This is a genomic window from Streptomyces sp. JNUCC 64 (genome assembly GCF_054484115.1).
Genome location: NZ_CM137015.1, coordinates 6497675 through 6959047, shown reverse-complemented (window position 1 = coordinate 6959047; position 461373 = coordinate 6497675). Strand labels below are relative to the sequence as shown.

At 73.8% G+C, this 461373-nt stretch carries 382 protein-coding genes, 2 tRNA genes, 3 rRNA genes, 12 pseudogenes and 1 riboswitch (2 of these 400 only partly in view); of the genes and pseudogenes, 159 read left to right on the top strand and 240 right to left on the bottom strand.

The genetic code is table 11. The features are described from left to right. A protein-coding gene (locus ACVWNX_RS28765) for a hypothetical protein (protein ID WP_454411100.1) crosses the window boundary here: on the top strand, positions 1 to 12 show its end. Its footprint begins 786 nt before the window's first position; the window shows 12 of its 798 coding nt (coding positions 787-798); the start codon falls outside the window, past its left edge; it ends in the stop codon at positions 10 to 12. A 267-nt stretch (positions 13 to 279) separates the two neighbouring features. Then, on the top strand, positions 280 to 933 hold the full coding sequence (locus ACVWNX_RS28760; protein WP_454411099.1) for a hypothetical protein: 654 nt from the start codon (positions 280 to 282) through the stop codon (positions 931 to 933). A 196-nt stretch (positions 934 to 1129) separates the two neighbouring features. On the opposite strand, the gene ACVWNX_RS28755 is transcribed toward ACVWNX_RS28760, so the two are convergent. From ACVWNX_RS28755 to ACVWNX_RS28745, 3 genes are all read right to left on the bottom strand, one after another. Beyond that, a complete protein-coding gene (locus ACVWNX_RS28755; protein WP_454411098.1) occupies positions 1130 to 4273 on the bottom strand; it encodes a tetratricopeptide repeat protein in 3144 nt (1047 codons plus the stop codon). Next, positions 4274 to 6133 carry an HSP90 family protein gene (locus ACVWNX_RS28750; protein WP_454411097.1) on the bottom strand — a complete coding sequence of 620 codons (1860 nt, stop codon included), beginning with the start codon at positions 6131 to 6133 and terminating at the stop codon, positions 4274 to 4276. A 297-nt stretch (positions 6134 to 6430) separates the two neighbouring features. Then, a complete protein-coding gene (locus tag ACVWNX_RS28745; protein ID WP_454411096.1) occupies positions 6431 to 7414 on the bottom strand; it encodes a hypothetical protein in 984 nt (327 codons plus the stop codon). 213 nt (positions 7415 to 7627) lie between these two features. On the opposite strand from ACVWNX_RS28745, the gene ACVWNX_RS28740 reads away from it, so the two are divergent. Beyond that, a complete protein-coding gene (locus tag ACVWNX_RS28740; RefSeq protein ID WP_454411095.1) occupies positions 7628 to 8110 on the top strand; it encodes a VOC family protein in 483 nt (160 codons plus the stop codon). 6 nt (positions 8111 to 8116) lie between these two features. Here ACVWNX_RS28740 and ACVWNX_RS28735 read toward each other — a convergent pair whose 3' ends face one another. The 3 genes from ACVWNX_RS28735 to ACVWNX_RS28725 form a co-directional block, all read right to left on the bottom strand. After that, on the bottom strand, positions 8117 to 9409 hold the full coding sequence (locus tag ACVWNX_RS28735) for a serine hydrolase domain-containing protein (protein ID WP_454411094.1): 1293 nt from the start codon (positions 9407 to 9409) through the stop codon (positions 8117 to 8119). Positions 9410 to 9547: 138 nt separating this feature from the next. After that, positions 9548 to 10135 carry a histidine phosphatase family protein gene (locus ACVWNX_RS28730; protein WP_454411093.1) on the bottom strand — a complete coding sequence of 196 codons (588 nt, stop codon included), beginning with the start codon at positions 10133 to 10135 and terminating at the stop codon, positions 9548 to 9550. Between the two features lie 623 nt (positions 10136 to 10758). Beyond that, the gene (locus tag ACVWNX_RS28725) at positions 10759 to 12216 is read right to left on the bottom strand and encodes an aminotransferase-like domain-containing protein (protein ID WP_454411092.1); all 1458 of its coding nucleotides are present in this window, start codon (positions 12214 to 12216) and stop codon (positions 10759 to 10761) included. Here ACVWNX_RS28725 and ACVWNX_RS28720 point away from each other — a divergent pair. Beyond that, on the top strand, positions 12215 to 13360 hold the full coding sequence (locus ACVWNX_RS28720; protein WP_454411091.1) for a DMT family transporter: 1146 nt from the start codon (positions 12215 to 12217) through the stop codon (positions 13358 to 13360). The genes ACVWNX_RS28725 and ACVWNX_RS28720 overlap by 2 nt on opposite strands. A 107-nt stretch (positions 13361 to 13467) precedes the next feature. Next, entirely contained in the window at positions 13468 to 13695 is a 228-nt protein-coding gene (locus ACVWNX_RS28715) for a DUF1918 domain-containing protein (RefSeq protein ID WP_454411090.1), read from the top strand. 60 nt (positions 13696 to 13755) lie between these two features. Here ACVWNX_RS28715 and ACVWNX_RS28710 read toward each other — a convergent pair whose 3' ends face one another. After that, positions 13756 to 15018 (bottom strand): glycoside hydrolase family 10 protein, encoded by a 1263-nt coding sequence (locus tag ACVWNX_RS28710; protein WP_454411089.1) that lies wholly within the window; start codon positions 15016 to 15018, stop codon positions 13756 to 13758. Between the two features lie 198 nt (positions 15019 to 15216). On the opposite strand from ACVWNX_RS28710, the gene ACVWNX_RS28705 reads away from it, so the two are divergent. Further along, positions 15217 to 16077, top strand: coding sequence for a 3-hydroxybutyryl-CoA dehydrogenase (locus tag ACVWNX_RS28705; protein WP_454414981.1), 861 nt, complete (start codon positions 15217 to 15219; stop codon positions 16075 to 16077). Positions 16078 to 16340: 263 nt separating this feature from the next. Here the strand turns inward: ACVWNX_RS28705 and ACVWNX_RS28700 are convergent, their stop codons facing one another. The 8 genes from ACVWNX_RS28700 to infC form a co-directional block, all read right to left on the bottom strand. Further along, positions 16341 to 17531 carry a PP2C family protein-serine/threonine phosphatase gene (locus ACVWNX_RS28700; RefSeq protein WP_454411088.1) on the bottom strand — a complete coding sequence of 397 codons (1191 nt, stop codon included), beginning with the start codon at positions 17529 to 17531 and terminating at the stop codon, positions 16341 to 16343. 107 nt (positions 17532 to 17638) lie between these two features. After that, a complete protein-coding gene (gene pheT / locus ACVWNX_RS28695; RefSeq protein WP_454411087.1) occupies positions 17639 to 20167 on the bottom strand; it encodes a phenylalanine--tRNA ligase subunit beta in 2529 nt (842 codons plus the stop codon). Beyond that, positions 20167 to 21291, bottom strand: a complete 1125-nt coding sequence (pheS, locus tag ACVWNX_RS28690; protein ID WP_454411086.1) for a phenylalanine--tRNA ligase subunit alpha — start codon at positions 21289 to 21291, stop codon at positions 20167 to 20169. Before pheS ends, pheT begins: the two co-directional genes overlap by 1 nt. Before the next feature lie 228 nt (positions 21292 to 21519). Beyond that, a complete protein-coding gene (locus ACVWNX_RS28685) occupies positions 21520 to 22650 on the bottom strand; it encodes a sensor histidine kinase (protein ID WP_454411085.1) in 1131 nt (376 codons plus the stop codon). Positions 22651 to 22809: 159 nt separating this feature from the next. Continuing rightward, complete coding sequence (locus ACVWNX_RS28680) at positions 22810 to 23655, bottom strand: TrmH family RNA methyltransferase (RefSeq protein ID WP_454411084.1); 846 nt, start codon at positions 23653 to 23655, stop codon at positions 22810 to 22812. 150 nt (positions 23656 to 23805) lie between these two features. Beyond that, positions 23806 to 24192: a 50S ribosomal protein L20 gene (gene rplT, locus ACVWNX_RS28675; protein WP_351247848.1), complete on the bottom strand. Its 387-nt coding sequence runs from the start codon at positions 24190 to 24192 to the stop codon at positions 23806 to 23808. Positions 24193 to 24292: 100 nt separating this feature from the next. Next, a complete protein-coding gene (gene rpmI / locus ACVWNX_RS28670; protein ID WP_003947156.1) occupies positions 24293 to 24487 on the bottom strand; it encodes a 50S ribosomal protein L35 in 195 nt (64 codons plus the stop codon). A gap of 106 nt (positions 24488 to 24593) precedes the next feature. Beyond that, positions 24594 to 25286, bottom strand: coding sequence for a translation initiation factor IF-3 (gene infC / locus ACVWNX_RS28665; protein ID WP_454414980.1), 693 nt, complete (start codon positions 25284 to 25286; stop codon positions 24594 to 24596). Positions 25287 to 25704: 418 nt separating this feature from the next. On the opposite strand from infC, the gene ACVWNX_RS28660 reads away from it, so the two are divergent. Continuing rightward, the gene (locus ACVWNX_RS28660; RefSeq protein ID WP_454411083.1) at positions 25705 to 26091 is read left to right on the top strand and encodes a DUF1844 domain-containing protein; all 387 of its coding nucleotides are present in this window, start codon (positions 25705 to 25707) and stop codon (positions 26089 to 26091) included. Between the two features lie 303 nt (positions 26092 to 26394). Here the strand turns inward: ACVWNX_RS28660 and ACVWNX_RS28655 are convergent, their stop codons facing one another. Then, entirely contained in the window at positions 26395 to 27126 is a 732-nt protein-coding gene (locus tag ACVWNX_RS28655) for an SseB family protein (protein ID WP_454411082.1), read from the bottom strand. A 200-nt stretch (positions 27127 to 27326) separates the two neighbouring features. Here ACVWNX_RS28655 and ACVWNX_RS28650 point away from each other — a divergent pair, with 200 nt between their 5' ends. Beyond that, positions 27327 to 28295 carry a serine hydrolase gene (locus tag ACVWNX_RS28650; protein WP_454411081.1) on the top strand — a complete coding sequence of 323 codons (969 nt, stop codon included), beginning with the start codon at positions 27327 to 27329 and terminating at the stop codon, positions 28293 to 28295. A gap of 558 nt (positions 28296 to 28853) precedes the next feature. On the opposite strand, the gene mycP is transcribed toward ACVWNX_RS28650, so the two are convergent. Both mycP and ACVWNX_RS28640 read right to left on the bottom strand, forming a co-directional pair. Continuing rightward, a complete protein-coding gene (gene mycP / locus ACVWNX_RS28645; protein ID WP_454411080.1) occupies positions 28854 to 30149 on the bottom strand; it encodes a type VII secretion-associated serine protease mycosin in 1296 nt (431 codons plus the stop codon). Further along, on the bottom strand, positions 30146 to 31633 hold the full coding sequence (locus ACVWNX_RS28640) for a hypothetical protein (protein ID WP_454411079.1): 1488 nt from the start codon (positions 31631 to 31633) through the stop codon (positions 30146 to 30148). Before ACVWNX_RS28640 ends, mycP begins: the two co-directional genes overlap by 4 nt. 852 nt (positions 31634 to 32485) lie before the next feature. Between ACVWNX_RS28640 and ACVWNX_RS28635 the strand changes: the two genes are divergently transcribed. Continuing rightward, positions 32486 to 33685, top strand: coding sequence for an amino acid deaminase/aldolase (locus ACVWNX_RS28635; protein WP_454411078.1), 1200 nt, complete (start codon positions 32486 to 32488; stop codon positions 33683 to 33685). A 457-nt stretch (positions 33686 to 34142) separates the two neighbouring features. Beyond that, positions 34143 to 34571, top strand: coding sequence for a pyridoxamine 5'-phosphate oxidase family protein (locus ACVWNX_RS28630; protein ID WP_454411077.1), 429 nt, complete (start codon positions 34143 to 34145; stop codon positions 34569 to 34571). A gap of 43 nt (positions 34572 to 34614) precedes the next feature. Here the strand turns inward: ACVWNX_RS28630 and ACVWNX_RS28625 are convergent, their stop codons facing one another. The 3 genes from ACVWNX_RS28625 to ACVWNX_RS28615 are packed head-to-tail and all read right to left on the bottom strand — an operon-like array spanning position 34615 to position 38198. Beyond that, positions 34615 to 35418 carry a 3-oxoacyl-ACP reductase gene (locus ACVWNX_RS28625; RefSeq protein ID WP_454411076.1) on the bottom strand — a complete coding sequence of 268 codons (804 nt, stop codon included), beginning with the start codon at positions 35416 to 35418 and terminating at the stop codon, positions 34615 to 34617. A 3-nt stretch (positions 35419 to 35421) separates the two neighbouring features. After that, positions 35422 to 36816, bottom strand: coding sequence for an aldehyde dehydrogenase family protein (locus ACVWNX_RS28620; protein ID WP_454411075.1), 1395 nt, complete (start codon positions 36814 to 36816; stop codon positions 35422 to 35424). An 8-nt stretch (positions 36817 to 36824) separates the two neighbouring features. Next, a complete protein-coding gene (locus tag ACVWNX_RS28615; RefSeq protein WP_454411074.1) occupies positions 36825 to 38198 on the bottom strand; it encodes a glutamine synthetase family protein in 1374 nt (457 codons plus the stop codon). A 77-nt stretch (positions 38199 to 38275) separates the two neighbouring features. On the opposite strand from ACVWNX_RS28615, the gene ACVWNX_RS28610 reads away from it, so the two are divergent. The 3 genes from ACVWNX_RS28610 (at position 38276) to ACVWNX_RS28600 (ending at position 41417) form a co-directional block, all read left to right on the top strand. Further along, on the top strand, positions 38276 to 38998 hold the full coding sequence (locus ACVWNX_RS28610) for a FadR/GntR family transcriptional regulator (RefSeq protein ID WP_454411073.1): 723 nt from the start codon (positions 38276 to 38278) through the stop codon (positions 38996 to 38998). Positions 38999 to 39194: 196 nt separating this feature from the next. Further along, positions 39195 to 40634 (top strand): ethanolamine permease, encoded by a 1440-nt coding sequence (gene eat / locus ACVWNX_RS28605; protein WP_454411072.1) that lies wholly within the window; start codon positions 39195 to 39197, stop codon positions 40632 to 40634. Between the two features lie 96 nt (positions 40635 to 40730). Beyond that, complete coding sequence (locus ACVWNX_RS28600; RefSeq protein WP_454411071.1) at positions 40731 to 41417, top strand: gamma-glutamyl-gamma-aminobutyrate hydrolase family protein; 687 nt, start codon at positions 40731 to 40733, stop codon at positions 41415 to 41417. A gap of 413 nt (positions 41418 to 41830) precedes the next feature. On the opposite strand, the gene ACVWNX_RS28595 is transcribed toward ACVWNX_RS28600, so the two are convergent. Continuing rightward, positions 41831 to 42769, bottom strand: a complete 939-nt coding sequence (locus ACVWNX_RS28595) for a LysR family transcriptional regulator (protein ID WP_454411070.1) — start codon at positions 42767 to 42769, stop codon at positions 41831 to 41833. A 70-nt stretch (positions 42770 to 42839) separates the two neighbouring features. Between ACVWNX_RS28595 and ACVWNX_RS28590 the strand changes: the two genes are divergently transcribed. After that, positions 42840 to 44057, top strand: a complete 1218-nt coding sequence (locus ACVWNX_RS28590; protein ID WP_454411069.1) for an SLAC1 family transporter — start codon at positions 42840 to 42842, stop codon at positions 44055 to 44057. Between the two features lie 271 nt (positions 44058 to 44328). Here the strand turns inward: ACVWNX_RS28590 and ACVWNX_RS28585 are convergent, their stop codons facing one another. The 4 genes from ACVWNX_RS28585 to ACVWNX_RS28570 all read right to left on the bottom strand — a co-directional run bounded on the left by ACVWNX_RS28585 (position 44329) and on the right by ACVWNX_RS28570 (position 48908). Further along, positions 44329 to 45060 (bottom strand): helical backbone metal receptor, encoded by a 732-nt coding sequence (locus tag ACVWNX_RS28585; protein ID WP_454411068.1) that lies wholly within the window; start codon positions 45058 to 45060, stop codon positions 44329 to 44331. A gap of 46 nt (positions 45061 to 45106) precedes the next feature. Next, on the bottom strand, positions 45107 to 45706 hold the full coding sequence (locus tag ACVWNX_RS28580) for a helix-turn-helix domain-containing protein (RefSeq protein WP_454411067.1): 600 nt from the start codon (positions 45704 to 45706) through the stop codon (positions 45107 to 45109). A gap of 303 nt (positions 45707 to 46009) precedes the next feature. Further along, a complete protein-coding gene (locus ACVWNX_RS28575) occupies positions 46010 to 47803 on the bottom strand; it encodes an ABC transporter permease/substrate binding protein (RefSeq protein WP_454411066.1) in 1794 nt (597 codons plus the stop codon). Further along, positions 47796 to 48908, bottom strand: a complete 1113-nt coding sequence (locus ACVWNX_RS28570) for a quaternary amine ABC transporter ATP-binding protein (protein WP_454411065.1) — start codon at positions 48906 to 48908, stop codon at positions 47796 to 47798. Before ACVWNX_RS28570 ends, ACVWNX_RS28575 begins: the two co-directional genes overlap by 8 nt. A gap of 385 nt (positions 48909 to 49293) precedes the next feature. Between ACVWNX_RS28570 and ACVWNX_RS28565 the strand changes: the two genes are divergently transcribed. The 3 genes from ACVWNX_RS28565 (at position 49294) to ACVWNX_RS28555 (ending at position 52267) form a co-directional block, all read left to right on the top strand. Continuing rightward, the gene (locus tag ACVWNX_RS28565; RefSeq protein WP_454414979.1) at positions 49294 to 50199 is read left to right on the top strand and encodes a 5'-3' exonuclease; all 906 of its coding nucleotides are present in this window, start codon (positions 49294 to 49296) and stop codon (positions 50197 to 50199) included. Positions 50200 to 50247: 48 nt separating this feature from the next. Continuing rightward, positions 50248 to 51081 (top strand): siderophore-interacting protein, encoded by an 834-nt coding sequence (locus tag ACVWNX_RS28560; protein WP_454411064.1) that lies wholly within the window; start codon positions 50248 to 50250, stop codon positions 51079 to 51081. A gap of 241 nt (positions 51082 to 51322) precedes the next feature. Beyond that, positions 51323 to 52267 carry a pseudouridine synthase gene (locus ACVWNX_RS28555; protein WP_454411063.1) on the top strand — a complete coding sequence of 315 codons (945 nt, stop codon included), beginning with the start codon at positions 51323 to 51325 and terminating at the stop codon, positions 52265 to 52267. A 36-nt stretch (positions 52268 to 52303) separates the two neighbouring features. Here the strand turns inward: ACVWNX_RS28555 and ACVWNX_RS28550 are convergent, their stop codons facing one another. From ACVWNX_RS28550 to ACVWNX_RS28475, 16 genes are all read right to left on the bottom strand, one after another. Further along, on the bottom strand, positions 52304 to 53815 hold the full coding sequence (locus tag ACVWNX_RS28550) for a cytochrome P450 (protein WP_454411062.1): 1512 nt from the start codon (positions 53813 to 53815) through the stop codon (positions 52304 to 52306). A 107-nt stretch (positions 53816 to 53922) separates the two neighbouring features. Continuing rightward, positions 53923 to 54582 carry a GTP-binding protein gene (locus tag ACVWNX_RS28545; protein ID WP_454411061.1) on the bottom strand — a complete coding sequence of 220 codons (660 nt, stop codon included), beginning with the start codon at positions 54580 to 54582 and terminating at the stop codon, positions 53923 to 53925. Beyond that, on the bottom strand, positions 54563 to 54943 hold the full coding sequence (locus tag ACVWNX_RS28540; protein ID WP_454411060.1) for a DUF742 domain-containing protein: 381 nt from the start codon (positions 54941 to 54943) through the stop codon (positions 54563 to 54565). The genes ACVWNX_RS28545 and ACVWNX_RS28540 overlap by 20 nt, the downstream gene beginning before the upstream one ends. Then, on the bottom strand, positions 54940 to 55347 hold the full coding sequence (locus ACVWNX_RS28535; RefSeq protein ID WP_454411059.1) for a roadblock/LC7 domain-containing protein: 408 nt from the start codon (positions 55345 to 55347) through the stop codon (positions 54940 to 54942). The genes ACVWNX_RS28540 and ACVWNX_RS28535 overlap by 4 nt, the downstream gene beginning before the upstream one ends. Beyond that, positions 55344 to 57023: an ATP-binding protein gene (locus ACVWNX_RS28530; protein WP_454411058.1), complete on the bottom strand. Its 1680-nt coding sequence runs from the start codon at positions 57021 to 57023 to the stop codon at positions 55344 to 55346. The genes ACVWNX_RS28535 and ACVWNX_RS28530 overlap by 4 nt, the downstream gene beginning before the upstream one ends. Positions 57024 to 57586: 563 nt before the next feature. Next, positions 57587 to 60400, bottom strand: a complete 2814-nt coding sequence (locus ACVWNX_RS28525; RefSeq protein ID WP_454411057.1) for a DEAD/DEAH box helicase — start codon at positions 60398 to 60400, stop codon at positions 57587 to 57589. Between the two features lie 183 nt (positions 60401 to 60583). Beyond that, positions 60584 to 61537 carry a twin-arginine translocase subunit TatC gene (gene tatC / locus ACVWNX_RS28520; protein WP_454411056.1) on the bottom strand — a complete coding sequence of 318 codons (954 nt, stop codon included), beginning with the start codon at positions 61535 to 61537 and terminating at the stop codon, positions 60584 to 60586. Positions 61538 to 61587: 50 nt separating this feature from the next. Continuing rightward, the gene (gene tatA / locus ACVWNX_RS28515; protein WP_454411055.1) at positions 61588 to 61872 is read right to left on the bottom strand and encodes a Sec-independent protein translocase subunit TatA; all 285 of its coding nucleotides are present in this window, start codon (positions 61870 to 61872) and stop codon (positions 61588 to 61590) included. A 318-nt stretch (positions 61873 to 62190) separates the two neighbouring features. Then, positions 62191 to 62391 carry a hypothetical protein gene (locus ACVWNX_RS28510; protein WP_454411054.1) on the bottom strand — a complete coding sequence of 67 codons (201 nt, stop codon included), beginning with the start codon at positions 62389 to 62391 and terminating at the stop codon, positions 62191 to 62193. A 9-nt stretch (positions 62392 to 62400) separates the two neighbouring features. Beyond that, the gene (locus tag ACVWNX_RS28505) at positions 62401 to 62628 is read right to left on the bottom strand and encodes a hypothetical protein (protein WP_454414978.1); all 228 of its coding nucleotides are present in this window, start codon (positions 62626 to 62628) and stop codon (positions 62401 to 62403) included. Between the two features lie 80 nt (positions 62629 to 62708). After that, positions 62709 to 63695, bottom strand: coding sequence for a helix-turn-helix transcriptional regulator (locus ACVWNX_RS28500; protein ID WP_454414977.1), 987 nt, complete (start codon positions 63693 to 63695; stop codon positions 62709 to 62711). 78 nt (positions 63696 to 63773) lie between these two features. After that, the gene (locus ACVWNX_RS28495) at positions 63774 to 64751 is read right to left on the bottom strand and encodes a helix-turn-helix transcriptional regulator (RefSeq protein ID WP_454411053.1); all 978 of its coding nucleotides are present in this window, start codon (positions 64749 to 64751) and stop codon (positions 63774 to 63776) included. A 137-nt stretch (positions 64752 to 64888) separates the two neighbouring features. Beyond that, entirely contained in the window at positions 64889 to 65260 is a 372-nt protein-coding gene (locus tag ACVWNX_RS28490) for an FKBP-type peptidyl-prolyl cis-trans isomerase (protein ID WP_454411052.1), read from the bottom strand. 40 nt (positions 65261 to 65300) lie between these two features. Further along, complete coding sequence (locus ACVWNX_RS28485) at positions 65301 to 66299, bottom strand: FKBP-type peptidyl-prolyl cis-trans isomerase (RefSeq protein WP_454411051.1); 999 nt, start codon at positions 66297 to 66299, stop codon at positions 65301 to 65303. A gap of 220 nt (positions 66300 to 66519) precedes the next feature. Beyond that, positions 66520 to 67881 (bottom strand): Pup--protein ligase, encoded by a 1362-nt coding sequence (gene pafA, locus ACVWNX_RS28480; RefSeq protein WP_454411050.1) that lies wholly within the window; start codon positions 67879 to 67881, stop codon positions 66520 to 66522. A gap of 9 nt (positions 67882 to 67890) precedes the next feature. Continuing rightward, complete coding sequence (locus tag ACVWNX_RS28475) at positions 67891 to 69204, bottom strand: MFS transporter (protein WP_454411049.1); 1314 nt, start codon at positions 69202 to 69204, stop codon at positions 67891 to 67893. A 454-nt stretch (positions 69205 to 69658) separates the two neighbouring features. On the opposite strand from ACVWNX_RS28475, the gene ACVWNX_RS28470 reads away from it, so the two are divergent. Next, a complete protein-coding gene (locus ACVWNX_RS28470; RefSeq protein WP_454411048.1) occupies positions 69659 to 70654 on the top strand; it encodes a LacI family DNA-binding transcriptional regulator in 996 nt (331 codons plus the stop codon). An 85-nt stretch (positions 70655 to 70739) separates the two neighbouring features. Here ACVWNX_RS28470 and prcA read toward each other — a convergent pair whose 3' ends face one another. From prcA to arc, 6 genes and pseudogenes are all read right to left on the bottom strand, one after another. Beyond that, positions 70740 to 71546, bottom strand: a complete 807-nt coding sequence (prcA, locus tag ACVWNX_RS28465; RefSeq protein ID WP_454411047.1) for a proteasome subunit alpha — start codon at positions 71544 to 71546, stop codon at positions 70740 to 70742. Between the two features lie 50 nt (positions 71547 to 71596). Beyond that, positions 71597 to 72442 carry a proteasome subunit beta gene (gene prcB, locus ACVWNX_RS28460; RefSeq protein ID WP_454411046.1) on the bottom strand — a complete coding sequence of 282 codons (846 nt, stop codon included), beginning with the start codon at positions 72440 to 72442 and terminating at the stop codon, positions 71597 to 71599. Next, positions 72394 to 72579 (bottom strand): annotated as a pseudogene (locus ACVWNX_RS28455) (endonuclease domain-containing protein); the annotation flags it as partial. The gene prcB and the pseudogene ACVWNX_RS28455, both read right to left, overlap by 49 nt. Before the next feature lie 221 nt (positions 72580 to 72800). Continuing rightward, positions 72801 to 73019, bottom strand: a complete 219-nt coding sequence (locus ACVWNX_RS28450; protein WP_266513585.1) for a ubiquitin-like protein Pup — start codon at positions 73017 to 73019, stop codon at positions 72801 to 72803. 189 nt (positions 73020 to 73208) lie between these two features. Next, positions 73209 to 74720: a depupylase/deamidase Dop gene (gene dop, locus ACVWNX_RS28445; protein ID WP_454411045.1), complete on the bottom strand. Its 1512-nt coding sequence runs from the start codon at positions 74718 to 74720 to the stop codon at positions 73209 to 73211. 234 nt (positions 74721 to 74954) lie between these two features. Beyond that, complete coding sequence (arc, locus tag ACVWNX_RS28440) at positions 74955 to 76721, bottom strand: proteasome ATPase (RefSeq protein ID WP_454411044.1); 1767 nt, start codon at positions 76719 to 76721, stop codon at positions 74955 to 74957. Positions 76722 to 77190: 469 nt separating this feature from the next. Here arc and ACVWNX_RS28435 point away from each other — a divergent pair, with 469 nt between their 5' ends. Then, the gene (locus ACVWNX_RS28435) at positions 77191 to 77532 is read left to right on the top strand and encodes a ferredoxin (protein WP_454414976.1); all 342 of its coding nucleotides are present in this window, start codon (positions 77191 to 77193) and stop codon (positions 77530 to 77532) included. Positions 77533 to 77559: 27 nt separating this feature from the next. On the opposite strand, the gene ACVWNX_RS28430 is transcribed toward ACVWNX_RS28435, so the two are convergent. The 3 genes from ACVWNX_RS28430 to ACVWNX_RS28420 all read right to left on the bottom strand — a co-directional run bounded on the left by ACVWNX_RS28430 (position 77560) and on the right by ACVWNX_RS28420 (position 81033). Further along, the gene (locus ACVWNX_RS28430; RefSeq protein WP_454411043.1) at positions 77560 to 78138 is read right to left on the bottom strand and encodes a hypothetical protein; all 579 of its coding nucleotides are present in this window, start codon (positions 78136 to 78138) and stop codon (positions 77560 to 77562) included. Between the two features lie 278 nt (positions 78139 to 78416). After that, a complete protein-coding gene (locus ACVWNX_RS28425) occupies positions 78417 to 79319 on the bottom strand; it encodes a tRNA (adenine-N1)-methyltransferase (protein WP_454411042.1) in 903 nt (300 codons plus the stop codon). Positions 79320 to 79410: 91 nt separating this feature from the next. Beyond that, complete coding sequence (locus ACVWNX_RS28420) at positions 79411 to 81033, bottom strand: site-2 protease family protein (RefSeq protein WP_454411041.1); 1623 nt, start codon at positions 81031 to 81033, stop codon at positions 79411 to 79413. 302 nt (positions 81034 to 81335) lie between these two features. Here ACVWNX_RS28420 and ACVWNX_RS28415 point away from each other — a divergent pair, with 302 nt between their 5' ends. Together ACVWNX_RS28415 and ACVWNX_RS28410 are read left to right on the top strand one after the other, a co-directional pair. Further along, positions 81336 to 82295, top strand: coding sequence for a RecB family exonuclease (locus ACVWNX_RS28415; protein WP_454411040.1), 960 nt, complete (start codon positions 81336 to 81338; stop codon positions 82293 to 82295). A 15-nt stretch (positions 82296 to 82310) separates the two neighbouring features. Then, positions 82311 to 82982 (top strand): response regulator, encoded by a 672-nt coding sequence (locus ACVWNX_RS28410; protein ID WP_454411039.1) that lies wholly within the window; start codon positions 82311 to 82313, stop codon positions 82980 to 82982. Between the two features lie 198 nt (positions 82983 to 83180). Here ACVWNX_RS28410 and ACVWNX_RS28405 read toward each other — a convergent pair whose 3' ends face one another. The 4 genes from ACVWNX_RS28405 to metH form a co-directional block, all read right to left on the bottom strand. Further along, positions 83181 to 84764: an ABC transporter substrate-binding protein gene (locus ACVWNX_RS28405; RefSeq protein ID WP_454411038.1), complete on the bottom strand. Its 1584-nt coding sequence runs from the start codon at positions 84762 to 84764 to the stop codon at positions 83181 to 83183. A 27-nt stretch (positions 84765 to 84791) separates the two neighbouring features. Continuing rightward, positions 84792 to 86396: an ABC transporter substrate-binding protein gene (locus tag ACVWNX_RS28400; protein WP_454411037.1), complete on the bottom strand. Its 1605-nt coding sequence runs from the start codon at positions 86394 to 86396 to the stop codon at positions 84792 to 84794. A 711-nt stretch (positions 86397 to 87107) separates the two neighbouring features. Beyond that, a complete protein-coding gene (locus ACVWNX_RS28395; RefSeq protein ID WP_454411036.1) occupies positions 87108 to 87806 on the bottom strand; it encodes an HAD family hydrolase in 699 nt (232 codons plus the stop codon). Between the two features lie 279 nt (positions 87807 to 88085). After that, positions 88086 to 91613, bottom strand: a complete 3528-nt coding sequence (gene metH, locus ACVWNX_RS28390; RefSeq protein ID WP_454411035.1) for a methionine synthase — start codon at positions 91611 to 91613, stop codon at positions 88086 to 88088. 915 nt (positions 91614 to 92528) lie between these two features. Between metH and ACVWNX_RS28385 the strand changes: the two genes are divergently transcribed. From ACVWNX_RS28385 to ACVWNX_RS28350, 8 genes are all read left to right on the top strand, one after another. Then, on the top strand, positions 92529 to 93296 hold the full coding sequence (locus ACVWNX_RS28385) for an IclR family transcriptional regulator (protein WP_454411034.1): 768 nt from the start codon (positions 92529 to 92531) through the stop codon (positions 93294 to 93296). A 482-nt stretch (positions 93297 to 93778) separates the two neighbouring features. Continuing rightward, entirely contained in the window at positions 93779 to 94549 is a 771-nt protein-coding gene (locus ACVWNX_RS28380; protein WP_454411033.1) for an MIP/aquaporin family protein, read from the top strand. Between the two features lie 82 nt (positions 94550 to 94631). Continuing rightward, entirely contained in the window at positions 94632 to 96176 is a 1545-nt protein-coding gene (glpK, locus tag ACVWNX_RS28375) for a glycerol kinase GlpK (RefSeq protein WP_454411032.1), read from the top strand. Between the two features lie 68 nt (positions 96177 to 96244). Beyond that, positions 96245 to 97861: a glycerol-3-phosphate dehydrogenase/oxidase gene (locus tag ACVWNX_RS28370; RefSeq protein WP_454411031.1), complete on the top strand. Its 1617-nt coding sequence runs from the start codon at positions 96245 to 96247 to the stop codon at positions 97859 to 97861. Positions 97862 to 98187: 326 nt separating this feature from the next. Further along, on the top strand, positions 98188 to 99246 hold the full coding sequence (locus ACVWNX_RS28365; protein WP_454411030.1) for an LLM class flavin-dependent oxidoreductase: 1059 nt from the start codon (positions 98188 to 98190) through the stop codon (positions 99244 to 99246). A 189-nt stretch (positions 99247 to 99435) separates the two neighbouring features. Beyond that, positions 99436 to 100560, top strand: coding sequence for a PAC2 family protein (locus ACVWNX_RS28360; RefSeq protein WP_454411029.1), 1125 nt, complete (start codon positions 99436 to 99438; stop codon positions 100558 to 100560). A gap of 220 nt (positions 100561 to 100780) precedes the next feature. Continuing rightward, positions 100781 to 101152 (top strand): YciI family protein, encoded by a 372-nt coding sequence (locus ACVWNX_RS28355; RefSeq protein ID WP_454411028.1) that lies wholly within the window; start codon positions 100781 to 100783, stop codon positions 101150 to 101152. 101 nt (positions 101153 to 101253) lie between these two features. Then, positions 101254 to 102486 carry an RNA polymerase sigma factor gene (locus ACVWNX_RS28350; protein ID WP_454414975.1) on the top strand — a complete coding sequence of 411 codons (1233 nt, stop codon included), beginning with the start codon at positions 101254 to 101256 and terminating at the stop codon, positions 102484 to 102486. 141 nt (positions 102487 to 102627) lie between these two features. Here ACVWNX_RS28350 and mshC read toward each other — a convergent pair whose 3' ends face one another. The 6 genes from mshC to ACVWNX_RS28320 all read right to left on the bottom strand — a co-directional run bounded on the left by mshC (position 102628) and on the right by ACVWNX_RS28320 (position 108432). Beyond that, the gene (gene mshC / locus ACVWNX_RS28345) at positions 102628 to 103857 is read right to left on the bottom strand and encodes a cysteine--1-D-myo-inosityl 2-amino-2-deoxy-alpha-D-glucopyranoside ligase (RefSeq protein ID WP_454411027.1); all 1230 of its coding nucleotides are present in this window, start codon (positions 103855 to 103857) and stop codon (positions 102628 to 102630) included. Positions 103858 to 103906: 49 nt separating this feature from the next. Further along, on the bottom strand, positions 103907 to 104731 hold the full coding sequence (locus tag ACVWNX_RS28340; protein ID WP_454411026.1) for an SCO1664 family protein: 825 nt from the start codon (positions 104729 to 104731) through the stop codon (positions 103907 to 103909). Then, entirely contained in the window at positions 104695 to 105285 is a 591-nt protein-coding gene (locus ACVWNX_RS28335; RefSeq protein ID WP_454411025.1) for a DUF3090 domain-containing protein, read from the bottom strand. Before ACVWNX_RS28335 ends, ACVWNX_RS28340 begins: the two co-directional genes overlap by 37 nt. A 97-nt stretch (positions 105286 to 105382) precedes the next feature. Next, entirely contained in the window at positions 105383 to 106096 is a 714-nt protein-coding gene (locus ACVWNX_RS28330) for a histidine phosphatase family protein (RefSeq protein WP_454411024.1), read from the bottom strand. Positions 106097 to 106293: 197 nt separating this feature from the next. After that, entirely contained in the window at positions 106294 to 107079 is a 786-nt protein-coding gene (locus ACVWNX_RS28325) for a ferritin-like domain-containing protein (RefSeq protein WP_454411023.1), read from the bottom strand. A gap of 297 nt (positions 107080 to 107376) precedes the next feature. Then, on the bottom strand, positions 107377 to 108432 hold the full coding sequence (locus tag ACVWNX_RS28320; RefSeq protein WP_454411022.1) for an LLM class F420-dependent oxidoreductase: 1056 nt from the start codon (positions 108430 to 108432) through the stop codon (positions 107377 to 107379). Positions 108433 to 108819: 387 nt separating this feature from the next. Here ACVWNX_RS28320 and ACVWNX_RS28315 point away from each other — a divergent pair, with 387 nt between their 5' ends. Both ACVWNX_RS28315 and ACVWNX_RS28310 read left to right on the top strand, forming a co-directional pair. Beyond that, the gene (locus ACVWNX_RS28315) at positions 108820 to 109803 is read left to right on the top strand and encodes an aldo/keto reductase (protein WP_454411021.1); all 984 of its coding nucleotides are present in this window, start codon (positions 108820 to 108822) and stop codon (positions 109801 to 109803) included. Beyond that, a complete protein-coding gene (locus tag ACVWNX_RS28310; protein ID WP_454411020.1) occupies positions 109800 to 112220 on the top strand; it encodes a helix-hairpin-helix domain-containing protein in 2421 nt (806 codons plus the stop codon). The genes ACVWNX_RS28315 and ACVWNX_RS28310 overlap by 4 nt, the downstream gene beginning before the upstream one ends. A gap of 198 nt (positions 112221 to 112418) precedes the next feature. Here the strand turns inward: ACVWNX_RS28310 and ACVWNX_RS28305 are convergent, their stop codons facing one another. Beyond that, positions 112419 to 113153 (bottom strand): hypothetical protein, encoded by a 735-nt coding sequence (locus ACVWNX_RS28305; protein ID WP_454411019.1) that lies wholly within the window; start codon positions 113151 to 113153, stop codon positions 112419 to 112421. A gap of 47 nt (positions 113154 to 113200) precedes the next feature. Between ACVWNX_RS28305 and ACVWNX_RS28300 the strand changes: the two genes are divergently transcribed. After that, positions 113201 to 113389: a DUF5703 family protein gene (locus tag ACVWNX_RS28300; protein ID WP_351242684.1), complete on the top strand. Its 189-nt coding sequence runs from the start codon at positions 113201 to 113203 to the stop codon at positions 113387 to 113389. A gap of 307 nt (positions 113390 to 113696) precedes the next feature. Here ACVWNX_RS28300 and ACVWNX_RS28295 read toward each other — a convergent pair whose 3' ends face one another. Both ACVWNX_RS28295 and ACVWNX_RS28290 read right to left on the bottom strand, forming a co-directional pair. Continuing rightward, the gene (locus ACVWNX_RS28295; protein WP_454411018.1) at positions 113697 to 113930 is read right to left on the bottom strand and encodes a chaplin; all 234 of its coding nucleotides are present in this window, start codon (positions 113928 to 113930) and stop codon (positions 113697 to 113699) included. Between the two features lie 146 nt (positions 113931 to 114076). After that, a complete protein-coding gene (locus ACVWNX_RS28290; protein WP_454411017.1) occupies positions 114077 to 115411 on the bottom strand; it encodes a M20/M25/M40 family metallo-hydrolase in 1335 nt (444 codons plus the stop codon). Positions 115412 to 115642: 231 nt separating this feature from the next. Between ACVWNX_RS28290 and ACVWNX_RS28285 the strand changes: the two genes are divergently transcribed. From ACVWNX_RS28285 to ACVWNX_RS28275, 3 genes are all read left to right on the top strand, one after another. Next, positions 115643 to 115730, top strand: a tRNA-Leu gene (locus ACVWNX_RS28285). A gap of 206 nt (positions 115731 to 115936) precedes the next feature. Continuing rightward, positions 115937 to 116401, top strand: a complete 465-nt coding sequence (locus tag ACVWNX_RS28280) for a hypothetical protein (RefSeq protein ID WP_454411016.1) — start codon at positions 115937 to 115939, stop codon at positions 116399 to 116401. A 311-nt stretch (positions 116402 to 116712) separates the two neighbouring features. After that, positions 116713 to 117168, top strand: coding sequence for a YchJ family protein (locus ACVWNX_RS28275; RefSeq protein ID WP_454411015.1), 456 nt, complete (start codon positions 116713 to 116715; stop codon positions 117166 to 117168). 190 nt (positions 117169 to 117358) lie between these two features. Here the strand turns inward: ACVWNX_RS28275 and ACVWNX_RS28270 are convergent, their stop codons facing one another. Beyond that, on the bottom strand, positions 117359 to 118060 hold the full coding sequence (locus ACVWNX_RS28270; RefSeq protein WP_454411014.1) for a FadR/GntR family transcriptional regulator: 702 nt from the start codon (positions 118058 to 118060) through the stop codon (positions 117359 to 117361). Positions 118061 to 118358: 298 nt separating this feature from the next. On the opposite strand from ACVWNX_RS28270, the gene ACVWNX_RS28265 reads away from it, so the two are divergent. Then, positions 118359 to 118868, top strand: a complete 510-nt coding sequence (locus ACVWNX_RS28265; protein WP_454414974.1) for a gluconokinase — start codon at positions 118359 to 118361, stop codon at positions 118866 to 118868. Between the two features lie 124 nt (positions 118869 to 118992). Next, positions 118993 to 120390 (top strand): GntT/GntP/DsdX family permease, encoded by a 1398-nt coding sequence (locus ACVWNX_RS28260; protein WP_454411013.1) that lies wholly within the window; start codon positions 118993 to 118995, stop codon positions 120388 to 120390. Positions 120391 to 120467: 77 nt separating this feature from the next. Here ACVWNX_RS28260 and ACVWNX_RS28255 read toward each other — a convergent pair whose 3' ends face one another. Together ACVWNX_RS28255 and ACVWNX_RS28250 are read right to left on the bottom strand one after the other, a co-directional pair. Further along, on the bottom strand, positions 120468 to 122030 hold the full coding sequence (locus ACVWNX_RS28255) for an APC family permease (RefSeq protein WP_454411012.1): 1563 nt from the start codon (positions 122028 to 122030) through the stop codon (positions 120468 to 120470). A gap of 280 nt (positions 122031 to 122310) precedes the next feature. After that, positions 122311 to 123261: a hypothetical protein gene (locus tag ACVWNX_RS28250; protein ID WP_454411011.1), complete on the bottom strand. Its 951-nt coding sequence runs from the start codon at positions 123259 to 123261 to the stop codon at positions 122311 to 122313. A 639-nt stretch (positions 123262 to 123900) separates the two neighbouring features. Here ACVWNX_RS28250 and ACVWNX_RS28245 point away from each other — a divergent pair. The 4 genes from ACVWNX_RS28245 to ACVWNX_RS28230 all read left to right on the top strand — a co-directional run bounded on the left by ACVWNX_RS28245 (position 123901) and on the right by ACVWNX_RS28230 (position 126250). After that, positions 123901 to 124821, top strand: a complete 921-nt coding sequence (locus ACVWNX_RS28245) for a DMT family transporter (RefSeq protein ID WP_454411010.1) — start codon at positions 123901 to 123903, stop codon at positions 124819 to 124821. 138 nt (positions 124822 to 124959) lie between these two features. Beyond that, positions 124960 to 125529: an NUDIX hydrolase gene (locus tag ACVWNX_RS28240; RefSeq protein ID WP_454411009.1), complete on the top strand. Its 570-nt coding sequence runs from the start codon at positions 124960 to 124962 to the stop codon at positions 125527 to 125529. Next, a complete protein-coding gene (locus ACVWNX_RS28235) occupies positions 125526 to 125939 on the top strand; it encodes a YidH family protein (RefSeq protein ID WP_454411008.1) in 414 nt (137 codons plus the stop codon). Before ACVWNX_RS28240 ends, ACVWNX_RS28235 begins: the two co-directional genes overlap by 4 nt. After that, positions 125936 to 126250, top strand: a complete 315-nt coding sequence (locus ACVWNX_RS28230) for a DUF202 domain-containing protein (protein WP_454411007.1) — start codon at positions 125936 to 125938, stop codon at positions 126248 to 126250. The genes ACVWNX_RS28235 and ACVWNX_RS28230 overlap by 4 nt, the downstream gene beginning before the upstream one ends. A gap of 68 nt (positions 126251 to 126318) precedes the next feature. Here ACVWNX_RS28230 and ACVWNX_RS28225 read toward each other — a convergent pair whose 3' ends face one another. Beyond that, positions 126319 to 126912, bottom strand: a complete 594-nt coding sequence (locus ACVWNX_RS28225) for a TetR/AcrR family transcriptional regulator (RefSeq protein WP_454411006.1) — start codon at positions 126910 to 126912, stop codon at positions 126319 to 126321. Between the two features lie 287 nt (positions 126913 to 127199). Between ACVWNX_RS28225 and ACVWNX_RS28220 the strand changes: the two genes are divergently transcribed. Both ACVWNX_RS28220 and ACVWNX_RS28215 read left to right on the top strand, forming a co-directional pair. Then, entirely contained in the window at positions 127200 to 128474 is a 1275-nt protein-coding gene (locus tag ACVWNX_RS28220) for an exo-beta-N-acetylmuramidase NamZ family protein (RefSeq protein ID WP_454411005.1), read from the top strand. A 311-nt stretch (positions 128475 to 128785) separates the two neighbouring features. Next, the gene (locus ACVWNX_RS28215; RefSeq protein ID WP_454411004.1) at positions 128786 to 129388 is read left to right on the top strand and encodes a hypothetical protein; all 603 of its coding nucleotides are present in this window, start codon (positions 128786 to 128788) and stop codon (positions 129386 to 129388) included. A 214-nt stretch (positions 129389 to 129602) separates the two neighbouring features. On the opposite strand, the gene soxR is transcribed toward ACVWNX_RS28215, so the two are convergent. Beyond that, positions 129603 to 130184: a redox-sensitive transcriptional activator SoxR gene (gene soxR / locus ACVWNX_RS28210; protein ID WP_454411003.1), complete on the bottom strand. Its 582-nt coding sequence runs from the start codon at positions 130182 to 130184 to the stop codon at positions 129603 to 129605. A 126-nt stretch (positions 130185 to 130310) separates the two neighbouring features. Between soxR and ACVWNX_RS28205 the strand changes: the two genes are divergently transcribed. Continuing rightward, positions 130311 to 130790 carry a MaoC family dehydratase gene (locus ACVWNX_RS28205; RefSeq protein ID WP_454411002.1) on the top strand — a complete coding sequence of 160 codons (480 nt, stop codon included), beginning with the start codon at positions 130311 to 130313 and terminating at the stop codon, positions 130788 to 130790. A gap of 85 nt (positions 130791 to 130875) precedes the next feature. On the opposite strand, the gene ACVWNX_RS28200 is transcribed toward ACVWNX_RS28205, so the two are convergent. The 4 genes from ACVWNX_RS28200 to ACVWNX_RS28185 all read right to left on the bottom strand — a co-directional run bounded on the left by ACVWNX_RS28200 (position 130876) and on the right by ACVWNX_RS28185 (position 133757). After that, complete coding sequence (locus ACVWNX_RS28200; protein ID WP_454411001.1) at positions 130876 to 131943, bottom strand: CU044_5270 family protein; 1068 nt, start codon at positions 131941 to 131943, stop codon at positions 130876 to 130878. Beyond that, the gene (locus ACVWNX_RS28195; protein WP_454411000.1) at positions 131940 to 132596 is read right to left on the bottom strand and encodes an RNA polymerase sigma factor; all 657 of its coding nucleotides are present in this window, start codon (positions 132594 to 132596) and stop codon (positions 131940 to 131942) included. Before ACVWNX_RS28195 ends, ACVWNX_RS28200 begins: the two co-directional genes overlap by 4 nt. Positions 132597 to 132694: 98 nt before the next feature. Further along, the gene (locus ACVWNX_RS28190) at positions 132695 to 133318 is read right to left on the bottom strand and encodes a TetR/AcrR family transcriptional regulator (RefSeq protein WP_454410999.1); all 624 of its coding nucleotides are present in this window, start codon (positions 133316 to 133318) and stop codon (positions 132695 to 132697) included. Between the two features lie 151 nt (positions 133319 to 133469). Continuing rightward, positions 133470 to 133757 (bottom strand): YiaA/YiaB family inner membrane protein, encoded by a 288-nt coding sequence (locus tag ACVWNX_RS28185; RefSeq protein ID WP_454410998.1) that lies wholly within the window; start codon positions 133755 to 133757, stop codon positions 133470 to 133472. A 148-nt stretch (positions 133758 to 133905) separates the two neighbouring features. On the opposite strand from ACVWNX_RS28185, the pseudogene ACVWNX_RS28180 reads away from it, so the two are divergent. After that, positions 133906 to 134523: pseudogene (locus ACVWNX_RS28180) on the top strand (TetR/AcrR family transcriptional regulator); the annotation flags it as partial. A 371-nt stretch (positions 134524 to 134894) separates the two neighbouring features. On the opposite strand, the gene ACVWNX_RS28175 reads toward ACVWNX_RS28180, so the two are convergent. From ACVWNX_RS28175 to ACVWNX_RS28165, 3 genes are all read right to left on the bottom strand, one after another. Next, entirely contained in the window at positions 134895 to 136133 is a 1239-nt protein-coding gene (locus ACVWNX_RS28175) for an MFS transporter (protein ID WP_454410997.1), read from the bottom strand. Between the two features lie 35 nt (positions 136134 to 136168). Then, positions 136169 to 137605, bottom strand: a complete 1437-nt coding sequence (locus tag ACVWNX_RS28170; RefSeq protein ID WP_454410996.1) for a CitMHS family transporter — start codon at positions 137603 to 137605, stop codon at positions 136169 to 136171. 133 nt (positions 137606 to 137738) lie between these two features. Then, the gene (locus tag ACVWNX_RS28165; protein WP_454410995.1) at positions 137739 to 139997 is read right to left on the bottom strand and encodes a molybdopterin-dependent oxidoreductase; all 2259 of its coding nucleotides are present in this window, start codon (positions 139995 to 139997) and stop codon (positions 137739 to 137741) included. 319 nt (positions 139998 to 140316) lie between these two features. Here ACVWNX_RS28165 and hmgA point away from each other — a divergent pair, with 319 nt between their 5' ends. Together hmgA and ACVWNX_RS28155 are read left to right on the top strand one after the other, a co-directional pair. After that, complete coding sequence (gene hmgA, locus ACVWNX_RS28160; protein ID WP_454410994.1) at positions 140317 to 141666, top strand: homogentisate 1,2-dioxygenase; 1350 nt, start codon at positions 140317 to 140319, stop codon at positions 141664 to 141666. Positions 141667 to 141710: 44 nt separating this feature from the next. Then, positions 141711 to 142469: a GntR family transcriptional regulator gene (locus tag ACVWNX_RS28155; RefSeq protein WP_454410993.1), complete on the top strand. Its 759-nt coding sequence runs from the start codon at positions 141711 to 141713 to the stop codon at positions 142467 to 142469. A 266-nt stretch (positions 142470 to 142735) separates the two neighbouring features. On the opposite strand, the gene ACVWNX_RS28150 is transcribed toward ACVWNX_RS28155, so the two are convergent. After that, a complete protein-coding gene (locus ACVWNX_RS28150; protein WP_454410992.1) occupies positions 142736 to 143005 on the bottom strand; it encodes a hypothetical protein in 270 nt (89 codons plus the stop codon). A gap of 292 nt (positions 143006 to 143297) precedes the next feature. Between ACVWNX_RS28150 and ACVWNX_RS28145 the strand changes: the two genes are divergently transcribed. Then, positions 143298 to 144521: a serine/threonine-protein kinase gene (locus ACVWNX_RS28145; RefSeq protein WP_454410991.1), complete on the top strand. Its 1224-nt coding sequence runs from the start codon at positions 143298 to 143300 to the stop codon at positions 144519 to 144521. A gap of 69 nt (positions 144522 to 144590) precedes the next feature. On the opposite strand, the gene ACVWNX_RS28140 is transcribed toward ACVWNX_RS28145, so the two are convergent. Then, positions 144591 to 145397 carry an SGNH/GDSL hydrolase family protein gene (locus ACVWNX_RS28140; RefSeq protein WP_454410990.1) on the bottom strand — a complete coding sequence of 269 codons (807 nt, stop codon included), beginning with the start codon at positions 145395 to 145397 and terminating at the stop codon, positions 144591 to 144593. 675 nt (positions 145398 to 146072) lie between these two features. Between ACVWNX_RS28140 and ACVWNX_RS28135 the strand changes: the two genes are divergently transcribed. From ACVWNX_RS28135 to ACVWNX_RS28110, 6 genes are all read left to right on the top strand, one after another. Further along, entirely contained in the window at positions 146073 to 146417 is a 345-nt protein-coding gene (locus tag ACVWNX_RS28135) for a hypothetical protein (protein ID WP_454410989.1), read from the top strand. Between the two features lies 1 nt (position 146418). Next, complete coding sequence (locus tag ACVWNX_RS28130) at positions 146419 to 147513, top strand: GNAT family N-acetyltransferase (RefSeq protein WP_454410988.1); 1095 nt, start codon at positions 146419 to 146421, stop codon at positions 147511 to 147513. A 411-nt stretch (positions 147514 to 147924) separates the two neighbouring features. After that, on the top strand, positions 147925 to 148770 hold the full coding sequence (locus ACVWNX_RS28125) for a glycosyltransferase family 2 protein (protein WP_454410987.1): 846 nt from the start codon (positions 147925 to 147927) through the stop codon (positions 148768 to 148770). Continuing rightward, positions 148767 to 149828: a glycosyltransferase family 2 protein gene (locus ACVWNX_RS28120; protein ID WP_454410986.1), complete on the top strand. Its 1062-nt coding sequence runs from the start codon at positions 148767 to 148769 to the stop codon at positions 149826 to 149828. The genes ACVWNX_RS28125 and ACVWNX_RS28120 overlap by 4 nt, the downstream gene beginning before the upstream one ends. Beyond that, positions 149825 to 150661, top strand: coding sequence for a polysaccharide deacetylase family protein (locus ACVWNX_RS28115; protein WP_454410985.1), 837 nt, complete (start codon positions 149825 to 149827; stop codon positions 150659 to 150661). The genes ACVWNX_RS28120 and ACVWNX_RS28115 overlap by 4 nt, the downstream gene beginning before the upstream one ends. Positions 150662 to 150828: 167 nt before the next feature. After that, positions 150829 to 154521 (top strand): lipopolysaccharide biosynthesis protein, encoded by a 3693-nt coding sequence (locus ACVWNX_RS28110; protein WP_454410984.1) that lies wholly within the window; start codon positions 150829 to 150831, stop codon positions 154519 to 154521. A 178-nt stretch (positions 154522 to 154699) separates the two neighbouring features. Here the strand turns inward: ACVWNX_RS28110 and ACVWNX_RS28105 are convergent, their stop codons facing one another. After that, positions 154700 to 156115: a xylan 1,4-beta-xylosidase gene (locus tag ACVWNX_RS28105; RefSeq protein ID WP_454410983.1), complete on the bottom strand. Its 1416-nt coding sequence runs from the start codon at positions 156113 to 156115 to the stop codon at positions 154700 to 154702. Between the two features lie 524 nt (positions 156116 to 156639). On the opposite strand from ACVWNX_RS28105, the gene ACVWNX_RS28100 reads away from it, so the two are divergent. Both ACVWNX_RS28100 and ACVWNX_RS28095 read left to right on the top strand, forming a co-directional pair. Beyond that, positions 156640 to 157875, top strand: a complete 1236-nt coding sequence (locus tag ACVWNX_RS28100) for a DUF5925 domain-containing protein (protein ID WP_454410982.1) — start codon at positions 156640 to 156642, stop codon at positions 157873 to 157875. Between the two features lie 383 nt (positions 157876 to 158258). Then, on the top strand, positions 158259 to 159578 hold the full coding sequence (locus ACVWNX_RS28095; protein ID WP_454414973.1) for an MFS transporter: 1320 nt from the start codon (positions 158259 to 158261) through the stop codon (positions 159576 to 159578). On the opposite strand, the gene ACVWNX_RS28090 is transcribed toward ACVWNX_RS28095, so the two are convergent. Continuing rightward, positions 159562 to 160428 carry an NAD(P)-dependent oxidoreductase gene (locus ACVWNX_RS28090; RefSeq protein ID WP_454410981.1) on the bottom strand — a complete coding sequence of 289 codons (867 nt, stop codon included), beginning with the start codon at positions 160426 to 160428 and terminating at the stop codon, positions 159562 to 159564. The two genes, ACVWNX_RS28095 and ACVWNX_RS28090, sit on opposite strands and share 17 nt — an antisense overlap. Positions 160429 to 160607: 179 nt before the next feature. Here ACVWNX_RS28090 and ACVWNX_RS28085 point away from each other — a divergent pair, with 179 nt between their 5' ends. Next, positions 160608 to 161240: a TetR/AcrR family transcriptional regulator gene (locus ACVWNX_RS28085; protein ID WP_454410980.1), complete on the top strand. Its 633-nt coding sequence runs from the start codon at positions 160608 to 160610 to the stop codon at positions 161238 to 161240. Between the two features lie 266 nt (positions 161241 to 161506). Here ACVWNX_RS28085 and ACVWNX_RS28080 read toward each other — a convergent pair whose 3' ends face one another. After that, positions 161507 to 161881, bottom strand: coding sequence for a GntR family transcriptional regulator (locus ACVWNX_RS28080; RefSeq protein WP_454410979.1), 375 nt, complete (start codon positions 161879 to 161881; stop codon positions 161507 to 161509). 190 nt (positions 161882 to 162071) lie between these two features. Here ACVWNX_RS28080 and ACVWNX_RS28075 point away from each other — a divergent pair, with 190 nt between their 5' ends. Next, positions 162072 to 162989: a GNAT family N-acetyltransferase gene (locus tag ACVWNX_RS28075; protein WP_454410978.1), complete on the top strand. Its 918-nt coding sequence runs from the start codon at positions 162072 to 162074 to the stop codon at positions 162987 to 162989. Beyond that, positions 162970 to 163500, top strand: a complete 531-nt coding sequence (locus ACVWNX_RS28070; protein ID WP_454410977.1) for a ribonuclease FAU-1 family protein — start codon at positions 162970 to 162972, stop codon at positions 163498 to 163500. Before ACVWNX_RS28075 ends, ACVWNX_RS28070 begins: the two co-directional genes overlap by 20 nt. 331 nt (positions 163501 to 163831) lie before the next feature. On the opposite strand, the pseudogene ACVWNX_RS28065 reads toward ACVWNX_RS28070, so the two are convergent. Further along, a pseudogene (locus ACVWNX_RS28065) lies at positions 163832 to 164404 on the bottom strand (NUDIX hydrolase); the annotation flags it as partial. A gap of 159 nt (positions 164405 to 164563) precedes the next feature. On the opposite strand from ACVWNX_RS28065, the gene ACVWNX_RS28060 reads away from it, so the two are divergent. Then, a complete protein-coding gene (locus ACVWNX_RS28060) occupies positions 164564 to 164701 on the top strand; it encodes a hypothetical protein (protein WP_454410976.1) in 138 nt (45 codons plus the stop codon). Positions 164702 to 165245: 544 nt separating this feature from the next. On the opposite strand, the pseudogene ACVWNX_RS28055 reads toward ACVWNX_RS28060, so the two are convergent. The 3 genes and pseudogenes from ACVWNX_RS28055 to ACVWNX_RS28045 form a co-directional block, all read right to left on the bottom strand. Next, positions 165246 to 166721 (bottom strand): annotated as a pseudogene (locus ACVWNX_RS28055) (tripartite tricarboxylate transporter permease); the annotation flags it as partial. 1 nt (position 166722) lies between these two features. Continuing rightward, the gene (locus ACVWNX_RS28050; protein WP_454414972.1) at positions 166723 to 167205 is read right to left on the bottom strand and encodes a tripartite tricarboxylate transporter TctB family protein; all 483 of its coding nucleotides are present in this window, start codon (positions 167203 to 167205) and stop codon (positions 166723 to 166725) included. 92 nt (positions 167206 to 167297) lie between these two features. Then, positions 167298 to 168281 carry a Bug family tripartite tricarboxylate transporter substrate binding protein gene (locus tag ACVWNX_RS28045; RefSeq protein WP_454414971.1) on the bottom strand — a complete coding sequence of 328 codons (984 nt, stop codon included), beginning with the start codon at positions 168279 to 168281 and terminating at the stop codon, positions 167298 to 167300. A 159-nt stretch (positions 168282 to 168440) separates the two neighbouring features. Here ACVWNX_RS28045 and ACVWNX_RS28040 point away from each other — a divergent pair, with 159 nt between their 5' ends. From ACVWNX_RS28040 to ACVWNX_RS28005, 8 genes are all read left to right on the top strand, one after another. Then, on the top strand, positions 168441 to 169151 hold the full coding sequence (locus tag ACVWNX_RS28040; protein ID WP_454410975.1) for a response regulator: 711 nt from the start codon (positions 168441 to 168443) through the stop codon (positions 169149 to 169151). Positions 169152 to 169527: 376 nt separating this feature from the next. After that, the gene (locus ACVWNX_RS28035; protein WP_454410974.1) at positions 169528 to 170568 is read left to right on the top strand and encodes a lytic polysaccharide monooxygenase auxiliary activity family 9 protein; all 1041 of its coding nucleotides are present in this window, start codon (positions 169528 to 169530) and stop codon (positions 170566 to 170568) included. Between the two features lie 638 nt (positions 170569 to 171206). Next, positions 171207 to 172211 carry a DUF3533 domain-containing protein gene (locus ACVWNX_RS28030; RefSeq protein ID WP_454410973.1) on the top strand — a complete coding sequence of 335 codons (1005 nt, stop codon included), beginning with the start codon at positions 171207 to 171209 and terminating at the stop codon, positions 172209 to 172211. A 37-nt stretch (positions 172212 to 172248) separates the two neighbouring features. Continuing rightward, positions 172249 to 172890, top strand: a complete 642-nt coding sequence (locus tag ACVWNX_RS28025; protein ID WP_454410972.1) for an HAD family hydrolase — start codon at positions 172249 to 172251, stop codon at positions 172888 to 172890. Positions 172891 to 172987: 97 nt separating this feature from the next. Next, complete coding sequence (locus ACVWNX_RS28020) at positions 172988 to 174175, top strand: helix-turn-helix domain-containing protein (RefSeq protein WP_454410971.1); 1188 nt, start codon at positions 172988 to 172990, stop codon at positions 174173 to 174175. A gap of 139 nt (positions 174176 to 174314) precedes the next feature. Next, positions 174315 to 174722, top strand: coding sequence for a hypothetical protein (locus ACVWNX_RS28015; RefSeq protein WP_454410970.1), 408 nt, complete (start codon positions 174315 to 174317; stop codon positions 174720 to 174722). Continuing rightward, a complete protein-coding gene (locus tag ACVWNX_RS28010) occupies positions 174716 to 174898 on the top strand; it encodes a hypothetical protein (RefSeq protein ID WP_454410969.1) in 183 nt (60 codons plus the stop codon). Before ACVWNX_RS28015 ends, ACVWNX_RS28010 begins: the two co-directional genes overlap by 7 nt. 83 nt (positions 174899 to 174981) lie before the next feature. Next, the gene (locus ACVWNX_RS28005; protein WP_454410968.1) at positions 174982 to 175881 is read left to right on the top strand and encodes an alpha/beta fold hydrolase; all 900 of its coding nucleotides are present in this window, start codon (positions 174982 to 174984) and stop codon (positions 175879 to 175881) included. Positions 175882 to 176184: 303 nt separating this feature from the next. On the opposite strand, the gene ACVWNX_RS28000 is transcribed toward ACVWNX_RS28005, so the two are convergent. The 10 genes from ACVWNX_RS28000 to ACVWNX_RS27955 all read right to left on the bottom strand — a co-directional run bounded on the left by ACVWNX_RS28000 (position 176185) and on the right by ACVWNX_RS27955 (position 187691). Next, positions 176185 to 176892 (bottom strand): hypothetical protein, encoded by a 708-nt coding sequence (locus ACVWNX_RS28000; protein ID WP_454410967.1) that lies wholly within the window; start codon positions 176890 to 176892, stop codon positions 176185 to 176187. 184 nt (positions 176893 to 177076) lie between these two features. Next, positions 177077 to 177985, bottom strand: coding sequence for a S1 family peptidase (locus ACVWNX_RS27995; RefSeq protein ID WP_454410966.1), 909 nt, complete (start codon positions 177983 to 177985; stop codon positions 177077 to 177079). Positions 177986 to 178343: 358 nt separating this feature from the next. Beyond that, entirely contained in the window at positions 178344 to 179180 is an 837-nt protein-coding gene (locus ACVWNX_RS27990; RefSeq protein WP_454410965.1) for a DUF1684 domain-containing protein, read from the bottom strand. 246 nt (positions 179181 to 179426) lie between these two features. Beyond that, positions 179427 to 180758: an NtaA/DmoA family FMN-dependent monooxygenase gene (locus ACVWNX_RS27985; RefSeq protein ID WP_454410964.1), complete on the bottom strand. Its 1332-nt coding sequence runs from the start codon at positions 180756 to 180758 to the stop codon at positions 179427 to 179429. Further along, positions 180755 to 181834 (bottom strand): LLM class flavin-dependent oxidoreductase, encoded by a 1080-nt coding sequence (locus tag ACVWNX_RS27980; RefSeq protein WP_454410963.1) that lies wholly within the window; start codon positions 181832 to 181834, stop codon positions 180755 to 180757. Before ACVWNX_RS27980 ends, ACVWNX_RS27985 begins: the two co-directional genes overlap by 4 nt. 105 nt (positions 181835 to 181939) lie before the next feature. Next, positions 181940 to 182896: an ABC transporter substrate-binding protein gene (locus ACVWNX_RS27975; RefSeq protein ID WP_454414970.1), complete on the bottom strand. Its 957-nt coding sequence runs from the start codon at positions 182894 to 182896 to the stop codon at positions 181940 to 181942. Between the two features lie 214 nt (positions 182897 to 183110). Next, complete coding sequence (locus ACVWNX_RS27970; RefSeq protein WP_454414969.1) at positions 183111 to 183863, bottom strand: amino acid ABC transporter ATP-binding protein; 753 nt, start codon at positions 183861 to 183863, stop codon at positions 183111 to 183113. A 194-nt stretch (positions 183864 to 184057) separates the two neighbouring features. Then, entirely contained in the window at positions 184058 to 184951 is an 894-nt protein-coding gene (locus ACVWNX_RS27965; protein ID WP_454410962.1) for an amino acid ABC transporter permease, read from the bottom strand. Between the two features lie 89 nt (positions 184952 to 185040). Next, complete coding sequence (locus ACVWNX_RS27960) at positions 185041 to 186834, bottom strand: FAD/NAD(P)-binding protein (protein ID WP_454410961.1); 1794 nt, start codon at positions 186832 to 186834, stop codon at positions 185041 to 185043. Further along, complete coding sequence (locus ACVWNX_RS27955; RefSeq protein WP_454410960.1) at positions 186831 to 187691, bottom strand: amino acid ABC transporter permease; 861 nt, start codon at positions 187689 to 187691, stop codon at positions 186831 to 186833. Before ACVWNX_RS27955 ends, ACVWNX_RS27960 begins: the two co-directional genes overlap by 4 nt. Positions 187692 to 188407: 716 nt before the next feature. On the opposite strand from ACVWNX_RS27955, the gene ACVWNX_RS27950 reads away from it, so the two are divergent. Then, positions 188408 to 189379: an ABC transporter substrate-binding protein gene (locus ACVWNX_RS27950; RefSeq protein ID WP_454410959.1), complete on the top strand. Its 972-nt coding sequence runs from the start codon at positions 188408 to 188410 to the stop codon at positions 189377 to 189379. Positions 189380 to 189508: 129 nt separating this feature from the next. Here ACVWNX_RS27950 and ACVWNX_RS27945 read toward each other — a convergent pair whose 3' ends face one another. Then, entirely contained in the window at positions 189509 to 190729 is a 1221-nt protein-coding gene (locus ACVWNX_RS27945) for a DUF5685 family protein (protein WP_454410958.1), read from the bottom strand. A 287-nt stretch (positions 190730 to 191016) separates the two neighbouring features. Between ACVWNX_RS27945 and ACVWNX_RS27940 the strand changes: the two genes are divergently transcribed. Next, positions 191017 to 191466 carry a cell division protein SepF gene (locus ACVWNX_RS27940; protein WP_454410957.1) on the top strand — a complete coding sequence of 150 codons (450 nt, stop codon included), beginning with the start codon at positions 191017 to 191019 and terminating at the stop codon, positions 191464 to 191466. An 82-nt stretch (positions 191467 to 191548) separates the two neighbouring features. On the opposite strand, the gene ACVWNX_RS27935 is transcribed toward ACVWNX_RS27940, so the two are convergent. Together ACVWNX_RS27935 and ACVWNX_RS27930 are read right to left on the bottom strand one after the other, a co-directional pair. After that, complete coding sequence (locus ACVWNX_RS27935) at positions 191549 to 192739, bottom strand: acyl-CoA dehydrogenase family protein (RefSeq protein WP_454410956.1); 1191 nt, start codon at positions 192737 to 192739, stop codon at positions 191549 to 191551. 99 nt (positions 192740 to 192838) lie between these two features. Next, positions 192839 to 194566 (bottom strand): MFS transporter, encoded by a 1728-nt coding sequence (locus ACVWNX_RS27930; RefSeq protein WP_454410955.1) that lies wholly within the window; start codon positions 194564 to 194566, stop codon positions 192839 to 192841. A 532-nt stretch (positions 194567 to 195098) separates the two neighbouring features. Here ACVWNX_RS27930 and ACVWNX_RS27925 point away from each other — a divergent pair. Continuing rightward, positions 195099 to 196103: a phosphatase PAP2 family protein gene (locus ACVWNX_RS27925; protein ID WP_454410954.1), complete on the top strand. Its 1005-nt coding sequence runs from the start codon at positions 195099 to 195101 to the stop codon at positions 196101 to 196103. Between the two features lie 123 nt (positions 196104 to 196226). On the opposite strand, the gene ACVWNX_RS27920 is transcribed toward ACVWNX_RS27925, so the two are convergent. Further along, on the bottom strand, positions 196227 to 196442 hold the full coding sequence (locus ACVWNX_RS27920) for an I78 family peptidase inhibitor (protein ID WP_454410953.1): 216 nt from the start codon (positions 196440 to 196442) through the stop codon (positions 196227 to 196229). 343 nt (positions 196443 to 196785) lie between these two features. Further along, positions 196786 to 197769, bottom strand: coding sequence for a helix-turn-helix transcriptional regulator (locus tag ACVWNX_RS27915; RefSeq protein WP_454410952.1), 984 nt, complete (start codon positions 197767 to 197769; stop codon positions 196786 to 196788). A gap of 443 nt (positions 197770 to 198212) precedes the next feature. Between ACVWNX_RS27915 and ACVWNX_RS27910 the strand changes: the two genes are divergently transcribed. Both ACVWNX_RS27910 and ACVWNX_RS27905 read left to right on the top strand, forming a co-directional pair. Further along, a complete protein-coding gene (locus tag ACVWNX_RS27910) occupies positions 198213 to 199001 on the top strand; it encodes a hypothetical protein (RefSeq protein ID WP_454410951.1) in 789 nt (262 codons plus the stop codon). 221 nt (positions 199002 to 199222) lie between these two features. Continuing rightward, positions 199223 to 199687: a hypothetical protein gene (locus ACVWNX_RS27905; protein WP_454410950.1), complete on the top strand. Its 465-nt coding sequence runs from the start codon at positions 199223 to 199225 to the stop codon at positions 199685 to 199687. 25 nt (positions 199688 to 199712) lie between these two features. Here the strand turns inward: ACVWNX_RS27905 and der are convergent, their stop codons facing one another. From der to aroH, 5 genes are all read right to left on the bottom strand, one after another. Then, positions 199713 to 201188, bottom strand: a complete 1476-nt coding sequence (der, locus tag ACVWNX_RS27900; protein WP_454410949.1) for a ribosome biogenesis GTPase Der — start codon at positions 201186 to 201188, stop codon at positions 199713 to 199715. A gap of 73 nt (positions 201189 to 201261) precedes the next feature. Beyond that, positions 201262 to 201990: a lysophospholipid acyltransferase family protein gene (locus ACVWNX_RS27895; protein ID WP_454410948.1), complete on the bottom strand. Its 729-nt coding sequence runs from the start codon at positions 201988 to 201990 to the stop codon at positions 201262 to 201264. Then, positions 201918 to 202637 (bottom strand): (d)CMP kinase, encoded by a 720-nt coding sequence (gene cmk, locus ACVWNX_RS27890; protein ID WP_454410947.1) that lies wholly within the window; start codon positions 202635 to 202637, stop codon positions 201918 to 201920. Before cmk ends, ACVWNX_RS27895 begins: the two co-directional genes overlap by 73 nt. A 168-nt stretch (positions 202638 to 202805) precedes the next feature. Continuing rightward, on the bottom strand, positions 202806 to 203900 hold the full coding sequence (locus ACVWNX_RS27885; protein WP_454410946.1) for a prephenate dehydrogenase: 1095 nt from the start codon (positions 203898 to 203900) through the stop codon (positions 202806 to 202808). Beyond that, a complete protein-coding gene (gene aroH / locus ACVWNX_RS27880; RefSeq protein ID WP_454410945.1) occupies positions 203897 to 204259 on the bottom strand; it encodes a chorismate mutase in 363 nt (120 codons plus the stop codon). The genes ACVWNX_RS27885 and aroH overlap by 4 nt, the downstream gene beginning before the upstream one ends. Before the next feature lie 182 nt (positions 204260 to 204441). Here aroH and ACVWNX_RS27875 point away from each other — a divergent pair, with 182 nt between their 5' ends. Then, on the top strand, positions 204442 to 205140 hold the full coding sequence (locus ACVWNX_RS27875; RefSeq protein WP_454410944.1) for a nucleotidyltransferase domain-containing protein: 699 nt from the start codon (positions 204442 to 204444) through the stop codon (positions 205138 to 205140). A gap of 47 nt (positions 205141 to 205187) precedes the next feature. Here the strand turns inward: ACVWNX_RS27875 and ACVWNX_RS27870 are convergent, their stop codons facing one another. The 11 genes and pseudogenes from ACVWNX_RS27870 to ACVWNX_RS27820 form a co-directional block, all read right to left on the bottom strand. Then, on the bottom strand, positions 205188 to 206237 hold the full coding sequence (locus ACVWNX_RS27870) for an ADP-ribosylglycohydrolase family protein (RefSeq protein ID WP_454410943.1): 1050 nt from the start codon (positions 206235 to 206237) through the stop codon (positions 205188 to 205190). Then, positions 206234 to 207001, bottom strand: a complete 768-nt coding sequence (locus ACVWNX_RS27865; protein WP_454410942.1) for an NUDIX hydrolase — start codon at positions 206999 to 207001, stop codon at positions 206234 to 206236. The genes ACVWNX_RS27870 and ACVWNX_RS27865 overlap by 4 nt, the downstream gene beginning before the upstream one ends. A gap of 350 nt (positions 207002 to 207351) precedes the next feature. Continuing rightward, the gene (locus tag ACVWNX_RS27860) at positions 207352 to 208446 is read right to left on the bottom strand and encodes a pseudouridine synthase (protein WP_454410941.1); all 1095 of its coding nucleotides are present in this window, start codon (positions 208444 to 208446) and stop codon (positions 207352 to 207354) included. After that, positions 208446 to 209099 carry an SMC-Scp complex subunit ScpB gene (gene scpB, locus ACVWNX_RS27855; protein WP_454410940.1) on the bottom strand — a complete coding sequence of 218 codons (654 nt, stop codon included), beginning with the start codon at positions 209097 to 209099 and terminating at the stop codon, positions 208446 to 208448. Before scpB ends, ACVWNX_RS27860 begins: the two co-directional genes overlap by 1 nt. Further along, positions 209096 to 210115: a segregation and condensation protein A gene (locus tag ACVWNX_RS27850; protein WP_454410939.1), complete on the bottom strand. Its 1020-nt coding sequence runs from the start codon at positions 210113 to 210115 to the stop codon at positions 209096 to 209098. The genes scpB and ACVWNX_RS27850 overlap by 4 nt, the downstream gene beginning before the upstream one ends. A 187-nt stretch (positions 210116 to 210302) precedes the next feature. Then, positions 210303 to 210962, bottom strand: a complete 660-nt coding sequence (locus tag ACVWNX_RS27845; protein ID WP_454410938.1) for a hypothetical protein — start codon at positions 210960 to 210962, stop codon at positions 210303 to 210305. Further along, positions 210947 to 212110, bottom strand: coding sequence for a ParA family protein (locus ACVWNX_RS27840; RefSeq protein ID WP_454410937.1), 1164 nt, complete (start codon positions 212108 to 212110; stop codon positions 210947 to 210949). The genes ACVWNX_RS27845 and ACVWNX_RS27840 overlap by 16 nt, the downstream gene beginning before the upstream one ends. A 431-nt stretch (positions 212111 to 212541) precedes the next feature. After that, the gene (gene ald, locus ACVWNX_RS27835) at positions 212542 to 213657 is read right to left on the bottom strand and encodes an alanine dehydrogenase (RefSeq protein ID WP_454410936.1); all 1116 of its coding nucleotides are present in this window, start codon (positions 213655 to 213657) and stop codon (positions 212542 to 212544) included. Between the two features lie 853 nt (positions 213658 to 214510). Further along, positions 214511 to 216517 (bottom strand): annotated as a pseudogene (locus ACVWNX_RS27830) (tetratricopeptide repeat protein); the annotation flags it as partial. A 178-nt stretch (positions 216518 to 216695) separates the two neighbouring features. Then, positions 216696 to 217322 carry an NUDIX domain-containing protein gene (locus tag ACVWNX_RS27825; protein WP_454410935.1) on the bottom strand — a complete coding sequence of 209 codons (627 nt, stop codon included), beginning with the start codon at positions 217320 to 217322 and terminating at the stop codon, positions 216696 to 216698. Positions 217323 to 217517: 195 nt separating this feature from the next. Next, positions 217518 to 219176, bottom strand: a complete 1659-nt coding sequence (locus ACVWNX_RS27820; protein WP_454410934.1) for a CTP synthase — start codon at positions 219174 to 219176, stop codon at positions 217518 to 217520. 581 nt (positions 219177 to 219757) lie between these two features. Between ACVWNX_RS27820 and ACVWNX_RS27815 the strand changes: the two genes are divergently transcribed. Beyond that, positions 219758 to 221557: a glycoside hydrolase family 15 protein gene (locus tag ACVWNX_RS27815; protein WP_454410933.1), complete on the top strand. Its 1800-nt coding sequence runs from the start codon at positions 219758 to 219760 to the stop codon at positions 221555 to 221557. Positions 221558 to 221661: 104 nt separating this feature from the next. Continuing rightward, on the top strand, positions 221662 to 223311 hold the full coding sequence (locus ACVWNX_RS27810; protein WP_454410932.1) for a PucR family transcriptional regulator: 1650 nt from the start codon (positions 221662 to 221664) through the stop codon (positions 223309 to 223311). 121 nt (positions 223312 to 223432) lie between these two features. Here ACVWNX_RS27810 and ACVWNX_RS27805 read toward each other — a convergent pair whose 3' ends face one another. From ACVWNX_RS27805 to ACVWNX_RS27785, 5 genes are all read right to left on the bottom strand, one after another. Further along, on the bottom strand, positions 223433 to 224569 hold the full coding sequence (locus ACVWNX_RS27805; RefSeq protein ID WP_454410931.1) for a glycosyltransferase family 4 protein: 1137 nt from the start codon (positions 224567 to 224569) through the stop codon (positions 223433 to 223435). 539 nt (positions 224570 to 225108) lie between these two features. Next, positions 225109 to 226836, bottom strand: coding sequence for a DNA repair protein RecN (recN, locus tag ACVWNX_RS27800; RefSeq protein WP_454414968.1), 1728 nt, complete (start codon positions 226834 to 226836; stop codon positions 225109 to 225111). Positions 226837 to 227396: 560 nt separating this feature from the next. Beyond that, on the bottom strand, positions 227397 to 228302 hold the full coding sequence (locus ACVWNX_RS27795) for an NAD kinase (protein WP_454410930.1): 906 nt from the start codon (positions 228300 to 228302) through the stop codon (positions 227397 to 227399). Continuing rightward, the gene (locus ACVWNX_RS27790; protein ID WP_454410929.1) at positions 228299 to 229114 is read right to left on the bottom strand and encodes a TlyA family RNA methyltransferase; all 816 of its coding nucleotides are present in this window, start codon (positions 229112 to 229114) and stop codon (positions 228299 to 228301) included. The genes ACVWNX_RS27795 and ACVWNX_RS27790 overlap by 4 nt, the downstream gene beginning before the upstream one ends. A gap of 7 nt (positions 229115 to 229121) precedes the next feature. After that, entirely contained in the window at positions 229122 to 229352 is a 231-nt protein-coding gene (locus ACVWNX_RS27785; protein ID WP_454410927.1) for a hypothetical protein, read from the bottom strand. A 189-nt stretch (positions 229353 to 229541) separates the two neighbouring features. Here ACVWNX_RS27785 and ACVWNX_RS27780 point away from each other — a divergent pair, with 189 nt between their 5' ends. Next, complete coding sequence (locus ACVWNX_RS27780; RefSeq protein ID WP_454410925.1) at positions 229542 to 229889, top strand: sterol-binding protein; 348 nt, start codon at positions 229542 to 229544, stop codon at positions 229887 to 229889. Positions 229890 to 229975: 86 nt separating this feature from the next. Here the strand turns inward: ACVWNX_RS27780 and ACVWNX_RS27775 are convergent, their stop codons facing one another. After that, on the bottom strand, positions 229976 to 231028 hold the full coding sequence (locus tag ACVWNX_RS27775; RefSeq protein ID WP_454410923.1) for an HAD-IIA family hydrolase: 1053 nt from the start codon (positions 231026 to 231028) through the stop codon (positions 229976 to 229978). A 70-nt stretch (positions 231029 to 231098) separates the two neighbouring features. On the opposite strand from ACVWNX_RS27775, the gene ACVWNX_RS27770 reads away from it, so the two are divergent. Next, the gene (locus tag ACVWNX_RS27770; protein WP_454410921.1) at positions 231099 to 232397 is read left to right on the top strand and encodes a DUF1015 family protein; all 1299 of its coding nucleotides are present in this window, start codon (positions 231099 to 231101) and stop codon (positions 232395 to 232397) included. A gap of 88 nt (positions 232398 to 232485) precedes the next feature. On the opposite strand, the gene ACVWNX_RS27765 is transcribed toward ACVWNX_RS27770, so the two are convergent. From ACVWNX_RS27765 to ACVWNX_RS27740, 6 genes and pseudogenes are all read right to left on the bottom strand, one after another. Continuing rightward, positions 232486 to 233394 (bottom strand): tetratricopeptide repeat protein, encoded by a 909-nt coding sequence (locus ACVWNX_RS27765; RefSeq protein ID WP_454414967.1) that lies wholly within the window; start codon positions 233392 to 233394, stop codon positions 232486 to 232488. A 681-nt stretch (positions 233395 to 234075) separates the two neighbouring features. After that, a pseudogene (locus tag ACVWNX_RS27760) lies at positions 234076 to 234561 on the bottom strand (hypothetical protein); the annotation flags it as partial. A 358-nt stretch (positions 234562 to 234919) separates the two neighbouring features. Next, positions 234920 to 235036 (bottom strand): 5S ribosomal RNA (gene rrf, locus ACVWNX_RS27755). Between the two features lie 141 nt (positions 235037 to 235177). After that, a 23S ribosomal RNA gene (locus ACVWNX_RS27750) occupies positions 235178 to 238305 on the bottom strand. 325 nt (positions 238306 to 238630) lie between these two features. After that, positions 238631 to 240158, bottom strand: a 16S ribosomal RNA gene (locus tag ACVWNX_RS27745). Together the 16S, 23S and 5S rRNA genes form the textbook arrangement of a ribosomal RNA operon. A gap of 606 nt (positions 240159 to 240764) precedes the next feature. Next, the gene (locus ACVWNX_RS27740; RefSeq protein WP_454410919.1) at positions 240765 to 241406 is read right to left on the bottom strand and encodes a DNA-3-methyladenine glycosylase; all 642 of its coding nucleotides are present in this window, start codon (positions 241404 to 241406) and stop codon (positions 240765 to 240767) included. Positions 241407 to 241548: 142 nt separating this feature from the next. Here ACVWNX_RS27740 and ACVWNX_RS27735 point away from each other — a divergent pair, with 142 nt between their 5' ends. The 3 genes from ACVWNX_RS27735 to ACVWNX_RS27725 all read left to right on the top strand — a co-directional run bounded on the left by ACVWNX_RS27735 (position 241549) and on the right by ACVWNX_RS27725 (position 243704). Then, the gene (locus ACVWNX_RS27735; protein WP_454410917.1) at positions 241549 to 242331 is read left to right on the top strand and encodes a sporulation protein; all 783 of its coding nucleotides are present in this window, start codon (positions 241549 to 241551) and stop codon (positions 242329 to 242331) included. Positions 242332 to 242398: 67 nt separating this feature from the next. Next, positions 242399 to 242938, top strand: a complete 540-nt coding sequence (locus tag ACVWNX_RS27730) for a YbhB/YbcL family Raf kinase inhibitor-like protein (protein WP_454410915.1) — start codon at positions 242399 to 242401, stop codon at positions 242936 to 242938. A gap of 235 nt (positions 242939 to 243173) precedes the next feature. Next, positions 243174 to 243704: an HNH endonuclease gene (locus ACVWNX_RS27725; RefSeq protein WP_454410913.1), complete on the top strand. Its 531-nt coding sequence runs from the start codon at positions 243174 to 243176 to the stop codon at positions 243702 to 243704. Between the two features lie 81 nt (positions 243705 to 243785). Here the strand turns inward: ACVWNX_RS27725 and ACVWNX_RS27720 are convergent, their stop codons facing one another. The 3 genes from ACVWNX_RS27720 to ACVWNX_RS27710 all read right to left on the bottom strand — a co-directional run bounded on the left by ACVWNX_RS27720 (position 243786) and on the right by ACVWNX_RS27710 (position 246293). Next, on the bottom strand, positions 243786 to 244739 hold the full coding sequence (locus tag ACVWNX_RS27720) for an SPFH domain-containing protein (RefSeq protein WP_454410911.1): 954 nt from the start codon (positions 244737 to 244739) through the stop codon (positions 243786 to 243788). Between the two features lie 177 nt (positions 244740 to 244916). After that, entirely contained in the window at positions 244917 to 245345 is a 429-nt protein-coding gene (locus tag ACVWNX_RS27715) for an NfeD family protein (protein WP_454410909.1), read from the bottom strand. Positions 245346 to 245501: 156 nt separating this feature from the next. Continuing rightward, positions 245502 to 246293, bottom strand: coding sequence for an ABC transporter ATP-binding protein (locus ACVWNX_RS27710; RefSeq protein WP_454410907.1), 792 nt, complete (start codon positions 246291 to 246293; stop codon positions 245502 to 245504). Positions 246294 to 246415: 122 nt separating this feature from the next. Here ACVWNX_RS27710 and ACVWNX_RS27705 point away from each other — a divergent pair, with 122 nt between their 5' ends. Continuing rightward, a complete protein-coding gene (locus tag ACVWNX_RS27705; protein ID WP_454410905.1) occupies positions 246416 to 247210 on the top strand; it encodes a hypothetical protein in 795 nt (264 codons plus the stop codon). 69 nt (positions 247211 to 247279) lie between these two features. Here the strand turns inward: ACVWNX_RS27705 and ACVWNX_RS27700 are convergent, their stop codons facing one another. The 5 genes and pseudogenes from ACVWNX_RS27700 to ACVWNX_RS27680 form a co-directional block, all read right to left on the bottom strand. Beyond that, the gene (locus tag ACVWNX_RS27700) at positions 247280 to 247519 is read right to left on the bottom strand and encodes a chaplin family protein (protein WP_454410903.1); all 240 of its coding nucleotides are present in this window, start codon (positions 247517 to 247519) and stop codon (positions 247280 to 247282) included. A gap of 215 nt (positions 247520 to 247734) precedes the next feature. Then, the gene (locus tag ACVWNX_RS27695; RefSeq protein ID WP_454410901.1) at positions 247735 to 247980 is read right to left on the bottom strand and encodes a chaplin family protein; all 246 of its coding nucleotides are present in this window, start codon (positions 247978 to 247980) and stop codon (positions 247735 to 247737) included. Between the two features lie 227 nt (positions 247981 to 248207). Next, entirely contained in the window at positions 248208 to 248852 is a 645-nt protein-coding gene (locus tag ACVWNX_RS27690) for a response regulator (protein ID WP_454410899.1), read from the bottom strand. Then, positions 248845 to 249570, bottom strand: a pseudogene (locus ACVWNX_RS27685) (sensor histidine kinase); the annotation flags it as partial. The gene ACVWNX_RS27690 and the pseudogene ACVWNX_RS27685, both read right to left, overlap by 8 nt. An 84-nt stretch (positions 249571 to 249654) precedes the next feature. Beyond that, positions 249655 to 250062: pseudogene (locus ACVWNX_RS27680) on the bottom strand (GAF domain-containing protein); the annotation flags it as partial. A 240-nt stretch (positions 250063 to 250302) separates the two neighbouring features. On the opposite strand from ACVWNX_RS27680, the gene ACVWNX_RS27675 reads away from it, so the two are divergent. Both ACVWNX_RS27675 and ACVWNX_RS27670 read left to right on the top strand, forming a co-directional pair. Continuing rightward, complete coding sequence (locus tag ACVWNX_RS27675; protein WP_454410896.1) at positions 250303 to 251001, top strand: SDR family NAD(P)-dependent oxidoreductase; 699 nt, start codon at positions 250303 to 250305, stop codon at positions 250999 to 251001. 779 nt (positions 251002 to 251780) lie between these two features. Beyond that, positions 251781 to 252557, top strand: a complete 777-nt coding sequence (locus ACVWNX_RS27670; protein ID WP_454410894.1) for a transglycosylase SLT domain-containing protein — start codon at positions 251781 to 251783, stop codon at positions 252555 to 252557. Positions 252558 to 252659: 102 nt separating this feature from the next. On the opposite strand, the gene ACVWNX_RS27665 is transcribed toward ACVWNX_RS27670, so the two are convergent. Then, positions 252660 to 255158 (bottom strand): ABC transporter ATP-binding protein/permease, encoded by a 2499-nt coding sequence (locus ACVWNX_RS27665; RefSeq protein ID WP_454410892.1) that lies wholly within the window; start codon positions 255156 to 255158, stop codon positions 252660 to 252662. A gap of 403 nt (positions 255159 to 255561) precedes the next feature. On the opposite strand from ACVWNX_RS27665, the gene serB reads away from it, so the two are divergent. Then, entirely contained in the window at positions 255562 to 256818 is a 1257-nt protein-coding gene (serB, locus tag ACVWNX_RS27660) for a phosphoserine phosphatase SerB (RefSeq protein ID WP_454410891.1), read from the top strand. 115 nt (positions 256819 to 256933) lie between these two features. Here serB and ACVWNX_RS27655 read toward each other — a convergent pair whose 3' ends face one another. From ACVWNX_RS27655 to ACVWNX_RS27640, 4 genes are all read right to left on the bottom strand, one after another. Continuing rightward, complete coding sequence (locus ACVWNX_RS27655; RefSeq protein ID WP_454410889.1) at positions 256934 to 257458, bottom strand: SixA phosphatase family protein; 525 nt, start codon at positions 257456 to 257458, stop codon at positions 256934 to 256936. A 117-nt stretch (positions 257459 to 257575) separates the two neighbouring features. Continuing rightward, positions 257576 to 257785, bottom strand: a complete 210-nt coding sequence (locus tag ACVWNX_RS27650; protein WP_454410888.1) for a hypothetical protein — start codon at positions 257783 to 257785, stop codon at positions 257576 to 257578. A 318-nt stretch (positions 257786 to 258103) separates the two neighbouring features. After that, the gene (locus ACVWNX_RS27645) at positions 258104 to 258220 is read right to left on the bottom strand and encodes an SGM_5486 family transporter-associated protein (RefSeq protein ID WP_454410887.1); all 117 of its coding nucleotides are present in this window, start codon (positions 258218 to 258220) and stop codon (positions 258104 to 258106) included. A gap of 42 nt (positions 258221 to 258262) precedes the next feature. Beyond that, complete coding sequence (locus ACVWNX_RS27640) at positions 258263 to 259579, bottom strand: CynX/NimT family MFS transporter (RefSeq protein ID WP_454410885.1); 1317 nt, start codon at positions 259577 to 259579, stop codon at positions 258263 to 258265. A gap of 238 nt (positions 259580 to 259817) precedes the next feature. On the opposite strand from ACVWNX_RS27640, the gene ACVWNX_RS27635 reads away from it, so the two are divergent. Further along, complete coding sequence (locus ACVWNX_RS27635) at positions 259818 to 260591, top strand: FadR/GntR family transcriptional regulator (RefSeq protein WP_454410884.1); 774 nt, start codon at positions 259818 to 259820, stop codon at positions 260589 to 260591. 102 nt (positions 260592 to 260693) lie between these two features. Here ACVWNX_RS27635 and ACVWNX_RS27630 read toward each other — a convergent pair whose 3' ends face one another. The 3 genes from ACVWNX_RS27630 to fabG form a co-directional block, all read right to left on the bottom strand. Beyond that, the gene (locus ACVWNX_RS27630; protein ID WP_454410882.1) at positions 260694 to 261065 is read right to left on the bottom strand and encodes a hypothetical protein; all 372 of its coding nucleotides are present in this window, start codon (positions 261063 to 261065) and stop codon (positions 260694 to 260696) included. A gap of 189 nt (positions 261066 to 261254) precedes the next feature. Continuing rightward, on the bottom strand, positions 261255 to 262022 hold the full coding sequence (gene fabI, locus ACVWNX_RS27625) for an enoyl-ACP reductase FabI (RefSeq protein WP_454410880.1): 768 nt from the start codon (positions 262020 to 262022) through the stop codon (positions 261255 to 261257). A 5-nt stretch (positions 262023 to 262027) separates the two neighbouring features. Beyond that, positions 262028 to 262744: a 3-oxoacyl-[acyl-carrier-protein] reductase gene (gene fabG / locus ACVWNX_RS27620; RefSeq protein WP_454410878.1), complete on the bottom strand. Its 717-nt coding sequence runs from the start codon at positions 262742 to 262744 to the stop codon at positions 262028 to 262030. Between the two features lie 348 nt (positions 262745 to 263092). On the opposite strand from fabG, the gene ACVWNX_RS27615 reads away from it, so the two are divergent. The 3 genes from ACVWNX_RS27615 (at position 263093) to tyrS (ending at position 267432) form a co-directional block, all read left to right on the top strand. Further along, the gene (locus ACVWNX_RS27615) at positions 263093 to 264616 is read left to right on the top strand and encodes a TldD/PmbA family protein (protein WP_454410876.1); all 1524 of its coding nucleotides are present in this window, start codon (positions 263093 to 263095) and stop codon (positions 264614 to 264616) included. After that, entirely contained in the window at positions 264613 to 266007 is a 1395-nt protein-coding gene (locus ACVWNX_RS27610) for a metallopeptidase TldD-related protein (protein ID WP_454410874.1), read from the top strand. The genes ACVWNX_RS27615 and ACVWNX_RS27610 overlap by 4 nt, the downstream gene beginning before the upstream one ends. Positions 266008 to 266157: 150 nt before the next feature. Continuing rightward, on the top strand, positions 266158 to 267432 hold the full coding sequence (tyrS, locus tag ACVWNX_RS27605; protein ID WP_454410872.1) for a tyrosine--tRNA ligase: 1275 nt from the start codon (positions 266158 to 266160) through the stop codon (positions 267430 to 267432). An 83-nt stretch (positions 267433 to 267515) separates the two neighbouring features. Here the strand turns inward: tyrS and ACVWNX_RS27600 are convergent, their stop codons facing one another. After that, positions 267516 to 267797, bottom strand: coding sequence for a GlsB/YeaQ/YmgE family stress response membrane protein (locus ACVWNX_RS27600; protein ID WP_454410871.1), 282 nt, complete (start codon positions 267795 to 267797; stop codon positions 267516 to 267518). Between the two features lie 219 nt (positions 267798 to 268016). Between ACVWNX_RS27600 and ACVWNX_RS27595 the strand changes: the two genes are divergently transcribed. Both ACVWNX_RS27595 and ACVWNX_RS27590 read left to right on the top strand, forming a co-directional pair. Continuing rightward, a complete protein-coding gene (locus tag ACVWNX_RS27595) occupies positions 268017 to 268403 on the top strand; it encodes a DUF3099 domain-containing protein (RefSeq protein WP_454410870.1) in 387 nt (128 codons plus the stop codon). Positions 268404 to 268848: 445 nt separating this feature from the next. Further along, positions 268849 to 269112, top strand: coding sequence for a hypothetical protein (locus ACVWNX_RS27590; protein ID WP_454414966.1), 264 nt, complete (start codon positions 268849 to 268851; stop codon positions 269110 to 269112). 13 nt (positions 269113 to 269125) lie between these two features. Here the strand turns inward: ACVWNX_RS27590 and moaA are convergent, their stop codons facing one another. From moaA to ACVWNX_RS27575, 3 genes are all read right to left on the bottom strand, one after another. After that, positions 269126 to 270127: a GTP 3',8-cyclase MoaA gene (gene moaA, locus ACVWNX_RS27585; RefSeq protein ID WP_454410869.1), complete on the bottom strand. Its 1002-nt coding sequence runs from the start codon at positions 270125 to 270127 to the stop codon at positions 269126 to 269128. Between the two features lie 221 nt (positions 270128 to 270348). Continuing rightward, positions 270349 to 271986 (bottom strand): solute symporter family protein, encoded by a 1638-nt coding sequence (locus ACVWNX_RS27580; protein WP_454410868.1) that lies wholly within the window; start codon positions 271984 to 271986, stop codon positions 270349 to 270351. Further along, entirely contained in the window at positions 271983 to 272354 is a 372-nt protein-coding gene (locus tag ACVWNX_RS27575; protein ID WP_454410866.1) for a DUF485 domain-containing protein, read from the bottom strand. Before ACVWNX_RS27575 ends, ACVWNX_RS27580 begins: the two co-directional genes overlap by 4 nt. A 612-nt stretch (positions 272355 to 272966) precedes the next feature. Here ACVWNX_RS27575 and ACVWNX_RS27570 point away from each other — a divergent pair. The 4 genes from ACVWNX_RS27570 to ACVWNX_RS27555 all read left to right on the top strand — a co-directional run bounded on the left by ACVWNX_RS27570 (position 272967) and on the right by ACVWNX_RS27555 (position 279805). Next, entirely contained in the window at positions 272967 to 274544 is a 1578-nt protein-coding gene (locus ACVWNX_RS27570; protein ID WP_454410864.1) for a S8 family serine peptidase, read from the top strand. Between the two features lie 726 nt (positions 274545 to 275270). After that, positions 275271 to 276824, top strand: coding sequence for a S8 family serine peptidase (locus ACVWNX_RS27565; RefSeq protein ID WP_454410863.1), 1554 nt, complete (start codon positions 275271 to 275273; stop codon positions 276822 to 276824). A 329-nt stretch (positions 276825 to 277153) separates the two neighbouring features. After that, on the top strand, positions 277154 to 278668 hold the full coding sequence (locus ACVWNX_RS27560; protein WP_454410861.1) for a CoA transferase: 1515 nt from the start codon (positions 277154 to 277156) through the stop codon (positions 278666 to 278668). 81 nt (positions 278669 to 278749) lie between these two features. Beyond that, complete coding sequence (locus tag ACVWNX_RS27555; RefSeq protein WP_454414965.1) at positions 278750 to 279805, top strand: CopD family protein; 1056 nt, start codon at positions 278750 to 278752, stop codon at positions 279803 to 279805. Between the two features lie 220 nt (positions 279806 to 280025). Here ACVWNX_RS27555 and ACVWNX_RS27550 read toward each other — a convergent pair. Next, a pseudogene (locus tag ACVWNX_RS27550) lies at positions 280026 to 280423 on the bottom strand (inositol monophosphatase family protein); the annotation flags it as partial. Positions 280424 to 280466: 43 nt separating this feature from the next. Further along, on the bottom strand, positions 280467 to 281693 hold the full coding sequence (locus ACVWNX_RS27545) for an RNA-guided endonuclease InsQ/TnpB family protein (RefSeq protein ID WP_454410859.1): 1227 nt from the start codon (positions 281691 to 281693) through the stop codon (positions 280467 to 280469). Between the two features lie 24 nt (positions 281694 to 281717). Between ACVWNX_RS27545 and tnpA the strand changes: the two genes are divergently transcribed. Then, the gene (gene tnpA / locus ACVWNX_RS27540) at positions 281718 to 282146 is read left to right on the top strand and encodes an IS200/IS605 family transposase (RefSeq protein WP_454410857.1); all 429 of its coding nucleotides are present in this window, start codon (positions 281718 to 281720) and stop codon (positions 282144 to 282146) included. A gap of 102 nt (positions 282147 to 282248) precedes the next feature. Here the strand turns inward: tnpA and ACVWNX_RS27535 are convergent. The 7 genes and pseudogenes from ACVWNX_RS27535 to ACVWNX_RS27505 all read right to left on the bottom strand — a co-directional run. Beyond that, positions 282249 to 282579: pseudogene (locus ACVWNX_RS27535) on the bottom strand (inositol monophosphatase family protein); the annotation flags it as partial. 293 nt (positions 282580 to 282872) lie between these two features. Then, a complete protein-coding gene (locus ACVWNX_RS27530) occupies positions 282873 to 283916 on the bottom strand; it encodes a zinc-binding dehydrogenase (protein WP_454410855.1) in 1044 nt (347 codons plus the stop codon). A gap of 307 nt (positions 283917 to 284223) precedes the next feature. Continuing rightward, a complete protein-coding gene (locus ACVWNX_RS27525) occupies positions 284224 to 284928 on the bottom strand; it encodes a lysoplasmalogenase (RefSeq protein WP_454410853.1) in 705 nt (234 codons plus the stop codon). Next, complete coding sequence (locus tag ACVWNX_RS27520) at positions 284925 to 285794, bottom strand: sterol desaturase family protein (protein ID WP_454410852.1); 870 nt, start codon at positions 285792 to 285794, stop codon at positions 284925 to 284927. Before ACVWNX_RS27520 ends, ACVWNX_RS27525 begins: the two co-directional genes overlap by 4 nt. Before the next feature lie 183 nt (positions 285795 to 285977). Next, positions 285978 to 286424, bottom strand: a pseudogene (locus ACVWNX_RS27515) (VIT1/CCC1 transporter family protein); the annotation flags it as partial. Positions 286425 to 286590: 166 nt separating this feature from the next. Then, positions 286591 to 286872: pseudogene (locus tag ACVWNX_RS27510) on the bottom strand (VIT1/CCC1 transporter family protein); the annotation flags it as partial. Between the two features lie 199 nt (positions 286873 to 287071). Next, a complete protein-coding gene (locus ACVWNX_RS27505) occupies positions 287072 to 287398 on the bottom strand; it encodes an antibiotic biosynthesis monooxygenase family protein (RefSeq protein ID WP_454410850.1) in 327 nt (108 codons plus the stop codon). Between the two features lie 381 nt (positions 287399 to 287779). Here ACVWNX_RS27505 and ACVWNX_RS27500 point away from each other — a divergent pair, with 381 nt between their 5' ends. From ACVWNX_RS27500 to ACVWNX_RS27480, 5 genes are all read left to right on the top strand, one after another. Next, positions 287780 to 290446 carry an MXAN_6230/SCO0854 family RING domain-containing protein gene (locus ACVWNX_RS27500; protein ID WP_454410849.1) on the top strand — a complete coding sequence of 889 codons (2667 nt, stop codon included), beginning with the start codon at positions 287780 to 287782 and terminating at the stop codon, positions 290444 to 290446. A gap of 81 nt (positions 290447 to 290527) precedes the next feature. Continuing rightward, positions 290528 to 291526 (top strand): DEDDh family exonuclease, encoded by a 999-nt coding sequence (locus tag ACVWNX_RS27495; RefSeq protein WP_454410847.1) that lies wholly within the window; start codon positions 290528 to 290530, stop codon positions 291524 to 291526. Positions 291527 to 291658: 132 nt separating this feature from the next. Then, positions 291659 to 291892 (top strand): hypothetical protein, encoded by a 234-nt coding sequence (locus ACVWNX_RS27490; RefSeq protein WP_454410846.1) that lies wholly within the window; start codon positions 291659 to 291661, stop codon positions 291890 to 291892. A 165-nt stretch (positions 291893 to 292057) separates the two neighbouring features. Continuing rightward, positions 292058 to 292858: an SURF1 family cytochrome oxidase biogenesis protein gene (locus tag ACVWNX_RS27485; RefSeq protein WP_454410845.1), complete on the top strand. Its 801-nt coding sequence runs from the start codon at positions 292058 to 292060 to the stop codon at positions 292856 to 292858. 204 nt (positions 292859 to 293062) lie between these two features. Beyond that, positions 293063 to 293818 carry an SDR family NAD(P)-dependent oxidoreductase gene (locus ACVWNX_RS27480; protein WP_454410843.1) on the top strand — a complete coding sequence of 252 codons (756 nt, stop codon included), beginning with the start codon at positions 293063 to 293065 and terminating at the stop codon, positions 293816 to 293818. A gap of 46 nt (positions 293819 to 293864) precedes the next feature. On the opposite strand, the gene amaP is transcribed toward ACVWNX_RS27480, so the two are convergent. The 8 genes from amaP to ACVWNX_RS27440 all read right to left on the bottom strand — a co-directional run bounded on the left by amaP (position 293865) and on the right by ACVWNX_RS27440 (position 299594). Further along, a complete protein-coding gene (gene amaP / locus ACVWNX_RS27475) occupies positions 293865 to 294452 on the bottom strand; it encodes an alkaline shock response membrane anchor protein AmaP (protein ID WP_454410842.1) in 588 nt (195 codons plus the stop codon). Continuing rightward, positions 294449 to 295078 carry a DUF6286 domain-containing protein gene (locus ACVWNX_RS27470; RefSeq protein WP_454410840.1) on the bottom strand — a complete coding sequence of 210 codons (630 nt, stop codon included), beginning with the start codon at positions 295076 to 295078 and terminating at the stop codon, positions 294449 to 294451. Before ACVWNX_RS27470 ends, amaP begins: the two co-directional genes overlap by 4 nt. Beyond that, positions 295075 to 295419 carry an Asp23/Gls24 family envelope stress response protein gene (locus ACVWNX_RS27465; RefSeq protein ID WP_454410839.1) on the bottom strand — a complete coding sequence of 115 codons (345 nt, stop codon included), beginning with the start codon at positions 295417 to 295419 and terminating at the stop codon, positions 295075 to 295077. The genes ACVWNX_RS27470 and ACVWNX_RS27465 overlap by 4 nt, the downstream gene beginning before the upstream one ends. 3 nt (positions 295420 to 295422) lie before the next feature. Next, positions 295423 to 295608 (bottom strand): hypothetical protein, encoded by a 186-nt coding sequence (locus ACVWNX_RS27460; RefSeq protein ID WP_454410837.1) that lies wholly within the window; start codon positions 295606 to 295608, stop codon positions 295423 to 295425. Between the two features lie 176 nt (positions 295609 to 295784). Continuing rightward, entirely contained in the window at positions 295785 to 296261 is a 477-nt protein-coding gene (locus tag ACVWNX_RS27455) for an Asp23/Gls24 family envelope stress response protein (protein WP_454410836.1), read from the bottom strand. A gap of 139 nt (positions 296262 to 296400) precedes the next feature. After that, positions 296401 to 297186, bottom strand: coding sequence for an enoyl-CoA hydratase/isomerase family protein (locus ACVWNX_RS27450; RefSeq protein ID WP_454410834.1), 786 nt, complete (start codon positions 297184 to 297186; stop codon positions 296401 to 296403). 176 nt (positions 297187 to 297362) lie between these two features. After that, the gene (locus tag ACVWNX_RS27445; RefSeq protein ID WP_249590717.1) at positions 297363 to 297584 is read right to left on the bottom strand and encodes a helix-turn-helix domain-containing protein; all 222 of its coding nucleotides are present in this window, start codon (positions 297582 to 297584) and stop codon (positions 297363 to 297365) included. Positions 297585 to 297995: 411 nt separating this feature from the next. Continuing rightward, on the bottom strand, positions 297996 to 299594 hold the full coding sequence (locus ACVWNX_RS27440) for an ABC-F family ATP-binding cassette domain-containing protein (RefSeq protein WP_454410832.1): 1599 nt from the start codon (positions 299592 to 299594) through the stop codon (positions 297996 to 297998). A gap of 371 nt (positions 299595 to 299965) precedes the next feature. Here ACVWNX_RS27440 and ACVWNX_RS27435 point away from each other — a divergent pair, with 371 nt between their 5' ends. Continuing rightward, positions 299966 to 300379: a VOC family protein gene (locus ACVWNX_RS27435; protein WP_454410830.1), complete on the top strand. Its 414-nt coding sequence runs from the start codon at positions 299966 to 299968 to the stop codon at positions 300377 to 300379. Positions 300380 to 300406: 27 nt separating this feature from the next. On the opposite strand, the gene ACVWNX_RS27430 is transcribed toward ACVWNX_RS27435, so the two are convergent. Further along, positions 300407 to 301891, bottom strand: coding sequence for a hypothetical protein (locus tag ACVWNX_RS27430; protein WP_454410828.1), 1485 nt, complete (start codon positions 301889 to 301891; stop codon positions 300407 to 300409). Positions 301892 to 302165: 274 nt separating this feature from the next. Further along, on the bottom strand, positions 302166 to 303302 hold the full coding sequence (locus tag ACVWNX_RS27425; RefSeq protein WP_454410826.1) for an alpha/beta hydrolase family protein: 1137 nt from the start codon (positions 303300 to 303302) through the stop codon (positions 302166 to 302168). A gap of 1056 nt (positions 303303 to 304358) precedes the next feature. Here ACVWNX_RS27425 and ACVWNX_RS27420 point away from each other — a divergent pair. The 8 genes from ACVWNX_RS27420 to ACVWNX_RS27385 all read left to right on the top strand — a co-directional run bounded on the left by ACVWNX_RS27420 (position 304359) and on the right by ACVWNX_RS27385 (position 313699). Next, positions 304359 to 305624: an inorganic phosphate transporter gene (locus ACVWNX_RS27420; protein ID WP_454410824.1), complete on the top strand. Its 1266-nt coding sequence runs from the start codon at positions 304359 to 304361 to the stop codon at positions 305622 to 305624. A gap of 9 nt (positions 305625 to 305633) precedes the next feature. Further along, positions 305634 to 305870, top strand: a complete 237-nt coding sequence (locus tag ACVWNX_RS27415; RefSeq protein WP_454410822.1) for a hypothetical protein — start codon at positions 305634 to 305636, stop codon at positions 305868 to 305870. A gap of 209 nt (positions 305871 to 306079) precedes the next feature. Then, a riboswitch (cobalamin riboswitch) is annotated at positions 306080 to 306273 on the top strand. A gap of 121 nt (positions 306274 to 306394) precedes the next feature. After that, positions 306395 to 307429, top strand: a complete 1035-nt coding sequence (locus ACVWNX_RS27410) for a cobalamin biosynthesis protein (protein WP_454410821.1) — start codon at positions 306395 to 306397, stop codon at positions 307427 to 307429. Between the two features lie 2 nt (positions 307430 to 307431). Next, positions 307432 to 308973, top strand: coding sequence for a cobyric acid synthase (locus tag ACVWNX_RS27405; RefSeq protein ID WP_454410819.1), 1542 nt, complete (start codon positions 307432 to 307434; stop codon positions 308971 to 308973). A gap of 119 nt (positions 308974 to 309092) precedes the next feature. After that, the gene (locus ACVWNX_RS27400) at positions 309093 to 309332 is read left to right on the top strand and encodes a hypothetical protein (RefSeq protein ID WP_454410817.1); all 240 of its coding nucleotides are present in this window, start codon (positions 309093 to 309095) and stop codon (positions 309330 to 309332) included. Beyond that, entirely contained in the window at positions 309329 to 311473 is a 2145-nt protein-coding gene (locus ACVWNX_RS27395) for a putative cobaltochelatase (RefSeq protein ID WP_454410815.1), read from the top strand. The genes ACVWNX_RS27400 and ACVWNX_RS27395 overlap by 4 nt, the downstream gene beginning before the upstream one ends. Continuing rightward, positions 311473 to 312099 carry a cob(I)yrinic acid a,c-diamide adenosyltransferase gene (gene cobO / locus ACVWNX_RS27390; RefSeq protein ID WP_454410813.1) on the top strand — a complete coding sequence of 209 codons (627 nt, stop codon included), beginning with the start codon at positions 311473 to 311475 and terminating at the stop codon, positions 312097 to 312099. Before ACVWNX_RS27395 ends, cobO begins: the two co-directional genes overlap by 1 nt. An 88-nt stretch (positions 312100 to 312187) precedes the next feature. After that, the gene (locus tag ACVWNX_RS27385; RefSeq protein WP_454410811.1) at positions 312188 to 313699 is read left to right on the top strand and encodes a cobyrinate a,c-diamide synthase; all 1512 of its coding nucleotides are present in this window, start codon (positions 312188 to 312190) and stop codon (positions 313697 to 313699) included. Between the two features lie 128 nt (positions 313700 to 313827). On the opposite strand, the gene ACVWNX_RS27380 is transcribed toward ACVWNX_RS27385, so the two are convergent. Continuing rightward, complete coding sequence (locus ACVWNX_RS27380; RefSeq protein ID WP_454410809.1) at positions 313828 to 314556, bottom strand: ZIP family metal transporter; 729 nt, start codon at positions 314554 to 314556, stop codon at positions 313828 to 313830. 119 nt (positions 314557 to 314675) lie between these two features. Here ACVWNX_RS27380 and ACVWNX_RS27375 point away from each other — a divergent pair, with 119 nt between their 5' ends. Together ACVWNX_RS27375 and cobC are read left to right on the top strand one after the other, a co-directional pair. Beyond that, positions 314676 to 315101 carry a cobalamin biosynthesis protein gene (locus ACVWNX_RS27375; protein WP_454410808.1) on the top strand — a complete coding sequence of 142 codons (426 nt, stop codon included), beginning with the start codon at positions 314676 to 314678 and terminating at the stop codon, positions 315099 to 315101. Positions 315102 to 315850: 749 nt separating this feature from the next. Continuing rightward, positions 315851 to 316900, top strand: coding sequence for an Rv2231c family pyridoxal phosphate-dependent protein CobC (cobC, locus tag ACVWNX_RS27370; RefSeq protein WP_454414964.1), 1050 nt, complete (start codon positions 315851 to 315853; stop codon positions 316898 to 316900). A gap of 652 nt (positions 316901 to 317552) precedes the next feature. Here cobC and ACVWNX_RS27365 read toward each other — a convergent pair. Together ACVWNX_RS27365 and ACVWNX_RS27360 are read right to left on the bottom strand one after the other, a co-directional pair. Beyond that, positions 317553 to 318506 (bottom strand): SCO1860 family LAETG-anchored protein, encoded by a 954-nt coding sequence (locus ACVWNX_RS27365; RefSeq protein ID WP_454410806.1) that lies wholly within the window; start codon positions 318504 to 318506, stop codon positions 317553 to 317555. A gap of 349 nt (positions 318507 to 318855) precedes the next feature. Further along, positions 318856 to 319947: an amidohydrolase family protein gene (locus ACVWNX_RS27360; RefSeq protein ID WP_454410804.1), complete on the bottom strand. Its 1092-nt coding sequence runs from the start codon at positions 319945 to 319947 to the stop codon at positions 318856 to 318858. 308 nt (positions 319948 to 320255) lie between these two features. Between ACVWNX_RS27360 and ACVWNX_RS27355 the strand changes: the two genes are divergently transcribed. The 5 genes from ACVWNX_RS27355 to thpD all read left to right on the top strand — a co-directional run bounded on the left by ACVWNX_RS27355 (position 320256) and on the right by thpD (position 325052). Further along, on the top strand, positions 320256 to 321299 hold the full coding sequence (locus tag ACVWNX_RS27355; RefSeq protein ID WP_454414963.1) for a pyridoxal-phosphate-dependent aminotransferase family protein: 1044 nt from the start codon (positions 320256 to 320258) through the stop codon (positions 321297 to 321299). 442 nt (positions 321300 to 321741) lie between these two features. Then, positions 321742 to 322296 carry a diaminobutyrate acetyltransferase gene (gene ectA, locus ACVWNX_RS27350; protein WP_454410803.1) on the top strand — a complete coding sequence of 185 codons (555 nt, stop codon included), beginning with the start codon at positions 321742 to 321744 and terminating at the stop codon, positions 322294 to 322296. Between the two features lie 127 nt (positions 322297 to 322423). Further along, positions 322424 to 323695: a diaminobutyrate--2-oxoglutarate transaminase gene (gene ectB, locus ACVWNX_RS27345; RefSeq protein ID WP_454410801.1), complete on the top strand. Its 1272-nt coding sequence runs from the start codon at positions 322424 to 322426 to the stop codon at positions 323693 to 323695. A gap of 56 nt (positions 323696 to 323751) precedes the next feature. Next, entirely contained in the window at positions 323752 to 324150 is a 399-nt protein-coding gene (locus tag ACVWNX_RS27340) for an ectoine synthase (RefSeq protein WP_454410799.1), read from the top strand. 2 nt (positions 324151 to 324152) lie between these two features. After that, positions 324153 to 325052 (top strand): ectoine hydroxylase, encoded by a 900-nt coding sequence (gene thpD, locus ACVWNX_RS27335; protein ID WP_454410798.1) that lies wholly within the window; start codon positions 324153 to 324155, stop codon positions 325050 to 325052. 72 nt (positions 325053 to 325124) lie between these two features. Here the strand turns inward: thpD and ACVWNX_RS27330 are convergent, their stop codons facing one another. Then, on the bottom strand, positions 325125 to 326171 hold the full coding sequence (locus ACVWNX_RS27330; protein ID WP_454410797.1) for an aminotransferase class V-fold PLP-dependent enzyme: 1047 nt from the start codon (positions 326169 to 326171) through the stop codon (positions 325125 to 325127). Positions 326172 to 326310: 139 nt separating this feature from the next. On the opposite strand from ACVWNX_RS27330, the gene ACVWNX_RS27325 reads away from it, so the two are divergent. The 3 genes from ACVWNX_RS27325 (at position 326311) to ACVWNX_RS27315 (ending at position 329571) form a co-directional block, all read left to right on the top strand. Continuing rightward, complete coding sequence (locus ACVWNX_RS27325; RefSeq protein ID WP_454410796.1) at positions 326311 to 327459, top strand: hypothetical protein; 1149 nt, start codon at positions 326311 to 326313, stop codon at positions 327457 to 327459. After that, on the top strand, positions 327456 to 328823 hold the full coding sequence (locus ACVWNX_RS27320; protein WP_454410795.1) for a sensor histidine kinase: 1368 nt from the start codon (positions 327456 to 327458) through the stop codon (positions 328821 to 328823). Before ACVWNX_RS27325 ends, ACVWNX_RS27320 begins: the two co-directional genes overlap by 4 nt. 67 nt (positions 328824 to 328890) lie before the next feature. Then, positions 328891 to 329571 (top strand): response regulator, encoded by a 681-nt coding sequence (locus ACVWNX_RS27315; RefSeq protein ID WP_454410794.1) that lies wholly within the window; start codon positions 328891 to 328893, stop codon positions 329569 to 329571. A gap of 83 nt (positions 329572 to 329654) precedes the next feature. Here ACVWNX_RS27315 and ACVWNX_RS27310 read toward each other — a convergent pair whose 3' ends face one another. Then, positions 329655 to 330191, bottom strand: coding sequence for a GNAT family N-acetyltransferase (locus tag ACVWNX_RS27310; protein ID WP_454410793.1), 537 nt, complete (start codon positions 330189 to 330191; stop codon positions 329655 to 329657). Between the two features lie 37 nt (positions 330192 to 330228). Here ACVWNX_RS27310 and ACVWNX_RS27305 point away from each other — a divergent pair, with 37 nt between their 5' ends. Both ACVWNX_RS27305 and ACVWNX_RS27300 read left to right on the top strand, forming a co-directional pair. Then, complete coding sequence (locus ACVWNX_RS27305) at positions 330229 to 330927, top strand: N-acyl homoserine lactonase family protein (RefSeq protein ID WP_454410792.1); 699 nt, start codon at positions 330229 to 330231, stop codon at positions 330925 to 330927. 179 nt (positions 330928 to 331106) lie between these two features. After that, positions 331107 to 332312 carry a TerD family protein gene (locus ACVWNX_RS27300; RefSeq protein ID WP_454414962.1) on the top strand — a complete coding sequence of 402 codons (1206 nt, stop codon included), beginning with the start codon at positions 331107 to 331109 and terminating at the stop codon, positions 332310 to 332312. Between the two features lie 384 nt (positions 332313 to 332696). On the opposite strand, the gene ACVWNX_RS27295 is transcribed toward ACVWNX_RS27300, so the two are convergent. Further along, positions 332697 to 334238: a hypothetical protein gene (locus tag ACVWNX_RS27295; protein ID WP_454410791.1), complete on the bottom strand. Its 1542-nt coding sequence runs from the start codon at positions 334236 to 334238 to the stop codon at positions 332697 to 332699. 362 nt (positions 334239 to 334600) lie between these two features. Between ACVWNX_RS27295 and ACVWNX_RS27290 the strand changes: the two genes are divergently transcribed. Next, entirely contained in the window at positions 334601 to 336439 is a 1839-nt protein-coding gene (locus ACVWNX_RS27290) for an endonuclease/exonuclease/phosphatase family protein (RefSeq protein ID WP_454410790.1), read from the top strand. 49 nt (positions 336440 to 336488) lie between these two features. Here the strand turns inward: ACVWNX_RS27290 and ACVWNX_RS27285 are convergent, their stop codons facing one another. The 11 genes from ACVWNX_RS27285 to ACVWNX_RS27235 all read right to left on the bottom strand — a co-directional run bounded on the left by ACVWNX_RS27285 (position 336489) and on the right by ACVWNX_RS27235 (position 346354). Beyond that, positions 336489 to 337643, bottom strand: coding sequence for a hypothetical protein (locus ACVWNX_RS27285; protein ID WP_454410789.1), 1155 nt, complete (start codon positions 337641 to 337643; stop codon positions 336489 to 336491). Beyond that, positions 337640 to 338221 carry a SigE family RNA polymerase sigma factor gene (locus ACVWNX_RS27280; protein ID WP_454410788.1) on the bottom strand — a complete coding sequence of 194 codons (582 nt, stop codon included), beginning with the start codon at positions 338219 to 338221 and terminating at the stop codon, positions 337640 to 337642. The genes ACVWNX_RS27285 and ACVWNX_RS27280 overlap by 4 nt, the downstream gene beginning before the upstream one ends. Before the next feature lie 220 nt (positions 338222 to 338441). After that, entirely contained in the window at positions 338442 to 339431 is a 990-nt protein-coding gene (dapD, locus tag ACVWNX_RS27275) for a 2,3,4,5-tetrahydropyridine-2,6-dicarboxylate N-succinyltransferase (protein WP_454410786.1), read from the bottom strand. Positions 339432 to 339666: 235 nt separating this feature from the next. After that, a complete protein-coding gene (locus ACVWNX_RS27270; protein WP_385485314.1) occupies positions 339667 to 340002 on the bottom strand; it encodes a metal-sulfur cluster assembly factor in 336 nt (111 codons plus the stop codon). Beyond that, positions 339999 to 340457, bottom strand: a complete 459-nt coding sequence (gene sufU / locus ACVWNX_RS27265; protein ID WP_454410783.1) for a Fe-S cluster assembly sulfur transfer protein SufU — start codon at positions 340455 to 340457, stop codon at positions 339999 to 340001. The genes ACVWNX_RS27270 and sufU overlap by 4 nt, the downstream gene beginning before the upstream one ends. A gap of 10 nt (positions 340458 to 340467) precedes the next feature. Next, entirely contained in the window at positions 340468 to 341736 is a 1269-nt protein-coding gene (locus ACVWNX_RS27260) for a cysteine desulfurase (protein WP_454410781.1), read from the bottom strand. Then, positions 341733 to 342497, bottom strand: coding sequence for a Fe-S cluster assembly ATPase SufC (gene sufC, locus ACVWNX_RS27255; protein ID WP_454410779.1), 765 nt, complete (start codon positions 342495 to 342497; stop codon positions 341733 to 341735). Before sufC ends, ACVWNX_RS27260 begins: the two co-directional genes overlap by 4 nt. 7 nt (positions 342498 to 342504) lie before the next feature. After that, on the bottom strand, positions 342505 to 342822 hold the full coding sequence (locus ACVWNX_RS27250; RefSeq protein WP_454410777.1) for a non-heme iron oxygenase ferredoxin subunit: 318 nt from the start codon (positions 342820 to 342822) through the stop codon (positions 342505 to 342507). Then, the gene (gene sufD, locus ACVWNX_RS27245) at positions 342819 to 344003 is read right to left on the bottom strand and encodes a Fe-S cluster assembly protein SufD (RefSeq protein ID WP_454410775.1); all 1185 of its coding nucleotides are present in this window, start codon (positions 344001 to 344003) and stop codon (positions 342819 to 342821) included. Before sufD ends, ACVWNX_RS27250 begins: the two co-directional genes overlap by 4 nt. A 78-nt stretch (positions 344004 to 344081) precedes the next feature. Further along, a complete protein-coding gene (gene sufB / locus ACVWNX_RS27240) occupies positions 344082 to 345503 on the bottom strand; it encodes a Fe-S cluster assembly protein SufB (RefSeq protein WP_454410773.1) in 1422 nt (473 codons plus the stop codon). After that, a complete protein-coding gene (locus ACVWNX_RS27235) occupies positions 345500 to 346354 on the bottom strand; it encodes a helix-turn-helix transcriptional regulator (RefSeq protein ID WP_454410771.1) in 855 nt (284 codons plus the stop codon). Before ACVWNX_RS27235 ends, sufB begins: the two co-directional genes overlap by 4 nt. 221 nt (positions 346355 to 346575) lie before the next feature. On the opposite strand from ACVWNX_RS27235, the gene ACVWNX_RS27230 reads away from it, so the two are divergent. From ACVWNX_RS27230 to ACVWNX_RS27220, 3 genes are all read left to right on the top strand, one after another. Further along, entirely contained in the window at positions 346576 to 347508 is a 933-nt protein-coding gene (locus tag ACVWNX_RS27230; RefSeq protein WP_454410769.1) for an ABC transporter ATP-binding protein, read from the top strand. Next, complete coding sequence (locus tag ACVWNX_RS27225; protein ID WP_454410767.1) at positions 347505 to 348293, top strand: ABC transporter permease; 789 nt, start codon at positions 347505 to 347507, stop codon at positions 348291 to 348293. Before ACVWNX_RS27230 ends, ACVWNX_RS27225 begins: the two co-directional genes overlap by 4 nt. Positions 348294 to 348384: 91 nt before the next feature. Continuing rightward, entirely contained in the window at positions 348385 to 349380 is a 996-nt protein-coding gene (locus ACVWNX_RS27220) for a COX15/CtaA family protein (RefSeq protein ID WP_454410765.1), read from the top strand. Positions 349381 to 349512: 132 nt separating this feature from the next. Here ACVWNX_RS27220 and ACVWNX_RS27215 read toward each other — a convergent pair whose 3' ends face one another. From ACVWNX_RS27215 to ACVWNX_RS27200, 4 genes are all read right to left on the bottom strand, one after another. Further along, positions 349513 to 350616: an amidohydrolase family protein gene (locus ACVWNX_RS27215; RefSeq protein ID WP_454410763.1), complete on the bottom strand. Its 1104-nt coding sequence runs from the start codon at positions 350614 to 350616 to the stop codon at positions 349513 to 349515. Then, a complete protein-coding gene (locus tag ACVWNX_RS27210) occupies positions 350616 to 351953 on the bottom strand; it encodes a glutamine synthetase family protein (protein ID WP_454410761.1) in 1338 nt (445 codons plus the stop codon). Before ACVWNX_RS27210 ends, ACVWNX_RS27215 begins: the two co-directional genes overlap by 1 nt. A 187-nt stretch (positions 351954 to 352140) precedes the next feature. Next, a complete protein-coding gene (locus ACVWNX_RS27205) occupies positions 352141 to 352497 on the bottom strand; it encodes a hypothetical protein (protein ID WP_454410759.1) in 357 nt (118 codons plus the stop codon). An 865-nt stretch (positions 352498 to 353362) separates the two neighbouring features. Continuing rightward, a complete protein-coding gene (locus tag ACVWNX_RS27200; RefSeq protein WP_454410757.1) occupies positions 353363 to 354304 on the bottom strand; it encodes a heme o synthase in 942 nt (313 codons plus the stop codon). A 690-nt stretch (positions 354305 to 354994) separates the two neighbouring features. Between ACVWNX_RS27200 and tkt the strand changes: the two genes are divergently transcribed. From tkt to pgl, 5 genes are read left to right on the top strand one after another with little or no spacing between them, the layout of a single operon-like run. Continuing rightward, positions 354995 to 357082 (top strand): transketolase, encoded by a 2088-nt coding sequence (gene tkt, locus ACVWNX_RS27195; protein ID WP_454410755.1) that lies wholly within the window; start codon positions 354995 to 354997, stop codon positions 357080 to 357082. Between the two features lie 41 nt (positions 357083 to 357123). Next, complete coding sequence (gene tal / locus ACVWNX_RS27190) at positions 357124 to 358242, top strand: transaldolase (protein WP_454410753.1); 1119 nt, start codon at positions 357124 to 357126, stop codon at positions 358240 to 358242. Positions 358243 to 358247: 5 nt separating this feature from the next. Then, positions 358248 to 359780, top strand: a complete 1533-nt coding sequence (gene zwf, locus ACVWNX_RS27185) for a glucose-6-phosphate dehydrogenase (RefSeq protein WP_454410751.1) — start codon at positions 358248 to 358250, stop codon at positions 359778 to 359780. Further along, entirely contained in the window at positions 359777 to 360880 is a 1104-nt protein-coding gene (gene opcA, locus ACVWNX_RS27180) for a glucose-6-phosphate dehydrogenase assembly protein OpcA (protein ID WP_454410749.1), read from the top strand. The genes zwf and opcA overlap by 4 nt, the downstream gene beginning before the upstream one ends. Further along, positions 360877 to 361659 (top strand): 6-phosphogluconolactonase, encoded by a 783-nt coding sequence (pgl, locus tag ACVWNX_RS27175; protein WP_454410747.1) that lies wholly within the window; start codon positions 360877 to 360879, stop codon positions 361657 to 361659. The genes opcA and pgl overlap by 4 nt, the downstream gene beginning before the upstream one ends. 91 nt (positions 361660 to 361750) lie before the next feature. Here the strand turns inward: pgl and pgi are convergent, their stop codons facing one another. The 16 genes from pgi to ACVWNX_RS27095 form a co-directional block, all read right to left on the bottom strand. Next, complete coding sequence (gene pgi / locus ACVWNX_RS27170) at positions 361751 to 363403, bottom strand: glucose-6-phosphate isomerase (RefSeq protein WP_454410745.1); 1653 nt, start codon at positions 363401 to 363403, stop codon at positions 361751 to 361753. 72 nt (positions 363404 to 363475) lie between these two features. Continuing rightward, positions 363476 to 364798: an MFS transporter gene (locus tag ACVWNX_RS27165; RefSeq protein ID WP_454414961.1), complete on the bottom strand. Its 1323-nt coding sequence runs from the start codon at positions 364796 to 364798 to the stop codon at positions 363476 to 363478. A 281-nt stretch (positions 364799 to 365079) separates the two neighbouring features. Next, positions 365080 to 365415: an RNA polymerase-binding protein RbpA gene (locus ACVWNX_RS27160; protein ID WP_173263245.1), complete on the bottom strand. Its 336-nt coding sequence runs from the start codon at positions 365413 to 365415 to the stop codon at positions 365080 to 365082. A gap of 199 nt (positions 365416 to 365614) precedes the next feature. Further along, positions 365615 to 365851 (bottom strand): preprotein translocase subunit SecG, encoded by a 237-nt coding sequence (secG, locus tag ACVWNX_RS27155; RefSeq protein WP_454414960.1) that lies wholly within the window; start codon positions 365849 to 365851, stop codon positions 365615 to 365617. Between the two features lie 181 nt (positions 365852 to 366032). Beyond that, positions 366033 to 366815, bottom strand: coding sequence for a triose-phosphate isomerase (gene tpiA / locus ACVWNX_RS27150; RefSeq protein ID WP_454410742.1), 783 nt, complete (start codon positions 366813 to 366815; stop codon positions 366033 to 366035). 7 nt (positions 366816 to 366822) lie between these two features. Beyond that, positions 366823 to 368034: a phosphoglycerate kinase gene (locus tag ACVWNX_RS27145; protein ID WP_454410740.1), complete on the bottom strand. Its 1212-nt coding sequence runs from the start codon at positions 368032 to 368034 to the stop codon at positions 366823 to 366825. 164 nt (positions 368035 to 368198) lie between these two features. Next, positions 368199 to 369209 carry a type I glyceraldehyde-3-phosphate dehydrogenase gene (gene gap / locus ACVWNX_RS27140; RefSeq protein WP_454410738.1) on the bottom strand — a complete coding sequence of 337 codons (1011 nt, stop codon included), beginning with the start codon at positions 369207 to 369209 and terminating at the stop codon, positions 368199 to 368201. A gap of 265 nt (positions 369210 to 369474) precedes the next feature. Further along, positions 369475 to 372426, bottom strand: coding sequence for a M14 family metallopeptidase (locus ACVWNX_RS27135; protein ID WP_454410736.1), 2952 nt, complete (start codon positions 372424 to 372426; stop codon positions 369475 to 369477). A 303-nt stretch (positions 372427 to 372729) separates the two neighbouring features. Continuing rightward, a complete protein-coding gene (whiA, locus tag ACVWNX_RS27130; protein ID WP_454410735.1) occupies positions 372730 to 373719 on the bottom strand; it encodes a DNA-binding protein WhiA in 990 nt (329 codons plus the stop codon). Next, on the bottom strand, positions 373710 to 374762 hold the full coding sequence (locus tag ACVWNX_RS27125) for a gluconeogenesis factor YvcK family protein (RefSeq protein WP_454410733.1): 1053 nt from the start codon (positions 374760 to 374762) through the stop codon (positions 373710 to 373712). Before ACVWNX_RS27125 ends, whiA begins: the two co-directional genes overlap by 10 nt. Further along, positions 374759 to 375820, bottom strand: a complete 1062-nt coding sequence (rapZ, locus tag ACVWNX_RS27120; RefSeq protein WP_454410731.1) for an RNase adapter RapZ — start codon at positions 375818 to 375820, stop codon at positions 374759 to 374761. The genes ACVWNX_RS27125 and rapZ overlap by 4 nt, the downstream gene beginning before the upstream one ends. Continuing rightward, the gene (gene uvrC / locus ACVWNX_RS27115; RefSeq protein WP_454410729.1) at positions 375813 to 378005 is read right to left on the bottom strand and encodes an excinuclease ABC subunit UvrC; all 2193 of its coding nucleotides are present in this window, start codon (positions 378003 to 378005) and stop codon (positions 375813 to 375815) included. Before uvrC ends, rapZ begins: the two co-directional genes overlap by 8 nt. 321 nt (positions 378006 to 378326) lie before the next feature. Further along, the gene (locus ACVWNX_RS27110; RefSeq protein WP_454410727.1) at positions 378327 to 378989 is read right to left on the bottom strand and encodes a class I SAM-dependent methyltransferase; all 663 of its coding nucleotides are present in this window, start codon (positions 378987 to 378989) and stop codon (positions 378327 to 378329) included. 87 nt (positions 378990 to 379076) lie between these two features. After that, positions 379077 to 379559, bottom strand: coding sequence for a hypothetical protein (locus ACVWNX_RS27105; protein WP_454410725.1), 483 nt, complete (start codon positions 379557 to 379559; stop codon positions 379077 to 379079). 130 nt (positions 379560 to 379689) lie between these two features. Next, a complete protein-coding gene (locus tag ACVWNX_RS27100) occupies positions 379690 to 379827 on the bottom strand; it encodes a hypothetical protein (RefSeq protein ID WP_454410724.1) in 138 nt (45 codons plus the stop codon). Next, complete coding sequence (locus ACVWNX_RS27095; RefSeq protein ID WP_454410722.1) at positions 379824 to 380081, bottom strand: hypothetical protein; 258 nt, start codon at positions 380079 to 380081, stop codon at positions 379824 to 379826. The genes ACVWNX_RS27100 and ACVWNX_RS27095 overlap by 4 nt, the downstream gene beginning before the upstream one ends. 157 nt (positions 380082 to 380238) lie before the next feature. On the opposite strand from ACVWNX_RS27095, the gene ACVWNX_RS27090 reads away from it, so the two are divergent. Next, entirely contained in the window at positions 380239 to 381444 is a 1206-nt protein-coding gene (locus tag ACVWNX_RS27090) for a helix-turn-helix domain-containing protein (protein ID WP_454410720.1), read from the top strand. A gap of 407 nt (positions 381445 to 381851) precedes the next feature. On the opposite strand, the gene ACVWNX_RS27085 is transcribed toward ACVWNX_RS27090, so the two are convergent. Then, on the bottom strand, positions 381852 to 382802 hold the full coding sequence (locus ACVWNX_RS27085) for a hypothetical protein (protein ID WP_454414959.1): 951 nt from the start codon (positions 382800 to 382802) through the stop codon (positions 381852 to 381854). A 5-nt stretch (positions 382803 to 382807) separates the two neighbouring features. Next, positions 382808 to 383467 (bottom strand): papain-like cysteine protease family protein, encoded by a 660-nt coding sequence (locus ACVWNX_RS27080; protein ID WP_454410718.1) that lies wholly within the window; start codon positions 383465 to 383467, stop codon positions 382808 to 382810. A gap of 225 nt (positions 383468 to 383692) precedes the next feature. Here ACVWNX_RS27080 and ACVWNX_RS27075 point away from each other — a divergent pair, with 225 nt between their 5' ends. Continuing rightward, positions 383693 to 384658, top strand: coding sequence for a hypothetical protein (locus ACVWNX_RS27075; RefSeq protein ID WP_454410717.1), 966 nt, complete (start codon positions 383693 to 383695; stop codon positions 384656 to 384658). Positions 384659 to 384819: 161 nt separating this feature from the next. On the opposite strand, the gene ACVWNX_RS27070 is transcribed toward ACVWNX_RS27075, so the two are convergent. Next, entirely contained in the window at positions 384820 to 385248 is a 429-nt protein-coding gene (locus tag ACVWNX_RS27070) for a Rieske (2Fe-2S) protein (protein WP_454410715.1), read from the bottom strand. 349 nt (positions 385249 to 385597) lie between these two features. On the opposite strand from ACVWNX_RS27070, the gene ACVWNX_RS27065 reads away from it, so the two are divergent. After that, positions 385598 to 386506: a carbohydrate kinase family protein gene (locus ACVWNX_RS27065; protein WP_454410714.1), complete on the top strand. Its 909-nt coding sequence runs from the start codon at positions 385598 to 385600 to the stop codon at positions 386504 to 386506. 331 nt (positions 386507 to 386837) lie between these two features. On the opposite strand, the gene uvrA is transcribed toward ACVWNX_RS27065, so the two are convergent. Further along, entirely contained in the window at positions 386838 to 389807 is a 2970-nt protein-coding gene (gene uvrA / locus ACVWNX_RS27060; RefSeq protein WP_454410712.1) for an excinuclease ABC subunit UvrA, read from the bottom strand. Between the two features lie 229 nt (positions 389808 to 390036). On the opposite strand from uvrA, the gene ACVWNX_RS27055 reads away from it, so the two are divergent. Together ACVWNX_RS27055 and ACVWNX_RS27050 are read left to right on the top strand one after the other, a co-directional pair. After that, positions 390037 to 390723 (top strand): maleylpyruvate isomerase family mycothiol-dependent enzyme, encoded by a 687-nt coding sequence (locus ACVWNX_RS27055; RefSeq protein WP_454410710.1) that lies wholly within the window; start codon positions 390037 to 390039, stop codon positions 390721 to 390723. Between the two features lie 177 nt (positions 390724 to 390900). Then, entirely contained in the window at positions 390901 to 391557 is a 657-nt protein-coding gene (locus ACVWNX_RS27050; RefSeq protein ID WP_454410709.1) for an MBL fold metallo-hydrolase, read from the top strand. Between the two features lie 90 nt (positions 391558 to 391647). On the opposite strand, the gene ACVWNX_RS27045 is transcribed toward ACVWNX_RS27050, so the two are convergent. From ACVWNX_RS27045 to ACVWNX_RS26990, 12 genes are all read right to left on the bottom strand, one after another. After that, positions 391648 to 392544: an RNA polymerase sigma-70 factor gene (locus ACVWNX_RS27045; RefSeq protein ID WP_454410707.1), complete on the bottom strand. Its 897-nt coding sequence runs from the start codon at positions 392542 to 392544 to the stop codon at positions 391648 to 391650. Positions 392545 to 392630: 86 nt separating this feature from the next. Beyond that, positions 392631 to 393839: an NAD(P)/FAD-dependent oxidoreductase gene (locus ACVWNX_RS27040; protein WP_454410706.1), complete on the bottom strand. Its 1209-nt coding sequence runs from the start codon at positions 393837 to 393839 to the stop codon at positions 392631 to 392633. Between the two features lie 162 nt (positions 393840 to 394001). After that, the gene (locus ACVWNX_RS27035) at positions 394002 to 394781 is read right to left on the bottom strand and encodes an ABC transporter ATP-binding protein (protein ID WP_454410704.1); all 780 of its coding nucleotides are present in this window, start codon (positions 394779 to 394781) and stop codon (positions 394002 to 394004) included. Next, a complete protein-coding gene (locus ACVWNX_RS27030) occupies positions 394778 to 395851 on the bottom strand; it encodes a FecCD family ABC transporter permease (RefSeq protein WP_454410703.1) in 1074 nt (357 codons plus the stop codon). Before ACVWNX_RS27030 ends, ACVWNX_RS27035 begins: the two co-directional genes overlap by 4 nt. Continuing rightward, positions 395848 to 396852, bottom strand: coding sequence for an ABC transporter substrate-binding protein (locus tag ACVWNX_RS27025; protein ID WP_454410701.1), 1005 nt, complete (start codon positions 396850 to 396852; stop codon positions 395848 to 395850). Before ACVWNX_RS27025 ends, ACVWNX_RS27030 begins: the two co-directional genes overlap by 4 nt. Before the next feature lie 137 nt (positions 396853 to 396989). Continuing rightward, entirely contained in the window at positions 396990 to 397472 is a 483-nt protein-coding gene (gene aroQ, locus ACVWNX_RS27020; protein WP_454410699.1) for a type II 3-dehydroquinate dehydratase, read from the bottom strand. Between the two features lie 137 nt (positions 397473 to 397609). Next, complete coding sequence (locus ACVWNX_RS27015) at positions 397610 to 398710, bottom strand: calcium:cation antiporter (protein ID WP_454410697.1); 1101 nt, start codon at positions 398708 to 398710, stop codon at positions 397610 to 397612. Between the two features lie 268 nt (positions 398711 to 398978). Beyond that, positions 398979 to 399962: a TerC family protein gene (locus tag ACVWNX_RS27010; RefSeq protein WP_454410696.1), complete on the bottom strand. Its 984-nt coding sequence runs from the start codon at positions 399960 to 399962 to the stop codon at positions 398979 to 398981. Positions 399963 to 400402: 440 nt separating this feature from the next. Further along, complete coding sequence (locus tag ACVWNX_RS27005) at positions 400403 to 402484, bottom strand: TerD family protein (protein ID WP_454410694.1); 2082 nt, start codon at positions 402482 to 402484, stop codon at positions 400403 to 400405. Positions 402485 to 402650: 166 nt separating this feature from the next. Next, entirely contained in the window at positions 402651 to 403286 is a 636-nt protein-coding gene (locus ACVWNX_RS27000; protein ID WP_454410692.1) for a TerD family protein, read from the bottom strand. Between the two features lie 296 nt (positions 403287 to 403582). After that, on the bottom strand, positions 403583 to 405715 hold the full coding sequence (uvrB, locus tag ACVWNX_RS26995; protein WP_454410690.1) for an excinuclease ABC subunit UvrB: 2133 nt from the start codon (positions 405713 to 405715) through the stop codon (positions 403583 to 403585). A gap of 153 nt (positions 405716 to 405868) precedes the next feature. Further along, positions 405869 to 406942 carry an MHYT domain-containing protein gene (locus ACVWNX_RS26990; RefSeq protein WP_454410689.1) on the bottom strand — a complete coding sequence of 358 codons (1074 nt, stop codon included), beginning with the start codon at positions 406940 to 406942 and terminating at the stop codon, positions 405869 to 405871. Between the two features lie 263 nt (positions 406943 to 407205). Between ACVWNX_RS26990 and ACVWNX_RS26985 the strand changes: the two genes are divergently transcribed. From ACVWNX_RS26985 to ACVWNX_RS26970, 4 genes are all read left to right on the top strand, one after another. After that, on the top strand, positions 407206 to 408099 hold the full coding sequence (locus tag ACVWNX_RS26985; RefSeq protein ID WP_454414958.1) for a glycerophosphodiester phosphodiesterase: 894 nt from the start codon (positions 407206 to 407208) through the stop codon (positions 408097 to 408099). A gap of 94 nt (positions 408100 to 408193) precedes the next feature. Further along, positions 408194 to 408745, top strand: a complete 552-nt coding sequence (locus ACVWNX_RS26980; RefSeq protein WP_454410687.1) for a methylated-DNA--[protein]-cysteine S-methyltransferase — start codon at positions 408194 to 408196, stop codon at positions 408743 to 408745. 393 nt (positions 408746 to 409138) lie between these two features. Further along, positions 409139 to 410383 carry an MFS transporter gene (locus tag ACVWNX_RS26975; protein ID WP_454414956.1) on the top strand — a complete coding sequence of 415 codons (1245 nt, stop codon included), beginning with the start codon at positions 409139 to 409141 and terminating at the stop codon, positions 410381 to 410383. A gap of 386 nt (positions 410384 to 410769) precedes the next feature. Continuing rightward, positions 410770 to 411915 carry a magnesium and cobalt transport protein CorA gene (locus ACVWNX_RS26970; RefSeq protein ID WP_454410686.1) on the top strand — a complete coding sequence of 382 codons (1146 nt, stop codon included), beginning with the start codon at positions 410770 to 410772 and terminating at the stop codon, positions 411913 to 411915. A gap of 108 nt (positions 411916 to 412023) precedes the next feature. Here the strand turns inward: ACVWNX_RS26970 and ACVWNX_RS26965 are convergent, their stop codons facing one another. Together ACVWNX_RS26965 and ACVWNX_RS26960 are read right to left on the bottom strand one after the other, a co-directional pair. Then, the gene (locus ACVWNX_RS26965; RefSeq protein WP_454410684.1) at positions 412024 to 412443 is read right to left on the bottom strand and encodes a CBS domain-containing protein; all 420 of its coding nucleotides are present in this window, start codon (positions 412441 to 412443) and stop codon (positions 412024 to 412026) included. A 114-nt stretch (positions 412444 to 412557) separates the two neighbouring features. Beyond that, positions 412558 to 413193, bottom strand: a complete 636-nt coding sequence (locus tag ACVWNX_RS26960; RefSeq protein ID WP_454410683.1) for a nucleoside/nucleotide kinase family protein — start codon at positions 413191 to 413193, stop codon at positions 412558 to 412560. A 330-nt stretch (positions 413194 to 413523) separates the two neighbouring features. On the opposite strand from ACVWNX_RS26960, the gene ACVWNX_RS26955 reads away from it, so the two are divergent. Together ACVWNX_RS26955 and ACVWNX_RS26950 are read left to right on the top strand one after the other, a co-directional pair. Beyond that, a complete protein-coding gene (locus tag ACVWNX_RS26955; RefSeq protein WP_454410682.1) occupies positions 413524 to 414015 on the top strand; it encodes an anthrone oxygenase family protein in 492 nt (163 codons plus the stop codon). A 241-nt stretch (positions 414016 to 414256) separates the two neighbouring features. After that, positions 414257 to 415741, top strand: coding sequence for a glutamate synthase subunit beta (locus ACVWNX_RS26950; RefSeq protein ID WP_454410680.1), 1485 nt, complete (start codon positions 414257 to 414259; stop codon positions 415739 to 415741). A gap of 163 nt (positions 415742 to 415904) precedes the next feature. Here ACVWNX_RS26950 and ACVWNX_RS26945 read toward each other — a convergent pair whose 3' ends face one another. Beyond that, entirely contained in the window at positions 415905 to 416147 is a 243-nt protein-coding gene (locus tag ACVWNX_RS26945; protein WP_454410678.1) for a DUF397 domain-containing protein, read from the bottom strand. Beyond that, on the bottom strand, positions 416148 to 417008 hold the full coding sequence (locus ACVWNX_RS26940) for a helix-turn-helix domain-containing protein (protein ID WP_454410676.1): 861 nt from the start codon (positions 417006 to 417008) through the stop codon (positions 416148 to 416150). Positions 417009 to 417222: 214 nt separating this feature from the next. Here ACVWNX_RS26940 and ACVWNX_RS26935 point away from each other — a divergent pair, with 214 nt between their 5' ends. Further along, positions 417223 to 417732, top strand: coding sequence for an ATP-binding protein (locus ACVWNX_RS26935; RefSeq protein WP_454410674.1), 510 nt, complete (start codon positions 417223 to 417225; stop codon positions 417730 to 417732). Next, positions 417723 to 418169 (top strand): hypothetical protein, encoded by a 447-nt coding sequence (locus tag ACVWNX_RS26930; RefSeq protein ID WP_454410673.1) that lies wholly within the window; start codon positions 417723 to 417725, stop codon positions 418167 to 418169. Before ACVWNX_RS26935 ends, ACVWNX_RS26930 begins: the two co-directional genes overlap by 10 nt. A gap of 163 nt (positions 418170 to 418332) precedes the next feature. Here the strand turns inward: ACVWNX_RS26930 and ACVWNX_RS26925 are convergent, their stop codons facing one another. Next, a complete protein-coding gene (locus tag ACVWNX_RS26925) occupies positions 418333 to 419718 on the bottom strand; it encodes a cytochrome P450 family protein (RefSeq protein ID WP_454410671.1) in 1386 nt (461 codons plus the stop codon). A 395-nt stretch (positions 419719 to 420113) separates the two neighbouring features. On the opposite strand from ACVWNX_RS26925, the gene ACVWNX_RS26920 reads away from it, so the two are divergent. Then, entirely contained in the window at positions 420114 to 420518 is a 405-nt protein-coding gene (locus ACVWNX_RS26920; RefSeq protein WP_454410670.1) for a RidA family protein, read from the top strand. Positions 420519 to 420579: 61 nt separating this feature from the next. Here the strand turns inward: ACVWNX_RS26920 and ACVWNX_RS26915 are convergent, their stop codons facing one another. Continuing rightward, positions 420580 to 422133, bottom strand: coding sequence for a YfcC family protein (locus ACVWNX_RS26915; protein WP_454410669.1), 1554 nt, complete (start codon positions 422131 to 422133; stop codon positions 420580 to 420582). Between the two features lie 322 nt (positions 422134 to 422455). Here ACVWNX_RS26915 and ACVWNX_RS26910 point away from each other — a divergent pair, with 322 nt between their 5' ends. Next, positions 422456 to 423238: an RNA-binding S4 domain-containing protein gene (locus ACVWNX_RS26910; RefSeq protein ID WP_454410668.1), complete on the top strand. Its 783-nt coding sequence runs from the start codon at positions 422456 to 422458 to the stop codon at positions 423236 to 423238. Between the two features lie 364 nt (positions 423239 to 423602). On the opposite strand, the gene ACVWNX_RS26905 is transcribed toward ACVWNX_RS26910, so the two are convergent. Then, positions 423603 to 424592 (bottom strand): acyltransferase domain-containing protein, encoded by a 990-nt coding sequence (locus ACVWNX_RS26905; RefSeq protein WP_454410667.1) that lies wholly within the window; start codon positions 424590 to 424592, stop codon positions 423603 to 423605. 291 nt (positions 424593 to 424883) lie between these two features. Between ACVWNX_RS26905 and ACVWNX_RS26900 the strand changes: the two genes are divergently transcribed. Beyond that, on the top strand, positions 424884 to 425144 hold the full coding sequence (locus ACVWNX_RS26900) for a DUF6343 family protein (RefSeq protein WP_454414954.1): 261 nt from the start codon (positions 424884 to 424886) through the stop codon (positions 425142 to 425144). A gap of 32 nt (positions 425145 to 425176) precedes the next feature. On the opposite strand, the gene ACVWNX_RS26895 is transcribed toward ACVWNX_RS26900, so the two are convergent. The 4 genes from ACVWNX_RS26895 to rpsA form a co-directional block, all read right to left on the bottom strand. Further along, a complete protein-coding gene (locus ACVWNX_RS26895; RefSeq protein ID WP_454410665.1) occupies positions 425177 to 425557 on the bottom strand; it encodes a tetratricopeptide repeat protein in 381 nt (126 codons plus the stop codon). A gap of 146 nt (positions 425558 to 425703) precedes the next feature. After that, positions 425704 to 426306 carry a dephospho-CoA kinase gene (coaE, locus tag ACVWNX_RS26890; RefSeq protein ID WP_454410664.1) on the bottom strand — a complete coding sequence of 201 codons (603 nt, stop codon included), beginning with the start codon at positions 426304 to 426306 and terminating at the stop codon, positions 425704 to 425706. A 70-nt stretch (positions 426307 to 426376) separates the two neighbouring features. After that, positions 426377 to 427315 carry a PAC2 family protein gene (locus ACVWNX_RS26885; RefSeq protein ID WP_454410663.1) on the bottom strand — a complete coding sequence of 313 codons (939 nt, stop codon included), beginning with the start codon at positions 427313 to 427315 and terminating at the stop codon, positions 426377 to 426379. Positions 427316 to 427533: 218 nt separating this feature from the next. Beyond that, a complete protein-coding gene (gene rpsA / locus ACVWNX_RS26880; protein WP_454410661.1) occupies positions 427534 to 429030 on the bottom strand; it encodes a 30S ribosomal protein S1 in 1497 nt (498 codons plus the stop codon). Positions 429031 to 429425: 395 nt separating this feature from the next. On the opposite strand from rpsA, the gene ACVWNX_RS26875 reads away from it, so the two are divergent. Further along, entirely contained in the window at positions 429426 to 430244 is an 819-nt protein-coding gene (locus tag ACVWNX_RS26875; protein WP_454414953.1) for a class I SAM-dependent methyltransferase, read from the top strand. A 182-nt stretch (positions 430245 to 430426) separates the two neighbouring features. Next, on the top strand, positions 430427 to 433033 hold the full coding sequence (gene hrpB, locus ACVWNX_RS26870; protein WP_454410659.1) for an ATP-dependent helicase HrpB: 2607 nt from the start codon (positions 430427 to 430429) through the stop codon (positions 433031 to 433033). Between the two features lie 180 nt (positions 433034 to 433213). On the opposite strand, the gene ACVWNX_RS26865 is transcribed toward hrpB, so the two are convergent. Together ACVWNX_RS26865 and polA are read right to left on the bottom strand one after the other, a co-directional pair. Then, positions 433214 to 435016, bottom strand: a complete 1803-nt coding sequence (locus ACVWNX_RS26865; RefSeq protein ID WP_454410658.1) for a lytic transglycosylase domain-containing protein — start codon at positions 435014 to 435016, stop codon at positions 433214 to 433216. Positions 435017 to 435320: 304 nt separating this feature from the next. Then, positions 435321 to 438050: a DNA polymerase I gene (gene polA / locus ACVWNX_RS26860; protein ID WP_454410657.1), complete on the bottom strand. Its 2730-nt coding sequence runs from the start codon at positions 438048 to 438050 to the stop codon at positions 435321 to 435323. Between the two features lie 206 nt (positions 438051 to 438256). Here polA and ACVWNX_RS26855 point away from each other — a divergent pair, with 206 nt between their 5' ends. From ACVWNX_RS26855 to ACVWNX_RS26825, 7 genes are all read left to right on the top strand, one after another. Beyond that, positions 438257 to 440551, top strand: coding sequence for an FdhF/YdeP family oxidoreductase (locus ACVWNX_RS26855; protein WP_454410656.1), 2295 nt, complete (start codon positions 438257 to 438259; stop codon positions 440549 to 440551). 121 nt (positions 440552 to 440672) lie between these two features. Next, a complete protein-coding gene (locus ACVWNX_RS26850) occupies positions 440673 to 441131 on the top strand; it encodes a PaaI family thioesterase (protein WP_454410654.1) in 459 nt (152 codons plus the stop codon). 1397 nt (positions 441132 to 442528) lie between these two features. After that, positions 442529 to 443749, top strand: a complete 1221-nt coding sequence (locus ACVWNX_RS26845) for a branched-chain amino acid ABC transporter substrate-binding protein (RefSeq protein ID WP_454414952.1) — start codon at positions 442529 to 442531, stop codon at positions 443747 to 443749. A 261-nt stretch (positions 443750 to 444010) separates the two neighbouring features. Next, on the top strand, positions 444011 to 444943 hold the full coding sequence (locus ACVWNX_RS26840; protein ID WP_454410652.1) for a branched-chain amino acid ABC transporter permease: 933 nt from the start codon (positions 444011 to 444013) through the stop codon (positions 444941 to 444943). 5 nt (positions 444944 to 444948) lie between these two features. After that, positions 444949 to 446748 carry a branched-chain amino acid ABC transporter permease gene (locus ACVWNX_RS26835; protein ID WP_454414951.1) on the top strand — a complete coding sequence of 600 codons (1800 nt, stop codon included), beginning with the start codon at positions 444949 to 444951 and terminating at the stop codon, positions 446746 to 446748. 5 nt (positions 446749 to 446753) lie between these two features. Beyond that, complete coding sequence (locus ACVWNX_RS26830; protein ID WP_454414950.1) at positions 446754 to 447776, top strand: ABC transporter ATP-binding protein; 1023 nt, start codon at positions 446754 to 446756, stop codon at positions 447774 to 447776. Beyond that, entirely contained in the window at positions 447773 to 448489 is a 717-nt protein-coding gene (locus ACVWNX_RS26825; RefSeq protein WP_454410651.1) for an ABC transporter ATP-binding protein, read from the top strand. The genes ACVWNX_RS26830 and ACVWNX_RS26825 overlap by 4 nt, the downstream gene beginning before the upstream one ends. A gap of 132 nt (positions 448490 to 448621) precedes the next feature. Here ACVWNX_RS26825 and ACVWNX_RS26820 read toward each other — a convergent pair whose 3' ends face one another. After that, complete coding sequence (locus ACVWNX_RS26820; RefSeq protein WP_454410650.1) at positions 448622 to 449281, bottom strand: ANTAR domain-containing response regulator; 660 nt, start codon at positions 449279 to 449281, stop codon at positions 448622 to 448624. A gap of 98 nt (positions 449282 to 449379) precedes the next feature. Between ACVWNX_RS26820 and ACVWNX_RS26815 the strand changes: the two genes are divergently transcribed. Together ACVWNX_RS26815 and ACVWNX_RS26810 are read left to right on the top strand one after the other, a co-directional pair. Further along, positions 449380 to 449454, top strand: a tRNA-Leu gene (locus ACVWNX_RS26815). A gap of 106 nt (positions 449455 to 449560) precedes the next feature. After that, the gene (locus tag ACVWNX_RS26810) at positions 449561 to 450334 is read left to right on the top strand and encodes a transcriptional regulator (protein WP_454410648.1); all 774 of its coding nucleotides are present in this window, start codon (positions 449561 to 449563) and stop codon (positions 450332 to 450334) included. Positions 450335 to 450453: 119 nt separating this feature from the next. Here the strand turns inward: ACVWNX_RS26810 and pyk are convergent, their stop codons facing one another. The 6 genes from pyk to ACVWNX_RS26780 all read right to left on the bottom strand — a co-directional run bounded on the left by pyk (position 450454) and on the right by ACVWNX_RS26780 (position 459642). Continuing rightward, positions 450454 to 451884: a pyruvate kinase gene (gene pyk / locus ACVWNX_RS26805; RefSeq protein ID WP_454410647.1), complete on the bottom strand. Its 1431-nt coding sequence runs from the start codon at positions 451882 to 451884 to the stop codon at positions 450454 to 450456. Positions 451885 to 452074: 190 nt separating this feature from the next. Then, positions 452075 to 452953, bottom strand: coding sequence for an SIMPL domain-containing protein (locus tag ACVWNX_RS26800; RefSeq protein WP_454410646.1), 879 nt, complete (start codon positions 452951 to 452953; stop codon positions 452075 to 452077). 70 nt (positions 452954 to 453023) lie between these two features. Then, positions 453024 to 454481 (bottom strand): lysine N(6)-hydroxylase/L-ornithine N(5)-oxygenase family protein, encoded by a 1458-nt coding sequence (locus ACVWNX_RS26795; protein ID WP_454410645.1) that lies wholly within the window; start codon positions 454479 to 454481, stop codon positions 453024 to 453026. Positions 454482 to 455312: 831 nt separating this feature from the next. Beyond that, positions 455313 to 457805: an aminopeptidase N gene (pepN, locus tag ACVWNX_RS26790; protein ID WP_454410643.1), complete on the bottom strand. Its 2493-nt coding sequence runs from the start codon at positions 457803 to 457805 to the stop codon at positions 455313 to 455315. A gap of 610 nt (positions 457806 to 458415) precedes the next feature. Further along, entirely contained in the window at positions 458416 to 458757 is a 342-nt protein-coding gene (locus ACVWNX_RS26785) for a chorismate mutase (RefSeq protein WP_454410642.1), read from the bottom strand. A gap of 6 nt (positions 458758 to 458763) precedes the next feature. Beyond that, positions 458764 to 459642, bottom strand: coding sequence for a helix-turn-helix domain-containing protein (locus ACVWNX_RS26780; RefSeq protein WP_454410640.1), 879 nt, complete (start codon positions 459640 to 459642; stop codon positions 458764 to 458766). Positions 459643 to 460245: 603 nt separating this feature from the next. Here ACVWNX_RS26780 and ACVWNX_RS26775 point away from each other — a divergent pair. Continuing rightward, positions 460246 to 461373, top strand: the 5' portion of a protein-coding gene (locus tag ACVWNX_RS26775; RefSeq protein ID WP_454410639.1) for a glycoside hydrolase family 35 protein. The gene runs 732 nt beyond the window's last position; the window shows 1128 of its 1860 coding nt (coding positions 1-1128); the start codon lies at positions 460246 to 460248; its stop codon lies beyond the right edge, outside the window.

The window sequence follows — 461373 nt, the reverse complement described above, 5'->3', positions numbered from 1 at the left end:
CTGGCGCTCTGACGCCGCGTCAGCGCCCCGGCCCGGGCGGGCACCGCCCGGTGCGGGCGGGCCACCGGTGCGGGCTGGCCACCGGTGCGGGCTGGCACCCGGTGCGGGCTGGCACCCGGTGCGGGCGTCGCCGGGCCCGGCGAGGTCGGGCGCGGGCACCCGGTGCTTCCCGGGCCGACGCGCCGCCGACCCGGGGGAGATCACCGGCCGGTCCGGCATGGCTCCCGGACGGGACCCGGCGGGCCCGGATCCTGGGGTCCCCGACCCACAGGAGCGGCCATGGACGCCCCCGGCCCGCACGACACCCCCGGGCGGGTCCCGCACGGGGCCCGCACGGGACCGGACGACCGGCGGCCGTCCGCGCGCCCCGCCCCGCCCGGTCAGCCGGGGGTCATCGGCATCGCGCTCGCCGCCGTGCTGGCCTTCGTCCTCGCGCAGGGGTCCTGGGAGTGGTTCTCCGCCTACCTCGGGGGGACGCTGCTCGTCCTGGTCCTCGCCTTCACCCGGCTGCCGCCCCGGACGCCCGGCCCCGGATCGCCGTACGCGCGGAGCCTGGTGGCGTTCGCGCTGATCGTGGGGTTGTGCGCGGCCCTCGTACTGGCGCCCGCGCTCCAGCGCTGGGCGTGGCTGTTCCCGATGCCGGGCACCCGGGCCGTCTGCCCCTCGCTGGGCGCGTACGCCGCCGACCGGGCCGAGGCCGCGCTGGGTCCCCTGGCGGACCGCGACCGCACCGCGCTGGCCCGGGCGCGGGAGGCCGGGCGCGAGGAGGCCGTCGCCGACTGTCTGGCCGCCACGACGACCCGATGGCTGCCGGTGTACGGGGCGGGGGCGGCCGTCCTGGCCGGCGCGGGCGGATGGGCCCTGGGGCGGGCCCGGGCGGGGAGGGCCGCGGACGACGGCTCCGGGGGCGGTACGGAGAGCGGGGTCGTCTGACGGCGGGCCCGGTCCTCCACCCGCCCGGCCGGGTCGGGGCCGGGCGGGCCGGGCCAGGCGGGTCAAGGCAGGCCAGGCCGAACGGGCGGGCGGGACCGGCAGGGTGGGCCGGGCGAGCCGGGCGAGCGGGCCGGGCGCGGAACCGCTGCCCGGCCCCGCCCCGAGGCTCCCGCCTCCCCCCTCCCGCCCAGGCCCCCTACCCCTCCCGTCCCTCGTACCGTTCCCGCAGTTCGTCGAGGATCCGGGCGGCGTCCGGGAGTTCCGCCGCGCGGCAGCGGGCCGACGCCGCGGCCAGCCGGGCGACGGCCGCCCCGGACCGCTGGAGGCCCTCGCCCTCGATCATCGCCGCGATCCGCTGCGCCTCCGCGCGCGGCGCCTCCCCGTCCGCGCCGCCCCGCTCATGGGCGGCGACGGCGGCCTCCGCCTCGCGCAGCGCCTCCTCGGAGCGGTCCGCCCCGGCGAGGGCCCGGGCCCGGCGGTAGTGGACGGTCCCCTCCTCGTACCAGTGGACGAAGCCCTCGGTGCCCTCGGGCACGGCCTCCCGGACGGTGTCGGCCCGGGTCAGATGGGCCAGGGCCACGTCCAGGCCGTCGGAACCCCGGGACAGCAGGACGAGCCGGGCGAACTCGCACATCATGTGGGTGATCCGGGACGGGTGCGGCCCGTCCCCGTTCGACGCCACGGCCCGCTCGTACGCGGTGGTCGCCGCGTCCCAGCGGTCGGCCATCGCCAGGGTGACGGCCGCCTCCGCCGCCACCATGGTGTGCACCGCCCGGTCGTCGTCCCAGGCGGCGACGGTGTCGGCGAGCCGCAGGAACTCCTCGGCCGCGGGCAGGTACTCGTCCAGCTCGCGCAGCCCGCGCGCCAGGGCGAGCCGTGCCTGGGCGAGCAGCCGCGCGTCGAGTTCCACGGTCCCCTCGGCGGCGACCACGGACTCCAGGACCGCGACCGCGTCGTCCCGCCGCCCCGACCCGGCGAGGACGTCGGCGAGCTGGAGCCGTACGTCGGCGGCCTCCTCGTGGGCCTCGCTCCGGTCGAACCGCGCGGCCGCCTCGGAGAGGTGGCGCACCGCGCCCGTGGCGTCCCCGAGGTGCGTGGTGGCGTGGCCCAGCAGCGCGTACGCGGGTGCCAGCGCGAACTCGGCGTCATCGTGGCGGACCGCGTCGGAGATCGCCTGGTGCAGCAGGTCCGCCGCCTCCTCGTAGGCGTCCCGGGCCATCAGGAACTGGGCGAGCAGGGCGCGCGGCCGGGAGCCCCGCCAGGGACGGCCGGACGCCTCGACGTCCGTGAGCGCGGCCCTCAGCTCCTCCTCCGCGCGGGCGGTGTCGCCCGCCCGTTCGGCGAGGCTCGCGGTGAGCTGGCGGACGCTGGCGGTGTGGTGGCGCAGACCCAGCCGCTCCGCCTCGGCGCTCAGGGTGGCGGCCAGTTCCCGGAACCGCTCGGTGGCCGGACCGGTGTCCCCGGGCGGCCGCCGCACCACCTCCTGGTAGGCGGCGAACGCCCGGGCGTACAGGACGGCGAAGTACGCCCGGACGCGGCCCGCCGCCACCTCGTCCGCCGGGGCGGTCTCCCCCGCCCCGGGGCGTTCACCGGTGAGCGGCGCCTCGGTCAGGAGGCGTTCGGCCGTGCGGAGCGAGGCGTCGAGCCGGGTGCGGAGCGCGTCGGGGCCCCCGTCGTCCGGGCCGCCCGTCTTCTCCGCGCCGGGGCGCTCGTCGTCCCGGCCGTCCGCCGTTTCCGTGCCGGGGCGTTCGCCGCCTCCGCCGTCCGCCGTCCCCGGGTCGGGGCTCCCATCGCCCCGGACGTCGGCCGTCTCCGCGTCGGCGTCCGCGTCCGCGTGAAGGGCGGCGCCGGTCGTCCAGGCGAGGGCGCGGGTGCGGACGGCGAGGGCCTGCCAGGGCATCCCCAGCCGGTCGTAGAGTTCGGCGGCGTGCTCCAGTTCGGCGATGCTCTCCGGGTCGCGGCCCTTCTCCGCGAGCCGGAAGGCCCGCTCCTCGGCGAGTTCGGCGAGCAGGAGTTCCCGGGGGCCGGGCGCGTCGTCGTGGGAGCCGGTGCCGTCGGCCAGGCGCTCCTCGATCCGGGCCCAGAGCCGGGTGTCGCCGGGGTGTCCGCCCGCGGCGAGGCGCCGTGCCTCGCGCACCAGGGCGCCGAAATCCCCTGGGAGGCCGGCGGACGCCGTCGCGGTACCGGGGGCCGCGGTACCGGCGGGCGCGGCCGGGGCCACCGGGGCGGGGGTGACGGCGGTGCGCAGTCCGAGCGGCAGCGGGGCGTCGACCAGCGGTTCCCGCTCCAGGCGCCGCCGTCGGCGGTCCCCGACGGCGGTGGTGCCGTTGCGCGTGTCGAAGGCGGCGGCGAGCGCCTCCGCCTCGGAGCGCGTCCGGACGAGGAGTTCCCCGGCGGTCCACTGCCGTCCGGGCGGTCCGGCGACGGCGGTGGCGGCGTGTCCGTCCGCGACGAGCCGGGCCAGCAGGACCTCCGCCCCGACGAGGAAGCCCAGCCGCGAGAGCGGGGCACCGGTCGCCTCGAACAGCGGACGGTTCTCGGCGAGGATCTCCAGCCCCCGCCCCTCGTTGCGGGTCAGCGCGCAGAACTCCAGGTGGAGGCCGACCTCCTCCAGCATCCCGGTGTTGCCCCGGACCTTGCGGTACCCGGCGAGGTGATGGGAGCGGGCCTCGTCCGCGCGGCCGGTCCGCAGCAGCGGCAGCAGCGCCCCGGCCTGGCTGGTCTGGGGTTCCTCGGAGCAGGCGTGGGAGCCGTCGAGGACGGGGGCCCAGTGGTCGAGGGCCCCGGAGTCGTCGCCCGACTCCACCCGGTGCCAGGCGAGGTGCCGGACCTCGCAGGCGAGGCAGTCGCTGAGCGGGGTGCGCGGCCGGGTGACCCACAGGTCGTGGGCGTCGTCGACGCCGGTGCCGGTGTGGGCGGCGACCCGGTGGCGCAGGGCGGCCACCGGCTGGAGGTCGTGACCGGACCGCGCGTAGCGTTCGGCCATCCGGTCGAGCCAGCCCCGGACGGTGGCCAGCGGCATCTCGGGCACCTGGAGCAGCGACGCGGCCACCCATTTGAAGCGCCAGAAGACCTGTTGGGCCTCCCATTCGCTGAAGGCCCCGGGGTCGGTGTCCCACAGGGTGAGCAGCCGGGCGAAGACCACGGGCGACTTGCGGTGCTCGCCGGTGAACTCGTACGCCTCCATCAGCTCCAGCAGGGCCGTGACCAGGACGTCCGTCTTCTCGAAGGGCTCGGCTGCGGCGGCGAGTTCCTCGGCGGCGACGGTGCGCTGGAGGCCGTGGGGCCGCTCGTTGTTCTCGCGCAGCGCTTCGAACAGGGCCTCGGGGGTGTCCGGCATCTACAGTTCCTTCCGGGGCTCGGAGCCGGGTTCCGTCGTGCCCGGTCGGTGCATGGCGTGGGTGAGCAGACCGATGAAGGCCCGGTTGAGCAGGGCGCTCTCGGCGGCCCGCAGGGGACGGCGGCTGAGCAGCAGGGCCTGGCCGTACAGGGCTTCGGCGGCCGTGACCGCCAGACCGTGCTCGGTGATCGTGAGGGCCTGGCGGACCAGCGGGTTGAGGTGGTTGAGGACGAGTTGCGCGCGGGGGGTCTCCTGGCGCAGCGAGCCCAGGATGTCGGCCCACAGCCCGTCGCTGTCGGCGGCGAGGTCCGAGCGGGTCCGCTCGTGGCGGGCCTCCCGGTTGTCCAGGAGCAGCGCGGGGGCGGTGACGGGCTGGAAGTCCCGCAGGACGACGTCGCAGTCGTGGGTGCCGACGGTCTCCCGGGCGACGGCGAGGAAGGCCGCCGCGCGGAGTTCGGCGGTCGGGTCGACGGCGTCGAGGTGGGCGGTGACGGTGGCCGGGTCGAGGTCGGTGACGGCGGTGCCGGGCCGGATCTCGGGCAGCCGGTGCACCAGGTCGCGGTCGTAGGTGTAGCCGCCGTTGACGACGCCCAGTCCGGCGGCGGAGGCGATGGGGGCGACCTGGCGGAACTCCTCGACGCTCCGGGTGACCAGCAGCGTGCGGTGGGTCCGGGCGAACTCCTCCAGGGTGACGTGTCCGTCGGTGGTCTCGAACGGCAGCCACGGCAGGACGGTGCGGAGCAGTTCGTCGTCGTGGCGGGCGAGCGCCTTGACGGCGAGGTGGTGGACGCCGATGAACCGGTGCAGCAGCGCCGGGTCGCTGGCGGCGAGCCCGGTGAGCCAGTCGCGGATCCGGTCGCCCAGCGCGTCGCGGACCGCGGCGAGGGTGCCGTCCTCGTACAGCGCCTCCCGGGAGGCGGTGGGCCGCAGGCCGGTGGTGTCGACGACGCAGCGCACGAAGAACGCCCACTCGGGCAGCAGCGCGGACGACTCGTCCGTGAGCAGCATGCCCTTGAGGTGGACGCGGTGGCCCGCGCGCTGGGCGGGGTTGACGGCGGTGGGCAGCACGTAGGCGACCCCGCGCAGCCCGACCGCCGGGAGGTCGAGTTCGATGAGGTCGAGCGGGGCGAAGTCGAAGAGTTCGCGGCCGTACGCGGTGAGCGCCTCGCGGCGGGCGAGCGGGGAGCGGTGGTCCCGCTCCCACGGGGGCGTCTCGTCGATCCGGTGGGTTCCGCCGCCCGCGACGACGGTCACCTCGTGCCGCAGCAGCCGCCCGTAGTGGCGGGCCAGGGCGACGACCCGGTCCGGGCTCGTCCATTCGGCCTGGTCGGCGCGCGGGGTGAGCCGGATGGTGGTGCCGGGTTCGGGGACGGCGGAGGGCGGCAGGGTGCGCAGGGTGTAGCGGCCGTCGGAGTGGCCGCGCCATTCGACGGCGGGGGCGGAAGGGTCGGCGGCGGACCGGCTGAGCACCGTGATCTCGTCGGCCACGACGAAGCAGGCGAGCAGCCCGATGCCGAACTGGCCGATGAACTCGCCCCGGCTGGCGTCGAGTCCGGCCCCGTCCAGCGCCCCGTCGACGGTCCGCTTGGAGCTGCGTCCGATGGTGGCGAGGAACCGGTGGACGTCGGCCTCGGTGAGTCCGATGCCGGTGTCGGTGACGGTGAGCGCGTCGCCGGTGCGCACGGTGATGGTGCCGGGCGGGCCGCCGGTGAGCGCCTGCCGGGCGGTGAGCGCGTCCACGGCGTTCTGCAGCAGTTCGCGCAGGTACACCCGGGGGCTGGAGTAGAGGTGGTGGGAGAGCAGGTCGACCAGGCCGCGCAGGTCGACCTGGAAGGTGTGGGTGGTGTCGGGCTGGGGCACCTGGCGGGTCTTTCGGTCGGCGGGCCCGCGCCGGGACCGGCGGGGCGGAAGCGGGACGGGGGAGGTAGGGAGAGGGAAGGGGGGAGGACGGGGCCGGATTCCCCCGGCGGACGGGCGGAACGGGCACGGCTGACGGACGGCGGACGGACGCGGCGGCGGCGCGGGGCCGGAGGCACCGGAACGCGCCGGGTCCGGCGGGACCGGAGGCACCCGACCGGGCGGGGGCCGGGCAGGCCCCGGACTCCGAGGGCTGGCGGGCGGGACGGCCCAGGCCCGGCGGCCGGCCCGGCGGGCGGCTCAGTGACCGACGGCCGAGCGCTGACGCCGGTAGGCCCGGACCGGGTTCGAGCCGTCCAGGTAGTACCAGGGGAACTCGGTGACCCGGCCCTCCGTGGCCCGGAAGCACTCCCGCGCGGCCTCGCGCTCCCCCGCCAGGGCGAAGGCCATGGCGAAGGCGTTCAGGACCTCGTCGCCGACGCCCCCGGGGACGAAGTCCGGGTGCCGGTAGGAGTGGTCGGCGGCCTCCCGCAGGGTCTCCTCCACCTCCGCGCCCAGCATGTACTCCAGTTGCTCCTCGTCCTCGCCTTCGAGGGAGAGCCACTGCTCGATGTGGGCGATCGCGACGAGCTGGCCCAGCGGGGAGCCGCCGGGCGCCCCGGCGGCGGCCTTCCGGGCGAAGGAGTGCGCCGCCTCGTGGGAACCGCCCCACTTGTCGCAGACCTGCTGCAGCAGTTGCTGGTGTGCCGCCAGGTGGTGCGGGTCGCGCCGGACGGCGGCCTCGAACCTGCGGCGGGCGAGGGTCTGGCCGACCTGGAGTCCACGGCCGGTGAGCAGGAGCCCGTACCAGGGCGAGGTCCATCCCGGCTCGCGCTCGGCCGCCTCGTAGAGCCACCGTTCGGCCTCGCGCAGCCGGGTGTGGAACAGCTCGAACCGTTCACGGGAGACGTCTCGGGCGCGCGCCCCGGTCCGGGCCTCCCAGCCCCAGCTGATGTAGCGGATTCCGGCCACCACCCGGGGCAGCGCCGCCTCGGGTTCCGCCGCCATGACGTCGCAGATCCACCGTTCGACCCGGTCGGTGTCGCCGACGGCCCGCAGCAGTTCGATCCGGTCGTGGTTGCCAGGACGCTCCTCGAACACCGCGCGCACCCCGGCCCAGTCGGCCGCCTCGGCGGCCTCGCGGACCCGCGTCGCGTCGGGTTCGCCGGAGTCCTTCACCAGCCGTGCGACGGATCTTCCCGTCTTCGTGCCCAGCGCGAGCCCCCAGTCGCGGAGCGACGCCATGTCCCACCCCCTGCCTGTCGAGGAGGGCGTCGATCACCTCCTTCGTGGAGGTAGTGACTATCACGTACGCCCCGGAATCGCACACACGTATCCCTCCGCCCGGACGACCCGGCGGCCTTGAGCCCGAGTGCGGTTGAGGTCGTACGGTCGGGCCACGGGCCGGAGAACCGGTCCGGTGCCCCGCAGACGACCCGTGAGAGGAAGGCCGCCGTCATGACCGGACGCGCCGCGCACGACCCGACCCCCGAGCGGTACCGCCACGCCGTGGTCCCGCACATCATGCTCGACGACGCCGCCGCGGCCGTCGACTTCTACGAGCGGGCGTTCGGAGCCCGTGAGGAGTTCCGGCTGGACGACCCGGGCGGGGGCGTCCTGCACGCCGAGATCGTCATCGGGCGGGCGGTGCTGATGCTGGGCGACTCCGGGGCGGACGGGTCCGGGAGCGCGCCCTTCGCCGCACCGGCCGCGATCGGCGGCACCAGCGTCGCCCTGCACGTCTTCGTCCCGGACGTCGACGCGCTGACGGCCCGTGCGGAGGCCGCCGGGGCCGAGGTGCTCCAGCCGCCCGGCGACCGGTTCCACGGCGACCGCACCGCCGTCCTCCGGGACCCCTTCGGACATGTGTGGGTCTTCCTCACCCATCAGGAGGACCTGTCGGGCGACGAGGCCCGGCGCCGTCTCGCCGCCACCGGGTGAGCGGGCCTAACGGTCGGCGGACGCCGCTTCCGCGGACGGGGCCGGGGAGGACGGTGACGGGGACGAGGACGGGGCGTTCCCGGCCGGGAGGTCGTAGACGTTCTCCGGGGTGACGATCCGGGTGATCGCCGCGCCGAACAGCGTGCTCGGTTCCTCGCCGTCGTGGGTGATGTCCGTGTTGAGCAGCACGACCAGGGTGGCCCGGGGTCCGGGGAGGTAGATCGTCAGGGACTCGTAGCCGGGCAGGGAGCCGTTGTGGCCGATCCACCCCTGGACGTTGAAGATGCCCAGCCCGTAGCCCGCGCCCGGGATGACGGTCGGCCCGGTCTTCAGCCGCTCGGCCTGCGTCTGCGGCGTCAGCAGGGTGCCGTTGGCGAGGACGGGGGCCCAGCGCCGCAGGTCGTGGAGGGTGGAGATCATCGCCCCGGCCGCCCAGCCCCAGGAGGGGTTCCAGTCGGTGGCGTCCTCCACCCGGCCGGAGGCGGTCTGGTCGGTGTACCCGTGGGCGTGCGGGGCGGGGAAGGCGGCGTCCGTCGGGAAGACGGTGTCGTGCAGCCCGGCGGGGTCCAGCATGTTGCGCTGGATGAACTCGTGGAGCGGCAGTCCGCCCGCCTTCTCCACCACCAGCCCCAGCAGGATCAGATTGGTGTTGCAGTACTCGAACTCCGTGCCGGGCTGGAACTGGAGGGGGTGCTTGAACGAGTAGTCGAGCAGTTCCCGGGGGGTGAAGGGCCGCCGTGGATCTGAGGTCAGCGCCTTGAAGAAGTCCTCGTCCATGGAGTAGTTGAAGAGTCCGCTGCGCATGCCCGCCAGTTGCCGCAGGGTGATCCGGTCGCCGCTCGGCACCCCGTCCACGTAGCGGTCGATGGGGTCGTCCAGTCCCACCGCGCCCCGGTCGACCAGCTCCAGCAGGGCGGTCACCGTGAAGGTCTTGGTCTCGCTGCCGATCCTCATGTAGAGGTCGGGGTCCATGTGTTCCGCCGTGGTCTTGTCGGCGATGCCGAACGACCGCACGTAGGAGCCCTTGCCAGGCGCCCACAGTCCGACGGTCACCCCCGGCACCCCCGCCTCGTCCATGACCCGGCGGACGGCGCCGTCGAGCCGGTCGGCGAGGTCCGCGTCGAGTTCGGGGAATGCGGTGCCCTCCCCGGTGGGTGGTGGTGAGGGAGAGTCGGCGGCGGTGTACGCGGCGGGCGCCGCCGAGGCGTGGGCGGTGCCGGACGACACCGGTCCGGCGAGGAGTCCGGCCGCCGCGATCCCCACGCACATCGCGCGCCACTGCTTCCGTGAGTACCTCATGCGGCCTCCTGCCGACCGAGGGACGAAACGGCCCATCCAGGCTAGGCCCACCCGATCGGCCCCGCACGACGGCATCCGTCCGCTCCGGCGCCCCCGCAGGTCAGGCGCCCTTCCAGCGCCCCGGCGGAAGGGGCCCCGCTACGGCCCGACGGCGTCCCCGAGCCGGAGGCTCCACCGTCCGGCGGCCCCCACCAGGGTCACCGCCGACAGGGGGCGCGCGTCGATGCCCCAGTACGTCAGCGGAGGCACCTGGAGCGCGTAGACGAGCACCGCGCGGACCACCGAGGGTTCGGTGACGGCGACGATCCGCACCCCGGTCTCCGTGTCGGCGGGGCGGGTGTCGAGCCAGTGGCCCACCCTGCCGATGAACCGCCACAGGGACTCGCCGCCGTGCGGGGCGGAACGGGGGTCGCGCATCCAGGCGTCGAGGGCGGCCGGTTCCTGACGGGCCACCTCCCCGAGGGTGCGACCGCGCCAGCGGCCCATGTCACAGTCGCTGAGCGCGGGCTGGACGAGCGGCGCGAAGCCGAGGGCGACGCCGGTGGCCCGGCTGCGCGCGGTCGGCGAGCAGTAGCGCAGCTCCGCCGCGCCGAACGGGAGGAGACCGTGGGCCGCGTGGCGCACGTCCTCCCAACCGGCCTCGTCGAGCGGCCGGTCCTCGTCGAAGCGCTCCGCGAGCAGCGGGGAGCTGCGGGCGGCGGCGATGAGCGTGACCCGAACCTGCATGCGGCTGATCGTGGGGTCCGCGCGGGGCCGGGGTCAAGACTTCACGGAAGGCGGGCTTCCGTTCACCACCGTTTCCGCGCGCGCCGCCCGGCCTCCTCCGGAGGGCGGGCGGGTACGGGAGCCGGTCCGTCCCGAAGGGTGCCGGTCCCTCCGGGAAAGGGGTCCACCAGGGGACGGGCCACTGGGGTGACGGACGCCAGGGCGACCGGACGGGAGACTACGGGACACCGGGGCTCCGGACCGGCGGACCGGCGGGGCGACGGACGCCGGGACTCAGGGCCGGGGGCCGAGGGACGACGGACCGAGGGGTCGAGGGGCCGAGGGGCCAGGGGGCGACGGACCGAGGGGGGTCGGGGGCGACGGACCGGGGGGGGCCGAGGGACCAGGGGGACGGACCGGGGCCGAGGGGCCAGGGGGGACGGACCGGGGCCGAGGGGCCGAGGAACAGCGGGGCGACGAACCGGCGGGGCCGGGGAACAGCGGGAGCCGGGAAGGGACGGGCAGAGGGACGGCGCGGGAACGCGGTCCGCGCGGCACCGGGGGCGGACCCCGGTACCGGCACCGGCAGCGGTTCGGGAACCGGTCGCCCGACCCGGTCGCTCGAAGCCGGGCCGGGAACCGGTTCAAGCGCCGCCGGAGCGGGTGTCCTCCCAGGCGGCCCGCAGTCCGCGCGCACCCTCGGTGATCTCCGCCGGGCCCGCCACCCCGGCGTAACTGAGCCGTACGTGGGGCGCGGGGGGCTCGGCGCAGAAGTACGGGCGGCCGGGCGCCACGGCCACCCCCCGGCGCAGTGCCGCCGCCACGACGCCCGCCTCGTCGGTGCCGTCGGGCAGCCGCTGCCACATCTGGTAGCCGCCCAGGGCCACCTGCGGCTCCCGCACCCCGGCGAGGTCGGAGAACGCGAGCCGCAGCGCCAGCCGCATCCGCTCCCGACGGACCCTCAACTCCTCGGCGACGGACCGCAGATGGCGTGGCCAGGCGGGCGATCCGACCAGCTCCAGAGCGGCCTCCTGCAAGGGGCGCGGCACGAAGAAGGTGTCGACGACCTGGATGGCCCGCAGCCGGTCGAGGACCGGCCCCCGGGCGGCGAGCGCCCCGATCCGGAAGCTGGGCGAGGTGACCTTGGTCAACGAGCCCACGTGGACGACGACCCCGTCGGTGTCGTCGGCGGCGAGCGGCCGGGGCGTCGGTCCGCAGTCCTGGTGGGCGAGACGGCGCACGAAGTCGTCCTCCACCACGAAGGCGCCCGCCTCCCGCGCGATCCGCAGCACCTCGGGGCGGCGCTCGGCGGACAGCACGGCGCCGGTCGGGTTCTGGAACAGCGGCTGGCAGACGAACACCCGGGCGCCGGTGGCCCGGAAGGCGTCGGCGAGCAGTCCGGTCCGCACCCCGTCGGCGTCGAGGGGGACGGGCACGGGGCGCAGCCCGGCGGCCCGGGCGATGGCCAGCATCCCGGGGTAGGTGGGGGACTCCACCAGGACGGGGGCGCCGGGCGGGGCCAGTGCGCGCAGCGCGGTGGCGAGCGCGGACTGCCCGCCCGCGGTGACGAGGACCTCGGCGGCGGTGACGGTGCCGCCGATCTCCCGCGCCCACCACTCCCGCAGTTCGGGCAGCCCCTCCACGGGCGGACGGGTCCACGCGCCGGGGCGGCGTCCGGCGCGGGCCAGCGCGGCGGCCATGGCCCGCTCCGGCTGGAGGGACGGATGCAGATAACCGCCGTTGAACTCGATGACCCCGGCCGGGGGCGCGGCGAGGGTGACGAGGACCCCGGAGGCGTCGACGGACCGGGGCACCGGATCGGTGGTGGCGTCGGCGCTGAGCGCCACCTCCTGCCAGGAGGTGTCCCCCACCGGGGCGGACGGGACGGCGCGGGGTCCGGCGCGGAAGGCACCGGCGCCGGGACGGGTCACCACGAGCCCCTCGGCGGAGAGCCGCGCCAGCGCCCGGGAGACGGTGACCGGACTGACCCGGTAGCGCTCGACCATCGAACGACTCGACGGCAGCTTCTCATCCAGGGAGTAGCGCTTCACTTCCTCCCGAAGGAGACCCACCAGCTCATCGACGCTGCTACGCTCATGCATGAGAGCAGACAATAGCGCTACCTCATCCAAGACGATAGCGGTCATCGACCCGACCACCGCTCCCTCGACCGCTACTCCCCCGGCCTCAGCCGCCCCGGCCACCACGCCTCCGGCCGCCGCACCTCCGACCGTCACCACCCCTCCGGGGGACGCGCTTCCGGCCGCCGCCCCTGAGCGTCCCGCGCCCCGGACTCCCCCGGCGCCGCCCGGCAGCGTCCGGCCGGACGGCACCCGGCCCGCCGTCCGGTCCGGCGGAACACGACCCGACGGAGCCCGGCTCGGTGGAGCCCGGCTCGGCGGGACGGCCCTCGCGGGGCTGGGCGTCCTCGCCTTCTCGCTCACCTTCCCCGCCACCGTCTGGGGCCTCACGGGCCTCGGCCCCTGGTCGCTGGTGACCGTCCGGGGAGTGCTGGCCGCGCTGATCGCGGGCGGCTGTCTGCTCGCCCTGCGCGTCCCCGTGCCGGACCGCGCGCACTGGCCGGGGCTCGCCGTCGTCGCGGGCGGCGTGGTCCTCGGGTTCCCCCTGCTCACCACGCTCGCGCTGCGGACCGCCGACAGCGGGCACGCCGCGGTGGTCATCGGACTGCTGCCACTGGCCACGGCCGTCTGCGCCACGCTGCGCACCGGGCGCCGCCCCTCCCCCGCGTTCTGGGCCGCCGCCTCGGCGGGAGCCCTGGCCGTGGCCGCCTTCACCCTCACCCGGGGCGGCGGCTCGCTGGGCACCGCCGATCTGTACCTCCTCGGGGCGCTGCTGGTCTGCGCCGCCGGGTACACCGAGGGCGGTCGGCTGGCCCGGACCCTGCCCGGCTGGCAGGTCATCGCCTGGGCGCTGGTGGCGTGCCTGCCGCTGACCGTGCCGGGAGCCCTGGTGGCCCTGGCGCACGAACCGGTCGAACTGACGGCCCGCGCGGTGGCGGGAGTGCTGTGGGTGGCGGCGGGCTCTCAGTTCCTCGGACTGGTCGTCTGGTACCGGGGCATGGCGTCGATCGGCGTCCCCCGCGCCAGCCAGCTCCAGCTCGCACAGCCGCTGCTCACCCTCGGCTGGTCGGTGTTGCTGCTCGGCGAGTCCCTGAGCTGGGCCGCACCACTGACGGCGGCCGCGGTACTGGTCTGCGTCGCGGTCACCCAACGGGCCCGCGTCTGACGTCGACCCCACGCCCGACCCTCGCGGCGAACCCGGACGTAAACTGACGAATACGACACGGACCATCCCGGGACGACACGTGCCGGGCGGACGAGGAGGGCACCGGGATGAGAGCCACCAAGGGCGACCGGCTGCTGGTGCACGGCAGGACCGTCGGACGGCACGACCGGGTCGCGGAGATCGTCGAGGTGATGGGGGACGCGGGCGGCCCGCCGTACCGCGTCCGCTACGAGAACGGACACGAGGCCGTCAAGTCCCCCGGCCCCGACTGCGTCGTCCGGCACGGCTCCGCGCCGCGCGGCGGCGACCGGCGCGGCGGCGGCAGCGGACGCTGAGCCCCCGGCGGACACGGCCGGACGGCCCCGGCGGCGCGCCCCGGCCCACGGACCACCGCCCTACCGCGCCCGCGCCCGCGCCCGCGCCCGCGCCCGGTAATGGTCCTGGACCACCCGGGCCATCGCCCCGGTCGGATCGGTGCGCACCTCCCGGCCGGAGAAGAAGACGTGCCCGTCCACCCGGGGGTACCGCTCCCGGGCGAGGGCGAGGTGGCGGGACAGCTCGGCGGGGTCCCGCCAGGCCGCGGGCTGGGCGGGGTCGCCCGCCTTGTACAGGGCCTCCCCGATGTACAGCTCGACGTCCGTGCCCTCCGCCACCCCGGACCACCAGGCCAGCAACCGGGCGTAGTCGGCGGCCTCGAACCCGATGTTCCAGTACAGCTGGGGGCAGACGTAGTCGATCCAGCCCTCCCGGACCCAGGTGCGGGTGTCCGCGTACAGGTCGTCGTAGGTCTGCACCCCGGCGCGGGTGTCCGAGCCGCGCGGATCGGTGGCGGCGTTGCGCCACACCCCGAAGGGGCTGATCCCCAGCCGGGTGCCCGGACGCAGCGCGCGCAGCCTCCCGGCGGTCTCCCGCACCAGCAGATCGGTGTTGTGGCGGCGCCAGGACGCCCGGTCCTCGAAGTCCGCGCCGTGCTCGGCGAAGGACGCGTCGTCGTCGAACTCCTGCCCGGCGACCGGATAGGGGTAGAAGTAGTCGTCCCAGTGGACCGCGTCCACCGGGTAGCGGCGGACGGCGTCCAGCATCGCGTCCCGGACGAAGGTCCGGACCTCCGGCCGACCGGGGTCGTAGTAGAGACGGCCGCCGTAGGGGACCGTCCACTCCGGGTGGCGGCGGGCCGGGTGTCCGGCGGCGAGCCGCTCCCGGTCGGTGTGGAAGGCGACGCGGTAGGGGTTGAACCAGGCGTGCAGCTCCAGCCCCCGGTCATGGGCCTCCGCGACGGCGGTGCCGAGCGGGTCCCATCCCGGGTCACGGCCCTGGACCCCGGTGAGGTACTGCGACCAGGGCTCGTGCGGGGACGGCCACAGGGCGTCGGCGGTGGGCCGGACCTGGAGGATCACGGCGGTCAGCCGCCGTTCCACCGCCACGTCGAGGTAGCGCAGCAGCTCGTCCCGCTGTTCGGCGGCGGTGAGCCCGGCCTTGGAGGGCCAGTCCCGGTTGGTGACGCTGGCCAGCCACATCCCCCGGGTCTCGGGGACCTCCCGACGGGGAGCGGTGGCGGGCGGCCGGGGGCTGGCGGTGGCCGCGTCCCCGGCCACCGCCAGCCCGGCCAGGGCCGCCATCGATCCCACCGTGAACTCCCTGCGGCTCACGAACCCCATCCGCCGTCCCGCCTCTCCGCTCCGGCACCACGCCGTGTCCCCCGGACGCCGTGACCGGCCCCGTCCCCCCAGGATGCCCGACCCCCGGCGACCGGGCGGCGGGAAGATCCGGAGTACCGTGCGGGACGGAGGCAGCCGTTCGGGCCCGCCCGGCCCGCTCGGAACGAGGTTCACGAAGGGGACGAAGTGACGGACACGCTGACCGACATCACACGCGTCGGAGTGGTGGGCTGCGGCCAGATGGGTGCGGGGATCGCGGAGGTCTGCGCCCGCGCCGGACTGGACGTCAGGGTCGCCGAGACCACCGGCGAGGCCCTGGAGCTGGGCCGCACCCGGCTGTACGGCTCCCTGGCCAAGGCCACCGAACGCGGCAAGATCAGCGAGGCGGAACGCTCGGCCGCGCAGGACCGGCTGAGCTTCACCACCGACCTCGGCGAGTTCGCCGACCGCGATCTGGTGATCGAGGCCGTGGTGGAGAACGAGCAGGTCAAGACGGAGATCTTCCAGATCCTGGACCAGGTGGTGACCCGGCCGGACGCCATCCTCGCCTCCAACACCTCCTCCATCCCCCTGGTCCGGCTGGCGGTCGCCACCTCACGGCCCGACCAGGTCATCGGCATCCACTTCTTCAACCCCGCCCCGGTGCAGGCGCTGGTGGAGCTGATCCCCGCGCTCACCACCTCCGAGGGCACCCTCGGCCGCGCCCAGCTGATGGTCGAGAAGACCCTGGGCAAGCACGCGATCCGGGCCCAGGACCGCTCCGGGTTCGTGGTGAACGCGCTGCTCATCCCGTATCTGCTGTCGGCGGTCCGGATGTTCGAATCGGGGATCGCCAGCCGCGAGGACATCGACAACGGGATGGAGCTGGGCTGCGCGCACCCGATGGGCCCGCTGCGGCTCGCGGACCTCATCGGCCTGGACACGGTGGCCTCGGTCGCCGACTCCATGTACGCGGAGTACAAGGAACCGCTGTACGCCGCCCCGCCGCTGCTCCAGCGGATGGTGGACGCGGGACGGCTGGGCCGGAAGTCCGGCTCCGGGTTCTACACCTACGGCTGAGCCCCGGACGACGGCCGGGCCCGGACGACGACGACCGGGTCCGGACGGCCACCGGGTCCGGACGCTGACCGGGCCCCGGGGCCCGCCCACGCTCCCGGCACGCCACGGCCTCGGCCGGGGCCCCAGCCCCAGCCCCAGCCCCAGCCCCAGCCCCAGCCCCAGCCCCAGCCCCAGCCCCAGCCCCAACAGGCGTGCCACGGCCGGACCGGGCAACCCACAGCGCCCCCGCGCCCCGTCCGGAATCCGCCCACCGCCCCCGGTGACTACCCCCGGACCGCCGCCCGGCCGTCCCGGTGCGCGGGCCGGGGCACCGGACCGCCCGCCCGGGGCTCCGCGCGGTCGCCGTCCTCGCGCAGCACCAGCACGGTGACGTCGGCGTCGGGCGACCCCCCGGTGTGCCGCGACAGCTGCCCGAGGACCGCGCGGACCACCCCGTCCGGGGAGAGCGGCACCGTGCGGATGGCGTTCAGCAGCGCCACCTCCGGGGAGAACGGCCGGCCCCGGCGGTCCCGGGCGTCGACCAGCCCGACGGTGTGCAGGAACAGCGCCTCGCCCGGTCGCAGCCGTCCGCAGCGCACCAGCGGAGGGTCGGCGGGGAGCGGGAAGGGGCCGAGCGGCGGCAGCGGATCGGCCTCGCTGACGGGGAAGGCCCGGCCCCGGGCGCCCCGGGGCCCGGTGAGGGCGCGCAGCCGGTAGGGCCACGGATGGCCGCAGTTGACGGCGACGACCTCGCCGTCGGCGTCGATCTCCACCAGCAGCAGGGTGACGAACTCCTCGGTGAGCGGGCCGTCCGGGGGCGGTCCGGGCCGGTCCCCGAGGTGCCGGGCGAGCGCGCGGTCCAGCCGTCGCACCACCCCGGTCAGCTCCGGCTCGTCGTGCCCGGCCTCGCGGAAGCCGCCGAGGACGGCCGCGACCGTCGACAGGGCGGCGAGGCCGTGGCCCCGGACCTCGCCCACGACGATCCGCACCCCGTGCTCGGTGGCGAGGACGTCGTAGAGGTCGCCGCCGACCCGGTCGCCGCGTCCGGCGGGGATCCGGCCCCCGGCAAGGGCGAGGCCGCCGATCCGCTCGGGGAGACGGCGCAGCAGGACGCTCCGGGCCGCGTGGGCGATCCGCCACGGCTGCCGGACCTCGCGCAGCACGCGGGCGCGGACATGAGCGGCGAGTCCCGCCCCGAGGACCAGGAACACCGCGCCGGTGACGATCCGGGCCCGGGTCCCCGGGTCCCGGGCGAGCGGGCAGAGCAGTTCGTAGCCGACGGCGAGCGCGCCCCAGAGGGTCGGCGGCCCCAGCGCCCGCGCGGCGGACCGGACCCGGGGGGTGGTGGGCCCCCAGCTGACGCGGATCATGCCGGTGGTCCCCTCGTAGCCCTGCTCCTGGGCCGAAACCCGCACGGCCGGATCGATTCTGGCGAGCCGGTGCCCCCCGGTGGGCGGGACGACCGGCGCTGCCACCCGATCGAGTGAGCGGGGAGCGGGAACGGCTCGGGGGCGCGCCCCTGTGATCAGGACGCGCCCCCGAGCGGGACGCCGACCGGGTGCGACCCCGGCGGCCCGGTGGATCAGGCTCCGCGCAGCACCGCGCCCGCGCCTTCCGCCGCCCGGGCGACGGCCGCGTCACGGGCGGCCGACGCCTCCTCGACGGTCAGCGTGCGGTCGGGGGCCCGGAAGCGCAGCGCGTACGCCAGCGACTTGCGGCCCTCGCCGATCTGGTCGCCGGTGTAGACGTCGAACAGCCGGACGGACTCCAGCAGCGGACCGGCGCCCAGGCGGAGCTGGTGCTCCACGAAGGCGGCGGGCACCTCGGCGGCCACCACGAGCGCCACGTCCTGGGTCGCCACCGGGAAGGTGGAGATCCGGGGCGCCTGCGGCACCGACTCGCCCGAACGCTGGAGGAGGTCCAGGTTCAGCTCCATCGCGCTGGTCCGGGCGGGCAGCCCGAACGCCTTGACGACCCGGGGGTGCAGCTCGCCCGCGTGTCCGACGAGGGTCTTGACCCCGTCCAGGGCGACGAACAGCGCGGCGCAGCGGCCCGGGTGCCAGGGGGCGTACTGCCCCTGCTCGACGATGAGTTCGGCGCCCACCTCACGGGCCACGGTACGGGCCGCCTGGACCGCGTCGGCCCAGTCGGCCGGGCGTCCCGCGCCCCACCAGCCGGCCTGCTCACGGGCGCCCGCGAGGACGACCGCGGCGTGCCGGGGCTGGACCGGCAGCGCGGCCGTGAGCCCCATGATCTCCTCGTCGGAGGGGCGGTGGTCCACCGGCAGCCGGGCCGCGGTCCGCCGCTCCTCGCGGGGGTGGAAGACCAGCCCGGTCTCGAACAGCGCCAGGTCGTGGGAACCACGTCCGTCGTTGCGGCGCAGCGCGGCGAGCAGCCCCGGCAGCAGCGTGGTCCGCAGCGCGGGCTCCTCGTCGCTGAGCGGGTTGACCAGCCGGACGGTGCGGCGGTCGGGGTCGTCGGCGGCGAGACCGAGCTGGTCGAACGCCTGCTCCCCGAGGAACGGGTAGTTCAGCGCCTCGACGTAGCCCGCGCCCGCGAGCGCCCGGCCGACCCGGCGGTGCAGCCGCTGCCGTTCGGTGAGTCCGCGTCCGGCCGGGGGCCGGGGCAGGGTGGAGGGCAGGTTCTCGTAGCCCTCCAGCCGGATGACCTCTTCGGCGAGGTCGTTGGGGTCGGTGAGGTCGGGCCGCCAGGACGGGACGGTGACCGTCAGCTCGTCCTGTCCGTAGACGTCGCAGCCGACCTCCTGGAGGCGGCGCACGACCGTCTCCCGGCCGTAGGCCACGCCCGCGACCCGGTCCGGGTGGTCGGCGTGGATCCGGATGGTGCGCGGGGCGTCGGGGCCGATGAACTCGGTGACGCCCGCGTCGGCGGTGCCGCCCGCGAGGAGGATCAGCAGGTCGACGGTGCGCTGGGCGGCGGCGGAGGCGGCCTTGGGGTCGACCCCGCGCTCGAAGCGCTTGGACGCCTCGGAGGACAGCTTGTGGCGGCGGGCGGTCCGGGCGATGGTCACCGCGTCGAAGTGCGCGGCCTCGATGACCACCTCGGTGGTGCCGGTGGCCTCGCCGCCGTGCGGCCCGGCGGCCGCGTCGGCGATCTCGGTGTCGGCGCCGCCCATGACGCCCGCGAGCCCGACCGGGCCGCGGCTGTCGGTGATCACCAGGTCCTCGGCGTCGAGGACCCGCTGGGTGCCGTCCAGGGTGGTGAGCTTCTCGCCGGGTTCGGCGCGGCGGACCCCGAGGGGGCCCTCCACCCGGTGCCGGTCGTAGGCGTGCAGGGGCTGGCCCAGCTCCAGCATCACGTAGTTGGTGATGTCGACGGCCAGCGAGATCGGGCGCATCCCGGCCTTCTGCAGCCTGCGGCGCAGCCAGATCGGGGAGCGGGCCTCGGGGTCGAGTCCGGTGACCGTGCGGGCGGTGAAGCGGTCGCAGGCCCGGGGGTCGTCGACCTGGACCGGGTAGCCGTAGGCGTTGGGGCCGGGCACGTCGAGCAGCGCGGGGTCGCGCAGCGGCAGTCCGTAGGCGGTGGCGGCCTCGCGGGCCACTCCGCGCATCGACAGGCAGTAGCCCCGGTCGGGGGTGACCGCGATGTCGAGGACCTCGTCGACGAGTTCCAGCAGCTCGATCGCGTCGGTGCCGACCTCGTGCTCGGGCGGCAGGACGATGATGCCCTTGGTGCCGTCGTCGCCCATGCCCAGTTCGTCGCTGGAGCAGATCATGCCGCGCGAGACCCGGCCGTAGGTCTTGCGCTCGGCGATGGCGAAGCCGCCGGGCAGTTCGGCGCCGGGCAGCACCACGACGACCTTGTCGCCCACGGAGAAGTTGCGGGCGCCGCAGACGATCTCCTGCGGGGCGCCGGTGCCGTTGGCGGTGCCGACGTCGACGGTGCAGAAGCGGATGGGCTTCTTGAAGCCCTCCAGTTCCTCGATGGTGAGGACCTGACCGACGACGAGGGGGCCCTTGAGGCCCGCGCCGAGCGGTTCGACGGTCTCGACCTCCAGACCGGCGGCGATCAGCCGGGTCTGGACGTCACGACCGGTCTCGGTGGCGGGGAGGTCGACGTACTCCCGCAGCCAGGAAAGCGGGACCCGCATCAGATCTCCATCCCGAACGGCCGGGTGAAGCGGACGTCACCCTCGACCATGTCTCGCATGTCCTCGACGTTGTGGCGGAACATCAGCATCCGTTCGATGCCGAACCCGAAGGCGAATCCGCTGTACTTCTCCGGGTCGACGCCACAGGCGACGAGCACCCGGGGGTTGACCATGCCGCAGCCGCCCAGCTCGATCCAGCCCTCGCTGCCGCAGGTGCGGCAGGGGCGGTCGGGGTCGCCGACGGACTCGCCGCGGCAGACGTAGCAGAGCATGTCCATCTCGGCGGACGGCTCGGTGAAGGGGAAGTAGTTGGGCCGCAGCCGGGTCTTCATGTCCGGCCCGAAGAGCGACTGGACCATGTGGTCGAGGGTGCCCTTGAGGTCGGCCATGGTCAGGCCCTCGTCCACGGCGAGCAGCTCGATCTGGTGGAAGACCGGGGTGTGCGTGGCGTCCAGCTCGTCGGTGCGGTAGACCCGGCCGGGACAGACCACGTAGACGGGCAGCTCACGGCCGAGCAGCGCGCGGGCCTGCACCGGGGAGGTGTGGGTGCGCAGCACCACGCCGGACTCCGCGCCGTCCCCGTCCGGACCGGCGACGAAGAACGTGTCCTGCATCTGCCGGGCGGGGTGGTCGGGGGTGAAGTTCAGGGCGTCGAAGTTGAACCACTCGGCCTCGGCCTCGGGGCCCTCGGCGATCTCGTAGCCCATGTCCACGAAGACGTCGGAGACCCGCTCCATGAGGGTGGTCAGCGGGTGCCGGGCACCGGCCGGGACGCGGTCGTAGGGCAGGGTGACGTCGACCGCCTCCTCCACCAGGACCCGGGCGTCCCGCTCGGCCTCCAGTTCCGCCTGACGGGCGGCGAGGGCCTTGTTCACGGCGCCCCGGGCCTGTCCGACGCGCTTGCCCGCCTCGGCCTTGGCCTGCGGGGGCAGTGCGCCGATCTCCCGGTTGGCGAGCGCCAGCGGGGAGGTGCCGCCCGTGTGGGCGATCTTCGCCTCCTGGAGCTGCGCGAGGTCGCCGGCGGCGGCGAAGGCGGCGAGCGCCTCGTCCCGCGTCCGCTCGATCTCTTCCGGTTTCAGTGCCTCGACCTCGACAGGGTCGTACGACTTGTTCGGTGCCGACATCTCTTCCCGTGCTTCCGATTGGCTGGCGGATGGTCCCCGGCCCGGCTCGTGGGCGCCCCGTCCCGGGTGGGGACGTCGCCGTCCCGGACCACGGGGACGCAAAGGTGCCAAAGGCCGAGTCTAACGGGGTCGGGAGGCGCCCCCGTGCCGTAGGCCCTGCCGTCGCACCGCGGTGGCGTACGGGGCACCGGCCGGGGAGGCCGCCCTGACTGCGGTGCCCGTGGACCCTCAGACCAGATAGGCGGGGGTGGCCACGGGCAGGGTAAATCGGAACTGGGCCCCTCCGGTGGGGCAGCGTCCGACGGTGATGGTGCCCCCGTGGGCCTCGACGATGCCCTTGACGATGTAGAGGCCGAGCCCGGTGCCGCCGCGCTTGCTGCCCCGCCAGAAGCGGGTGAAGACACGGTTCATGGACTCCTCCGGGATGCCGGGCCCCTCGTCGCTGACCGTGACCGAGGTTCCGGTGATCCCGGGTTCCCTGGGTGACGGTGAGGGCGCCACCTCGATGGTGACAGTTCCCTCGCCGTGCCGCACGGCGTTTTCCAGGAGGTTGCTGAGCACCTGGTCGACCTTGTCGGGGTCGGCCCAGAGCGCGGGCAGCGGCTGGCGCAGCCGGACCAGGAAGCGGTCGGCGGACTGTCCGGCGGCGACGTGCGCCTGGACGTGGCGGCCGACGGCGGCGCCGATGTCCACGGGCTGGCGGCGGACCTCCAGGCGCCCGGAGTCGATGCGGGAGATGTCCAGGAGTTCCGCGATCAGCCGGGTGACGCGGTTGGCGTCGGCGTCGACGGTCTCCAGCATCAGCCGCTTCTGGTCGTCCGTGAAGCGTTCCCACTTGGCCAGCAGGGTGGCCGTGAAGCCCTTGACGGAGGTCAGGGGGGAGCGCAGCTCATGGGCGACCGTGGCGATCAGCTCGGCGTGGCTGCGCTCGGTGCGGCGGCGGCCCTCGGTGTCCCGCAGCGAGACGACGACCCGGCGGACGGGGCCCTTGGGCTCGGTGCGGACGTAGCGGGCGGTGACCATGACCTCCCGGCCGCCGGGCAGCAGCAGGTTCCGTTCGGGCTGGCCGCCCCGGATGGCGAGGCCGCCGTAGGGGTCGGTCAGCCGCCACCAGCGGCGGCCCTCCAGGTCCTCCAGCGGGAGGGCGCGCTCCAGCGGGGCGCCGAGGGCGTCGGCGGGGCGGACGGCGGTGATCCGGGCGGCTGCGGCGTTGAAACAGATGACCCGGCCGCCCTCGTCGGCGATGACCAGCCCGTCGGGGAGGTCGTCGGGGGCGATCCCGTACACGTCAGGGCAGGGTGCCGCGTCCGGACCGGACGTGCCGTCCGTGGCCGCCGCACCGCTGGTTCCGACCCTCATCACCCCGTACCCCACCTCTCGAACTGGCGCAGTGGGCCCCCGAGTTCGTCACCCTACTAGTCGCCGGTCCCCTACTACCAGTCACGTGTGACGCGCGGAGACCCGTGGGGCGCGCGGGGGACGGCGGGACGGCCGGTGGGCGCCCTGTCCGCGCGCTCCCTACGCTCGGCAGCCGCCCTCCGCGCGCTGGGCGCGGGCGGAGGCGTAGAGGCAGACCGCGGCGGCGGTCGCGAGGTTGAGGCTCTCGGCCCGGCCGTGGATGGGGACCCGGACCACGGCGTCCGCGAGGGCGCGGGTCTCCTCGGGCAGGCCCCACGCCTCGTTGCCGAAGACCCAGGCGGTGGGGCCGCCCATGGCGCCCCGGTCGAGTTCGGTGTCCAGGTCGTCGGTGCCCGCGCCGTCGGCGGCGACGATCCGCGTCCCCGCCTCGCGCAGCCGGGTGACCGCGGTCTCCACGGGGACGCCGACGGCCACCGGCAGGTGGAACAGGGAGCCGACGGAGGCCCGGACCGCCTTGGGGTTGTAGAGGTCCACGGAGGCGTCGGTGAGCACGACGGCCTCGGCCCCGGCGGCGTCGGCGCAGCGCAGCACGGTTCCGGCGTTGCCGGGGTCGCGGACGTGGGCGAGGACCGCGACCAGCCGGGGGCGGGCGGCGACGATCTCCGCGAAGGGGGTGTCGAGGAAGCGGCAGACCCCGACGAGCCCCTGGGGGGTGACGGTGGTGGAGATCTCCGCGATGACGTCCTCACCGGCGAGGTGGACGCGGGCGCCCGCGCTCCGGGCCTCCCCGACGATGTCGGGGTAGCGGTCGGCGGCGTCCGGGGTGGCGAAGAGCTCCACGAGGACGGGGCGGTCGGCCACGCGGTGGGCCGCCGCCTCCCGTACGGCCTGGGGTCCCTCGGCCAGGAAGAGGCGTTCCTTGCCCCGGACGTTGCGGCGCGCGAGCCGTCTGGCCGCGGTGACCCGCGCGGATCGCGGAGAGATCAGCTCGGGGCCGGTGGTCATCGGGCTCTCCCGGTGGTCGAGGGTTCGGTACGGGCGGCGTCCGCCCGGTCGTCGGCCGGGGCCGGACCGTGGGCGGACGCAGCCGGACCCGTGGACCGGTCGGGTCCACGGGTCCGGACGTCACCGCCGCTGAGCGGCGGGGGCGACGGCTCAGGCAGCCGCGCGCGGGGCGTTCACGTCGCTCGGCAGCGCCTTCTGCGCGACCTCGACCAGCGCCGCGAAGGCGTTGGCGTCGTTGACGGCCAGCTCGGCGAGGATCTTGCGGTCCACCTCGATGTTGGCGGCCTTCAGACCCTGGATGAAGCGGTTGTAGGTGATGCCGTTGGCGCGGGCAGCGGCGTTGATCCGCTGGATCCACAGCTGACGGAAGTCGCCCTTGCGCTTCTTGCGGTCGTTGTAGTTGTAGACGAGGGAGTGGGTGACCTGCTCCTTCGCCTTGCGGTACAGGCGCGAGCGCTGCCCGCGGTAGCCGCTGGCCTGCTCCAGGATCGCCCGGCGCTTCTTGTGGGCGTTGACTGCCCGCTTGACGCGTGCCACTTGTTAGCTCCTTGTAGCGGGGCCGTGGTGCTCTTCACACGGCCCGGTAATCGATTGGGTCCCGGTCCCGACGTCGCTCGGCCCCCTCAGGGGCCGGACGTCACTTGCCGAGAAGCTTCTTGATCTTCTTGGCGTCGCCCGGGGCCATCTCGGCGTTGCCGGTGAGGCGACGCGTCAGACGGGACGACTTGTGCTCGAGCAGGTGGCGCTTGCCGGCACGCTCGCGGAGCACCTTGCCGGAGCCGGTGATCTTGAAGCGCTTGCTGGCACCGCTGTGCGACTTGTTCTTCGGCATAGCGCCGTTATCTCCTCGTCGGTGGCGCCCCGGCGCCCGGTCCGGGGACCGGGCACGGTGGAGCGTCATGTATGTGGTTGGACATCCCCGGACGCGAGCCCTGGGATCACGCCTCGGCGGACGCCTCGGCCGGGGCCTCCGCGACCTCGGCGGGAGCTTCCGCGGCCTCGGCGGGGGCCGGGGCCTCCTCCTCGGCGGCGGGCTGCTGCACGCGGCCCGGCTGCTGGGCCTGGCGCTCGGCCTTGCGGGCGGCCTGGGCCTCCCGGGCCTCGGCCATCGCCTCGGTCTTCTTCTTGTGCGGACCGAGGACCATGATCATGTTTCGGCCGTCCTGCTTCGGATTGGACTCCACGAAGCCCAGGTCCTGGACGTCTTCCGCGAGCCGCTGGAGCAGGCGGTAGCCGAGCTCCGGCCGGGACTGCTCGCGACCACGGAACATGATCGTGATCTTGACCTTGTCGCCCTGCTTGAGGAACCGGACGACATGACCCTTCTTGGTGTCATAGTCGTGCGGGTCGATCTTCGGCCGGAGCTTCATCTCCTTGATGACCGTGTGCGCCTGGTTCTTGCGCGCCTCACGGGCCTTCATGGCCGACTCGTACTTGAACTTCCCGTAGTCCATGAGCTTGCAGACGGGCGGACGGGCGGTCGCCGCGACCTCGACCAGGTCCAGGTCGTACTCCTGGGCAAGCTCCAGGGCCTTGGCGAGCGGAACGATTCCGACCTGCTCGCCGCTGGGACCGACAAGTCGCACCTCGGGAACGCGAATCCGGTCGTTGATGCGGGGCTCGGCGCTGATGGATCCTCCTCGATAGCACCACGCGGCGGCCTGGCGGACAGCCGCGTAACGTCTCTTTTCGTTAGACCTAACCGCGCCGGTACACGAAAAATGCCCCGGACGATCACAACGGGGCTCCTTGCGTACCGGAGCACCGCCGCGACGAAGCGGGGCGCGCATTCGGGCTGCTCGCACCCCGAAGGAGTACGATCGCCTGACCGGTGACCCGCCGCCCCGGAGGGCGGTCAGGTGGGAGAGCGGAGCCTCCACTTGTGGGCCGGGCACGCGAATGCCCAGCCGGTCGTGGTTACAAGTTAACAGCTCCACGTCAAGAGGGCCAATCAGCGGGGACCCGGGCCGCGCGCCCCGGGCGGGTCCCCGGGGCGCGGGCCGCCGGGGCCGGTCTCCGGCCCGCCGGACGGCGGCCTATCGTGGGGGCATGAGCGACGCCACCCCTGAGAGCCCGGCCGCCGAGGCCGCCGAGGCCACGGCCCCCGACTTCGACACCATGACCCGGGACATCGCGGACGTCCCCGCGGTCGAGGTGATCACCACGGTGGCGGTCCACCTGATGAGCGCCGCCGCGGTGAACCTCGGTCTCGCGGAGGACGGCGAGGGGCACAAGGACCTCGACGAGGCCCGCAAGCTGATCCACGCGCTGGCCGGTCTGGTGGACGCGGGCGGCACCGAGATCAGCTCCTTCCACGCGGCCCCGCTGCGCGACGGTCTGAAGTCCCTCCAGCTGGCCTTCCGCGAGGCGTCCACCGTGGCGGACGAGCCGGGCCAGGGTCCGGGCGAGAAGTACACGGGCGCGGTCTACGGCTGACCCCCGCCCGCACCACCCCCGCCGGACGGGTCCGTACGCACGGGCCGGTCCGGCGCCGAGGCCCCCGCCTGTGCGGGGGCCTCGTTCTTTTCCCGGTGCGGGGGACGTCTGCCTGGGGGACGCGCCGGGACCCCTCCCCCAGTCGGTGCCGGGCCCTTCCCCGGTCGGGTTCCGGTACCTCTCCGGACCGTGCCGGGGCCCCTCCCCCCGGCAGCTCCGGGACCGCTTCCCCGAGTCGTGCCGGGACCGGCCCCGGGGAGGGGCCGACGGTCGGTCCGGTGCGGCCGGGCGGGCGGGGACGCGTCAGGCGCGGGTGTACAGCGGGCGGCCGGGCGGGACGGTGCCCGGCGGCAGCAGCGCCAGGTCGAGGCCGCGCACCAGCCTCGCCCGCAGGGTCAGGTCCTCCGCGAGGCGTCCGGCCAGGGCCCGCACCACCTCGGCGGCGCTCGCCGCCGGGTCCAGGACCAGGGCGAGGACCCCGTCGGCGGGGCCGGGGCCCAGATGGGCGGCGACCACGGCGGGCTCGGCGGCGACGATCGTCCGCACCGCCCCGGTGACCGCCGGGTCGGCGAGCGGGTCGGTGCTGACGCGGCCCTCGGCGAGGGCGAGCAGCGCGGGTCCGGTCAGCTCGTAGGGGACGGGTCCCGCGACGTCGATGACGACGGTGTCGGCCTTCTCGTGGGCGGCGGCCCGCAGGGCCTGCTCCAGGGGGACGGCGACGGGACGGGCGGCGGGGTCCCAGCGGGCGAGGGATTCGGTGGAGGTGAAGGCGGGCAGGGCGGTGCGGCCGCGCGCCTTCAGCGTGGGCACGGCCATCTCGCTGGTCTTCTCGCGGCGCAGCCCGTTCGCGTCCTCCTCGACCTCGCCCAGCAGGGCGACCATCGGGACCAGCAGCCGGGTGCCCCGCAGCGCCTCCAGGAGGGGTCCCTCGGCGGTGCGGTCGGCGGCCCAGGCGGTGAGCGCGGCGCTCAGCCGGGGGTCCGCGGAACCGTCGTCGTCGGAGTAACCGGGCTGCGGGATGCTCTTCTTCGCCACGGGCCGATCCTAGTGGGCCCCGGTGGGGGCCTCGGTGGGTGGTGTCCGGCCGGCGGGGGCGGCGGGCCGGGCCGTCACACGCCCCCGTGGGGGCCGACCCGGGCCGGGGCGAGGGGGCGGGGAGGGGTCCGCCCGCATTCTCAGCGGAAGCTGAGATTCATCTCACGGGACCCACACGAGGGCGCCGGAGCATCCCCCGCATGTTGCCGCGCTCATCCGCACCGGCGAGGGGCACCGCCCCGTCCGGGCGCCGGATCGTCCTGCTGATACTCCTCGGCTCGTTACTGGGCGGACTGCTGGGCTGTTCCTCGCCCGCGTCGTCCTCCGGGCGGACCCGTCCGGCCTCCTCGGGGCCGCCCGACACGGCGTCCCGGTCGTCGTCCCCGGGCGCCGCGCGGCCGTCCCCGACGGGGTCCGCCAGGGCGTCCGGGCAGGACGCCGACCGCCGGGCGGAGCGGCTGGCCCGGGCCATGGAGAACGTCCGCCTCCGGGGGAGGTCACGGTTCTCGGTGGCGGTGGCTCCCCTGGACGGACCCGGCGAGCCGCTGGCCTACCGGGGGTCGACGCCGTTCGTGACCGCCAGCATCGTGAAGGTGGACATCCTGGCCGCGCTGCTGCTGGACGCCCAGCGGTCGGGGCGGTCGCTGACGGCGGACGAGCGGCGGCTCTCGGCAGCGATGATCGAGTACAGCGACAACGACTCGGCGAGCGCGCTGTGGAGGAGCGTCGGCGGGTCCGACGGGCTGGACGCGGCGAACGAGCGGCTGGGGCTGGAGGAGACCCGGGGCGGCACCGAGGGGCACTGGGGGCTGACCCGGACCACGGCGGTGGACCAGGTGGCGCTGTTGCGGGCGGTGTTCGCCCCGGAGGACGGGGCGGCGCTGGACGCCTCGTCGCGGGCGTTCCTGCGGCGGCTGATGGGGCGGGTGACGAAGGGGCAGGACTGGGGGGTCTCGGCGGCGGGCGACGGGGACCCGGAGCTGAAGAACGGGTGGCTGCCCCGGTCCGCGACGGGGTTGTGGGTGGTCAACAGCGTGGGGCGGGTGACTGCGGACGGGCGGGAGTACCTGGTGGCGGTGCTGTCCGACGGCCATGCGTCGTTGGAGGAGGGGATCGGGGTGGTGGAGCGGGTCGCCGGGGCGGCGGTGGAGGTCGCCGCCGGGACCTGAGCCGGTCGCCGTTCCTCCGCTCGCGCCCCGAGTCGGTCGGTGGCTCCCTCGGGCACGTGCTTGTGCGCCGGGCGCGCCTCGGTCGGTGCGGGTCGGTGTCTCGCCCCTGTGGTCCGGGGTGCTCGCGCCGTTCCCCGCGCCCCCAACGGGTGCGCTCTGGCCGGGGGCATCGTCCCTCTGCGGGTTCGCTGTGGTCATTCGCGCAGTTCCCCGCGCCCCTTATCGGGGGCGTCCTGGCTCAGGTGCGGTGCTCCCTGCGGGTTCGCTGGGGGTGCTCGCGCCGTTCCTCGCGCCCCCAACGGGTGCGTTCTAGCCGGGGGCATCGTCCCTCTGCGGGTTCGCTGTGGTCATTCGCGCAGTTCCCCGCGCCCCTTATCGGGGGCGTCCTGGCTCAGGTGCGGTGTCCCCTGCGGGTTCGCTGGGGGTGCTCGCGCCGTTCCCCGCACCCCTTATCGGGGGCGTCCTGGTTCAGGTGTGGTGCTCGCTGCGGGTTCCTGAGGGGTGGTCGGGTCGTTCACCGCGTCTCCTGTCGGGCGTGTCGTCCTGGGGCTGGGGCGGTCACTCCGGGCGGCGGCGCCAGAGGACGACGGAGACGGCCAGCAGGGCGACCCCGGCGGCGCCCGCGGCCGGGGTGATCCAGCTGTCCTCCTCCTTCCGTTCGGGACGGTCCGGGCCGGGACCGAAGTAGCGCTCGCGGTGGGCCGCCGGACGCGGGTCGGGGCGGACGGAGGCGCCCTGCTGGATCGCGGCGGCGGGGTCGACGAGGCCGAAGCCCCGGGAGTCGTCCCGGCCGCCCTCGGGCGGGTTCCGCGCGGTGTCCTCCAGCAGCCGTTTGACCTGGGCGGGCGTCAGACCGGGGTGGGCCGCCCTGATCAGCGCGGTGGCGCCGGAGACGAACGCGGCGGCGGCGCTGGTGCCCCAGCCCTCGTAGTAGCGGCGGTCGGGGTCCACCAGGACGACGTCCTCGCCGGGCGCGCTGACCGTGGCGTACCAGCGGCGGGTGGAGAACGGGGCGCGGGTGCCGAAGCGGTCCACGGCGGTGGCCGCGATGACGCCCGGGTAGGCGGCGGGGTACGAGACGTGGTCGCCCTTCTCCCCGCCGTTGCCCGCCGAGGCGACGACGGAGGCGCCCTTCTTCAGGGCGTACTGGACGGCCGCGTCCTCGGCGGGTTCGGGGTGGGCGGAGGCCGAGTCGTCGCCGAGCGAGAGGTTGATGACGTCGGCGCCCTGGTCGGCGGCCCAGCGGATGCCCTCGGCGAGGGCGGTGCCCCGGGTGTCGCGGGCCTTCTTGCGGGCGGGGTCACCGTCCTCCAGGATCACCCGGATCGGGAGGACCTTCGCCTCGGGGGCGATGCCGAGGACCCCGTCCGCGTTGCCGGGGCCGTGTCCGTGCCCGGCGATGATCCCGGCCATCGCGGTGCCGTGCCGGGCCCAGGGACGGTCACCGCGCTCGGCGCCGAAGCCGATCAGGTCCTTGCCGGGCAGGATGTTGCCGGTCAGGTCGGGGTGGGAGTCGTCCACCCCGGTGTCGAGGACGGCGACCACGATGCCCTCGCCCTTGGTGGTGCGCCACGCCTCCTGGACCCGGAGGGCCTCGTGGCTCCACTGGCGGGCGCGGATGCCGTCGGCGTGCGCGGCGGTGGCGGGCAGCAGGGCGAGGGAAGCGGCGAGCGCCGTGGACAGGGTGACGGTGGCGGCCCGGACGGCGGCCCGGGGCGGAGGCGTCGCGCGGCGGGGCGCCAACGGCCGTCGGGTGGCCGTCGGGGGTACCGCCGTCGGAAGGAGGGCGGTCCGCCGGGTGACGGGCCGCCGGGGCGCGGGCTGTCGGGAGGCGGCGCGTTCGGGCGTGGTCATGACGCCTTCTCCGTGGCGCCGGCGACGCGCTGCCGCAGGGCGCGTTCGACGCGGTCGGCGAGGCCCTTCGCCTCGTGGCCGAGGCCGGACTGCGAGGGGGCGGAGGTGCCGTCGCCCCGGGCGGCCTCGACGGCGGGTTCCGGGTCGGTGACCACCCGGCCGTCCGCGAAGCCGGAGACGGCGTAGGTGATCACCGGGGCGTCGGCGCGGACGGACAGCGTCCAGGCCGCCCGCTGCTGGTCCCCGAACCCGGCGGCGGGGGTGCCCTGGGGACCGTAGGCGCGGGGCATCAGTTCGCGGTGCCGGTCGAGGCCGCCCTCGGCGAACCGGGTGCGCAGGGCGCGCATGGCGGGGGCGTCCGCGGTGGTGAACAGCAGCCCCACGGTGGTGAGGTGGCTGCGGGTGGCGTCCGTGTAGGTGGCGCGCAGCAGCCGTTCGCAGCCGACCGGGGCCAGGACCTGGCGCAGCCGGGGGGCGAGGCCCTTGGCGCAGGTGGTGTCGGGGGCCACGGCGACCCGGTGCCAGACGCGGTCGGCGCCGCCGGGGCCCGCCTCGTCGCCCCGGACGACCCGGGGGAACAGTTCGTCCACGGGTGTGTTGTGCCACAGCTCGCGGGCGGCGCTGAAGCCGTCGACGGGCCGGGGAGCCGCAGTGCTGTCGCCGGTGAGCCAACTGCCGGTGACGGCACCGCCGATGAGGCCGAGGCCGAGGATGGCGCAGGCCGCGGCGGTGGCGGCGCGGTAGCGGGCGAAGCCGGTGGGTCCGGGGGCGGGCCCGGGTGCGACGGGGTCGGGGAAGGCGTCGACGGGGAGCCGGTGGACCGGTTCGTCGTCGAAGGGCGCGGCCGGTCCGTACCGCCCGGGCGGGGCGGAGCGGGGGTGGCCGGAGGCTCCCGCCGGGAAGGCGGCCCCGGCGGGGAACCCGGGGGTCCCGTCCGGTCCCGGGGCGGGGTGGCGGGGCGCCGGATGGGCGGGGCGGCCCTGGTGGGGCGGGCGGGGCCGGTGGACGGGTCCGGCGCCGGGCAGTTCGGAACCGGGGGCGTCGTGGGGCGGTTCGGAGCCGAGGGGGTCGTGGGGCGCTCCGGGGGCCGGGAAGCGGCGCGGAGGGCGGAGGGCGCCCCGGGGCTCCGGAGGCGGCTCGTCGGGGAACCGGGCGGAGGCGGCGGGGGGCGGGGGCGCGGCGGTGCGACGGTTCCGGCCCGGGGCACTGGCCGGGCCGGGGCCACCGGACGGGCCGGTCGGACCGGACGGGCGGCGGGCGGCCGAAGGGCCGGGAGGCGCGGCGAAGTCGGTGCCGGAGCCCGTGGTGAAGGCGGGGCCCGGGCCACCGGTCGGGCCGGACGGGCGGCGGGCGGCCGAAGGGCCGGGAGGCGCGGGCGCGGCGAAGTCGGTGGTGAAGGCGGGGCCGGGGTCCGGCTCCGGCCGGGTACGGCGGGGCGCGCCGCCGTACCCGGGGCCGTCCGGCACCGGGTCGTCGTCAGCCATTCCACGAGGGTCGAACACCCCATGAGTATCCAGCGACTTGCGGGAACCGGGGGTGCGCGGAGCGGAACTCGCCACCCCGGAGTGGTCGGGAACGGGGGTGACGGCGGCGCTGTGCGGCGCGCGGACGGGGCGCGGGGGCTCCGGAGGGCGCGGGGGGTGCGCGGGCGGGGGCGGGGAACCGGGCGGGGGCCCGGCGGGACGGGGCGGGGGCGGCACGGGGCGCGCGGGCGGCGCGACGGGACGCGCGGGGGGCGCGGGCGGGCGGGGTGGCGCGGGCGGGTACGCGGGGGCGGGCCCGGTCGTGTCCGTGCTCATGCGCCCCCCATGTCCTGGCCGGCCCCCCTCGGACCGGGCACCCTGCCGGGCGCGCGGTGCCCGGCGCCCCTCCGGTGCCTCGCGGCCCGGTCCGGGGCGGGGGAGGCGGAGGCCGTCCGGTGCCCCGGGCAGGGTCGTCGCCGACCGCCCGGAAGGGCTCGCGTCCGCGGAGCCGGAGACCGCTCCGGCCCGCCCCTCCGGGTCCGGGGGCCGCCCACCGCCCGGACCGTGGCGGGGCCACGGACGTCGTCCGTCCCCGGGGCGAGGGCCCCGGTCCGGACATTCGTCCGGGCGCCGGACCACGGCGTGGCCACGGCTCCTCGGACGGTCGCCGCCACCGGGTTCCCGGCCGGGTCGCACGGCGGGCGGCGCGGCGGGCCGGTCCTCCGGGGTGGTGCCCGGGGTCCGGCCGTTCGTTTGCGTCCGCGTCACTCTACGGGTTGATGACCTTCGACGGGGAGACGGTCCGGCGCACCGGAGGCATCTGCCCGGTACATCCCCCTTACCCCCGGGTAACCGTTCTGGCAGGCTGCGGCCATGACCGAACGCGCAGTCGAACGGGCCCGGTACGACCGGGCGACCGCCGCGCTGGACGCCCCGCTGGCGATCGTGGACCTGGACGCCTTCGACGCCAACGCCGCCGATCTCACGCGCCGGGCGGGCGGCACCCCGGTGCGGGTGGCCACCAAGTCGGTGCGCTGCCGGGCGCTGCTGGAACGGGTGCTGGCCCGGGAGGGGTTCGCGGGCGTGCTGTCGTTCACGCTGGCCGAGTCGGTGTGGCTGGCGCGCCACGGGTTCCCGGACGTCCTGCTCGCCTACCCCTCCTCCGACCGGGCCGCCCTGGCGGAGCTGACCGCCGATCCCCGGCTGGCGGCGGCGGTCACGGTGACGGTGGACGACCCGGCCCAGCTGCGGCTGATCGACGCCGCGCGCGGCGGACCGGCCGAGGTGCGGGTCTGTCTGGAGCTGGACACCTCGCTGTGGCTGGGCGGCGGACGGGTGCGGATCGGGGCGCGCCGCTCACCCCTGCACTCCCCCGCCGCGCTGGCAGCGGCGGCCCGCGCGGTGGTCCGGACGCCCGGCTTCCGGCTGGTGGGGGTGATGGCGTACGAGGCGCACATCGCGGGGGTGGGGGACGCGGTGGCCGGACGTCCGGTGGTGTCGCGGGGGGTGCGGCTGATGCAGTCGGCGGCCCGGCGGGAGCTGGCGGAGCGACGGGCCGAGGCGGTGCGGCTGGTGCGGGCCGAGGCCCCTGACCTGGAGTTCGTGAACGGCGGCGGCACCGGCAGTCTGGAGCGCACCGCGGCGGAGGGCGCGGTGACGGAGGTCGCGGCGGGGTCGGGGCTCTTCGTGCCCCGGCTGTTCGACCACTACGCGTCGTTCAGCGGACGTCCGGCGGCGCTGTTCGCGCAGCCCGTGGTGCGACGGCCGGGTCCCGGGGTGGTGACCGTGCTGGGCGGCGGCTATCCGGCCTCCGGTCCGGCGGGGGCGGACCGGCTGCCCGAGCCCTGGCTCCCGGCGGGGCTGCGGTACGGGCGGTCGGAGGGCCCCGGCGAGGTGCAGACGCCGTTGTTCGGGGCGGCGGCGGACGGGCTGGGCCTCGGCGACAAGGTGTGGTTCCGCCATGCGAAGGCGGGCGAGCTGTGCGAGCGCTTCGCGTCGCTGCACCTGGTGCGGGGCGAGCGGGTGACGGAGGTGGTGCCCACCTACCGGGGCGAGGGCCGCGCCTTCCTGTGAGCCACCGGCCCACAGCCGGACCACCAGGCCACGGTCGGACCGCCCGGGCCCACGGCCGGACCACCGGACCCACGGCCGGACCACAGGGCCCACGGCGGCCGTCCGGGCCGCCGGACACGGACCGCCGCCCGTCCGGTCGGGGGAGCCGTCCCCTCGTCCGTCCGGCCCGGAGCCCCGCTTCCCGGCCGACCGGCGGGCGTCCGGGGCGCGGACGACGGGACCAGCGGGAACGGCGGGACGTCCGGAGCAGCGGGAACGGAAAGGGCGGCGGGGCCACGGGACGGCGGACGCGGAAGGGTGGCGGGATCGCGCCCGGCCCGACGACGACGGGCCCGGTGACGGCGTTTCCGGGCGGGACGGCGGTAGAACGGGGGGACGCCCGCCGTCACGTCCGGCGGCGGGCCGGACACCCGGTCCCGTCCCCGTCCGGGGAGGGGACCGCCCGCTAGGAGGTCTGATGCCCCTCACCCGTCAGGAGCGCGAGGAGTTCCTCGCCGAGGCCCGGATCGCGGCCCTCTCGGTGGACTCGGGGTCCCCCGGCCGGGGCCCGCTCTCGGTGCCGATCTGGTACCAGTACGCGCCCGGCGGCGAGGTCTGGATCCTCACCGGGACGGACTCGCGCAAGGCCCGGCTGATCGCGGCGGCGGGCCGGTTCACCCTCCTCGTGGACCGCGCGGAGCCGACCGTGCGGTACGTGTCGGTGGAGGGCCCGGTCACCTCGACCGCCGCGGCGACCCCGGAGGAGCACCGCGAGCTGGCCGCGCGCTATCTGCCCGCCGACAAGGTGGACGGGTACCTCGCGTTCGCGGAGGGCGACTTCGGCGCCCAGACCGTCATCCGGATGCGTCCGGAGCACTGGGTCACCGCGGACCTGGGCTCGCTGTGACGGCGCGGGCGCCCCGGTGGGTCCGGGGCGCCCGTCCGGCGGCCTACAGCGGGGTGACGTACGCCCCGGAGATCCCGCCGTCCACCAGGAAGTCGGTGGCGTTGACGAACGAGGAGTCGTCGCTGGCGAGGAAGGCGACGGCGGCGGCGATCTCCTCGGCCTCGGCGAACCGTCCGACCGGGATGTGCACCAGTCGGCGGGCCGCGCGCTCGGGGTCCTTGGCGAACAGCTCTTGGAGCAGCGGGGTGTTCACCGGCCCCGGGCACAGGGCGTTGACGCGGATGCCCTCCCGGGCGAACTGCACGCCCAGTTCCCGGGACATGGCGAGGACGCCGCCCTTGGACGCGGTGTAGGAGATCTGGGAGGTCGCGGCGCCCATCCGGGCCACGAACGAGGCGGTGTTGATGATGGAGCCCCGGCCCTGGCGGCGCATGTAGGGGATGGCGGCCTTGCAGCAGAGGTAGACGGAGGTGAGGTTGACCTCCTGGACCCGCTTCCACGCCTCCAGTCCGGTGTCGAGGATGGAGTCGTCGTCGGGGGGCGAGATCCCGGCGTTGTTGAACGCGACGTCCACCGAGCCGTAGGTGTCGTACGCCGTCTTGAACAGCGCCTCGACCTGCTCGGGGTCGGTGACGTCGACCCGGACGAAGGTGCCGCCGACCTCGTCGGCGGCGGCCTTGCCCGCCCGCTCGTCGATGTCGCCGCAGACGACGTGGGCGCCTTCGGAGGCGAGGCGGCGGGCGGTGGCGAGGCCGATGCCGCTGCCCGCTCCGGTGATGACCGCGGTGCGGCCGACCAGACGGCGGCAGCTGCCGTCGGCGGGACCGTTCTGGGGGGTGCCGGTCATGGGTCAGACCTCCGTGCTGAGGAAGACGTTCTTGGTTTCGGTGAAGGCGGTGAGGGCGTCGGGGCCCAGCTCCCGGCCGAGTCCGGACTGCTTGAAGCCGCCGAACGGGGTCCAGTAGCGGACGCTGGAGTGGGAGTTGACGGAGAGGTTGCCCGCGGCCACCGCGCGGCAGACCCGCAGGGCGCGCCCCAGGTCCCGGGTCCACACCGAGCCGGACAGCCCGTACTCGGTGGCGTTGGCGAGCCGGACGGCGTCCTCCTCGTCGCGGAACGGGAGGACCACGGCGACGGGGCCGAAGACCTCCTCGACGGCGGCGGGGGCGTCGGGGGCGAGGCCGGTGAGGACGGTCGGCGCGAACCAGAAGCCGGGGCCGTCGGGGCACCGCCCCCGGATGCCGGGCAGCTCGTCGGGGACGTAGCCACGGACCCGGTCGAGCTGGGCGCGCGAGATCAGCGGTCCCATCTGGGTCTTCTCGTCGGCGGGGTCGCCGACCCGGACGGCGCGGACGGCGGGGGCGAGCAGGTCGAGGAAGCGGTCGTGGACCGACTCGTGCACCAGGACGCGGGTGCGGGCGCAGCAGTCCTGGCCGCTGTTGTCCAGGAAGGACATCGGGGCGGCGGCCGCGGCGGCCTCCAGGTCGGCGTCCGCGAAGACGATGTTGGGGCTCTTGCCGCCGAGTTCGAGGGTCACCCGCTTCACCCGGTCGGCGCACTTGGCCATGATCGACTTGCCGACCCGGGTGGAGCCGGTGAACACGATCTTGGCGACTCCGGGGTGGGTCACCAGGGCGTCGCCCGCGACGGTCCCGGTGCCGGGCAGCACCTGGAAGAGGTGTTCGGGCAGTCCCGCCTCCCGGCCGAGTTCGGCGAGCCGCAGCGCGGTGAGGGGGGTGGTCTCGGCGGGCTTGAGGAGGACGGCGTTCCCGGCGGCCAGGGCGGGGGCGGTGCCCCAGGCGGCGATGGGCAGCGGGAAGTTCCAGGGGGCGATGACCCCGATGACCCCGAGCGGTTCGAGGATGGTGACGTCCAGTCCGCCGGGCACCGGGATCTGACGGCCGTTCAGCCGTTCCACTCCCCCGGCGGAGTAGTCGAGCAGATCGCGGACGTTGCCCGCCTCCCAGCGGGCGTTGCCGATGGTGTGTCCGGCCTCGCGGACCTCCAGGTCGGCGAGTTCCCCGAGGTGGGCGTCGACGACGGAGGCGAACCGGCGCAGGGCGCGGGCCCGGTCGGCGGGGGCGAGGGCCGCCCACACCCGCTGGGCGGCGGCGGCGCGGACGACGGCCCGGTCCACGTCGGCGGCGGTGGCCCCGGGGACGGTGGCGACGACCTCCTCCGTCGCCGGGTTGAGGACGGTCAGCTCGTAGGGCTCGTCGGGGTGCGGGGGGCGGGGGGTCGGCAAGGCGTTCCTCACAGGCGTTCGAAGGAGCGGCGCAGCTCCCAGTCGGTCACCGCGGCGTCGAAGGCGTCGAGTTCGACGCGGGCCATGTTGTGGTAGTGGTCGACCACCTCGTCGCCGAAGGCGGCGCGGGCGATCGGGCTGTCCCGCCAGAGGCCGGCGGCCTCCCGCAGGGTGGTGGGGACGTGGTCGAACCCGGCCGTGTAGGCGTTGCCGGTACAGGGCTCGGGCAGTTCGAGCCGCTGCTCCACGCCGTGCAGTCCGGCGGCGAGCAGCCCGGCGACCGCGAGGTACGGGTTGACGTCCCCGCCGGGCAGCCGGTTCTCGAAGCGCAGCGAGGGGCCGTGGCCGACCACCCGCAGCGCGCAGGTGCGGTTGTCATGGCCCCAGGCGACGGCGGTGGGGGCGAAGGAGCCGGGCTGGAAGCGCTTGTAGGAGTTGACGTTGGGGGCGTAGAGCAGCGAGAAGTCCCGCAGGGCGGCGAGCTGTCCGGCGAGGAAGTGCCGCATGACGGGGGCCATGCCGTACGGGTCGTCCGCGCCGCCGTCGGCGAACACGGGACGGCCGTCGGCGTCGGCGAGGGAGAGGTGGATGTGGCAGGAGTTGCCCTCGCGCTCGTTGTACTTGGCCATGAAGGTGAGCGACACGCCCTCCTGGGCGGCGATCTCCTTGGCCCCGGTCTTGTACACGGCGTGCTGGTCGCAGGTGACGAGGGCGTCGTCGTAGCGGAAGGCGATCTCGTGCTGTCCGGGGTTGCACTCGCCCTTGGCGGACTCGACGGTCAGTCCCGCGCCCGCCATCTCGTTGCGGATGCGGCGCAGCAGCGGCTCGACGCGTCCGGTCCCCAGGACGGAGTAGTCGACGTTGTACTGGTTGACGGGGGTGAGGCCGCGGTAGGCGGCGTCCCACGCCTGTTCGTAGGTGTCGCGGAAGACGATGAACTCCAGCTCGGTGCCGACCCGGGCGCTCCAGCCGAGGCCGGCGAGGCGGTCGAGCTGGCGGCGCAGGATCTGCCGGGGCGCGGCGACCACCGGCGAGCCGTCGTTCCAGCCGAGGTCGGCGATGAGCAGGGCGGTGCCCGCGTTCCAGGGGACGCGGCGCAGGGTGTCCGGGTCGGGGCGCATGGCGAAGTCGCCGTACCCCCGGTCCCAGGAGGACATGGCGTAGCCGTCGACGGTGTTCATCTCGGTGTCCACGGCGAGCAGGTAGTTGCAGCCCTCCGTACCGTGCTCCAGTACCTCGTCGAGGAAGAAGCCGGCGGCGAACCGCTTGCCCTGGAGCCGTCCTTGCATGTCGGGGAAGGCCAGGACGACAGTGTCGATCTCACCGCTCGCGACGAGGGCGCGCAGCGCCTCGACGGAGAGCGGGGGTGTGCGGTCTGCCACGGAAAGGGCCTCCTTCGGTCAGCCGGGGCACATAAGGTATGCACGAGAACCATTGATTGGGAAGGGGGTGCGGTCGGATGGGCCAGGACACCGATGACCGGCTGTCTCCGATACTCCGCCCGGTGCGGGCCGGGAACGGTTTCGAGGAGGCGCTGGAGCAGGTCCTCCAGGTGGTCCGCCTCGGTCTGGTGCCGGACGGCGAACGGCTGCCGTCCGAGCGGGAGTTGTCGGAACGGCTCGGCGTCAGCCGGGTGACCCTGCGGGAGGTCATCAAGGTGCTGACGGACCAGGGGCTGGTGGAGTCGCGGCGCGGCCGGTACGGCGGAACGTTTGTCCTGCCCCGGACCGGCTCGCACGGCGGGGAGGAGCTGCGCCGCCGGGTCGCGGAGGTGGACGTGGAGGACGTGCTGCGGTTCCGGGAGGTGCTGGAGGTCGGCGCGGCCGGGCTGTGCGCGGCGAACGGGCTGGACGGGGAACGGGCGGACCGGCTGCGCGGGGCGCTGGCCGCGACCGGGGACGCCCCGCTCGCCGACTACCGCCGCCGGGACACCCTCTTCCACCTCACCCTCGCGGAGCTGTCCGGCTCCCCGAGCCTCACCGCCCAGTACGCGGCGGTCCGCGCCCGGGTCAACGACCTGCTGGACTGCATCCCGCTGCTGGTGCGCAATCTGGAGCACAGCCAGGAGCAGCACAACGCGCTGGTGGCGGCCGTGCTGGCGGGGGACGCGGAGACGGCGCGGGCCGTCATGCGCGAGCACTGCGAGGGCACCGCCTCGCTGCTGCGCGGCTTCCTGACCTGAGCCCGGACGGGGACCCCGGGGGGACGGTCCCGGGACCTTCGCGGGGGCGGATCCCGGGATCCGCGCGGGGGCGGTCCCCGGGCCGGGTTTACGGCGACGTTACGCAGGGGTCTTGCCTTTTACCGGTCGGCGGCGCAAAGGTATGGCCTCATTCCATTGAACTCGCCCAGGTGCCACGCCAGTGGGGAGCCCTGCCATGACCCTGAAGACCCCGTCGTCCCCACCGGGGGACGGCCACGACGACTACTTCGCCCGCCGCGCCCTGCGCCGGGGCAGCGCGGGCTGGCTGCTGCTGACCGGCCTCGGCGTGGCCTACGTCGTCTCCGGCGACTTCTCCGGCTGGAACTTCGGCCTGGCGGAGGGCGGCTTCGGCGGGCTCGCCATCGCCATGCTGCTCATGGGCGTGATGTACGCCTGCATGGTGTTCTCGCTGGCGGAGCTGTCCTCGGTGCTGCCGACGGCGGGCGGCGGCTACGGCTTCGCCCGCCGCGCGCTGGGCCCCTGGGGCGGCTTCCTCACCGGGACGGCGATCCTCATCGAGTACGTCCTCGCGCCCGCCGCCATCTCCATCTTCATCGGCGACTACGTCGAATCGCTCGGCCTGTTCGGGCTGACCTCCGGCTGGCCCGTGTACCTGGCGTGTTTCGTGATCTTCATAGGCATCCATCTGTGGGGCGTCGGGGAGGCGCTGCGGTTCAGCTTCGTGGTCACCGGCATCGCCGTCGCCGCGCTGCTCGTCTTCGCGCTGGGCGCCTTCACCGAGTTCGACGCCTCGGGCCTGAACGACATCCCGGCCGACCCGGACGCGTTCGGCTCCTCCTCGTGGCTGCCGATGGGGCTGCTCGGCATCTGGGCGGCGTTCCCGTTCGGCATGTGGTTCTTCCTCGGCGTCGAGGGCGTGCCGCTGGCCGCCGAGGAGACCCGGGACCCGGCCCGCACCCTGCCGAAGGCGATCGTCTGGTCGATGGCCATCCTGGCGGTCCTCGCGCTGCTGACCTTCCTCGCGGCGGCGGGCGCCCGGGGCTCCGCCGCCATCCAGGACGCGGGCAACCCGCTGGTCGAGGCGCTCCAGCCGGACGGCGAGCCGACCGCGCTCAGCCGGATCGTCAACTACGCGGGACTGGCGGGCCTGGTGGCCTCGTTCTTCTCGCTGATCTATGCCGGGTCCCGGCAGCTCTTCGCGCTCTCCCGGGCGGGCTACCTGCCGAGGTTCCTCTCCCTCACCAGCCGCCGCAAGGCGCCCTACCTGGGACTGCTGGTGCCGGGCGCGCTGGGCTTCGGGCTGGCCGCGTCGACCGGGGACGGGGCGCGGATGCTGAACATCGCGGTGTTCGGCGCGACCATCTCCTACGCCCTGATGTCGCTGTCGCACATCGTGCTGCGGCGCCGCGAACCGGACCTGCCGCGCCCGTACCGCACCCCGGGCGGGACGCTCACCTCCTCGGTGGCGCTGGTCCTCGCCTGCGCGGCGCTCGTCGCCACCTTCCTGGTGGACGTGACGGCGGCGGTGATCGCCCTGGTGGTCTACGGGGTGGCGCTCGGGTACTTCGGCGCGTACAGCAAGGACCGGCTGGTGGCCCGCGCCCCCGAGGAGGAGTTCGCCGCGCTGGCGGCGGCCGAGGCCGAACTGAAGTGAACCGGGCGCGGTCCGGGCGGCCCCGTGCCGTCCGGACCGCGCCCGGTGTGACGGGCCCGCCGCCGTCGGGGCGCGGGCCCACGGACCGAGGAGTGTGTGGTGGACAGGCCGCTGATCGGAGTGAGCACGTACCAGGAGGGCGCGCGCTGGGGGGTGTGGGAGCTGGAGGCCGCGCTGCTGCCGGTGGGGTACCCCCGGATCGTGCAGTCCGCCGGGGGGCTCGCGGCGCTGCTGCCGCCGGACGAGCCGGAGCGCGCCGCCGCCACGGTGGCCCGGCTGGACGGGCTGGTCATCGCGGGCGGCCCGGACGTGGAGCCGGTGCGGTACGGGGCCGAACCGGACCCCCGGACCGGACCGCCCGCCCGGGCGCGCGACACCTGGGAGCTGGCCCTGATCGGGGCCGCGCTGGACTCGGGCACCCCGCTGCTGGGCATCTGCCGGGGCATGCAGTTGCTGAACGTGGCGCTCGGCGGCACCCTCGTCCAGCACCTGGACGGCCACACCGACGGCGTCGGGGTCATCGGCGTCCACCCGGTGACCGCGGTGCCGGGCACCCGCTACGCGGCGCTGGCGCCGGGCACGTCCCCGGTGCCGACCTACCACCACCAGGCGGTGGACCGGCTCGGCGAGGGACTGGTCGCCTCGGCGCACGCGACGGACGGCACCGTGGAGGCGGTGGAGCTGCCCGGCGAGCGGTGGGTGCTCGGGGTGCAGTGGCACCCCGAGCAGGGCGAGGACCTCCGGGTGCTTCGGGGGCTGGTCGAGGCGGGCGCCGGGGCCTGAGCCGCCTGTACCCCGCCACGAGCACCGGCCCCGCCCCCGTCACGCCCCACGGACACGCGCCCGCCCCGCGCCGCTTCCCCTGGCGGGGCGGGGCCGGAAGCCCTCTGGGACGGCCCGCGCTACCGCCCCCGGGGCGGGCTTGAGCCCCACCGACCGGAGCCCCTCCAGCCGGATTCCCGGCCGCCCGAACGGGAACCCGTCCGGACGGGAGCCGATCAGCCGCGCGGCAGGGGCGGCCGGGTCGGCAGGCGCGGCCGGGGCCACCGATCAGGCTGGATCAGGGAGCGGGGTCCGGTGCCGTGCGTCGCGAGACGGGGGAAGGAGCCCCACGCGGTGGCGGCACCTCCCGGGCCTCCGGGCCCGGAGGGGGGCCGCCGGTCGCGTGCCCCGAAGACGCGCGGACCCAGCCGGGCTCAGGCGCGGGAGCGGGTGAGGGCCAGCAGGTCCCGGGCCGGGCCGGTGGGACGCGGGCCCCGGGGCCAGGCCGCGCGCAGCGCCCGGGTGAGGACGACGTCCCGGAGCGGGACGGCGACCAGTCTGCGGGCCGCCAGCTCCTCGCCGACGGCGAGTTCGCTGAGGACCGCCGGTCCCGCCCCGCTGACCGCCGCGGCCTTCACCGCCGTGGTGGACGACAGCTCCACCAGCGGACGGGCCAGCCCGCCCAGCGCCCGCGCCAGCACCTGACGGGTCCCCGAGCCCTCCTCCCGCAGGATCAGCGGGGTCCCGGCCAGCTCCCCGGCCGGGACCGGGCCGCGACGGCGGGCCCAGGGGTGGCCGGGCGCGGTGACGACGAGCAGCTGGTCGTGGCCGATGACCGCGGAGTCCAGTCCGGACGGCACCTCCGCGCCCTCGACGAACCCGAGGTCGGCGGCGCCGGAGAGCAGCCGTTCGGCGACCACCGCCGAGTTCCCGGCGAGCAGCGAGACCGCCGTGTCCGGCCGCCGGGCGCGCAGCGCGATCAGCCAGCCCGGGAACAGGTACTCCGCGATGGTCATGCTCGCGGCCACCCGGAGCCGGGAGTCCCGCCGGTCGCGCAGCGCCTGCGCGCCCGCGTCGAACGCCTCCGCCGCCTCGACCACCCGGCGGGCCCAGTCGGTCACCAGCGCCCCGGCGGCGGTCAGCCGGGAGCCGCGGGGCGAGCGGTCCACCAGCGCCACCCCGAGCCGTCGTTCCATCGCCCGGATCCGGCCGCTGGCGGCGGGCTGGGTGATGCCGAGTTCCCGGGCCGCGCGGCCGAGGCTGCCCAGCCGGGCCACGGCGAGCAGCAGTTCCAGCGCCCCGAGGTCCGGCACCCGGTGCGCGAGCGGCACCCGCGCTCCGTCGGGTCCGGGCCCGGTGTCCGGTTCGCTCATCAGTCCAGCTTATGCCCTCATAGCCGGGGAGCCCCTGGTGAGCGCCGGTTCCCCATACGACGGTGGTCGCATGGCCATCGCCACCCGCCCCCCGGTCCCCGAGGTCCCCTCCCCCGAGCCGTCGCGGACCCCGCGCCGCCTCCCGGCCCCGGCCACGCCCCCGGCGGGCGGGACCGGCACCGCCCGCCGCCGCTCGGTCCGGGACCTCGGGCCGAACTGGTACGCCACCGCGATGGGCACCGCGATCACGGCCACGGCGGGTGCCGGGCTCACCCCGGGGGCGACGGCGCTCCGCCCGCTGTGGACGGGGCTCTGGGCGCTGTCCCTGGCCGCGCTGACCGCCGTGCTCATCGCGCGGGCGGCGCACTGGAGCCGCCACCGGGAGCACGCGCTCCGGTCGCTCGACGACCCCGCGACGGCCCCCTTCCACGGCTGTCTGGCGATGGCGCTGCTGGCGGTCGGCGGCGGGGCGCTGGCCCTCGGCCGACCGGGGCCGGGCGCGTCCGTGGCGGTGGGCCTCGGGCTGGTGCTGGCCGGGGCGGGTGCGGTGGTGGCGCTGGTGGTCGCCGTCGTCGTCCCGTACCGGCTGCTGACGGCGCGGCGCCGGGGGCGGGCACGCGGGCGGATCACCCCGGTGTGGCTGCTCGCGGTGGTACCGCTGGTGGTGGCCGCGGCGACCGGCCCGCTGTGCCTGCCGTGGCTGCCCCCGGCGACGCGCGGGCCCGTGCTGTACGGATGCCTGGCGGCGCTCGTCGCGGGGCTGCTGGGGGCGCTGGTCCTGCTGGTGCCGGTGTGCGCGGGGCTGCTGGCCGACGGCCCGCCGCCACCCGCGCTCACCCCGGCCCTGTTCCTGGTGCTGGGGCCGCTCGGACAGTCCACCACCGCGCTGGACCGGATCGCCGCCGCCGCGCCCGGGACGGTGCCCCCGGGGCTGGCCGACGGCCTCGGGGCGGCGGTCGTGCCGTACGGGGTGCCGGTGCTGGGGTTCGGATGCCTGTGGCTGGCGCTGTCGGTGGGGCTGGTGGTGCGGGCCCGGCGGCGGGGGCTGCGGTTCGCGATGACGTGGTGGGCGTTCACCTTCCCGCTGGGGACCTGTGTGACGGGGGCGGCGGCGCTGGCCGGACGGACCGGCTGGGCGGTCCACGACGCGCTGGCGGCCGTGCTGTACGCGGGGCTGGCGGCGGTGTGGACGGTGGTCGCGGCGCGCACCGCCCTGGACCTGGCACGCGGACGGCTCCCGGCCCCGACCCCCGGCCCTCGACTCCCCACGGCGTCCACCGCGCGCTGACCCGCCCCCTCCGCCGGGCCCGCACCACCAGCCCCACCGGTGTCCCCGCGCGCTGAACCGCCCCGCCAGCACGCCTCTCCGGACGTCCGGACCGCGCCGACCGCCCTCTCCGGCATCCGGACCGCGCCGGGCCGCCCCGGTCGGCGGCCACCGCGCGGCCACCGAACGTCGCCCACCGGCACCCGTCCGGACCGGCCCGTCGGCGTCGTCCGGCGCCCGTCGGCACGGCCTCGCACCGACCGTCGGGGTGACGGCGGCGGGGGCACGGGGCTCACCGGCCCCGCAGCACGCCCCGCAGGCTCGCGCCGATCACCCCGGGCGCCTGTGCCATCGAGGGCCCGTACCAGGTCAGATGGCGTCCGCTGACGCAGGCGGCGGGCGGTCCGAACGACTCGGGCCCGTCGCCGGGGCCGAAGGGGTAGGGCTCGTCCGGCAGCACCACCAGGTCGGCCCCGCAGTTCTGGAGCTCCTCCAGCGGAACGTGGGGGTAGCGGTCGCCGTGGTCCGCGTAGACGTTGTCGACGCCGAGCCGGGCCAGGACGTCCCCCGCGTAGGTGTCCCGGCCGAGCACCATCCAGGGCCGTCGCCACACCGGGATCACGGCGGTGACGCGCTCCCACGGTTCGGGCATGCCCGACCAGACCGACTCCGCGAGGTCCAGCCAGCCCGGGCGTCCCCGCCCCCCGCACTCCCGCAGCACCCGGTCGAGTTCCCGGAACGCCTGCTGCACCGAACGGATCTCCGTGACGAGCACCTCGACGCCCGCGGCCCGCAGGGCGGCGATGTCCCGGGCGCGGTTCTCCTCCTCGTTGGCCACGACCAGGTCGGGGGCGAGGGAGACGATCCGCCGGACGTCGGGGTTCTTGGTGCCCCCGAGGCGGACGGCGTCGAGCCCTTCGGGCCGGGTGCACCAGTCGGTGGCGCCGACGAGCGCGCCGGGCAGGGTCACCGCCACGGCTTCGGTCAGCGAGGGGACCAGGGAGACGATCCGGGCAGAGTTCACGGGGTCAGCGTAGTGAGCGGCGGAGGTCCCGACGCCCACTCCGGACTCATCTGCGACGGTCCTGCACCGCGTCGATGTGCTCGGCGACGGCCACCACCAGGACCCGGGTGTCGGGCTCGGTGGCGCGCCAGCGGTGCCGCACTCCCCCGGTGAGGTAGAGGGTGTCGCCGCGCCCGAGCCGGTAGGCGCGGCCCTCGGCCTCGATCTCCACCGCGCCGTCCGCGACGTACAGCATCTCGTCGTTGCGGTGGCGGAACTCGCGGGCCGTGTCGTGGTCGCCGGTGAACTCGGTGGCGTGGAGCTGCTGATGGCCCCTGACCAGGGCGCGGACCCGGCTGCGCGGGGGCTCGTCCCGGGATTCGGACGGGGCGGACGGGTTGGCCGGGGCGGTGGACGTCTCGTCGCGGACCACGTCCACCGTGCAGGCCGGGTCGGCGGCGGCGAGCAGTTCGACGGCGGTGGTGCCGAGGGCGTCGGCGACCTTCTCCAGGGAGGCCCGGCTGGGCCGGGCGCGCTCGTTCTCGACCTGGCTGAGGAACGGGACGGACAGCCCGCTGCGGGCGGCGACCACGGCGAGCGTCAGTTCCAGGGAGCGGCGCCGTCGCCGGACGGCCGCGCCCACCCGAAAGGATTCCTTCTCGTCCATCGTGCCGACTCCCTCCCCCGCTCGTCGTGGCTCGTCGGGCCCGTACGGGCCCGACGGTTTCCTGCACCCTACGCATGTTCGGCAAACAGCCGTCGCTAGTAGAGCACGCGCGGGGGGCGGACCCCGCCACAACGGCGAAGCCCGCCCCGTCGCACCGGGTGCGCGCCGCTCACATCCACATTTTCGCGCCATTCCCCCCGAAGGGCGAGGCGCCGTGTTGACGGCGGGCCCCACGAGGGCGGCGCGGAGACCGCGCCGGGCCCGCGCGGGGACGACGCCGGGCCGGGCGCGGACGCCGTCGGGTCACTCGCGCGGCGACACGGGGGCCCAGCGGTCGAGCAGTTCCGGACGGTCCGCGAGCCAGTCGCGGACGGCCCGGCGCTCCCCGCCCTCGCCCGCCCGCTGGATGTCCGCCTCCAGACCGGTGAGCTGTTCCTCGGTCATCCGGAAGTCCTTGAGCCAGCGCGCCACCTCGGGGTGGTCGTCGGCGAACCCCTTCCGGCTCAGGGTGTGCACGTCGTCGCCCTCGCCCCAGGCGCCCCGGGGGTCGGCCAGCTTCCGGAGGTCGAGGTCGCCGTACGCCCAGTGCGGTGACCAGAGGGTGACGGCGATGGGCTCCTCGCGGGCGTAGGCCCGCTTCAGCTCGGCGAGCATCGCGGGGGTGGAGCCGTCGACCACCTCGTACTCCCCGTCGAGGCCGTACTCCGGCAGCACCTCGTCCTTGAGCAGGCCCATCATCCCGGCGCCGGGTTCGATGCCGACGATCCGTCCGCCGAACCGGTCGGCGGCGCCCTTCAGGTCGTCCAGGGAGTCCACGTCCCGTACGTACGCGGGGACGGCGATCTCCAGGGAGGTCGGGCCGTACCAGGCGCCGAGGTCGTCGAGGTCGTCGCCGTACTTCTCCCAGTACTCGGCGTGGGTGACCGGGAGCCAGCTGTCCGTCTGGAAGTCGATCTGCCCCCGGGCGAGGCCCGTGTAGAGGGGTCCGGCGGAGTACTGGGTGGCCTCGACCCGGTAGCCCCGGCGCTCCAGCACCTCCTTCCACAGGAAGGTGGAGGCGATGGCCTCGTCCCAGGGGATGTACCCGATCCTGATCGTCCCGGCCCGGCCCGGGGCCGCGGTGGTGTCCCGGGAGCCGCCGAGCAGGCTGGTGCCGCCGTCGGCCAGGGCGAGGACGACCAGACCGATCACGGCCACGGCGGGCCGGGGACGGTGCCGCCAGAACGAGGGCTTGGCGGCGGCCCGCGCCCGTTCGGCCGCGCGGCGCCCGAGCGGGGAGACGCGTTCGCCGAGCGCGCCGGTCATCCGGTCCAGATAGACGGCGAGGACGACGATCGCGATGCCCGCCTCGAACCCGAGGCCGATGTCGAGCCGGCCGATGGCCTCGTTGACGGCGCCGCCGAGTCCGCCGGTGCCGACCATGCCCGCGATGACGACCATCGACAGGCCCAGCATGATGACCTGGTTGACGCCCGCCATCACGGTGGGCAGGGCGAGCGGGAGCTGGACCCGCAGCAGGGTGGCGCGCGGGGTGGCGCCGAACGCGGCGGCGGCCTCGACCAGTTCCGGGTCGACCTGGCGGATGCCGAGTTCGGTCATCCGGACCCCCGGCGCGATCGCGAAGACCAGGGTGGCGACCACCCCGGCCGGGACGCCCATCCCGAAGAAGAGGATGGCCGGGATCAGCAGCACCATCGAGGGCATCGTCTGGAGCAGGTCCAGGACCGGCCGCAGCACCGCGCCGACCGTCCGCGAGCGGGCCGCCCAGATGCCCAGCGGCACCCCGGCGGCCAGCGCGATCAGGGTGGCGACGAGCACCAGGGCCAGCGTCGACATCGACTTGTCCCACAGTTCCAGGGAGTCGATCAGCGCGAAGCCGCCGAAGGCGAGGACGCCCGCGACCGGTCCGCGCAGCCACCACGCCAGGACCGCGAACCCGCCCGCGAGGATCAGGGGTTCGGGAGCGCCGAGGACGGTCTCCATCAGGTCGTAGAGGCCCTGGACCACGCGTTTGAGGGTGTCGAAGAGCCAGCCCAGATGGGTGACGAGCCAGTCCACGCCACCGTCCACCCAGTCTCCGAGGGGCAGCCTAGGCATCGGCGTTCACCGCCCGCCCGCGACCGTGCGCGGGGGTGGCTCCCGGGTCCCGGGGAGCGTCGCAGGGGGTCGTGGGGAGCGGTGTCCCGTCGGGGTCGCCGAGCGCGCCGAGGAGCCGGGCGCGCGGCACCACGCCGACGAGCCGCCGTCCGTCGAGGACGGCGACGGGGTGCGGGACCCGGGCGCCGAGCGCGCAGAGTTCGGCGAAGGAGGTGTCCGGTCCGGCCGTGGCGCAGGAGCAGTCGGCCTCGTCACCGGCCGGGGCGCGGTCCATCACGGAGGCCGCGGTGAGCACCCGGGAGCGGTCCACGTCCCGGGTGAAGGCGGCCACGTAGTCGTCGGCCGGACGCAGCAGGACGTCCTCGGGGGTGCCGCTCTGCACCACCCGGCCGTCGCGCATCACGGTGACCCGGTCGCCGATCCGCACGGCCTCGTTGAGGTCGTGGGTGATGAAGACGACGGTCTTCCGGAACCGGGCCTGGAGTTCGCGCAGCTGGTCCTGCATGTCCCGGCGGATCAGCGGGTCGAGGGCGCTGAACGACTCGTCCATCAGGAGGAGGTCGGCGTCGGTGGCGAGCGCGCGGGCGATGCCGACGCGCTGTTGCATCCCGCCGGACAGTTCGTCGGGCCAGCTGTCCTCCCAGCCCGCCAGTCCGGTGACGGAGAGCGCCTCGGCGGCGCGTTCCCGGCGTTCGGCGCGGGCGACCCCGCGCACCTCCAGTCCGTAGGCGGCGTTGTCCAGGACGCTGCGGTGCGGGAAGAGGGCGAAGTGCTGGAAGACCATGCCGATCCGGCGGGAGCGGACCTCGCGCAGCTCCCGGGGGCCGAGCGCGGTGAGGTCCTGGCCGTCGAGCAGGACCCGTCCGGCGGTGGGGGCGAGCAGCCCGTTGAGCATGCGCAGGAGGGTGGACTTGCCCGAGCCGGAGAGGCCCATGACGACGGAGATCCGGCCGGGTTCGACGGTGAGGGAGGCGTCGATGACGGCGGCGGTCACCCCGTCGGCGCGCAGTTCCTCCCGGTCGGCTCCGCGCCGGAGCCGCTCGACGGCGGAGTCGGGTCGTCTTCCGAACACCTTGTACAGGTGTTCGGCCTCAAGCCTGGTCACATGAACCTCTCGGGTCGGGCCAAGAACGGCCCGCCGTCCCCCGGGCGGGCCGTGGAGCGGGGCGGCGTCGGTCCGCGCCCGGCCGGTGCCCGGGGCGGGCGCGGGAACGGGTTCACTCCGGTCGCGCGCCTCCCCGGACCCCCCGACCACAAACGTGTAAGTGACACGCGTCACGGACGCGCGACACACGGACACGCCCGCCCGCACCCGCGCGCCCGCGCCCGCGCCCGGCGACGCGACGGCACCCGGCCGGGCCCGGCGCCCCGGCGGCGCACGACCCGACCGCGGACGACCGACGGCCAACAGCCGACGACGGGCGCGGAACGGACGGACCGTCACCGCCGTGGGGCATGATGCGGACGTGACTCAGCGAACCCCACGGCTCATGCTCCTCGACACCGCCTCCCTCTACTTCCGGGCCTACTTCGGGGTCCCGGAGTCGGTCAGGGCTCCGGACGGCACCCCGGTCAACGCGGTGCGCGGCCTCCTGGAGTTCATCGACCGCCTGGTCCGGGACCACCGCCCGGACGCCCTCGTGGCCTGCATGGACGCCGACTGGCGCCCCCAGTGGCGGGTCGACCTCATCCCCTCCTACAAGGCGCACCGGGTGGCGGTGGAGACGGAGACGGGCCCCGACGAGGAGGAGGTGCCGGACACCCTCTCGCCGCAGGTCCCGGTGATCGAGGAGGTGCTCGACGCGCTCGGCATCGCCCGGGTGGGCGTCGCGGGGTACGAGGCCGACGACGTCATCGGCACGTTCACCGCGCGGGCGCAGGGCCCGGTGGACATCGTCACCGGCGACCGGGACCTCTACCAGCTGGTGGACGACGCCCGGGGCGTCCGGGTGCTGTACCCGGTCAAGGGGGTGGGCACCCTCCAGCTCACCGACGAGGCCGTGCTGCGCGAGAAGTACGGGGTCGGCGGCGCCGGGTACGCGGATCTGGCGCTGCTGCGCGGCGACCCGTCCGACGGACTGCCCGGGGTGCCGGGGATCGGGGAGAAGACGGCCGCGAAGCTGCTGGCGGAGTTCGGGGACCTGGCCGGGATCCTGGCCGCCGTGGACCGGCCCGCCGCGAAGCTCACCCCGACCCAGCGACGGCGGCTGCACGAGTCCCGCCCCTATCTGGCGGTGGCGCCGACCGTGGTGCGGGTGGCCGACGACGTCCCGCTGCCCCCGGTGGACACGGCGCTCCCGCGCGTCCCGCGCGACCCGGAGGCCCTCGACCGCCTCGCCGAGCGCTGGGGCCTCGGGGGCTCGCTGACCCGGCTGCTTTCGACGCTCACCCCATGAGGTGTTAACTTAGGCTTGCCTAAGTTAACCGCGATCAGGGGAGTCCGCATGGCAGAGCGACCGGCACGCAAGGCACCGACGACGCATGTCGGGCGCGTCCTGCGCACGGAGCGGCTCACTCCGCACATGCGGCGGGTGGTGCTCGGCGGCGACGGGCTCTCCGCGTTCTCCGCCGACGAGTGGACCGACCACTACGTCAAACTCCTGTTCCCCCCGGCCGGGGCCCGCTACCCGGAGCCGTTCGACATCCAGCGGATCCGCGCCGAGTTCCCCCGCGACCAGTGGCCCGTGCCCCGCACCTACTCGGTGCGGGCCTGGGACCCCAAGACCCGCGAGCTGACCATCGACTTCGTCGTCCACGGCGACGAGGGCGTCGCGGGTCCCTGGGCCGCGCGCGTCCAGCCCGGCGAGGAGATCCGTCTCCTCGGCCCCGGCGGCGCCTACGCCCCCTCGGCCGACGCCGACTGGCATCTGCTCGCCGGGGACGAGAGCGCGCTGCCCGCCATCGCCGCCTCCCTGGAGGCCCTGCCGCCCGGTGCCACCGTGCACGCCTTCATCGAGGTGTCCGGCCCCGAGGAGGAGCAGCCGATCGCCACCGGCGCCCCCGTGACCTGGCTGCACCGGGGCGCCCGGCCGGTCGGCGAGGCACTGCTGGAGGCGGTGCGCGCGCTGGAGTTCCCGACGGGCCGCTGCCAGGCGTTCGTCCACGGCGAGGCCGGTTTCGTGAAGGAGCTGCGCCGGGTGCTGCGGATGGAGCGCCAGGTGCCCCGCGAGGACCTCTCGATCTCCGGCTACTGGCGCCTCGGCCACAACGAGGACGGCTGGCAGGCGTCCAAGCCCCAGTGGAACGCCCAGGTGGAGGCCGAGCAGGAAGCCGCCTGACCCTCCCCACCCGGCCGCGCCCGCGGCCCCCGAACGAACCCCCAGGGACCGGAGCCCCCTGGGGGTTCCTCGTGTCCGGGCCCGGCCCGGGAGGGAAGGAGACCCACGGGGAAGCCACCGGAAGCCCGGCCGGAGGCTTGCGGGGAGACCTACGGGAGACCCGGCCGGAAAGCCCATGGGAGACCCACGGGAAGCCCGTGGCGGCGCTCCGGCCGGACGGGCGGCTACGCTCGACGGCACCATGTCGCGCTCCCGCCCCAGGCACCCCGCTCCCCTCCCCCAGCGCCAGGGGGTGGACCCGGCCCGGCTGCGGCTGCCGCTCGCCGACGGCCCCTGGCGCACGGTCCGCGATCACCTAGTGGACCGGCTGGCCCCACCGCCCGAGACCATCGACGCCATGCTGCGCGAAGGCGCCTTCGTCACCGCCGACGGCCGCCCCGTCGCCGTGGACGCGCCCTACGTCCCGGGGCTGACGCTCTGGTTCCACCGCGAGCTGCGGCCGGAGCCCCCGGTCCCGTTCCCGCTGCCCGTCGTGTACCGCGACGCGCACATCGTGGTGGTGGACAAGCCCCACTTCCTGGCGACCACCCCGCGCGGCGGCCATGTCACCGAGACGGCCCTGGCCCGGCTGCGCCGGGACCTCGACCTGCCCGCCCTGGGCGCGGCGCACCGCCTCGACCGGCTGACGGCGGGCCTGGTGCTGTTCGTCGTCCGCCCCGGGGAGCGCGGCGCCTACCAGAACCTGTTCCGGGACCGGCTGGTGCGCAAGGAGTACGAGGCGCTGGCCCGGTACGACGAGGACCTGGAGCTGCCGCGCACGGTGCGCAGCCGGATCGAGAAGGAGCGCGGGGTGCTGACCGCGCGGGAGGTCCCCGGGGAGCCCAACGCGGTCAGCCGCGTCGAACTCCTCGACCGGGTGCCCCCCGCGCCGGACGGCCGGGGCCCGGCGGCGGTCGCCCGCTACCGGCTGGTCCCGCTGACCGGCCGCACCCATCAGCTGCGGGTGCACATGAACGCGCTGGGCGTGCCGATCGTCGGCGATCCGCTGTACCCGGTGGTGCGGGACCCCGTGCCGCCCGGGGAGTTCGGCGAGCCGCTGCGGCTGCTGGCCCGGCTGCTGGAGTTCACCGACCCGGTCACGGGCGAGGCGCGCCGCTTCACCAGCGACCGCGTCCTCGCCCCGTGACCCGGGCCGCCGCTCACGGCCCGGGGCGCGTCCGGGTCAGCCGCGCCACCAGCGGGTGAGCCGCCGCCAGAGCCCCTGCTGGGCGGGGGTCGGCGCGGGCTCGACCGGTTCGGCGGTCGGCGGCAGCGGAACGGAGGCGGCGCCCGCGAGGTCGGCGGTGGCGGAGAGCGGGGCGGGCGAGGAGATCTGCCAGTCGCCGCCGGTCCCGGACGGTTTGCCGATGCTGGGCCGGGCCCGTACGTCCTGCGGGGGCCTCGGGACGAAGGTGACCGGCAGTTCCACCAGGTGCCGGGAGAGGATGGTGGACCGCCACCGCAGCTCGTCCGGGCCGACGGCGAGCCGGACGTCCGGCAGCCGCATCAGCAGCGCGTCGACGCCGGTGTCGGCGATGGCCCGGCCGATGTCCTGGCCCGGGCACTCGTGCGGTCCGCTGCCGAAGGCCAGGTGCGAGCGGTTGCCCTGCATGTTGGCGCGCAGATCGGGACGGACGGCCGGGTCCACGTTGCCCGGCGCGATCCCGAAGATCAGCCCGTCGCCCGCCCGGATGCGCTGACCGCCCAGCTCGGTGTCGTGCTTGGCGAAGTAGCCGACCATGGCGGAGAACGGCGGCTCGTCCCACAGGGTCTGCTCCACCGCCTCGGGCACCGTCATCTGGCCGCCGTTGAGCTGGGCGCGGAACCGGGGGTCGGTGAGCACCATCCGCAGCACGTTGGCGATGAGGTTGGCGGTCGCCTCGTAGGCGGCGATCAGGACCAGCCGCAGATGCTGGGCGACCTCGTCGTCGGTGAGCTGGGAGCCGTGGGCGATCAGGGCGCTGGTGAAGTCCTCGGCGGGCTTGCTCCGGCGCCGCGCCACCAGGTGCATCAGCGCGCTCATCACGTACTCGTTGCTGGCGATGGCGGTCTCGGTGCCCTTGATCATGTCGCGGGCGGACTGCACCATCCGCTCGTTGTACTCCTCGGGCATGCCGAGGATCTCGCACATCACCGCCATCGGCAGCTGCTCCGCGAACTGCCCGACCAGATCGGCCTGACCCCGCTCGCAGATGTCGTTGACGAGCCGCTGGCTGTAGCGGTTGATGTACCGCCGCACGCCCCGGTGGTCGATGGTCGCCATCGCCCCGGTGACCGCCCCGCGCAGCCGCTGGTGCTCGGCGCCCTCGGCGAAGCTGCAGATCGGCTGCCAGCTGTAGACGGGGGCCAGCGGATGGGTGGGTCCGGCGCTGCCGTCCAGGACGGCGGTCCAGTCCCGGGCGTCGCGGTTGTACTGCGAGGGGGTGCGCACCATGTGCAGGTTCTCGCTGTGCCCGAGCACCGCCCACATCGGCACGTCGTTGTGGATGAGCACCGGCGCCACCGGTCCGTGCTCGGCGCGCAGTTTCTCGTACAGGCCCGCGAGGTCGGTGTCGGCCTCGGGACCGTACAGTCGGCGCCTGCCGGTGAGGCCGTGCGCGGGGCAGCCCGGGGGCGGGATCGGGACGGGGTCGTCGGCGGCGGGGGTACCGGTGGCGCCGGAGGTGTCGGCGGGAAGGCTGGGTGGCGTGGTCACGGTGTGTGCTCCGAGGAGTCCGGGTCGGTGGCCCGTGGGCCGGGAGAGGTCGGGGTGACCGGAGCGGACCGCGTGACCGCGGTCCGCGGCGGCGTGCGCGGAGTGCTTCAGACGGGCGCCGCGGCCAGGGAGTGCAGGAAGTGCAGCAGGGTCATCAGGGCGTCACGGCTGGACGCCCGCCGCCGGGCGTCGCAGTTCATGATCGGGACGTCGTCGGGGAGGTCGAGCGCGGCCCGCAGTTCGGCCAGCGGGTAGCGGGGCGCGTCGGGGAAGTCGTTGACGGCGATGACGAACGGGACCCCCCGTTCCTCCAGCCGCCCGATCACGTCGAAGCTGACCTCCAGACGCCGGGTGTCGACGAGGACGACGGCGCCCAGGGCCCCTTCGAACAGGCCGTTCCAGAGGAACCAGAACCGCTCCTGGCCGGGGGTGCCGAACAGGTAGAGCACCAGCCGCTCGGTGATGCTGATCCGTCCGAAGTCCATCGCCACGGTGGTGGCGGTCTTGGACTCGGAACCGTAGTCGTCGTCGACCCCGATCCCGGCCTGGGTCATGGTCTCCTCGGTGGTGAGCGGACGGATCTCGCTCACCGCCTGGACCATCGTGGTCTTCCCGACCCCGAACCCGCCCACGATCACGATCTTGACGGCCGCGTCCGCGGTGTCCGGCAGATGCTCCTCGGCGCGGGGCCCGGAGCGCGGGCCGGTGCCCTGGGCGGGCACCACGGGCACGGTGCCCAGCGCGTTCTCACAGCTTTTGAAGTCCATGCATCACCGCTTCGAGAAGGGAACGGTCGGGCAGCGCGGACCGCACGATCGGGGCGCGCGCCTGCACCAGCTCGGCCGTCAGCAGCTCCGTCAGCAAGACGGTCACCACGCTGAACGGCAGATCGAGGTAGGCCGAGATCTCGGCGACGGACAGGGGGGAGCGGCACAGCCGGAGCACCGCCGCCTGCTCCGGCTGGGCCGTGGGCGAGGGGTCGGCGCGGGTCACGATGAGGGTCACCAGGTCGACCTCGGCGCGGCCCTCCGCCTCGGAACCGCCCGTGATGACGTAGAGCCGCTCGGGGTCCTTCTCCTGCTCCTGACTGGACTCGGGGGTACGGCGACGGCGTTGCGGAGGAGTCATACCGTCCGTCCGTCACGCCTGGGCGGACTAGTGAGGTGGGCCCCGATCCGTACCACGAGGTCGCGCATGCGGCTGCTCATCAGACCGGCGTCGACGGTGTCGTCGGCGAGGACGGCGAGGAACGCGCCCGCGCCCGCGGCCATCAGGTAGAAGTAGCCGCCGCTGACCTCGATGATCACCATGCGCATCCGGCCGTCGCTGTCGGGGATCTCGGCGCCCACCGCGGTGGCGAGGCTCTGGAGCCCGGCGCAGGCGGCGGCGAGCCGGTCCGCCGCATCGGGCTCGCCGCCGTAGCGGGCGATGCGCAGTCCGTCGGCGGAGAGCACCACCACCTGACGGGTCTGCGGCACTCCGTCCGCGAGTTCCTTGAGCATCCAGTCGAAGTTGGCTCGCTGCTGGATCACGTGCGGTCCCCCTCGTCCATGAGGTCATCGTTGTTCGGGTGCGGGTGGGTGCCGAGGTGACCGGGGCGGCCGACGCCGTTGACGGCGCCCCCCGGGCGGGGCGCGGCGGGCCCGGCGCCCGGCGTGGAGGTGGAGGCGGTCTTGGGGTCACGGCCCTTGATGCCGTTCATGAACGCCTCGACCCAGAGCCCCGGTTCGGGCTCGTCGCGCTTGTCGTCCCGCGCGGGGTCGGGCGCCCCCCAGGGGTCCGGCTGTCCGGCGGCCTCGGCGGTCCGGGCCGCGGCGGCGTCCGCGTACCGCTGGGTGAGCGGGGTCTTCACCCGGCTGCGGCGCTGCGGCAGACCGCCCGCGGTCCACTCGGTGACGGCGGGGCCGCCCTCGGCGCCGGTGGCCGCCAGGTCGTCGTCGGGTCGGCGCGGTCCGGTGGTGGGACGGCGCTTCTTGGCCTTGCGCTGGGGTTCCTGCACCAGCGAGCCGTCGTCGTTCACCCGGGGGACGGCGGTCGCGCCGATGCCGTGGGCGATACCGGGCGCGGGCCCGGAGGTGAGCATGTCGCGCGGCACGATGAGCACCGCGCGGACCCCGCCGTAGGCGGACTGCCGCAGCGAGACCTGCATGTCGTACATCTGGGAGAGGCGGCCGACGACCGCCATGCCCAGCCGGGGGGTCTCCCCGAGGTCCTTGAGGTCGATCCCGGCCTGGGCCTGGGCGAGCATCCGTTCGGCGCGCAGCCGGGCCTCCTCGCTGAGGCTCACCCCGCCGTCCTCGATCTCGATGGCGATGCCGGTCTGCACCTCCACCGCGGTGACGTGCACCCGGGTCTGCGGCGGGGAGTAGCGGGTGGCGTTGTCGAGGAGTTCGGCGGCGGCGTGGATCAGCGGCTCGACGTGGGTGCCCCGGACGGCGACCTTGGCGATGGAGTGCAGGTCCACCCGGCGGTACTCCAGGATGCGGGACATCGCTCCGCGCAACACGCTGAACAGCGGTACGGGCTTGGGCCACTGACGTCCGGGACGGGCTCCGCCGAGCACCGCGATGGAGTCCGCGAGACGGCCGATCAGCGCGGTGCCGTGGTCGATGCGCAGCAGGTCGTCGAAGACCTCCGGGTTGCGGCCGTGGTCCTCCTCCATCTCGCGGAGTTCGGCGGCCTGCTGGTGGACGATCGCCTGCACCCGGCGCGCGATGTTGACGAAGGCGCGCTGGGTGGACTCGCGGACGGCCTCCTCGTTGTCCACGATGTCGAGGACGTCCTTGAGCAGGGCGCGCTGGGTGTCGGGGAGGTCGCGGTAGGCGGGGTCGGCGTCCACGACGGCCCGGACCACGTCGGAGGGCGACTCGCCCTGCCGGAGGCGGAACAGGGCGTCGGGCAGCAACTGCCTTCCGAAGTGCAGGAGTTCGGCGTCCTGGGTGGCGAGGCGCTTCTCCAGGTACGCGGTGCGGCGGGCGAAGTCGGCGCGCAGGGCCCCGAGCCGCCGTCCCCGGCGGGCGGCCTCACCGGCCGTGGCGAGGATCAGCGCGGTGCCGATCGCCCCGCACAGGGCCACGGTGAGCCGGGCCGGTTCCGCGACGGCGGCGACGGCACCCCCGGTCACGGCGGCCATCAGGACGGTCGGCAGCAGAAAGACCCGCCAATGGGGGATCCTTCGGCCACCGGGAGGCGTGTGAACACTCACCATGTATGCCCTCTGGGGGAGTCGGCTCGGGGATGGTCGGTCTGTCCGGGTGGAGCTGGGGTGTTTCGGGTGGATCAGTGCGGTTTCCAGTGTGGGTCCGGGGTGCCGGACACACGGGAGCCTCCGGAAGGATTCCCACCAACGGGAATTCCGGTGAACAAGCGCACGATTTACCTCATTCACCTCAACTCGGAGCGCTGCGAGCGAGCTTAGTGCGGGCGGTTCATCGCCGTGTCATATTCGGGAAGCACCTGAAAACCAGGTGCGCGGGCCACTACACTCGGCCGATTTACACGCTGGGGAATCCACCGCACACGTGGAGTGATGATCCGGGGGCGTGCGGAAGGGGCGCGCACGACCCGCCGGGGAGGTCGGACGGCGCTCCCGACGGGGAACGGAACCCCGCCCGGGGCCCGGTGGCACCGCCCCGCCCCTCGGAACCGTCCCGCCGTGGAACCGCCCCTCGAAGGGGCGCGCGGCTCCGTCCGGGACCGGCCGCCGGGGCCCGCACCACGCGCGACGGCCCGCCCCTTCCGGGACGGGCCGTCAGCACGGAGCGGGTGATCTCACCCCACCGAGGAGTACGCGACCACTCCGCGCAGCAGGGCGTCCACGGCCCGGCGCGCGTTCTTCGCCACCGTCGAGGACTCCGGGGCCCCGGGGGCCGCGGCGATCTGACCGAGGACGTCGATCACCTGCTTGCACCAGCGCACGAAGTCGCCCGCGGGCATGTCCGCCTCGCGCAGCACCTCGTCGAGGCCCTTGTCCGAGGCCCACATGTAGGCGGCCCAGGCGAACCCGAGATCGGGTTCGCGCTGACCGACCCCCTCCGTCTGGCTGATCTTGAAGTCCTCCTCCAGGGCGTCGAGCCGGCCCCAGATCCGGACCATCTCGCCGAGGGCCGCCTTGGCCTTCCCGGACGGCACCTTGGGCGCCAGCGCGTCGTCGGCCGCCCGGGCCTCGTACACCAGGGCGGAGACGCAGGCGGCCAGCTCCGCCGGGGTGAGGCCCTCCCAGACCCCGGCCCGCAGGCACTCGCTCGCCAGCAGGTCCAGCTCGCCGTAGAGACGGCCCAGCCGCCGGCCGTTCCCGGTCACCTCGTCGCCGCGCAGATAGTCCAGTTCGGTCAGCAGCGCGACGATCCGGTCGAAGGTGCGGGCGATGGTGTTGGTGCGCCCCTCGATGCGGCGTTCCAGCTGCGTGGTGTCCCGCACCAGCCGGTGGTACCGCTCGGCCCAGCGCGCGTGGTCCTCGCGGTCCGCGCAGCCGTGACAGGGGTGGGCGCGCAGCTCCGCGCGCAGCCGGGCCAGCTCGCGGTCGTCGGCGGCGGCCGCGCGCTGCTTGCGGTGCCGCTCGGGGACCAGATGACCGGCCTTGGTGCGCAGCGCGGAGGCGAGGTCCCGACGGGACTGGGGCGAGCGGGGGTTGAACGAACGCGGCACGCGCATCCGCTCCAACGGCTCCACCGGCACCGGGAAGTCCATCGGCGCCAGCCGCTTGACCTGGCGCTCGGCGGTGAGCACCAGGGGGCGCGGACCGTCGTGCGGATCGAAGCCCCGGTGCCCGTTGGTGCGTCCGGCGGGCAGCCCCGGGTCCAGCACCAGGGCGAGCCCCGCGTACTTGCCGGTCGGCACGTGGATCACGTCACCGGGCTTCAGCTTCTCCAGGGCGCCCGCGGCGGCGGCCCGGCGCTGGCTGACGCCCTGCCGGGCCAGCTCCGTCTCCCGGTCCTTGAGCTGACGGCGCAGCCCCGCGTACTCCTCGAAGTCGCCGAGGTGGCAGGTCATGGACTCCTTGTAGCCCTCCAGCCCCTCCTCGTTGCGCTGGACCTGCCGGGAGATGCCGACCACCGAGCGGTCGGCCTGGAACTGCGCGAAGGACGTCTCCAGCAGTTCCCGGGAGCGGTGCCGTCCGAACTGCTCCACCAGGTTGACGGCCATGTTGTACGAGGGGCGGAAGCTGGAGCGCAGCGGATAGGTGCGGGTACCGGCGAGGCCCGCGAGGTGCTCCGGGTTCATCCCGCGCTGCCACAGCACCACGGCGTGGCCCTCGACGTCGATGCCCCGGCGCCCGGCCCGGCCGGTGAGCTGGGTGTACTCACCGGGGGTGATGTCGGCGTGCTGCTCGCCGTTCCACTTGACGAGCTTCTCCAGCACGACGGACCGGGCGGGCATGTTGATGCCCAGCGCCAGGGTCTCCGTCGCGAAGACCGCCTTCACCAGGCCGCGCACGAAGAGCTCCTCGACGACCTCCTTGAAGGTCGGCAGCATCCCGGCGTGGTGGGCCGCGATCCCGCGCTCCAGGGCCTCCAGCCACTCGAAGTAGCCGAGGACGTGCAGGTCCTCGTCGGGGATGGAGGCCGTGCGCTCCTCGACGATCTCCCGGACCCGGGCCCGGGCCTCGTCGTCGTTGAGCCGCAGCCCCGCGTGCAGGCACTGCTGGACGGCCGCCTCGCACCCGGCGCGGCTGAAGATGAAGGTGATGGCGGGGAGCAGCCCCTCCGCGTCGAGGCGCTCGATGACCTCGGGGCGGCCCGGCGTCCACACCCGGGAGCGCTGGCGGCGCTCCCGTTCGCGGTCGGCCTCCCGGACGCCCCGGCCGCGCCGCTTGTCCCGGCCCCAGTTCGGACGGGAGGACTCCATCCGCGCCATCCGGGTCAGATCCGGGTTGACGGCCCGCTTGCGGCCCTCGCCCTCCTCGAACAGGTCGTGGATGCGGCGTCCGGCCAGGACGTGCTGGAAGAGCGGGACGGGGCGGTGCTCCGAGACGATGACCTCGGTGTCGCCACGGACCGTGTCGAGCCAGTCCCCGAACTCCTCGGCGTTGGAGACCGTCGCGGAGAGCGAGACCAGGGTGACCGACTCGGGGAGGTGGATGATCACTTCCTCCCAGACGGCGCCCCGGAACCGGTCGGAGAGGTAGTGGACCTCGTCCATGACCACGTACTCCAGCCCCAGCAGGGACCGCGAGCCCGCGTACAGCATGTTCCGCAGGACCTCCGTGGTCATCACCACCACGGGGGCGTCGGAGTTGACGCTGTTGTCACCGGTGAGCAGGCCGACCTTGTCGGCGCCGTACCGTTTGGCGAGGTCGGCGTACTTCTGGTTGGACAGCGCCTTGATGGGCGTGGTGTAGAAGCACTTGCCGCCCTGGCGGAGCGCGAGGTGCACGGCGAACTCGCCGACGATCGTCTTGCCGGAACCGGTGGGGGCGGCGACCAGCACGCCCTTGCCCGCTTCGAGGGCCTGGCACGCCTCGATCTGGAAGGGGTCCAGACCGAAGTCGTACATCTCGCGGAAGGTGCCGAGCGCGGTGGCCTGCTCGGCGGCGCGCTGGCGTGACGCCGCGTACCGCTCGGCCGGGGAGAGATCCTCTGTCATCGTGCTTTCGAGGTTACCCGCCCCCTGTGACAGCAAGCGATCGATATCCGGATCGTCGTATCGGCGCTGGTCGGCGCGGTGCCCGGACGGGGCGCCCCGGACCCTTCCGTGACGCGCGGAGGGGCCCCGGCGTCCGCCGGGGCCCCTCCGTGTCGTCCCGGTCCGTGGACCGGTTGACCGGGCTCAGGTCACGTCGTCGTAGCCGTTCACCCGGTGGGTGCGGCCCGCGTCGGACTGCCCGGGCAGGGACGGCCGGGCGCCCACCGTTTCGACGTCGCCGATGTCGGACGGGGTGAGGTCCAGGTCCGACGCCTCGTCGTCAGCCGGTCCGGCGGCTTCCCGCAGGGCCCGACGGCGGTCGTTGAGCAGGGAGATCCCCGAGGCCAGGAGGTAGAGCAGCCAGATCGGTCCGGCCAGCGCCATCATGGACAGCGGGTCCGTGCTGGGGGTGACGAAGGCGGCGAAGAGGGCGACCCCGAGGATCATCCCCCGCCACCAGCCGAGCATCCGCTTGCCGGTGATCATGCCCGTCATGTTCATCATCACGAGGAACAGGGGCAGGGTGAAGGACGCCCCGAAGACCAGCACCATCCGGGTGATCAGGTCCAGCAGTTCGTCGAGCGGCAGCTGGTTGTCCAGGTCGGCGGGCGAGAACTCCAGCAACACCGTCGCCATGGTGGGCAGCGTGAGGTACGCGAAGAAGCCGCCCCCGGTGAAGAGCGGCACACCGGCGGCGACGAACGCGAGGGTGTACTTGCGCTCGTTGCGGTGCAGCCCGGGCGCCACGAACGCCCACAGCTGGTAGAGCCAGATCGGCGAGGAGGCCACCACACCGGCCATCAGCGAGACCTTGAGCGCCAGGGTGAACGGGGTGATGAGACCGTTCAGCACGATCCGCGCGCAGGTGCCGTCCTTCTCCTTGGCCAGCTCCGAGAAGCTCGCCTCACAGCCCACGGCCTCCAGGACGGGGTCGGTGATGAACTCGACGATGTCCTTGTAGAAGAACGCGGCGACGATGGTGACCACCAGGACCGCCACCACGGCCTTGGCCAAGCGGTTGCGCAGCTCGCGCAGGTGCTCCACGAGGGGCATCCGCCCCTCGGGGTCCTTCTCCTTCTTGCGGGCAGACTTGAGCAACCCACGTCCTCATCTCGTGCGGCGGGCCGGGAGCGCGCCCCGGCCCTGTGTCAGCGCTGCGTCGTGTCCGTGGGCTCGTTCACCGGGCGGGAGCCGGTCACGTCGCCCGGGGCCGCCTTGATGGTGCGCTGGGCCGGAGGCTGCTCCTTGTGCAGGGGCTCGGTCGGCGCGGGCTCCTGCCCCTCCGACTTCATCGCCTTGGCCTCGCTCTTGAGGATGCGGGCGGACTTGCCGAGGGAACGCGCCATGTCGGGGAGCTTCTTCGCGCCGAACAGCAGCAGGATGATGACGAGGATCAGAGTGATCTCAAGCGGGCCGATCCGTCCACCGAACATCTACGTTTACCTTCTCACCGAGGCGGCTTGGGGCGGGTTGCTGGCCGGTCGGCCGGACCGGTGTCCGACGCGCCGCGCCAGCTGCGATCGTAACGCTCAGGGGTGAACCAGAGGCAATCCCCGCACGTACTCCCTGTTCCGGCCCGTGCCTCACTCACCGGGCCGTGTGGGCAGCCTACCTGCCCGCCCTCGGGCTCGGACAGATCGGAAGCCCGCGCTTGACGGGACCGAGACCTGCGTGCGCACGGACCGTCCGACACCCTGGGTGAGCGGACGGACACCCCGTCCGGCCGCCCCCGCCGACCGGGGGGGAGGACGTCACCGCAGGACGTCGTGTCCGGTCCGCGCGGCCGTCCCGGAGACCCGTTCCAGGTCCTCGGCGGCGGTGCCGATCCGGCGGGCGGACTCCGCGACCTGGCGACCCAGCCGCTCGGCCGCCACGGCGACCCGGACGGCGAACACCCCGAGGACCAGCAGACCCAGGAAACCGACGGCGATCGCGAACATGGCCCAGAACATGCGCCGAGCCTAGACGGTGGGGTGCAGCCGCAGGGTGCGCACCCCACCGCCGGTGAGCAGCTCGACGATGCGCTCGCCCGCGGGCTTGCGGACGGCCGCTTCGCACTCGGGGCAGGTGAAGGAGTAGAAGGTGGTGTGCGGGGAGCCGCCGATGGCGAGCCGCAGGGCGGCGGCGGGCAGCTCGAACCGGGCCCGGCAGTCGGGGCACCCCGCCCGGAAGACGACGGGGGTGACCATCGCCAGCTCGGGCACGTTCGCTATGCCGGATGGTTCGGACGCGGAACCACCCGGTCCGGCGGCGGGTCCCTGGGGGGTGTTCACCGTCCGCGCTCCCGACCGTCGGCGGAGACGTCGGCGGCGGGAAGGCCGTCGGTCCCCTCGTCGTAGGCGGCGAGGGCTTCCCGGGCGGCGCGCCGGGCGCTGTCCGCCAGCTCCCCCGGCGCCACGATCCGCCCGTCCCGGCCCAGCCGCAGCGCGAGCCGTCGCAGCGAGGCCGGGTCGGAGGCGCGCAGGGTGATCCGCAGCCCCCCGTCGCCCAGCTCCTCGGCGCTGTCGTGCGGGTAGTACTCGGCGACCCAACGACCGCCGGGTCCCACCTCCACGACCACCTCGGGGTCCTCGGCGGCGGGCTGGACCAGCGCCTCGGACAGGTCGCGCGGTTCGATCTCGGGCGGCGCCGAGGGCTCGTCCAGAACCTTGATCTCGGCGACCCGGTCCAGCCGGAAGGTGCGCCGGGCCTCGGAGCGGCGGCACCACGCCTCGACGTAGGTGTGTCCGACGCTGACCAGCCGGATGGGGTCGATCTCCCGCTCGGTGACCTCGTCCCGGGCGGGCGAGTAGTACCTGATCCAGAGCCTGCGGCGATCGGAGATCGCCCGGTCCACATCGGCGAAGACCCCGCCCTCGGACTCGAAGGTGACCGACAGCCGGGCGCTGGGGGCCGCCGCCTCCCCCGCCGCGGCCTCCACCTTGGCGGTGGCCCGCAGCAGTGCCTGACGGTCGCCCTCGCGCAGCCCCGGCAGGGTGGCCACCGCGCGGGCGGCGACCAGCAGCGCGGTGGCCTCGTCGGCGGAGATCCGCAGCGGGGCCGCCGCCTCGGCGCTGAGCGCCTGGGGGTTGCGCCACCAGATGCGGTCGCCGTCGGTGTCGATGTCGAGGAGGTCGCCGCCCCGGAAGCTCGTGCCGCACAGCGGCAGCACGTCGAGGTCCGAGATCAGCTCGTCCTCGCTGATCCCGAAGGCGCGTGCCACGTCCTCCACCCGGGCGCCGGGGCGCTCGCGCAGATAGGTGACCAGGGACAGCATCCGACGGGTCTGGTCGATGGCGTTGGCCGGGCGCGCGGGCCTGGCGGGCTTTCCTGCCACGGTGGTACGTCTCCCCCTCTAACCCTTGGCCACGGCGCGCAGCCGGTCCACCACGTCCGCCCGCAGTTCGGCGGGGTCCAGCACCACCACGTCGGGGCCGAACTCGACCAGCCAGGCGTCCAGTCCGTGCCCGTACGGGATCTCCAGCTCGTCCCAGCCGTCGCCGAGGTCCCGGACCTTCTCGGCCTTGGCGCGCAGCGGGTACCCGGCTCCGGCGCGGAGCCTGATCCGGGCGGTGCGGTCGGCGCCCTCCCCCGCCCAGCGGGCGACGGTCTCCCGGACGGTGACGACGTCGGGCACGGCGGCGCGGTAGGCGCCCGAGCGGCTGCGGACCCGCCCGGTGATCCGGGAGAGCCGGAACACCCGCTCCGCCTCCCGGTCGCGGTCCCAGCCCGCGAGGTACCAGTGGCCGCGCCAGCACTCCAGGGCCCAGGGCTCGACCTGGCGCGGCTCGGGGCGGGCGGCGTTCGCCTTGCGGTACTCGAACTGGACGGGCCGGCGGTCGCGGCAGGCGAGCATCAGCGGTTCGAAGGCGGCCTCGTGCACGGGGATGCGGGGCTCCAGGGCGCCGTGGGCGCCGTGCGGGTCGACCTCGTCGGGCAGCCCGGCGGCGCGCAGCTTCTGGAGGGCGCCGTTGGCGGCCCCGGCGAGCCGGGCCTGCTGCCAGACCTTCGCGGCGAGCCCGAGGGCGGCGGCCTCCTCGGCGTCCAGCGAGATGGGCGGGAGGCGGTTGCTGTCGCGGCGCGCCAGGTAGCCGACCTCGCCGTCGAGGCTCTCCACCGTCTCGATGACGAGTCCGAGCTCCCGCAGATCGTCCTTGTCGCGCTCGAACATCCGGTTGAACGAGTCGTCGCCGCCGAGGGAGCCCTCGCCCGGTCCGAACGCCTCGATGTACGCCTCGATGGAGCCGCGCAGCTCCCGCTTGCTGAGGGGGCGCCGCGTCCCGAGCAGACACAGCGCCAGATTCATCAACCGCTCGGCCTTGGAGATGGCCATCGACGCCTTACGTCCTCTCGTTCGCCCCACCCGCCCGACGACCGTACCGTCCCGGGGCGTCGCGGGAAAAGCCGAGGGCCCGCGCCCCTGGGGGACGCGGGCCCTCACCCGATCGGAAGTGACCGGTTCCGGTGGGGTCAGACCGACACCAGGTCACACACGAAGATCAGCGTCTCGCCCGGGGCGATGCGGCCGCCCGCGCCGCGGTCCCCGTACGCGAGGTGCGCCGGGATCGTCAGCTTACGACGCCCGCCGACCTTCATGCCCTGGACGCCCTGGTCCCAGCCGGGGATGACCTGGCCGACGCCCAGCTTGAACTGGAGCGGGGTGCCACGGTTCCAGCTGGCGTCGAACTCCTCGCCGGTGGAGAAGGCCACGCCGACGTAGTGCACGGAGACGAGGTCGCCCGCCTTGGCCACCTCACCGTCGCCCTCCCAGATGTCGTCGATCTTCAGCTCCGTGGGGGGCTGGCCCTCGGGGAAGTCGATCTCGGGCTTCTCGATGCTCACGTCATGCTCCTGCTCGATTGGATGGGCAACCCGCCCAGTGTTACATCTTCGCCAGGATGTCCACGGAGAAGACCAGGGTGGAGTCCTTCTTGATCGGACTGTCCTTGGGCGGCTGGTCAGCGTAGCCGAGGGCGGGCGGGATGACGATGACGACCCGGGAGCCGACCTTCTTGCCCGTCAGGCCCTGCGCCCAGCCCTTCACCACCTGGTTGAGCCCGAACTGGGCGAGCTGGTCGCGCTGGTACGAGGAGTCGAACTCCTTGCCGTCGGCCCAGAGGACGCCCTTGTACTGGACGAGCAGCGTGTCGGTCTCCTTGACGACCTCGCCGTCGCCCTCCAGGACGTACTCGGACACCAGTTCCTTGGGCGCCGCCGTCTTCGGGACGTCGATGGAGGGGGCCTTGCCGTCGGTGTTGGTGCCGACCTTCGGCACGGCCTTGTCGTCCTGGGCGACGGCCTTGCCCTTGGCGGAGCTCTTGCCGTTGTAGGAGGCCACCACGTCGACCACGAACACCAGCGTGTCGGTGCCCTTGATGCCCGCCTGCTCGTTGCCCTGCTCGCCGTAGCCGAGGCCCGGCGGGATGGCCAGCTCGACCCGGGTCCCGGCCTTCTTGCCCACCAGGGCCATGTCCCAGCCGGGGATGACCTGGCCGACGCCGATCTGGAAGATCGCCGGGGCGCCGCGGTCGAAGGAGTTGTCGAAGACCTTGGCCGTGTTCCAGATCTGCCCCAGGTAGTTCGCCTGGAGGTAGTCGCCCTTGGCGACGGCGGCTCCGGAGCCCGCCACCACGGTCTTGACCGCGAGCTCGGGGGAGGGCTCGCCGGACCCCTTGGCGACGGTCGGCTTCTCGCCGAACGCCTTGCCCGCGGTGATGTCCGGCACCGGGCCGGAGACGATCTTCGCCGAGTTCTGCGGGCCCGGGGTGCCCGAGGGGGAGGAACTCTGGCTGGCACTGCTCTTGTCGGACTTGTCGTCACCGCAGCCGGCGAGCGTCAGCAGTCCGGCGGGTACGGCGAGGAGAAGTGAGCGTCGGCGCACGGTGGGGGCCTCGTATCGGTCGTTCTTGCGGTTGGCGTGCGCGCCACCTTACTGAGGTCCCGCCCCGCCCCGGCGCTCCGGCCCGCGGCCGGCGCACCGGTCCCGCGGCGAACGCGCGGGGACGGCGGGCGGCCACGGCTGAGGGGGCGCCGCACGGCCAACGTACGGCGCCCCCCGGGCGTTCCGGCCACCGGCCGCCGACGGCCGGTCAACCGGTCGGTCACATACCGGCGATGAGCTTCTCCACCCGCTCGTCCACCGACCGGAAGGGGTCCTTGCACAGCACGGTGCGCTGTGCCTGGTCGTTGAGCTTGAGGTGCACCCAGTCGACGGTGAAGTCCCGCCGCTGCTCCTGCGCCCGGCGGATGAAGTCGCCGCGCAGCCGGGCCCTGGTGGTCTGCGGGGGGACCGACTTGCCCTCGAAGATCTTGAGGTCGTCGCAGATCCGGGCGGTCTGTCCCTTCCGTTCCAGCAGGTAGTAGAGGCCCCGGCGGCGGTGGATGTCGTGGTACGCGAGGTCTATCTGCGCGACCCGCGGGTTCGACATGTTCATGTTGTGCTTGGCCCGGTACCGCTCGATCAGCTGGTACTTGATGACCCAGTCGATCTCGGTGGAGATCCGGTCGAGGTCCTCGGCCTCGATGGCGTCGAGGGTCCGGCCCCACAGCTCCAGCACCTGTTCGGTGGTGCCGGTGCGGATGCCGCGGCGCTCGCAGAAGTCCACGGCCTTCTCGTAGTACTCGCGCTGGACCTCCAGGGCGGACGCCTCGCGGCCGCTCGCCAGCCGGACCTTGCGGCGGCCGGTGATGTCGTGGCTGACCTCGCGGATCGCCCGGATGGGGTTCTCCAGGGTCAGGTCCCGCATCACGGTGCCCGCCTCGATCATGCGCAGCACCAGGTCGGTGGCGCCGACCTTGAGCAGCATGGTCGTCTCGGACATGTTCGAGTCGCCGACGATGACGTGGAGCCTGCGGTACCGCTCGGCGTCGGCGTGCGGCTCGTCCCGGGTGTTGATGATGGGGCGGGAGCGCGTCGTCGCGGAACTGACGCCCTCCCAGATGTGCTCCGCCCGCTGACTGACGCAGTACACCGCGCCGCGCGGGGTCTGGAGGACCTTGCCCGCGCCGCACAGCAGCTGACGGGTGACCAGGAACGGGATGAGGATGTCCGCGAGCCGGGAGAACTCCCCGTGCCGGGCCACCAGGTAGTTCTCGTGGCAGCCGTAGGAGTTCCCCGCCGAGTCCGTGTTGTTCTTGAAGAGGTAGACGTCGCCCGCGATTCCCTCCTCGTGCAGGCGGCGCTCGGCGTCGACGAGCAGCCCTTCGAGAATGCGCTCACCGGCTTTGTCGTGGGTGACCAGCTCGGTCAGGTTGTCACATTCGGGGGTCGCGTATTCCGGATGCGATCCGACATCGAGGTACAGACGGGCGCCGTTGCGCAGGAAGACATTGCTGCTCCGGCCCCATGACACGACACGGCGGAAGAGGTACCGAGCCACCTCGTCGGGAGACAGCCGACGCTGTCCCCTGAACGTACACGTGACGCCGTACTCGTTCTCCAGCCCGAAAATGCGGCGGTCCATGACTGAACATTACGCCTGACGCCCACCACTGAAACCGGGTTCGACCGTACCGTTCCGATCATTTTCCGATGACCCGGTCGCCCCGGAGGCCGCCGTCCCGTCGTCGGCCCCCTCAGCCCCCTCCGTCCCGTCCGCCGCGAAGGCGGCGGACGCGGTCGTCAGCGCGGCCCGCGCGGCGGCCAGCACGGCCAGGGCCGCGAAGCCCGCCACGGCCGGGACGGCGAAGGCGGACCGCACCCCGCCCCACTCCACCACCGGCCCGGTGACGGCGGTCCCGGCGGCGGCGCCGACGCTGAAGGTGGTCACCAGCCAGGAGAACGCCTCGGTCACCGTCCCGCGCGGCGCGTGGCGGTCCACGACCACGAAGGCGCAGGCGAGCGCGGGCGCCAGGAACACCCCGGCGAGCGCGGCGAGCGCCACCATCCCGACCGGACCGGGGACGAGCACCAGCGGGAGGTAGCAGACCGCGAGCAGGGCCACCAGCACCCGCAGCCGGGACTCCGGCGCGCCGGGCCAGGGCCTGGCCCCGTACACCGAGCCGCCGATCAGGGCGCCGAGCCCGAGGGCCGCCATCAGCCAGCCGTACACCGCGTCCCCGCCCCGGCCCTCCGCGTACGCCGCCCCGGCCACCGTGATGGACCCGAGCGCGGCGCCCACGCACAGGAACGCGCCGAGCAGGGTCAGCAGTCCGGGCGAGCGCAGCGCGCCCAGCCAGTGGGCCTCGCGCGGTGCCGAACGCCAGGCCCGCGAGGGCTTGGAGACCACCACGGACAGCGCGCCGAGCACCCCCAGACCGTTGATGACCAGCAGGGCCACGGCGGGCGACCACAGCGCCACGCACAGGGTGACCAGCAGCGGTCCGACGGTGAACATGACCTCCTGGGCCACCGCGTCCATCGCGTACGCCCGGTGCACCTGGCCCTCACGGGTCAGCACCGAGGGCCACAGGGCCCGCAGACCGCCCTCCAGGGGCGGGGTGAAGAGCCCGGCGACGGCCGCCGCCGCGTACGCCGTCGCCAGCGAGTCCGTCCCGTTGAGGGCGAGGGCGGCCGCGCCGAGCGCCGACAGCAGCGCGGCGGGCAGCTGGACGCCCGGCTGGCCGCGCAGGTCGACCAGCCGTCCGAGCAGGGGCTGGCCGATCGCGTGGGCCAGCCCGTAGACGGCGGCGAGCGCCCCCGCGAGGCCGTAGCTCCCGCCCTCCGAACGGACCAGCAGCACGATGGCCAGCGGGGCGGTGGCGTTGGGCAGCCGCCCCACGAGCGTTCCGGCCAGCAGCCGCGCCGCGTAGCGCGTCCGGAGGATCTCCGCGTACCCCGAGGCCATGCCCGGCCCTCCCCTTCTTTGACGTGTTACGTATAACTTGGCTGGTCATACGTACCATGTGGACCGTCCGGCGGTCCACCCGGCCTCCCTGGCCCGGCACCGCGAACAGACCCTCCGGCGGACGCCGGGGACCGGTGGGAGCGCAGTGGTGAGAACGCAGGGCCCCAGCCCCGGCGGCCGGGGACCGTCGTCGCGGACGCGGGAGACCCCCACGGGAGAGACGGGGACGAGGCGGACCCGGACCCGGGAGACGCCGGGGACGGTGGCCCAGGAGACGGGAGCGGCGGGAGCGGCGGGAGCGGCGGGAGCGGCGGGAGCGGCGGGAGCGGCGGGAGCGGCGGGAGCGGCGGGAGCAGCGGGAGCAGCGGGAGCAGCGGGAGCAGCGGGAGCAGCGGGAGCAGCGGGCCGGGAGACCGGGGCGGCGGGGCGCGGTTCCCGGCCCACCAGCCGGGACGTGGCCGCCGCGGCCGGGGTCTCCCAGGCGGCCGTCTCGCTGGTCCTCGGGGAGAAGTGGCGGGGGCGGGTGGCGGAGGCGACCGCCGAGCGGGTCCGGGCCGCCGCGCGGGACCTCGGCTACCGGCCCAACCTCGCCGCCCGCACCCTACGGCTGGGCCGCACCCGCACGGCCCTGCTCGTCGTCCCCGTCCTCACCAACGACTTCTTCTCGGGGGTCCACGCCGGAGCCGCCCGGGTCGCCGCCGAACACGGCTTCGGGGTGGTCCTGTACCCGTTCTCCGCCGTCACCGGGACGGCGCCCGACCCGTTCGCGTCGGCGAGCGCCGCCCTGGACGGCGTGATCGCCTCCTCGATGGCCGCGGAGGCGGTCGAGGCGCTGCGGGGCGACGCGCTCCCCCTGGTGATGCTGGACTCCGACCCGGCCGAGGCGCCGCCCGGCACGGCCGTCGTCAATCTGGACGTGGCCGACGGCGTCCGGCGGGTGGCCCGGCATCTGCTCGCCCTCGGTCACCGCCGGGTGCTGCACCTGGCGGCCGACGTCGACTCGTGGACCTTCCGGGTCCGGGCCCGGGCGCTGGCCGAGGCCCTGGGCGAGGCGCGGGCGCCCGGGGGGCCGGTCACCGCGCCGCTGCGGGTGGACGCGGGACGGGAGGCGGTCGGCGAGGTGCTGGCCCTGCCGCCGGGGCGGCGGCCGACCGCCGTGGTCTGCGACGGCGATCTGCTCGCGGCGGGCGTCCTCAAGGCGGCCCGCCGCCTCGGGCTGCGGGTGCCCGAGGACCTCTCCGTGACCGGTTTCGACGATCTGGCGCTGGCCGGGGCCGTCGACCCCGAGCTCACCACCGTCCGGCTGCCCGCCGAGGAGGTCGGCGCGCACGGGATGCGGGCGCTGCTGGAGCTGCTGGAACCCCGGGGGGACGGGGGACCGTCGCCGGTGACGCTGCCCGTGGAGCTGGTCGTCCGCGACTCGACCGGGGCGGCGCCCCCCGGACCCTGACGGCGCTCCGGACGCCCCGGGGCCGCCGGGGCACGGCGGAGCCCCGGACCGGCGGCGGGGCCGGCCCGGGGCAGGTGCGCGGACGTCAGGACCCGGTGGCGTCCCCGGAGTCCGGGGCGGCGTCGGAAGCGTCCGGGGCGTCGCCCTCCGGCTCCCCGGCGGCGGTCTCCGCGGCCTCGGCGGGCGGCTGGAGGCCCTCCTCCAGCAGCCGGGAGAGCTGACGCCCGGTGATCCGCTTGAACTTGCGCTGCTGGGGACGGGTGCGGTCCAGGACCGCGACCTCCAGGCGCTCGGCGGGGATCTCCCGCTCGGTGCCGTTGGTGTCCCGCGACAGCGCCTGCACGGCCAGTCTGAGCGCCGCCGCCAGGGACATGCCGTCCTCGTGACGCTGGTCCAGATAGCCGCTGATCTGCTCGGCGTTCCCGCCGACCGCGACCGAACCGTGTTCGTCGACGATCGACCCGTCGTGCGGCAGCCGGTAGATCTGGTCGCCCTCCGGGGACTCCCCGACCTCCGCGACGACCAGCTCCACCTCGTACGGCTTCTCCGCCGAGCTGGAGAAGATGGTGCCCAGCGTCTGGGCGTACACGTTCGCCAGCCCGCGGGCGGTCACGTCGTCGCGGTCGTAGGTGTAGCCGCGCAGATCGGCGTAGCGCACCCCGCCGATCCGGAGGTTCTCGTACTCGTTGTACTTGCCCGCCGCGGCGAAGCCGATGCGGTCGTAGATCTCGCTGAACTTGTGCAGCGCGCGGGACGGGTTCTCACCGACGAACACGATGCCGTCGGTGTACTGGAGAACGACCAGGCTGCGCCCCCGGGCGATGCCCTTGCGCGCGTACTCCGCCCGGTCGGCCATGGCCTGCTGGGGTGAGACGTAGAACGGCGTAGACACCGGCTGTCCGTCCCTTCCTGTGAGTGGCGATTACGGTTTCGGCCGACGGGTCAGAGCAGGGCGGCGCGGGGGCCGTCGGGCTGCTCCAGACGCCGCTCCAGGATCGCGCGGGCGATCTCGGAGGACTCCGTGTCCGTGAGCCTGCGGAACCCGCTCTCGGTGATCACGGTCACGATCGGGTAGATCCGCCGGGCCACGTCGGGTCCGCCGGTCGCCGAATCGTCGTCGGCCGCGTCGTACAGCGCCTGCACCACGAGCGTGGTGGCCTGCTCCTCGGTGAGGTCGTCGCGGTAGAGCTTCTTCATCGAGCCGCGCGCGAAGACCGACCCCGAGCCGGTGGCCGCGTAACCGTGCTCCTCGCTGCGACCGCCCGTGACGTCGTAGGAGAAGACGCGGCCGCGCTCGCGGTCCACGTCGTACCCGGCGAAGAGCGGCACCACGGCGAGGCCCTGCATGGCCATCCCGAGGTTGGAACGGATCATGGTGGAGAGCCGGTTGGCCTTGCCCTCCAGGGAGAGCTGGACGCCCTCCACCTTCTCGAAGTGCTCCAGCTCCAGCTGGAAGAGCTTCACCATCTCCACCGCGAGACCGGCCGTGCCGGCGATGCCCACGGCGGAGTACTCGTCCGCCGGGAACACCTTCTCGATGTCCCGCTGGGCGATCATGTTGCCCATGGTGGCCCGCCGGTCACCGGCGAGGACCACGCCGCCCGGGAAGGTCACGGCGACGATCGTGGTGCCGTGCGGCGCCTCGATCGTGCCCTGGACCGGGGGCAGCACCCGGTTGCCCGGCAGGATCTCCGGCTGGTGCGCGGAGAGGAAGTCCACGAAGGACGACGAGCCGGGGGTCAGGAAGGCAGCTGGTAGACGCCCGGTGCCACGGTTGTTGGCTTCCACGAGATTCCTCCCAGATAAGCGGCAGCCCTGCGGACGGTGTCGGGATCGGCGCCCAACTCGCCGATGGCCGGATTGCAGTTGAAGCACGGTACGCCAGGGACCCTACCCGGCTCACGTCCGTGATCCACATGCCGGGCGGAACGGAGCCCGCCCGGGACGGACGGCGGGGCCCGGGCCGCGCGCGACGGCCACCGGCCGGTGCCGTCGGGCCCGGCCGCGCCGGCCCCTCAGGGGCCGGAAGCGGGGGTGCGCGGCGGACGGAAGGGAGTCCGGCCGCGCACCGTCCGGGCGTGGGCGCCGGAGCCGCGCGCCCGGCCGGTCCCGGGGGACGGGACGGGCCGCGCGGTCCGGCGGGCCGCTACTGCCCGCCCTTCTGCACGAAGGAGCGCACGAAGTCCTCGGCGTTCTCCTCCAGGACGTCGTCGATCTCGTCCAGGACGGAGTCGACGTCGTCGCTCAGTTTCTCCTGGCGCTCCTTGAGGTCCTCGGAGACCTGCGCGTCCTGCGCCTGCTCCTCGGTCTCCTCGTTGGTGCGCGTGGCCTTCTGCTGTCCGCCGCCGGTGTCCTTGGTCGCCATCAACCCTCACCCCGCTCGGTTCGCCCGACTCAGTTCGATCGGTCAAGATCAGACCCTACAAGCTGGGTCCGACATCGGCCCCCGTGTTGGTACAACGCACGGGGACCACCTCCATGATTCCCGGGGACGGTGCCCTTCAGCCCCGCCCGGGGTCCGGATTCGGCCCGTCCGGCCCGGCTCCGGTGCCGGTCAGCCGCCGGACAGGACCTTGACGAGGTCCTCGGCCGTACGACAGCGGTCGAGGAGCGCCTTGACGTGGTTGCGCGTGCCGCGCAGCGGTTCCAGGGTCGGGACCCGCTGGAGGGAGTCCCGGCCCGGCAGGTCGAAGATCACCGAGTCCCAGGAGGCCGCCGCCACGTCGTCGGCGTACTGCTCCAGGCACCGGCCCCGGAAGTAGGCCCGGGTGTCCTCCGGCGGCTTGGAGCGGGCCCGGTCCACCTCGGCCTCGTCCAGCAGGCGTTTCATCCTGCCGCGCGCGACCAGCCGGTTGTAGAGGCCCTTCTCGGCGCGCACATCGGCGTACTGGAGGTCGACCAGGTGCAGCCGGGCGGCGTCCCAGTCGAGTCCGTCGCGGCGGCGGTAGCCCTCCATCAGCTCCCGCTTGGCGACCCAGTCCAGCTCCCCGGCGAGGCTCATCGGGTCGTTCTCCAGCCGGTTCAGGGTGTCCTCCCACCGGGCGAGGACGTCCTTGGTCTGCTCGTCCGCGTCGGCCCCGAACCGTTCCTCCACGTACTTGCGCGACAGCTCGTAGTACTCCATCTGGAGCTGCACCGCGGTGAGCGTCCGTCCGCTGCGGAGGGTGATCAGACGTCGCAGTCCGGGGTCGTGGGAGACCTGGTGGAGGGTGCGCACGGGCTGGTCCACCGCCAGGTCCACGGCGATGAAGCCGTCCTCGATCATGGACAGCACCAGCGCGGTGGTGCCCAGCTTGAGGTAGGTGGAGATCTCCGAGAGGTTGGCGTCCCCGATGATCACGTGGAGCCGCCGGTACTTCTCGGCGTCGGCGTGCGGTTCGTCCCGGGTGTTGATGATGGGCCGCTTGAGGGTGGTCTCCAGCCCCACCTCGACCTCGAAGTAGTCCGCCCGCTGGCTGATCTGGAAGCCGTGCTCGTGGCCGTCTTGGCCGATGCCGACCCGTCCGGCGCCGGTGACGACCTGCCGGGAGACGAAGAAGGGCGTCAGATGGCGCACGATGTCCGAGAACGGGGTCTCCCGCTTCATCAGGTAGTTCTCGTGCGTCCCGTAGGAGGCGCCCTTGTTGTCGGTGTTGTTCTTGTAGAGGTGGATGGGCTGGGCCCCGGGCAGCTGGGCGGCGCGCTCCGCGGCCTCCGCCATGATCCGCTCTCCCGCCTTGTCCCAGAGGACGGCGTCGCGGGGGTTGGTGATCTCCGGGGAGCTGTACTCGGGGTGGGCGTGGTCCACGTAGAGCCGCGCGCCGTTGGTCAGGATGACGTTGGCGAGACCGATGTCCTCGTCGGTGAGCTGGCTGGCGTCGGCGACCTCGCGCGCGAGGTCGAAGCCGCGGGCGTCGCGCAGCGGGTTCTCCTCCTCGAAGTCCCAGCGGGCCCGGCGGGCCCGGTGCATCGCCGCCGCGTAGGCGTTGACGATCTGGGACGAGGTGAGCATGGCATTGGCGTTGGGGTGGCCGGGGACGGAGATGCCGTACTCCGTCTCGATGCCCATTACTCGCCGTACGGTCATGCGGCCCTCCTTGCCCGGCGGCACCCCCGGGCGGGGGCGCCGCTCACGTACCGCTGGTGCTCCGGCGCGCGGTGCGGTGCCCGTCCCCGCGCCGCGCGGCGCGCGCTGGTGGTGACGAGCCTATGACGCGCCGCGCCGAGGGGGAGATCGTTTTCGTCACTGCCGTGTCGCGGGTGCGGCGACCGGCCGGGACGGACGGCCGCGGGCGCCTCGGGCCCGCGACCGCCCCGGCACCTAGAGGTACTGACCGGTGTTCGCCACCGTGTCGATGGAGCGTCCGGTGTCGGCGCCCTGCTTCCCGGTGACCAGGGTGCGGATGTAGACGATCCGCTCGCCCTTCTTGCCGGAGATCCGGGCCCAGTCGTCCGGGTTGGTGGTGTTGGGCAGGTCCTCGTTCTCCTTGAACTCGTCCACGCACGCCTGGAGGAGGTGGGAGACCCGCAGACCCTTCTGGTTCTGTTCGAGGAACGCCTTGATCGCCATCTTCTTGGCGCGCCCCACGATGTTCTCGATCATGGCGCCGGAGTTGAAGTCCTTGAAGTAGAGGACCTCCTTGTCACCGTTGGCGTAGGTGACCTCCAGGAAACGGTTCTCCTCGGACTCGGCGTACATCTGCTCGACGGCGGTCTGGATCATGCCGTGGACCGTGGCCCCGCGGTCGCCGCCGTGCTCGCCGAGGTCGTCGCCGTGCAGCGGGAGCCGCTCGGTGAGGTACTTGCCGAAGATGTCCTTGGCCGCCTCGGCGTCCGGACGCTCGATCTTGATCTTCACATCGAGCCGTCCGGGCCGCAGGATCGCGGGGTCGATCATGTCCTCGCGGTTGGAGGCGCCGATGACGACCACGTTCTCCAGGCCCTCCACGCCGTCGATCTCGGCGAGGAGCTGGGGCACGATGGTGTTCTCCACGTCCGAGCTGACGCCCGAGCCGCGGGTGCGGAACAGGGACTCCATCTCGTCGAAGAAGACGATGACCGGGGTGCCCTCGCTAGCCTTCTCACGGGCCCGCTGGAACACCAGACGGATCTGCCGCTCGGTCTCGCCCACGTACTTGTTGAGCAGTTCGGGGCCCTTGATGTTGAGGAAGAAGCTCTTCCCCGAGGACTGGCCGGTGACCTCCGCGACCTTCTTCGCCAGGGAGTTGGCCACCGCCTTGGCGATGAGCGTCTTGCCGCAGCCGGGCGGACCGTAGAGCAGGACGCCCTTGGGCGGGCGCAGTTCGTGCTCCTTGAACAGGTCCGGGTAGAGGTAGGGCAGCTCGACCGCGTCGCGGATCATCTCGATCTGGTTGCCCAGACCGCCGATCTGCTCGTAGCCGATGTCCGGGACCTCTTCCAGGACGAGTTCCTCGACCTCGCTCTTGGGCACGACCTCGTAGACGTAGCCGGAGCGGGGTTCCAGCAGGAGGGCGTCGCCGGGCCGGATGGTGACGTCCAGGAGGGGCTCCGCGAGCCGGACGACGCGCTCCTCGTCGGTGTGCCCGACGACCAGGGCGCGTTCGCCGTCCTCCAGGACCTCCTTGAGGGTGACGATGTCGCCGACGCGCTCGTAGGTCATGGCCTCGACCACGTTGAGCGCCTCGTTCAGCATGACTTCCTGGCCGCGCCGGAGTTCGTCGGTCTCGACGCCGGGGCTCACGTTCACCCGGAGCTTGCGGCCCCCGGTGAAGATGTCGGCCGTGCCGTCCTCGTTGGCCGTGAGGAAGACGCCGAAACCGGCGGGCGGCTGCGCGAGCCGGTCGACCTCCTCCTTCAGGGCCACGATCTGGTCGCGGGCCTCACGGAGCGTGTTCGCGAGTCGTTCGTTCTGCGCGGACACACCGGCCAGGTTGGTCTGTAGCTCGACGATCCGCTCTTCGAGAATCCTCGTGTGCCGCGGAGAGTCGGCGAGCTTGCGTCGCAGGACGGCGATCTCCTGCTCAAGATAGGCGATCTGACCGGCCGGGTCATCGGACCCCCGACCCGGGCGGATGCCGCGGTTGATGTCATCGTCGTGGGCTGCCACGGTCCTCACCTCCTCCAAGGGGAGCTGGACGCTTCCTGACCCTACCTGGGTGGGTGTCGATTGAAACCCCTAGATCACAAAGACCGTGGGGGTGTGTCCGATCTTCACCCTTGCGCTCTCCCTCACGCCAGGTGGATACCCACGGAATCACCTCTGAAAGCGGCCGGGTGCGCCCGGGAAGTGGTCAACACCCATCAGGGGAGGGCCGACTTGTGGGGAGACGGGGACGCACGGGAAGGGAAACGGCGGGCGGCGTGTGAGGAGTGCCACCCGTCGGGTATGGGGGTTCCGACCGGGTTTTCGGCCAGGGAGGGGGCCGTCGCGGAGGCGTTGCCCGGTCACGCTCCGTGCGCCCGCGACGGGGGCTCCGGGGGCGGGGCGGGCGGTTGTATCGTCGAGACGTCCGGCGTCCGCGCGGCACGGCTCCCCCGGTGGGGGCGGCCGGTCCGGAGGGCGCGTGAACGAGGTCATGAGCGGGAGGACGACGGTGCGGCGAGAGGACCGGTCCGGCACACGGGACGGCGACGGCGGCGAGGGCCCCGAGCTGGAGGTCTGGATCGACCAGGACCTGTGCACGGGCGACGGCATCTGTGTCCAGTACGCCCCCGAGGTCTTCGAGCTGGACATCGACGGGCTGGCCTATGTGAAGAGCCCGGACGACGAGTTGCTCCAGCAGCCGGGGGCCACCACCAGGGTGCCGCTGCCGCTGCTGCGGGACGTGGCCGATTCCGCGCGGGAGTGCCCCGGGGACTGCATCCATGTGCGCCGGGTCGCGGACCGGGTCGAGGTCTACGGACCCGACGCGGCCTGACCCGGCACCCGGTGCCCGGCGGCCGTCTCACGTCCGGAAGGCGTCGCCGGGGTCGGTGCTGACGAAGCGGCCGTCGCGCCAGGTCCAGCTGGTGCGCCGCCGCTCGTCCGGGCAGCAGTTGGGCACCTCGGGCGAGGAGTAGCCGAGGAGCGTCGCGACCACGGAACCGCCCCTGACGGCGAGGTCGGCGACGTTGAGCCGGTCCGCGGGGCGGACCAGGGTGGCGATTACCCGGGGGGTCGCCCGGGCCCCGGCCCGGGTGATCACGTAGACCCCGTTGGGCGGGGTGCCCATGGAGGTGTCGCAGCGCGCCACGGCGACGGTCTCGGGGGTTCCGTCGCCGTCCAGGTCGCCCGTGGCCCGTCGGACGACCCGGACCGGGACGGGGCCGCAGTCGAGCGGGAGCGTCACCTCGGACGGGTCGGGCGCGGGCCCGGCGGGAGCCCGGCGGGCGTCCGACGGGCGGTCCCCGGCGACGGCGGTCGCCGGCTCCGGCTGGAGGACCGACGAGGCCGCGATCACCGCGGCGAGCGCTGCGGCGGTGGCCACCCAGTGGAGGGGCCGGGTGCGGGTGTGCGCCAGTTCCGGAACGGCGGATTGCTGCACGAGGAAGCGTCTCCTGTGAGGGCTGTGCCGGTGGGGTGGCCAGCATCGTGCCACACCGGCCGGGGCCGGGGAACGGCGGGGGCGGGGTCCCTCGACGAGGGACCGGCCGGGTTGCGTCGGGTGCCCAACGCGCGGACGCCCCCGCCGGGTTCTCCGGAAGGACCGGGAACTCGGCGGGGGCGTCGGCGCGTTGGAGGGGCTGGAGACCGTCGTGGCGGTTTCGGCGGCACGGATGCCGTGCGCCGGGCCGGTGGGGACGGGCTCCCGGGTGGGCGGGGTCAGCGGGTGGCGCCGCCGTCGGCGTTGGGTCCCGAGTAGTCGTCGCCGTAGGCGCCCTTGGCGGGGCGGCGGCGGCGCATCGGCGGCTCCACGCCGTCGGCGAGGCGACGGGCGGTGAGGAGGAAGCCGGTGTGACCGATCATGCGGTGGTCCGGGCGGACCGCGAGACCCTCGATGTGCCAGTTGCGGATCATGGTCTCCCAGGCGGTCGGCTCGTTGAAGCAGCCGATCTCCCGGATGGACTCCACGGTCCGCGCCAGCTGGGTCGTGGTCGCCACGTAGCAGCAGAGGATGCCGCCGGGGACGAGCGCCTTGGAGACGGCCTCCAGGCACTCCCACGGGGCGAGCATGTCCAGGATGACCCGGTCGACATCGGTGTCGGACAGGTTGTCCTGGAGGTCGCCCACGGTGAGCTGCCAGGCGGGGTGGGGGCCGCCGAAGTAGCGCTCCACGTTCTGCCGGGCGATGTCCGCGAAGTCCTCGCGGCGCTCGTAGGAGTGGAGCATGCCCTGGTCACCGATGGCGCGGAGCAGGAAGCTGCTCAGCGAGCCGGATCCCACGCCCGCTTCCACGACGCGGGCGCCGGGGAAGATGTCCGCGAAGGAGAGGATCTGCCCCGCGTCCTTGGGGTAGACCACGGCCGCTCCGCGGGGCATGGACAGGACGTAGTCGGGGAGCAGGGGGCGCAGCGCTAGGTAGGCGACGTTCCCCGTGGTGCGGACAACGCTGCCCTCGGGGGAGCCGATCAGCTCGTCGTGCGGGAAGGAACCCTTGTGGGTGTGGAAGTTCTTCCCCGCTTCGAGCGTGAACGTGTAGTGGCGTCCCTTGGGGTCGGTGAGCTGGACCTGGTCCCCGACCTTGAAGGGCCCGCGTCGGCGGGCGGCACCGGTCGGTTCGGACATGTGACCAGCCTACCGGTCGTCGCGGGGGACGCCGACCACGGCGGCCCCGGGCCGGACGGCACGCCCCGCCCGGTCCCGGCCGCGCGGGGGATCAGGAGGGGCGGGCCATGGCCTGGACGAAGGCCCGCTCCACGTCCGCCGCGGAGAGCACTCCGTAGATCTCGCCGGAATCCTCCACCACCAGGTACTCGGTGGCGGGGGTGGCGCGCAGCACGTCGAGGAGGTCCTCGCCCGCGAGGTCGGCGGAGACCCGCATCCCCTCGGTGAGGTCCTGGGCCAGGCCGCTCACCGCGACCCAGGGGCGGCGGTGCTCGGGGACGCCGACGATCGCCGCCTCCCGGACGACCGAGACGGGCTCGCCGTCCGGGGAGACCACGACCAGGGCACGCGCCCCGGCGGCGTTGGCCCGGCGCAGCGCCTCGGACAGGGGCGTGTCGGTCTCCACCGGGACGGCCCGGCGGGTCAGGGTGCGGGCCCTCAGGTCGGGGAGGTGCTCCCGGAGCCGGGCCATCCGCAGGCTGTTGCCCGCGCCGGTCCAGATGATGGCGGCGAGGATGGCGGCGAGCAGGGCGTCGGTGACGGTGTCCATGGCGTCGATGCCGTCGGGCTGGGGCCCGAGGACACCGGACTGGGTGAGCAGCGGCAGACCGATCAGCACGGTGACGGCGAGGGCCCGGCCCACCCAGGCGGCGGCGACGGTGCCGCTCATGGGGTTGCCGGTGATCTTCCACACCACCGCGCGCAGCATCCGGCCGCCGTCGAGCGGCAGCCCGGGCAGCAGGTTGAAGGCGGCCACGATCAGGTTGGAGATCATCAGTCCGGCCAGCAGCACACCGGGGACCGTGTCGGGTTCGACGAGCAGCATGCCGCCGTAGAAGACGGCCGCGAGGACGAGCGACAGGAGCGGTCCGACGAAGGCCAGCACGAACTCGCGGCCGGGGGTCTCGGACTCCTTCTCGATCTCGGAGACGCCGCCGAAGAACTGGAGCTGGATGCGGCGCACCGGCAGCTTGAAGCGCAGGGCCGCCACGGTGTGCGCCAGCTCGTGGACGAGGACGGAGGCGTAGAAGGCCACGGCGAAGAACAGGGAGACCAGGTACCGGGCGCCGCCCAGCTCGGGCAGGACCCGGTCGAGCTGACCGCCGAAGACCCAGGTGATCAGGGCGGCGACCAGGAACCAGCTCGGGGCGACGTAGACCGGGACACCGAAGGGGCGGCCCATCAGGATGCCGCCGCCGGGGTCCTTGCGCCCCTTCGGGCCCGGGGGTGGGCCGGACGGGGCGGGGGGCGGGGTGCCGTACGCCCCGCCGCCGGCGGTGGGGCGGGTGTCGGCGTAGGGGCGCTCCGGGGCCCGGGCGGGGGGTTTGACCAGGGAGGGGCCCGCGGACGGGCGCTCGCCTTCCGGGTGGGTGGGGGCCTCGGCCGGGGGGGCGGGGGGCTCCTCCCGGGGGGCGGCTCCGGCAGGGCCGTTCCCGGAGGAGGCGTCCCTGGAGGAGGGGCTCCCGGGGGAAACGTCCCCGGAGGAGGCGTTCCCGGGCGGACGGCCGTCTCCGGAGGCACCGTCGGAGGCGGGAGCACCGTCGGAGGCGGGAGCGCCGTCGGAGGCGGGAGCGCCGTCGGAGGCGGGAGCGTCTTCTCGGACGGGAACGCCGCCGGAGGCCGGGGCGTCTCCCGGAGTGGAGGCGTCCCCGGGTGCGGGGGTGCTCTCGGGCAAGGGGCCGTTCCCGGAGGGGGTGGCCTCCCGGGGTCCGGGGCCGTTCCCGGATTCACCGTCGGGGGGTGCCGGGGTCGGGCGTCCGGTGCCGGGCCGGGCGTCGGGAGCGGCGCCCGGGTCGTCCGGTCGCGGGTGCGGTCCGGCCGTCGCGTCGTCGTCCGGTCGCGGCTGACCGGTCCCGCCGCTCTCAGTCACGGTGTCCCCTCGTTCGGTGTCCCTCGCCCCCGATCATGCATTCCCGGGGGGTCCGTCGTCGATGGTATGCGTCCTGGTGTCGGTGGCGGGCCTTAGGGTCTGTCCCCATGGAGACCCGTACCGGTGAAGCCGTGGCGCCCGCGCGGCCCGCGTCGCTGTCGCCCTCGCGCGCGAGCGACTTCATGCAGTGTCCGCTGCTCTACCGCTTCCGGGTGATCGACAAGCTGCCGGAGAAGCCGAGCCCGGCGGCGACCCGGGGCACCCTGGTGCACGCCGTCCTCGAACAGCTCTTCGACGCGCCCGCCGCCGAGCGGACGGCCCCCCGGGCCCGGGCCCTGGTGCCGGGCCAGTGGGACCGGATGCGGACGGCCAAGCCGGAGCTGGCCGGGCTCTTCCGGGAGGACGCGGAGGCCCCCGGGGCGGTGGAGGGGACGGAGGCCGAGCGGCTGGCGCGGTGGCTGGCAGAGGCCGAGGCGCTGGTCGAGCGCTGGTTCACGCTGGAGGACCCGACCCGGCTGGAGCCCGCCGAGCGCGAGCTGTTCGTGGAGGCGCGGCTGCCCTCGGGGCTGCGGCTGCGCGGGATCATCGACCGGGTGGACGTGGCGCCGTCCGGCGACGTCCGCATCGTGGACTACAAGACGGGCAAGGCTCCCCGGCCGGAGTACGCGGAGGGCGCCCTCTTCCAGATGAAGTTCTACGCCCTGGTGGTCTGGCGGCTGAAGGGGCTGGTCCCCCGCCGCCTCCAACTGGTCTACCTGGGCAGCGGTGACGTCCTCACCTACGATCCGGTGGTCGCGGACCTGGAGCGGGTGGAACGCAAGGTCCACGCCCTGTGGGACGCGATCCGGCAGGCGACCGAGACCGGCGACTGGCGTCCGCGCCGCACCCGGCTGTGCGGCTGGTGCGACCACCGCGCGGTCTGCCCGGAGTTCGGGGGCACTCCCCCGCCGTATCCGCTGCCGCTCGCGCCCGGGGCCGCCGGACCGGACCCGGAGTCCGGGACCGCTCCGGAGCCCGGGGCGACGGCACCCACGGGGCCGGAACAGGGCAGAATGGGCCCGGTCTAGCAAAAGGAGACTCACGTGGCCATCCGTGTCCTGCTCGTCGACGACCAGCCGCTGCTGCGCACCGGGTTCCGGATGATCCTGGAGGCCGAGGCGGACCTCGCGGTCGTCGGCGAGGCCGGGGACGGCCTCCAGGCGCTCGACCAGGTGCGCGCCCTCCAGCCCGACGTGGTCCTGATGGACATCCGGATGCCCCGGATGGACGGGGTGGAGGCCACCCGGCAGATCACCGGTCCGGGGCGGGACGGTCCGGCCAAGGTGCTGGTGCTGACCACGTTCGACCTCGACGAGTACGTGGTGGAGGCGCTCAAGGCGGGGGCCAGCGGCTTCCTGCTGAAGGACGCGCCCGCGAACGAACTGGTCCAGGCGATCCGGGTGGTCGCGGCGGGCGAGGCGATGCTGGCGCCGAGCATCACCCGACGGCTGCTCGACAAGTACGCCGATCACCTCCCGTCCGGCGACGAACCGGTGCCGGACGCCCTGAACACCCTCACCGACCGCGAGGTGGAGGTGCTGAAGCTGGTGGCCCGGGGGCTGTCCAACGCCGAGATCGCGGCGGACCTCTTCGTCAGCGAGACGACGGTGAAGACGCACGTGGGCCACGTCCTGACCAAGCTGGGGCTGCGCGACCGCGTCCAGGCGGCGGTGTACGCCTACGAGAGCGGTCTGGTCCGCCCGGGCGCCCAGTAGGACGGGACCGTTCCCGGCCGGGCGGCGCCGGTTCCCGGCGGACGGGAACGTTCCGGTTTTCGGACGCACACGGGGAGCCCCCTACCGGGAAGGCGCGCACGGGGAAGGGCTGTGGGGCGCCGTCCGGTACCGGACGGCGCCCCACAGCCCTTCCCCGTGCCGGGGTCCGTCGTCGACGGACCCCGGCGGGCGTTTCGTTCACTCGCCCTTGCTGATCTCCCAGAACCGGAACACGGTGGAGGCGTCGAGGCAGTTCTCCAGCCCGTAGACGTTGTCCCGGACGACCGCGTACTGCTTGGCCTGCCAGAGCGGGATGATCGGCACGTCCCTGGCCACGATGTCCTGGAGCCTGCCGTAGTCCTTGCGGGTGGCGGCGCGGCTGCTCTCGGCGGCCGTGGCCGGGATGATCTCGCCCGTGATGGTGCGGTTCTCGTAGTTGTTGCCGAGGACGTTGCCCTTGCCGAAGAACGGCTGGGTGAAGTTGTCGGGGTCCGGGTAGTCCGGGACCCAGCCCTTCACGTACACCCCGTACTTGCCCGCGGCGATGTCCTTCTCGTACTGGCCGATCTCGACCGAGCGCACCCGGGCGTCGAACAGCCCGCTCTCGTTCAGCTGCCGGGCGATCGCCCTGAACTGCCGGTCGGTGGAGGGACCGTACCGCGAGGGGGTCGACCACAGGGTCAGCTTCACCTTGTCGGTGATGCCCTCGGCGACGAGCGCCTCCTTGGCCTTGGCCCGCTGCGGACGGCCCCCGTACTCGTCGAAGAAGGCCGTGCTGTGCGCGGTGATCCCGGCCGGGATGATCGAGTACAGCGGGTCCGCGGTGGAGTCGTAGACCTGGTGGACGAGTTCCTCGCGGTCGATCAGCTGGGCGATCGCCTTGCGGACGCCCTCCTTGCCGACCACCGGGTCCTTCACGTTGAAGACCAGGTGCTGGACCTCGGCGCTGCTGCCGGGCACGAGGTCGATGCCGGTGCCGGTGCTGGTGTCGTTCTCGATCTCGGCGATGTCCTTGGCCGCGAGACCGCGGTAGGCGACGTCCACCTCCTCGCCGATCAGCGCCTCCTTCAGCGCCTTCTGGTCACCGCCGAAGAGCCGCAGGGTGATCTTGGCGTTGCGGAGCTTGGCGTTGCCCTTGTAGGAGCCGTTGCGCGAGAACTCCGCGCGCTCCTTGGCGAACGAGTCGAGCTTGTAGGGGCCCGAGCCGACCGCCCGGCCGTCGGTGCGCAGCTTGTCGGCCGGGTACTCGCGCCGGTCCACGATCGAGCCCGCGCCGGAGGCGATCTTACTGGGGAAGGTCGCGTCGGGGACGTTCAGCCGGAAGACGACGGTCTCGGCGTCCGGCGTCTCCACCCGGTCGAGCATGGGGAACATGATCGCCGGACCCGCGTCGTCGTTGATGCGCATCAGACGGTCGAAGGAGAACTTCACGTCGGCGGAGGTCAGCGCGTTGCCGTTGCTGAACTTCAGGCCCTTGCGCAGGGTGCATTCGAACACCTTGGCCTGGACGTCGGTGAAGTCGCATCGCTCGGCGGCCTCGGGCTCCGGTTGGGTACTGCCGACCGGGAAGCTGAGAAGGGACTGGAACACGTTGTTGAACAGCAGCCACGAGCCTGGGTCGTAGCCGGAGGCGGGGTCGGTCGCGTGGACGGCGTCGGTCATGCCGACCACGACGGAACCTCCGCTGCCGGACTCTCCGTTCTCCGTACCGCAGCCGCTCAGGGTGGCGGCGGCCAGCCCCGTGGCTATCGACAGGACGGACCACTGGGTGCGCTTCTTCACAATCTACCTTGGGGGGTCCAAGGGAGTTCAGCCGCTGACTCCGCGGCTGAGCTCCCACAACTGAAGGTTCGACGAAGAGTCGAGTGCCCATTCGGCACCCTGGATGCCGTCGCGCGCGGCCACGTACTGCCTGCCTTGCCACAGAGGCAGTACGGGCACGTCCTCGGCGACGATGTCCTGGATCTCCTTGATGCTGTCCGCCGCGCCCAGCCGGTCCGCCTCGCGGCGCGACTCGGGGATCAGGTCGTCACGGATGACGCTGTTCACGTACGGCAGCGCGAGGAAATTGCCCTTGTCGAGGAAGGGGGCGAGGAAGTTGTCGGCGTCGGGGAAGTCGGGGAACCACCCGAGACCGTACACCGGATACTCGCCGTCGAGTTCCCTGGCTCGGAACGTGACCCATTCCGTGCCCTTGACGTCGACGTCGAACAGACCACTGGCGTTGAGCTGCTTCCGGAGCACCTCGAACTCCCGTTTGGTGTGGGGGCCGTAGTGGTCGGTGGTGTAGTGGAGGGTGAGCTTGACGGGTGTGGTGATCCCGGCCTCGCGCAGCATCGCGCGGGCCTTCTTGGTGCTCGGCGCGCCGTACTCGTCGAAGAAGGCGCTGGAGTGTCCGGTGAGAGTGGCCGGAACCAGGGAGTAGAGCGGGTCGGCCATCTCCCCGTAGACGGTGGAAACGAGTTCGCCGCGGTCGATGATCTGGGCCATGGCCCGGCGGACCGCCTTCTCGCGGACCACGGGCGCGTCGGTGTCGAAACCGAGGTAGCGGATCTCCAGACTGGAGTTCTCGACGAGTTCGACGTCCCCGTCGGAGCTCTTGGAGAACTTCTCGACCTGCCGCGGCGACATGGTGCGGGTCATCAGGTCGAGTTCGTCCCCGTCCAGCGCCGCGCCCATGGCCTCGGCGTCGGCGAAGTGACGGAGTTCGACCTTGCTGTTCTTGGGGGTGTGCGGACCCTCGTACCGGTCGTTCTTGGTGAAGACCACCTTGGTGACGGTGTCGCCGTCGGTCTCGGCCTTCAGGGTGTAGGGGCCGGAGCCGTCGACGCGGAAGCCTTTGCGGAGCCGGTCGACGGGGTAGTCCTCGGGGTGCACGATGCTGGCGACGGGGGTGGCCAGCTTGAACGGGAAGGTCGCGTCGGGGGTCCGCAGATGGAAGACGACCTTCTTGTAGCCCTGGGTCTCGACCGTGTCGATGGTGTTGAGCAGGGCGTCGACGCCGCTGGGCGCCTTGATGGTGAGGACCCGCTCGATGGAGTGCTTGACGTCGGTCGCGGTGACCGGGGCCCCGCTCGCGAAGGTCAGTCCGTCGCGCAGGGTGCACTCGTAGCGCTCGTTGCCGGTGTCCGTGAAGCCGCACTTCTCGGCCGCGTCGGGAACCGGCACGCCACCGCCGCGCGGCAGGGTCATCAGCGTCTGGAGGGACTGGCGCAGCACGTTCCAGGAACCGACGTCGTAGGCGGACGCCGGATCCAGCGGCGCGGGCGCCTTCTTGGTCGCCGCGAGGGTGTCGGTGGTGCCGACCGTGATCGCGTGCTTGGCCCGCTCCCCGCCGTCGGGCTCGCCACAGGCGACGAGGACCGGGGTGAACAGGCCGAGGACGGCCGGCAGCACCAACGTCTTGCGGTTCATGGGCGGGGTTCTCCAGAGCGGTTGATCCCCGGACACCGGCGACGGGGGTGTGAGGGCGGTGTCCGGGATTCCGGCGAGGTTCTCGCGACGACCCTAGTGCGGCGGGCCGGGACCCCCCGACCGGACGGCGGACCGGGGCCCCTCACGCTCTGAAGCCGGTGCCCGACACACCGAACAACCGACAGCGGAAGGTTTCGTGCGTCCTTTCACCAATCGGGACACATGGACGCCCCTTCCGGACGGGGCGGGGGACGTTCTGCACAGGGCGTCTGGGCTGTCGACCCCGACCGGCGTGGCAAAGCTCACACGGTCGGTCTCGGCGATCCGCAGGACAGCCTTGACCTCCGTCAGGGCATTCCGTGCGAACCGGACTTCATCGATGCGCAGTTGACGATCCGGACGCGCAGGCGAGCGCGCCGGACCGGACGGAGGGGGACGGAGAGGACGGCGGGGACGGGAACGGGCGGCCCGGACACCGGCCCGGACGACGAGCCGGACACCGGACGGGGAGCGGGGTCCGGAGCGGGGCGGGCGCGGCGGACCCGGCACCGGTGCGGGGTCGGACGGCCACCAGGACCGGGGGCGGGACGGGGCGGCGACCGGGACCCGGAACGGTGGCGAGTCGGCGCGGCGACCGGGAGCGGTGGCGGGACGGCGACGGCGCGCAGGCCGGGGGCGGGCCCCTGGAAGGGACCTACCGGCGGCGGGAGGTCAGTTGGGGCTCATCAGGTCGTGCAGGAACGCCAGGTCCACCTGTTCCAGCGAGGAGACCACGGTACGGCCCGCGGCGGCCCGGATCGGCGCCACCGACGGCACCGCGACCACCCGGCAGCCCGCGGCCTCGGCGGCGGCCACCCCGGTGGCGGTGTCCTCCACGACGGCGCAGCGCGCGGGGTCGGCGCCCAGGCCCGCCGCGGCGATCAGGTACGGGTCGGGGAACGGCTTGGTCCGCTCCACCTCGTCCCCGGCGACGGTCAGCTGGAAGTTGCCGTGTCCGAGCGAGTGCAGGACCCGGTCGATGATGCGCCGGTGGGAGGCGGAGACCAGGGCGGTCGGGATCCGGTGGGCGGCCAGCTCGGCGAGGAGCCGGGCGGCGCCGGGCATCAGGGGCAGCGCCCGGCTGATCCGTCGCTCGAACCCGTCGTTGAGCAGGACGGTCAGCTCGGGGAGGGTGATGTCGGCGCCGGTCGACTCGATGAGGAACCCGGCGCTGCGGGACATCGGACCGCCGACGACCACGTGCCGCCACGCCTCGTCGAGCCGGTGGCCGAGCGCGGCGAAGACCTCCACCTCCGCGTCCCACCAGAAGCCCTCGGTGTCCACGAGGGTGCCGTCCATGTCGAGGAGGACGGCCTGGAGCGCGGAACCGTCGGCGGACCTGCTGCCGGGCGCGGGAACCGTGGTGGTCATCCGGGCACACCTCCATGAGGGACGAAGAGGCCGACTGCGCGCGCCGCGGTGTCCCCGCGGAAGGCAGCCGGCCTGCACTGGACCGACCAGTGTACGGCGCGGTGGCGGAAAACGCCCGGTGGTTTCCCTCCGGGCTCCCCGTCCGGGGCCGGGTGGCGGGGGAGAACCGGCTGGGGGGCGGGGCGAGAGCAGGTGGGGGCGGGGGAAAACAGGTGCGCGGCCGGTCACCTCCTGGGAACGGGAGGTGACCGGCCGTTCGCGGACCGTCCGGTCGTGGGGTCAGCGGGCGTTGAAGTACTTCGCCTCGGGGTGGTGGATCACGATGGCGTCGGTGGACTGCTCGGGGTGGAGCTGGAACTCCTCGGAGAGGACCACCCCGATGCGCTCGGGCTCCAGCAGCCGGGCGATCTTGGCGCGGTCCTCCAGGTCGGGGCAGGCCCCGTAGCCGAGGGAGAAACGGGCACCGCGGTACTTCAGGGCGAACATGTCCTCGATCGCGGACGGGTCCTCCCCGGCGAAGCCCAGCTCGGAGCGGACCCGGGCGTGCCAGTACTCGGCGAGCGCCTCCGCGAGCTGGACGGACAGCCCGTGCAGCTCCAGGTAGTCGCGGTAGGCGTTGGCCTCGAAGAGTTCGGCGGTGGCCTCCCCGATCCGGGAGCCGACGGTGACGACCTGGAGGCCGACCACATCGGTCTCCCCCGACTCCTCGGGGCGGAAGAAGTCGGCGAGGCAGAGCCTGCGGCCCCGGCGCTGGCGGGGGAAGCTGAAGCGGGTCCGCTCGTTGCCCGCCTCGTCCAGGATGATCAGGTCGTCGCCCTTGGAGACGCAGGGGAAGTAGCCGTAGACCACGGCCGCCTCCAGCAGGTTCTCCGTCTGGAGCTTGTCGAGCCAGCCGCGCAGCCGGGGCCGCCCCTCGGTCTCGGCCAGCTCCTCGTAGCTGGGGCCGTCCCCGGCGCGGTTCTGCTTGAGGCCCCACTGGCCCTTGAACAGGGCGCCCTCGTCCAGCCAGGAGGCGTACTCCTTGAGCTGGATGCCCTTGATCACCCGGGTGCCCAGGAACGGCGGGGTCGGCAGGGGGTTGTCGACGGCGACGTCGGAGCGGACCGTGCCCTCCTCGGGGTGGTCCGCCACCACGGGGGCGGTGGCCGTGGTGGCGCGGACCCGGCGCTGCTTCAGCTCGGGCAGCGACGCCCCGGGGACCCCGCGCTTGACGGCGATCAGCGCGTCCATCAGCCGCAGGCCCTCGAAGGCGTCGCGGGCGTAGCGGACCTCGCCCTCGTAGATCTCGTGGAGGTCCTGCTCCACGTAGGCCCGGGTGAGCGCGGCGCCGCCGAGGATGACGGGGTAGTCGGCGGAGAGCCCGCGCTGGTTCAGCTCCTGGAGGTTCTCCTTCATGATCACCGTGGATTTGACCAGCAGACCGGACATGCCGATGACGTCGGCGCGGTGCTCCTCGGCGGCCTCCAGGATGGCGGAGACGGGCTGCTTGATGCCGATGTTGACGACGTTGTAGCCGTTGTTGGAGAGGATGATGTCCACGAGGTTCTTGCCGATGTCGTGGACGTCGCCCCGGACGGTGGCGAGCACGATGGTGCCCTTGCCCTCCGCGTCCGACTTCTCCATGTGGGGTTCGAGGTAGGCGACGGCGCCCTTCATCACCTCGGCGGACTGGAGCACGAACGGCAGCTGCATCTGGCCGGAGCCGAAGAGTTCGCCGACGACCTTCATCCCGTCGAGGAGGGTCTCGTTGACGATGTCGAGCGCGGGACGTTCGGCCAGCGCCGCGTCGAGGTCGGCCTCCAGACCGTTCTTCTCGCCGTCGATGATGCGCCGCTTGAGGCGCTCCTCCAGCGGCAGCGCGGCGAGTTCCTCGGCCTTGCCCGCCTTCATCGACCGGGTGTCGACGCCCTCGAAGAGTTCGAGGAGGCGCTGGAGGGGGTCGTAGCCCTCGGCGCGGCGGTCGTAGATGAGGTCGAGGGCGACCTGGACCTGCTCCTCCTCCAGCCGGGCGATGGGGAGGATCTTGGAGGCGTGGACGATGGCCGAGTCCAGCCCGGCCTTGACGCACTCGTCGAGGAAGACGGAGTTCAGGACGAGCCGGGCGGCCGGGTTGAGGCCGAAGGAGATGTTGGACAGTCCGAGGGTGGTCTGCACGTCCGGGCGGCGGCGCTTCAGCTCGCGGATGGCGTCGATGGTGGCGATGCCGTCCTTGCGGGACTCCTCCTGACCGGTGCAGATGGTGAAGGTGAGGGTGTCGATGAGGATGTCGGATTCCAGGACGCCCCAGTTGGTGGTGAGGTCGTCGATGATCCGTTCCGCGATCTCGACCTTCTTCTCCGCGGTGCGGGCCTGGCCCTCCTCGTCGATGGTGAGGGCCATCAGGGCGGCGCCGTGCTCCCGGGCGAGGGCGGTGACCTTGGCGAACCGGGACTCGGGCCCGTCGCCGTCCTCGTAGTTGACGGAGTTGATGACGGCCCGGCCGCCGAGCTTCTCCAGGCCCGCGCGGAGCACCTCGACCTCGGTGGAGTCGAGGACGACGGGCAGCGTGGAGGCGGTGGCGAAGCGTCCGGCCAGCTCCGCCATGTCGGCGACGCCGTCCCGGCCCACGTAGTCGACGCACAGGTCGAGCATGTGGGCGCCCTCGCGGATCTGGTCGCGGACCATCTCCACGCAGTCGTCCCAGCGGCCCTCCAGCATCGCCGTGCGGAACTTCTTGGAGCCGTTGGCGTTGGTGCGCTCGCCGATGGCGAGGTACGAGGTGTCCTGGCGGAACGGCACGGTCTGGTAGAGCGAGGCGGCGCCGGGCTCGGGGCGCGGCTCGCGGACGGGCGGGGTGAGCCCGCGCACCCGCTCCACGACCTGGCGCAGGTGCTCGGGGGTGGTGCCGCAGCAGCCGCCGACCAGCGACAGTCCGTACTCCCGGACGAACGTCTCCTGGGCGTCGGCGAGTTCGGGGGCGGTGAGCGGGTAGTGGGCGCCGTCCTTGCCGAGGACGGGCAGGCCCGCGTTGGGCATGCAGGAGAGCGGGATCCGGGAGTTGCGGGCGAGGTAGCGCAGGTGCTCGCTCATCTCGGCCGGACCGGTGGCGCAGTTCAGCCCGATCATGTCGATGCCGAGCGGCTCCAGGGCGGTGAGGGCCGCGCCGATCTCGGAGCCGAGGAGCATGGTGCCGGTGGTCTCGACGGTGACCGAACAGATGACGGGCAGATCGGTGCCGGTGGCCTCCAGGGCGCGGCGCGAGCCGAGGACGGCGGCCTTCGTCTGGAGGAGGTCCTGGGTGGTCTCCACGATGAGGGCGTCGGCGCCGCCCGCGATCAGGCCCTCGGCGTTGCGCTGGTAGTAGTCGCGCAGCAGGGCGTACTCGGCGTGGCCGAGGGTGGGGAGCTTGGTGCCGGGGCCGATCGAGCCGAGCACCCAGCGCTGCTGTCCGGTCTCCAGGGTGAACCGGTCGGCGACCTCGCGGGCGATCCGGGCGCCCGACTCGGACAGCTCGTACGTCCGCTCCGGGATGTCGTACTCGCCGAGGGCGGAGAAGTTGGCGCCGAAGGTGTTGGTCTCCACGCAGTCGACACCGACGGCGAAGTACGCCTCGTGCACCGTGCGGACGATGTCGGGCCGGGTGACGTTCAGGACCTCGTTGCAGCCTTCGAGGTCCTGGAAGTCCTCAAGGGTGGGGTCCTGGGCCTGGAGCATCGTGCCCATGGCGCCGTCGGCGACCACGACGCGGCTGGCGAGGGCTTCGCGCAGGGCGTCGGTGCGGGCGCGGCTGTCGGCGGGCGCGGCGGACGGGGTGGGCGACGAGGCCATGTAGGGCTCCCTGGGATGCGACGGCTGTCGGCTTTGCGGCTTCGCGGGAAGGCGCACCCGCCCAGGGTAGCCGGGACGGGGGGCGGCGTGCGGGCGCGTCCACGGGGCGGACGGGCGGATGGACGGCGCCGGGGGTCGGCGGGGCGCCCGGAAGGGAGTGTTCCATCCTTCCGGGGAGACGTTCCGGTGGGGGTGGCGGCCGTTCCCCCGGGGGCGGGTGTGGGCCGACGGGGGGCATCCGGTGGGCCGCTCGGGTGGTGTCGTCCGGTGAGCGGCGGAACGTCCCCCGCGCCACGGCCGGACCCGACCGTGGCGACACACGCGCCCGGCACGCCGGGCGGGGCGGGGACGCCCCGGAGCGACACGGCGAAACCCCCGGGACCAGGGCACCGCCCGACACCGGACGCCCCAAGGGACACAGGAACAGCCGGGATCAGGACACCGTCCGGCACCGGACGCCCCAAGGGGCACAGGGAACAATCGGGATCAGGACACCCCCCGACACCGGGCACCCCGAAGGGCACAGGGAACCCCCGGGGCCAGGGCACCGCCACACCGGACGCCCCGAAAGGGGCGCGGGGAACGGCGCGAGCAACCACGACGCACCCGCAGACGACCACGGACAGCGACCCGGTCAAGGGGGCGCGGGGAACGGCGCGACCGGCCACGACGGACCCGCGCGGAGCGGACGGGCCGGAGGACCCCGCCCCGCGCCCGCCCCGCCTCCCGGACGTCCGGGAGAGGCGGTCCGCACCAGGCCGGGACGCGGCGGGTGTCACCACCGGGCCCGGCCGGGTGGAAACATACGCTCACCACCCGGAGCACCGGGTCGGCGAAGACCGATATTGTTCAGCATTGCCGAACGCGCTACGGCGGCCGACGGCAGCGGACCGAAGAGACGAAGGAGGCGGGGCGATGGCGAGGAACATCCAGTCGCTCGAACGGGCCGCGGCGATGCTGCGGTTGCTCGCCGGTGGTGAGCGGCGGCTCGGCCTCTCCGACATCGCCTCCGCCCTCGACCTCGCCAAGGGCACCGCGCACGGCATCCTGCGCACCCTCCAGGCCGAGGGGTTCGTCGAACAGGACCCGGCCTCGGGCCGCTACCAGCTGGGCGCCGAGCTGCTGCGCCTGGGCACCACCTACCTCGACGTCCACGAGCTGCGGGCGCGCGCCCTGGTGTGGACGGACGACCTGGCCCGGTCCAGCGGCGAGAGCGTCTACCTGGGGGTGCTGCACCAGCACGGGGTGCTGATCGTGCACCACGTGTTCCGGCCCGACGACAGCCGCCAGGTGCTGGAGGTCGGGGCGATGCAGCCGCTGCACTCCACCGCGCTGGGCAAGGTGCTCGCGGCCTACGACCCGGTGGCCCACAGCGAGGCGCTGGAGGCCGACCGCAAGGCGTTCACCGGGTCGACGGTCTGCGACCTGGACGGCTTCGAGGAGGTGCTGGGACTGACCCGCGCCCGGGGGTACGCCTCCGACGTCGAGGAGACCTGGGAGGGCGTGGCGTCGGTGGCCGCGCCGATTCACGACCGGCGCCGGATGCCGGTGGGCGCGGTCGGGATCACCGGGGCCGTGGAACGGGTCCGGGGGGCGGACGGCGCGCTGCGGCCCGAACTGATCGCCTCGGTGCGTGAGTGCGCGCGGTCGGTCTCCCGGGACCTGGGAGCCAGCCGCTTCTGAGGGGGCCGCCCGCCTTCAACGCGGCTCCGGCCCCGCGACGGCCCTCCGGCCCGTAGCCCCCACGCCCGTCCCGGCCCGCGCACGCGGGGGCGCGCCCGCCCGCGCGGGCGCGCCGCGCCTCCGACGACGGCCTTCCGCACCCTCCCCCGCCCCACGGACGCCCGTGGGGCGTTTTCGCGTCCGCCCGCCCCGGTCGGGGTAGGCGGACCCGGGAAGGCCACGGCGGTCACGACGGCGCCACGGCAGCGACGGCGGCGAGCGGCAGCGGCAGCGGCAGCGGCAGCGGCAGCGGCAGCGGCAGCGGCAGCCACGATGCCCGTTCGATAAGCCTTCGCGATCAATAACGATCCCGTTCTCGATGACAGAACCCTTGACTCACCGGTAACAACCGGACAAGACTCCCGTCCATCGGTCGGCATTGTCGAACACCTAACGGCAATACGCGCTAGAGTGTGGCGACACAAGCAACAAAGGAGTCGCGGGTGTCCACCTCCGACATCTTCATCGGCGAGACCATAGGAACCGCCGTCCTCATCCTGCTCGGCGGCGGTGTCTGCGCCGCCGTCACCCTGAAGCGGTCCAAGGCCCGGAACGCGGGCTGGCTGGCCATCACCTTCGGCTGGGGCTTCGCGGTCCTCACCGCGGCCTACCTCGCGGGCGGCGTCTCCGGCGCCCATCTGAACCCCGCGGTGACCTTCGGCCTCGCCGTCCAGGGCGGTACCGAGTGGGCCGACGTCCCGGCCTACCTGGCCGCGCAGCTCCTGGGCGCCATGCTCGGCGCCGTGCTCGTGTGGATCACCTACTACGGCCAGTTCCAGGCCCATCTGACGGACAGCGACCTGGTCGGGGCGCCCGGCACCCAGGACCCCAAGGGCCCCGGCCCGGTGCTCGGGATCTTCTCCACCGCCCCCGAGATCCGCAACGCCGTCCAGAACGTCACCACCGAGGTCATCGCCACCGTCGTGCTGGTCCTCGCGATCCTCACCCAGGGCCTCAACGCGGACGGCGACGGCCTCGGCGTCCTCGGCGCCCTGATCACCTCCCTGGTCGTGGTCGGCATCGGCCTCTCCCTGGGCGGGCCCACCGGATACGCGATCAACCCGGTACGCGACCTCGGCCCCCGCATCGTCCACGCCCTGCTCCCCCTGCCCAACAAGGGCGGGTCCGACTGGAGCTACGCATGGGTACCCGTCGTGGCGCCGCTGATTGGCGGGGCCGCCGCGGGCGGTATCTACAACATCGCCTTCGCGTAGTCACCGCGACCCGCGCACGAGAACCAGCGAGACCACAAGGCCCCGGGCGACCGCCCGGGTCCCGGACCCCAGGAGCAGACCCGTGACCGACGCCACGACCCCCACCGGCCCGTACATCGCAGCGATCGACCAGGGCACCACGTCCAGCCGCTGCATCGTCTTCGACCGGGACGGCCGGATCGTCTCCGTCGACCAGAAGGAGCACGAGCAGATCTTCCCCAAGCCGGGCTGGGTGGAGCACGACGCCACCGAGATCTGGGCCAATGTGCAGGAGGTCGTCGCCGGGGCGATCCGCAAGGCCGGGATCACCCGCGGGGACATCCTCGCCGTCGGCATCACCAACCAGCGCGAGACCACCCTGCTGTGGGACCGGCACACCGGCGAGCCGGTGCACAACGCCATCGTCTGGCAGGACACCCGCACCGACGGACTCTGCAAGGAACTGGGCCGCAACGTCGGCCAGGACCGCTTCCGCCGCGAGACCGGACTCCCCCTCGCCAGCTACTTCTCCGGCCCCAAGGCCCGCTGGCTGCTGGAGAACGTCGAGGGCCTCCAGGAGCGCGCCGAGGCCGGGGACATCCTCTTCGGCACCATGGACTCCTGGGTCATCTGGAACCTCACGGGCGGCACCGACGGCGGACGGCACGTCACCGACGTCACCAACGCCTCCCGCACCATGCTGATGAACCTGCACACCCTCCAGTGGGACCCCAAGATCGCGGCGTCCATCGGCGTGCCGACCGGGATGCTCCCCGAGATCCGCTCCTCCTCGGAGGTGTACGGCGAGGTCAAGGGCGGTCCGCTCGGCGAGCTGCTCGGCGGCGTCCCGGTGGCCTCGGCCCTCGGCGACCAGCAGGCGGCCCTGTTCGGCCAGACCTGCTTCGGCGTGGGCGAGGCCAAGTCCACGTACGGCACCGGCACGTTCATGCTGATGAACACCGGGGACCAGCTGATCAACTCCTACTCCGGGCTGCTCACCACGGTCGGCTACCGGATCGGGGACCAGGACCCGGTCTACGCCCTGGAGGGCTCCATCGCGGTCACCGGTTCGCTGGTGCAGTGGATGCGCGACCAGATGGGCCTGATCAACTCCGCGGCCGAGATCGAGACGCTGGCCTCCTCCGTCGAGGACAACGGCGGCGCCTACTTCGTCCCAGCGTTCTCCGGGCTGTTCGCCCCGTACTGGCGCTCCGACGCGCGCGGGGTGATCGCGGGCCTGACCCGGTACGTGACCAAGGCGCACATCGCGCGCGCCGTCCTGGAGGCCACCGCGTGGCAGACCCGGGAGATCACCGACGCGATGACCAAGGACTCCGGCGTCGAGCTGACCGCGCTCAAGGTCGACGGCGGGATGACCTCCAACAACCTGCTGATGCAGACCCTCTCCGACGTCTTGGACGCACCCGTGGTGCGCCCCATGGTCGCCGAGACGACCTGCCTCGGCGCGGCCTACGCCGCCGGCCTCGCCGTCGGCTTCTGGCCGGACACCGACGCCCTGCGCGCCAACTGGCGCCGGGCCGCCGAGTGGACGCCCCGCATGGACGCGGACCAGCGGGAGCGCGAGTACAAGAACTGGCTCAAGGCCGTCGAGCGGACCATGGGCTGGATCGAGGACGACGAGAGCTGACCCCCGGCGGCGCCGCCGGGTCCGGCCCGGCGGCGCCGTCTTCGCACGCTGACGAGGAGCACCACACCATGACCACCCAGCCAGGCGCCGCCTACCCCACCCTCGGACTGCACCCGTCGGCGGGCTCCCACCCGAGCCGCGCCGAGACCCGGGAACAGCTCTCCCGGGCCACGTACGACCTCCTGGTCATCGGGGGCGGCATCCTCGGCATCTCCACGGCCTGGCACGCCGCCCAGTCGGGGCTGCGGGTGGCCCTGGTGGACGCCGCCGACTTCGCCGGCGCCACCTCCTCGGCCTCCTCCAAGCTGCTCCACGGCGGACTGCGGTACCTCCAGACCGGTGCCGTCAAGCTCGTCGCGGAGAACCACTTCGAGCGGCGGGCGGTCTCCCGCGAGGTGGCACCGCACCTGGCGAACCCGCTGACCTTCTACCTGCCGGTCTACAAGGGCGGTCCGCACGGCGCGGCGAAGCTGGGCGCGGGCGTCTTCGCCTACTCGGCGCTCTCCGCCTTCGGTGACGGCGTCGGCCATCTGCTGTCGCCCGCCCGGGCCCAGCGGGACGTGCCGGAGCTGCGCACGGAGGGCCTGAAGGCCGTGGCGGTGTACGGCGACGGCCAGATGAACGACTCCCGGATGGCCCTGATGACCGTCCGCGCGGCCGTGGAGGCCGGGGCCGTGGTGCTCAACCACGCCGAGGTCACCGGACTGCGCTTCACCCGGGGCCGGGTCACCGGCGCGGAGCTGCGGGACCGGCTGGACGGCTCCGAGTTCGGGGTGGACGCCCGGCTCGTCCTCAACGCGACCGGCCCCTGGGTGGACCACCTGCGGCGGATGGAGGACGCCGGAGCCGATCCGTCGATCCGGCTCTCCAAGGGCGCCCACCTGGTGCTCAAGCGCACCTCGCACTGGCGGGCGGCGCTCGCCACCCCCATCGACAAGTACCGGATCACCTTCGCGCTGCCGTGGGAGGACATGCTCCTGCTCGGCACCACCGACGAGGAGTTCGAGGGCGACCCGGCGGACGTGGCGGTGACCGAGAAGGACACCGCGCAGATCCTCGACGAGGCCGCGTTCTCGGTCCGGGACCGCCAGCTGGACCGGGACCTGATCACCTACTCCTTCGCGGGGCTGCGGGTGCTGCCGGGCGGCCCCGGCGACACCTCCCAGGCCAAGCGGGAGACCGTGGTCAGCGAGGGCCGGGGCGGGATGCTGTCCATCGCGGGCGGCAAGTGGACCACCTTCCGCCACATCGGCCGCACCATCATGAACAAGCTGGCCACCCTGCCCGGCCGTCCGCTGGGCGAGGACATGGAGCCCATGTCCTCGCTGCCGAGCCGACTGCCGCTGCCGGGCGTCGCCAACCCGCAGGCCGTGGCGCACCGGCTGCTGGTGGACGGCGGCACCCCCGGCCCCCGGATGGCCGCCGACACCGCCCGCCACCTGGCCACCCACTACGGCTCGCTGTCCTTCGACATCGCCCGGCTGGCCAACGAGGACCCGGAACTGGCCGAGCGCGTCCACCCCGACGCCCCGGAGATCTGGGCCCAGGTGGTGTACGCGCGGGACCACGAGTGGGCCGAGACCGCGGACGACGTGCTGCGCCGCCGGACCACGCTGACCATCCGCGGCCTGGACTCCACGGACGTCCGGGCCCGCGTCCAGCGGCTGCTGGACGCCCGGGCCTGAACGGGACCGACCGCGACCAAACGCGACTGACGGGAACCGACCGGGACCCGCCGGGACTGACCGGCTCGGTTCCGGGCCAGCCCCGAACCGGCCCGGAACCGACCGGAGCCGACCGGGACAGGCCCTGGACCGGTCCGGGACGGCGGCCGCCGGGAGGTGCTCCCCGGCGGCCGTCGCCGTCCCGTCCCCCCGTTCCCCCGTCCCCCCGCGCCGGGTCACGGCACCGGGGAACGTCCCCGTCCCGCACGGCCGCGCGGGCCGTCCGGGATGATCGCCGCCACACCGCGTACACACCCCGGCAACACCCCGCCGGGACAGTGGAGGGCATGAGGTTCCAGGTGCTCTCCATCGTCGGCCACGCCCCCCATCCCCTGACCGGCGCGCTCCCCTCCGCCGCGGACCGGCTGGAGGAGGTGGTGGAGACCGGGGTGGCCGCCGAGCGGCTCGGGTTCGACGCGTACGCGATCGGGGAACGGCACACGGGCGCGTTCCTCTCCTCCAGCCCCACCGCGCTGCTGGGCGCGCTCGCCGCGCGGACCAGCCGGATCAGGCTGCTCACCGGGGTGACGGTGGTGGCGATCCTCGACCCGGTGCGGGTCGCCGAGGACTACGCCACCCTGGACCAGCTCTCCCGGGGCCGGATCGAGCTGGTCGTCGGCAAGGGCTCGGAGGCCGGGCACTTCGACCTGTTCGGGCTGGACGAGGAACGGCAGTGGGACCTCCAGAAGGAGAAGTACGAACTGCTGCGGCGGCTGTGGCGGGAGGAGGAGGTCGACTGGGAGGGCGAGTTCCGGCCCGCGTTGAAGGGCGTGACCACCGTGCCCCGGCCCTTCGCCGGTCCCCCCAGGGTCTGGCACGGCTCGGCCACCAGCCTGCACTCCACCGAGCTGGCCGCCCGGCACGGCGATCCGCTGTTCACCGCCAACGCCGTCCAGCCGCGCGCCGCGTACGTCCGGCTGCTCGACCACTACCGGGAGCGGTTCGAGGCGTACGGACACGATCCGGCGCGGGCGTACGTGGGCGCCGGGTCCGGGGGGCTGCTGATCGCGGACACCCCGGAACTCGCCGTGACCCGCTACAAGGAGCTGTACGAGGCGCGGGTGCGGCAGGGCTTCAAGGCGCACCTGGTGGGGCGGCCGGGGTACAACACCCCGTTCACCACCATCGAGGACGCCATCGCCAACGGCCCCCAGCTGATCGGATCGCCCCAGCAGATCATCGACAAGCTCCTCGGGTACCACGCGGCGTACCGCCACCAGCTGCAGTCGGTGACGGTGGACGGCTTCGGGCTGTCCGGCGCCGAGCAGATCGAGACGCTGCAACGTTTCGCCGAGGAGATCGCGCCCGTGGTGCGCCGGGAGGCGCCGAGCACCCTGTGGAGCTGAGCCGGTCCCGCGCCGTCCGTTCCCCCCGGGGCGGCCGGGACCCGGGTCACTGGTTCGCGCTACGGGGTGTCGCGGGGCGTTGACCGGGGCAGTGTCCGTTCACTCCCCCGTGCGAGGGGGCTGCGGCGGGGCGTCCCGTTGGCCGTAAGGTTGGGGCGTACGTGAGTGCTTGTCGGAAGGAGGCACTGGGTGATCGAGCTCGACGGCATCCCCGAGCTGATCGACCCGGTCATGGTGGCCGCGTTCGAGGGCTGGAACGACGCCGGTGACGCCGCCTCCACCGCCGTGGCGCACCTCGACCGGGAGTGGAAGGGCGAGGTCTTCGCCGCGCTCGACGCGGAGGACTACTACGACTTCCAGGTCAACCGTCCGACGGTGTGGCTGGACGGCGGGGTCCGGAAGGTCACCTGGCCGACCACCCGGCTGTCCGTGGTCCGGATCGGCGGCGACAAGCCCCGGGACCTGGTGCTGGTGCGGGGCATCGAACCGTCCATGCGCTGGCGCTCGTTCTGCAACGAGCTGCTCGGCTTCGCCCATGAGCTGGGCGTGGAGCTGGTGGTGATCCTCGGGGCACTGCTCGGGGACACCCCGCACACCCGGCCGGTCCCGGTCAGCGGGGTCACCTCCGACCCCGACCTGGCCCGCACCATGGACCTGGAGGAGAGCAAGTACGAGGGCCCCACCGGCATCGTCGGCATCCTCCAGGAGGCGTGCACCCACGCCGGCGTCCCGGCGGTGTCGCTGTGGGCGGCGGTCCCGCACTACGTGTCGCAGCCGCCGAACCCGAAGGCGACCCTGGCCCTGCTGAACCGGCTGGAGGACCTGATCGACCTGCGCATCCCGCTCGGCGAGCTGCCGGAGGACGCGCGGGCCTGGCAGCTCGGCGTGGACCAGCTCGCCGCCGAGGACAGCGAGGTGGCGGAGTACGTGCAGACCCTGGAGGAGGCCCGGGACACGGCGGAACTGCCGGAGGCGTCCGGCGAGGCCATCGCCCGGGAGTTCGAACGGTATCTGCGGCGCCGGGACGGCGGCGGCCCCGCGGCCACCGCCCCCGGGCTGGCCACCGACGGCGAGACCACCTCGTACCTGCGGGAGGGCCCCGGCGAACGCGCCCGGCCGCCCCGCGCCCCGAGGGCCACCGAAGGCTCCGGCTCCCGCGACCCCCAGGAGACCGGTTCCGAGGGCCGTGGCGCCCCCGGCCGCCGCGCGCGCTCCGGGTCCGGGGAGGAGCCCGGGGACGCCCCGGAGGCCGAAGGGCCGGACGGGGACGCACCGGCCCCGGAGACCGACGGACCGGCCCCCGACGGGGACTGACCCGACCGGACGCCGCACACCGACGCCGGAACGCCGACGGGCCGCCGTCACGGAACCTCCCGTGACGGCGGCCCGTCCCGTTCCCCGGGGCCGGACGGCCGCTCCCGGACGTCCGGGGAAAGATTGCCGACCGGGGTGTCGATCCGGCGGCCCCCCGTTCGTCGTGAGGGTGTGCGGCGGGCCACCGCCGGAACACCTCCACGACGACGGGAGTCGGACGATGAAGTACATGCTGCTGATCCAGGCGGGCGCGACCCAGGCCGCTGGCGGAGCCACCGGGGACGACGCCGGGTGCGAGGTCGCCGACTGGATCGCGTACACCAAGGCCGTGCGGGACGCCGGGATCTACGTGTCGGGCGAGGCCCTCGCGGACTTCGTCAGCGCCACCACCGTCCGGGTCGGCGCCGACGGCGGGCGGACCGTGACCGACGGGCCGTTCGCGGAGTCCCGCGAGGTGCTGGGCGGCTTCTACGTCATCGACGTGCCGGACCTGGACGCCGCGCTGGACTGGGCCGCCCGCTGTCCCGGGGCGCGCGGGGACGGGGCCGTGGTGGTCCGCCCGGTCGCGGACACCGACGACTTCCTCGTCTGAGGGACGCCGTGACGGACACGGGCCGGACCGCACGGGACGGCGGAGGCGACGGAGGCGACAGGGACGCCAGGGGCCCCGGGGACCGCGCGGAGGGCGCCGACCTGGTGGTGGAGGAGGTGTTCCGGGAGGAGCACGGACGGCTGCTCGCCTCGCTCGTCGGCCGCTTCGGCGATCTCGACCTGGCCGAGGAGGTCGCCTCCGAGGCCGTGGAGGCGGCGCTGCGGCGCTGGCCCGTGGACGGGGTCCCGGCGCGGCCCGGCGCCTGGCTGCTGACCACGGCCCGGCGCCGGGCCGTGGACCGGCTGCGCCGCGACCGGACCTACGCGGCACGGCTGGCCGTGCTGGGCGCCGAGGCGGAACGGGCCGCCCCGGCGCCGCCCGCCGACGCCGACCGGGACCTGCCCGACGAACGGCTGCAGCTCTTCTTCACCTGCGCCCATCCCGCGCTGGCGGCGGACGCCCGGGGGGCGCTCGTGCTGCGCTGTCTGGCGGGGCTGACCACCCCGGAGGTGGCGCGGGCGCACCTGGTGCCCACCGCGACGGTGGCGCAGCGGATCGTCCGGGCGAAGAAGAAGATCCGCGAGGCGCGCGTCCCGTTCCGGGTGCCGGGCCCCGACGAGCTGCCGGAGCGGCTGCCCGGGGTGCTCCAGGTGCTCTACTCGCTCTTCACCGAGGGGTACGCGGCCAGTGCGGGCCCCCGGCTGCAACGGCCCGACCTGGCCGAGGAGGCCATCCGGCTGACCCGGCTGCTGCGGCGGCTGCTCCCCGGGGAACGGGAGGTCACGGGGCTGCTGGCGCTGATGCTGCTGACGCACGCCCGGCGGGGCGCGCGGGTGGGTGCCGACGGCGGACTGGTGCTGCTGGAGGACCAGGACCGCGCCCGCTGGGACCGGCCGATGATCGGGGAGGGGCTGGCCCTGGTACCCGCCGCGCTGACCGGGGGCCCGCCCGGGCCGTACGGGGTGCAGGCCGCGATCGCCGCGCTGCACGACGAGGCCCCCGACCTGCCGGGCACCGACTGGCCGCAGATCGTGGCGCTGTACGACGTGCTGGCGGCGATCGCCCCGTCCCCGGTGGTGGCACTGAACCGGGCGGTGGCGGTGGCCATGCGGGACGGGCCCGCCGCCGGGCTCGCGCTGCTGGACGGGCTCGCCGGTGAGCCCCGGCTGCGGGACCACCACCCGTATCCGGCGGCCCGCGCGGAGCTGCTCCACCGGCTGGGGCGGCGGGCCGAGGCGGCCGACGCCTACCGGGCGGCGCTCGCCCTGGCGGGCACCGGGCCCGAGCGGGACCATCTGCGGCGCCGCCTCACGGCGGTGGAGGCGGACGGCTGAAGGGCGGTGGCCCGTGGCCTGTCCGGGGGGACGGGCCACGGGCCACCGAAGGGTTCCCGTCCCCGGACTGGCCGGGGAACCGGACGGACCACGCGCCGCGGACCGGCGGCCGACGCGGCCGTGGGCCCGCGGCGCCGGGACCTACAGGGCGACGCCCAGCAGGGCGTCGACCGCGCGGGAGACCACTCCGGGCGCTCCCTCGTCGTCGCCGCCGTGCTCCGCCTGACGGGCGGCCCAGCGGTCGACGGCGGCGAGGGCGGCGGGGGCGTCCAGATCCTGGGAGAGGGCCTCGCGGATCTCCTCGACCAGCGCCTCAGCCCCGGGCCCGTCGGGCCGGGAGACGGCGGCGCGCCAGCGGTCGAGACGGGCCACCGCGTCCCGCAGGACGTCGTCGGTCCACTCCCAGTCGGCCCGGTAGTGGTGGGCGAGCAGGGCGAGCCGGATCGCGGCCGGGTCGACGCCCTCGGCGCGCAGCGTGGAGACGAAGACCAGGTTGCCCTTGGACTTCGACATCTTCTCGCCGTGCAGGGCGACCATCCCGGCGTGGACGTACGCCCGGGCGAAGGGGTGCTCGCCGGTGAGGGCGTGGGCGTGCGAGGCGCCCATCTCGTGGTGCGGGAAGGCCAGGTCGGAGCCGCCGCCCTGCACGTCGAAGCCCATGCCGAGGTGGTCGAGGGCGATGGCCACGCACTCGATGTGCCAGCCGGGGCGGCCGGGGCCGAGGGAGCCGCCGTCCCAGCGGGGCTCGCCCTCGCGCGCGGCCATCCACAGCATCGGGTCGAGCGGGTTCTTCTTGCCCGGACGGTCCGGGTCGCCGCCCCGCTCGGCGGAGAGCAGCCGCATCGCGGCGGCGTCCAGGTGGGACACCTCCCCGAAGTGGGGGTCGGACTCCACGGAGAAGTAGACGTCGCCGTCGAGCTCGTAGGCGGCGCCCGCGTCGCGGAGGCGTTCGACGAGGGGGACGATCCCCGGTATGGCCTCGACGGCTCCCACGTAGTGCTTCGGGGGCAGCATCCGCAGGGCGGTCATGTCCTCCCGGAACAGGGTGGTCTCGCGGTCGGCGAGCCGGACCCAGTCGACCCCGTCGCGCTCGGCGCGCTCCAGGAGGGGGTCGTCGATGTCGGTCACGTTCTGGACGTAGTGGACCTGCCGCTTGGTGTCGAGCCACACGCGCTGGACGAGGTCGAACGCGTTGTAGGTCGCCGCGTGACCCAGGTGGGTCGCGTCGTACGGAGTGATGCCGCAGACGTAGATACGGGCGACGGGACCGGGGTCGAGGGTGATCAGGCCCCCGGTCGCGGTGTCGTGGATCCGGAGGTCGCGGCCCTCACCGGGCAGGGCGGGGACCTCAGAAGCGGGCCAGGCATGCATGACATGAGCGTAACCGGACGGTGCGTCCGCTACACCGGTGGCCAGGGGTTTAAACGGGCGGCCACGGGATCGAGGGCCACTCGCCGCCCGGTTCCGGATGGGCTCCGGAGGCCAGCATCGCCGTGGTCCGGGCCCGGGTCGCGGCGATCTCGGGGCCGGTGAGCAGCTCCGCCAGCCGTACGGCCAGGGGCTCTTGGGGTTCCAGGGCACCGCTGAGGCCGGTGAGGGCGTCCCGCGCCTGGTCGGTCAGCGGCTCCCCCGCCCAGCCCCACAGCAGGGTGCGCAGTTTGTCGTCCGTGTGGAACGTCACGCCGTGGTCGATGCCGTAGAGGCGGCCGTCGGCGGCGGGCAGCAGATGGCCGCCCTTGCGGTCGGAGTTGTTGATGACGGCGTCGAGGACCGCGAGCCGGCGCAGCCGCTCGTCGTCGGCGTGCACCAGCAGGGCGGTGCGCCCCCCGCCGATGTCGGCGGGACCGACCGCCTTCCAGCCGGGCCCGGGCTCCTCGGCGTCGACCAGGGCGAGCAGCCCCTGGCCCGGGGGCTCGACGGCCTCGATCCACAGCTGGCACATGCCCTCGCCGTACGGTCCGTCGCGGAGCACGGTGGGGGGCACCAGCCCCCAGCCGAGGGCCTCGGACACCTCGTACGCGGCGACCTCGCGCCGGGCCAGGTTCCCGTCCGGGAAGTCCCACAGGGGGCGCTCCCCGGAGACGGGCTTGTAGACGCAGGCCGCCCGTTCCCCGTCGTGCTCGACCTCGCAGTACAGGGCCGTGTTGGAGGCTTCCCGGATCCGGCCCCGGACGGTCAGCGCGCCCCGGGCCAGCAGCTCGGTGACGGTCACGCCCCGCGACGGTATCCGTTCTGGCGCGGGCATACGTGTCCCTCCGGGTCGAGCGGCAGATTGCAGAGCGGGCAGGGCGGACGGCCCGCGTTGACCACGTCCAGGGCGCGCTTGGCGAAGGCCCTGGCCTGGGCTCCGGAGAGCCGGACCCGGAGCATCGGGGGGCCGTTCTCCTCGTCCTGGAGGAGGCGCTCCTCCGCCTCCGCGAGGTCCTCGTCGGAGTCGGCGTCGAGTTCCACCAGGGCCTGGGCCTCGACGACCATGCACTGGTCGTCGCCGTCCCAGGCCAGCGCCATGGTGCCGACCCGGAACTCCTCCTCCACGGGGGTGTCGAGGGGGGCGGTGTCGGAGATCTCGGCGGGCGCCACGGCGGGCACGGCCGCGCTGCCGCCGCTGCGCCGGACCACCTCGTCCAGCAGCTCGTCCATGCGTTCCGCGAGCGCGGCGACCTGGGTCTTCTCCAGGGCGACGCTCGTGACCCGGGAGCCGGACGAGGCTTGGAGGAAGAAGGTGCGGCGCCCTGGCAGACCGACCGTACCGGCCACGAAACGCTCCGGTGGGTCGTAGAGGAACACCTGACGGGACACGTCCTGTCTCCCTTGGGATCTCGACGGGCCGGTCACACGACCGGCGAGGGGATGCTGCTGCGTTGCTCCGACCGCCTCACCCTACTGCGGTCCGCGATCACGGCGCGCCCGCGCCTCCGCCCACCTCGGCGGTGGCGTCGCCCCCGGCGGTCGCGGGGCCGGAGCCGGGCGGGAGGTCACGGGGTTTGAGCGAGGCGAAGTCCCCGGTGTCCCCCAGCCGGACCAGGAAGGGCCGCGTCGGGGTGAAGCGGATGACGGTCACGGAGCAGGGTTCCACGGACACCCGCTGGAACAGGTCGAGGTGGAGTCCGAGGGCGTCGGCGACCAGCGACTTGATGATGTCGCCGTGCGAGCACACCAGATAGGTGGCGTCGGCGCCGTGCTCGTCGGCGACCCGCTCGTTCCACTCCCGGACGGCCTCGGCGGAGCGGGCGGCCATGGCCCGCATCGACTCCCCGCCGGGGAACGCGACGGCGGAGGGGTGGCTCTGGACGGCGGCCATCAGGGGTTCGTCGTTCAGCTCCGCGAGCTTGCGGCCGGTCCAGTCGCCGTAGTGGGCCTCGCCGAGCCGGTCGTCGGTGTGGCGGGTGAGGCCGGGGCGGGCGTCGAGCAGCGGGGCGACGGTCCGCAGACAGCGTTCGAGGGGGCTGCTGACCACGGTGGCCAGCGGGACCCCGTCGAGGCGGCCGGGGAGGGCGGCCGCCTGGGCGGTACCGCGCTCGTCGAGGGTGACGCCGGGGGTCCAGCCCGCGAGCAGGCCCGCGGTGTTGGCGGTGGAACGTCCGTGCCGGACGAGGATCAGCGTGGGCATGCCGACAGCCTAGGTCGTGCCGTCACGCCCTCGCCGTCGTACGGCGGACGGGCCGACGGCCGACGGAACCGACGGACCGACGGCGGCCGTGCGGACAGCGGTGCGGCGGCGCGGCGGGCCGTCGGCGGTTCCCGGTGGATTCCCGGCGGGTTCCCGATGGGTTCCCGGGGCGCTCCCGCCGGGAACCGGCGCGCGGCTCAGGCGAACTCGGCGGCGGAGGCGGGGCCGCCCAGGGCGTCGCGGCGTTCGGGCATCGTCAGGGAGACCATCCGCCGCCAGCCGAAGGCCCGTTCGTACGCGTACACGGCGTGGATGCCCGCCGCGAGGGCGGCGGCCTTCGCCCGCGACCAGCCGAGGATGCGTCCCATGTGGGCCATCACGGCGAGGCTGACGTCGCGGTAGACGAGGATCTCGGCGTGGGCGCACTCGCGCAGGGTGCGCTGGATGGCCCGGCCGTGTCCGGCGTACGCGAAGCGCAGCAGTTCCTCGTGACAGTAGGCGAGGTGGTTGTCCTCGTCGTTGGAGATCATCTTCACCGCGCGGCCGATGTCCGGGTGGTCGCCGAAGAGGCGGCGCAGCAGCTCCATCTGTTCGGAGGCGCGCTGCTCGGTGACCCGGCTGTGGGCGAGGTAGGTGACGAGGTCCCGGACGGTCAGGGGTTCGTCCCGGCGGAGCTTGTCGTGCGCGAGGCCGATGCCCCGGCCCTCCAGCAGCATGGTGTAGTCGGTGTCCGGCGGGACCTCGACGGGGGTGAGGCCGCGTTTCCTCATCAGCGCGTTGAAGATCCGTCCGTGCTTGTCCTCGTCGGCGCCGTGCCGGACGACCTTGGGGGCGAGGTCCCGTTCGACGGCGGGGACGAGAGCGGCGATGCGGGCGTTCTCCCAGCCGCCCTGGGACTCTCCGCTGGCCGCGATGGAGCAGAACAGCCGGAACGACTCGTCGTCGTCGAGGATCTCCTGGAACAGACTCTTGGCCGAGAGCATGACTGCCACCTCCGTGCAGGGGTCCGCGCAGAACGAGTCAAGTGCGGGAGGCGGCGGACGGCAACACGGGTGTGCGGGGACTCCGCCGAACGGGGGACACGGACGGGGCGGTCCGGTGCGTAACCGTGCGGCCGGTGGCGCGTTGTGCTGGGTGACGGCCGTGGCGGGGAAGACCCCCGAGCCCCCACCACGGCCGCGGAACCCTTCTCCGGGGACGACCGCCCTCCGGCCCGTGCGGCCGGAGGGCGGTTCCGTCGTACCGCCGCGCGGGCCGGGGCGGGCGGCCCCGGGCCGGGGTCAGCCGAGTCCGGCGCGTTCCAGCGCCTCGGTCCCGGCGCGCAGCGCGGCCAGCCGCGCGTCGAGGGTGAGCCCGGCGGGGGCGAGGGTGAGGGTGGTGACCCCGGCGGCGGCGTACGCCCGCATCCGGTCCGCGATCCGGTCGACGGAACCGAGCAGGGTGGTGGAGTCGATCAGCTCGTGCGGAACGGCGGCGGCCGCCCCCTCCTTGTCCCCGGCGAGGTAGCGGTCCTGGATCTCGGCGGCCGCCGCCTCGTAGCCCATCCGCCGGGCGAGCTGGTTGTAGAAGTTCTGCTGACGGCTGCCCATCCCGCCGACGTACAGCGCGGTGTAGGGGCGGAAGGCGTCCGCGAGGGCGGTGACGTCCTTGTCGTCCCCGACCGCGAGGGGCAGCGTGGGACAGACGTCGAAGCCGTCGAGGGTCAGCCCGGCCTTCTCCCGGCCCGCCCGCAGATGACGGACCGCGGTGTCCTCCAGGTGTTCGGCCGAGGAGAAGATCAGCAGGGCGCCGTCGGCGATCTCGCCGGTCTGTTCCAGGTTCCTGGGGCCGATCGCCGCGATGTAGAGGGGGACGCGGGGGCGCTCGGGGTGCACGGTCAGCCGGAGCGGCTTGCCGGGGCCGTCGGGCAGCGGAAGCGTCCAGTGGTGTCCCTCGTGGGTGAGGCGCTCCCGGCTCATGGCCTTGCGGACGATCTCGACGTACTCGCGGGTGCGGGCCAGCGGCTTGTCGAACTTCACCCCGTACCAGCCCTCGGAGACCTGCGGCCCCGACACCCCGAGGCCGAGGCGGAACCGGCCGCCGGAGAGCGAGTCGAGGGTGGCGGCGGTCATCGCGGTCATCGCGGGCTGGCGGGCGGGGATCTGGAGGATCGCCGAGCCGACGTCGATCCGCTCGGTGTGCGCGGCCACCCAGGAGAGCACGGTGGGGGCGTCGGAACCGTACGCCTCGGCGGCCCAGCACACGGCGTAGCCGAGCCGGTCGGCCTCCCGGGCCACCGCCAGGTTGTCGCCGTCCATTCCCGCGCCCCAGTAGCCGAGGTTGATCCCGAGCTGCATGGCCGATCCCCTTACTGGTGAGTAACGTACCTGTGCGGCGAACCCTAGCGCGCGGTGGCCGATCCGTCAGGACGGGTCGCGGGGGCCGCTCCGGGCGCCACGGGCGCCCGCACGGGCACCCGCACGGCGGGCGGGGCGCGGCGGGGTCGCGGCGGGGCGGTCGCGCACGGCGGACGGGGCGCGCGAGGCGTGCGGGACGCGAGGCGGAACGGATGGGGCGACAAGGGCGGGCGAGGCGGCACGAACGGGACGGACGGGACGGCGGGGGCGATGGGGGCGATGGGGGCGGTGGGGGAAAGGCCCCACTGTGACGGTTCGGCCCCGGTTGCCGCCGGTTGTCCACAGGCATCCACGCCCGTGGACTTCCGGCCAGTAATGTCAACGCCCATGGAGCAGAGGTATCTCGGCCGCACCGGCCTGCGTGTGTCCCGCATCGGCCTCGGCACCCTGACCTGGGGCCGCGACACCGACGAGAGCGACGCCGCCGACCTGTTGAAGACCTTCTGGGAGGCGGGGGGCACCCTCGTCGACACCGCGGACGTGTACGGCGGCGGGGAAGCCGAGTACCTGCTGGGGCAGCTGATAGAACGGCTCGTCCCCCGACGGGACCTGGTGATCGCGACGAAGGCGGGCAGCGTGCCCGATCCGGACCGGCGCTTCGACGGCTCGCGCGGACATCTGCTGAGCGCCCTCGACGCCTCGCTGGCCCGGCTCGGCACGGACCACGTCGACCTGTGGCAGTTGCACGCCTTCGACCCGACGACCCCGCTGGAGGAGACCCTCCAGGCCCTCGACATCGCCGTCAGCAGCGGACGCGCCCGGTACGCGGGGGTCTCCAACTTCTGCGGCTGGCAGCTCGCGAAGGCCGCCACCTGGCAGCTCGCCGCGCCCGGCACCCGCGCCCGGCTGGCCAGCACCCAGATGGAGTACTCCCTGCTCCAGCGGGGGGTGGAGCGCGAGGTGCTGCCCGCCGCGATCGACCTGGGCATCGGGCTGATGCCGTCCTCCCCGCTGGGCCGCGGCGTGCTCACCGGGAAGTACCGCGACGCCACTCCCCCGGACTCGCGCGGCGCCTCCGAGCACCTCTCCCTGTTCGTCGAGCCCTATCTGGACAACGAGGGCGGCCGGATCGTCGACGCCCTGGTGACGGCGGCGGACGGGCTCGCCGTCACCCCGCTCCAGGTGGCCCTCGCCTGGGTGCGGGACCGCCCCGGGGTGACCGCCCCGGTCATCGGTCCGCGCAACGCGCGGCAGCTCAACGCGGCGCTGTCAGTGGAGACGCTTAGTCTTCCGGACGAGATCTGCCGGGCCCTCGACGATGTGTCGGCGCCCGTCCACCGCTATCCCGACCAGGACTGGAGCACGTTGTGAGCACGCACTCTGAAGCCGAGGCGCCCGGCCCGGAGGCCGAGGGCCCCGGGGACGGGGCGGTGGCCGGGAACGCCCCCGACGGCGCGGAGCCGACGGCCCCCGAGGGGCTCCCGGACAGCACCCCGGCCGACGCGGACGACGCCCCGGAGGCGGACGGCACCGGGCGCGGCACCGAGGACGGTGCCGACGGCGGCGTGGACGACGCCGACGAGGTCGTCGGCGGGGCTGACGGGCCGGACGAGGCGGATGAGGCGGGCGGGGCGGACGGCGCCCTCGCCGCACCCGCCACCGACGACAGCGACAGCGACAGCGACAGCGACAGCGACGAAGGCGTGAGCCCGGCGGGGACGACGGAACCGTCCCCGGAAGGCGCGGACCCGGCCCCCGGACCTTCGGAGGCCCAGGCGGAGCTGGCGGCCCAGCGGGAGCTCCGGGAACGGATCGAGCGGCGGAAGGCCGAACGGGACGGTCCGGTCGACAGCGGCGCCAAGCTGAGCGGCACCGCGGCCGAACTGCTGGCGGCCGTCCGGGCCGTGGAGAGCGGCGAGAAGCCCGCGCGGACGTTCACCGCGCCCGCCCCGGCCCCCCGGGCCCCCGGACCGGCCGCCGCGCCCCCGCGTCCCCGGACCCCCGCCCCGGCCGCGACGGCCGTGGAGCCCCCGCCCGCCGCCACGGCCGCCGTCCGCGCGGTGCTGGCCGGGGGCGGCGCCCCGGAGACCCTGGCCGACCAGGTCGCCACGGCCCTCGGGGAGGACGCGGCGGAGCGGCTGCGCGAGGACCCCTGGCTGCTGTTGAGGGTGCCGGGCGTCCGGCCCGAGCAGGCCGACGGCTTCGCGCGGGCGTCGCTGGGGCCCGGGTGCGGTCCCGACGACGAGCGGCGCGGCCGGGCCCTCACCGTCTGGCTGCTGGGACAGGCCGCCCTCGCCGGACACACCGCGCTGGACTCCGCCGCGCTGAGCGGGGCCCTCGCCCAGCGGTCGGTGCCCGACCCCGGCGCGGCCGTGCAGAGCGCCCTCGCCGAGGGCGAGGCGCTGGCCTTCCAGGACGCCCCGGAGGACACCGGCACGTCCGCTGCCGGAAAGCCGGACGAGGACGGGAACGGAACCGGGGAGGGCGACGAGGACGGGGAGGCCCCCGGTCGTCCGGTGCGGGTGCTGATCGGGCTGGAGCGCTACGCGCTGGCCGAGGAGAGCCTCGCGGACGGGCTCGCCCGGCTGCTGAACGTCCCGGCCGGGACGGACGACGGACCGGACGGCCGGGCGTCCGAGCTGGTCCGGGCCTCGGCGGCGCACCCCCTGGTGCTGCACACCGGCGGGGAGGCGGCCCGTGGCGAGGTCGCGGTCCTGGTCGGCACCGCGCTCGCGGCGGGCCGCCGGGTGGTGGCGGCGTGTCACACGACCGGGGGACGGGACCGGTTCGCCGCCCGGCTGACCACGGACGGCACGGCGCCGCCCGAGGACGTCGTGGTGACGGTCGCGGGACTGCTGTCCGGGACGGAGGGACCGGGCCGGGACGCCGAGGGCGCGCTGGCCGTGGACCTGCTCGTGGTGCTGGACGCCCCGCAGCTCGACGTGGAGACCGCGGCGACGCTGGTGGAGTCCCTGCCGGACGGGGCGCGACTGGTGCTGAGCGGTGACCCGGCCGTGCTGTGGTCGGCCGGACCGGGCCGGGTCTTCGCCGATCTGCTGGCCGCCCGGGCCTGTCCCCACATCGCCTCCCGGACCCCCGACCCGGGCCCGATCGGCGAGCTGACCAGCGGGGTCGCCTTCGGCGAGCTGAACCAGGTGGCGGCCCCCGGCAAGGAGGTCGTCATCGTGCCGGTCCGGGACGCCGGGGAAGCGGTGCACCGCACGGTCCAGCTGATCGCGGACTCGGTGCCCCGGGCCTTCTCAGTGGCGCCCGGCGACACCCAGGTGATCACCCCAGGCCACGGCGGCGCCGCGGGCACCCGCGCGCTGAACACCGCCCTGAAGGAACGTCTCAACCCCGGACCGGGCCGCTTCGGCGGCTTCGACCCGGGCGACCGGATCGTCTGGTCCCCGGCCCCGGGACGGTCCGCTCCGGGGCGGGTCGTGGGCGCGGACGCCGAGGGCCTGCGGCTGGAGTGCGACGGCTCGCCCGTGCTGGTGCCCCGGGAGCGGGTGGAGCGGACGGTGCGGCACGGCTGGGCGATGACCGCGCACCAGGCGGTGGGACGGCACTGGCCCGCGGCGGTGGTGGTGCTGCCCGGGGACGCCGCGGGGAGCCTGGACCGGGCGTGGGTGTACACCGCGTTCGGGCGCGGGGAACGGCACCTGTCCGTGGTGCACGGGGTGGAACAGGCGCTGCCGCGCGCCGTCGCGGAGGGCGCGCCACGGCCCCGGACGACCCGGCTGGCGGCGCTGCTGCGGGCGCAGGTCCCGGCCGCCGCCGGATGACGGACGGACGACGGCGGCCTCCCCGCTGAACGCGGGGGCCGCCGGAAAGCCGGGACCGGGGCACCGGCGGACGGTCCGAGCCGTCGCCGTTACCCCGGTCGTGGTGTTTCCGCGTCGTCCGTTTCCGTCGTCCGTGCTGGGAGCCCGTGCCGGAAGCCCGTCCGGCGCGCCCCTCCGCCACGCCCTCCGGTGCCCGTCCTAGTCGTCGTCCGTCTCGTCGGGCCCGTGGGCGTGGTCCACGTGGTCCGCGTCGTCGACGTCCACGCCGTCGTCGTCCACGTCGACATCGGTGCCGTCGTCATCGTCGTCCACGTCGACGTCCGCGTCGTCGTCGAACACGGCGCTGACGTCGAAGCGGCAGACCACCCGTTGCGGATCGGCCTGGTCGAAGGGGCTTTCCAGCCACTCCCCCGGGTCGGCGGGCTCGTCGGCGGCGGTCACCCAGAGGGTGGAGTCGCCCTCCTCCAGCCCGAACTCCTTGTGCCGGGAGGCGATCTCGTCGGGTTCGAACTCCCCGAAGAGGACGCCGAGCGCGCCGTGCACGGTGGCGCCCACCGTGTCGGCGAGCGGCGCCCCGTCCGCCTCGGCCGCCTCCACCCGCTGGGCCTGGGCCATCAGGCGCTGGGGTTCCACCACGGCGTAGTCCCGCCGGATGAGCACGCTGAGCGCGTTCGGTTCCTCGGGCCCCGTGTACGGCGGCAGGGCGTCCTCCGCGGCGGGGATCTCGAAGGGGGTGACCTCGTCGTAGCGGTCGTAGAGCAGCTCGTCGTACTCCTCGGCCGCCACCGCCAGCTCGTTGAACGCCTCGTAGACGGCCGGGTCGTCCTCACCCGACCGGTTCTCGACCGCCACGAGGTGGCGGTCCAGAGCGGCCTTCACCGCCTCGGCGGCGGCGCGTACCTCGGCAACCGTGGGCTGCGCAGCATCAGACATAGTGCAGACGCTATCCGTACCAGGCCGGTGCCCGCACAATAGATGCGATGCCGGAATACGAATTTGTCGACGTGTACGTTCCGCGCGGGGTGACCCGCAAGGACACCACCCGCCTGTTGACCGACCACGCAGAGTACGGACACTGGGAGTTGGAGCGGCTGCGTCTCAATCCCGACGGAAGCCGCCGGGTGCGGCTGCGGCGGCGGATCATCCGCCAGTTGCGCGCCACCTGGTGAGGGGCCACGGCCCGGATGGAGGGGGTCCCGCCCGGGCGGGACCCCCTCCGCCGTGACGGACAGTCGTGGGCCGGGGAGTGCCGACACCATGCGGATCCGGCCGTCGTCTCCCCCGCGCGACCCGGGGAATGGCCGTTTGTGATCCACAGGCAAGTCCACCTCCGGGCGGGCGGGAGCGCGCGCCGGAGCGGGCGCCGGGCCGGGCGCGTTCACGCCCCGGCGCCTCTATCCGGACGACACGACGGCCCCGGAACGCGCGGGTCGCGCTCCGGGGCCGGTACCTCAGGGCCTCGGGGAAGGCGTGGCGTCAGCCGTTGACGCAGGTGTTGCCGAAGGCGGGGTTCAGCAGCCCGATCACGTTGACGGTGTTGCCGCAGACGTTCACCGGGATGTGGACCGGCACCTGGACGACGTTGCCGGAGAGCACGCCGGGGGAACCGACGGCGGCACCCTGGGCGCCCGCGTCGGCGGTGGCGAGACCCGCGCCCGCGAGCATGAGGCCACCGGCGGCGGCCGCGACGGCGACGACCTTCTTGATCATTGTTCCTCCTTGTTGGGCAGTGCGGCCCAAGCCTCGGGCCGCATGACCAGTAACGAGGGGGAGGCAATGGAGCTACGAGCGTATCTTCGGATTCACCCGTTCCAGTCGGGCACGCACAGACGGTCGATTCCGGCCCCCGGCGGCGCTCAGGAGGCGTCGATGAACCGGTCCAGCACCCGGACGCCGAACCGGAGGCCGTCCACCGGCACCCGCTCGTCCACTCCGTGGAACATGCCCGCGAAGTCCAGCTCCGGCGGCAGTTGCAGCGGGGCGAACCCGAAGCAGCGGATGCCGAGGTCGTCGAAGGACTTGGCGTCGGTCCCGCCGGAGAGCATGTACGGGACGGCCCGGGCGATGGGGTCCTCGGCCCTCAGGGCGGTCTGCATCGCGTCCACCAGGTCGCCGTCGAAGCTGGTCTCCAGCGCCCGGTCGCCGTGCACGTCCTCCCGGCGGACCCGGGGGCCCAGGATGCGGTCCAGGTCGGCGAGGAACTCCTCCTCGTGGCCCGGCAGGAAGCGGCCGTCCACATGGGCGGTGGCCTCGCCGGGGATGACGTTGACCTTGTACCCGGCGCCGAGCATGGTGGGCGCCGCGGAGTTGCGCAGGGTCGCGCCCACCATCTTGGCGATGCCGCCGAGCTTGGCGAGCGTGCCGTCCATGTCTTCCGGGTCCAGCGGGGTGCCGAGCGCGTCGGACAGCTCGTCGAGGAACGAACGCACCGTCTTGGTGACCCGCACCGGCCACTGGTGGCGGCCGAGCCGTCCCACGGCCTCGCACAGTTCGGTGATGGCGTTGTCGTCGTTGGTCATGGAGCCGTGGCCGGCCGTGCCCTCGACGGTGAGCCGCATCCAGTGCATGCCCTTCTGGGCGGTCTCCACCAGGTACAGCCGCAGCTTCTCGTTGACGGTGAAGGAGAAGCCGCCGACCTCGCCGATCGCCTCGGTGACGCCCTCGAAGAGGTCGGGGTGCTTGTCGACCAGGTGCCGCGCGCCGTAGGTGCCGCCCGCCTCCTCGTCCGCGAGGAAGGCCAGCACGATGTCCCGGGGCGGCTTGCGGCCCTCGCGCAGCCGGTCGCGGACGACCGCGAGGGTCATCGCGTCCATGTCCTTCATGTCGACGGCGCCCCGCCCCCAGACGCACCCGTCCGCGATCTCGCCGGAGAACGGGTGGTGGGTCCAGTCGGCGGCGTTCGCGGGCACCACGTCGGTGTGCCCGTGGATGAGCAGCGCCGGACGGGACGGGTCCTCGCCCTCGATCCGGGCGACCGTGGAGGCCCGGCCGGGGTGGGACTCGATGATCCGGGGCTCCAGCCCGACCTCGGCCAGCTTCTCCGCGACGTACTCCGCCGCCTTGCGCTCACCGGGACCGGAGTGGTCGCCGTAATTGCTCGTGTCGATCCGGATGAGGTCACGACAGAGGTCGGCGACCTCGTCCTGTCCGGTCACGGCCCGGGCTCCGGCGGCCCTGTTCGCCTCGCTCACGGCGGTTCCTCCCAGCTGTCGCTGCCTGCGGTTCCCCGCCATCCTCCCCCCGGACCCCGTCACCCCCCAAGGGCGGTCCCCGCCCGACACACGCCGTTCACGCGCTCCGCCGCGCGCCCCCGCGACGGGTGGGCCGCGCGGGCCCCGGGGCGGGGCGGCGGGCGTGATCAGAGAGCCGGATTCTTTGCTATGGTTTCCCACGTCGCCGCGGGAAACCGCGACAGACCACCGGTCCGGGTGGCGGAATGGCAGACGCGCTAGCTTGAGGTGCTAGTGCCCTTTATCGGGCGTGGGGGTTCAAGTCCCCCCTCGGACACCAACGGGAACCCCAGTCGATCTGGGGTTCTTCTGTTTTCCGGACGATGCCGCGACCGGCGGTCGGCCGCCGGGCTTCCCGGCCGGACTTCCCCGTCGGGCCGATGACGCCCGTCGGGTCGGTCGGCACCCGAGGCGGCCGACCCGTCGCACCGTCCCACGATCACGGCGTCCCGCCGGACGTCCGCGTCCCACGAATCGAGCGAACCCATGAGCGACGACGTCCTGTCGATCGTCCCGACCGATCACCAGTGGCGGCCCGGCCGGGCCGCGGCCGAGCGGACCGCCGCGCTCGCCGGGGACCTGGCCCCCGGAGTGCCCGACGGCGTGGAGGCCGAGGTCGAGGTCCTCTGGCACGACGCGCTCGCCCCCGTCGGCGGTGGCGACGGTCTGGAACGGATCGGCTGCCCCCACTGCGGCGCCTCGATCGACACCGAGTGGTACGCCGACCTGCTGGACAGCCATGAGGACGGCTTCGCCACCCTGGCCGTGGACGTGCCCTGCTGTTCCACCGCCACCTCGCTCGACGTACTGGACTACGGCGGGCCGTACGGCTTCGCCCGCTTCGAGATCGCCGTCTGGAACCCCGCACGCGACTGGTTCGACAAGGGCGAACTGGCCGCCCTCGGCGACGCGCTCGGCCACCCGGTGAAGCAGGTCAGGACCCACGTCTGACCGGGACGGCCCCAGCGGGACCGGGCGCACGGCCGCCGGACCGGCGGCGCCGTCGCGTCCCGTACCTGCGCCCGGGCCTCCGGCATCCCCTCCGTGACCGTGCCCGGTCCGCCGGGGGCCGGCCGCGGAACTCGGCCTCGATCACCTCGGTGTACAGCGAACTCCTCGGCAGCCAGTCGCCGTTGACGTTGCCGGTACCACGCGGACGGGAGCGTGGGGCCGCCGTCGGGTGTCCGACGCCGTGGGCCCGCCGGGTTCCGTGGGGACGCGGGCGGGAGGTGGGACGGGAGCGCTGCGGCACAATGGCGGGCATGGCCCGACGCACCCCCCGTCCCGGTTCCCGTTCCGCGCGGAGCTCCCGTTCCCCCGGTCCGCCCGTGGCGTGCCCGTGCGGCACGGGCGAGCCGTACGCGCGGTGCTGCGGGCGGTTCCACCGGGGCGAGGCCGCCGCGCCGACGGCCGAGGCGCTGATGCGCTCGCGGTACGCGGCCTACGTCGTCGGGGACGCCGGTTATCTGCTGCGGACCTGGGACCCGTCGACCCGGCCCCCGGCGCTGGACCCCTCGGAGGGGCCGCGCTGGACCGGGCTGGAGATCATCGGCGTCGCCGAGGGATCGGCCTTCCACCAGCGGGGGACGGTGACGTTCCGGGCCGCGTACGCGGACGGCGGGCGGGCCGGGGCGATGGTCGAGCGGAGCGCGTTCCGCCGGGTGGACGGGTCCTGGGTGTACGTGGACGGGGTCTTCCCCGACGACGGGACCGGCTGAGCGACGACGGGACCGGCTGAGCGCGGGGCCGACGCGGGAGCCGGACCCGTCCCCAGCCCGTTCCCGGCGCTCCCGGACTCCGGCCTCCGTCGCTTCCGGGCTTCCCCGTTCGGTTTCCGGGCCCGTCGCCGGGGCTCCGCCGCCGGGAGGGCCGGGCGGGTGCCGCTCCCGCCGTCCCGGACGGCGGGCGTCAGGGGGCCAGGACGTCCAGTTCCCTCAGCGCGCCGACGGCGATCTGCCGGGTCAGCTCCTCGGCGCGGGCCGCGTCCGACTCCCGGACCGCCTCGGCGACCTGGACGTGCAGGGTGACGGCCGCCGGGTCGGGGTCCTCGAACATGACCTGGTGGTGGGTGCGTCCGGTGAGGACCTCGGCGACGACGTCGCCGAGGCGGGCGAACATCTCGTTGCCGGAGGCGTTGAGGACGATCCGGTGGAACGCGATGTCATGGACGAGGTACGCCTCCAGCTGGCGGCCCCGGGAGGTGGCGACCATGCCGAGGGCGCACTCGGTGAGCGCGGCGCACTGTTCGGCGGTGGCCTGGCGGGCGGCGAGCCCGGCGGCGACCGGTTCCACGGCGGACCTGAGGACGGTCAGCGAGCGGAGCTGACGGGGCCGGTCGGCCCCGGCCAGGCGCCAGCGGATGACCTGGGGGTCGTAGACGTTCCACTCCGGGGTGGGGCGGACGGTGACGCCGACCCGGCGGCGGGACTCCACCAGCCGCATCGACTCCAGCACCCGGACGGCCTCCCGCATCACCGAGCGGGACACCTCGAAGCGCTGGGCCAGCTCGTCGGTGCGCAGCACGCTGCCCGGCGGGTACTCGCCCGCGGTGATCGCCGGGCCGAGGGTGTCGAGGACATGGGCGTGCAGGCCGCGGCCCGGTGAGGTCATGGCGCTCAGCCTACGAGCTGCTGCACCCGTCCACGAACTCGAAAAGTCAGACTTTTACATCACCCCCACTTGAATTCATCAGACCTTATGAGTTTCAGTGTCGTTCGGTGTCGTGACACCCAGACGTCACGTCCCTGCGACGGCGCCCGAGGACCCGGGCCGCCGCCGACCCGAGAGGGCGATCCCGCCCCCGGGCCGCCCCTGACCTCCGGGCGGTCCGGACCGTCTCGGCCGCCGACCGACAACAAGGACTCCTGACGTGACGAACACAGCTCCGACGCCCCATGTCATCGTGGTCATGGGCGTGGCGGGGACCGGGAAGACGACGATCGGCCCGCTGCTCGCGGACCGGCTCGGCGTTCCGTACGCCGAGGGCGACGACTTCCACCCGGCCGCGAACATCGCCAAGATGACCGCGGGCACCCCGCTCACCGACGAGGACCGGCTGCCCTGGCTGGACTCGATCGGGGCGTGGGCCACGGGCCGCGCCGGACACGGCGGGGTGGTCAGCAGTTCGGCGCTCAAGCGGAGCTACCGCGACCGGCTGCGCGCCGCCGCGCCCGGGCTGCTGTTCGTCCACCTCACCGGGGACCGGACGCTGATCGAGGAGCGGATGTCCCACCGCGAGGGCCACTTCATGCCCACCGCCCTGCTGGACTCCCAGTTCGCCACCCTCCAGCCGCTGGAGCCGGACGAGGCGGGCGTGGACGTGGACGTCGCGGGCGACCCCGGGGCGATCACCGACCGGGCCGTCACCGCGCTCGCCGCGCGGTACGGAGCCCCGTCGGTCCCCGGCCCCACCGGCTGACCCGGCCGCCGGGCCCGCCGCGCGCCCGTCGGACCGCCCCCCGCGCGGCACACCCCCACAGCCTCCCGACACCTCACCCGTGCGTCCCCGAGGACGTACGACCTAGCACCCAAGGAAACCGACCGTGACCAGACTCAGCGTCGAGATGCTGGCAGCGGCCCCCGCGGAGCCGATCACCTCAGCGGGCCACGCCCAGCTCGGGGTGGCCGTGCTCGCGGGCATCGCCGTCATCGTGCTGCTCATCACCAAGTTCAAGGTCCACGCGTTCCTCGCGCTGACCATCGGTTCGCTCGCCCTCGGCGCCTTCGCCGGGGCGCCGCTGGACAAGGTGATCCCGAGCTTCACCACCGGTCTCGGCAGCACGGTGGCCGGAGTGGGCGTGCTGATCGCGCTGGGCGCGATCCTCGGCAAGCTGCTCGCGGACTCCGGCGGCGCCGACCAGATCGTGGACACGATCCTGGCCCGGGCCAGCGGGCGCGCCATGCCCTGGGCCATGGTGCTGATCGCCTCGGTGATCGGTCTGCCGCTCTTCTTCGAGGTCGGCATCGTGCTGCTGATCCCCGTGGTGCTGATGGTCGCCAAGCGCGGCGACTACTCGCTGATGCGGATCGGCATCCCCGCGCTCGCCGGTCTCTCCGTGATGCACGGCCTGATCCCGCCGCACCCCGGTCCGCTGGTGGCGATCGACGCGGTGCAGGCGAACCTGGGGCTGACCCTGGCGCTGGGCGTCCTGGTCTCCATCCCGACCGTGATCATCGCCGGTCCGGTCTTCGCCCGGTACGCCGCCCGCTGGGTGGACGTCCCGGTGCCGGAGAACATGATCCCCGCGCGCCCCTCCGAGGAACTGGAGAAGCGCCCCGGCTTCGGCGCCACCGTCTTCACCGTGCTGCTGCCGGTGGTGCTGATGCTCGGCAGCGCGCTCGTCGAGATCATCGTCGACGACCCCACCAACACGGTGCAGCGGGTCTTCGACGTGATCGGCTCGCCGCTGATGGCGCTGCTCGCCGCGGTCATCGTCGGCATGTTCACGCTGGGACGGGCCGCCGGGTTCACCAAGGGACGGCTGTCGACGACCGTCGAGAAGTCCCTCGGCCCGATCGCCGGTGTGCTGCTGATCGTCGGCGCCGGTGGCGGCTTCAAGCAGACGCTGATCGACTCCGGGGTGGGCCAGATGGTCCTGGAGATCTCCGAGAGCTGGTCGATCCCGGCCCTGCTGCTCGCCTGGCTGATCGCCGTGGTCATCCGGCTCGCCACGGGTTCCGCGACGGTCGCGACGGTGTCCGCCGCAGGTCTGGTCGCCCCGCTGGCCGCCGACATGTCCAGCACCCATCTGGCGCTGCTGGTCCTCGCGATCGGCGCGGGCTCCCTCTTCTTCAGCCATGTGAACGACGCCGGTTTCTGGCTGGTGAAGGAGTACTTCGGGATGAGCGTCGGTCAGACGATCAAGACCTGGTCGCTGATGGAGACCGTGATCTCGGTCGTCGCCGGAGCGGTGGTCCTGCTGCTGTCCTTGGTGATCTAGAACGGGTCGCACGACGCGGGAGGGGGCGGTCGCCGTACGGCGACCGCCCCCTCCCGCGTCCTTCGGCGACGCCGGGGTCAGGAACCGCCCTCGGCGGCCTTCTCCAGCTGGAACGCCTCGTTGCCGAGGCCGATCCGGGCGTGGGTCTCGGGAGCGCGCTTCTTCAGGACCGCGCCGAGGACCACTCCGACGACGGCCGCGAGGGCGATCACTCCGGGGAGCACCCAGCGCAGCGCGGAGTCGGCGCCCGCGCCGACCAGGACGTCGAAGTCCTTGACCGTGTACCCGGCGATGACCAGCAGGGCCGCGCCCGCGATCCCGGAGGCGATCAGCCGCCACAGCTGGACCCGGGCGGCGCCCCGGCGGACGAAGAAGACGATCACCGCGAGGGAGGCGGTGGCCATCAGCAGGATGACGCCGAAGGCCCCCATGTTGCCCATCCAGGTGAACAGCCGCAGGATCGGCGCGGTCGGGTCGCCGACCGGCTTGTCGTCGGTGAGCGCGAACAGCAGGATCACCACCAGGGTGATCCCGCTCTGGAGGAGCGCGCCGGTGCCGGGGGCGCCGCTGGCGCTGCTGGTCCGGCCGAAGGCGGCGGGCAGCAGCCCCTCGCGGCCCATCGCGAAGGCGTAGCGGGAGACGACGTTGTGGAAGCTCAGCGTCGCGGCGAAGACCCCGGTGACCAGCAGGACGTGCATGATGTCCGCGAAGGTCTCGCCCAGCCTGCTCTCGGTGAGGTGGAACAGCAGCCCGGCGGAGTGCTCCCGGGCGGCGGGGACGATGCCGTCGGGGCCCGCGGCGACGGTCAGCGCCCAGGAGCTGAAGGCGAAGAACAGCGCGACGAAGCCGACGGCGAGGAACATCACCCGGGCGACGACGACCTGCGGGCGGCTGGTCTCCTCGGCGTAGACGGGCGCCTGCTCGAAGCCGGTGAAGGCCGCGATGCAGAAGCAGAGCGCGGTGCCGATGCCCGCGCTGGTCAGGGTGTCGGGGTTGAAGGCCGCCAGGGACACCCCCTCCTTGGCGGGCTCCGAGAGCGCGGCGACGTCGAAGATGACGACGAGCGCCACCTCGATCAGCAGCAGCACGCCGAGCACCCGGGCGTTGACGTCGATCTTCATCAGGGCCAGGGCCCCGACCACCAGGGCGCACAGCAGGGCCGGGACCCACCAGACGAGGTCGACGTCGAAGTGGTGGTTGACCAGCAGGGACACCTCGAAGCCGAAGAGTCCGTAGAGCCCGACCTGGAGCGCGCTGTAGGCGACCAGCGCCACCAACGCGGCGCCCGCGCCCGCGGTGCCGCCGAGGCCGCGCGAGATGTAGGCGTAGAAAGCGCCGGCGTTGTGAACGTGACGGCTCATCTCCGCGTATCCGAAGGAGAAGAGGATCAGGACCACGCCGAGCAGGACGAAGAGGAGGGGCTGTCCGACGATGCCCATGACGCCGAAGGTGGTGGGCATGACGCCCGCGACGACCATGAGCGGCCCGGTCGCGGCGAGCACGGAGAGCAGCAGGCCCGCCGTGCCGAGCCGGTCCGCGCGCAGCGCGCGGTCGTGGCCCTTGAAGGTGTTGATCCCGCCGGTCGTGGCGCCGCCGGGGCCGGCGGTGGATCTGGTGTCGCTCGAACTGCCCGTCGTCATGGCGGGGATGGTCCTTTCGCGTGGTTCCTCGGGACGTGGTGCGGGCGGTGCTGGTGCGGTCCGGTGGCGGGCCGGGCCGGTCCGCGCCCTGGTGCGGGCGCGGGGTGCCGTCCCCCGGACGGGGAGCGCGCGGTACGTGCGTACGTCGCACTGGTGTGCCGTCCGGTGGCGCGGTGGTGCCGTCGTGCGGGTGGTACGTGGTGCGGGGTACCGGAAGGTACCCGTGGTGCGGGGTGGTGCTACCGCGCCGGACGCCGTGGGCGCGGTGGGAAGGGGCCCGTCAGGTGGTGCCCAGGGAGACGCCGCGCGCCTCCCGGAACGCCTCGAACGGGTCCCGGTCCGGATAGGACCAGGGGTCGGGGGTGATGTGGTTGCCGATGCGGTGGAAGAGGGCGGCGGCTTCGGCGCCCCTGCCTCCGCAGTACTTGGCGTGGGCCAGGAAGTTGAGGTCGACGCGGTTGCGGGGGTGGTCCTCCCGCTCCCACTCCAGCCACCAGTCGAAGGCGGCCTTCATCACCTGACGGGCGCGGCGGCCGACCCAGTGCCCCGAGGACAGCGGGTCGACGGGCTCGGTCCCGGCGGCGGCGAGCACCCGGTAGCGCTCGGCGTGTGCGACGACCGGGAGGATCGCCAACGGGGAGTCCGCCGGGGCCTGTTCGGCCGCCCAGGAGGCGAAGTCGTAGACCTCGTGCATGGGGTCCTGTCCGGCGCCCGCGCGGCGTTCGGCGAGCCGGGCGATCATCAGGTGGTGGGCGTGGTGGTGCTCGGGGTGGCGGTGGCGGACCTCGTCGAAGAGCCGGACCACGTCCTCCTCGGCGCCCAGCGACCGCTCCAGCACGAGCAGTCCCAGCCAGGGGGTGGGATCGTCGGGCAGCAATCCGGCGGCGGCGCGGCAGGCGGCCCGCGCGGCGTCGGGACGGGCCTTGCCGCGCAGCGCGCGCCACACGGTGGCGAGGGCGACCAGGACGACCGCGTCGGCGGACTCGGGCTCCGCGATCCGCCAGTCCTGGGCCCAGGCGAGGGTGGTGCTCTCCTGGGCGAGGACCGTGATGCGGTGGCCCCGGCGGTCCCAGTCGTCGCCCGTGTCGACCAGCAGTCCACGGGCGGTGGACCAGCGGCCCTGGGCGAGCGCCGTGCGCGCGGTGGCGAGGGGCGCGTCATCGAGGGCGGCATCGAACGCGTGCGCGCTGCGCTTGCGTGAGCGACCCAGAGGCGGTGGGGGTGGCGTCACCGCGGGACTTCCTCCCCGACACGGTCTGTTGAGCGAATGATCACGGACAGCAAACCGGTAGCGGGCTCCCCTAGTCAAGAGCCATCGGATTACCTACACGTGTCAAGTGCCCTACGGTCGGACCGGGTTGTCCCTTCGGTGCCGCTTCCTCCCCACTCGCCGTCGCCGGCGGAGGCTCGCCGGGCGAACCGCCGCCCCGGAACGCGACCGTCCCGGCGGACGCGTTCCCGTCCCGGCTCCGGGACGGCGCCTCCCCCCTCTCCGGGACGGCGCCCGTTCCGTTCCGCTCCGTCGCGTGGAGGCGTCCTACCCCACGGATGACGTGTACACGCGCTTCGGTTCCGGGGGTGGCCGGTTCCGGCGGGGCCGCGGATCGCCCCGGCGCCGTACGCCGACCGCGCCGCCGCTCCGGCCGGGCGCGCTCCGCCGCCCCAGCGGGGTGGGGCGGCGGCTGGGATACTGGAGGTTACTGATGGGTCAGATCCTTGGGGACGGGATCGACGCGCGTCAACTCCCCCGACGCGGTCCGTTCCCGGGCGCGGTCGCCCCCGGCCGGTCGAACGGCGGCGGGACGGGCCGCGCCGGTCCTGTCCGGACGCCCGGCGCGCCGGGCCCGGCGGTCGTGAGGTGGTCCGGGGCGTGTCGGTACTCGTGGTGGTGCTCGCCGTGAGCGCGGCCTGCTGTCTGGGCTTCGGGTTCGTCCTCCAGCAGGACGCGGCGCAGCGGGCGCCGCTCGGTGACTTCCTCTCTTTCCGGCTGCTGCTGGACCTGGTGCGGATGCCGCGCTGGCTGGCCGGGATCGCGCTGATGGCGTGCGGGATGGTGCTCGGGGCGCTGGCCCTCGGGCACGGCCAGGTGAGCCTGGTGGAGCCGCTGCTGGCGACCCATCTGCTGTTCGCGCTCACCCTGTCGCGCTGGCGGACCGGACAGCCGCTGGGGGCCCAGGGCTGGGGCGGGCTGGCGCTGCTCGCGGGCGGGGTGAGCGCCTTCATCGTCGCGGGGCACCCCCAGGCCGGGGAGGCGGTGGCGGACCCCTGGCGGCAGTGGCTGGTGATCGGGCCGGTGCTGGGGTGCGCGGCGCTGCTGGTGGTGCTGGCGCTGCGGTCCCGGCTGGTGGTGGCACCGGTGCTGCTGGGGGCCGCGGCCGGGCTGCTGTACGGCGTACAGGACGCGCTGACCCGGGTGACCGGACTGCGGTTCGGCGACGGGGGGCTGATCGCGGTGGTGACCACCTGGCAGCCGTACGCGGTGCTGGCGCTCGGGGTGACGGGGCTGCTGCTGGTGCAGAGCGCGTTCGAGACGGCGCCGCTGCGAATGTCGTTGCCCTCGCTGACCGCCGCGCAGCCGCTCGCCGGGATCCTGTGCGGGGTCGGGTTCCTCGGGGACCGGCTGCGGACCGACCCCGCCGCGCTGGCCTGGGAGGCGGCGGGGCTCGCGGCGGCGGTGGGCGGCATCGTGCTGCTGGGACTGCATCCGGCGCTGCCGAGGGGCGCGGAGCGGTTCGCCCGGGCGGGCGAACTGCACCACGGGGCGGCGGGGGCGCAGGGGGGCGGGGGGTGAGTTCCGTGCCGGGTGTTTCCGTCCGGGGCGGGGCTCTCGCGGACGGCTCGGGCGTCGTCGGACGGGCCCGGACCAGGGCCGATACGGAAGTGACGGGGGTGAATCGCGGGACTCATGGGGCGGTGATTGGATGGAGACATGGGTGAGGGTGGCGGGTCCGCGGACGAGATACTCGACGTGGTGGACGAGCGGGACCGGGTCGTGGGGCGGGCGCCCCGGGGCGAGGTGTACGCGCGCGGGCTGACGCACCGCTGCGTGTTCGTCTTCGTCCGCGATCCGGAGGACCGGGTGTTCGTCCACCGCCGCACCGCCACCAAACTGGCCTTCCCCTCGCTCCACGACATGTTCGTGGGCGGAGTGGTCGGCGCCGGTGAGGACTACGCCTCGGCCGCCCTGCGCGAGGCCGAGGAGGAGCTGGGCGTCACCGGACTGCCCGCGCCCACCCCCCTGTTCACCTTCCTGTACCGCGACTCCGGCGGCGGCTCCTGGTGGTCGGCCGTCCACGAGGTGCGCTGCGCGCTGCCGGTGCGCCCCCAGCCCGAGGAGGTGGCCTGGCACGCCTTCCTGCCCGAGGAGGAGCTGCTGGACCGGCTCGACGACTGGGATTGGGTGCCGGACGGGGTGGAGGCGTACCGGCGACTGCGCGCCCACCGCGCCGCCGGGCCCCCGGGGAGCCACCCCGGCGGCGGCCCCGGGGAGGCGGGATGAGCGGGGACGCGGGGCGGGTGCCGGGCGCGCTGGCCTCGTTGCGGCTCTGGTTCACGCCGCAGCGGATCGCCCGGGAGGGCGACACCCCCGACTACCGCTTCTCCCTCGCCAACGAACGCACCTTCCTGGCCTGGCTGCGGACCGCGCTGGCGCTGATCGGCGGCGGCTTCGCGGTCGACCAGTTCCTGCCGGACCTGCGCTGGGGCTGGCGGGTCGGACTGGCCCTCGCGCTGCTCGCGGCGGGGGTGCTGTGCGCCCTGCGCTCGGTGAACCACTGGGTGCGCTGCGAACGGGCGATGCGGCGGGGCGAGGACCTGCCGGTGACCCGGTTCCCCGCGCTGCTGAGCCTGGTGGTGGCGGTGGTGGCGCTGGCGATGGTCGTGATCGTGCTGGCGGGCTGGGCGGGATGAACGGCCCCGGCCGTGATCCCGGGCTCCAGCCCGAACGCACCCGGCTGGCGTGGCGCCGCACCACGCTGACCTCGACGGTGGTGGCCGTCCTCGCGGTGCGGTCCATGACGGACGGGGGCACCCCGGCGGCCCGCGCGGTGGCGGGCGCCCTCTGCGTCCTGGTGTGGCTGGGGTTCCTGGCGGTCGCGCACCGCAGGACGCGGCAACTGGCCGAGGGGCCCGAGCCCGAGGCGCTGGCGCCCCGGCTGGCGACGGTCACCGCCGTGTGCGCGGTGGCCCTCGCGGGGTGCGCGGCGGTGGTGGTGTTCTGACCTCCCGGGCGGCCCCGGCCGCCGTACGCCGGGGCGGGGACGCCCGGCGTACGCATCGGAGGGCGCCGTCAGGGGCGCAGGGCGCGCAGCAGCAGTCCGGCGAGGTGGTCGGCGATCTGCCGGGGGCTGAGGGCGCCGTCCGCCCGGTACCAGACCGGCAGGTGGTGCACCGAGCCGAAGTGGTAGTCGACGACGAGGTCGGCCGGGGTCTCGGTGCTGAAGACCCCGGTGGCCTGGCCCTCCTCGACGAGGGCGCGGAACCGCTCGTGGTAGCGCCGCCGCTGGGCCCGGACCCGGCGCAGCTTCCCGGGGCTGAGCTGGTGCGTGGAGCGCTGGAAGATGACGGCGTCGTCGAGGTTCTCCAGGGTGAGGACGACGACGTCCGCGGCGGCCTGCCGCAGCCGGGCCTCGACGGGCGCGTCGGACGAGGCGACGGCGTCGAGACGTTCCTGCATCAGACGCAGGGTCCGCGCGTAGATCTCCTGGAGCAGGTCCTCCTTGGATCCGAAGTAGTGGTAGAGCGCGCCCTTGGTGACCCCGGCGGCCTCCACGATGTCCTGGACGGAGGTGCGGTCGTACCCCCGGTCGGCGAAGAGGCGGGTGGCCGCCGCCAAGAGCCGCTGGGGGACGGGGACGCCGTCTCCGTCGGTCGTCCTGGGCACGTGCGCACCCGCCTTTCCGTGGTCGTGGGCCGGGCCGCTCCGGTCGTGGAACGGGCTCCGGCGGTCACCGGGCGGCCCCGGGACGGGCTGGACCCTACCGCCGCCCGGGGCGTCCGGCGCGAGGGGGTCCGGCACCCGGTCGGCCGAGGGGCGCTGACACCCCGGTGCCGTGCCGTTCCGCCCGGACGGTCCGCGCGCTAGCGTGCGCGACGATGACCGCTTTTCCCACCGGAAGGTCTGAACATGACGCTTTTCGCCTGGGTCTGTCCGAAGACGGAGGTCGCCTCATGACCGTCTCCCGACGGGGACTGCTGACCGCGACGGGCGGCGCCGCGCTGGCCACGGGCGCCGGAGCCGGTACGGCCGGGCCCGCCGCCGCCCACGGCCCGGGGCCGCGCCGACGGACGCTGACCGGTTTCGAGCGGCTGGCGGCGGAGGGCTACGCCCGGCTGGCGGGCGAGCGGGTCGGGATCGTCACCAATCCGACCGGGGTCACCCGCGATCTGCGGCACGTCGTGGACGTGATGCACGCCGACGACCGGGTGGACCTGGTCGCGGTGTTCGGCCCGGAGCACGGCTTCCGGGGCACCGCCCAGGCGGGCGGCTCCGAGGGCCGTCACGACGACCCCGCGACGGGACTGCCCGTCCACGACACCTACCGGCTGCGCGGCGAACGGCTCGCGGAGGTCTTCCGGACCTCGGGGGTGGACACCGTCGTCTTCGACATCCAGGACATCGGCGCGCGTTTCTACACTTATATTTGGACTTTGTACGACTGCATGGAGGCGGCGGGCCTCGCGGGCAAGCGGGTGGTGGTGCTGGACCGGCCCAACCCGGTGACCGGACGGAACGCTTACGGGCCGGTGCTGCGCAGGGAGTTCGCGACCTTCGTGGGACGGGAGCCGCTGGCGCAGGCGCACGGGATGACGGTCGCGGAGCTGGCCCGGCTGTTCGCCGGGGAGTACCTGACGGGCCCGGTCGAGCTGGACACGGTGCCGATGTCCGGCTGGCGGCGGGGGGACTTCCACGACGCGACGGGACTGCCCTGGGTGCCGCCGAGTCCGAACGTGCCGACCCCGGAGACCGCCCTCGTCTACGCGGGCACCTGCCTCTTCGAGGGCACCAACCTCTCGGAGGGACGCGGCACCACCCGGCCCTTCGAACTGCTCGGCGCCCAGGGCCTGGACGGCCGCTGGGCCGCCGCCGCCAACGAGCTGGAGCTGCCGGGCGTACGGCTGCGCGAGGCGTACTTCACGCCGATCTCGGGGAAGTTCGCCGGGACCACGGTCGGGGGCGTCCAACTGCACGTCCACGACCGGGAGGTCTTCGATCCGGTCCGCACCGGCATCGGACTGCTGGTCACCGCGCGCCGGGTGTGGAACGGGTTCGTCTGGCGGTTCGACCGGGCGCCGGGCACCCACTGGGTCGACCACCTCACCGGATCGCCGCTGGTGCGCACCCTGATCGACGCCGGGGCCGGGACGGACGAGGTGGTGGCGGCCTGGCGGACGGAGCTGTCCGCGTTCCGCGCGGTGCGACGGAGGTACCTGGCGTACGGCTGACCCCGGCGGGCCGGAGTGCGGGGGCCTCGGCCCTCCCCGCTCCGGTCCGGCCGAGCGGGCGGACGGGCGTCGCTGTCGGGGACGACCGGCCGGGGCGTCCGGACCGTCCCCGGCAATGAACAATTCGTCAACTTCTTCCGGGGGCCGAACCCGCGACCGGGACTGATGGGCTCCAGAACGACAAGTTCCGGCCAGGTACGCACATCCGTCGAAGATGAGAGGGAGCCAATCCGGTCCCTCATTCGTCTATTCGGAAACGCCCGAACGACGTCTGACGCGCGCAGTCGCGTAAGTGACGGAGGTGCAGAAGGATGGCCGGATTCCGGAGTCTCGCGAGACAGGTGCGGGACCCCCGCAATGACCTGGCACTGCGCAGGTACTCCCTGCGCAAGTGTCTGGAACGGTTCGCGCCCTACGGGCACCGGGCCACCTGGGACCATCTGTGCGCCCGGGCGGGCTTCGGGCCCGAGGACCGTTCGCCCGACCCGGCACGGCTGGTGGCGGCGCTCGACGAGCTGGAGGACGCCCGCGCGGTGTGGCTCGCCTACGAGACCGCGTTCGCCCAGCGGCGGCGGCGGGAGAAGCAGGACGGCCTGCGGCGGCCCGGCAGCGCCGACGACTGGCACCGGCTGACCTGGGGCGGTTTCGGGGTCGCCTGGTGCGAGGACCCCCGGGTGCACCCCGGGGCCGCGCTGGGGGACGTGCTGCGGCGGCTGATCGCCGCGCTGGAGCGGGAGGCGGGTGACGAGTGCCCCGTCTGTGGTGACGAACGGCTGCTGTGGCGGCACGACCTGACGCACGAGCCGTCGTCCGGGGCGGTCTGCCGGACCTGCGGGATCGTCGTCCCGCGCCCCGTGCTGACGACGGGGGCGGTGGCCCGGGCGCAGCGGGCGCGGGCGTTGGTGGGGGTGTAGGGGTTCGACCAGGGGCCGGTCAGAGGGACGGACGGGGGCGGCCCCGACACGATCGTGACGCGCCGGAACCGCGTCGGCGGGCCGGTGACGTCAGCGGGCCGACGGCGTCGACGGGAGGCCCCGCCGGGCGGAAGCACCGCCGGGCGCGGGGGCACCGGAACGGGCTTCGGCCCGGGACCGCGACGGCCCCGGGGACGGCGGCACCGGGACGGTGTCAGTCCAGGGGCGGGCGGAGCGGTTCCTCCACGGTGGGCGGGGAGGAGGCGTCGGCGCAGGACGGAGCGGGGGTGTCCGCGACGCCGGGGGCGGGGGTGTCCGGTCCGGGCGGGGCGGACCGTTGGAGGTGGGACGGCAGCAGCCGCGAACCCGTGTGCTTCTCGCCGAAGGCGTCGTCCGGGTTGGACAGGACGCAGTTCTCCAGGGAGAGGCAGCCGCAGCCGATGCAGTCGGTGAGGTGGTCGCGCAGCCGTCCGAGCTGTCGGATGCGCTCGTCCAGCTCCGTGCGCCAGGTCCGGGACAGCCGGGCCCAGTCCTCCCTGGTCGGGGTGCGCTCCTCCGGCAGTTCGGCGAGGGCGTCCCGGATGGTGGCGAGCGGGATGCCCACCCGCTGCGCGGCCCGGATGAAGGCCACCCGGCGCAGCGCGTCCCGGTGGAAGCGGCGTTGGTTGCCGGAGGTGCGGCGACTGCTGATGAGCCCCTTGGACTCGTAGAAGTGCAGCGCGGAGACGGCGACTCCACTGCGGACGGCGAGCTGGCCGACCGTGAGTTCGTTGATCTTGACCGGGATCTGAGGCACCCTTCGCAGCCTACCCACCCCGGGGCCCGCCCGGCCGCCCCGCGTTGACAGGGTCCGACCGCCCCCGGATGCTGGGCGGACCAGGACGGAAGCGGTACCGGCGGTGCCGCGCGGGAGGTCAGCGGGATGACGGGGCCGAGGGTCTTCACCTCCGCCGGGGAGCTGCGGGCAGCCGTCGGTACCCGGCTGGGGCCCGGCGAGTGGCTGGAGATCGACCAGAAACGCGTCGATCTCTTCGCCGGGGCGACCGGCGACCACCAGTGGATCCACGTCGACCCGGAGCGGGCGGCGGACGGCCCGTTCGGGACCACCGTCGCCCACGGGTATCTGACGCTGTCGCTGCTGCCCCTGCTGACGGCGGGGGTGATGCGGGTGGCGGGCGCCCGACTGGGCCTCAACTACGGCAGCGACCGGGTGCGGTTCCCCGCGCCGGTGCCGGTGGGCTCGCGGCTGCGGGCCACGGTGGAACCGCTCGGGGTGCGGGACGTCCCGCCGGTCGCGGGCGGGACGTCCGGGGTCCAGGTCGTCACCCTGGTCACCGTGGAGCGCGAGGGCGGCGGGAAGCCGGTGTGCGTGGCCGAGACCGTCTCCCGTTACTCGTTCTGAGCCCGCCGGGGTTCCGGATACGCCGGGGTTCAGGAGCTTCCGGGCCTTCCGGGCGGCCGGACCCCGCGCGATCCCGTCGTCCCGGTCACGGCACCCGGCCCGCCACGTCCGTGAAGCCCGTCCTGACCACGGCGGTGGAGTCCACCGTCTCCCCCGCCTTCCCCCAGGGACCGTCCTCCAGCAGGACCGAGCGCTTCCCGAGGTACCGCCAGGTCCGGGGATCGAAGATCCACTCCTCCCGTTCGCCGTCGTGCGACCGGGCGACCGCGACGCCCCGGCGACCGGCCGCGTCCACCGCCCGGGGCACGGTGACGACCCCGGGGATGCGGGCGGCGGCCCGGAGGAGGGCGGCGGTGACCTCGGGGGGCGCCGCCGTCTGCCGCAGCAGGTCTCCGATCATGACGAACGCGTGCTGGTCGGGTCCCTTGGTCGAGTCGCTGCCCGGACCGTGGTTGCGCAAGGTGTCCTCGTAGACGAGGTCGAGGAGGCGCTCGGGGTCGGTCGGCAGGGTGGACATGTACGCGTACGTGGGCGAGTCCAGGTTCCCCTCGCCCGGCGGGGAGTCCGACAGCGTCATGTCCTCGCCGTCCGCGCGTCGGAGGGTGGGCGCGCTGCCGTCCACCGACCGCCACTCCTCCATCCCGGCGTCCTCGCGGGCCAGTTCCATCCGGCCGTCCTCCGGACGTTCGGTGAGCGAGGAGCTGTGGCCGACCACCTTGGCGTACTCGTACTTCCGTCCCCGTGCCTCCACGGGTGTCGCGGCGGCGGCCAGCGCCGCGCGTTCCAGCAGCCGTACCGTCGCGGCGGTGGCGGGCGGGCCGCCGTCCCGGCGGGCCGGTTCGTCACCGGGTCCGAGAACGAGGACGGTGGCGGTCACCGTGGCGGCGGTGACGGCGGCCAGCGCCATCAGCGTCCGCCGCCGGGGACGGGGATACGGGCGGGCGAACGGGCCGGACGACCGGTCCACTTCGGCGAGCAGATGGTCCCGGCGGTGGCGCAGCCGCTCGGGGGGCGGCCCGGGGCAGGGCGCGGGGGGCAGCGTCCGGGCCGCCGCCGCGCGTTCGCGGAGTTCGCTCGGTTCGCTCGGTTCGCTCGGTTCGTGCGGCTCGTGCGGCTCGTGCGGCTCGTGCGGCTCGTGCGAGTGCGGGATCATGCGATGCCCTTCCCGTGGGAGGTGCCGGTCTCTGTCGTCGAGCACGTGGGGGGTGCCGGGGGTGCCGGGGGCCTCGGGGCGGGGCCGCCTCCGGAAGGCGGCCGGTCGGCCGCCAGTTCCTCCTCGACCAGCCCGCGCAGCCTCTCCCGGGCGCGGGAGAGCCGGGAGCGGACGGTGCCCACCGGCACGCCCAGCGCCTCGGCGGCGGCCGCGTACCCGAGGTCCGACCAGACGACCAGGGCGAACACCTCGCGTTCGCCCCGCCGCAGCCGTCGCAGGGCGCGGGCCGCGGCGGCCAGCCGCTGACCGTCGGCGAGCCGTCCGACCACCGCGTCGGCGGGGTCGGGGAAGGGTTCGGGAGGCGGCAGCCGGGACATCGCGGCACGGTGGCGGCGAGCGGTCCGCGCGGTGTTGCGCAGCACGTTGGTGGCGATGCCGAGCAGCCAGGCCCGCACGCTGCGGACCTCCCCGCGCAGCTTGTCGCGCAGCCGCCACGCCTCCAGGAAGGTCAGCGACATGACGTCCTCGGCGAGGGCCCAGTCACCCGTCGTCCGGACGGCGTGCGCGTAGACCGCCCGGGCGTGCGCGTCGAAGATCTCGGCGAACGCCGCCCGGTCGCCGGACCGGACGCGTTCGTTCAGTAGGGACTCCACATGGGGAAGTGTCCGCGCGACGGCGGCGGTTCCCTCCGGGTTCCCCCGCCCCCGTTCAGCCGCCCCGAGCGACCCCGTCCCGTCCCGGGGGCGGACCCTCAGGGCTCCCGGTGGCCGACCATCCGCAGCACCAGGTCGGCGTAGAGCGCGCCCACCTCGTCGGGGGTGCGGCGGCCCGTCACGTTGAACCAGCGGGCCACGTCGATGCAGAGCGACAGCACGGCGACCGTGGTGCCGGGGACGTCCTCCACCGCGAACTCGCCCGCGCGCACGCCCTCCTCGACGAGGTCGCGGACCACCGCGTCGGTGCGGCGGCGCAGCGCCACGATCTCGGCGCGGGCCTCCTCGCCGAGGGCGTCGAGTTCGTACTGCACGACCCGGGCGGTGGTGTGCTGGGCCGCGTGCCAGCCGACGAAGGAGCGGACGGCGTCGGCGAGCCGGTCGGCGGGGGTGCCGGGCCGGTCGGCGGCGCGGCGCAGGACGTCCAGGGCCCGGTCGTGGCCGATCCGGCTGATCCGGTGGAGGAGTTCCTCCTTGGTCCGGTAGTGGATGTAGAGGGCGGCGGGGCTCATCCCGGCGCGGGCCGCGATGTCCCGGGTGGTGGTGGCGTGGTAGCCGCGCTCGGCGAACGCCTCCACCGCGGCGACCAGCAGCCGCCGGGCCGCGTCCGGCGTGACCCCGTCCCACAGCGGGGCGCCGCCCGTATCGTCCGCCGCAGTCATCAGGTGCTCCCTCTCCCTCGCCCCCGTCGGCCGGGTCCGGTGGCCGGGGGCCGGGGGTCGCGCGGGCCCGACGCCACGATACCCCGAGGGGGTGAGCGGGCGCTTAGGCCGTTTCTCGCGGATCTTGCCGCACCCGGGGCGTGGTGGCACCTCAGAGCTTCTCGAAGGGGTCGTGGGAGGCCAGCAGCTTGTCCACCCGGGCCCGGTCCACCCGGCTGTGGATGCGGTCCGCCTCCTGGCGGTCCCGGATCACCTTGGCGAGCGTGAAGCTCGACGTGACGAGGTAGAGGACCGAGATGGCGAGGAAGCCCCGGACCCACGCGTCGGCGTCCAGTTTGGCGATGCCCACGCCCATCGCCACCAGGGCGATGACGAAGGACACGACGGCCTGGCCGTAGAAGGCCGCCGTCGACTGCTGCTTGACCGGTGATTCGCTCATGCCCCGAGCTTCGCCCCGGTGTGGCCGGAACCACATCCGTACGGCTACTCAGACCCGTACTCACGGCGGCGCCGACCGTGCGCGGGCCCCGGGAACCGGTGTCCGGAGGGGGCCGTCGGCGGGCGTGGACGGCCCTACGATGTGGCGCATGCCCAGACCCCGCAGACCCCTCCTCAGCAAGGAACGCATCGTCGAGACGGCCCTCGGCCTGGTGGACGCGGAGGGGCTGGCGGCGTTGTCGACCCGTCGGCTCGCCGCGGAGCTGGGGGTGAGCGGGCCCTCCCTCTACAACCACTTCCGGACCAAGGACGAGATCCTCGACGCCGTCGTGGACTCGGTGAGCGCGCAGGTCGACCTGTCGGTGTTCGAGGACGGCCGGGACTGGCGCACCGCGCTCGGCGACTGGGCGGTGTCCTACCGGCGGGCGCTGAGCGCCCATCCGCACGTGGTGCCGCTGCTCGCCCGGGGGCCGGGGCGACGGCCCGCCGCGCTGCGGCTCGCGGACGCGGTGTTCGGGGCGCTGGTGGACGCGGGGTGGCCGCCCGCGCAGGCGACCTCGGTGGGGGCGGCCATGCGGTACTTCGTGATGGGTTCGGCGCTGGGGTCGTTCGCCGGGGGCTTCGTCGACGACGTGGACGCCTACGACCGGGCGGCCTACCCCCGGCTGGGGCAGGCACACCTGCTGGCGGAGCGGCGGCCGCTGGTGGACGACCGGGCGTTCGAGACGGGGCTGGCCGCGCTGCTGGACGGGCTGGCGCTGCGGTACCCCGGGGGGACGGCACGGGAGCCCGGGACCTCGCGGGAGGCCGGAGCCGGGCGGGAGACCGGAGACACCGTGGCGGCCGTCCGGGACGCCTCGGCCGCCCAGGACACCGTGACGGACGTCCGGGGCGCCCCGTGTGAGGCCGGAGCCACGGGGCGTGAGGCCCGGGACCCGGCGACGCCCACACCGGACCCGGCGGGACGCGTCCCCGACCCGGCGGCGCACGCGCGGGGCGCCGCGCGCGAGGGCGCCCCGGACCCGGCGGCGCCCGCCCAAGGCGCCGGGCGCGACGCCCGGGACACCACTCACCCGGCCCGGGACCCCGCCCATGAGGCCCGCGCGAGGACCTGAGGAGGCGCCCCGCCCCGCCGGGTCTATCCGGTGGCCCCCGCACGGGGCCCCCGAGGGGGCAGCGCCAGGCCCGCCGAACCGGCCAGCAACACGCCCATCAGCACGAACGGGGCGCCCGTCCCCGCGCTCCCGGCCACCAGACCCGCGGCGGCCGGGGCGGCGACCTGGCCGAGCCGGTTGCCGGTGAGCCGCAGGGCGAGGGCGGTGGAGCGGGCGTCGGGCGGGGCGGCCTGGACCACGGTGGTCATGGAGAGCGGCTGCCCCGCGCCGAGGCAGAAGCCCAGCAGGGCGAGCATCAGCGCGAGCGCCCACACCGGCACCGGCAGCGCGACGCCCGCGCACAGCAGGCCCGCCAGCAGACAGCTCGCCACCAGCAGGACGGTCCGGCCGAGGATCCGGAGCAGCGGGGTGATGGCCAGTCGGCAGGCGATGGTGGCCGCGGCCCGCAGGCTCAGCAGCAGTCCGATCACCAGGGGGCTGATCCCCCGGTCCTCGCCGAGGACCGGCAGATAGGCGGTGAGGACGTCGGTGGCGGACAGCACCGCGAGGCTGATGAAGATGCCCCCGGGCACCCCCTTGGTCCGCAGGATGCGATGGACGGGAACGGGGCCGCCGGGCCCGCCGGGGGTCCCGGCGGCGGACGCCCGGCCGGGGGCGGCCCGGTGTTCGACGCGCCACAGGGAGGCCAGCCCGACCGCGCCGGTGACGGCGGCGGCCACCAGGGCGAGGGCGCTGGTGCGGGCGAGTTCGGCGCCCTGGCCGGAGACGACGAGGCCCGCGCCGATCGGGCCGATCAGCTGGCCGAGCGAGGCGCCGATGGTGAAGTGGCCGAAGTTGCGGTCCTGGTCGGCGGGGGCGGACTGGCGGGCGACCAGGGACTGGGCGCCGATCACGAACGCGAGGTGGCCGAGTCCCATCACCCCGCTCCAGGCGGCCATCGCGGTCAGCGAGCCGGCGGTGGCGCTGAGCGCGCAGCCCCCGGCGATGAGGACGACCCCGGCGGGCAGCAGCGGGGCGCAGCGGCCGTGGTCGGTGCGGCGGCCGAGCGGGACGGCCACGAAGAGCGGGAGGAGGGCGTAGACGCCCGCGATGACGCCGATGGCCCGCTCGTCGGCGCCCAGGGCCAGGGCCCGGTAGGACACCGCCGGGCGGGCCATGGAGACGGCCGCCTGCGCGAAGGCGAACGCGATGACCAGGCGGAGCAGCCAGTAACGGCGCGCGCCGCCGGGTCTGTCGCCGGGTGTGTCGCCGGGTATGGACACGTGTCGCCTTCCCTTCGGGCGCGCCCGCCCGGCTCTCAGAGGATGCCGAACAGGAACCCGGCGCCGAGCACCACCAGGGAGGTGAGCGCGGCCCATTTCACGGTGAACCGGGTGTGATCGCCGAACTCGACCTTAGCCATGCCCACCAGGACGTAGACGGCCGGGACCAGGGGGCTCGACATGTGGAGCGGCTGACCGACCAGGGAGGCCCGGGCGATCTCCAGCGGGGGCACCCCGTGGGCGGCGCCCGCCTCGGCGAGGACCGGGAGGATGCCGAAGTAGAACCCGTCGTTGGACATGAAGTACGTGAACGGGATCGACAGCACACCGGTGACCAGGGCCATCTGCGGGCCCATCCAGTCGGGGATGGCGGAGACGACGGCCTTGGCCATGTCGTCGACCATGCCGGTGCCCTGGAGGACGCCGGTGAACACGGCGGCGGCGAAGACCATGCCGGAGACGTTCAGGACGTTCTCGGCGTGGGCGGCGATCCGGGCCTTCTGGTCCGGCATGTGCGGGAAGTTCACCGTCAGGGCGAGGGCGGCGCCGAGGATGAAGAGCACCGGGATCGGCAGCAGCTCCATGATCATGGCGGTGAGCAGGGCGATGGTGAGGCCCGCGTTGAACCAGTAGAGCTTGGGGCGCAGGGTGGCCCGGTTGGGGTCGAGGACGTGGAAGCCCTCGTGCTCCTCGTCGTCGTCACCGGCGGCGGTGGCGGCGGAGCCGGTCGTGGCGCCGGAGCCGGTGCCCTTGACGGTGCTCTTGGCCGCGCCCTTGCCCTTGCCCTTCTCGCCGCCCGCGCCGACCAGGACCTTCTCGTCGGTGGTCTCCCCCTCGATGACCTCGTCGAGGGAGAGGTAGCCGAGGCGCTTGCGCTCGCGGCGGCCCAGGACGTAGGCGAGGGCGAAGACGGCGAGCAGACCGACGGCCAGGGCCGGGATCATCGGGACGAAGATCTCGCTGGCGTCGAGCTTGAGGGCGGTCGCCGCGCGGGCGGTGGGGCCGCCCCAGGGCAGGGTGTTCATGACGCCGTTGGCGGTGGCGGCGATGCCGGTCATCACGACCAGGCTCATCCCCAGCCGCTTGTACAGCGGGTACATCGCCGAGACGGTGATCATGAAGGTGGTGGAGCCGTCGCCGTCCAGCGAGACGATCGCGGCGAGCAGCGCGGTGCCGACGACGATCCGCAGGGGGTCGGCCTTGGCGAACCGCAGGATCAGCCGGACGATCGGGTCGAAGAGGCCGACGTCGATCATCACCCCGAAGTAGACGATGGCGAACATCAGCATCGCGGCGGTGGGCGCGAGGTCGCCGATGCCCTCGATGACGTAGTCGCCGAGGTTCGCCCCCTTGCCGACGAGCACGCAGAACAGAGCGGGGATGAGGACCAGCGCCGCGATCGGCGAGACCTTCTTCATCATGATCAGGACCAGGAAGGTCGCGATCATGGCAAAGCCGAGGATGGTCAGCATGAGTGGATTACCTAACGTTCGCCCTTGAACCGTGTGGCTCTCACACCAGGGCCTGCGGTCAGCAGGACGTTAGGTCGCGCGGCAGGGAGTTAACAAGATGTTGACATGAGAGCAATAAGCGCGAAAGTCCAGGTCACGACGGGATGACCGTGAGGCGTACGGGGAGCGCGTTGAGCACGGCGGTCCCGGACAGGGGGTCGAGCAGGCTGCCGTCGAGGAGCCGGTTGACGTTCACACCGGGATTCGCGGTGGCGATCCGCAACCGGGTGCCGGACCGGTCGTGGCCCCAGCCGCGCGGCAGACTGACCACTCCGGGGCGGACCGAGTCGGTGATCCCGACCGGCACCTCCACCGTCCCTCCGGAGCCGGTGACCCGGACCCGGTCGCCGTCGGCGAGGCCGAGGCGTCCGGCGTCCTCCGGGTGGACGTGGAGGTCGCGGTCGCGGGAGCCGCCGCCGAAGCCGGGCACGTGGTGCAGCCAGCTGTTGCCGGAGCGCAGATCACGCCGTCCGACCAGGACGAACCCGCCGGGCCGGTCGTGCCGGGCGAGGGCGAGCCGGGTGAGGTCGGCGACGATCGGCGGCGGCAGCAGTTCGACCCGGCCGCTGCGGGTGGCGAGGGGCTGCGGCAGCCGGGGGCGCAGCGGTCCCAGGTCCACCCCGTGCGGGGCGTCGAGCAGCCGGCGCAGGGTGAGCCCGTCGGGCCGGGCGCCGAAACCGTCGCCGTAGGGGCCGAGGCGGAGCATCAGGTCGAGGCGGCGTTCGGCCCCGCAGGCGCCGTGCAGCTCGGCGGCGAGGGCCTCGGGGTCCCGGGCGTGGACCGGGCCCGAGGGGTCGGCGACGGCCTGCCGGAGGGTGGTGCCGACGACGAGGGCGTCCACCTCCGAGGGGTCGGCGCCGTGGCGTCCGGTGGCGGCGAGGACCAGCCGGGCGTGGATCTCGGTCTCGGCCATCGCGCCGGGGTCGAGGGGGACGGCGGGACGGCTGTAGCGGGCCTGGTTGCGCACCGCGACCATGTTGAACGCGAAGTCGTAGTGGGGGCTGCGCGAGGGCCTCGGCGGGGGCAGCACGACATGGGCGTGCCGGGTGGTCTCGTTGAGGTACGGGTCGACGCTGACCATGAAGTCCAGCCCGGCCAGGGCCCGGTCGAGGCGGTCGCCGCCGGGGGCGGACAGCACGGGGTTGGTGGCGCTGGTGATCAGGGCCCGCAGCGGGCCGCCGCCGAGGCCGCCGGGGACGCCCGCGCCGGGGGTGTCGATCTCCTCGGAGAGGGCGGCGATCGGCAGCTCCCCCTTGACCTCGGGGTGGCCGCTCACCCGGCTGCGCCAGCGGCCGAGGGGGAAGCCCCGGCCCGGTCCGGCGGGGCGGGGCGGCCGGTCGGTGGCGGACTGGGGGAAGAGGGCGCCGCCGGGACGGTCGAGGTTGCCGGTGAGGACGTTGAGGACGTCGACCAGCCAGCTGGTGAGGGTGCCGAACAGCACTCCGCTGCCGATGCGGCCGTATACGGCCGCGGTGGGCGCGGCGGCCAGTTCCCGGGCCAGGGCCCGGATCGTCGCGGGCGTCACGTCGCAGGCGTCGGCGACGGCCTCCGGGGTGAACTCCACCAGGGCCCGGCCGACCTCGGGGACCTGGCTGACGTGCGGGGCGAGGTGGCGGAGGCGGACGAGGCCCTCGGCGAACAGCACGTTGGCCATGGCGGCCAGCAGCAGGGCGTCGGTGCCGGGGCGGATGGGGACGTGGCGGTCCGCGAGACGGGCGGTGCGGGTGCGGCGGGGGTCGATCACGGTGAGGGTGCCGCCCCGGGCGCGCAGGGCCTCCAGCCGGCCGGGGAAGTCCGGGGCGGCGCACAGACCGCCGTTGGACTCCACGGGGTTGGCGCCGAGGAGGAGCAGATGGTCGGTGCGGTCCAGGTCGGGCACCGGGACGGCGTGGGCGTCGCCGAAGAGGAGGCCGCTGGAGACGTGCTTGGGCATCTGGTCGAGGGTGGTGGCGGTGAAGAGGCTGCGGGTGCCGATCCCGTTGACCAGCAGCGGCGGGTAGAGGACGCCCGCCACGGTGTGGACGCCGGGGTTGCCGAGGACCACCCCGACGGCGTTGGGGCCGTGGGTCTCGATGACGGGGCGCAGCCCGGCGGCGACGGCGTCGAACGCCTCGTCCCAGCCGACCTCGACCAGTCGTCCGGCCTTGCGCAGCAGGGGGCGGGTGAGCCGGCCGGGGTCACCGTCGACGCTGCCGAACAGGGCGCCCTTGGGGCAGATGAACCCGCGGCTGAACACGTCCTCGCGGTCTCCGCCCGCGCCGGTGACGGCGGTGCCCTCGATGGTGAGGGTGAGTCCGCAGGTCGCCTCGCACAGCGGGCACACCCGCAGGGCGGTCCGGGGGGCTCCGGGCACGGGGGACGGTGACGCGGGGGACGTTAAGGACCCTGACGGCATGGGGACTCCACGGTGCGGAACGGCACTCGGCGGGCAGCGGTCCCGTAGAGCATACCGACTGGTATGGACCAGTGGGGGAGTCCCGTCACATCCTTCACCCGGCACACCGCCACACCACAAGTCCCGGGCACTGCGGGGAAGTTGGCCGGACTCGGCGAGCGACCCGGGGAACCGGGTGCGACGCCTTGAGCCCGGGGACGCGGGGCGCGCATCCCTTGCGCGAGCGGGGGCCGAATCCTACGGTGGTACAGAGGAATGGCTGAACGAGGGAGTGCCGATGAGCGGGGACGCCGCCCGGGAGACCGCCGGAACACTGACCTATCTGACCGGGTTCGGCAACGAACACAGCACCGAGGCGGTCCCGGGCGCGCTGCCGCTGGGCCGCAACTCGCCCCAGCGCGCCCCCCTCGGGCTGTACGCGGAGCAGCTCAGCGGCAGCGCCTTCACCGAGCCCCGCGCCGACAACCGCCGCACCTGGCTCTACCGGATCCGGCCGTCCGCCGCGCACCCCGCCTTCCGCCCGGTCGGCAACGGCGCCCTGCGCACGGCGCCCTTCACCGAGACGGTGCCCGATCCCAACCGGCTGCGCTGGGACCCGCTGCCCGCGCCCGCGCCCGGCACCGACTTCCTGTCCGGGCTGTGGACGCTCGGCGGCAACGGCGACGCGGCGAGCCGGTCGGGGATGGCGGTGCACCTCTACCACGCCAACGCCCCGATGGACCGGGTGTTCAGCGACTCGGACGGGGAGCTGCTGATCGTCCCCGAGCGCGGCGGGCTGCTGCTCCGCACCGAGCTGGGACTGCTGGCGGTCCGGCCCGGCGAGGTCGCGCTGGTCCCCCGGGGGGTGCGCTTCCGGGCCGATCCGCTGGACCCGGCGCCCGGCGGGGAGGCGTCCACGGCGCGCGGCTACGTGTGCGAGAACTACGGGCGCCCCTTCCAGCTCCCCGAGCGCGGCCCGATCGGCGCCAACGGACTGGCCAACGCGCGGGACTTCCGGGCGCCGGTCGCCGCCTACGAGGAGTCCGAGGGCCCCGTGGAGGTGGTGAACAAGTTCTGCGGGAACCTGTGGACCGCGACCTACGACCACTCCCCGCTGGACGTCGTCGCCTGGCACGGCACCCACACCCCGTACGTCTACGACCTGCGGACCTTCAACGTCATCGGCTCCCTCAGCTATGACCACCCGGACCCGTCGATCTTCACCGTGCTCACCTCGCCCTCGGACACGCCCGGTCTGGCGGCGGTGGACTTCGTGGTCTTCGCGCCGCGCTGGCTGGTCGGGGAGGACACCTTCCGCCCGCCGTACTTCCACCGCAACGTGATGAGCGAGTACATGGGGCTGATCGAGGGCGCCTACGACGCCAAGGCCGGGGGCGAGGGCGGGTTCGTGGCGGGCGGCGGCTCCCTGCACAACATGATGTCGGCGCACGGGCCGGACCGGGAGACCTTCGACCGGGCGAGCGCCGCCGAGCTGGTGCCGCAGCGGATCGACGACGGGCTTGCCTTCATGTTCGAGACCCGGTGGCCCGTGGTCGCCACCGCCCAGGCCGCCCGCGCGGACCACCTCCAGCGCGGGTACGACGATGTGTGGCAAGGTCTGGAGCGCCATTTCCCGCACCACCTCTGACGGCGCGTCCCCGGGGCCGCCGCACCGGACGATTCGGAGACGTCGTGATCGCTTTCGCCCCGGACTCGATCGTCCTGAACCGCAAGCTGCCCCTGTGGTACCAGGTGTCCCAGTCGCTCAGGGCCTCGATACTCGGGCGGGACCCGGACGCCCCGCTGCGGCTGCCCACCGAGGAGCGCCTCGCCGCGCACTACGGGGTCAGCGTGCTCACCATGCGCCAGGCCCTGAAGGAGCTGGAGGACGAGGGGCTGATCAGCCGCCACCGAAGACGGGGCACCTTCATCGAACCGGCCGCGCGGCGGGGGGCGCCGGTGCGGCTGCTGGGGTCGGTGGACGCGATCGTGGCCCAGCAGTCGGGGATGACGACCCGGCTGCTGGAGCACGGCCGGGTCCCGGTGCCCCACCCCTACGCGGACCTCTTCCCGGACCTCACCGAGGTGGCCACCTACCACCGGCTGCGCAGCGACGAGGGGACCGGGGAGCCCACCAACCACGCGCGCAACTACGTCCGTCCGGAGCTGGCCGACCGGATGGACCCGGCGGACCTGGAGCGCTGGCCGATGACCAAGGTGCTGCGGGACGTGGCGGGCGCCCGGATCGGCCGGATCACCGACACGGTGGAGGCCCGGCTCGCGGACCCGGACACGGCACGGCTGCTGGACGTGCCGCTGCTCAGTCCGATCCTGCACTACACGGGGGTGATCCACGACGAGGACGGCCGGGTGCTCGACCTCGCGGTGATCCACTACCGGGGCGACCGGTTCTCGTTCACCGTCAGCCTGGACGCCCATCCGCCCGCCTGAGCCACGGTGACGGCGCGCACCGGCCGGGGAGGAGCCGGTGCCACGGCGCGCGCGGGACGCACCACCGCGCGAACGACGGACGGGAACGGCGGCAACGACGGGAACGGGGACGGACCCGCCGGTCGGGAACACCGGGCGGGCACGCCGAAGGAAGCCGGGGGCGGATCGAAGGGCACACGGCCCGGGCGCGGGGCGCACGGGAAGGACGGTGCCGGGGACGCTCCGGGGCGCCCTCGCGGCCGACGGGTCGTGTGCCTCGGTGGCGGCTAGTGGCCGCCGAAGAGCGAGCGGCGCAGTCGGCGCAGCGGGGCGAAGAGCGACACGCGCCGCACCCGGGCCCCCCGGCCGGTCGCCTCGTGGGCGGTGGTGCGCGTGGTCAGCTCACGCATCAGCAGGGTGGCCTCGGCCGCCTCGCGCTGCGGTATGGCGGGCCCGCCCAGCACCGCGAGGTGCCGGTCCAGACGCGTACTGGTCGCGCTGCTTCCGCATGTGATGGCAGGGACGCGCGCCCTGCCACGGACTGTCATCGGTTCCATTTCTCTCCCCACCCGTACGAGGGCACCCGGCCCGGGCAGGGTAACCCTATCTCCCCACCGTCACACCCCGGTATCCCGCCTCCGGTGACACGCCAGGCGACACCGGGACGCACACCCGGAGGGGTGTCGCACCAACCGTCCCACCCGGCGCACCGACCCGCGCGCGCCCCTCCTCTTTCACCACCTCGCGCGCAGTGATCCGGGCGGTCGGGTCCGGGGGTTCCCGGAGGGTCGCCACCCGGCGCGGACGGCCTTACTTTGGGGACGTCGGACGCGGTGAAGGGGGACGCGGGTGGCCCGGGGACCAGACGGCACGGACCACACGGACGGTACGGACGGCGACGACGGCGCGGGCCGCGCCCACGGCACCGGCGCGGACGGCCCCGGGAACGGCGGTGACGGCGCGGGGGGCGGCCGGATTCCGCCCGTCGAGGTGGTCGGCGGCCGTTACCGGCTGCTGTCCCCGCTCGGCGAGGGCGACACGGGCACGGTGTGGCTGGCCCGGGACGAGGCGCTGCGCCGGGACGTGGCCGTCAAGGAGGTACGGGCCCCCGCCGGACTGGGCGTGACCGCCACGGCCCGGCTGTACGCGCGGGTGGAACGCGGGGCCCGGGCGGCCGCCCGCATCACCCACCGCGGGGTGGTCTCCGTCCATGACGTGGCGCTGGAGGGCGGGCGGCCCTGGATCGTGATGGAACTGGTCCGGGGGCTCTCACTGGCGGACGAACTGGGCGCCGAGGGGCCGTTGCCCGCCCGGCGGGCGGCCCGGATCGGCGCCGAGGTGCTGGGCGCGCTGCGGGCCGCGCACGGCGTGGGCGTACTGCACCGGGACGTCAGACCGGGCAACGTCCTGCTCGCCAACGACGGCCGGGTGACGCTGTCCAACGTGGGGATCGCCACCACGGCCGGGGGCACCTCGGCGCTGACCCGGGCGGGCGAGATCACCGGCTCCCCCGAGTACCTGGCCCCCGAGCGGGCGCTGGGCGGGCGGGCGGCCCCGGAGTCGGACCTGTGGTCGCTGGGGGTGCTGTTGTACGTGGCGGTGGAGGGGCGTTCGCCGTTCCGGCGGGGCACCCCGGCGGACACCCTGCGGGCCGTGGTGGACGAGGAGCCGCCGGCACCGCTGTCCGCCGGGCCGCTGGCGCCGGTCATCGAGGGGCTGTTGCGCAAGGACCCGGCCGCACGGATGACGGCGGACCAGGCGCAGCGGGCGCTGCGGCTGGTGGCGGCGGGCGGCGGGCCCGTCGGCGGGACGGGCGCGTCCGGGGCGTCGAGCGCGGCCGGGGCGTCCGGCACCTCCCCGGGTCCTGACGGGACGGGCGGCACGGGCGGGCCCGGTGGGGCGGGACGGGAGGGGGCTGGCGGCAACGGCCCGGCCCCGGTCGTCCCGGACCCCGACACCGGGGCCACGGCCTCCGGGCGGCGGCGGGGGTGCGGCGCCCTGGTGCTGACGCTCGTCACCACGGTGGTGCTGGTCCTGGTGGCGGGGGCGCTGGCCGTCGCCGCGGCGCGCTGACCGTCCGCGGGGAAACACCGGGGGCCCGTCGGACGACGGGCCCCCGGTGCCGCGCCGGACGGCGCGGGGTCAGACGGCGGAGGTCAGGGCGGGCAGGTACCCGCCGGAATGACCGGCCGACTTGGGGTGGTACGACTCGCTGATGTTGAGCAGGTTGACGCTGTGCAGCCAGGAGTCGCCGGAGCAGATCTCATGTCCGGTGAACCGTCCGGCCACGTCCGCGTAGGCGAAGCCGTGGTCGGCGGCGCGCTTGGCGGTGACGTCGTTCAGCAGGTCGGCCGCGGAGTTGATGGCCCCGCGCTCCCGTTCGGAGAGCCCCGCCACACAGTTGCCGTTCAGCTGGTAGAAGCGGGGGTAGCCGAGGACGACCACCCGGGCGGCGGGCGCCCGGTCGGAGATCGCCCGGTAGAGCGTGTCGAGCCGGGCGGGGAGCGTGCCGTTCACATAGGAGCGGGCGCTGGCGATCCGGGCCAGACAGGTGCTCTCGGAGCTGGTGACGCAGGTGGTCATGACGTCCGCGAAGCCCGCGTCGTTGCCGCCCGCGGTGAGGCTGACCAGCCCGGTGGCACGGCCGAGCGGGCCGAGTTGCTTCTCCAGGACGTCGTTGGTGCGGGCGCCCGCGCAGGCGGTGAAGTCGAAGGAGGAGGGAGAGTGGGCGGCCGCCCAGCGGGCGGGGTAGGCGCGCTGGGTGCGTTTGCAGGAGCCGCTCGCGCCGTCGTACGCGCCGGCGCCGAGGCCGGAGGAGTACGAGTCCCCCAGGGCCACGTAGCCGGTGGCCGCGGCCTGGGCCGGGGCGGCGGCGGTCAGGGTGAGTCCTGCGGCGACGAGGAGCGCGACGAACGCGGCCTTGGTCGCCTTGAGTCGGGAATGTCTCATGGAACCTCCCTTTAGCAGGAAATCGGCGGCGACCGCGGCACCGGACGACCATCCGAATGGATGTGTTCATGACAGTCTTGCGGTTCTCCTTCCCGGAACCGCCGTGGCTGACGCTCCGGGCGTCCGGTTACCTTCCCCGACCATCGAATGACGCACCGTCACCGCGCCTTTCCCTGGATGCACAAGGAGCACCACACGGCGCGTGCGCCACCAGACCGGCGCACATGATTCCGTTCACGCCCCATGGCTCCGGGGCGCGACCGGGGCCGCCGGACCGGGCGCCAAGGAGGTCGCGCCCCTCCGCCGGGCCGGTGCCACCTCATCCGGAGGAACCCTCAAGTGGGCTCGCTCCCAAGGAAGTTCGCCCCGTCCGCGCGCCCCCCGGAACGCTCCCCGTGCCCGTCCGGACGTCTTGACCGCGCCCCGGCGGCTGGGCCACATTGAAGCCCCGCATCCGGCGCTTCGGGGGGAAAGCCGCCAATGCACACCACATCCGTCAATCCACCCGCTTCCGAGGACGACGACGAACCCGGTGGCCCGACCGCCGGACCACCGGGACCGCCCGGACCACCGGGACCGCCCGGACCGCCCGGACCGCCCGGACCGCCCCAACAAGCCGAATCCGCCGTACCAGCGGGATCGGTCGGATCAGTCGGAACGAGGAACGCGGCGCCCGTGCTCCTGGGGGCCGCGCTCGTGGTGGCGATGGCCGGAGCCGGGCTCGCCCTCGTCGACCGGCCGTCCCCGCTGCGCGCCCCGCTGGTGCTGTTCTTCCTGGTGGCGGCGCCGGGCGCGGCGTTCGCCGCCGTGCTGCGCGGGGTCGACCCGTGGAGCAGGGCGGTGGTCTCGGTGGCCGGGGCGCTCGCGGTCGACCTGCTCGTCGCCCAGGGCATGCTCGCCCTGGGCCGCTGGTCGATGGCCGGCGGGATCGTCACGGTGGCGGCGCTCAGCTCGCTCACCCTGCTGCTGACACTGGTGCGGCGGCCCTCCGGCCGCCCGGCGCGAAGGCGGACCCCCTGACGTGGACATCAGCGTGCACCGACCCGGCGAGCTCTCGGCGGCGGACCGCGCCGTGTGGACGGCGCTCCAGGAACAGGCCCCCGCGCACGGCGCCGAGGCCCTCGCCAACCCCTTCCTCTCCCCCGGCTTCGCCCTCGCGGTGGGCCGCCACCGGCGCGGGGTGCGGATCGCCGTGGTCCGGGAGTCCGGCGTCCCGGTGGCGTTCTTCCCCCACGAGCGGACGGTGGCCGGGGTGGGCCGGGCGGTCGGCCTCGGGCTCTCCGACGCCCAGGGCGTCGTCCACCGGCCCGGCTTCACCTGGGACGCCCGGGAACTGCTGCGCGGCTGTTCGCTCGCGGTGTGGGAGTACGACCACCTGGTCGCCGGGCAGGGGGGATTCGAGGCAACGGCGACCGGCCGCTTCGACTCCCCCGTGATGGACGTCGCCCAGGGCTATCCGGCGTACCTCGCCGGACTGCGGGAGCGGGCGCCGAAGTTCACCCGGACCACCCTCGCCAAGGAGCGCAGGCTCGCCCGGGACCACGGGGAACTGCGGTACGTCCACGACGAACGGGACCCGGAGGCCCTGCGGACCCTGATGGCGTGGAAGTCCGCCCAGTACCGCAGGACGGGACGGGCCGACCGGTTCGCCCGGGAGTGGATCACCGGTCTGGTCCGTCACCTCTTCCACACCCGCTCCCCCGGCTGCGCGGGACGGCTCTCGGTGCTCTACGCGGGGCGGCGGCCGGTCGCCGCGCACCTGGGGCTGCGCTCCCCCGGGGTCCTCGCCTGCTGGTTCCCCGCCTACGACCCGGCGTTCGCCCGTTACTCGCCGGGGCTGGTGCTGCATCTGCGGATGGCCGAGGGGGCGGCCGCCGAGGGGGTCGGCCACCTCGACCTGGGACGGGGCGACAAGGCGTACAAGGACGCGCTGAGCACCCGGCGGCTGACCGTCTCCGAGGGGTGGGTGACCCGGCGTCATCCGGTGGCGCTCGGCCACCGGGCGCGGCGCGCCCCGGTGCGCGCGCTGCGCGGCGCCGTGGTGTCCCGTCCGGAACTGTTCGCACCCGCCGACGCCTTTCTGAAACGCGTGGGGAAAATGCGGTCACGGGGATGAAAGGAAATGTGCGCACCGTGAACAGCGGGACGGAAATGCCCATTCATCCGACCGGGCGTCTCCGAACTCCCGAGAAAGTCAACCATATTCCCCAAAAGTGAGGACGGCCTTACCGGCCGTGCTCTAGAGTTCTCAGCGTCATTGCCGTCTCATCCGCTCGCCCCGGTTTTCCGCACACGGCCCGGGGGAGGGCCCAGTGCCCGGAACGCCGGCGGCGGGTAGCGCGGTAGGGGGGTGCCGTTCCCGGCGGACCACACGGGTCGCCGGGGAGGGATGCCGCGCGCCCACTCGTCTCACCCGCCCCGGCCCGACGGCGTTCCCCGCCGCGCGGCCCGGGCGGGAGCCCCCCTTTCGCACCGGGCACAGCACCACCGCTCACCAGCGGTCCACCGGACGAGAGGGAACACCGACATGAGTTCTTCTTCCGTGCGCCCCGTCGATCACCATCAGGGCGCCTTACCCCTGGCCTCCCACGAGGAGACCCGTTATCTTCCGGTCACCTCCCATCTCGCGATCACCCCTCGGGTGAGCGTGGTGATTCCCGCGATGAACGAGGCCGAGAACCTTCCGCACGTGTTCGCGTCCCTGCCGCACTGGATACACGAAGTGGTCCTGGTCGACGGGAATTCCACCGACGACACCGTGGCCGTCGCCCGGAGGCTGCGGGCCGACGTCACCGTGGTCCCCCAGACCGGCCGGGGCAAGGGCGACGCGCTGATCGCCGGGTTCGGGGCCTGCACCGGCGAGATCATCGTCATGGTCGACGCCGACGGCTCGGCCGACGGACGGGAGATCGTCAGCTATGTGTCGGCCCTGGTGTCGGGCGCCGACTTCGCCAAGGGCTCCCGGTTCGCCAACGGCGGCGGCACCGACGACATGACCCCGGTCCGCAGGCTCGGCAACCGGGTGCTGTGCGCGGCCGTCAACGCCAAGTTCGGCGCCCGCTACACCGATCTCTGCTACGGATACAACGCGTTCTGGCGGCACTGCCTCGACGAGATCGACCTGGACTGCACCGGCTTCGAGGTGGAGACCCTGATGAACATCCGGGTCGTCAAGGCCGGACTGCGGGTGCAGGAGATACCCAGTCACGAATACCTCCGGCTGCACGGCGCCAGCAATCTGCGGGCGGTCCGCGACGGGCTGCGGGTGCTGCGGGTGATCCTCCGGGAACGCTCCACCCGCCGGGCGCGCCGCCGGGCCCACCGGGACCCGGCCCGCGCGGTCCTCGCCGGTCCCCGGAACGGGGCGTCATGAGCGGCGGCCCGGCCGCCGGGGAGCACGGACCGGCGGGCGACGTCTCGGTGGTGATCTGCGTGTACACCGAGGAGCGGTGGGACGACATCCGGGCCGCCGTCGCCTCGGCGCGCGCCCAGTCGCTGCCGCCCCGGGAGGTGCTGCTGGTCGTCGACCACAACCGGGCGCTGCTGGAGCGGCTGTCGCGGGAGTACCCCGCGCACGGTGCGGCGGAGCCGTCCGGCGGCCCCGCCGTACGGGTCCTCGCCAACAGCGGGCCGCGCGGGCTCTCGGCGGGCCGCAACACCGGCATCGCCGCCTCCGGCGCGCCCGTGGTGGCCTTCCTCGACGACGACGCGGTGGCCGAACGCGACTGGCTGCGCTGGCTGGCCGCCGGGTACGACGACCCCCGGGTGATGGCCGTCGGCGGCCGGACCGTGCCCGCCTGGGCCTCCGGACGGCGTCCCGTCTGGTTCCCGGAGGAGTTCGACTGGATCGTGGGCTGCACCTACCGGGGGCAGCCGAGGGGCCGGGCCCGGGTCCGCAACGTCCTCGGCGGCAACGCCTCCTTCCGGCGCACCGCCTTCGAGGCGGCGGGCGGCTTCGCCACCGGCATCGGCCGTGACGGCGACAACCGTCCGCTGGGCTGCGAGGAGACGGAACTGTGCATCCGGCTCGCCCGGGCCCGGCCGGACGCGGTGCTGCTGATCGACGACCGGGCGGTCATCCACCACCGGGTGCCCGCCGCCCGGGAACGGTTCCGCTACTTCCGGTCCCGGGCCTGGGCCGAGGGGCTGTCCAAGGCGCTGGTCACCCGGAGCGTGGGGGCGGCCCGGGGCCTGGAGTCCGAACGCCGCTACACCACCCGGGTGCTGCCCGCCGGGATCGCCCGGGGGCTGCGGGACGCGCTGCTGGCCCGGCCCGGCGGGGCGGGCCGGGCGGGCGCCATCGTGGCCGGGACGCTGACGGCGGCCGGGGGGTACGCGCTCGGGACGCTGCGGGCCCGGCGCGGCGGGGCGGCCTTCGCCGTGCCGCCCGCGCTCCCCGCCACCGCGCCGACCGGCGGGGGCACCGGATGAGCGACGACGCCGGGCGGGCGGTGCCCGTCCTCATGTACCACGCGGTCGACCGCTCCCCCGGGCGCGCGACCCGGGCGCTGTCCGTCACCCCGGAGGCGTTCGCGGCCCAGATGGCGCTGCTCGCCGCGCGCGGCTGCACCCCGCTGACCACGGCCGGGCTCGCCCGGGTCTGGCGGGAGGGCGCCCCGCTGCCCGCCCGTCCGGTGCTGATCACGTTCGACGACGGCTACGCGGGCGTCCACCGGCACGCGCTGCCGGTCCTCGCGCGCCACGGCTTCCCCGCCACCCTCTTCCTGACGACGGGCTGGCTGCCCGGCCGTCACCACACCGGAGGGGAACTCGGGCCGATGCTCGACTGGGCGCGGGTGCGGGAACTGGCGGCGGCGGGCGTCGAGATCGGCGGGCACAGCCACACCCACCCCCAGCTCGACCAGCTCCCGGACCGGGCGCTCGACGGGGAGCTGGCCCGCTGCGCGGAGATCACCACGGCCGAACTCGGCGTCCGGCCGGTGTCGTTCGCCTATCCGTACGGGTACTCCGACCGGCGGGTGCGGCGGGCGGTGCGGGCCGCCGGGTACGCGCAGGCGCTCGCCGTCGGCAACGCCCTCGCCCGCCGGGCGCAGGGTCCGTACGCGCTGCGCCGGGTGACCGTGCGGCGCGCCACCGGGGCCGAGGAGTTCGCCCGGCTGCTGGACGGCCGGGGCGTCGTCCGGTGCTTCGCCCGGGACCGCGTCCTCACCCGGGGGTACGCGGTGGTCCGCCGTCTGCGGCGGCTGTACCGGACGGCGGCCCCGCCCGGGTACGGCGGGAAGGCGGCCCGCGCCCCCGTCTGACCACGGACCGCCCGCACCCCGTCCGGCCCGTACCCCCGTCCGGCCCGTCCGCCCGGAAGGCCCCGTACCCCCGCACCCCGTCCGCCCGGAAGGCCGCCCGCACACCCTCCCGTCCGCCCGGAAGGCCACCCGTCTCCGCGTCCGCAACCGGAAGGCCACCCGTACCCGTGTCCGAGACGACCGCCACCGTTCCGCCCCCCGCCGCCCCGGCGTCCGGTCCGCCGGAGCCGGGCGGCGGGGGCCCGCTGCTGCGCAACGCGTACGCGCTGATGCTCAACACCGGGGTCAGCGCGCTCCTCGGCCTCGGCTACTGGCTGGCCGCCGCGCGCCACTACTCCGAGGAGGCCGTCGGCCAGGGCTCGGCGGCCATCGCGGCGATGAAGCTGCTGGCCGGGCTGACGGCGGTGACGCTCACCGGGGCGCTCGCCCGGTTCCTGCCGGTCGCGGGCCGGGCCACCGGCTCCCTGGTGCTGCGGACGTACACGGGCGGGGCGTTGGTGGTGGCGGCCGCCGCCGCCGGGTTCCTGCTGACGCTCGGGTGGTGGGGGCCGTCGTACCGGTTCCTGGCGGAGCCGCTGGCGGGCGCCGGGTTCGTCGTCGCGGTCGTCGCCTGGGCGCTGCTCACCCTCCAGGACGGGGTGCTGACCGGGCTGCGCGGCGCGGTGTGGGTGCCGGTGGGCAACACCGTGTTCTCGGCGGTGAAGCTGGCGCTGCTGGTGGTGCTGGCGACGGCGCTCCCCGCCACCGGGGTGTTCGTCTCCTGGACGGTGGCCACCGCCTTCTCGGTGCTGCCGCTGGGCTGGCTGGTGTTCCGCCGGCTGGTCCCCCGGCACACGGCGGCCACCGGGGACCGGGCCCGGCCGCCGAGCGCGCGGGAGATCGGCCGGTTCCTCGCCGGGGACTCCACCGGCTCGCTGTTCTCGCTGGCCGTGGTGTTCCTGGTGCCCGTGATCATCGCCGCGCGGATCGACCCGGCGGACAACGCCCACTACTACGTGGCGGCGACCATCGGCGGCACCGTCGGGCTGCTCGCCGTCAACATGGGCGCCTCGCTCACCGTCGAGGGGGCCCACGACCCGGCGCGGCTGGCCGCCCACACCCGGGCCGCGCTGCGCCGGATGACCCGGATCATGCTGCCGGTGTGCACCGCCCTGTTCCTGGGCGCGCCGTACGCCCTCGGGGTGTTCGGCGGCGGGTACGCGGACGCGGCGACGGCGCTGCTGCGCTGGCTGGCGGTGGGCGCGCTGCTGCGGGTGGTGGTGGAGACGTACTTCGCGGTGCTGCGCGCCCGGAGCCGCACCGCGCCGCTCGCCTGGCTCCAGGGACTGCTGTGCGCCTTGGTGCTGGGGCTCACGCTCCTGCTGCTGCCCCGGGCGGGGCTCACCGCGGCGGGCATCGCCGAGGTCACCGCGCTGGGGGTGGTCGTGCTGATCGCCGCGCCCCGGCTGTACCGGGTGGTGCGGGGCGCGCCGGACGGCGGGCGGGGCGGCGGCGCGACGGGCGTCGCGGCGGCGGACGTCGCCCCGGACGGGGACCTCTCCGACCTGGGGGTGCCCGCGCTCGTCGCCCACCGGGGCCCGCCCGGCCCGGACGGCCGCCGGGTCCGCCGCCCGTCCTGGGCCCGGCCGCCCGCGCCCGTCCCGCCCCCGCCGTCCCCCGGGGGCGGGACGGGAACGGACGGCGGGGGGCGGCGGGGTGCGGGCCGCGCGGTCAGCGCGCTGACGGTCGCGCTGCTGCTCCTGGCGCTCGGGCTGTACTGGCTGCCCGCGCTGCGGCTGGACGAACGGGATCTGGACCGGATGGGCGGCCTGGGACTGGTCGAGGTGCTGCCGCCACCGGTCCTGGCGGGCGCCGCGCTGCTGGCCGTGGTGTTCGGGGGGCTGCTGGGGCGGCGGCGCGAGCACCGGTTCCCGCTGGCGTTGACGCTGGCCGCCACCGTGGTGTCGCTGCACGCGCTGCCCGCCGTGCTGGAGGACGAGCCCCGGTTCGCCACCGCCTACCAGCACCTGGGGTTCCTCGACCACCTCGACCGCACCGGGACGGCGGCGCCCGACCTCGACGCCCGCTGGAGCTGGCCCGGGTTCTTCGCGGGGGCCGCGTTCCTCGCCCGGGCGGCCGGGGCGGGCGATCTCACCGAGGTGATCCGCTGGTGGCCCACGGTCCTCCAACTCCTCTGTCTGGTACCGGTGTTCATGATCGCGCGGACCCTGCGGGCGAGCTGGCGGGCCCGGTGGGCGGGGGTCTGGATCTTCGCGCTGGGCTCCTGGGTCGGCCAGGACTACTTCTCCCCCCAGGGCTTCACCCATCTGCTGTACCTGGTGTTCGCGGCGGTCCTGCTGCGGTGGTTCCGGCTCCGGGCACCGGCGGACGGCACGGACGGGGCCCGGGGGCCGGACGGACGCGGACCCGGCACGGGGGTGCGGGATGGGCCGACTCCCGTCCCGGAGGCGCCGGGCGGGCGGGCCGCCGATGTGAAGGCGCCGGGCGGGCGGGTGCCGGGCGGGCTGGAGGCCACGCCCGCCACCCGGGGCCAGCGCGGGGCCCTGCTGGCGGTGCTGGTGCTGCTCTTCGCGGCGGCCGTCTCGGCCCATCAGCTGACGCCGTTCGTGATGCTGGGCGTGCTGACCGCCCTGGTGCTGGTGGACCGTGGTGAACTGCGCGGGCTGCCACTGCTGTTCGGGGTGATGGCGCTCGCCTGGATCGGCTTCCTGGCCGAGCCGTACTGGTCGGGCCACTTCGACGAACTGTTCGGCGGGGTCGGCGGGGTCGGCTCCAACGTCACCTCGTCGGTGTCCGGACGGATCGAGGGCGGCAGCGACACCCACCGGCTGGTGCTGTACGCCCGGGTCGCGCTCGCCGGGTCGGTGCTGCTGCTCGGCTGCGCGGGCTGGCTGCGGCGGCACCGGGCCGGGTACGCCGAACGCGCCCTGCCGGTGCTGGCGTTCGTGCCGTTCCTCGGTTTCGGCATGCAGTCGTACGGCGGGGAGATGGCGCTGCGGGTGTTCATGTTCGCGCTGCCGGGCGCCGCGCTGCTGGCCGGGCTCGCGCTGTTCCCCCGTACCGACCCGTCCCCCGCCCGGCCCGACGGCCCCGCCCGCCCCGGCGGCCCCGCGCCGCGCACCGCTCGCCGTCCGCGCCGGGCGGCGCTGGCCGCGCTGCTGGTGGGCACCGTGCTGCTGGGCGGCTTCCTGGTGGCGCGCTGGGGCAACGAGCCCTTCGAGCGGGTCCGTCCGGGCGAGGTCACGGCGATGGAGTACGTGTACGCGCACGACGAGCCGACCGCGCGACTGCTGTGGCTCAGCGACGACCCGGTGGTGAACGTGACCCCGGCGCTGCCGTGGGGCGCGCGGGACATGGCCCGGGTGACCTACGTCCCGGTACTGGCCCCGGTCGACCCGGAGCGGACGGCGGGTCTGGTGTCCGCGCTGCGGAAGGCGGGCCCCCGGTCGTACCTGATGGTCGGCGCCTCCCAGAGCGTCTCCCTGCGGCTGGACGCCGGGTACCCGGCCGGGTGGGACGCCCGGCTCCGCGCGAACCTCGACGAACGGCCCGAGCTGCGAAGGGTGTTCGCCCACCGGGACGCGGTGGTCTACGCCCTGCGGAAGCCCCCGCCCGGACCGGTGGCCCGCCCCGACCCGGGACCGCCGGGGCCCCGGGTGACCTGGACCCCCTGGTCGGTCGCCGGGGGCTGGGCGGCGCTCGCCCTGATCGTGCTGCTGGGCGGGGGGGAGGCGGTCCGGGTGGGCGTCCGGCCCGGGGCCCGGCGGACCCGGCTGCTGCGGATCGCCCTCGGCTGCGCGTTGCCGCCGGGGGTGGTGCTGGCGGTGTCGCTGGCACACCGGTTCACGACGCTGGCGTAGGGGCCCGCCCGGCCCCCGCCCCGGTCGGTCGTCCGGCCGTCCGGCCGTCCGGTCCTTCCGCCGTCCGGCCGGGCCGCCGTCCGGCGGTCCATCCGGTCGTCCGGCGGTCGGGCCGTCCGGTCGGTCGGGCCGTCGGGGCGGGCCGTCGGGGCGGGAAGGGGCCGTCCGGCGACCCGGGTCAGCGTTCCAGCCAGGTCGTCCCGTACCCCGGCAGCCGGACCGTGCGGCCGTCCACCCCGGCGGTGACCGGAACGTCACGGGTGTTGACCACGAGGACGGCCGTGTCGTCGGCGAGCACCCGCAGCCCGGACCCCGTCACGCGGACCGTCCGATAACGGGTGCCCGGCGGGAACTCCCGGGCGAACCGGGACAGCAGCCCGTGCGGGGGCAGCGGGGTGCCGCCGTCGGCGAGCCGGGTGGAACGCCACAGACAGCCGGGACAGTCGGCGCCCCGGCGCTGCGGGTTCCAGTAGAAGCCGCTGGTGGCACCGGACTCGGCCAGGGCGATCAGCGCGGCGGCGTGCACCGCGAGCCGCTCGCGCTCCGACCACTCCCGTCCGTCGGGCGCGTCCGGCGCGTCCGGCGCGTCCGGCTCGACGTAGTACTCCGCCCACCACAGCGGCAGGTCCCCCGTCCGCTCCCGGACCCACTTCCCCACGGCGGTGAACTTGGCGGTGGCCCCGAACGCGTCGGGCCTCAAGTCGTCGTCGACGGTGTAGCTGGACCCGTCCACCACCACGAAGTCGGCGCCCTTCTTGTGGGCGTTCCAGTAGGCGAAGGCGTCGAGGACCCGTCGGTCCAGGGCGCCCCAGGGGCCCCGGGGCGCGGGGGCCGCGCGGTGGTCGTCCGGGTCGACGCTGTCCATCACCAGATAGGGGCCGCCGACCCGGATGTCCCGGTCCACCTCCTTCAACGCCGTGTACACCAGGTTGTAGAGACGGGTGTACCCCTCGTGGTCCCAGCGGCCCCGGGCGTCGTCCCAGAAGCCCTTGAACTCGTTCCAGACGAGGAAGTGGCGGACCTCGGGGTAGCGCCGGGCGACGGTCGCGGCGAGGTCCGCGAAGTCCTGGAAGTGCTCCGGGAGGGGCGCGGTCTCCAGCGCCCGCCGGCTCCAGTCGGTGCGGTCGGCGCCGGGTTCGCCGCCCTTCATCCAGTCGGGGGCGCAGCACAGGGTGATCACCGGGGTGCCGCCGGTGGAGCGGACGAAGCCGATTCGGCTGTCCAGATCGGCGAAGTCGTACTGTCCCGGGACCGGTTCGGGGTTGCCCGCCCCCCAGCCCATCAGGTGCTGGTTCTGGGCGAGGGGCGGATCCGACAGCAACCGCCGCGCGCGGGAGACGGCCGCCGTCTCGCCGTGGTCGGCGCTGTACTGGGTGTGGGTGAAGCCCCAGCCGACTTCGGGGGCGGACGGGCCGCGCGGAGCGGCGGGGTCGCCGCGCACCCCCGCGCCGTCCGGGGTGGTGCTCCCGGCCGACGGTCCGTCACCGGACGGGGCGGCGGCCAGGGCCAGGGCGAGGACCAGCGCCGCCACCGCGCCGAACAGGGCGGCGGGCCGCCACCGCCGGGCCCCGGGGTACCGCTCGTGACGTGCCATCACCGGCCAGCGTAGCCAAGGCGTCCCGGGGCGGTCAGTACCCGTGCGGCGGTCGGTGCGGGGCCGTGGGGGCACGGCGGGGGCACCAGGGGGGAGCGGGGGCGCGGGCGCCCGGCGGGCCGTGTGCCGGGCGGCGCGGAACCCGACGCCGGACGGTTCGGGAGCGCGCCACGGGGCGGGTCCGGCGCTGGACGGTGCCGGGCCGCAGGGGCCGCAGGGGCCGCAGGGGCCGCAGGGGCCGCAGGGGCCGCAGGGGCCGCAGGGGCCGCAGGGGCCGCAGGGGCACCGTAACTCCCGTGTTGGGTGGGCGTGCCACGCGGACGGACGCGGGCGTGCCGTGGGGCGGTCGGTGTGCCACGGAACGGCTCCGGAGCGCGCCACGGGGCGGGGCGCGCCGCGCGGTCGGGCGCGGTCGGGGAGCGGACGCGCCGTGGGGCGGCCGGTGGACGCGCCGTGGGGCGGGGTAGGCGGGGGCGCCCGAAAACCCGGGTGCGCGGGAACGCGGGGTGCCGGATCATGACGTCATGTCTGCCACACCCGCACGATCGGAGGACCCGCTGACGCACCCGTCCCCCGGCCTTCCCTCCCCGTCCTCCTCCCCGACCGCCGTGCCCACCACGGCCCCCGCGCCTTCCGGACCCCCGGCCGCCGCCCCGGCGCCCGCCGTCCCGGACCGGTTCGCCACCGCGCTCCCCCTCCAGGTGGGGCTGAACGACGAGGACAGTCCGTCGGACGTCGTGGACGCCCTGTTCCTGGGCCGGTTCGCCAGTGGCGAGCAGCCCTACGCGCGCCGCACCAGCATCGAACGGGTGCGGTCCGGCGCCGCCTTGCTGCCCCCGGACGCGACGGTGGTCCGCGCCACCCGCACCGACCAGCAGCGCAGCACGCTCGCGGTGGGCGAGGGGTGGACACTGCTGGCCAACCGCTGGCGGCAGGGCGCGGACGTGTCCGTCACCGCGACCAGCGAGGAACTCGCCGACCGGGTGCTGGAGCTGGCGACCGAGGGCGCCGCCGACGAACCGGAACCCCAGCCGGAGGACGTCTCGATGGGCTTCTGGTACGTGTCGCCGCGCCGGGGGCCGCACCGCACCAGTCGTCAGATCTCCGCCCTGACCTGGGAGGAGGCCCGGGCCAACTACACCGCCCCGGTGGCCGGGGCGCTGGACGGGCTGATGAAGCTGACCGCCGAGGACGTCACGGGACGGCTGCTGCTCCTGCACGGGCCGCCGGGCACCGGCAAGACCTCGGCGCTGCGCACCCTCGCCCGGTCCTGGCGGGACTGGTGCCAGGTGGACTGCGTCCTCGACCCGGAGCGGCTGTTCTCGGACGTCGGCTACCTCATGGACATCGCCATCGGCGAGGACGAGGGCGGCGAGAAGGGCCGTTGGCGGCTGCTGCTCCTGGAGGACTGCGACGAACTGATCCGGGGCGGCGCCAAGAACGCGACGGGGCAGGCGCTGTCCCGGCTGCTGAACCTGACGGACGGGCTGCTCGGCCAGGGCCGCAACGTCCTGGTCGGGATCACCACCAACGAGGACCTGGAGCGGCTGCACCCGGCCGTGGTGCGGCCCGGTCGGTGCCTCGCCCGGATCGAGGTGGGTCCGCTGACCCGCCCGGAGGCCGTGGAGTGGCTCGGCTCGGAGGAGGGCGTCGGACGGGACGGCGCGACCCTCGCGGAACTCTTCGCGCTGCGCAGGGGCGGTTCCCCGGCGGAGGTCCCGGCCCCGCGCGACGGCACGGACGCCGGTCTGTACCTGTAGGCCACCGTCGCCCGTGGGCCGGACGGGCCTCCCGGCGCACGGTCCCGGGGCGGAGGGACCCGGAGGCGTACGGACCCGGCCTTCCCGAGCCGATCCCAACGGAACTCCCGGACCGACGGGGCCCACTGGGCCACGGGCGGAGGGGGGCTGGGGGCGGACGGGGGCCAGGGCCAGGGCCGCAGGCGGACGGGGGCCGGGGCCACTGGGGTTCCCGGACCGGCCGCGCGCTCCCGGGCCGACCCGAGGGCTCCCGGGCGGGAAGAGCACGGCGAAGAGGGCACGGGCGGACGGAGCACGGAGTGGTACGGGACAGGGGCGCGCGGAGCGCGGGTGGCCGGACGGCGGGGCGCGCCCGGCTGCCGCTCGGCGGGGTGCTCGCGGCGATGGCGGTCTCCCTCACCGGGACCCGGATCTCCGCGATCGCCCTGCCCTGGTTCGCCCTCGGCGCGACGGGTGACGGCACCCTGGCCGGACTGGTGGTCCTCGCCGAGATGGCGCCGTACGTCCTGGTGAAGGCGTTCAGCGGACCGCTGGTCGACCGGGCCGGTCCCCGGACGGTCTCCTGGGCCGCCGATCTGGTGAGCGCGGCGGCGGCCCTGGCGGTGCCGCTGCTGCACGCGGCGGGGACACTGCCGGTGGCCGCGCTGCTGGCGCTGGTCGCGGTGATCGGGGCGGCGCGCGGACCCGGCGACCTGGCCAAGGAGGTGCTGGTGCCCGAGGCCGCCGAGCGGGGCGCCGTCCCGCTGGAACGGGCCGCCGGGCTGGCCGGGGTGACCGAACGGACGGCGGGGACCCTCGGTCCGGCGCTCGGCGGGGTGCTCGTCGCCGCCGTCGGACCGCTGACCGGGATCGCGGTCAACGCCCTGTGTTTCGCGGCGGGTTCCCTGGTGGTCGCGGTGGCGCTGCCCCGGGGCATGGGGCGGGGTGCGGCGGGACGGAGCGGCGCCCCGGGCAACGGCCTTCGCGCGGCTCCGGGCGAAGTTCCGGAGCAGCGCCCGGAGGGCGAAGGGTACTGGCGGCGGTTCGGCGCCGGGCTGGCGTTCCTGCGCGGGGACCGGCTGCTGCTCTGGCTCTCCGCGATGATCTCCGTGACCAATCTGCTGGCGACGGGTTTCCTCACCGTGCTGCTGCCGCTGTGGGCCCTGGAGGCGGGGCACGGACCCGCGCTCGTCGGGCTGCTCGGCGCGGTGGGCGGGGCGGCGTCGATCGGCGCGGGGCTGATCGCCTCGGCCGTGGCGCACCGGCTGCCGCGCCGGACGGTGTTCTTCACCGGCTTCCTGCTCGCGGGCGCGCCCCGGTTCGTGGTGCTGGCGGTGGACGCGCCGGTCGCGGTGGTGGTGGCGGTGTTCGTGGTCGACGGGTTCGGCAGCGGTTTCCTGAACCCGATCCTGGGCGCGGTCCGCTACGAGCGGGTGCCCCGGCCGCTGCTCGGCCGGGTGAGCGCCCTCGTCCACTCGCTGTCCTGGGCCGGGATACCGTTCGGCGGGCTGCTCGCGGGGGCCGCCGCCTCGGCCTTCGGGCTCGCCGCCGCGCTGCTGGCGGGCGGCGCGCTGTACTTCCTGACGACCACGGTGACGGGGCTGCGCCCGGAGTGGCGGGCGATGGACCGGGCGCGCGGACGGTCCGGGGCGGCCACCGGGAGCGGCCCGGCGGCCGGGGCGCCGGACGCGCCCCGGCCCGAGGGGGTCACGCCGCCTTCCTGATCACCTCCAGCAGGCTGGTGAAGCTGTCGGCGCCGTGTCCGGCCGCCACTCCACGGGCGAAGACCTCGTGCACGGCGGCCGGGAGGGTGGTGTCGACGCCCGCCGACCGGACGGTGTGCAGCACGTGCTCGACGCTGGCGACGCCCATCGCGAGCCGGTCCACGTCACCGGGGTGCTCGCCCCGGTCGACGCGCGGGGTGTAGAAGTCGAGGAACTGGGCGACGTCGGCGGTGTCCTTGGCGTAGGGCAGGAACTCCTCGGCGGAGATGCCGTGCGCGTCGGCCAGCGCGATCGCCTGGACCCAGCTCAGCATCGTCGTCCAGAACACGTTCATCTGGAGCTGGTAGAACAGCGCCGCCCGGCCCGGGTCCTCGCCCCGGTAGTCGGTGCCGGTGAGCACCTCCAGCGCGGGCCGGTGGCGTTCGAACACCTCGCGGGGGCCGCTGTAGAAGGTGGAGGACGCCGGGTCGCCCACCCCGGACGGAGGGGTGCGGACCCCGCCGGTCAGCTGGACTCCCCCGCGCCCGGCCACCCAGGCGGCTGCCTCCCTGGCCCGCTCGGGGGTGTCGGAGCTGAGGTTGACGACGACCCGGCCGTCGAGCGCGGACCCGGCCTGTCCGAGGATCGCGTACACCGCCTCGTAGTCGGTGAGGCTGAGGACGACCAGTTCGTTCGCCTTCAGGGCGGCCTCGACGCTCTCCGCGAGGACCGCGCCCCGGGCGACGAGTCCGTCGGCCCGTCCGGCGCTGCGGTTCCACACCGTCAGCGCGTACCCCTGGTCCAGGAACGCCCTGCCCATCGCCTGTCCCATCGGGCCGAGTCCGATCAGGGTGACTGCCTTCGCGCCCATGTCGTGTTCCTCTCCGTACGGCGTGCGCCGTGGTGGGGGGCGCGTGCGCGCCCGGTGACGTGATCGTTGACGACCCACGGGGTCATCGGATGGGGCGCTCTAGAACGAGCGCTCTATCTAGAAAGGACCCTAGCAGAGCTAAAACGAACGTTCTACCCGGCCCTCGGTACACTCGGAACGTGAAGACGACTGACGAGAAGACGACAGCCGCGCGGGACACCGCCACGGCCACCGGACCCGCGAGCGGGCTCGGCACCCGGGAGCGGATCGTCCGGGCGGCCTCACATCTGATGCAGCGACAGGGCTACGACGGCACGGGGATCAAACAGATCTCCCTGGAGGCGTCGGCCACGCTCGGCTCGGTCTACCACTTCTTCCCGGGCGGCAAGCAGGAGTTGGCGGTCGCCGCGATCGGGCACGGCGAGGAGGAGTTCGCCGATGAGCTCGACCGCTGGCTGAACGCCACGGACGACCCGGCCGAGGCCGTCGCCCGCTGCGCGGACGGCCTCGCCGCCGGACTGCGGGACTCCGACTGGGTGGAGGGCTGCCCGGTGGCCTCCACGGCGCTCGGCACCGCGGGCCGGGCCCCCGACATCCAGGAGGCGGCGGCGCGCGCCTTCGCCCGCTGGCGCGAGCAGGTCGCCGTCCGGCTGCGGGCTGCCGGGTTCGCCGGGGACGTCGCGGAGGAACTGGCCTCCGTGGTGATCAGCACCCTGGAGGGGGCGGAGCTGGCGGCCCAGGTGTCCCGCAGCCCCGCCCCGCTGGAGGCGGCGGGCCGTCAGCTGGCCCGGCTGATCGACCTTCACCGCTGACCGCCGCCCGGACCGCCGGACCCGGCCGCACCGCGCCGGACCCGGCCGGACGGTGACGGACACCGACGGGCACGGGCGGGCATGACGGACACGACTCGGCGTTGAGCGGACACCGCCCGGCACGGACGGGCTCCGGTCGCGGACGGCTCCGGTCGCTGACGGGGAGACCGTCGGCGGAACGGTCGGAGCCGCCGCGCGCGTGCCGCTGCCGGACCGGGCACGGTGCGGTTCGGAGCGGAACCGCACCGGGCCCGAAGGGGTGCGGATCAGCGGCCGTACGCCGCGCGCAGCGCCTCCCGGGCCGCCCGGAGGGCCTCGGACTCGGGCACCCCCAGGTGCCGCGCGCGCTCCGCGAAGGCCGCCGCCGCGGCGGCCGTCTCCCGGCTGGCCGCGTCCCCCGCGGCGGCGACGTAGGAGCCGAGGCGGCCCCGGGTCTCGATGACCCCGTCGGCCTCCAGCACCCGGTACGCCTTGGCCACGGTGTTCGCGGCGAGCCCCAGTTCCTGGGCGAGCCCACGGACGGTCGGCAGCTTGTAGCCGGTCGGCAGGACGCCCGACCTCGCCTGGTCCGCGATCTGCGCGCGGAGCTGTTCGAAGGGTGCGGTGCCCTCGGCCGGGTCGATCACGATCGTCAACGTCACCCGACGATTCTGACGCAGCGGACACCGTCCCCCCGGCAGGGCGCGGACGGACGACACCCCCGTCCGGCGGGCGACGGCGGTCCCCGGGGAGGCCCCCTGGCGCCGCGCACCCGGCCACCAGCGGTGAACACCCCGCTGACCACCGGAAATTCAGGAGCGCCGACCCGGGGGCCCGGCCTAGCGTGAGTCCATGAGCACCCCCCTGGTACGCCCCTTCCGGCCCGAGGACGCCGAAGGCTTCGCCCGTGTGCGCAACGCCGCCGTCCCGTTCCTCCTCTCCACCGCCGGGTCCGTGACCTTCGACGTCGCCCGGGCCCATCCCGACGCGCACTACCGGCCGCTGGTCGCGGAGTCGGACGGCGAGATCATCGGCACTGTCCAGCTGGGCGTCGCCCATGACTCCCCCGAGCCGGGGCAGGGGTACGCGAACTTCTACGTCCACCCCGACCGCCGGGGGCTGGGCGCCGGAACGCTGCTGGTGCGGGCCGCCGAGGAGCAGTTGGCCGGGCTGGGGGTGCGCCGGGTGTACGTCTGGGTCATGGACGAGCCGGAGTCCCTCGCCTTCGCGGAGCGCCGGGGCTACCGGGCCAGCCGCAGCGCCCACTTCCTGCGGCTGGACCTCGCCGCGCTGCCGCCCCGGACCGCCCCGCCCAAGGGGGTGGAGCTGCGCACGGCCGCCGACTTCGCGGACGACCCGCGTCCGCTGTTCGACCTGGACGCGCACTGCACCGCCGACGAACCCGGTGACCTCCCCTCCGATCTGTCGGACTACGCGGACTGGCTCCGCACCACCTGGGAACACCCGCTGCTCGACCGGGAGCTGACGACCGTCGCCGTCGACGGCGGGCGGCCCGTCGCGTTCACCGTGGCCCGCACCGACGGCAGCGGCCGGTACGTGACGGGGATGACCGGCACCGCCCGGTCCCACCGGGGCCTCGGACTCGCCAAGGCCGTCAAGAACGACTCCCTGCACCGCGCCCGGGAGGCGGGCGTCACCGAGGCGTTCACCGGCAACGACACGGGCAACGGCCCGATGCTGGCGGTCAACGACTGGTTCGGGTACGCGGTCTGCGCGACGGAGGTGCGCCATGTCCGCGACCTCGGCTGAGCGGCCCCGCCCGGGTGACGGCGCACCCGGCAGCACCACCGTGGACGTCGTCCTGACCAAGGGCGGACGCGTCAAGATCCGCTACCCGGCCGCGCTACTGGACGACGACGGCGACCGGGTGAGCGTCCGGGCGCCCTGGGCCGGGGCGGGGACGCGTGACTTCGGGTTCGTCCGCTTCGAGCCCGGCGACGTCTTCACCGAGCGCTACTGGCGCACCCGGTGGTACGCGGTGAAGGAGGTCCGCACCGGCGGGGGCGTATTGAAGGGCTGGTACTGCGACGTGACCCGGCCCGCCGAGGTGACGGCCGGGGAGATCGTGGTGACGGACCTGGACCTGGACCTGTGGGTGTCGGTGGACCGGACGGCCGTGCTGCGGCTGGACGAGGACGAGTTCGCGGCCAGCGGGATCGCCGAAAGCGATCCCGGGGCGGCCCGGGAGGCCGTGGCGGCCCTGGACGAGCTGGAGCGGCTGGCCCGCTCCGGCGACCCGACGCTCTTCCCGCCCCGCTGACCGGCCCGGGCCCCGGCGGCCGGGCACCTTCCCGGATCTCCACCGCACCGCCGCCCCCACCGGCGCCCATGGCTGTCCCCGGATGTCCCCGGGTCTCCCACCGATGGTTCCGCCCGCCCGGACCGCCGCCCGTCCCTGCGGCGGCCCGGCGGCGGTCCGGACAGCGGGCCATCCGGCCAGGTGACGGTCCAGCGGCCCGGCCCGGCCCGGCCCGGCCGCCCGCGGGGTCGGCGCTCCCGCGCGCCGTCCGGCTCCCCGGCCGGACCGGACGCCGGGGAGCCGACACCGCCGGACCGGACGCCGGGAAGCCGAACGCCACCGGACCGGACACCTAGGAGCCGGGGGCCGTCGAACCCGACACCCGGGAACCCGACACCGGGGCGCCGCTCGGGGGCAGGACCACGGACCGGTCCCGGTGGGGGTCGTAACGGACGGGGTCCTCATCCTGGTGCCAGTGCAGCAGGAACCGCTCGCCCGCGCGGTAGGCGTCCAGACCGGCCCGGCAGTAACCGATCATGTCCTCGGGGAGCGCGGCGAGCGGGGACCAGACCAGCTCGGAGCACTTGTCGGGCTCGGCGTTGACCGGCTCGCCGCCGACGCCGTACGCGGTCTCGAAGAACCAGCCGATCCGGGGCCGCCCGCCGGGCCCCCGGTGCTGCATGACCAGCGCGGTCCGCAGGTCCTCCGGGGCCAGCCGCAGCCCGGTCTCCTCCCGGGCCTCGCGGACCATCGCCGCGCGGACGTCCTCCCCGTCCTCGACGTGACCGGAGGGGGCGTGGAGCAGCCCGTCGCCGTAGCCCGTGCGGGCGCGGCGGGCGAGCAGGACCTCGTCGCCCCGGCGGACGACGAGGTGCACGTCCACGACCTCGGTGTGCCGTGGGGGCGGGGGCTGGGGCGCGGGGAGGCCGTCGGAGGGGACGCGGAGGCGGTCGGCGGCGAGGTCGTTTTCCACCTCGCCAGGGTGACATCCGCCACTGACAGCGGGCCCCGTGGTGAGACACCCTCCCCCAACGGGTCTAGCACCGCGCGAACGCGGGAAGAGGTAGTCCCCAAGGAGGCTGTCATGCGCCGAGTGACCGTGCAGAAGACGCCGAGCAGGACCGACACCCGCCGGGTACGGCGGGACGAGAGCGAGGAACTCTCCCGGGAGCGCCCGGAGATCCGCAAGGACATCCAGCGCACCTGGTGGCCCGAGGGCTGACCGCGCGGGGCGGGGCCCCGGGCGCGTGCGTGACGCGAAGTGCCCGGCACCGGGGATCGGTGCCGGGCACTTCGCGTTCTCCCCCGGTGGTCCCGGGCGGTGGAACGCCCGGTGGGGGCCGTCCGTCCGACGGCCCCCACCGGGGGTGTGCGCTCACCCTGTCGGGGGAATTCCTCCGGCCCTCCGACGGGGCGTTTCGTATACGACCGGGCCCGGCACCGCCGTTCCCCGGGGTTCCGGGGAAGGGACGGCCGGGCGCGGGCGCCGACGGATGGAGCGGTCGGCGTTCCGCGCCCGGCCGGTGGGGGTGGGTCCGGGGGCCCGTTCCGGATCAGCTCCGGGTGTCGCGGCCCTTCGTCCCGGAGTCGTCCGGGTCGTCGGAACCGTCGGCGCCGTCCGTACCCGCCGGGGTGGCGGGCGTGGCCGGGGCGTCCGCGTCGGCGTCCGCACCGGCGGCCGGGGCGTCGCCCTCGGCGCGCTCGGCCGGGGCCCCGACGGTGACCGGGGTCTTCCGCTCGGCCGGTACCGCGGTGGCGGCGGCCGGGCGGCGGACCAGCCTGGCGATCAGCGGCCAGGCCACGATCAGCCCGATGATCACGTAGACCGTGATCGAGAACGGCGTGTTGAACAGTCCGGAGACGCTGCCGTCGCTGATCTGGAGGGCGCGGCGCATCTGCTGCTCCGCGTTCGGGCCGAGGATCACGCCGATGACCGCCGGGAGGACCGGCAGACCGTAGCGGCGCATGCCGAACCCGAGCAGACCGATGAGCAGCAGGATCACCAGGTCGAGGGACTCGCCGCCCACCGCGTAGGCGCCCAGCGCGGCGAAGAACAGGATGCCGGCGTAGAGGTAGGGGCGCGGGATCCGGAGCAGCTTCGCCCACACCGGGGCCAGCGGCAGGTTGAGGGCGAGCAGCAGCACCATGCCGACGAAGAGGGAGGCGATGAGGCCCCACACCAGGTCGGGCTCCCGCTCGAACAGGAGCGGGCCGGGCTGGATGCCGTACTGCTGGAAGGCGGCGAGCATCACCGCGGCGACGGCGGTGGTGGGCAGGCCGAGGGTGAGCATGGAGACGAGGGTTCCGGCGGCGGAGGCCGAGGCGGCCGACTCCGGTCCGGCGACGCCCTCGATGGCGCCCTTGCCCCACTCCTTCTTGTTCTTGGACAGCTTCTTCTCGGTGACGTACGAGAGGAAGGTCGGGATCTCGGCGCCGCCCGCGGGGATCGCCCCGAACGGGAAGCCGATGAACGGACCGCGCAGCCAGGGCTTCCAGGTGCGCTTGAGGTCGTCGCGGCCGAGCCAGGGGCGGCCGACCGGGATGGGCTCGGTGGCGCCGCGGCGCAGGTGGGCGGCGACCCACAGGGCCTCGCCGATCGCGAAGAGTCCGACCGCGACGATCACGACGTCCACGCCGTCGGCGAGGTGCAGGTTGTCGAAGGTGAGACGGGACTGACCGGTCATCTGGTCCAGGCCGACGAGGCCGATGGTGAGACCGATGAGCAGGGACGCGAGACCGCGGATGCGGGAGGAGCCGAGCACGGAGGTCACGGCGATGAAGGCCAGGACCATGATGGCGAAGTAGTCGGGGGCGCCGATGTCGACGGCGAGGTCCGCGACGACGGGGGCCAGCGCGACGAGCAGCAGGGTGCCGATCAGACCACCGGTGAAGTGGCCGATGGCGGCCGCGGCGAGGGCTTGTGACCCGCGCCCCGATTTCGCCATGGGGTTGCCCTCCATGGCCGCGACGACGGCCGCGCTCTCACCCGGGGTGTTGAGCAGGATGGAGGTGGTGGAACCGCCGAACATGGCGCCGTAGTAGATACCGGCGAACATGATGAACGCGCCCGTGGGGTCGAGTCCGTAGGTGACGGGCAGCAGCAGGGCGACGGCCATGGCGGGGCCGATGCCGGGCAGGACGCCGATGGCGGTGCCGAGCAGGACGCCGATGACGGCCCAGAGCAGGTTGATCGGGGTCAGGGCGGTGCCGAACCCGTCGATCAGGGAGTTGAAGGCATTCATCTCACAGCACTCCCATCAGGGGGCCGCCAGGCAGCGGGACGCCGAGCAGGCGGTCGAAAATGATGAAGGCGGTGAGCGAGAGCACCGCGGCGATCAGGGGGTCGCGGTGGAAGTGCCGGCTGCCGAGGGAGTAGGCCGCTCCCCAGAAGAGCAGGGCGCCCGCGATGGGGAACCCGAGGGGCTCGATGAGGACGGCGGTGGCCAGGAAGACACCGGCGAGCAGCAGGACCGTGCGCCAGTCGGCGGGCTCGCTGAGGTCGATGTCCTCGCCGCCCTCGGCCTCGCCGCGACCGCCGCGCAGGACGTCGACGGCGAGCAGGACCGCGATCACCAGCAGACCTATGCCGATGACGATCGGCACGGTCTTGGGACCGACGGGCCCGCGCTGGGCGATGTCGAGGTCCATGGTGAGGGCGTCGACGAGGACGAGGACGCCGAGGGCGACGAGCAGGACGCTGACGCCGAGTTCCGAGTACTCGCGCAGCCAGGAGCGGCGGCCCGGCTCCTGCCCGGCGGGCTTGGTGGTGGCGTCGGCTCCGTCGGGGGAGCCTGGACGTCCGGGCGGTTCGATGGTCGTCACAGTCCCAGCTCCTTCAGTACGGACACGACCCGCTTGTCCTGGGCGTCGAGGAAGTCACCGAACTTGTCGCCGGTGAGGAAGGCGTCGTCCCAGCGGTTCTTCTTCAGGGAGGCCTTCCACTCCTTGGACGCGTGCAGCTTCTCGACGAGGCCGATGAGCTTGTCGCGCTCGGCGTCGGTCAGTCCGGGCGGGGCGACGATGCCGCGCCAGTTGGTGAAGTCCATGTCGTAACCGGCTTCACGCAGGGTGGGGGCGTCGAGGCCGTCGACCCGCTCGGGGCCGGTGACCGCGAGCAGCCGCAGCTCGCCGGACTTGATCTGGTCGAGGTACTCGCCGACGCCGGAGACGCCGAACCCGACCTTGTTGCCGAGGATGGAGGCGAGGAGTTCGCCGCCGCCGTCGAAGGGGATGTAGTTGACGTCCTTCGGGGAGAGTCCCGCGGAGCGCGCCATCAGCATCGGGGCGAGGTGGTCGGGGCCGCCCGGGGAGGAGCCGCCGCCGACGGGGAGCTTGCCGGGGTTCTCCTTCCAGGCGTCGACCAGCTCGTTGATCGTCTTGTAGGGGGAGTCCTTGGAGACGACGACCACGTCCGGCTCTTCGGTCAGCCGGGCGATGGGGGTGGCGTCCGCGAGCGTCTTCGGGGCGTCGTTGGAGCGGACGGCTCCGACCACGCCGAGACCCATCGACATCGCGAGCTTGCCGTTGCCGTGCTCGCTGACCAGTCGGGCGAGGCCGACCGTGCCGCCCGCACCGGGCAGGTTGAAGACCTCGATGCCGTGGCTGAGCCCGGCGTCCTCGGCGTTCTTCGCCGCGGTGCGCGCGGTGATGTCGTAACCACCGCCGGGGGTGTTCGGGACCATGAACTGCAGTCCCGGGATGTTGGTCCCGGTCTCGGAGTCACTGCCCGTGGTGATCAGCGGTGGCCCCACCAGGACCAGAACCGCTGCCCCGAGCAGGGCTAGGGGAGTGCGCAGGCGCACGCGTGCCACCACCTGTTCGTCATGAGAGGCGATAAGGAACTCCTCACATGACTTTTATCTGTGAGGTGGCCCACATGTTGCCTGCGCGTTAAGAGCCTGTCTCCCTTCCGCAACCAACGGACGTTGTGGTCCTTGTGTTCACACGCTTAGCCTGCGGCGATGACGAAAGTACTGGTAGTGGACGACGACTTTATGGTCGCGAACCTGCACAGCCGGTACGTGTCCGAAATGACGGGCTTTACGGTAGTTGGGGTTGCACACAACGGTGAGCAGGCGTTGCGCTCCGTGGAGTCCCTCCGACCGGACCTCGTCCTTCTCGACGTGTACCTGCCGGACATGGACGGCATCGGCGTGCTGCGGGGCATCCGGGCGGCCGAGGAACGCGATCCCGAGCGGGTGCCGGTGGACGTTCTGTTCATCACCGCCGCCCGGGACGCCGGAACCGTGCGGTCCGCGCTGCGCGCGGGCGCGCTGCACTATCTGATCAAGCCGTTCGAGCGCACCACGCTCCAGGAGCAGATGCGGCACGTGGCGGCGGTCCGCGCCCGGCTCGCCGGTCTCGACGAGGCGCGCCAGGAGGACGTGGACGAACTGTTCGGCAGTCGCCCCCCAGGGGCCCGCGACCAGCTCCCCAAGGGCCTCGCCCTGCACACCGCAGACCTCGTGGAGCGGACCCTGCGCGAGCACCCCGAAGGACTGTCCGCCTCGGAGTGCGCGCGCGAGGGGTCGCTGTCCCGGGTCAGCGCCCGGCGCTACCTGGAGTACTTCGCGGAGACGGGCCGGGTGGAGGTGACCCTCCGCTACGGCGGCGCGGGCCGCCCCGAGCGCCGCTACCAGTGGATCGAGCGGCCCCGACGGGCCCGTCAGTGACCCTGGCACGGGCGCCCGTCATGTTCCGGCGACCCGTGCCCGAATGCTTCCGCACCACCCCATGAGCACCCGGTCCACCGCTCTGAGCTGCGAAAAGAGCCCCGTGACCGAGTGCGCCACCCCCCCGCACCACCCCGATCGACCGCCCCCGCGCCTCATTCCGGCGGACACATCGCCGTGAGGATTCGGACGTATCGGGGCGCGATCTGAGCGCAACCCGATGCCTCCCTTAAGAGGGCCATAAAGATCACCAGGAGTGGCCTCCGACAGCGGATTCGAGGGCGGAGAGCGACTAGCTTTCCCCTTGCCCGGGAGTCGTACACCGCCCGTACGACTCCCGGGTTCCCCCCGCTAAGCAAGTCTGAGGAGACCGTCCATGACCGCTCGCCGTACGGCCGCCGCGATCGCCGCTCTCGGTGTCGCGCCGCTCGTCCTCACCGTCCTGAACGCGTCCCCCGCGGCTGCGCACGGTTCCATGAGCGACCCGGTGAGCCGGATCTCGGCGTGCTTCGCCGAGGGTCCCGAAAGCCCCGACTCCGCCGCCTGCAAGGCCCTCGTCGCCGCCGGCGGCACCCAGCCGCTGTACGACTGGAACGAGGTGAACATCGCCAACGCGGCCGGTGCGCACCGCCAGATCATCCCGGACGGCAAGCTCTGCAGCGCCAACCGCTCGAAGTACGCCGGGCTCGACGCCCCGCGCGCCGACTGGCCCGCCTCGCAGCTGAACTCCGGCAACCACACGTTCAAGTACCGGGCGACCGCCCCCCACAAGGGCAGCATCGCGCTCTACGTCACCAAGGTCGGCTACGACCCCACCAAGGCCCTCAAGTGGTCCGACCTGGAGGCCCAGCCCTTCGCCACGGTGACCAACCCGCGGCTGGAGAACGGCTCCTTCGTCTTCGACGGTGACATCCCGCAGCGCTCCGGCCGCCACCTGATCTACTCGGTGTACCAGCGCTCGGACTCCCCCGAGGCGTTCTACACCTGCTCCGACGTGGTGTTCGGCAAGGACACCTCCGCCGGCAACGCCCCCGCCCCCGTCGCCTCCGCGCCCAGCGACAAGGTGATCGAGAAGGAGCGCGACCAGTCGACCGTCGAGCACGGCGGCCACGGCGACATGGCCCCCGAGGGCCAGACCGGCAAGGGCACCAAGGGCGAGGCCAACGCCTCCGCCACCGACGGCCCCGGCTCCGTGACCGCCGTGGAGAGCGGCGGCGCCCAGGGCACCGCCCCCAAGGGCGAGTCCGGCGCCAAGGCGCAGGGCGGCACCACCGAGAACCTCGCGGAGACCGGTGGCAGCAGCTCCACGCCCTACATCGCGATCGGTGGTGCGGCCGTCCTCGGTCTCGGCGCCGCCGGTCTGTTCGCCTCCGCCCGCCGCCGTGCGGCGACGGGCGGCGGTCGCAGCGGTCGCTGAGGGACGACCGCCGCGCCAGGCAGCCACCTCCGGGGTTGGGATGGCCGCCAGGTCGGGTGGCCGCTGAACAAGCGGCCACCCGGAGCCGGGTGCCGGAGCGAGAGGGTCTGCCCGCTCGCTCCGGACACTGGCTGATCGAAGATCCACCACGCTTGCCGTCGGGGGTACGCGCCGTTCCGGGCGCGTACCCCCGACGCGCGTTGTCCGGGGCCCCGGCCCGTCACCGGCACGGGGTCGACCCGGCGGCCGTCACCGGCTCGCGGGCCACCAAGCCCGTCAGCGGCACCGGACCCCGGGATCACGTTCCTCCTCCGGCACCGGACCGCAGGGAGCAGCCCGTTCCGCCACCGGGACCGGACCGCCGAGAGCCCCGGTTCCGTCCCCTACCGGGCCACCGGGAGCGCGTCCCGTCCCCCACCGGACCACCGGGAGCGCGTTCCGTCACTGGCCCCGGGAGCCCGTTCCGCCCGCCGTCCCTCCCCCGGTCACGCGCCCCTCCCGCCCCGGTCCGGGCGCCCGCCGCCCCCTCGCTTCCCGGTGACGCGCGGCCCGCGAGCCCGTACGTCCACCGCCACCGGGCTCCGCCATTCAGACCCCTCCCGCCTGCGGAGGGACCCGGTGGACCGGACCGTGAGGGCATGCGCTTCGTCGACGAACTGAAGAGCGCGGTCACCCCGCGCGCGGCCCTGCTGGTGGTCGGCGTGGTCGTCCTGCAGCTGCTCTTCATCACCTCCTACGTCGGGGCCCTGCACGACCCCGAGCCGACCGACGTGCCCTTCGGCGTCGCCGCGCCCGCCGCGAACGCCGACCGGATCGTGACCGAACTGGCCGACCTCCCCGGCGCTCCGCTGGACCCCCGGACGGTGGCCGACGCCGGGGCCGCCCGGGCGCAGGTCCTCGACCGGGAGATCGACGGCGCCCTGATCGTCGACCCGGACGGCCGATCGGACACCCTGCTGGTCGCCTCGGGCGGCGGGGCCGCGCTCTCCGCCACGCTGGTCAAGCTGGTCACGGAGGCACTGGCCCCCCAGGGCCGGACGGTGGAGACCGTCGACGTGGCCCCCGCCTCGCCCGACGACTTCGAGGGGCTGTCCTCGTTCTACCTGGTCGTCGGCTGGTGCGTCGGGGGCTACCTCTGCGCGTCGATCCTCGCCATCAGCGCGGGCGCCCGGCCCGCGAACCCGTCCCGGGCGGGCATCCGGCTGGGCGCGCTGGCGCTGGCCTCCCTGGTCGGCGGGATCGGTGGCGCGGTGATCATCGGGCCGGTCCTCGGGGCGCTGCCCGGCAGCGTCCTCGCGCTGTGGGGACTGGGCGCGCTGGTGACCTTCGCGGTCGGCGCGGCGACCCTGGCCCTCCAGGGCCTCACCGGGATCGTGGGCATCGGCTTGGCCATCCTCCTCATCGTCATCGCGGGCAACCCCAGCGCGGGCGGGGCGTTCCCGTCCCCGATGCTGCCCCCGTTCTGGAAGGCCATCGGCCCCGCCCTGCCACCCGGCGCGGGCACCTGGACGGCCCGCTCCATCGCCTACTTCCACGGCAACGCGGTCACCGGCCCGCTGCTGGTGCTGTCCGCGTGGGCGGCCGGGGGCACCGCCCTGACCGTACTGACGTCGCTGCGGCGGAAGAGCCCGCCGGTGGGGTGAGGGGGGCGGGCGCCCGTCGACTGAGTAGTCTCCGACGATGATCCGTTCCGTGGTGTTCGACGTCGGCGAGACCCTCGTCAAGGACGACCGTTTCTGGGGCGCGTGGGCCGACTGGCTGGGCGCGCCCCGGCACACGGTGTCCGCGCTGGTGGGTGCCGTCGTCGCGCGGGGACGCGACAACGCGGACGCCCTGCGGCTGGTCCGGCCCGGCATCGACCTCGCCACCGAGTACGCGGCACGGGAACGGGCAGGCCTGGGCGAACAGCTGGACGAGACCGATCTGTACGAGGACGTGCGCCCCGCCCTCACCGCACTCCGCGCGCACGGCGTCCGCGTCGTCATCGCCGGAAACCAGACCGCCCGGGTGGGGGAACTCCTCCGCGCACTGGACCTACCCGCCGACCTGATCGTCACTTCGGGCGAATGGGGCGTCGCCAAGCCCTCCCCCGAGTTCTTCGCCCGGGTGCTCGACGTGGCCGGGGGGGCTCCCGAAGAGACGGTGTATGTGGGCGATCACCCCGTCAACGACCTGTTCCCGGCGAAGGCAGCCGGTCTGCGCACGGCCCATCTGCGCCGCGGGCCATGGGGGCTGTTCTGGGCCGACGCACCGGATGTCGTGGCCGCAGCCGACTGGCGGATCGACGACCTCACCGCGCTCGTGGCCGCCATCGGGCGGTAGACGGCGGGGGTCCCTGGCGGCCGTCACCGGCGTTCACCCGAACGGAACGTGCCCTCCCGAGTACGGTTCGTGGCGACGTACGGAACGGAGCCCGTCCATGTCCACGAACACACCGCACCACGCACGGAACGTGGGCCAGCGCATCGCCGCGACCCGTCAGGCACGCAGGCTGACCCAAGCGGAGCTGGCCCGCGCGGCCCATCTGTCGCTTCCCACGGTCAAGGCCATCGAACGAGGAGTCCGCTCACCCAGCGACGCGTCCCTCGAATCCATCGCCGCCGCCCTACGGACCGACCCCGCCCGGTTCGTCTCCGGCTACACGGGAACCGAACTCCGCGTGCAGAGCGCCCTGCCCCGGCTCTCCGCCGCGATCGCCGCCTATGACATCCCCCTCGGTCCCCCCACGCGTGCCCCGGACGTCCTGCGGCGAGCGGTGGAGGACGCCGCCCTCTGGCGGGGTGGGGCCCAGTACGGGCTCATCGCCCAGCACGCGCCCGCCCTGGTGACCGACTGCCTGGCGTTGTTCCACCACAGCGCCGGGCAAGAGCGTCTGACGGCGGCGCGTCTCCTGACCTCTGTGGCGCGCACCGCCGACGCTGCCGCCTACAAGCACTCGGCGCACGACCTCTCGGCACGCCTCATCGACTTGATGCGCTGGGCCTCCGCCCATGTCGGGGACCCGCTGCTGCGGGCGGGAGTGGCCTATGTCCGTGCGGAGACGTTCTTCGCCGCCCGAGCCCACGAAGCAGGCTTGCGCGCGCTCGAAAACGCCATTGACGACAGCCCGCCACCGTCCGCTCCCGCCGCTGCGGCGGCCCGGGGCGCTCTGCACATGCGCGCGGCGGTGCTGGCCGGACGGGCGGGAGACGGTGACAGCGCCATCGCGCACCTGGCCGAGGCCCGCTCGCTGAGCGCCACACTGAACGAGAACGTCTACGGTGGCACGGCTTTCGGGCCCGACAGCGTCCGCGTCCACGAGGCCTCCGTGGCCATCAGCCTCGGCGGCGATCATGTCGCCCGAGCCCTCGACCTCGCACACGCGTGGAGTCCGCCACCCCGTCTCACGGCTGAGCGCTCGTCGGGGTTCCACATCGAGATCGCGCGCGCCCAGGTGTGGAGCGGACGCATGACCGACGCCTACGAGTCACTGCGGACCGCCCGCCGGATCGCACCGCAGCACACCCGGCGGCACCCCTGGGCGCAGGAGGCGACACGGACCCTGCGCCGGGTACGGCGAACGGACAGCGCTCTCACCGGCTTCGCGGAGTGGATGGGCGTCGTATAACCCATCGCCTCCACTCACCCGGGCGGGCAGGGGATACACCGCGTATCCCTTTGCCCCCTTCCGGCGCCCCATGCTCTGAGTGGTCCAAGACATTCGAGCGGACGGGGACGTCATGTGGGAACCCGAGACAAGCACAGTGATGGGCAAGGCGGTGGAGGAGCCGGAAGAGCATCACCCGCCGTCGTTGGCCGACCGCATCACCCACTGGGCCGGCACCCGGGACACCGGTGAACGGGCCGCGATCGCCGCGCTGGTCCAGGAGGGCGACCTCCTCGCCCGTGAGGACGTCCGAGAGCTGCTCGTCGTCGACAACGGGACGACCGCGCACTGCGACTGGCCCCGGTTCGAGGCGCGTTACCGGAGCACCCTGGTCCTGGACACCAACGAACGGGCCTTCCTCGACCTGGTCGTGGCGATCGGCTTTCCCCGGCTCGTGCCCCTGTGGCAGGTGGAGAACCTCGACGAACGGCGGCTCGTCGTCGTCCTGCGCGCGCTGGCCGCGGTCGCCGGGCCGAACACGGTCGCCGTGGGGGTCAGCGCGTGGTGAACGTCTGTGGCCGCTGCGGACGGCTGCTCCGGGCCGGGGAGCCCTACGACACCCAGCACCACCTCACGAACTCCGGCCCCGGCTGGAGCGTCCTCGTCCACCTGGACTGCCACGGCGCGCGACGGCGTTCGGGCACCGCACCCGCGCCCGCCGCCCCGCGAAGGCCCCCGGGGTAAGGTCGCCACCCGGTGCGCGACGCCCGGCCACGGACGGCGGGGCCGCTCACCGGACCGGCGGCGACGGCACGGAGGGGAGCGGCATGCGCGCGGAGGTCACGGAGGTCGGCGGGCCGGACGGGCGCCGGATCGCGGTGGCGGAGTGGGGCGACCCGGACGGCACCCCGGTCCTGCTGCTGCACGGCACCCCGGGCTGCCGTCCGGGCGTGGTCCCCCGGGCGGTGGCGGCGGCGCGGCCGGACGTCCGGTTCCTCGCGTACGACCGTCCCGGCTACGGCGGTTCGGACCGCGCGCCGGGCCGCCGGGTGGTGGACGCGGCCCGGGACGCGGCGGCGGTGGCCGACGCCCTCGGCGTGGAGCGGTTCGCGGTCCTCGGCCGTTCGGGGGGCGCCCCGCACGCGCTGGCCTGCGCGGCGCTGCTGCCCGGACGGGTGCGCCGGGTCGCCGCCATGGTGAGCCTGGCGCCCCGGGACGCGGCGGGGCTCGACTGGACCGCCGGGATGACGGAGTTCAACGTCCGGGAGTACGAGCGGGCGCTGACCGGGCCCGAGCGGAGCGCGGAGGTGGTGGCGGAGCGCCGGGAGCACATCCTCCGGGACCCGGAGCAGCTGCTCAAGGACATCGAGGGCGGTCTCACCGCGTCCGACCGCCGGATCATCGCCGACCCCGGGGTCCGGGAGATGCTGCTCCTCAACTACCGGGAGGCACTGCGGGAATCGGCGGACGGCTGGCTGGACGACATGGTCGCCTCGGTGCGGCCCTGGGGGTTCGACCCCGAGGCGGTGACCCGTCCGGTGCTGCTCTGGCACGGCGCGGAGGACACCTTCTCGCCGGTGGACCACTTCCACTGGCTGGCCCGGCGGCTGCCCCGGGTCCGTCCCGTACTGGCGCCGGGCGCGGGCCACTTCGGGGCGATCGCCGCGCTGCCGGAGGTCCTCGACTGGCTGACCGGGGAGCGGACGGACGATCCCCCGGCCGTCTGACGGCGACCGTCCGGGCGGTCCGGGAGCGGAGGTCCGGGTGCCGCCCGGACCCAACGGCACCGCCACGCCACGCCGTCCCGTCACATCGCCACACCGCCACGCCACGCCGTCCCGTCACACCATCACACCGCACCGCCACGCCGTCCCGTCCCGTCCGTCCCGTCACACCGCACCGCACCGCACCGCCGCAGCGCCGCACCGGCCCCCGACCCACCGGCCAGCCCCGACCGGCCGACGGGCCCGAACCAGCCGGGGCCCACCACTCAGCCGCCCGCCCACCGCCCGCGCCCCGCCGGGAACCGGCTACCGCGCCCCCTTCAACAGGTCCATGACCCGTTCATGGCTGTCCCCGGCCGCGTCCAGCACCCGTACCCGCATCCCGAACCCGGCGACCCCGTCGACGAACCCCCGGGTGAACTCCCCCGCCTTGACGGTGTCGTACGCCCCGGAGGGGATCAGCGGGAAGCCCGCGCCGTACCGCACCAGGGCGAAGTCCCGCCCCGGGGCGAACCCGGCGGCGGCCAGGAACTCCACCGCCTCCGCGAAGGCCAGCCGGGGCGAGGCGGTGCCGTCGGCGAGGACGATCCGGTAGTCGACGGCCTCTATCACCGCCTGCTGGCGGCCGCCGTTGAGGATGCCCGCCTGCCAGGTGGGATCCCCGGTGCCGAGGCTCCCCGGCCGCCAGTCGGAGCGCCAGCCCAGCGCGGGCAGGACGGCCGCCGTGTACTGGGCGCGGGCCAGCACCGCCGCCGCGGCCACCGCGATCAGACTGCCGAGCGGGTTCATGTCCATCAGGCGTAACCGCCAGGGCCACTGGTGCGCGAGGTCCCCCGTCACGTTGGAGCGGACGACCTCCCACACCAGGAGCGCGCCCAGCACGGCGAGCAGCACGATCGGGGTGGTGAACAGCACCCGGTCGCGCCGCACCCGGCGCTGGCCGTCGCCGTCCTCCCCCGGGCCCCGCCCCCGTCGCCCGCGCCGACGCCCGGAATCCCGTTCTCCGTCCGGCATGACCCACACCCTCCCCGTACCGCGCGGTCCGCGTCCCGTGCCGTCGGCCCCGCTCGTTCCCGTCGCCCGCCCGGCGCGTGACTCCGCCCCCGCCGCGAGCCCCCGCCGGACGTCCGGCGGGGGCTCGCGATCCTACGGAGTGCCGGTACCGGCCGGGGGCGGATCAGCGCACCGGCCGGAGCGGTCAGCCGATGGTGAGGCCGTAGACGTTCAGGGCCTCCACGACCGGCTGGTAGAACGTCACCCCGCCGGAGGTGCAGTTGCCGCTGCCGCCGGAGGTGAGGCCGTAGGCGGTGGTCCCGGCGTACAGCGAGCCGCCGGAGTCGCCGGGCTCGGCGCAGACCGAGGTCTGGATCATGCCGTAGACGACGTCGCCGCCGCCGTAGTTGACGGTGGCGTTGAGACCGGTGACCCGGCCGCTGCGCAGACCGGTGGTGGAGCCGCGCCGGTAGACGGTGGTGCCGACCGTCGGGGTGGCGGCGCTGGTGATGGTCTGGCCGCCGACCGTGCTCGGCGAGGGGATGGAGGCGTTGGTGTAGCGGACGAGACCGTAGTCGTTGACGGGGAAGCTGCCGCCCTCGGTCGGGCCGAGCAGGATCGTGCGGGCGGAGTTGGACCACCAGTTCCCGGCGCCGTTGGTGCAGTGTCCGGCCGTCAGGAAGTAACGGACGGTGCCCCGGCGCACGTTGAAGCCGAGGGAACAGCGCCAGCTGGTCGCGTAGGTGGCGTCGCCGCCCGAGATGAGCGGGGCGAACTTGCCCTTGACCCGGGTGATGTCGATGGCCCCGGCGGCGTTCCCGGCCTTGCTCTTGATCTCGGCGATCTCCGCCGCGGACACCGTGCTGTCGATGGTGAGGGAGACCCGGCCGGACGACGGGTCGACCCGCCAGGCGGTGCCCGCGACATCGGCTTCCAGGACGGAGTTGCTGGCCTTGGCCAGTTCGACGGCGTCATAGGTGCGGGCCGTCCCGGCACCGGCGGTGCCGGCCGAGGGCACGATCATCGCGGCGGCGGCCACGAATCCGGTGGCGAGGGCGGTGAGCCTGGCTCGGCGGCTCATACCGGAGCGGGGGGTGGTGCGCTTGTTCCTCACGTGATCATTCCTCCCGAGGGAAGTCAGGGGCCAGGGGTGTGGCGCGGTCCGTGAGGCGCAGTCAAGGGGCGGGCGGCCCTCCGATTACCGGACATGCCATGACCCTGACAAGCGCTGATCGGGAGTATTCCGAGACCCGGCGCACCGGAACAAGGGGCCCTTTCGGCCTTAGCGGGCGGACCCGGCGGACGGACCCCCCGCCGCCCCGCCCGGCGGACGGAACGGCGCTTCCCCACCGCCACACCGGCGCCGTCGCCCCCGGCCGCCCCGGCCGTCACCGCGTCCTCGTCCGCCCCGGCCGGACAGCCGTGAGCGCGGGCGCCCCCGTCGCGCCCGCGCTCATCGTCGAGGAGTCCGGCTACCGTCCCGTCAGACGCCGCTCACCAGCGGCGACCGCCACCGGGAGGGTGTTGCCCGGCGGCGGGAACGGGCAGATGAAGTGGTCCGCGAACGCGCACGGGGGCAACAGCGCGCGGTTGAGGTCCACCGTGGTGCGCCCCTCGGCGTCGGGCGGCGGGGGACGCAGGAAGCGGAAGCGGAAACTCCCCCCGTCCTCGGAGGCGTTCTGGCTGGTGGCGTCCGCGAAGACCACCCACAGCGAGCCGTCGGCCTCCACCCCCGCCTGGAGGGTGTGCTCCGTTCCGTCGAGGGTGAAGGCGAGGGTGCCGTCCAACCCGAGTCCCCGGCGCCGTCCGTCCGCGTTCTCCACCTCCACCGTGCGGCGGTCGCCGGAGTACCGGGTGAACCGTCCGGGCACCGACCAGCGGGCCCCGTACGGGGTGGCCTCGATCCCCCGGAACGCCTCGCGGGCCGCCGACCCCGGGTCGAAGTCCCGTACCGCCCACAGCCCCTCACGTGCGAGGACGACGAACCGGCGGCCTCCCAGCGCCACCCGGGCGGCCTCCGGCGCGCCGGTGTCCGCGATCAGCGGGACCTCTCCGGCGAACGGCCGCCCGTCGACGGTGAGCCCCTCTTCGGGGGCGGCCGTCAGCACCACCCCGGAACCGTCCGGAGCGACCGTCCAGCGCCCCGGAATGGCCGGAACCAGACCGTCCGGATGATCCGCGAGCCAGTACGTGCCCGTCAGCGCCAGCGGACCGTACGGCGCGGCGACCGCCTCGGTGCGCTGGGCGTGCCACCGTTTCCACTCCTGTCCGGCGTCCGCCGGGTCCCGCCGGGTGCTGTCCTCGCTCATAACGGTGCCTTCCTCTGTTCCGTCGTTCCGTCGTTCCGTGTCCCGTGGTGCACGTCGTGCGCCGTGCCCCGTCGTGGTGCGGGACGCGCTGCCGTGTCCCGTGGTGCGTGTGTGCCGTGTCCCGTGGTGTGGGAAGCGCCGCTGGTCCCGTGGTGCGTGTGTCCCGTGGTGCGGGACGTGCCGCCGTGTCCGTGGTGCGCGCCGTGCGCGTGCCGTGTGCCCGGTGCCTTGGGACCGCGCCCCGGCTCAGGACCCCGTGCCGGGGGTCCGCAGTCCCAGATGGGACCGGAGGGTGGTGCCCGTGTACGCGGTGCGGAAGGCACCGCGCTCCTGGAGGATCGGCACCACCCGGGCGATGAAGTCGTCCAGTCCGCCCGGGGTGAGCTGGGGGACGAGGATGAAGCCGTCGGCCGCCTCCGTCTCCACGAACTCGATCATCTCGTCCGCGACCGTCTCCGGGGTGCCGATGAAGGACTGCCGTCCGGTCGCCTCGATCACGGTCTGCCGGATCGACAGGCCCTTGGCCTCCGACAGGGCCCGCCACTTCGCGGCGATGGCGAGCGGGTCGCCCATGGTCGTCCGGCCCTGGACGACGCCCGAGCCGAGGTCCGGGTCGCCGGCGGGCAGCGGACCGTCGGGGTCGTGGTCGGTCAGGTCCACGCCCCAGATCTGCTCCAGGGCGTTGATCGCGTTCTGCGGGGAGATCTGCTGCTGCCGGATGCCCGCCGCGCGCTCCTGCGCCTCCGCCACGGTGTCCCCGAGGACGACGGTCACCCCCGGCATGATCTTCAGGTCCCGCGCGGTCCGTCCGTAGCGGGGCAGCCGGTCCTTGACGTCGGTGTAGAAGGAGCGCCCGGCCTCCAGGGTGCCGTGCCTGCTGAAGATCACGTCCGCGGCGGAGGCGGCGAACTCCCTTCCCTGCGGGGAGTCCCCGGCCTGGATGACCACGGGGTGCCCCTGCGGGGAGCGGGGGACGGTGAACCGCCCCTCGATGTCGAACTGCTCCCCCCGGTGGGCGAAGGCGTGCTGGGTGCCGTCGGCGTCCCAGGAGTCCCACAGTTCCCGGGCGGTGGCGACGAACTCGGCGGCGCGGGTGTAGCGGTCGGCCCGGTCGAGGAAGCCGCCGCGCCGGAAGTTCTGTCCGGTGAACGCGTCCGAGGAGGTGACGACGTTCCACGCGGCCCGACCCCCGCTGAGGTGGTCCAGGGTGGCCAGCCGCCGGGCGAGGTCGAAGGGTTCGTTGAAGGTGGCGTTCACGGTGGCCGCGAGGCCCAGCCGGTCGGTGACGGCGGCGAGCGCGTTGAGCACGGTGATCGACTCGGGGCGGCCCACCACGTCCAGGTCGTGGATGCGTCCCTTGTGCTCGCGGAGCTTGAGGCCCTCCGCGAGGAAGAAGAAGTCGAAGAGTCCCTCCTCCGCGACCCTGGCCAGGTGCTCGAAGGAGGCGAAGTCGATCTGGGAGGCGGAGCGCGGATCGGACCAGACGGTGGTGTTGTTGACGCCGGGGAAGTGGGCGGCCAGATGGATCTGCCGACGGGCACGGCCGCCCCGGTCCGGGCGCGCGGGGCGGTCGGTCATGAGGGGTCCCCCGTCAGGGCGTAGCGGTTGGCGGGCCGCGCGAGCCCCAGGTGCTCGCGGAGCGTGCTGCCCGGGTAGAAGGTGCGGAACAGCCCCCGGTGCTGGAGCAGCGGGACCGTTCCGTTGACGAGCCGTTCCAGGTCGCGGCGCGGCTCCAGGGGGGTGAGGTGGAACCCGTCGGCGGCCCCGTGGCCGTGCCAGGCGGCGATGAGGTCCGCGAGGTCGACGGGGCCGCCCCGGTAGAGCGGGCCGTGCGGGCTGGGGCGCGGTCCGCCGCCGCCGTGGCCGGGTTCGGCGGCGTGTTCGCCCTCGCCGAGGTCGATGGTGAGGGCGGCGAGGACGCGCAGGGTGTCGGGGTCGCGGCCGTGGGCGGTGGCCGCCGCGCGCAGTTCGTCGCGCAGGGCCGCGCCCTGCGCCGCCCCGGCCGCCCGGACCAGGACGACGTCGGCGTGCCGGGCGGCGGTGTCGCGGGCGGCCGGGTCGGTGGCGTCGACGACGATGACGGGGTGGCCCTGGGGGGGCCGGGGCACGATCGAGGGTCCCTTGACGGCGAAGGTGGCGCCCTCGAAGTCGACGTAGTGCAGTTTGTCGCGGTCGACGAAGCGTCCAGTGGCCGCGTCGCGGATCTCGGCGTCGTCCTCCCAGCTGTCCCAGAGCCGTCGGGACACCTCGGCGACCTCGCCCGCCTCCTGCCAGAGCCGGTCGGGGGGCGCCGAGTGCCGGCGGCCGAACAGCCGGGCCTCGGCCTCGCTGACGGAGACGTCGGGACGCCAGCCCGCGCGGCCCCGGCTCACCCAGTCGAGGGTGGCCACGGCGGCCTGGAGGTGGAAGGGCTCGGTGTGGGTGGTCGTCACGGTCGGGACGAGTCCGACCCGGCGGGTGTCGGGGGCGAGCCGGGCGAGGACGGCGAGCGCGTCGGGGCCGGGACGGCCGTAGGAGTCGTCGAGGGTGACGAAGTCGAGGGCGCCGCGCTCGGCGAGCCGGGTCAGCCCGGCGTACTCCCCCGGGTCGTACGTGTCGGGCAGGTCGACGGCGGCGGCCAGGTGCAACAGCCCCCGGCCGGGGGAAGCGGACATGCGGATGGGCCTTTCTGGTGGGGGTGGGACCGGCCCGGCCCCCTTCCGTCCGGACCGCCCTGGTCGGGGGCGGTCCGGAACGGCCGGGGACCGGACGCGGCGGGGTCAGGGGCGGGGCAGCCCCTCGGGGTTGATCTCCGACTTCTCGACGGCCTCCCCGGTCAGGCCCCAGCGCTTGAGGACCTTCTGGTAGGAGCCGTCGGCGATGACCTTGTCGATGGCGGCGGCGTAGGCCTCGACCAGACCGCTGTCCTTCTTGGTGGTGGCCGCGATCTTGCCCTGGAGGTCGCCGCCCGCCCCGGAGAGCGTTCCGACGACCTCGCTCTGGCCCGCGGAGGCCACGTGGTAGGCGACCGTCGGGTTGGGGCCGAGGTGTCCGTCGATCCGTCCGGACTGGAGGGCGAGGTAGTAGTCGCTGTCCTTCTGGAAGTACTTGATGTCGACGGGCTTGCGGCCCGCCTTCTCGTTCTGCTCGCTCCAGTCGACGAGGATCTTCTCCTGGTTGGTGCCGGAGGAGACGGAGATGGTCTTGCCCGCCACGTCCTCGGGGCCGTCGACCTTCCAGCCGCTGCCCTTCTTCGCCTCGAACGCGATGTTGTCGAGGCGGTAGGTGGCGAAGTCGTACTTGTCCTTGCGCTCCTCGGTCACCGTGACGTTGGAGAAGACCCCGTCGAACTTGCCGCTGTCGAGGCCGACGAACAGGTTCTCCCAGGAGACGGTCTGCTGGTCCGTCTCCAGGCCGAGGGTGTCCGCGACCAGGATCGCCAGGTCGATCTCGGAGCCGATGCGGGTCTTGTCGTCGGTGGCGTAGAAGCCGAGCGGGGGCGAGGAGTCGGCGCCCAGACCGAGCCGCAGGGTGCCGCGCTCACGGACCTCCTCGGGCAGCAGGGCCGCGATCTTCTCGTCCTTCTTCCCCCGGACGCGGTCCTGGTCGGGGCCGATGTTCAGGCTCCCGACCCGGTCGTTCTTGGCCTGGCCGGACTTCTTGGAGGACCCGCTGTCCTCGTCCTCGCCGCAGGCGGCGAGGAGCGGGGCCGCGAGCAGGACGACGGCGGGCAGCACGGTCCGGCGCCGGGCGAGGCGGTGGGCGGCGGTGCCGCTGGAGGTTCTGGCGGTGGGAAGGGTGCGGGATGACACGGTGTACTCCTGTTGTTGCGGGTGGACCGATGAGGGTGCTGCGGACCGGCGGGCGGTCCGGTGGGGTCTGAGGGGGATCAGCCGGGCGGCGCGGACGGCCGCGGCCGGTGGTCCCGGGGGCGCCCGGACGGCGCGGGTCTCACAGGACCTTGGAGAGGAACGTCCGGGTGCGCTCGTGGCGGGGGTCGTCGAGGACCTCGCCGGGCGGGCCCTGTTCCACCACCCGGCCCTCGTCCATGAAGACCACGGTGTCCGCGACCTCCCGCGCGAACCCGATCTCATGGGTGACGACGATCATGGTGGTGCCCTGGTGGGCGAGGTCCTTGATGACGTCGAGCACCTCGCCGACCAGTTCGGGGTCGAGGGCGGAGGTCGGCTCGTCGAAGAGCAGCAGCCGGGGTTCCAGGGCGAGCGCCCGGGCGATGGCGACCCGCTGCTGCTGGCCGCCGGAGAGCTGGGCCGGGTAGGCGTCGCGCTTGTCGGCGAGTCCGACCCGGGCGAGCAGCCGTTCGGCGGTGGCGACCGCCTCCTTGCGGGGGCGCTTCAGCGCCGAGATCGGGGCCTCGACGATGTTCTCCACCACCGTGAGGTGCGGGAAGAGGTGGAAGTTCTGGAAGACGAACCCGATCCGGGTGCGCTGTTTGAGCACCTCGCGCTCACGCAGTTCGTAGAGCTTGTCGCCGGAGCGCCGGTAGCCGATGAGGGAACCGTCCACGCTGATCCAGCCGCTGTCGACCTTCTCCAGGTGGTTGATGGTGCGCAGCAGGGTGGACTTGCCGGATCCGGAGGGCCCGAGGATCACGGTCACCTCGCCGGGGGCGACCCGCAGGTCGATCCCGCGCAGCACCTCCTGGCCGCCGAAGCTCTTGTGGACGCCCCGGATGTCCACCATGACGTCCGGCGCGGACTCCGTCCCGTCCCCCCGCGCGGGGGCGCCGCCGGGCTCCGGGGCGGACCCGTCCCCCTTGGTCACGGCCCCGTCGGGCCCGGGGGCGGACCGGTCCGGGTCGGCGTCGGCCGGTCCGCCCTTGACGTCGGCGGGGGCGTCCCCGGTCGGTGCGGTCGTGGACGCGGGTACGGGCGCGCTCATCGCGTGGCCCCCTTCGAGAAGTGCCGTTCGACGTAGTACTGGACGACGGAGAGCGCGGTGGTCAGCAGGATGTACCAGACGGTCGCGACCATCAGCAGCGGGACCACGCGCCCGTTGCGGCCGTAGATGACCTGGACCTGGTAGAAGAGTTCGCCGATGGCCATCACGGAGACGATCGAGGTGCCCTTGAAGAGCGAGATCACCTCGTTCGCGGCGTTCGGCAGGATCGACCGCATGGCCTGCGGCAGCACGATCCGGCGGATCTGCCGCACCCGGGGGATGCCCAGCGCGGCGGCGGCCTGGAGCTGTCCGGCGTTCACCGAGAGGACCCCGCCGCGGACGATCTCGGCGGCGTAGGCGGCCTGGTGCAGGGCCAGCCCGAGCACCGCCGCGCTCATCGCGCCGACCAGCCCCATCGTGTCGAAGGTGAGGAACCCCGGTCCGAACGGGATGCCGAACTGCAACTCCTTGTACAGATAGGCGAGGTTGAACCAGAAGAGCAGCTGGACGATCAGCGGGATCGAGCGGAACGCCCAGATGTAGGCGAAGGCCACCGACTTCAGGAAGGGGCTCGCGGACAGCCGCATGAACGCCAGCACGATCCCGAGGGCGAAGCCGACGGCGGTGCCGTAGAAGGTGAGCTGGAGGGTGACCCAGACCGCCTTGAGGACCACGTCGGCGGTGAAGAACTCGGCGAACACCTCCCATTCCCAGCCGGTGTTGGTGACCAGTCCGTGGACGAACTGGGCGAGGAGCACGGCCGTGACCACCACGGCCGCCCAGCGCCAGGGGTGGCGCACCGGGACCACCTTGAGCGAGCCGAAGTCGTCGGCCGGACGGGCGGGCCGTTTGTCGGTGGTGTCGAGGGGTGGATCACTGGTCAGGGACATGGGGTCTTCCTCGGGGCCTTGGGTACGCGGACGCGCACGGAGGGTTCACGGACGCCGGGCGGGCCGGACGGAACGGGCCGGACGGACTGTCAGGCCGCGGCGCGACAGGACAGGTCGCGCAGCAGGGCGAGCACGGTGCGCGCGGTCGCGTCGTTCTGCCGGAAGGCGGGCCCGCCGGTCCGGGGGCGGGTGAACGCCCCGGCCCCCCGGGCGTCGGTGTGCGGGCCGAGCGCGAACCGCCGTGGGTGCGGGGTGCCGTCCCGGTCCAGGACCCGGCCGTCCGCGGGGTCCACGGCGAGCAGTCCCTCCCCGGTGGCCCGCGCGCCCTCGGCGTGCAGCCCCCGCAGCAGCGGGTCGGTGGTCTCCGCCAGGGTCGGCTGCGGCAGCCGGGCCTCCACCAGCGCGCGGGCGGTGACCGTGTGGCCGGGCACCGACGGGCTCGCCGCCCGGAAGACGCCGTCCTCGGCGGTGACGGTCACATCGGCGCCGAGGAAGCGGACGACCCCGGCCCGGGAGAGCGCCAGGAGCTGGCGCAGCCGGGGGCCGGGCGGGCCGGAGGCGAGGTAGCTGAAGAAGCCGTGCCACCACGGGCCGGTGTCGCCGAGCCGGACGAGTTGCCCGTACACCGACAGCAGTCCCAGGAAGACGGCCAGGTCGGAGCTGTGTCCGGGGTCGTGACGGCGGTCGAGGTCGGCGGTGACATAGGCGCGCAGCCCCTCCTGGAGCGCGTCGGCGTCGGGGTAGCGGACGCCGTCGAGGGGGCGGTCGACGGCGGCGAGGTCCAGCCGGTCGGCGGGGTCGGGCACCGCCGAGGCGACCAGGGCGGCGAGTTCGGGGCTGAGCGGGGCGGCGGCGGCGTACTTCTCCTCGAAGTCGGCCCAGGCGGTGCGGACCCGCTCGGGGTACGCGGTGAACAGCCGGTGGTAGTGGGCGAAGCCCAGCTCCTTGTCGACCAGTGGCCAGACGTCCCGGGCGAAGTCGGCGCCGCCGGGCCGGGCGAGCAGCTCGTCCACCTCTGCGGGGCCGAAGAACCGGGGCAGCGGCGGGCGTTCGCCGGTCCAGCCGTAGCCGATCTTGGAGTGGTAGGGCACCCCGCGCCGGGAGCCCACGTGCAGTACGGGCTCCCGTCCGGAGGGCCGGTAGGTCAGCTCGCCGTCGGGGCCCTCCTCGTACCGTCCGCCACGGCCCTCGGTGAGCAGGATCGTCAGGTCGACGAAGGCGAGGCCGAAGCCGCGCACCAGGACCGGTTCCCCGGGGGCGAGGCCCGACAGATCGGTGTCTGCGGTGTAGTCGGGCGGCAGGTAGAGCAGGTGGTGCCGGTCGGCGTAGGCGCTCAACTCCCGCTGTTCCGCGTCGGGTTCGGCACCGACGTGACCGAGGGAGAGGATCACCAGGTCGGCGGGGAGGGGTTCGTCGCGGCCCTCGACCCAGACCCGCTGACGGCCCTGGCGGGGGCCCTCCAGCCGGAGCGCGCGGCGGGGGTGGTGGTGGACCCGGACGCCCGGGGGCAGCGCGGCCACCGCCCGTTCGTAGACCCACCGCAGATAGGAGCCGCCGAGCCGGCGCCCGGGGAAGCGGGTGCCCTCCACGCCCGCCCACTCGTGGAGGGTGGGGCCGGGACTGACGGGACCCTCCAGCGGGACGGTCTCGTCGGTGAACATGGTGATGTCCTCGGCCATGGAGTTCATCCACAGCAGCGGGGACTGCTCCTGGCGCCATATCCGCCCGCCGCCGGGCGGGTAGGGGTCGACGAGGTGGATGTCGAGCGCGGCGGAGCCCTCGTCCGGGCCCGGCCACAGGGCGGGCGCGTTGGCGGCGACCCGCTCCAGCAGCCCGGTGGCCCGGGGGCCGGCGCCGACGATGACCAGACTGGCGGCGTTCACCGGGCCGTCTCCGTTCCGCGGGCGTAGTGCCGCTCCACGTAGTACTGACCGACGCTGAGGACGGAGGTGACGACGACGTACCAGATGGTCGCGACGAGCAGCAGCGGGATCACCTCGTAGGTGCGGTGGTAGACGAGCTGCACCGAGTAGAGGAGGTCGGCGACCGCGATCACGGAGACGATGGAGGTGCCCTTGAGGGTGCCGATCAGCATGTTCCCGGCCGGGGGCACGATCGACCGCATGGCCTGCGGAAGGACGATCCGCCGCCAGCGCCGCCAGCGGCTGAGCCCGACGGCCTGCGCGGCCTCGATCTGGCCACGGCCCACCGAGAGGATGCCGCCGCGCACCACCTCGGCGGCGTAGGCGGCCTCGTGCAGGGTGAGTCCGATGACGGCGACGGTGATGGGGTCCAGCAGATTGACCGTGCGCACCCCGAGGATCTGCGGGTACAGGGCGCCGATGTTGAACCAGAACAGCAGCTGCACCAGGATCGGCATCGAGCGGAACAGCCAGACGTAGCCCCAGCTCATGGCGCGCAGGACCGGGTTGTCCGACAGTCGCATCACGGCGAGCACGGCGCCCAGGCCGAAACCGAGCACCATGACGACCGCGGTCAGCCACAGGGTGAGCCAGAGCCCGCGCAGCACGGCGGCGGTGGTGAAGTACTGGCCGACGACGTCCCATTGGAACGCGTCGTTGAGCACCACGGACCGGGCGGCGGCGGCGAGCAGCACCAGCAGGACGGCGGCTGCGGTCCACTGGCCGAATCTGGGCCGTCGGACGATCCGGACGGGTGTGTCGGGAGCGCGGGACGGGACGGGGGCTGGGGGGCTCTTGTCGAGCGTGGGCAAGGACATGCGAAGGCTCCGCGGGCACGGGAAGTCGGCACGGACTGGCCTTCACACGGGGAGCCGGACCGAGCCCCTCAGCAGCGGTCCATTTCCCAAGACGCCTTGAGATTAAGGGTCTTGTCGCCCGCTCTGTCAAGGCTGTCCACACTCTGAGCTTTGCGTCTCATCTCAGTTGACGGGGAACCGGATGCCTGTTCCACTTGTGCTCATGCATCCGCAGCAGTGGCTGGTCACGCGCTCCCACATCGACTTCGGTCGAGTGTGGTCGGCGTCTTGTTGAGCTGACCCCGCGCTGCCCGGCTCCGCGTCCTGACGTACGCGGGAGCCGTTCCGCGTCCTCCCCGGTGACGGGCTCCCTTTCCGTCCGCGCGGCCTGAATCCGTCCGCGCGACGCGTCGGCGCCGTCCGTGTCACCTCCCCCGCGTGCGCGGCGTCCATCGCGCCCTCGCGGCGACCTCCCCGCACTCCCCGCTTCTCGTAGTGCCTTCACACACACACGCGCCACCGCACCTTCCCCTCGCTCCACCCGTACCGTCCGGGCCGGTTCCCGTCGTCACCGCCGCGCCCGTCCGTCCGCCGTGCCCGTTCCCCCGTCGCCACCGGGGGCGGGCGGCGCGGACGGACGCCGTCGTTCCGTCGGCCCCGCATCCGCCCCGGACGGATTCCCCGCTCGCCCCGGGACTCGTCGTCCCGTCCGCACGGTTCTTGGAGAACGTCACGCCATGAGTACGCCCACCCTTCCCAGACACCGCAGCCTCGTCACCTTCGCGCTGATCACCGCCACCGCGCTGACCGTCACCTCGTGCGGGGGCGGGGAGCCCACGGCCGCCGCCCCGGCCGGCGGGACGAACGCCGCGAAGAAGTCCGACATCCCCACCACCGACGTGATCTCCGCGGTGAAGAAGGACGAGGCCGCCGCGGCGCTGCTGCCCGAGGAGGTGCGCGAGCGCGGCTCGCTGAACCTGGCCACCAGCGTCGGCGGAAGCCCGCCCGGCACCGCGTACCTGAAGGACGGCAAGACGCTCACCGGCCAGGACGTCGACTTCGCGGAGGCGGTGGGCCGGGCGCTCGGCATCGAGCTGAAGCGCGAGGTGACGAGTTTCGAGGCGATCCTGCCCGCGCTCGACAGCGGCAAGTACGACATCGGCACCGGCAACTTCGGGGTGACGAACGAGCGCCGCAAGACGATCGACTTCGTGACCTACATCAACGACGGCCAGGGCTTCGCCACCCGGACGGACAGCGGGGTGCCGGAGATCGAGAAGCTGGAGCAGCTCTGCGGGCTGAAGGTGGCCACCAGCGTGGGCACCACCTTCGAGGCCACGCTCCAGGACAACAAGCACCTGTGCGAGAAAGCGGGCGAGAAGCCCTACGAGGTGCAGACCTACAGCGACCAGAGCGCCATCTGGTCCGCGCTGCAGCAGGAGCGGGCCGACGTGGTGATGAGCACCATCAACGGACTGCGCTACGCGGTGGCGCGCCAGAAGGGGGTGAAGTTCCTCAACGAGTACCACCGGCTGGACGTCGGCTTCGCCTTCAAGAAGGGCACCCCGCTGGCGCCCGCCTTCCAGGCGGCCGTCAACAAGCTGCTGAAGGACGGGACGTACGACCGCATCCTGAAGAAGTGGGGCACCCAGGGCTCGGCCATCGAGACCTCGGAGATCTCCCCGCCGGAGACGCCGAAGAAGGCGTGACGGCGACGGCGTCCCGTCACCCGGCGGCGGCGCCCCGCACCACGGCGGCGCGGACCTGACCGCGCCCCCACCGGCACCGGCCCGTCGTCCCGGGGACTCCCCTCCCCGGGACGACGGGCCGGAACGCCGTCAGCAGTTGCAGTCGCAGTTGCAGTCGCAGCACCCGCCGTCACTGCCCTCGCCGCTGCCGCAGCTTCCGCAGCAGTTGCAGCACTCCCCGCAGTTGGCGCAGTCCGCGCACCAGTTGCAGAGCCCTTCGCGGCGCTGCCCGGTGAAGGGGTCCTCGTACTCGCCGCAGCAGATCTGGCAGGTGCAGGCGAGCCCGGCCCACACCGCGCAGGCCGCGAGCAGCCCGCGCCGCTCCCGGAGCGGCGGCCGGGGCGGCCGGGGCGGGGCACCGGTGCCGCCGGACCCGCGCGCGGCCTCCGCCTCCGGCACCACCGGTCCGGGTCCCGCCACCGGCTCGGCGCCGGGGTCCACGCCGTGCGAGCACACGGAGCCGCCGAAGGCCCGGTCCACGGAGGTGCGCAGTTCGTGGGCGAGCAGCCGGTGGGCGAGGCGGCCGTCGGTGAACTCCGTCTCGCGCAGCGCGAGGCGTATCCCGCGCAGGGCGTCGTCCGCGAGCCGCCGGGCCTCGACGAGGTCGGTGCCGGTGGCGGTGAGCGGGTTCCAGGCGCCGGAGGCGGCGTCGGCGTCCCGGTCCTCGACGGCGTCGAGGAGATGGGCCAGCCGCCCGAAGTACCGTCCCGCCTCGGCGAGCGGCGCGGCGTTGTCCGGCCGCCCGGCGAGGACGGCGGTGTGGGCGAAGGCGGCGGCGGTGGCCGTCTCGGTGGGTTCGGTGACGGTCAGCAGCGGGGTGCCGGGCCCCGCGAGGGCCTCGACGTCCGTCTGCCGGTCGACGGCGGCCACCAGGACGGCGGTGTCGAATCCCACGTCCGCACCGGTCCTCCTGCCCGCCTTGTCCCAATGTGCCGCGACACGCCGGGCCGCGGCGGCCACGGGACGCCGGGCCAACACACCGTCACCGTCCAGGACGTGGTCCCGGGTCTTGGCCGCGGCCAGCACCAGGGAGACCGCGGCGGCGAGCCGGGCGCCCTCCCCCCGCGCGACGGAGGCGCCGCGCATCCCGCGCAGCGGACAGGGACCGGCACGGCGCCGCCCCCCGGCGTCCGGCGCGGCCTGAGCTTCCGTCAGAACCGAGATCAGCAGCCCGTCGTAATTAGTGACGATCCTGGCGAACTGCCCGTGGTCACCTCGCAACGCCAGGCACAAACCGCACAAATGAGCCAGCCACTCCTCGCTGAGCCGCTCCCCCAGCCGATGCCGACACGGCCTCACGATTCCGAACACAACGCCACTCTCCCCCGTCGTACGACCTTTCGGGGCGCATGGTAGCGACCGGACCGTTCACCCGGACGCCCCGACCGTCACCCAAACGCCGCGAGAAATCATATTTCACTCACAGTCAGCAGCGTTGTTCCGCACGACCCTTGGAATCAAGGGACCACAACCGATTTGCTGTGCACCAGTACCGTCACGAAAAGCCCGCGCGGTCACGTTCCCCTTGGCGCGTTGTCAGCATCATGGACGACCATAGGGGGCGGAACCACGCAAGACCGCTGTGAGAGGAGGCGTCCATGGGATCGGTGCGCAAGGCGAGTGCCTGGCTTGGCCTCGTCGACGACAACGATGACGAGCGTTACTACGACCGCTACGAGGCCGACACGGACGACGCTACCGAAGGCCACGGCAACGCCTGGGTGACCGACCCCCGCGTGCAGCTGGCCTCGGACACCGCTGAGGAGAGCGGGCGCCGGATCGGCACGGTCACCCCGGACAGCTTCCGGGACGCCCGCGCCATCGGCGAGCTGTTCCGCGAGGGTGTCCCCGTCATCGTCAACCTCACGGCCATGGAGCCCACCGACGCCAAGCGCGTGGTCGACTTCGCGGCCGGACTGACCTTCGGCCTGCGCGGCTCCATCGAGCGCGTGGCCACCCGCGTCTTCCTGCTGTCCCCCTCGCACACCGAGGTCATCAACGGCGAGGGCCCGGGACGGCGGAACGACAACTTCTTCAACCAGAGCTGAGGCGAGGCCGCTCACCGGCGCGGCCGGGGCGCCGGGCCCGGTCCGGACGGCGATCCGGACCGGCGACCGGGAGGCCGGGGGCCTACCGGAAGGCGTCGAGCCCGGTGAGCGCCTTGCCCAGCACCAACTGGTGCATCTCCACGGTGCCCTCGTAGGTGAGCACCGACTCCAGATTGGTGGCGTGCCGCATCACCGGGTACTCCAGGGAGATCCCGTTCGCCCCGAGCACCGTCCGGGCGGTACGGCAGATCCCGATCGCCTTGCGCACGTTGTTCAGCTTGCCGAAGCTGACCTGCTCCGCCCGCAGCCGTCCGGCGTCCATCCGGCGTCCCAGGTGGTGCGCGAGCAGGACGCCCTGGTGCAGTTCGACGGCCATGTCGGCCAGTTTCGCCTGGGTGAGCTGGAACCCCCCGATGGGCCTGCCGAACTGCTCCCGCTCCCGCGCGTAGCCGAGCGCCGTCTCGAAGCAGGTCCGGGCCGCGCCCATCGCCCCCCAGACGATCCCGTAGCGGGCGTGCGCCAGACACCCCAGCGGACCGCCGAGCCCCCGGGCCCCGGGGAGCACCGCGTCGCCGGGCAGCCGCACCCCGTCGAGGACGAGTTCACTGGTGACGCTGGCGCGCAGGGACCACTTGTGCCGGATCTCGGAGGCCGAGAAGCCGGGGGTGTCGGTGGGGACCACGAACCCCCGGATGCCCTCCCCGGTCCGCGCCCAGACCACCGCGACCCCCGCCACCGACCCGTTGGTGATCCAGGTCTTGCGCCCGTCGAGGACCCAGTCGCCGCCGTCGCGCCGGGCCCGGGTGCGCAGGGAGCCCGGGTCCGAGCCGTGGTCCGGTTCGGTCAGCGCGAAGCAGCCGATCGTCTCGCCCGCCGCCATTTCCGGCAGCCACCGCCGCCGCTGCTCCTCGGAGCCGTAGCGGTGGATCGCGTACATCGCGAGCGAGCCCTGTACGGAGACCAGGGAACGGACGCCCGAGTCGGCGGCCTCCAGCTCCAGACAGACCAGCCCGTACGGCACCGCGCCCGCGCCCGCGCAGCCGTACCCCTCCAGGGTCATCCCGAGGGCCCCCAGCGCGCCGAGTTCCCGGGTGAGTTCGCGCAGCACGGGCAGCTCGCCGCGTTCGTACCAGTCGGCGATCCCGGGCAGCACCCGCTCCCGGGCCCAGGCCCGGACGGTGGCCCGCACCGCGAGCTCCTCCGGCTCCAGCAGGTCGTCGAGACCGAGCGGATCGGCGGGGTCGAAGGGCGGCGGGACGGACGACACGGGCACGGGCGGCCTCCGGCGGGCTCGGCTAGCGGCGGTAACCGGCGCTGACGTTAGCCCGGGACCCCGCGCCCCGCAACGGCCCAAGCTCCGTTGACGCGGCGCTCACACCACCGCGTCGGCGGAGGCCCGCGCGGCCGACGCGCCCCGGGGCTGCGGCACCTCGGCGCCGGACACCGGGCGGCAGGGCGCGGCGGCGGTCATTGGGGTGTCCACCATCAGCCGGGGCAGCCGCAGCGCGGCCAGCGCCCCGAGCAGCAGCAGCACCGCGCTGACCACCAGGGTCATGTGCAGTCCGGTCACGAAGGCGTCCCGGGCGGCGGTGCGCAGCGCCTCCCCGGGGCCCTCAGCGAGCCGTCCGGAGACCTCGTACGCCTCCCCCAGCGAGTGCCGGGCCGCCTCCCGCGCCTCGGACGGGACCCCGGTCAGCCCCGCCAGTCCGTGCCCGTAGGTGGCGTTCATGACGCTGCCGAGCAGGGCGATCCCGATGCCCGCGCCGAGCTGGTAGGAGGTCTCCCCGATCGCCGCCGCGCCGCCCGCCCGCTCCGGCGGGGCCTCGGCCAGCATGGACTCGTACGCCCCGAAGAGGGTGGTCTCCAGTCCGAAGCCGAGCATCAGGAAGCCGGTGAGCAGCAGCCCCGGGTTGTCCTGGTGGCCCATGAAGGTGAGGGTGAGGACCGCGGCGGCGGTCAGCGCGAAGCCGAGGGCGACCATGGTCCGGGGGCCGAACCGCCGCAGCATCCGGGCCCCGGCGAGTCCGGCGGCCATCGCGGCGACGGTCAGGGGCAGCAGCCGCAGTCCGGTCTCCAGCGGGGAGAGCCCGAGGACGAGCTGGAGGTACTGGGCGGCGACGAGTTCCAGTCCGACGAGGGCCAGCATCGCCAGGACGATGCAGCCGACCGAGGTGCTGAACGCCGGACGGGCGAACATCCCGAGGTCCACCAGCGGGTGCCGCCGCGCGCGCTGGCGCCGGACGAAGGCGGTCAGCAGGGCGGCCCCGCCGAGCAGCGGCAGCAGGGTGAGCAGTCCGCCGGTGTCCGGGCCCAGTTCGCCGCCGCCGATCCGCTTGACCCCGAGGACCGTGCCGAAGAGCCCGGCCGCCGCCATCAGCGCGCCGGTCACGTCCCAGGGCCCGTCCCGCTCCCCGGTGGACTCCGGCAGCAGCAGCCGTCCCACCGGCAGGCTGACCAGCATCAGCGGGATGTTGATGAGGAAGACCGAGCCCCACCAGAAGTGTTCGAGGAGGAATCCGCCGAGCAGCGGACCGGCGGCGGCGCCCACGGCGGCCACCGCGCTCCAGATCCCGATGGCGAAGGCGCGCTCGCGCCGGTCGGGGAAGACCTGCCGCAGGATCGAGAGGGTGGCGGGCATGATCATCGCGCCGCCGACCCCCAGCAGGGCGCGGGCCGCGATCAGCACGCCCGGGTGGTCGGCGAAGGCGGCGAAGGCGGAGGCGACGCCGAACAGCGCGTAGCCGAGGAGGAGCACCCGACGGCGGCCGATCCGGTCGCCCAGGGTGCCGAAGAGGATCAGCAGCGCGGCGCACACCAGCGGATAGGCGTCGACGATCCAGAGCAGTTCGACCCCGCTGGGCCGCAGGTCCTCGGTGACCGCGGGGACCGCCACGTGCAGGACGGTGGCGTCCACGGCGACCAGCAGCAGGCTGACGCAGAGCACCAGCAGCACCAGCCAGCGGTTGGCCCCGCCGCCGGGGGCCCGGGTGACGTCGAGGGCGGCCCGCAGTCGGGCGGGGGACGCCCCGGCACGGCGGACGCGGGAACGGGGGTCGTCGTCCCCCGACCGGCGCGGGGCGGCCGTGGTCGTCCCTGGCATGCGGTACCTCCCGGTGGTCTCTCGCGTCGCGGCGGTGTCGCGGACGGGGCGGTCCGCCGCGGGGGTGGGGACTGCCCCCGGTTCCGGCCTCGCGAGGCGAGTGAGCCGCAAGCGTACGCGAGTCGGCGGAGACCGGGCGGAAGGGGAGCTCCCGGACGGCGCCGGACCGGTGTGAGGCGCGCCACGCCCGGCCCCGGGCGCCCGCCACCACCGACCCGGGGCACTCGTCGCGCCCCGCGCGTCCGGTGACGAGACGCATCCGCACCCTACCGCTGGGTGACCGCCAACTCCCGGACCGCCCAAGATCGTTGGCGTGCCGCGCCGGGAATTCGCCACCCGGTCCGGGGGCGCGGAATTGCGCACCGGCGTGAAAGCGCCCCGCGATAGGCCCGCCGAAAGGTATGAGAACTCCTTCATGAAATAGGCCCGGCCCGGCAATGCCGCCTCCGCTGAGAGGAATGCCACATCACATGGTCATCACAACCCGGGGGATTCGACCTGGCTGTCGGTGGGCCCCTGTAACGTCGATTGGGTGCGTACCGAACGAAACCTCACCCGTCTGGACCGGGTGTTCGCCCGGCTGGACCGTGAGCCGGAACGTCCGGCCCACGTCCGGGCGCCGGAGATGAGCAGACACCGGGTCGTCCTCTTCTCGGCGACCCTGGCGTTCTACGCGGCGATCGTCGTCGCGGTCCTGACGACCTCGTGGCTGGTCCGCCTCGACTGGCAGGTCATGTTCTTCCGGCCGTACCAGCAGTGGCCGGAACTGCACCCGTTCCTCGACTACTACGTGGTACTGGGCCAGCGCGGCCCCACCGCGGTGATGGTCGCGGCCTGGCTGGGCTGGCGCTCCTGGCGGCAGCACACCCTGCGCCCCCTGCTCATCCTCGGTCTGTGCCTGCTGCTGCTGAACGTCACGGTCGGCGCGGCCAAGCTGGGCATGGGCCGTCTCGGTCCGCACTACGCGACGGTCATCGGTTCGAACGAGATGTGGCTCGGCGGCGATATATTCCCCTCCGGCCACACCGCCAACGCCGTGGTCACCTGGGGCATCCTCGCCTATCTGGCCTCCACCGCCCGGACCCGCCGCTATCTGTCGGCGCTGTCCGCCGTGGTCTCCCTGGGCGTGGGCCTCACCACCGTCTACCTGGGTACGCACTGGCTCAGCGACGTCCTGCTCGGCTGGGCCGCCGGACTGCTGATCCTGCTGGCCCTGCCCTGGTTCGAGCCGACGGTCGCCCGGGTGGAGGCGTGGCTGCTGGCCCGGCGCGCCGCACTGTCCCGGCGGGCCCCGAAGCACGGCGGGTCGCCCGTCCCGGTGGCCCTGCCCGGCGCGGCCGGGGTCCCCCGGGTCACGGTGCCCTCGCCCGCCCCGGCGAAGTCCCCGGTCAGGGAGTCCACGACCTGGTCCGCCCCCGGCGGGCACACCCCGCGCCCCGACCGCGCGCCGGTCACCCCGGTCGGCGGACGGCTGCCGTCGCGCCGCGCCGAACCGGCCCCCGACACGGTGCCCGCCGCGCCGCCGACCGGCCGGTAGACGTCCGGCGGCTGGACGGCCGCCCCGGGACGGTACGCGCACCCGTCTCCGCCACGAGGCCCCGGAGGCCCCCCGAGGGGCAGCCGGGGCCTCGGCGTTCCCCCCTCTTCCACGGGGGCCGGCTCACCCCCGCCAGCAGCGCCGCACCCGACCCTCCTCGACCTCGAAGTTGAGCCGCCCGAAGCGGTACTCCATGGTGACGAAGGTGCCCGGTGCCAGGACGCGGACCTCGGACCAGCCGCGTTCACGGGCGAGCCGCGCCGCCTGGGCCTCCTCCCGTCCGACGTACTCGTCCGGGTCGTCCTCGGGTTCTGCGGGCGGTCGCCACTGGGGTTCCATGCCCGTCACGGTAACCGGGGGCGGCCCGGAACGGTCCCCCTCCGGTCACGCTTGTGTCACAGGATCACGACACCCGTTTCCCTTCCCCCGACTCACACGAACGAGCGGATTTCCGCTTCCCCCAATCGCCTTCGGCGATGGCGCTCCCCGCATTTCCGAACCCCCGGGAAAAGCAAGGGAAAACACTTCGAAGCGATCCGTTCGGAAACCGGTGGAATCCGGCTGGAGACCCGATCCACCGACTATCCGAAAAGCCGACGGGCCGGAAGATTTTCACGGTTTCCGCACACAACACCCGGAAGGCTCCGGTGGATCGGCCGCGCCCCTCACGACGGCCCCCGGGTCAGCCGGAGCGCGGAACGGACGACGCGTCCAGCGCCCGGGAGAGCCGGTCCCGCACGGTCGCCACCGCGTCGGCCAGCTCCACCGGCTCCACCACCTCGAAGTCGAACCCCAGCAGCACCGCGTGGATGACGAGGACGTCCAGGCTCGCGGCCCCGGTGCGCAACAGGCAGCGGTCGGGCCCGTCCGGCTCCAGGACGCCGTCCTCCGGGGTGATCCCCTCGGCGGCCACCGCCAGGGGCACGAACAGCCGCAGCACCGCCCGCGCGGCGTACGCCCGGGTGGACACCCCGCTCGCCACGTACACGGCGAGGTCCTCGGCGGGCGGGGGGCGCGGGGTGAAGCGCGGTCCGTGCGGGGGCCGGGGCTCGACCCGGTCGGCCCGGAAGGTGCGCCAGTCCTCGCGGTCCAGGTCCCAGGCGACCAGGTACCAGCGGCGCTCGGTGCACACCAGCCGGTACGGCTCGACGGTCCGCCGCGAGAGGGCGCCCGTGTGGTCGCGGTACCCGAACCGGAGCCGTTCGGCGTCCCGGCAGGCGGCGGCGAGTTCGGTGAGCACGGCCGGGTCGACGGTGGCGGCGGGGCCGCCGCGCAGCATCGGCACGGTGAACCCGGTCAGCGCGCCCACCCGGCGGCGCAGCCGGTGCGGCAGCACCTGTTCCAGTTTGGCGAGGGCCCGCACCGAGCTGTCCCCGATGCCCTCCACCCCCTGTCCGGCGGCGGTGCGCAGCCCCACCGCGACCGCGACGGCCTCGTCGTCGTCCAGCAGCAGCGGCGGGAGTTCGGCACCGGCGCCGAGCTGGTAGCCGCCCCCGGTGCCGGGGGTGGCGTTGACGGGGTAGCCGAGCTCGCGCAGCCGCTCCACGTCGCGGCGGATGGTGCGCGGGGTGACGCCGAGCCGCCGGGCCAGCTCCGCGCCCGGCCACTCGCGCTGGGCCTGGAGCAGGGAGAGCAGACGCAGCAGCCGGGCCGAGGTCTCCAACATGGCGTCGAGTCTGCCAGGGCCCCGGACCCGCGCCCCGCGCCCGGGGCGCCACCGGGACCCGGAGGGGGCGGACCGGACGCGCGGGGCCCTGAGGGATCGGCGGACCCGTCGCCCCTTACCGGAGGTAGCGTCGAGTTCCGGTCACCCCTTTCATCATCTGATGTCCTGACTTACCGCCCGCCCGACCGGTCGGACCGTGACGCGGTTCACCGGGCCAACTCGGTTGACGCCCAACCCACTTGACCGGGCGCGACCGGACTCCCCCGTCGGCTCGCGCTCCGCGCCGGATGGTGCGATTCCGTTCCCCTGGGGGCGTGACCCCGCCCGAGGCTTCCCCGTTGTCCTTGACATGAGCCGGGGACCGCCCGGCCCATCGGCCGGGAACCGCCCGGTTCGAGCCGGGCGCCACCCGGCGCCGCACGTACGAGAACCGAGGAGCCCCCGTGCCGCGCATGCTCGACGTCAGCGATGACGTACGCGCCGAGATCGGTGACGCAGAAGCCGACCGACTGCTCGCCGGTGAGAACGCCCCGGGCGGCTACGACTGCACGTCCTGCCGCGCCCCGGGCGACTCCGAACGGGAGCGCACCAGCACCGTCCTGTTCATCGGCGAGGAGACCGCCGTCCTCGCCTTCGCCCACGCCCACTGCCTCCCCTCGCAGATCGTCCGGGTCGGCGAGGACGAGCTGAAGGGGGCCGTCCGCTCCATCACCGGCGAGGAGGGCGCGCCGCCCGCGCGCGAGCCCGGCGCGCCGGAGCAGGCCGTCCTGGGCATCACCAGCGGACTGGTGCTGGTCGGAGGGGATCTGCACCCCGCCCTGGTCGTGGAGCCCACCGCGCCCATCGCCCGGGCCGGAACCCCCGGCGAGCACGGCGACGAGTTCCTCTCCCTGCTGGCCGAACAGGGCTTCCAGCCGGTGGGCAGTGTGAACACCGCCCCCGCCGTGCTGCCCGGCTGGTCGGTGCTGCTGGCGGCGGGCAAGCTGCACGCGGTGCTCCAGCCCGGCCCGGGCGGCGGTCAGCCCGTCGCCTGGTGGCAGGCGCACCAGCCGCTCCAGGTCACCGAAGGCTGGCGTGCCGAGGCCAACAAGTCGCAGCGGGTACTGGTGTTCGCCGCCCCCGTCGGCTCCATCGGCCGTCAGCCGCGCGAGGACCTGCTGCGCGACGCGCTGGACAAGGCCGCGGCCGACGGCCGTCTGGTCGCCTGCGCGATGCCGCTCGCGGGCACCTGACCCCCCGTCACGGGCCCGGTACTGACCCCACCGGGCCCGTGACCCGGGCGCCGCGCGCGCCGGGGCACCGCGCTCCGGCCCCGGGAAACCGCGACCCCGGCCCGCATCCGTCGGGGCCCGGGGTCGTTTGGCAGTTCGTGCACCCTGACGACCCTGTCCTCCGCCCCTTCGGGCAGCGCCCCGTCCCGTCCGCGCGTGTCGCGCGGGACCCGCTGCACACGGTGTCGGCCACCCCGATCTACGACGCGCTCTGCGCCGAGTACCGCAGACTCTTCCGGGCCCTGCCCGGGGACCGCAGCGGCGAGGAGGGGACGCGGTTCACCGCCTTCGGCGCCGGGCCGCACGGCCCGCTGGCCGACGGCGCCCGGTACGCGGGCCCCGACACCCGTCATGGCTCCGACACCCGCTACGCCGCCGACGGCCGGTACGGCCACGACGGCCGGCACGGCGCCGAGCCCCGGCACGCCTCCGGGTACGGCGCCCCGCCCCCGGGGTTCACCGCGGGCGCGTACGCCACGGCTCCCCGGGCCGGGACGGTCCCGGACCCCCGGCACCGTCCCGGTCAGGACCCCTGGGCCCGTCATGAGCGGCACGACCGGCCGCCCGTCGGGATGGTGCCCGTCTGGCAGCGCGGGCGGCCCGTTCCGCCGACCGCGCTGCCGCCCGCCCGGCGCCGGGAGCCCTGAGCGGGCCTCCGGCGCGGGGAGCGGGCTACTTCTTGCGGCCGCGCTTCTCGCGGACCCGGACCGAGATGTGGATCGGGGTGCCCTCGAAGCCGAACTCCTCGCGGAGCCTGCGCTCCACGAAGCGCCGGTAGCCGTGCTCGATGAAGCCGGAGGCGAAGAGCACGAACCGCGGGGGCTTGGTCCCGGCCTGGGTGCCGAAGAGGATGCGCGGCTGCTTGCCGCCCCGGATCGGGTGCGGATGGGCGGCCACCAGCTCACCGAGGAACGCGTTCAGCCGTCCGGTGGGCACCCGGGTCTCCCAGCCCGCCAGGGCCGTCTCGATCGCCGGGACCAGCTTCTCCATGTGACGGCCGGTGCGCGCCGAAACGTTCACCCGGGGCGCCCAGGCGATCTGGGCCAGCTCCGTCTCGATCTCCCGCTCCAGGTAGTAGCGGCGCTCCTCGTCGAGGGTGTCCCACTTGTTGTAGGCGACCACGATCGCGCGGCCCGCCTCCACCGCCATGGTGACGATGCGCTGGTCCTGGACGCTGATGGTGTCCGAGGCGTCGATCAGGATGACCGCGACCTCGGCCTTCTCCACGGCGGCGGCCGTCCGCAGCGAGGCGTAGTAGTCGGCGCCCTGCTGGAGGTGGACCCGCTTGCGGATACCGGCGGTGTCCACGAACTTCCAGGTGATGCCGCCGAGTTCGATGATCTCGTCCACCGGGTCGCGGGTGGTGCCCGCCAGCTCGTTGACGACCACCCGCTCCTCGTTGGCGACCTTGTTGAGCAGCGAGGACTTGCCGACGTTGGGGCGACCGATGAGGGCGATCCGGCGGGGGCCGCCGAGCGCCGTGCCGAAGCGCTGCGCGGGGGCCTCCGGCAGCGCCTCCAGGACCGCGTCCAGCATGTCGCCGGTGCCCCGGCCGTGCAGGGCGGAGACCGGGTGCGGCTCGCCGAGGCCCAGCGACCACAGCGCGGTCGCGTCGGCCTCGCCGCTCGGACCGTCGACCTTGTTGGCGCACAGCACCACGGGCTTGCCCGCCTTGCGCAGCAGCCGGACGACCGCCTCGTCGGTGTCGGTGGGGCCGACCGTGGCGTCCACCACGAAGACCACCGCGTCGGACGCCTCGATGGCGTACTCCGCCTGGGCGGCGACGGAGGCATCGATGCCGAGGACGTCCTGCTCCCAGCCGCCGGTGTCGACGACCTTGAAGCGGCGCCCGGCCCATTCGGCCTCGTAGGTGACGCGGTCCCGGGTCACGCCCGGCCGGTCCTCGACCACGGCCTCGCGGCGGCCGATGATCCGGTTGACCAGGGTCGACTTGCCGACGTTGGGGCGGCCGACGACGGCGAGGACCGGGAGCGGACCGTGTCCGGCCTCCTCGATCGCGCCTTCGACGTCCTCCAGGTCGAAGCCCTCTTCGGCGGCGAGCTCCATGAACTCCGCGTACTCGGCGTCCCCGAGGGCCCCGTGGTCGTGCCCGTCGTCCGTGGCCCCGGAGGGAGTGTGCTCGTTCATGACGTCCGTACCTCGTTCATCGTGGTGATCGGTGGACCGGCCCGTTCCGGGTGATCCACTACTCAAGTGTCGCCTAGCGGCCGGTGAGCCGCCTGGCGTCGGCCAGGTGGGTGGTCAGGCGCTCCTGGAGACGGGCGGTCGCCGCGTCCAGCGCCGTGCGGGTGCGCTTGCCGCTGCCGTCGTCGGCCCGGAAGGGGGCGCCGAAGACGACGTCCACCCGGCCGCGCAGCGGGGGCAGCCCCGGTATCAGACGGCCACGGCGCTCGGTGCTGCCGAGCACCGCGACCGGGACGACCTGGGCGCCGGAGCGCACCGCGAAGTACGCGAGCCCGGAGCGCAGCGAGGCGAAGTCCCCCTCGCCCCGGGTGCCCTCCGGGAAGATCCCGAGGACGCCGCCCCGTTCCAGGACCCCGAGCGCGCGGGTGATCGCGGAGCGGTCGGCGGTGGAGCGGTCGACCTTCAGCTGTCCGATCCGCTCCAGGAAGGGTCCGAGCGGGCCGACGAACGCCTCCTGCTTGATCAGGAAGTGCACGGGCCGGGGCGCGGTGCCCATGAGCATCGGACCGTCGATGTTGTGGGAGTGGTTGACGGCGAGGATCACCGGACCGGTCACGGGGACCCGCCAGGCGCCCAGCACGCGCGGCTTCCACAGCCCGTACATCAGGCCGACCCCGATCCGGCGGCCGACGTCGGCGCTCCGGGTCGAGGGGACCCCCGCTCCGGCGTCGGTCACCGGCCCGCCCGCCCGCCGTCGACGAGGACCTGACCGCCGCGCCGCTCCTGGACCAGGGTGACGACGCACTCGATGACCTGCGGGAGGGTGAGGTCGGTGGTGTCGACCTCGACCGCGTCGGCGGCCTTGGCGAGCGGGGAGGTCTTGCGGCTGGAGTCCGCGGCGTCCCGCTTGACCAGCGCCTCCTGGGTGGCCTTGACGTCGCTGCCCTTCAGCTCGCCGCTGCGGCGGGCCGCACGGGCCTCCGGGGAGGCGGTGAGGAAGACCTTGAGGTCGGCGTCGGGCAGCACGGTGGTGCCGATGTCCCGGCCCTCGACGACGATGCCGCCCTCGGCGGACGCGGCGATGGTCCGCTGCAGCTCGGTGATCCGGGTGCGGACCTCGGGCACCGCGCTGACCGCGCTGACCTTGGAGGTGACCTCCGGGGTGCGGATCGGGCCCGCCACGTCGGTGCCGTCGACGGTGATCGTCGGGGCGGCCGGGTCGGTGCCGGAGACGATCTCGGGCTTGTCCGCGACGGCGGCGACGGCGGCCGGGTCGGTGACGTCGACCCCGTGGTGCACCATCCACCAGGTGATCGCCCGGTACTGGGCGCCGGTGTCCAGGTAGCTGAGGCCGAGCTGGGCGGCGACGGCCTTGGAGGTGCTGGACTTGCCCGTGCCGGACGGACCGTCGATCGCGACGATGACTGCGGTGGTTCCGGCGACGGTTTCCACGGGGCACCTTCCAGAGGGGGTGTGACGGCTCGGTCCGGGGCGGTGAACGGCCCCGGACAAGGTTACTTGTTCCGGCGGGGGCACCCGGCCAGCACCCGGCGGGCGCCGTGGCGGCGGGCGGGAGGGTGGGCCGGGCCGCCGGGACGCGGCGTCCCGGCCCACCCGGTCTCAGGGGCGGATCGCCCAGCCCCGCTCGCGCAGCGCCGCGGTGAGCGCGGGCGCGGCCGTCGGCAGGACCACCAGCTCGACGAGGCCCTCCTGGCGTCCGGTGGCGTGCTCGATGCGGACGTCCTCGACGTTCACCCCGGCCGCCCCCGCGTCCGCGAAGATCCGCGCGAGCTGGCCCGGCTGGTCCCCGATCAGCACGACCACGCTCTCGTAGACGGCGGGCGCCGTGCCGTGCTTGCCGGGCACCCGGGCCTGGCCGGTGTTGCCGCGCCGCAGCAGGGCCTCGATCCCGGCGCTTCCGGCGCGCCGCTTCTCCCCGTCGGCGGACTGCAGCTCCCGCAGCGCCCGGACGGTGGCGTCCAGGTCCCCGGCCACCTCGGCGAGCAGATCGGCGACCGGGCCGGGGTTGGCGGACAGGATGTCGATCCACATCCGGGGGTCCGAGGCGGCGATCCGGGTGACGTCCCGGATGCCCTGGCCGCTCAGCCGGACCGCGGACTCCTCGGCGTGCTCCAGCCGGGCCGCGACCAGGCTGGACAGCAGGTGCGGCATGTGGGAGACCAGCGCCACCGCGCGGTCGTGGGCGTCGGCGTCCATGACGACGGGCACCGCCCGGCAGAGCGCCACCAGCTCCAGCGCCAGGTTCAGGACCTCGGTGTCGGTGTCCGGGGTGGGCGTGAGGACCCACGGCCGCCCCTCGAAGAGGTCCTCGGTCGCGGCGAGCGGACCGGACTTCTCCCGGCCGGACATGGGGTGGGTGCCGATGTAGCGGGCGAGGTGCGCCGGGTCGACGCCGAGCGCCTCCAGTTCGCGGCGCGGCCCGCCCTTGACGCTGGCCACGTCGAGACAGCCACGGGCGGCGCCCCGGCCGAGGACGTCCGCGAGGGTGGCGGCGACATGGGCGGGCGGCACGGCGACGACCGCGAGGTCGACCGGACCGGTGGGCGGCTCGTCGGTCCCGGCGCCGAGCGCGGCGGCGGTCCTGGCCTGCTGCGGGTCGTGGTCCACGAGGTGCACGGTCACCCCCCGGCCGGTGAGGGCCAGGGCGAGGGAGGTGCCGATGAGGCCGGTGCCGATGACGAGTGCGGTTCTCACTGGGCGATGTCCTTGCGCAGGGCGGCCGCGGCCCCCAGGTAGACGTGGGTGACGGCGGAGCGGGGCAGTTCGGTCTCGATGTGCGCGAGGATCCGGACCACCCGGGGCATCGCGCCCTCGACGGCGAGTTCCTGGGCGCAGATGAGCGGGACGTCGGTGATGCCGAGCCGCCGGGCGGCGGCGGCCGGGAAGTCGCTGCGCAGATCGGGGGTGGCGGTGAACCAGACGCTGATCAGGTCCTCGGGGGTCAGGCCGTTGCGTTCGAGGACCGCCTCCAGCAGCCCGGCGACGCGCTCGTCCATGTGTCCGGCCTCGTCCCGTTCCAGCTGGACGGCCCCTCGGACCGCTCGTACCGCCACCGTCTGCTCCTCTTCGGTTTCCGTTCCGCCGCCGGAGCCGGGGTCCGGCGGGGCGCCGCGTGGTCGTGGGGCCGCCGGGACGCGCACCGGCCCGTGGCCAGCCTAGTCAGCCCGGGCCGGTGCGGTCATCCGCGCCCGGTCCCCGAGACGGCCGGTCCCGGCCCGCCCGTACGCTGTGCGCCATGGCCGTCGAGGACCCCGTACACCTGGTGCGCGAGCACACCGTCTACTCCTGTGTGATGGGGTCGCGGGCCTTCGGGCTGGCCACCGAGGGCAGCGACACCGACCGGCGGGGGGTGTACGTCGCGCCGACGCCGCTGTTCTGGCGCTTCGACAAGCCGCCCACCCATGTCGAGGGCCCTGAGGAGGAACGGTTCAGCTGGGAGCTGGAGCGTTTCTGCGAGCTGGCGCTGCGGGCCAACCCGAACATCCTGGAGTGTCTGCACTCCCCCCTCGTGGAGTACGCGGACGACACCGGGCGGGCGCTGCTCGACCTGCGGGACGCGTTCCTGTCCCGGCGGGCGTACCCGGCCTTCACGGGGTACGCGAACGCCCAGCGCGACCGGCTGGCGGCGGACGTCCGGCGGCACGGCGCGCCGCGCTGGAAGCACGCCATGCACATGCTGCGGCTGCTGCGCTCCTGCCGTGACCTGCTGCGCACCGGGACGCTGACCGTCGACGTGGGGGCGGAGCGCGAGGCGCTGCTCGCGGTGCGGCGCGGCGAGGTGCCCTGGGCCGGGGTGGAGGCCCGGATGGAGCGGCTCGCCGCGCAGGCCGCCGAGGCGCTGCCGGACAGCCCGCTGCCGCCGGAGCCGGACCGTGACCGGGTCGAGGCGTTCCTGGTCTCGGTGCGGGCCCGCTCGGCCGGGGCGGCCCGGTAGCGGCCGGTCCGGTAGCGGCCCGGTCCGACCCGGGGCTGATGCCGACGTCAGCCGTCCCAGAGCGTCCCGAAGGCCAGCAGCTCGTCCCGGTGCTCCAGCCGCTCCACCCAGGCGGCGGGCCAGACGTCCGGGCCGTGGTGGGCGCCCGCGAGGGCCCCGGCGAGGCAGGCCAGCGAGTCGGAGTCGCCGCTGGTGCAGGCGGCCCGGCGGAGCACGGTGACGGGGTCGGCGGGGAAGAGCAGGAAGCACAGCAGCGCGGTGGCGAGCGCCTCCTCCGCGATCCAGCCCTCCCCGGTGGCCAGACAGGGATCGCCCTCCGGGTCGGGGGCGTCCAGGGCGGCCCCGACCCGGTCCAGGGCCGCCGCGCACTCGTCCCAGCCGCGCGCGGCGAACGCCCGGGGGGACGGGTCGCCCGCCCGGCGCCACAGATCGCCGAGCCAGCGCTCGTGGTAGCGCGGGCGCTGCTCGGCGGCGTAGGAGCGCAGCAGCGCCAGGAGTCCGTCCGGCCGGGTCCCCTGGGCGAGCAGCCGTACGGCGTGCGCGGTGAGGTCGGAGGCGGCGAGGGCGGTGGGGTGGCCGTGGGTGAGGGCCGCCTGGAGCTGGGCGGCGCCCGCGCGCTGTTCGTCGTCGAGGCCGGGGACCAGGGCGAGGGGCACGACCCGCATGTTGGCGCCGCAGCCCTTGGAGTGGAGCTGGCTGGCGTCCTGCCAGGCCCGCCGCTCGTCCTTGAGGAGGGCGCAGGCCGTCAGACAGGTGCGGCCGGGGGCCCGGTTGTTCTCGGGCGACCGGTACCACTCCACGAACTCCTCCCGTACCGGCCGGGTGAACCGGAGCGGTCCGAGGGTGCCGCGTTCCAGCGCGGTGCGGGTGCCCCGGGCGAGGGCGAGGGTCATCTGGGTGTCGTCGGTGATGAAGGCCGGGGCCGGGAGTTCCATGGCGCGCCAGGGGCCGCACTTGGCGAGGATGGCCGGGACGTCGTCGAACTCGGTGGGGAAGCCGAGGGCGTCCCCGAGGGCGAGGCCGAGGAGGGCTCCGGTGGCGGGCCGCCGGGGACCGGGGGCCGGGGCGGGCGGCGGGGCGGTGGACGTGGTGGTCATGCGCGCGGTCCTTCCGGGCGGGTCAGGGGCGGGTTCAGGGCGGTGGCGGTGCCGGGCCGGTAGAGGGCGGCGGGTTTGCCCCGGCCGCCGGTGAGCCGGGCGGCGCCGGGGACCGGACGGACCAGGCCGGGGGCGGCGAGGACCTTGCGGCGGAAGTTGGCCGGGTCCAGCGGGGTCCCCCACACCGCCTCGTACACCCCGCGCAGCTCGCCGAGGGTGAACTCGGGCGGGCAGAAGGCGGTGGCGATCGAGGTGGACTCCAGCCGGGCGCCGATCCGGTCGCGGGCGTCCCCGAGGATCAGGTCGTGGTCGAAGGCGAGCGGTCCGCAGTGCTCGGCGGGCGTCCAGCGGGCGCGCGCCGCGTCACCGCCGCCGCGCGGTTCGGGCGGTCCGGGCACCAGTGCCGTGTAGGCGACGGAGACCACCCGCATCCGGGGGTCGCGGTCGGGTTCGCTGTAGGTCCGCAGCTGTTCGAGGTGGAAGCCGGTGGTGGAGAGCCCGGTCTCCTCGGCGAGTTCGCGGCGGGCGGCGGTCTCGGCGGACTCGTGCGGCAGGACGAAGCCCCCGGGCAGCGCCCAGCGTCCCCGGTGGGGCTCCTGGCCGCGTTCGACCAGCAGGACGTGGAGGGTACCGGCGCGCACGGTGAGGACGGCGAGGTCGACGGTGACGGCGAAGGGCTCGAACGCGTGCTTGTCGTACCCCTCGGGGGGCCGGGCGGGCGCCTGGGGGACGGGGTCCTCCGGCCGGTGCGGACGGGTGCTCATGACGGCCCTCCGGGAATCGCTCGGTGACGCCCGCTCGACGGCGCCGCGGCCCGTCGTCCCCCGGGGCCGGGAACCCGGACCACCCCCGTGGGCCCGGTCCACCGGCCCCGGCGGGGCGGCGGCGACCGGGGCGGGCGCGCGGACGCGGTGGCACGGGCCGCCGCGGGACGGACCCCGCCCCTTTATTGGTCAGGTCGACTATAAATATTCCGTCGCCCTGACGACAAGCCCCTCCGGCCGCTTTCCCACGTCACGGCGGCCGGAACGCGCCGAGGCCGGGCCCGGAGACTCCGGACCCGGCCTCGTGAGGAGGGGGGACGCCCTGCTGGGGCCCCGCCCACCCGGCGGGTCTACAGATCGACCTCGTTCATCAGCATGCCGACCTCCGTGTTGGAGAGCCTGCGCAGCCAGCCGGACTTCTGGTCGCCCAGGGTGATCGGCCCGAAGGCCACCCGGACCAGCTTGTCCACCGGGAACCCGGCCTCCGCGAGCATCCGCCGCACGATGTGCTTGCGCCCCTCGTGCAGGGTCACCTCGACCAGGTAGTTCTTGCCGGTCTGCTCCACCACCCGGAAGTGGTCGGCGCGGGCGTAGCCGTCCTCCAGCTGGATGCCGTCCTTGAGCCGCTTGCCCAGGTCGCGCGGGATGGGGCCGACGATGTGCGCGAGGTAGGTCTTCTTCACGCCGTACCGGGGGTGCGCCAGCCGGTTCGCCAGCTCGCCGTGGTTGGTGAGCAGGATCACGCCCTCGGTCTCGGTGTCGAGCCGTCCCACGTGGAAGAGGCGGGTCTCCCGGTTGGTGACGTAGTCGCCGAGGCACTGACGGCCGTCGGGGTCCTCCATGGTCGACACGACCCCGGCGGGCTTGTTCAACGAGAAGAACTGGTAGGCCTGCGTGGCCACGGTCAGCCCGTCGACCTTGATCTCGTCCTTCGCCGGGTCCACCCGCAGGCCCTGCTCCATGACGATCTCGCCGTTGACCTCCACCCGGGCGTCCTCGATCAGCTCCTCGCAGGCGCGCCGGGAGCCGTAGCCCGCGCGGGCCAGCACCTTCTGGAGCCGCTCGCCCTCCTGCTCCGCGCCGGGGAAGGTCTTGGGGGGCGCGGCCTTCTTCTCCTTCTCGGCGTACCGCTCCCGGTTGCGCTCCTCGGCCCGGGCCTCGTACTCCCGGGACCGCCCGGGGGCGGTCCGGCCGCCCCGCGCCTGGGGGGACTGCTTGGGGCCGCCCTTGGCGCCGCCGCGGGCGGTCGCGCCCCGGCCCTTGCGGGCGTCGCCCCCGCCCGCGCCTCCGGTGCCCGATCCGCCGCCGGAGCCGCCCGTCGGGTAGCGGCGCTCCTCGGGGCGGGGCCGCCCGGCGCGCTGCTGCTTGTCGTCGCGCTGATTGCCCGCGCCGCGGTGGTTACCGCGTCCGCTGTTCCTGCCGCTGCCGCTGCCGCTGCTTCGCATCAAAGTTCCGTCTTGTCGTCTGCGTGCTCGAAGGTCCCGGATTCGGGTGCGTCCGGATCGAACGACGGTACGCCCTCCTGCGTCTCCGCCTCGATCGCCGCCGCCTCGGGGAGGAAGGGCGCGAGCTCGGGAAGCTCGTCCAGGCCGCGTAGGCCCATCCGCTCCAGGAAGTAGTGCGTCGTCCCGTACAGGATCGCACTTGTTTCGGGTTCCGTGCCCGCCTCCTCGACCAGCCCGCGCTGGAGGAGGGTGCGCATCACCCCGTCGCAGTTGACCCCGCGCACCGCCGAGACCCGGGAACGGGAGACCGGCTGCCGGTAGGCGACCACCGCCAGGGTCTCCAGCGCCGCCTGGGTGAGCCGGGCGTGCTGGCCGTCCAGGACGAAGCCCTCGACCGCCGCCGCGTACGCGGGACGGGTGTAGTAGCGCCAGCCGCCCGCGACCAGCCGCAGCTCGAAGCCCCGGCCCTGGACCGTGTACTCGTCGGCCAGTTCCCGCAGGGCGTCGGCGATCAGGCGCCGGGGGCGTCCCAGCACCTTCGCCAGGTGCTCCTCGGTGGCCGGTTGGTCGACCACCATCAGCACCGCCTCCAGCGCGGGCCGCAGCTCCAGCTCCGCCGCTCCGCCCGGGAGGCCGTCGTCCCGTCCGTTCACACCGCACTCCCCGTCCGGGTGCCGGACCCTCGTCCGGCACCGGTGTCGTCGCCGCTCGTCGTCCCGTCCGCCGCCGGGGGCCGGTCGAACTCGTCGGTCACCCCGGGCACGCCGTCCCCGTCGCCGCCCGTCCACCGCACCAGCAGCTCGCCGAGGGCGGCCTCCTGGTCGAGGGCGACCGCCTTCTCCCGGTACAGCTCCAGCAGCGCCAGGAAGCGGGCCACCACGGTGAGGGTGTCGCCGTCGGCCCGGGTGTCCTCGATCAGCTCCGCGAAGCTCGCTCGGCCCCGGGCGCGCAGCAGGCCGGCCAGGACGGCCGCCTGTTCCCGCACGCTCACCAGCGGGGCGTGCACGTGGTCCACGTACACCTGGGGCACCGGCCGGGGCCGCTCGGCCCGGGCCGCGAGCCGGGCGAGGCCCTCCGCCCCGACGCCGATGACCACGTCGGGCAGCAGTTCGGCGTGGTGCGGCTCCAGTCCGACGGTCCGGGGCAGGCGCTTCGCCTCGCCCTCCAGACGGTCGGCGAGGATCTCGGCGATCCGTTTGTAGGCGCGGTACTGGAGCAGCCGGGCGAAGAGCAGGTCCCGGGCCTCCAGGAGCGCGAGGTCCGCCTCGTCCTCGACGGTGGCGACGGGCAGCAGCCGGGCCGTCTTGAGGTCGAGGAGGGTGGCCGCGACGACGAGGAACTCGGTGGTCTCGTCGAGGTCCCAGTCCGGGCCCAGGCCGCGGATGTACGTCATGAACTCGTCGGTGACCCGGGACAGCGCGACCTCGGTCACGTCCAGCCGGTGCCGTGCGATGAGCTGGAGGAGCAGGTCGAAGGGCCCTTCGAAGTTCGCCAGCCGGACCCGGAAGCCGCCGTCGGCGGTCTTCTCCTCCCGGCCGTCCCCGGCCCCGGCCGGGTCGTCACCGGTCGGCCCGTCATCCGTGACGGTCGGTTGGTGGTCCGTCCCGGTCCGCTGGTGGTCGGCTCCGGTCCGCTCGTCATCCGTTCCGGTCCGCTCGCGGTCCGTCACGGTCGGATGGTGGTCCGTTCCGGTCGGAACGGCCTCGGGCGGCGGGACGGGCGGATCCGTCTCCGCGCCGGAAGGCTCGCCGGACACCGGCACCGCGGACACCGGACCGACCGGTTCCGCCGAAGGGTCCACGGCCCGCTCCCCACCCCCGGGGCCCGTACCCAGAACGCGTCGCCCCCGTCGAGGGCTACCGACCACGGAGCCGCCGCACCAGGATGCTCGCGTCGCCCCGCGCTTCGAGGTCGGCGAGCACGACGGCCACCGCCTCCCGCACGATCCGCCCCCGGTCCACCGCGAGTCCGTGCTCGCCCCGGAGGACCAGCCGGGCGTGCTCCAGGTCCATCAGTTCCTCGGCGGAGACGTAGACGGTGATCTTCTCGTCGTGGCGCTCGCGTCCGCTGGGCCTGCGGGTCGCGGTCCGTCCGCGCCGCTTGGCCGACCCCGTGGCGCCCGCCGCGGCGGCGCCCCGGCCGGTTCCGGACGGGCTGCCGGACGTTCCGCCCGAGCCCTCCTGGGGGGTCCGGCGTCCGGACCGCACCAGGGGCTGGTCGAGGTCGTCGGAGGGGCGCTCGGCGCCCCGGGTCCGGGACTCGGCCCCGTCGGCCCCGGCGGCCGTGTGCTCGCCGCCCTCACCGGGCGCCGGTGCCTCCCGGCGCCCCGGGATCCGTTCGGACCGCCGTGACCCGTCCTGGGGCGGGACGCCCTCCTCGGCGGGGTCCTCGCCGTCGGCGGGACCCGGCACCCGCGGCTCGCCCGCCGGGCGCCGGGGGGAGGACGACTGCAGCGCCGTCCCCCCGGTGGTGCGGAACAACTCGTCGGCTCCGGGCAGACTCACTCGGCGTGACACCGGGCGAGCACCTCCCTGGCGAGCTGGCGGTAGGCGGCGGCGCCCACGGAGTTGGAGGCGTACGTGGTGATGGGCTCGCCCGCGACGGTGGTCTCCGGGAAGCGCACCGTGCGGCCGATCACCGTGTGGTAGACGTGGTCGTCGAACGCCTCGACCACCCGGGCGAGGACCTCGCGGCTGTGCACCGTACGGGAGTCGTACATGGTGGCGAGGATGCCGTCGAGCTCCAGCTCCGGGTTGAGCCGCTCCTGGACCTTCTCGATCGTCTCGGTGAGCAGGGCGACACCGCGCAGCGCGAAGAACTCGCACTCCAGGGGCACGATGACCTTGTGCGCGGCGGTGAGCGCGTTCACCGTCAGCAGGCCCAGCGAGGGCTGACAGTCGATCACGATGTAGTCGTAGTCGGCCATCAGCGGCTTGAGCGCGCGCTGGAGCGTGGACTCCCGGGCGACCTCGGAGACGAGCTGCACCTCGGCGGCCGACAGGTCGATGTTGCTGGGCAGCAGGTCCATGTTCGGGACGGCCGTCTTGAGGAGGACCTCGTCGGCGGCCATGCCCCGCTCCATGAGCAGGTTGTAGACCGTCAGGTCCAGCTCCATCGGGTTCACCCCGAGGCCGACCGAGAGGGCGCCCTGCGGGTCGAAGTCCACGAGGAGGACCCGGCGGCCGTACTCGGCGAGCGCGGCACCCAGGTTGATGGTCGACGTGGTCTTGCCGACGCCGCCCTTCTGGTTGCACATCGCGATGATCTTCGCGGGGCCGTGCTCGGTCAGCGGACCCGGAATCGGGAAGTACGGCAGCGGACGGCCGGTGGGGCCGATCCGCTCCCGGCGCTGGCGCGCCGCGTCGGGCGCGAGCGTGGCCGCGTACTCCGGATCCGGCTCGTACTCCGCGTCCGGGTCGTAGAAGTGCCCTTCGGGCAGGTCGTCGTAGTCGGCGAAGTGGCTGCCGCCGCTTCGGCCGCCGGCCGTGGCGTTCACGTGAGGGCCATCCATGCTCGGGGGTGCTGTCTGGATCCGGTGCGGACTCTGGTGGGCTGCGAAGGTGCGGACAGCGACCGAGCCGACAGCCTCGAACCCGGAGGGGCCCAGGCCCCGCACGGGGGTTCCCGGCTGACCACCCCCGGGAGTAAATGTCGACTCATTCACAAGTCGTCTTACCTCCTTGGTGACCAGGGAACTTCTAGATAGGTCAGCGTGGCACCATGCCGACGTTTGGCGACTCTATGGCGTGTCACCGCTCCGCAGCAACACAATCCACCGGACCCGGCGCGATGTGTCGGCATCGGAACCCGTCGATGTCAAGGGCGTACGGCTGACCGGAACCGGTTTTCGCAGGTGTACGAAGCGGTCGAAGCATGACGTTCCAGGCGAGTCGTCCGGCGCCCGGGCACGGAACACGCGAACACGGCACGGGGGTTCGCACAGTGGCGCGATCCACACCGGCGACACGCGTACGGCCGGACCCCCGGTGAAGGGTCCGGCCGTACGCGTGAGCCCGCGCGCCGCCCGTTGACCGCGCGCCGGGCAACGGGCGGCGCGCGTCGGGCGTCGGGCGCGTCGGACGGCGGGGCGGGAACTCAGCCCAGCAGGGAGTCCAGTTCGACGTGGTCCAGGCCGTGGGCCTCGGCGACCTCGCGGTAGACGACCTTGCCGTCATGGGTGTTGAGGCCCTTGGCCAGCGCGGGATCACGGCGCAGCGCCTCGGCCCAGCCCCGGTTGGCCAGTTCCACGATGTAGGGCAGCGTCGCGTTGGTGAGCGCGTAGGTGGAGGTGTGGGGCACCGCGCCGGGCATGTTGGCGACGCAGTAGAAGACCGAGCCGTGCACCGGGAAGGTCGGCTCGGCGTGCGTGGTGGGACGCGAGTCCTCGAAGCAACCGCCCTGGTCGATCGCGATGTCGACAAGGACACTTCCGGGCTTCATCCGCGACACCAGGTCGTTGGTGACCAGCTTGGGCGCCTTGGCCCCGGGGATGAGCACCGCGCCGATCACGAGGTCGGCGTCCAGGCACGCCTTCTCCAGCTCGAAGGAGTTGGAGACGACCGTCTGGATGCGGGTGCCGAAGACCTTGTCGGCCTCCTTGAGCTTGTTGATGTCCCGGTCGAGGAGGGTGACGTGGAAACCCATGCCGATGGCGATGGTCGCGGCGTTCCAGCCGGAGACCCCGCCGCCGATGACGACGGCCTTGCCCGCGGCGACACCGGGGACGCCGCCGGGCAGCACACCGCGGCCGCCGACCGGGCGCATCAGGTGGTAGGCGCCCACCTGCGGGGCGAGCCGGCCCGCGACCTCGGACATCGGGGCGAGCAGCGGCAGCGCGCGGTTCGGCAGCTCGACGGTCTCGTAGGCGATGGCCGTGGTGCCGGACTCCACGAGGGCGTCGGTGCACTCCTTGGAGGCGGCCAGGTGGAGGTAGGTGAAGAGGGTCTGGTCCTTGCGGAGGCGGTGGTACTCCTCGGCGATGGGCTCCTTGACCTTGAGCAGCAGGTCGGCCGCGGCCCACACCTCGTCGGCGGTGCCGAGGATCTCCGCTCCGGCGGCGACGTACTCGGCGTCCGTGATCGAGGAGCCCGCTCCGGCGTTCCGCTCGATGACGACCTGGTGGCCGTTGCGGACCAGCTCGTGCACACCGGCGGGGGTGATGGCGACGCGGAACTCGTTGTTCTTGACCTCGCGGGGGATGCCGACCTTCATCGTCGATCACGGTCCTTGGCTCAGAGGGTTTCGGGTAACACACGACACACCCGGGCACACGGGGGCATACCGGGAGGCACCACGAAGGACGCGGCAGAGCCAGTCTAATTAAGGATTTCCCGCTGTCTAGCCTTCCAAAGCATCAATCCTTGCGGGATGCACTACGGATTTCGTAGGTCGGGACGGGTGATTCCCTGAGGGGCTCCGCCTCGTTCCCGCTGGTCGACGCCTCGGCCGGGACGGTGCCGACCGCCTCGGCCGACCGCACCGGCACCCGGCTCCCACCGGCCCCGGACGGCTCCGGAACCCCGTCCGCCCCGCCCTCCGGACCCGTCCCCTCCCCGGCGGCGGCCACCCGTCCGGACCCGGCGCCGGGCCGCTCGGAATCCGTCGTCGTGGGCACCGGACCGTCGGCCGGGACCGCGTCGCCGTCCGGGACCGTGGGGCCGGTGCGGGGGGCGGTGGGGCCGGTGCCCGGGTCGGCGTCCGGGCCGGTGGCGGAGGCGGAGGCGGAGGCGGAGGCGGCCTGATGCTCAGGGTCCGCCGCTTCGGCCGTGGTGACCCCGCCGACGCGGTCGGCCCCCTCGGTGCGATCGGCCCCGCTGACGCCCCCGGCACGGTCCGCCGCCCCGGTACGCCCCGCCGGACCGGTGCGCCCCGCCGGACCGGCCTGATCCGCCGCGTCGGCCCGGCCCCGCGCCCCGTCCCCGGTCGGCGGCTCCGCCTCCGGGGCCACGGCTCCGCCGCGCGGCTCCGGCCGGTGCGGCCGGTCCCCGGGCCGGAGACCGGCGCCCGGGCCGTCCCCCTCCCCGTCCTCGGACGAGGGGACGGCGCCCCGGCCGTCGCTTTCCCGGTCCTCCCCCAGCATCCGGTCCGCGGCGCCCCGGTGCAGCCGGGCGGCGGAGGTCTCCCCGAGGCGGTCGAGGGTGTCCGCCAGCCGCAGTTGCAGCGCCGCCTGGAGCCGGGCGTCCTCGGCCCGGCGGGCCCACTCGACGGCCTCCCGGCAGGTCCCCAGGGACTCCTCCGGACGGCCCGCGTACTCCTGGACCCGGGCCAGCTCGCTCAGCGCCCGGGCCACCCCCTGGGTGTCCCCGGCCCGGCGGTGGCCGGAGACCGCGGACCGCCAGTTGCGCAGGGCGTCCCCGTAGCGCCCCGCGTAGGTCTGGGCCCCGGCGATCCGGCCGTGCAGCCGGGCCGCGTCCTCGCGCTCGTCGCGGGCCAGCCGCTGGGCCAGCGCCCGCCCGTACCAGTCGGCGGCCCGGTGCCAGTCGCCCAGCTCCTGGTAGGCCCCGCCGACGGATTCCATCGCGCGGCCCGTGGCGTACGGGTCGCGGGCCCGGCGTCCGGCGTCCAGCGCGGCCCGGTAGCGGACCAGGGCCTCCCGGGTCCGGCCCGCGCGGGCGTCCAGGTCGGCCAGGTTCAGCAGGGCGGCGGCCTGTTCGCGCGGCAGGTCGCGGCGCTCGGCGACGTCGAGGACCAGCCGGTGGATGACGTACAGGTCGGCGGCGGCGGAGACGGCCCCCTCGTGGGCGACGAGGGCGCGGGTGAGCGCGGCCATCAGCCGGCGCGCCAGGGTGTCCAGCTGTCCGTCGGCGACGGCCGCGCGGGCGGCGGCGAGCAGCGCGGGACGGCGCAGCCGCAGCCAGTCGGCGGCCGCCCGGGGGCTGGGGAAGCGCAGCGCGCGCGGCAGTCCGGCCAGTCTGCTCTGGGCCAGCGCGTCATCCGTCTGGGTGATCGCCCGGCAGGACTGGAGCAGCCGCACGGTGCGCTCCAGCATCCGGGCCCGGGCGAGCTGGACCTCGCCGGGCCGGTCCTCGGCCTCGCTGCGCGCCCGCAGCAGCGGGGCGAGGCAGTCGGGCACCCGGTACTGCGGCAGCGGCGAGGGCACCCGGTGGAGCAGTCCGAGGGCGGTGAAGTCGTCGAGGAGGGCGCGGGCGGCGGAGACCGAGCAGCCCGCGAGCGCGGAGGCGGTGTGCGGGTCCGCGAGGCCGCCGGGGGTGAGGCCGAGCAGTCGCAGTATCCGGGCGGACGGGGCGGGCAGGGCCTCGTAGGCGTGCTGGAAGACCCGGGCGAGGGCTGGTCCTTCGTCGCCCCGGGCGCGCAGCCGCCGGGCGAGGTCGGCGAGGGAGACCTGGGGGCGGGCGGCGAGCCAGCCCCCGGCGAGGACCAGTGCGGCGGGCTGGGCGCCGCACTCCTCGACCAGCCCCTCGGCGGCGCGCGGGTCGACGGTGACCCGGACGGAGCCGGTCCAGCGGGTGAGCAGTTCCACGGCGGACTTGGTGTCGAGGCCGCCGAGGGTGCAGGGCCGGACGTCGGCGAGGCCGGTGAGGGGGCGCTCGGTGACGGCGATCACCAGGCCCTGGGGGGTGGGCGGAAGGAGTTCGTCGACCTGTTCGGCGTCGGTGGCGCCGTCGAGGAGGAGCAGGGCGCGCCGGTCGGCGAGGGCGGCGCGCAGCTCGGCGGTGAGGTCCTCGGGGGGCGCTCCGGCGGGCGCGGGGACGCCGAGGTCGTCGAGGAGGGCGCGGGCGGCCCGCTCGGTGGGCACCGGAGTGCCGTCGGGGTCGGTGAGCCGGGCGCTGAGCACTCCGTCGGGGTAACGGTGGGCGACCCGGCGGACGAGTTCCCCGGCGAGGGCGGTGCGGCCCGAGCCGGGGCGTCCCGCGATCAGCAGCACCCGCGCGCTGGGGGGTTTGCGTCCGGCCAGGGTGTCCAGTCCGGCGCGTTCGATGTCGGCCCGGAGTTCCTTCAACTCCCTCGTACGGCCGAGGAACTGACTGTCCGTGAGGTCGTCCGAGGCCGTCGGGGGACGTCCGTCCGCGGACAGCCTCGTCTGGCCGGTGTCCACCGCCTGGTCCGTCACGGGCCCACTCCCGTTCCACTGCGCGCAGGTGCCCGCCGGGGCTCCGGACGGGGTGCTTTCAGAGCCTAGTTCACGCTCTGCGACGAAGGCCGGGGAGCACGGCGGGCGGGGCGGACGGGTCGCCCGATCGGATCATCCGCTGATCCGACCGGACGGGCCGGGGGAGCGGCCGGGGCCGTCAGACGTCGAAGGGGCGGGCGGGCCAGGGCGCCTCGGCGGGGCGCAGCGCGTCGAGGCCGTCGCCCGCCCGGGCGGCGATCAGCGAGAGCACCCCGACGACCAGGCAGTTGTTGTGGAGTTCCCCGGCGAGGACGCCGCGCGCGAGCTCCGCGAGCGGGACGGAGGTGACCGTCATGTCGGTCTCCTCGTGCTCGACGGCGTACCGCTCTCCCCCGGCGGTGGACAGCTCACGGGCGAGGAAGACGCGCACCGACTCGTCGCAGCCGCCGGGGCTGGTGTAGACGTCGGTGAGGACGCGCCAGTCCCCGGCCTCGATGTGGGCCTCCTCGTACAGCTCGCGGCGGGCCGCGTGCAGCGGGTTCTCACCGGGGACGTCGAGCAGGCCCGCCGGGATCTCCCACAGCCGGTGCCGCACGGGGTGGCGGTACTGGTTGATGACGGTGACCCGGTCCCGGTCGTCGAGGGCGAGGACGGCGACCGAGCCGGGGTGGACCTGGTAGTCGCGGTGGACGACCGAGCCGTCGGGCATGACCACGTCGTCGGTGCGGACCGCCGTCTTGTTGCCCGTGAACGGCGTGCGGCTGTCCCGGATCTCCCACTCCTGCGGGGTGTCCTTGATGGTCATCGCCGTGTTTCCTCCCGTGGTACGTGAACGACCGGGGCGCGTGCCGTGAAGCACGCGCCCCGGTCGTTCACCGTATCGCCTGTCAGTGGCGGGTACGGGCGGCCCCTCGCCCCGAGGGGGCGGGGGCGTCCGGTCCCGTCGCCGCGCCGGCGCCGTCGCGCGCGCGACGGACGCCCGGTGCCGACGGGACCCTGGTCACTCGGCGGTCTTGCGCGCCACGGCCGCCTTGACCAGACCCGCGAAGAGCGGGTGCGGACGGGTCGGACGGGACCGCAGCTCCGGGTGCGCCTGGGTGGCGACCAGGAAGGGGTGCACCTCGCGCGGGTACTCGACGTACTCCACGAGCTTGCCGTCCGGGGAAGTGCCGGAGAACTGGATCCCGGTCTTCTTCTCCAGCTCGACGCGGTAGGAGTTGTTCACCTCGTAGCGGTGGCGGTGGCGCTCCTCGACGTACTCCTTGCCGTCGTACACCTCGCGCACCAGGGAGCCCTCGGCCAGCTTCGCCGGGTACATGCCCAGCCGCATGGTGCCGCCCAGGTCGCCCTCGCCGGCGACGATGTCCAGCTGCTCGGCCATGGTGGAGATCACCGGGTGGCCGGTGGCCGGGTCGAACTCGGTGGAGTTGGCGTCCGGGATCCCGGCGAGGTTGCGGGCCGCCTCGATGACGGTGCACTGGAGGCCCAGGCAGAGGCCGAGCAGCGGCACCTTGTTCTCGCGGGCGTACTGGATCGCGCCGACCTTGCCGCTGACGCCCCGGTCGCCGAAGCCGCCGGGGATGCAGACGGCGTCGACGTCGCCGAGCTGACGGGCCGCGCCCTCGGGGGTGCGGCAGTCGTCGGAGGTGACCCACTTGATCTTGACCCGGGCCCGGTTGGCGAAGCCTCCGGCGCGCAGCGCCTCGGTGACCGAGAGGTAGGCGTCGGGGAGGTCGATGTACTTGCCGACGAGCGCGACGTTGACCTCGTGCTCGGGGTTGTGGACCCGGTCGAGCAGGTCGTCCCAGAGCGTCCAGTCCACGTCGCGGAACGGCAGGTCCAGCTTGCGGACGACATAGGCGTCCAGGCCCTCGGTGTGGAGCACCTTGGGGATGTCGTAGATCGACTTGGCGTCGATCGCGGCCACCACGGCGGCCTCGTCCACGTCGCACATCAGGGAGATCTTGCGCTTGATCGCGACGGGCACCTCGCGGTCGGCGCGCAGCACGATGGCGTCGGGCTGGATGCCGATGTTGCGCAGCGCGGCGACGGAGTGCTGGGTCGGCTTCGTCTTCAGCTCGCCGGACGGGCCGATGTAGGGCAGCAGCGAGATGTGGACGACGAAGACGTTGTCCCGGCCGACCTCGTGACGGACCTGGCGGACCGTCTCCAGGAACGGCAGCGACTCGATGTCGCCGACCGTGCCGCCGACCTCCGTGATGACGACGTCCACGTCGTCGGTGGCCATGCGGCGGATGCGCTGCTTGATCTCGTTGGTGATGTGGGGGATCACCTGGACGGTGTCCCCCAGGTACTCGCCGCGCCGCTCCTTGGCGATGACCTGCGAGTACACCTGTCCGGTGGTGACGTTCGCCGAGCCGTCGAGGTCGACGTCGAGGAAGCGTTCGTAGTGCCCGATGTCGAGGTCGGTCTCGGCTCCGTCGTTGGTGACGAAGACCTCGCCGTGCTGGAACGGGTTCATCGTCCCGGGGTCGACGTTCAGGTAGGGGTCGAGCTTCTGCATGGTGACCCGCAGGCCCCGCGCTTTGAGCAGCGCGCCCAGGCTGGAGGCCGTCAGGCCCTTGCCGAGGGAGGAGGCGACCCCTCCGGTGACGAAGAGGTGCTTGGTCGTCGGGGACGTCGCGGATCGGTTCGGCATGGCCAAGAGGGGGCTCCCGTGGTCGCTGTCTGAGATGCGGATCGGCGCCCGGCCCGGAAGAATCGGGTGGTGCCTGCGCTGCGGTTCGGGGGTCTCGTCGCTGTCGCTGCGGACTCTCGCGAGCCCACCGGTCCACGGGCTACCAGGGTATCAGCGACCCGGCGGCCCCGCTCCCGGCCACGGTGCGCGTCCGGGTCGCCACGGAACGGACACGGGGAACGCGGGAGGAGACCGCCCGCGCCGTACCCGGGGGCGCGGGCCCGGGAAACCGTCCTCCGGCGCGGGCCCCCGTGGCCCGCCACCCGGCGGACGGCGGCCGGGGCGGGCCGTACGACGGTGGTACGACACGCTCCGGGGGCTCACCCGCTTGGCGCAAAAGTGTTCACTTGAGCGGGACCCGCGACCCCTGAGCGCGTCGTATCCTCATCGGACATTGCTGCCGAGCCAGGCCGGCAAAACGGCACCACCCCAGCCCGTCCCCGGTACCACGAGCCCGTCGGCACGCCCTTGAACTGGAATCTTGACCGCACGGCAGGCCCCTCGCGGGCCGGGTCGGCGGCCGTTCGACTGGAGAGTTGCACGTGGCCGGGCGCATCGAGGATTACGCACTCATCGGGGACATGCAGACCGCCGCCCTGGTCTGCCGGGACGGCACGGTGGACTGGCTCTGTCTGCCCCGTTTCGACTCGCACGCCGTCTTCGCCGGCCTCCTCGGTACCGAGGAGCACGGTTTCTGGCGGCTCGGCCCGGCGCACGGCGACCAGGCCCCGCCGCCCGCGACCCGCCGGACCTATCGCGGCGACTCGCTCATCCTGGACTCCGAGTGGGACACCCCGCACGGCACGGTCCGGGTCACCGACTTCATGCCGCCGCGCGACGGCGCGCCGCAGGTCATCCGGGTGGTGGAGGGCGTCTCGGGCAACGTGCCCATGCGCTCCGCCCTGCGGATGCGTTTCTCCTACGGCCGGGTGGTGCCCTGGGTGCACCGGGTGGACGACCGCACGGTCGCCGTCGCGGGCCCCGACTCGGTCTGGTTCGACACCGACGCCGAGACCTACGGCGAGGACCTGACCACCTACGCGGACTTCAGCGTCGCCGCCGGTCAGCGCGTCGCCTTCACCCTGTCCTGGCAGCCGTCCCACCACGAGCCCCCGGCCCGCCCCGAGCCCGAGGCGGCCCTGGAGGCCACCGCCGGGTTCTGGCGCGAGTGGGTCGACCACTGCACCTACCACGGCCCCTACCGGGAGGCCGTGGTCCGCTCCCTGATCACCCTCAAGGCGCTCACCTACGCCCCCACCGGGGGCATCGTGGCCGCCCCCACCACCTCGCTGCCCGAGGAGATCGGCGGGGTCCGCAACTGGGACTACCGCTTCACCTGGCTGCGGGACGCCGCCATCACCCTCTCCTCGCTGCTGCGCACCGGCTACCGCGAGGAGGCCCGCGCCTGGCGGGAGTGGCTGCTGCGCGCGGTCGCGGGCGACCCGGAGAACCTCCAGATCATGTACGGCATCGCGGGCGAGCGGGAGCTGGGCGAGAGCGAACTGGACTGGCTGCCCGGCTACGAGGGCTCCACCCCCGTCCGGGTCGGCAACGGCGCCGCGCACCAGCTCCAGCTGGACGTGTACGGCGAGGTCACCGAGGCCCTCCACCTCGCCCATATGACCGGGCTGGCCCGCAACGACTACGCCTCCATGCTCCAGCTGAGGCTCATCGGCTATCTGGAGCAGCACTGGACGGAGCCCGACGAGGGCATCTGGGAGGTGCGCGGGCCCCGCCGCCACTTCGTCCACTCCAAGGTGATGGCGTGGGTCGCGGTGGACCGCACCATCAAGCTCATCGAGTCCGGGGACGCGGAGGGCCCGGTGGAGCGCTGGCGGCAGCTGCGCGACGACATCCACCGCGACGTCTGCGAGAAGGGCTACGACAAGGAACGCAACACGTTCACCCAGTCGTACGGCTCGCGCGAGCTGGACGCGTCCCTGCTGCTCATCCCGCAGATGGGCTTCCTGCCGCCCGACGACAAGCGGGTCATCGGCACCATCGAGGCCATCCAGCGCGAGCTGTCCACCTCCGACGGCTTCATCCTGCGCTACCCCACCTCGGGCGAGGACGCGGGCGTGGACGGCCTGGAGGGCGACGAGGGCGCCTTCCTGGCGTGCTCCTTCTGGCTCGCCGACGACCTCGCGATGATCGGCCGGGTGGAGGAGGCGCAGAAGCTCTTCGAGAAGCTGCTCGCCCTCCGCAACGACCTCGGGCTCCTCGCGGAGGAGTGGGACCCCCGTCTCCAGCGCCAGGTCGGCAACTTTCCGCAAGCTTTCAGCCATGTTCCGCTGATCGACACGGCCCTCAGGCTCACCGCCTCGGGCGCCTACGGGGGCTGATCCCCCGGCCCCCGGCGGTCCCGTCCGCCGGGGGCTCACCCCACCCCGGCGGGCCGGACCGGACCCGGATGCCGCGCCCTCCGACGGGCGGGTAGCGTCCCAGCATGGACACTCGGGACGGGACGGACACCCAGGGCGGAATCACCGTGCGACGGGCACTGGAGCTGCCGGGGCTGCGGGGCGGGCTCCCCGAGGTCGTCGCCTGCCCCGACCGGCTGCACCGCACCGTGCGCTGGGTCCACGCGGGCGAGGTGCCCCACATCGCGTCCCTGCTCAAGGGCGGCGAACTGCTGCTCACCACCGGGCTCGCCCTCAGCACCCGCCCCGCCGACCAGCGGGCGTTCGTCCGGGAACTCGCGGAGCGCGGCATCGCCGCCCTCGTCGTCGAGCTGGGCCCCCGGTTCACCCGGCTGCCCGGACCGCTGGTCGAGACGGCCCGCACGGTGGGCCTCCCCCTGGTCCAGCTGCACCGCGAGGTGCCCTTCGTGGCGGTCACGGAGGAGGTCCACACCGAGATCGTCAACGGCCACTACGCGCTCCTCCAACGGGCCGACGAGGTCGCCCACCGCTGCACCCGGGCGCTGCTCGGCGGCGGGGGCGTCCCCCGGGTGCTGACCGTCCTCGCGGAGTTCGCGGGCAACCCGGTCTTCCTGGAGACCCCGGACGGGCAACTGCTGTACGCCGCCGGAGCGGGCACCGGCGGCGCCGATCCCCTCCAGGTGTGGGAGCGGCTGCGCGGCGGACGCGACGCCCGCGCCGGGGAGCCGCCCGCCGGTGCCGTCCTCGTGGACGTCCCGGGCGACGGCCCCGGCCCGGGTGCCGTCCGGGCCCGGCTGGTCCTGCTGCCGGTGGCCGCCGACCCGGCGCCCGTGCACCGGATCGCCGCCGAGCGCGCGGCGGACTCGCTGGCGGTGGCCCTGATGCAGGCCCGCCAGGAGGAGGAGCTGGCGGCACGCGGCCGGGGCGACTTCCTCACCGATCTGGCCGAGGGCCGGGTGGATCCCCGGGACGCGCCCGCCCAGGCCCGGGTGCTCGGTTTCCGCCCCGGTGACGCGCCGCTGCTGCCGGTCGTGACCCGGCTCCCCGAGGGCGGCGGACTCGCGGCGGGCGGCTGGGCGGTGCTGGCCCGCGCGGTCGCCGGGGAACTGGCCGCCACCGGCGTACCCCTGCTGCTGGGGGTGCGCCCGGTGGAGGGCCGGGTTCCGCTGCTGCTGGCGCTGCGCTCGCGGGAGGAGCGCGAGACGGTCGCCGACCGGGTCGCGGCGGCGCTGCGGGCGGGCGTCGAGCGGGCCGGGGCGGGCCGTCCTGGGGGCCGGGCACCCGTCGTGGTGGTCGGCGCCCCGGGCGACTGGACGACCGCACCGGCGGGGCTGCGGCACGCGGCCGAGGCCGCGACCGCCGCCCAGGGTCTGGACGACCGGCCCTGGCACGACGCCCGGCGCCTCGACATCGACCTGCTGCTGTGGCGGCTGCGCGGCCATCCCGACCTCGCCGCGTTCGTGGACCGCGCCGTGGGACCGCTGCGCGAGCACGACCGCACCGCCCGGCCCCCGCTGCTGCCGACGCTGGAGAGCTATCTGGCGCACGCGGGACGCAAGGCGGAGACCGCCCGTGAACTGCACCTCAACCGGCAGACCCTGTACAACCGGCTGGCCCGGATCGGCGAGCTGCTCGGCACCGACCTGGACGATCCGCAGACCGTCCTGGCCCTGAGCCTCGCGCTACGGGCCTGCAGACACACGGGCGCCGGATGAGCCCGGGGCGCGCACCGGGCAGAGACGCGTGCCTGAGGACCCTGGACGGGCACCCGGCGGCTCCAAGGCGGCCAGGCGACCGGACCGAACGGCAGGGCGACCGGACGGACCAGGGCCGCGGTCAGCGCAGCAGCGGCCCGGTCAGCTCGTCGTAGACGCTCAGCACCTGAGCCACCGTGTCGTCCTCGGTGGGCCAGGTCGCGGCCTGGGCGAACCCCCGCTCCCGCAGCCACTGCCGCCGGGCCCGGTCGCCCAGCAGCCGGACGACCGCCTGCCCCAGGGCCACCGCGTCCCCGTAGGGCACCAGCTCCGCCGCGTCCCCGACCAGTTCGGGGGTGCCGCCGACGGCGGTGGCGATCAGCGGGACGCCCGAGCGCAGCGCCTCCTGCGCCACCAGGGACCGTGCCTCCCACCGGGCCGCCAGCAGCACCGCGTCCGCTCCGGCGAGCAGATCGGGCACGTCCCGGCGGTGTCCGAGCAGCCGCACCGGAAGCGACTCGGCCTCGATCCGCCGCTGGAGCGCCGCCCGGAGCGGCCCCTCCCCGGCGATGACCACCAACGGCGCCGGATCGAGGCCCAGCCACGCGTGCGCGGCGTCCAGCAGGGTGTCGTACCCCCGGCCCTCGTCCAGCGAGCCGACGGCGACCAGCAGGGGGCGTTCCACCGCGCCCAGTTCGGCCCGCGCCTTGTACGGGGCGACGTCGGTGTCGTCGGGGTGCGGCTCCCCACCGGGGGCGCCCTGGCGGGCGGGGAACGCGGCTGCGGCCAGCCGGGCGTCCCGGGCACCCCGGTGTCTGGCGCGGTCCACTAAATCGCCGCAGGTCCCGAGCACCACGGACGCCGATCTGACGGCCCGGCGCTCCATCAGCCGCACGGCCTTCGCCCGCGCGCCCCGGGCGAAGGGGCGCTCGTGCCAGGTGACCACGAGCGGCACCCGCCGCCCGCCGAGGGCGAGCGCGGCCCGGAACCCGGCGTTCACCCCGTGCGCGTGCACCAGGTCCGCCTCCGCGCAGACCGCGCGGAGCGCCGCCACCGAACCCGGGTCGCTCCGGCGCGGGATCGGCACCTGGGAGGCTCCGACGGCGTCGAACGCGTACGCCCGGCCCACCTCGGCGGGCGCGCACACGGTGACCCGCACGCCGCGCGCCACCAGTCCGGCCGTCAACGACCACACATGGGCGCCGCTTCCCGCGCTCCCGCCACCGAGCACCTGCACGGTACGCAAGGGCGTCTGACCGTGCGGCGCGTGGGTGATCACCGGGGCGGAACTCCTGTTTCGGCGGGGGACGGCCACGGAGGGGCGCGTCACGGGGAAGGCGTCACGGTAGGGCTCGGCACGGGCGGCGGAACGGCGGTGCTCGGAGTGAGAGGCACCCCGCCAAGGATGCCATCCCGCACGAGCGTTCCGTTACCGCTCGACTCCACGAGGTGGCAACACCGAGGTCACACCAGTCACCTTCACTCGTTCAGGTGACACCCGCTCAGGCCTCGACGTCCTTCGTCACGGTGCTCGCCCCGCCGGACGAGGGTGCTCACCTGGCCGGACGGCAGAACGGGCCGCCCCACCAGGGGAAACGGCTCCCCGTCCACCGTCACGGCGACGCCCGGACGTCTGTGGTAGCGCCCGTCCCACGCCCTGGGCGGCCATCGGGGCCGCTCCCGTGGAACGCCCGGGACGCACCCCGCACCGCGCCGACGACCCCGAGGTACCGAGGCCCCCGGAAACGACACCGACCGTGCCCGCCTCCTGAGGAGACGGGCACGGTCGGGACGGGACGGGCTGTCCCGGACGTCCGCTCAGCCGTCCGCGCGGGCCGCCGCGAGGAGTTCCTCGGCGTGGGCGCGGGCGGTCTGGGAGTCCTCCTGTCCGGCGAGCATCCGGGACAGCTCCCGGACCCGGTCCTCGCCCTCCAGGACCTTCACCCCGGACCGGGTCACCGACCCGTCATGGGTCTTCTCCACCAGCAACTGCCGGTCGGCGAAGGCCGCGACCTGGGGGAGGTGGGTGACGACGACGACCTGGGCGGACTTCGCCAGCCGGGCCAGACGCCGCCCGATCTCGACCGCCGCCTTGCCGCCGACCCCCGCGTCGACCTCGTCGAAGAGGTACGTGGGCACCGGGTCCGTGCCCGCGAACACGACCTCCACGGCGAGCATCACCCGCGACAGCTCACCGCCGGACGCGCCCTTGGCGATGGGCCGGGGCGGGGCGCCCGGGTGGGGCGCCAGCAGCAGTTCCACCTCGTCGGTGCCGGTGGGCCCGTAGGCGACGGTCCGGCCGTCGACCTCCACGCCGTCCGGGTCGTCGGTCTGCCGGATGTCGACCCGCACGCGCGCGTGGGGCATCGCCAGGGACGCCAGTTCGGCGGTCACCGCGTCGGCGAACCGGGCGGCCGCCTCCTGACGGGCCCCGGTCAGGGTCCGGGCGAGTCCGGCCAGTTCGCCCCGCAGCGCGTCGCGCTCCTCGGTCAGCTCGCCGATCCGGTCGTCGTCCCCGTCGAGTTCCAGGAGCCGGACCGCGCCCCGCTCGGCCCAGGCCAGCACGGCGGCGGTGTCCTGCCCGTCACCGCCGTACTTGCGGGCCAGCTGGCCGAGGGCGGCACGGCGCTCCTCGACCGTCGCGAGCCGTAGCGGATCGGCGTCGAGGTCGTCGGCGTACCCGGCGAGCTCACCCGCCACGTCGCCCACCAGGATGCCGATCTCACCGATCCGGTCCGCGAGCGCGGCGAGCGCCGGATCGTACGAACGCACGGCCTCCAGGGCCCGGTGCGCCCCGGCCACCAGGGTGGCGGCGTCGATGCCCTCGGGGTCCTCGGGGTTCCCGGCGAGCGCCGCGTGGGCGACGGTCGCGGCGGAGGCCAGCGCCTCGGCGTGCCCGAGCCGCTCGGCCTCCGCGCCGAGTTCGACGTCCTCCCCCGCCCGGGGCGCCACGGCCTCGATCTCGTCGAGACCGAACCGCAGCAGTTCCGCCTCGCGCGCCCGCTCGCGCGCCCGGGTGGTCAGCGTGTCGAGCTCCCCGGTGACGGCGCGCGCCCGGCGGTACGCGGTGGCGTACCGGGCCAGCGGGACGGCGACCGCGTCCCCCGCGTACCGGTCGAGGGCCTGGCGCTGCCGGGAGAGCTTGAGCAGCCCCTGCTGGTCGGTCTGGCCGTGCACCGCCACCAGGTCGTCCGCGAGCTCCGCGAGCACGCCTACGGGGACGGAACGCCCGCCCAGGTGGGCCCGGGAGCGGCCCTCCGCGGAAACGGTACGGCTGACCAACAGGACGCCGTCGTCGAGCTCCGCGCCCGCCTCCTCGGCCCGGGCCGCCGCCGCCGCGTCCGAGGGCACGCTGATCCGGCCCTCCACGACCGCCGACTTCGCGCCGATCCGCACGAGGGCCGGGTCGGCGCGCCCGCCGAGCAGCAGGCCCAGGCTCGTGACGACCATGGTCTTGCCCGCGCCGGTCTCGCCCGTCACGGCGGTGAAGCCGGGTGACAGCTCGACCACCGCGTCGTCGATGACCCCGAGCGACCGTATCCGCATCTCCTCCAACACGGACACGACCTTACGAGGTCACGGCCCCGCTGTGCGACGGACCCCGCCCCGGTTCGACGAAGACGCAGGTGACGAGCGCCACGTGGCGGAGGGTGTCACCCCTGGGGGTGGCCCGTCGGCACCACCCCGCCCCACGCGCGGCACGGCACACGTCCGCTGCCGCCCCGGCGAGCGGCGACCGGCGACCGGCGAGCGGCGACCGGCGACCGGCGAGCGGCGACCGGCGACCGGCGACCGGCGACCGGCGACCGGCGACCGGCGACCGGCGACCGGCGACCGGCGACCGGCGACCGGCGACCGGCGACCGGCGACCGGCGACCGGCGAGGGACAACGGCTGGGGTTCCCCTGCGGTTCTCCCCCCAGCGGGCGGGGTTCCCTGTGGTTTTCCGCAGCCGGACCGTGCGGTCGGCCTCATGGTGCCGGGGCCCGGCCGGAGCGCACGCTGGACGGCATGAGCAGCCGAACGCCCCGGACCGCCGACCGACCCTCCGCGCGCCCCGCCCTTCCCGTGCCCCGGACGACCCGCCCGGGCGCCGGGCCGGGCGGCTCAGTGCGGGGCGCCCCGCCAACCGGACACGGGCAGCGCGAACTTGGCGACGAGCCGGTCGGTGAACGACGCGTGGTGCAACCGCGCCAGCCGGACGGGCACCGCACCCCGCCGCACCTCGATCCGGGCGCCGGGCGGCAGCTCGATGGTGCGACGGCCGTCGCACCACAGGACCCCCTGCGGGGTGTGCGGCTGCACCTCGACGGCGAGCACCGAGTCCGGGGAGGTCACCAACGGCTTGGCGAAGAGCGCGTGCGCGCTGATCGGCACCATGAGCAGCGCCTCCACCTCGGGCCACACCACGGGCCCGCCCGCGGAGAAGGCGTAGGCGGTGGAGCCCGTCGGGGTCGCGCAGACGATGCCGTCGCAGCCGAAGCCGGTCACGGGCCGCCCGTCGATCTCCAGGACCACCTCCAGCATCCGCTCCGGCGACACCTTCTGAACGGCCACCTCGTTCAGCGCCCAGTCGGTGTGCACGACATCCCCGTTGCGGTGCACGACGACGTCGATCGTCATGCGTTCCTCGACCTCGTAGGCACGGGTCACGACCCGGTCCACGACCTTGTCGAGGTCGTCGCGCTCGGCCTCGGCGAGGAAGCCGACCCGGCCGAGGTTGACCCCGAGCATCGGCACCCCGGAGGCGCGCGCGAACTCCGCGCCCCGCAGCAGGGTGCCGTCACCGCCGAGGACGATCAGCAGCTCGCAGCCGTCGAGGCAGGCGGGGGTCGCCTCCTGGACGATCTCGACGGACGATGGAAGCGGCAGGTCGGACGCCTCCGCCTCCAGCACGCGGACCCGGAGTCCGGCGAGGAGCAGCCCTTGGACGACGAGTTCGGCACTGCGGATCGCGGCGGCCCGTCCGGTGTGCGCCAGGAGGAATACGGTACGAACTCGGCTCTGGGTCAACGCGGTCCTTCCGCCACTGCACGGTCAATGTCCGCGGGGTCGAGTTCGGGTGCCCCGGCCCGCAGCCACAGAAAGTACTCGACGTTCCCCGCGGGCCCGGGCAGCGGGCTGGCCGTCACCCCTCTTACCCCCAGGCCGAGTTGGGCGGCCTGTTCCGCCACCCGGCGCACCGTCTCGGCGCGCAGTTCGGGGCTGCGGACCACGCCTCCGGTGCCGAGTCGTTCCTTGCCCACCTCGAACTGGGGCTTGACCATCAGCACCAGATCGGCGTCAGCGGCCGTGCAGCGGGCGAGGGCGGGCAGCACCAGGCCCAGCGGAATGAAGGACAGGTCCCCCACCACGAGGTCCACGGGCACCCCGTCGATCGCCTCCAGCGTCAGTTCCCGGACGTTGGTGCGGTCCTTGACCGTGACCCGTTCATCGCTCTGGAGCGACCAGGCCAGCTGTCCGTACCCGACGTCCACGGCGACGACATGAGCCGCCCCCGCGCGCAGCAGCACATCGGTGAAACCGCCCGTGGAGGCCCCCGCGTCGAGGGCCCGCCGCCCTTCGACGACCAGCCCGCCCGGGACGAACGCCTTCAGCGCCCCGGCGAGCTTGTGGCCGCCGCGCGAGACGTAGTCGGGGTCGGCGTCGTCCTGTCTGACGACGATGGCGGCGCTCGTCTCCACCTGGGTCGCGGGCTTGGCCGCGAGCGTGCCGCCCACGGTGACCCGTCCGGCGGCGATCAGCTGACTGGCGTGTTCACGCGAGCGGGCGAGCTTGCGGCGGACCAGTTCGGCGTCGAGTCGGCGGCGTGCCACTCCTGCCACGTTCGGTTCAGCTCCTGTGGTCGTACGAGGGGGCCGGTCCGCGCGGGGGCGCGGGGACCGGGGGGCCGGTGCGTTCGTCGAGCGCGGTCAGCGTGTCGCGCAGGCCCTCGTGGACATCCTCGTACACCGCGAGGTGGCCCTCGGTCGCGAGGTGGTCCACCTCGGCCAGCCTCCGGAGGTGGGCGTCGGTCTCCGGACGCCCGGTGGACGACCGTTCGACACCGAGGGGTCCCGGCACCGCGGGCGCTTCCGGGACCGTCGGCTCAGGAACCACCGGGACCGGCTCCCCTGCGGGACCGGCCCCCGATTCCCCGGGCGGCGCCACGGGACCGGGACCGGACCCCGTCGGCCCGGCCCCCGAACGAGACGGAAAGTCGCTGCTCATGCCCCGACGCTACCCCGAAGCACTGGGGTAACGTCGGTCCCGATGACCACGATCGAGGAGTGCCGCGCCGCACTCGACCGACTCTCGGAGAATCTGGCGACCGCCGACGGCGGCGTACGGGGTGTCGCCGCGCTGGACCGCTCCCTCACCTGCCACATCACGGACCTGGACGTGACGTTCACGGGACGGCTGAGGGACGGTCGGATCGAGGTGCTGGACACGACGCCCGGACCCCCGCCCGAACGGGCGCGGATCCGGCTCGCCATGACCGGCGACGACCTGGTGGCCCTGGTCGACGGCCGTCTGGACTTCGCCAGGTCCTGGGCCTCGGGGCGGATCAAGCTGGAGGCAGGGGTACGGGACCTGCTCAAGCTCCGCACCCTGCTCTGATCCCGGATGATCCCGGCCCCTCCCCCGCCCGCCGCCCGGACCCGCCGGTCCGTACGATCCGGCCGGAGGCTCGGGGACGGCGGCGCCTAGAGACCGAGACGGCCCAGGGCCGCCGTACCGTCCAGGGCGCAGCTCCCGTCCCCGGCCGCCGTCCACGCCGCCGCGCACAGGGCGCGCAGACCGTCCAGCGCGGAGTCCGGCCCTTCCGGCCCGCCCGAGACCTCCAGCCGCTCCGGTCCGGCCCACGCGGTCCAGGCGCCGCAGCGGAAGGCCCCCGGGCGGTCGCCCTCCCCGGCCACCACGTCCGGCTGCCCGGTCAGCAGCCCGCGCAGATCGGCGTCGACATAAGTGGGCCGGTGCTGGGGTGGGGCGGCGAGCAGCAGGGCCCCGTCGGTCACCCCGGTGAGGACGAGCAACGAGTCCACACCCCCGTTGAACGCGCCCTCGATGTCGGTGTCCAGACGGTCGCCCACGACGAGCGGACGGCGCGCGCCCGTCCGCAGGACCGTCTCCCGGTGCATGGGCGGCAACGGCTTGCCCGCGACCCGGGGTTCGGCGCCGGTGGCGATCCGGACGACCTCCACCGCGGCGCCGTTCCCGGGCGCGATGCCCCGCCCGCTGGGAATCGTCAGATCGGTGTTCGAGGCGTACCAGGGCACTCCCCGGGCGATGGCGTAGCTGGCCTCCGCGAACCGCCCCCACGGCAGCTCGGGACCGCCGTAGCCCTGGACGACGGCCACCGGGTCGTCGTCCGCGGACTCCACCGGGGTGAGCCCCCGCTCCCGCAGCGCGACGCGCAGCCCCTCGCCACCGATCACCAGGACCCGGGCCCCCTCGGGCACGTCCTCCGCGATGAGCCGGGCCACGGCCTGCGCCGAGGTGATGACCTCTCCGGCGGCGGTCGGTATGCCCAGCTCGGTGAGGTGACCGGCGACCGCGTCGGGCGTCCGCAGCGCGTTGTTGGTCACATAGGCGAGCCGCATCCCCCGCGTACCCGCCACGTCGAGGGCGTCGACGGCGTGGGCGATGGCGCTGCCCCCCGCGTACACCACCCCGTCCAGATCCAGCAGTGCGGTGTCGTACGCCTCGTTCAGGGGGCGGGCACTGCCCTCTGGCCTGGTCCGGACGGTCTGGCTCATCGTTCTCGCTCCTCGTCGCTCGCGCTCCCCCGATCATCCCCCACCACGACGGCCGACTTACGATGCCCCAATGAACGACGCGGGTGCCGGGCGACCTCGGCCGGACGACCAGACGGCCCGGGGCCTGGAGCTCACGCCCTTCCGAGGGGTGCGCTACGTCCCCGAGAAGGTCGGCAGCCTCGCCGCCGTGACCTCGCCCCCGTACGACGTGGTGGTGCGCCCCGACGGTCTGCACCATCTGGAGTCCTCCGACCCGCACAACATCGTCCGGCTGATCCTCCCCCAGGCCGTGTCCCCCGCGGCCCGCACCGAGCGGGCCGCCGACACCCTCGGACGCTGGCTGGCGGACGGGGTCCTCGCCGCCGATCCGGTGCCCGGCCTGTACGTGTACGAGCAACGGGACGGCGAGCACCTCCAGCGCGGGGTCATCGGCGCGCTGCGACTGTCGGAGCCGTCCGAGGGGGTCGTGCTGCCCCACGAGGACGTGATGGCCCCGGTGGTGGCGGACCGCGCGGCCCTGATGCTGGCGACCAACGCCAACCTCGAACCCCTCCTCCTCACCTACCGGGGCGACGAGACCGGCTGCGCCACGGCTTCTGTCGTGGACCGGGTCGCCGGGCGGCCCCCCTTGCTGACGACGACCACGGAGGACGGGGTGCGGCACCGCCTGTGGTCCGTCACCGCCCCCGGCGAGGTCAAGGAGATCCGCGCCGACCTGGCGCGCCACCAGGCCCTCATCGCGGACGGCCACCACCGCTGGGCGACCTATCTGCGGCTACGGTCGGCCCACCCGTCGCCCAGCCCCTGGGACCAGGGCCTGGTCCTCCTGGTCGACACCGTCCGGTATCCGCTGCGGGTCCGCGCCATCCACCGGCTGCTGCACCGACTCCCGCTCTCCCGGGCCCTCGACACGCTCGACGGACGCTTCCGGGTGCGCACCGTGGAGGGCCCCCTCGACCGGGCGATGGCCGTCCTGGGCGGGGCGGCGGCCGAGGGCAACGCCTTCCTGCTCACGGACGGCGGCACGTTCCACCTGGTCGACCGGCCGGACCCGGAGCTGTTGCGCCGCACGGTCCCGCAAGACCGTCCGGCGGCGTGGCGCTCCCTCGACGCCACCGTGCTGCACTCCGTCCTGCTGGACCGTCTGTGGGGCGTCCCCGACGGCCCCGAGCAGATCTCCTACATCCACGACACGGCGGCCACGGTCGCCCTGGCGGAACAGAACGGCGGCACAGCGGTCCTGCTGCACCCCGTGCGGGAGGACGTGGTCCGCGAGCTGGCGCGGCAGGGCGTCACGATGCCGCGCAAGTCGACCTCGTTCGGCCCGAAGCCGGCCACCGGACTGGTCCTCCGCCACCTGGGTCTCTGAACCGCCCGCCGAAACGACCGAGGGGCGGACTTCCGTGAAGTCCGCCCCTCGATTCATCGCCGGGCCCTGAACCGGGCCCGCTCACTCATCACCCGGAGTCCCGGGCCTCGCCGCCGTCCTCGCCCCGAGGCGCCTGGACACCCTCGTCATCGGCGTCCTCGTCGAGGTCCTCAGCACCATCGACGGCCGCCTCGACAGCGTCATCGCCTTCGGCGTCCTCGTCGGCCTCGGCCTCGGTGGCGTCGTCGACCTCCGTGACGTCGTCCTCGTCGCTGAGGTCGTCAGCGGCCTCAACGTCCTCGGCGGCACCGTCCGACCCGGGAGCGGTCTCGTCCTGAGCAACCTCGACGCCCTCGACGCTCTCGTCCAGGGCGTCCACGAACTCGACCCCGTCCAGCTCGGCGAGCCGGTCAGAGGCATCAGTCGTGCCGTCCTTGTCGGACTCGATCGCCTTGGCGAACCACTCACGGGCCTCGGACTCGCGACCGGCGGCCAGCAGGGCGTCCGCGTAGGCGTACCGGAGCCGCGCGGTCCACGGCTGCACGGAGTGCGATGCCAACTCGGGGCTCTGGAGGGTGACGATCGCCGCGTCCAGCTGGTCCAGGTCACGCCGCGCGCCCGCCGCGACGAGACGCATCTCGACCTGTCCCGCCTTGTCGAGCTTGTGCACCTCGGGGGCACCGGCCATCTCCAGCGCCTTCTCCGGACGCCCGAGGCCCCGCTCGCAGTCGGCCATCAGCGGCCACAGCTCCACGTTGCCGGTCATCCGCCGGGCGGCACGGAACTCCGCGAGCGCCTCGGTGTACTTCTGGTTGGCGTACGCCGCGAAACCGGCCGCTTCCCGCACGGCGGCGACACGGGACGCGAGCCGCAGCGCGATGCGGGAGTAGGCGTAGGCGCCCTCGGGGTCCTCGTCGATCAGCCGGGCGACCATGACGAGGTTCCGCGCGACGTCGTCGGCGAGCGTCTTCGGCAGGCTCTGCAGCTCCTGCCGCACGTCCTTGTCGATCTCCTCGCCCGTCACGTCCTCGGGGATGGGAAGCCGCTTGACCGGCTCACGGTCCCGGTCCCGGTCGTCCCGGCCCCGGTACCCACGGTCGTCGCCCCGCTCGCGGTACCCACCGGGGCGTCCGCCACGGTCGTCGTCCCGCCGCGGCCCGCGCCCACGATCGTCCCGCCCACGGAACCCGCCCCGGTCACCATCACGGCCCCGGTCGTCGCGGCGGAAACCGCCACGGTCGCCACCGGACGGACGGTCGTCACGACGGAACGGAGGACGGTCACCATCACGGCGGAAACCACCACGGTCCCCATCACGCCCACCACGGTCATCGCCACCCCGGTAACCACCACGGTCCCGGTCATCACGACGGTCATCCCGGCGATCGTCACGCCGGAAGCCCGGACGGTCCCCGTCGCGCCCACGGTCGTCACGGCGGTCGTCACGGCGGAAACCGCCACGGTCGCCGCCGGACGGACGGTCGTCACGACGGAACGGAGGACGGTCACCATCACGCCCACGGAACCCGCCCCGGTCACCATCACGGCCCCGGTCGTCACGGCGGAAACCGCCACGGTCGTCATCGCGACGGAACGAGGGACGGTCACCGTCGCGGCGGAAGCCCGGACGGTCGCCGTCGCGCCCACGGTCGTCACGGCGGTCATCGCGACGGAACGAGGGACGGTCACCGTCCCGCCCACGGAACCCGCCCCGGTCACCATCGCGCCCACGGTCGTCGCGGCGGAAGCCACCACGGTCGCCACCGGACGGACGGTCGTCACGACGGAACGGAGGACGGTCACCGTCACGGCGGAAACCACCACGGTCCCCATCACGCCCACCACGGTCATCGCCACCCCGGTAACCACCACGGTCCCGGTCATCACGACGGTCATCCCGGCGATCGTCACGCCGGAAGCCCGGACGGTCCCCGTCACGGCCACGGTCGTCACGGCGGAAACCGCCACGGTCGCCGCCGGACGGACGGTCGTCACGACGGAACGGAGGACGGTCACCATCACGGCGGAAGCCCGGACGGTCGCCGTCGCGCCCACGATCGTCACGGCGGTCATCGCGCCGATCGTCACGACGGAACCCACCACGGTCACCACCGGACGGACGGTCATCGCGGCGGAAACCGCCACGGTCGCGGTCGTCACGGCGGAACGGCGGACGTCCGCCACGGTCGCCGCCTTCGCGCCGGTCACCGGAACCGCCACGGTCCCGGTCACGGTCGAAGCGGCCCCGGTCGTCACGACCGCGCTCGCGATCGTCACGACGGCCGTATCCCGCCCGGTCGTTGTCGCGTCGAGGACCGCCGCGGTACCCCCCACGGTCGCCGCTGTCCCGCCGCTGCTGGTCCCGTTCCGGCCGGTCGTCGGGAGAGTTGGTGGACATCGGTGACTCCTGTCTTCGGTACCGCAGTCATTCTCGCGCAGCCGTATGGCTGGCGCTCCTCAGAAAAACAAAAAGGACCCTTGGTCCCAGCATGTGCGCTGGGACCAAGGGTCCTAGAAAGATTGTTCGGCGGCGTCCTACTCTCCCACAGGGTCCCCCCTGCAGTACCATCGGCGCTGAAAGGCTTAGCTTCCGGGTTCGGAATGTAACCGGGCGTTTCCCTAACGCTATAACCACCGAAACCCTATCAGTCACCTCGCCCAGGGCGAGGGAAAACGAACAGGATTCAGCGAACAAGCACACTCTTCAATTGATTAGTGCTGCCGTTCAGCCGACACAACTGTTCGTTGCCTGAGAACAAACACAGTGGACGCGAGCAACTGAGGACAAGCCCTCGGCCTATTAGTACCAGTCAACTCCACCGGTCACCCGGCTTCCATATCTGGCCTATCAACCCAGTCGTCTACTGGGAGCCTTACCCCATCAAGTGGGTGGGAGCCCTCATCTCGAAGCAGGCTTCCCGCTTAGATGCTTTCAGCGGTTATCCCTCCCGAACGTAGCCAACCAGCCATGCCCTTGGCAGGACAACTGGCACACCAGAGGTTCGTCCGTCCCGGTCCTCTCGTACTAGGGACAGCCCTTCTCAAGACTCCTACGCGCGCAGCGGATAGGGACCGAACTGTCTCACGACGTTCTAAACCCAGCTCGCGTACCGCTTTAATGGGCGAACAGCCCAACCCTTGGGACCGACTCCAGCCCCAGGATGCGACGAGCCGACATCGAGGTGCCAAACCATCCCGTCGATATGGACTCTTGGGGAAGATCAGCCTGTTATCCCCGGGGTACCTTTTATCCGTTGAGCGACGGCGCTTCCACAAGCCACCGCCGGATCACTAGTCCCGACTTTCGTCCCTGCTCGACCCGTCGGTCTCACAGTCAAGCTCCCTTGTGCACTTACACTCAACACCTGATTACCAACCAGGCTGAGGGAACCTTTGGGCGCCTCCGTTACTCTTTAGGAGGCAACCGCCCCAGTTAAACTACCCATCAGACACTGTCCCTGATCCGGATCACGGACCCAGGTTAGACATCCAGCACGACCAGAGTGGTATTTCAACAACGACTCCACAACCACTGGCGTGGCCGCTTCAAAGTCTCCCACCTATCCTACACAAGCCGAACCGAACACCAATATCAAACTGTAGTAAAGGTCCCGGGGTCTTTCCGTCCTGCTGCGCGAAACGAGCATCTTTACTCGTAGTGCAATTTCACCGGGCCTATGGTTGAGACAGTCGAGAAGTCGTTACGCCATTCGTGCAGGTCGGAACTTACCCGACAAGGAATTTCGCTACCTTAGGATGGTTATAGTTACCACCGCCGTTTACTGGCGCTTAAGTTCTCAGCTTCGCCACACCGAAATGCAGCTAACCGGTCCCCTTAACGTTCCAGCACCGGGCAGGCGTCAGTCCGTATACATCGCCTTACGGCTTCGCACGGACCTGTGTTTTTAGTAAACAGTCGCTTCTCGCTGGTCTCTGCGGCCACCCCCAGCTCAAGGCGCGAAGCCCATCACCAGAAATGGCCCCCCTTCTCCCGAAGTTACGGGGGCATTTTGCCGAGTTCCTTAACCATAGTTCACCCGAACGCCTCGGTATTCTCTACCTGACCACCTGAGTCGGTTTAGGGTACGGGCCGCCATAAAACTCGCTAGAGGCTTTTCTCGACAGCATAGGATCATCCACTTCACCACAATCGGCTCGGCATCAGGTCTCAGCCTATTGAGTAGCGGATTTACCTACCACTCGGCCTACACCCTTACCCCGGGACAACCACCGCCCGGGCTGGACTACCTTCCTGCGTCACCCCATCACTCACCTACTACCACCTCGGGTCACCGGCTCCACCACTCCCACCCACAGCAAAACTGGAGGCAGGCGGCTTCACGGGCTTAGCATCAGAGGATTCAATGTTTGACGCTCTACAGCGGGTACCGGAATATCAACCGGTTATCCATCGACTACGCCTGTCGGCCTCGCCTTAGGTCCCGACTTACCCTGGGCAGATCAGCTTGACCCAGGAACCCTTAGTCAATCGGCGCACACGTTTCCCACGTGTGTATCGCTACTCATGCCTGCATTCTCACTCGTGAACCGTCCACCACTGCCTTCCGGCGCGGCTTCACCCGGCACACGACGCTCCCCTACCCAACCCAGCGGGCGTTGGCCCTATATGCTGGATTGACACGACTTCGGCGGTACGCTTGAGCCCCGCTACATTGTCGGCGCGGAATCACTAGACCAGTGAGCTATTACGCACTCTTTCAAGGGTGGCTGCTTCTAAGCCAACCTCCTGGTTGTCTCTGCGACTCCACATCCTTTCCCACTTAGCGTACGCTTAGGGGCCTTAGTCGATGCTCTGGGCTGTTTCCCTCTCGACCATGGAGCTTATCCCCCACAGTCTCACTGCCGCGCTCTCACTTACCGGCATTCGGAGTTTGGCTAAGGTCAGTAACCCGGTAGGGCCCATCGCCTATCCAGTGCTCTACCTCCGGCAAGAAACACACGACGCTGCACCTAAATGCATTTCGGGGAGAACCAGCTATCACGGAGTTTGATTGGCCTTTCACCCCTAACCACAGGTCATCCCCCAGGTTTTCAACCCTGGTGGGTTCGGTCCTCCACGACCTCTTACAGCCGCTTCAACCTGCCCATGGCTAGATCACTCCGCTTCGGGTCTTGGGCATGCTACTCAAACGCCCTATTCGGACTCGCTTTCGCTACGGCTTCCCCACACGGGTTAACCTCGCAACACACCGCAAACTCGCAGGCTCATTCTTCAAAAGGCACGCAGTCACGACACAAGAAAGCAAGCTTCCCTGTGCGACGCTCCCACGGCTTGTAGGCACACGGTTTCAGGTACTATTTCACTCCCCTCCCGGGGTACTTTTCACCATTCCCTCACGGTACTATCCGCTATCGGTCACCAGGGAATATTTAGGCTTAGCGGGTGGTCCCGCCAGATTCACACGGGATTTCTCGGGCCCCGTGCTACTTGGGTGTCTCTCAAGCAAGCCGTCAATGTTTCAGCTACGGGGGTCTTACCCTCTACGCCGGACCTTTCGCATGTCCTTCGCCTACATCAACGGTTTCTGACTCACCTCACAGCCGGCAGACTGTAAAAGAGAGATCCCACAACCCCCTGCATGCAACCCCTGCCGGGTCTCACACATACAAGGTTTAGCCTCATCCGGTTTCGCTCGCCACTACTCCCGGAATCACGGTTGTTTTCTCTTCCTGCGGGTACTGAGATGTTTCACTTCCCCGCGTTCCCTCCACATGCCCTATGTGTTCAGGCAAGGGTGACAGCCCATGACGACTGCCGGGTTTCCCCATTCGGAAACCCCCGGATCAAAGCCTGGTTGACGACTCCCCGGGGACTATCGTGGCCTCCCACGTCCTTCATCGGTTCCTGGTGCCAAGGCATCCACCGTGCGCCCTTAAAAACTTGGCCACAGATGCTCGCGTCCACTGTGCAGTTCTCAAACAACGACCAACCACCCGTCACAGCCCGCCGAAACAGACCTTTACCGGGGTCGGCAACCGAAGACCCAGCCATCACGGCCGTGCCCTCAGACACCCAACAGCATGCCCGGCCCGTACCCGTCCGAAGATCACGCGTTCCACACTCCGAAGAGCAGTACTAGCGGCCTCCGGCCCGAATAACAGGCCGAATAGTCAACGTTCCACCCATGAGCAACCAGCACCGGACATTCGCCGGTGTACTGGCCTCTGACCGGGATCATCCGAAGACGACCACGGTAAGAAGTGCTCCTTAGAAAGGAGGTGATCCAGCCGCACCTTCCGGTACGGCTACCTTGTTACGACTTCGTCCCAATCGCCAGTCCCACCTTCGACAGCTCCCTCCCACAAGGGGTTGGGCCACCGGCTTCGGGTGTTACCGACTTTCGTGACGTGACGGGCGGTGTGTACAAGGCCCGGGAACGTATTCACCGCAGCAATGCTGATCTGCGATTACTAGCGACTCCGACTTCATGGGGTCGAGTTGCAGACCCCAATCCGAACTGAGACCGGCTTTTTGAGATTCGCTCCACCTCACGGTATCGCAGCTCATTGTACCGGCCATTGTAGCACGTGTGCAGCCCAAGACATAAGGGGCATGATGACTTGACGTCGTCCCCACCTTCCTCCGAGTTGACCCCGGCGGTCTCCCGTGAGTCCCCAACCGGCCGAAACCGTTGCTGGCAACACGGGACAAGGGTTGCGCTCGTTGCGGGACTTAACCCAACATCTCACGACACGAGCTGACGACAGCCATGCACCACCTGTACACCGACCACAAGGGGGGCACCATCTCTGATGCTTTCCGGTGTATGTCAAGCCTTGGTAAGGTTCTTCGCGTTGCGTCGAATTAAGCCACATGCTCCGCCGCTTGTGCGGGCCCCCGTCAATTCCTTTGAGTTTTAGCCTTGCGGCCGTACTCCCCAGGCGGGGCACTTAATGCGTTAGCTGCGGCACGGACAACGTGGAATGTTGCCCACACCTAGTGCCCACCGTTTACGGCGTGGACTACCAGGGTATCTAATCCTGTTCGCTCCCCACGCTTTCGCTCCTCAGCGTCAGTATCGGCCCAGAGATCCGCCTTCGCCACCGGTGTTCCTCCTGATATCTGCGCATTTCACCGCTACACCAGGAATTCCGATCTCCCCTACCGAACTCTAGCCTGCCCGTATCGACTGCAGACCCGGGGTTAAGCCCCGGGCTTTCACAACCGACGCGACAAGCCGCCTACGAGCTCTTTACGCCCAATAATTCCGGACAACGCTCGCGCCCTACGTATTACCGCGGCTGCTGGCACGTAGTTAGCCGGCGCTTCTTCTGCAGGTACCGTCACTTTCGCTTCTTCCCTGCTGAAAGAGGTTTACAACCCGAAGGCCGTCATCCCTCACGCGGCGTCGCTGCATCAGGCTTTCGCCCATTGTGCAATATTCCCCACTGCTGCCTCCCGTAGGAGTCTGGGCCGTGTCTCAGTCCCAGTGTGGCCGGTCGCCCTCTCAGGCCGGCTACCCGTCGTCGCCTTGGTGAGCCGTTACCTCACCAACTAGCTGATAGGCCGCGGGTTCATCCTGCACCGCCGGAGCTTTCCACCCGCCCCCATGCAGGGGCAGGTCATATCCGGTATTAGACCCCGTTTCCAGGGCTTGTCCCAGAGTGCAGGGCAGATTACCCACGTGTTACTCACCCGTTCGCCACTAATCCCCGGCCGAAACCGGTTCATCGTTCGACTTGCATGTGTTAAGCACGCCGCCAGCGTTCGTCCTGAGCCAGGATCAAACTCTCCGTGAATGTGTACCCGTAATCGGGTGAACACCACGAGAGCGGAACAAACCGGGGAGGAATATCCCCGACTGTTCACAGCGTCCTCGCTGTGTATTTCTTCAAAGGAACCTCATCACCAGACCTAGCGGTCTAGGTGACGGGGTATCAACATATCTGGCGTTGACTTTTGGCACGCTGTTGAGTTCTCAAGGAACGGATGCTTCCTTTGTACTCACCCCAGCCTCTCGGCTGAAGCTTTCCTCCGGGCGCTTCCCTTCGGTGTTTCCGACTCTATCAGATCTTTCCGATCCGATTTCCTCGGTGCTTTCCAGTCCAGCGCTTCCGCGCTTTCCTTTCCGGCGGTTCCGACTCTATCAGATCTTGTTTCGATCCGATTCCCTGTCGAACGGGATTCCTGCTTGCCTTCCGGGCCTCGCGGCCTTTTCGACATTCACTACGCTAACCGAATCCCTCGGGAAACTCATAATCGAGATCCGGGAACCTGAATTTCGGCACGCGAAAATCAGGCCCCTCAGGGGCTGTCGTAGTAGTGGTTGGCCGCTTCGGCTGGTGGCGTGAAGCCGTTGCCTGTTCAAGCGGCTCGTGCCACGTTACGGATCGGTCAGGGGGGAGTCAAGTTCGGCGGGCGCGGGGGGTGTGGGCCCGGTAGGGGCTGACCGTGGGGTCGCCGTCGGCCCAGAAGCGCCAGGGGTGGACCCCTCCTTCACCGGAGACTCCGGTACGGGGACCGTTCCTCACCAGGTCGGGGGGTACGGGCGTGCCGTGCAGGACGGAGAGCGGGGCGTTCGGGCCGGCACAGACGTCCGTACCGTCGAGGGCTCGGTCGACGTCCAGGGCTGTGGCGAGGCGGGCCGGGCCTTTGGCCAGTTCCTTGTCGCTTCGGGCTGAAAGTCGACGTTTATATGCCGACTCCGCTCCCCTGACGATCTCGCCCGCGCGGAGCAGGACACCGCTGGCGAAGCCCTCCGGGCCGCAGACCAGGTTCAGGCAGTGCCACATGCCGTAGGTGAAGTAGACGTAGGCGTGACCGGGCGGGCCGAACATCACGGCGTTGCGGGCGGTGCGGCCCCGGTAGGCGTGGGATCCGGGATCGATGTGGCCCGCGTACGCCTCGACCTCGGTGAGGCGGAGCTCGATCGGGCCGTCCCGGGAGTTCCGCACCAGGGTGCGGCCGAGCAGGTCGGGGGCGACCTCCAGGACGGGGCGGTCGAAGAAGTCCCGGGGCAGCGGCATACGGTCGGAGGGCTCGGTCATGCGTGCCGAGCGTAGTGGACGGGTTCCGGAGCGGAGCGGTCCGGCGGCCGGGGGCGACCCGGCGCGGAACCGGCCGGGGTCCGTGTGCGTTCCTAGGTGTCAGAGATCGACCAGCACAGGCGTTGTGCCTGGAAGGAGAGTCATGGGTTTCAAGAAGCTGCTCGCGAGCATGGGCGCCGGTGGCGCGTCCGTGGAGACCGTGCTCACCGAGGTCAACGTCGTACCGGGCGGAGTGGTGCAGGGCGAGGTCCGCATCCAGGGCGGTTCGGTGAACCAGAAGATCGAGGCCCTCTCCGTCGGTCTGCAGGCCAAGGTCGAGGTCGAGAGCAACGACCAGGAGTACAAGCAGGACATCGAGTTCACCAAGCAGCGGCTGGGCGGGGCGTTCGAGCTCCAGGCCGGAGCGGTGCACGCGGTGCAGTTCGGGCTGGAGATCCCGTGGGAGACGCCGATCACCCACTTCGGGGGGCAGCACCTGCGCGGCATGAACATCGGGGTGTCGACCGAGCTGGAGATCGCCCGGGCCGTCGACTCCGGTGACCTGGACCCGATCAACGTGCACCCGCTGCCGGCGCAGCAGGCGATCCTCGACGCGTTCGCGCAGCTCGGGTTCCGCTTCAAGAGCGCCGACATGGAGCGGGGGCACATCCGGGGCACCCGGCAGAAGCTGCCGTTCTACCAGGAGATCGAATTCCTTCCGCCGCAGCAGTACCACGGGCTGAACCAGGTGGAGCTGAGCTTCGTCGCGGACGGCACCGAGATGGACGTCGTCCTGGAGATGGACAAGAAGCCGGGTCTGTTCACCGGGGGCGGCGACAGCTTCCGGGCCTTCAAGGTGGGGCTGAACGACTTCCAGCGGACGGACTGGACCGCCTACCTCAACCAGTGGCTGTCGGAGGTCGGCGGAAAGCGCAACTGGTCCTAGGCTCGGCATCCGACGCGGCGCGTTCCCGTGGGAACGCGCGGACCGCAACAGACGCAGGAGGTACCAGGTGACCGAGGACCAGAGGCCGCCGCTCCCCCATGACTTCCACCCGCCGGTGCCCTCGTTCACCGTGGTGAGCGAGGACGTCGAGCCGGGCGGGGTGCTGAAGGACGCCCAGGTCCACGCGGGCGGGAACACCTCGCCCCATCTGAAGTGGGAGGGTTTCCCGGCCGGGACGGGGAGCTTCGCGGTGACCTGCTTCGACCCGGACGCCCCGACCGGCAGCGGGTTCTGGCACTGGACGGTGTTCGACATCCCCTCCTCCGTCACGGAGTTGCCCGCGGGCGCGGGCAGCGGCGCGTTCGCCGGGCTGCCCGAGGGGGCCGTCCAGGTGCGCAACGACTACGGGACGAAGGACTTCGGGGGTGCCGCGCCGCCGGCCGGGGACCCGGCGCACCGGTACGTGTTCACCGTCTACGCGGTGGACGCGGAGAAGCTGGGGCCGGACGCCGAGGCGTCGGCCGCGGTGGTCGGTTTCCATCTGCGGTTCCACGCGCTGGCCCGGGCGCAGTTGATCGGTGAGTACGCGGCCCCCGCCGGGGGCTGAGTTCCGGCGGTCGACCCGGTAAGTCGGCGTTCGCGGGACGTTTGCCCGCCTCTGGTCTTGGAAGTGATCAGAGGCGGGCATTTTTCGTGTCGCGGGCCGACGGTCCACGGCCGTCCCGCTGGTGTCAGCAGTCCCGGGTGCCCGCGGATATTGCGTTGTCCATCCCGTCGGGCCCGGCCAGAGTGGGTCCCGGCCCGCCAGGGGGGCGTGCCGGTCCGTACGGGAGGTGGGCGGAGTGCGTGACACGCTGGTGCTCAACGCGAGTTTCGAACCGCTGTCGACGGTGACCCTGCACCGCGCGGTCGTTCTGGTGCTCCAGGACAAGGCGGTCGTGGAACAGTCCCACCCCGAACTGCGGATGCGGGCGGCGGCCGTGGAGCTTCCGGCGCCGCGGGTGATCCGGCTGTGCCGGTACGTACGGGTGCCCTTCCGAAGACGGGCTCCGTGGTCACGGCGGGGGGTGCTGGTCCGGGACCGGCACCGGTGCGCGTACTGCGGGCGGCGGGCGACGACCGTGGACCATGTGGTGCCCCGGTCGCGCGGGGGCGCGGACTCCTGGCTGAACACGGTGGCCTCCTGCGCCGAGGACAACCACCGCAAGGCGGACCGGACGCCCGAGCAGGCGGGGATGCCGCTGCTGCGGCAGCCGTTCGAGCCGAGTCCCGCGGACGCGATGCTGTTGGCGCTCGGGCTGGAGGGGGAGGCGCTGCCGGAGTGGCTTTCGGACGGTGCCGGGCGGGCGTGGGGCTCCGGGGCCGCCGCGTAACGCCCTCGGTACGGCCGTACCGCCGTGGACGACGACGCCCCCGGACCCTGTACGGGTCCGGGGGCGTCGTGGTGTCCGGGGTCAGTCGAGGGGCGGGGCCTCCCGGCGTTCGGCCGGGGAGGTGGTGGGGCCGGGAATGGTGGGGCCCGGGATGGTGGGGCCGCCGCCGATGTTGCCGAAGGCTCCGGAGAGGCCCTTGAGGGCGTCGCCGATCTCGCTGGGGACGATCCAGAGCTTGTTGGCGTCGCCCTCGGCGATCTTCGGCAGCATCTGGAGGTACTGGTACGAGAGCAGCTTCTGGTCCGGGTCGCCCGCGTGGATGGACTCGAAGACCGTGCGGATCGCCTGGGCCTCGCCCTCCGCGCGCAGCGCCGCGGCCTTGGACTCGCCCTCGGCGCGCAGGATCGCGGACTGCTTCTCGCCTTCGGCGGTGAGGATCTGGGACTGCCGGATGCCCTCGGCGGTGAGGATGGCGGCGCGCTTGTCGCGGTCGGCGCGCATCTGCTTCTCCATCGAGTCCTGGATGGAGGTGGGCGGCTCGATCGCCTTCAGTTCGACGCGGTTGACGCGGATGCCCCACTTGCCGGTGGCCTCGTCGAGGACGCCGCGCAGGGCCGCGTTGATGTCCTCGCGGGAGGTGAGGGTGCGCTCCAGGTCCATGCCGCCGATGATGTTGCGCAGGGTGGTGACGGTGAGCTGCTCGATCGCCTGGATGTAGCTGGCGACCTCGTAGGTGGCGGCGCGGGCGTCGGTCACCTGGTAGTAGATGACGGTGTCGATGTTGACGACCAGGTTGTCCTGGGTGATCACCGGCTGCGGCGGGAACGGCACGACCTGCTCACGGAGGTCGATGCGGTTGCGGATGGAGTCGATGAACGGGACCACGATGTTGAGGCCCGCGTTGAGGGTGCGGGTGTAGCGCCCGAACCGTTCGACGATGGCGGCGCTCGCTTGTGGGATGACCTGGACGGTTTTGATCAGGGCGATGAAGACCAGCACCACCAGAATGATCAGGACGATGATGATCGGTTCCATCGTGGCTCCCCGTACCCTTCGTGCCTCGGCGTTTCCGGACGATCGGAGGATTGTCCGGCTACTTGAAGATCTTTCCGGTCGAGTCTCTCAGAAGGCCGGGCGGTCCGTGAGGTGTTCCGGCCACCCGGGCCTCCCGGTCCGGCGCGCGCGGCCCCGGGAGGGTGAACCGCCGGGCCGTCAGATGACGATGGCGGTGGCTCCGTCGATCTCGACCACGTCGACCTCTTCGCCCACCTCGTAGGTCCGGTCGGTGTCGAGGGCACGGGCGGACCAGATCTCCCCGGCGAGTTTGACGCGGCCGTCCCGTCCGTCGACGCGCTCGGTCACCACGGCCTGACGTCCCCTCAGGGCGTCGACGCCCGAGGCGGTCGAGGGCAGTTGTGACCGGTGCCGGGCCGCGATGGGGCGCACCACGGCGATGAGGGCGACCGAGACGGCCACGAAGACGATGACCTGGAGGACGACACCGCCTCCCAGTGCCGCCGTCACGGCGCCCGCGACGGCCCCGACGGCGAACATGCCGAACTCCGGCATGGCCGTCACCACGAGCGGAATACCCAGCGCCACGGCGCCGATCAGCCACCACACCCACGCGTCGATGTCCACACCGTCATGGTAGGACCGCGGGGAGTGTTGCGGCAGGTCTTCTATCCGGGCAGATCGGGCAAGGGGGTTCCGTGGGGCGGGGGTTGGGGTGCCCGGGCGCCCGGTCCGGCGGGTGGGGGTGACGCGTGGGGCCGGTGGGGTGCCCGGGGCGGGGCGTCAGGAGAGCGGCAGTCCGTGGGCGGTCCAGCGGTCGCCGCGCTGTTCGACGACGAGCGGCAGGCCGAAGCAGTGGGACAGGTTGCGGGAGGTGAGTTCGAGTTCGAGCGGGCCCGCGGCGAGGACCTCGCCCTGACGGATCATCAGGACGTGGGTGAAGCCGGGGGCGATCTCCTCGACGTGGTGGGTGACCATGATCATCGACGGGGCGATGGGGTCGCGCGCGAGACGGCCGAGGCGGCGGACCAGGTCCTCGCGGCCGCCGAGGTCGAGTCCGGCGGCGGGCTCGTCCAGCAGGAGCAGCTCGGGGTCGGTCATCAGGGCGCGGGCGATCATGGTGCGCTTGCGCTCGCCCTCGGAGAGGGTGCCGAAGCGGCGCTCCAGGTAGTCGCTCATGCCGAGCCGGTCGAGGAAGGCGCGGGCGCGGCGCTCGTCGACGTCCTCGTAGTCCTCGTGCCAGCCCGCGGTCATGCCGTACGCGGCGGTGAGCACGGTCTGGAGGACGGTCTGGTTCTTGGGGAGCTTCTCCGCCATGGCGATGCCCGCGACGCCGATGCGGGGGCGCAGGTCGAAGACGTCGACCTTGCCGAGCTGGTCGCCGAGGATGGTGGCGGTGCCCTTGCTGGGGAAGAGATAGCTGGAGGCGACGTTCAGGAGCGTGGTCTTGCCCGCGCCGTTGGGGCCGAGGATGACCCAGCGCTCCCCCTCCTTGACGGACCAGGAGACCTGGTCCACCAGGGCCCGGCCCTCGCGGACCACTGATACGTCCACCAGTTCCAGTACATCGCTCATGAGCGCGTTGTCTCCCATGCAGTTCGGCCGTCGCGTGCGTCGGTGGACGCAGCCCCCGTCGGATAGAACCTACGCCACCGGTCGGGCGCGCCGTGCCCGTGGTCGGTCCTTAGGGTGGTCGCATGCTTGTGGAACCACGCTCTGGACGGTTGGCGGCCTGGGGAAACGCCCTGTTGGCCGGTTTTGTCTCACCTGATGACGCGGTGCGGGAGGTGGTGGGGGACGACGTCGCGCACCGGGTCGAGGGGGTGCCCGGGGAGTCCGGGCGGGTCGGGCTGACGCTGGCGCTCGGGCGGCTGCGGGCGCTGGGGGCGACCGGGCTGCGGGTGGCGCTTCCGGTGCCGGGGCATCCCCTGGGGCTGAGCGGGCCGCCGGAGTTCAACGCCGCCGCGCTGGCCGCCGGGGAGGCGGTGGTCTGCGAGGGCGTGGCGCTGGGGCTGGTGCCGGACGTCCTGGAGGCGGGGCCGGAGGGGGACGTCCACGTCGAGGTGGTGTGGCGGTGCGCGCCGGTGCGGCAGGCGCCGCCCGCGGACGTGCCCTCGCTGGGCGAGGCGGAGCGGGAGCTGGCGGAGGCCCTGCGGGAGGCCACCCGGGTGCTCTCCCGGCTGGACCTGGCCGGTTCCGGGCCGGTGGCGGAGGCCGCGGCGGACGCCTACCGGGCGCGGGCCGAGGAGGGGGCCGGGGAGCTGGCGCCGGGGTATCCGCCGCGCGCGGTGCGGGTGCTGGAGCTGGCGCGGCGGGTGGGGCTGCTGGTGTCGGTGGCCGAGGAGTACGCGCAGGAGCACCGGACCGGGGGCGCGGTGAGCGCGGCGGAGCTGACGGCGCGGGCGGAGGCGCTGCGGCCGGTGGAGCGGACGGCGCGGCGGGCCCGGGTGGCGGCGTACAACGCCTGGGTGGAGGCCCGGGAGCGGAACTGAGGGACGGCCGGGAAACGCGGTGGGGCCCCCGGACCAGGTCCGGGGGCCCCAACCGTGCGTGGTGCCGGGTCAGCCGTTCACGCCGGTGTTGCCGAACGCCGGGTTCAGCAGACCGATCACGTTGATGGTGTTGCCGACGACGTTCACGGGAACGTGAACGGGGACCTGGACGACGTTGCCCGAGATGACGCCCGGGGAGCCGACGGCAGCGCCCTCGGCGCCCGCGCTGGCGACGGCCGCACCGGCCGTGGCACCGGCGGCGACCCCGGCGGCGGCGACGACCAGGGCCGCCTTCTTCGCGATCTTCATGGAATTCCTCCTGGGTGAGCGTGGCGACCCGGCTACGGGTCGCACGCTGAGAACGTGCGCCCCCAGGGGACGACACGGGAACCGCCCTCGATCGGCCCGATCGGAGTAATAGGCATATGGGCGGACCATCGGAGCGGTGGAGGGCCGGGGCGGCGCGGGAACGGAGCGGCCCCCCGGCGGAGGGCCGGGGGGCCGGATCACACGGGCGGGTCGGCTCAGTGGTTGACGCCGGTGTTGCCGAACGCCGGGTTCAGCAGACCGATCACGTTGACGGTGTTGCCGACGACGTTCACCGGGACGTGGACCGGGACCTGGACGACGTTGCCGGAGCCGACGCCCGGGGAGTTCACGGCGCCGCCGCCCGCGTGCGCGCCACCGGTGGCGGAGGCCAGGCCCGCGCCCGCGGCGATCAGGCCGCCGGTCACCATGGTCAGGGCTGCGGCACGCTTCAGGTTCTTCACTTCTCGCTCCTCCTTGGCCGGTCGCGACCGTGCGTCGCGACCCACCCGGGTGAACGGGGTGGGACGGGTCCGGGATACGCCGTTCGAGTGACATCCACCCGACGGTATGAATCTCATACCGGAACGGAACCGGCCGTGATCACGGGTCCGGGCGCGCGCCGGAGTGCGCCCCTGGACCGGGCCGGGCGGGACGGCCCTGGTCACAGCGGGACGGAGCCGGGCGCGGATCAGCCCGCGACCTCGTGCCGGACGGCCCAGAGGGCGGCCTGGGTGCGGTCGGCGAGGTCGAGCTTCATCAGGATGTTCGACACATGGGTCTTCACCGTCTTCTCGGAGAGGACGAGGGCACGGGCGATCTCCCGGTTGGAGCGTCCGTCGGCGATCAGACAGAGCACCTCCCGCTCCCGTTCGGTGAGGGAGCCCGCGCGGCCCTGGCCGCCGCCGGTGCCCTCCTGGCTGAGCAGGGCGTCGGCGACCTCCGGCTGGAGGAGGACGTGACCGGCGTGCACCGAGCGGATCGCCCCGGCGAGGGCGTCGGGGTCGACGTCCTTGTAGACGTACCCGGAGGCGCCCGCCTTGAGGGCGGGGACGACCGTGCGCTGCTCGGTGAAGCTGGTGACGATGAGGACCCGCGCCGGGTTGTCCAGTTCCCGCAGCCTGCGCAGGGCCTCCACGCCGTCCATGCCGGGCATCTTGACGTCCATCAGGACGACGTCGGGGCGCAGCTCCTCGGCCCGCGCGACGCCCTCGGCCCCGTCGGCGGCCTCGCCGACCACCTCTATGTCCCCCTGGACCTCCAGGAAGGTGCGCAGCCCTCGGCGGACCACCTGATGGTCGTCCACGAGGAGCACGCGGATGCTCTTGTCAGCCACCGGGGACCTCCATCTCGATCGTGGTGCCCTTGCCGGACTCCGACGTCACGGTCAGCTTGCCGCCGACGCCGTCGGCGCGGTCGCGCATGGACACCAGCCCGAGGTGGCGGCCCGCGTTGCGGACGGCGAGCGGGTCGAAGCCCGTGCCGTCGTCGACGACGTGCAGGACGGCGCCCCGGCCGCGCGGGGCGAGCAGGACGTCGACCCGGCCCGCTCCGGAGTGGCGCAGGGCGTTGTGCAGGGCCTCCTGGGCGACCCGGAGCACCGCCTCCTCCTGGGAGGCGGGCAGGGCGCGGGGCAGTTGGCCCTGGTAGGTGACGCGGGCGGAGTGGGCTCGGTCGAGGACCTGGGCGTGGGTGCGCAGGGTGGCCACCAGGCCGTCCTCGTCCAGGGCGGCGGGGCGCAGTTCCACGACGGCGGCGCGCAGCTCGTCGGCGGCCTCGGCGGCGAGGGCGGCGACCTGGGTCAGCTCGTCCTTGGCGCGGACCGGGTCGCGGTCGACCAGGGCGGTGGCGGCCTGGGCGGTCAGCCGCAGCGAGAACAGCTTCTGGCTGACCGCGTCGTGCAGTTCGTGGGCGAGGCGGGAGCGTTCCTCGGCGATGGTGAGTTCCCGGCTGCGCTCGTAGAGGCGGGCGTTGGTGAGGGCGATGGCGGCGTGCTGGGCGAGGATGCCCAGCAGGTCCTCGTCCTCCTGGGTGAAGCCGCAGGAGCCGTCGGGGGCGGTGCGCTCCGCGTGGGGCCCGTCCGCCTCGCCCGTCCCGTCTCCCTCGTCCCGCTCGTCTCCCTTGGCGCCCTTGCCTTCCTTGTCGGCGAGGAACAGCGCGCCGATGATCTCCTCGCCGTCGCGGATGGGCATGCCGAGGAAGTCGGACATCTCCGGATGGGCGGCGGGCCAGCCCTCGAAGCGGGGGTCCTCGCGGACGTCCGCGAGGCGCTGCGTCCCGGCGTCCTCCAGCATGGCGGCGAGGATGCCGTGCTGCCGGGGCAGGGGGCCGATGGCCCGCCACTGCTCGTCGCTGACCCCGTCGACCACGAACTGGGCGAACCCTCCGTGGTCGTCCGGGACGCCGAGGGCGGCGTACTTGGCGTCGAGGAGTTCGCGGGCGGAGGCCACGATCGTCTTGAGGACGTCCCTGACCTCCAGGTGTCTGCTCATGGCCAGGAGCGCGGAGCTGACCGCGGAGAGGCCGGACGGAAGGCCGTGACTCATGTGTTCACCGTACCGGCGGGGTGTGACGGCGCGTATCCGACGGCGGACGGCGGCGGGCTAGGGCTCGGGGCCTAGGCCCAAGGGACCCGAGTGGTCACGGCCGACGTCCGAGGCGGTGGGGGCCAGGGGTTCCTACGGTGGACGGGTCGGCGGGCGGACCGTCGGCGGTGCTCGGGCCCTCCCCGGTGGCGGGGAAGGGGGAAGCACCGGGACCAGAGGGACAGAGGGGAACCGACGCGCATGCCGGTGGCGATCATCACGGGGGCTTCCAAGGGGCTGGGGCGGGCCCTGGCACTGGCACTGGCCCGGCGGGGCTGGGACCTGGTGCTGGACGCCCGGACGGCGACGGTGCTGGAGCGGACCGCGACGGACGTCCGTACCCACGGGACCCGGGTGACGGCGCTGCCCGGCGATGTGACGGACCCGGCGCACCGCCGGGAGCTGGTGACGGCGGCGGAGGCGCTCGGCGGGCTGGACCTGCTGGTGAGCAACGCCAGCGTGCTGGGCGCCGAGCCGCTGGTCCGGCTGGACGCCCAGCCGCTGGAGGGGCTGCGGCACGCCCTGGAGGTGAACGTGGTCGCGGCGCTGGGGCTGGCGCAGGAGGCGCTGCCGCTGCTGCGGCGGGCGCCGGAGGGCGCGGTCGTCGCGTTGAGTTCGGAGGCGGCGGCGGAGGCGTTCCCGACCTGGGGCGGGTACGGGGCGTCCAAGGCGGCGCTGGACCAGCTGGCGGCGGTGCTGGCGGTGGAGGAGCCGGGGCTGCGGGTGTGGGCGGTCGATCCGGGCGACATGCGCACGGACCTGTACCAGGCGGCGGAGCCGTCCGGGGACACCTCGGCGCGTCCGTTGCCGGAGCGGGTGGTTCCGGCGTTCCTGCGGCTGCTGGACGAGCGGGCGCCCAGCGGGCGGTACGACGCCCCCGCGCTGCTGGCGCGGCGGTGACGGCCGTTCCGGCCTCGTCCCGTCTCCTCACTCTCCCCACTCTCCTCGCCTCACTTCCCCCCCTCTGCCCCTCTCCCTTCTTCACCCTGGACGACATGCGGACATAAGAGGATGAAACGTATATAGCGGAGAGGAATGCCGACGCCCTCCGTCCCCGCCCTCCACCCAGGGCGGAGGCGGGGGGCGTCCGCCATGCCGGAGGCGGAAGGCGGACGAACGACGAGCAGGGAGGGGGCGGGGGCGGGGAGCCGGGCCGGGAGCGGGCGAGGAGCCGCCGCTGGAGCGGGCGGGAAACCCGGGCGAGCGACCGGGCGGGGAGTCGGGTCGGCGGCGGGCGGGAAACCGGGTGGGGGCCGGGCGGGAAACCGGGCCGTCAGCCGGGAGGGCGGGCCCCGGATCCACCCTCAGGACGAGGGGTGGGGCGGGCGGGTCCGCCTCGGGTACGACACCCCTCACCCTGAGGGTTGCTGTCGCAACGTTCCGTGAGATGCGGGGTGGGGCGGTGTGAGCCCCGGCATAGGACGCACATCACGTACGAAGGTCCCTAGTGGTGCGACGAGGGGCCCACTAGCGGGAACGATGCCGGATTCGGGCGGTTCGTTCACCCCCCTGATCCACTACTCCGCTTCGTACGTCACATGATTGCCAGCGAATTTTGCGGGAGCTAAGAATGGCTGCCGTCGCTCAGCGCCGCGGGAGTCTGCCCGCGGCGTTCGTGTCGGAAACACCAGTCCCCTGCCGGGCCACGAGCGACACCCGCTACTCGAAGAGGTCCCGCCATGTCGAAGAACCGCTCTGCCTCCGGTGGGCGACGCACGTCGCTGACCCGGATCCACAAGTTCTCCATCGCCGGTGTCGCGACCCTCGGTGCGGCGGCCCTCGCCCTCTCCCTGGTCCCGGCCGACGCCGCCGAGGCCCCCGTGACCGAGGCCGCCCCCGCGGCCTTCCAGAACAAGAAGATCGAGGACGTCCGCACCACGGTCACCGACCAGCGCGCCGCGGACGACCAGAAGGCCCGGGCCGCCGCCGAGCGCCTGGCCGGGCAGCGGGCCGCCGAGGCGAAGAAGAGCGCGGACGCCGAGAAGGCCGCCGCCGACGCCCGGCGCGCCGCCGAGGCGAAGAAGGCCGTGGACGCGGCCAAGGCCGAGCGCGCCGCCGAGGCGAAGGCCGCGGCCGAGGCGTCCCGCCAGCAGCCGACGTCCGCCAGCCGCACCGCCGCCCGGACCGTGGTCTACGCGAACAACCTCGACGGCTGGATCCGCGAGTCCCTCGACGTGATGCGCAAGAACGGCATCCCGGGCAGCTACAACGGGCTGTACCGCAACATCATGCGGGAGTCGAGCGGCAACCCGCGGGCCATCAACCTGTGGGACATCAACGCCCGCAACGGCATCCCGTCCAAGGGCCTGCTCCAGGTCATCCCGCCGACCTTCAGCGCGTACCACGTCAGCGGAACGCCGTTCGACATCTACCACCCGGTCTCGAACATCACCGCCGCCGCCAACTACGCGGCCGACCGGTACGGCTCGATCGACAACGTCTTCGGCGCCTACTGATCCCCAGGAACCCCACGGGCCGCGTGCCCGGGCGACGACGAGGGCGGCACCCGCACTGGTGCCGCCCTCGTCGTCATGGGTGCCCCGGGGAGGGGCGGGACGTCACTTGCCGCGCATGACCTCCGGCTCGTGGCGGCGCAGGAAGCGGGCCACGAGCACCCCGCACAGGGCGCCGAGCACCAGCAGGGCGCTCATGTCGAGCAGCCAGGTGCCCCCGTCGTGGTCCCACAGCGGGTCGGTGCTGGTGGGGTCGTCGGTGTTGGGGTTGACCCGGTTGAAGTCGAGGGTCGCGCCCGCTGCGGCGACCGCCCAGCGGGACGGCATCAGATACGACAGCTCGTTGACGCCGACGCTGCCGTTCAGGGTGAACAGGCAGCCCGTGAAGACGACCTGGATGATCGCGAACATCACCAGCAGCGGCATGGTCTTCTCGGCGGTCTTGACCAGCGCGGAGATGATCAGGCCGAACATCATCGAGGTGAAGCCGAGGGCCATGATCGGCAGGCACAGCTCCAGCAGGGTGAGGCCGCCGAGGACGACGCCCTCCTCCGGGACCTCCCGCATGGTGAAGCCGATGCCGCCCACGATCGCGCCCTGGAGGGCGGTGATCAGGCCGAGGACGATGACCTTGGACATCAGGTACGCGGAACGGGACAGGCCCGTCGCGCGCTCCCGCTCGTAGATGACGCGTTCCTTGATCAGTTCGCGTACGGAGTTCGCCGCGCCCGCGAAGCAGGCGCCGACGGCCATGATCAGCAGGACCGTGGCGGCGGTGCCGTTGGGCACCAGCCGTCCGTCGGGGGCGGGCTCGTTCGGCAGCAGTCCCTGGTCCGGGTTGATCAGCAGGCTGACCGAGCCGAGGACCGCCGGGAGCACCAGCATCAGGGCCATGAAGCCCTTGTCGGAGGCGATCACCGACAGATAGCGGCTGACCAGGGTGAGCAGCTGGGAGCCCCAGCTCTGCGGCTTGGGCGGGCGCACCGACTGCGGGGACGGCATCTGCACCGACTGCGGGGCCACGGCGTCGATGTCCGCGGCGTACATCTGGTAGTGCTGCGAGCCCTTCCAGCGCCCGGCCCAGTCGTAGTCGCGGTAGTTCTCGAAGGCGGAGAACACATCGGCCCAGGTCTCGTAGCCGAAGAAGTTCAGGGCCTCCTCGGGCGGGCCGAAGTAGGCGACGGAACCGCCGGGGGCCATCACCAGGAGCTTGTCGCAGATCGCCAGCTCGGCGACCGAGTGGGTGACCACGAGGACGGTGCGGCCGTCGTCGGCGAGGCCGCGCAGCAGCTGCATCACATCGCGGTCCATCCCCGGGTCGAGGCCCGAGGTCGGCTCGTCGAGGAAGATCAGGGAGGGCTTGGTCAGCAGTTCCAGGGCCACCGAGACGCGCTTGCGCTGGCCGCCGGAGAGGGAGGTGACCTTCTTGTCCTTGTGGATGTCGAGCTTCAGCTCGCGCAGCACCTCGCCGATGCGCTGTTCGCGTTCCTGCTCGCTGGTGTCGGCGGGGAAGCGCAGCTTGGCGGCGTAGCGGAGCGCCTTCCGGACGCTGAGCTCCTTGTGCAGGATGTCGTCCTGCGGGACCAGTCCGATGCGCTGGCGCAGCTCGGCGAACTGCTTGTACAGGTTCCGGTTGTCGTAGAGGACGTCGCCCCGGTCGGCGGGACGGTAGCCGGTGAGCGCCTTGAGCAGGGTGGACTTGCCGGAGCCGGACGGGCCGATGACCGCGATCAGGGACTTCTCGGGGACGCCGAAGGAGACGTCCTTGAGGATCTGCTTGCCGCCGTCGACGGTGACCGTGAGGTGGCGGGCCGAGAAGGAGACCTCGCCGGTGTCGACGAACTCCTCCAGCCGGTCCCCGACCAGCCGGAAGGTCGAGTGGCCGACGCCGATGATGTCGGTGGGGCCGATGCGCGCGCTGCCGCTCTTGGCGAGCGGCATGCCGTTGACGTAGGTGCCGTTGTGGGAGCCGAGGTCACGGATCTCGAACCGGCCGTCGGGCGTGGCGTGGAACTCGGCGTGGTGGCGGGAGACCTGGAGGTCGGAGACGACCAGTTCGTTCTCCAGCGCACGGCCGATGCGCATGACGTGGCCGAGGGAGAACTGGTGGAACGTGGTGGGGCTGCGGTCGCCGTAGACGTCCGGCCCCCCGGCGCCGTCCGGGCCCGCGCCCTGCCGGGGCACCCCGGGGGCGGGCCGGTGCTGCTCCGGCTGCTGCTGCCAGCCCTGTTCCGGCGGCTGTCCGGCGGGCTGCTGTCCCCATCCCGCGTGCTGTCCGGGCGCGCCGCCCTGGAGCGGAGGCGCCACGGCGGCGGGGTCCCGCAGGTCGACCCGGGGACCGTCGGTCGCGTTGCCGAGGTGGACCGACGAGCCGGGGCCTATCTCCATCTGCTGGACGCGGTGGCCCTGCACGAAGGTGCCGTTGGTGCTGCCGTGGTCCTCGACGACCCAGGTCCGTCCGCTCCAGCTGATGGTGGCGTGCCGCCAGGAGACCCTGGCGTCATCGAGCACGATGTCCCCCTGCGGATCACGTCCGAGGGTCCAGGGCCTGGACGGGTCGAGCGTCCAGGTCCGTCCGTTCACTTCCAGTACGAGTTCCGGCACTCCATGCCCCACTGATGTGTCCCCCGATATGTTCCCCCGGCGATGGGGGTCTAGGGATGTCGAACAATGTGGGGAACTATTCCAGGCCGGGCCCCGGAATCGAAAGTCGGGCCGGGTCACGGCTGTCGGACGGGCCCTCCCGGCGGGGGCGTTGAGGGGTGGACGGGGCGGGCGCGAAGGAGCTTCCGGAGGGTGTCGGCGGAGGGCGCGGGGGCGGTGTTCCGGGGCCGGGGCCGTCGTCCGGGGTGATGGCGGCGGACGGGACGGACAGTGTGGACGGGGGCGGACGGAGCCGCTGGTGGGCGGGGGCGGGAGGCAGCGCACGCCCGGGGCGCGCGACGAGCTGTCCGCTCCCCGGACCACCCGCGCGTCCGCCCTCCGCGCCGGATACCGTGGAGGGACCATGAGCGCTTCGCAGACCTCAGACGTTCCCACCCTCCTGGTCAAGATCTTCGGCAAGGACCGGCCCGGTCTCACCGCCGGACTGTTCGACACCCTCGCCGCCTACTCCGTCGACGTGGTCGACATCGAGCAGGTCGTCACCCGTGGCCGCATCACGCTGTGCGCGCTGGTCACCGAGCCCTCGCACGGTCGCGCTGGCGATCTGCGGGCGACCGTCCACGGCTGGGCGGAGTCCATGAAGATGCAGGCCGAGATCATCTCCGGGCGGGGCGACAACCGGCCGCGCGGGCTCGGCCGTTCCCATGTGACCGTGCTCGGCCATCCGCTGACGGCCCAGTCGACGGCGGGGATAGCGGCCCGGATCACCTCGACCGGCGGCAACATCGACCGGATCTTCCGGCTCGCCAAGTATCCGGTGACGGCCGTGGAGTTCGCGGTGTCGGGCGTGGCGACGGAGGTGCTGCGCACCGAGCTGGCGACGGCGGCGGCGGCGCTCGACATCGACATCGCCGTGGTGGCGGCGGGGCTGCACCGGCGGGCCCAGCGGCTGGTCGTGATGGACGTCGACTCGACGCTGATCCAGGACGAGGTCATCGAGCTGTTCGCCGCGCACGCCGGATGCGAGGCGGAGGTGGCGGAGGTGACGGCCGCCGCGATGCGGGGGGAGCTGGACTTCGAGCAGTCGCTGCACGCCCGGGTGGCGCTGCTGGCGGGGCTCGACGCCTCGGTGGTGGAGAAGGTCCGCGCGGAGGTGCGGCTGACGCCGGGCGCCCGGACGCTGATCCGGACGCTGAAGCGGCTGGGTTACCAGGTGGGGGTGGTGTCCGGGGGGTTCACCCAGGTCACCGATGACCTCAAGGAACGGCTGGGGCTGGACTTCGCGCAGGCCAACACGCTGGAGATCGTGGACGGCAGGCTGACCGGCCGGGTCACCGGCGAGATCGTGGACCGCGCGGGCAAGGCGCGGCTGCTGCGGCGGTTCGCCGACGAGGCGGGGGTGCCGCTCTCCCAGACCGTGGCGATCGGGGACGGCGCGAACGACCTGGACATGCTGAACGCGGCGGGGCTGGGTGTGGCGTTCAACGCGAAGCCCGTGGTGCGGGAGGCCGCGCACACGGCGGTGAACGTCCCGTTCCTCGACACCGTGCTGTACCTCCTCGGGATCTCCCGCGAGGAGGTCGAGACCGCGGATTCGGGCGACGGCACGGAGGACGCCGTGGGCGCGGAGGGCACCGTGGGCGCGGGTGACGCGGGCTGAGGCCCGCCGCCCCGGCACATAGCCTCGGCGCCGGACGGATGACCGGTCCGGCGCGCGGGGCGGTCGGTCCGGGGCGTCGCCGTCCCGGTGGTCACGGGGCGTCGACGCCCCGGTGTCACGGGGTGTCGCCGGGGGCCCAGTAGCCGGTGAGGGTGGCCGTCCCCCGTTCCAGGGCCTTCCAGGGGCCGCTGAAAGTGAGGACCGCGAACGCGGCGGTCGGGAACCCGCGCCGGGCCAGCCGTGCGGCGGCGTCGCCCTCGGCGGCACCGGCGAGCGTCTCGGTGAGTCCCTGGGCGCCCGGGTTGTGGCCGATCAGGATGACGTCGTGGACGTCCTCCGGGAGTTCGTTGAGGACGGCGATCAGCTCACCGGGGGACGCCTCGTAGATCCGCTCCTCGTAGACGGTCCTCGGGCGGTGCGGAAGCTCCTGCACGGCCAGCTTCCACGTCTCGCGGGTCCGGGCCGCGGTGGAACAGAGGGCGAGGTCGAGGGTGACGCCGGAGTCGGCGAGCCTGCGCCCGGCGACGGGGGCGTCCTTCCGGCCGCGCTCGGCGAGCGGGCGCTCGTGGTCGGCGACGTCGGGCCAGTCGGCCTTGGCATGCCGGAAAACGATGATCCTGCGGGGTTCTGCGACGCTCATGCGGTCAAGCTTCGCATGAAACGCGATGCGTGGCGCAGGGAGTTGACGGGCGGCTTCCGGGCTCCCCGGACAGCGGGACTCCGGGCCTCCCGAAGGGCGGGGCGGGCCTGGGAGGGCTCAGCGGGTCAGCAGGACCCGGGCCCGCTCCAGCAGGGGGTTCAGGGACGGGTCGGCGGGCGCCGCGTGGGCCTCCGCGGGGTTGAGCAGCAGCAGGAGCAGCGCGCCGAAGGCGAGCACCGGCAGGGCCACCGCCCACCAGGGCAGCCGGACCCCGGCGCCGTCCGTGGCGGTGGGGCGGATCGGCCGGAGGTGCGGGCGGGACGGCATGACGCCTCCACGGGCTTCGGTGCGGGTGCGCCACGGGCGGTGCGGCACACGTCGAAGCTACGCGGGGCGGGTGCCCCAACCCATCCGGAGGACCACCCACTTGACCCTGACCCCTGCCCCCTAGGGGATGGGGGGCTGTCCCCCCTGAGGAGGTCCCCCCGGTGCTCCCACGGTGTTCCCCCGGTGTCTCCGGGGAGCGTCTCCGTCTCCGGCGCTGACCCGCCTCCGGCTCCGGCGGGGCTTCGGGGACCGTCCGGCCGGGCCCGGACGGTCACGGCGGGGGCGGTGGTGAAGGCCAGGGGAGGCGGGTGGTGACGGTCAGGGAGAGGCGATGGTGGCGATCACCCCGATGATGACCGTGATGGCGAGCATCCCCCCGAAGACGAGGAGGAGCTTCTTCTGACCGTTCTGGGGGTTCGGTTCGAGCACAGGCATGCGCCCAGTCTCGCACCGCCCCGCCCGGTCCCCTCGGCGGGGTCAGCCGCGTGCCGCCCATTCGGCCTCGATCGTGCGGTCGCGGCCCGCGAGGACGCCCGCCGCCATCTGCGGGACGAGCAGCGCGGCCATCAGGGCGATGGGCAGGCCCCAGCCGCCGCTGTGCTGGTAGAGCGCGCCGACCAGGAGCGGTCCGGGGATGGACAGCAGGTATCCGGTGCTCTGGGCGAAGGCCGACAGCTTCACCACCCCGGCGGCGGTGCCCGCGCGCATCCCGACCATGGTGAGCGCCAGCGGGAACGCGCAGTTGGCGACGCCCAGCAGGACCGCCCAGGCCCAGGCTCCGGCGGCGGGCGCGAGGTAGAGCCCGGTGTAGCCCACCAGTCCGGCCACTCCCAGCGCGACGGCCATCGGGCCCTGGTGGGGCAGTCGGGTGGCGATCCGGGGGATGACGAAGGCGAGCGGGACGCCCATGGCCATGGCGACCGCGAGCAGCAGCCCGGCGGTGTCGGCGGGAACCCCCGCGTCCCGGAAGATCTGCGGCATCCAGCCCATGGTGATGTACGCGGCGGTGGACTGGAGGCCGAAGAAGGCGGCGAGCGCCCAGGCGGTGCGGCTGCGGGTGATCCGCAGACCGTCGGCGCCGGGGCCCTCGGCGGACCGGACGGGGGCGGGGGCGGTGGACCGGCGGCGGGCGAGGAACAGCCAGGGCACCACGGCCACCGTGGCGAGGGCGGCCCAGACGGCGAGCCCGGAGCGCCAGTCCCCGCCGAGCGCTCCGGTGGTGAGCGGGACGGTGACCGCCGCCGCGCCCGAGGTGCCGAGGGAGAGGGCCATGGAGTACAGCCCGGTCATGGTGCCGACCCGGTCGGGGAACCAGCGCTTGACGATCACCGGCATCAGGACGTTGCCGACCGCGATGCCCATGAGGGCGAGGGCGCTGCCCGCGAGGAATCCGGCGGTACCGCCCGCGAAGGGGCGCACCGCCAGTCCGATGGCGATGGCGGCGGTGCCCGCGCAGACCACGGCCCCGGGGCCGAAGCGGCGGGCGAGGCGGGGCGCGGTGATCCCGAAGACGGCGAAGCAGAGCGCGGGGACGGAGGTGAGCAGTCCGGCGACGGTGGCGCTCATCCCCAGGCCCGTACGCACCTCTTCGAGGAGGGCGCCGAGGCTGGTGACGGCGGGGCGCAGATTGAGGGCGGCGAGGACGATGGCGACGCCGACCAGGACCCGGCCGCCCGTCCGCCGGGCGCGGGAGGCCGGGGCGGCGGCCGTCGAGGGGGCCGGGACGGCGGGCGGGGTGACGGTCCGGGGCTGGGCGTCGGTCCGGGTGATCGTGGGAGTCTCCTCGCTGGGCATGAACCCCATCATAGAATCATGGGATGATTAAGGGGCGCCTCGGTACGACCCGGGTACGGTGACTCCGGCCACCTCGGCCACTCCGGGTACCTCGGCCACCGGGCGGGCCCGGCCCGGACGGCCCCGTCCGGTCCCGTCCCCGTCCCCGTTCCGTCTCCGTCCGCCACCGCGCCGCCACCGCTCCCGGTCCCGTCCCCGTTCCGCCCCGTCCGTCGACGTCTCGCGAAGGATCGCCGTCATGCCGCTGAGCCACCCCCGTAGATCGGCGTTGTCCGAGCAGGTGATCGCCGGGCTACGGGCGCAGATCACCTCCGGCGAGTGGCCAGTGGGCTCCCGTATCCCGACCGAGCCCGAGCTGGTCGAGCAGTTGGGGGTGGCCCGCAACACCGTCCGGGAGGCGGTGCGCGCGCTGGCCCACAACGGACTGCTGGACATCCGGCAGGGCTCGGGCACCTATGTGGCGGCCACCAGCGAGCTGGCCGGGGTGATGCGGCGCCGGTTCACCGACGCCGACCCCCGGCACATCGCCGAGCTGCGCGCCGCCCTGGAGCCCAGCGCGGCGCGGCTGGCCGCCGGGCGGCGCACCGAGCGCGATCTGAAGCAGCTCGACGCGCTGCTGTCGCAGCGGGAGGAGGCGTGGGCGTCCGGTGACGCGGAGGCGTTCGTGACCGCCGACGCGACGTTCCACCTCGCGGTGGTGGCCGCCTCCCACAACGACGTCCTCACCGCGATGTACGCGGACCTGGGCGAGGTGCTGCGGGACTGGCTGAGCCGGGACGTGGGCCCCACCCTGGCGCCGGACCGGCACATGGACCACGCGCGGCTGGTCGAGGCGATCCGGTCGGGGGACGCGGAGGCCGCCGCCGCCGAGGCCGCCGCCCACTCCTCGGTGTGCCGCCCGGAGCGGCTGCCGGACGACACGGAGGACGGTACGGAGGCCGCCGCCACGGGCGGCACCGCCAACGGCACGGACGCGGCGGGCGGTGCGGACGCGGACCCCGTCGTCCGCTGAGTCCGGCGGCCCCGGTCAGCGGCGCCACCGTTCGGGGGGCCGTCCCGGTGCGGGACGGCCCCCTGAACGGTACGGCGGAGAGCGGTACGGAACGGCCGTCGGTCAGGGCACCAGGGACTGGGTCACCCACGCCGCGCCGACCCCGTCCCAGCAACGGGCGGAGAGCCGTACCGTCCCGGCCGGGCGGACCTCCACCGCGGCGCCGTCGGTGTCGAGGTCCCACCAGCGCGCGCACTCGACGTGCAGCGTCACCCGGTAGACCGCCGGATACGGGTTGTGGCAGTGGGCGACGGCCTCGGTGCCCTCGACCGAGGTGCGGCACTCGGGGCCGTCCCGTCCGAAGTCACCCCCGGCGCGGGTGGGGCGCCCGGGTTCCCCGTCGGGATCGGGGCGGCGCGGATCGGCGCCGGCGGGCAGGGAGGTCAGGAAGACCAGCAGGGCGAGCAGCGGGACGAACGCGTAGGACCATCGCACCAGGCAACCTCCTCGGCCGTACCGCGGCGGAGGAGCGCCGTCGCGGCTGCACCACAAGGGGGAGACTCGTCGTCCAGTGTGACCCGTTCGGCCCGTGTCCCGCCCGTCCGCTGACCCGAACGGGCGACGCCCCGGCCCCCGCGCGGTGCGGGAGCCGGGGCGTCGGCGCGTACGGCGGGCCGGTGGCGGTCAGGCGCCGATGGCGTGCAGTCCGCCGTCCACGTGGACGATCTCGCCGGTGGTCTTCGGGAACCAGTCCGAGAGCAGGGCGACGACGCCCCGGCCCGCGGGCTCCGGGTCCTTGAGGTCCCACTCCAGCGGGGCGCGGCTGTCCCACACGGCGGCCAGCTCGTCGAAGCCGGGGATGGACTTGGCGGCCATGGAGCCGATCGGTCCGGCGGAGACCAGGTTGCAGCGGATGTTCTGCTTGCCGAGGTCACGGGCCATGTACCGGTTGACGGACTCCAGGGCGGCCTTGGCCGGGCCCATCCAGTCGTACTGCGGCCAGGCGTACTGGGCGTCGAAGGTGAGGCCAACGACCGAGCCGCCGTTCCGCATCAGCGGCAGGCACGCCATGGTCAGCGACTTCAGCGAGAACGCCGACACCTGCATGGCGGTGGCGACCGACGAGAAGGGCGTGTTCAGGAAGTTGCCGCCGAGGGCGTCCTGCGGGGCGAAGCCGATGGAGTGGACGACCCCGTCGAGGCCGCCCAGTTCCTCGCCGACCTTGTCGGCGAGGCCCGCGAGCTGCTCGTCGTCGCTGACGTCCAGCTCGATGACCTTGGTCGGCTTGGGCAGCTTCCGGGCGACGCGCTCGGTGAGCGTGGGGCGCGGGAAGGCGGTGAGGATGATCTCCGCGCCCTGCTCCTGGGCCAGCTTCGCGGTGTGGAAGGCGATGGAGGACTCCAGCAGCACACCGGTGATCAGGACGCGCTTGCCCTCAAGGATTCCACTCATGGTGATCAGTGACCCATTCCCAGTCCGCCGTCAACCGGGATGACGGCTCCAGTGATGTACGAGGCCTCGTCGGAGGCGAGGAAGCGGACCGCGGCGGCCACCTCCTCCGGGGAGGCGTAACGGCCCAGCGGGACCTGTCCGACGATGGCGGCGCGCTGTTCCTCGCTGAGGGCGGCCGTCATGTCGGTGTCGACGAAGCCGGGGGCGACGACGTTGAAGGTGATGTTCCGGGAACCCAGCTCCCGGGCGAGCGAGCGGGCGAAGCCCACCAGGCCCGCCTTGGACGCGGCGTAGTTGGCCTGTCCGGCGGAGCCGAGCAGCCCGACCACGGAGGAGAGCAGCACGACCCGGCCCTTGCGGGCGCGCAGCATGCCCCGGTTGGCGCGCTTCACCACGCGGAAGGTGCCGGTCAGATTGGTGTCGACGACCGAGGTGAAGTCCTTCTCGGTCATCCGCATCAGGAGCTGGTCCTTGGTGATCCCGGCGTTGGCGACGAGGACCTCGACCGGGCCGTGGGCGGCCTCGATCTCCTTGTAGGCCTGCTCCACCTGCTCGGTGTCGTTGATGTCGCACCGGACGGGGAGGAAGCCCTGGGCCCGGAGGGCCTCGGCGTCGCCCGAGCGGTACGTGATCGCGACCTTGTCGCCCGTGTCGGCGAACGCGCGGGCGATGGCGAGGCCGATGCCCCGGTTTCCTCCGGTGACGAGAACCGAGCGGCTCAACGGATCACCCTTTCACTAGCGGTCTGCTGACGTGGCGGCGTCCGCCGCGCACGGCGACGGGCGTCCGTGCCGCCCCCGATCTGAAACCTATCGGTACCGTCTGGTCCGGGGAGAATCGGCCACCGACAGCGACGGGCGGGGCTCGCTGTTGAGTCCCTACAGAAACGGCGGGCCCCGGGAGCCGTCAGGATGTGGCCATCGGGACCCGCGTCGGACATGATCGGTGCGGGCCGGGCGGCGCGGCGGCGGCCGTCGTCCGCGCGACGGCCCGGACCGGGCCGGGCGCCCCCGCGCCGGCCCCCGGACGACCCGACACCACCGCCCCTCACGCCCGCAGGGAGACCCTCCGTGCCACATTCCATCGACGAAGCCTTCACGGCGTTGCCCTTGCGGGCCCTCGCCGACGCGGCGCTCGCGCGGGCCCGCGCGCTGGGCGCCGAGCACGCGGACTTCCGGCTGGAGCGGGTCCGCAGCGCCTCCTGGCGGCTGCGGGACGCCAAGCCGTCGGGCTCGTCGGACACCACCGACCTCGGCTACGCGGTGCGGGTCGTCCACGGCGGCACCTGGGGCTTCGCCTCGGGCGTCGACCTGACGATGGACGCGGCGGCCAAGGTCGCCTCCCAGGCCGTGGCGATGGCGAAGCTGTCGGCCCAGGTGATCCGGGCGGCCGGGTCCGACGAGCGGGTGGAGCTGGCGAACGAGCCGGTGCACGCCGACCGGACCTGGGTGTCGTCGTACGAGGTGGACCCGTTCACCGTGGCCGACGAGGAGAAGGCGGGACTGCTCGCCGAGTGGAGCGCGCGGCTGCTGGCCGCCAAGGGCGTGACCCATGTGGACGCGGCGCTGACCACCGTCCACGAGAACAAGTTCTACGCGGACACCGCGGGCACCGTCACCACCCAGCAGCGGGTGCGGCTGCATCCGGAGTTCACCGCGGTGGCGGTGGACGAGTCGACCGGTGAGTTCGACTCGATGCGCACCCTGGCGCCGCCGGTCGGGCGGGGCTGGGAGTACCTGACCGGGAACCACTGGGACTGGGCGGGCGAGCTGGAGTCGATCCCGGAGCTGCTGGCGGAGAAGATGCTCGCGCCGAGCGTCGAGGCGGGGCTGTACGACCTGGTGGTCGACCCGTCGAACCTGTGGCTGACCATCCACGAGTCGATCGGGCACGCCACCGAGCTGGACCGGGCGCTGGGCTACGAGGCGGCGTACGCGGGCACCTCCTTCGCGACCTTCGACCGGCTGGGCAAGTTGCGGTACGGCTCGGAGATCATGAACGTGACCGGCGACCGCACCGCCGAGCACGGGCTGGCGACCATCGGCTACGACGACGAGGGGGTGGCCGCGCAGTCCTGGGACCTGGTCCGCGGCGGCACGCTCGTCGGCTACCAGCTGGACCGGCGGATCGCCCGGCTGACCGGCTTCAAGCGGTCCAACGGGTGCGCGTACGCCGACTCCCCCGGGCACGTCCCGGTGCAGCGGATGGCGAACGTGTCGCTGCGGCCGGACCCGGCGGGGATGTCCACGGAGGACCTGATCGGCGGGGTGGAGCGGGGCGTCTACGTGGTCGGGGACCGGTCCTGGTCGATCGACATGCAGCGGTACAACTTCCAGTTCACCGGGCAGCGGTTCTTCCGCATCGAGAACGGCCGGATCACCGGTCAGCTGCGCGACGTGGCCTACCAGGCGACGACCACCGACTTCTGGGGGTCGATGACGGCGGTGGGCGGCCCCCAGACGTACGTCCTCGGCGGCGCCTTCAACTGCGGCAAGGCCCAGCCGGGCCAGGTCGCGGCGGTCTCCCACGGCTGCCCCAGCGCCCTGTTCCGGGGCGTCAACATCCTCAACACCACGCAGGAGGCCGGTCGATGAGCCCACGGGTGAGCAAGCCGCACGAGCTGGTCGAGCGGGCGCTGGAGCTGTCGCGGGCGGACGGCTGCGCGGTCATCGCGGACGAGCGGTCCACGGCCAATCTGCGCTGGGCGGGCAACGCGCTGACCACCAACGGGGTCACCCGGGGCCGCACCCTCACCGTCATCGCGACGGTGGACGGCGGCCAGGGGACGGCCTCCGGGGTGGTGTCGCGCTCGGCGGTGACCGCGGACGACCTGGAGCCGCTGGTGCGGGCGGCCGAGGAGGCGGCGCACGCGGCGGGCCCGGCGGAGGACGCCCAGCCGCTGGTGACCGGGACGCCGCCGTCCCCCGGTTTCACCGACGCCCCGGCCGAGACGTCCTCGGCGGTGTTCTCCGCGTTCGCCCCGGCGCTCGGGGAGGCGTTCGCCCGGGCCCGCTCCGGCGGCCGGGAGCTGTACGGTTTCGCCAATCACGAGCTGGTGTCGAGCTATCTGGGCACCTCGGCCGGGCTGCGGCTGCGGCACGACCAGCCCACCGGCACCCTGGAGCTGAACGCCAAGTCCCCCGACCGCACCCGTTCGGCCTGGGCGGGGCGCGCGACCAGGGACTTCACCGATGTGGACCCCGGTGAGCTGGACGCCGCTCTGGCCCGGCGGCTGGACTGGGCGCGGCGCCGGATCGACCTTCCGGCGGGGCGCTACGAGACGTTGCTGCCGCCGACCGCGGTGGCCGATCTGTTGATCTACCAGTACTGGTCGGCGGCGGGCCGGGACGCGGCCGAGGGGCGGACGGTGTTCTCGACGCCGGGCGGCGGCACCCGGGTCGGGGAGAAGCTGGCGGGGCTGCCGCTGACCCTGCGCAGCGATCCGGCGGAGCCGGGGCTGGAGACGGCGCCGTTCGTGCTGGCGCACTCCTCCGGCGGGGAGTCCTCGGTGTTCGACAACGGGCTGCCGCTGACCGCGACGGACTGGATCAGCGAGGGGGCGCTGTCCCGGCTGGTGACCACCCGGCACAGCGCCGGGCTGACCGGGCTGCCGGTGTCGCCGGGCATCGGCAACCTGATCCTGGACGGCGGCGACGACCGCTCCCTGGACGAGATGGTCGCGGCGACCGGGCGGGGACTGCTGCTGACCTGCCTGTGGTACATCCGCGAGGTGGATCCGGCGACCCTGCTGCTGACCGGGCTGACCCGGGACGGGGTGTACCTGGTGGAGGACGGCGAGGTGGTCGGGGAGGTCAACAACTTCCGGTTCAACGAGTCGCCGGTGGACCTGCTGGGACGGGCCGTGGAGGCCGGGCGGACGGAAAAGACATTGCCCCGCGAATGGAGCGATTGGTTCACTCGTGCGGCGATGCCCGCGCTGCGCGTGCCGGACTTCAACATGAGTTCGGTGAGCCAGGGCGTGTGACGCCGCTGGCTAGACTGGCCGTACCGGCCGCCCACGCGCCGGTACGGCCGGACGGCACGGGTGGACCCGGGCCGGACGGGCACCGCCCCGGTACCGGGCGTCGGGTGCCGGGTGCCGGGACGAACAAGCACTACGAGGAGACACGAGACCGTGACGGACATCGTCGACGAACTGAAGTGGCGCGGGCTGCTGGCCCTGTCCACCGATGAGGACGCCTTGCGCAAAGCGTTCGCGGACGGTCCCGTCACGTTCTATTGCGGCTTCGACCCGACCGCGCCCAGTCTGCACCTGGGCAACCTCGTGCAGATCCTGACCATGCGGCGGATCCAGCGGGCGGGCAACCGTCCGCTGGGGCTGGTCGGCGGGGCCACCGGGCTGATCGGCGACCCCAAGCCGAACTCGGAGCGCACGCTGAACGAGCCCGAGGTCGTCGCGGCCTGGGTGGAGCGGCTGCGGGGACAGATCCAGCCGCTGCTGGACTTCGAGGGCCCGAACGCGGCCGTCATGGTCAACAACCTGGACTGGACCCAGGGGATGTCGGCCATCGAGTTCCTGCGGGACGTGGGCAAGCACTTCCGGGTCAACAAGATGATCGCCAAGGAGGCCGTCTCCCGGCGGCTCAACTCCGACGCGGGCATCAGCTACACCGAGTTCAGCTACCAGATCCTGCAGGGCATGGACTACCTGGAGCTGTACCGGCGGTACGGCTGCACGCTCCAGACCGGCGGCAGCGACCAGTGGGGCAATCTGACCTCCGGCACCGACCTGATCCACCGGGTCGAGCCGGGCGCCCAGGTGCACGCGCTGGGCACCCCGCTGATCACCAAGGCGGACGGCACCAAGTTCGGCAAGACCGAGTCGGGCACCGTGTGGCTGGACCCGGAGATGACCACCCCGTACGCCTTCTTCCAGTTCTGGCTGAACGCGGACGACCGGGACGTGTCGAAGTTCCTCCGGATCTTCAGCTTCCGCTCCCACGAGGAGATCGAGGAGCTGGAGCGGGCCACCGAGGAGCGTCCGCAGGCCCGGGCGGCGCAGCGGGCGCTGGCCGAGGAGCTGACCACGCTGGTGCACGGCGCCGAGCAGTGCGCCGCGGTGACCGCCGCGTCGCGGGCGCTGTTCGGCCAGGGCGAGCTGGCGGACCTGGACCCGGCGACGCTGGCGGCGGCCCTCTCCGAGGTGCCGCACGCCCGGGTCGCCGCGCTCGCCCCGGTGGTGGACCTGTTCGCCGAGGTGGGTCTGGTGGCGAGCAAGTCGGCCGCGCGGCGCACCGTGAAGGAGGGCGGCGCGTACGTGAACAACGTCAAGGTCACCGCCGAGGACGCGGTGCCGGAGACGGCGGAGCTGCTGCACGGCCGCTGGCTGGTGCTGCGGCGCGGCAAGCGGAACCTGGCCGCGATCGAGGTCACGGGCGACGCGGGCTGAGGCCCCGCGCCCGGACGCCCGGCGCTCGGGAACACGGGGGTCGTGTCCGGGACCGTCGCCGGGCCCGGCTCCGGGAGCCGTCGTCAGGCGCCCTGTTTCTTCTTGTTGCCCCACAGCGCCATGTACGCCATGTCACCGAGGCCGACCACCACGATCGCCGCGATGAGCTGGAGGGTGTGTCTGCCCCAGTCGAAACCCCTGGTCTCGGCGATGCCGAACGCGGCCGCCAGGGAGTTGCCGATGACGGCCCCGATGATGCCGAAGATCGTCGTCAGCCACAGGGGGCTGTGCTGCTTGCCGGGGAGGATCGCCTTGGCGATGAGTCCCAGCACGAAACCGACGATGATCGCCCACAACCAGCCCATGGGTGCCTCCTGAATCCGGCTCGGCGGGTGGTGCGTCGTTCGTGCCCAGTGTCCGACCGATGCGCGTACGGCGCATGTCGGCGGACGGGTACGCGGTATGGCGCAGCGGCTTCGCGCGGTGGCGGTGCGCCCCGGTCTCGTGGCCCGTCCGGCCGGGGCGTACCGTGAGAACGGTCCGGGCCACGGGGGTCCGGCGGAGCGGGGCGGTGGTGGAACGCGATGCGGAAGCGGGGCGGCGCCGAGGTCTTCCGGATCACGGGGGCCCGGCAGGGGCTGGCCGAGGACGTGCGCCGCAGACAGCGGCGGTACGCGATCTCCATGTCCATCCGCACGGCCTCCGTGATCCTCGGCGTGGCGCTGTGGAACGTGGAACGCTATGTGGCCATTGTGGCGCTGGTTCTCGGGACGGTGCTGCCGTACATCGCGGTCGTGATCGCCAACGGCGGGCGGGAGAACGCCACTTCGCTGCCCTCGATCCTGGTGCCCGTGCCCGCCCCGCCGACCCTGCCGGGACCTGCGGCGGAACCGGGTGCGGAATCCCCCGGGGGCGCCTCCCCCGAGGACGGGGGCGGGGCCGGGGGGTCCGCGCCGGGGCCGACGGCCTGAGCGGAGCCATCACGCCAAGCTCAAGAAATGCTCAGATGAATCACGCGGATCCGGTGCCGGGCGGAGGGTGACGCGTGACATACTGCGTACGCGCTCCGCATCCCCCGTCGGAGCGACGGACCGACGCCGGGCAGCTCCCCCCGTGGCTGCCCGGCGTCGTTGTGTCCGGGGCCGTGCGCCGAGTCGTTTCCAGGGCCGTTCCGGGGCTGCTTCCCGAGCCGCCGCCGGGGCCCTCCCGCCCGGCGGGGCGTACGGATCACTCGCTTACTGTGGTGGGGTGAACGCGTTCTCCCCACCTTCCGGCCCTCCCCCGCGCACCGGTTCCTCCCCGGCTGCCGGGCTCCCGTCCCCGCCCGCCCCGGGCACCCCCGCCGCCTCCGGCGCCCCTGGCCCGTCCGACGCGCCGGAGCCGTCGGACGGCCCCGGCGCGTCGGGGACCGCCGGGCTGCCGGGGCTCCCCTTCCCCGGCTTCCCCGGGGCGGCCCCCGAGCCCGTGCCGGGCCCGCCGGTGTGTTCCGCCAAGGGCTGCCGGGCCGCCGCCGTATGGGTGCTCGCCTGGAACAACCCGAAGATCCACACTCCGGAGCGCCGCAAGACGTGGCTGGCCTGCGAGGAGCACCGGGAGTCCCTCTCCCAGTTCCTCGGGGTGCGCGGCTTCCTCAAGGACGTGGTGCCGCTCGCGGACTGGCGGGATCCCGCCAAGGGCTGACGCCCCGCCCGGCTCAGCCGCCGATCGCCGACATGGGCCGGTCCGGCTGGAGGAACGACGGGTCGTCGAGGCCGGAGCCGGGCTTCTTGCCCCACATCGCCCGCCGCCAGCGCCGGACGATCTCCTCGTCGGCGCGCCCGGGGTCGCCCCCGGCCCGCAGCACCGCCCGCAGATCCGTTTCCTCGCGGGCGAAGAGGCAGTCGCGGACCTGTCCGTCGGCGGTCAGCCGGGTGCGGTCGCAGGCCGCGCAGAACGGCCGGGTGACGGAGCCGATCACCCCGACCCGGTGGGGGCCGCCGTCGACCGTCCAGCGTTCGGCGGGGGCCGACCCCCGCCGCCGCGACTCCTCGGGCTCCAGGGCGAAGCGGGTGCGCAGCGAGGCGAGGACGTCGTCCGCGGTGATCATTCCCTGGCGCCGCCAGCCGTGCTGGGCGTCCAGCGGCATCTGCTCGATGAACCGCAGCTCGTAGCCGTGGTCGAGGGCCCAGGCCAGCAGGTCGGGGGCCTCGTCGTCGTTGAGGCCGGGCATCAGCACGGCATTGACCTTGACCGGGGCGAGCCCGGCGCGGCGCGCGGCGTCGAGACCGGCCAGCACGTCGGAGAGCCGGTCGCGGCGGGTGAGGGCCTTGAAGACCTCGGGGCGCAGGGTGTCGAGGGAGACGTTGACCCGGTCGAGGCCCGCGTCGCGCAGTGCCCGGGCGGTGCGGGCCAGTCCTATGCCGTTGGTGGTGAGGGAGATCCGGGGGCGGGGGGCCAGCGCGGCCACCCGGTCCACGATGGCGACCAGTCCGGGGCGCAGCAGCGGCTCGCCGCCGGTGAAGCGGACCTCGGTGACCCCGAGGCGGGTGACGGCGATCCGCACCAGGCGGACGATCTCGTCGTCGGTGAGCAGGTCGTCCTTGGCCAGCCAGGCCAGCCCCTCCTCGGGCATGCAGTAGGTGCAGCGGAGGTTGCACCGGTCGGTGAGGGAGACCCGGAGGTCGGTGGCGACGCGGCCATGGGTGTCGATGAGCATGTGGGCCCCCTTCCCGGTGGTGCCTCGGTCGCGCCCGGTGGCGCCTCGGTGTCGGCGCGGCCGGGGGCGGTCCGGCCGGGGCGTCCCGGGCCGGGCGGTCGCCGGGGCTCCGACACGAGCCTACGCGAGGCGAGGGGGGTGGCCGGGGTGATCCCCGTCGCGCGCGGGCGCCCGGCCCCGTCCGGGACACCGGGCGCCCGCGCGGCGCGGTCCGGGTCCGGTCAGTGGGCGCCGGTGCCGGTCAGCGAACGGACCTCCAGTTCGGCGTACTTGCCGGAGTCGGCGGGCTCCTTGGAGAGCAGGGTGCCGAGCCAGCCGAGCAGGAAGCCGAGCGGGATGGAGACGATCCCCGGGTTCTCCAGCGGGAACCAGTGGAAGTCGGCGTCCGGGAACATGGAGGTCGGCTTCCCGGAGACGACCGGGGAGAAGAGCACCAGGACGACCGCCGAGGTCAGCCCGCCGTAGATGGACCACAGGGCGCCCCGGGTGGTGAAGCGGCGCCAGAAGAGGCTGTAGAGGATCGTCGGCAGGTTGGCGGAGGCGGCGACGGCGAAGGCGAGCGCCACCAGTCCGGCGACGTTGAGGTCGCGGGCGAGGGCGCCGAGGCCGATGGAGACCACGCCGATGGCGACGGTGGCCCAGCGGGCGGCGCGCAGCTCCTGCTTCTCGGTGGCCCGGCCCTTCTTGATCACGTTGGCGTAGATGTCATGGGCGAACGACGAGGACGAGGCGAGGGTGAGTCCGGCGACCACCGCGAGGATGGTGGCGAACGCGACGGCGGAGATCGTCGCCAGCAGGACGGCGCCCCAGGTGGAGTCGGTGCCGCCGATGTGCAGGGCGAGCAGGGGGGCGGCGGTGTTGCCCGCCTTGTTGGAGGCGGTGATCTCCCCGGGCGGGATGAGGGCCGCCGCGCCGAAGCCGAGGGCGATGGTCATCAGGTAGAACGCGCCGATGATGCCGATGGCCCAGTTCACGGACTTCCGGGCGGCCTTGGCGGTGGGCACGGTGTAGAAGCGGATGAGGATGTGCGGCAGTCCGGCGGTGCCGAGGACCAGGGCGAGGCCCAGTGAGATGAAGTCGATCTTCGAGGTGGCGGTGGCGCCGTACTTGAGTCCGGGCTCCAGGAAGGCGGCGCCCTTGCCGCTGTTCGCGGCCGCCGTGCCCAGCAGGTCGGAGACGTCGAACCGGAACTTCAGCAGCACCAGGAAGGTGATCAGGAGGGCGCCGCCGATGAGGAGGACCGCCTTGACCATCTGGACCCAGGTGGTGCCCTTCATCCCGCCGATGGTGACGTACAGGATCATCAGCACCCCGACCAGGGCGACGATCGTGACCTTGCCGGCGTCGCTGGTGATGCCGAGCAGCAGGGAGACCAGGACGCCCGCCCCGGCCATCTGCGCGAGCAGGTAGAAGACGGACACCACGATGGTGGAGGTGCCGGCGGCGGTGCGCACCGGGCGCTGGCGCATCCGGTAGGCGAGGACGTCGCCCATGGTGTAGCGGCCGGAGTTGCGCAGCGGCTCGGCGACCAGCAGCAGGGCGACCAGCCAGGCGACGAGGAAGCCCACCGAGTAGAGGAAGCCGTCGTAGCCGAAGAGGGCGATGGCCCCGGCGATGCCCAGGAAGGACGCGGCGGACATGTAGTCGCCGGAGACGGCGAGCCCGTTCTGGAAGCCGGTGAACTGGCGGCCGCCCGCGTAGAAGTCGGCGGCGTCCTTGGTCTGGCGTCCGGCCCACACGGTGATGGCCAGGGTGGCGACGACGAACGCGGCGAACAGGGAGACGATCAGCGGCCGGTGTTCGCTCGCCTCGGAGGAGGCGGCGAGGACGGCCGGGGCGAGGTGCGCGGCGGCGCTCACGGGCGGCCCTCCAGCCGGTTCCGGATGGCCTCGGCCCGGGGGTCGAGCTGGGCGGCGGCGTACCGGGAGTACCACCAGGCGATGAGGAACGTGGTCAGGAACTGGGCGAGGCCGAGGACCAGGGCGACGTTGACGTTGCCGAAGAGCCGGGTGCCCATGAAGCCGCCCGCGTAGTTGGAGAGCAGCACGTAGAGCAGGTACCAGCCGATGAAGGCGGCGGTCAGGGGGAAGGCGAAGGAGCGGTAGGAGCGGCGCAGCTCGGTGAACTCCGGGCCGCTCTGGACCTCGGCGAACTCCTCGGTGGACGGCAGTCCGGTCCGGCGGGGCGGGCCGTCGTCGTGCGGTGGGGGTGGTGCGTCGGTTGCCACGGAGTCTCCTGGGGATGGGGGGTGTGACCCTGTTGTGGTGCGCGATGCGGTGGTGCGGGTGGTGACGGGCGCCGGGGGCGGCCCCGGGTCGGGGAGGTGCAGTTCGGTCATGTCGTTTCCTCGGGCCTCACGGTGACGCGGATCGCGCCCGGGGATGCCTGATTCGCCCGCGGACCGTGCCGGACGCGCTGGTCCCGCCCGGTCCGAAAGAGAGACCCTAGGCCCCGGGAGCGTGATCCGACAGGGGGCTTCACGGTCCGTTCCGGGTGTCCAACGGCCGGGCGGGGGCGGAGGAAGCGGCCGCCGGGGACTGAACGGACATTCAGCCGGGTACCCGTGACGGGGACTCGGCCGGGCACGGCGCAGCGCGCCCACCGGGGGCGGCGCCGCACGTCCACCGGGCACGGCACCACGCGCTCACCAGGGACGGTGCCGCGCGCATTCCCCCCAACTGGACGCGCATAGAACGGCGTGTTCGGCATTTCTTCGGGAAATCATTGAAGGGCGGGGACGCCGGGGGATAGCTTCACCCCTGAGCCATACGTCATGTACCTGCCCGACCAACGACCCCCCGGTCGGGCTCCCCCCGTTTCCGGATGATGTGGAGATCCCATGGTCCCGCTGCGCTCCAGACGCCGTTCGGCCCTGACGGTGCCGGTCGGTCTGGCGCTCACCGCGGCTCTCGGCTTCCTGCCGGGCACCGCGTCCGCCGTACCGGTCGGCTCGTCCACCGCCTCACCGGCGGCGACCATCCCGGTGACCGCCCCCACCGACGGCCCCAAGCAGGCCTACGTGGTGAACACCCGGGTCGACCGCAAGACGGTCGCCTCGGTGCGCGAGGCGATCGCCCGCGCGGGCGGCGAGGTCGTCATCGCGTACGACCGGATCGGCGTGATCGTCGCCCACTCGGCCAACCCCGACTTCGCGAAGACCCTGCGCGAGGTGCGCGGCGTCACCTCCGCCGGGGCGACCCGCACCGCGCCGCTGCGCGCCGCGGGCACCACCCAGGAGGGCCCCCCGGAGTACCTGTCGAAGGCCGCGGCCGCCGCCGCGGGCAAGGCGTCCCTCGCCGCCGCGGGCAAGAACACGGTGCCCGACACGGAGCCGCTGGAAGCCGAACAGTGGGACATCCGGGCGATCGGCGCCGACAAGGCCGCGAAGATCAACCCCGGTAGCTCCAAGGTGACCGTCGCCGTGATCGACACCGGCGTCGACGACACCCACCCGGACCTCGCGCCGAACTTCTCCGCCTCCCAGTCCGCGAACTGCGTGGGCGGCAAGGCCGACACCTCGCCGGGCGCCTGGCGGCCCCAGACGCCCGACCACTACCACGGCACCCATGTGGCCGGGGAGATCGCCGCCGCCCGCAACGGCATCGGCGTGGCGGGCGTGGCCCCCGGGGTGAAGGTCTCCGGCATCAAGGTCGCCGACCCGGTCACCGAGCTGTTCTACCCGGAGGCCGTGGTCTGCGCCTTCGTGTTCGCCGCCGACCGCGGCGTCGAGATCACCAACAACAGCTACTACATCGACCCGTGGCTGTACAACTGCATGGCCGACCCCGACCAGCGGGCCGTCGTGCACGCCGTCAACCGGGCCCAGCTGTACGCCCAGCGCAAGGGCGTGCTGCACCTCGCCTCGGCGGGCAACTCCAACCACGACCTCGGCGGGGACGCGATCCTGGACGACTCCAGCCCCAACGACACGGTGCCGGTGCCCCGGACCATCGACCCGAGCGAGTGCTACGACCTGCCCACCCAGCTCCCGGGCGTGGTCACCGTCAGCGCGACCGGTTCGAAGGACGCCAAGTCGTACTACTCCTCGTACGGCCACCCCGTGGTGGACGTCGCGGCTCCCGGTGGCGACCGCCGCTACCAGATCCCCGACACCCCGTCGAAGAACGGGCGCATCCTCTCCACCATGCCCAACAACGACTACGCCTACCTCCAGGGCACCTCGATGGCCGCGCCGCACGCCGCCGGGGTCGCCGCGCTGCTGAAGTCCGAGCACCCGTGGGCCTCCCCGGCGGCGATCCAGGCGCTGCTCAAGGCCCAGGCCGACAACCCGGGCTGCCCGGCCGAGCCCTACGACCCGGACGGGAACGGGGTCGTGGACGCGGTCTGCGAGGGCGGCAAGCGGGTCAACGGCTTCTACGGCTTCGGCATCGTCGACGCCCTCGAAGCCGTCGACTGACCGGACCACCGCACCGCTCCGCACCACTGAGACCGGCCTCCCGGTCCGGTCCGGCCGACCCGTTCGGCCCGGACCGGACCGGGACCGGCCCCGGGGGGACGCCCGGCCGGCGGGCCGTCGTCCGCCCCGGGGCCACCGGGACGGGTGCGGCGGCGAGCACGACACGTACGACCCGTACGACACCGTGGGGCGGGCACCGCACGCACACCGCGCGTACCGCACGCGCCGTGCGCTCCGTGCGCCCTGCGCCGGAACGACCGCCCGACGAGGCGCCGACGGACGGCGGAACGAACCGAACTGCCCGAACTGCCTGACCAGCCCGAACGACCCGGCGACCCGGCGACCCGGCGACCCGGCGACCCGGACCACGCTGACGGTTCGGGACGGCGCTGACCGTTCCGGACGGCGCGTGCGCTTCCGGCGGCCGGGACGCCCGGAGCCCGTCGCACTCGCGCGGACTCCACCGCACCGGACCCCGTCCGGGAGGTCCCGGACCCCGGTCCCGGCCTTCGTCCGGCCCCCGGGGACGGAACACCCCCTCCCCGCACCGGCGGCCCGCGCACCCGGCGGACACCGCGCGGCGCCCGCCGCCCCGCCCGTGGAGCCCCGGCCCGGTAGCCGTAGCCGCCGGACGCCGTGCCCGCCCGCACTCCCCTCCCCTCCCCCGAGTTCCCCACCCCCGACCCCGGCGCGCCGTGCGCGCCGGTACGACGATCCGGAGATCAGATGAACAACCGTCGCCCGCTCACCCGGCGCACCGTCGCCGTTCCGCTCGGCATGGCCGTCGCCTCCACCCTGGCCTTCCTCCCCCACGCCACCCCGGCGACCGCCGCCGACACGGAGGCCACCCCGGCCGCGCTGAGCGCCGCCACGGTGACCGAGGGCACCAACCTCAGCTACGTCGTCAACCTGCGCCACCGGCACGCCGCCGACTCCGTGGAGCGGGCCATCACCCGCGCCGGGGGCACCGTCGTCGCCACCTACGCGAAGATAGGCGTGATCGTCGCCCACTCCACCGACCCGGACTTCGCCAAGGTGCTCCGCACCGTGCGCGGCGTCGAGTCGGCGGGCGCCACCCGGACCGCTCCGCTGCCCGCGCAGGCCACCGAGGTCGTCGGGGCGCCGCAGGTGCTCTCCGCCGAGGAGGTCCGGGCGGCCACCGAGGCGGCGACCGGCACCCAGGACCCGCTGCAGCCGCTCCAGTGGAGCCTGCCCGCGATCAAGGCGGACAAGGCGCACGAGAAGACGCTGGGCAGCCGGGACGTGACCGTCGCCGTCATCGACACCGGCGTCGACGACACCCACCCGGACATCGCCCCGAACTTCGACCGCGAGGCGTCCGTCAACTGCGTGGGCGGCAAGCCCGACACCACCGAGGGCGCCTGGCGTCCGGGCGCGGGCGAGAGCGCGCACGGCACGCACGTCGCCGGGGAGATCGCCGCGGCCAAGGACGGCGCGGGCATGACCGGGGTCGCGCCGGGCGTGAAGGTCTCCGGCATCAAGGTGTCCACCCCGGCGGGCTTCTTCTACACCGAGGCCGTCGTCTGCGGCTTCATGTGGGCCGCCGAGAACGACGTGGACATCACCAACAACAGCTACTACACCGACCCGTGGTACTTCAACTGCGACGACGACCCGGACCAGCGTGCCCTGGTCGAGGCCGTGTCGCGGGCCGCCCGGTACGCCGAGCGCAAGGGCGCGGTGAACGTCGCCGCAGCGGGCAACGAGAACTTCGACCTGGCCGCCGACGAGCTGACCGACCCGTCCAGCCCGAACGACAGCGTCCCGGGCACCCGGGTCGTGGACCCGTCCGAGTGTCTCGACATCCCGACCCAGCTCCCCGGCGTGGTGACCACCTCGTCGATCGGCGCCAAGGGCCTCAAGTCGTCGTTCTCCAACTACGGCAAGGGCGTCGTCGACATCGCCGCCCCCGGTGGCGACTCGACCGCGTACCAGCGTCCCGAGGCGCCCGCCACCAGCGGTCTGATCCTCGGCACCCTGCCGGGCGGGCGCTGGGGCTACATGGCCGGGACGTCGATGGCCTCCCCGCACGCCGCCGGGGTCGCCGCGCTCATCAAGTCCACCCACCCGCGGGCCACCCCCGAGCAGGTCAAGGCGCTGCTGTACCGGGGTGCCGACGCCACCCCGTGCACCGACCCGTACGACATCAACGGCGACGGCAAGGTCGACGCCGTCTGCGAGGGCGGCAAGAACCGCAACGGCTTCTACGGGGTGGGCGTCGCCGACGCCCTGGACGCCGTCGCCAAGAAGCACAAGTAAGCGCGGGCCCGCGCGGTAGCGCGGGCGACCGACGCGCCCCGGGCCGGGGCCGTCCGACGGGTAACGCGCGCCCGTCGGACGGCCCCGGCCCCGTCGCGTCCGCCGTCCGGTCGGACGGCACCGGCCCTCGCCGCGTCCTGCCCCGTCACGTCCGGCTCTCGTCGCGCCCCGCCCCGGCCCTGTCACGTCCGGCCCTCACCGCACCCCGCCCCGGTCCGGGCCGGTCCCGTCACGTCCGGCGCTCGTCGCGATGTGGCCGCCCCGGCACGTCCCACGGCCCGGGTCACTCGCCCTCCCGACGGTCCGGCCACGGGTCTAGGGTCGCGGCCATGACTCCTCCGCACCCCCCGCCGACCGAGCCGCCCGGACCGTCCGGACCGACCGGAACGTCGGAGCCGTCCGGGCCGGTCGCCCCGGACACCGCCGCCGCCTGGGCCGCGCTGGGCGGCGACCCCGCGCTGCTCGACCGGGTCACCGTCGTCGTCCGCGAGGGCGCCCTGTCCGCGCGGCTGCCGGTCCGTGACCTCGCCCGCGCCTGTGTGGGCTCCTGCGCGCTGGCGGCGGCCGAACTCGCCGCCGCCCGGCGGCCCGGTACGGACGTCCCGGAGGTGCGGGTGGACGACGGGGCGGTGGCCACCGCCTTCGTCAGCGAGCGGCACCTGCGGGTGGCCGGACGGACGCCGGTCACCTTCGCCCCGCTGTCGCGGTGGTGGCGCGCGGCCGACGGCTGGGTGCGCACCCACGCCAACTACCCGCACCACCGGGCCCGGCTGCTGACCGCGCTGGGGGTGCCGCCTGGCACGGACGACGAGGAGGCCGTGGCGCGCGTCGCCCGGGCCCTGGCCGACCGGGACGCCACCCGGACGGAGCAGACGGTGTACGCGGCGGGCGGGCTGGCCGTGGCCCTGCGCACCCCCGCCGGGTGGGCCGCCCATCCGGCGGGCGCGGCGGCGGCCGGAGGGCCCCTGGTCGTCCGGGAGCCGTCGGGTTCCCGGACGGGCCAGGCGCCCCCGCCGCACCCGCCGGCGGACGGTGAGCCGCCCGCCGCCGGGGTGCGGGTCCTGGACCTCACCCGGGTGATCGCCGGGCCGGTCGCCACCCGGGTGCTGGCCCTGCTCGGCGCGGACGTGCTGCGGGTGGACGCCCCGGGACTGCCCGAACTGGCCGACGCGCACGCCGACACCGGGTTCGGGAAGCGGTCGACGGCCCTGGACCTGGCCACCCGCTCCGGACGCCGTGACCTCGACGCGCTGCTGGAGCGGGCCGACGTGGTGGTGACGGGGTACCGGCCCGGCGGCCTGGACCGCTTCGGGCTGTCCCCCGAGGCGCTGGCCGACCGACGGCCCGGACTGGTCGTCGCCCGGCTGTCGGCCTGGGGGACGGCCGGGCCCTGGGCCGGGCGGCGGGGCTTCGACAGCCTGGTGCAGGCCGCCTCCGGCATCGCCCACGCCGAGGGGACGCCCGGCGGGGAGCCGGGGGCGCTGCCCGCGCAGGCCCTCGACCACGGCAGCGGCTATCTGCTCGCCGCGGCGGTGCTGCGTTCCCTGACGGAACGTCACCAGGACGGCGGGGGACGGTCCGTGAGCCTTTCGCTGGCCCGTACGGCGGCCTGGCTGACCGGAGCCGCCCCGGTCCCCGCACCCCGGTCCCACCCACCGGTGGGGACCGTCACGGGCGATCGCTACGACGCGCCGGACGTCTGGCTGGTGGAACGGGACACGCCAACCGGACGGCTGCGCCACGCCCTGCCGCCCGTCCGGTTCACGGGCGGTCCCCTCGACTGGGCCGCCCCGCCCGGACCGTGGGCGGCCGACCCGGCGCGCTGGCGGGACGACCCGGTCTGACTTGCCCCCGTCCGTCACGGGTGGTGAAGATTCGGTGTGGACTCCCTACCCCCGATATCCGGGGCGGCGGACGACACGGCGGTGGTCCGGCCGCCGTCGCCCGTCGCCCGGCCGACACGGCGCGGCCCCCTCGCCCGTACGGTCGCCGTGCTCGTCCTGCTGCTGCTCGCCGGGCTGATACCGCTGCTGGGCCCCTCGCTGGCGCTGGACGGAACCGGCGAGGACCCGGCGCCCGGCGTCCCCGGCATCGGACTGCTGCGCACCGTCCTGTTCGCCGCGCTCGCCGTGCAGGCCGGGGAGGTGCTCGGCGGACGGCTGACCCGCCGGGTGCCGGAGGTCCCCGTCACCGGACCGCCGCCCCCGTGGTCGGGGTACGCGGCGCTCGCGGGGACGGTGGCCGCGCTGGGGCTGGCCTCGGTGGTCGCGACCGGGAACCTGGTGCCCTCGCGACCGGCCGACATGGACCTCGGCGGGCTGTACCAGACCCGGGACGGGGCGCTGGCGCTGATCGAGGTGAACGCGTTCATCGCGGCGGGACTGCTGTACCGCTCGCGGTCGGCCGCCCTGCGGGTGCTGCCGCTCGCCGCGGTCGTCGTCGCCGAGGCGCTGCGCGCGCATCCGGTGACGGAACAGCAGCCGCTGGTCGGCTCGGCTCTGACCCTGGTCCATCTGACCTGCGCCTCGCTGTGGGTGGGCGGGCTGTTGTACGCGGTGCGGGCCGGATGGCGGTGGCGGTCCGTGTCCCCCCTGGCGGGTTCCGCGCTGCTCGGGGCCTACGCCCGGGTGGCGGCGGGCATGCTGGCCGGGGTGACGGCGACGGGGGTGGTCAGCACCCTGCGCAGGATGCCGCCGGACACCCTCCTCGATCAGTTGCGGACCACCTCCTACGGCCGGGTGCTGGCCGCGAAGCTGCTGCTCGTGGTCGTCGTGGTGGGGTTGGCGGCGATGGCGCGGGCCCGGCTGCGGCGGGCGGCGCGACGGCGCGGGCGGCACGGACGGCGGGCCCGTCCGGCCGATCCGCTGGCCGCGTACGCCCCGGCCCGGGTCGAGGTCGCTCTCCTCGCCCTGGTGGTGGCCGTGTCGGCGCTGCTCACCGCGGTGCCGGTGCCGATCCGGTGGGGCGCCCTGTGGTGGTGAGCGGCGCGACGCCGCCCGACGGGACCCCCGACGGCGTCTGCGGGCGGCGCTCCGCCGGACGGGACGGAACGGGGGAACGGGCCGGGGGAACGGGCGGGGCCGGGAGACGGCGGGGCCGGGCGGGACCGAGCTGAGCCGGGGCCGTGGGGACGCGCCGAGCGGCCGGGGCGGATGACCCGGCGGGGTACCCGGGGCGGGCTCCCCTTCTCCGGGGCGGCCCTCAGCCCCGGATCAGTGCCATCAGCCGTCGGTGCGTCGCGGCGTCGGCGGCGGCGACGAGTCCCCGTCCCCCCGGGCCGAGCGGGGCGCCGTCCACTCCGGTGACCACGCATCCGGCCGCCCGGCACAGGGCGATGCCCGCCGCGAAGTGGACGCTCTCCGAGAGGTCGGCACCGTCCGTGACGTACGCCGCCCGGCGGCCCGCCGCGACCCAGGCCAGGGCCAGGGCCAGCGTGCTGGACACCACCCGGGGCGGAAGGACCCGGCGAACCCGGGGTGGGCCAGCAGGTCCACCGCGCGGAAGGCGGGGGCGCCGGAGAACGGCGGGTCCAGGTTGACGTCCACCAGCCGGGTGGCGGAGGTAGGCACCAGGTCCGCGTCGACGCCCCGGTGCCGCACCCGGGGCGGGTACGGCCGTCGGTGAATTGACATCCTCTCCGTCCTAAAGGGCGGAGATTCGCGCCTGCCTGCCAGTGGATACCGGCTGGGGCTTCGGGTGGGTTCCTGTTTCTCCGCGCTGTGCCGGGACGGGTCCCGGTCTTACCCGCGCTCCGCAGGCTGACACGGCCAGTCCGGCCGCCTTGGCGACGTTGACCGCCGCGTTGATGTCCCGGTCCAGGTGGGCACCGCAGGCCCCGCATGTCCACGTACGGATGTGCAGGGGCTTGGGGCCGTCCTTGACGCCGCACTGCGAGCACACCTGAGACGTCGGCTCGAAGCGTCCGATACGGATGAGAGTGCGGCCGTACAGGGCGGCCTTGTACTCCAGCATCATGAGGAACGCCGACCATCCGGCGTCGTGCACGGACTTGGCGAGGCGGGTGCGGGCGAGCCCCTTGACCGCCAGGTCTTCCACGGCCACCGCTTGGTTCTCGCGGATGATCTTCGTGGAGAGCTGGTGGTGGAACTCGCGCCGCGCATCGGCGGTCCGTGCGTGGGCGCGTGCGACCTTGATGCGGGCCTTGGCCCGGTTCTTCGATCCCTTGGCCTTGCGGCTGAGATCCCGCTGCGCCTTCCTCAGCTTCTTCTCGGCCCGGCGCAGGAAGCGGGGGCTGTCGGTCTTCGTGCCATCCGAGAGGACCGCGAAGTGCGTCAGTCCCAGGTCGACCCCGACCACGCTGTCCGTGGTGGGCAGGATCCCGGGCTCGGTTTCGACCACGAACGAGGCGAAGTACCGTCCCGCACGGTCCTTGACCAGGGTCACCGTGGACGGAGTGGACGGCAGGGAACGTGACCACCTGACCGGAACGTCACCGACCTTCGGCAGCCGGAGCTTCCCGCCGGTCGTGATCTTCCATCCGGCGTTGGCGGTGAAGCGGACCGACTGCCGGGTGTCCCCCTTCGACTTGAACCGGGGCGGTCCCGTCTTCGGCCGCTTGCCCTTCAACCCGTCGAAGAAGTTCTTGTAGGCGGTGTCCAGGTCCCGGAGGGACTGCTGCAACACGACCGAGGACACCTCGGCGAGCCATGCCCGCTCAGGGGTCTTCTTCGAGGCGGTGAGCCGCTTGGACAGCTCGCCGGACGGGATGAACGGCAGCCCGGCGGCCCGGGCGGTCTCACGGGCCCGGAGGGCGTCGTTGAAGACCACCCGGGCACACCCGAACGCCCGCGCCAACGCCACGCGCTGACCGGCGCCCGGGTACACGCGGAAGCTGTACCGAAGCTGCACGCCGATCACCATACCCTTTGGTTTATGTCACCACGCTGGAACCCAAATCCCGATGTACGCACCGGCTGTCACGTCACCCACAACCTGCATGTCCACTTGGTTTTCGTCACCAAGTACCGGCGCAACGCCATGACCGACGCCATGCTGACGCGGTGCGAAGAGATCATGAGAGAGGTATGCGCGGACTTCGAGACCGAGCTGAAACAGTTCAACGGCGAGGACGACCACGTGCACCTGCTCGTGCACTACCCGCCAAAGGTCCAGCTCTCGAAGCTGGTCAACTCCCTCAAGGGTGTGTCCGCCCGGATGCTGCGCAAGGAGTACGACAGCCACGTCCGACGGTACCTGTGGGGAGGGCACTTCTGGTCCGGCTCCTACTTCGCCGGGTCCTGCGGCGGCGCACCGCTGACCGTGGTCAAGCAGTACATCGAGAACCAGAAGCGGCCCGTCTGACCATCACGGCAAGGCGCAGCGAACCCCGGCACTTCGCACCTCCGCCCCAAGGACGGCCTTCACCCCCGCCCTTGAGGGGTGGAGCACTGGCCAAGATCAGAGGTAGACCTCCCCGCCGAACGGATCGGCGACCGCCGCCGCGCACCGCCACGTTGACGGCGACCACCAGGGTGCCCGCCGCGTAGTTCAGCGTGCCGCACAGGGGGTCCACCCACCACTGCCGTCCGGTGTCGGCGCCGCCCTGCCGCCCGCCCTCCTCACCGATCACCGCGTCCCCGGGGCGGGCCGCGCGGAGGACGGCGAGCACGGCCCGCTCGGCCTCCAGGTCGGCGGTGGTGGCGAAGTCGCCGCCGCCCTTGTCCACCCGGGCGAGCGGCGCGCCGTACGCCCGGCGCACCACCTCGGCACCGGCCAGGGCGGCGGCCACGGCCACCTCGGCGTCGGTCGGCCCGGCCCCTCCGGCCGCCCGTTCCGCCGGGGGGTCCGCCCGGTGCTCGGCCCGGTGGTCCGCCGGGTGCTCCTGATGGTCCGTCACCGGTACCGACGCGCGTTCCGTCGCCCGTTCCGCCGTCCGCCCCGTCCGGCGGTCGGCCGGGTGCCCGGTCGTCCGTTCCGTCATGGGCTCCGGCTCGGTCACGCGTTCCGTGGCGGGTTCCGTCATGCGTAGGAGCCTAGGCCGTCTCCCGCGGCTGGACGCGGGGCGGTCCGGTACCGGCGCCGTGGCGTTCAGGGCACCACGAGCGCCTTGAGGGCGGTGCGCTCGTCCATCGCCCGGTAGCCGTCCGCGATCCGCTCCAGACCGACCGTCAGGTCGAAGAGCGGTGAGGGGTCCAGCGAACCGTCGAGGACCTCCGGCAGCAGCTCCGGCAGATGGGCACGGACCGGGGCGATCCCGCCGCGCAGCGCCACGTTCCGGGTGAACAGCTCCCCGAGGTCGACCCCCGAGGCGCTGCCGTGCGGCACCCCGACGAAGCCGACCGCCCCGCCGTCCCGGGCGGCGCCCACGGCGGTGCGCATCGACTCCTCGGTGCCCACCGCCTCCACCACCGCGTGCGCGCCCCGGCCGCCCGTCAGCTCCCGGACCGCGTCCACCGCCTCCCGGCCCCGCCCGGCGACCACGTCGGTGGCGCCGAAACGGCGGGCCAGCCCGGTCCGCGCGCCGTGCCGTCCCAGGGTGACGATCCGTTCGGCGCCCAGTCTGCGGGCGGCCAGCACCGCGCAGAGGCCCACCGCCCCGTCCCCCACCACGGCGACCGTCGCGCCGGGCCGCACGCCCGCGCCGAGCGCCGCGTGGTGACCGGTGCCGAGGACGTCGCAGAGGGCGGTGAGGGCGGCCAGCAGCCGGTCGTTCCCGGCCGCCCCGGCGGGCAGCCGCACCAGGGTGCCGTCCGCGTACGGCACCCGCACCGCCTCGCCCTGGCCGCCGTCGTAGCCGGGCCGTCCCCAGGCGCCGCCGCGCTCGCACGAGGACGTCAGCCCCTCCCGGCAGGCCGGGCACACCCCGTCCGACCAGGTGAAGGGCGCCACCACCAGATCCCCGGGGCGGCTCCCGGCCACCTCGGCGCCGGTGTCCTCGACGACCCCGAGGAACTCGTGCCCCATGCGCTGTCCCGGCCGCCGCCGGGCCGCTCCCCGGTAGGCCCACAGATCGCTGCCGCACACGGCCGCCCGGACCACCCGGACCACGGCGTCGGTCGGGTACTGGACGCGGGGCGCGGGCACGTCCTCCACCCGGATGTCACGGGGGCCGTGGATGGTGGTGGCGCGCATGGGACCGTCCCTGTGCCGTGCCGGTGCCCGTGCCGGACTCCGGCGGCGGATTCCGGCGGCGGATTCCGGTACCGGGCCTGGTGCCGGGGACGGTTCCGGACCCCGGTGCGGTGCGTTCCGGTGCCGGACCCCGGTGGGACCCCGGTGCGGTGCTCCGGCGGAGCGTCCCGGTCGCAGGTATTCCGGCCGGAGGTGTTCCCGGTCGGAGATGTTCCGGCGCGGTGTCGCGGCGCCGGTGTTCCCGTCCGGGGTCCGCCCGCACGACCGGTCGCGGGGCACCGGTCCACGGCCGTGCCGTTCCCCCACGCTACGCCGCCGGGCCGTCCCTCCGCGCGGCGAAGGCCAGCAGGACGCCCCGGGCCAGCAGGAACTGGGCGACGAGATAGGTGAGCATCACCCAGGAGTCCGGGCTCGGCAGCTGCGGCCAGTCGGCGATCCCGGTGGCGATGAGCGTGTCGGACAGCAGGAACAGCGCCCCGCCGAGCCCGGCGGCCGGGCCGAGGGCGCCCGCCCGGAACGCCATCGCCGTCAGCAGCGCGCTGTAGAGGGCGACGGGGATCCGCAGCCCCGCCGGGAGGTCCGGCCACAGCAGGGCGACGGTGCCGACCAGCGCGGCGGCGTAGGCACCGCCGAGGGCGGCGCGCCGGGAGCGGGCCCCGGGGTCCCGGGCGGGCGCGCCGTAGCGGGCGAAGAGGACCAGGTAGCAGACGTGGCCGACGGCGAAGGACGCCATCCCGGCGAGGAACGCCGTGTCGTCGTCGACGAGCAGCAGCACGTCGCCGCCCCAGCCGCACAGCAGCGCCACGGTCAGCAGCCGGGGCCCGCCGCACAGGGCGGCGCAGACGGCGAGCAGGAGCAGCAGCACGGGTTTGACGGCGGTGTGCCCGGCGGACGATCCGGCGAGCAGGACCGCCACGTCGGCGGTGGCGGCCGCCGCGTACGCGGCGAACAGACCGCGGACCAGGGCGGGACGGCGGTCGGTGGGACCGGCGGGCAGGGGACGCGGGATCACGCGGGGTCTCCGGAGGGCGGGGCGGGCGGCGGGGAGGGGGCGGGGTGCCAGCCGGGGCCGCGCAGCAGCCGTCCGGCGCGTTCGCCCCAGGTGGTGGCGGTGCGCAGGTCCCGGGCGATGGCCGCGTACTCGTGGGTGGCGACCCGTAGCGGGTGGTGGGTGCCGATGTCCTTGGTGAGCCCGTACACGGGCCGCTCGGTCCGGGCGGCGAAGGAGCCGAACAGCCGGTCCCAGACGATGAGGACACCTCCGAAGTTGCGGTCCAGGTAGTCGCCCTGGGAGGCGTGGTGCACCCCGTGGTGGACGGGGGTGTTGAAGAGGTACTCGACGGGCCGGGGCAGGGGGCCGATCCGTTCGGTGTGGATCCAGAACTGGTAGACGAGGTTGAGCGAGGAGCAGAACGCCACCGCCGCCGGATGCGCCCCGGCCGCCACCAGCGGCAGGTAGAACGGCCAGACCGTGAGGCTGGTCCAGGGCTGGCGCAGCGCGGTGCTGAGGTTGAACTTCCGGCTGGAGTGGTGCACCACGTGGCAGGCCCACAGCACCCGGACGACGTGGTGGGCGCGGTGCGACCAGTAGTAGAGGAAGTCCTGGGCGAGCAGCAGCAGCGGCAGCGTCCACCACAGGACGGGCACCCGGAGCGGGGTGAGTTCGTACACGGCCGTGTAGACCGCGACGGCGGGCACCTTCCACAGCAGGTCGAAGAGGACGCTGCCCGCCCCCATGGTCAGGCTGGTGGCGGTGTCCCGGGCCGTGTAGCCCGCCGCCTCCCCGTCGGGGCGCAGCCGGTAGCTCACCATCTCCACGACGGTGAGCAGGACGAAGGCGGGCACGGACCACAGCACGACGTCGGGCAGAGGGGGCATGCGTGCACGGTACGGCGGCGCCCCGGGCCTCCACCAGACGTGGTTACCGACAAGTATCAGGGCGCGGACCGGCGCGTTTCCTGTCCACCTCCGCCAAGGGCGCCGGTCCCGTGGTCACACCGGCGGGCACGGCGGCACGGAGAGGACGGGGGGACGGGGAGGACGGGGAGGACGGCCGGGTCGCTAGATCCCGGCGGCCCCCAGCAGCGAGCCCACCGCGTAGGTGACGCCCATCGCGAGCGCGCCGCCGCCGACGTTGCGCAGCACCGCCCGCCGGGGTTCGGCCGCGCCCAGCCGGGCGCCGGACCAGCCGGTGAGGACCAGGGCGGCGAGCACCGACAGCACGGTCACCCCCAGCCGCCAGTCGGCGGGCGGCAGCACGATCGCCAGCAGCGGCAGCAGGGCGCCCACGGTGAAGGCGAGGAAGCTCGCCCCGGCCGCGTGCCAGGGGTTGGTGAGCCGGTCGGGGTCGATGCCCAGCTCCACCCGGGCGTGGGCGCGCAGCGCGTCCCGCGCGGTGAGCTGTTCGGCGGCCTCCCGGGCCACCGGTCCGCTCAGGCCCCGGGCGACCAGCAGGTCCGTCAGCTCGGCGAGTTCGGCCTCCGGCTCCTCCCGCAGCTCGCGGCGCTCCTGGGGGTGTCTGACGATTCCCCGTGGAGTGAGGAGCGGTGTCCGGTGCGTGCGATCGCAAGGCGCCGGAGAGTCCTCGTAGCGGAGCTACTAGGGCTTTTCGGCAACGCGGCGAGCGGGCGTGCCGGGCGCCGTGACGCCGCGGGGAATCGTCAGACACCCCCTAAGCCAGGGCGGCCTTCTCGGCGTCGCGCTGGGTGGAGACCGAGACGTACTCGCCCGCCGCCATCGACAGCGATCCGGCGAGCAGTCCCGCGAGGCCCGCCGTGAAGAGGGCGGCCCGGTCGTCGGTGGCGCCCGCGACGCCGACCACCAGGCCCGCCGTCGAGACGACCCCGTCGTTGGCGCCGAGGACCGCGGCCCGCAGCCAGTTGAGCCGTCCGCCGAGGGCGCCGCCGTGGGCCTCCTGGTGGGACGGCCGGGCGGGCGGGGGTGTCGGTTCGCTCACCCGGCGAGCGTCTCACCGCCGGGGCGGGCACGCCGGGAGCACGCCCCGGCGCGCCGCGCGGGGCCGGGCGCGCCCGGGGGGGGCGACCAGGCGGATCACCGTAGGCGTGCCGCCGACCCACATGTCGCCGGACCCACGTGCTCGCCGGGCCGACCCGCCACGGGTCCGTTCCGGCGGGCCGTGCGGGCCGTCGTGGTGGTCAGTCCGTGCGGGGACCGGCCTGCTGGACGACCTCGAACGACCACACGGTGGAGGCGGAGGCGGCGGGCCGGGGCCGCTCGCCCTCGCTGGCACCGCCCTGGTGGGCGGCCTTCATCGGGCCGTCCATCCACGCCTGGAAGTCCTCCTCGCTACGCCAGCGGGTGTAGACGAGGTACTGGTCGGTGCCCTCGACCGGGCGCAGCAGCTCGAACCACTCGAAGCCGTCGGAGCCCTCGACGGCCCCCGCGCGCGACGCGAACCGGCGCTCCAGCACCTCGCGCTGTTCGGCCGGGACGGTGAGGACGTTGATCTTCACGATGCTCATGCGTCCCATCCTGCCGTGCGACGGCCGCCGACCGCGCCCCGGGGTGGCGGGCGGCCACCGCGCGGTCCTTCCGCCGGACGGCCGCCGGTCACCCCGCCGTCCCACCGTCCCGGCGTCGTACCGCGTCCGGCCGTCGCGCCCCTCCGGAGCCCCCGCCGCCCGGGTACCCCGATGGCCCGATGCCCGGGTGCCCAGGTGCCGGGTGCCGCTGAACCCCGGCGCCGGGCCCGGGAAACCCCGTGGCGGGCCGTCACCGGCACCGCCTAGACTCCCCCTCGCGGGGGCGGCTCCGCGGCGTGCTTCCTTCTCCTTGCATCCTCTGCGAAGACTCCCTAGCGCGCTCACTCTCCGCCCCCGCTTCGTCGTATCCCGGGGGCCTTGATGAACGACAACGACCTGTCCCTGCTGCTGCTCCGGCGGCTGCGGACGGTGTACCTGGACTGCCCGGCGCGGACCGGAGGGCGGGCGCCGGACCCCAAGACGCTGGTCGCGGCCGAGATCTGGCTGCTGGAGCGGGGGTACACCCTGACCCGTCCGCTGCGCGAGGCCCTCGGCGGACTGGGCCGGATCACTCAGCGGGTGGCGGTCAAGGACCTGCTGGCCCGGCTGGACGCCCTCTCCGGCGCGCACCGCGTCCACCGGCCGCTGTTCCGCTACTTCCCGGTCTCCGTGCCGGACGACTCACACGAGCTGTACGCGCGGCGGGTGCGCGCGCTGCTGCGCCAGCGTCCCGAGCAGCCCTGCGTGCTGTGCGCCGCCACGGGCACCGTCCGTCCGGTGGCGCCCTGCGCCCACCTGGTGTGCCGGGCCTGCTGGGACGGCGCCGACTACACCGGCTGCCCGCTGTGCAACCGCCGGATCGACCCGGACGACCCGTTCCTGGTGCCCGTCGACGAGGCCGACGAGGAGCCCTTCCCCGTCCTGCCCGGACCGCTCGCCCCGCTGCTGCTGGGCACCGACCTCGCCGCCGACACCGGCCGGGCGCTGAACCGGCTGCTGGCCCGGCGCACCCCGCTGAACCCCCGGGACCGCGCGGATCTGACGGTCCTGCTGGAACACGCGCCGCCCCCGGCCGACTGGCTCCCCGACGAGATCCCGGTGCGCGAGTCCAAGGCGCTGGTCCTCGGGACGCTGCTGCGCTCCCCCGCCACCCGGGAGGCGGTCCGGCCGCTGCTCGCCGGGCGGCTCACCACCGCCACCGACGTGCTGCGGCTGCTGCGCGTGTGGTCGGGCTGCGGGCCCGACCTCATCGGCCCGGGGCCGCTGCGGTCCCTTCCGCGCGGGCTGCGCCGGGAGCTGCTGGCCGCGCTGGAGGCGCTGCCGGTGCGGGCGCTGGTCGAGGACATGAGCCGACGGCCCGGGTGGTGGAAGGCCGTCGGTGAGGTGCTGCACCCCTTCGAACGGCACGAGCGGCACCCGGGGGCGGCCCTGGCGTTCGCCGTGGTGCGCGGGACCCGGCTGCGGCCCGACGCGCTGGGCGCGGCGCTGCGCGCGACGGCCGACGCGCACCCGGACGCGGTGCGGCGGGTGGGCCGACGGCTGCGGCCGGTGCGGCACGGCGCGGCGGTGGAGGCCGCGCTGGCCTCGGGGGACGGCGCGGCGGCGTTCGGGCTGCTGCTGGGGCGGCCGGGGCAGTTGCTGCGCCGACTCGACCACGTGCTGCGGGTGTCGGGCCCGGACGGGCCGGACCCGGCGGTGGCCGCCGCGCTGGGCCGGGCGCTGCCGGGGGCGGGCCCCGGTCCGCTGCTGGCGGCGTACGGGGAGTTGCGGACCCGTCAGCGGCCGGGCGACCGCCGGGTGTTCCTGCCCCGGAGGCGGGCCGCGCACACCTACGCCGTACCGGACGTCCGGGCGCCGCTGCCGGGCCCGCTGGTCCGGGAGGTGTGCGGGGCGCTGGAGGCGGAGGTGCTGCGGCGGCTGGCCGGGGCGCCCCCGGTGGACCTCGCGGTGATCGACGCGGAGCTGGTGGACCTGCCGGTGCCGTCGGCCGAGCACACCGCGTCGGCGGCCCTGGTGGACCTGCCCCGGGGCAGTGTGCGACCGCTGCCGGAGGGGGACGTCGTCCGGCTGTTCCTGCACTGGCGGCAGCCCGGCACCGACTCCGTCGACCTGGACCTGTCGGTGGCGCTGTACGACGCCGGCTGGGGGTTCGCCGGGCTCTGCGACTACACGGAGCTGACGTTCGGCGGGCGGGCGGCCGTCCACTCGGGGGACCTCACCTCGGCGCCCGCCCCGCACGGCGCCACCGAGTACGTGGACCTGGACCCGGCGGCCCTCGCCCGGTCCGGGGCGCGCTACCTGGTGCCGGTGGTCCTCAGCTTCGACAACACGCCCTTCGGGGAACTGGCCGAGGGGTTCGCCGGGTTCATGGCCCTGCCCCGGGAGGGCCGGGACGGCCGGTTCCACCCGGGGGCGGTGCGGCAGCGCTTCGAGCTGACGGGGCCGGGCCGGATCCAGCTGCCGATGCTGGTGGACCTGGTGCGGCGGGTGTCGGTGTGGACGGACGTCCAGCTGCCGGTGTCCGAGGGGTACCACCACGTGTCCCGGCACCGCTTCCGGCTGGGGCGGCTGAGCCGCGATCTGTACCGGCACCTGGGCGCGGGCCGGGTCACCCTGTGGGACCTGGCGGTGTGGCACGGGGCGGCCCGCGCCGACGAGGTGGCCGTGGCGCACCGCGCGCCCGGCGGCGACGGGACGGGTGAACTGCGGCGGTACCGGCGGGCCGACGGGGAGGACCGGGCGGCGTTCGCGGCCCGGGTGCGGGAGGCGGGCGCGCCCGACGGGGTGCGGCACGGGGACGTCGACGCGCTGGTCGCGGCGCACGCGGCCGGGAGGCGGGTGCTGCTGGCCCTGGTGGCGGGCGATCCGGCGCCCGAGGACGTCACCGGCGAGGTGTACCGGCTGCTGCCGGGGCCCGTCGACGGCTGCGGACTCGACCCCCTGACGGCCCGGGACCTGGTGGCCGCGCTGGCCCCGGCGGACCGCCGGACGGACCGGTCCGCCGCGCCGGGAACCGGCCCGTCGTCAACCGCGCGCCCCGGGGGGTGAGTTGCCGGGACCCCGGACGGGGCCGCCCCCGACGGGTGGCGGCGGACGGGGTGTCGGCGCCGGGACGTATCCTCAGTGACCATGCTCGACGACCGAACGACCGCAGCGCACCCGCCCGAGTGGCCGACCGCCTACCCCGAGGGGTACGCGGTCGTCGACGTCGAGACGACCGGTCTCTCCCGGGACGACCGGATCGTGTCCGCCGGGGTCTACCGGCTGGACGCGCGGGGCGAGGTCGAGGACCACTGGTACACCACGGTGAACCCGGAGCGGGACCCCGGTCCGGTGTGGATCCACGGGCTGACGGCCGGGGAGCTGGCGGGCGCGCCCCTCTTCACCGAGATCGCCGGGGAGTTCGCGGCCCGGCTGGAGGGCCGGGTGCTGGTGGCACACAACGCGGCCTTCGACTGGTCGATGATCGCCCGGGAGTACGCCCGGGCGGAGCGCGTCCCGCCGGTCCGTCAGCGGCTGTGCACCATCGCGCTCTCCAAGGAGCTGGGGCTGCCGCTGCCCAACCACCGGCTGGAGTCGCTGGCGGCCCACTTCGGGGTGGTCCAGCAGCGGGCGCACCACGCGCTGGACGACGCGCGGGTGCTGGCCGAGGCGTTCCGGCCGAGTCTGCGGGCGGCGGCGCGCGGCGGGCTGCGGCTGCCGCTGCTGGAGTGCCTCCCGCTGACCGAGTGGGCGCGGGGGGCGGCGGCGCCGGTGATCGGGCGTCAGTCGGGGTACGGCGGCCGGTCGGGCGGGGCCCCGTCGAGCTGGCGCCCGTCGCGCAAGCGTCCGCCGTGCCCGTACCCCAACCCGGGGCGCTACGTACCGGGCGGGGCGCTGCGGCAGGGGATGCGGGTGGCGTTCTCCGGGGACACCTCGGTGGACCGGGAGCTGTGGGAGGACCGGGCCGTCGAGGCGGGGCTGCACGTCGCGACGAGCCTGTCGCGGCTGACGAGCCTGCTGGTCACCAATGACCCGGACGGGGCCACCAGCAAGGTGGCGAAGGCCCGTCAGTTCGGCACCCCCGTGATCGACGAGGCGGCGTTCGGACAGCTGCTGCGGGACGTGGAGCCCGCCGGGGAGGGCTGACGGACCGGCGCGCTCCCGTCGCTCGTGTCGTTCCCGGGAGCGCGGTGCGACGATCGGATGGTCGGGTGAAACGGGCGGGACGCGCGGCCCGCCGCCCGCCGTGTGCGGAACCCGCACCGCACCCTGTGGCGCATGGCACGTTGTGAGGTCTGCGGAAACGACTACGGCATGTCCTTCGAGGTGCACGCGCAGGGCGCGGTGCACGTCTTCGACTGCTTCGCCTGCGCCATCCACCGGATGGCGCCGCTGTGCGAGCACTGCCGGGTCCAGATCATCGGTCAGGGCGTCGAGGTGGCGGGGCACTGGTACTGCGGCGCCCACTGCTCCCGCGCCGACGGGCGGGTGGGGATCATCGACCGGGTCTGAACCGACCGGGTCCGCCCGGACCGCCGCCCGCCCGCACCGCCCGACCGGACCGCGCCGCCCGGCGGGTACCCGCCGCGCGGGCCCGGTACCCGCCCCGGCACCGGAGGCGCCCCGCCCGGCACCCCTGGCGGGGAGCGCCGCCGGTCCGGGTTGTACGGTCGTGGGGTGTACCGCTTCCTGTTGTCCCGGCAGTGGGTGATCCTCACCCTCCTCGCCCTCGTCCTCATCCCCGCGATGATCGAGCTGGGCTTCTGGCAGTTCCACCGGCACGAGAACCGGGTGGCCCACAACGAGCGGGTCCGGGCGGCGATCGAGGCACCGCCGGTGCCCGTCGGGAAGCTGACCTCCCCCGGACACCAGGTGCCCGACTCCGACCGGTACCGCCGGGTCACGGCACGCGGCACCTTCGACACCGGGAACGAGTTCGTGGTGCGCCGCCGCACCAACGCGGACGACCAGATCGGGGTGCACGTGCTCACCCCGCTGGTCCTCGACGGCGGGCGGGTGCTGCTGGTCAACCGGGGCTGGATCCCCGCCGACGGACCGCAGACCGAGGTGCCCCCCATCCCCGCGCCGCCGCGCGGCGAGGTGACGGTCACCGGGCGGCTGATGCCCGACGAGACCACCGCGAAGAGCGGGATCAAGGACCTCCGGGGGCTGCCCGACGGCATGATCATGCTGATCGGCAGCGCGGCCATGTCCGAGGAGCTGGGCAAGCCGGTGCTCGGCGGCTTCGTGGAGCTGGTCGCGCCGGCCCCGTCCGGCGGCACCCCGCAGCCGCTGTCCTCCCCCGACCACAGCGGCATCGGCGCCCATATGGCGTACGCCGTGCAGTGGTGGCTGTTCACCGCCGCCGTACCGGTGGGCTGGGTGATCCTGGTCCGCCGCGAGCTGCGGGACCGGGCCGCCGAAGCCGCCCGCGAGGCCGCCGCGGCGGAGCGGCCGTCCACGCCTGCGGGCGTCTGAGCCCCCACGGTCCCGGGACGTCCGGCCCACGGTCCCGAGGCGTCCGGCCCGCCGCCCCCGGTGACCGCGCCCCGGGAGGCACCGGTCCCACGGCACGCGCACCCGCCCCCGGACGGCCCGCCCGGGCCCCGGCGCGGCACGACCCGGTCACCGTCCGGACCGGCCGGTGCCCCCGCCCGTCGGGGCCGGGGGCAGGATAGGGGCATGGATCTTGGACTGAAGGACCGTGTCTACGTCGTCACCGGCGCCACCCGGGGCCTCGGCAACGCCACCGCCCGCGCCCTCGTCGCCGACGGCGCCAAGGTGGTGATCACCGGACGGGACGCGGACCGCGCCGCCCGTGCCGCCGAGGAGCTGGGACCGGACGCGGTGGGTCTCGCGGCGGACAACGCCGACCCGGCGACCGGGGAACGGCTGGTGGCCGCCGCCCGGGAGCACTTCGGCGGCTTCGACGGCGTACTGATCAGCGTCGGCGGTCCGGCGCCCGGATACCTCGCGGACAACACCGACGAGCAGTGGCGGACCGCGTTCGACACGGTGTTCCTCGGGGCGGTGCGGCTCGCCCGGACGGCCGCCGCCGAACTGGGCCCCGGCGGGGTCATCGGCTTCGTCCTCTCCGGCTCGGTGTACGAGCCGATCTCCGGACTCACCATCTCCAACGGGCTGCGCCCCGGTCTCGCGGGCTTCGCCAAGTCCCTCGCCGTGGAGCTGGGCCCCCGGGGCGTACGGGTGGTGGGGCTGCTGCCGTCGCTGATCGACACCGACCGGGTGCGGGAGCTGGACGCGCTCTCCGCCGACCCGGAGGCCACCCGGGCCGCCCACGAGGCACGCGTCCCGCTGCGCCGCTACGGCACCCCCGAGGAGTTCGGCAAGGTGGCGGCGTTCGCGCTGTCCCCCGCCGCCTCGTTCCTCACCGGCGTGATGCTGCCGGTCGACGGCGGGACGCGGCGCGGCTTCTGACCGGACGGCGGGACGACGGCCCGTCCGGACGGCGCGTCCGCGCGGTTCAGGTGACGCGTTCGGCGGGGTGGCGCTCGCCGCGCAGCCGGACCGTGGCGGGCAGCCGGGCCAGTCCGGTGGCGGCGCGGGCATCCGCGAGGACCCCGTCACCGAGTCCGCGCAGCGCCTCGCGGGGCGCGGCGTGCGGCTCCAGGGTGAGCCGCACCCGGGCGGCGGGCGCGGTGCGGCGGCCGGTGAGGGTGACGGCGGCGGCGCCCACCCCGTCGAGGTGTCCGGCCTCCGAGGTGAGGGCGGCCTCCAGGGCGCGCCCCCGCACCAGCGCCGCCTCGCCGTCCCCGCTGTCCACCAGGACCTCGGCGAGACGGCGGCGGCGCAGCACCGAGGTGAGCCACCACAGGGTGAGCAGCACCAAGACGGCCAGCACCGCGATCACCGTCGGCCACCACCAGCCCTCGTCCCGCCACCGGGTGCGCCGGGCGGCGCTGAGCAGGACGTCGCCCCGCCCCTCGTGCACCCACCAGGAGGGCGGGCGCACCCCGAGCCCGACCGCGAGGACGGAGCCCCCGCCGACCAGCAGGACCAGTCCGATCGCTCCGAGGAGCAGCCGGTTGACGGTGCGGAGCACGTGGTTCATCCCTTCCGACCGGGGCGCCGCACCCGCAGCCGCAGCGACGGGGGGTGGCCGAGGCCGAGGTCGTGGACGCCGTCGGTGAGGACCGCGTCGAGGTCCCGGCGGACGTCCGCCAGGTCGCGGAAGTGCGAGACCGCGCGGACGTCGGCCCGGCGGCGGCGCACCCGGACCCGGACCGACTGCACCCCGGAGACCTCGACGGCCCGGTCGCGCAGGGCCGTGGCGGCGGCGCGGCGGTGGAGTGCGGCACTCAGGTCGGGGACGGGTCCGCGCATCGGCAGCAGGGCCCGCAGACCGGGGGTGAGGGCGAGCACGAGGAGGAGCAGCCCGAGCGCGGCGGCGGCGCCCGCGCCGAGGAGGACCCCGGTGTCGTCCAGGGGGCGGGTGGCGAGTTCCCGGGCGAGGGCGCGGCGCCAGGCCATGGCGGGGCGGCCCGCGCGGACGGCGGCGACGTCGTAGAGGAGCAGCCCCGCGCCCGCGAGGAGGACCAGGGCGGCGAACGCGGCGGGGACCCGGCGGGCGGACCAGAAGCGGCGGGGGACGGACCGCGGGGCCTCGGGCCCGGGGGCGTCGGTGCCGTCCGGGGCGGGGGCCGCCGGACGGGCGGCCGGCCCGGGGGCCGTGCTCACCGCAGGGTCCCGTGTTCGCCGTCCCGGGGCGGGCGCAGCCGTTCGACGAGGACGGTGACCTCGGGGACCTCCAGTCCCGCGAGGGAGGTGACCCGTTCGGTGACCCGGCGGCGGACGGCGGCGCAGTGGGCGCCGATGTCGGCGGGGTAGCCGAGTTCCAGGACGATCCGGACCCGGGCGGTGTCCTGGTGGACGACGACCGTGGCGTGCGGACGGGCGCCGGGGGGCTCGGGGGCGGTCTCCAGTGCCTCGTGGGCGGCCTGTGCGGCGATCTTGGCGATCACCCGGTCCGCGATCCGGGTGGCGCCGCGCTCGGCGGGCCCGACGGACGGGGCGGGCACCCGTCACCGCCGCCGGTCGTCACGGGCCCGGAAGAAGTCCCCGGGTTCGAGGTCGCCGTCCAGGAACCGGCCGGCCACGAAGCCGACGGCGCCCAGCGCCGCCACCAGCAGGAAGGCTCCGAAGCCGCCGAAGTACCCGGCGAAGCCCAGTGCCATTCCGGCGATCAAGCCGACCACGGCCATGCTCATGGTGCGCTCCTCTGCGCGAGTGCGGTGCGAGTGCGGTGGGGGTGCGGTGCGCGGGCCCGGGGACGTGTGGCGCGCCCGCCGCCGGGCGGGCGCGGGGGCCGCCGGGCGGCGGGCCGTGGGCGGTCCGGGACGGGGACGGTCCTGGACGGTCCGGGGTCCGGGGCGGGTGGGGGTGGTCACTGGAGGCGGGACTCGGGTTCCTCGTCCTCCTCGTCGGGCAGCTTGACGTCGCTGACCGCGATGTTGACCTCGACGACCTCCAGTTCGGTCATCCGTTCCACGGCGGTGATGACGTTCTCCCGCACGGCGCGGGCCACCTCCGCGATGGCGACGCCGTAGTCGACGACGATCTCCAGGTCGAGGGCCGTCTGCACCTCGCCGACCTCGGCCTTGACGCCCCGGGTGACGGACTTGGAGCCACCGGGCACCCGGTCGCGGACCGCGCCGAAGGTGCGGGACAGTCCGCTGCCCATCGCGTGCACCCCGACGACGTCGCGGGCGGCGAGCCCGGCGATCTTCTCGACGACGCCGTCGGCGATGGTGGTGCGGCCCCGGGTGGCCGGATCACCCCCGCCCCGGGCGGTCGGCCGGTCGCGCTGGCCCGTGGAGGACGGTCCCGTGGTGTCAGGGCTCTTCCGCGTGCTGTCGGTCATCGCCGTTCCCTCTCGCCTCTCACCGGGGTGGTATGTCCTGAAAACCACGGTAGGCGGGGTGGGACGGTCGCGCCCGGGGGGATACGGCGGGTGGCGGACGGCGGGCCCGTTCCGGGTGACCGGCCGGACCCGCGCCGGATCAGTCGCCGAGGCCCGCGAGGTCGCGCAGCCGTCGGGCCTGCGCGGCGCGCTCGGCGGCGCGCTGTGCGTCGAGGTCGCGGCCGGTGGCGCCCTGGAGCAGGGCCTTGGTCTCGATGACGGCGTCACGGTCCGCGGCGAGCAGGGCGGTGGCGAGGTCGTCGGCGGCGGCGTCGAGCTGGTCGCCGGGGACGACGAGGTTGACGAGGCCGACGCGTTCCGCCTCCGCCGCCTGGACGGAGCGCCCGGTCAGACAGATCTCCAGGGCGCGGGCGTAGCCGACGAGGGCGACGAGGGGATGGGTGCCGGTGAGGTCGGGCACCAGTCCGAGGGCGGTCTCGCGCAGGGAGAACCGCGCGTCCTCGGCGGCGACCCGGAGATCGCAGGCGAGGGCGAGCTGGAAGCCCGCGCCGACGGCGTGTCCCCGGACGGCGGCGACGGTCACCAGATCGCGCCGCCGCCACCAGGTGAACGCCTCCTGGTACCCGGCGATGGTCGCGTCGAGTTCCTCGTCGGTGCTCCGCGCGAGGTCGGTGAAGGACGGCTCGCCCGGGATGCCCTCGGGGGTGAACGCCCGCCGGTCGAGGCCCGCCGAGAAGGACGGGCCCTCGGCGCGCAGCACCACGACCCGGACGGTGCCGGGCAGCAGCCGCCCGGCCTCGGCCAGGGCCCGCCACAGGGCGGGGCCCTGCGCGTTGCGGCGGGCCGGATCGGTCAGGGTGACCGTGGCGGACGGACCGGCGACGGTCAGTCGCACACCGTCCCGGTCGAGTACCGGCTCGGACATGGGGCGCCTCCGGGGGTGCGGTCCTGGGGCCCGTGCGGGGGCGCCGGGCGCGGGAGCGCTCGGAGCCGGGTACGCGGGCACCCGTAAGTGACTGCACAGTAACCACCCGGTCGGGCATCCGTCCGACCGGGTGGCCACACCGGAACCGCTGACGAGCCGGTGGAGCCGCCCGGACGTCAGCCGGCGGCGGCCTTCTTGCCCCGGGTCGCCCCGCCGCGTCCCCGCAGCGTGACGCCGGACTCGCTGAGCATCCGGTGGACGAAGCCATACGAGCGGCCGGTCTCTTCGGCCAGCGCCCGGATGCTCGCACCGGAGTCGTACTTCTTCTTCAGGTCTGCCGCGAGCTTGTCACGCGCGGCGCCGGTCACCCGGCTGCCCTTCTTCAGAGTCTCGGCCACCCGTGCCTCCTCATGGGAAGTGCGCTCTGGACTTCTCATGATCACCCCTCCCGCGCTTCCTGGCCACCCATTCGACAAGGTCCACACCGCTCCGCCGCCCGTTCCGGAAGCGAAGACCGCGAGGGGAATCTTTGCCTCCGCTTGTTCGCGCGGGGCGCCCCGCGCGAAGCCGGGAGCGAATCAGCAGGTCAGGGCGGGCACGCCGGAGGCAGGCGGAACCTTTGATTCCGTCCAGGAAAGTCCATGTAGGACGCACCGCTGCACTAGGCGATCTCACACCTTTGATGGATCACCGCTAGGCCGAATGATCCATACGCAGTGGATCACGCTTTCGGTCAAGGAGATGCCGGAGCGTTCCCCCGGACGGGGGACGCGGGCACCCGCACGTCGTACGGGTGCCCCGGGAGCGGGTCAGGCGAGGGCGATGAGGTCCGCGTAGTCGGCGCCCCACAGGTCCTCGACGCCGTCGGGCAGCAGGATGATCCGCTCGGGCTGGAGCGCCTCCACCGCGCCCTCGTCGTGGGTGACGAGGACGACGGCGCCCTGGTAGGTGCGGAGCGCGCCGAGGATCTCCTCGCGGCTCGCGGGGTCGAGGTTGTTGGTGGGCTCGTCCAGCAGCAGGACGTTGGCGGAGGAGACGACCAGGGTGGCGAGGGCCAGCCGGGTCTTCTCCCCGCCGGACAGCACGCCCGCGGGCTTGTCGACGTCGTCGCCGGAGAACAGGAACGAACCGAGCGTCTTGCGGACCTGGACCAGGTCCAGGTCGGGGGCGGCGGAGCGCATGTTCTCCAGGACCGTGCGCCCGGGGTCCAGGGTCTCGTGCTCCTGGGCGTAGTAGCCGAGCTTGAGGCCGTGGCCCTCGACGACCTCGCCGGTGTCGGGCTTCTCGACCCCGGCGAGCAGTCGCAGCAGGGTGGTCTTGCCCGCGCCGTTCAGCCCCAGGATGACGACCCGGGAGCCCTTGTCGATCGCCAGGTCGACGTCCGTGAAGATCTCCAGCGAGCCGTAGGACTTGGAGAGTCCCTCGGCGGTGAGCGGGGTCCGGCCGCAGGGCGCGGGGTCGGGGAAGCGCAGCTTGGCGACCTTGTCGCCCTGGCGGACGGCCTCCAGACCGGACAGCAGGCGCTCGGCGCGCCGGGCCATGTTCTGCGCGGCGACCGTCTTGGTGGCCTTGGCCCGCATCTTGTCGGCCTGCGCGTTGAGTGCGGCAGCCTTCTTCTCGGCGTTCTGGCGCTCGCGCTTGCGGCGCTTCTCGTCGGCCTCGCGCTGCTGCTGGTAGAGCTTCCAGCCCATGTTGTAGACGTCGATCACGGAGCGGTTGGCGTCCAGGTAGAACACCTTGTTGACGACCGTCTCGACCAGGTCGACGTCGTGGGAGATGACGATGAAGCCGCCCCGGTACGTCTTGAGGTAGTCGCGCAGCCAGACGATGGAGTCCGCGTCGAGGTGGTTGGTCGGCTCGTCCAGCAGCAGGGTGTCGGCGTCCGAGAAGAGGATGCGGGCCAGCTCGATCCGGCGGCGCTGACCGCCGGAGAGGGTGTGCAGGGGCTGTCCGAGGACCCGGTCCGGCAGGTTGAGCGCGGCGGCGATGGTGGCGGCCTCGGCCTCGGCGGCGTATCCGCCCTTGGTGAGGAACTCCGTCTCCTGGCGCTCGTACTGCCGCAGGGCCTTCTCCCGGGTGGAGCCCTGGCCGCTGGCGATGCGCTGCTCGTTCTCCCGCATCTTGCGGATCAGGGTGTCCAGTCCACGGGCGGACAGGACGCGGTCGCGGGCGAGCATGTCGAGGTCGCCGGTGCGGGGGTCCTGCGGCAGATAGCCGACCTCGCCGGAGCGGGCGACCGTCCCGGCGGCGGGGACGCCCTCGCCCGCGAGGACCTTGGTGAGGGTGGTCTTGCCCGCCCCGTTGCGGCCGACGAGGCCGATCCGGTCGCCCTTGGCGATGCGGAAGGTGGCGGATTCGATGAGGACACGGGCACCGGCACGCAGCTCGATACCGGAGGCGGTGATCACGGACGGACTCCTGGGCGGATGGACGGCGAGAGGGGGCGGCGAGGGCGGTGACGCCGTCTAATGCGCGAGGAGAACAGCCATGGGAGAAGTCTAACGGGCCCGCGCAAGGGGATTTCCCGGCGCGGGGCGGTGCCCGGAGCCGCCGGGACGCCGCCCCGAGCGCGGTCCGGGGCTCCGCCCGGAGCGCGGTCCGTGGTCTGGGCACGCGGTCTGGGCCCGGGCACGCGGCGTGGGGGCGTCCGGGCGCTCCGGAGGGCGCGTCCGTGGCGCCCGGCGGGCGGCGGGGGCGGGCGGTCGCCAGACTGGGGGAGGTCACGTTCCGTCGATCCGGGCGTCCGGTGGCCCGGGCCGCCCGGCCGAGGAGGGCTCCCATGGCGAGGACCGACGACGGCTCCCCCACCGTCTACCCGACCCTGCTGTACGGCGACGCGCGCGCCGCGATCACCCTGCTGACGGAGGCGTTCGGCTTCACCGCCGTCCACGTCTACGAGGACGGGGAGGGGCTGGTCACCCACGCCGAGCTGGCCCTCGGCAACGGCGCGGTGATGCTGGGCTCACGGGGGCGCGGGGGCCGGTTCGACGAGGTGATGGCGGGCGGCGGGCCCTCGGGCACCTATGTGGTGGTCGAGGACGTGGACGCCCATCACCGGCGGGCGGTGGAACACGGGGTACGGGTCCTGGTGCCACCCACCGACCAGGACTACGGCTCCCGGGACTATCTGGCCCTCGACCACGAGGGCAACGTCTGGAGCTTCGGCACCTACTCCCCCGACCTCGGCGGCTGAACGCACCGCCCGGCCGGGGGGGGACGGTCAGCCGCCTCCGGTGTGCACCTGGAACGCCGCCCTGCGGACCGCCTTGGCGAGCGCCGGGTCGGGGTGGGCGGCGGCGAGCGCGACGAGCACCTGGACGGTGCGGGGGTGGCCCACGCCCCGGATGTCGTCCAGCAGCGCCGGGACGGTGGGCTGGGGCGCGGACTCCAGATGGCGCACGAGCAGCTGGGTCTCGCCGTGGTCGGCGACGGCCGCCGCCGTGTCCACCCAGAGCCAGACCTCCTCGGCGCGGGTCAGCACGGTGTGCGCGTCCTCGGGGTCCACGCCCTCTATCTCGGCGAGCCACAGCAGGGCGTAGGGGCGCAGCGACGGTTCGTCCCGGACCAGCCGGACCTCCGACTCGGCGGGGGCGCCGACCACCCGCAGCGCGTCGAAGGCGAGCCCCCGCAGCAGGGCGTCCTCGCCCCGGGCGGCGGCGATCAGTTCGGTGACGGCGCTGGAGACGGTGCGGGCGGCGAGCCAGGCGCGGTACTCGGCGCGGGCCTCGCTGGGCCGCAGCCGGGCGCAGCCGCGCAGCATCGCCTCGGCGGAGTGCTCGATGTTGCCCCCGGCGGTGCTCTGGGCGGCCACGCAGATCTGCTCCAGCTTGACCCACACGGCCCAACTGCCCAGCGGGGTCAGGGTCGCCTGGCCGTCGGCGCAGGTGAGGGCGCCGACGGCGGTGAGGGCACCGAGGGCCCAGTCCAGCAGCGCGGAGACCACCGGCGGGGCCAGCTCCCGGGGCCGCTCCGGCACCACGGTCCCGGTCCCGGCGTCGTAGGGGATCTCGCAGCGTTCGGTGCGCAGTTCGGTGACGCGCTGTTCCAGCAGGTCCAGCAGTTGCGGCACCGGGACGGGCCCGGCGGACAGCTGGAGGAAGGAGAGCACCTGCGGCATCGCCTCGACGACCTCGCCGACGGCCGTGGCGTCGGGTCCGGCGGGCGCGGGGTGGGCGAGCGACCAGGCGTCGAAGAGGGCGACCCAGCCGCGCAGCACGGCGGTGTCGTCGCGGTCCCAGGCGCGCAGCCGCCAGCCGGGGCGGGCGGAGTCGCCGTGCACCTCGACCAGTCCGGCCAGCCGGGCGGTGTCCCAGTCGGCGCGGACCTGGTCCGGGGTCAGCCCCAGCTCGGCGGCGGCGCGTTCGGCGGTCGCCGTGGAGAGGGTGCCCCCGCCGCCGGGGGTGGTGGCGAGGGTGTGTTCCGGGGGCGCGGCGGCCGGGTCGGGAACGGCCCGGGGGGCGGGGCGGTCGTCGTCCCCGGGGCCGGGCGCGGGAGACAGCGCGGTGTCGGCCCAGCGCGCGATCCGTACGGCGCCCGCGAGGCCGGTACGGGCGGTGCGGGCCAGTTCCCAGGGGGCTGGGGTGCCCTCGGGGGGCCTCGGGGCGGGACGGCGGGAACGCCGTTCACCGGCCGCGGGGGCGGTGGCGCTCAGAGAGCGCGGACGGACGAGTCGGAGCCTGGAGTCGCGCGGGGTACGGGACGTCACGGGTGCAGTCTTCCGGTTGACGGTCCGAAAACCCAAACGGAATGGCGCGCGAGGAGCTGGCGAACGTCTGCTCGGTGGTGGGTCCCGCGTTCGAGAGAGAACAAGCGGAGGCCCCCGGGGAGGGGGACGCCCGGCACGGACGGGGTGTGAGCGGAGGGACCGTCGTCACAGGGGGGCGGGGAGGGTGTGGGGTGACGGGGGCGCTCAGGGGGGCTGTTGGGGAGAGTGGGCCGGGCGGGGACGGGGCGACCGGACGGATCGTGGGGCGGGAGGGTCAGCCGAGGGGGGTGAGGAAGCGGCGCAGGGCCTCCTCGTAGCCCGCCGGGTCCACGTTCCACATCGCGCCGTGCGGGGCGTCCGGCACGGTGTGCAGGGTGACCAGGTCGGGACGGGCGCGGGCGAGGGCACGGGAGGGGCCCCAGGGGGCGATCGCGTCGTCCGGGCCGTGCACCACCAGCGCCGGGACGTCCAGTTCGCCCGGGTCGGTGCCCGCGCGGGCCTCGCCCGGGGGCAGTCCGGCGCGGCCCTCGGCGGCGCGCACCGCCAGCGGGAGCAGGGCGTGGGGCACGTGGCGGGCGGCGGCGAGGGCGCGGACGGTGACCTCCCAGTCGAGGACCGGGGAGTCCAGGACCAGCCCCACGACGTGGCCGCGGAGCGGGGAACGGGCGGCGGCCCGCAGCGCCATCGTGGCGCCGGTGGACCAGCCGTACAGGACCAGACGGCGGGCGCCGTGGTCGACGGCGTGGCGCATGGCCGCGTCCAGGTCCCGCCACTCGGTCTCGCCCAGGTGGCCGAGGCGGTCGGCCGCGCGGGGCGCGCCGGGGTCGCCCCGGTAGGCGAGGGACAGCACGGGGAACCGGCGGCGGTGCAGGAAGTCCATGACGACCATCGGGTGCTCCCGGGTGGTGCCCAGGCCGTGCGCCGCGACGACCCAGGTGTCGCGGGCCGCCGGGACCACCCAGGCGGGCAGCACACCGACCTCGCCGGGGACGGTGACGTCGGTGTGGTCGAGGCCGAGGGCGGTGCCCGGGTCGCCCACGTGGACCTGGGGGGTCAGCCGGACCCGGGCGCCCGGGGTCAGGGCGCCGAGGGTGACGCGTTCCAGCCGCCGCACGACCGTGTCGGCGGTGTGCGGCGCTTCGGGCACCACCGGGCCGACCACCGCGTGCACCCGGTCGCCCGCCAGCCCGTAGGTGCCGGGGCGGAGGCTGGCGAGGTCGCGGGTCAGGGTGACGTGGTCGTCGGTGACGGCGTGGACGGTGAGCGCCGGGTCCCCCGGGAACGGCCGTCCCGGCCGGGGCCGCAGGGCGGTGTCGCTGGCGAGGCGGCCCGCGGCCAGGGAGAGCAGGGCGGTGGTCGCGGTGGCGGCGGCAGCGGTGACGGCCGCCGCCGCGACATGGGCGGTACGCACGGTGTCCAGTGTCGGGGCGGGGTGGGGGCGGGGCCAGCGGGGCGCCACGGCGGGCGTGGTGGTTCACCTGGGCGGTGCACTCCCGGCCGCCGCCGGGGCGCGCGGCGCGGGTTCGGAGGCGTCCGTTCGCCGTTCGCTCCCGCCGTCCGTTCCGGAGGGAGCGGGACCGTGCCGCTCGCTCCCGGGCGCCGTTCGTTCCCCGCCCCCGGGTTCCCATTCGCCCTTTCCGGGTTCCCGTTCGCCGTTCACCGTTCACCGTTGATCGTTCGCCGTTCGCCGTTCGCCGTTCGCCGTTCGCCGTTCGCGGCTTCCGGGCTTCCGGGCTTCCGGGCTTCCGGGCTTCCGGGCTTCCGGGCTTCCGGGCTTCCGGGCTTCCGGGCTTCCGGGCTTCCGGGCTTCCGGGCTTCCGGGCTTCCGGGAGCGGACGGTCCGGGGAGCCCGTCCGTTGCGGGCCGTTCACCTTCCGTCCCCCGGGCCCGGACCCACGGTGAACGGCCCGGAACGGAGAGGTGAACGGGCCGGCGGAGCGGGCGGCGGGCGGGCCGGGGAACGGGTGTGCCGGGGTGGGCGGAGGCGGCGCGCGGGGGCCCCGGTCCGGATGGGGTTTCGGCGGTCCGGAACGGCGGGCGGACGGATTCCGCTTCGCACCGTGACGGCGTCGTGACGGCACCGCGCCGCGTTCCGGCCCGGCCGGGGCCGCGGAGCCCCGGTGCCGGGCGCCGCGAGGGGCGCCTCCGCCCGTACGGGACCGCCGGGCGGGTGACGTTCCTTACTCAAACGTGACAAAGAGGACAGTTGGTTCGCTGAACGGGAAGAGCGTCGTACAGTCGGATGAGGTGGTGAACGGACCTCCGGTACGGCATGGCAACCGCTTGTACCGGAACCGCCGGAACCCCTCCGTTTCGGGCCCGTGAAGCCCTCCGGCGACCCGGCCGCGACATGCGGAACCGCCCTGCTCCAGATCGGGTCACCGCGATGCCTGCCTCAGTTCATCTTCCGTTCACTCAGGTTGCCTACGTTCCAACCGCCACTGACGTCCAACAGAAGCCTGGGTAAATGGAAAACATCACGCTCCTCCTCGGAATCGTGATCGTCACCGCTCTCGTGTTCGATTTCACGAACGGTTTCCACGACACAGCCAACGCGATGGCGACGACCATCTCGACAGGCGCAATGAAGCCCAAGACGGCGGTGGCCATGTCCGCCGTGCTCAACCTGGTCGGTGCCTTCCTCTCGGTCGAGGTCGCCAAGACGATCTCCGGCGGCATGATCAATGAGGACGGCATCTCACCTGAAGTGATCTTCGCGGCGCTCGTCGGCGCCATCCTCTGGAATCTGCTGACCTGGCTCCTGGGTCTGCCCTCCAGCTCCTCCCACGCCCTCTTCGGCGGCCTCATCGGTGCCGCGGTCATGTCGGCCGGCTGGGACTCGGTGAACGGTTCGACCGTCGTCACCAAGGTCCTGATCCCCGCCGTCGCCGCGCCCCTGGTGGCCGGTGTGGCCGCGATGCTCGCGACCCGCCTCACCTACAAGATCGGCGCCAAGGCCGACGACAAGGCGACCTCCAAGGGCTACCGCATCGGCCAGATCTCCTCGGCCGGTCTGGTCTCCCTGGCGCACGGCACCAACGACGCACAGAAGACCATGGGTGTCATCACCCTGGCGCTGGTCACCGGTGGCGTGCTGGTGCCCGGGTCGAACCCGCCCTTCTGGGTCATCGCCTCGGCCGGCATCGCCATCGCGCTCGGCACCTACCTCGGCGGCTGGCGCATCATCCGCACCATGGGCAAGGGCCTCACGGACCTCCAGCCCCCGCAGGGCTTCGCCGCCCAGACCAGTGCCGCGACGGTCATCCTGGCCTCCTCGCACCTGGGCTTCTCGCTCTCCACCACGCAGTCCTGCTCCGGTGCCGTGATGGGCGCGGGCCTCGGCCGCAAGGGCGGGGTCGTCCGCTGGTCGACCGCCACCCGGATGTTCGTCGCCTGGGGTCTGACCCTGCCCGCGGCGGCCGTCGTCGGCGCCCTCGCCGAACTGCTCACCAAGCAGGGCACCTGGGGCGTCATCGCGACCGGCGCCCTGCTGATCGGCGGATCGACCGCGATCTGGATCATCTCCCGCCGCGAGGTCGTCGACCACACCAACGTCAACGACGTGGACACGGACGAGCCCGCGGGCGTCGTCACCACCGCCATCGCCGCGGTGACCCCGCCCCCCGCCGGTCCGGTCGGGGACACCACCACCGCCACGGGCGACCTCACGGCGACCGTCCCGGCGGAGAACGGCCCCTCGACGGAGTCCGCCCCGCGGACCGCCAAGGTGTAAGGAACCTCCATGAAAATCGACTGGGTAGCACTCGGCTCCGTGTTCGGGGTCAGCCTCGTGGTCACGGTGGCTCTCGTGGGCCTGTTCACCCTCGGGATCGTGGGCCTCTCCAAGCGGGAGACCGCGCTCGCCGGGGAGGGCGGCGCCAAGAACGGCTCGGCGGCCCTCGCGGTCACCGGCGCGTACGCCTGCTTCGCCCTGTGCGTCGCCGCCGTCGCCTACGGCATCTACCTGATCGTCGCCTGACGTCAGGACCGCGTTTTCCCCGACGGCCCGGTGGGTCACCGTTCCCAGGACGGTGACCCACCGGGCCGTCGGTCGTACGGGGCCGACGGACCCGCCCGTACCCCCAAGAGCCGGTGCCCGGCCGCCCGGGGCCGGTGGCCGGACCGGGTTCCCGGCCGCATGTGGGGCTTCACACACCGCGCCGCCGCAGGTCAGCGCCCGGTTGACGGGTGTTCTCGGGGCGTGGTGGACTGCCGGGGCCATTACGGCGGCAGCAGAGGAAGCCGGTGCGAATCCGGCGCGGTCCCGCCACTGTCACCGGGGAGCCTCCCCCACACCGAACGTCACGGCCGCACGGCTGGAAGACCGGGGGCGGCGCCGATCCGGGGAGCCAGGAGACTCTCGCCGTCGTTTCCGTCGACCCAGGGCGCGGACCCTGAGTGAGGACACAGCGATGCCGGGGCGCCCGTCTCCCGGTCCCGAGCGCCGGTGCGCGGGACCCCTCCACCGTCCACGCGTCCCCCGGGGCCGGGCGGGCTGAGCCGATGCGGGCCGGGCGAACCTTCGCGTACGGCGCCACCGCCGGACTGATCGGCGACCTCCTGTTCGGTGACCCCCGACGGGGCCACCCGGTCGCCGCCTTCGGTCGTGCCGCGGGCGCCGTCGAACACCTGTTGTGGCGCGACCACCGGGGCTGGGGCACCGTGCACACCCTGTTGTGTGCCGGGGGCGCGGCGGGCGCAGCCGCGCTGGCCGCGCGCGCCGTGGCGCCCTCGCGCGCCGCCTCGGTGGCGCTGACCGCCGCCGCCACCTGGGCCGTCGTCGGCGGGACCAGTCTGGGCCGGGAGGCCCGTGTCATCGGCGAGGCGCTCGCGGCGGACGATCTGACGGCCGCCCGGCGGCGGCTGCCCCATCTGTGCGGCCGCGACCCCGAGGCGCTGGACGCCGACGGCATCGCCCGCGCGGTCGTCGAGTCCGTCGCGGAGAACACCTCCGACGCCGTGGTCGGCGCGCTGGTGTGGGGGGCGATCGGCGGGGTCCCCGGGCTGGTGGGCTTCCGCGCCGTCAACACCCTGGACGCGATGGTCGGCCACAAGTCGCCGCGCCACCGCCGGTTCGGCTGGGCCTCGGCCCGTCTCGACGACGTCATGGGCTGGCCGGGGGCCCGGCTCACCGGCGCCCTCGCGGTGCTCGCCGGGGGTGCCCCGGGGTCCGCCGCGCGGACCTGGCGCGCCGACGCGGGGAGCCATCCGAGTCCCAACGCGGGCGTCGCGGAGAGCGCGTTCGCCGGGGCGCTCGGCGTCCGGCTCGGCGGCACCCTCTCCTACGCCGGACGGGTGGAGCACCGGCCGGTCCTCAACGGGGGCGGCCGTGCCGTGGCGGTGGCGGACGTGGAGCGCGCGGTACGGCTGTCCCGGCGGGTCGGCTGGCTGGCCCTGGCGGTGTGCGCGGCCGGACGCGGGGCGCTCTCGGTCCGCGCCGCCCGGCGCGCCGGGGCCGTCGCCACGGCCGCCGCCACGGCGGCCGGGAGCGGTGGGGCCGCGAAGGCCGCGGCCACCGTCATCGGAAGGGGTCGGTAGGGGTGCGGGGCGGACTGCTGGTCGCGGGGACGACGTCCGACGCGGGCAAGAGCGTGGTGACCGCCGGGATCTGCCGGTGGCTGGCGCGCCAGGGCGTCAAGGTGGCGCCGTTCAAGGGGCAGAACATGTCCCTCAACTCCTTCGTCACCCGGGACGGCGCCGAGATCGGCCGGGCCCAGGCGATGCAGGCGCAGGCCGCCCGGGTGGAGCCCAGCGCGCTGATGAACCCGGTGCTGCTGAAGCCCGGCGGGGACCGCACCAGCCAGGTGGTGCTGATGGGCCGTCCGGTCGGGGAGATGAGCGCGCGCGGCTTCTTCGGCACGCGCGGCGGCCCCGACGACGGCCGCCCGGTGCCCGGCGGGCGGCGGGCGCTGCTCGGCACGGTCGTGGAGTGCCTGGAGGAGCTGCGCGCCACCCACGACGTGGTGGTCTGCGAGGGCGCGGGCAGCCCGGCCGAGATCAATCTGCGGCGCACGGACATCGTCAACATGGGCGTGGCCCGGGCCGCCCGGCTGCCGGTGCTGGTGGTCGGGGACATCGACCGGGGCGGGGTGTTCGCGTCCTTCTTCGGGACGACGGCACTGCTGGCCCCCGAGGACCAGGCGCTGGTGGCGGGTTACCTGGTGAACAAGTTCCGGGGCGACGTCTCGCTGCTGGAGCCCGGACTGGAGATGCTGCGCGGGCTGACCGGCCGCCCCACCTACGGGGTGCTGCCGTTCCGGCACGGGCTCGGCATCGACGAGGAGGACGGGCTGCGGGTCTCCACGCACGGCACGGTCCGCGGGGCCCCGGCCGCTCCCCCGGTGGGCGCGGAGGTGCTGCGGGTCGCGGTGTGCGCGGTGCCGCTGATGTCGAACTTCACGGACGTGGACGCGCTGGCCGCCGAACCGGGGGTGGTGGTCCGCTTCGTGGACCGTCCGGAGGAGACCGCCGACGCGGACCTGGTGGTCGTCCCGGGCACCCGGGGCACCGTGGGCGCGCTGCGCTGGCTGGAGGAGCGGGGGCTCGCCGGGGTGCTGCGCCGCCGGGCCGCCGAAGGCCGTCCCGTCCTCGGGATCTGCGGCGGCTTCCAGGCGCTGGGCGAGCGGATCGAGGACGAGGTGGAGTCCCGGGCGGGCACCGTCGACGGCCTCGGTCTGCTGCCGGTGCGGGTGCGGTTCGCCCGGGAGAAGACCCTGGCCCGGCCGTCCGGCGCGGCGCTGGGCGAGCGGGTCGAGGGGTACGAGATCCACCACGGGGTGGCCGACGTCCTCGGGGGCGAACCGTTCCTGGACGGCTGCCGGGTGGGCGCGGTGTGGGGCACCCACTGGCACGGTTCGCTGGAGTCGGACGGCTTCCGGCGGGCGTTCCTGCGGGAGGTCGCGGCGGCGGCGGGGCGCCGGTTCGTCCCGGCGCCGGACACCTCGTTCGCGGCGCTGCGCGAGGAACAGCTCGACCGGCTCGCCGATCTGATCGAGGAGCACACCGACACCGACGCGCTGGGCGCGCTGATCGCCTCGGGTCCGCCGCCGGGGCTGCCGTTCGTCCCGCCGGGCGCGCCGTGACGGCCGCCCCGGTGGCGGGGCCCGCGGCCTCCGGACCCACCGGCCCCGGACCCGCCCGTACGGGCCGACCGCGCGTCGGCGTCGTCCCCGTCACGCACGGCACGGGAGCCGCTCGCGTCATGAACGCCGCACACGGCACCGGCACCGCTCGCCTCATGAGCGCCACGCACGGCGCGGGTACCACACACAACGCGGGCGCCACCCGCGTCATGAGCGCCACGCACGGCACGGGTACCGCCCACGGCACGGGCGCCACGTACGACCCGCACGACACGCACCTCACGCACGACCCGCACATCACGACCCCAGTACCGTCCACGCCCCGCGCGGGCCGCAACGACAGGGAGGGCCACGGGTGACCACCCCGTATCCATTCACCGCCATCGTCGGTCAGGACGACCTCCGGCTGGCACTGCTGCTGAACGCGGTGTCGCCCGCCGTCGGCGGCGTCCTGGTGCGCGGCGAGAAGGGCACCGCGAAGAGCACCGCGGTCCGGGCCCTCGCCTCGCTGCTGCCGGAGGTCGCGACGGTCACCGGCTGCCGCTTCTCCTGCGCGCCCGACGCGCCCGACCCGGGCTGCCCGGACGGCCCCCACGAGGTGGGCCCGGCGGCCCGGCGGCCGGCGCGGATGGTGGAACTGCCGGTCGGCGCCTCCGAGGACCGGCTGGTCGGCTCGCTGGACATCGAACGGGCCCTCACCGACGGGGTGAAGGCGTTCGAGCCGGGACTGCTGGCCGACGCCCACCGCGGCATCCTCTACGTGGACGAGGTCAACCTCCTCCACGACCACTTGGTGGACCTGCTGCTGGACGCGGCGGCGATGGGCGCCTCGTACGTGGAGCGCGAGGGCGTCTCCGTGCGGCACGCGGCGCGGTTCCTGCTGGTCGGCACGATGAACCCGGAGGAGGGCGAGCTGCGGCCGCAGCTGCTGGACCGGTTCGGGCTGACCGTCGAGGTGACGGCGGACCGGGAGCCCGCGCGCCGGGTCGAGGTCGTCAAGCGGCGCCTCGCGTACGACGACGCCCCCGGGGGCTTCGCGGAGCGCTGGGCCGGTGAGGAGGCGGCGCTGCGGGAGCGGATCTCGGCGGCCCGCGCCCTGCTGCCCTCGGTACGGCTCGGGGACGGCGCGCTGCTGCGGATCGCGGCGGTCTGCGCGGCCTTCGAGGTGGACGGCATGCGCGCGGACATCGTGATGGCGCGCACCGCGACGGCGCTGGCCGCGTGGGCGGGCCGGACGGACGTCCGCACCGAGGACGTCCGGCGGGCGGCCCTGCTCGCGCTGCCGCACCGCAGGCGCCGCAACCCGTTCGACGCGCCGGGACTGGACGAGGAGAAGCTGGACCGGGTGCTGGACGGGTTCGGCCCCGACGACGAGCCGGAGCCCGAGCCCCCGGCCGGACCGTCCGGGGAGCAGGACGCCCCGGACCCGGACGACGCGGCGGGCCCGGACGACGCGGCGGGCCCTGAGGACGGGGACGAGCCTGACCCCGATCCGGACGGCCCCGGCGGCCCGGGCGGAAGCGGTCCGGACGACGGTCCCGGCGCCCCGCCCCCGCCCCGGAACGCGCCCGAGCAGGAGCCCCCGGCCCGGCCCACCGACGACGCCGACGCCCCGGAGGCCCCCGAGGGACAGCCGGTGGGCGTGGCCCCCGAGCGCCCCGCGACGGCCGCCGGCGAACCCTTCCGCACCCGGACGCTGACCGTGCCCGGGCTCGGCGAGGGCGCGGCCGGGCGCCGTTCCCGGGCGCGCACCGAGCACGGCCGGACCACCGGGGACCGCCGTCCCCGGGGCGCCCTGACCTCGCTGCACCTCTCGGCGACCGTCCGGGCCGCCGCCCCGCACCAGCGGGCGCGCGGCCGGTCGGGCCCCGGGCTGGTGGTGCGCCGGGACGATCTGCGGCAGGCCACCCGGGAGGGCCGGGAGGGCAATCTGGTGCTGTTCGCGGTGGACGCCTCGGGTTCGATGGCGGCCCGGCGGCGGATGAGCGCCGTCAAGGGCGCCGTGCTGTCGCTGCTGCTCGACGCCTACCAGCGGCGGGACAAGGTCGGGTTGGTGACCTTCCGGGGCGCGGAGGCCGCGCTCGCGCTGCCGCCGACCTCGTCGGTGGACACGGCGGCGGCCCGGCTGGGCTCGCTGGCGACCGGCGGCCGGACCCCGCTGGCGGCGGGGCTGCTGCGGGCCCGCGAGGTGCTGCGGGTGGAGCGGCTGCGGGACCCGGCGCGACGGGCGCTACTCGTCGTGGTCACCGACGGCCGGGCGACCGGCGGGGTGGAGCCGGTCGGCCGGGCGGCGCGCGCGGCGCGGCTGCTGGCGGCGGACGGGGTCGCCTCGGTGGTGGTGGACTGCGAGTCGGGTCCGGTGCGGCTGGGGCTCGCGGGGCGGCTGGCCGTCGACCTCGGCGGGACGCCGGTGACGCTGGAGGAGCTGCGGGCCGACGCGCTCGCGGGACTGGTCAAGGACGTACGGGGCGCCGAGGGCGCCCGGGGAAGGGTCGCGTAATGCCACAGGGACAGCCGTCCGTCGTACCGGAGGACGGGCTCACCACGCGTCAGCGCCGCAACCGGCCGCTGGTGATGGTGCACACGGGCGTCGGCAAGGGGAAGTCCACGGCGGCGTTCGGAATGGCGCTGCGGGCCTGGAACCAGGGCTGGCCGATCGGGGTGTTCCAGTTCGTCAAGTCGGCGAAGTGGAAGGTCGGCGAGGAGAACGCGCTGCGGGTGCTGGGCGCCAGCGGCGAAGGCGGCACCGTGGACTGGCACAAGATGGGCGAGGGCTGGTCGTGGATCCAGCGGACGCCGTCCAGCGCCGTCGAGGGCGCCGACCCCAACGAGGTGAACGCGGCGAAGGCCCGGGAGGGCTGGGAGCAGATCAAGCGCGACCTCGCCGCCGAGACCTACAAGCTGTACGTGCTGGACGAGTTCGCCTATCCGCTGCACTGGGGGTGGATCGACGTGGCCGAGGTGGTCGCGGTGCTGCGGGACCGTCCCGGCAACCAGCACGTGGTGATCACCGGGCGCAACGCCCCCGCCGAGCTGGTGGAGTTCGCGGACCTGGTCACCGACATGTCGAAGGTGAAGCACCCGATGGACGCGGGCCAGAAGGGTCAGCGGGGCATCGAATGGTGACGCGGCCGCCCCGGGCCCTTCCCGGGGCCCTCCCGGTGGCCGGGTCCCTCCCGGGTCCGGGTCCGGGGTCGGCGACGGGGAGACGCCCGTGACCTCCGTACCCAGGCTGGTCGTCGCCGCGCCCGCGTCGGGCACCGGCAAGACCACCGTGACCACCGGACTGATGGCGGCGTTCAGCGCGCGCGGGCTGACGGTCTCCCCGCACAAGGTGGGGCCCGACTACATCGACCCCGGGTACCACGCCCTCGCCACCGGCCGCCCCGGGCGCAACCTGGACGCGTACATGTGCGGCCCGGAGCGGGTCGGCCCGCTCTTCGCGCACGGCGCGCGCGGCGCCGACCTCGCGGTCGTGGAGGGCGTGATGGGCCTCTACGACGGTGCCTCCGGGCAGGGCGAGCTGGCGTCCACGGCGCAGGTGGCGAAGGTGCTGCGGGCGCCGGTGGTGCTGGTGGTGGACGCCTCCTCGCAGTCCCGGTCGGTGGCAGCGCTGGTGCACGGCTTCGCGTCCTTCGACCCCCAGGTGCGGATCGGCGGGGTGATCCTCAACAAGGTCGGCTCCGACCGGCACGAGGAACTGCTGCGGGACGCCCTGGAGGAGGCGGGCATGCCGGTGCTGGGCGCGCTGCGCCGCGCGGAGGGCGTGACCACCCCGTCCCGGCACCTGGGTCTGGTGCCGGTCGCGGAGCGGCACCGGGACGCCACGGCGGCGGTCGAGGCGATGGCGGAGACCGTGCGCCGGAGCTGCGACCTGGACGCCCTGCTGGCCCTCGCCCGGACCGCTCCCCCGCTGGACGTCACCCCGTGGGACCCGTCCGTGGTGCCCCCGGCCGTGCCCGACGGGCGGCGCCGCCCGGTGGTCGCGGTGGCGGGCGGCGCGGCGTTCTCGTTCCTGTACGCGGAGCACCCGGAGCTGCTGTCCTCGGCGGGCGCCGAGGTCGTCGTCTTCGACCCGCTGCGCGACGAGCGGCTGCCCGAGGGCACGGCGGGCCTGGTGATCGGCGGCGGTTTCCCCGAGATGTACGTGGGCGAACTGGCCGCGAACGAGACGCTGCGGGCGGAGGTCGCCGCGCTGGCCGGGGCGGGCGCCCCGGTGGCCGCCGAGTGCGCCGGGCTGCTGTACCTGGCGCGCTCGCTGGACGGGCGGCCGATGTGCGGGGTGGTGCCGGGGGACGCCCGGATGTCGGGACGGCTCACCCTCGGCTACCGGGAGGCGGTGGCCGTCTCCGACAGCCCGCTGGCGGTGACGGGGACCCGGCTGCGGGGCCACGAGTTCCACCGGACGGTGCTGGAGCCGGGCGCCGGGGCCGTCCCCGCCTGGGGGCTGCGCACTCCGGCGCCCCGGGTCGAGGGGTTCGTGCTCGACGGGGTGCACGCGAGCTATCTGCACACCCACTGGGCCGCCGAACCTGGCGTCGCCGGACGGTTCGTGGCGCACTGCGCCGCCTGGGCCGAGGCGGGGGCGGCCGGGACCGCGGGGACGGCTGCTGGGGCTGCTGCGAGGGTGCCGTCGGCCGGGGCTGCCGGGGCCGACGGGGAGCCGGTCGGGGCCGCCGCCGAGGCCGGGCGGTCGTCCGGGGGCGCCCGGACGGACGCGCCCTGAGCGGCGGGCCCCCGGACCCCGGGGCGACGGCGCCGGGGTCTGGAGCGGCGGGGGCCGGAGTGGCGGGGACCTGGCTCCCGGCGCGGAGACCGGCGGGGACCCGGCCCCCCGGGAGGGGAGCGGCCGGGTCAGTGCGCGGCGGAGCCGATGACCAGCCACATCAGGCCCGCCCCGGCGACCGTGCACAGCAGGGTCGTGCGGGCGGGGTGGCGGTGGCTGGCCTCGGGGAGGATCTCGGCCGCCGCGATGTACAGCAGGACCCCGCCGAAGAAGGCGAGGTACCCGGCGAGGGTGTCCGCCGGGATGGTGAACAGCAGGGTGGAGGCGGCTCCGGCGACGGGGGCGACCGCGTCCGCCAGCAGCATGGCGAGGGCCTTGCGCCGGTCGTTCCCGTAGGCGCTGGTGACGGTGTAGGTGTTGAAGCCGTCCGCGAAGTCATGGGTGATGACGGCGATCGCGACGCTCACCCCCATCGTGGTGTCCACCTGGAACGACGCGCCGATGGCGATCCCGTCGGCGAGGCTGTGCGCCACCATGGCCGCTCCGGCGCCGAGTCCGGCGCGCGGCACGTGGCCCGGGTCGTGGGCGCCGTGCTCGGCCTGGCGCAGGGCGAGGAGGCGTTCCCCGACGTGGGCGGTGAGGAACCCGCCGACGAACAGCAGCAGCGCCACCGGCACCCCGTGCACGGACGTGGTCACGCCCTCCAGCGCCTCGGGCAGCAGGTCGAAGCCGACGACGCCGAGCATCAGTCCGCCCGCGAAGCCGAGCACCAGGTGTCTGCGGTCGACGACCCGTTGCGCCGCCCAGCCCCCGACGAGCGTCATCACGAACGATCCCAGCGCCACCAGCACGGCCATGCCCCCTTGCTAGCGGATGGGCGGGCGCGGCGCACGCACCCGCCCCGCCGGTCACCCGACCGCCGCCCCCACCGCCTCCGGTGGTCGGGGGGCTCCCGTCTCCGGGCCGGGGAGCGCGGATGACGCCGCCGTCCGTCCCGGCCGGGGTGATCGCCGGGGTGGGCGCCTCGCGCGGGGTCGGCCGGGAGGAGGTGGTGGCGCTGGTGCGGGGCGTGCTGGCGGAGGCCGGGGTGGACCCGTCCGCGCTGACCGCCCTGGCGACGGTCGACCGCCGGGCCGGTGAGCCCGGGATCACCGGGGCCGCCGCGCTGCTGGGGGTGGAACTGCGGACGTACTCCGCCGGGGAGCTGGCCGGGGTGCCGGTGCCGCATCCGTCGGACGCGGTGCGGACGGCGGTGGGGACCTCCTCGGTGGCGGAGGCCGCCGCGCTGTACGGGGGCGGCACGCTGCTGGTCCCCAAGCGGACGTCGGCGGGGACCGGGGCCCGCCCCGCGCGGGCGACCTGCGCGCTGGCCCGGCACGGTGACCGGCACTCGCCCCGGTGACGGGCCCCGGGTCGACCGCCCCCCATGGACACGTGTGAGCATGACGGACGTGCCCGCGCGCGACGGACGCGCCTGAGCGCGCCGGACACGGGTGAGCGCGACGGGTCCGGCGGTCGGCCGGGCCCTCGGCGGTACGGCGGGGCGCTGCGGTAGGGCGGGACACGGCGATACGGCCGGGCGCTGCGGTGCTCCCGGTCGCGGACGGGCGCGGCTCGTGGCGTGGCGCGGCGGTCACGGCACGGGCGCGGTGTTGCGGCACGGGCGCGGTGTTGCGACGGTCGCGGCCTGGGCGCGGTGTTGCGGCGGTCGCGGCCGAAGCGCGGCCCCGAGGGGCCGCCGCAAGGCCCGGGGGCCAGCGTGGGATGACGGAGATGACGAGGCGCCGGTGACCGTGGGGTCGCCGGTGGCGGGCGGGAGCACGGATGTCCACTGAGGTGACCGAGGTGACGACGGCGGACGGGGGGACGGACCTCCCCGGGACGGCGGCCACCGTCCCGGAGGCTGCGGGCGCCGTCCCGGGACCGTCCGGCGGCGCCCCGGGCGCGGTGCCCGACGGTGTCCCCCGGGCGGCGCGCCCGGACGTGAGCGGGGCCGCGTCCACCGCGCCCGGAAGCACGACCGCGAGCCCGCCCGGGACCACGGCCACGAGCCAGCTGGGAAGCGCGAGCGCGGACGGGACCACGACCGGGAGCACGGCCGCGAGCCCGCCTGGAAGCCCGGACGGCACCGGCGGCTCCGCCGGGTACGACCTGCGTCATCACGGGGACGCGGAGGTGCGGGACGACGGACGGGCGCTGACGGACCTCGCGGTGAACGTCCGCACGGGGACGCCGCCCGGCTGGCTGCGGGCGCGGCTCGTCGACTCGCTGGCCTCCCTGGCCGCCTATCCCGACGGCCGGGCGGCCCGGGCGGCGGTGGCGGCGCGGCACGGGGTGGACCCGGGGCGGGTACTGCTCACCTCGGGGGCCGCCGAGGCGTTCGTGCTGCTCGCGCGGACGCTGTCGCCGCGCCGGGCGGTGGTGGTGCACCCCCAGTTCACCGAGCCGGAGGCGGCGCTGCGGGACGCGGGGCACCGGGTGGAGCGGGTGCTGCTGAGCCCGGCGGACGGCTTCCGGCTGAGGGCGGAGGCGGTGCCGGAGGACGCGGACCTCGTGGTGGTCGGCAACCCGACCAATCCGACGTCGGTGCTGCACCCGGCGGACGAGTTGCTGCGGCTGGCCCGGCCGGGGCGGACGCTGGTCGTGGACGAGGCGTTCATCGACGCGGTGCCCGGGGAGCGGGAGGCCCTCGCGGGGCGGGACGCCCCCGGGCTGGTGGTGCTGCGGAGCCTGACGAAGACCTGGGGGCTGGCCGGGCTACGGGTGGGGTACGTGGTGGCCGGGGCGGAGACCGTGCGGCGGCTGGAGCGGGCCCAGCCGCTGTGGCCAGTGTCGTCGCCGGGGCTGGTGGCGGTGGAGGCGTGCGTGTCGGAGCGGGCCCTCGCGGAGGCGGAGCGGTTCGCCGTGGAGGTCGGCGCGGACCGGGAGCTGCTGCTCGCCGGGCTGGAGCGGCTGGCTCCGGCGGGGGTGCGGGTGCACGGGGTGGCGCGGGCGCCGTTCGTACTGTTCCGGGTGGCCGACGGGCTCGGGGTGCGGGCCCGGCTACGGGAGTCCGGGTTCGCGGTACGGCGTGGGGACACCTTCCCCGGGCTGGGGCCGGAGTGGCTGCGGGTGGCGGTCCGGGACGGCGGGACCACCGCGCTCTTCCTCAAGGCGCTGGAACGTGCGCTGGAACCTGACGCAGGAGGGCGGACCGGCTGATCAGCCGGTCCGCCGACCCGGCTGGGACGGCGGACCGGCCGAACGGGGAAGGGGACGGTTGGGCGGCGGGCGAAGGCGCGGGCTGCGGGCCGCGCGCCACCCGGTCCACCTGGTCCGCCCGGTCCGCCCGGGATACGGACCCGATGCCCGGGCGGCACGGGTGACCCGGGTTGCGCGGGCGGCACGAGTGACGTGGGCGGCACAGGTGACGTGGGTGACGCGACCGCTGATCCGCCCTACGGCGGTGCCGTCGCCCGGCTGCGCGCTCCGCCCCGGCGGGCCGGGCCGTCCCCCGAACGGATCGGTGGCCGGGCCCGGGCCCGGCCGCCCCGGCCACCGGACCGCCCGGTGGGGCGCGGTCCGGTGGCCGGGCAACCGGGTGGACGACGGGTCCGGCGGGCGACCGGGCCCGGAGGACGGCCACCGGACCCGGGCCGGGAGCGTCAGTACCCGGCGGGTGCTGACGAAGGGCCGGTGGGTGACGTGGTCCCCCGGGCGACGACCGCATCGGTCCGGAGCCGGAGGACGACCACCGGGACCGGCGAGCACCGGGACCGGGCGGGCGTCGGCCCGATGGGCGCCGGGACCGGACGCCCGCAGCCGGGATGAACGTCAGGCCGGACGGGGACGGCGAGGCCGGAGCGGGCGTCCGTCAGGGCTGGCGACGGGCCCGGCGGGTGAGGTAGAGCGCGCCCGCGCCCCCGGCCAGCAGCAGGGCGGCGCCCCCGGCGAGGTAGGGGGTGGCGGAGCTGCCACCGGTCTCCGCGAGGTTCTCCCCGGGCCCGGTCTGCGGCTTGGTGCCCTCCTCGGGCTTCTCCCCGGGCTTCTCCTCCGGGCGCTCGGCCGGGGCGGAGGGCTCGGCCGGGGGCTCGGCCACGGCGGGCGCGGCGGGCGTCCGGCACGTGGCCCCGGCGAGGGTGACCGTTCCGTTCACCTCGGAGACGTTCAGCTTCAACGGGTTGACCGCGACCTTCAGTTCCAGGGCGGTCGCGGCGGCCGTCCGGCTGGTGGTGGACCGCTGGGAGAGGTCGAGCCGGACCTCTCCGACCCCCGGGACCTCGACCCGGGTGGTGCCCCCGGCGGTGAGGGTGACCCGCTTGCCGAGCACGGTGACCCGCCCGAGGACGTTGGACTCGGCGACCGGTCGCCGTCCCACCGCGCAGAGCGCCTTGGCGGTGACCTGCTCGGCCTCGATGAGGGAGACCAGCGGCAGTCCGGGGAGGTTGACCTTGGCCCGCACGAGCCGGGTGGACCCCTCGGCGCGCTTCTCGTCCACGGTGGCCCGGGCCTGGGCGACGTCGGCGCGCAGCACGGTGAACGGCTGTCCGCCCCCGACCCCGTCGAGCCGGGTGGTGAGCGCGGTCTTGTCGGCGCTGGCGGGTGCCTGGACCTCGTTCAGGGAGACCTTGAGCGGGACGTTCACGGTCTTGTCGAGCAGGGAGACGTCGAGCCCGGTGCGCAGGACGACGGCGCTCGCCCCGCCGGTGCCACCGGTGGCGTGCGCGGTGGTCGCGCCCGCGAGGACCGTGGGCGCGGCGGCCAGTGCGGTGGCGGCGGCGGTCACGCCGAGACGGCGCGCGGGCAGGCGGAAGGCGTTGCTGATCACGGTGGTGGGACCCCCACGAGAGACGTTCGGAACGAGAACGACGGGTCGCCCGGGACGCCGCCCCGGGGACCGGGACGGGCGGCGACCGCGCCGTTGGAGTGAATCCTTACGCACCGAGAGTGAACGGACGGCAACCTGGCGTGAGTTCACCCCAAAGGGGGGTTTTCGCCATCTTGTTTGAATGACCGGGCACGGACGTTCACTTCCGTCACCCGGACACCGGTCGGACGGGGAGCGCCGCCGCCCGGGCGCGCCCCCCGGCGGCGCGCGCCGTCACCCCCGTGGAGCGCCCTCGCGCCGCCGGGTGACGTCACGTCAACACCGTGCCGGACGGGGTCGGACGATCGGTTCAGCCGACGATCCGGCCGCGCAGCACCACCCGTCGGGGTGCGGCGAGCACCCGGACGTCGGCCCGGGGGTCGTCCCCGTACACCACGAGGTCGGCGGGGGCGCCCTCGGTCAGCCCGGGGCGGCCGAGCCAGGCGCGGGCGCCCCAGGTGGTGGCGGAGAGCGCGGTGAGCGGCGGGATCCCGGCGGTGACGAGTTCCGCGACCTCGGCGGCGACGAGTCCGTGCGCCAGCGAACCGCCCGCGTCCGTCCCCACGAAGACCGGCACCCCCGCGTCATGGGCGGCCCGGACGGTGTCGTACCGCCGGGCGTGCAGCCGTCGCATATGGGCCGACCAGCGGGGGAACCGGGCCTCGCCGCCGTCCGCGAGCCGGGGGAAGGTGGCGATGTTGACGAGGGTGGGCACGATGGCGACGCCGCGCTCCGCGAACAGCGGGATGGTCTCCTCGGTGAGCCCCGTGGCGTGCTCCACACAGTCGATGCCCGCCTCCACCAGGTCCCGCAGCGAGTCCTCGGCGAAGCAGTGGGCGGTGACCCGGGCGCCCAGCCGGTGGGCCTCGGCGATCGCCGCCCCGACCGCGTCGCGCGGCCAGCAGGCCGTGAGGTCGCCCGCCTCGCGGTCGATCCAGTCCCCCACGAGTTTGACCCAGCCGTCCCCGCGCCGGGCCTCGCGCGCCACGTAGGCGACGAGGTCGGCGGGTTCGATCTCATGGGCGTAGTCGCGGATGTAGCGGCGGGTGCGGGCGATGTGGCGGCCCGCGCGGATGATCCTGGGCAGGTCCTCGCGGTCGTCGATCCAGCGGGTGTCGGAGGGGGAGCCCGCGTCCCGGATCAGCAGGGTCCCGGCGTCGCGGTCGGTGAGCGCCTGCGCCTCGGCGGTGGCGGCGGGCACCGGGCCGTGGGCGTCGAGCCCGACGTGGCAGTGGGCGTCCACCAGTCCGGGCAGCGCCCAGCCCCGGACGGTCACGACCTCGCGCGCGGTGACGGGCCGTTCGTAGGTGATCCGGCCGCCGACCGCCCACAGCTCGTCCCGGACGTCCTCGGGCCCCACCAGCACCCGCCCCGTCACGTGCAGCACCGTGTGATCCGTCATACCCGCACCCTAGGTCCTGACGTCACGCCCCGGTCTCTCCGTCTCTCCGTGGCCCTCCGCCGTCCACCGCCCCTTCCGTCGGCCGGACTCCGGGACGCGACGGCGGTCCGGCGACGGTCCGGCGGCCGGGGGCGACGACGGGCGGGCGGTCCGGGGCCGTCCGGCGGGGACGGCGGCGGCCCGGGGGCCCGGGATCCGGGGCCGACGGGCCCGTCGGCCTCCCTCCCGGCACGTCCGCCACCTGCGGTTACCCTCATGGCGTCCCGTGAACGTGCCACGGGCGTTCGATGACCGGAGAGAGCGACACCGTGACCCACCCCCTTCTCGACCTGCCGCCCCTGACCGCCGACCGCTTCGCCGCGATCGAACGGCGCGTGGCGGGGCTGCTGGGCACCGGACAGGACGTCGTGATCACCCAGGGCGAGGCCCTGCTGCCGCTGGAGGGGTGCATCCGGAGCGCGGCGGGCCCCGGCACCACCGCGCTGAACGTGATCACCGGCCCGTACGGGCAGACCTTCGGGAACTGGCTGCGGGACTGCGGCGCGCGGGTCGTGGACCTCGCGGTGCCGTACCACGCGGCGGTGACCCCGGATCAGGTGGCGCGGGCGCTGGCCGACCACCCGGAGATCGACTTCGTGTCGCTGGTGCACGCCGAGGCGGCGACCGGCAACACCAACCCGGTCGCGGAGATCGGTGAGGTCGTCCGGGGGCACGGCGCGCTGTTCATGCTGGACGCGGTGGCCTCGGTGGCCGCCGAGCCGCTGCTGCCCGACGCCTGGGGCGTGGACCTGTGCGTGATCGGGGCGCAGAAGGCGATGGGCGGGCCGGCCGGGGTGTCGGCGGTGTCGGTGAGCGGGCGGGCGTGGGAGCGGATGGCCGCGAACCCCCGGGCGCCCCGGCACTCGTACCTGTCGCTGCTCGACTGGAAGGAGCGGTGGATCGACGCGGGGCGCACCGCGCTGCTGCACGCCCCCGCCCAGCTGGAGATGCTGGCGCTGGAGGCGTGCGTCGAGCGGATCGAGTCCGTGGGGCTGGACGTGGTGATGGAGCGGCACGCCGCCGCCGCGCGGGCGGTCCGGGCGGGCGCGGTGGCGCTGGGCGCGGGGCTGGAACCGTACGTCCACGAGGCCCGGGACGCGGCGCCGGTGGCGACCACGCTGCGGGTGCCGGACGCGGTGGACGCCTCGGCCGTGGTGGCGCGGGCGAGGGCGCTCGACCCGGGGGTCCCGCTGGTCGCCGGGGGCGGCGCGCTGGCCCACGAGATGATCCGGGTCAACCACTACGGACCCGACGCCTCCCCGGAGGCCGTCGAACGGTCGCTCGCCGCGCTGGGCGCGGCCCTGGCGGGCTGACGCCCGGACAGCCGGACAGCCGAACGGCCCGCTCCGCCGCACACGGTCCGCGCCCCGCACCCCGGGGCGCGGACCGTCGCCGTTCCCGGGCGCGGACGCCGGTTCCCCGGTCCGGGTTGCCTGACCCGCCGTGAATTCGGAGTTATTTTCCGGATGATGAACCCCTATTCTCCTGCCCGGTCCCGCCAAGGCTAAACAAAGGGATTCACTGCGCTTTCGCGAACCCCCGGAAGCCATCCTTCCGCACCTTTCCAGCACCATCCCGCACGCCTTGTGACCCACTCCACAACACTAGCGATTCACCCGATAAATCCCGCACAAGAGGTACTTTTCGCAGCGTTTTCGCGCACCCACGCACACCCGCGCGATAACACGTGACCGCTCGCCACGTAACCCCACCGCCGCATGCGATCCAAAGAATTGGTCGGTAAATTGAATTCGCATGACGACGGCACAGGCAGACCTGCGAGAGAAATTCCGAGAAATGCCCGCCGGATTGCGGATCGACCGTCCGGAGGTGGCCGACGGGGCCGCCGTGTGGCGGCTGGCCCGCGACTCCCGGACCCTCGACCTCAACTCCTCGTACAGCTACCTCCTGTGGTGTCGTGACTTCGCCGACACCTCGGTGGTGGCCCGGGGCGCGGACGGGACGCCGGTCGGATTCGTCACCGGGTACGTCCGTCCCTCCCGGCCGGACACCCTGGTGGTCTGGCAGGTGGCCGTCGACACGGCGCACCGGGGCCGGGGGCTGGCCGCCGCACTGCTGGACGGTCTGATCGCGCGGGTCGCCGCGAACCGCGCCTGCGCCCCCGTCGCGCTGAACCGGGTGGAGACCACGATCACCCCCGGCAACACGGCCTCCGAGCGGCTGTTCACCTCCTTCGCCGAGCGGCACCGGGTCCCCGTCACCCGTGAGGTGCTCTTCCCCGCCGGGGCGTTCCCGGACGGCGGCCACGACCCCGAGGTCCTCTACCGGATCGGTCCGTTCACCGGCTGACCGACGGCGCCCCGGGCCTCCCCGCCCACCAGGAACGCGCCCGCCGCCCGTACGCGCCCGCCGCGCCACCCGGCCCCGCACCACCCCGCACATCCGCCGCGCACCACGCACCGCCCAGGAGAGCACCGTGACCACCACCCAGCCCCAGCAGAGCGTCTTCGAGTCCCTGGAGTCGGAGGTGCGCAGCTACTGCCGCGCCTGGCCCACCGTCTTCGACCGCGCCCGGGGCAGCCGGGTGCACGACGAGGACGGCCGCGAGTACCTCGACTTCTTCGCGGGCGCCGGTTCGCTGAACTACGGCCACAACAACCCGGTCCTGAAACGGGCCCTGCTCGACTACCTGGAACGGGACGGGATCGCCCACGGCCTGGACATGTCTACCAGCGCGAAGCGGGCGTTCCTGGAGTCCTTCCGGGACCTGGTGCTGCGGCCCCGGGACCTCCCGTACAAGGTGATGTTCCCCGGGCCCACCGGCACCAACGCCGTGGAGTCCGCGTTGAAGCTGGCCCGCAAGGTGAAGGGCCGGGAGTCGATCGTGTCGTTCACCAACGCCTTCCACGGGATGTCGCTGGGCTCCCTGGCGGTCACCGGCAACGCCTTCAAACGGGCGGGCGCGGGCATCCCGCTGGTGCACGGCACCCCGATGCCCTTCGACCACTACCTCGACGGCCGGGTGCCGGACTTCCTGTGGTTCGAGCGGCTGCTGGAGGACCAGGGGTCGGGGCTCAACCACCCGGCGGCGGTGATCGTGGAGACCGTGCAGGGCGAGGGCGGGATCAACGTGGCCCGCCCCGAGTGGCTGCGGTCCCTCGCGGACCTGTGCGCCCGCCGGGACATGCTGCTGATCGTCGACGACATCCAGATGGGGTGCGGCCGGACCGGCGCGTTCTTCTCGTTCGAGGAGGCGGGCATCGTGCCGGACGTCGTCACGGTCTCCAAGTCGATCAGCGGCTACGGACTGCCGATGTCGCTCTGCCTGTTCCGTCCCGAGCTGGACGTCTGGGAGCCCGGCGAGCACAACGGCACGTTCCGGGGCAACAACCCGGCGTTCGTGACGGCGACCGCGGCCCTGGAGACGTACTGGTCGGACGGGCCCGCGATGGAGAAGCAGACGCTCTCGCGCGGGCAGCGGGTCGAGGAGGCGCTGGGCGCGCTGGCCGACGAGCACCGCGCCGAGGTCAAGGAGCACCGGGGCCGGGGGCTGGTCTGGGGCGTGGAGTTCCACGACCGGGGCCGGGCGGCCCGGGTGGCGCGGCGCGCGTTCGAGCTGGGGCTGCTGATCGAGACCTCCGGACCGCAGGGCGAGGTCGTCAAGCTGCTGCCCCCGCTGACGGTCACCCCCGACGAACTGGACGAGGGCCTGCGCACCCTGACCCGCGCGGTCCACGACACCGCCTGACCCCGCCCACCACGGACCACACCCACACGCACGCTCACGGAAAGGCGGCACACCGAGTGATCGTCCGATCGTTCAAGGAGATCGAGGGAACGGACCGGCACGTGAGGTCCCGTTCCGGGACCTGGGAGAGCAAGCGGATCGTGCTCGCGCGGGAGGGCGCCGGCTTCTCCCTCCACGAGACGGTCCTCTACGCGGGCACCGAGACCTCGATGTGGTACGCGCACCACGTGGAGGCGGTCGTCTGCGTCGAGGGCGAGGCGGAGCTGACCGACGAGGAGACCGGCGAGAAGCACCTGATCACCCCGGGCACCATGTACCTGCTGGACGGCCACGAGCGGCACACCCTGCGGCCGCTGACCGACTTCCGGTGCCTGTGCGTGTTCAACCCGCCCGTCACCGGGCGCGAGGACCACGACGAGAACGGCGTCTACCCGCTGCTCACCGAGGAGGGCTGACCATGACCGCCACCGCCGCCGACCGCGTCGACCCGTATCCGAGCCGGGGGACCGCCGAGGTGTCCGTCCCGCGCCGGGACCCGGTCGTCTGGAACCGGCTGGACGCCCCCGGCCCCTTCACCCGGGACGATCTGACCGGGTACGACCGGGACGGCTTCGTCACCGTCGATCCGCTGCTCGCCCCCGACGAGGTCGCCCGGTACCGCGCCGAACTGGACCGGCTGGTGGCCGATCCGGCGGTGCGCGCCGACGAGCGGTCGATCGTGGAACCGTCGTCGCGGGAGATCCGCTCGGTCTTCGAGGTGCACCGGATCAGCGAGGTGTTCGCCGGCCTGGTGCGCGACGAGCGGGTCGTCGGCCGGGCCCGGCAGATCCTCGGCTCGGAGGTGTACGTCCACCAGTCCCGGATCAACGTGAAGCCGGGGTTCGGGGCGTCCGGGTTCTACTGGCACTCGGACTTCGAGACCTGGCACGCCGAGGACGGGCTCCCGGCGATGCGGACGGTGTCCGTGTCGATCGCGCTCACCGAGAACCTCGACACCAACGGCGGACTGATGATCATGCCCGGTTCGCACCGGACGTTCCTCGGCTGCGCGGGCGCCACCCCCGAGGACAACTACCGGCGGTCGCTGCGGATGCAGGAGGCGGGCACCCCGTCCCCGAAGGCCCTCACCACCCTCGCCGACCAGCACGGCATCCGGCTCTTCACGGGCGCGGCGGGGTCGGCGACCTGGTTCGACTGCAACTGCATGCACGGCTCCGGGGACAACATCACGCCCTATCCGCGCAGCAACGTCTTCCTGGTCTTCAACAGCGTGGAGAACGCGGCCCTGGAGCCCTTCGCGGCGCCCGTCCGGCGCCCGGAGTACATCGGCGCGCGGGACTTCACCCCGGTGCGCTGACGCGTCGGACGCCTTCGGACGCCCCGGCGGGGCAGCGGCCCGGCAACGGCGCCGCCGTCCCGCCGGGCCCGGTCACAGCAGACCGAGCAGCCGGTCCACGTCGGCCTCGGTGTTGTACAGGTGGAAGGCGGCCCGCAGGTTGCCCGCGCGGTCGGAGAGTTCCACGCCCGCGTCGCTCAGCCCGCCCTGCCGGGCGCCGAGGCCGGGCACCGACACGATCGCGGACCCCGGGGACGGCACCGGCTCGTGGCCCAGCGAGGCGAGCCCCGCGCGGAAGCGGTCGGCCAGCGCCAGGTCGTGGGCCCGGATCGCGGCGGTGCCCAGTTCCTCGACGAGGGTGAGCGAGGGCAGCGCCCCCGCGAAGGAGAACACGCTCGGGCTCTCGTCGAACCGGCGGGCGGAGCGGGCGAGTTCGGTGACCGGCCCGTAGCAGCTCGCCCAGGGGTCCTCGCCGGACGCCCAGCCGGTGAACACCGGCCGCAGCCCGCCGAAGTCCTCCGGGACGACGAGGAAGGCGACCCCGCGCGGGCACATCAGCCACTTGTAGGCGACGGCGGACACGAAGTCGTACTCCCCGGCGTCGAACTCCAGCCACCCCGCGCCCTGCGAGACGTCCAGATAGGTGCGCGCCCCGTGCGCCCGCGCGGCCCCGCGCACCGCCGCCAGGTCGGCGACCCGGCCGTCCGCCGACTGGACCGCGCTCAGCGCCACCAGCCCGGTGGTCGGCCGGACCGCGTCCGCGATCCGTTCCAGCGGGACCTCCCGGACCTTGAGGTCCCCCCGGGTGTGGAAGGCGGCGACCGTGGAGCTGAAGTCCTGCTCCACGGTCAGCACCTCGGTGCCCGGCGGCAGCGAGGCCGCGATCAGCCCCGTGTAGACGGAGACGGAGCCGCCCGCCGCCACCCGGGAGGCGGGGACCGAGAGGATCCGGGCGAAGCTCTCCCGGCTCGCCGCCACGTCCGCGAACATGTCGACCGGGAGGCCCTGGGCCGCGCCCTCCACGGCCGCGCGCATCGCGGCCACGGTCCGGGCGGGCAGCAGGCCCGTGCTGGCGGTGTTCAGATAGGTGGTCCGGGGGGCGAACTCGGCGCGGAGCGGGGTTCCGTCAAGAGTGTCCATGTCCTCCACTGTGCCCGTCCCCCCGCCGCCCGGTCCATCGGGATTCGGGGCCGCGCCCGGTGCCGCTCCCCCGCGCGGCGGAGCGGGATCGTCCCCGGGTACGACGCGTGCCGACGGGCCGGTAAGGGAGGTTGGGCTCATGACAAACCACCCCGACGCCCACGGCGCGTCCGGCGTCCAGGGCCCGCCCGGCGCGCCCCACGGACACGACACCTCCGGCGCGCCCGGCGGGTCGGACGCCGACGCCGCACCCGCGACGAGCCGTCCGCGCCGGGTCCTGCGCGCGGTCGCCATCGGCTCCTGTCTTCCTTACCTCGCGCTGAAGGCGACCTGGCTGGCGGGCGTCCACGTGGGCTTCCCCGAGGGCAGTCCGTTCCTCGACCACCCGGCGCGGCTGGTCGTCCTCAACCTGGTGACCCTGCTGATGGACGCCTGCGTGGTGGTGCTCGCGCTGCTGCTGACCCGGCCCTGGGGGCGGCGGGTCCCCGGCTGGCTGCTGCTGGTGCCGATGTGGGTCGCGGCCGGGCTGCTGACCCCGATCGTGACCGTGTACCCGCTCCAGTCGCTGGTGGGCCTCCTGGGCGGCGGGGACGCGGCGGGCCTCGCGGACGGCGGGGCGTCGGGGGGCGCCCCGCCGCTCGCGGAGTGGGTCTTCGCGCTCGTCTACGGCGGGTTCATCCTCCAGGCGATCGCGCTCGGCGGGCTGTTCGTGGGGTACGCCCGGGACCGCTGGGGGGCACTGTGGCGGGGCCGGACCGGGGGACCTCCGCCGACCCCGGGGATCCGCCGGACCGCCGTCGCCGCGGCGGTGGCCGCCGTGACGCCCACCGCGCTGCACCTGCTGTGGGCGGGCGGCGGGGACTTCGGGCTGGGCGCCCGCTCGGCCGCCGAGCGGGGTGCCGACCGGATCGTGATGGACGCCGTCATGTCCCTGTTCCCGGTCGCAGCGGCGACCGGGGCGGGTCTGCTGGCCTTCCGGGCGGCGGCCCGGACCGGGTGGGCGCCGCTCGCGCTGACCTGGCTGGGCTCGGGCGCGGCGGCCTGCTGGGGCGGCTGGCTGACGCTCGCCGCGCTGGCCCCCATGGACCCCGCCGACCGGGTCGGCGGGCCGGTGTTCCTCGCCTACGGCGGACAGGTCGTCACCGGGGTGCTCGCCGCCGCCGTCCTCGCCCGGGTACTGGGGCGGCGCGCGACGGCCCGACGCGGGCTGGTCCCGAACGGGGTCGTCCCGAACGGGGTCGTCCCGGACCGGGCGGTGCCCGGCCGGGCCCGGGGCGGTGCGGGGTGATCCGTCCGCTCTCCGTGGCGGCGTCCACGCTGTTCGGGGCGCGCGCCCGCCGCCGTTGGGTCCATCTGGTGATCGGCGGGGCCTTCGCGATGCCGTATCTGATGACGGGTTCGGTGCTGCTGGGGATCTTCGGGATGGGCGGCGAGCGGATGGCCCTGGTCGGCACCCTGTGGGAGCAGTGGCTCTCGCTCGCCGCCGGGCTGCCGCTGGCCGCGCTGACCGCGCTGTTCCCGCTGGCCCGCCCGGTGGCGGTGGCCGCCGTCCGGGCCCTGCGGGTGGTGGACGGAACGGACTCCGGCGCCCTGGCGGAGGGCCCCGCCCGGTCCGCGGCCGACCGGGGCCGGACCGCCCTCTGGTTCGCGCTGCACCTGGGCGTCGGGGTGGTCATCAGCGGGATGACCCTCGCCACCGTGCCGTTCGGGCTGGTGCTCGTCGCGCTGCCGCTGGTGCCCGCCCTGCGCGGCGACAGCCTCGGGGCCCTCTCCTTCCTGGACTCCGGCTGGCCGCTGGCGCTGGCCCCGCTCGGCGGGCTGGCCTCGCTGGCCGCGCTGGCGCTGTGCGCGGCGGGGGCCGGGGCGGTGCTGGCCCGCGCGGTGCCGGTGCTGCTCGGCCCGGCCCGCTCCGATCTGCTGGCGGCGGCCGAACGCCGGGCCGCCGACCTCGCGGTGCGCAACCGGCTCGCCCGGGAGCTGCACGACTCGGTGGGGCACGCGCTGAGCGCGGTGGGCCTCCAGGCAGCGGCGGCCCGCCGTCTGCTGGACCGCGACCCGGAGTTCGCGCGGAGCGCGCTCGCCGCGATCGAGGAGACCACCCGGCGCACGGTCGGTGAACTGGACGCGGTGCTCGGGGTGCTGCGCGACGCCGACGACGAGGTCCCGACCGCGCCCGCGCCCACCCTCGCCGCCGACCTCGACGGGCTGCTGCGCCGCACCCGGGCGGCGGGCGCCCGGGTGGACACCGCCCTGGACCCGGGGCCGCACGGCTTCGGCGCGCTGCCGCCGCAGCTGAACCGGGAGGCGTACCGGATCGTCCAGGAGGCCCTGGGCAACGCGCTGCGGCACGGGGACGACGGGGTCCGGGTGACCCTGCGGATCGCGGTCGCCGAGGAGGTGGAGATCGTGGCGGAGAACCCGCTGCCCGGCCCCCGGTCCGCCCTCGAAGCCCCGCGCCACCACGGCGGCCACGGACTGCGCGGGGTCGCGGACCGGGCCCGGCTGCTGGGCGGCACCACCGAGACCGGCCCCCGGGACGGCCGCTGGCGGGTACGGGTCCGGCTGCCGCTCACCGGCCCGTTGACCGGAACGGCGACGACCGCGCCGACCGGGGCGGCTTCGGGTGACCGGGACGACCGGGAGAACGCGTGACGGGAACCCGTCGGCCCACCCGTACCGTTGGGCCGCAGCATCCGCTCGACCTCAGGGGGACACCGAGATGACCACACCACCGTCCGGGGACGGACGGCCGCCCGTCCGGATCGTGCTCGCCGACGACGAGACCATGGTGCGCACCGCGCTGCGGGCGATCCTGGAGGCCGAACCCGACCTCACCGTGGTCGGCGAGGCCCGCGACGGCGCCGAGGCGGTCACCGTGGTGCGCCGGACCCGGCCGGACGTCGTCCTGATGGACGTGCGGATGCCGGGCATCGACGGGATCCGCGCCACCGAACGCATCCTCGGGGACGAGGGCCCGGCGCCGAGGATCCTGGTGGTGACGACGTTCGAGAACGACTCCTACGTCTACGAGGCGCTGCGCGCCGGGGCGTCGGGGTTCCTGCTGAAGCGCACCGACGCCGACGCGCTGGTGCAGTCGGTCCGGCTGGTGGTGCGCGGGGACAGTCTGCTGTTCCCGGCCGCGGTGCGGGCGCTCGCCGCCGGACACGCCCGCGCCGGGTCGGCCGCGCCGCCCTGGGTGGCCCGGCTGACCGGCCGGGAGGCGGACGTGCTGCGGCTGATGGCGCGGGGGCTGAGCAACGCGGAGATCGCCCGGCGGATGGAGGTCGGAGCGGCGACCGTGAAGACCCATGTGGCGGGGGTGCTGGCGAAGACCGGGGCCCGTGACCGGACCCAGGCCGTGATCGCCGCCTACGAGGCCGGAATCGCGGGCGGGAACTGACGACGGGAACCGCTCCGGCCGGGTCGGGGCGTGCCCGGCGCCCCCGGTACCCGGCCTCCGGTCCCCCGGCCTTGCCCGGTCCCTCAGTCCAGGGACTTGCTCATGAAGAGCGCGATCTCCCCCTCGGCGGGGGTGCCCACGTAGAGGCTGGTGTCGAGCCCGCAGACCGCGAACCCGAGCCGTCGGTAGGCCCGTACGGCGGGGGCGTTGACGTTGGTGACCTCCAGCCAGAGGGTCCGGGCGCCGATCCCGCGCCCGTAGGACTCGGCCCGGCCCATCAGGGTGCCGCCGAGCCCCCGCCCCCGGTACTCGGGGTCCACGGTGATCTGTTCGACGTGGAGGCGGCGGTTCCACTCGTGGTGGGTGACGGTGACGAAGCCGACGACCCGGTCCGCGTCCACCGCGACGACCGTGTGGTGGAGGTCGGGGTCGCGGCGGTCCCGGTCGTTCTCCGGGTCGGCCGGGTACTCCTTGCGCAGGGGCGGCCGCACGGCCACGCTGCGGACGTCGAACCCGTCCTCGCCCGCCGTCACGTGGAGGACCCGGTCGGTGGTGAAGGAGTCGTCGAGGGCGTCGATCCGGTCGTAGTCGGCGCTGTTCGCCACACGCATATCGATCATCGGGCCAGTTTCCCAAAACCGGGGGGAGCATGGGTGGGTGACCGAACCGACGGGTGACGCCCGCTTCCGTATCCGCCGACTGGACCTCGGGCACTTCACCCGCCCGGCCGGGGAGACCGGCACCGGTCAGGCCCGTGCCGAGGCCGTCCTCGCCTATCTGGTGCGTCACCCCGGCGGTCTGCTGCTGTTCGACTCAGGGGTGGGCGAGGGCAGTCCGGAGGCCGACGCCCATTACCGGATACGGCGCCGCTCCCTGGACGGGGCGCTCCGCGCGGCGGGCGTGTCCGCCGCCGACCTCACCGCCGTCGTCAACTGCCACCTCCACTTCGACCACTGCGGCGGCAACCCCGCGCTCGCCGGGCGCCCGGTCCTCGTCCAGCGCACCGAGCTGGCCGCCGCCCGGGCCGGTGGGTACACCCTCGATCCGCTGGTGGACTTCCCCGGGGCCGTCTACGTGGAGGTGGACGGCGAGGCGGAGGTGGCGCCGGGGGTGCGGATCGTGCCGACCCCCGGCCACACCGACGGCCATCAGTCGCTGCTGGTGGGCACGGTCCTGCTGGCGGGGCAGGCGTACGACCTGGCCAGCGAGTACGCGTGCGCGGAGCTGGCCCGGACGGAGGGCGCCCCGGCCCCGTGGCGCGGCTGGCTGACCCGGGTGGCGGAGCTGGGCGCGGAGCGCGTGTTGTTCGCCCACGACCGGTCGGTCTGGACGGCCGCCGACCCGGCCGGGGGATGAGTCCGGGACCCCGTCCGTGGGGCCCGGGCCGCCCGCTCCGGGCCCGGACCCACGGACGACGGCCCCCGCCGCGCCTCCGACGGCCGCCCGGACCCGCCGAACGGGTGCGTTCCCCGGTGCGGACCGGTCGACCGGGGGAACGGCACGGCGGCACCGTTCGTTACGTCGGCATGACAGCTATGACCCCCGGCTCGAACCTTCCCCTCACCGCCGCCAAGGTGGCGGTCGACGTCGCCGCCCCCGTACGGCTCGACGTTTCGGGCCTGCTGCTCACCGCCGACGGCAAGGTGCGCTCCGACGACGACTTCATCTTCTACAACCAGCCCGCGGGCCCGGGGGTGACGTACCGCTCGGGCGGCGGTGCGGCGCCCGACGCGATCACCATCGACACCGCGGCCGTCCCGCCGGGCATCGAGAAGATCGTCATCACCGCGAGCCCCGACGCGGCGGGCCAGACCTTCCAGGGCGTGGAGCCCACGGCGACGGTCCGCGACGCCGCCGGCGGGGCCGTCATCGCGACGTTCACCCCGCCCCGGCTCGACGCCGAGACCGCGCTGGTGATCGTGGAGGTCTACCTCCGGGGCGGGGTGTGGAAGGTGCGCGCGGTGGGCCAGGGCTACGCCAACGGCCTGGCGGGCATCGCCACGGACTTCGGGGTCTCCGTGGAGGAGCCCGCTCCCGCACCCGCCGCGCCCCCGGTGGCCGCCGCCCCGGTGACTCCCCCGGCCGCCCCGGCGCCGGTCGCGCCGCCCGTCCAGGCCCCGCCGCCGCCCGTGGCCGCGCCCGCCGCCCCGGCCCCCGGCACGGGCAAGATCAACCTCGACAAGGGCCGGGTCAGCCTCCAGAAGAACCAGACGGTGTCCCTGGTCAAGGGCGGCCGTCCGCTGCTCAGCCAGGTCAAGATGGGCCTCGGCTGGGAGCCCGCGTACCGGGGCAAGGACATCGACCTGGACGCCTCGGTCATCGCCTACGGACCGCAGCGCAACCACCTCGACAGCTGCTACTTCGGCAAGCTCTCGATCCTCAACGGGTCGGTCAAGCACTCCGGCGACAACCTCACCGGCGAGGGCGCGGGCGACGACGAGGTCATCCTGGTGGACCTCGGCCGCCTCCCCCAGGAGGCCACCGGCCTGGTCTTCACGGTGAACTCGTTCTCGGGCCAGAAGTTCACCGAGGTCGCCAAGGCGTACTGCCGTCTGATCGACGCCGCCAGCGGCGAGGAGCTGGCCCGCTTCGACCTCACCAGCGCCCAGCCCCAGACGGGCGTCATGATGTGCAAGCTCATCCGCCAGTACAGCGGCGAGTGGGAGATGACGGCGCTCGGCGACTTCGTCAAGTCCCGTACCGTGCGCGGGATGGTGAAGCCGGGCGCCCAGATCCTCTGACCGGTCCGCCCGGCGGCCCGCCCGTCACCGACCGCCTGACCGGCCCTGACCGGCACCGACCCAGCTCACCGCCCGACCGTGCCGCGGGGCCGGAACGGCTCCCGGTCCGGCTCGGCCCCAGGGCGGGGCGCCCGGGAACGCGGAACGCGCGTGGGCCCGGTCCGGCGATCGGCCGGACCGGGCCCACGGTCATGAAACCCGGTGCCGTGCCCGCCTCTCGGGGCACCGGCACCGGACCGCCGAGGCGGGAAGCCCGGTGCCGGGAGGGGGCGAAGCCGGGAAGACCAGTGCCTGGGTCGGAAACCGTGTACCGGGGTCCGGAAGGACGGGGCCGGAGGACGGGAGGGAGGGACGAGCCGCGCGGACGGCGCGAGGGGGTACGGGTCAGGAAGCCCGGTGGGAGCGGGCCTTGAAGGCCGCCTTGCGGGCCCGCTTGGCCACCGCCTTGTCCGGGTGCAGCCGTCCCATCGCCTCCAGGACGTCGGCGGTCGCCGGGTGCCCGACCCGCCACACCACGTCGAAGAACCCGGTGTGCTGGGCGGCGAGGCCCTCCACCAGGGCCCGCAGCTCCTCCGAGTTGCCCTCGGCCGCGAGCTGGGCGGCCACCGTGTCCACGGTCAGCCAGAAGATCATGTCCTCGCCGGGCGGCGGTACGTCGGACGCGCCCTGCTCGGCGAGCCACACCCGGGCCAGCCCGCCCAGCTCCGGGTCGTCCAGCACCTCCCGGAGCGCGGGTTCCGCCGGAGCGCCGACCAGGGAGAGCGCCTGCTGACAGCGGAGCCTGCGCAACGGTCCGCCCTCGTCCTCGCCGCGCGCGGCGGCCAGCAGCTCCCGGGCGGCGGCCAGCGGTTCCCGTCCGGCGAGCCAGCCCTCGGTCTCGCCCCGGGCCGCCTCGGCGGGGAACCCGGCGGTGCGGTCGAGGAGGACGTCGGCGCCCTTGTCCGCGAGTTCCCCGACGACGGGGGCGTCCACGCCCGCCTCCACCATCCGGGCGCGCACCCCGTACAGCCCGAGCGGGGTGAGCCGCACCATGCCGTACCGGCTCACGTCGATGTCGTCGAGCGCGCCGTCCGTTCCCGGGGCGCCCTCCTCGTCGACCTCGGCCATCAGCGCCTCGTCCACCGGCTCGTAGTCGACCAGTCCGATCGGCACGAGCATCCGGAACTGCCCGTCGAGCCGGAGCATCGCGTCGGACACCTCCTCCAGGACGTCGTCGGTGGGGTCGCCCATGTCGTCGGGGACGATCACGGAGGCGGCCAGCGCGGGCAGCGGCACCCGTCCGTCGGCGGGGCCGTCCGCGCTGACGGACAGCAGGTAGAGGGCGCCGAGCACGCTGTCCAGGAAGTCGGCCTCGGCCTCGGGGTCCCAGTCCAGTTCGGCGAAGTCGACGGTGCCGCCGTCCTCCAGGGCGGCGGCCAGGTCCTCCAGATCGGGCACGCCCGCGTCGGCGAGGACGGTGTCCAGGGCGGCGAGCCACAGTCCGAGGACGTCCCCCGGGGCGCCGGAGGTGACGAGCGCCAGCTCCTCGCCCTGGATGGCGACCCCCGCCTCGTCGTCGTAGGCCCCGTCCCCGTCCGGACCGTCCGCGCTGACCGGGCCGTGCTGCTCGTCCTCGTCCTCGATGATCTCGACGAGTCCGGTGTCCACCGCCACCCGCCACGCCTCACTGGCGTCGGCGAGGGCGTCCTCGACGGCCTCGCGGTCGGCGGTCCCCTCCGGGGCCCCGGCGGGGAGGAGCCCCAGTTCGGCCGCCGCCTCCGGGAGCAGTTCCGCGACGAGTTCGCCGCCCGCGCCGACCCGGCTGTCGGGGCCCGCCCAGCGCGCGAGACGGACGGCTCGGGAGAAGAGCGGGGAGGCGAGCGCGTCCCGGGCGAGTTCCGCCTCGGAGCTCAGCAGCACCGGGGGCAGCGAGGAACGGTCGGTCATCGGTGGGGTCTCCTCAGGCGTACGGTCCGGCCGCTCAGCCTAGACGGGTTTGGCACCCCGCCCTCCGGTTCATGTACCCGTCAGACAACGCACAGGTCGGGGACCTTGACAACTCCCCGGTGGACGCAAGAGATTGACGCGCGTAGAAACCGTTCGGTAACCACGCCGTGCCCCGGTGTCGGGCCGTCCGGGCGGTTCCCGGCCGTTTCCGCCCCCTCTCGACCCCCCGTTCACCACCCGCACCCCGGAACACCCCGACACCACCACGCCGCTCCCGCACCACCCCCGCACCGCACCACCCCGCGTCCCCGGGCGGTCACCGCCGTACCGGTCCGCGCCCCACCCACCCCGGAGGGATTCCCTTGCCGCGCAGCACCCCGTCCCGTCTGGTCGCGCTCACCGCCGCCGCCGTCTGCTCCACAGTGACGTCCGTGGTCCTGACCGCCCCGGCACACGCGACGACGGCCGCCCCGGTCGCCATCCACGACGTCCAGGGCACCACCCGCACCTCGCCGCTGGTCGGCACCCAGGTCACCGACGTCTCCGGAGTCGTCACCGGGATACGGACGTACGGCTCGTCGCGGGGCTTCTGGTTCCAGGGCGCGGCGGACGACGACCCGGCCACCAGCGAGGGCCTGTTCGTCTTCACCGGGTCCACCCCGACCGTGGCGCCCGGCGACGAGGTGCGGGTGTCGGGCACCGTCTCCGAGTTCGTGCCCGGCGGCACCGCGAGCGGCAACCAGTCGCTCACCCAGCTCAGCCGTCCCACCGTGACCGTGGTGTCCTCGGGCAACCCGCTGCCCGCCCCCGTCACCCTGGACCGCCGCAGCGTCCCGGACGCCTACGCCCCCACCGGCGACCCCGCCGCGGGCGGCTCGGTCAACGGGCTGACGCTGCGTCCGGACGCGTACGCGCTGGACCGCTACGAGTCCCTGGAGGGCATGAACGTCCGGATCGGGAGCGCGCGCGTGGTCGGCGCCACCGCCTTCAACGAGCTGTGGGTCACCGTCAAGCCCCGGGAGAACGACAACCGGCGCGGCGGCACGGTCTACGGCTCCTACGACGACCAGAACGGCGGACGGCTCAAGGTCCAGTCGCTGATCCCGGTCGCCGAGCGGCCGTTCCCCTCCGCCGACGTGGGCGACGTGCTGAAGGACGGCGCCGAGGGCCCCCTGGACTTCAACCAGTACGGGGGCTACACCCTGACCGCGCGGACGCTCGGCACGGTCGTGGACCGGGGCCAGGAGCGCGAGTCGGCCCGGCCGCAGCACCGCCGCGAGCTGTCGGTGGCCACCTACAACGTCGAGAACCTGGACGCCGGCGACCCGGCGGCGAAGTTCGAGGCGCTCGCCGAGGGCGTCGTCCACCGTCTCGCCTCGCCGGACATCCTGGCGCTGGAGGAGATCCAGGACGACAACGGGCCCGTCAACGACGGCACGGTCGGCGCCGAGGCCACGATCCGGGCGTTCACCGACGCCATCGCGGCCCGGGGCGGCCCCCGCTACGCCTGGCGTTCGGTGGACCCGGTCTCCGGTCAGGACGGCGGGGAGCCGGGCGGCAACATCCGCCAGGTCTTCCTCTTCAACCCCGAGCGGGTGTCGTTCACCGACCGTCCCGGCGGCGACGCGACCACCGCGACCGGGGTGACCCGGGTGGCGGGCAAGGCCGCGCTGACCCTCTCCCCCGGCCGGGTCTCCCCCGCCTCCGAGGCGTGGACGAACAGCCGCAAGCCGCTCGCGGGGGAGTTCGTCTTCCGGGGCCGCAGCGTCTTCGTCATCGCCAACCACTTCGCGTCCAAGGGCGGGGACCAGGCGCTGACCTCGAAGTTCCAGCCCCCGACCCGCTCCTCCGAGGTCCAGCGGCACCGCCAGGCCACCGAGGTCAACTCCTTCGTGAAGGACCTCCTCGCCGTCCAGCGCGACGCCGACGTCATCGTGCTCGGCGACGTCAACGACTTCGAGTTCTCCCGCACCACCCGGCTGCTGGAGGACGGCGGCGCCCTGTGGTCGGCGATCCGCTCGCTGCCCGAGGGCGACCGCTACTCGTACGTCTACCAGGGCAACAGCCAGGTCCTCGACCAGATCCTGGTCAGCCCCTCGATCCGGGCGGGCCGCTTCTCGTACGACAGCGTGCACATCAACGCCGAGTTCGCGGACCAGGACAGCGACCACGACCCGCAGCTGCTCCGCCTGCGGCGCTGAGCGCAACGGCCCCGGGTCCCGGACGGTTCGCGTCCGGGACCCGGGGCGGTCAGCGGGGGACGAGGACAGGTGCCCAGCGGTCCTCGCCGTTCTCCTGTCCGGCTCCGGTGAGCGGCGTCGACCGTTTGGTGCGGAGGTCGACCAGGGTCAGCCGACGGGCGCCCTCCAGCTGATCGCAGTCCTTCGACTGACAGCGCCAGACGATCACCCGGTGCTCGTCCGGCCAGGCGAGCGGCACGTCAAGGACCTCCAGTCCTGGGAATCTCCCGCTCCATCCCTCCTCCTTCCTTTCGGAAGAGTCGACCAGGTTCCCGTTGAGGTCTCGGGTACCGGCACCGTTCGGGGTCACGTCTCGTTGCGAGACGGGAGGAAGGTACCCGCCCTCCCGGTAGGGAACGAGGACCCGCCTGCCATCGGGGGTCCAGTCGTAGTCCGGCCGGGAGAAGGGATACGGCAGGATGTGCCTCCTCCCGAAGGCGGGTTCGAAGTCGATCGGCTCCTCCGTCTCATGCCACTTCTCCCGCCCGGTGGCGATGTCGATGATGCCGAACCCGGTCCGGTCAATGGGGAAAACCCCCGTCATGGGGGGTGCCGTGTCCGGGTCCGTCCCGTACGAGGTGGCGACCAACCGGGTTCCGTCCGGTGAGAAGGCGACAGCGGCGATCTTCTCGCGCACCGGGATCCAACGGGTGACCTCACCGGTGTCCAGATCCACCAGGCCGATCCGGCGCGTAGGCAACGGACCCTCCAGCACGGCGGCGGTACGCAGCCCCGGCGCCACGTCCAGATACGCCCAGGGGGCGGGGACGTAGGTGTCCGACGACCGGTCGAGCAACCAGTAGGAGCGCCGCACGGAGGTGTCGCCGTTCGGCAGCCTCCGAGTGGTGACGGTGTAGTAGGCACCGACGGCGAGGCTCCCGGCGGCGATCAGCGAGTCCGGGACCGGGTCGTTGGGCGAGGCGATCACGTCGGAGTCCCTCTCGGCCTTCGCGGGGTCCGACTCCATCGGCAGCCACGGCAGCATCGCGTCGCCCACCAGACTCAGCACCGCGAGCACCGCCACGACCGCCGTCACCACGGCGGCCCGCACCCGGCGGGCCCGGCGCCGCGCGGCGAGCACCCGGTCGGCGAGGTCCACGGGGGCGGGGGCGGTCCCGTCGGCGACCTCCCGGAGGGTGTCCCTCAGCAGGCTCTCGACGGTCACCGGGCCACCTCCCCGTAGACCCCGCCACGCGCCCACGACGGCTCGGGGCGGGACGCGTCCGACGGGCCGTCGGTCCCGGTCAGCGTGGTGATCTCCGGGGCGAGGGTGCGCAGCCGGGCCAGCGAACGGTGGGCGGTGGAGCGGACGGTGCCCACCGAACAGCCGAGCGCGTCGGCCACCTCGGCCTCGGGGAGGTCCTCTAAGTACCGCAGCACGAGGACGGTGCGTTGGCGGGGGGTGAGCCGGGCCAGGGCGGCCAGCAGGACGATCCGCAGTTCGGCGGTGTCATGGGCGTCACCGGTCTGGGCGGCGGCGTCGGGGGGCTCCGCGACCGTCAGCTCCCGCCGGGGCCACTTCAGCCGCCAGCGGTCGACCTGCTGCCGGTACAGGACGCGGCGGACGTACGCCTCGTGGTCCGTGATCCGGTGCCAGCGCCCCACGACCTTGAGCAGGGCGCTCTGCAACAGGTCCTCGGCGGCGTGCCGGTCCCCTCCGGTCAGCAGGACGGCGGTCCTCAGCAAGGCGGAGGAGCGGCTGGCCACGAACGCGCGGAAGTCCTTCTCCTGCTCGGCATTCATCGACACCTTCCCCGATCGGCGGGCGCCCCGGCCGGAGCGCCTCCACCTCCGGGGACGGGTGGGCGCCCGGTTCGCTATGCCACCGCCGGGACGTTTCTCCCCGGGCGACGACCGCGACGGGCGCGGGTGAGCGGGAACGGCGACGGGCGGCCCGTACGGCCGGATGACCGGCCGGGCGGACCGCCCGTGACACCTTCGCGCCCCTGACGGGCGGAGCGGATCAGTTGTGGCTGTGGAGCACCTCGTTGAGGCCGCCCCAGACCGCATTGTTGGGCCGGGCCTCGACCGCGCCGGTCACCGAGTTGCGGCGGAAGAGGATGTTCGAGGCGCCGGACAGCTCGCGGGCCTTGACGATCTGGCCGTCGGGCAGGGTGACCCGGGTCCCGGCGGTGACGTACAGCCCGGCCTCCACCACGCACTCGTCGCCGAGGGCGATGCCGACGCCCGCCTCCGCGCCGACCAGGCAGCGCTCGCCGATGGCGATGACGACGTTGCCGCCGCCGGAGAGGGTGCCCATCGTGGAGGCGCCGCCACCGATGTCGGAGCCGTCGCCGACGACGACCCCGGCCGAGATGCGGCCCTCGACCATAGAGGTGCCGAGCGTCCCGGCGTTGAAGTTGACGAAGCCCTCGTGCATCACGGTGGTGCCCGCGGCGAGGTGGGCGCCGAGCCGCACCCGGTCGGCGTCCGCGATCCGCACGCCCGTGGGGACCACGTAGTCCGTCATCCGGGGGAACTTGTCGATCGAGGTGACCTGGAGGTGCAGGCCCTCGGCGCGGGCGTTCAGCCGGACCGTCTCGATGGTGTCCACGGCGACCGGGCCGAGCGAGGTCCAGGCGACGTTGGCGAGCAGCCCGAACACCCCGTCGAGGCTCTGGCCGTGCGGCTTGACCAGCCGGTGGGAGAGCAGGTGCAGCCGCAGATAGGCGTCGTGGGCGTCGAGCGGCTTGTCGTCCAGGGAGGAGATGACCGTACGGACCGCGATCACCTCGACGCCACGGCGGGCGTCGGTGCCGAGGGCACGGGTGGCGGCCTCGCCGAGCAGTTCGCCCGCGCGCTCGGCGGTCAGCCGCTCCGTTCCGGCGGGTCCGGGCCCGTCGGCGAGCTCCGGGGCGGGGAACCAGGTGTCGAGAACGGTGCCGTCGGGGGTGACGGTGGCGAGCCCGGCGGCGACGGCGCCGGTGGTACGTGCGGGAGTGGTGTCGGTCATGAGGGCAACCTAACCGGCGGAACGGCCGTGAGGCGAACCGGTGTCCGGACGGCGGACCGGCGAGGGTGAACGGACGGCGGCGGACGGACGAAGACCGCCGGCGGACACCCGGCGGCGGGCGGGGGACACCCACGGAACGCCCGCCCCCGGGAACACGCCCGAGGGGCGCCACCGGATCGCGGTGGCGCCCCTCGAAGGCGGGTCGTACGGGATGCGTACGGGTGGCGGAACGGGCTCAGACGTTGAAGCCGAGCGCCCTCAGCTGCTCGCGGCCATCGTCCGTGATCTTGTCCGGGCCCCACGGCGGCATCCACACCCAGTTGATGCGGAGTTCGCTGACCAGGCCCTCGGTGGCCGACTTCGCCTGGTCCTCGATCACATCGGTGAGCGGGCAGGCCGCCGAGGTGAGGGTCATGTCGATCGTGGCGATGTTGGCGTCGTCCACGTGGACGCCGTAGATCAGCCCCAGGTTGACCACGTCGATCCCCAGCTCGGGGTCGACCACGTCCAGCAGCGCCTCGCGGACCTCTTCCTCCGAGGCGGGCTTCATCAGGGTGTCGTTGTCCGTCATGCGGTCTTCGCCTCCTCCGCGAGGGCCTGGGCCGTCGCGTCCTTCCAGGCCATCCAGCTCAGCAGGGCGCACTTCACCCGTGCCGGGTACTTGGAGACCCCGGCGAACGCGACCGCGTCCTCCAGGAGCTCCGCCATCTCGTCGTCCGGTTCGACCCGGCCCTTGGACTGCATCAGTTCGAGGAACACGCCCTGGATCTTCTGGGCCTCGGCGAGTTCCTTGCCCACGAGCAGGTCGTTCAGCACCGACGCGCTGGCCTGGCTGATCGAGCAGCCCTGCCCCTCGTAGGAGATGTCGACGACGCGCTGCCCGTCGTACTTGACCCGGAGCGTGATCTCGTCGCCGCACGTCGGGTTGACGTGGTGCACCTCGGCGTCACCGTCCCTCAGACCACGCCCGTGCGGGTGCTTGTAGTGGTCGAGGATGACGTCCTGGTACATCGAATCAAGCTTCACCGTGTGACCCCTAGCCGAAGAAGTTCCGTACGTGTTCCAGCCCGTCGACCAGTGCGTCGATCTCGGCGGGAGTGGAGTACAGATAGAACGACGCCCGGGTGGTCGCGGGAATTCCGTACCGCAGACAGACCGGCCGCGCGCAGTGGTGGCCGACCCGGACCGCGATGCCCTGTTCGTCGAGTACCTGGCCCACGTCGTGCGGGTGGATGTCCCCGAGGGTGAAGGAGATCGCGGCGCCCCGGTCCTCGGCCGTGGTGGGGCCGATGATCCGCAGTCCGGGCACCTCCAGGAGCCGCTGGACGGCGTACTCCGTGAGCGCGTGCTCGTGCTGGGCGATCCGCTCCATGCCGATGCCGTTGAGGTAGTCCACCGCCGCGCCCAGGGCCACGGCCTGGGCGATCGGCGGGGTGCCCGCCTCGAACTTGTGCGGCGCGGGGGCGTAGGTCGAGGAGTGCATGGACACCGTCTCGATCATCTCGCCGCCGCCGAGGAACGGGGGCAGGTCCTCCAGCAGCTCCTGGCGGCCCCACAGCACCCCGATGCCCGTCGGCCCGCACATCTTGTGGCCGGTGAAGGCCACGAAGTCGGCCTGGAGCGCCTGGACGTCCATCGGCATGTGCGGGGCGGCCTGGGAGGCGTCGATCAGGACGAGCGCCCCGACCTCCTGGGCGCGGCGCACGATCGCCTCGACCGGGTTGACCGTGCCGAGGATGTTGGAGACCAGCACGAAGGAGACGATCTTCGTCTTCTCGGTGATGACCTCCTCGATGTTCGACAGGTCGAGGCGGCCGTCGTCGGTGAGGCCGAACCACTTCAGCTTCGCGCCGGTGCGCTGCGAGAGCAGCTGCCAGGGCACGATGTTGGAGTGGTGCTCCATCTCCGTGATGACGATCTCGGTGTGCTGGTCCACCCGGTAGGGCTCGTCGGCCCAGCCCAGCATGTTGGCCACCAGGTTCAGCGACTCCGAGGCGTTCTTGGTGAAGATCACCTCGTCGCGGCTGGGCGCGTTGATGAACGCGGCGACCTTGTCGCGCGCGCCCTCGTAGAGCGCGGTGGCCTCCTCGGCGAGCACGTGGACACCGCGGTGGACGTTGGCGTTGTGCTGTTCGTAGTACTCGGCGATCACGTCGAGTACCTGGCGCGGCGTCTGCGAGGTCGCCGCGTTGTCCAGGTAAACGAGCTTCTTCCCGTCGTGGATCACCCGGTCCAGGATCGGGAAGTCCTTGCGGAGCGCCTCGGTGTCGAGGAGACCGGAGAGCCCCTGTCGGGCTGTCGTCACGCGGACGCGCCTCCCTTCACGTACGCCTCGTAGCCCTCGTTCTCCAGCTTGTCGGCGAGCTCGGGACCGCCGGACTCGACGATCCGCCCGTTGGCGAAGACGTGGACGTGGTCGGGCTTGATGTACCGCAGGATGCGGGTGTAGTGCGTGATGAGCAGGGTGCCCACCTCGCCGGTCTCGCGGACGCGGTTGACGCCCTCGGAGACCACGCGCAGCGCGTCGACGTCGAGGCCGGAGTCGGTCTCGTCGAGGATCGCGACCTTGGGCCGGAGCAGTTCGAGCTGGAGGATCTCGTGGCGCTTCTTCTCGCCGCCGGAGAAGCCCTCGTTGACGTTGCGCTCGGCGAAGGCCGGGTCCATGTGCAGGCGCTCCATGGCCTCCTTGACCTCCTTGACCCACGTCCGCAGCTTGGGGGCCTCGCCGCGGACGGCGGTGGCGGAGGTGCGCAGGAAGTTGGAGACGGAGACGCCGGGGATCTCGACCGGGTACTGCATGGCGAGGAACAGACCGGCGCGGGCCCGCTCGTCGACGGACATCTCCAGGACGTCCTCGCCGTCGAGGGTGACCGTGCCGCCGGTGATCTCGTACTTGGGGTGACCCGCGAGCGAGTAGGCGAGGGTGGACTTGCCGGAGCCGTTGGGGCCCATGATGGCGTGCGTCTCGCCCTGCTTCACGGTCAGGTCGACGCCCTTGAGGATCTCCTTCGTGGCGTTGTCGGCCTCGACGGTGACGTGCAGGTCTCGGATTTCAAGCGTTGCCATGGGTGCCTCAGGACTCCTGGGTGAGGGAGACGAGCACATCGTCCCCTTCGATCTTTACGGGGTAAACGGGGACGGGGCGCGTCGCGGGAAGGCCGGACGGCTTGCCGGTGCGGAGGTCGAAGCTGGAGCCGTGCAGCCAGCACTCGATCTGGCAGTCCTCCACCTCGCCCTCCGACAGGGAGACGTTCGCGTGCGAGCAGATGTCGTGGATGGCGAAGACCTCGCCCTCGGTGCGCACGACCGCCACGGGAGTGCCGTCGAGCTCCACCCGCCGGGGGGTGTCGTCCTCCAGCTCACTCAGCCCGCAGGCGCGTACGTAGGTCATGCGACGGACGCCTCCAGCTCCTGCTCGATCTTGGCGAGGAGGCGCTCCTCGACGTCGGGCAGACCGATCTGCTGGACCAGCTCGGCGAAGAAGCCGCGCACCACGAGACGGCGGGCCTCCTGCTGGGGGATGCCGCGCGACATCAGGTAGAAGAGCTGCTCGTCGTCGAAGCGGCCGGTGGCGGAGGCGTGTCCGGCGCCGACGATCTCACCGGTCTCGATCTCCAGGTTGGGCACCGAGTCGACCCGGGCGCCGTCGGTGAGGACGAGGTTCCGGTTCATCTCGTAGGTGTCGGTGCCCTCGGCGCGGGCCTCGATGAGGACGTCGCCGATCCACACCGCGTGCGCGTCCTGGCCCTGGAGCGCGCCCTTGTAGACGACGTTGGACTTGCAGTGCGGGGTGTTGTGGTCGACCAGGAGGCGGTGCTCCTGGTGCTGGCCCTGATCGGTGAAGTACAGGCCGAACAGCTCGGCCTCGCCGCCGGGACCGGTGTAGGCGACCCGGGGGTGGAGCCGGACCAGGTCGCCGCCGAAGGTGACCACGACGGACTTGAAGGAGGCGTCGCGGCCGATCAGCGCGTTGTGCTGGGCGACGTGCACGGCGCTGTCGTCCCAATCCTGGACGGAGACGACGGTGAGCTTGGCGCCGTCCCCGAGGACGTAGTCCACGTTGGCGGCGACCACCGCGTCACCGGTGTGGTCGACGACCACGACGGCCTCCGCGAAGGCGCCCAGCTCGATGACCTGGTGGGCGTAGGCGGTGCCGCCCTCGCCGTGCACGGCGATCCGGACCGGCTCGGTGAGCACCGTCTCCTTGGGGACGGTCACCACGGACGCCGTCTCGAAGCCGGAGTACGCCTGGGCGGCGACCCGGTCGACGGGCGTCCCGGCCCGGCCGAGGCGGGCGTCGTCCCGGCCCACGGTCTCGACGGTGACGCCCTCGGGCGCCTCGATCGCGACCTTGACGCCGGAGCCGGTGGCGACGGCGGTGCCGTCGTGGAGGCCGCGCAGCCGGGTCAGCGGGGTGAACCGCCACTCCTCCTCCCGGCCGTGCGGCACGGGGAAGTCCGCCACGTCGAAGGACGGGGGCGCGCTCATCCGGGTGGCGACGGTCGACTCCGCCGCCACCGCGATGGCGCCTGCGGTGGTGGACCCCACCGGGGTGTTCTGAGCCTCAGCCATGGCTGTCTTGGTGCTCGCTTTCTGGTGAAGACGTGACGCTGTGGAGGCCCGGCGCGGGCCCCGGGACGGGGGGCCGGGTCAGCCGACCGAGCCCTCCATCTGGAGCTCGATCAGCCGGTTCAGCTCAAGGGCGTACTCCATGGGCAGCTCCTTGGCGATCGGCTCGACGAAGCCGCGCACGATCATCGCCATCGCCTCGAACTCGGTGAGGCCGCGGCTCATCAGGTAGAAGAGCTGGTCCTCGGAGACCTTGGAGACGGTCGCCTCGTGGCCCATCGACACGTCGTCCTCGCGGACGTCCACGTAGGGGTAGGTGTCCGAGCGGGAGATCGTGTCCACGAGCAGCGCGTCGCAGAGCACGTTGGACTTGGCGCCCGGCGCGCCCTCGCCGATCTCGATGAGACCTCGGTACGAGGTGCGGCCGCCGCCCCGGGCCACCGACTTCGAGACGATGTTCGAGGAGGTGTTGGGGGCCATGTGGACCATCTTGGCGCCCGCGTCCTGGTGCTGGCCCGCGCCCGCGAAGGCGATGGACAGGGTCTCGCCCTTGGCGTGCTCGCCCATCAGGTAGACGGCCGGGTACTTCATGGTGACCTTGGAGCCGATGTTGCCGTCGACCCACTCCATGGTGGCGCCCTCGTAGGCGACGGCGCGCTTGGTCACCAGGTTGTAGACGTTGTTCGACCAGTTCTGGATGGTCGTGTAGCGGCAGCGTCCGCCCTTCTTCACGATGATCTCGACCACCGCGGAGTGCAGGGAGTCCGACTTGTAGATCGGCGCCGTACAACCCTCGACGTAGTGGACGTAGGCGTCCTCGTCGACGATGATCAGCGTCCGCTCGAACTGGCCCATGTTCTCGGTGTTGATCCGGAAGTAGGCCTGGAGCGGGATCTCCACGTGCACGCCCTTGGGGACGTAGACGAAGGAGCCGCCGGACCACACGGCCGTGTTCAGCGAGGCGAACTTGTTGTCACCGACGGGGATGACCGTGCCGAAGTACTCCTGGAAGAGCTCCGGGTGCTCCTTGAGCGCGGTGTCGGTGTCCAGGAAGATGACGCCCTGCTCCTCCAGGTCCTCGCGGATCTGGTGGTAGACGACCTCGGACTCGTACTGCGCGGCGACACCGGCGACCAGCCGCTGCTTCTCCGCCTCGGGGATGCCGAGCTTGTCGTACGTGTTCTTGATGTCCTCGGGCAGGTCCTCCCAGGACTCGGCCTGCTTCTCGGTGGACCGCACGAAGTACTTGATGTTGTCGAAGTCGATGCCCGACAGGTCGGAGCCCCAGCTCGGCATCGGCTTCTTGTCGAACAGGCGCAGCCCCTTGAGCCGGAGCTTGGTCATCCACTCCGGCTCGCTCTTCTTGGCCGAGATGTCCCGGACGACGTCCTCGTTGAGGCCGCGCTTGGCGGCGGCCCCGGCCTCGTCGGAGTCGGCCCAGCCGTATTCGTACGTGCCCAGACCCTCGAGTTCGGGGTGGGCAGTCTCCGTGGGGAGAGTCATGCGGGGTTCCTCCCGGCCGTGCTTGCTGATGGGTGTCGCTCTGTTCGGGGTGTGGTGCGGGGGGCCGTCCCGTTCGGCGGGTCCGGTGGCTCCCCGGGCCCGGGCGGGCCGGGCGCCGAGGGGGCGTCCGACGCGTCCGGGGCGTTCGGGATGTGGGTGGTGCACACGCCGTCGCCGTGGGCGATGGTCGCCAGCCGCTGGACGTGCGTCCCCAGCAGCCGGGAGAAGATCTCCGTCTCGGCCTCGCACAGCTGCGGGTACTGCTCCGCCACGTGGACGACCGGGCAGTGGTGCTGGCACAACTGCTCCCCGCGCTGCTGGCCGGGCGCGCTGCGCGCCGTAGCAGCGTACCCGTCGGCGGTGAGGGCCTTCGCCAGTGCCTCGGTGCGCTTCTCGGGCGGGGCCGCCTCGATCGCGGCGCGGTACGCCTCGGCGAGGCCCTCGATCCGGTCGCGGGCGAAGGCGGCCACGGCGGCCTCGCCGGCCGCCCCGCCGCCCGCGGCCCGCGCGATCCAGCGCAGCGCGTCGGCGGCCAGCTTGTCGTACGACTGGTCGAAGGCGTCCCGGCCGTAGTCGGTCAGCGCGAAGACCTTGGCGGGACGACCACGGGTGCGGGCCCCGTAAACTCGCTGCTCACGGGCTTCGACGACGGCGTCGCCGACGAGCGCGTCGAGATGGCGGCGGACGGCGGCCTGGGTCAGCCCGAGGCGTCCGGCGAGGTCGGCGACCGTGGACGGGCCGTGGTCCAGGACGGATCGCGCGACCCGGTTGCGCGTGGAGCGCTCACCGGTCGCGGGGTCGTCCTGGGGCGCTCCCTGGGGAGTCACCCGGGCCTCGCCGACGTTTTTCACAACGCCATTGTTGCGTAATTCCTGGAGGACGGACAAGCGATCGAGGTCCCCCCGGACGGTGGCCTCCATCACTAAGGGTTACCTAACCGGCTCTGATCTGCTAAGGGAGCCGATCCCCCGTCCGGCACAGGATTTCCCGCCGCCCGGCCGCTCCCCTCCCCCGGAGGGGGACCACCCCCGGCGACCCGGGCACCCCCCGGGGCTCCCTAGACTTGCGCCTCATGCGAAGCGAGCCCGTCCTCCAGGTCCGGGGCCTGGTGAAACGGTACGGAACCAGACACCCCAAGACCGCCGTCGACGGCCTCGACCTGGTCGCCGGGGCGGGCGTCACCGCCGTGCTCGGCCCCAACGGGGCGGGCAAGACCTCCACCATCGAGGTGTGCGAGGGCTACCGCGCGCCGGACGCCGGCACCGTCCGCGTCCTGGGGCTCGACCCCCAGCGGGACGCCGCCGCGCTGCGCCCCCGGGTCGGGGTGATGCTCCAGTCCGGCGGCGTCTACTCCGGGGCCCGCGCCGAGGAGATGCTGCGGCACGTCGCCCGGCTGCACGCCCATCCCCTGGACGTGCCGGACCTCGTCGAACGGCTCGGCCTCGGCGGTTGCGGCCGGACCTCCTACCGGCGGCTGTCCGGCGGCCAGCAGCAGCGGCTGGCGCTCGCCATGGCCGTCGTCGGCCGCCCCGAGCTGGTCTTCCTGGACGAGCCCACCGCCGGACTGGACCCCCAGGCCCGCCGCGCCACCTGGGACCTGGTGCGCGAGCTGCGCGCCGACGGGGTGAGCGTCGTCCTCACCACCCACCACATGGACGAGGCCGAGCAGCTCGCCGACGACGTCGCGATCATCGACGCGGGCCGGGTGATCGCCCAGGGCTCCCCCGAGCGGCTGTGCCGGGGCGGCGCCGAGAACACCCTCCGCTTCACGGGCCGCCCAGGACTGGACACCGCCTCGCTGCTCAAGGCCCTGCCCATGGACTCCCTGGCCGACGAGACGGCCCCCGGCGCGTACCGGGTGACGGGCACCATCGACCCCCAGCTGCTGGCCACCGTCACCTCCTGGTGCGCGCAGCACGGGGTGATGCCGGACCGGATCTCGGTGGAGCGGCACACCCTGGAGGACGTCTTCCTGGAACTGACCGGTAGGGAGCTGCGCTCATGACCGCCGAGGCGAACCCCACGCGCGCGGGGGCGTACGCGCCCCGGCCCGGCGCCGCCCCGCTGTCGCGGATGATCGCCGCGCAGGCCGCGCTGGAGACCCGGATGCTGCTGCGCAACGGCGAGCAGCTGCTGCTGACGGTGGTCATCCCGGCCCTGCTGCTCGCGCTGTTCGGCTCGGTGGACATCGTGGACACCGGCGAGGGCGCGGCCGTCGACTTCCTCGCGCCCGGGGTGCTGGCCCTCGCGGTGATGTCCACGGCGTTCACCGGACAGGCCATCGCCACCGGCTTCGAGCGGCGCTACGGAGTGCTCAAGCGGCTCGCCGTCTCCCCGCTGCCGCGCTGGGGGCTGATGGCCGCGAAGTCGCTGTCGGTCCTGGTGGTGGAGGTCCTCCAGGTGCTGCTGCTGACCGTGATCGCCTTCGGTCTGGGCTGGTCGCCGCAGGGGAACCCGCTGACCGTGCTGCTGCTCCTGGTGCTCGGGACGGCCGCGTTCTCCGGTCTGGGGCTGCTGATGGCGGGCACCCTGCGGGCCGAGGCGACGCTGGCCGCCGCGAACCTGGTGTTCCTGCTGCTGCTGGTGGGCGGCGGGGTGGTGGTGCCGCTGGAGAAGTTCCCGGAGGCGGCGCGGGCGGTGCTGGAGCTGCTGCCGATCTCGGCGCTCTCCGACGGGCTGCGCGACGTGCTGCGGGACGGGGCCGGGATGCCCTGGTTCGACCTGGGCGTGCTGACGGTCTGGGCGGTGGCGGGGCTCGCGGCGGCGGGCCGCTTCTTCCGCTGGGAGTGAGCCGGGCCCCGGGGCGGGGCGGGGACCGGTGGCGGCGCGCGAGGACGGACCCTAGTGAAGGCGTGCACAAGCGCCCGCCTACGATGTGGACGTGCCAAAAGTGACCCGACCCGGCCTCGGCGAGGCCGTGCGCAACCCGCTCGCGTTCATCGCCGCTCGCTGGTCCCCCGCCCCCCGCATCGTCCGGCGCGCCGCACTGGCCGCGCTCGTGATGATGGTCGTCATCGTCGTCACCGGCGGGGCCGTCCGGCTCACGGGCTCCGGTCTCGGCTGCCCGACCTGGCCCAAGTGCACCGACGACTCGCTCACCGCGACCCGTGAGATGGGTCTGCACGGCGTCATCGAGTTCGGCAACCGGCTGCTGACGTACGTGCTGTGCGCGGCCGTCGGCTGGGCGATCGTCGCCGCGCGGTCGCAGAAGCCCTGGCGCCGTTCCCTGACCCGGCTGGGCTGGGCGCAGTTCTGGCTCGTCATGGGCAACGCGGTACTGGGCGGGATCGTCGTCCTCGTCGGTCTGAACCCGTACACGGTCGCCGCGCACTTCCTGCTGTCCACCGCGCTGATCGCGGTGGCGACGGTGATGTGGCAGCGGGCCCGGGAGGGCGACGCCGAGCCCCGGCCGCTGGTCGGCAAGGCCGTGCAGCAGCTGGTGTGGGTGATGGTCGTGGTGACCGGGCTGCTGATCGCGGTCGGCACGGTGGTGACGGGCGCGGGTCCGCACGCGGGCGACTCCAGCGACGTGCCCCGGATGGACGTCGACTGGGAGACCGTCACCAAGGTCCACGCGGTGCTGGCCTGGATCGTGGTGTCGCTGACCTTCGCGCTGTGGTTCGTGCTGAAGGCGGTGGACGCGCCCCGGGGGCCACTGAACCGCACCCGGGACCTGTTCCTGGTGCTGATGGCCCAGGGGGTCATCGGTTACGTGCAGTACTTCACGGATCTGCCGGAGGTGCTGGTCGGGGCGCACATGCTGGGCTCGTGTCTGGTGTGGATCGCGACCCTGAGGGTGCTGCTGGCGCTGCGGGAACGCCCGGAGCTCCCGGCCCGGGTCCCCGCCCAGGCCGATCCGGAGCTGTCGTCGGTCTGACGCCACGGGGGCGCGGAGGCGCGCGACGTGAGGAACGGCCGGGGGCCGACGGGCGGTGTGCCCGTCGGCCCCCGGCCGTTCCCGGTCCGGGCGCGGGACCGGCGGCCGGGGCCGCCGGGGCCGCCGGAGCCGTCAGAGCCGGTAGACGCGGCGGGCGTTGGCCGAGGCGAGCATCAGCGCCACCCGGCGGGCGTCCGGGTAGGCCCAGGAGCCGTCCCGCACCCACTCGCCCAGCAGGTGCTCCACGGCGGTGCGGAACAGCCGGGCCCCGATGACGTACAGCTCCGGCAGCCCGTAGCCGTCGGTGGAGAACAGCAACTTGCCGAACGGGGTCAGCTCCAGCATCTCCGCGAGGACCGCCCGGGCCCGGGAGCCGGTGTGGCCGAGGGTCAGGCCCATGTCCGCGTAGACGTGCGGGAAGACCGCCGCCAGGTATCCGGCGCCCCGGTGGTAGGGGTAGCCGTGCAGCAGGACCAGGTCGCAGCCGTGGCCCGCGGTCGCCTTGACGAAGTCGGTGAGCAGCAGCGGGTCGGCGTGGTCGAGCCGGAGGTCGGGGTCACCGAAGCCGGTGTGGAGTTGCAGGGGCAGCCGGGTACCGACCGCGCTCCACAGCAGGTGCCGCAGCAGGACCGGGTCGGTGAGGCGGTCGCCGGGGCCCCGGGCGGCGAGCCAGCGTCCGGCGGCGGCGAGCACCTCGGCGGGGGCCGGGGGGTCGGGGTCCAGGGCGAGCCCGTACCGGTAGGCGGCGACGGACTTGAAGCCGACGGCGGAGCCGGCCGCGTGGTGGACGGCGGCGGCGAGGTCCTCGACGAAGGCGGCGGCGCTGCCGCTGGTGTCGGCGGTCCGCTCGGCGAGGGACTCCAGCCGGACGATCTCCAGCGCCCGGCCGCCCGCCGCGCGGGACAGCTCCCCGGGCGTGGTCAGTTCGCCGGGCAGCCCGGTGTCCACCAGGAAGGTGCCGATGCCGGTGGCGCCCAGCAGCCGCCGGGCGGTCTCCTCGGGGCCGAGTTCACGGCGGCGGGCCAGATAGCGGGCCGGGGAGGTGTGCGGGTCGAGGCCGAGCAGGGGCGGGCACCAGCGGCGGACCGCGAAGCCCGTCTGGGAGTCGAAGAAGCTGGTGCCGGGCGCGGCGGGGGCGTCCGACTCGGTGAGGTACGAGGCGAACCCGTCGCCGCCCGGGTCGTCGAGGAGGACGCCGTGGCAGTGGTGGTCCACCAGTGGGGGCAGGTCGAACATCAGTACCGCCAGCGGGTCTGTTCGGCGAGGTGTCCGGGGTCGCTCCCGGCGAAGTCCTCCGCCTCGGCCCGGCGCACCGCGAGCACCGCCCCGGACAGCACCTCGCCCATGGCCCCGCGCAGCAGCCCGGAGGCGGCGAAGTGGTCGGTCGCCTCGTCGAGGGAGGTGGGCAGCCGGGGCACGTCCCCGAGGTCGGCCGGGTTCCCGGTGACCGGGTCGGGCAGCTTGGCGCCCTCCTCGATCCCGGCGAGCCCGGCGGTGATCACGCTGCCCGCGAGGAGGTAGGGGTTGGCGGTGGCGTCGAAGCACTTCAGTTCGGCGTGGCCGTCGCCGGGGACCAGGCGCAGCGCGGCCTCGCGGTTCTCCACGCCCCAGCAGCGGTAGGCGCCCGCCCAGCGGGAGGGCTGGAGCCGCAGATAGCTCGCCGGGCTCGGGGCGCCGACGGCGAGCAGCGCGGGCAGCCGGTCCAGCACCCCGGCGAGGAAGGCGGCGGCCTCGGGGGCGAGCCCGTACGGGGCGGTGGGGTCGCGGTGCGGGTCGGCGTCCTCGCGGCGCAGGCTGAGGTGGAGGTGGCAGCCGTTGCCGACCTCCCCGGCGGTGAACGCGGGCGCGAAGGAGGCCTGCAGTCCGTGCCGGGCGCTGACGGCGCGGATGGTGGTGCGCACCAGGACGAGGTCGTCGGCGGCGGCGACCGGGCCGTCGGCGGGCGCGGTGGAGATCTCGAACTGGCCGGGCGCGTACTCGGGGTGGTACTGGAGGACGCGCACCCCCTGGTCCGCGAGGGCCCGCAGCAGATCGCGCCCGTAGTCCGCGAGTTCCACCAGCCGGGTCATGCCGTAGGCGGGGCCCGTGGTGGGGGTGGTGCCGTCCGGGCGGCGCAGGATCCACTCGGTCTCGAACCCCATGGTGACGCCCAGCCCGAGGGCGGCGGCGCGGTCGGCGGCGCGACGGGCGAACTGGCGCTGGCAGGCCGCGTAGGGGCGGCCGTCCTGTTCGTAGCGGTCGGCGGGCGACCAGGCCCAGCCGGGCTGGGCGGCGAGCGGCACCAGGCGGTCGGGGTCGGGGAAGAGCCGCAGGTCGCCGTCGGGGCCGCCGAGGTGCGGGGAGGTGACCATGCGGTCGTCCGAGGTGTAGACGTCGAAGCAGGGGGCCATGCCGACGCCCCGTTCGGCGACCTCGGCGAGCCGGGCGAGGGGGAAGGTCTTGACGCGGCAGATCCCGGCGGTGTCGACGATCGTCAGGGCGACCGTGTCCACCCCGCGCTCCGCGAGTTCCGCCGCTCTGGCCCGCCACTCCCCCCGCGTCGCCGTCCGTCCGTCGCCGTCCCTGGCGTCCATGGCCCGCTCCCTCTTCTGTCACCGGGTTCCCGGTGCGGCCGGTCGCTCCGGGGACCCCGGGCGACCGGCGTGCGGACCACCGGCGCGGTCTGTCCGCCGGTGGTCCCTGACACCTTCCCTGGGATAACGGGTGAGACGCGCGGTGGGTGTGCCCCCGTGGGGGGACGGCGGCGCGCGGGGGCGCGGATCAGGTCCGGGCGGCTCCGCCGAGCTGGAGGCCCGCCATCCGGGACCACTCGTAGGGGCCGGTGCGCAGTCGCGCGGCGAACGCGCCGTCGAAGGTCTCGTGGACGGTGATCCCGGCCTCGGCGAGCGCTTCGCCCGCTTCTTCCGGGGACGGGGCCACCAGGTCGCCCCAGGCTCCGTCGGTGCCGACCAGGACGATCCGGGCGCCCTTGCGGCCCAGGTGGGACACCTGGGCCTCGGCGCCGTCGTGCGCCCGGGCGAAGGCGGTGATCTGCCGGGCCAGTCGGCGCACCCGGCGCGGGGGGCGGGCCGTCCGCTTGCCGTCGTCGTCGCCCGGGCTGGTCTGAGGGTTCTCCATGGCCGGAGCCTACCGGCGGGTAGCCCTTGCGGGAACGGTTCGCGGCACCGCTTTCGGCGCGGGGCGCCGAGGGTGCCGGGGCGCTTGCGGTGCGACCACCTCTGCGGGTCCGCTGTTGCTGGCCGCGCCGTTCCCCGCGCCCCTGACGGGCGCCCCGGCGAAGGTCCGGCGCCCCCTGCGGGTCCGCTCGGGGGCCTCCCGGGGGTCCGGACGTCGACCTCAGGCCGGTGGTCGGTCGGTCGCGCAGTTCCCCGCGCCCCTTACGGGCGCCCCGGCGAAGGTGCGGTATCCCCTGCGGGTCCGCTCAGGGGCCTCCCGGGGGTCCGGACGTCAACCTCGGGCCGTGATCGGTCGCTCGCGCAGTTCCCCGCGCCCCTTACGGGGCCGTCCTAGCGGTGACGGCCACGCACGGGGCCCCGTCAGGGGCGCGGGGAACTGCGCGACCAGCCACGACGGGCCCGAGCAGCCCGCTGAGACACGCGGCACCAACCGGACCAGGCGCCCCGTCAGGGGCGCGGGGAACTGCGCGGGTGACCACCGCGCACCGGCAGCCAAAGGCGAACCTCAGGCGGCAGCCTCCCTCAGGGGCGCGGGGAACTGCGCGAGCGGCCCGCGACGGACCTGCGGACAGGGACGCGCCGCAAGCACCCCGCCAGGGCACGCGGCACCAACCGGACCGGGGACGATCCCGCACGAGGGCGCCCCCGTAGGGGCGCGGGGAACGGCGCGACCAGCAACAGCGGACCCGCGCGCCGGAAGCACCCCGCCGGGCACGGCGCCCCGGGGCCGGGGGAAAGCAGGAGCGCCGCCCCCGGCACCCTCCGAGGGGGCGCGGGAACGGCGCGGGGCCGGGCCGGACGGCCGGTCAGCGGAGGAAGGGGTCCACCGCGACCGCGACGAAGAGCAGCGAGACGTAGGTGATGGACCAGTGGAACAGCCGCATCTCCTTGAGCTTGGCCCCGGTGACCCCGCTCTTGGCCCGCGCCAGCAACGCGTGCGCCTCCCACAGCCACCAACCGCCCGTGGCGAGCGCCACCGCGGTGTAGAACCACCCGGTGTACCCCAGCGGGGTGAGCAGCAGCGACACCGCGACCATCACCCAGCTGTACGCGACGATCTGCCGGGCGACCACCTTGTTGGAGGCGAGGACGGGCAGCATCGGCACGCCCACCCGCGCGTAGTCCTCCTTGACCTTCATCGACAGCGGCCAGTAGTGCGGCGGCGTCCAGAAGAAGATGACCAGGAAGAGGATGACGGCGGCCCAGGAGAGCGAGTCGGTGACGGCGGACCAGCCGATCAGGACCGGCATGCAGCCCGCGATGCCGCCCCAGACGATGTTCTGGGCGGTGCGCCGCTTCAGGATCATCGTGTAGACGACCACGTAGAAGAGGAGGGCGCCCAGGGAGAGCCAGGCGGAGAGCCAGTTGACGAGGTAGCCGAACCAGAGGGTGGAGACGACGGCGAGCGCGATGCCGAAGGCCAGGGCCTCGCGGGGCGAGACCATCCCGGTGACCAGCGGACGGCGCGCGGTGCGTTCCATCAGCGCGTCGATGTCCCGGTCGATGTACATGTTCAGCGCGTTGGCGCCGCCCGCGGAGAGGTAACCGCCGATCGTCGTCAGCAAGACGAGCTTGAGGTCGGGCACGCCCTGCTGCGCCAGGAACATCACGGGGATCGTGGTGATCAGCAGCAGTTCGATGATCCGCGGCTTGGTCAGTGCCACGAACGCCATGACCCGGGCTCGCAGCGGCCGGTGTCCCCGGCTCGTCCGCAGCATTCCCGCCGGACGGGATTCAACGGCCGTCACGCACACCCCTGACAGAGACATCAAAGCAAGCCTCCGGCTGTGAAGTCCCGGTAAAGGCTCGCGCGTACCACGCCACTGTAGACGTTGGCCTTACCTCGCCCTTCGCGGGGGTCGCTCGTGTTGGGAAGCGCTCGTGGAGACCGCCGCGACCTCGCGGTTCACCCGTCGGCGGGGCCCGGGGGGCCGATCGGGGGACGGCGGCCCGGACCTCTCCGGGACGGTCCGCGGGAACGCGCGGACGGCCGGGCGAGGAGCGGGGAGGAGGAGGCCGGGAGCTTCGGAGGGGTCCGTCCCGGCCGGGACGGAAGGGGCGCGGGAGGCGGACGGAGGGGGCGGGCGGGACCCGTTCCCCGCTCGGCCGGACGGGTGAGCGGGGACCGGACCGACCGGTAACCCGGACGGGTGCGCCCGCTCGATGGGAGGGCCCCTCCGCTCATCTGTCGAGGGCCGCGCGGGAGCGCGCGACGGCGCCCCGGGAGGCGAACGGGGGCGGGGCGCCGCAGTCTGGAAATACTCGAAAAATCGCACGTGGAGACGGCGGTAGGCTCGGCAGCGACCGGTGAGCGCTCGGACACACCGGTTTCGGTGAAGCGCCGAAGGATCGGGCCCCGGCCACGCCCTCGCGGGACGGCCGGAGATCCGATTTCCCGACAACCGAGTTCCGAACGCGGAGAGGAGCCCTGACCCAGGGTGAGCACCAAGCCGACCACGACAGACCTGGACTGGACCGAACTGGACCAGCGTGCCGTGGACACCGCCCGTGTCCTTGCCGCTGACGCCGTACAGAAGGTCGGCAACGGCCATCCGGGTACCGCGATGAGCCTTGCCCCGGCCGCCTACACCCTCTTCCAGAAGGTGATGCGGCACGACCCGGCGGACCCCGAATGGACCGGTCGCGACCGTTTCGTCCTGTCCGCGGGACACTCGTCCCTGACCCTCTACACCCAGCTCTACCTGGCCGGTTTCGGTCTGGAGCTGGACGACCTCAAGGCGTTCCGGACCTGGGGCTCCAAGACCCCCGGCCACCCGGAGTACGGCCACACCGCCGGGGTGGAGACGACGACCGGCCCGCTGGGCCAGGGCGTCGCCAACGCGGTCGGCATGGCGATGGCCGCCCGCTACGAGCGGGGCCTGTTCGACCCGGAGGCCGCCACCGGTGCCTCCCCGTTCGACCACCACGTCTTCGTCATCGCCGGTGACGGCTGCCTCCAGGAGGGCATCGCCGCCGAGGCGTCCTCCCTCGCCGGGCACCAGAAGCTCGGCAACCTGGTCCTGCTGTGGGACGACAACCACATCTCGATCGAGGGCGACACCGAGACCGCCGTCTCCGAGGACGTCGTCAAGCGCTACGAGGCGTACGGGTGGCACGTCCAGCGCGTCGAGCCGAAGGCCAACGGCGACCTCGACCCCGAGGCGCTGTACGCGGCGGTCCAGGCCGCCAAGGCGGAGACCGGACGGCCGTCGTTCATCGCGATGCGCTCGATCATCGCCTGGCCCGCGCCCAACGCCCAGAACACCGAGGCCGCGCACGGCTCGGCGCTCGGCGACGAGGAGGTCGCGGCCACCAAGCGCGTCCTCGGCTTCGACCCGGAGCTGAGCTTCGAGGTCTCCGACGAGGTGCTGGCCCACACCCGCGCCGCGCTGGACCGGGGCCGCGAGGCCCGCGTCGAGTGGGAGAAGGGCTTCGCCGCCTGGCGCACCGCCAACCCGGAGCGCGCCGCCGAGTTCGACCGGATCGCCGCCAACGAGCTGCCCGAGGGCTGGGAGGACAAGCTCCCGGTGTTCGAGACCGGCAAGGGCGTCGCCACCCGGGCCGCGTCCGGCAAGGTCCTCCAGGCGCTCGGCGCGGTGATCCCCGAGCTGTGGGGCGGCTCCGCCGACCTCGCCGGGTCCAACAACACGACGATCGACAAGAACTCGTCGTTCCTCCCGGAGGGCAACCCCCTGCCGGAGGCCCACCCGTACGGCCGGACCATCCACTTCGGCATCCGCGAGCACTCGATGGCCGCGGAGATGAACGGCATCGCCCTGCACGGCAACACCCGTGTCTACGGCGGCACGTTCCTGGTGTTCTCCGACTACATGCGCAACGCGGTGCGGCTGTCCGCGCTGATGCACCTGCCGGTCACCTACGTGTGGACGCACGACTCGATCGGTCTGGGCGAGGACGGCCCGACGCACCAGCCGGTCGAGCACCTGGCCTCGCTGCGGGCGATCCCCGGGCTGAACGTGGTCCGTCCGGCCGACGCCAACGAGACGGCCATCGCCTGGCGCGAGATCCTGCGCCGCCACACCAAGGTGTTCGGCGAGGGCGCCCCGCACGGTCTGGCGCTCACCCGGCAGGGCGTGCCCACCTACGCGCCCAACGAGGACGCGGCCAAGGGCGGCTACGTGCTCTTCGAGGCCGAGGGCGGCGAGCCCCGGGTGGTGCTGATCGCCACCGGTTCCGAGGTGCACCTGGCGGTGGAGGCCCGGGAGCGGCTCCAGGCCACCGGGGTGCCCACCCGGGTGGTGTCCATGCCGTCCGTGGAGTGGTTCGAGGAGCAGACCCAGGAGTACAAGGACGCGGTGCTGCCGCCGTCCGTGCGGGCGCGGGTCGCGGTGGAGGCGGGCATCGGTCTCACCTGGCACCGCTACACCGGTGACGCGGGACGCATCGTCTCGCTGGAGCACTTCGGCGCCTCGGCCGACGGCAAGCTCCTGTTCCAGGAGTTCGGCATCACCGCCGAAGCCGTCGAAACCGCGGCGCGGGAATCACTCGCCGCCGCCCAGCGCTGACGCCCACAGAGACCAGAGATCACGTAGGAGTTGCATTTCCCATGACAGACGCACTCAAGCGCCTCTCCGACGAAGGCGTCGCGATCTGGCTGGACGACCTGTCCCGCAAGCGCATCACGTCCGGCAACCTGGCGGAGCTGATCGACCAGCAGCACGTCGTGGGCGTCACGACCAACCCGTCCATCTTCCAGAAGGCCATCTCCGGCGGTGACGGCTACGAGGCGCAGCTCGCCGACCTCGCGGCCCGCAAGCTGACGGTCGACGAGGCCGTCCGCATGATCACCACGGCGGACGTCCGGGACGCGGCCGACGTGCTGCGCCCGCTGTTCGACTCGACGGGCGGCCAGGACGGCCGGGTGTCGATCGAGGTGGACCCGCGGCTGGCGCACGAGACCCGGGCGACCATCGCCGAGGCCAAGCAGCTGGCGTGGCTGGTGGACCGGCCGAACACCCTGATCAAGATCCCGGCGACCGAGGCGGGCCTGCCCGCGATCACCGAGGTCATCGGCCTCGGCATCAGCGTCAACGTCACGCTGATCTTCTCCCTGGAGCGCTACCGCGCGGTCATGGACGCCTACCTGGCCGGTCTGGAGAAGGCCAAGGCCGCAGGGCTGGACCTCTCCGAGATCCGCTCGGTGGCGTCGTTCTTCGTGTCCCGGGTGGACGCCGAGATCGACAAGCGGCTGGACGTCCTCGGCACCCCCGAGGCGAAGGCCGCCCGGGGCAAGGCCGGACTGGCCAACGCGCGGCTCGCCTACCAGGCGTACGAGGAGGTCTTCTCCTCCGAGCGCTGGCTGGCCCTGGACAAGGCGGGCGCCCACAAGCAGCGCCCCCTGTGGGCCTCGACGGGCGTCAAGGACCCGGCGTACAAGGACACCCTGTACGTCGACGAGCTGGTCGCCCCGGGCACCGTGAACACCATGCCGGAGGGGACCCTGGAGGCCACCGCCGACCACGGGGTCATCACCGGCGACACCATCACCGGAACGTACGAGACCTCCCGCGCCGAACTGGACGCCGTGGAGAAGCTCGGCATCTCGTACGACGACGTGGTGAACCTGCTGGAGGACGAGGGCGTCGAGAAGTTCGAGGCGGCCTGGAACGACCTGCTGGCGTCGACCGAGGCGGAGCTGAAGCGCCTCGCCCCCTCGGAGGGCTGAGAACCTTGACATCCGTCCACGGAGCCAATCCGCTTCGTGACGCCGCGGACCGACGGCTCCCGCGCATCGCGGGGCCGTCGGGCCTGGTGATCTTCGGCGTCACGGGCGACCTGTCCCGCAAGAAGCTGATGCCCGCCGTCTACGACCTCGCCAACCGGGGTCTGCTGCCGCCGGGCTTCTCCCTGGTCGGGTTCGCCCGCCGGGAATGGCAGAACGAGGACTTCGCCCAGGAGGTCCACGACGCCGTCAAGGAACACGCCCGCACCCCCTTCCGGGAGGAGGTCTGGCAGCAGCTGATCCAGGGCATGCGCTTCGTCCAGGGCGACTTCGACGACGACAAGGCGTTCGAGCAGCTGCGCGCCACGATCACCGATCTGGACAAGGCCCAGGGGACCGGCGGCAACTTCGCCTTCTACCTGTCCGTCCCGCCGAAGTTCTTCCCGCTGGTCGTCAAGCAGCTCAAGAAGCACGGGCTGGCGGACCAGGAGGGCGGTTCCTGGCGCCGCGCGGTCATCGAGAAGCCGTTCGGGCACGACCTGGCGTCCGCGAAGGAACTCAACGCGATCGTCCACGAGGTGTTCGCCCCGGACCAGGTGTTCCGGATCGACCACTACCTGGGCAAGGAGACCGTCCAGAACATCCTGGCGCTCCGCTTCGCCAACACCCTGTTCGAGCCGATCTGGAACCGGTCGTACGTCGACCACGTGCAGATCACCATGGCCGAGGACATCGGGATCGGCGGCCGCGCCGGGTACTACGACGGCATCGGCGCCGCCCGGGACGTCATCCAGAACCATCTGCTCCAGCTGCTCGCGCTCACCGCGATGGAGGAGCCCGCCTCCTTCGACGCGGACGCGCTGGCCGCCGAGAAGACCAAGGTGCTGGGCGCCGTACGGCTCCCCGCCGACCTGGGCACCAGCACCGTCCGCGCGCAGTACGCGGCGGGCTGGCAGGGCGGCGAGAAGGTCATCGGCTACCTCCAGGAAGACGGGATCGACAGCCGGTCGAGGACCGACACCTACGCGGCGGTGAAGCTGGGGATCGACAACCGCCGCTGGGCGGGGGTCCCCTTCTACCTGCGCACCGGCAAGCGCCTCGGCCGCCGGGTCACGGAGATCGCCGTGGTCTTCCAGCGCGCCCCGCACTCCCCCTTCGACCACACCGCGACCGAGGAACTGGGGCAGAACGCCCTGGTCATCCGGGTCCAGCCGGACGAGGGCGTCACCGTGCGCTTCGGCTCCAAGGTGCCGGGCACCTCGATGGAGGTCCGGGACGTGTCCATGGACTTCGCGTACGGCGAGTCCTTCACGGAGTCCAGCCCGGAGGCGTACGAACGGCTGATCCTGGACGTCCTGCTCGGCGACTCCAACCTCTTCCCCCGCACAGAAGAGGTCGAGCTGTCCTGGCGGATCCTCGACCCGGTCGAACAGTACTGGGACGCCCACGGGGAGCCCGCGCAGTACGCGTCGGGCACCTGGGGCCCCGCCGAGGCGGACGAAATGCTCGCACGAGACGGACGGAGCTGGCGTCGGCCATGAACATCGACCTCACGGACACCACGGCCAGCCGGATCAACAAGGCGATGGTCGAGGGACGCCGCGCCATCGGCTCCCCCGCCGTCGGCATGGTGCTCACCCTGGTCATCGTCACCGACGAGGAGAACGCCTACGACGCGCTGAAGGCGGCCAGCGAGGCGTCCCGCGAGCACCCCTCGCGGACCCTGGTGGTCATCCGCCGGGTGTCGCGCTCCCCGCGTGACCGCACCAACTCCCGGCTGGACGCCGAGGTCCGGGTCGGCGGCGAGGCCGGTACCGGCGAGACGGTCGTCCTGCGGCTCTACGGCGAGGTGGTGGAGCACGCGCAGTCGGTGGTCCTGCCGCTGCTGCTGCCGGACGCCCCGGTCGTCGTGTGGTGGCCGGTGAACGCGCCGGTCGACCCGGCGCGGGACCCGCTGGGCGCGCTCGCCCAGCGGCGGATCACCGACGCGTACTCCGCCGAACTCCCGGTGGAGGAGCTGACGGCCCGCGCCGAGACGTACTCCCCCGGGGACACGGACCTGTCCTGGACCCGGATCACGCCCTGGCGGTCGATGCTGGCCGCCGCGCTGGACCAGGTCGCCTGCACGGTCACGGCCGTGGAGGTCGAGGGCGAGGAGTTCAACCCCAGTGTGGAACTGCTGGGGATGTGGCTCGCGCAGCGGCTGGGCACCCCGGTGACCCGGACCGTGTCCAGCGGCCCCGGCCTCACCGCGGTGCGGCTCCAGACGGACTGCGGGCCGATCGGGCTGGACCGCCCGGACGGTTCGCTGGCCACGCTGTCGATCGCGGGTCAGCCGGACCGCGCGGTGGCGCTGAAGCGCCGGGAGACCTGCGAGCTGATCGCGGAGGAGCTGCGGCGCCTCGACCCGGACGACACCTACGCCTCCGCGCTGCGGTTCGGCGTGGACCGGCTGGCGGACCCGGTCACCGGTGCGCCGGGGACCCCGGCCGCCCCGGACACCGCCCCGGACACCGCTCCGGCGGCCGTCCCCGCGGAGGCTCCCGGAGCGTCCGACGGGGAGAAGGCCGGGACGGAGAACGCCGTGGCCGCCGCCAAGCCCGCCAAGAAGGCGTCCACGGTCCGGAAGGCACGCGCGTGAGCACACCCCAGCTGGTGGTCCACCGGGACAAGGAACTGATGGCGCGGGCCACCGCGGCCCGGCTGATCACCACGATCGTGGACGCCCAGGCCGCGCGGGGCTCCGCCTCGGTGGTGCTGACCGGCGGACGCAACGGCAACGGCGTGCTCGCCGCGCTGGCCGAGGCGCCCGCCCGGGACGCCGTCGACTGGTCCCGGCTCGACCTGTGGTGGGGCGACGAGCGGTTCCTGCCCGAGGGCGACCCCGAGCGGAACGTCACCCAGGCCCGCGCGGCGCTGCTGGACGCGGTGCCGCTCGACCCGGAGCGGGTGCGTCCCATGCCCGCCTCGGACGGCCCGGCCGGGGACGGGGCGGACCCGGCCGCGGCCGCGTACGCCGCCGAACTGGCCGCCGCGGCGGGACCCGGGGACCACGGCCCGGTGCCGTCCTTCGACGTCCTGATGCTGGGGGTCGGCCCGGACACCCATGTGGCCTCGCTCTTCCCCGGGCTGCCGGGCGTCCGGGAGACCGGGCGGACGGTGGTGGGCGTCCACGACGCGCCCAAGCCGCCGCCGACCCGGATCTCCCTCACCCTGCCCGCGATCCGCGCCGCCCGTGAGGTGTGGCTGCTGGCCGCGGGCGAGGACAAGGCGGAGGCCGTCGCCATCGCCCTGTCCGGGGCGGACGAGGTCCGGGCCCCGGCGGCCGGGGCCCGGGGCCGGGCGCGGACCCTCTGGCTGCTGGACGCCGCGGCGGCCTCCCGGCTGCCGGGCGGGCTCCACCCGCCCGCCGCGCCCTGAGGCGTGGTCCGGCCGTCACGGGAGCCTTCCCGTGACGGACGTGCGGTGACGGTGCCGGGCCCCGGAAGGACGGGGGCCCGGCACCGTCGTGTCAGCGGCCGCGCAGTTCGCGGTACCGGGCCACCAGGGCCTTGCTGGACGGGTCCAGGCCGGGGACCTCGGCGCCCTCGGTGAGCGCGGGTTCGACGCGCTTGGCGAGCACCTTGCCCAGTTCGACGCCCCACTGGTCGAACGAGTCGATGTTCCACACCGCGCCCTGGACGAACACCTTGTGCTCGTAGAGGGCGATCAGCTGACCGAGCACCGACGGCGTCAGCTCGTCGGCCAGGATGGTGGTCGTCGGGTGGCCGCCCCGGAAGGTCTTGTGCGGGACCAGCTCCTCGGGGACCCCTTCGGCGCGGACCTCCTCGGGCGTCTTGCCGAAGGCGAGGGCCTGGGTCTGGGCGAAGAAGTTGGCCATCAGCAGGTCGTGCTGGGCGGCCAGCCCCGGGTGGAGGTCCGCGACCGGCCGGGCGAAGCCGATGAAGTCCGCCGGGACCAGCAGGGTGCCCTGGTGGATCAGCTGGTAGTAGGCGTGCTGCCCGTTGGTGCCCGGCGTCCCCCACACCACGGGTCCGGTCCGCCAGTCCACCGGGACGCCCTCGCGGTCGACGGACTTCCCGTTGGACTCCATGTCGAGCTGCTGGAGGTAGGCCGTGAACCGGGACAGGTAGTGGGAGTACGGCAGCACCGCGTGCGACTGGGCGTCGTGGAAGTTGCCGTACCAGATCCCGAGGAGGCCGAGGAGCAGCGGGACGTTCCGCTCGGGCGGCGCGGTGCGGAAGTGCTCGTCCACGGTGTGGAAGCCGTCGAGCAGCTCCCGGAACCGCTCCGGTCCGATCGCGATCATCAGCGACAGTCCGATGGCCGAGTCGAAGGAGTAGCGGCCCCCGACCCAGTCCCAGAACTCGAACATGTTGGCGGTGTCGATGCCGAAGCCGGCGACCTTCCCGGCGTTGGTCGACAGGGCCACGAAGTGCCGGGCCACGGCCTCCGGACCGGCTCCCAGCCCGGTGAGCAGCCAGTCGCGGGCCGAGGTGGCGTTGGTGAGGGTCTCGATGGTGGTGAAGGTCTTGGACGCCACGACGAACAGCGTCTCGGCCGGGTCCAGGTCGCGGACCGCCTCGTGCAGATCGGCGCCGTCGACGTTGGACACGAAGCGCAGGGTGAGGCCGCGGTCGGTGTAGGCGCGCAGCGCCTCGAAGGCCATGGCGGGGCCGAGGTCGGAGCCGCCGATGCCGATGTTGACGACGTTCCTGATCCGGGCCCCGGTGTGGCCGGTCCACTCCCCCGAGCGGACCCGGTCGGCGAAGGCGCCCATCCGGTCCAGGACCGCGTGCACCTCGGGGACGACGTCGTGCCCGTCCACCTCGATCACGGCGTCCCGGGGGGCGCGCAGCGCGGTGTGCAGGACCGCGCGGTCCTCGGTGGTGTTGATCCGCTCGCCGCGGAACATGGCGTCCCGCAGGGCGTACACCCCGCTCGCCGCGGCGAGTTCGCGCAGCAGCCGGAGCGTCTCGTCGGTGACCAGGTGCTTGGAGTAGTCGACGTACAGGTCACCGACCTGGAGGGCGTAGCCGGTGGCACGGTCCGGGTCCGCCGCGAACAGGTCGCGCAGCGGTGTCCCGCCCTGTTCCTCCCGGTGCTTGACCAGGGCGGTCCACTCGGGCGTCTGGTTGAGCCGGGTACGGCCTTCTGCATTCATCTCGGACTTCGTCCTTCTCTCTGCGTCGCCTGATGCGCGTGCCTTGCCGCTGGCGTCCTCCAACCTAGTTGATCAGCCCTGGGGACGGACGGCCGTCCGCCGGTCGGCGGGTGACGGTGCCTCCGTGGCGGTCCGCCGCGCGGCGGGGGCCCGGTCGCGGCGGGCCGGTGCCACCAGGACGAGGGCCGCGAGGGCGAAGACGAGGGCGGCGGCCAGGGCGGGCGCGCGCGGCCCCCAGAGGGCGACGGCGGCCCCGCCGAGCAGCGCGCCGAGCGGGGCGGCGCCGATGCCCAGGGTGCGGAACGCGGCGCTCACCCGGCCGAGCGAACCGACGGGGACGCGGAGTTGGAGCAGGGTGGCCTGGTTGACGTTCCAGACCATGCCCAGGAACCCGAGGGCGGCGAGGGACGCGACGAGGACGGCGGTGCCCGGGGCGGTGGCCGCCGCCGTCAGCGCGGCGGTCTGCGCGGCGGCGGCGAGCGGCAGGGCGCGGACCAGGCCGAGCCGTTCGCCGATCCGGCGGGCGGCGAACCCGGCGGCGACGCTTCCGGCGGCGTACCCGGTGAGCGCCGCCGCGTAGCCGCCGTCGCCCGCCTGGAGCCCGTCGGTGACCAGGAGCACCAGGGTGGCGATCAGGGCGCCCATGCCGAGGTTGGTGAGCGCGGTGGCGCGGGACAGCGGGCGCAGCACCGCGTCCCGCCACAGCAGCCGCAGTCCGTCGGCGGTCTCGGCCCGCAGGGTGGCGCCCGGGGGCCGGGGCGGCCGTTCGGCGCGGGGGACGCGCAGGGTGGCCAGCAGGACGGCGGCGAGCAGATAGGTGAGGGCGTCGGCGGCGTAGGGCGCGGCGGCGCCCACGGCCAGCAGAAGGGGCACCAGGGGCGCGGCCAGCAGTCCGCCCGCGATCTGCTGGCCCGTCATGAGACGGGCGTTGGCGCTGGCGAGGGCGTCCGCCGGGAGGAGCGTGGGCAGCAGGGCGGTGGCCGCGTTGTCGAAGAGGGTCTGGAGGGTGGTGAGGGCGAGGGCCAGGGCGATGAGCAGTCCGACGGAGGCGTGGCCCAGCGCGACGGCGACGGCGAACGCGCCGACCAGCAGCGCCCGGAGGAGGTCCACGAGGACCATGGCGCGGCGCTGGTCCACCCGGTCGGCGAGGGCTCCGGCGAACGGGCCGAGGACCAGCCAGGGCAGATAGCCGCAGGCGGTGACGGCGGCGATGAGCAGGGGGTCGTCGGTGAGGGTGGCCGCGAGCAGGGGGAGCGCGGCGGTGCGCAGGGCGTCCCCGAAGCGGGAGAGCACGGCGGCGGCCCACAGCCGTCCGAAGCCGCCCCGCCAGCGTGCCGCCGTGGATCCGCCGTCCCCGTCCGCCGTCACGGCCCCGCCCCCGTCACTTCCGGTGATCACTCCCTCCGCACGGTATCCCCCGCCACTGACAACGCCGGTCGGGAACGCCGTGGGCGCCGTCCCGGCGGGCTCCGCCGGGACGGCGCCCCGGCGGTCCGGCCGTTCGGTGGGGGCATCGGTCATCACGCGGTTGACGGACGGGGTGTCACGGGCGGGTCGGCGGGGTCGCGCGGGGTGGGTGGGGCGCGGGTGGAAGGGGAGGAACACCCGGGTGCGGAGGGGCGGGAGACGCCGAGGGCCGGACACCCCGCGTGGGTGTCCGGCCCGTTGGTCGTGCGTCAGATCTCGCCGCGCAGTTTCGCCAGCGCCTCGGCGAGGATCGCCTCGCCGTCCGCGTCGCTACGCCGCTCCCGCACATAGGCGAGGTGGGTCTTGTACGGCTCGGTCCGTGGTGGGGCCGGGGGGTTGTCCCGGTCCTGACCAGCGGGAAAGCCGCAGCGGGGGCAGTCCCAGCTATCGGGGACCTGTGCGTCGCTGGCGAAGCTGGGCTGTGTCTCGTGCCCGTTCGAGCACCAGAAGGAGATGCGCAGTCGCGGCGCGGACTCACCGCGCTCGGCCTCGCCCATCGGCCCCGCCCCGACCCGGCTTCCCCGGATCGCGTTGCCACTTGCCACGGTCGTAACTCCCTGCGTGATGGTGCCGCGAAGCGAGTCGGCGTAACGCTTCGCCGCGAGCGCCTCAGTCTACGTAAGGCCCAACGCGCGTCCAGTGACTGGAGTTACACCCCACCCCTAGACGCAAGCCCCATGATAGGCCGCGCCGGGGGGCGCGGACCCGTCATGGGGCTCGACGTTGGTGCGACGGCGACGAAGCTCAGCTGTCGAGCTTCATCATGATCGCGAGGGCGACGATGCAGGCGAACCAGAGCAGCCCGACCACGATGGTGATGCGGTCGAGGTTGCGCTCGGCGACCGAGGAGCCGCCGACGGACGACTGCATGCCGCCGCCGAACATGTCGGAGAGACCGCCGCCCTTGCCCTTGTGCATCAGCACCAGCAGCGTCAGCAGCAGGCTGAAGACGATCACGGCGATCGAGAACCCCAAAACCACAGCGAACTCCCTTTCCGGGGTCTTCCCTCGGATCTTGACGGACGGCGCGAGGGCCGTGGACGGTCCGGTGATCCGCTGGACGCCCGCCCGGGACACCTCACGGTGCCCACGTGCCACACGTCCCGCTCACTTCCCGCCACCGGCCCCCGCAAGGGTACGACGGATCGCCGCTAGCGCCTACTCACGCCTGCTCGAAGCGGACGATCTTGACGAACTCGTCGGCGTCCAGCGCGGCGCCGCCCACCAGGGCGCCGTCCACGTCGGGCTGCGCCATGATCGCGGCGACGTTCCCGGACTTCACGGACCCGCCGTACTGGATGCGGACCTTCTCGGCCAGCTCCTTGGAGTACAGCTCCGCGAGACGGCCGCGGATCGCGCCGCACACCTCCTGGGCGTCCTCGGGGGTGGCGACCTCGCCGGTGCCGATGGCCCACACCGGCTCGTAGGCGATCACGATGGTCTCGGCCTGCTCGGCGGGCAGGTCCTTCAGGGCCCCGTCGAGCTGGTTGAGGGTGTACTCGACCTGCTGTCCGGCCTTGCGGACGTCCAGGCCCTCGCCGACGCAGAGGATCGGGGTGATCCCGTGCTTGAAGGCGGCCTTGACCTTGGCGTTGCACAGCTCGTCGGTCTCGCCGTGGTACTGGCGGCGCTCGGAGTGGCCGACGGCCACGTAGGAGCACTTCAGCTTGGCGAGCAGGGGGCCGGAGATCTCGCCGGTGTAGGCGCCGGAGTCGTGCGCGGAGATGTCCTGCGCGCCGTACTTGATCTTCAGCTTGTCGCCGTCGACGAGGGTCTGCACCGACCGCAGGTCGGTGAAGGGCGGCAGGACGGCCACCTCGACGGCGTCGTAGTCCTTGTCCGCGAGCGCGAAGGCGAGCTTCTGGACGTGGGCGATGGCCTCAAGGTGGTTGAGGTTCATCTTCCAGTTGCCCGCCATCAGCGGGGTACGGGTCTGGTTCGTCATGGCAGGTTCAGTTCTCCAGTGCGGCGAGGCCGGGGAGCGTCTTGCCCTCGAGGTATTCGAGGGAGGCGCCGCCCCCGGTCGAGATGTGTCCGAATGCCGACTCGTCGAAGCCCAGGGTGCGCACGGCGGCGGCGGAGTCGCCACCGCCGACCACCGAGAAGGCCGGGGAGTCGATCAGGGCCTGGGCGACCGCCCGGGTGCCCTCGGCGTAGTCCGGGTGCTCGAAGACACCCATGGGTCCGTTCCAGAAGACGGTGGCCGCGTCGGCGAGCTTCGCGGCGTACAGCTCACCGCTCTTCGGTCCGATGTCCAGGCCCAGCGCGCCCTCCGGGATGGCGTCCGCGGCGACCGCGGTGGGGTGGGCGGGGGCCTTGGTCTTGAGGTCGGGGAACTCGGTGGCGACCAGCACGTCCACCGGGAGCACGAACTCGACGCCTCGCTCGGCGGCCCGCTTCAGGTACTCCCGGACCACCGGGACCTGGTCCTCCTGGAGCAGCGAGGCGCCCACCTCGTGGCCCTGGGCCTTGAGGAAGGTGTAGACCATGCCGCCGCCGACGAGGATGCGGTCGGCCTTCTCCAGCAGGTGGTCGATCACCCCGAGCTTGTCGGAGACCTTGGCGCCGCCGAGGACGACCGCGTAGGGGCGGCTGACGTCGTCGGTGAGCTTGCGCAGCACGCCGACCTCGGTGGCGATCAGGTGGCCGGCGTAGTGCGGCAGCCGGGCGGGGAGGTCGAAGACCGAGGCGTGCTTGCGGTGCACCGCGCCGAAGCCGTCGCCCACGTAGACGTCCGCGAGGGCCGCGAGCCGGTCGGCGAACGCGCCGCGCTCCGCGTCGTCCTTGGCGGTCTCCCCCGGGTTGAAGCGCAGGTTCTCCAGCACCGCGACCTGGCCCGGCTGGAGGCCGTCGACGGCCTCGTGGGCGGCGGGACCGACGGTGTCCTGGGCGAACGCGACGGGCGCGCCGAGCAGCTCGCCGAGCCGCTCGGCGGCGGGCAGCAGGGAGAACACCGGGTCCGGGGCGCCCTTGGGACGGCCCAGGTGGGAGGCGACGACGACCTTGGCGCCCGCGTCGGCGAGGGCCTTCACGGTGGGCAGGACCGCGCGGATGCGGCCGTCGTCGGTGATGATGCCGTCCGCGAGCGGCACGTTGAGGTCGGCGCGGACGAAGACCCGCTTGCCGTCGACACCCTCGGCGAGGAGTTCGTCGATCGTCTTCATTCAGTGGCTCCTAAGGAGGTCCCGCAGGGCTGTTGCGAGGGACCGCGGGGGGCACGGGGTGGCCGTCCGCGGGGGCGTGCGCATGGGAGAGGGCCCGGACGGCGCTTCGTCGCGCCGTCCGGGCCCTGTCACTCACATGGGGGTGCCTGCCGTGGCGGGTGCGGTCAGAGCTGCTCGCCGACGAAGACCGTCAGGTCCACGAGGCGGTTGGAGTAGCCCCACTCGTTGTCGTACCAGCCGAGGATCTTCACGGTGTTCCCCTCCTGGACCATGGTCAGGGAGGAGTCGAAGACGCAGGACGCCGGGTCGCTGACGATGTCGGAGGACACGATCTGGTCCTCGGTGTACGCCAGGATGCCCTTGAGGGCGCCGTCCTCGGACGCCTTCTTGAACGCGGCGTTGACCTCGTCCTTGGTGGTCTCGCGCTGGAGCGTGACGACCAGGTCGGTGGCGGAGCCGGTGGGGACCGGGACGCGCATGGCGATGCCGTCCAGCTTGCCCTTGAGCTGCGGCAGCACCAGGGCGGTGGCCTTGGCGGCGCCGGTCGTCGTCGGGATGATGTTCTCGGCGGCGGCGCGGGCGCGGCGCAGGTCCTTGTGCGGGAAGTCCAGGATGCGCTGGTCGTTGGTGTACGCGTGGACCGTCGTCATGAGGCCCTTGACGATGCCGAAGTTCTCGTCCAGCACCTTCGCCATCGGCGCCACACAGTTGGTGGTGCAGGAGGCGTTGGAGATGACGTGGTGCTGCGCCGGGTCGTACTCGTCCTGGTTGACGCCCATCACCACGGTGATGTCCTCGTCGCTGGCCGGAGCCGAGATGAGGACCTTCTTGGCGCCGCCCGCGAGGTGCTTGGCGGCGTCGGCCTTCTTGGTGAAGATGCCGGTCGACTCGATGACGATGTCGACGCCCAGCTCGCCCCAGGGGATGTCCGCCGGGTTGCGCTCGGAGAGCACCTTGATGGTGTGGTCACCGACGGTGATCGTGTCGGCGGTGTGCGACACCTCGGCCTTCAGACGGCCCAGGATGGTGTCGTACTTCAGCAGGTGAGCGGTGGTCGCGGTGTCACCCAGGTCGTTGACAGCCACGATCTCGATGTCTGCACCCTGCTCCAGCAGCGCGCGGAAGTAGTTACGACCGATGCGGCCAAAGCCGTTGATGCCTACGCGGATCGTCACGAACCGATCTCCTCGTTGGTGCGCCGGGGTGCGACGCCCGGCAAGTTGTATGGGATGTCCCCGACCACCTCCGACCCTACCCCCCCGGGCAGCCGGGGGTGACACCGAGATGCCCTAAAGCCGCGCGGTGGCGCGTACCCCCAGGTGGGCGGTGCGCGCCACCGCGCGGTGGCCGGGGCCACGGCGGGCCCCACAGGCCTTTACCAGGGCCCGGCGGACGTGTCCAGGGCCGTTCGGGGCACCCCGGGGTCCGCCGGGCGCCCGGTCAGCGCCGCAGGGCGGCCAGCGCCCGGCCCATCAGCCGGGCCCGCTCGGCGGCGTCCCGGACGTGCTCGAAGCCGAAGCCGAGGAGCACGCTGTCACGCGTGGTGACGGCCGCGTACGCGCGGTACAGCTCCCCGGTGCGGGCCCAGTCCCCGCTGACGGGGGCGCTGCCCTCGGGGCCGGGGGCGGCGGTCCAGGCGCCGAGGGAGGTCTCGAAGCCCTCGGTGTCCCGCACCTGGCCGCCGACGACCAGTTCGGTCTCGTCGGCGAAGACGCCGCGACCGCCGCTGCCCGGGTCGGTGACGTAGGAGAGCGACAGTTCGACCTTCTTCCCCGCGTAGGGGGCGAGGTCGAAGGAGACCTGCCGCCAGCCGTCGGAGGAACCGGTGAAGCTGTTCCACGCGCCGGTGGTCCCGGTCGCCGCGCAGGCGCCGGAGGCGGGGTCGAGCGTCAGGTAGTGCCGCAGGAACGGGTGGCCCCTCAGCAGGTACCCGGCCTCGCACTCGACGGGCACCCGCGAGGTGCTGGCGCCGCCCTGGTCCGGGAGCGTGGTCCAGTCCCCGCCGCCCGCCGTACGGGCCTCCAGGACGGCGTGGTCGTAGCCGTTCTCGACGTTCCAGCTGAGCGCCGTGCGCAGCCGGGGGGCGTCGGCGGCGGTGACCCCGGTGAGGTCGACCGTGCGGGTGAGGCGCTTCCAGTCGCGGTCGTCGTGGCGGGCCGAGGCCATGCCCTGGCCCCGGTGGGGCGCGTACGGGTTGACGAGCCCGGGGTGGTTGCCGCCGGAGGCGGAGCGGAAGTGCGGGAAGCGGTCGGGGGGCAGGGTGTCGGAGGTGACGGTGTAGCGGCCCGCGGCGTCCAGCGGGTTGCCCGGGGCGTCCCCGAGCCCGGCGTCCGCCCCGGCGAGCTTCCCCTCACCGGCGAACGAGGTGACGCCCGGCGCGGCGAGCCGTTCGTAGGCGCCGAGGTAGTACTGGGCGAAGTCGTTGGAGACGGCGCGGCCGATCCGGACGTTGCCGCCCGCCCGCTCCCCGGCCTCGATCAGCTTGCCGCCCTCGTTGAGGTGGGCGCGCAGCGCGAGCTGGGTGGGCCCGGAAGGCGTCTGGGCGCCCGTGTAGTGGACGACCACGGGGAAGTGGGACAGGACGCCCAGGGGGTGCGGCGCGCCGCGTGAGGCGACGTCCCAGACGGCCGCGTCCTTGCCGTTGGCCTTGAGCGCGGCCACGTAGTCCGCCGTCCGCTGGGCGGGCGCGCCTTCCTCCGCGACCACCAGGACCGAGGCGCGCGGGCGCTCGGCGACGGTGTACGAGAAGGGTTCGCTGGTGACCCGGCCCTCCTTGGTGCGGCCGGTGAACCACACCTCGACCCGGTCGCCGGGACGGGTGTCCTCGACCTCGGCGCGGTACTCGTCGAAGTGGAGGTTGTCCTCGCCGCCGTAGGTCTCGCCGCCCTTCCAGGCGCGCAGGTCCTCGTCCTGGACCCGGCCGCCGTTGATCCGGTACCTGAGCTCCTTGTCCCGGACGGACTTGCGGGCCGTGACGGAGACCTCCTGGTCGCCGCCGCGCGCGTAGGAGGTGTCGAAGGCGTTGGCGGTGAAGTCGGGGGCCTCGATCCCGGTGACCGAGACCGGCCGGTCGGGGTGGGCGGCGGTCTCCGCGACCGCGAGGGCGAAGGGCACGTTGGCCCGGAACTCCTCCTCGATCAGCTTCTCGTCGTCGGGGAAGGTGAACACGGAGGCGCAGTCCCCGGGCAGCCAGGGGTCGTCGGGGTAGCGCGCGGAGATGGTCTGGCAGGTGCTCATCTCGGGGGTGAACATCGCGATGCCGTTGACGTTGCCCGCGTGGCCGTCGGCCTCGCCGTTGGTGGTGTACAGCTCGGAGGCCACCTGGGGCCGGTAGCCCGGTACCGCGGGCTTCTCGGGGGTCCCGGCGAGCGCCTTGTAGAGCACGTCGTCGGGGGTGTCGGTGGCGACCTGCCAGCCCACGCCGTAGAGGATCAGCTCGGCGGCGGAGTGGTAGTTGACGCCGTACTCGAAGCCGATCCGCTTCTGGAAGCGGTCGAGGACCCGGGTCTCGGGCTCGGACATGGGGCTCGCGCCCCGGTAGGTCTCCGAGGTCGGCGCGGGCGAGGAACCCTCGTCGTCGTAGCCCCACTTGTAGGCGAAGTTGCGGTTGAGGTCGACGCCGTCGCCGGTGGTGATCCGTCCGTCGCCGTCGACGTCCCGCAGGTTCTTGCGCCACTGGCGCTCGCCGTCGGCGGCGTGGGTGTGGTCGTAGCCGTCGGGGTTGGCGGAGAGGACGAACCACAGTTCGGTGGTGTCCACGATCTTCTTGATCCGGGCGTCGGTGCGGTAGTTGTCGAGGTAGTGGTGGAGCAGCCGCCGGGTCATCTCCGGGGTGATCCACTCCCGGGCGTGCTGGTTGGAGAGGTAGAGGGTGGCCGGTTTCGCGCCGTCCTCGACCGTGCGGGCGTTCTTGCTGACCTTGACGGCGAGGATGTCCTGGCCGCCCAGGGACTTGCCGAGGGACACGACCTTGGTGAGGTCGGGGTGCGCCTGCCCGGTGCGGACGATCTCCTCCTTGAGGCCGCCGGGCCCGCCGTAGGGGCGGAACACCCCGTCCCCGGCGGCGGCGACCCGTTTCCCGGCCGCGGCGGAGAGCTTCCGTTCGGTGACGTCCACGCCCCGCCGTTCCAGGGCCCGGGCCTGGGCGTCGGTCAGGTACAGCTCGACCCGGGCGGTACCCCGGGCGGGCGGGCGTTCGGCGAGTTCATGGGCGTCCTGGCCGGCTTCCAGGAGCAGGGGTATCTGCTCCCGGGTGACGTCGGCCTCGAAGACCTTGACGGCGTCCTCGGCCTCCCGGGCGGCGGGCGCCCCGGCCTGGGCGAGGGGTGCGGCGGTGAGCCCGCCGAGCAGCAGTGCGCCGGTCGCGAGGATCGCTCTCGCTCTTCGTCTCATCAGTCCCCCTTGCGGTGGTCCTGCACGTATGTGGCCGCAAGGCTCATGGGTCTTCATGATCATGTCAATGTACGGTTTTCGGTCACCCGTGTCCTGTATCCGGCCGTGGTGCCCGGTAGGGCACGGCCGGACGGGCCGTCCCGGGCGCACGGCACGGCCCCCGCGCCCGGGTGGGGGCGCGGGGGCCGTGGACGGGTGTCCGGCACCCGGTGCGTGGGACGGGACGGGTACCAGGAGGGGGACGGGAGCGGTGACGCAGGCGGGGCCGGGGGCACCGCTCCGGTGACGCGGGCGGGGCCGGGATCAGCCGACCAGGTTGTCCGCCATCTCCTCGGTCAGATTGGACTCGGTCCCGGGGATGCCGAGGTCCGAGGCCCGCTTGTCGGCCATCGCCAGCAGCCGCCGGATGCGCCCGGCCACCGCGTCCTTGGTCAGCGGCGGATCGGCGAGCGCGCCCAGCTCCTCCAGCGACGCCTGCTTGTGCTCCATCCGCAGCCGGCCGGCCGCCGCGAGGTGCTCGGGCACCTCCTCGCCGAGGATCTCCAGGGCCCGCTGGACCCGGGCCCCCGCCGCCACCGCGGCCCGGGCCGAACGGCGCAGATTGGCGTCGTCGAAGTTGGCGAGGCGGTTGGCGGTGGCCCGCACCTCGCGCCGCATCCGCCGCTCCTCCCAGGCGAGCACCGAGTCGTGCGCGCCCAGCCGGGTCAGCAACGCCCCGATGGCGTCCCCGTCCCGGACGACGACCCGGTCCACCCCGCGCACCTCACGGGCCTTCGCGGCGATCTGGAGCCGTCGGGCCGCCCCGACCAGCGCGAGCGCCGCCTCCGGTCCCGGGCAGGTGACCTCCAGCGAGGAGGAACGTCCCGGCTCGGTGAGCGAGCCGTGGGCGAGGAACGCCCCGCGCCAGGCCGCCTCCGCGTCGCAGGTGGCCCCCGAGACCACCTGCGGCGGCAGTCCCCGGATGGGGCGGCCACGGCCGTCCACCAGGCCCGTCTGCCGGGCCAGCTGATCGCCGCCCGCCACCACCCGGACCACGAACCGGGAGCCCCGGCGCAGCCCGCCGGGGGCCATCACGATCAGCTCCGAGCCATGGCCGAAGATCTCCAGGATGTCCCGCTTCAGACGGCGCGCCGCGACCCCCGTGTCCAGCTCCGCCTCGATCACGATGCGTCCGCTGACCAGGTGCAGCCCGCCCGCGAACCGCAGGATCGACGAGACCTCCGCCTTCCTGCAGCAGGTCCGGGTGACGGGGAGCCGGGAGATCTCGTCCTTCACCGCTGCGGTCATCGCCATGGGCCGATCCTTCCATGCATCCGAAAAATACGGTCGTACGCGGCGGCCAACAGCTCCGGATCGTGCCTCGGGGTGCCGTCGGTCCGGGCCACCGGGGCCAGCTCGACCGCGGCGCCGAAGCCCTGTGCGGCTTCGGCGAGGGAATCGCGGTCGGGCACGGCCGCCTCGTCGGCGAGCACCACGTCCAGGGCGAGTTTAGGCGCGTGTCGTCCCAAAACCTCCAAATGACGCTGCGGGGAGAAGCCCTCGGTTTCCCCGGGCTGGGGAGCCAGGTTCAGGGCGAGCACCCGGCGCGCCTTGGTCTCGACGAGGGCGTCCCGCAGTTCGGGGACCAGCAGGTGCGGTATGACCGAGGAGAACCAGGAGCCCGGCCCCAGGACCACCCAGTCGGCGTCCAGCACGGCACCCACCGCCTCCGGGACGGCGGGCGGGTCGTGGGGCACCAGGTGCACCGACTGGACCTCGCCCGGGGTGAGGGCGACCGTGGCCTGGCCGCGGACCGTGTCCACGTCCTCAGGGCGCGCCGGGTCGTGCCCCTTGACCAGGGCCTCCAGCTCCAGGGGCACCGCCGACATGGGCAGCACCCGGCCGTGCGCGCCCAGCAGCTTGCCGACCAGGTCCAGGGCCAGGACGTGGTCGCCGAGCTGCTCCCACAGGGCGACGATCAGCAGGTTGCCGACGGCGTGCCCGTGCATCTCGCCCGCCGAGTGGAAGCGGTGCTGGATGACCCGGGCCCAGGTCTGCCCCCAGTCGTCGTCCCCGCAGAGCGCGGCCAGCGCCTTGCGCAGATCGCCGGGGGGCAGGACGCCCAGCTCGTCGCGGAGCCGCCCGCTGGAGCCGCCGTCGTCGGCGACGGTGACCACGGCCGTGAGGTCGCCGGTGATCCGGCGCAGCCCGGCGAGGGAGGCGGACAGCCCCATGCCGCCGCCGAGGGCGACGACCTTGGGCTGGGCGCCCCGACGGCGGACCCGTACCGGCTTTTCACCCGGACGGAGGGGGGTGGCGCGGCCGGTCCGGCGCAGCCGGAGTGAACGCGTCGTCATTCGCGGCCCATGTCCCGGTGCACGACGACGGTCTCCACGCCCTCGGCGGCCAGCCGGGCGGCGAGCTTCTCCGACATGGCCACGGAACGGTGCTTGCCGCCCGTACAGCCCACGGCGATGGTCACGTAGCGCTTGCCCTCGCGGCGGTAGCCCGCGGCGACGAGCCGGAGCAGTTCGGCGTAGCGGTCGAGGAACTCCTTGGCGCCGGGCTGGTTGAAGATGTAGCCCGAGACCTCCTCGTTGAGTCCGGTGAAGGGGCGCAGCTCGGGCACCCAGTGCGGGTTGGGCAGGAAGCGCATGTCCACGACGAGGTCGGCGTCCACGGGCAGCCCGTACTTGAAGCCGAACGACATCACCGTGGCCCGCAGCTCCGGCTCGTCCTCCCCCGCGAACCGGGCGTCCATCTTGGCGCGCAGTTCGTGGACGTTGAGGCTGGAGGTGTCGATCACCAGGTCCGCGTCGCCGCGCAGCTCGCGCAGCAGCTCCCGCTCGGCGGCGATGCCGTCGACGATCCGGCCGTCCCCCTGGAGGGGGTGCGGCCGGCGGACGGACTCGAAGCGGCGCACCAGGGCCTCGTCGGAGGACTCCAGGAAGACGACGCGCCGGGTGACGTGCTTGGCGTCCAGGTCGGCCAGGGACTCGCGGAGGTTGTCGAAGAAGCGACGGCCCCGGACGTCCACGACGACCGCGATCCGGGCGACGTTGCCCTGGGAGCGGGCGCCCAGCTCGACCATGGTGGGGATCAGCGCGGGCGGCAGGTTGTCGACCACGAACCAGCCGAGGTCCTCCAGGCACTTCGCGGCAGTGGAGCGGCCCGCGCCGGACATCCCGGAGATGATCACCAGTTCCGGGATGGCCGCGTCCGGAACGCCCGTGGCGTCGATGGTCACGCCCGCGCCCTCCCGTGCTCCGTCGCCGTCCGGTTCCGTTCGCGCATCCTGTCCGCCCTCGTGCCGCACGGCCGCGTCCGGGGCGTCCGGCCCCGGCGCGGCGCCCGTATCGCCGGTGCCGCGCGCCGCGCGCCCGGCGGGTCCGCCGTCTGCTGATCGTTCAGTCATGTTCCTGCCCCCGTCGGTTCTCCGGGGCGCCCGTGGACACGGGCTCCCCGTCTTCAATGATCTCTCCGGTCGCCGTGTTCACGGCGGGCGCGGCCGGAGCCGCGTTCGCGAAGGCCACCACGATGGCTTCGGCCGTCTTGCGGCCTATGCCGGGCACCTCGCGGATCTCGTCGATTGTGGCCGACCGGAGCCTCTTGACCGAACCGAAGTGCTTGATCAGGGCCTGCTTGCGCGCCTCGCCCAGTCCGGGCACGTCGTCCAGGGGGCTCGTGCGCAGGCGTTTGGCGCGTTTGGCGCGCTGATAGGTGATCGCGAACCGGTGGGCCTCGTCACGGACCCGTTGGAGCAGGTAGAGGCCCTCGCTGGTGCGCGGCAGGACCACGGGGTCGTCCTCGCCGGGCAGCCAGACCTCCTCCAGCCGCTTGGCGAGGCCGCAGACGGCGATGTCGTCGATGCCCAGCTCGTCGAGGGCCCGGCGGGCGGCGGCGACCTGGGGCTGTCCGCCGTCGACCACCACCAGCTGCGGGGGGTAGGCGAACCGCCGGGGGCGGCCGTTGTCGTCGGTGGGACCGACGGGGGCGCCGTCGTCGTCCGCGTCGGCGGTCGGGGCGGGGGCGGCCGGGGCGAGAGCGGTGGGGTCGGTGCCCGTGGGGGCGGGGGCCGACGAGGGGGCGGGGGCCGACGCGTCACCGGTCGTCGGACCGGGGACGGCGGGGGGCTCCTCCGGGGCGTCCCCGGTGGTCCACTCCCCGGTGCGCTCCTTCTCGGCCAGATAGCGGCGGAAGCGGCGGGTGATCACCTCGTGCATCGAGCGGACGTCGTCCTGCCCCTGGCCGTGCCAGAGGTGGGTGTCCCCCGCCCGGCCCTTGATCTGGAAGCGGCGGTACTCGCTCTTGCGGGCCAGGCCGTCCTCGAAGACGACCATGGAGGCGACGACGTCGTCCCCCTGGAAGTGCGAGACGTCGTAGCACTCGATGCGCAGCGGGGCGCTGTCCAGGTCGAGGGCGGCGGCGATCTCCTCCAGCGCGCGGGAGCGGGTGGTGAGGTCGGAGGCGCGCTTCGTCTTGTGCAGCACCAGGGACTGCTGGGCGTTGCGGGCCACGGTCTCCATGAGGGCCTTCTTGTCGCCCCGCTGGGGCACCCGCAGGGAGACCTGCGCGCCCCGGCGTCCGGTCAGCCACTCCTGGAGGGGGGCGGACGGCTCCGGCAGCGCGGGGACCAGCACCTCCTTGGGGACCGCGTCGCCGCTCTCCTCCCCGTAGAGCTGCTGGAGGGCGTGCTCCACGAGGTCGCCCGTGGTGACGGCCTCGACCTTGTCGGTGACCCAGCCGCGCTGGCCGCGCACCCGGCCGCCGCGTACGTGGAAGATCTGCACGGCCGCCTCCAGCTCGTCCTCGGCGAGGGCGATGAGGTCGGCGTCGGTGGCGTCCGCGAGGACCACGGCGCTCTTCTCCATGGCGGTGCGCAGCGCCTCGATGTCGTCCCGGAGCCGGGCGGCCCGCTCGTACTCCATCTCCTCGGCGGCGTCCCGCATCCGTCCCTCCAGACGGCGCAGATAGGTGCCCGTGCGGCCCGCCATGAAGTCGCAGAACTCCTCGGCGAGTTCGCGGTGCTCCTCGGCGTCGACCCGGCCGACGCAGGGCGCTGAGCACTTGCCGATGTAGCCGAGGAGGCAGGGGCGGCCGGTGCGGGCGGCGTTGCGGAAGACGCCCGCCGAGCAGGTCCGCACGGGGAAGACCCGCAGCAGCAGGTCCACGGTGTCGCGGATGGCCCAGGCGTGGCCGTAGGGGCCGAAGTAGCGCACTCCCTTGCGCTTCTGACCGCGCATCACCTGGACCCGGGGGAACTCCTCGTTCATCGTCACCGCGAGGTACGGATAGCTCTTGTCGTCGCGGTACTTGACGTTGAAACGGGGGTCGAACTCCTTGATCCAGGAGTACTCCAGCTGGAGGGCCTCGACCTCCGTCGACACCACCGTCCACTCCACGGACGCGGCCGTGGTGACCATCGTGCGGGTGCGCGGATGCAGGCCCGCGAGGTCCTGGAAGTAGTTCGCGAGCCGCTGGCGCAGGCTCTTGGCCTTGCCGACGTAGATCACCCGGCGGTGCTCGTCGCGGAACTTGTAGACCCCCGGCGAGTCGGGGATCTGTCCCGGCTTGGGGCGGTAGCTGGAGGGGTCTGCCATGTCTCACACCCTACTGGCGGGCACCGACAGCCGGGGTTCCGGCCAGGTGGCCGGAGGGGTGGTCGGCGGGGGTTCCAACGGGGTCGGCGGAGAGCTTCGGCAGGGGCGGCGGCATAGCTCCGGCCCGGGCGTCAGCGGGCCGTCCGGCCACGGCTTGGGCCGGTCGCCGGGCGACGGACCGGGACGGGCCGGGGACGCTCGGCGGCCGGCGCGGGTCCCGTGCCCGACAGCGTGGACCCAGGACCCGCCCCTCCTACGGGTTCGGTGGTCCGCCGGGGAAACCTCCCCGGTCGAGGCCCGCACTCATGTGCACGCCGTCCGTCAGTCCCGTACCGCGCGACCGATCAGGGTCCCGATGTGGCCTTGCGTCGGGGCCTCCAGTTCGTGCACCTTCGCTTCCCGGAATCCAGCCCTGAGCAATAGGCTTTCCCATTTTCGGAGCGTGTAGCTGTAGCGGTACGTATACATCGCCTTGCCCGCGAATCCACCCTTGTACATCCCCTGTGGTCCGTACGCGCCGGGAATGGCCGGGGGGTGGGCGAATACAAGCACGCCGCCCGGATTCAACCGGTCAGCGATCAGCGGGAGCAGTTTGGCCGGGTCGGTGAACCAGACGGCACCGAACATCGAATAGACCGCATCATAGGTCTCCGTCGTTTCGGTCAGGTAGGAAAGAACCTCCGCACACACGAATTGGACCCCCATGGGCCCCCATCGTTCAGTGGTATTCGCCACCATGACCGGAGACATATCGACGCCGGTTGCCTTGATGCCCTGCTGGGCGAGGTATGCCAGGGCGCGGCCGGTGCCGCATCCGACTTCGAGGACGGACTCCGGGGTGCCGAGGAGTTCGGGGCCCGGCCCGTGTCCGACGTACTGCGTCCACCGGAAGACGGGTTCCGACTCGAACACGTCCTTCCGGGTGCTCTCGGCGTAGGTGTCCCAGAGTTCGCGTTCGCTGTCGAGGTCGTGTCGTGCGGGCAACGGAGCGTCCTTCACGTGTCGGAGGTACGGCAGTGCTGCGCCCCCACCCTCCCGGAGGAAGGCAGGGGCAGGAACTGTAGCGCCGGTTCAGTGGCTGTCGGGGACCTTGTCGTTGCAGGGGGAGCAGTCGGACGCGTCGGTCTCCCACAGTTCGTCATCGACGGCGAACCCGGCCGCGCGGATCAGTTCGGCCGTCCGCGCCACCACGCCGTCACGACGCCGCTCGATCAGCGGGGCGTGATGCTTGTACCGGCCGCCGTTGTGCGCGTCGCACAGGGCGAAGTACAGGGGCGTGTCGAGGATGAGCTGATGAACACCGATGTCCACGGTGTACCCGACGCCCATGTCGGTGCCGGGGTTCTCCATCGCGGTGACGACGTAGGCGATGCCCTGGCCGAGGATGCGTTCCGCGAGGCTGCGCACGGCCACGCTGTCCCGGAGGAGGAGACGAACCTCCCGCTCCCACAGATCGGCCACTCCCACATCTGCGACGAGGTGGGGAACGCGCTCTTCCAGCGCGTTCAGGATGGTGCGCGGATCACGCGTCCGCGTCTCGACTACTGTGCTCATCGTGCAAAACCTCCTGTTGTGTGGAGTAGTGCACTGCGCTTGCTCGGGCCCGGCCGTACCGAGTGGTCACAGGCCGACCGGACTCATGCCCCGGCCCCGCCGCGCGGCCTGATCAGCGGGGATGGGAGTCCTAGGGGCTGCCGGTGGCGATCCCCGCTACGAGAGCCATCACCAGGAGTACAAGGCACGTCCCCCAGATCATCAGGGCCAGGACTCCGCCCCAGAACGTTCCGTCACTGGTGACCTTCCAGCCCCGTAAGCGGCTCACCGGGCCTTCTCCCGCAGATACCGGCTGAGCCTGGCCAGACCCGTCGCGTTGGCGTGGTGCTGTGCCAACGCCCGAAGCTGGAGCTTCTCCCTGTCGGTTGCGTCCCGTACTCCCACGACCAGTGCGCGCCGCTGCAAGCCGGACGGACGCTTGAGGATCAGCGCGTTCCCGTCCCGTGCGTGCACGGCGCCGACCGTCTGAGTTCTCTGGTCGTAGACCGCCGCCCCTGGCTCCCAGCCCGTCCCCGGTCTCATCGTGTCCACCGTCGCTTCGTCGTTGACTGGCTCTGTCACACAGTTAACGGCCTTGGTTCCACGGCGAATTGCACACGGGTTGCACAGCCCCTGTGCGGGTACCCGCCGGACCTGTGAGCATGGTCGTAGCGACGACTCCGTGAGGAAGACTGAGCCCATGAGCACTACCGACGGACCCGAAAGCACGGCGGAGCTTGCGCCCGGCGAGAACCTGGCGGTGCTCCGGAAGGCCCGTGGCCTGACTCAAAGGCAGTTGGCCAGCAAGGCGAACGTTTCGCTCTCTCTGCTGTCCAAGATCGAGATCGGGGACAGAACCCTCACTCCCGCCGTCGCCGCCACCCTCGGCCGGTCGATGGGCATCACCATGGCGGAGGTGATGGGCAAAGCCACCGTGACGAACACCGAGAAGCGGTCTCTCACAGCCCTACGGGCCGCCCTGCGTGACTATGACCTCCCCGACCGCGAACGGCTCCCAGACGGGCAGCTGGCCGCCGATATGACCATGGCCCATGAGTACCGCAAGGGCATGAAGGTCACCCAGCTTCTGGCAGTGCTGCCGAAGCTGCTCAGGGACGCCACGACGAATGCGCTGGAAGCCCATGACGCAGCGGCCTGGACCGACCTTTCCCAGGTCTACAGCACGGTCTATTGGCTCGCCGCCCGGCACCGCTGGATGGACATGGCGGAACTGGCGGTGACGCGGCAGCGGTGGGCTGTGGAACAGCGCCCCACGGCATTGGCGGCGGCCGTCGCCGCGCGGGACCGCGCGGGCACCTATCTGAACTTCGGTGACATCGAGCGCGGCTTGGACATCGTCGACCGCGCGCTCACGGAGGCACAGGGGGCGCTCAGCGGGACGGAACGGGACACCGCCGTGTGCATCCTCAATCTACGAGGCATGACCCTGGCGGGCCGTCTGCGGGACAAGAAGGAGGCACGGCGTGAGGCCGAGCGCCATATCCGCTCCGCCGTCGCCGCCTCCGCCGGACTCGGCAACCGAGACGAGGACGTGTTGGGTCTGACCGTGGGACCCCAGAACACGCAGCTTCACCGACTCGCCACCTACGTGGATCTCGGCAGGCCGAACGACGCGTTGGCGCTGACGGACGACCTCCCGGAGGCACTGGACGGACTGCCGCCCACCCGGGTGGCCCCGACTCACATCAACGTCGCACGGGCACAGCTCGACACCGGGGACCGCGACGGAGCGCTGAAAAACCTGAGCATCGCGTGGAACGTCGCCCCACAGATGGCTCGCATCCACCCCATGGGGCGGGAAGTGTTCCGGGTTCTCACCTCACTCCACCGGCGCAGCAACCCGGAACTGCTGAGGCTGTCGAAGCTGTCCGGGATCGGTCTCTGACCTGCCCGGTAGAACTTCGTCGATCTTGTACGCAGACGGGTCTGCCATGTCTCACACCCTGCTGGCGGGCACCGACAGCCGGGGTTCCGGCCAGGTGGTCGGCGGAGGTTCCGACGGGGTCGGCGGAGAACTTCGGCAGGGGCGGCGGCATGGCTCCGGCCCGGGCGTCAGCGGGCCGTCCGGCCACGGCTTGGGCCGGTCGCCGGGCGACGGACCGGGGACGCGCGGGGGCCGGGCGCGGGGCCGGGGTGTCCGGTCCCGGGCCCGGCCGCGTGGGCCCGGCCCCGCTCCCCCGGCGGGTTCGGTGGTCCGCCGGGGGAGCCGGGGGCGGGGGGGAGTCCGGGCGGAGGGGACCGCCCGGACCCGCTCCCCGGGTGCGCCGGGGCGGCGCGCCCGGGGCGGCCCGGTCAGGGTCGGCGGTCGACGGGCGCCGTACGGCCCCGCAGCGCGGACCCGGCCCAGAGCAGCAGGGCGAGCAGCCCCACCCCGGCGGCGCCGGTGGCCACCGCGACGGGCACGCTCAGGGCGCCGCTCGTCGCCGTGGCACCGGCGTCGGCCCGGAGCGCGGGCGCGGTGCCGGCGGACCGCGCGGGGGCGCCGTCGGCGGGGCGGGCGCCCTCGGCGGCGGACCCCGCCGCGCCCGCGCCGGCTCCGTAGCCGCCCGCCTTGCCGGACTTGGCGTAGGCGGAGCCGCCCAGCTTGTCGCCGTAGGAGCGCCGGACGTGCGCGCGGTACTCCGCGAGCGTGGCCCCGTCGGCGCCGACCGCCCGGCGGGCCTGGCCGTCGAGCGGCACCACGCGGTCGCCGCGCTGGACGTACCAGGCGCCGATCTGCGGCTCCTGGAAGACCGTGCCGCCCGGCAGCTTCCGCTCGCCGAGGGCCGCGTACCGGGTCTCGTCGTCCCCGGTGGCGATGTTCACGACCTGCCAGCGGCCTTCGTGGCGGGCCGTCCACAGGGACGCCTCGCGGCCGTCGGGGGCGACCGCGCGGCTGGCGTGGAAGACGGGGACGGCGATCGGGGCGCCCTTCCTGCCCGCGACGAAGTCGGGGGACAGATGACGCACCGGCACCGCGCCGGCCTCGACCTCCGGTTCGCCCCGGGCGGCTCCGGCGCGTGCCGCTCCGGCCCGTCCGGCGCCGTCCTGGGCGAAGAACCGGGTGAGGGTGTCGATGACCTCGGGTCTGGCGGCGGCCTTGTCGGCGGCCGCCGCGGCGGCCCGTCCGGTCGCCGGGGAGCCGTCGTCGGCGGTGGCCACGGGGGCCGCGAGACCGGTGAGCAGCGCCGCCGCGCAGAGGACGAGGGTGGTGCGCGGGGCGGCCGTCCGGGCCGCCGTCAGCCGTCGTGTCGTGCGTCGCACCGTGCTCACGCCCCGATCCGGTAGAGGGAGTGGGTCCAGCTGAAGGTCGAGTTGTTGGTGTACCAGGAGTGCGAGGCCCAGCTGTAGCGGTTGCTGCTGGGCCAGGGGTCGCCCCAGTAGACCCAGCTGCCGGAGTCGTCGTAGCCGTACAGGACGTGCATGTGGCCGCCGCCGGAGGACCACTGGATGCGGGTCTCCACGGGCCGGTTGGCGTTGATCTCGCCCTGGAGGACGGGGTAGCGCAGCCAGCCGTTCACATAGGAGCCGGGGCTGACGCCCGTCCAGCGCAGTCCGGTCTGGACGTTGGCCAGGGTGGCCTGCGAGTTGGGGCACTCGGTGGCCTGGGAGCGGCCGAAGGCGGCGTTGCAGAACTGGTTCTGCGAGTACGAGCGGCCGTACCAGGCGGCGATGGTGTTGCCCGCCGCGGCCCAGCACCAGTTGGTCTTCTGCTGGGCCTGCATGGTGATGTTCAGCCGCTTGGTGGCGAGGGCCGAGACCTCGCCGGGGGCGGCGACGTCGGCCGCCGCCACGGGGACGGGGGCGGTGGAGGGGGGTGCCGCCTGGGCGGCGGGGGCGGTGAGCACGGCCGCCGCCACGGCGGCGGTGACCGCCGCGAGCAGCGCGGGGCGCCGTGTTCGGGGAGTGCGGGGGGTTCTGTTGCGCATCGCGTTCCTCCCATGGGGATGGGTGAGCGGAGGAGCGCGTCCGGACGCTGGGGTTGAGCATCAAGTGTTGTCCAGTGCAGGTCAACACGCTTCAATGCGGGGAACGCTCGTGCGTGAACGGGGGTGCGCACATGTGAACGGTCCGGGGAGGACGACCAGGTCACCCCCGGCCCCGGTTCCGGCGACCGGCCGGGCCGTTGTGGACATTCACAGAAGGGGCCCCTGATGCGGCACGGCACACCCCCGTCCGACGCTCCCGCCGAGGAGGACGCGCTCGCCGAGGAACTCGCGACGGTGCTGAGGGCGGGCCCCTTCCACATCGCCCTGCGGGCCGCGATCGGCGCGCGTGACCTGTCGCTCCAGCGCGTGCAGCACCATCTGGCGCGGCTCGGCGTCCGGGTCGGGGTGACGAGTCTGAGCTACTGGCAACAGGGCGCCCGCACGCCCCGGCGCCCGGAGTCGCTGCGGGCGGTGCGGGCGCTGGAGGAGATCCTGCGGCTGCCCGAGGAGTCCCTGATCAGGCTGCTCGCCCAGCCGGACGGCACCGGCGGGCAGGGGCGCCCGGCCGCCCGTTCCTACCGCTCCCTGGTGGAGGCGTCGGACGTCCTGGAGCGGCTGCTCGGCGAGTTGGAGGCGCCGCTGGACGGCGGGCTGCACAGCGTCGGCCACCACGAGCGGGTGCGCATCGGCACCCGTCGCGAGCTGCTCGGACGTGAGTCGCACCAGGTGGTGCGGGCCCACCGGGACGGGGTCGACCGGTACGTCGCCATCCACCACGGCGACCCGGGGTGCGCGCCCGAACGGGTCGGCGTCCGCGCGCTGGAGAACTGCCGCGCGGGCCGGGTGCGCTGGCACGCGGGGACGGGGGTGCTGGTCGCGGAGTTCCTGTTCGACACGGTGCTGCGGGGCGGTGAGACCCATCTATTCCGCTACGCCTTCGAGGACGGCACGGCGGGCGCGTCCGAGGAGTACCTGCGGGGGTTCAGCTTCGCGGGCGGGCAGTACCTGCTCCAGGTGAGCTTCGCCGAGGAGGCCCTGCCGGTGCGCTGCCACCGGTTCGCCCAGCAGTCGGCGGCGGCCCCGCGCGGTGGGCGCCGGGAGCTGCCGCTCAGCGGTCGCCACCGCTCGGTGCACTTCGTGGAGCCGCAGGTGCGGGCCGGACTGCTGGGCATCACCTGGGACTGGGACTGAGTCCGGGGCCCGACTCGTGGGCCGACCGGGCCCGGGGCGGTCCGCCCGGGGTACCGGGGTCCGGCGCGCGATTCGTGGGCGACCGGGTCGGACCGTCCGACTGTCAGACCGTCTGACTGATCTGTCCGGCTGTCCGGCTGTCCGGCTGTCCGGCTGTCCGGTCAGGCTTCGGGACCGGCGATCAGCTTGCCGTCCTCGACCCGGACCGGGACCGGGGGCAGCGGTACCGTCGCCGGGCTGTGGAGCACCTCGCCGGTGGTGGCGTCGAACCGGCTGCCGTGGCAGGGACAGATCAGGGTGGTGCCCTTCAGCTCCCGCATGGCGCATCCGGCGTGGGTGCAGACGCTGCCGTACGCGGTGAGGGCGCCGTCCTCGGCCCGGGTGACGACGACCCGCTCCGACGTGAACAGCCGGGTGGCGCCCTTGGCCACCCCGCTCTCCGGACCCAGGTCGACCGGCGCGGTCGGGGTGGGGCTGGGGGCCCGCTTGATCCGTTCGGTGGAGCAGGCGGCGGCCCCCGCCCCGGCCACCGGTACGACGGCCGCTCCCCGCAGCAGGGATCGGCGGCTCGGGGTCGAGTGGGCTGACATGGCGGCTCCATGGGTTTCGGGCAGGTCACCGGGCACCCGAGGGCCCACGGCGGCTGTCGCTTCGACCCTACCGGGGCCGCCCCCGCCCACCGGCCCGGGGTGGCCCGGGCACGCCGGGACCCGGGCGGGGACCCTGGGGCGGTCCGGGGCGCGCGCGTACCCTGCGGTACGGACCGGGCCGGTCGGGGAGCCGACCGGCCGCGCGAGGCCGACGGCCGACCCGGTCGACCGGCCGACCGACCGACCGACCGACAGGCGGGCAGGCGGACGGGCGGGCGGGCAGGACCGGCCGACCCGCCCGGCCGGGCGGACCGTGGCGCGGAACCGTGAGGACGGAAAGGACCCGTACGTGATCGTCGTCGCCGGAGAGGCCCTGATCGACCTGGTGCCCGGACACCCGGGTCCATGGGCGCCGTTGGCCCCCCGGCCCGGCGGGGGCCCGTACAACACCGCGGTGGCGCTGGGACGGCTCGGCTCCCCGGCCGCGTTCCTGTCCCGGCTGAGCACCGACGCCTACGGGACGGCGCTGCTCGACGGGGTGCGCGCGGCGGGGGTGGACGTGTCGGGGGTGGCGCGCGGGCCCGAGCCGACGACCCTGGCGCTGGCCACCGTGGGAACGGACGGCTCCGCCCGGTACGCGTTCTACGTGGAGGGTACGGCCGACCGGCTGTTCAGCGCCCCGGAACGGCTGCCGGAGGGGACCCGGGCGGTCTCCTTCGGCACCTGTTCGCTGGTGCTGGAGCCGGGCGCCACCGCCTACGAGGACCTGCTGCGGCGGTCCTCGGCCGGGGGCGTCCTCACCGTGCTGGACCCCAACGTCCGTCCGGCCCTGATCCCGGACGCGGACGCGCACCGGGCGCGGTTCCGGTCGTGGCTGCCGTCGGTGGGGCTGCTGAAGCTGTCCCTGGAGGACGCCGGGTGGCTGGGCGGCACCCCCGGGCAGTGGCTGGCGGCGGGGCCCTCGGCGGTGGTGCTGACCCGGGGCGGGGACGGGCTGTCCGTGTACACCCGGGACCTCGGGGAGGTGGCGGTGCCCGCCGTGCCGGTGCGGGTGGTGGACACCATCGGGGCCGGGGACACGGTGACGGCGGCGCTGCTGCACCGGCTGGCGGAGCACGGCGCGCTGTCGGCCGCCGCGCTGGCCGGGCTGCCGGAGGAGGTCTGGAGGGACGTCCTCGGCTTCGCGGCCCGGGCGGCGGCGGCCACCTGCGGCCGTCCGGGCGCGGATCCGCCCCGGGCGTCCGACCTGCTTCCCTGAGCGGCCCGTCGGCGGCCCCGACGGGCCCAGTGACCCCACCGACCCGTGGTCCCGGCGCTCCTCGGAGAGACCGGGAACGCCGGGTCGCCCCGGCCGCCGGCCCGGATGGGCCGCCGGGTCCAAACCCTCCGGGTCTGTCCGGGCCGCCGCCTTCCGGCTGGCGGGCGGGACGGGCCCGGACCGGGATCGTCCGGGACGGGCCCGGCGGGCCGGGATCGGTCGGCACGCACCCGGTGGACCGGAGAACGGTCGGCACGCACCCGGCGGGCCCGGGGACACCTGCCGCCGGGCCGTCCCGAGCGGCGCCCAGGGACCGGGGCGCCGCTCGGGGCTACGCCTTGCGGGCCCGGGTGGCGCGCGGCGCGGCGGTCTTGCGGGCCGCCGGAGCCTTCGCCGCCGTCTTCGGGGCCTTGGCCGCCGTCTTCCGCTTGCGGGCCGGGGGCGCCGCCTCGGCGATCCGTTCGGCGCCCAGGATCTCCTGGAGGAACTTGCCGGTGTGGCTGGCCGGGACCGAGGCGATCTGCTCGGGGGTGCCCTCCGCGACGACGAGTCCACCGCCGTTGCCGCCCTCGGGGCCCATGTCCACGACCCAGTCGGCGGTCTTGATCACATCGAGGTTGTGCTCGATCACGATCACCGTGTTGCCCTTGTCGACCAGCCCGGACAGTACGGTGATCAGCTTGCTGATGTCCTCGAAGTGGAGGCCCGTGGTGGGCTCGTCGAGCACGTAGACCGTACGTCCGGTGGAGCGCTTCTGGAGTTCGCTCGCCAGCTTGACCCGCTGGGCCTCGCCGCCGGAGAGGGTCGGCGCGGGCTGCCCGAGGCGGACGTATCCGAGCCCGACCTCGTGCAGGGTGCGCAGATGGCGGGCGATGGCGGGCACCGCCTCGAAGAAGCCGAGCGCCTCCTCGATGGGCATGTCCAGCACCTCGGCGATGGACTTGCCCTTGTAGTGGACGTCCAGCGTCTCCCGGTTGTAGCGGGCGCCGTGGCAGACCTCGCAGGGGACGTAGACGTCCGGCAGGAAGTTCATCTCGATCTTGATGGTGCCGTCGCCGGAGCAGTTCTCGCAGCGGCCGCCCTTGACGTTGAACGAGAAGCGGCCGGGCTGGTAGCCCCGCACCTTCGCCTCGGTGGTCTCCGCGAACAGCTTGCGCACGTGGTCGAAGACCCCGGTGTAGGTGGCCGGGTTGGAGCGGGGGGTCCGGCCGATCGGGGACTGGTCGACGTGGACCACCTTGTCGACGAGGTCGTCGCCGTCCACCCGGGTGTGCCGTCCGGGAACGCTCCGGGCGCCGTTCAGCTCACGGGCCAGGTGGGTGTAGAGGATGTCGTTGACCAGCGTCGACTTCCCGGAGCCGGAGACCCCGGTGACGGCGGTGAGGACGCCGAGCGGGAACGAGACGTCGATGTCCCGCAGGTTGTTCTCGCGGGCGCCGTGCACCGTGAGCCGCCGGGACGGGTCGGCCGGGCGGCGGAGGTCGGGCAGCGGGATGCTCCGCTGGCCGGAGAGGTACGCGCCGGTGACCGAGGCGTCGTTGGCCAGCAGTTCGGCCAGCGGGCCGCTGTGCACGACCTCGCCGCCGTGCTCACCGGCGCCGGGGCCGATGTCGACGACCCAGTCCGCGACCTTGATGGTGTCCTCGTCGTGCTCCACCACGATGAGCGTGTTGCCCATGTCGCGCAGTCGCACCAGGGTCTCGATCAGCCGGTGGTTGTCGCGCTGGTGGAGGCCGATCGAGGGCTCGTCCAGGACGTACAGCACACCCACCAGGCCGGAGCCGATCTGGGTGGCCAGCCGGATGCGCTGGGCCTCGCCGCCGGAGAGGGTGCCCGCCGCGCGGTTCAGCGAGAGGTAGTCGAGGCCCACGTCCACCAGGAACCGGAGGCGTTCGTTGACCTCTTTGAGGACGCGTTCGGCGATCTTCTTGTCGCGGGCGTTCAGCTTGAGGCGGCCCAGGAACTCGGCGCAGTCGCTGATGGACATGGCGGAGACCTCGGCGATCGACTTCTCCATCACCGTGACGGCGAGGACGATCGGCTTGAGGCGGGTGCCCGCGCAGGTGGGGCAGGGCACCTCGCGCATGTAGCCCTCGAAGCGCTCCCTGCTGGTGTCGCTCTCGGCCTCGCTGTGCCGCCGCTTCACGAACTGCACGGCGCCCTCGAAGGCGGTGGTGTAGACCCGTTCGCGGCCGTAGCGGTTGCGGTAGCGGACCTCGATCTGGGTGCGGTGGCCGTTCAGCAGGGCCTTCTTGGCGCGCTGCGGCAGGCCCCGCCAGGGGATGTCGGTCCGGAAGCCGAGGGCGTCGGCGAGCGCGTCCACCAGCCGCCCGAAGTAGTCCTTGGTGGCCCCGTGGGACCAGGGGTGGATCGCCCCCTCGTCCAGGGACTTGTCCTCGTCGGGGACGAGGAGCTCCGGGTCGACCTCCATCCGGGTGCCGATGCCGGTGCACTCCGGGCAGGCGCCGAAGGGCGAGTTGAAGGAGAAGGAGCGCGGCTCCAGCTCTTCGAACGACAGGTCGTCGTAGGGGCAGTAGAGGTGCTCCGAGTACATGCGCTCGCGCTCGGGGTCGTCCTCGGGGAGGTCCACGAAGTCCAGGACGACCATGCCGCCGGAGAGGCCGAGGGCGGTCTCCACGGAGTCGGTGAGCCGCCGCTTGGCGCCGTCCTTGACGGTGAGGCGGTCGACGACCACCTCGATGGTGTGCTTCTCCTGCTTCTTCAGGACGGGCGGCTCGGCGAGCTGGATCGTCTCGCCGTCGACCCGGGCCCGGCTGTAGCCCTTGGTCTGGAGGTCGGCGAAGAGGTCCACGAACTCGCCCTTGCGCTCGCGCACCAGCGGCGACAGCACCTGGAAGCGGCTGCCCTCGGGCAGTTCGAGGACCTTGTCCACGATGGCCTGCGGGGACTGCCGGGCGATGGGACGGCGGCACTCGGGGCAGTGCGGCTTGCCGATCCGCGCGAAGAGCAGCCGCAGGTAGTCGTAGACCTCGGTGATGGTGCCGACCGTGGAGCGCGGGTTGCGGGAGGTGGACTTCTGGTCGATCGAGACGGCCGGGGAGAGGCCCTCGATGAAGTCCACGTCGGGCTTGTCCATCTGCCCCAGGAACTGCCGGGCGTAGGAGGACAGCGACTCCACGTAACGGCGCTGGCCCTCCGCGAAGATCGTGTCGAAGGCGAGCGACGACTTGCCCGACCCGGACAGACCCGTGAAGACGATGAGCGAGTCACGCGGCAGGTCGAGCGAGACGTTCTTCAGATTGTGCTCGCGTGCACCACGGACGATGAGACGGTCGGCCACGCCGGTCCGCACCTTTCTTGAGTGAAGCGACAGGGGCGGGGCCCCCGTCCTCCCGGACTGTGGGGGCCGCCGTCAGCGATGGGCGGTTCTGCTGGGTGGGGCGCTCGGAGCGCGACCCCGTCTCTCAAGCATGCCCGATGCTCCACCCGACCTTATAGCACGTGCATTCGATTTCCGGCCGTGGGACGCCACCTTCACTCGAACGTGTGGCGGGACTATCGTCGTTGCCATGAATGATCATGTACGCGATCTGGAAGCGGTACGTGACGCGACCGAACGGCTCCTCGTCTCGGTCGCCTCCCTGGACAACGCCGCGACGGCCGCGCCGTCACGGCTGCCCGGCTGGACGCGGGGCCATGTCCTCGCCCACCTCGCCCGCAACGCCGACGCGCTCGTGAACGTCCTCACCGGACGCCCCATGTACGAGAGCGCCGAGGCCCGTGACGCCGACATCGACCGGGACTCCGGACGGGACCCCGAGACCCACCTCAAGGACGTGCGCGAGAGCGCCGGACGGCTGGCCGCGACCGCCGCGGAGCGGACCGACTGGTCGGCCACCGTACAGCTGCGCAACGGGGTCACGGACACGGCCTCCCGCGTCCCCTTCCGCCGGCTGGTGGAGGTGGAACTCCACCACGTCGACCTAGGCGTCGGCTACGAGCTGGAGGACCTCCCGGCCACGTTCGTCCAGCAGGAGATCCTCTTCCTGGCGGAGCGGTTCCGGGGCCTCGACGGCGTCCCCGCCGTGCTCATCCGCCAGGACGACGGACGCATGGTCCCCACCGGGAGCCGCACCGGGACCCCGCTCACCGTCACCGGACGGCAGGCCGACCTCGTCGGCTGGCTGGCCGGACGCCGCGACGGGACGGCGCTCACCGTCACCGGCGGACCGCTCCCGGCGCTGCCGGGCCTCTGAGACCTCCGCCGCCGACCGCCCGGACGGACGGACGGGCCGCTTCCGCCCGCCCGGGCCCGGCACACCCGGTTCCCCTCCCCCACGGCACCGCACCGGCCGGGTCACGGCCCGCGCCCACTCCCCCCTCGGCTCCCGGTTTCCGGCCCCGGCAGGAGGGGCGCTGAGTAGGCTGGGCCCATGGCATACAGCGGAGTGGTGAAGGTCGGCGGACCCGCGGACGTGCACGAACTGCGGGACCTGATGATCTCCAAGGTCGCGGTCGGCCCGATGGAGAACAACGCCTATCTGCTGCGCTGCCGCGCCACCGGCGGGCAACTGCTGATCGACGCCGCCGCCGACGCGTCGACCCTGCTCACCCTGATCGGCGCGGACGGCATCGCCTCCGTGGTCACCACGCACCGGCACGCCGACCACTGGCAGGCCCTCGCCGAGGTGGTCGCCGCGACCGGCGCCCGCACCTACGCGGGCCGCCACGACGCCGAGGGCGTCCCGGTCCCGACGGACGTGCCGGTGGAGGACGGCGACACCCTGCGGGTCGGCCGGGTCGCGCTGCGCGCCGTCCATCTGCGGGGCCACACCCCCGGGTCGATCGCCCTGGTCTACGACGACCCGCACGGGCATCCGCACGTGTTCACCGGGGACTGCCTCTTCCCCGGGGGCGTCGGCAACACCCGTCAGGACCCGGTGGCGTTCACCAGCCTCCTGGACGACGTGGAGACCAAGCTCTTCGGCACGCTGCCCGACGAGACCTGGGTCTACCCCGGCCACGGCAACGACACCACGCTCGGCGCCGAGCGCCCCCACCTCGCGGAGTGGCGCGCCCGGGGCTGGTGACCACGACGGCGGCGACCGTCCCGGCCCCGGAAGCGCCGGAGCGGGGACGGTCGCCGGACCGCCCGGTGTCCCGGGCACCAGCCGAAGGCGTCAGCGGAAAGCGAGCCCGGTCGCGGACGTGACGCGGGACAGCTTCTCGGGGTTGCGGACGTAGTAGAGGTCGGTGACGCGGCCGTCCTCGACACCGATCGCCAGGACGCCGTCGATCTCGCCGTCCAGCCGGACGAGGAGTGCCGGGGCGCCGTTGATCACGGTCGGCTCGGTGGTGATCGTGCCCTCGGCTCTTCCGCTGCCGCCGACGAACACGCGCGCCACCCGCTCGGCGCCGGTGACCGGCCGCCGCACGGCGTGTTTGACGCCGCCGCCGTCGGCGATCAGGACGACCTGCGGCGCGAGCACCCCCAAGAGGGCTCGCACGTCCCCGGTTTCGACGGCGCGGCGGAACGACTCCAGGACCGCCCGCCCCTCGCGCGGGGAAGCCGACCGGCGAGGGCGCCGGGCGGCGACGTGCTGACGGGCGCGGTGGGCGATCTGGCGGACGGCCGCGGAGTTCTTGCCGACGGCGGCCGCGATCTCGTCGTAGTCGACGTCGAAGACCTCCCTCAGTACGAAGACGGCCCGCTCGGTGGGCGACAGCGTCTCCAGGACGAGCATCAGCGCCATCGACAGGCTCTCGGCCAGCTCGACGTCCTCGGCCGCGTCCGGCGCGGTGAGCAGCGGCTCGGGCAGCCAGGAGCCGACGTAGGTCTCCCGTCGGCGTTTGACGGTGCGCAGCCGGTTGAGCGCCTGGCGGGTGGTGATCCTGACCAGGAAGGCGCGCTGGTCACGCACCTGTCCCCGGTCGGCCCTGACCCATTGGAGCCATGTCTCCTGCAGGACGTCCTCGGCGTCGGCGGCCGATCCGAGCATCTCGTAGGCGACGGTGAAGAGCAGATTTCGGTAGGCGAGGAACGCCTCGGTCTCCGGTCGGGTGGCGCCGTCGCTCATCTCCCGTCCCCTCTCCTCGTCCTTCGCGGTCGGCGTCCGACCGCGTACCCGTCCCTCCACCGCGGGTTCTCCTCGGCGGGCACCGGTCAGACCGCCCGGTCGGCGGCGGCCGGGTGCCCGGCACGGTGGGCGCGCAGCAGCCGCCGACGCTTGGCGACGCCGCCCCGTACGCGGTGCAGCCCGTACGCACCGGGCCTGCGCGCCTCCTTGGCCAGGTGCCCGGGGATGCCCGCGCAGACGCGTTCCTTGATCCTGGCTCCCAGGCCCTTGCCTATGTGGGGCCACACCGCGACGTCGGACCGGTTCGCGAACTGGAAGATCCCCGCCCTCCTGCCCAGACTGACGCACTGACCGTAGAAGCCCTGGTGAAGGTTCTCCGGTTGCTCACCGGCGAGACGGCTGAGCACCGTGTCGGCGGCCCGCGCGCCCAGCGGCGCCGCGTTGAGGCAGCTCATCCGCAGGGGCAGCCCGGACGGCGCCGCCGAGTCCCCGGCCGCGACGACGCGCGGGGCGTCCACGCTCGTCAACGTCTCGTCCGTGAGCAGCCGGCCCATGGAGTCGGTGCTCAGCCCGCTGCGCGCGGCCAGGTCGGGAACGCCGAATCCGGCGGTCCAGACGGTGACCCCGCTCGGCAGCTCACGGCCGTCGGCGAGCCGCACGGCGTCCCGGGTCACCCGCGTCACCTTCGCGCCGGAGCCGTCGAGGACCGTCACTCCGAGCGCGGCCAGCCGCTTCGCGACCGAGCGCCGTCCCCGCGCGTGCAGGTACGGGCCGAGGGCACCGCCGCAGACCAGCGTCACCCGGCGGCCCCGCTCCGCCAGTTCGGCGGCGGTCTCGATGCCGGAGGGACCGCCGCCGACCACCGTCACCGGAGCCGTCGCGGGCACGGCGTCGAGGACCACGCGCAGCCGCCGCGCCTCCTCCAGGGTGGCGATCGGATGGGCGAACCCGGCTGCCCCGGGCACCGCCGTTCCGGCACTGCCGCTGCCCACGGCGTAGATCAGGTAGTCGTAGTCGAGCGTGCCTCCGGCCGTCAGCGTCACGCTCTGGTCGGCCGCGTCGATCCGGGTCACGGTGTCGACCACCAACCGGACGCGCCCGGCGAGTACGTCCCGGTAGGCGACGACCGCGTCGTCCGAACCGCCCACCAGCTGGTGCAGGCGGACCCGGTGGACGAACTCCGGGCGCGGGTTGATCAGCGTCACGGTCACGTCGTCCCGCAGGGTCAGCCGGTTCGCGGCCATCACGCCCGCGTATCCGCCACCGATCACGACCACACGCGTTTGCCCAGTCATGGCGTCTCCTCCGTTTCAGGGGTTCGGCCTTGAGTCACCGCGTCACCGGCCGCCGTGACGGCATGTGACCCAGTTCACTCCACTGACCGGGGTGGGCGGGCGCGAGCGGGATCCCGTGGGGCCGGGCCCGTCCCACGGACACCGCACCACCGCGCGCCGGCTTCAGCCCGCCCTCCCCCGCAGTTCCCTCAGCAGCACCCGGGGCCGTCCGTCGACCGGGTCCGGGACCACGCTGCCGTCCACCTCGAACACCTCGCGGAAGACGGCCGGGGTCAGCACCTCGGCGGGCGCTCCGGCGGCCGCGATCCCGCCGTCCTTCAGGGCGACGACCGTCGTGGCGTACCGGGCCGCGAGGTCCAGCGTGTGCAGCGCGGCCACCACCGTGATCCCGAGCGAGGCGACGAGGCCCAGCGCGGAGATCTGATGGGCCGGATCGAGGTGGTTGGTCGGCTCGTCCAGCACCAGCAGCCGGGGTCGCTGCGCCAGCGCCCGGGCCAGCAGCACCCGCTGCCGTTCCCCGCCGGAGAGCGTGGACAGCCGCCGGTCCGCGAACGCGACGGCACCGGTGCGCCCCAGCGCGTCCGCCACGACCGCCTCGTCGGCCGTGGACAGCCGGTCGAAGGCGCCCAGGTGCGGGTAGCGGCCGAGCCGGACCAGCTCCCGCGCGGTGAAGTCGTAGCCGCCGTCCTGGTCCTGGGCGAGCACCCCGACCCGTCGCGCGACCTCGCGGTGCGGGGTCGTCCACACGTCCTCGCCGCCGAGCAGCACGGCCCCCGCCCGTGGCCGGAGCGCCCGGTAGACGGTCTTGAGCAGGGTGGACTTGCCGCTGCCGTTCGGGCCGACCACGGCGACGAACTCGCCCTCGGCGATCGTCAGGCTGACGTCGCGTACGGCGGGCGCGCCGCCGTAGCCGACGGTGACGTCCTCGAAGACCAGCTTCATGACGGCACCGCCGTTCCCGCCGCGCCGCGCCGCAGGATCATCAGGAAGAGCGGGACGCCGATCGCCGCGGTGAGGATGCCGATCGGCAGCTCGGTCGGGGCGAGCACCAGCCGTGCGGCCGTGTCCGCCCAGACGATCAGGAGCGCGCCGAGCAGCGCCGCCACCGGCAGCGCGCGACGGTGGTCGGCGCCCACCAGCGAACGGGTCAGATTGGGCACGATCAGCCCGATGAACCCGATGCTGCCCGACACCGCGACGACCGTGCCGGTCAGCAGCGCCACCACGCCGAGCAGCACCGCGCGGAGCCGGGCGGCGTCCAGCCCGAGCGACGCGGCCCCGTCGTCGCCGAGCACCAGCAGGTTCAGCCGCCCGGCCCCGGCCGCCGAGACCAGGACCAGCGCCAGGACGACGGCCGAGCAGGTCAGGGCCAGCGGCCACTGGGCACCGGCCAGGCTGCCGAGGATCCAGAACAGGATCTGCTGCTGGGCGTCGACGTCCTGGGTGCGCAGCAGCAGGAACGAGATCACCCCGGCCAGGAGCTGACCGGTGGCGATGCCCGTCATCACCAGTCGGCCCGGGTGGATCCGCCCGTGCGTCCGGGAGAACGCGAACACGGCGAGGGCGGCGGCGAGCGCGCCGACGAAGGCGGCCAGCGGCAGGGTGAGCAGCCCGGCGGCCCCGGCGCCGAAGCCGGTCAGCACCAGGACCGCCCCGGCACCGGCGCCCGAGGTGAGTCCGAGGACGAAGGGCTCCCCGAGGGGGTTGCGGACCATCGCCTGGGTGAGCAGTCCGGCCACCGCGAGCCCGGCGCCGACGGCCACGCCCTGCAGCACCCGGGGGACGCGCAGCTCCCACACGATGAAGCCGGACGGGCCCGGCGCGTCCCCTCCGGCGAGGTGGGCGCCGACGACGGACACCACCTCGCCGGGCGGGATGGACACCGGTCCGAGGCCGACGGCGACCAGGGAGGAGACGATCAGCGCGGCGAGCAGCGCGAGCAGGACGGCCACCAGGGGGAGCCCGCCCAGCAGGCCGCTGTTCCGGGGCCGGGCGAGTGCGGTGCCGGTCATCTCCGGATGCCTTCGGCGATCGTGGTGACCGCGTCCCCGTTGAGGACGCTCGGCGACAGCAGCACGCTCTGCCTCACCACGACGAGCCGGTCCTCCTTCACCGCCGTCGTCCCGGCCAGTACGGGGCTGTCGCGGACCGACTCCAGCAGGTCGGCGTCGCTGCCCTCGGCGAACCCGGAGATCACCACGATCGCCTGCGGGTCGCGTTCCGTGACTTCCTCGGCGCTCAGCGTGGTGAAGTCCTGGAGCGCGTCCCCGGCGATGTTCTCGCCACCGGCCAGGGTGATGATGCCGTTGGACAGGCCGCTGCCGCCCTGGGCCATCACCGGCTGCCCGGCGGCGGGCGGCGCGGAGAGCGCGAGCACCCGCACCGGGCGCCCGGACGCGTCCGCCGCCCGGTCGGCGGACGCCTCGATCTCGTCGATCAGTTCGGCGCCCCGGTCCTCCACCCCGAAGACCTCCGCCACCCGCTCGATGAACGTGGTCGTCCGGGACAGGTCCTCGACCGGACCGTCCGGGTCGGTGTCGCAGGCCACCAGCGACTGGGCCCCGGCCGCGGCGAGGCGCTGGGTCGTCGGCGTTCCGTCGAACCCGCCGAAGCTGTAGGCGGAGATGCCGACGACGAGGTCGGGCCTGGCCGCGATGACCTTCTCCGCGTTGCCCCGGCCGGGGTCCAGGACCGGGATCCTCGCCAGCTTCCTCGCCTCGTCCCCGGTGAACGCCTTGAAGAAGTCGGGCGCGGCGGTGCCGACGATCCGGTCGCCGACGCCGAGGCGCTCCAGGATCGCGGCCGCGCCGCCGTCCATCGTGACGACCCGGCGCGGCGGTGACGACACCTCCGGCGGCTCGGGGCAGTCGGGGGCCTCGGGGTGTCCGGCCACCCTCGTCGAACCGGACGGCGCCGAGGACGGCGCGGCGCCCGGGCCGGGGGCGACGGTGCCACAGGCCGACAGCCCGAACAGGGCGGCGGCCGTCGCGCCCGTCCAGCGCAGTGCTCTCACCGGTTTCTCCTCCGTGTCAGCGGCCTGCCGAGGCGTGCTCAGCCGTACCGGCCGTACTGACAGGAGGTGTCGCCCGGCGGAGTGATCCGGTTCCCGGGTCCCCCCGGAGATGTCCGTCCAGGTCCGGCCGGACGGAATCAGCCGTCCGTGGCGCGCTCGGCGGCCAGGGTCGCGACCCGTTCGACCGCGAACGCGTACCCCTGGACCCCGCAGCCCGCGATGACCCCGTCGGCACGCAGCGACACGTAGGAGTGGTGCCGGAACGCCTCCCGCCGGTGGACGTTGGAGATGTGCACCTCCACGACGGGCAGCCCGTCGCAGGCGTTGAGGGCGTCGAGCAGGGCGACGGAGGTGTGCGAGTACGCGGCGGGGTTGATCACGACGCCCACGTGCCCCAGTCGCGCCTCGTGGATCCAGTCGACCAGTTCGCCCTCGTGGTTGGACTGCCGGAAGTCCACCGTCCCGCCCAGCTCCGCGGCCTTCGCCGCGCACAGCGCCTCGACGTCGGCCAGGGTCGCGCTGCCGTAGACCTCGGGCTGGCGCTGGCCCAGCAGATTGAGGTTGGGCCCGTTCAGGACCATGATCGGCGCGGTGGCGAGGGAGTGGACGGGACGGGTCATCGCGGGGCCTCCGGGTGGGTGCGGCACGTCAGGGGAGGTCTATCACGGGCCCCGGGACCGGCTCCGGTCGGCCGCGGGGCGCACGGAGGCTTACCGGAGCCGGGCGCACGGCCCGCCCGGCGTCAGGGGTTCACCTGTCAGGGGTTCACGGCCAGCACCAGGTAGGCGGCGAGCAGCACCAGGTGGACGCCGCCCTGGAGGGGGGTGGCGCGTCCCGGCACCACGGTGAGGGTGCTGACGACGACCGTGAGCGCCAGCAGCACCATGTGGGTCGCGCCGAGTCCGAGGACCAGGGGTCCGGAGAGCCAGATGGAGGCGACGGCCACGGCGGGGATCGTCAGACCGATGCTGGCCATCGCGGAGCCGAGTCCGAGGTTCAGACTGATCTGCACCCGGTCGCGGCGGGCGGCCCGGACGGCGGCGATGGTCTCGGGGAGCAGGACCAGCAGGGCGATGATCACGCCCACCACGGCGGGCGGCATCCCCGCCCCCTCGACGGCGGACTCGATCGTCGGGGAGACGCCCTTGGCCAGTCCGACGACCCCCACCAGGGCGAGGACGAGCAGGGCGAGGCTGGTGTAGGCGGCCCGGTCGGTGGGGCGCTCGGCGGCCTCCTCGATGTCGATGACCTCGCCGCTGCGGGTGATCGGGAGGAAGTAGGAGCGGTGACGGACGGTCTGGGTGGCGACGAACAGTCCGTAGAGGACCAGTGAGGCCAGTGCGGCGAAGGCGAGCTGGGAGGAGGAGAACTCGGGTCCCGGCTTGCTGGTGGTGAAGGTCGGCAGGACCAGGCTGAGGGTGGCGATGGTGGCCACCGTGGCGAGGGCCGCGCCGGTGCCCTCCGGGTTGAAGACGGCGATCCGGTGGCGCAGGGAGGCGGCCAGGAGGCTGATGCCGACGATGCCGTTGCAGGTGATCATCACGGCGGCGAAGACGGTGTCCCGGGCGAGGGTGGCGCTCTTGTCGCCGCCGTCGAGCATCAGGGTGACGATCAGCGCGACTTCGATGATCGTCACGGCGACCGCGAGCACCAGGGACCCGAGGGGTTCGCCGACCCGGTGGGCGACGACCTCCGCGTGGTGCACGGCGGCGAGCACCGCCGCGGCCAGCACCAGGGTCACCAGGGCGACGGAGGGGCCGGCCAGGTCCCGCCCCCAGGTGAGGGCCAGCAGGACCACTCCGAGGACCGGCACCGCCTCCGTCCAGCGCGACACCACTTCCCGAAGCCGAATGATCATGACCCGATCGTACGATCTGCTGCCAAATCATTCCAGACGGGGTCAACACCCATATCGGCCGAGGTGGGGGCCGGAGTCGAACGGCCCACGGGACGCGCGCCACGGGAGACTCCGGGAGCGCGCACCACGGGGGACTCCGGGAGAAGGGCGGCGGAACGCGCGACCGCCGCCGACCGTAGGGGTCGGCGGCGGCCGTGGAGCGGGTGACCCCGGTACCGGGGCCGTCGGCGGACCGGCGGGCGGGAGCCCACCGGCGCCACCGGGTGGATCAGATGTCGACGCCCTGGTGGTCGGCCTTCTCGGCCTCCTCGCGCTCCTGCTTCTTGGAGGCGATGAGGCTGGTGATGGTGGTCACCACGAGGACCGAGCAGATGACGCCCAGCGAGACCGGGATGGAGATCTCCGGAACGTGGACACCGCTCTCGTGCAGCGCGTGCAGGATCAGCTTGATGCCGATGAAGCCGAGGATCACCGACAGGCCGTAGCTGAGGTGGACCAGCTTCTTCAGCAGACCGCCGATGAGGAAGTACAGCTGGCGCAGACCCATCAGGGCGAACGCGTTGGCCGTGAAGACGATGTACGGGTCCTGGGTCAGACCGAAGATCGCGGGGATGGAGTCCAGGGCGAAGAGGATGTCCGTGGTGCCGATGGCCAGCATGACCACCAGCATCGGGGTCATGATCTTCTTGCCGTTCTCCACGACCCACAGCTTGGTGCCGTGGTACTCGCTCGCGACGCCGAAGCGCTTCTCGGCGGCCTTGAGGAGACGGTTCTCCTCCCAGTCCTCCTCCTCGTCCTTCATGGCGTCCTGGATGAGCTTCCAGGCGGTCCAGATGAGGATGGCTCCGAAGATGTAGAACACCCAGGAGAAGCTGGTGATCAGCGCGGCGCCGGCGGCGATGAAGATGGCCCGGAGGACCAGGGCCACGAGGACACCGATCAGCAGAACGCGCTGCTGGTACTGGGTCGGGACCGCGAACTTCGCCATGATGATGATGAAGACGAAGAGGTTGTCGACGCTCAGCGACTTCTCGGTGATGTAACCGGCGAAGAACTCACCGGCGGGGGTGGCACCGCCCCAGATCCACAGACCGATGCCGAACAGGGCGGCCAGCACGACCCAGACGATCGTCCAGATGCCGGCTTCCTTGATGGACACGTCGTGCGGCTTGCGACCGATGAAGAAGTCGGCCCCGATCAGCACACACAGGCCCACGATGGTGACGACCCATAGGGTCAGGGAAACATCCACTGCGCCTCCGGCAGTACGTAACGGCAGGTTTCAGCGTCGTCCGCTGCCGGAGGTCTCTTCCACCCGAGGAACACGGAAGGCGATGCCGTTCCGTGCCGCGTGGGCCGGCGCCCCGGGATCCTGACGGATCCGTATTGACGAGTACGCCGCAGATTAGGGAATACTCCCCTCCGCGCGCACCAGATTACCCGACGGTCAAAAGACCGGTCATGCAAAAGGTAAAGTGAGAGCCAAGTCACCTGGTCAGATGGGCACCACGGACAACATGTCACCCCCATCGACCCGTTCGAGCGCATTCGGTGAACGGCCATAGAACATCATTTTCCGGCATACCCTCGTAGATCGCCCATCGAGCCCCTCGCCGTTCACCGCGACGCACCCGTCCCGCACCCGGTGGTGGCGGGCTCCCCGGGTGGGCCTGCCGTCCCGTCCCACGGCCCTCAGCCGCCCCGGGCCGCCCTCCGGGCGGCGACCGTCCGGGCCAGCACCCGGTGGAGGACCCCGCCACCCGACGGGGGCAGCGGGGGCTCGTACGTCCAGGCGTGGCCGACCCAGGGATCGGCCAGATGGTCGTCGGGGACCGGGGTCAGCCGGAGCAGCGACCGCCACAGCGGGTCGAGCAGCGGTCCGAACCCGGCGGCGTCCCCACGGTCCGCGACCATCAGCAGATGGACCCCGACGCCGGGCCCCTCGTCCGCCAGATAGCGGAGCCGGGTGACGGCCCGGTCGTCGAAACCGTGCGGGAAGTCGTTGACGATCAGCAGCTGGCGCGCGACGTCCAGGTCGGGGGGCAGCGCGTCGACCGCCCCGTGGCGCACCGCCGTCCGGACCAGCTCCACCCGGCGGGTCAGGCTCCCGAGCGTCCGGGCCACCCCGGCGGCTCCCCGGGCGGGCGGCTCCGCGAGGGCCCCGCTGTCGAGGAGCGGCGCCAGCGCGTTGGTCCCCGTCCCGGCCGCGTCCACGACCCGTAGCGACAGTCCCCCCGGCGGGTGGACGGCGGCCATCCGGACGGCGTGCGTCACCGCGGTCTCCAGCGCCAGTGCCCTGAGGTCGTCCGCGTCGCCGGGGGCGGAGCCCGCCGCCCCGCTGTCGACCCACAGTCCGCGTTCCAGCGGCAGTCGCACCAGCATGGGGACGCGCAGTCCCCCGCTCTCGGGGAGGCGGAGGTCTCCCAGCCGCACCGCCAGGGGTTCGTCGGCGGGCGGGCGGTGGGCGTGCCACACCGCGTTGTCCCAGCGGGCGAAGGCGGCGGGCAGGGCGGGTTCCACGACGGCGGACTCCGCGGTGAGCTGGGCGAGGTCCCGTTCGAGGACGGTCCGGGCCCGGTCGGCCAGTGCGGTGTACCGGGCGCGGGCGGCCTCCCGGGCGGCGACCGACTCGTCACCGGCGCGGGCCCGGGGATCCGCGAGGGCCTCGTCGAGTTCCCGTTCACGGCGGGCCTCGGCGAAGTCGACGGCACCCCGGTACGCGGAGACGCTCCGGGCCAGGTCCTCGAACATGCCCCACACCTGGTTGTAGAGGCGTTCCTCCAGGGACCAGCCGGTCGCGTCGCCCGCGACGGGGCCCCGCTCCGGCCGCCCGGGCGACGGCTCCGGCGCGGTCGGCGTCCGGCCGCGATGGGTGTAGTCGATGGGGCCGCCGGTGGACCGCGTGGCCCCGGACGCCCCGCCCCCGGTCGCGGTGGGACCGCCGTCGGCGGCGGCCCCGGAAGCGCTCGCGGACCCGAGGACGGGCTCGGGACGGGAGCCGGATCCGGGCCGGGCAGCCCCGGAGGGCCGGGGGACGGCCCCGGGCTCGGGGACGGGATCCGGTCGGGAGTCGGACCCGAGCCCGGCGAGGGGCTCGGAACGGGGACTCACCGGGGGCTGAGAGAGCGGCTCGGAACGGGGCGCCGTCGGGGGCCGGGGGACGGACTCGGGCCGGGGAGCCGTCGGGGGCAGGGCGACGGACGCGGGCCGGGAAGCCGTCGGGGGACGGGGGACGGCGGCCTCCACCGTCGCGGCCAGTTCCGCCGCCCGGGGCAATCCGTGGTCGGCGAACAGTTCGGCGAGCCCGCCCGCGTGTCCCTGGCCGACCGCGCGGACCTTCCACTCACCCCGTCTGCGGTACAGCTCCAGGACGACGACCGCGCGCTCGGTGTCCAGACCGGTCAGCGGATAGCGGACGATCCCGGTGCCGTCGGGGGCGACGACGGCGGCGGACGGCGCGGGCAGCGCCCCCAACCGGCCGGGGCCTTCGCCGTCCGCCGTCAGCGCCAGCAGGATCCGCACCCGTACCGCCGCCCCGGGCAGCGCGCCCGGGTCCACGGTCAGCCGGTGCCCGGCGGCGGTGCCGGGGGCGAGTTCCAGACCGGGCAGGGCGGGTGCGCCCGGGTGGACCACCGATCCCGGGCCCAGCGCCCCGCCCTCGTCGTCGCAGAGCACCGCGCCCACGACCACCGGCCCGGGGCCGGCCGACAGCCGGACCTCCAGACGGCTCCCGGGAAGCGGATGGTTCTGTCCCCGGACCAGTTCGGCCGTCATCGCCCATGTCCCCCGTGTCCGGCGTCTTCGATCGGCCCCCGGCCCGGCGGACCGGGCGGGGGCGGGGCCGCCGCCGTGGTGCGGGCGGCCCGGCGGCGCGCCGGCCGTTCCTCCGGTGACGCGCCCGGGTGGCGGTGGCCCGGACGCGGGGCGCCCGGGCCGTCCGTCACAGGTGCGGCAGGACCGCGGGCAGCAGGTCCTGGAAGGTGCGGCCACTGGCGGGCTGCCCGATGGCGGTCATCCGCCAGCCGTCGCCCGCCCGGTGCACCTTGGCCATGATCTGCGCGGTGGCCCGCTTCCAGGCGGCGTCCACGGGCGCCTTGGAGATGCCACCCTTGGAGACCCCGCCCTGCTCGTCGCCGTCGAGCGAGTAGCGGGCGAGTTCCTGTCCGTTGCTCTCGTCCACCAGCCGGCAGAAGGCGTTCTGCACCTCGGCGAAGGTCTGTCCGGTGAACGAGTTCACCGTGAAGACGATCTGGTCGATGTGGACCGGCAGCCGCTGGAGGTCCACCACGATCGCCTCGTCGTCACCGCCCTGACCGGCCCCGCCGACCAGGTTGTCCCCGGTGTGCCGCACGGAGCCGTCGTCGCTGACGAGGTGCCGGAAGAACACCACGTCCACCGGCTGTTTGTCGGCGAAGAGCACCGCCGACGCGTCGAGGTCCACCTCCCGGGTGCGGGAGCCGAACAGCCCCCGGCGCGGTGCGGCGCGCCAGCCGAGCCCCATGCGCACCGCGGTCAGGGTCCCCCCGTCGCCCTTCCGCAGACTGATGGCCTGACCCTTGGTCATGTTGACGGTCACGTGATGTCCCCTCTCCACCCGTCCCCTGTCGCCGCGCGAACGCGGTTGCCGAGAACCCTCGCACGGGCGCCCGTACCGCCGCCCCGCCGCACGGTGTTCGTGTCGTTCTTGCAACACACCGGTCGAATCGCCGCACACCCCTCACCGTTCACCGTCGCCAGCGGGCCGCCCCGCCGACCGACCGCGCCCACCCGGTCCCGCCCGGGACGAGCCGTCCCGGACGGACCGGGCCGGGCTGGCCCGGAACGACGGGACAGGCCAGCCCGAGGCCGGGCGGACCCCGCCCGCCGTCCCCGTCAGGACAGCCCGGCCTCCTTCATCTGCCGCAGCTCCTTCTTCATCTCCGAGACCTCGTCCCGGAGCCGGGCGGCGATCTCGAACTGGAGGTCGGCGGCGGCGGCGCGCATCCGCGCGGTCATCTCGTCGATCTGTCCGGCGAGTTCGGCGGCCGGACGGTCGGTGGGCTTCGCCGCCCCGTCCCCGCCCTTGGCGGCCTTCCGGTTGCCCTTGCCCGCGCGCGCGGGGACCGGGGTCTTGGCGCCCTTGCCGTCCTTGGCCGAGCGGTAGCCCGTGCCGAGCAGCTCCTCGGTGTCGACCTCCTCGCGCGCGATGGTCGCGACGATGTCGTTGATCTTCTTGCGGAGGGGCTGCGGGTCGATGCCCTTCTCCTTGTTGTACGCGACCTGCTTCTCCCGGCGGCGGTTGGTCTCGTCGATGGCCTTCTCCATCGCCGGGGTGATCTTGTCGGCGTACATGTGGACCTGGCCGGAGACGTTGCGGGCCGCCCGGCCGATGGTCTGGATCAGCGAGGTGCCCGACCGGAGGAAGCCCTCCTTGTCGGCGTCGAGGATCGCCACCAGGGAGACCTCGGGCAGGTCCAGGCCCTCGCGCAGCAGGTTGATGCCGACCAGGACGTCGTACTCCCCCGCCCGCAGCTCGCGCAGCAGCTCCACCCGGCGCAGGGTGTCCACGTCACTGTGCAGATAGCGGACCTGGATGCCCAGTTCGAGGAAGTAGTCGGTGAGGTCCTCGGCCATCTTCTTGGTGAGGGTGGTGACGAGGACGCGCTCGTCACGCTCGGTGCGCTGGCGGATCTCGTGCACCAGGTCGTCGATCTGCCCCTCCGTGGGCTTGACGACGACCTCGGGGTCGACGAGGCCGGTCGGACGGATGATCTGCTCGACGAAGCCGTCCCCCCGGGACAGCTCGTAGGCGCCGGGCGTCGCGGACAGATAGACCGTCTGTCCGATGCGCTCCTGGAACTCCTCCCACTTCAGCGGCCGGTTGTCGAGCGCGGACGGCAGCCGGAAGCCGTGGTCCACCAGGGTGCGCTTGCGGGAGGCGTCGCCCTCGTACATGGCGCCGATCTGGGGCACCGTGACGTGCGACTCGTCGATGACCAGGAGGAAGTCGTCCGGGAAGTAGTCCAGGAGGGTGTTCGGCGGGGTGCCGGGGCCACGGCCGTCGAAGTGCATCGAGTAGTTCTCGACGCCGGAGCAGGAGCCGATCTGCCGCAGCATCTCGATGTCGTACGTGGTGCGCATCCGCAGCCGCTGGGCCTCCAGCAGCTTGCCCTGCTTCTCCAGCTCGGCCAGCCGGTCGGCCAGCTCCTTCTCGATGTCGTTGACCGCGCGCTCCAGGCGCTCGGGGCCCGCGACGTAGTGGGAGGCGGGGAAGACGTAGAGCTGCTGGTCGTCGCTGATGATCTCGCCGGTGAGCGGATGGAGGGTGGACAGCGCCTCGATCTCGTCGCCGAACATCTCGATCCGGACGGCCAGCTCCTCGTAGACCGGGAAGATCTCGATGGTGTCGCCGCGGACCCGGAAGGTGCCACGGGTGAACGCCGTGTCGTTGCGGGTGTACTGGATGTCCACGAAACGGCGCAGCAGCTCGTCCCGGTCGAGCTCGTCGCCGACCTTGAGGGGGACCATCCGGTCGACGTACTCCTGGGGCGTGCCCAGGCCGTAGATGCAGGAGACCGAGGCGACCACGACGACGTCCCGGCGGGTCAGCAGGGAGTTGGTCGCGGAGTGCCGCAGCCGCTCCACCTCCTCGTTGATCGAGGAGTCCTTCTCGATGTACGTGTCCGACTGGGGGACGTACGCCTCGGGCTGGTAGTAGTCGTAGTACGAGACGAAGTACTCGACGGCGTTGTTCGGCAGCAGCTCGCGGAACTCGTTCGCCAGCTGGGCGGCCAGGGTCTTGTTCGGCGCCATCACCAGGGTGGGGCGCTGGAGCTTCTCGATCATCCACGCGGTGGTGGCGGACTTCCCGGTGCCCGTCGCCCCGAGCAGGACGACGTCCTTCTCGCCCGCGCGCACGCGCCGGTCGAGCTCGGCGATGGCCGCGGGCTGGTCGCCGCTGGGGCGGTAGGGGCTGACGACCTCGAAGGGTGCCACCGTGCGTTCGATATGGGATACGGGCCGCATGACACCCACCGTACGGCTCCCCGCTGACAACGGGCCGCGGAGCACCATGCGCCGGCGGCGCGGGAAGCGGGGCGCCCGTCCCGTCCGCTCCCTCCGTCACCGCGCTGACCAGGTGTTTCCGGGCCGGTCCCGGGAGGGACCGGCCCGGTGGGTTCACCAGTTCTGCGGGCTGGACGGGGCCGTCGGGTGCTGGACGGACCCGTAGGCGCCCGAGACGCCCGGGGTACCCGGCGCGCCGGGGGTCCCGGGAGCGCCCGGGGTGCCCTGCGCGCCCATGGGGGCCGGGGCACCGTAAGGGGCGGGGCCGCCGTAGGGGGCGTCGCCGTACGGGCTCGCGGGGACCGGCGGTACGGGAGCGCCGTAGGGGCCCGGGGCCGGCCGCTCGGCGGCGGGGGCCGGGGAGCGGAGGGCGAACGCGGACGGTTCGGCGTGCTCGGCGCGCTCGGCCCGGAGCGCGCGGTTCCGCTCGGCCTCCCGGGACGCCTCCCACTCGGCACGGCCCATGACGAGGACCGGGTCGAACATCACGACCACTCCGGCGAGGACGAGGAAGACCAGCGGGCCGATCAGCATCGGGGTGAGCAGCTGCGCGGAGGAGGCCCCGCTGGTGTCGCCCATCGAGCCGTGCAGGTCGACGCTGAGGGCGGCCATGCCGGTGTAGTGCATGCCGGTGACGGCGACGCCCATGACGAGGCTCGCGCCGATCGTCCAGGCGGCGCCCCGCGCCTGGGCCGCGGCCCACAGCGCGGTGGTCGCGGCGGCGACGGCGATGATCACCGACAGGGTGACGATCGTGGTGTCGTAGACGAACCGGCCGTTCAGCCGCATCGCCGCCATGCCCATGTAGTGCATGGTCGCCACGCCGAGGCCGGTGAGGGTGCCGCCGGTGAGCAGGGCGAGCTTGGTGCCGCCCCGGTAGCCGACGATGAAGATGCCCACGCCCACCATGACGATCGCCACGACGAGGCTGGCGAAGGTCAGCCGGACGTTGTAGTGGATCGGCACTTCCTGGACGGTGAAGCCCATCATGGCGACGAAGTGCATGGTCCAGATGCCGGACCCGATCGCGGCCGAGCCCAGCAGCAGCCAGCCCGGACGCCAGGAGTCGGCCACGAGCAGCGACCTCGTCGTGCAGCGCAGTCCGAGCGCGGCGCCCAGACAGGCCATGACGTAGGCGACGACGGGGGTGATCCACCCGTAACTGAAGCCGTCGACTGTGCCTTCCATGAAAACGGTTGCCCTTCTTCTGTGTAACCCCCCGGTGGCGACCGTTTCCCCCCTTCCCCAGGGCGCGGATCGTCATGGGCTGACTCGTGATTATGACCCAAGCTGGAACGTACGAGCGATTTCCGATAAAGGATCATGTCGTCCGCCGGGGCCGGACATCCGCATGTACGTCCGACCGGGTCATCCGTTCCGCCCCTGTGCACGCGCCGTCCACGGTCCGTTGCGCCGGGACTGGCAGGGTCGGTGACGTGCTCGTTCATATGATGCGAAAACTGCCGGTATCCGTACGGGTGGGAGTCGTCGCCTCGGTCGTCGCGCTGAGCGCGACGGCTGTCGTCCTGCCCACGCTGTCCACTCAAGCGCTCGCCACCGAGGGCGAAGTCACCGTGATCGCACACCGCGGCGCCTCCGCCCGGGCGCCCGAGAACACCCTGGCCGCGGTCGACCTGGCCGACCGGCTGGGAGCGGAGTGGGTCGAGAACGACGTCCAGCGCACCAAGGACGGCGTCCTCGTCGTCATCCACGACACCGACCTCAAGCGCACCACCAACGCCGAACAGGTCTTCCCCCGGCGATCGCCGTGGAAGGTCGCCGACTTCACCGCGGCGGAGATCTCCCGGCTGGACGCCGGTTCCTGGAAGAGCGCGCGGTACGCGGGCGCCCGGGTCCCGACACTCCGCGACTACCTGCGGCGCGTCGAGGCCAACGGCCAGAAGCTGCTCATGGAGATCAAGGCCCCCGAGCGGTACCCGGGCATCGAGGGCGACGTCCTGCGGGTGCTGCGCGAGGAACGCTGGCTCAACCAGCGCCACCTCAGGAACCGGCTCGTCATCCAGAGCTTCAGCACCGAGACCCTGCGCGTCCTGCACGGTGCCCGCCCCGACGTGCGCACCGGCTACCTCGGTACCCCGCCACCGGCCGCACTGCCCTGGTACGCGCGGTTCACCGATCAGATCAACCCCAAGAGCAGCACGGTGTCGGCCGGTTACGTGGCGATCGTGAAGAGCCTCGGCGGCCCGCACGGACGGCGTCTGGAGCTCAACGTCTGGACGGTGGACGAGGAGCGGGACGCGAGACGGGCCGCCCGCAACGGGGTGGACGGCATCATCACCAACGCCCCCGACGTCATCGACCGGGCCCTCGGCCGGACGGGCTGACGGCTCCGCCCCGGGTGACGGCGGCCGGGCACCCGCGCCGCCCGCCGTCACCACGGGGGCGGCGCTGTCAGTGGGACGGCGTACCGTGGGCGGCATGGTGAGTACGGAGAGCCCCGGCACGCCCGTCTGGGCGGTGGTCGACAGCGCCATCGGCCCCCTGCTCCTGGTCGCCACCGACCGGGGTCTGGTCAAGGTCGACTTCCACGCCGACGCGTCCGCGCGGGAGGGGATGCTGGACGCGCTGGCCTCCCGGCTGGGCGTCCGTCCGGAACACGCGCCCGGGGCGCCGCGGCTCGCGGAGGCGATACGCCAGGTGAACGCGTACTTCGCCGGGGAGCTGCGGGAGTTCACCCTGCCGCTCGACTGGTCGCTGATCTCCGGGTTCCACCGCGAGGTGCTGCGGGAGCTGGCGGCGGGCGTGCCCTACGGAGCCGTGGCGGGATACGGCGAGCTGGCCGGACGGGTGGGGCAGCCGGGCGCCGCGCAGGCCGTCGGGGCGGCGATGGGGGCCAATCCGCTGCCCGTCGTGGTGCCCTGCCACCGCGTCGTCGAGAGCGACGGCGGCATCGGCGGCTTCGGTGGCGGTCTGGAGGCCAAGCGCAAGCTGCTGGCCCTGGAAGGCGTCCTCCCCGAGCCCCTGTTCTAGACCGTCTCCGGGGACCAGCCCTCCGCGCACGCGGGGCGGCATCCCTCCGCGCGCCGGGAGGCATCCCTCCGCACCACACCGCGCCCCGTCCGTCAGCCCCCGCACCCCACCCCTACGGCCACAGGGCGGACGTCCACGGTCGCCCCTCGCCCGGCAAACGGTCCTCCCAGGTCAAACCGGTGTCTCCGGCCGGTACCCCCCTGACAGACTGCGCCGGTGACTCCTTCGACGACCTCCGGCCCGGAGGAAACGGACGGCGCTCCCCCGTCGCCCCGGTCCCCCGCACGGCTCTCCGACGCCCCGCCCGCCCCCTCGGCCCCCGGTCTCCCGGCCTCCGCCCCGGGCACCACGGCACCGCCCGCGGCAACGGCAACGGCAACGCTCGCCCAGGAGCTGCCCGCGCTGCGACGCCGGGTGTCGACGGTCCTGATCGCCAGCCAGATACTCGGCGGCCTCGGCATCTCCACGGGAGTCGCCCTGGCCGCCGTGCTCGCCGAGGAGGTCAGCGGCACCGGTTCGCTGGCGGGGCTCGCCCCCACCGCGACGGTCGCCGGAACGGCCGCCCTCTCCCTGCCGCTGGCCGCGCTGATGAACGCCCGGGGACGGCGCGCCGGGCTCTCCCTGGCCTATCTGATCGGAGCGCTCGGCGCCGCGATCGTCGTGGTCGCGGCGGTGTGGGAGAGCTTCCCGCTGCTGCTGTTCGGCATGGCCGCGTTCGGGGCGTCGACCTCGGCGAACCTCCAGGCGAGGTTCGCGGCGGCGGACCTGGCGGACCCGTCGGCCCGGGCCCGGGCGATCTCCCACGTCGTCTGGGCCACCACCGTCGGCGCGGTGCTCGGGCCGAACATCGCGGGCCCCGCCGGGGCGACCGTGCGGGGGCTCGGCGTACCGGAGGCCGCCGGACCGTTCGTGTGGGCGGCGGGCGCGTTCCTGGTGTCGGCGCTGGTCGTGATCGTGTTCATGCGGCCCGATCCGCTGCTGGTGGCCCGGAGCCTGGCACCCGGCGGCGGCGCCCTACGGCGCGAGGGCACCCTGCGCGCGGGGCTCACCTCGGTCACCGCCTCGCCCCGGGCCCGGCTGGCACTGGTGACGGTCGCCCTGGGACACACGGTGATGGTGGGCGTCATGGCGATGACCCCGGTCCACCTCGGACACCACGGCGCGGGCATCCAGCTGATCGGGCTGGTGATCAGCGGTCACATCGCGGGGATGTACGCGTTCTCCCCGGTGATGGGCTGGCTGTCGGACCGGCTGGGGCGGGACGCCGTCATCGTGCTCGCGGTGGTGCTGCTGGCGGTGGCGACGCTCCTGGCGGGCGTCTCGGGCGGCTCCCACGGACTGACCGCCGCCGGACTGTTCCTGCTGGGCCTCGGCTGGTCGGCGGCGCTGGTGGCCGGTTCCGCGCTGCTCACCGAGTCGGTGCCGGAACCCGCCAGGGCCGCCGCCCAGGGCCTGTCCGACCTGGTGATGAGCGCGGCGGCGGGAGTGGGCGGCGCGCTGTCGGGGCTGGTGGTCGCCACGGCGGGCTACGGCTGGCTGAACCTGCTGGCCGCGCTGCTGTTGCTGCCGCTGTGCGTGCTGTCGTGGACCAACCGCCGGGGCGCGCGTCCCACGGAGCGGCGCGGTACGCGTCCCTGAGGAACCCGCGCGCGGTACGCGTCCCTGAGGAACCCGCGCGCGGTAACGCGTCCCTGAGGAGGAACTCCCGGGAACTCCGGAACCGTGGGTCCGGACCGTGGGTCCCATGAGGCTCCACGAGTCCCGTGGGACCCCGTGCGGGCCCGTGAGGCAGGCCCACGGGGGCCACCGGGACGTTCCCGCGTGCCGGAGCCCCGGGGAGCCGGATCGGCCGGGGCGTGTGCGGCCCCGTGTGACGATTGGGCCGGGCGGGACGAACACACAGGTCACCGGGGGGAGTGAATCGAAGGGGGAAGGTCGTGCTCCCTTCTCCCGGACTCCCCCGCGCGGACCTCACGGCTGGCAGACTTGCCCGCCGAACGCAGTCACGGGGCGAGGAGACCGGCATGTCGGTGGCGGGAAGTCTGCGGAAGGTCAGCGGCTTTCGGAAGGTGGGCCGCATCCGGAAGGTGGTCCGGCTGAGCCGGGGCCGCCAACGGGTCGACCTCAGCCACCCCGCGCGGTCCCCCCTGGGGTCCGCCGTCGTCAACTGCGTGCGCTACCAGGGCGGGGTGCGCCAGCCGGACGGGATCGGGCACCGGAACCGCGAACTGCTGGAGGAGGCCGTCACCAAGGCCCGCGAGACCGGTGACGGCTTCGTCTGGCTGGGCCTCCACGAGCCGACCGAGGAGCAGTTCGCCGGGATCGCCGAGCTGTTCGAACTGCATCCGCTGGCGGTGGAGGACGCGGTCCACGCCCATCAGCGCCCCAAGGTCGAACGGTACGGGGACACCCTGTTCGCGGTGTTCAAGACCGTGCGGTACGTGGAGCACGCCGAACTCACCGCCACCAGCGAGGTGGTGGACACCGGGGAGCTGATGGTCTTCGTCGGCCACGGGTTCGTCATCACCGTCCGGCACGGGCACCACGGGTCGCTCGGCCCCGTCCGGGAAGCGCTGGAGGCCGAGCCGGAGCGGCTGGGGAAGGGCCCCGCAGCGGTGCTGCACGCCGTGGCCGACCATGTGGTGGACGAGTACCTGCAGGTCACCGACGCGTTCCAGACGGACATGGACCTGATCGAATCCGAGGTGTTCGCGGCGGACGGCGCCCGGGTCGACCCCGGCCGGGTCTACCAACTGAAGCGGGAACTGCTGGAGCTGAAGCGGGCGGTCGTCCCCCTGGGACGTCCGCTCCAGTTCCTCGCGGGGCAGCGGACCCCGTCCGTGGACGCGGAGATACAGACGTACTTCCGTGACGTCGCGGACCACCAGGAGCGGGCCGCCGAGCAGATCAGCGCCTTCGACGACCTGCTCAACTCGGTGCTCCAGGCCCATCTGGCGCAGGTGACGGTCGCCCAGAACGCCGACATGCGCAAGATCACCGCCTGGGCGGCCATCATCGCGGTGCCCACCATGGTCTGCGGGGTCTACGGCATGAACTTCACATACATGCCCGAACTCGGCTCCCCCTACGGCTATCCGGCCGTCCTCACCGTCATCGTCCTGGCCTGTCTCCTGGTGCACCGGGGGTTCCGCCGCAACGGCTGGCTCTGAGCCGCCACGGCACCGCCCCGGCGTGGCCGTCCACGGTCCCGGCCCCGGGGTCACGGCGGGTAACGGCGGCCGGAGCCCCTCCGCGGGGCTCCGGTGGGCCGGGGCCGGTCAGCGCGCCGCGTAGACGCGCTCGGCCCACTGGGCGATCTGCCCGTCCGTGAGGTGCCGGGCCAGATCGGCCTCGCTGATCATCCCGACCAGGCGTTTGTCCTCGATCACCGGCAGCCGCCGGATCTGGTGGCCCTGCATCTCCTGGAGCACCTCGTCCACGTCGGCGCCCGCGTCGACCCATCGCGGGGTGCCCTGGGCGAGGTCGCCCGCCGTCACCTTGGCCGGGTCGTGGCCCATGGCCACGCACTCCACCACGATGTCGCGGTCCGTGACGATGCCGCAGAGCCGTTCCTCCGCGTCGGCGATGGGCAGCGCGCCCACGCCCAGGTCGCGCATCAACTGGGCGGCCCGGTCCAGGGTCTCGTGGGCGGGGATCCACTGCGCGCCCCGGTGCATGATGTCTCCGGCGGTGGTCATGCCGTACCTCCCGGTGGCGGACGGCCGGCGCGGCGCGGGACGCGTCGCAGTTCCCGGCGCCCTCCATTGTCACCGGACGGCGGGGCCGCCGCACCCGAGGGCGGAACCGTCCGGTCAGTCGCGCCAGGCCGGGCGCGCCGGATCGTCCACCCGCACCAGGACGTCCGCCGTCCCCGTCGGGTCGACCTCGTCCTCGTACCGGGCGAAGGCGGGCAGGGTCCAGTCCAGTGCCGGTTCGGTGCGACGGCGCAGCGCGGCCGGGGAGAGCCGCAGATGGACGGTGAGGTCGAACGGGAACCAGTGCCCCAGCAGGAACGGTCCGTGCAACAGCAGGACGCCGCCCGGGGGCAGTGGCACGGGCGCGCTGCGGGTGGCGCGGTCCGTGACCGGGTCCCGCAGGTCGGGCAGGACCAGACCGCTGCCCCCGGGGTCCAGCGGGGCGAAGACCTCGCGCCACAGGGCACCGGTGTCGAACCAGCCGTCGTAGTAGGAGTCGGGGTCCCGGCGGCCGTGCTCGTAGCGGAGCGAGGCGGGGCGCGGGAAGCCGTCCGTCCCCACCGGCAGCGCGGCCCGGCCACGGGTCCGCAGTTCCCCGGCCAGCCGCGCGGCGAGGTCCCCGGGGCGGGCGGCGGGAGCGGCGTCCAGCGCGACCCGGAGCCAGGGCCCGCCGCCGTCCGGTCCGTTCCCGGCGAGCAGCCGGTCGGCGAGCGCGTGGACGAGCCGGTCCCAGGTGATCGGTTGCAGACGCACGACCCCATCCTGCCCGGCCGACGGCACCCGGCGACGGGCGGGGCGGGACCCGGCGGCCCGACGGCACCAGACGGCCCGACGGGGACGACCCGGAACGCCCGGACGAACGGGCGGGAGGAAGGACCTGCGGGCGAACGGACGAACGGACAGCCGCGCGGCCGGCCCGGACGGCGGCCGGGAAGCCCGCCGGGAGCCGGCCGGGCGGAAGGCGGGGACGCCCGCGTATGCCGGTGCGCGTCGTGGCCATGGCCGGGCGGTGGGGCCCGGACGTTGACTGATGGGGACGGGGCCGCCACGACGGGCGGCCCCGCGACGGCGAGGGGAGCGGTGATGACCGGCGGGGTGTTCTCCGTGGCGGAGACGTTGACGGTGGCGGCGGCGCTGCTGTGCGGGCTGACGGGAGGCGCGCTGTACGCGTTCTCCACCTTCGTGATGCGGGCGCTGACCGCCCTGCCGCCCGCCCAGGGCATCGCGGCGATGCAGGCGGTCAACCGGGCGGCGCCCAGGCCCTCGGTGATGGTGGCGCTCGTGGGCGGGGCGGTCATGAGCGCGGCCGTCGCCGTGACCACCGTCCTCTCCTGGCCCGGCCGGGACGGGGTGCCGCTGCTGGCGGGGGCCGCGCTGTACCTGTGCGGGACGCTCGGGGTGACCGTCCGGGCGCACTTCCCGCGCAACGACGCGCTGGACGTGATCGCCCCGGAGGCACCCGGCAGCGCCGCGTACTGGCGGGAGTGGGCCCGCGCCTGGACCCGGTGGAACCACGTCCGCACGGCCGCCGCGCTGACCGCCTCGGCGCTGTTCGCGCTGGCGCTGGCCTCCTGAGCGGGCCCCGGTCCGGTCGGCGCCCGGCCGCCCTCCGACGTATCGTGGCGGCTAGGTCGTTTCTTACGGATCTGGCTGGATCAGGGAGCGGGGCCTGGTGCCGTGCATCGCAAGGCGGAGGAAGGAGCCCACGCGGAGCGTAGGTGACTGACGACAACGCGGCGAGGCGCGGCACCAGGCCCCGCGAGCCCAGCAAGATCCGTAAGAGACGGCCTAAGGACCCACGCGAGGGGAGACGGCCATGGCCGACCCCAGGGGATTCCTGCGGACCGGGCGCGAGGAGTGGCCGCGCCGTCCGGTCGGGGAACGCATACGGGACTGGGACGAGGTCCACGTCCCCGGGGCGCTGCTGCCCATCATCCGGCGGCAGGCCGACCGCTGCATGGACTGCGGGGTGCCGTTCTGCCACCAGGCGTGTCCGCTGGGCAACCTCATCCCGGACTGGAACGACCTGGTGGCCCGGGACGACTGGCGGGCGGCGAGCGAGCGGCTGCACGCGACCAACAACTTCCCCGAGTTCACCGGTCGGCTCTGTCCCGCGCCCTGTGAGGCGGGATGCGTGCTGGCGATCAACCAGCCGGCGGTGACGATCAAGAACGTCGAGGTGGCGATCGCCGACCGGGCCTGGGCGGACGGGCTGCTGCCGCCGCGTCCCCCGGAGCGGCTGTCGGGGCGGACGGTGGCGGTGGTGGGGTCGGGCCCGGCGGGGCTGGCGGCGGCGCAGCAGCTCACCCGGGCCGGGCACACCGTGGTGGTGTACGAGCGGGAGGACCGGATCGGCGGACTGCTGCGGTACGGCATCCCCGCGTTCAAGATGGAGCGCGTCCACCTGGAACGCCGGCTCGGGCAGATGCGGGCGGAGGGGACGCGGTTCCGTACCGGGGTGTGGGTGGGCCGGGACCTCGGGGCGCGGGAGCTGCGGTCCCGGTACGACGCGGTGGTCCTCGCCACGGGGGCGACGGCCTGGCGCGAACTGCCGGTTCCGGGAAGGGAATTGAAAGGGGTGCACCAGGCGATGGAGTACCTGCCGCTGGCGGACCGGGTGTGCGAGGGGGACCTGTCCGTCTCCCCGCTGTCGGCGGCCGGGCGGCACGTCGTGGTGATCGGGGGCGGGGACACCGGTTCGGACTGCCTGGGCACGGCGCTGCGCGAGGGCGCCGCCTCGGTGACCCAGCTGGACATCCGCGCGCTGCCGGAGGCCGACCGCCCGGCGGACGAGCCCTGGCCGGTGTACCCCCGGGTCCACCGGGTGTCGTCCTCCCACGAGGAGGGCGGCGAGCTGGGCAGCGCCCCGGTCTCGGACGCCGACGCCCGGCTGTTCGCGGCGGCCACCCTGGGGTTCCTGGGGGATCCCGGCGGCCGGGTGCGCGGGGTGCGGGTGGTGGACGTGGACGGGGAACGGCGGCCCCTGCCGGGGTCGGAGCGGACGCTGCGGGCGGATCTGGTGCTGCTGGCGCTCGGCTTCTCGGGACCCGAGCGGGACGACGGGCTGGTGGCGGGGCTGGGGCTGGAGCTGGACGACCGGGGTGCCTTCACCCGGGACGGTTCCTTCGCCACGAACGTCGCGGGGGTGTTCGCCGCGGGGGACGCGGCGCGCGGTCAGTCGCTGGTCGTCTGGGCCATCGCGGAGGGCCGGGCGGTGGCGGCGGCGGTGGACCGGCGGTTGACGGGGAGCGGGGAGCTGCCCTCGCCGATCGCTCCGGGGGACGGTCCGATGCGGATGTGACCGCGCGCGGCGGGCCGTGGGGGCGGCTGTCGCGGCGCGCGGGGCGGTTCGTTCCCGCTGAGGTCCTGCGGGTCCTGCGGTCCTGCGGGTGTTACGGGGGGGGTGCGGGTGACGCGGGCGCGCCGGGGCCACGGGGGCACGGCCGTGCGGCGCGCGGGACGGGTCAGGAGAGCAGGAAGTCCGCTTCTCCCGACTTGGCGCCCTGGATGAAGGCCCTGATCTCTCCACGCGTGTAGATCAGCGCGGGTCCGTCGGGGTCGGCGGACTGGCGGACGGCGACCCTGCCGTCCGCCAGCTTCATGGCTTCGACGCAGTTCCCGCCGTTCCCCCCGCTCCAGGGCTTGTGCCAACCCTCGGCGCCGAGTTCACGCGCGGGCATGCCGTTGTATATCCCCTGTCGTTCCATTCACAGCTCCTTGCGGAGATCCCGCAGGATCTCCTTCGTGCGATGTGCCGTGGCGGCCTGCGCCGCCATGCGGTCCATGACCTCCAGGTGGCGGGCCACCTCGGGACGCGCGTCGAGGTAGACGGCGCCGGTCAGGTACTCGCTGTACACCATGTCGGGCAGTTCCGGCACGGCGAAGCGGAACAGCACGAAGGGCCCGTACGTGCCGGGGTGCGGGCCCGCGTCGAACCGGGCGATCTGGAGGACGACGTTCGGCAGCCCCGTGCGGTCCAGCAGCTTGTCGATCTGCGCGCGCATCACCTCGGGCCCGCCCGCGGGGCGGCGCAGCACGGTCTCGTCCATGACGACCCACAGCCGGGGCGCGTCCTCGCGGGTGAGCAGGTCCTGACGCTCCATCCGCAGGGCCACGTGCCGTTCGATGTCCTCGGGGCGGGTCCGTCCGACGGCCCCGGAGCGCATGACCGCGCGGGCGTAGTCCTCGGTCTGGAGCAGCCCGGGCACGAAGTGGGGTTCATACGTCCGGATGAGGCTGGCCGAGCCCTCCAGACTGACGTGCATGGAGAACCAGCCCGGCAGGATGTCGTGGAAGCGCTGCCACCAGCCGGGGCGGTTGGCCTCCTCCGCCAGGGCGACGAAGGCGTCGACCTCGTCGTCGGGGACTCCGTACGCCTTCAACAGGAGCTGTACGTAAGGGATCTTGAGCGCGACCTCGGCGGTCTCCATGCGGCGGACGGTGGCGGAGGCGACCCGGAGGACCTTGGCGGCCTCCTCGCGCTTCAACCCGGCGCGCTCGCGCAGGTCCTGGAGGCGACGGCCGAGCACGACCTGCCCGACGGTCGGCGCGGACCGCGGTTCGCTCACGTCCACCTCCGGAGAGTCACCGATGATCAGGCAGCACAGAACAGCGGACCCAACCGGGGCCGCTTCGCGTGCTGTTGCGAGCAGTGTGCCATGCGGCTTTCGCCCGGCACACTGCACTCTGCAATTTTCAGAGTGGTACTTGCCAAGTGTTCACGGCGGGGAGATAGTGGCAAACGTGATTCCGTCCGCGCCGTTAGGAACAGAGGCTGCCGAAATGGGTATCGGTGCCGAGGCAGCCGGGGCGCCTCCTGGCGAGACCACCAGGCGCCGCTTCCGCTTCGAGTTGGCCGCACATCCGGGCTCGCCCGCACAGGCCAGGCGCCTCACACGGGCCCGGCTGACCGGCTGGTCCGTCTGTGAGGACACCTGCGACGCGGCCGATCTCGTGGTGTCCGAGCTGGTGACCAACGCCATCGTGCACACCGCGTCCGACCTGATCGTGTGCGAACTGCACGACGACGCCGAGAAGGTGCGGATCGCGGTGAGCGACGAGGGCTGCGCTCCCGGCGAGCCGCGACCCTCGTCTCAGCGGCCCGAGGAGGAACACGGCAGGGGGCTGCTGCTGGTAGCGGCGGTCGCCACCGCCTGGGGCGCCCAGGAGACCGGCCCCGGTCTGCTGGTCTGGGCCGAACTGCCCCGGACGGCGGCTCCCTTGGACGGAACGACGACGATACCCGGCGCCCGCGCGGAGGCATTCCGCGGATCGGGGGCCGAATGGGTCTGAGGACCGCGCGGACGCTGAGTCTCAACGCGCTGGTCACCCTGGAACGCCACCGTTCGGCACACGGCCGCGGGAGCAGCACCTGCCCCCTGCGACTGACGTTGCCGACCGGAATGTCCGTCCCCCTCGGCTGCGACGCGGTCTCCGTGCCCGCGGCCTACGCCCGCCGGATGATGCCCCGACTGCCCAGGATCGGCTGTGTGTACGCCGACCTCGACCGCTGGTGGTGGATCGTCCCGTCGGACTCGGACGTGGCGCTGGAGTGGCCCGCGCCCGCTCGCTACACGAGCGGGGCTCTGCTTCCGGACGAGGGTCGCCCCCCGGGGCTGATCCACCGGCCGGACGCGACGGTCCCCTACACCCCGCCCATACCGCTCTATCTGGCTCTATGCCGCGTCACGGGAACGCCGCCCACTTGGTCGCGTCCCGTGACAGCCTGACCGGCGACCCTGGGGGTGTCGCCCGGTCACCCGGCCCGGCCGGCGGCCCGTGGGGGTGCCGCCGGCCGGGCCCTTTTTCCGTGCCGCGCGCGGAGGACGTTCCTCCGTCGCGCGGCACGCGGGCCCGCCCTCACCGGTCACCGCCGCCGCACCGCGCCGCCGTTCAGAACCTGACGGGGAGTTCCCTCAGCCCGCGCGTGCGCAGACCACGACGCCGGGGGAAGGTCTCCGGGTCGCCGTCCAGGGCGAGGCCGGGCAGCCGCTCGAAGAGGGTGCCGAGGGCGACCTCCACCTCCAGCCGGGCCAGCGAGGCGCCCAGGCAGTAGTGGATGCCGTGACCGAGGCTCAGCTGGCCGGAGGCGTCCCGGGACAGGTCCAGCCGGTCGGGGTCGGGGAAACGGTCGGGGTCCCGGTTGGCGGACGCGGGCGAGAGCAGCACCGTCTCCCCCGCCGGGACGGTGACCCCGGAGATCTCGACGTCCTCCAGCGGGAAGCGGCGCATCGCCACCAGCATCGGGCTGTCGAAGCGGGACAGCTCCTCGACGGCGGTCGGCAGCCGCACCGGATCGGCGCGCAGGGCCGCGTACTCCTCCGGGTGGGAGAGCAGGTTGAGGACCGCGTTGCCGATCAGATGGACGGCGTTCTCGTACCCGGCGAAGTGCAGCAGGAACACCAGCGACACCAGCTCGTCCTCGCTCAGCCGGTCGTTCCCGGTGACACCGGCGGCGGCCCCCGGCCCGGGCTCCACGGCGTCGTCGCGGACGGCGATCAGTGCGGAGACCAGGTCGTCGCCGGGGTCCCGGCGCTTGTCGGCGATCAACCGGGTGTAGAAGTCGGCCATCGCGGTCACCGCGGCCTTGGCGGCGGCCGGTTCGGGGCGCTCCGGCCCCAGCAGGGCCTCGGTCCAGGCGCGGAAGTCGGGCCGGTTGCCCTCCGGGACCCCGAGCAGATCGCAGATCACGGTGATGGGCAGCGGCGCCGCGTAGGCGCCGATGAGGTCGGCGCGACCCGCCGGTTCGAACGCGTCGACCAGCCGGTGCGCGGTGCGCCGCACGGGCTCCCGGAGCCGTTCGATCCGGCGCGGGGTGAACGCGCGAGAGACCAGACGGCGCACCCGGGTGTGGTCCGGCGGGTCCATGTTGAGGAGGTTGGAGTCCAGCACGGGCGGCAGCCGGAACCCGTGGTAGCCGCCGGGCAGTCCGTTGCCCTTGTCGAGGGAGAGCCGGGGGTCGGCGAGTCCGGTCCGGACGTCCTCGTAACGGGTGACCAGCCAGGCGGGGGTGCCGTCCGGGCCGGTGATCCGGTGGACGGGCGCGGTGGCGCGCAGCTCCGCGTACCCGGCGAAGGGGTCGTCGAGGAGACGTCCGACGACGTCGGCGGGCGGCGCCCCGGCGGCGGAGTTCCGGCGGCCGGAGGTGTCCCCGGCGGGCGTGCCGTGGTGGGCGACGGGGCAGACCGCGGCCCCGGTTCCCGGGCCGGGGCGGTCACCGATGGGCACCGGAGGGTCGTCGGAGGGATCCGGGCGGGAGGGCGGCGAGGTGAGGGCCATGGACGTCAAGCCTAGGGCCATCTCCGTTGCCGGGCGGGACTTCTGACGGGACGACGGGCGCCGCCACGGGAGCGGGCCGGCACCGTCCGGGCCGGGAACGGGCGCCACCACGGGCACGCGAACGGCACGGATGCGGAGACGGGACGGGCACGTGGACGGCCCCGGAGACGGAACGGGCGCGGGCGCAGAGAGGGGGACGGGGACAGGCACGGGCGCGGGCACGGACACGGGAGGAACGTCCCGGCCTCAGGAGGAACGTCCCGGGCGCGGACGGGTGCCCGTCACCGCCGCGCTCCCCCGATAACCGGATGCGGAACCGGAGCCGGTCAGCACATGATCGTTGCGATGCGCCCCGTCCCGTCCGGGGCGGGGCCCGCGAACGGCCGAGGAGCCCCATGATCCGCCGCGTCACCGTCCCGTCCCTGTTCACCCCGCCCACCTACGCGCACGCCTCCGTGGTGGAGGCGGGAACCCGCCTCGCGTTCCTGTCCGGGTCCGTCCCGCTGGACCCGTCGGGCGGACTGGTCGGCGCGGACGACCCCGCGCGCCAGACCGAACAGGTCATCGCCAACCTCACCGAGCAGGCGAAGGCCGTCGGCGCCACCCTGGACGACGTGGTGTACACCGACGTCTACGTGGTCAGCGACTCGCCCGACGTCCTCTCCGAGGTCTGGGAGGTGGTGGAGGCCAGCGGGCTGAGCCGGGGCCCGCACTCCTCGACGATCATGGGGGTGACGTGTCTGGGCTACCCCGGCCAGCTGGTGGAGATCACGGCGACGGTCGCGGTCCCCGGGAACTGACCCCGCCGCACCGGACCGCCGGGCCGCGCGGTGCCCACCGCCCCGCACCCGTGGGAGGCACTCAGGTGAGCACCGCGCCGACCGCCACGAAGGCGCAGATCAGCACCGCGAGGATCAACAGCAGCGGCCAGACGAACCGCAGGTAGCGGTCGTACCCGACCTTCGCCAGGGCCACCCCGCCGATGGTGACGGCCGTGGTCGGCACCCAGAGGTTCATCCAGCCGCTGGCCGCCGTCCACGCGGTGACGACGATCGCCCGCGACACCCCCGCGAAGTCCGCGAGCGGCGCGAGGATCGGCATGGCGAGGGTGGCGTGCCCGGAGCTGGAGGGGATGAGGAACGCCAGCGGCAGGTTCACCAGGAAGACGATCACGGCGAACATCGCGGACGAGGTCCCGGAGACGATGCCCTCGATGGAGTGCAGCACGGTGTCCGTGATCTGCGAGTTGTTCATGATGACGGTGATGCCCCGGGCCAGGACGATCACCAGCGCCGGGGAGAGGAAGTCCGCCGCGCCCCGGACCACGGTGTCGCTCAGCCTCCGCTCCCCCATCCCCGCCACCAGCCCCACCAGCACCGCCGCGACCAGGAACAGCGCCGCCAGTTCGGGGAACGACCAGCCGAGCTCCCAGCCGTAGGGGACGGCGTCCGCCCGGCCCGTGAGCGCCGACGACCAGGGCACCACCGAGAAGATCATGAAGGTGAAGATCGACGCGGTGAGGGCCAGGACCGTCCGGTGGGTGCCCGTCAGCTCCGGGACCTCCGCGTCCGGACGGTCGGAGGTGGCGTGCGCCCGGTCTCCGGGCAGGAACCCGGAGAGGGAGCGCCCGGGCTCCGCCCGCACCCGCCGCGCGTACCGGACGACGTACCCGATGGTCACCGCGGTGAGCACCACCCACATCACGAACCGCAGGACGATGCCGTCGCCCAGCGAGATCCCGGCGGCGGCGGAGGCGACCCCGGTGGCGAACGGATTGACGGTGGAGCACAGCACGCCCACTCCGGCACCGAGGACGATGGTGCCCACGGCGGTCATCCGGTCGTAGCCGAGGGCCAGCACCAGCGGGACGACCAGCCCGTAGAAGCCGAGCGTCTCCTCGGAGAACCCCTCGACCGTGCCGAGCACCGAGAACACCAGCATGATGCCCGCGACCAGCGCCCAGCCCCGGTTGCGCAGCCGGTGCGCGAGCCGCTCGATGCCCCGGTCCAGCGCGCCCGTCGCGAACACCACGGTGATGAACGCGCCGATCGCCAGGACGAAGAGGAAGACGCCCGCACTGCCGAACAGTTCCCCGGTCAGCTCGGGTCCGACCCGGCCGGTGCGCGGGTCGAGGATGCCGTAGAGGCCGTTGACCGGGGCCAGGAACAGGTCGTTCAGCCGGTCGGCGAAACCCTGGGAGGTGTCGACGCGGTGGTAGGTGCCCTGGATGGGGGCGCCCCGGGCGTCCCGGTCGTAGGAGCCCGACGGGATGAGGAAGGTGAGGGCCCAGACGGCGAGGGTGACGAGGACGAGGACCGTCTGCGCGCTGGGGAACCGGAAGCCCGGCCGGGGTTGTTCCCCGGTGGGCTCCCCAGCGGGCTCCCCGGCGGGCGGCGCCCCCGGCTCCGCGCTCATGGCGTGCGCCCGGGCGCGGGGACGCCGGTGGTGGCCTCGGTGTGCACGGACGCGCTCCCTCCCGGGTGGGGCACCGCCGGGCGGATCGCCACGGCGGATCTCCTCCGCCGCGGTCGCTGCCGGTGGACCGGGTCCCGGTCCGCCGGGCGGCTGGCTGCCAGGATTCCGGTGCCACGGATCCGGCGCACCCCGGGTGGGCCGCCCGGGGTGCTCCGGACGGAAACGGCGCGGCGTCCGGGGTACCCCGGTACCCCGCCAGGACCCGCACGACGAACCCACTGGGCCCGGGCGGCGGAGCCCGCTGGAGCACTAGGGTCGGGGCATGGCTTCTGATCTGGCGGACGGCCCGGCCCCCACCCCCCTCAGGGACGCTCTCCCCGACCACGGAACGAACGGTTCCAGTGGCTCCGACGGCTCCCGCGACGCTGGTGGCGGCTCTGGCGGCTCCGGGTACGAAGGCCCGGAGGAGACGTCCGCCGGGCGTCCCGCCGGGAACTCCGCGACGACGGCCGCCGGTCCCGTGGTGGCTCCCGATCCCGCCCAGGGCAGCGCCCGGGTGGACAGCTGGATCTGGTCGGTGCGGCTGGTGAAGAGCCGGTCGCTGGCGGCGGCCGCCTGCCGGGGCGGCCATGTCCGGGTCAACGGCGAGCGGGTGAAACCCGCGTACGGGGTGCGGGTCGGCGACGAGGTGCGGGTGCGGCAGGAGGGGCGCGACCGCGTGGTGATCGTCAAGCGGATCATCCGCAAGCGGGTCGGCGCCCCGGTCGCCGTCGACTGCTACGTGGACAACAGCCCGCCGCCCCCGCCCCGCGACGCCGTCGCCCCGGCCGGAATCCGGGACCGTGGCACCGGGCGCCCCACCAAGCGGGACCGCCGGGAGATGGAACGGCTGCGGAGCACCGGCGGGCTGGGCATCACCCGGGGCCCCGACGAGCCGACGGGGTTCGCCGCGACCGGGGAGGACGGACGCACCCCCGGACCGGGACGCGGCCGTGGCCCCGGAAGCCGCGACGGACGTCCGGGCCGGTCCGAGCCGGGCGGACGCGGTGAGCGGGACGGACGCGGTGAGCGCGCCGACCGCCCGGACCGGGACCGGCGCCACTGACCGGTCCCCTCCACGGCCCCGCCGGAGGGGAGCACCGCTCCGTACCGCCTCGACGGGCACCTTCCTACGGCAGGGGCACGGGGCACGGCCCGCAGCCAGGTCCCGTCGTCCGTGAGCACCCGGTCCACCCGGAGGCCCGATTCCGCGAGGACCCCGTCCAGTCCGTCCGGGGTCAGGGGAAACCGGGCGTACACCTCCACCACGCAGCCGTCCGGGGTGACGGCCCCGGCCCCTCGTACCCCTGACGCGCGGAAAGGCTCATGCCCGGTCAACGGATGACGCGACCGGGCCGGTTCCCCCACCGCCCGGGACGGCCGGATCGCACGGGTGCCACGCGGGCCCGGCGCCCCGGGCTCCACCCGCCTCACAGGGGGAACCAGCCACGCCCGTGGTACCAGTGGCCACCGGACCGGAGATGATCTCCGATCACCCGTTCGAGGGAGGTCCGTCGGGGCAGGTCCTCGGCCGGTGCCTCGGTCCGGCCGAAGACGTACGCCACGGGGCTCCGGTCGTCGGGCTCGGTGTCGGGCGGGCCGAGCCGGAACCTCTCCTGGAACCGCACGATGTTCGAACGGGGCGGCAGCGTTGTCGCGAGCCGGGGGTCCAGCAGCCACGAGGAGCAGGCCGCGACCCGGTGGCCCTCCTCCGGGTAGTGGCGGGCGAGGAAGTGCCGCGCCCGCTCCAGCGACCGGTCGCACGCCTCCGGCGACAGCGGGCCCCGGTAGTCGGGGATGTGGAGGTCCACACAGGGGTCGGCGGGGCCGTCGGCCGCTCCGGCGGCCACGATCAGCGGGGCCAGCCGCTCCGGCAGCCGGGTCCGCTGGTACTGCAGGCGCCCCAGTTGGTACAGCTCGCCCCGGAAGGCGAGCGAGGGCCAGCCGGACGAGGTGAGCCCCGTCTCCCCGTGTCGTCGGCGGTGGACCGCGATCTGGCGCCCCAGATCGGCGAGGGAGGCGTGCGAGACCTCCTCCTCGATGCCGCGCGCCCGGTGCAGGGCGCGGGTGTGCGGGAGCGCCGCCAGGTACACGAAGACGGGGAAGCCCCGCCCCAGGGGGTCGTCGCCCAACGGCAGTTCCCTCGGTGCGATGCCCCCGCCGACCTCCTCCGGGCGGTGCAGCAGCCCGGCCACGGCCCGCTCCAGCAGCCGCCGCGTCCCCGGCTCCCGGTCGAAGCGGTCGCGCAGGGCCAGCAGCCCGCTCACCGCCTCATGGGGCACCGCGAGGTCCAGCAGCACGTCCGGGAGGTCGTCGACGTCCGGCAGCGCCACCTCGACGGGGGCGACCTCCGGATCCTGGAGCTCCGCCAGCCAGCGCGCCCCCTCCACGTCGGCCCGCACCGCCTCGTCCACCGACACCGTCCTCCCCCCTGCCGTCCCCGCGGTCCCCGCCGTTCCCGTGGTCCCTGCCCGCATGACCGTCCACCTCGTTCTCCGTCGCCCACCGACCGCTCGCCCGGTCCCCTCCCGCCGGAACCGGTCGGCTCCCGCCTGATCGGTCGGCTCCGACGACGGCCGGAAGGGCCCCGCTGTCCGTCCAACGCCCCACCCTCACGAAAAGTGCCCGATCGTCACCGTGCGTGTTCACTCCGGTCGTCGCCCGCTCCGCGCGGCACGGGCGTACGGTGCAGGGAGGGAGTGGTGAGCGCGATGCGTACGGGCAACGAACCGATGACGGCGCGCAGTCCGCTGCGGATGCGGTTCTGGCTGAACCTGTGGGGGATGGCCTGGGCCGTCGCGGGGACGGCCGCCTTCGCCTGGGCGGAACGCCCGGGCTGGGCGGTGGCCTGCGGCATCCTCTGGCTGGTCACCGTGGTCGACATGGTCGCGATCGTCCGGCACATCAGACAGGGCCCGCACTACCAGCCCGGCCGGGACGTCCCGCCGTACGAACCGCCCTCCGAGCGCTGACGCCCGGCCGGAAGCCCGGCCCGGGACACGGGTCAGCCGTCGAAGCGGGCCGCCGCCAGGTACTCGGGGTTGGGGTCCAGGGCGGCCGCGAGCCTGAAGTGGCGCCGCGCCTGCTCCGGACTGCCCGCCCGTTCGTAGGTGCGGGCGAGCGCGAAGTGCGCGAAGGCGTTGTCCGGCTCGCGTTCCAGCACGATCGTGAACTCCAGCTCGGCCGGTCTGAGCTGGGCGGCGGCGAAGAACGCCCGGGCCCTCAGCAACCGGGCCGCCGTGTTCTCCGGATGCGCGGCGATGACCCGGTCCAGGAGTTTCACGGCCCCCTGCGGATCACGCGCGGCCAGCAGCCGCTCGGCGGCGCGGAAGTCGATGACATGCGTCTCCGGGCTGTTCCTGGTGGATCCACTGCGCTCGGGCACACCCCATCCCTTCCCCTCGTCACCCCGTTCAACGCCCGGAGCAACGGTCCGCATTCCCGGGGCAGCCGGTGCCGGAGCCCGGGTCCCGCCCGGACGGACGACCCGGCGAAGACGGAAGGACGAGGCGAAGACGGGAGGACGGGGCCTCACACCTTCGCGGCCCGGCATGACAGTTCCGCCCAGACCTCCGCAACCCGCTCCGCCAACCGGGCCAGGGGCACGTCGTTGTCGATGACGATGTCGGCGGCGGCGAGGCGCTGTTCCCTGGTGGCCTGGGCGGCCATCCGCGCGCGGGCGTCGTCCTCGGTCATGCCGCGCAGTCGCACCAGCCGGTCCCGCTGGGTCCCGGGGTCGACGTCGACCACGATCACGAGGTCGTAGAGGCCGGAGAGCCCGTTCTCCACGAGGAGGGGGACGTCCTGGACGACGACCGCGTCCCGGGGGGCCCGGTCCTTCAACTCGGCGGAACGGGCCCGGACCAGAGGGTGCACGATGCCGTTGAGGACGGCCAGGCGCTCCGGGTCCGCGAAGACGATCGCGCCGAGCGCGGGACGGTCGAGCGAGCCGTCCGAGGCCAGCACCCCCGGGCCGAACGCCTCCACCACGGCGGCGAGACCGGGGGTCCCCGGCTCGACCACCTCCCGGGCGATCCGGTCCGCGTCGATGAGGACGGCGCCGTGCTCCACGAGGAGTCGCGACACCTCGCTCTTGCCCGCCCCGATGCCTCCGGTCAACCCCACTGTCAGCATGGACGCAGCTTAGGCCGTCTCTTACGGATCTTGCCGGGCCGGTGGGCCACCGGCCCTCCGGACGGTCCGCTCAGCCGTCGCCCTCCCGTTCGGCGAGGAAGCGCTCGAATTCCTGGCCGATCTCGTCGGCGGAGGGGATGTCACTGGGTTCCGCGAGCATGTTGCCCCGGCTCTCCGCCCCGGCCGCCGCGTCGTACTGGTGCTCAAGGCCCTGGACGAGGCTGGTGAGCTCCTCGTCGCCCTCCCTGATCTGGCGGTCGATCTCGGTCTGGGTGCGGTGCGCCTCGGTGCGCAGGGAGTGGGCGACGCCCGGCAGGACGAGTCCGGTCGCGGAGGTGACGGCTTCCAGGACGGTGAGGGCGGCGTCCGGGTAGGGGGAGCGGGCGATGTAGTGCGGTACGTGCGCGGCGACGCCGAGGACGTCGTGTCCGGCCTCCATCAGCCGGTACTCCACCAGGGACTCGGCGCTGCCGGGGACCTGGGCCTCCTCGAAGGGGCTGCGGTGCCCGGGCACCAGGTCGGTGCGGGAGCCGTGCGGGGTGAGGCCGACGGGCCGGGTGTGCGGGACTCCCATGGGGATGCCGTGGAAGTTCACGGAGAGCCGGACCCCGAGGCGCTCGACGATCTGCTGGACGGCTGCGGCGAACCGCTCCCACTCGACGTCGGGCTCGGGCCCGGACAGCAGCAGGAAAGGCGCTCCGGTGGCGTCCTGCACCAGGCGCACCTCCAGTACGGGCACCTCGTACTCCGTCCAGCGGTCGCGCCGGAACGTCAGCAGGGGGCGTCTGGCGCGGTAGTCGACCAGCCGGTCGTGGTCGAAGCGTGCCACCACTTGGTGGGGCATCGCGTCGAGGAGTCTTTCGACGACCTGGTCACCGGTCTCGCCCGCGTCGATGTAGCCGTCGAAGTGGTAGAGCATCACCAGCCCGGCGGATTCCTGGGCCAACGCCATGTCGACGACGGCCAGTCCCTTCGGCTCCCACGTGTACAAACCCTGCGGATCAAGCACAGCCGCTCCTCCTCGTGTCCCTCAGTCAGAACACGCTGTGAGACGGAGGCATTCCCCGAGTGACGATCCGACATGTGCCGGTCATCTGTCCGCCCGGTCACCCGATCGGCGGAGGAGGGCGTTCCGGGGGCCGGGAGGCGTGCGGGGAAACGGCGTCGGGCCCGCACCCCCGAGGGGGTGCGGGCCCGACGTCAGCGGCTAGCGCCTAGTGGTGAGCGTCAGCTCTGGCCACCGGCGAGCTTCTCGCGGAGCGCGGCGAGCGCCTCGTCCGAAGCCAGGGCACCGGAGTTGTCCGCGGACTCCGAGGAGTACGAACCGCCACCGGCGGCAGCCTGGGCGGCGACGGCGTCGCCACCCTCGGCGGCAGCCTGCTCGTCGGCCTCGCGGGACTTGATGACCTGGGCCTGGTGCTGCTCGAAGCGGGTCTGCGCCTCGGCGTACTGGCGCTCCCACTCCTCGCGCTGCTTCTCGTACCCCTCGAGCCAGTCGTTGGTCTCGGGGTCGAAGCCCTCGGGGTAGATGTAGTTGCCCTGGTCGTCGTAGGACGCGGCCATGCCGTACAGGGTCGGGTCGAACTCGACCGCGGCCGGGTCGGCACCGAAGGACTCGTTGGCCTGCTTCAGCGAGAGGCTGATGCGACGGCGCTCGAGGTCGATGTCGATGACCTTGACGAAGATCTCGTCGTTGACCTGGACGACCTGCTCCGGGATCTCCACGTGGCGCTCGGCCAGCTCGGAGATGTGGACCAGGCCCTCGATGCCCTCGTCCACGCGGACGAACGCACCGAACGGAACGAGCTTGGTGACCTTGCCGGGGACGACCTGACCGATCTGGTGCGTCCGGGCGAACTGCTGCCACGGGTCTTCCTGGGTCGCCTTGAGCGACAGGGAGACGCGCTCGCGGTCCATGTCCACGTCGAGGACCTCGACGGTGACTTCCTGACCGACCTCGACGACCTCGGAGGGGTGGTCGATGTGCTTCCAGGAGAGCTCGGAGACGTGGACCAGACCGTCGACGCCACCCAGGTCCACGAAGGCACCGAAGTTGACGATCGAGGACACGACGCCGGAGCGGACCTGACCCTTCTGGAGGGTCGTGAGGAACGTCTGGCGGACCTCGGACTGGGTCTGCTCCAGCCAGGCACGGCGGGACAGGACCACGTTGTTGCGGTTCTTGTCCAGCTCGATGATCTTCGCCTCGAGCTCCTTGCCGACGTACGGCTGGAGGTCGCGGACACGGCGCATCTCGACCAGGGAGGCCGGGAGGAAGCCGCGGAGGCCGATGTCGAGGATGAGACCACCCTTGACGACCTCGATGACGGTACCGGTGACGATGCCGTCCTCTTCCTTGATCTTCTCGATGGTGCCCCAGGCGCGCTCGTACTGGGCGCGCTTCTTCGAGAGGATCAGGCGGCCTTCCTTGTCCTCCTTCTGAAGGACCAGGGCCTCGATCTCGTCGCCGACCTTGACGACCTCGTTCGGGTCGACGTCGTGCTTGATCGAGAGCTCGCGGCTCGGGATGACACCTTCGGTCTTGTAACCGATGTCGAGCAGGACCTCGTCCCGGTCGACCTTCACGATGACGCCGTCGACGATGTCGCCGTCGTTGAAGTACTTGATCGTCTCGTCGATCGCGGCGAGGAAGGCTTCCTCGTTACCGATGTCGTTGACCGCTACCTGCGGGGTGGTGGCGGTGGTCTCGGTGCTGCTCGTCATGTGGGAAAGGGCTCCGGTACGGACATTGAAGTCGTAGGTACTGCTACGCCGGGAGCCGTTGTCGCTCTGCAGAAGCCGGACAGCCTGGGAGGCGCTCTCCGGCCCCGCGAACGGGAAGGAGCTCACCTCGACAACCGAGGGGACATACAACAGACGCGAGCGCAGCCTGCTCTGTCTGAGGAGCGCAGGCTCGCAGCGCAACTTGTAGCATACGGGGGCAGCCGGACGGGGTCAATGCGCGAAAGGCGCACACCCGGGGGCGGATCGCCGCATTTCCGGCATCAGAACTGTCGAGTGACGCCACGGGGAACACATCCGGCCAGTCAGCGCCGCTTATCGGCCGGATCGAAACCCGTCCTTCGGCGGTTGCACGGAAGAGTACGACGAGGGAGCCGATCATCCAAGAGGTCGAACCGCTCGAACCGGAAGCCACTCGGCGCACCGTCTCGGGCACGGAGAGCAGCCGCGCGAACCGCGGCTGGTGGGACCGCAACGCCGACGAGTACCAGAACGACCACGGGGGCTTCCTCGGGGACGAGGGGTTCGTGTGGGGCCCCGAGGGACTGGACGAGGCGACGGCCGGGCTGCTGGGTCCGGCGGCGGAGCTGAAGGACCGCGACGTCCTGGAGATCGGCGCGGGCGCGGCCCAGTGCTCGCGCTGGCTGGCCGCGCGGGGCGCCCGGCCGGTGGCGCTGGACCTGTCGCACCGGCAGCTCCAGCACGCGCTGCGGATCGGCGCGGACGGGGTGGGCCTGGTGGAGGCCGACGCGGGCGCGCTGCCCTTCCGCGACGGCTCCTTCGACCTGGCGTGCTCGGCGTACGGCGCGCTGCCGTTCGTCGCGGACCCGGTGCGGGTGCTGCGAGAGGTGCGGCGGGTGCTGCGGCCCGGCGGCCGGTTCGTCTTCTCGGTGACGCACCCGATCCGCTGGGCGTTCCCGGACGAGCCCGGCCCCGAGGGCCTGTCGGTGGCGTCCTCCTACTTCGACCGGACCCCGTACGTGGAGCAGGACGAGCGCGGCGACGCGGTGTACGTGGAGCACCACCGCACGGTGGGCGACCGGGTGCGGGACGTGGTGGCGGGCGGATTCCGGCTGCTGGACCTCGTGGAGCCGGAGTGGCCGGAGTGGAACGACGCGGAGTGGGGCGGGTGGTCGCCGTTGCGGGGGCATCTGATCCCCGGCACGGCGATCTTCGTCTGCGCACGGGACGACTGATCCCGGAAACGGGCCGGTCCCGACCCGGAGGGGGCCGGTCCCGCCGTGGAGCGGGGCGGGCGCCCCGTGGAGCGGGTCCGGGTACCCGGACCGGAGCCGGGAAAGTCACATGATCCGCTGATCCGACCCTGCCTGTGGACAACGGGACGCACGGGTCCGGGCGGAGGCCGCACACTGACCGCATGATCCGAACCGACGCACTCGACCGTCTGCCGGTACGCGAAGCCGTTCCCGCGCTCCTGTCCGCCCTGGACTCCCAGGGCACCGCGGTGCTGTGCGCGCCCCCCGGCACCGGGAAGACGACCCTGGTCCCGCTGGCGCTCGCGGGTCTCGCGGGATACGGCGGAGGGTCAGAGGACGGCGGGGCGGGGCGGACACCGGGCCGGGTGATCGTCGCGGAGCCCCGCCGGATCGCCGCCCGGGCGGCGGCGCGGCGGATGGCCTGGCTCCTCGGGGAACGGCCGGGCGAGAGCGTCGGCTTCACCGTGCGCGGGGAGCGGGCGGTGGGGCCGCGGACCCGGGTCGAGGTGGTCACGACCGGGGTGCTGCTCCAGCGGCTCCAGCGGGACCAGGAGCTGACGGGCGTGGACACCGTCGTCCTGGACGAGTGTCATGAACGGCACCTCGACGCGGACACGGCGGCGGCGTTCCTCCTCGACGTCCGGGGCGCCCTGCGGCCGGACCTCCGGCTGGTGGCCGCCTCCGCGACGACCGACGCGCGGGGCTGGGCCGGGCTGATGGACGGGGCGCCGGTGATCGAGGCGGTCGGCACCTCCCATCCGGTGGACGTCGTCTGGGCGCCGCCGCCCCGTGTGGTGCGGCCCCCGCACGGCACCCGGGTCGACCCCGCGCTGCTGACGCACATCGCCTCGGTGGTGCGGCGCGCGCTGTCCGAGCGGACCGGCGACGTGCTGTGCTTCCTGCCCGGGGTCGGGGAGATCGCCCGGGTCGCGGGCGAGCTGGCGGGGGTGGGGGACGTGGAGGTCCTCCAGGTGCACGGCCGGGCGCCCTCCGGGGTGCAGGACGCGGTGCTGGCGGGCGGCACCGGGCGGCGGGTGGTCCTCGCGACCTCGGTGGCCGAGTCGAGTCTGACCGTGCCCGGGGTGCGGGTCGTGGTGGACTCGGGGCTGGCCAGGGAGCCCCGGACGGACCACGCGCGCGGGCTCGGCTCCCTGACCACGGTCCGGGCGTCACGCGCGGCGGCCCGGCAGCGCGCGGGGCGGGCGGGCCGGGAGGCCCCGGGCGCGGTGTACCGCTGCTGGTCGCCCGTGGAGCACGAGCGGCTGCCCCCGTTCCCGGCGCCCGAGATCAAGGTGGCCGAGCTGACCGCGTTCGCGCTCCAGAGCGCGGTGTGGGGCGACCCGGACGCCTCGGGCCTGGCGCTGCTGGACGCCCCGCCGAAGGGGGCGATGGCGGCGGCCCGGTCGGTGCTGACCGCGATCGGCGCGGTCGACGCGGACACCGGACGGGTGACCGAGCGGGGTCGGCGGATGGCCCGGGTCGGGCTGCACCCCCGGCTGGCCCGGGCCCTGCTCGACGGTGCCGCCGAGGTGGGCGGCCGACGGGCGGCCGAGGTGGTGGCGCTGCTGAGCGAGGAACCCCCCAGGGAGTACGGCGACGACCTCGCCGCCGTGTGGCGCGCGGCCCGGCGGGGCGGCGACGGCTACGCCGCGCGGTGGCGGACCGAGGTGCGCAGACTGACGGCCGCGCTGGAGGAGACGACGCCGTCCGGAGCGCGGGGCGGCCCCGGCTCCCCCGTGGGCGTCCCGGCCGTGCCGCCTGGCGGCGAGGGCCCCGGCCCGTCCGGGGACCGGGACCGGAGCGGGGGGCTGGTGGTGGCGCTGGCGTTCCCGGAGCGGCTGGCGCGTGAACGGGGCGAGGGCGACTACCGGATGGTGTCCGGCACCCGGGCCGAGCTGGGCGGCGGGTCGGCGCTGCGGGGCGTGCCGTGGCTGGCGGTGGCCGTCGCGGACCGTCCGGCGGGCGCGGGGCACGCGCGGGCGCGGCTCGCCGCCGTCGTGGACGAGGACATCGCCCGGCGGGCGGCGGCGCCGCTGCGCGTGGAGGGGGAGGAGGTGGCCTGGACGGACGGCGATCTGGTCGCCCGGCGGGTGGAAAGGCTGGGGGCGGTGGAACTGACCGTGCGCCCGTTGCGCGAACCCGATCCCGCCCTGGTCCGGGAAGCGCTGCTCCAAGGGCTGCGCAGGGAGGGTCCCGGGCTGCTGCGCTGGGACGCCGACGCGGTGGGGTTGCGGCAGCGGCTGGCGTTCCTGCGCCGGGTGGTGGGGGGCGGCTGGCCCGAGGTCTCGGACGAGGCGCTGATCGCGCGGGCCGACGAGTGGCTGGAGCCGGAGCTGGGACGTGCCCGGAGCAGGGCGCAGCTCGCGCGGATCGACGCGGGGCGGGCGCTCGTCCGGCTGCTGCCGTGGGCGAGCGGGGAGGCCGCGCGCCTCGACGAGCTGGCGCCGGAGCGGATCGCGGTCCCGAGCGGTTCCCGGATCAGGGTGGACTACACGGACCCGGAGCGCCCGGTGCTGGCCGTGAAGCTCCAGGAGATGTTCGGGCTGGCGCGGACGCCGGAGGTGGCGGGGGTGCCGCTGCTGGTGCACCTGCTGTCCCCCGCCGGTCGTCCGGCCGCGGTGACCGCGGACCTGGCGTCGTTCTGGGCCGAGGGGTACCGGGCGGTGCGGGCCGAGCTGCGGGGGCGCTACCCCAAGCACCCGTGGCCGGAGGACCCCGCGACGGCCGAGCCGACCCGGCACACCACCGCACGGGCCGCCCGGGGTTGACGACCGCTCTCCCGGTCGCGGACGGCCGCCCGCGACCGGGTGGGAAAGGGGAACCGTCCGGTGAGGCGGGGCGTCCGGGGCCCACGGTCCCGCTCCATCCGGTGGGGTGGGGCTCCTCCGGCCGCGTTCCGCTCCGCCCGGGCGGGGCGGAACGGGACCGGGAGGCGAGGCCCCGGCGGATCAGACCGGGAGCTCGGGCTGGGGGGCCTCGACCTTCAGGGGGACGGTGAGCGTGCCCCCGCCGGGGGTGGTGATCCGCAGCAGGAAGGTGCCGGTGGTGTCGTCCGCGTAGAGCCGGGGCAGGCGCAGCCGTCCGCCCTCGTCGGTGACGAGACCGGTGACGGTGCGCAGGGGCTTGCCCTGGGTGCCCTTGAAGTAGGGGCCCTTGTCGTTCTCGGCCGGGTCGTCGTCGGCCTTGACGAGGGTGGCGGTGACGGCGACGCCGGACGCGTCGGTGCCCCGGTGGGTGGCCTTGATGTCGACGGGCGCGGCGAACACGGCGCCGGGCGCGCAGATCAGCTCCCGGTCACCGACGCGGACCAGGGTGTCGGCGCGGCGCTCGACGACGGTCGCGGGCAGATCGGCGCGCACGGCACGGCCGACGACCACGGCCCGGACGGTGAAGTCGCCGGCCTGTTCGCCGGCGAGCAGACCGGGGGCGGTGGCGATCCCTGACCGGTCGGTGACGACGGTGGCGACGCTCTCCCCGTCGACGAAGGTGGTGTCGGTGTCCCCGACCAGGGTGAAGCGGACGCGGACCTTGGCCACGGCCTCCCCGGACCGGGTGAGGGCGCGGACCTCCGCGGGGTTCGCGAACGCCTCGCCCGCGGTCGCCTTGAGCCGTGCGCCGCTGGCGGCCACCAGCCGCTTGACGGTGTCGGTCGGTGTGGGGGGCGTCGTCGGAGGAGTGGTCGGCGGGGTGGTGGGCGGCTTCGTCGGCGGCTTGGCCGTGGGCGGCTTGACCGGGGGCTTCGCCGGTGGGGTCGGGGTGCCGGTGGGCGGGCGGGTGGGGGTGTCGGGCCGGGGCGAGGGGCCGCCCCCCGGGGTCTCCGGACGGGGCGAGGGGCCCGGAGTGCGCTCGGGCTGGCGCGGCGTGGACGAGCCGGGGCGGTCCGGGCGGCCGGTGTCGCTGCGGTCCCGGTCCCTGGGCACCGAGCCGGAGCCGTCGGGGATCTCGTGGGTGCCCTCGCGGTAGTAGTCCAGCCAGGTCAGCACGGTGTTCGCGTACTCGGTGGAACGGTTGTAGCTGAGGATCGCGGCGCGCAGTTCGGAGGCGGAGGAGAGGTCGCGGCCCCCCGCGCAGAGGTACCGCGCGGCGGCGAGCGCGGCGTCGTAGATGTTGTTGGGGTCGCGCTTGCCGTCCCCGTTGGCGTCGGCTCCCCAGCCTTCGCCGTCCGGTCCGCCCTGGCCCCAGGTGGAGGGGATGAACTGCATCGGTCCGACGGCCCGGTCGTACCGGGAGTCGCCGTCGAACGCGCCGTCGTCGGTGTCGGAGATGTTCGCGAAGCCGTTGCCGTCGAGGACGGGGCCGAGGATCGGGGAGGGTGTCGTGCCGTCGGCGGCGACCTGGCCGCCACGGGCGTGGCCCGACTCGACCTTGCCGATCGCGGCGAGCAGCTGCCAGGGCAGATTGCACTGGGGCTGGGAGGCGCGGACGGAGGACTCGGCCTGCTTGTAGGCGTCGAGGACGGTCGCCGGTATGCCCGACTCGGAGCCGCCCGCGGCGGTCTGTCCACCCGCGCCCGGAGGCACGGCCGGGCTCTTGAGCGGCGGGAGTTCGGTGTAGTAGGGCGAGTTGCCGGTGGCCGAGTGGGCGTTGCCCTCGCCGCCGGGCAGGGTGTCGGCCGTCTGCAGCCCGGACGGGGAGTCGGTGCCCCCCTCCGCGCCGGGCGCGCCCGACGCGGACAGTGCCGCCACGGCCAGCGCCGCGACGGCGGTGGTCGCCGCTCCCTTGTACAGTCGCCTGCCGAGGTACGCCGCCATTGACCCCTTCTCCTCCCGCCGGTTCCGTCCGCCGCGCGCACCGTGCCGCACGCGCTCCGCCCCAGGCGACCCTACGGCAACTTCCTCCGCGTAGACATGGGTTCGCGTCCGTTTTGCGGCAGTTGGTACTTCAGTGAGGGATAGGGACACGGACTCGGGACGGTGTCGTTCACCACGGACCACCCGGTTCCGGTGCCCGGAGGACGGCCACCCGCCCTCCCCCGGCACGGAGGTGACGGTGCGGGCCCTCGGAGAACGACCGGCCCCCGGGTGTCCCGGGGGCCGGTCGGACGGGAACGGCGCCTCAGTGCGCGGCGGACTCCCAGTCGCCGCCGACACCGACCGAGACGTCCAGCGGGGCCCGGAGCCGTACCGCGTCCGCCATCTCCCGGCGGACCAGCGCCTCCAGTTCCTCCCGCTCACCCGGGGCCACTTCCAGGACGATCTCGTCATGGACCTGGAGCAGCATCCGCGAGGCCAGTCCCGCCTCCCGCACGGCGCGGTCCACGTTCAGCATGGCGATCTTGACGATGTCGGCGGCCGTGCCCTGGATGGGGGCGTTGAGGGCCATCCGCTCGGCCATCTCCCGGCGCTGCCGGTTGTCGCTGTTGAGGTCGGGGAGGTAGCGGCGACGGCCGAAGAGGGTCTCCGTGTACCCGGTGGCCCGGGCCTCCTCCACCACCCGGTGCAGATAGTCGCGCACCCCGCCGAAGCGCTCGAAGTAGGTGTCCATCAGGGCGCGGGCCTCCGACGCCTCGATGTTGAGCTGCTGGGAGAGGCCGAACGCCGACAGTCCGTACGCGAGTCCGTAGGACATGGCCTTGATCTTGCGGCGCATCTCCGCGTCCACCCCGGACCGTTCCACCCCGAACACCTGGGAGGCGACGGTGGTGTGGAGGTCCTCGCCGGAGGTGAACGCCTCGATGAGGCCCGCGTCCTCCGAGAGATGGGCCATCACCCGCAGTTCGATCTGGCTGTAGTCCGCCGTCATCAGGGACTCGAAGCCCTCGCCGACCACGAACCCCCGGCGGATCGCCCGGCCCTCGTCCGTGCGCACCGGGATGTTCTGGAGGTTCGGATCGGTGGACGACAGCCGTCCCGTCGCCGCCACGGTCTGGTTGAACGTGGTGTGGATCCGGCCGTCCGCGGCGACCGTCTTGATCAGCCCCTCGACCGTGACCCGCAGCTTCGCCTGCTCGCGGTGGCGGAGCATGATGACGGGCAGCTCGTGGTCGGTCTGGGTGGCGAGCCAGGCCAGAGCGTCCGCGTCGGTGGTGTAGCCCGTCTTGGTCTTCTTGGTCTTCGGCAGGTCCAGCTCGCCGAAGAACACCTCCTGGAGCTGCTTGGGCGAACCGAGGTTGAACTCACGGCCCACCGAGGCGTGCGCCTCCTTCACCGCCAGCTGCACGGCACCCGCGAACACCTGCTCCAGCGACTCCAGATGGGTCCGGTCGGCCGCGATGCCGTGCCGTTCCATCCGGGCGAGCAGGGCCGAGGTGGGCAGCTCCACATCGCGCAGCAGCTCCACCGCGCCGACCTCCGGCAGCCGGGCCTCGAAGGCCCCGCCCAGGTCGAGGACCGCGCGGGCCTGCACCATCAGCGCCTGCGCCTCCGCCTCCTCGTCCGCCCCGAACGCCAGCTGCCCGTCGGCCGCGGCGGCGGGCGCCAGCTCGCGGCCCAGGTACTCCAGCGTCAGCGCGTCCAGCGCGAAGGAGCGGCGGCCCGGCTTCACCAGGTACGCGGCGAGCGCGGTGTCCATGGTGACGCCGTCGACCGTCCAGCCGTGCTCCGCGAAGACCCGCATCACGCCCTTGGCGTTGTGCAGCACCTTGGGGCGGGCGGCGTCGGCGAGCCAGGCGGCGAACGCGTTCTCGTCGGCCTGGTCGAGCTGGGCCGGATCGAACCAGGCGGCCGAGCCGTCCGCCGCGGCGAGCGCGACCTCGGTGACCGTGCCCGTCCCCAGCGACCAGGTGTCCACCGTCGCCAGACCGAGCGGCGCGTCCGCGTGCCCGGCGAGCCAGGGCGCCACCCCGCCCGTCCCCAGCACCGCGCCGTCGACCTCGACGCCCGCCTCGACCACCGGCGCCTCCTCGACCACGCCCGGGTCCACCGCCAGCAGCCGCTCGCGCAGCGACGGGTTGCGGATCTCCAGGGTGTCCAGGACCAGCGTCACGGCCTTGCGGTCGTAGGGGGCGCGCTCCAGGTCGGGAACCGCCCGGGGCAGCTCCACGTCCCGGGTCAGCTCCGTCAGCCGGCGGTTCAGCTTCACGGCCTCCAGGTGGTCGCGCAGGTTCTGCCCGGCCTTGCCCTTGACCTCCTCGACGCGCTCCACCAGCTCCGCGAACGAACCGAACTGGTTGATCCACTTCGCCGCCGTCTTCTCGCCCACCCCGGGGATGCCGGGCAGGTTGTCGGACGGATCACCGCGCAGCGCGGCGAAGTCGGGGTACTGCGCGGGGGTCAGCCCGTACTTCTCCTGGACCTTCTCCGGGGTGAACCGGGTCAGCTCGGAGACGCCCTTCGTCGGGTACAGCACCGTCGTGTGCTCGCTGACCAGCTGGAACGAGTCGCGGTCCCCCGTGACGATCAGCACCTCGAAGCCCTCGGCCTCGGCGCGCGTCGCGAGCGTCGCGATCACGTCGTCCGCCTCGAAGCCGTCCACCGCGAACCGCTCCGCGCGCATCGCGTCCAGCAGCTCGCCGATCAGCTCCACCTGCCCCCGAAACTCGTCGGGCGTCTTGGAACGGTTCGCCTTGTACTCCGCGTACTCCTCCGACCGCCACGTCTTGCGGGAGACGTCGAACGCCACCGCGAAGTGCGTGGGCGCCTCGTCGCGCAGGGTGTTCGCCAGCATCGACGCGAAACCGTAGATCGCGTTCGTCGGCTGGCCCGCCGCGGTCGTGAAGTTCTCCACGGGCAGCGCGAAGAACGCGCGGTACGCCAGCGAGTGCCCGTCCATGAGGAGCAGTCGCGGCCGTCCGCCGCCGTCCGCGCCCGCCGCCGTGCCGGTCTTCTTCGATGCTGTCTCTGCCACGACCCCGATCCTGCCACGCCCCACTGACACCCGGCTCCGCCCCCGTCCGCGCCCGCGCGCCGTCCCACCCGCGGAACGGCTCCCCGCCACGCCTGTGACGACGGTCCCGCCGTCACACCCCCGTGGAACAATCGGACGTCCGCGACGGGACCGGGACGCCCGGGCCCCGTCACGGCGACCGGACCCGCGCCCGACGAGGAGCCGAGATGGCCAGCGAAGCACCCCGGACCGACCCGGCGCAGGACGCCCCCGAGGTGTCCCCGCCCCCGCACGCGGCGGCCGGACTGCCCGCGGTCGGCCACTCCCTGCGCATGGCCACCCGGCAGATGGGCGTCCGCCGCACCGCGCTCACCCTGCTGCGCGTCAACCAGAAGGACGGCTTCGACTGCCCCGGCTGCGCCTGGCCCGAACCGGAGCACCGGCACACCGCCGAGTTCTGCGAGAACGGCGCCAAGGCCGTCGCCGAGGAGGCCACCCTGCGCCGGGTCACCCCCGACTTCTTCGCCCGGCACTCCGTCGCCGACCTCGCCACCCGCAGCGGCTACTGGCTCGGCCAGCAGGGCCGTCTCACCCACCCGATGCACCTCCCCGAGGGCGCCGACCACTACGAGCCGGTCAGCTGGGAACGCGCCCTCGGGATCGTCGCGGAGGAACTGAACGCGCTCGGCTCGCCCGACGAGGCCGTCTTCTACACCTCCGGCCGCACCAGCAACGAGGCCGCGTTCCTCTACCAGCTCTTCGTCCGCGAGTACGGCACCAACAACCTCCCCGACTGCTCCAACATGTGCCACGAGTCCTCGGGCTCCGCGCTCACCGAGACCCTCGGCGTGGGCAAGGGCAGCGTCCTCCTCGACGACCTCCACCAGGCCGACCTGATCATCGTCGCCGGACAGAACCCGGGCACCAACCACCCCCGGATGCTGTCCGCGCTGGAGAAGGCCAAGCGCGCGGGCGCGAAGATCATCACGGTCAATCCGCTGCCCGAAGCGGGCATGGAACGGTTCAAGGACCCCCAGACCCCCCGTGGACTCCTCCGGGGCACCGCGCTCACCGACCTCTTCCTCCAGATCCGCATCGGCGGCGACCAGGCCCTCTTCCGCCTCCTCAACCGGCTGCTCCTCGACGCCGACGCCGACGGCACCGAGGACGCCGTCGACCACGACTTCGTCCGCGAGCACACCCACGGCTACCCGGAGTTCGCGGCCGCCGCCCGCACCGCCGACTGGGACGCCACCCTCGCCGCCACCGGACTCGAACGCGCCGCCGTCGAGGAGGCGCTGCGCATGGTCCTCGCCTCCCGGCGCACGGTCGTCTGCTGGGCGATGGGCCTCACCCAGCACCGCCACTCCGTCGCCACCATCCGCGAGGTCGTCAACCTCCTGCTGCTGCGCGGCGCCGTCGGCCGCCCCGGCGCCGGGGTGTGCCCGGTGCGCGGCCACTCCAACGTCCAGGGCGACCGCACCATGGGGATCTTCGAACGCCCCACCGACGCCTTCCTCGACGCCCTGGAGAAGGAGTTCGGCTTCACCCCGCCGCGCGCCCACGGCCATGACGTCGTCCGCGCCATCCGCGCGCTGCGCGACGGCGACGCCAAGGTCTTCGTCGCCATGGGCGGCAACTTCGTCTCCGCCTCCCCCGACACCGACGTCACCGAGGCCGCCGTGCGACGCGCCCGTCTCACGGTGCACGTCTCCACCAAGCTCAACCGCTCGCACGTCGTCACCGGCGCCCGCGCCCTGATCCTGCCGACCCTCGGACGCACCGAACGCGACGTCCAGGCGGGCGGCGAGCAGTTCGTCACCGTCGAGGACTCCATGGGCATGGTCCACACCTCCCGGGGACGGCTCGCCCCGGCCGGTCCCGACCTGCTGTCCGAACCGGCCATCGTCTGCCGTCTCGCCCGCGCGGTGCTCGGCGACCGCAGCGCCACGCCCTGGGAGGAGTTCGCGGACGACTACTCCACCGTCCGCGACCGCATCGCGCGCGTGATCCCCGGTTTCGAGGACTTCAACGCCCGCGTCGCCCGGCCCGGCGGCTTCACCCTGCCCCACGCGCCGCGCGACGAGCGCCGCTTCCCCACCGCCACCGGCAAGGCCAACTTCACGGCCGCTCCCGTCACCTGGCCGCGGGTGCCCGAGGGACGGCTGCTGCTCCAGACGCTGCGCTCCCACGACCAGTACAACACCACCGTGTACGGGCTCGACGACCGCTACCGGGGCATCAGAAACGGCCGCCGCGTGGTGCTGGTCCACCCCGAGGACGGGGCCGCGCTGGGGTTCCCCGACGGGTCGTACGCGGACCTGGTCGGCGAGTGGCACGACGGGGTCGACCGGCGCGCGCCCGGGTTCCGGGTGGTCCACTACCCCACCGCCCGGGGGTGCGCGGCCGCGTACTACCCGGAGACGAACGTCCTCGTCCCCCTCGACTCGACCGCCGACACCAGCAACACCCCGGCCAGCAAGTCCGTCGTCGTCCGGCTCGAACCCCCCGAAGGCGCGTGACCGTCCGTCCGGCCGGTTCGCCCGATCGGCCGGACGGAACCCTGGTAGAACGGATGGCGCACGACAGGTGCACACCACACGCGTTTCGTCGTCCGACGAACCGGAACGGAAGTGGAGTCCCATGGGCGACCGGCACACCGTGAAGTTCCCCCAAGAGGTCCTCGACGAGTACGCCTCCCTGGGCGTCGACCTCGCCGCCCTGTTCTCCGCGGGGCACCTCGGCACCCGCATGGGCGTCGAGATAGCGGAGGCGTCCGCCGAGCGGGTCGTGGGCAGCATGCCCGTCGAGGGCAACACCCAGCCGTACGGGCTGCTGCACGGAGGCGCCTCGGCCGTCCTGGCGGAGACGCTGGGGTCCATCGGCGCCATGCTGCACGGCGGTCCCCGGCGGATCGCCGTGGGGGTGGACCTCAACTGCACCCACCACCGGGGGGTGCGGTCCGGCCGGGTCACGGGGGTCGCCACCCCGCTCCACCGGGGCCGGTCCACCGCCACGTACGAGATCGTCATCACGGACGACGAGGACCGGCGGGTGTGCACCGCCCGGCTCACCTGTCTGATCCGGGAGGCGGGCGCCTGATCCGGGGAGTGCGCTGATCCGGGGGCCGCTTCCACGAGACGGGACCGGGGACGGTCGGGCGGCCCCGGCGGTCTGGCGGTCTGGCGGTCTGGCGGTCTGGCGGTCTGGCGGTCTGGCGGTCTGGCGGTCTGGCGGTCTGGCGGTCTGGCGGTCTGGCGGTCTGGGCCAACGGGGGGAGGGCCGCGCGGTTCGTCGGGGCTCCTTCCCACGGAATCCGCCCGTCCGGTGGCGGGCGGTCCCCCGGTACCGGACGGCACCCCCCGGTGGCGACCCGGCGAACCCTCGTGGGCCCGCCTTCCGGGGCCCGTTGTCCACTATGCGGACCGGTCCCGGTACGACGTCCGGATACCGCCCACGCCGCCCGCACCGGCGGGCCGGGCGGCACCGTGAGCGTCACCCGCCCGTCACCCAGCGAGACGGCGGACCGTCACCCCGCCCCGGAGTACCGGCCGGACGGCGGACACGACTCGTGACGTCCCGCCCCCGCGCCACCTCCGTGGCGCCCCGGCCCCCGGCCATCGCACCGGCCCGCCCACCGGGCCGACGCCGTCCACCGGAACCGCCCGCCGACCGGCCGGTGACGCCCCGGACCCCAGTGGACCACCACGGACGCCCTTCCCCTCCGGCGGATTCCGGCCGCGTCCGGAACCCGGACGCCTGACGCCCCCTCATATCAGCACGCAGCCAAGCGAATCGGCGCACACCGCGCGACCGGTATCGATCGGCCACCCGCGCGCCCGCACGGCGCGGGACGGGAGCGTCAGTGACGCGCGTCGACTCCCGGGACGGACCACCAGGCCCCGGCCCGCGCCCGGGGCGCGCCGCGCCGACCGGACGGAGATCGCCTCCGGACGCCCCGGAGAGCGGGAAGGCGCGCGCTCCACCCCCGACTCCGTCGGTGTTCCGGCCGGTGACTCCCGGACACCGCCGACCGTCCGCACACAGGACATAAAGGGGCGTTGGCTTCGAACTCCCACTGAATACCGAACCCTCCCCCCGCGCGTCACGCTACGTAACACGGGCGCAATAATGGCCGAATATCTCGATGTTATCGACATCTAAATTATCGATCATTTTCGGGCAGCCAAAACGATCATCAAGTGTCCGTTCTCCGGCACCTTCCGCACCACCAAGCGGAAGTGCGGACTCTCAGAATGTGGACCACCCGGAGAAACCGCCGAACCCGTTCACGGCACAGTGAGTGGAATGAGAAATTCCGGTGCGTCATAACAAGAGAGTCACAAGCAGCCCCACGCCACTGCCCCCGGCCATAGCTCCGGCCTAGAGTCACCGCCAGTCACCGCTCCACCGGGAGTTCGGTACCAGCTCGGCATTGTTCCGGCCCCACCAGGGAAGGATTCGCCGGGCGGAAAGGACTGATTGTGCGACAGCGTTCCTTGCTGATACTCACCTCCGTTCTCACCACCGGAGCGCTCACCCTCACCGCTTGTGGATCACGGGACGAAGGGGGCTCCGGGGATGACTCGGGCGGCGACACCACCCTCACCATCGGCGTGGACGCACCCCTGTCCGGCGAGAATTCCGCCACCGGACTCGGCATCCGCTACGGGGCCAAGATCGCCGTCGACGACGCCAACGCGAAGAAGCTCGTTCCCGGGGTGAAATTCGAGCTCAAGGCCCTCGACGACAAGGCCCAGCCCGCCACCGGACAGCAGAACGCCACCGCCCTCGTCGGCGACGAGTCGGTCGTCGGGGTCGTCGGCCCCCTCAACTCGGGTGTCGCCCAGACCATGCAGCAGGTCTTCGCCACCGCCAACCTGGTCCAGATCTCGCCCTCCAACACCGACCCCGGACTGACCCAGGGCAAGAACTGGCGGAGCGGCGACAAGAAACGGCCCTACCCCACCTACTTCCGCACCGCCACCACCGACGCCCTCCAAGGCGGCTTCGCGGCCGACTACGCCTACAACACCCTCAAGAAGAGGAAGGTGTACGTCGTCGACGACAAGCAGGCCTACGGCGCCGGACTGGCGAAGATCTTCCGCGAGGAGTTCAAGAAGCTCGGCGGCGAGGTCGTCGGCACCGACAGCATCAACACCGGCGACAAGGACTTCGCGGCCGTCGTCACCAAGGTCGAGGAGGCCAAGGCCGACCTCCTCTACTACGGGGGCCAGTACGACGAGTCCCAGCTCATCACCAAGCAGCTGAAGGAAGCCGGGGCCAAGATCCCGCTCTTCGGCGGCGACGGCATGTTCACCCCCACCTACATCGAGACCGCGGGCTCCACCTCCGAAGGCGACCTGGTCACCTCCGTCGGCGTCCCCGTCGACACCCTCCCCGCCGCCAAGAAGTTCATCGAGACCTACAAGGCCAAGGGCTACAAGGGCGACTACGGCACCTACGGCGGCTACTCCTACGACGCCACCTCCGCCATCATCAACGCGGTCAAGGCGGTCAAGGAAGCCAACGACGGCAAGCTGCCCGGCAAGACCCTGCGCGAGGAGGTCGTCGAAGCGGTCGGCAAGAGCGACTTCGAGGGCATCACCGGCAACGTCTCCTTCGACGAGTACGGGGACACCGGCAACAAGCAGCTGACCGTGTACCAGGTCAAGGACGGCAAGTGGGAAGCCGTCAAGACCGGCACCTACAACGGCTGACCCGGCCCCGCGCCACGGCGGCCCGGCCCACGGCACCGCTCACCGCCACCGGGCGCACCACCGGCCCGTGACACCACGGCGGCCCCCGTGACGCCACGCCACCGCACCCGCCGACGCCGCACCCGGAACACCCACCGCACCACCGGCACCACCAGGCGGCACCGGCACCACCCAGGGCCGCGCGGCGGGCAGACCCCCACCGCGCGGCCCCTCGTCTGACCCCACCCTGCACTCACCCCCAGCGACAATGGAGGCCACGCGGTGAACACCCTGCCGCAGCAGCTGGCCAACGGGCTGCTCCTCGGCTCGATGTACGGGCTGATCGCCATCGGGTACACGATGGTCTACGGCATCGTCCAGCTGATCAACTTCGCGCACGGCGAGATCTTCATGATCGGCGGCTTCGGCGCGCTGACCGTCTACGCCTACGTCCTGCCGACCGGCACCTCCCTGTGGGCCGCGCTGCCCCTGATGCTCATCGGAGGCGGCCTCATCGCCGTCCTCTTCGCGATGGGAGCCGAACGCTTCGCCTACCGGCCCCTGCGCGGAGCACCACGGCTAGCCCCCCTCATCACCGCCATCGGCCTCTCCCTGGCCCTCCAGGAAGTCGTCCGCAACTTCTACCCCCGCGCCGACAAGCCCCGCGTCTTCCCCGAACTCGGCGGCGGAAGCTACGAGATCGGCTCCCTCACCGTCACCCGCGCCGACATCTTCCTCCTCGTCGTCGCCGCCGTCTGCATGACCGGCCTCGCCCTCTTCGTCCGCCGCAGCCGCACCGGACGCGCCATGCAGGCCACCGCGCAGGACCCCGACACCGCGCAGCTCATGGGCATCGACACCAACCGCATCATCGTCATCGCCTTCGCGATCGGCGGCTTCTTCGCCGCCGTCGCCGCCGTCGCCTACGGCTTCAAATACGGCCACGTCGAATACCGCATGGGCTTCATCATGGGGCTCAAGGCGTTCACCGCCGCCGTCCTCGGCGGCATCGGCAACATCTACGGCGCCATGCTCGGCGGCGTCGTCCTCGGCGTCGCCGAAACCCTCGCCAGCGCCTACATCGACGGCGTCCCCGGCATGGACCAGCTCGGCGGCGCCAGCTGGGCCAACGTCTGGGCCTTCTGCCTCCTCATCCTCGTCCTCCTGCTCAGGCCCCAGGGCCTGCTCGGCGAGCGCGTCGCGGACAGGGCGTGACCACCATGACGACCACCACCCACCGCACCGCCGCGCTGCTCCCCCTGCCCGTTCCCGCCGCCCGCGCCCTCGTCCTCACCGGCGGAATCGCCAGCCTCGTCTCCCCGTTCCTCTCCTGGACCTGGACCAGCGAGTTCCCCGGCGACCTCACCGTCTACGGATACCCCGGCGGACTCCAGTGGATGACCCTCGTCGCCGGAGCCCTCACCACCCTCTACGCCCTCGCCTCCCACCAGGTCCGCGGAGTGCGCCGGCTCAACCCCGGCGGCGGCGACGCGCCCCTCGTGCTCTCCGCGCTCGGCCTCCTCGGCACCACCTGGTTCACCGTCCTCGCGATAGCCGTCACCCTCGGCGGCCTCGCCAACCTCGAACCGGGCGGCTACCTCGCCGCCGTGGCCGCCGCCCTGCCCCTCCTCGGCGCCCTCGCCCTCCCCCAGACCACCGAACCCCGCCCCGACGGCACGACCGACCGGCGCGACGTCCTGCGACGGCTGTTCCGCAGACCCGAACGGATCCCCGCCCCCACCCCCATGGCCCCCTGGGTCCAGCGGGCGGTCCTCACCCTGGTCGTCCTCGCCGGACTCGGCGTCTTCACCTACGGCGTCGACACCCCCTCCGAAGAGGGCGAGACCTTCATCGGATACCTCATCGTCGTCACCCTCGGCATCTGGGCCCTCAGCACCGCCGGGATCATCGCCAGGATCTCCCGGATCGCCGCCGAACACCGCTCCTTCACCCTGGCCATGGGCTTCGCCGCGGCCATCGTCTTCCCCTTCACCCAGACCGACGACCACTACGCCAACATCGGCGTCAACATCCTCATCTTCGGCACCGTCGCCCTCGGCCTGAACATCGTCGTCGGCCTCGCCGGACTCCTCGACCTCGGCTACGTCGCCTTCCTCGGGGTCGGTGCCTACACCGCCGCCCTCGTCTCCGGATCCGAGTTCTCCCGGTTCTCCGGTGTCCAGTTCCCCTTCTGGGCCGCCGCCCTCACCGGCGCCCTCGCCTCACTCGTCTTCGGCGTCCTCATCGGCGCGCCCACCCTGCGGCTGCGCGGCGACTACCTCGCCATCGTCACCCTCGGCTTCGGCGAGATCTTCCGCATCGCCGTCAACAACCTCGACGGCGACTCCGGACCCGACATCACCAACGGCCCCACCGGCATCTCCTCCATCCCCGACCTGAAGATCCTCGGCTTCGACTTCGGCGAAACCCATGACATCGCGGGGATCACCCTCGGCCGGTTCGCCAACTACTACCTGCTGATGGTCCTGGTCATGGCCATCGTCGTCCTCGTCTACAACCGCGCCGCCGACTCCCGCATCGGACGCGCCTGGGTCGCCATCCGCGAGGACGAGACCGCCGCCACCGCCATGGGCATCAACGGCTTCCGGGTCAAACTCATCGCCTTCGCCCTCGGCGCCGCCCTCGCCGGACTCGCCGGAACCGTCAGCGCCCACGTCACCTACAGCGTCGTCCCCAACCCCTACCAGTTCGCCGGATCCACCCCGCCCAACTCCGCGTTCCTCCTCGCCGCCGTCGTCCTCGGCGGCATGGGCACCGTCAGCGGCCCCCTCCTCGGCGCCGCGCTCCTCTACCTCCTCCCCGAGAAACTGGTGTTCCTCCAGGACAAGTCCCTGCTCGCCTTCGGCGTGGCGCTCGTCGTGCTGATGCGCTTCCGGCCCGAGGGCATCATCGCCAACCGGCGCCAGCAACTGGAGTTCCACGAGACCGGCCAACCCGACGTCCCCGAACCACGACCCGAACCGGGTCCGGCCGTCAACACCACCAAGGCGGGGGCGTGACCCGTATGAGCACCAGCACCAGTACCAGCACCGACACCACGGCCCCCACCAGTGACCCCGTCCTCCGGGCCACCGGGGTCACCATGCGCTTCGGCGGCCTCACCGCCGTACGATCCGTCGACTTCACCGTCCACCCCGGCGAGATCGTCGGACTCATCGGCCCCAACGGCGCCGGGAAGACCACCTTCTTCAACTGCCTCACCGGCCTCTACGTCCCCACCGAGGGCACCGTCGCCTACCGGGGGACCGTCCTCCCGCCCAAACCCCACCTCGTCACCCAGGCCGGAATCGCCCGCACCTTCCAGAACATCCGCCTCTTCGCCAACATGACCGTCCTGGAGAACGTCCTCGTCGGACGGCACACCCGCACCAAGGAAGGACTCTGGTCCGCCCTGCTGCGCGGCCCCGGCTTCAAGAAGGCCGAACGCGAGTCCGAAGAACGCGCCATGCAACTGCTCGACTTCATCGGCCTCGCCGCCAAGCGCGACCACCTCGCCCGCAACCTCCCCTACGGCGAACAACGCAAACTGGAGATCGCCCGCGCCCTCGCCAGCGACCCCGGACTCCTCCTCCTCGACGAACCCACCGCGGGCATGAACCCCCAGGAGACCCGCGCCACCGAGGACCTCGTCTTCGCCATCCGCGACCAGGGCATCGCCGTCCTCGTCATCGAGCACGACATGCGCTTCATCTTCAACCTCTGCGACCGCGTCGCCTGCCTCGTCCAGGGCGAGAAGCTCGTCGAGGGCACCAGCGACGTCGTCCAGAGCGACCCCCGCGTCATCGCCGCCTACCTCGGCACCCCCTTCGAAGGAGCCCCCGAGGACCCCGCCGCCGAAGAGATCGCCGCCGCCGAACAGGCCGCCCACACCGGCCCCGCCGACGCCGTCCCGCCCGGCCCGACCGGCGCCGAGCCGCCCCCGCCCGGCTCCACCGACGCCGCCCCGGACGCCCCGGCCACCACCGGGAAGGGCACCACCCCGCAGGACGGCACCCGCACCACCCGCCCGGAAGGGGACACCCCGTGACCGCGCTCCTCGAAGTCAGGGACCTCAAGGTCGCCTACGGCAAGATCCAAGCCGTCAAGGGAATCTCCTTCACCGTGGACGAGGGCCAGGTCGTCACCCTCATCGGCACCAACGGCGCCGGGAAGACCACCACCCTGCGCACCATCTCCGGCCTGCTGAGACCCCTGAGCGGCACCATCACCTTCGCCGGACAGCCCCTGGGGGCCATACCCGCCCACAAGATCGTCGCCCTCGGCCTCGCCCACTCCCCCGAGGGCCGCCACATCTTCCCCCGCCTCAGCATCGAGGAGAACCTCCAGCTCGGCGCGTTCCTCCGCAAGGACACCGACGGCATAGCCCAGGACGTCCAACGCGCCTACGACCTCTTCCCCATCCTCGGCGAACGCCGCGGACAGGCCGCCGGAACCCTCTCCGGCGGCGAACAGCAGATGCTCGCCATGGGCCGCGCCCTGATGTCCCGGCCCAAGCTCCTCATGCTCGACGAACCCTCCATGGGCCTCTCACCGATCATGATGCAGAAGATCATGTCCACCATCGCCGAGCTGAAGGCCCGGGGCACCACGATCCTCCTCGTGGAACAGAACGCGCGGGCCGCGCTCTCCCTCGCCGACCACGGCCATGTGATGGAGACCGGCCGGATCGCGCTCTCCGGCGCCGGACCCGACCTCCTCCACGACGAGTCCGTCCGCAAGGCCTACCTCGGAGAGGACTGAACGGGCCCTCGGAGAACGGGCGGCCCCGCCCTCCCAGGGGGAACGGGCCGGGACACGACGGAGGCCCCCACCCGGGAAACACCTCCCGGACGGGGGCCTCCGCGCACGCCCGCACGCCGTGACCGCGCGGCGCTACTGCTGCTTCTCCTTCGCCGCGCGGCGCTCCCGGCCGTCCTCGATCACGGCCTCCGCGACCTCCCGCATGGACAGCCTGCGGTCCATCGACGTCTTCTGGATCCAGCGGAACGCGGCGGGCTCCGCCAGCCCGTACTCGGTCTGGAGCACCGACTTGGCCCGGTCCACCAGCTTGCGGGTCTCCAGCCGCTGGGTGAGGTCCGCGACCTCGTTCTCCAGGGTGCGCAGCTCCGTGAACCGCGAGACCGCCATCTCGATCGCCGGGACGACGTCGCTCTTGCTGAACGGCTTCACCAGGTACGCCATCGCACCCGCGTCACGCGCCCGCTCCACGAGGTCCCGCTGCGAGAAGGCGGTCAGCATCAGGACCGGGGCGATCGAGTCCTGGGCGATGCGCTCGGCGGCGGAGATGCCGTCCAGCTTCGGCATCTTCACGTCCAGGATCACCAGGTCGGGACGGAGCTCCCGGGCCAGCGCCACGGCCGTCTCGCCGTCACCGGCCTCGCCGACCACGCTGTAGCCCTCCTCCTCCAGCATCTCTTTGAGGTCGAGGCGGATCAGCGCCTCGTCCTCGGCGATGACGACCCGGGTCGTCAGCGGAGGCACATGCGACTTGTCGTCGTCTTCTACGGGCTGGGGCGGCTCGGGGGCGGTCACTTTGGGCTCCTTGTCAGGGCGGAGTACTGCTCCCAAGAGCCTACCCAGCTGCGGTATGGTTGGGAGCCAAGGGGGGCTCGTATCCCTTGCTTTCCAAGGCCCCAGTACTCCAACTGGTTAGAGAGGCCGCTCTCAAACAGCGGACAGTGTGGGTTCGAATCCCACCTGGGGCACTTTACCTTCGATCCGAAGGTCGCCCATTGAAGCGGATGTACACGTTCTCGTGAACATCCGCTTTTTCCTGCGCGCCGCCGCCGTCCGTGCCCCACCGTTGGACGTGTGTACGACATCCACACCCGCACGCGGGTGCTCGCCTTGGTGGCCCAAGGCCGCAGTCTGAACTCCGTGAGCATCGAGACGGGCGTGTCGCGTGCCGCGATCCGCTCCTGGCGCACCCGCCCCGAGCCCGTCAGACGCGGCGGTCTGCCCTGCCCCAGATGCCAGGAGTCACCGGCGCCACCGGAGGACACGGCCGCCTACGGATACCTGCTCGGGCTCTACCTCGGAGACGGCTGCCTCAGCGAACACCGGAGAGGCGTGTACGCCCTCCGGATCGCCTGCGCCAACGCCTGGCCGGGGCTCATCGACGCCTGCGAGGCCGCCGTGCGGGCCGTCCGGCCGGACAACTCGACGTTCCGCGTCGAGAAGCAGGGCTGCGTCTCCGTGACGTCGGCCAGCAAGCACTGGCCGTGCTTCTTCCCCCAGCACGGTCCCGGGCGGAAGCACAAGCGGCGGATCTCCCTGGAGCCCTGGCAACGGGAGATCGTCGACGCCCACCCTTGGGAGTTCATCCGGGGGCTCATCCACTCGGACGGCTGCCGGACCGTCAACCGGACCTCACGGCTCGTCCGGGGAACGCTCCAGCGCTACGAGTACCCCCGGTACTTCTTCACCAACGAGTCGGACGACATCCGTGCCCTGCTCACCGACGCCCTCGACGCCGTGGGGGTCGAGTGGACCGTCCTCAGACGTCAGGGCAGACCGCTGAACGTCTCCGTGGCCAGAAGGGCCTCCGTGGAGCTCATGGACCGTCACATAGGCCCGAAGCACTGACCCGGGGGCGGGCGGGGGCTCGGGGTCTTTCGGCCGCCCCGCTCCGCGGGGATCACGTACGGGCCGGCGGGGGCCGGGTACGCGTCCTCGCGGGAGGGCGCGGGGGCGGGCGGAACCCGTCAGGACGGGTTGTCCCCGATGTGGTGGACGCGGACCAGGTTGGTGAAGCCGGCGACTCCGGGCGGGGAGCCCGCGGTGATCACCACGGCGTCGCCCCGCTCGCAGCGGCCGATCCGCAGGAGCTGCTCGTCGACCTGCTCGACCATCGCGTCGGTGGAGTCGACCTGGGGGCCGAGGAAGGTCTCCACGCCCCAGGTGAGGTTGAGCTGTGAGCGGGTCGCCGGATCGGGCGTGAAGGCGAGCAGGGGAATCGGCGAACGGTAACGGGAGAGGCGTTTGACGGTGTCACCGGACTGGGTGAAGGCGACGAGGAACTTGGCACCGAGGAAGTCGCCCATCTCGGCGGCGGCACGGGCGACGGCGCCGCCCTGGGTACGGGGCTTGTCGCCCTCGTCCAGCGGCGGGAGGCCCTTGGAGAGGAGGTCCTCCTCGGCGGCCTCGACGATGCGGGCCATCGTGCGCACGGTCTCGACGGGGTACTTCCCGACGCTCGTCTCGCCGGAGAGCATCACCGCGTCGGTGCCGTCGATGACCGCGTTGGCGACGTCGGACGCCTCCGCGCGGGTGGGGCGGGAGTTCTCGATCATCGAGTCCAGCATCTGCGTGGCGACGATGACGGGCTTGGCATTCCGCCGGGCGAGTTTGATGGCCCGCTTTTGGACGAGGGGAACCTGCTCAAGCGGCATTTCGACGCCGAGATCACCGCGGGCGACCATGATGCCGTCGAATGCGGCGACGATGTCATCGATGTTGTCGACCGCCTGGGGCTTTTCGACTTTGGCGATGACGGGGACGAAACGGCCCTCTTCTTTCATAATGCGGTGGACGTCCTTGATGTCCTGTCCACTGCGTACGAAGGAAAGGGCGATGACGTCGAAACCGGTGCGCAGCGCCCACCGGAGGTCTTCCTGGTCCTTGGCGGAGAGGGCGGGGACGGAGACCGCGACACCGGGGAGGTTGAGGCCCTTGTGGTCGGAGACCATGCCGCCCTCGATGACGGTGGTGCGCACCCGGGGGCCGTCGACGGCGACGACTTCGAGGGTGACCTTGCCGTCGTCCACCAGGATGCGCTCACCGGGGGTGACGTCGGCGGCGAGGCCGTCGTACGTGGTCCCGCAGGTGTGGCGGTCGCCCGGGACGCCCTCTTCGACGGTGATGGTGAAGGTGTCCCCGCGTTCGAGGAGGACGGGTCCTTCGGTGAAGCGGCCGAGGCGGATCTTCGGGCCTTGGAGGTCCGCGAGGGCGCCGACGTTGCGGCCGGTCTCGTCGGAGGCCTTGCGGACGCGGTGGTAGCGCTCCTCGTGGTCGGCGTAGGAGCCGTGGCTGAGGTTGAAGCGGGCTACGTCCATTCCGGCTTCGACCAGTGCCTTGATCTGGTCGTACGAGTCGGTGGCGGGGCCCAGGGTACAGACGATTTTCGCTCGGCGCATGGTTCGAGCCTAGAGCTTACCGGCGGGTAGGAAATTGGTATCCGGTGACTGCCCAACATCCTTTTCGTGAAAGGGTTTTAACAACTGACGCATTGTGCGCACGGGTGCTCTGATGAGCATTTTCCGATGGCGGGACGCGGCTGTCCGGGTACATGGGGTAACGCCGGGAGCGGTTGAGGAGGGAGGGATCTCACCAGCGGGGCGGGACGAGGGTGAAACGGGCGTGCACGACGGCGTGGAGGTACTGGCGTTGGGGTTCCAGGTCGAGGGGCGGGGCGTCGCCGGTGTCGGGCGTGTGGCCCGCGAACGCGGCGGCGCGGAGCCCGTGGGGCGGTACGGGTCCCCAGTCGGCGCCGGACGGGGCGGCCTCGGCACCGGTGTCGGCGAGTTCCACGAGGTGGGCGACGGTGGTGCCGAGCGCGTCGGCGTACTCGTGGGCGCGGGTGACGGCGTCCCGGACGGCGCGGCGGCGGACCTCCCGGTGGAGGGGCGAGTCGGGGCGCAGGCTCCACCAGGGGCCCTCGACGCGGGTGAGGTCCTGGTCGGCGAGCCGGGTGGCGAGTTCGCCCAGGGCGTCGAAGTCGCCCAGGTCGGCGGTGATGTGGAGGTGTCCCAGGTAGTGGCGGACGTGGTCGGCGCGACCGCGCCTGGTGAGTTGGGGGGTGAGGGTGAGGGGGCCGCTCTCCAGGTGTTCGACGGCGTCGCCGTGGGAGCGCAGCAGGTCGAGGGTGGCGGTGTTGCGGCGGGTGAGGTCGGCGAGGAGGCGGGTGCGGTCGGTGTCGCGGGCGGTGAGGGTAACGGTGACCCGGGCGGTTTCGGGGGCGGCTTCCAGATGCGCCTCGCCCCGGACGGCGAGGCGGGGGGTGCGCGGGGTGCCGTAGGGCAGGGGGGAGGGTTCCGGGGGGCCGTCCGGGGCGTGGCGGTCGGGGGCGGGGCTGCCGTCCTGGGTCAGGGGGGCGTTCGGGGCGGGGTGGTCGTCGGGGGTGTGGGGGGCGGGGGTCGGGTCGTCGGGGCCGCGCGACGGCGGAGGGGGCGTGCCGGGGCCGTGCGGCGGCTGAGGGGGTGTCATGTGGCCACTGTGGCACGGGACGGCGCGGCCCGGGGGCGGGACGGAGTCGGGGCGGGGTGGTCGCGGGGCGTCAGCGGGGGTCCCTGAGCGGGGTGAGCGTCAGGGGGGCGGGGGTGGTCGGCGGGGGCTGGGTGAGGCCGAAGGTGGTGAAGGCGGTACGGGTGGGCAGGGGGTAGGAGTTCTTGCCGGTGAGGTCGTTGAGGATGGTGGCGCCGCGCCAGGCGGCGAGGCCGAGGTCGGGGGTGCCGACCCCGTGGGTGTGGCGTTCGGCGTTCTGGACGTAGACGTGGCGGCCGGGGGCGCTCGCGGCCGGGCCGAGGACGAGCCGTTGGTGCCGGTCGACGCACGGGCGTCCGGCGTGGTCGCGGCGGAGATGGGGGGTGAGCGGCGCGAGGAGCGGGGTGAGGGGGCGTTCGCGGTAGCCGGTGGCGAGGACCACCGCGTCGGTGGTGAGGCGGCTGCGGCTGTGCTGTTGGAGGTGTTCCAGGTGGAGTTCGACGCGGGTGGTGGCGACGCGTCCGGCGGTGCGGACGGTGACTCCGGGGGTGAGGACGGCGTCGGGCCAGCCGCCGTGCGGGGTGCGGCGGTACAGCTCGTCGTGGATGGCGTCGATGGTGGCGGTGTCGATGCCCTTGTGGAGTTGCCACTGCCGGGGGACGAGGGTGTCGCGGACGGGTTCGGGGAGGCCGTGGAAGTAGTGGGTGTAGTCGGGGGTGAAGTGTTCGAGGCCGAGTTTGGAGTACTCCATGGGGGCGAACGCCTCGGTGCGGGCGAGCCAGTGGAGGCGTTCGCGGCCGGGGGGCCGGTGGCGGAGCAGGTCGAGGAAGATCTCGGCGCCCGACTGGCCCGAGCCGATCACGGTGACGTGTCCGGCGGCGAGGAGGCGTTCGCGGTGGGTGAGGTAGTCGGCGGAGTGGTGGACGGGGACGGTGGGGTCGTCGGCCAGCGGGCGCAGGGCTTCGGGGACGTGGGGGGCGGTGCCGATGCCGAGGGCGATGTTCCTGGCGCGGGCGTGGCCGGGTGACAGGGGGGTGCCGTCGGGGCCGAGCCGGGTGAAGCGGACGTCGAAGAGGGCGTGTTCGGGGTCCCATCCGACGCTGTCGACCCGGTGGCCGAAGTGGAGGGCGGGGAGGTGGTCGCTGACCCAGCGGCAGTAGGCGTCGTACTCGGTGCGCGGGATGTGGAAGCGCTCGGCGAAGTAGAAGGGGAAGAGCCGGTCGTGGGCGCGGAGGTAGCTGAGGAAGCTCCAGGGGCTGGCGGGGTCGGCGAGGGTGACGAGGTCGGCGAGGAAGGGGACTTGGAGGGTGGCGCCGTCGATGAGGAGCCCGGGGTGCCAGTGGAAGGCGGGGCGCTCGTCGTAGAAGACCGCGTCGAGCGAGGTGAGGGGGTGGGCGAGGGCGGCGAGGGAGAGGTTGAAGGGGCCGATGCCGATGCCGATGAGGTCACGGGGGGTGCCGGGGTCGCCGTGGGGGGCGTGCGGAGCGGGGGCCTCCGCGGTGGGCGCGGGTGGCGGGGTGGGGGTGGTCATCGGTTCGTGTCCTTCTGGCTGTGGGGTGCCGGGGCGCGTGGGGTGACTGGGTCGTGCGGGGTGGCGGGACCGTCCGCCCGGAGGGGCCGCGCCGGGGACTCGGGCGCGCGCCGGAGGGTGCGTCGGGGGCGGGCGGTGGCGCTGGGGCCCGGGCCGTCGGGCGGCGGGCGCGCGCTCATGGTGGCGCCTTTCGGGTGCTGGGGTGTGAAGTCCCCAGCGTGGCCCGTGGGTTGGGTGGTGAGCGGTGATCCACGGGAAGGGAACCCGAAAGAGTTACAGCAGGTGGACAGGGGTGCCGCACCGCTGAGAGGCCGGCCCGCCAGCCCGCCAGCCCGCCAGCCCGCCAGCCCGCCAGCCCGCCAGCCCGCCAGCCCGCCAGCCCGCCAGCCCGCCAGCCCGCCAGCCCGCAACAGGATGGTGCCGGACCAGAGGGGGGCACGTGCCTCGGCGGGCGCCACGGTGGAGGGAAGGGAGGGTGAGCGGGTGGGTGGCGTACGGCCGTGGGGTGGTTCGGGTCCTCGGCCGGAGGGGAGCTGGCCCGGCTCGGCCGCGTCACCTCAGGTCCCGGGCCGGGGCGAGGAGCCCCGTGGCTGGGCGGAGGACGCGGGCGGAGGGCGGGCGGAACGGCGACGCCCGTCGGTGTGACGGGGGCGGGCCGGGACCGGTCCGGGACGCGGCCAGCGGTGCCAGTGCCGGTGCCAGTGCCGGTGCCGGTGCCGCAAGGAAGGGATGCCGGTGAGGGCGGGGTGGTGCCAGTGCCTGAGCGGCGGGGGTGCGGGCCGGGGGAAGGGGCGGGGCTGCCGCGCCGGGTGGGCGCGGCAGCCGGGGCGGTCAGGACGCGCGGACGCGCAGGGCCCTGGCGAGGTCGTCCAGCTGGTCGGCGAGGCGGCGGCGCAGGGCGGGGGTGGTGGCGGGGTCGTCGAGGGCGGCCCGGCCGAGGGCGAGGGTGTCCGGGTGGGCGGCGTGCACGGGGAAGCCGTAGTGGCCGACCGCGGTGGCGATCGCGGGTCCGCGGCGGGCGGAGACGGTGATGGCGTCGGTGAAGTAGCGGGGTACGTAGTCGGCGACGAGGTCGGCCTGTTCGGGCTGCCAGAAGCCCTGCGCGGTGGCGGTGAACAGGTAGTTGGAGAGCCGGTCGTCGGGGTGGAAGAGGGCGTCCCAGGCGGCCCGCTTGGCCTCGGGGTCGGGGAGCGCGGCCCGGCAGCGGGCGGCGCCCTCCTCTCCGGTGGCGCTGGGGTCGCGGGCGAGTTCGGCGTCGATGGCGGCCTGGTCGGTGGCGCCGAGGACGGCGAGGCGGCTGAGGATGCGCCAGCGCAGTTCGGGGTCGAGTTCGGGGCCGCCGGGGACGGTGCCGTCGTCGAGCCAGTCGCGGATGGTGTCCGGGTGGGCGGCGGCGGAGATGTAGTGGCGGACGGCGATCAGACGCAGTCCGGGGTTCTCGCCGTCCTCGGTGCGGCGGATGAGCGAGCGGCAGATGCCGGTGAGGGCGGCGAGGGCGTCCGGTCGCCGCTCGGGGGTGAGGTAGCGGTCGGCGATGTGGGTGGCGGTGAAGGTGAGGACGCCCTGGACGAGGGCGAGGTCGGTCTCGGCGGGGAGGTGGGCGGCGGCGGTGGCGAGGTAGGTGCCGGGGTCGAGGTCGCCGTCGCGGACCATGTCGCGCAGGGTGTTCCACAGCACGGCGCGGGCGAGCGGGTCGGGGACGCCGGAGAGGGTGCGCAGCGCGGTTTCCTCGGAGTGCGCGTCGAGGCGGATCTTGGCGTAGGTGTGGTCCTGGTCGTTGGGGAGGACCAGGGCGGGGCGCATCCCGGTGCGGGGGGTGGCTGCGGTCTGGGGGAGGTCGGCGTCGAGGCGTTCGCGCAGGACGAGGGCGCCGCTGTCGTTGAGGTCGCGGTCGTAGACGCCGACGGTGACGCGGTGGGGGCGGGTGCCGTCGCGGTCGACGGTGAGGGTCCAGGTGCCGGGCTTGGCGGCGACGGCGGTGGTGAGGGTGTCGACTCCGGTGGTGCGCAGCCAGGCATCGGCCCAGGAGGGGACGTCGCGTTCGGTGGCGCTGGCGACGGAGTCGATGAAGTCCGCGAGGGTGGCGTTGCCGAACTTGTGGCGGGCGAAGTGGGTGTTGATGCCGCGGAGGAAGTCCTTCTCGCCGAGCCAGGCGACGAGTTGGCGTAGCGCGGAGGCGCCCTTGGCGTAGGAGATGCCGTCGAAGTTGAGGAGGGCGGAGGCGGTGTCCTCGACGGCGTCGGGTGCGACGGGGTGGGTGGTGGGGCGCTGGTCAGCGTCGTAGCCCCATGCCTTGCGGGCGACTCCGAAGTCGACCCAGGTGCCGGTGAAGCGGGTGCACTCGGTGAGGGTCTGGTAGCCCATGTACTCGGCGAAGGACTCGTTCAGCCAGATGTCGTCCCACCACTTGAGGGTGACGAGGTCGCCGAACCACATGTGGGCCATCTCGTGGGCGATGACCATGGCGCGGGTCTGGCGTTCGGTGTCGGTGACGGCGGAGCGGTAGACGAACTCGTCGCGGAAGGTGACGAGGCCGGGGTTCTCCATGGCGCCGGCGTTGAATTCGGGGACGAACGCCTGGTCGTAGGAGTCGAAGGGGTAGGGCTCCTCGAACTTCTCGTGGTACCGGTCGAAGAGGGCCTTGGTGATGTCGAGGATCTCGTCGGCGTCGGTGTCGAGGTAGGCGCCCAGGGAGCGGCGGCAGTGCAGGCCGAAGGGGAGGCCGCGGTGTTCGGTGCGGACGCTGTGCCAGGGGCCCGCGGCGACGGCGAGGAGGTAGGTGGAGACGCGGGGGGTGGTGGCGGCGGTCCAGCGGCCGTCGCCGTGGTCGGTGGTGACGGTGTTGGCGAGGACCGTCCAGTCGTCGGGGGCGGTGACGGTGACGTCGAAGGTGGCCTTGAGGTCGGGCTGGTCGAAGGCGGCGTAGACGCGCTGGACGTCGTCGAGGAAGAGCTGGGTGTAGACGTAGGTCTCGCCGTCGGTGGGGTCGGTGAATCGGTGCATGCCCTCGCCGGTGTGGCTGTAGCGCATGGTGGTGCTGAGGGTGAGTTCGTGGGGGCCCTCGGTGAGGGTGAGGGGGAGCCGGTTGCCGTCGAGGGCGGCGGGGTCGAGGGGGGTGCCGTCGAGGGTCGCGGAGTGCAGTTGGACGGGCTTCAGCTCGACGAAGGTGTCCGCGTCCGCGCGGGATACGAAGCGGATGACCGTGCGGGAGGCGAAGGTGTCGTCGCCGGTGGTGAGGTCCAGGTCGACGGTGTAGTGCTGGACGTCGAGGAGCTTGGCTCGGTTGTGCGCTTCGTCGCGCGTCAGTACGGACATGCTGCTCATGCTGCACGATGTGGGGCCCCGGGCACAGGGGCGGTGTCCGCTGCGGGGGGTTCTGGGTCGCTTGTGCCTGTTGTTCCGTGGAGGGAGGAGTGGGTCATGGAGTAAGGGAGGGGTGCCCGTTCGGGGAGGGGCCGGTCGTTCGGGCGGGGCGCGAGAGGTCGCCCGCACGCCTCGGGTCCGGACGGGACGCGGGTCCGGACGGGACACGGTCCAGGCAGGACACCGGTCCAGGCAGGACGCGGGTCCAGGCAGGACGCGGGTCGGACGGGACAGAGGTCGGACGGCGCGGGGCCAGCACGGCGCGCGCGGGGCCAGCGGCGCGCGGGGGCGGACGGGCGCGGGGGCGGACGGCGCCGGGGCGAAGGGCACGGAGCGGACGGCGCGTGTGCCGTGGAGGGCCGCCTGCTCCGGGAGGCGCCGATCGGGCGGGTCCGGGGCGGGCGGGGTGCCGGTGGCGGGGCGGTCCGGGTGGGGACGGCCGGGTGGGACGGGTCGACGACCGGGGTCGGTGGACCGGGAGGGTCGTCGGGCGCGGTGTGCGGCGCACGCGGGCGGCCCGGGTTCCGCGGGGCCCGCTACGGGGCGCGGTGCGGGACGGCGCGCGGTGCGGTCAGCGGGCGTCCGCGATCTGCTCGTGGTGGCGGATGACCTCGGCGATGATGAAGTTGAGGAGCTTCTCCGCGAAGGCGGGGTCGAGCTTGGCGTTCTCGGCGAGGTGCCGCAGCCGGGTGATCTGCGCGGACTCCCGTCCGGGGTCGGCGGGCGGCAGGTGGTGGGCGGCCTTGAGGAGGCCCACCTGCTGGGTGCACTTGAAGCGCTCGGCGAGCATGTGGACGACGGCCGCGTCGATGTTGTCGATGCTGTCGCGGAGGCGGGCGAGTTCGGCCTGGACGGCCGGGTCGGGGGCGCCGGGGCCCGGCTGCCCGCCGAGGTCGGTGTCGGTGGAGGTCATGGTGGTTCACCCTACGGGGCGGGCGGAGCGGAGGATCGGGGGGTCGTCGGGGTCGGGGACGGTGGTGGACCAGCCGCCGGGCACGGTGCGGCCCTGCTGTTCGCGGAAGCGGACGGGCGCGGTGCCGACCCGGCGGGTGAAGAGCCGGGAGAAGTAGGCGGGGTCGTCGTAGCCGACGCGGCGGGCGACGGAGGCGACGGGCAGTTCGGTGGCGGCGAGGAGTTCCTTGGCACGGCCGAGGCGGATGCCGAGCAGGTAGTCCTTGGGGCCGCACCCGGCGGCGCGGCGGACGGCGGTGCGCAGTTCGGCGGGGGTCATGCCGTGCCGGGCGGCGTGCTCGGCGACGGACAGCGGCTGGAAGGCGTCCCGGGCCAGGGCCTGGAGGACGGGGTCCCCGTCGGGGGCGGTGTCCGCGCGGGCGCGGCGCAGGGCGACGAGGAGTTCGTGGACGGCGGCGGCGGTCTCGACCTCCAGCAGGGGGTTGCCCCGGCGGGCGGCGCGGGCGATGCGGCCGATGACGGCGCGGGGGCCGGTGGGGTCGGAGAGCGGGACGACGGGGCGGTCGGGTTCGAGGTAGCCGAGTTCGGTGTAGGTGGTGGTGGCTGGGCCGGTGAAGTCGACGAAGCACTCGTCCCAGCCGGTCCCGGGGTCGGGGCCGTAGTGGTGGGGGACGCCGGGGGCGAGCTGGATCAGGGCGGGCGCGGTGACGGTGGTGCGGCGGCCGTCGGGGCTGCGGTACCAGCCGCGTCCGGCGGTGACGACGACGGCGACGTGGTGGTCGAGGGTGCGGGGTCCGATGCTGGGGAGGGCGCCGTGCTGGAGGCCGACGCCGAGGCAGACGAGGCCGAGCCGGTGGTGCAGCGGGCTGGGCGTGAAGTACCTCATCCAGGTGTGGTACGCCGGTCTCCCCTCATGGACCGGGTCCGTCCCGTCCTCCCGCCGCCCGTCGCCTCCCCCGCCGTCGGCTCCGCGTCCGACGGCCCTCCGCTCCTCGTGGTCCCGTCCGTCGACTCTCCGCCCGTCCTGCCCGCCGACGCCGCGTCCTCCGGCATCCGGCCCCTCGGCGTCACGTCCCCCGGCATCCGGCCCCTCGGCGTCACGCACCTCGGCATCCGGTCCGTCCACGTCACGTCCTCCGGTACCGGTCCGTGGCGTCCGGTCGGCCGCGCCGTCGGCCGTGTCGCCGGCTATGTCGTCAGCCATGCCGCCGGTCGGGTCGCCGGCCGTGTCGTCCGTCATGCCGCGTCCGCCGCCTCTGGTTCGTCGGTCGTCTCCGGTCCGCCCCTCGGCCGGGGGTGGACGGCCGGGCCGCGGAAGCCGTCCGCCCGGGTCCGTGGCAGGGGCCGCGGGGCCCTCCGCGAAGGCACGGGACCGGAGCCGCCGAACCCCCCGGGCCTGGACGTTTGTGTCCAACCATCCCTGATCTTTGTCCATGGACGGGCCGTCCGCCAGAGGTGATCGTGGGGTGCCGGTGACGAGAGGGACGTGATGGCCGAGTTCAGGGTGGGCGGGGACGACTTCGAGGTGGACGGGCGGCCGGTGCGGCTGCTGTCGGGGGCGCTGCACTACTTCCGGGTCCACGAGGAGCAGTGGGGGCACCGGCTGGCGATGCTGCGGGCGCTCGGTCTGAACTGCGTCGAGACCTATGTGCCGTGGAACCTGCACGAGCCGCGGCCGGGCGTGTTCCGGGACGTGGAGCGGGTGGGACGGTTCCTGGACGCGGTGCGCGGGGCGGGGCTGCGGGCGATCGTGCGCCCGGGGCCGTACATCTGCGCGGAGTGGGAGAACGGCGGGCTGCCGCACTGGGTGACGGGACCGCTGGGGCCCCGGGCGCGGACCCGGGACCCGGAGTACCTGGCGATGGTGCGCCGCTGGTTCGCGGAGCTGTTGCCCCAGGTCACCGCGCGGCAGATCGACGGCGGCGGCCCGGTGGTCATGGTCCAGGTGGAGAACGAGTACGGCTCGTACGGGTCGGACCCGGTGTATCCGGGGTGGCTCGCGGAGCTGCTGGTGGAGCTGGGGGTGCGGGTGCCGCTGTGCACCTCGGACGGACCGGAGGACCACATGCTGACCGGTGGTTCGGTGCCGGGGGTACTGGCGACGGTGAACTTCGGTTCGGGGGCGGCGGAGGCGTTCGCGGCGCTGCGGCGGCACCGCCCCCGGGGGCCGCTGATGTGCATGGAGCTCTGGTGCGGCTGGTTCGACCACTGGGGCGCCGCCCATGTGACCCGGGACGCGGCGGACGCGGCCGGGGCCCTGCGGGAGATCCTGGAGTGCGGGGCGTCGGTCAATCTGTACATGGCGTTCGGGGGGACGAACTTCGCCGGGTGGGCGGGGGCGAACCGGGGCGGCGTGCTGCACGACGGACGGCTGGAGCCGGACGTCACCTCGTACGACTACGGGGCCCCGGTGGACGAGTACGGGCGGGCCACGGAGAAGTTCCGGCTGATGCGCGAGGTGCTGGCCGGGTACGCGGACGGCCCGTTGCCCCCGGTCCCGGCCGCTCCCCCGGTGCTGGGCGCGGCGGCGGTGGCGGGCCCGCTGGAGCGGGTGCCGCTGGACGCGGTGGTGGAGGGGCTGGGCGGGACGGAGGTGGTGCGCGGGACGGCTCCGACG

Excerpts from the sequence above, each read along its gene's own strand:
- ACVWNX_RS28760 (WP_454411099.1), top strand. The coding sequence starts at position 280 with ATGGACGCCCCCGGCCCGCACGACACCCCCGGGCGGGTCCCGCACGGG.
- ACVWNX_RS28755 (WP_454411098.1), bottom strand. The coding sequence starts at position 4,273 with ATGCCGGACACCCCCGAGGCCCTGTTCGAAGCGCTGCGCGAGAACAAC.
- ACVWNX_RS28745 (WP_454411096.1), bottom strand. The coding sequence starts at position 7,414 with ATGGCGTCGCTCCGCGACTGGGGGCTCGCGCTGGGCACGAAGACGGGA.
- ACVWNX_RS28740 (WP_454411095.1), top strand. The coding sequence starts at position 7,628 with ATGACCGGACGCGCCGCGCACGACCCGACCCCCGAGCGGTACCGCCAC.
- ACVWNX_RS28735 (WP_454411094.1), bottom strand. The coding sequence starts at position 9,409 with ATGAGGTACTCACGGAAGCAGTGGCGCGCGATGTGCGTGGGGATCGCG.
- ACVWNX_RS28730 (WP_454411093.1), bottom strand. The coding sequence starts at position 10,135 with ATGCAGGTTCGGGTCACGCTCATCGCCGCCGCCCGCAGCTCCCCGCTG.
- ACVWNX_RS28720 (WP_454411091.1), top strand. The coding sequence starts at position 12,215 with ATGAGAGCAGACAATAGCGCTACCTCATCCAAGACGATAGCGGTCATC.
- ACVWNX_RS28725 (WP_454411092.1), bottom strand. The coding sequence starts at position 12,216 with ATGCATGAGCGTAGCAGCGTCGATGAGCTGGTGGGTCTCCTTCGGGAG.
- ACVWNX_RS28715 (WP_454411090.1), top strand. The coding sequence starts at position 13,468 with ATGAGAGCCACCAAGGGCGACCGGCTGCTGGTGCACGGCAGGACCGTC.
- ACVWNX_RS28710 (WP_454411089.1), bottom strand. The coding sequence starts at position 15,018 with ATGGGGTTCGTGAGCCGCAGGGAGTTCACGGTGGGATCGATGGCGGCC.
- pheT (WP_454411087.1), bottom strand. The coding sequence starts at position 20,167 with ATGCGGGTCCCGCTTTCCTGGCTGCGGGAGTACGTCGACCTCCCCGCC.
- pheS (WP_454411086.1), bottom strand. The coding sequence starts at position 21,291 with ATGTCGGCACCGAACAAGTCGTACGACCCTGTCGAGGTCGAGGCACTG.
- ACVWNX_RS28685 (WP_454411085.1), bottom strand. The coding sequence starts at position 22,650 with ATGAGGGTCGGAACCAGCGGTGCGGCGGCCACGGACGGCACGTCCGGT.
- ACVWNX_RS28680 (WP_454411084.1), bottom strand. The coding sequence starts at position 23,655 with ATGACCACCGGCCCCGAGCTGATCTCTCCGCGATCCGCGCGGGTCACC.
- rpmI (WP_003947156.1), bottom strand. The coding sequence starts at position 24,487 with ATGCCGAAGAACAAGTCGCACAGCGGTGCCAGCAAGCGCTTCAAGATC.
- ACVWNX_RS28660 (WP_454411083.1), top strand. The coding sequence starts at position 25,705 with ATGAGCGACGCCACCCCTGAGAGCCCGGCCGCCGAGGCCGCCGAGGCC.
- ACVWNX_RS28650 (WP_454411081.1), top strand. The coding sequence starts at position 27,327 with ATGTTGCCGCGCTCATCCGCACCGGCGAGGGGCACCGCCCCGTCCGGG.
- mycP (WP_454411080.1), bottom strand. The coding sequence starts at position 30,149 with ATGACCACGCCCGAACGCGCCGCCTCCCGACAGCCCGCGCCCCGGCGG.
- ACVWNX_RS28640 (WP_454411079.1), bottom strand. The coding sequence starts at position 31,633 with ATGGCTGACGACGACCCGGTGCCGGACGGCCCCGGGTACGGCGGCGCG.
- ACVWNX_RS28635 (WP_454411078.1), top strand. The coding sequence starts at position 32,486 with ATGACCGAACGCGCAGTCGAACGGGCCCGGTACGACCGGGCGACCGCC.
- ACVWNX_RS28630 (WP_454411077.1), top strand. The coding sequence starts at position 34,143 with ATGCCCCTCACCCGTCAGGAGCGCGAGGAGTTCCTCGCCGAGGCCCGG.
- ACVWNX_RS28625 (WP_454411076.1), bottom strand. The coding sequence starts at position 35,418 with ATGACCGGCACCCCCCAGAACGGTCCCGCCGACGGCAGCTGCCGCCGT.
- ACVWNX_RS28610 (WP_454411073.1), top strand. The coding sequence starts at position 38,276 with ATGGGCCAGGACACCGATGACCGGCTGTCTCCGATACTCCGCCCGGTG.
- eat (WP_454411072.1), top strand. The coding sequence starts at position 39,195 with ATGACCCTGAAGACCCCGTCGTCCCCACCGGGGGACGGCCACGACGAC.
- ACVWNX_RS28595 (WP_454411070.1), bottom strand. The coding sequence starts at position 42,769 with ATGAGCGAACCGGACACCGGGCCCGGACCCGACGGAGCGCGGGTGCCG.
- ACVWNX_RS28590 (WP_454411069.1), top strand. The coding sequence starts at position 42,840 with ATGGCCATCGCCACCCGCCCCCCGGTCCCCGAGGTCCCCTCCCCCGAG.
- ACVWNX_RS28580 (WP_454411067.1), bottom strand. The coding sequence starts at position 45,706 with ATGGACGAGAAGGAATCCTTTCGGGTGGGCGCGGCCGTCCGGCGACGG.
- ACVWNX_RS28575 (WP_454411066.1), bottom strand. The coding sequence starts at position 47,803 with ATGCCTAGGCTGCCCCTCGGAGACTGGGTGGACGGTGGCGTGGACTGG.
- ACVWNX_RS28565 (WP_454414979.1), top strand. The coding sequence starts at position 49,294 with ATGCTCCTCGACACCGCCTCCCTCTACTTCCGGGCCTACTTCGGGGTC.
- ACVWNX_RS28560 (WP_454411064.1), top strand. The coding sequence starts at position 50,248 with ATGGCAGAGCGACCGGCACGCAAGGCACCGACGACGCATGTCGGGCGC.
- ACVWNX_RS28555 (WP_454411063.1), top strand. The coding sequence starts at position 51,323 with ATGTCGCGCTCCCGCCCCAGGCACCCCGCTCCCCTCCCCCAGCGCCAG.
- ACVWNX_RS28545 (WP_454411061.1), bottom strand. The coding sequence starts at position 54,582 with ATGGACTTCAAAAGCTGTGAGAACGCGCTGGGCACCGTGCCCGTGGTG.
- ACVWNX_RS28540 (WP_454411060.1), bottom strand. The coding sequence starts at position 54,943 with ATGACTCCTCCGCAACGCCGTCGCCGTACCCCCGAGTCCAGTCAGGAG.
- ACVWNX_RS28530 (WP_454411058.1), bottom strand. The coding sequence starts at position 57,023 with ATGGTGAGTGTTCACACGCCTCCCGGTGGCCGAAGGATCCCCCATTGG.
- ACVWNX_RS28525 (WP_454411057.1), bottom strand. The coding sequence starts at position 60,400 with ATGACAGAGGATCTCTCCCCGGCCGAGCGGTACGCGGCGTCACGCCAG.
- tatA (WP_454411055.1), bottom strand. The coding sequence starts at position 61,872 with ATGTTCGGTGGACGGATCGGCCCGCTTGAGATCACTCTGATCCTCGTC.
- ACVWNX_RS28510 (WP_454411054.1), bottom strand. The coding sequence starts at position 62,391 with ATGTTCTGGGCCATGTTCGCGATCGCCGTCGGTTTCCTGGGTCTGCTG.
- ACVWNX_RS28505 (WP_454414978.1), bottom strand. The coding sequence starts at position 62,628 with ATGGTCACCCCCGTCGTCTTCCGGGCGGGGTGCCCCGACTGCCGGGCC.
- ACVWNX_RS28500 (WP_454414977.1), bottom strand. The coding sequence starts at position 63,695 with ATGCTGTCCCTGGTCACCTATCTGCGCGAGCGCCCCGGCGCCCGGGTG.
- ACVWNX_RS28495 (WP_454411053.1), bottom strand. The coding sequence starts at position 64,751 with ATGGCCATCTCCAAGGCCGAGCGGTTGATGAATCTGGCGCTGTGTCTG.
- pafA (WP_454411050.1), bottom strand. The coding sequence starts at position 67,881 with ATGGACCGCCGCATTTTCGGGCTGGAGAACGAGTACGGCGTCACGTGT.
- ACVWNX_RS28475 (WP_454411049.1), bottom strand. The coding sequence starts at position 69,204 with ATGGCCTCGGGGTACGCGGAGATCCTCCGGACGCGCTACGCGGCGCGG.
- ACVWNX_RS28450 (WP_266513585.1), bottom strand. The coding sequence starts at position 73,019 with ATGGCGACCAAGGACACCGGCGGCGGACAGCAGAAGGCCACGCGCACC.
- dop (WP_454411045.1), bottom strand. The coding sequence starts at position 74,720 with ATGACCGTACGGCGAGTAATGGGCATCGAGACGGAGTACGGCATCTCC.
- ACVWNX_RS28435 (WP_454414976.1), top strand. The coding sequence starts at position 77,191 with ATGAGCGGGAGGACGACGGTGCGGCGAGAGGACCGGTCCGGCACACGG.
- ACVWNX_RS28425 (WP_454411042.1), bottom strand. The coding sequence starts at position 79,319 with ATGTCCGAACCGACCGGTGCCGCCCGCCGACGCGGGCCCTTCAAGGTC.
- ACVWNX_RS28415 (WP_454411040.1), top strand. The coding sequence starts at position 81,336 with ATGGAGACCCGTACCGGTGAAGCCGTGGCGCCCGCGCGGCCCGCGTCG.
- ACVWNX_RS28400 (WP_454411037.1), bottom strand. The coding sequence starts at position 86,396 with ATGAACCGCAAGACGTTGGTGCTGCCGGCCGTCCTCGGCCTGTTCACC.
- ACVWNX_RS28395 (WP_454411036.1), bottom strand. The coding sequence starts at position 87,806 with ATGACCACCACGGTTCCCGCGCCCGGCAGCAGGTCCGCCGACGGTTCC.
- metH (WP_454411035.1), bottom strand. The coding sequence starts at position 91,613 with ATGGCCTCGTCGCCCACCCCGTCCGCCGCGCCCGCCGACAGCCGCGCC.
- ACVWNX_RS28385 (WP_454411034.1), top strand. The coding sequence starts at position 92,529 with ATGGCGAGGAACATCCAGTCGCTCGAACGGGCCGCGGCGATGCTGCGG.
- ACVWNX_RS28370 (WP_454411031.1), top strand. The coding sequence starts at position 96,245 with ATGACCACCCAGCCAGGCGCCGCCTACCCCACCCTCGGACTGCACCCG.
- ACVWNX_RS28365 (WP_454411030.1), top strand. The coding sequence starts at position 98,188 with ATGAGGTTCCAGGTGCTCTCCATCGTCGGCCACGCCCCCCATCCCCTG.
- ACVWNX_RS28355 (WP_454411028.1), top strand. The coding sequence starts at position 100,781 with ATGAAGTACATGCTGCTGATCCAGGCGGGCGCGACCCAGGCCGCTGGC.
- mshC (WP_454411027.1), bottom strand. The coding sequence starts at position 103,857 with ATGCATGCCTGGCCCGCTTCTGAGGTCCCCGCCCTGCCCGGTGAGGGC.
- ACVWNX_RS28340 (WP_454411026.1), bottom strand. The coding sequence starts at position 104,731 with ATGCCCGCGCCAGAACGGATACCGTCGCGGGGCGTGACCGTCACCGAG.
- ACVWNX_RS28330 (WP_454411024.1), bottom strand. The coding sequence starts at position 106,096 with ATGCCCACGCTGATCCTCGTCCGGCACGGACGTTCCACCGCCAACACC.
- ACVWNX_RS28325 (WP_454411023.1), bottom strand. The coding sequence starts at position 107,079 with ATGCTCTCGGCCAAGAGTCTGTTCCAGGAGATCCTCGACGACGACGAG.
- ACVWNX_RS28320 (WP_454411022.1), bottom strand. The coding sequence starts at position 108,432 with ATGCAGCTCGGGATCAACCTCGGCTACTGGGGCGCGGGAATGGACGGC.
- ACVWNX_RS28315 (WP_454411021.1), top strand. The coding sequence starts at position 108,820 with ATGGAGCAGAGGTATCTCGGCCGCACCGGCCTGCGTGTGTCCCGCATC.
- ACVWNX_RS28305 (WP_454411019.1), bottom strand. The coding sequence starts at position 113,153 with ATGTCTGATGCTGCGCAGCCCACGGTTGCCGAGGTACGCGCCGCCGCC.
- ACVWNX_RS28300 (WP_351242684.1), top strand. The coding sequence starts at position 113,201 with ATGCCGGAATACGAATTTGTCGACGTGTACGTTCCGCGCGGGGTGACC.
- ACVWNX_RS28295 (WP_454411018.1), bottom strand. The coding sequence starts at position 113,930 with ATGATCAAGAAGGTCGTCGCCGTCGCGGCCGCCGCCGGTGGCCTCATG.
- ACVWNX_RS28280 (WP_454411016.1), top strand. The coding sequence starts at position 115,937 with ATGAGCGACGACGTCCTGTCGATCGTCCCGACCGATCACCAGTGGCGG.
- ACVWNX_RS28275 (WP_454411015.1), top strand. The coding sequence starts at position 116,713 with ATGGCCCGACGCACCCCCCGTCCCGGTTCCCGTTCCGCGCGGAGCTCC.
- ACVWNX_RS28270 (WP_454411014.1), bottom strand. The coding sequence starts at position 118,060 with ATGACCTCACCGGGCCGCGGCCTGCACGCCCATGTCCTCGACACCCTC.
- ACVWNX_RS28265 (WP_454414974.1), top strand. The coding sequence starts at position 118,359 with ATGGGCGTGGCGGGGACCGGGAAGACGACGATCGGCCCGCTGCTCGCG.
- ACVWNX_RS28255 (WP_454411012.1), bottom strand. The coding sequence starts at position 122,030 with ATGACGACGGGCAGTTCGAGCGACACCAGATCCACCGCCGGCCCCGGC.
- ACVWNX_RS28240 (WP_454411009.1), top strand. The coding sequence starts at position 124,960 with ATGGGTGAGGGTGGCGGGTCCGCGGACGAGATACTCGACGTGGTGGAC.
- ACVWNX_RS28235 (WP_454411008.1), top strand. The coding sequence starts at position 125,526 with ATGAGCGGGGACGCGGGGCGGGTGCCGGGCGCGCTGGCCTCGTTGCGG.
- ACVWNX_RS28230 (WP_454411007.1), top strand. The coding sequence starts at position 125,936 with ATGAACGGCCCCGGCCGTGATCCCGGGCTCCAGCCCGAACGCACCCGG.
- ACVWNX_RS28220 (WP_454411005.1), top strand. The coding sequence starts at position 127,200 with ATGACCGTCTCCCGACGGGGACTGCTGACCGCGACGGGCGGCGCCGCG.
- ACVWNX_RS28215 (WP_454411004.1), top strand. The coding sequence starts at position 128,786 with ATGGCCGGATTCCGGAGTCTCGCGAGACAGGTGCGGGACCCCCGCAAT.
- ACVWNX_RS28205 (WP_454411002.1), top strand. The coding sequence starts at position 130,311 with ATGACGGGGCCGAGGGTCTTCACCTCCGCCGGGGAGCTGCGGGCAGCC.
- ACVWNX_RS28200 (WP_454411001.1), bottom strand. The coding sequence starts at position 131,943 with ATGATCCCGCACTCGCACGAGCCGCACGAGCCGCACGAGCCGCACGAG.
- ACVWNX_RS28190 (WP_454410999.1), bottom strand. The coding sequence starts at position 133,318 with ATGACTGCGGCGGACGATACGGGCGGCGCCCCGCTGTGGGACGGGGTC.
- ACVWNX_RS28185 (WP_454410998.1), bottom strand. The coding sequence starts at position 133,757 with ATGAGCGAATCACCGGTCAAGCAGCAGTCGACGGCGGCCTTCTACGGC.
- ACVWNX_RS28170 (WP_454410996.1), bottom strand. The coding sequence starts at position 137,605 with ATGCTGACCATCCTCGGCTTTGCCATGATCGCGACCTTCCTGGTCCTG.
- hmgA (WP_454410994.1), top strand. The coding sequence starts at position 140,317 with ATGAGCGGGGACGCCGCCCGGGAGACCGCCGGAACACTGACCTATCTG.
- ACVWNX_RS28150 (WP_454410992.1), bottom strand. The coding sequence starts at position 143,005 with ATGGAACCGATGACAGTCCGTGGCAGGGCGCGCGTCCCTGCCATCACA.
- ACVWNX_RS28140 (WP_454410990.1), bottom strand. The coding sequence starts at position 145,397 with ATGAGACATTCCCGACTCAAGGCGACCAAGGCCGCGTTCGTCGCGCTC.
- ACVWNX_RS28125 (WP_454410987.1), top strand. The coding sequence starts at position 147,925 with ATGAGTTCTTCTTCCGTGCGCCCCGTCGATCACCATCAGGGCGCCTTA.
- ACVWNX_RS28120 (WP_454410986.1), top strand. The coding sequence starts at position 148,767 with ATGAGCGGCGGCCCGGCCGCCGGGGAGCACGGACCGGCGGGCGACGTC.
- ACVWNX_RS28115 (WP_454410985.1), top strand. The coding sequence starts at position 149,825 with ATGAGCGACGACGCCGGGCGGGCGGTGCCCGTCCTCATGTACCACGCG.
- ACVWNX_RS28105 (WP_454410983.1), bottom strand. The coding sequence starts at position 156,115 with ATGGCACGTCACGAGCGGTACCCCGGGGCCCGGCGGTGGCGGCCCGCC.
- ACVWNX_RS28100 (WP_454410982.1), top strand. The coding sequence starts at position 156,640 with ATGTCTGCCACACCCGCACGATCGGAGGACCCGCTGACGCACCCGTCC.
- ACVWNX_RS28095 (WP_454414973.1), top strand. The coding sequence starts at position 158,259 with ATGGCGGTCTCCCTCACCGGGACCCGGATCTCCGCGATCGCCCTGCCC.
- ACVWNX_RS28090 (WP_454410981.1), bottom strand. The coding sequence starts at position 160,428 with ATGGGCGCGAAGGCAGTCACCCTGATCGGACTCGGCCCGATGGGACAG.
- ACVWNX_RS28075 (WP_454410978.1), top strand. The coding sequence starts at position 162,072 with ATGAGCACCCCCCTGGTACGCCCCTTCCGGCCCGAGGACGCCGAAGGC.
- ACVWNX_RS28070 (WP_454410977.1), top strand. The coding sequence starts at position 162,970 with ATGTCCGCGACCTCGGCTGAGCGGCCCCGCCCGGGTGACGGCGCACCC.
- ACVWNX_RS28060 (WP_454410976.1), top strand. The coding sequence starts at position 164,564 with ATGCGCCGAGTGACCGTGCAGAAGACGCCGAGCAGGACCGACACCCGC.
- ACVWNX_RS28040 (WP_454410975.1), top strand. The coding sequence starts at position 168,441 with ATGACGAAAGTACTGGTAGTGGACGACGACTTTATGGTCGCGAACCTG.
- ACVWNX_RS28035 (WP_454410974.1), top strand. The coding sequence starts at position 169,528 with ATGACCGCTCGCCGTACGGCCGCCGCGATCGCCGCTCTCGGTGTCGCG.
- ACVWNX_RS28030 (WP_454410973.1), top strand. The coding sequence starts at position 171,207 with ATGCGCTTCGTCGACGAACTGAAGAGCGCGGTCACCCCGCGCGCGGCC.
- ACVWNX_RS28025 (WP_454410972.1), top strand. The coding sequence starts at position 172,249 with ATGATCCGTTCCGTGGTGTTCGACGTCGGCGAGACCCTCGTCAAGGAC.
- ACVWNX_RS28020 (WP_454410971.1), top strand. The coding sequence starts at position 172,988 with ATGTCCACGAACACACCGCACCACGCACGGAACGTGGGCCAGCGCATC.
- ACVWNX_RS28015 (WP_454410970.1), top strand. The coding sequence starts at position 174,315 with ATGGGCAAGGCGGTGGAGGAGCCGGAAGAGCATCACCCGCCGTCGTTG.
- ACVWNX_RS28005 (WP_454410968.1), top strand. The coding sequence starts at position 174,982 with ATGCGCGCGGAGGTCACGGAGGTCGGCGGGCCGGACGGGCGCCGGATC.
- ACVWNX_RS28000 (WP_454410967.1), bottom strand. The coding sequence starts at position 176,892 with ATGCCGGACGGAGAACGGGATTCCGGGCGTCGGCGCGGGCGACGGGGG.
- ACVWNX_RS27990 (WP_454410965.1), bottom strand. The coding sequence starts at position 179,180 with ATGAGCGAGGACAGCACCCGGCGGGACCCGGCGGACGCCGGACAGGAG.
- ACVWNX_RS27985 (WP_454410964.1), bottom strand. The coding sequence starts at position 180,758 with ATGACCGACCGCCCCGCGCGCCCGGACCGGGGCGGCCGTGCCCGTCGG.
- ACVWNX_RS27980 (WP_454410963.1), bottom strand. The coding sequence starts at position 181,834 with ATGTCCGCTTCCCCCGGCCGGGGGCTGTTGCACCTGGCCGCCGCCGTC.
- ACVWNX_RS27970 (WP_454414969.1), bottom strand. The coding sequence starts at position 183,863 with ATGGTGGACATCCGGGGCGTCCACAAGAGCTTCGGCGGCCAGGAGGTG.
- ACVWNX_RS27965 (WP_454410962.1), bottom strand. The coding sequence starts at position 184,951 with ATGTCCCTGACCAGTGATCCACCCCTCGACACCACCGACAAACGGCCC.
- ACVWNX_RS27955 (WP_454410960.1), bottom strand. The coding sequence starts at position 187,691 with ATGTCCTTGCCCACGCTCGACAAGAGCCCCCCAGCCCCCGTCCCGTCC.
- ACVWNX_RS27950 (WP_454410959.1), top strand. The coding sequence starts at position 188,408 with ATGAGTACGCCCACCCTTCCCAGACACCGCAGCCTCGTCACCTTCGCG.
- ACVWNX_RS27940 (WP_454410957.1), top strand. The coding sequence starts at position 191,017 with ATGGGATCGGTGCGCAAGGCGAGTGCCTGGCTTGGCCTCGTCGACGAC.
- ACVWNX_RS27930 (WP_454410955.1), bottom strand. The coding sequence starts at position 194,566 with ATGCCAGGGACGACCACGGCCGCCCCGCGCCGGTCGGGGGACGACGAC.
- ACVWNX_RS27920 (WP_454410953.1), bottom strand. The coding sequence starts at position 196,442 with ATGGAACCCCAGTGGCGACCGCCCGCAGAACCCGAGGACGACCCGGAC.
- ACVWNX_RS27915 (WP_454410952.1), bottom strand. The coding sequence starts at position 197,769 with ATGTTGGAGACCTCGGCCCGGCTGCTGCGTCTGCTCTCCCTGCTCCAG.
- der (WP_454410949.1), bottom strand. The coding sequence starts at position 201,188 with ATGAACGAGCACACTCCCTCCGGGGCCACGGACGACGGGCACGACCAC.
- ACVWNX_RS27875 (WP_454410944.1), top strand. The coding sequence starts at position 204,442 with ATGGCCGTCGAGGACCCCGTACACCTGGTGCGCGAGCACACCGTCTAC.
- ACVWNX_RS27870 (WP_454410943.1), bottom strand. The coding sequence starts at position 206,237 with ATGACCACCACGTCCACCGCCCCGCCGCCCGCCCCGGCCCCCGGTCCC.
- ACVWNX_RS27865 (WP_454410942.1), bottom strand. The coding sequence starts at position 207,001 with ATGAGCACCCGTCCGCACCGGCCGGAGGACCCCGTCCCCCAGGCGCCC.
- ACVWNX_RS27860 (WP_454410941.1), bottom strand. The coding sequence starts at position 208,446 with ATGCGAAGCAGCGGCAGCGGCAGCGGCAGGAACAGCGGACGCGGTAAC.
- ald (WP_454410936.1), bottom strand. The coding sequence starts at position 213,657 with ATGAAGGTCGGCATCCCCCGCGAGGTCAAGAACAACGAGTTCCGCGTC.
- ACVWNX_RS27825 (WP_454410935.1), bottom strand. The coding sequence starts at position 217,322 with ATGACCATCAAGGACACCCCGCAGGAGTGGGAGATCCGGGACAGCCGC.
- ACVWNX_RS27820 (WP_454410934.1), bottom strand. The coding sequence starts at position 219,176 with ATGCCGAACCGATCCGCGACGTCCCCGACGACCAAGCACCTCTTCGTC.
- ACVWNX_RS27810 (WP_454410932.1), top strand. The coding sequence starts at position 221,662 with ATGGACACTCGGGACGGGACGGACACCCAGGGCGGAATCACCGTGCGA.
- recN (WP_454414968.1), bottom strand. The coding sequence starts at position 226,836 with ATGCGGATACGGTCGCTCGGGGTCATCGACGACGCGGTGGTCGAGCTG.
- ACVWNX_RS27780 (WP_454410925.1), top strand. The coding sequence starts at position 229,542 with ATGACCACGATCGAGGAGTGCCGCGCCGCACTCGACCGACTCTCGGAG.
- ACVWNX_RS27775 (WP_454410923.1), bottom strand. The coding sequence starts at position 231,028 with ATGAGCCAGACCGTCCGGACCAGGCCAGAGGGCAGTGCCCGCCCCCTG.
- ACVWNX_RS27770 (WP_454410921.1), top strand. The coding sequence starts at position 231,099 with ATGAACGACGCGGGTGCCGGGCGACCTCGGCCGGACGACCAGACGGCC.
- ACVWNX_RS27740 (WP_454410919.1), bottom strand. The coding sequence starts at position 241,406 with ATGACCGAGCCCTCCGACCGTATGCCGCTGCCCCGGGACTTCTTCGAC.
- ACVWNX_RS27735 (WP_454410917.1), top strand. The coding sequence starts at position 241,549 with ATGGGTTTCAAGAAGCTGCTCGCGAGCATGGGCGCCGGTGGCGCGTCC.
- ACVWNX_RS27720 (WP_454410911.1), bottom strand. The coding sequence starts at position 244,739 with ATGGAACCGATCATCATCGTCCTGATCATTCTGGTGGTGCTGGTCTTC.
- ACVWNX_RS27710 (WP_454410907.1), bottom strand. The coding sequence starts at position 246,293 with ATGAGCGATGTACTGGAACTGGTGGACGTATCAGTGGTCCGCGAGGGC.
- ACVWNX_RS27705 (WP_454410905.1), top strand. The coding sequence starts at position 246,416 with ATGCTTGTGGAACCACGCTCTGGACGGTTGGCGGCCTGGGGAAACGCC.
- ACVWNX_RS27700 (WP_454410903.1), bottom strand. The coding sequence starts at position 247,519 with ATGAAGATCGCGAAGAAGGCGGCCCTGGTCGTCGCCGCCGCCGGGGTC.
- ACVWNX_RS27675 (WP_454410896.1), top strand. The coding sequence starts at position 250,303 with ATGCCGGTGGCGATCATCACGGGGGCTTCCAAGGGGCTGGGGCGGGCC.
- ACVWNX_RS27670 (WP_454410894.1), top strand. The coding sequence starts at position 251,781 with ATGTCGAAGAACCGCTCTGCCTCCGGTGGGCGACGCACGTCGCTGACC.
- serB (WP_454410891.1), top strand. The coding sequence starts at position 255,562 with ATGAGCGCTTCGCAGACCTCAGACGTTCCCACCCTCCTGGTCAAGATC.
- ACVWNX_RS27655 (WP_454410889.1), bottom strand. The coding sequence starts at position 257,458 with ATGAGCGTCGCAGAACCCCGCAGGATCATCGTTTTCCGGCATGCCAAG.
- ACVWNX_RS27650 (WP_454410888.1), bottom strand. The coding sequence starts at position 257,785 with ATGCCGTCCCGCCCGCACCTCCGGCCGATCCGCCCCACCGCCACGGAC.
- ACVWNX_RS27645 (WP_454410887.1), bottom strand. The coding sequence starts at position 258,220 with ATGCCTGTGCTCGAACCGAACCCCCAGAACGGTCAGAAGAAGCTCCTC.
- ACVWNX_RS27640 (WP_454410885.1), bottom strand. The coding sequence starts at position 259,579 with ATGCCCAGCGAGGAGACTCCCACGATCACCCGGACCGACGCCCAGCCC.
- ACVWNX_RS27635 (WP_454410884.1), top strand. The coding sequence starts at position 259,818 with ATGCCGCTGAGCCACCCCCGTAGATCGGCGTTGTCCGAGCAGGTGATC.
- fabI (WP_454410880.1), bottom strand. The coding sequence starts at position 262,022 with ATGAGTGGAATCCTTGAGGGCAAGCGCGTCCTGATCACCGGTGTGCTG.
- ACVWNX_RS27610 (WP_454410874.1), top strand. The coding sequence starts at position 264,613 with ATGAGCCCACGGGTGAGCAAGCCGCACGAGCTGGTCGAGCGGGCGCTG.
- ACVWNX_RS27600 (WP_454410871.1), bottom strand. The coding sequence starts at position 267,797 with ATGGGCTGGTTGTGGGCGATCATCGTCGGTTTCGTGCTGGGACTCATC.
- ACVWNX_RS27595 (WP_454410870.1), top strand. The coding sequence starts at position 268,017 with ATGCGGAAGCGGGGCGGCGCCGAGGTCTTCCGGATCACGGGGGCCCGG.
- moaA (WP_454410869.1), bottom strand. The coding sequence starts at position 270,127 with ATGCTCATCGACACCCATGGCCGCGTCGCCACCGACCTCCGGGTCTCC.
- ACVWNX_RS27570 (WP_454410864.1), top strand. The coding sequence starts at position 272,967 with ATGGTCCCGCTGCGCTCCAGACGCCGTTCGGCCCTGACGGTGCCGGTC.
- ACVWNX_RS27565 (WP_454410863.1), top strand. The coding sequence starts at position 275,271 with ATGAACAACCGTCGCCCGCTCACCCGGCGCACCGTCGCCGTTCCGCTC.
- ACVWNX_RS27560 (WP_454410861.1), top strand. The coding sequence starts at position 277,154 with ATGACTCCTCCGCACCCCCCGCCGACCGAGCCGCCCGGACCGTCCGGA.
- tnpA (WP_454410857.1), top strand. The coding sequence starts at position 281,718 with ATGTCACCACGCTGGAACCCAAATCCCGATGTACGCACCGGCTGTCAC.
- ACVWNX_RS27530 (WP_454410855.1), bottom strand. The coding sequence starts at position 283,916 with ATGCGCGCCACCACCATCCACGGCCCCCGTGACATCCGGGTGGAGGAC.
- ACVWNX_RS27520 (WP_454410852.1), bottom strand. The coding sequence starts at position 285,794 with ATGCCCCCTCTGCCCGACGTCGTGCTGTGGTCCGTGCCCGCCTTCGTC.
- ACVWNX_RS27505 (WP_454410850.1), bottom strand. The coding sequence starts at position 287,398 with ATGAGCATCGTGAAGATCAACGTCCTCACCGTCCCGGCCGAACAGCGC.
- ACVWNX_RS27500 (WP_454410849.1), top strand. The coding sequence starts at position 287,780 with ATGAACGACAACGACCTGTCCCTGCTGCTGCTCCGGCGGCTGCGGACG.
- ACVWNX_RS27495 (WP_454410847.1), top strand. The coding sequence starts at position 290,528 with ATGCTCGACGACCGAACGACCGCAGCGCACCCGCCCGAGTGGCCGACC.
- ACVWNX_RS27490 (WP_454410846.1), top strand. The coding sequence starts at position 291,659 with ATGGCACGTTGTGAGGTCTGCGGAAACGACTACGGCATGTCCTTCGAG.
- ACVWNX_RS27480 (WP_454410843.1), top strand. The coding sequence starts at position 293,063 with ATGGATCTTGGACTGAAGGACCGTGTCTACGTCGTCACCGGCGCCACC.
- amaP (WP_454410842.1), bottom strand. The coding sequence starts at position 294,452 with ATGAACCACGTGCTCCGCACCGTCAACCGGCTGCTCCTCGGAGCGATC.
- ACVWNX_RS27460 (WP_454410837.1), bottom strand. The coding sequence starts at position 295,608 with ATGAGCATGGCCGTGGTCGGCTTGATCGCCGGAATGGCACTGGGCTTC.
- ACVWNX_RS27455 (WP_454410836.1), bottom strand. The coding sequence starts at position 296,261 with ATGACCGACAGCACGCGGAAGAGCCCTGACACCACGGGACCGTCCTCC.
- ACVWNX_RS27450 (WP_454410834.1), bottom strand. The coding sequence starts at position 297,186 with ATGTCCGAGCCGGTACTCGACCGGGACGGTGTGCGACTGACCGTCGCC.
- ACVWNX_RS27435 (WP_454410830.1), top strand. The coding sequence starts at position 299,966 with ATGGCGAGGACCGACGACGGCTCCCCCACCGTCTACCCGACCCTGCTG.
- ACVWNX_RS27420 (WP_454410824.1), top strand. The coding sequence starts at position 304,359 with ATGGAAAACATCACGCTCCTCCTCGGAATCGTGATCGTCACCGCTCTC.
- ACVWNX_RS27415 (WP_454410822.1), top strand. The coding sequence starts at position 305,634 with ATGAAAATCGACTGGGTAGCACTCGGCTCCGTGTTCGGGGTCAGCCTC.
- ACVWNX_RS27410 (WP_454410821.1), top strand. The coding sequence starts at position 306,395 with ATGCGGGCCGGGCGAACCTTCGCGTACGGCGCCACCGCCGGACTGATC.
- ACVWNX_RS27400 (WP_454410817.1), top strand. The coding sequence starts at position 309,093 with ATGAACGCCGCACACGGCACCGGCACCGCTCGCCTCATGAGCGCCACG.
- cobO (WP_454410813.1), top strand. The coding sequence starts at position 311,473 with ATGCCACAGGGACAGCCGTCCGTCGTACCGGAGGACGGGCTCACCACG.
- ACVWNX_RS27380 (WP_454410809.1), bottom strand. The coding sequence starts at position 314,556 with ATGGCCGTGCTGGTGGCGCTGGGATCGTTCGTGATGACGCTCGTCGGG.
- ACVWNX_RS27375 (WP_454410808.1), top strand. The coding sequence starts at position 314,676 with ATGACGCCGCCGTCCGTCCCGGCCGGGGTGATCGCCGGGGTGGGCGCC.
- ACVWNX_RS27360 (WP_454410804.1), bottom strand. The coding sequence starts at position 319,947 with ATGACGGATCACACGGTGCTGCACGTGACGGGGCGGGTGCTGGTGGGG.
- ectA (WP_454410803.1), top strand. The coding sequence starts at position 321,742 with ATGACGACGGCACAGGCAGACCTGCGAGAGAAATTCCGAGAAATGCCC.
- thpD (WP_454410798.1), top strand. The coding sequence starts at position 324,153 with ATGACCGCCACCGCCGCCGACCGCGTCGACCCGTATCCGAGCCGGGGG.
- ACVWNX_RS27330 (WP_454410797.1), bottom strand. The coding sequence starts at position 326,171 with ATGGACACTCTTGACGGAACCCCGCTCCGCGCCGAGTTCGCCCCCCGG.
- ACVWNX_RS27325 (WP_454410796.1), top strand. The coding sequence starts at position 326,311 with ATGACAAACCACCCCGACGCCCACGGCGCGTCCGGCGTCCAGGGCCCG.
- ACVWNX_RS27315 (WP_454410794.1), top strand. The coding sequence starts at position 328,891 with ATGACCACACCACCGTCCGGGGACGGACGGCCGCCCGTCCGGATCGTG.
- ACVWNX_RS27310 (WP_454410793.1), bottom strand. The coding sequence starts at position 330,191 with ATGATCGATATGCGTGTGGCGAACAGCGCCGACTACGACCGGATCGAC.
- ACVWNX_RS27300 (WP_454414962.1), top strand. The coding sequence starts at position 331,107 with ATGACCCCCGGCTCGAACCTTCCCCTCACCGCCGCCAAGGTGGCGGTC.
- ACVWNX_RS27295 (WP_454410791.1), bottom strand. The coding sequence starts at position 334,238 with ATGACCGACCGTTCCTCGCTGCCCCCGGTGCTGCTGAGCTCCGAGGCG.
- ACVWNX_RS27280 (WP_454410788.1), bottom strand. The coding sequence starts at position 338,221 with ATGAATGCCGAGCAGGAGAAGGACTTCCGCGCGTTCGTGGCCAGCCGC.
- dapD (WP_454410786.1), bottom strand. The coding sequence starts at position 339,431 with ATGACCGACACCACTCCCGCACGTACCACCGGCGCCGTCGCCGCCGGG.
- ACVWNX_RS27270 (WP_385485314.1), bottom strand. The coding sequence starts at position 340,002 with ATGACGGACAACGACACCCTGATGAAGCCCGCCTCGGAGGAAGAGGTC.
- sufC (WP_454410779.1), bottom strand. The coding sequence starts at position 342,497 with ATGGCAACGCTTGAAATCCGAGACCTGCACGTCACCGTCGAGGCCGAC.
- ACVWNX_RS27250 (WP_454410777.1), bottom strand. The coding sequence starts at position 342,822 with ATGACCTACGTACGCGCCTGCGGGCTGAGTGAGCTGGAGGACGACACC.
- sufD (WP_454410775.1), bottom strand. The coding sequence starts at position 344,003 with ATGGCTGAGGCTCAGAACACCCCGGTGGGGTCCACCACCGCAGGCGCC.
- sufB (WP_454410773.1), bottom strand. The coding sequence starts at position 345,503 with ATGACTCTCCCCACGGAGACTGCCCACCCCGAACTCGAGGGTCTGGGC.
- ACVWNX_RS27230 (WP_454410769.1), top strand. The coding sequence starts at position 346,576 with ATGCGAAGCGAGCCCGTCCTCCAGGTCCGGGGCCTGGTGAAACGGTAC.
- ACVWNX_RS27225 (WP_454410767.1), top strand. The coding sequence starts at position 347,505 with ATGACCGCCGAGGCGAACCCCACGCGCGCGGGGGCGTACGCGCCCCGG.
- ACVWNX_RS27215 (WP_454410763.1), bottom strand. The coding sequence starts at position 350,616 with ATGTTCGACCTGCCCCCACTGGTGGACCACCACTGCCACGGCGTCCTC.
- ACVWNX_RS27210 (WP_454410761.1), bottom strand. The coding sequence starts at position 351,953 with ATGGACGCCAGGGACGGCGACGGACGGACGGCGACGCGGGGGGAGTGG.
- ACVWNX_RS27205 (WP_454410759.1), bottom strand. The coding sequence starts at position 352,497 with ATGGAGAACCCTCAGACCAGCCCGGGCGACGACGACGGCAAGCGGACG.
- tal (WP_454410753.1), top strand. The coding sequence starts at position 357,124 with ATGACAGACGCACTCAAGCGCCTCTCCGACGAAGGCGTCGCGATCTGG.
- opcA (WP_454410749.1), top strand. The coding sequence starts at position 359,777 with ATGAACATCGACCTCACGGACACCACGGCCAGCCGGATCAACAAGGCG.
- pgi (WP_454410745.1), bottom strand. The coding sequence starts at position 363,403 with ATGAATGCAGAAGGCCGTACCCGGCTCAACCAGACGCCCGAGTGGACC.
- tpiA (WP_454410742.1), bottom strand. The coding sequence starts at position 366,815 with ATGACGAACCAGACCCGTACCCCGCTGATGGCGGGCAACTGGAAGATG.
- ACVWNX_RS27145 (WP_454410740.1), bottom strand. The coding sequence starts at position 368,034 with ATGAAGACGATCGACGAACTCCTCGCCGAGGGTGTCGACGGCAAGCGG.
- ACVWNX_RS27135 (WP_454410736.1), bottom strand. The coding sequence starts at position 372,426 with ATGAGACGAAGAGCGAGAGCGATCCTCGCGACCGGCGCACTGCTGCTC.
- whiA (WP_454410735.1), bottom strand. The coding sequence starts at position 373,719 with ATGGCGATGACCGCAGCGGTGAAGGACGAGATCTCCCGGCTCCCCGTC.
- ACVWNX_RS27125 (WP_454410733.1), bottom strand. The coding sequence starts at position 374,762 with ATGACGACGCGTTCACTCCGGCTGCGCCGGACCGGCCGCGCCACCCCC.
- rapZ (WP_454410731.1), bottom strand. The coding sequence starts at position 375,820 with ATGACTGAACGATCAGCAGACGGCGGACCCGCCGGGCGCGCGGCGCGC.
- uvrC (WP_454410729.1), bottom strand. The coding sequence starts at position 378,005 with ATGGCAGACCCCTCCAGCTACCGCCCCAAGCCGGGACAGATCCCCGAC.
- ACVWNX_RS27105 (WP_454410725.1), bottom strand. The coding sequence starts at position 379,559 with ATGAGCACAGTAGTCGAGACGCGGACGCGTGATCCGCGCACCATCCTG.
- ACVWNX_RS27095 (WP_454410722.1), bottom strand. The coding sequence starts at position 380,081 with ATGAGACCGGGGACGGGCTGGGAGCCAGGGGCGGCGGTCTACGACCAG.
- ACVWNX_RS27090 (WP_454410720.1), top strand. The coding sequence starts at position 380,239 with ATGAGCACTACCGACGGACCCGAAAGCACGGCGGAGCTTGCGCCCGGC.
- ACVWNX_RS27080 (WP_454410718.1), bottom strand. The coding sequence starts at position 383,467 with ATGCGCAACAGAACCCCCCGCACTCCCCGAACACGGCGCCCCGCGCTG.
- ACVWNX_RS27075 (WP_454410717.1), top strand. The coding sequence starts at position 383,693 with ATGCGGCACGGCACACCCCCGTCCGACGCTCCCGCCGAGGAGGACGCG.
- ACVWNX_RS27070 (WP_454410715.1), bottom strand. The coding sequence starts at position 385,248 with ATGTCAGCCCACTCGACCCCGAGCCGCCGATCCCTGCTGCGGGGAGCG.
- ACVWNX_RS27055 (WP_454410710.1), top strand. The coding sequence starts at position 390,037 with ATGAATGATCATGTACGCGATCTGGAAGCGGTACGTGACGCGACCGAA.
- ACVWNX_RS27050 (WP_454410709.1), top strand. The coding sequence starts at position 390,901 with ATGGCATACAGCGGAGTGGTGAAGGTCGGCGGACCCGCGGACGTGCAC.
- ACVWNX_RS27045 (WP_454410707.1), bottom strand. The coding sequence starts at position 392,544 with ATGAGCGACGGCGCCACCCGACCGGAGACCGAGGCGTTCCTCGCCTAC.
- ACVWNX_RS27040 (WP_454410706.1), bottom strand. The coding sequence starts at position 393,839 with ATGACTGGGCAAACGCGTGTGGTCGTGATCGGTGGCGGATACGCGGGC.
- ACVWNX_RS27035 (WP_454410704.1), bottom strand. The coding sequence starts at position 394,781 with ATGAAGCTGGTCTTCGAGGACGTCACCGTCGGCTACGGCGGCGCGCCC.
- ACVWNX_RS27030 (WP_454410703.1), bottom strand. The coding sequence starts at position 395,851 with ATGACCGGCACCGCACTCGCCCGGCCCCGGAACAGCGGCCTGCTGGGC.
- aroQ (WP_454410699.1), bottom strand. The coding sequence starts at position 397,472 with ATGACCCGTCCCGTCCACTCCCTCGCCACCGCGCCGATCATGGTCCTG.
- ACVWNX_RS27015 (WP_454410697.1), bottom strand. The coding sequence starts at position 398,710 with ATGATCATTCGGCTTCGGGAAGTGGTGTCGCGCTGGACGGAGGCGGTG.
- ACVWNX_RS27005 (WP_454410694.1), bottom strand. The coding sequence starts at position 402,484 with ATGACGGCCGAACTGGTCCGGGGACAGAACCATCCGCTTCCCGGGAGC.
- uvrB (WP_454410690.1), bottom strand. The coding sequence starts at position 405,715 with ATGCGGCCCGTATCCCATATCGAACGCACGGTGGCACCCTTCGAGGTC.
- ACVWNX_RS26990 (WP_454410689.1), bottom strand. The coding sequence starts at position 406,942 with ATGGAAGGCACAGTCGACGGCTTCAGTTACGGGTGGATCACCCCCGTC.
- ACVWNX_RS26985 (WP_454414958.1), top strand. The coding sequence starts at position 407,206 with ATGCGAAAACTGCCGGTATCCGTACGGGTGGGAGTCGTCGCCTCGGTC.
- ACVWNX_RS26980 (WP_454410687.1), top strand. The coding sequence starts at position 408,194 with ATGGTGAGTACGGAGAGCCCCGGCACGCCCGTCTGGGCGGTGGTCGAC.
- ACVWNX_RS26970 (WP_454410686.1), top strand. The coding sequence starts at position 410,770 with ATGTCGGTGGCGGGAAGTCTGCGGAAGGTCAGCGGCTTTCGGAAGGTG.
- ACVWNX_RS26965 (WP_454410684.1), bottom strand. The coding sequence starts at position 412,443 with ATGACCACCGCCGGAGACATCATGCACCGGGGCGCGCAGTGGATCCCC.
- ACVWNX_RS26955 (WP_454410682.1), top strand. The coding sequence starts at position 413,524 with ATGACCGGCGGGGTGTTCTCCGTGGCGGAGACGTTGACGGTGGCGGCG.
- ACVWNX_RS26950 (WP_454410680.1), top strand. The coding sequence starts at position 414,257 with ATGGCCGACCCCAGGGGATTCCTGCGGACCGGGCGCGAGGAGTGGCCG.
- ACVWNX_RS26945 (WP_454410678.1), bottom strand. The coding sequence starts at position 416,147 with ATGGAACGACAGGGGATATACAACGGCATGCCCGCGCGTGAACTCGGC.
- ACVWNX_RS26935 (WP_454410674.1), top strand. The coding sequence starts at position 417,223 with ATGGGTATCGGTGCCGAGGCAGCCGGGGCGCCTCCTGGCGAGACCACC.
- ACVWNX_RS26930 (WP_454410673.1), top strand. The coding sequence starts at position 417,723 with ATGGGTCTGAGGACCGCGCGGACGCTGAGTCTCAACGCGCTGGTCACC.
- ACVWNX_RS26925 (WP_454410671.1), bottom strand. The coding sequence starts at position 419,718 with ATGGCCCTCACCTCGCCGCCCTCCCGCCCGGATCCCTCCGACGACCCT.
- ACVWNX_RS26920 (WP_454410670.1), top strand. The coding sequence starts at position 420,114 with ATGATCCGCCGCGTCACCGTCCCGTCCCTGTTCACCCCGCCCACCTAC.
- ACVWNX_RS26915 (WP_454410669.1), bottom strand. The coding sequence starts at position 422,133 with ATGAGCGCGGAGCCGGGGGCGCCGCCCGCCGGGGAGCCCGCTGGGGAG.
- ACVWNX_RS26910 (WP_454410668.1), top strand. The coding sequence starts at position 422,456 with ATGGCTTCTGATCTGGCGGACGGCCCGGCCCCCACCCCCCTCAGGGAC.
- ACVWNX_RS26900 (WP_454414954.1), top strand. The coding sequence starts at position 424,884 with ATGCGTACGGGCAACGAACCGATGACGGCGCGCAGTCCGCTGCGGATG.
- coaE (WP_454410664.1), bottom strand. The coding sequence starts at position 426,306 with ATGCTGACAGTGGGGTTGACCGGAGGCATCGGGGCGGGCAAGAGCGAG.
- rpsA (WP_454410661.1), bottom strand. The coding sequence starts at position 429,030 with ATGACGAGCAGCACCGAGACCACCGCCACCACCCCGCAGGTAGCGGTC.
- hrpB (WP_454410659.1), top strand. The coding sequence starts at position 430,427 with ATGATCCGAACCGACGCACTCGACCGTCTGCCGGTACGCGAAGCCGTT.
- ACVWNX_RS26865 (WP_454410658.1), bottom strand. The coding sequence starts at position 435,016 with ATGGCGGCGTACCTCGGCAGGCGACTGTACAAGGGAGCGGCGACCACC.
- ACVWNX_RS26855 (WP_454410656.1), top strand. The coding sequence starts at position 438,257 with ATGGCCAGCGAAGCACCCCGGACCGACCCGGCGCAGGACGCCCCCGAG.
- ACVWNX_RS26850 (WP_454410654.1), top strand. The coding sequence starts at position 440,673 with ATGGGCGACCGGCACACCGTGAAGTTCCCCCAAGAGGTCCTCGACGAG.
- ACVWNX_RS26835 (WP_454414951.1), top strand. The coding sequence starts at position 444,949 with ATGACGACCACCACCCACCGCACCGCCGCGCTGCTCCCCCTGCCCGTT.
- ACVWNX_RS26830 (WP_454414950.1), top strand. The coding sequence starts at position 446,754 with ATGAGCACCAGCACCAGTACCAGCACCGACACCACGGCCCCCACCAGT.
- pyk (WP_454410647.1), bottom strand. The coding sequence starts at position 451,884 with ATGCGCCGAGCGAAAATCGTCTGTACCCTGGGCCCCGCCACCGACTCG.
- ACVWNX_RS26800 (WP_454410646.1), bottom strand. The coding sequence starts at position 452,953 with ATGACACCCCCTCAGCCGCCGCACGGCCCCGGCACGCCCCCTCCGCCG.
- ACVWNX_RS26795 (WP_454410645.1), bottom strand. The coding sequence starts at position 454,481 with ATGACCACCCCCACCCCGCCACCCGCGCCCACCGCGGAGGCCCCCGCT.
- pepN (WP_454410643.1), bottom strand. The coding sequence starts at position 457,805 with ATGAGCAGCATGTCCGTACTGACGCGCGACGAAGCGCACAACCGAGCC.
- ACVWNX_RS26785 (WP_454410642.1), bottom strand. The coding sequence starts at position 458,757 with ATGACCTCCACCGACACCGACCTCGGCGGGCAGCCGGGCCCCGGCGCC.
- ACVWNX_RS26780 (WP_454410640.1), bottom strand. The coding sequence starts at position 459,642 with ATGAGGTACTTCACGCCCAGCCCGCTGCACCACCGGCTCGGCCTCGTC.